The sequence below is a fragment of the Chitinophaga sp. W3I9 genome (assembly GCF_050434025.1).
GTDB lineage: Bacteria > Bacteroidota > Bacteroidia > Chitinophagales > Chitinophagaceae > Chitinophaga.
This window is the reverse complement of sequence record NZ_JBNPWC010000001.1, coordinates 5,327,747-5,789,119: the sequence shown is the minus strand read 5'-3', so window position 1 is coordinate 5,789,119 and position 461,373 is coordinate 5,327,747. Positions and strand designations below refer to the sequence as shown.

Annotated in this window: 370 protein-coding genes, 2 tRNA genes and 4 pseudogenes (2 of these 376 only partly in view); 225 read left to right on the top strand and 151 right to left on the bottom strand. The window is 47.2% G+C overall.

Annotation, left to right across the window (positions count from 1 at the left end):
• Positions 1–781 carry the 3' portion of a terpene synthase family protein gene (locus QFZ51_RS23440; protein ID WP_429049511.1) on the top strand. It extends 194 nt beyond the left edge of the window, so 781 of the gene's 975 nt are visible here — the last part of the coding sequence; its start codon lies off the left edge, out of view; the stop codon is at positions 779–781.
• 77 nt (positions 782–858) lie between these two features.
• Here QFZ51_RS23440 and QFZ51_RS23435 read toward each other — a convergent pair whose 3' ends face one another.
• Positions 859–1,899, bottom strand: a complete 1,041-nt coding sequence (locus tag QFZ51_RS23435) for a hypothetical protein (RefSeq protein ID WP_429049508.1) — start codon at positions 1,897–1,899, stop codon at positions 859–861.
• 11 nt (positions 1,900–1,910) lie between these two features.
• Positions 1,911–2,615, bottom strand: coding sequence for a TMEM175 family protein (locus tag QFZ51_RS23430; RefSeq protein WP_429049505.1), 705 nt, complete (start codon positions 2,613–2,615; stop codon positions 1,911–1,913).
• A 174-nt stretch (positions 2,616–2,789) separates the two neighbouring features.
• Between QFZ51_RS23430 and QFZ51_RS23425 the strand changes: the two genes are divergently transcribed.
• From QFZ51_RS23425 to QFZ51_RS23405, 5 genes are read left to right on the top strand one after another with little or no spacing between them, the layout of a single operon-like run.
• Positions 2,790–3,998 (top strand): TolC family protein, encoded by a 1,209-nt coding sequence (locus QFZ51_RS23425; protein ID WP_429049503.1) that lies wholly within the window; start codon positions 2,790–2,792, stop codon positions 3,996–3,998.
• Positions 3,973–4,137, top strand: coding sequence for a TolC family protein (locus QFZ51_RS23420; protein WP_429049501.1), 165 nt, complete (start codon positions 3,973–3,975; stop codon positions 4,135–4,137). The genes QFZ51_RS23425 and QFZ51_RS23420 overlap by 26 nt, the downstream gene beginning before the upstream one ends.
• Before the next feature lie 36 nt (positions 4,138–4,173).
• Positions 4,174–5,310 (top strand): efflux RND transporter periplasmic adaptor subunit, encoded by a 1,137-nt coding sequence (locus QFZ51_RS23415; protein WP_429049499.1) that lies wholly within the window; start codon positions 4,174–4,176, stop codon positions 5,308–5,310.
• Between the two features lie 21 nt (positions 5,311–5,331).
• Positions 5,332–8,505: an efflux RND transporter permease subunit gene (locus tag QFZ51_RS23410; protein ID WP_429049498.1), complete on the top strand. Its 3,174-nt coding sequence runs from the start codon at positions 5,332–5,334 to the stop codon at positions 8,503–8,505.
• Between the two features lie 16 nt (positions 8,506–8,521).
• Positions 8,522–9,274 carry a class I SAM-dependent methyltransferase gene (locus tag QFZ51_RS23405; protein WP_429049496.1) on the top strand — a complete coding sequence of 251 codons (753 nt, stop codon included), beginning with the start codon at positions 8,522–8,524 and terminating at the stop codon, positions 9,272–9,274.
• A gap of 223 nt (positions 9,275–9,497) precedes the next feature.
• On the opposite strand, the gene QFZ51_RS23400 is transcribed toward QFZ51_RS23405, so the two are convergent.
• Positions 9,498–12,422 (bottom strand): FAD-binding and (Fe-S)-binding domain-containing protein, encoded by a 2,925-nt coding sequence (locus tag QFZ51_RS23400; protein WP_429049494.1) that lies wholly within the window; start codon positions 12,420–12,422, stop codon positions 9,498–9,500.
• Between the two features lie 87 nt (positions 12,423–12,509).
• On the bottom strand, positions 12,510–13,403 hold the full coding sequence (locus QFZ51_RS23395; protein WP_429049492.1) for a DUF72 domain-containing protein: 894 nt from the start codon (positions 13,401–13,403) through the stop codon (positions 12,510–12,512).
• 175 nt (positions 13,404–13,578) lie between these two features.
• On the opposite strand from QFZ51_RS23395, the gene QFZ51_RS23390 reads away from it, so the two are divergent.
• From QFZ51_RS23390 to QFZ51_RS23380, 3 genes are read left to right on the top strand one after another with little or no spacing between them, the layout of a single operon-like run.
• Entirely contained in the window at positions 13,579–14,994 is a 1,416-nt protein-coding gene (locus QFZ51_RS23390) for a glycogen synthase (RefSeq protein ID WP_429049490.1), read from the top strand.
• A gap of 43 nt (positions 14,995–15,037) precedes the next feature.
• On the top strand, positions 15,038–16,309 hold the full coding sequence (locus QFZ51_RS23385) for a glucose-1-phosphate adenylyltransferase (RefSeq protein ID WP_429049488.1): 1,272 nt from the start codon (positions 15,038–15,040) through the stop codon (positions 16,307–16,309).
• Positions 16,310–16,323: 14 nt separating this feature from the next.
• On the top strand, positions 16,324–17,793 hold the full coding sequence (locus QFZ51_RS23380) for a glycoside hydrolase family 130 protein (RefSeq protein ID WP_370913184.1): 1,470 nt from the start codon (positions 16,324–16,326) through the stop codon (positions 17,791–17,793).
• Between the two features lie 9 nt (positions 17,794–17,802).
• Here QFZ51_RS23380 and QFZ51_RS23375 read toward each other — a convergent pair whose 3' ends face one another.
• On the bottom strand, positions 17,803–18,804 hold the full coding sequence (locus QFZ51_RS23375; RefSeq protein WP_429049486.1) for a glycosyltransferase family 4 protein: 1,002 nt from the start codon (positions 18,802–18,804) through the stop codon (positions 17,803–17,805).
• Between the two features lie 218 nt (positions 18,805–19,022).
• Between QFZ51_RS23375 and bshC the strand changes: the two genes are divergently transcribed.
• On the top strand, positions 19,023–20,606 hold the full coding sequence (gene bshC, locus QFZ51_RS23370) for a bacillithiol biosynthesis cysteine-adding enzyme BshC (protein WP_429049483.1): 1,584 nt from the start codon (positions 19,023–19,025) through the stop codon (positions 20,604–20,606).
• Positions 20,607–20,815: 209 nt separating this feature from the next.
• Here bshC and QFZ51_RS23365 read toward each other — a convergent pair whose 3' ends face one another.
• The gene (locus tag QFZ51_RS23365; RefSeq protein ID WP_370913187.1) at positions 20,816–23,044 is read right to left on the bottom strand and encodes an FUSC family protein; all 2,229 of its coding nucleotides are present in this window, start codon (positions 23,042–23,044) and stop codon (positions 20,816–20,818) included.
• Positions 23,045–23,450: 406 nt separating this feature from the next.
• Here QFZ51_RS23365 and smc point away from each other — a divergent pair, with 406 nt between their 5' ends.
• Both smc and QFZ51_RS23355 read left to right on the top strand, forming a co-directional pair.
• Positions 23,451–26,981 carry a chromosome segregation protein SMC gene (gene smc, locus QFZ51_RS23360; RefSeq protein WP_429049480.1) on the top strand — a complete coding sequence of 1,177 codons (3,531 nt, stop codon included), beginning with the start codon at positions 23,451–23,453 and terminating at the stop codon, positions 26,979–26,981.
• 77 nt (positions 26,982–27,058) lie between these two features.
• Positions 27,059–27,454, top strand: coding sequence for a DUF4259 domain-containing protein (locus tag QFZ51_RS23355; protein WP_370913189.1), 396 nt, complete (start codon positions 27,059–27,061; stop codon positions 27,452–27,454).
• Positions 27,455–27,663: 209 nt separating this feature from the next.
• On the opposite strand, the gene QFZ51_RS23350 is transcribed toward QFZ51_RS23355, so the two are convergent.
• Positions 27,664–28,929 (bottom strand): NupC/NupG family nucleoside CNT transporter, encoded by a 1,266-nt coding sequence (locus QFZ51_RS23350; RefSeq protein WP_370913190.1) that lies wholly within the window; start codon positions 28,927–28,929, stop codon positions 27,664–27,666.
• Positions 28,930–29,083: 154 nt separating this feature from the next.
• Here QFZ51_RS23350 and QFZ51_RS23345 point away from each other — a divergent pair, with 154 nt between their 5' ends.
• Positions 29,084–31,378, top strand: a complete 2,295-nt coding sequence (locus QFZ51_RS23345; protein WP_429049476.1) for a DUF7133 domain-containing protein — start codon at positions 29,084–29,086, stop codon at positions 31,376–31,378.
• Positions 31,379–31,708: 330 nt separating this feature from the next.
• The gene (locus tag QFZ51_RS23340; protein ID WP_429049473.1) at positions 31,709–32,083 is read left to right on the top strand and encodes a GreA/GreB family elongation factor; all 375 of its coding nucleotides are present in this window, start codon (positions 31,709–31,711) and stop codon (positions 32,081–32,083) included.
• Positions 32,084–32,137: 54 nt separating this feature from the next.
• On the opposite strand, the gene QFZ51_RS23335 is transcribed toward QFZ51_RS23340, so the two are convergent.
• The 5 genes from QFZ51_RS23335 to dnaE form a co-directional block, all read right to left on the bottom strand.
• Positions 32,138–32,668: a DUF192 domain-containing protein gene (locus tag QFZ51_RS23335; protein WP_429049471.1), complete on the bottom strand. Its 531-nt coding sequence runs from the start codon at positions 32,666–32,668 to the stop codon at positions 32,138–32,140.
• A gap of 12 nt (positions 32,669–32,680) precedes the next feature.
• Complete coding sequence (gene mqnE, locus QFZ51_RS23330) at positions 32,681–33,862, bottom strand: aminofutalosine synthase MqnE (protein WP_429049468.1); 1,182 nt, start codon at positions 33,860–33,862, stop codon at positions 32,681–32,683.
• Positions 33,859–36,000 (bottom strand): M43 family zinc metalloprotease, encoded by a 2,142-nt coding sequence (locus QFZ51_RS23325; protein WP_429049466.1) that lies wholly within the window; start codon positions 35,998–36,000, stop codon positions 33,859–33,861. Before QFZ51_RS23325 ends, mqnE begins: the two co-directional genes overlap by 4 nt.
• 715 nt (positions 36,001–36,715) lie before the next feature.
• Positions 36,716–37,033 (bottom strand): thioredoxin, encoded by a 318-nt coding sequence (gene trxA / locus QFZ51_RS23320; protein ID WP_079472839.1) that lies wholly within the window; start codon positions 37,031–37,033, stop codon positions 36,716–36,718.
• A gap of 109 nt (positions 37,034–37,142) precedes the next feature.
• On the bottom strand, positions 37,143–40,790 hold the full coding sequence (dnaE, locus tag QFZ51_RS23315) for a DNA polymerase III subunit alpha (protein ID WP_429049462.1): 3,648 nt from the start codon (positions 40,788–40,790) through the stop codon (positions 37,143–37,145).
• 353 nt (positions 40,791–41,143) lie between these two features.
• Between dnaE and QFZ51_RS23310 the strand changes: the two genes are divergently transcribed.
• The 8 genes and pseudogenes from QFZ51_RS23310 to QFZ51_RS23275 all read left to right on the top strand — a co-directional run bounded on the left by QFZ51_RS23310 (position 41,144) and on the right by QFZ51_RS23275 (position 47,357).
• Positions 41,144–41,818, top strand: coding sequence for a C40 family peptidase (locus QFZ51_RS23310; protein ID WP_429049459.1), 675 nt, complete (start codon positions 41,144–41,146; stop codon positions 41,816–41,818).
• Positions 41,819–41,907: 89 nt separating this feature from the next.
• Complete coding sequence (locus QFZ51_RS23305) at positions 41,908–42,846, top strand: hypothetical protein (protein WP_370913264.1); 939 nt, start codon at positions 41,908–41,910, stop codon at positions 42,844–42,846.
• Entirely contained in the window at positions 42,839–43,549 is a 711-nt protein-coding gene (locus QFZ51_RS23300) for a methyltransferase domain-containing protein (RefSeq protein ID WP_429049457.1), read from the top strand. Before QFZ51_RS23305 ends, QFZ51_RS23300 begins: the two co-directional genes overlap by 8 nt.
• Positions 43,533–44,339 carry an FkbM family methyltransferase gene (locus QFZ51_RS23295; protein WP_429049454.1) on the top strand — a complete coding sequence of 269 codons (807 nt, stop codon included), beginning with the start codon at positions 43,533–43,535 and terminating at the stop codon, positions 44,337–44,339. Before QFZ51_RS23300 ends, QFZ51_RS23295 begins: the two co-directional genes overlap by 17 nt.
• 9 nt (positions 44,340–44,348) lie before the next feature.
• Positions 44,349–44,726, top strand: a pseudogene (locus tag QFZ51_RS23290) (polysaccharide deacetylase family protein); the annotation flags it as partial.
• A gap of 310 nt (positions 44,727–45,036) precedes the next feature.
• Positions 45,037–45,348, top strand: a complete 312-nt coding sequence (locus tag QFZ51_RS23285; protein ID WP_429051603.1) for a polysaccharide deacetylase family protein — start codon at positions 45,037–45,039, stop codon at positions 45,346–45,348.
• Between the two features lie 3 nt (positions 45,349–45,351).
• Positions 45,352–46,593: a glycosyltransferase gene (locus QFZ51_RS23280; protein WP_429049452.1), complete on the top strand. Its 1,242-nt coding sequence runs from the start codon at positions 45,352–45,354 to the stop codon at positions 46,591–46,593.
• Positions 46,594–46,601: 8 nt separating this feature from the next.
• Positions 46,602–47,357 carry a glycosyltransferase family 2 protein gene (locus tag QFZ51_RS23275; protein ID WP_429049451.1) on the top strand — a complete coding sequence of 252 codons (756 nt, stop codon included), beginning with the start codon at positions 46,602–46,604 and terminating at the stop codon, positions 47,355–47,357.
• Positions 47,358–47,407: 50 nt separating this feature from the next.
• Here QFZ51_RS23275 and QFZ51_RS23270 read toward each other — a convergent pair whose 3' ends face one another.
• Positions 47,408–49,951 (bottom strand): YfhO family protein, encoded by a 2,544-nt coding sequence (locus QFZ51_RS23270; protein ID WP_429049449.1) that lies wholly within the window; start codon positions 49,949–49,951, stop codon positions 47,408–47,410.
• Positions 49,952–50,294: 343 nt separating this feature from the next.
• Between QFZ51_RS23270 and QFZ51_RS23265 the strand changes: the two genes are divergently transcribed.
• The gene (locus QFZ51_RS23265) at positions 50,295–51,101 is read left to right on the top strand and encodes a queuosine precursor transporter (RefSeq protein ID WP_429049447.1); all 807 of its coding nucleotides are present in this window, start codon (positions 50,295–50,297) and stop codon (positions 51,099–51,101) included.
• A gap of 43 nt (positions 51,102–51,144) precedes the next feature.
• Here QFZ51_RS23265 and QFZ51_RS23260 read toward each other — a convergent pair whose 3' ends face one another.
• Together QFZ51_RS23260 and QFZ51_RS23255 are read right to left on the bottom strand one after the other, a co-directional pair.
• Entirely contained in the window at positions 51,145–51,597 is a 453-nt protein-coding gene (locus QFZ51_RS23260) for an NUDIX domain-containing protein (protein WP_370913274.1), read from the bottom strand.
• A gap of 18 nt (positions 51,598–51,615) precedes the next feature.
• Positions 51,616–52,554, bottom strand: a complete 939-nt coding sequence (locus QFZ51_RS23255; RefSeq protein WP_079472853.1) for a magnesium transporter CorA family protein — start codon at positions 52,552–52,554, stop codon at positions 51,616–51,618.
• A 280-nt stretch (positions 52,555–52,834) separates the two neighbouring features.
• On the opposite strand from QFZ51_RS23255, the gene QFZ51_RS23250 reads away from it, so the two are divergent.
• The 3 genes from QFZ51_RS23250 to QFZ51_RS23240 are packed head-to-tail and all read left to right on the top strand — an operon-like array spanning position 52,835 to position 55,970.
• Positions 52,835–54,133, top strand: a complete 1,299-nt coding sequence (locus QFZ51_RS23250; protein WP_429049444.1) for a lipopolysaccharide biosynthesis protein — start codon at positions 52,835–52,837, stop codon at positions 54,131–54,133.
• Positions 54,134–54,182: 49 nt separating this feature from the next.
• Positions 54,183–55,133: a class I SAM-dependent methyltransferase gene (locus tag QFZ51_RS23245; RefSeq protein WP_429049442.1), complete on the top strand. Its 951-nt coding sequence runs from the start codon at positions 54,183–54,185 to the stop codon at positions 55,131–55,133.
• Between the two features lie 3 nt (positions 55,134–55,136).
• Positions 55,137–55,970, top strand: coding sequence for a glycosyltransferase family 2 protein (locus QFZ51_RS23240; RefSeq protein WP_429049441.1), 834 nt, complete (start codon positions 55,137–55,139; stop codon positions 55,968–55,970).
• 2 nt (positions 55,971–55,972) lie between these two features.
• On the opposite strand, the gene dapF is transcribed toward QFZ51_RS23240, so the two are convergent.
• Complete coding sequence (gene dapF, locus QFZ51_RS23235; RefSeq protein WP_429049438.1) at positions 55,973–56,758, bottom strand: diaminopimelate epimerase; 786 nt, start codon at positions 56,756–56,758, stop codon at positions 55,973–55,975.
• 240 nt (positions 56,759–56,998) lie between these two features.
• Positions 56,999–57,877 (bottom strand): nucleoside phosphorylase, encoded by an 879-nt coding sequence (locus tag QFZ51_RS23230; RefSeq protein WP_429049436.1) that lies wholly within the window; start codon positions 57,875–57,877, stop codon positions 56,999–57,001.
• 197 nt (positions 57,878–58,074) lie between these two features.
• On the opposite strand from QFZ51_RS23230, the gene QFZ51_RS23225 reads away from it, so the two are divergent.
• Positions 58,075–58,145: transfer RNA gene (locus QFZ51_RS23225), tRNA-Cys, on the top strand.
• A gap of 446 nt (positions 58,146–58,591) precedes the next feature.
• Entirely contained in the window at positions 58,592–59,080 is a 489-nt protein-coding gene (locus tag QFZ51_RS23220; protein ID WP_370913279.1) for a GNAT family N-acetyltransferase, read from the top strand.
• A gap of 55 nt (positions 59,081–59,135) precedes the next feature.
• Here QFZ51_RS23220 and QFZ51_RS23215 read toward each other — a convergent pair whose 3' ends face one another.
• The 4 genes from QFZ51_RS23215 to QFZ51_RS23200 all read right to left on the bottom strand — a co-directional run bounded on the left by QFZ51_RS23215 (position 59,136) and on the right by QFZ51_RS23200 (position 64,225).
• Complete coding sequence (locus tag QFZ51_RS23215; RefSeq protein WP_429049435.1) at positions 59,136–59,873, bottom strand: 3-keto-disaccharide hydrolase; 738 nt, start codon at positions 59,871–59,873, stop codon at positions 59,136–59,138.
• Positions 59,874–59,923: 50 nt separating this feature from the next.
• Positions 59,924–61,246, bottom strand: a complete 1,323-nt coding sequence (locus QFZ51_RS23210; RefSeq protein ID WP_429049432.1) for a Gfo/Idh/MocA family protein — start codon at positions 61,244–61,246, stop codon at positions 59,924–59,926.
• Positions 61,247–61,542: 296 nt separating this feature from the next.
• On the bottom strand, positions 61,543–63,048 hold the full coding sequence (locus QFZ51_RS23205; protein WP_370913282.1) for a sigma 54-interacting transcriptional regulator: 1,506 nt from the start codon (positions 63,046–63,048) through the stop codon (positions 61,543–61,545).
• 82 nt (positions 63,049–63,130) lie between these two features.
• Positions 63,131–64,225 (bottom strand): vWA domain-containing protein, encoded by a 1,095-nt coding sequence (locus QFZ51_RS23200; protein WP_429049429.1) that lies wholly within the window; start codon positions 64,223–64,225, stop codon positions 63,131–63,133.
• Positions 64,226–64,597: 372 nt separating this feature from the next.
• Here QFZ51_RS23200 and QFZ51_RS23195 point away from each other — a divergent pair, with 372 nt between their 5' ends.
• Together QFZ51_RS23195 and QFZ51_RS23190 are read left to right on the top strand one after the other, a co-directional pair.
• A complete protein-coding gene (locus tag QFZ51_RS23195) occupies positions 64,598–65,443 on the top strand; it encodes a sugar phosphate isomerase/epimerase family protein (RefSeq protein ID WP_429049426.1) in 846 nt (281 codons plus the stop codon).
• A 200-nt stretch (positions 65,444–65,643) separates the two neighbouring features.
• Complete coding sequence (locus QFZ51_RS23190) at positions 65,644–68,085, top strand: ABC transporter permease (protein WP_429049424.1); 2,442 nt, start codon at positions 65,644–65,646, stop codon at positions 68,083–68,085.
• Between the two features lie 67 nt (positions 68,086–68,152).
• Here QFZ51_RS23190 and QFZ51_RS23185 read toward each other — a convergent pair whose 3' ends face one another.
• The 4 genes from QFZ51_RS23185 to QFZ51_RS23170 all read right to left on the bottom strand — a co-directional run bounded on the left by QFZ51_RS23185 (position 68,153) and on the right by QFZ51_RS23170 (position 73,755).
• Positions 68,153–71,392: a glycosyltransferase family 117 protein gene (locus QFZ51_RS23185; protein ID WP_429049421.1), complete on the bottom strand. Its 3,240-nt coding sequence runs from the start codon at positions 71,390–71,392 to the stop codon at positions 68,153–68,155.
• Positions 71,393–71,577: 185 nt separating this feature from the next.
• Positions 71,578–71,871, bottom strand: a complete 294-nt coding sequence (locus tag QFZ51_RS23180) for a putative quinol monooxygenase (RefSeq protein WP_429049418.1) — start codon at positions 71,869–71,871, stop codon at positions 71,578–71,580.
• On the bottom strand, positions 71,868–72,695 hold the full coding sequence (locus tag QFZ51_RS23175) for an SAM hydrolase/SAM-dependent halogenase family protein (RefSeq protein ID WP_370913288.1): 828 nt from the start codon (positions 72,693–72,695) through the stop codon (positions 71,868–71,870). The genes QFZ51_RS23180 and QFZ51_RS23175 overlap by 4 nt, the downstream gene beginning before the upstream one ends.
• A 247-nt stretch (positions 72,696–72,942) precedes the next feature.
• Positions 72,943–73,755 carry an SDR family oxidoreductase gene (locus tag QFZ51_RS23170; protein WP_429049415.1) on the bottom strand — a complete coding sequence of 271 codons (813 nt, stop codon included), beginning with the start codon at positions 73,753–73,755 and terminating at the stop codon, positions 72,943–72,945.
• 190 nt (positions 73,756–73,945) lie between these two features.
• On the opposite strand from QFZ51_RS23170, the gene QFZ51_RS23165 reads away from it, so the two are divergent.
• A tRNA-Lys gene (locus QFZ51_RS23165) sits at positions 73,946–74,018 on the top strand.
• Between the two features lie 433 nt (positions 74,019–74,451).
• On the opposite strand, the gene acpS is transcribed toward QFZ51_RS23165, so the two are convergent.
• From acpS to QFZ51_RS23125, 8 genes are read right to left on the bottom strand one after another with little or no spacing between them, the layout of a single operon-like run.
• Complete coding sequence (acpS, locus tag QFZ51_RS23160; protein WP_429049413.1) at positions 74,452–74,826, bottom strand: holo-ACP synthase; 375 nt, start codon at positions 74,824–74,826, stop codon at positions 74,452–74,454.
• Positions 74,823–75,404, bottom strand: coding sequence for a hypothetical protein (locus tag QFZ51_RS23155; RefSeq protein ID WP_429049411.1), 582 nt, complete (start codon positions 75,402–75,404; stop codon positions 74,823–74,825). The genes acpS and QFZ51_RS23155 overlap by 4 nt, the downstream gene beginning before the upstream one ends.
• Positions 75,394–76,233, bottom strand: coding sequence for a dCTP deaminase domain-containing protein (locus tag QFZ51_RS23150; RefSeq protein WP_429049408.1), 840 nt, complete (start codon positions 76,231–76,233; stop codon positions 75,394–75,396). Before QFZ51_RS23150 ends, QFZ51_RS23155 begins: the two co-directional genes overlap by 11 nt.
• Positions 76,234–76,274: 41 nt before the next feature.
• Entirely contained in the window at positions 76,275–77,294 is a 1,020-nt protein-coding gene (locus tag QFZ51_RS23145) for a nucleotide kinase domain-containing protein (protein WP_429049406.1), read from the bottom strand.
• 20 nt (positions 77,295–77,314) lie between these two features.
• A complete protein-coding gene (locus tag QFZ51_RS23140) occupies positions 77,315–78,046 on the bottom strand; it encodes a hypothetical protein (RefSeq protein WP_429049403.1) in 732 nt (243 codons plus the stop codon).
• Positions 78,047–78,050: 4 nt separating this feature from the next.
• Positions 78,051–78,896, bottom strand: a complete 846-nt coding sequence (locus QFZ51_RS23135; RefSeq protein ID WP_429049402.1) for an ImmA/IrrE family metallo-endopeptidase — start codon at positions 78,894–78,896, stop codon at positions 78,051–78,053.
• A gap of 4 nt (positions 78,897–78,900) precedes the next feature.
• On the bottom strand, positions 78,901–79,224 hold the full coding sequence (locus QFZ51_RS23130) for a helix-turn-helix domain-containing protein (protein WP_429049399.1): 324 nt from the start codon (positions 79,222–79,224) through the stop codon (positions 78,901–78,903).
• 7 nt (positions 79,225–79,231) lie between these two features.
• On the bottom strand, positions 79,232–79,504 hold the full coding sequence (locus QFZ51_RS23125) for a hypothetical protein (RefSeq protein ID WP_429049397.1): 273 nt from the start codon (positions 79,502–79,504) through the stop codon (positions 79,232–79,234).
• 477 nt (positions 79,505–79,981) lie between these two features.
• Between QFZ51_RS23125 and QFZ51_RS23120 the strand changes: the two genes are divergently transcribed.
• Positions 79,982–80,326: a helix-turn-helix domain-containing protein gene (locus tag QFZ51_RS23120; protein WP_429049394.1), complete on the top strand. Its 345-nt coding sequence runs from the start codon at positions 79,982–79,984 to the stop codon at positions 80,324–80,326.
• Positions 80,327–80,438: 112 nt separating this feature from the next.
• On the opposite strand, the gene QFZ51_RS23115 is transcribed toward QFZ51_RS23120, so the two are convergent.
• Complete coding sequence (locus QFZ51_RS23115) at positions 80,439–80,735, bottom strand: helix-turn-helix domain-containing protein (RefSeq protein ID WP_429049391.1); 297 nt, start codon at positions 80,733–80,735, stop codon at positions 80,439–80,441.
• Positions 80,736–80,986: 251 nt separating this feature from the next.
• Between QFZ51_RS23115 and QFZ51_RS23110 the strand changes: the two genes are divergently transcribed.
• Positions 80,987–81,469 carry a hypothetical protein gene (locus QFZ51_RS23110; RefSeq protein WP_429049388.1) on the top strand — a complete coding sequence of 161 codons (483 nt, stop codon included), beginning with the start codon at positions 80,987–80,989 and terminating at the stop codon, positions 81,467–81,469.
• A 10-nt stretch (positions 81,470–81,479) separates the two neighbouring features.
• A complete protein-coding gene (locus QFZ51_RS23105) occupies positions 81,480–81,749 on the top strand; it encodes a hypothetical protein (protein ID WP_429049385.1) in 270 nt (89 codons plus the stop codon).
• A 113-nt stretch (positions 81,750–81,862) separates the two neighbouring features.
• Here the strand turns inward: QFZ51_RS23105 and QFZ51_RS23100 are convergent, their stop codons facing one another.
• The 4 genes from QFZ51_RS23100 to QFZ51_RS23085 all read right to left on the bottom strand — a co-directional run bounded on the left by QFZ51_RS23100 (position 81,863) and on the right by QFZ51_RS23085 (position 86,399).
• Positions 81,863–83,179, bottom strand: coding sequence for a phage integrase SAM-like domain-containing protein (locus tag QFZ51_RS23100; RefSeq protein ID WP_429049382.1), 1,317 nt, complete (start codon positions 83,177–83,179; stop codon positions 81,863–81,865).
• Between the two features lie 676 nt (positions 83,180–83,855).
• Positions 83,856–84,955 (bottom strand): IS3 family transposase gene (locus QFZ51_RS23095; RefSeq protein WP_394349268.1). Its coding sequence is split into 2 segments (ribosomal slippage): positions 83,856–84,700 and positions 84,700–84,955, totalling 1,101 coding nucleotides; the frame shifts between segments, so codons are not numbered across the junction.
• Between the two features lie 454 nt (positions 84,956–85,409).
• Complete coding sequence (locus QFZ51_RS23090; RefSeq protein ID WP_429049380.1) at positions 85,410–85,841, bottom strand: hypothetical protein; 432 nt, start codon at positions 85,839–85,841, stop codon at positions 85,410–85,412.
• A 102-nt stretch (positions 85,842–85,943) separates the two neighbouring features.
• A complete protein-coding gene (locus QFZ51_RS23085) occupies positions 85,944–86,399 on the bottom strand; it encodes a macro domain-containing protein (protein ID WP_429049377.1) in 456 nt (151 codons plus the stop codon).
• A gap of 340 nt (positions 86,400–86,739) precedes the next feature.
• Here QFZ51_RS23085 and QFZ51_RS23080 point away from each other — a divergent pair, with 340 nt between their 5' ends.
• Together QFZ51_RS23080 and QFZ51_RS23075 are read left to right on the top strand one after the other, a co-directional pair.
• Entirely contained in the window at positions 86,740–87,006 is a 267-nt protein-coding gene (locus QFZ51_RS23080; protein ID WP_429049375.1) for a hypothetical protein, read from the top strand.
• A gap of 470 nt (positions 87,007–87,476) precedes the next feature.
• Entirely contained in the window at positions 87,477–88,256 is a 780-nt protein-coding gene (locus QFZ51_RS23075; protein ID WP_429049373.1) for a hypothetical protein, read from the top strand.
• A 41-nt stretch (positions 88,257–88,297) separates the two neighbouring features.
• Here the strand turns inward: QFZ51_RS23075 and QFZ51_RS23070 are convergent, their stop codons facing one another.
• The gene (locus tag QFZ51_RS23070) at positions 88,298–89,560 is read right to left on the bottom strand and encodes a serine hydrolase domain-containing protein (protein WP_429049371.1); all 1,263 of its coding nucleotides are present in this window, start codon (positions 89,558–89,560) and stop codon (positions 88,298–88,300) included.
• Between the two features lie 438 nt (positions 89,561–89,998).
• Between QFZ51_RS23070 and QFZ51_RS23065 the strand changes: the two genes are divergently transcribed.
• Positions 89,999–90,259, top strand: coding sequence for an ORF6N domain-containing protein (locus QFZ51_RS23065; protein ID WP_429049369.1), 261 nt, complete (start codon positions 89,999–90,001; stop codon positions 90,257–90,259).
• Between the two features lie 440 nt (positions 90,260–90,699).
• On the opposite strand, the gene QFZ51_RS23060 is transcribed toward QFZ51_RS23065, so the two are convergent.
• The 7 genes and pseudogenes from QFZ51_RS23060 to QFZ51_RS23030 all read right to left on the bottom strand — a co-directional run bounded on the left by QFZ51_RS23060 (position 90,700) and on the right by QFZ51_RS23030 (position 95,762).
• Positions 90,700–91,617, bottom strand: a complete 918-nt coding sequence (locus tag QFZ51_RS23060) for an arginase family protein (protein WP_429049368.1) — start codon at positions 91,615–91,617, stop codon at positions 90,700–90,702.
• 45 nt (positions 91,618–91,662) lie between these two features.
• Positions 91,663–92,064, bottom strand: a complete 402-nt coding sequence (locus tag QFZ51_RS23055; RefSeq protein WP_429051602.1) for an SDR family NAD(P)-dependent oxidoreductase — start codon at positions 92,062–92,064, stop codon at positions 91,663–91,665.
• Positions 92,019–92,399 (bottom strand): SDR family NAD(P)-dependent oxidoreductase, encoded by a 381-nt coding sequence (locus tag QFZ51_RS23050; RefSeq protein WP_429049366.1) that lies wholly within the window; start codon positions 92,397–92,399, stop codon positions 92,019–92,021. The genes QFZ51_RS23055 and QFZ51_RS23050 overlap by 46 nt, the downstream gene beginning before the upstream one ends.
• A 62-nt stretch (positions 92,400–92,461) precedes the next feature.
• Entirely contained in the window at positions 92,462–93,334 is an 873-nt protein-coding gene (locus QFZ51_RS23045) for a helix-turn-helix domain-containing protein (RefSeq protein ID WP_429049364.1), read from the bottom strand.
• 213 nt (positions 93,335–93,547) lie between these two features.
• Positions 93,548–93,997 (bottom strand): annotated as a pseudogene (locus tag QFZ51_RS23040) (glycosyltransferase family 2 protein); the annotation flags it as partial.
• 221 nt (positions 93,998–94,218) lie between these two features.
• Positions 94,219–94,893 carry a hypothetical protein gene (locus QFZ51_RS23035; protein ID WP_429049362.1) on the bottom strand — a complete coding sequence of 225 codons (675 nt, stop codon included), beginning with the start codon at positions 94,891–94,893 and terminating at the stop codon, positions 94,219–94,221.
• 71 nt (positions 94,894–94,964) lie between these two features.
• A complete protein-coding gene (locus tag QFZ51_RS23030; RefSeq protein WP_429049360.1) occupies positions 94,965–95,762 on the bottom strand; it encodes a hypothetical protein in 798 nt (265 codons plus the stop codon).
• Positions 95,763–96,048: 286 nt separating this feature from the next.
• Between QFZ51_RS23030 and QFZ51_RS23025 the strand changes: the two genes are divergently transcribed.
• Entirely contained in the window at positions 96,049–96,504 is a 456-nt protein-coding gene (locus QFZ51_RS23025) for a protein-disulfide reductase DsbD domain-containing protein (protein WP_429049358.1), read from the top strand.
• 98 nt (positions 96,505–96,602) lie between these two features.
• Here QFZ51_RS23025 and QFZ51_RS23020 read toward each other — a convergent pair whose 3' ends face one another.
• Together QFZ51_RS23020 and QFZ51_RS23015 are read right to left on the bottom strand one after the other, a co-directional pair.
• Positions 96,603–96,998 (bottom strand): nuclear transport factor 2 family protein, encoded by a 396-nt coding sequence (locus tag QFZ51_RS23020; protein ID WP_429049356.1) that lies wholly within the window; start codon positions 96,996–96,998, stop codon positions 96,603–96,605.
• 55 nt (positions 96,999–97,053) lie between these two features.
• Complete coding sequence (locus QFZ51_RS23015) at positions 97,054–97,482, bottom strand: EthD family reductase (protein ID WP_429049355.1); 429 nt, start codon at positions 97,480–97,482, stop codon at positions 97,054–97,056.
• A gap of 240 nt (positions 97,483–97,722) precedes the next feature.
• Here QFZ51_RS23015 and QFZ51_RS23010 point away from each other — a divergent pair, with 240 nt between their 5' ends.
• The 15 genes and pseudogenes from QFZ51_RS23010 to QFZ51_RS22940 all read left to right on the top strand — a co-directional run bounded on the left by QFZ51_RS23010 (position 97,723) and on the right by QFZ51_RS22940 (position 116,092).
• Positions 97,723–98,247 carry an RNA polymerase sigma-70 factor gene (locus tag QFZ51_RS23010; RefSeq protein WP_429049354.1) on the top strand — a complete coding sequence of 175 codons (525 nt, stop codon included), beginning with the start codon at positions 97,723–97,725 and terminating at the stop codon, positions 98,245–98,247.
• A gap of 63 nt (positions 98,248–98,310) precedes the next feature.
• Complete coding sequence (locus tag QFZ51_RS23005; protein ID WP_429049353.1) at positions 98,311–98,508, top strand: DUF4880 domain-containing protein; 198 nt, start codon at positions 98,311–98,313, stop codon at positions 98,506–98,508.
• Positions 98,480–99,098, top strand: a pseudogene (locus tag QFZ51_RS23000) (FecR family protein); the annotation flags it as partial. The gene QFZ51_RS23005 and the pseudogene QFZ51_RS23000, both read left to right, overlap by 29 nt.
• Positions 99,099–99,524, top strand: a complete 426-nt coding sequence (locus QFZ51_RS22995) for a FecR family protein (protein ID WP_429051601.1) — start codon at positions 99,099–99,101, stop codon at positions 99,522–99,524. It abuts the pseudogene before it with no gap.
• Between the two features lie 229 nt (positions 99,525–99,753).
• Complete coding sequence (locus QFZ51_RS22990) at positions 99,754–103,056, top strand: SusC/RagA family TonB-linked outer membrane protein (protein WP_429049351.1); 3,303 nt, start codon at positions 99,754–99,756, stop codon at positions 103,054–103,056.
• Positions 103,057–103,066: 10 nt separating this feature from the next.
• A complete protein-coding gene (locus tag QFZ51_RS22985; protein WP_429049349.1) occupies positions 103,067–104,524 on the top strand; it encodes a RagB/SusD family nutrient uptake outer membrane protein in 1,458 nt (485 codons plus the stop codon).
• 32 nt (positions 104,525–104,556) lie between these two features.
• Positions 104,557–105,324: a hypothetical protein gene (locus tag QFZ51_RS22980; RefSeq protein ID WP_429049348.1), complete on the top strand. Its 768-nt coding sequence runs from the start codon at positions 104,557–104,559 to the stop codon at positions 105,322–105,324.
• A 29-nt stretch (positions 105,325–105,353) separates the two neighbouring features.
• Positions 105,354–106,289 (top strand): ABC transporter ATP-binding protein, encoded by a 936-nt coding sequence (locus tag QFZ51_RS22975; protein ID WP_429049346.1) that lies wholly within the window; start codon positions 105,354–105,356, stop codon positions 106,287–106,289.
• Entirely contained in the window at positions 106,289–108,613 is a 2,325-nt protein-coding gene (locus QFZ51_RS22970) for an ABC transporter permease subunit (protein WP_429049343.1), read from the top strand. Before QFZ51_RS22975 ends, QFZ51_RS22970 begins: the two co-directional genes overlap by 1 nt.
• 34 nt (positions 108,614–108,647) lie before the next feature.
• Positions 108,648–109,961, top strand: coding sequence for a MutS-related protein (locus QFZ51_RS22965; RefSeq protein ID WP_429049341.1), 1,314 nt, complete (start codon positions 108,648–108,650; stop codon positions 109,959–109,961).
• Complete coding sequence (locus QFZ51_RS22960) at positions 109,958–111,277, top strand: MutS-related protein (RefSeq protein WP_429049339.1); 1,320 nt, start codon at positions 109,958–109,960, stop codon at positions 111,275–111,277. Before QFZ51_RS22965 ends, QFZ51_RS22960 begins: the two co-directional genes overlap by 4 nt.
• 54 nt (positions 111,278–111,331) lie before the next feature.
• Positions 111,332–112,810: a S41 family peptidase gene (locus QFZ51_RS22955; protein WP_429049336.1), complete on the top strand. Its 1,479-nt coding sequence runs from the start codon at positions 111,332–111,334 to the stop codon at positions 112,808–112,810.
• 183 nt (positions 112,811–112,993) lie between these two features.
• Positions 112,994–113,203 carry a DUF1016 N-terminal domain-containing protein gene (locus QFZ51_RS22950; protein ID WP_429051599.1) on the top strand — a complete coding sequence of 70 codons (210 nt, stop codon included), beginning with the start codon at positions 112,994–112,996 and terminating at the stop codon, positions 113,201–113,203.
• Positions 113,200–113,478, top strand: a complete 279-nt coding sequence (locus QFZ51_RS22945) for a hypothetical protein (protein ID WP_429049334.1) — start codon at positions 113,200–113,202, stop codon at positions 113,476–113,478. Before QFZ51_RS22950 ends, QFZ51_RS22945 begins: the two co-directional genes overlap by 4 nt.
• Positions 113,479–113,596: 118 nt before the next feature.
• Positions 113,597–116,092, top strand: coding sequence for an ABC transporter permease (locus QFZ51_RS22940; RefSeq protein ID WP_429049332.1), 2,496 nt, complete (start codon positions 113,597–113,599; stop codon positions 116,090–116,092).
• 28 nt (positions 116,093–116,120) lie between these two features.
• Here QFZ51_RS22940 and QFZ51_RS22935 read toward each other — a convergent pair whose 3' ends face one another.
• The 6 genes from QFZ51_RS22935 to QFZ51_RS22910 all read right to left on the bottom strand — a co-directional run bounded on the left by QFZ51_RS22935 (position 116,121) and on the right by QFZ51_RS22910 (position 123,350).
• Positions 116,121–117,182, bottom strand: coding sequence for a hypothetical protein (locus tag QFZ51_RS22935; RefSeq protein ID WP_429049329.1), 1,062 nt, complete (start codon positions 117,180–117,182; stop codon positions 116,121–116,123).
• Between the two features lie 92 nt (positions 117,183–117,274).
• Positions 117,275–118,171: an aminoglycoside 6-adenylyltransferase gene (locus QFZ51_RS22930; protein ID WP_429049327.1), complete on the bottom strand. Its 897-nt coding sequence runs from the start codon at positions 118,169–118,171 to the stop codon at positions 117,275–117,277.
• 30 nt (positions 118,172–118,201) lie between these two features.
• Positions 118,202–120,850, bottom strand: coding sequence for an ABC transporter permease (locus tag QFZ51_RS22925; protein WP_429049325.1), 2,649 nt, complete (start codon positions 120,848–120,850; stop codon positions 118,202–118,204).
• 1 nt (position 120,851) lies between these two features.
• Positions 120,852–121,184, bottom strand: a complete 333-nt coding sequence (locus QFZ51_RS22920; protein WP_370911929.1) for a PadR family transcriptional regulator — start codon at positions 121,182–121,184, stop codon at positions 120,852–120,854.
• A gap of 156 nt (positions 121,185–121,340) precedes the next feature.
• A complete protein-coding gene (gap, locus tag QFZ51_RS22915) occupies positions 121,341–122,321 on the bottom strand; it encodes a type I glyceraldehyde-3-phosphate dehydrogenase (protein WP_429049323.1) in 981 nt (326 codons plus the stop codon).
• A 27-nt stretch (positions 122,322–122,348) separates the two neighbouring features.
• The gene (locus tag QFZ51_RS22910; RefSeq protein WP_429049320.1) at positions 122,349–123,350 is read right to left on the bottom strand and encodes a GlxA family transcriptional regulator; all 1,002 of its coding nucleotides are present in this window, start codon (positions 123,348–123,350) and stop codon (positions 122,349–122,351) included.
• A gap of 296 nt (positions 123,351–123,646) precedes the next feature.
• Here QFZ51_RS22910 and QFZ51_RS22905 point away from each other — a divergent pair, with 296 nt between their 5' ends.
• Entirely contained in the window at positions 123,647–124,798 is a 1,152-nt protein-coding gene (locus QFZ51_RS22905; protein ID WP_429049317.1) for an alginate lyase family protein, read from the top strand.
• Positions 124,799–124,813: 15 nt separating this feature from the next.
• Positions 124,814–125,170 (top strand): nuclear transport factor 2 family protein, encoded by a 357-nt coding sequence (locus tag QFZ51_RS22900; RefSeq protein WP_429049315.1) that lies wholly within the window; start codon positions 124,814–124,816, stop codon positions 125,168–125,170.
• Between the two features lie 12 nt (positions 125,171–125,182).
• On the opposite strand, the gene QFZ51_RS22895 is transcribed toward QFZ51_RS22900, so the two are convergent.
• On the bottom strand, positions 125,183–125,956 hold the full coding sequence (locus tag QFZ51_RS22895; protein WP_429049312.1) for a hypothetical protein: 774 nt from the start codon (positions 125,954–125,956) through the stop codon (positions 125,183–125,185).
• Between the two features lie 103 nt (positions 125,957–126,059).
• Here QFZ51_RS22895 and QFZ51_RS22890 point away from each other — a divergent pair, with 103 nt between their 5' ends.
• Positions 126,060–126,527 carry a hypothetical protein gene (locus QFZ51_RS22890; protein ID WP_429049311.1) on the top strand — a complete coding sequence of 156 codons (468 nt, stop codon included), beginning with the start codon at positions 126,060–126,062 and terminating at the stop codon, positions 126,525–126,527.
• Positions 126,528–126,566: 39 nt separating this feature from the next.
• On the opposite strand, the gene QFZ51_RS22885 is transcribed toward QFZ51_RS22890, so the two are convergent.
• Together QFZ51_RS22885 and QFZ51_RS22880 are read right to left on the bottom strand one after the other, a co-directional pair.
• Positions 126,567–126,893 (bottom strand): DMT family transporter, encoded by a 327-nt coding sequence (locus QFZ51_RS22885; protein WP_370911936.1) that lies wholly within the window; start codon positions 126,891–126,893, stop codon positions 126,567–126,569.
• Between the two features lie 75 nt (positions 126,894–126,968).
• Complete coding sequence (locus QFZ51_RS22880) at positions 126,969–127,532, bottom strand: Crp/Fnr family transcriptional regulator (protein ID WP_429049310.1); 564 nt, start codon at positions 127,530–127,532, stop codon at positions 126,969–126,971.
• Between the two features lie 50 nt (positions 127,533–127,582).
• On the opposite strand from QFZ51_RS22880, the gene QFZ51_RS22875 reads away from it, so the two are divergent.
• The 13 genes from QFZ51_RS22875 to QFZ51_RS22815 all read left to right on the top strand — a co-directional run bounded on the left by QFZ51_RS22875 (position 127,583) and on the right by QFZ51_RS22815 (position 144,182).
• The gene (locus tag QFZ51_RS22875) at positions 127,583–128,149 is read left to right on the top strand and encodes a Crp/Fnr family transcriptional regulator (RefSeq protein ID WP_429049308.1); all 567 of its coding nucleotides are present in this window, start codon (positions 127,583–127,585) and stop codon (positions 128,147–128,149) included.
• A 63-nt stretch (positions 128,150–128,212) separates the two neighbouring features.
• Entirely contained in the window at positions 128,213–129,025 is an 813-nt protein-coding gene (locus QFZ51_RS22870) for an alpha/beta fold hydrolase (RefSeq protein WP_429049305.1), read from the top strand.
• A 185-nt stretch (positions 129,026–129,210) separates the two neighbouring features.
• The gene (locus QFZ51_RS22865; RefSeq protein WP_429049303.1) at positions 129,211–129,801 is read left to right on the top strand and encodes an RNA polymerase sigma factor; all 591 of its coding nucleotides are present in this window, start codon (positions 129,211–129,213) and stop codon (positions 129,799–129,801) included.
• A gap of 111 nt (positions 129,802–129,912) precedes the next feature.
• A complete protein-coding gene (locus QFZ51_RS22860; protein WP_429049301.1) occupies positions 129,913–131,079 on the top strand; it encodes a FecR family protein in 1,167 nt (388 codons plus the stop codon).
• A 260-nt stretch (positions 131,080–131,339) separates the two neighbouring features.
• Positions 131,340–134,018, top strand: coding sequence for a TonB-dependent receptor (locus QFZ51_RS22855; RefSeq protein ID WP_429049298.1), 2,679 nt, complete (start codon positions 131,340–131,342; stop codon positions 134,016–134,018).
• Positions 133,984–134,586, top strand: coding sequence for a hypothetical protein (locus QFZ51_RS22850; RefSeq protein ID WP_429049295.1), 603 nt, complete (start codon positions 133,984–133,986; stop codon positions 134,584–134,586). Before QFZ51_RS22855 ends, QFZ51_RS22850 begins: the two co-directional genes overlap by 35 nt.
• Before the next feature lie 15 nt (positions 134,587–134,601).
• The gene (locus tag QFZ51_RS22845) at positions 134,602–136,065 is read left to right on the top strand and encodes a RagB/SusD family nutrient uptake outer membrane protein (RefSeq protein WP_429049293.1); all 1,464 of its coding nucleotides are present in this window, start codon (positions 134,602–134,604) and stop codon (positions 136,063–136,065) included.
• An 80-nt stretch (positions 136,066–136,145) separates the two neighbouring features.
• Positions 136,146–137,795: an FAD-dependent oxidoreductase gene (locus QFZ51_RS22840; protein WP_429049291.1), complete on the top strand. Its 1,650-nt coding sequence runs from the start codon at positions 136,146–136,148 to the stop codon at positions 137,793–137,795.
• A 3-nt stretch (positions 137,796–137,798) separates the two neighbouring features.
• Positions 137,799–139,034: an MFS transporter gene (locus QFZ51_RS22835; protein WP_429049288.1), complete on the top strand. Its 1,236-nt coding sequence runs from the start codon at positions 137,799–137,801 to the stop codon at positions 139,032–139,034.
• 32 nt (positions 139,035–139,066) lie between these two features.
• A complete protein-coding gene (locus QFZ51_RS22830; RefSeq protein WP_429049286.1) occupies positions 139,067–141,982 on the top strand; it encodes a T9SS type A sorting domain-containing protein in 2,916 nt (971 codons plus the stop codon).
• A gap of 126 nt (positions 141,983–142,108) precedes the next feature.
• Positions 142,109–143,011, top strand: coding sequence for a helix-turn-helix domain-containing protein (locus tag QFZ51_RS22825; RefSeq protein ID WP_429049284.1), 903 nt, complete (start codon positions 142,109–142,111; stop codon positions 143,009–143,011).
• Positions 143,012–143,118: 107 nt separating this feature from the next.
• Positions 143,119–143,895 carry an alpha/beta fold hydrolase gene (locus QFZ51_RS22820; RefSeq protein WP_429049282.1) on the top strand — a complete coding sequence of 259 codons (777 nt, stop codon included), beginning with the start codon at positions 143,119–143,121 and terminating at the stop codon, positions 143,893–143,895.
• Between the two features lie 11 nt (positions 143,896–143,906).
• On the top strand, positions 143,907–144,182 hold the full coding sequence (locus QFZ51_RS22815; RefSeq protein WP_429049279.1) for a DUF1905 domain-containing protein: 276 nt from the start codon (positions 143,907–143,909) through the stop codon (positions 144,180–144,182).
• A gap of 68 nt (positions 144,183–144,250) precedes the next feature.
• Here the strand turns inward: QFZ51_RS22815 and QFZ51_RS22810 are convergent, their stop codons facing one another.
• A complete protein-coding gene (locus QFZ51_RS22810) occupies positions 144,251–145,873 on the bottom strand; it encodes an NADP-dependent glyceraldehyde-3-phosphate dehydrogenase (protein WP_429049276.1) in 1,623 nt (540 codons plus the stop codon).
• A 330-nt stretch (positions 145,874–146,203) separates the two neighbouring features.
• Between QFZ51_RS22810 and QFZ51_RS22805 the strand changes: the two genes are divergently transcribed.
• From QFZ51_RS22805 to QFZ51_RS22795, 3 genes are read left to right on the top strand one after another with little or no spacing between them, the layout of a single operon-like run.
• Positions 146,204–147,040, top strand: coding sequence for a hypothetical protein (locus QFZ51_RS22805; protein WP_429049274.1), 837 nt, complete (start codon positions 146,204–146,206; stop codon positions 147,038–147,040).
• Between the two features lie 39 nt (positions 147,041–147,079).
• The gene (locus tag QFZ51_RS22800) at positions 147,080–149,374 is read left to right on the top strand and encodes a glycoside hydrolase (protein ID WP_429049272.1); all 2,295 of its coding nucleotides are present in this window, start codon (positions 147,080–147,082) and stop codon (positions 149,372–149,374) included.
• A gap of 12 nt (positions 149,375–149,386) precedes the next feature.
• Positions 149,387–149,776 (top strand): STAS/SEC14 domain-containing protein, encoded by a 390-nt coding sequence (locus QFZ51_RS22795; RefSeq protein WP_429049269.1) that lies wholly within the window; start codon positions 149,387–149,389, stop codon positions 149,774–149,776.
• 78 nt (positions 149,777–149,854) lie between these two features.
• Here the strand turns inward: QFZ51_RS22795 and katG are convergent, their stop codons facing one another.
• Entirely contained in the window at positions 149,855–152,131 is a 2,277-nt protein-coding gene (gene katG / locus QFZ51_RS22790; RefSeq protein WP_429049267.1) for a catalase/peroxidase HPI, read from the bottom strand.
• A gap of 224 nt (positions 152,132–152,355) precedes the next feature.
• On the opposite strand from katG, the gene QFZ51_RS22785 reads away from it, so the two are divergent.
• On the top strand, positions 152,356–153,510 hold the full coding sequence (locus tag QFZ51_RS22785) for a TlpA family protein disulfide reductase (RefSeq protein WP_429049264.1): 1,155 nt from the start codon (positions 152,356–152,358) through the stop codon (positions 153,508–153,510).
• Here the strand turns inward: QFZ51_RS22785 and QFZ51_RS22780 are convergent.
• From QFZ51_RS22780 to QFZ51_RS22760, 5 genes are read right to left on the bottom strand one after another with little or no spacing between them, the layout of a single operon-like run.
• Complete coding sequence (locus QFZ51_RS22780; RefSeq protein ID WP_429049261.1) at positions 153,499–153,624, bottom strand: hypothetical protein; 126 nt, start codon at positions 153,622–153,624, stop codon at positions 153,499–153,501. The genes QFZ51_RS22785 and QFZ51_RS22780 overlap by 12 nt on opposite strands.
• 17 nt (positions 153,625–153,641) lie before the next feature.
• A complete protein-coding gene (locus QFZ51_RS22775; RefSeq protein ID WP_429049259.1) occupies positions 153,642–154,070 on the bottom strand; it encodes an NADPH-dependent F420 reductase in 429 nt (142 codons plus the stop codon).
• 51 nt (positions 154,071–154,121) lie between these two features.
• The gene (locus QFZ51_RS22770) at positions 154,122–154,592 is read right to left on the bottom strand and encodes an SRPBCC family protein (RefSeq protein WP_429049257.1); all 471 of its coding nucleotides are present in this window, start codon (positions 154,590–154,592) and stop codon (positions 154,122–154,124) included.
• A 12-nt stretch (positions 154,593–154,604) separates the two neighbouring features.
• Positions 154,605–154,928 (bottom strand): ArsR/SmtB family transcription factor, encoded by a 324-nt coding sequence (locus QFZ51_RS22765; RefSeq protein ID WP_429049254.1) that lies wholly within the window; start codon positions 154,926–154,928, stop codon positions 154,605–154,607.
• Positions 154,909–155,361 carry an SRPBCC family protein gene (locus tag QFZ51_RS22760; RefSeq protein ID WP_429049252.1) on the bottom strand — a complete coding sequence of 151 codons (453 nt, stop codon included), beginning with the start codon at positions 155,359–155,361 and terminating at the stop codon, positions 154,909–154,911. The genes QFZ51_RS22765 and QFZ51_RS22760 overlap by 20 nt, the downstream gene beginning before the upstream one ends.
• A gap of 233 nt (positions 155,362–155,594) precedes the next feature.
• Between QFZ51_RS22760 and QFZ51_RS22755 the strand changes: the two genes are divergently transcribed.
• From QFZ51_RS22755 to QFZ51_RS22680, 16 genes are all read left to right on the top strand, one after another.
• Positions 155,595–156,416, top strand: a complete 822-nt coding sequence (locus QFZ51_RS22755) for an alpha/beta fold hydrolase (RefSeq protein ID WP_429049249.1) — start codon at positions 155,595–155,597, stop codon at positions 156,414–156,416.
• Positions 156,417–156,564: 148 nt separating this feature from the next.
• The gene (locus QFZ51_RS22750) at positions 156,565–157,167 is read left to right on the top strand and encodes an RNA polymerase sigma factor (RefSeq protein WP_429049246.1); all 603 of its coding nucleotides are present in this window, start codon (positions 156,565–156,567) and stop codon (positions 157,165–157,167) included.
• A 162-nt stretch (positions 157,168–157,329) separates the two neighbouring features.
• Complete coding sequence (locus tag QFZ51_RS22745) at positions 157,330–158,766, top strand: FecR domain-containing protein (protein WP_429049243.1); 1,437 nt, start codon at positions 157,330–157,332, stop codon at positions 158,764–158,766.
• 132 nt (positions 158,767–158,898) lie between these two features.
• Positions 158,899–163,116: a TonB-dependent receptor plug domain-containing protein gene (locus QFZ51_RS22740; RefSeq protein ID WP_429049240.1), complete on the top strand. Its 4,218-nt coding sequence runs from the start codon at positions 158,899–158,901 to the stop codon at positions 163,114–163,116.
• A 20-nt stretch (positions 163,117–163,136) separates the two neighbouring features.
• Positions 163,137–164,111, top strand: coding sequence for a RagB/SusD family nutrient uptake outer membrane protein (locus QFZ51_RS22735; RefSeq protein ID WP_429049237.1), 975 nt, complete (start codon positions 163,137–163,139; stop codon positions 164,109–164,111).
• Complete coding sequence (locus QFZ51_RS22730; RefSeq protein ID WP_429049235.1) at positions 164,092–164,523, top strand: RagB/SusD family nutrient uptake outer membrane protein; 432 nt, start codon at positions 164,092–164,094, stop codon at positions 164,521–164,523. The genes QFZ51_RS22735 and QFZ51_RS22730 overlap by 20 nt, the downstream gene beginning before the upstream one ends.
• Before the next feature lie 10 nt (positions 164,524–164,533).
• A complete protein-coding gene (locus QFZ51_RS22725; protein WP_429049232.1) occupies positions 164,534–165,265 on the top strand; it encodes an RNA polymerase sigma factor in 732 nt (243 codons plus the stop codon).
• Between the two features lie 106 nt (positions 165,266–165,371).
• Complete coding sequence (locus QFZ51_RS22720; protein ID WP_429049229.1) at positions 165,372–165,839, top strand: DUF2059 domain-containing protein; 468 nt, start codon at positions 165,372–165,374, stop codon at positions 165,837–165,839.
• A gap of 67 nt (positions 165,840–165,906) precedes the next feature.
• Positions 165,907–166,836 (top strand): ABC transporter ATP-binding protein, encoded by a 930-nt coding sequence (locus QFZ51_RS22715; RefSeq protein WP_429049227.1) that lies wholly within the window; start codon positions 165,907–165,909, stop codon positions 166,834–166,836.
• A 10-nt stretch (positions 166,837–166,846) separates the two neighbouring features.
• Complete coding sequence (locus QFZ51_RS22710; RefSeq protein WP_429049224.1) at positions 166,847–169,189, top strand: Gldg family protein; 2,343 nt, start codon at positions 166,847–166,849, stop codon at positions 169,187–169,189.
• A 12-nt stretch (positions 169,190–169,201) separates the two neighbouring features.
• Complete coding sequence (locus QFZ51_RS22705; protein WP_429049221.1) at positions 169,202–171,550, top strand: Gldg family protein; 2,349 nt, start codon at positions 169,202–169,204, stop codon at positions 171,548–171,550.
• A 26-nt stretch (positions 171,551–171,576) separates the two neighbouring features.
• Positions 171,577–172,908 (top strand): MutS-related protein, encoded by a 1,332-nt coding sequence (locus QFZ51_RS22700; RefSeq protein WP_429049219.1) that lies wholly within the window; start codon positions 171,577–171,579, stop codon positions 172,906–172,908.
• A 54-nt stretch (positions 172,909–172,962) separates the two neighbouring features.
• A complete protein-coding gene (locus QFZ51_RS22695; RefSeq protein ID WP_429049216.1) occupies positions 172,963–174,288 on the top strand; it encodes a MutS-related protein in 1,326 nt (441 codons plus the stop codon).
• Positions 174,285–175,226 carry a S1 family peptidase gene (locus tag QFZ51_RS22690; protein ID WP_429049214.1) on the top strand — a complete coding sequence of 314 codons (942 nt, stop codon included), beginning with the start codon at positions 174,285–174,287 and terminating at the stop codon, positions 175,224–175,226. Before QFZ51_RS22695 ends, QFZ51_RS22690 begins: the two co-directional genes overlap by 4 nt.
• Before the next feature lie 127 nt (positions 175,227–175,353).
• On the top strand, positions 175,354–175,704 hold the full coding sequence (locus QFZ51_RS22685; protein ID WP_429049213.1) for a hypothetical protein: 351 nt from the start codon (positions 175,354–175,356) through the stop codon (positions 175,702–175,704).
• A gap of 53 nt (positions 175,705–175,757) precedes the next feature.
• Positions 175,758–176,147, top strand: a complete 390-nt coding sequence (locus QFZ51_RS22680; RefSeq protein ID WP_429049210.1) for a DUF1801 domain-containing protein — start codon at positions 175,758–175,760, stop codon at positions 176,145–176,147.
• Between the two features lie 15 nt (positions 176,148–176,162).
• Here the strand turns inward: QFZ51_RS22680 and QFZ51_RS22675 are convergent, their stop codons facing one another.
• The 3 genes from QFZ51_RS22675 to QFZ51_RS22665 form a co-directional block, all read right to left on the bottom strand.
• Positions 176,163–176,492 (bottom strand): hypothetical protein, encoded by a 330-nt coding sequence (locus tag QFZ51_RS22675; RefSeq protein ID WP_370911973.1) that lies wholly within the window; start codon positions 176,490–176,492, stop codon positions 176,163–176,165.
• A gap of 103 nt (positions 176,493–176,595) precedes the next feature.
• On the bottom strand, positions 176,596–177,417 hold the full coding sequence (locus tag QFZ51_RS22670) for a helix-turn-helix domain-containing protein (RefSeq protein WP_429049207.1): 822 nt from the start codon (positions 177,415–177,417) through the stop codon (positions 176,596–176,598).
• A gap of 71 nt (positions 177,418–177,488) precedes the next feature.
• Positions 177,489–178,511, bottom strand: a complete 1,023-nt coding sequence (locus QFZ51_RS22665) for an SDR family NAD(P)-dependent oxidoreductase (protein ID WP_429049206.1) — start codon at positions 178,509–178,511, stop codon at positions 177,489–177,491.
• 188 nt (positions 178,512–178,699) lie between these two features.
• Between QFZ51_RS22665 and QFZ51_RS22660 the strand changes: the two genes are divergently transcribed.
• Genes QFZ51_RS22660 through QFZ51_RS22650 form a run of 3 tightly spaced genes read left to right on the top strand, consistent with a single transcriptional unit; the run spans position 178,700 to position 180,295 of the window.
• A complete protein-coding gene (locus QFZ51_RS22660) occupies positions 178,700–178,879 on the top strand; it encodes a hypothetical protein (RefSeq protein ID WP_429049204.1) in 180 nt (59 codons plus the stop codon).
• Between the two features lie 11 nt (positions 178,880–178,890).
• Entirely contained in the window at positions 178,891–179,643 is a 753-nt protein-coding gene (locus QFZ51_RS22655; protein ID WP_429049201.1) for a DUF2314 domain-containing protein, read from the top strand.
• A gap of 19 nt (positions 179,644–179,662) precedes the next feature.
• A complete protein-coding gene (locus QFZ51_RS22650; RefSeq protein WP_429049199.1) occupies positions 179,663–180,295 on the top strand; it encodes an ankyrin repeat domain-containing protein in 633 nt (210 codons plus the stop codon).
• A gap of 6 nt (positions 180,296–180,301) precedes the next feature.
• On the opposite strand, the gene QFZ51_RS22645 is transcribed toward QFZ51_RS22650, so the two are convergent.
• A complete protein-coding gene (locus tag QFZ51_RS22645) occupies positions 180,302–181,111 on the bottom strand; it encodes a class I SAM-dependent methyltransferase (RefSeq protein ID WP_429049196.1) in 810 nt (269 codons plus the stop codon).
• 228 nt (positions 181,112–181,339) lie between these two features.
• Between QFZ51_RS22645 and QFZ51_RS22640 the strand changes: the two genes are divergently transcribed.
• On the top strand, positions 181,340–183,319 hold the full coding sequence (locus QFZ51_RS22640; protein WP_429049192.1) for a tetratricopeptide repeat protein: 1,980 nt from the start codon (positions 181,340–181,342) through the stop codon (positions 183,317–183,319).
• 30 nt (positions 183,320–183,349) lie between these two features.
• On the opposite strand, the gene QFZ51_RS22635 is transcribed toward QFZ51_RS22640, so the two are convergent.
• The gene (locus QFZ51_RS22635; protein WP_429049189.1) at positions 183,350–184,195 is read right to left on the bottom strand and encodes a class I SAM-dependent methyltransferase; all 846 of its coding nucleotides are present in this window, start codon (positions 184,193–184,195) and stop codon (positions 183,350–183,352) included.
• A 341-nt stretch (positions 184,196–184,536) separates the two neighbouring features.
• Between QFZ51_RS22635 and QFZ51_RS22630 the strand changes: the two genes are divergently transcribed.
• The 3 genes from QFZ51_RS22630 to QFZ51_RS22620 all read left to right on the top strand — a co-directional run bounded on the left by QFZ51_RS22630 (position 184,537) and on the right by QFZ51_RS22620 (position 188,740).
• Complete coding sequence (locus QFZ51_RS22630; RefSeq protein ID WP_429049186.1) at positions 184,537–186,885, top strand: TonB-dependent siderophore receptor; 2,349 nt, start codon at positions 184,537–184,539, stop codon at positions 186,883–186,885.
• 200 nt (positions 186,886–187,085) lie between these two features.
• Positions 187,086–187,865 carry a pseudouridylate synthase gene (locus QFZ51_RS22625; RefSeq protein WP_429049183.1) on the top strand — a complete coding sequence of 260 codons (780 nt, stop codon included), beginning with the start codon at positions 187,086–187,088 and terminating at the stop codon, positions 187,863–187,865.
• Positions 187,866–187,891: 26 nt separating this feature from the next.
• Entirely contained in the window at positions 187,892–188,740 is an 849-nt protein-coding gene (locus QFZ51_RS22620; RefSeq protein WP_429049180.1) for an isocitrate lyase/PEP mutase family protein, read from the top strand.
• A gap of 274 nt (positions 188,741–189,014) precedes the next feature.
• Here the strand turns inward: QFZ51_RS22620 and QFZ51_RS22615 are convergent, their stop codons facing one another.
• Positions 189,015–189,179 carry a hypothetical protein gene (locus QFZ51_RS22615; RefSeq protein WP_429049177.1) on the bottom strand — a complete coding sequence of 55 codons (165 nt, stop codon included), beginning with the start codon at positions 189,177–189,179 and terminating at the stop codon, positions 189,015–189,017.
• 43 nt (positions 189,180–189,222) lie between these two features.
• Here QFZ51_RS22615 and QFZ51_RS22610 point away from each other — a divergent pair, with 43 nt between their 5' ends.
• Complete coding sequence (locus tag QFZ51_RS22610; protein ID WP_429049174.1) at positions 189,223–190,230, top strand: cyclase family protein; 1,008 nt, start codon at positions 189,223–189,225, stop codon at positions 190,228–190,230.
• Here QFZ51_RS22610 and QFZ51_RS22605 read toward each other — a convergent pair.
• The 3 genes from QFZ51_RS22605 to QFZ51_RS22595 form a co-directional block, all read right to left on the bottom strand.
• A complete protein-coding gene (locus QFZ51_RS22605) occupies positions 190,180–191,004 on the bottom strand; it encodes a nuclear transport factor 2 family protein (RefSeq protein WP_429049170.1) in 825 nt (274 codons plus the stop codon). The two genes, QFZ51_RS22610 and QFZ51_RS22605, sit on opposite strands and share 51 nt — an antisense overlap.
• Positions 191,005–191,176: 172 nt before the next feature.
• Complete coding sequence (locus QFZ51_RS22600) at positions 191,177–194,941, bottom strand: glycosyltransferase (RefSeq protein ID WP_429049167.1); 3,765 nt, start codon at positions 194,939–194,941, stop codon at positions 191,177–191,179.
• Positions 194,941–196,245 carry a hypothetical protein gene (locus QFZ51_RS22595; RefSeq protein ID WP_429049164.1) on the bottom strand — a complete coding sequence of 435 codons (1,305 nt, stop codon included), beginning with the start codon at positions 196,243–196,245 and terminating at the stop codon, positions 194,941–194,943. The genes QFZ51_RS22600 and QFZ51_RS22595 overlap by 1 nt, the downstream gene beginning before the upstream one ends.
• A 141-nt stretch (positions 196,246–196,386) precedes the next feature.
• Between QFZ51_RS22595 and QFZ51_RS22590 the strand changes: the two genes are divergently transcribed.
• Positions 196,387–196,980: a hypothetical protein gene (locus QFZ51_RS22590; RefSeq protein ID WP_429049161.1), complete on the top strand. Its 594-nt coding sequence runs from the start codon at positions 196,387–196,389 to the stop codon at positions 196,978–196,980.
• A gap of 3 nt (positions 196,981–196,983) precedes the next feature.
• Here QFZ51_RS22590 and QFZ51_RS22585 read toward each other — a convergent pair whose 3' ends face one another.
• On the bottom strand, positions 196,984–197,586 hold the full coding sequence (locus QFZ51_RS22585) for a DNA-3-methyladenine glycosylase (RefSeq protein ID WP_370911996.1): 603 nt from the start codon (positions 197,584–197,586) through the stop codon (positions 196,984–196,986).
• A gap of 63 nt (positions 197,587–197,649) precedes the next feature.
• Between QFZ51_RS22585 and QFZ51_RS22580 the strand changes: the two genes are divergently transcribed.
• The 3 genes from QFZ51_RS22580 to QFZ51_RS22570 all read left to right on the top strand — a co-directional run bounded on the left by QFZ51_RS22580 (position 197,650) and on the right by QFZ51_RS22570 (position 203,526).
• Positions 197,650–198,645, top strand: a complete 996-nt coding sequence (locus tag QFZ51_RS22580) for a Gfo/Idh/MocA family protein (protein ID WP_429049157.1) — start codon at positions 197,650–197,652, stop codon at positions 198,643–198,645.
• An 803-nt stretch (positions 198,646–199,448) separates the two neighbouring features.
• Positions 199,449–202,616 carry a carboxypeptidase regulatory-like domain-containing protein gene (locus QFZ51_RS22575; protein WP_429049154.1) on the top strand — a complete coding sequence of 1,056 codons (3,168 nt, stop codon included), beginning with the start codon at positions 199,449–199,451 and terminating at the stop codon, positions 202,614–202,616.
• Positions 202,617–202,764: 148 nt separating this feature from the next.
• Positions 202,765–203,526, top strand: coding sequence for a MerR family transcriptional regulator (locus QFZ51_RS22570; protein WP_429049151.1), 762 nt, complete (start codon positions 202,765–202,767; stop codon positions 203,524–203,526).
• 56 nt (positions 203,527–203,582) lie between these two features.
• Here QFZ51_RS22570 and QFZ51_RS22565 read toward each other — a convergent pair whose 3' ends face one another.
• Positions 203,583–205,151, bottom strand: a complete 1,569-nt coding sequence (locus tag QFZ51_RS22565) for a discoidin domain-containing protein (protein ID WP_429049148.1) — start codon at positions 205,149–205,151, stop codon at positions 203,583–203,585.
• A gap of 204 nt (positions 205,152–205,355) precedes the next feature.
• Between QFZ51_RS22565 and QFZ51_RS22560 the strand changes: the two genes are divergently transcribed.
• The 7 genes from QFZ51_RS22560 (at position 205,356) to QFZ51_RS22530 (ending at position 214,670) form a co-directional block, all read left to right on the top strand.
• On the top strand, positions 205,356–206,432 hold the full coding sequence (locus QFZ51_RS22560) for a DUF2167 domain-containing protein (protein WP_429049145.1): 1,077 nt from the start codon (positions 205,356–205,358) through the stop codon (positions 206,430–206,432).
• Between the two features lie 252 nt (positions 206,433–206,684).
• Complete coding sequence (locus tag QFZ51_RS22555; RefSeq protein WP_370912002.1) at positions 206,685–207,215, top strand: RNA polymerase sigma-70 factor; 531 nt, start codon at positions 206,685–206,687, stop codon at positions 207,213–207,215.
• A gap of 79 nt (positions 207,216–207,294) precedes the next feature.
• Entirely contained in the window at positions 207,295–208,485 is a 1,191-nt protein-coding gene (locus QFZ51_RS22550) for a FecR family protein (RefSeq protein WP_429049141.1), read from the top strand.
• Between the two features lie 103 nt (positions 208,486–208,588).
• On the top strand, positions 208,589–212,167 hold the full coding sequence (locus QFZ51_RS22545) for a SusC/RagA family TonB-linked outer membrane protein (RefSeq protein ID WP_429049138.1): 3,579 nt from the start codon (positions 208,589–208,591) through the stop codon (positions 212,165–212,167).
• Between the two features lie 18 nt (positions 212,168–212,185).
• Positions 212,186–213,700, top strand: coding sequence for a SusD/RagB family nutrient-binding outer membrane lipoprotein (locus QFZ51_RS22540; protein ID WP_429049135.1), 1,515 nt, complete (start codon positions 212,186–212,188; stop codon positions 213,698–213,700).
• A gap of 177 nt (positions 213,701–213,877) precedes the next feature.
• The gene (locus QFZ51_RS22535) at positions 213,878–214,330 is read left to right on the top strand and encodes a YybH family protein (RefSeq protein WP_370912006.1); all 453 of its coding nucleotides are present in this window, start codon (positions 213,878–213,880) and stop codon (positions 214,328–214,330) included.
• A gap of 121 nt (positions 214,331–214,451) precedes the next feature.
• On the top strand, positions 214,452–214,670 hold the full coding sequence (locus QFZ51_RS22530; protein WP_429049131.1) for a DUF4287 domain-containing protein: 219 nt from the start codon (positions 214,452–214,454) through the stop codon (positions 214,668–214,670).
• Here QFZ51_RS22530 and QFZ51_RS22525 read toward each other — a convergent pair.
• Positions 214,667–215,107: a DoxX family protein gene (locus QFZ51_RS22525; RefSeq protein WP_429049128.1), complete on the bottom strand. Its 441-nt coding sequence runs from the start codon at positions 215,105–215,107 to the stop codon at positions 214,667–214,669. The two genes, QFZ51_RS22530 and QFZ51_RS22525, sit on opposite strands and share 4 nt — an antisense overlap.
• Positions 215,108–215,240: 133 nt before the next feature.
• On the opposite strand from QFZ51_RS22525, the gene QFZ51_RS22520 reads away from it, so the two are divergent.
• The 10 genes from QFZ51_RS22520 to QFZ51_RS22475 all read left to right on the top strand — a co-directional run bounded on the left by QFZ51_RS22520 (position 215,241) and on the right by QFZ51_RS22475 (position 224,301).
• Positions 215,241–216,071: an SGNH/GDSL hydrolase family protein gene (locus QFZ51_RS22520; RefSeq protein WP_429049125.1), complete on the top strand. Its 831-nt coding sequence runs from the start codon at positions 215,241–215,243 to the stop codon at positions 216,069–216,071.
• A 104-nt stretch (positions 216,072–216,175) separates the two neighbouring features.
• On the top strand, positions 216,176–216,751 hold the full coding sequence (locus QFZ51_RS22515; RefSeq protein WP_370912011.1) for a TerD family protein: 576 nt from the start codon (positions 216,176–216,178) through the stop codon (positions 216,749–216,751).
• Positions 216,752–216,771: 20 nt separating this feature from the next.
• Entirely contained in the window at positions 216,772–217,455 is a 684-nt protein-coding gene (locus tag QFZ51_RS22510; RefSeq protein WP_370912012.1) for a TerD family protein, read from the top strand.
• A 102-nt stretch (positions 217,456–217,557) separates the two neighbouring features.
• Positions 217,558–218,196 (top strand): vWA domain-containing protein, encoded by a 639-nt coding sequence (locus QFZ51_RS22505; RefSeq protein WP_429049120.1) that lies wholly within the window; start codon positions 217,558–217,560, stop codon positions 218,194–218,196.
• 17 nt (positions 218,197–218,213) lie between these two features.
• A complete protein-coding gene (locus QFZ51_RS22500; RefSeq protein WP_429049117.1) occupies positions 218,214–218,849 on the top strand; it encodes a vWA domain-containing protein in 636 nt (211 codons plus the stop codon).
• Between the two features lie 11 nt (positions 218,850–218,860).
• Positions 218,861–219,490, top strand: a complete 630-nt coding sequence (locus QFZ51_RS22495; protein WP_429049114.1) for an AIM24 family protein — start codon at positions 218,861–218,863, stop codon at positions 219,488–219,490.
• Positions 219,490–220,545, top strand: a complete 1,056-nt coding sequence (locus QFZ51_RS22490) for a TerY-C metal binding domain-containing protein (RefSeq protein WP_429049111.1) — start codon at positions 219,490–219,492, stop codon at positions 220,543–220,545. Before QFZ51_RS22495 ends, QFZ51_RS22490 begins: the two co-directional genes overlap by 1 nt.
• Positions 220,546–220,561: 16 nt before the next feature.
• The gene (locus QFZ51_RS22485; RefSeq protein ID WP_429049109.1) at positions 220,562–221,965 is read left to right on the top strand and encodes a PP2C family serine/threonine-protein phosphatase; all 1,404 of its coding nucleotides are present in this window, start codon (positions 220,562–220,564) and stop codon (positions 221,963–221,965) included.
• A 13-nt stretch (positions 221,966–221,978) separates the two neighbouring features.
• On the top strand, positions 221,979–223,487 hold the full coding sequence (locus tag QFZ51_RS22480; protein ID WP_429049106.1) for a helix-hairpin-helix domain-containing protein: 1,509 nt from the start codon (positions 221,979–221,981) through the stop codon (positions 223,485–223,487).
• Positions 223,488–223,512: 25 nt separating this feature from the next.
• Positions 223,513–224,301, top strand: a complete 789-nt coding sequence (locus QFZ51_RS22475) for a TerC family protein (protein WP_429049104.1) — start codon at positions 223,513–223,515, stop codon at positions 224,299–224,301.
• Between the two features lie 74 nt (positions 224,302–224,375).
• Here QFZ51_RS22475 and QFZ51_RS22470 read toward each other — a convergent pair whose 3' ends face one another.
• The 8 genes from QFZ51_RS22470 to QFZ51_RS22435 all read right to left on the bottom strand — a co-directional run bounded on the left by QFZ51_RS22470 (position 224,376) and on the right by QFZ51_RS22435 (position 230,352).
• Positions 224,376–225,284, bottom strand: coding sequence for a hypothetical protein (locus QFZ51_RS22470; RefSeq protein WP_429049101.1), 909 nt, complete (start codon positions 225,282–225,284; stop codon positions 224,376–224,378).
• Positions 225,285–225,351: 67 nt separating this feature from the next.
• Positions 225,352–226,452 carry a toxic anion resistance protein gene (locus QFZ51_RS22465; protein ID WP_429049099.1) on the bottom strand — a complete coding sequence of 367 codons (1,101 nt, stop codon included), beginning with the start codon at positions 226,450–226,452 and terminating at the stop codon, positions 225,352–225,354.
• 45 nt (positions 226,453–226,497) lie between these two features.
• A complete protein-coding gene (locus QFZ51_RS22460; protein ID WP_420989365.1) occupies positions 226,498–227,112 on the bottom strand; it encodes a TerD family protein in 615 nt (204 codons plus the stop codon).
• Between the two features lie 34 nt (positions 227,113–227,146).
• Complete coding sequence (locus QFZ51_RS22455) at positions 227,147–227,701, bottom strand: TerD family protein (RefSeq protein WP_370912023.1); 555 nt, start codon at positions 227,699–227,701, stop codon at positions 227,147–227,149.
• Positions 227,691–228,533, bottom strand: a complete 843-nt coding sequence (locus QFZ51_RS22450; RefSeq protein ID WP_429049098.1) for a phosphoribosyltransferase family protein — start codon at positions 228,531–228,533, stop codon at positions 227,691–227,693. Before QFZ51_RS22450 ends, QFZ51_RS22455 begins: the two co-directional genes overlap by 11 nt.
• Positions 228,533–229,231, bottom strand: a complete 699-nt coding sequence (locus QFZ51_RS22445) for an HAD family hydrolase (RefSeq protein WP_429049095.1) — start codon at positions 229,229–229,231, stop codon at positions 228,533–228,535. Before QFZ51_RS22445 ends, QFZ51_RS22450 begins: the two co-directional genes overlap by 1 nt.
• Before the next feature lie 478 nt (positions 229,232–229,709).
• A complete protein-coding gene (locus QFZ51_RS22440) occupies positions 229,710–229,916 on the bottom strand; it encodes a hypothetical protein (protein ID WP_429049092.1) in 207 nt (68 codons plus the stop codon).
• A 28-nt stretch (positions 229,917–229,944) separates the two neighbouring features.
• Positions 229,945–230,352: a carboxypeptidase-like regulatory domain-containing protein gene (locus QFZ51_RS22435; protein WP_429049090.1), complete on the bottom strand. Its 408-nt coding sequence runs from the start codon at positions 230,350–230,352 to the stop codon at positions 229,945–229,947.
• Positions 230,353–230,494: 142 nt separating this feature from the next.
• Here QFZ51_RS22435 and QFZ51_RS22430 point away from each other — a divergent pair, with 142 nt between their 5' ends.
• Together QFZ51_RS22430 and QFZ51_RS22425 are read left to right on the top strand one after the other, a co-directional pair.
• On the top strand, positions 230,495–231,337 hold the full coding sequence (locus QFZ51_RS22430; RefSeq protein ID WP_429049089.1) for an ester cyclase: 843 nt from the start codon (positions 230,495–230,497) through the stop codon (positions 231,335–231,337).
• Between the two features lie 253 nt (positions 231,338–231,590).
• Entirely contained in the window at positions 231,591–232,976 is a 1,386-nt protein-coding gene (locus QFZ51_RS22425) for a hypothetical protein (RefSeq protein WP_429049086.1), read from the top strand.
• A 61-nt stretch (positions 232,977–233,037) separates the two neighbouring features.
• Here the strand turns inward: QFZ51_RS22425 and QFZ51_RS22420 are convergent, their stop codons facing one another.
• Positions 233,038–233,691: a Crp/Fnr family transcriptional regulator gene (locus QFZ51_RS22420; RefSeq protein WP_429049084.1), complete on the bottom strand. Its 654-nt coding sequence runs from the start codon at positions 233,689–233,691 to the stop codon at positions 233,038–233,040.
• 81 nt (positions 233,692–233,772) lie between these two features.
• On the opposite strand from QFZ51_RS22420, the gene QFZ51_RS22415 reads away from it, so the two are divergent.
• The 4 genes from QFZ51_RS22415 (at position 233,773) to QFZ51_RS22400 (ending at position 236,498) form a co-directional block, all read left to right on the top strand.
• On the top strand, positions 233,773–234,468 hold the full coding sequence (locus QFZ51_RS22415; RefSeq protein WP_429049081.1) for an HAD family hydrolase: 696 nt from the start codon (positions 233,773–233,775) through the stop codon (positions 234,466–234,468).
• Positions 234,465–235,097 carry a CatA-like O-acetyltransferase gene (locus QFZ51_RS22410; protein ID WP_429049078.1) on the top strand — a complete coding sequence of 211 codons (633 nt, stop codon included), beginning with the start codon at positions 234,465–234,467 and terminating at the stop codon, positions 235,095–235,097. The genes QFZ51_RS22415 and QFZ51_RS22410 overlap by 4 nt, the downstream gene beginning before the upstream one ends.
• A 175-nt stretch (positions 235,098–235,272) precedes the next feature.
• Positions 235,273–235,830, top strand: coding sequence for a lipocalin family protein (locus tag QFZ51_RS22405; RefSeq protein WP_429049075.1), 558 nt, complete (start codon positions 235,273–235,275; stop codon positions 235,828–235,830).
• Between the two features lie 176 nt (positions 235,831–236,006).
• The gene (locus QFZ51_RS22400) at positions 236,007–236,498 is read left to right on the top strand and encodes a hypothetical protein (protein WP_429049073.1); all 492 of its coding nucleotides are present in this window, start codon (positions 236,007–236,009) and stop codon (positions 236,496–236,498) included.
• A gap of 44 nt (positions 236,499–236,542) precedes the next feature.
• On the opposite strand, the gene QFZ51_RS22395 is transcribed toward QFZ51_RS22400, so the two are convergent.
• Both QFZ51_RS22395 and QFZ51_RS22390 read right to left on the bottom strand, forming a co-directional pair.
• Positions 236,543–236,683 (bottom strand): hypothetical protein, encoded by a 141-nt coding sequence (locus QFZ51_RS22395; protein WP_370912034.1) that lies wholly within the window; start codon positions 236,681–236,683, stop codon positions 236,543–236,545.
• 12 nt (positions 236,684–236,695) lie between these two features.
• Positions 236,696–239,809 carry a lantibiotic dehydratase gene (locus tag QFZ51_RS22390; RefSeq protein WP_429049071.1) on the bottom strand — a complete coding sequence of 1,038 codons (3,114 nt, stop codon included), beginning with the start codon at positions 239,807–239,809 and terminating at the stop codon, positions 236,696–236,698.
• Between the two features lie 255 nt (positions 239,810–240,064).
• Between QFZ51_RS22390 and QFZ51_RS22385 the strand changes: the two genes are divergently transcribed.
• The 5 genes from QFZ51_RS22385 (at position 240,065) to QFZ51_RS22365 (ending at position 242,688) form a co-directional block, all read left to right on the top strand.
• Positions 240,065–240,226 carry a hypothetical protein gene (locus QFZ51_RS22385; RefSeq protein WP_159454461.1) on the top strand — a complete coding sequence of 54 codons (162 nt, stop codon included), beginning with the start codon at positions 240,065–240,067 and terminating at the stop codon, positions 240,224–240,226.
• A 15-nt stretch (positions 240,227–240,241) separates the two neighbouring features.
• On the top strand, positions 240,242–240,424 hold the full coding sequence (locus QFZ51_RS22380) for a hypothetical protein (protein ID WP_370912036.1): 183 nt from the start codon (positions 240,242–240,244) through the stop codon (positions 240,422–240,424).
• A gap of 32 nt (positions 240,425–240,456) precedes the next feature.
• Positions 240,457–240,642, top strand: coding sequence for a hypothetical protein (locus tag QFZ51_RS22375; protein WP_429049067.1), 186 nt, complete (start codon positions 240,457–240,459; stop codon positions 240,640–240,642).
• Positions 240,643–240,750: 108 nt separating this feature from the next.
• A complete protein-coding gene (locus QFZ51_RS22370; protein WP_429049065.1) occupies positions 240,751–241,965 on the top strand; it encodes a lanthionine synthetase C family protein in 1,215 nt (404 codons plus the stop codon).
• Positions 241,966–242,076: 111 nt separating this feature from the next.
• Positions 242,077–242,688, top strand: coding sequence for a response regulator (locus tag QFZ51_RS22365; protein ID WP_429049064.1), 612 nt, complete (start codon positions 242,077–242,079; stop codon positions 242,686–242,688).
• Positions 242,689–242,948: 260 nt separating this feature from the next.
• Here QFZ51_RS22365 and QFZ51_RS22360 read toward each other — a convergent pair whose 3' ends face one another.
• Positions 242,949–243,791 carry a universal stress protein gene (locus tag QFZ51_RS22360; RefSeq protein WP_429049062.1) on the bottom strand — a complete coding sequence of 281 codons (843 nt, stop codon included), beginning with the start codon at positions 243,789–243,791 and terminating at the stop codon, positions 242,949–242,951.
• Between the two features lie 263 nt (positions 243,792–244,054).
• Here QFZ51_RS22360 and QFZ51_RS22355 point away from each other — a divergent pair, with 263 nt between their 5' ends.
• Positions 244,055–246,463: an ABC transporter permease gene (locus tag QFZ51_RS22355; protein WP_429049061.1), complete on the top strand. Its 2,409-nt coding sequence runs from the start codon at positions 244,055–244,057 to the stop codon at positions 246,461–246,463.
• 9 nt (positions 246,464–246,472) lie between these two features.
• On the opposite strand, the gene QFZ51_RS22350 is transcribed toward QFZ51_RS22355, so the two are convergent.
• On the bottom strand, positions 246,473–247,354 hold the full coding sequence (locus QFZ51_RS22350) for a hypothetical protein (RefSeq protein WP_429049060.1): 882 nt from the start codon (positions 247,352–247,354) through the stop codon (positions 246,473–246,475).
• Between the two features lie 205 nt (positions 247,355–247,559).
• Here QFZ51_RS22350 and QFZ51_RS22345 point away from each other — a divergent pair, with 205 nt between their 5' ends.
• From QFZ51_RS22345 to QFZ51_RS22320, 6 genes are all read left to right on the top strand, one after another.
• Positions 247,560–248,135, top strand: coding sequence for a Crp/Fnr family transcriptional regulator (locus tag QFZ51_RS22345; RefSeq protein ID WP_429049058.1), 576 nt, complete (start codon positions 247,560–247,562; stop codon positions 248,133–248,135).
• Positions 248,136–248,581: 446 nt separating this feature from the next.
• Positions 248,582–249,514, top strand: coding sequence for a DUF6515 family protein (locus tag QFZ51_RS22340; protein WP_429049056.1), 933 nt, complete (start codon positions 248,582–248,584; stop codon positions 249,512–249,514).
• Positions 249,511–250,101, top strand: a complete 591-nt coding sequence (locus tag QFZ51_RS22335; RefSeq protein WP_429049054.1) for a hypothetical protein — start codon at positions 249,511–249,513, stop codon at positions 250,099–250,101. Before QFZ51_RS22340 ends, QFZ51_RS22335 begins: the two co-directional genes overlap by 4 nt.
• 86 nt (positions 250,102–250,187) lie before the next feature.
• Positions 250,188–251,075, top strand: coding sequence for an oxidoreductase (locus QFZ51_RS22330; protein ID WP_429049051.1), 888 nt, complete (start codon positions 250,188–250,190; stop codon positions 251,073–251,075).
• A gap of 1 nt (position 251,076) precedes the next feature.
• The gene (locus tag QFZ51_RS22325; RefSeq protein WP_429049049.1) at positions 251,077–252,492 is read left to right on the top strand and encodes an aldehyde dehydrogenase family protein; all 1,416 of its coding nucleotides are present in this window, start codon (positions 251,077–251,079) and stop codon (positions 252,490–252,492) included.
• Positions 252,493–252,496: 4 nt separating this feature from the next.
• Positions 252,497–253,282: a helix-turn-helix domain-containing protein gene (locus QFZ51_RS22320; RefSeq protein WP_429049047.1), complete on the top strand. Its 786-nt coding sequence runs from the start codon at positions 252,497–252,499 to the stop codon at positions 253,280–253,282.
• A 34-nt stretch (positions 253,283–253,316) separates the two neighbouring features.
• Here the strand turns inward: QFZ51_RS22320 and QFZ51_RS22315 are convergent, their stop codons facing one another.
• Both QFZ51_RS22315 and QFZ51_RS22310 read right to left on the bottom strand, forming a co-directional pair.
• Complete coding sequence (locus tag QFZ51_RS22315; protein WP_429049045.1) at positions 253,317–254,102, bottom strand: SDR family NAD(P)-dependent oxidoreductase; 786 nt, start codon at positions 254,100–254,102, stop codon at positions 253,317–253,319.
• Positions 254,103–254,171: 69 nt separating this feature from the next.
• The gene (locus QFZ51_RS22310; RefSeq protein ID WP_429049043.1) at positions 254,172–255,074 is read right to left on the bottom strand and encodes a helix-turn-helix domain-containing protein; all 903 of its coding nucleotides are present in this window, start codon (positions 255,072–255,074) and stop codon (positions 254,172–254,174) included.
• Between the two features lie 170 nt (positions 255,075–255,244).
• Between QFZ51_RS22310 and QFZ51_RS22305 the strand changes: the two genes are divergently transcribed.
• The 26 genes and pseudogenes from QFZ51_RS22305 (at position 255,245) to QFZ51_RS22180 (ending at position 301,608) form a co-directional block, all read left to right on the top strand.
• On the top strand, positions 255,245–255,850 hold the full coding sequence (locus tag QFZ51_RS22305) for a sterol desaturase family protein (protein WP_429049040.1): 606 nt from the start codon (positions 255,245–255,247) through the stop codon (positions 255,848–255,850).
• A 165-nt stretch (positions 255,851–256,015) separates the two neighbouring features.
• Positions 256,016–260,038: a hybrid sensor histidine kinase/response regulator transcription factor gene (locus QFZ51_RS22300; protein WP_429051598.1), complete on the top strand. Its 4,023-nt coding sequence runs from the start codon at positions 256,016–256,018 to the stop codon at positions 260,036–260,038.
• Positions 260,039–260,192: 154 nt separating this feature from the next.
• Positions 260,193–261,758 (top strand): annotated as a pseudogene (locus QFZ51_RS22295) (SusC/RagA family TonB-linked outer membrane protein); the annotation flags it as partial.
• 26 nt (positions 261,759–261,784) lie between these two features.
• The gene (locus QFZ51_RS22290; protein WP_429049037.1) at positions 261,785–263,365 is read left to right on the top strand and encodes a SusC/RagA family TonB-linked outer membrane protein; all 1,581 of its coding nucleotides are present in this window, start codon (positions 261,785–261,787) and stop codon (positions 263,363–263,365) included.
• A 12-nt stretch (positions 263,366–263,377) separates the two neighbouring features.
• The gene (locus tag QFZ51_RS22285; RefSeq protein WP_429049035.1) at positions 263,378–265,105 is read left to right on the top strand and encodes a RagB/SusD family nutrient uptake outer membrane protein; all 1,728 of its coding nucleotides are present in this window, start codon (positions 263,378–263,380) and stop codon (positions 265,103–265,105) included.
• 35 nt (positions 265,106–265,140) lie between these two features.
• Positions 265,141–267,936, top strand: coding sequence for a SusC/RagA family TonB-linked outer membrane protein (locus QFZ51_RS22280; RefSeq protein ID WP_429049033.1), 2,796 nt, complete (start codon positions 265,141–265,143; stop codon positions 267,934–267,936).
• Positions 267,937–267,964: 28 nt separating this feature from the next.
• A complete protein-coding gene (locus tag QFZ51_RS22275; protein WP_429049031.1) occupies positions 267,965–269,635 on the top strand; it encodes a RagB/SusD family nutrient uptake outer membrane protein in 1,671 nt (556 codons plus the stop codon).
• A 24-nt stretch (positions 269,636–269,659) separates the two neighbouring features.
• The gene (locus tag QFZ51_RS22270) at positions 269,660–271,213 is read left to right on the top strand and encodes a right-handed parallel beta-helix repeat-containing protein (RefSeq protein WP_429049028.1); all 1,554 of its coding nucleotides are present in this window, start codon (positions 269,660–269,662) and stop codon (positions 271,211–271,213) included.
• Positions 271,214–271,250: 37 nt separating this feature from the next.
• Positions 271,251–272,096: a glycoside hydrolase gene (locus tag QFZ51_RS22265; protein WP_429049026.1), complete on the top strand. Its 846-nt coding sequence runs from the start codon at positions 271,251–271,253 to the stop codon at positions 272,094–272,096.
• Between the two features lie 72 nt (positions 272,097–272,168).
• Positions 272,169–273,326 carry a DUF4185 domain-containing protein gene (locus QFZ51_RS22260; protein ID WP_429049023.1) on the top strand — a complete coding sequence of 386 codons (1,158 nt, stop codon included), beginning with the start codon at positions 272,169–272,171 and terminating at the stop codon, positions 273,324–273,326.
• Positions 273,327–273,425: 99 nt separating this feature from the next.
• Positions 273,426–276,656 carry a S41 family peptidase gene (locus tag QFZ51_RS22255; protein ID WP_429049021.1) on the top strand — a complete coding sequence of 1,077 codons (3,231 nt, stop codon included), beginning with the start codon at positions 273,426–273,428 and terminating at the stop codon, positions 276,654–276,656.
• A 539-nt stretch (positions 276,657–277,195) separates the two neighbouring features.
• Positions 277,196–277,750 carry a sigma-70 family RNA polymerase sigma factor gene (locus QFZ51_RS22250; RefSeq protein WP_429049018.1) on the top strand — a complete coding sequence of 185 codons (555 nt, stop codon included), beginning with the start codon at positions 277,196–277,198 and terminating at the stop codon, positions 277,748–277,750.
• 90 nt (positions 277,751–277,840) lie between these two features.
• Entirely contained in the window at positions 277,841–278,980 is a 1,140-nt protein-coding gene (locus QFZ51_RS22245; protein WP_429049015.1) for a FecR family protein, read from the top strand.
• Between the two features lie 402 nt (positions 278,981–279,382).
• Positions 279,383–282,802 carry a TonB-dependent receptor gene (locus QFZ51_RS22240; RefSeq protein ID WP_429049012.1) on the top strand — a complete coding sequence of 1,140 codons (3,420 nt, stop codon included), beginning with the start codon at positions 279,383–279,385 and terminating at the stop codon, positions 282,800–282,802.
• Positions 282,803–282,820: 18 nt separating this feature from the next.
• Complete coding sequence (locus tag QFZ51_RS22235; RefSeq protein ID WP_429049010.1) at positions 282,821–284,242, top strand: RagB/SusD family nutrient uptake outer membrane protein; 1,422 nt, start codon at positions 282,821–282,823, stop codon at positions 284,240–284,242.
• Between the two features lie 19 nt (positions 284,243–284,261).
• Positions 284,262–285,347, top strand: a complete 1,086-nt coding sequence (locus QFZ51_RS22230) for a redoxin domain-containing protein (protein ID WP_429049007.1) — start codon at positions 284,262–284,264, stop codon at positions 285,345–285,347.
• A gap of 13 nt (positions 285,348–285,360) precedes the next feature.
• Positions 285,361–285,615 (top strand): hypothetical protein, encoded by a 255-nt coding sequence (locus tag QFZ51_RS22225; protein WP_429049004.1) that lies wholly within the window; start codon positions 285,361–285,363, stop codon positions 285,613–285,615.
• Position 285,616: 1 nt separating this feature from the next.
• Positions 285,617–286,471 carry a peroxiredoxin family protein gene (locus tag QFZ51_RS22220; RefSeq protein ID WP_429049001.1) on the top strand — a complete coding sequence of 285 codons (855 nt, stop codon included), beginning with the start codon at positions 285,617–285,619 and terminating at the stop codon, positions 286,469–286,471.
• Positions 286,472–286,492: 21 nt separating this feature from the next.
• Positions 286,493–287,701: a redoxin domain-containing protein gene (locus QFZ51_RS22215; protein WP_429048997.1), complete on the top strand. Its 1,209-nt coding sequence runs from the start codon at positions 286,493–286,495 to the stop codon at positions 287,699–287,701.
• A 584-nt stretch (positions 287,702–288,285) separates the two neighbouring features.
• A complete protein-coding gene (locus QFZ51_RS22210) occupies positions 288,286–288,969 on the top strand; it encodes a response regulator transcription factor (protein ID WP_079473001.1) in 684 nt (227 codons plus the stop codon).
• Positions 288,966–290,276: a sensor histidine kinase gene (locus QFZ51_RS22205; RefSeq protein ID WP_429048993.1), complete on the top strand. Its 1,311-nt coding sequence runs from the start codon at positions 288,966–288,968 to the stop codon at positions 290,274–290,276. The genes QFZ51_RS22210 and QFZ51_RS22205 overlap by 4 nt, the downstream gene beginning before the upstream one ends.
• A gap of 120 nt (positions 290,277–290,396) precedes the next feature.
• Positions 290,397–291,779, top strand: coding sequence for a TolC family protein (locus QFZ51_RS22200; RefSeq protein ID WP_429048990.1), 1,383 nt, complete (start codon positions 290,397–290,399; stop codon positions 291,777–291,779).
• Positions 291,780–291,832: 53 nt separating this feature from the next.
• Complete coding sequence (locus QFZ51_RS22195; protein WP_429048987.1) at positions 291,833–295,117, top strand: efflux RND transporter permease subunit; 3,285 nt, start codon at positions 291,833–291,835, stop codon at positions 295,115–295,117.
• A gap of 19 nt (positions 295,118–295,136) precedes the next feature.
• Positions 295,137–296,258, top strand: a complete 1,122-nt coding sequence (locus QFZ51_RS22190) for an efflux RND transporter periplasmic adaptor subunit (protein ID WP_370912075.1) — start codon at positions 295,137–295,139, stop codon at positions 296,256–296,258.
• 348 nt (positions 296,259–296,606) lie between these two features.
• Entirely contained in the window at positions 296,607–299,039 is a 2,433-nt protein-coding gene (locus QFZ51_RS22185) for a TonB-dependent siderophore receptor (RefSeq protein ID WP_429048985.1), read from the top strand.
• A 148-nt stretch (positions 299,040–299,187) separates the two neighbouring features.
• On the top strand, positions 299,188–301,608 hold the full coding sequence (locus QFZ51_RS22180) for a TonB-dependent siderophore receptor (RefSeq protein WP_429048983.1): 2,421 nt from the start codon (positions 299,188–299,190) through the stop codon (positions 301,606–301,608).
• Between the two features lie 234 nt (positions 301,609–301,842).
• On the opposite strand, the gene QFZ51_RS22175 is transcribed toward QFZ51_RS22180, so the two are convergent.
• Positions 301,843–302,199, bottom strand: coding sequence for a hypothetical protein (locus tag QFZ51_RS22175; protein ID WP_429048981.1), 357 nt, complete (start codon positions 302,197–302,199; stop codon positions 301,843–301,845).
• 131 nt (positions 302,200–302,330) lie between these two features.
• On the opposite strand from QFZ51_RS22175, the gene QFZ51_RS22170 reads away from it, so the two are divergent.
• On the top strand, positions 302,331–304,673 hold the full coding sequence (locus tag QFZ51_RS22170; RefSeq protein WP_429048978.1) for a TonB-dependent siderophore receptor: 2,343 nt from the start codon (positions 302,331–302,333) through the stop codon (positions 304,671–304,673).
• A gap of 58 nt (positions 304,674–304,731) precedes the next feature.
• On the opposite strand, the gene QFZ51_RS22165 is transcribed toward QFZ51_RS22170, so the two are convergent.
• Entirely contained in the window at positions 304,732–305,571 is an 840-nt protein-coding gene (locus QFZ51_RS22165; RefSeq protein WP_429048975.1) for a sugar phosphate isomerase/epimerase family protein, read from the bottom strand.
• 186 nt (positions 305,572–305,757) lie between these two features.
• Between QFZ51_RS22165 and QFZ51_RS22160 the strand changes: the two genes are divergently transcribed.
• The 3 genes from QFZ51_RS22160 (at position 305,758) to QFZ51_RS22150 (ending at position 308,933) form a co-directional block, all read left to right on the top strand.
• The gene (locus tag QFZ51_RS22160) at positions 305,758–306,489 is read left to right on the top strand and encodes a DUF481 domain-containing protein (RefSeq protein ID WP_370912082.1); all 732 of its coding nucleotides are present in this window, start codon (positions 305,758–305,760) and stop codon (positions 306,487–306,489) included.
• Between the two features lie 67 nt (positions 306,490–306,556).
• Positions 306,557–307,690 (top strand): helix-turn-helix domain-containing protein, encoded by a 1,134-nt coding sequence (locus tag QFZ51_RS22155; RefSeq protein WP_429048972.1) that lies wholly within the window; start codon positions 306,557–306,559, stop codon positions 307,688–307,690.
• 73 nt (positions 307,691–307,763) lie between these two features.
• Positions 307,764–308,933, top strand: coding sequence for a serine hydrolase domain-containing protein (locus tag QFZ51_RS22150; RefSeq protein ID WP_429048971.1), 1,170 nt, complete (start codon positions 307,764–307,766; stop codon positions 308,931–308,933).
• Between the two features lie 7 nt (positions 308,934–308,940).
• Here QFZ51_RS22150 and msrB read toward each other — a convergent pair whose 3' ends face one another.
• From msrB to QFZ51_RS22130, 4 genes are all read right to left on the bottom strand, one after another.
• Complete coding sequence (gene msrB, locus QFZ51_RS22145) at positions 308,941–309,459, bottom strand: peptide-methionine (R)-S-oxide reductase MsrB (protein ID WP_370912085.1); 519 nt, start codon at positions 309,457–309,459, stop codon at positions 308,941–308,943.
• Positions 309,460–309,571: 112 nt separating this feature from the next.
• The gene (locus QFZ51_RS22140) at positions 309,572–309,955 is read right to left on the bottom strand and encodes a DUF302 domain-containing protein (RefSeq protein ID WP_429048968.1); all 384 of its coding nucleotides are present in this window, start codon (positions 309,953–309,955) and stop codon (positions 309,572–309,574) included.
• On the bottom strand, positions 309,942–310,505 hold the full coding sequence (locus tag QFZ51_RS22135) for a carboxymuconolactone decarboxylase family protein (RefSeq protein ID WP_429048966.1): 564 nt from the start codon (positions 310,503–310,505) through the stop codon (positions 309,942–309,944). Before QFZ51_RS22135 ends, QFZ51_RS22140 begins: the two co-directional genes overlap by 14 nt.
• A gap of 80 nt (positions 310,506–310,585) precedes the next feature.
• Positions 310,586–311,143, bottom strand: coding sequence for a TetR/AcrR family transcriptional regulator (locus QFZ51_RS22130; RefSeq protein WP_429048964.1), 558 nt, complete (start codon positions 311,141–311,143; stop codon positions 310,586–310,588).
• Positions 311,144–311,265: 122 nt separating this feature from the next.
• Between QFZ51_RS22130 and QFZ51_RS22125 the strand changes: the two genes are divergently transcribed.
• Positions 311,266–312,402 carry a lactonase family protein gene (locus QFZ51_RS22125; protein WP_429048962.1) on the top strand — a complete coding sequence of 379 codons (1,137 nt, stop codon included), beginning with the start codon at positions 311,266–311,268 and terminating at the stop codon, positions 312,400–312,402.
• Here the strand turns inward: QFZ51_RS22125 and QFZ51_RS22120 are convergent.
• The 4 genes from QFZ51_RS22120 to QFZ51_RS22105 all read right to left on the bottom strand — a co-directional run bounded on the left by QFZ51_RS22120 (position 312,383) and on the right by QFZ51_RS22105 (position 316,984).
• On the bottom strand, positions 312,383–313,504 hold the full coding sequence (locus tag QFZ51_RS22120) for a glycosyltransferase (RefSeq protein WP_429048959.1): 1,122 nt from the start codon (positions 313,502–313,504) through the stop codon (positions 312,383–312,385). The two genes, QFZ51_RS22125 and QFZ51_RS22120, sit on opposite strands and share 20 nt — an antisense overlap.
• Before the next feature lie 38 nt (positions 313,505–313,542).
• On the bottom strand, positions 313,543–314,298 hold the full coding sequence (locus QFZ51_RS22115; protein ID WP_429048956.1) for a glycosyltransferase family 2 protein: 756 nt from the start codon (positions 314,296–314,298) through the stop codon (positions 313,543–313,545).
• A gap of 142 nt (positions 314,299–314,440) precedes the next feature.
• Positions 314,441–316,102 carry a lectin gene (locus QFZ51_RS22110; RefSeq protein ID WP_429048953.1) on the bottom strand — a complete coding sequence of 554 codons (1,662 nt, stop codon included), beginning with the start codon at positions 316,100–316,102 and terminating at the stop codon, positions 314,441–314,443.
• A 237-nt stretch (positions 316,103–316,339) separates the two neighbouring features.
• On the bottom strand, positions 316,340–316,984 hold the full coding sequence (locus QFZ51_RS22105) for an HAD family hydrolase (protein WP_429048951.1): 645 nt from the start codon (positions 316,982–316,984) through the stop codon (positions 316,340–316,342).
• A gap of 80 nt (positions 316,985–317,064) precedes the next feature.
• On the opposite strand from QFZ51_RS22105, the gene QFZ51_RS22100 reads away from it, so the two are divergent.
• From QFZ51_RS22100 to QFZ51_RS22090, 3 genes are all read left to right on the top strand, one after another.
• Positions 317,065–318,120, top strand: coding sequence for a serine hydrolase domain-containing protein (locus tag QFZ51_RS22100; RefSeq protein WP_429048949.1), 1,056 nt, complete (start codon positions 317,065–317,067; stop codon positions 318,118–318,120).
• A 221-nt stretch (positions 318,121–318,341) separates the two neighbouring features.
• Positions 318,342–320,690, top strand: a complete 2,349-nt coding sequence (locus QFZ51_RS22095) for a glycoside hydrolase family 95 protein (protein ID WP_429048946.1) — start codon at positions 318,342–318,344, stop codon at positions 320,688–320,690.
• A complete protein-coding gene (locus QFZ51_RS22090) occupies positions 320,687–321,844 on the top strand; it encodes an SGNH/GDSL hydrolase family protein (protein WP_429048945.1) in 1,158 nt (385 codons plus the stop codon). Before QFZ51_RS22095 ends, QFZ51_RS22090 begins: the two co-directional genes overlap by 4 nt.
• A gap of 1 nt (position 321,845) precedes the next feature.
• On the opposite strand, the gene QFZ51_RS22085 is transcribed toward QFZ51_RS22090, so the two are convergent.
• Complete coding sequence (locus QFZ51_RS22085; protein WP_429048943.1) at positions 321,846–322,724, bottom strand: AraC family transcriptional regulator; 879 nt, start codon at positions 322,722–322,724, stop codon at positions 321,846–321,848.
• A gap of 122 nt (positions 322,725–322,846) precedes the next feature.
• Here QFZ51_RS22085 and QFZ51_RS22080 point away from each other — a divergent pair, with 122 nt between their 5' ends.
• From QFZ51_RS22080 to QFZ51_RS22065, 4 genes are read left to right on the top strand one after another with little or no spacing between them, the layout of a single operon-like run.
• Positions 322,847–323,617, top strand: coding sequence for an SDR family NAD(P)-dependent oxidoreductase (locus QFZ51_RS22080; protein WP_429048940.1), 771 nt, complete (start codon positions 322,847–322,849; stop codon positions 323,615–323,617).
• 13 nt (positions 323,618–323,630) lie between these two features.
• Positions 323,631–324,956 carry an alpha-L-fucosidase gene (locus QFZ51_RS22075; protein ID WP_429048938.1) on the top strand — a complete coding sequence of 442 codons (1,326 nt, stop codon included), beginning with the start codon at positions 323,631–323,633 and terminating at the stop codon, positions 324,954–324,956.
• Positions 324,957–324,966: 10 nt separating this feature from the next.
• The gene (locus tag QFZ51_RS22070; protein ID WP_429048936.1) at positions 324,967–326,208 is read left to right on the top strand and encodes an enolase C-terminal domain-like protein; all 1,242 of its coding nucleotides are present in this window, start codon (positions 324,967–324,969) and stop codon (positions 326,206–326,208) included.
• Positions 326,205–327,827 (top strand): sodium:solute symporter, encoded by a 1,623-nt coding sequence (locus tag QFZ51_RS22065; RefSeq protein WP_429048933.1) that lies wholly within the window; start codon positions 326,205–326,207, stop codon positions 327,825–327,827. Before QFZ51_RS22070 ends, QFZ51_RS22065 begins: the two co-directional genes overlap by 4 nt.
• 3 nt (positions 327,828–327,830) lie before the next feature.
• Here QFZ51_RS22065 and QFZ51_RS22060 read toward each other — a convergent pair whose 3' ends face one another.
• The 5 genes from QFZ51_RS22060 to QFZ51_RS22040 all read right to left on the bottom strand — a co-directional run bounded on the left by QFZ51_RS22060 (position 327,831) and on the right by QFZ51_RS22040 (position 332,019).
• Positions 327,831–328,508 carry a DUF2625 domain-containing protein gene (locus QFZ51_RS22060; protein WP_429048931.1) on the bottom strand — a complete coding sequence of 226 codons (678 nt, stop codon included), beginning with the start codon at positions 328,506–328,508 and terminating at the stop codon, positions 327,831–327,833.
• Between the two features lie 67 nt (positions 328,509–328,575).
• Positions 328,576–330,285: a GMC oxidoreductase gene (locus QFZ51_RS22055; protein ID WP_429048930.1), complete on the bottom strand. Its 1,710-nt coding sequence runs from the start codon at positions 330,283–330,285 to the stop codon at positions 328,576–328,578.
• 11 nt (positions 330,286–330,296) lie between these two features.
• Complete coding sequence (locus QFZ51_RS22050) at positions 330,297–330,848, bottom strand: gluconate 2-dehydrogenase subunit 3 family protein (RefSeq protein WP_429048928.1); 552 nt, start codon at positions 330,846–330,848, stop codon at positions 330,297–330,299.
• A 156-nt stretch (positions 330,849–331,004) separates the two neighbouring features.
• Entirely contained in the window at positions 331,005–331,472 is a 468-nt protein-coding gene (locus QFZ51_RS22045) for a hypothetical protein (protein ID WP_429048926.1), read from the bottom strand.
• Positions 331,473–331,491: 19 nt separating this feature from the next.
• Complete coding sequence (locus tag QFZ51_RS22040; RefSeq protein ID WP_429048924.1) at positions 331,492–332,019, bottom strand: DinB family protein; 528 nt, start codon at positions 332,017–332,019, stop codon at positions 331,492–331,494.
• A gap of 88 nt (positions 332,020–332,107) precedes the next feature.
• On the opposite strand from QFZ51_RS22040, the gene QFZ51_RS22035 reads away from it, so the two are divergent.
• The 3 genes from QFZ51_RS22035 (at position 332,108) to QFZ51_RS22025 (ending at position 336,274) form a co-directional block, all read left to right on the top strand.
• On the top strand, positions 332,108–333,445 hold the full coding sequence (locus QFZ51_RS22035; protein ID WP_429048922.1) for a putative oxidoreductase C-terminal domain-containing protein: 1,338 nt from the start codon (positions 332,108–332,110) through the stop codon (positions 333,443–333,445).
• Between the two features lie 12 nt (positions 333,446–333,457).
• Positions 333,458–334,744, top strand: a complete 1,287-nt coding sequence (locus QFZ51_RS22030; RefSeq protein WP_429048920.1) for a M20 metallopeptidase family protein — start codon at positions 333,458–333,460, stop codon at positions 334,742–334,744.
• Between the two features lie 426 nt (positions 334,745–335,170).
• A complete protein-coding gene (locus QFZ51_RS22025) occupies positions 335,171–336,274 on the top strand; it encodes a glycosyltransferase (protein WP_429048918.1) in 1,104 nt (367 codons plus the stop codon).
• A 17-nt stretch (positions 336,275–336,291) separates the two neighbouring features.
• On the opposite strand, the gene QFZ51_RS22020 is transcribed toward QFZ51_RS22025, so the two are convergent.
• A complete protein-coding gene (locus QFZ51_RS22020) occupies positions 336,292–336,651 on the bottom strand; it encodes a DUF1801 domain-containing protein (protein ID WP_429048916.1) in 360 nt (119 codons plus the stop codon).
• 91 nt (positions 336,652–336,742) lie between these two features.
• Here QFZ51_RS22020 and QFZ51_RS22015 point away from each other — a divergent pair, with 91 nt between their 5' ends.
• The 3 genes from QFZ51_RS22015 to QFZ51_RS22005 all read left to right on the top strand — a co-directional run bounded on the left by QFZ51_RS22015 (position 336,743) and on the right by QFZ51_RS22005 (position 339,809).
• Positions 336,743–337,498, top strand: a complete 756-nt coding sequence (locus tag QFZ51_RS22015) for a type 1 glutamine amidotransferase domain-containing protein (RefSeq protein WP_429048914.1) — start codon at positions 336,743–336,745, stop codon at positions 337,496–337,498.
• A gap of 69 nt (positions 337,499–337,567) precedes the next feature.
• On the top strand, positions 337,568–338,575 hold the full coding sequence (locus QFZ51_RS22010) for an LLM class flavin-dependent oxidoreductase (RefSeq protein ID WP_429048911.1): 1,008 nt from the start codon (positions 337,568–337,570) through the stop codon (positions 338,573–338,575).
• Between the two features lie 163 nt (positions 338,576–338,738).
• Complete coding sequence (locus tag QFZ51_RS22005) at positions 338,739–339,809, top strand: 3-oxoacyl-ACP synthase III family protein (protein ID WP_429048909.1); 1,071 nt, start codon at positions 338,739–338,741, stop codon at positions 339,807–339,809.
• On the opposite strand, the gene QFZ51_RS22000 is transcribed toward QFZ51_RS22005, so the two are convergent.
• Entirely contained in the window at positions 339,810–341,756 is a 1,947-nt protein-coding gene (locus tag QFZ51_RS22000; protein ID WP_429048906.1) for a lectin-like domain-containing protein, read from the bottom strand. It abuts the gene before it with no gap.
• Positions 341,757–341,904: 148 nt separating this feature from the next.
• On the opposite strand from QFZ51_RS22000, the gene QFZ51_RS21995 reads away from it, so the two are divergent.
• The 7 genes from QFZ51_RS21995 to QFZ51_RS21965 all read left to right on the top strand — a co-directional run bounded on the left by QFZ51_RS21995 (position 341,905) and on the right by QFZ51_RS21965 (position 348,008).
• Positions 341,905–342,816, top strand: coding sequence for a hypothetical protein (locus tag QFZ51_RS21995; RefSeq protein WP_429048904.1), 912 nt, complete (start codon positions 341,905–341,907; stop codon positions 342,814–342,816).
• 12 nt (positions 342,817–342,828) lie between these two features.
• Positions 342,829–343,569, top strand: a complete 741-nt coding sequence (gene rluF / locus QFZ51_RS21990; RefSeq protein ID WP_370912116.1) for a 23S rRNA pseudouridine(2604) synthase RluF — start codon at positions 342,829–342,831, stop codon at positions 343,567–343,569.
• An 82-nt stretch (positions 343,570–343,651) separates the two neighbouring features.
• Positions 343,652–343,921 carry a hypothetical protein gene (locus QFZ51_RS21985; RefSeq protein WP_429048901.1) on the top strand — a complete coding sequence of 90 codons (270 nt, stop codon included), beginning with the start codon at positions 343,652–343,654 and terminating at the stop codon, positions 343,919–343,921.
• A 157-nt stretch (positions 343,922–344,078) separates the two neighbouring features.
• Positions 344,079–345,182: a DUF6688 domain-containing protein gene (locus tag QFZ51_RS21980; protein ID WP_429048900.1), complete on the top strand. Its 1,104-nt coding sequence runs from the start codon at positions 344,079–344,081 to the stop codon at positions 345,180–345,182.
• 126 nt (positions 345,183–345,308) lie between these two features.
• Positions 345,309–346,250 (top strand): hypothetical protein, encoded by a 942-nt coding sequence (locus tag QFZ51_RS21975; RefSeq protein ID WP_429048897.1) that lies wholly within the window; start codon positions 345,309–345,311, stop codon positions 346,248–346,250.
• Positions 346,251–346,360: 110 nt separating this feature from the next.
• A complete protein-coding gene (locus tag QFZ51_RS21970; protein WP_429048895.1) occupies positions 346,361–347,368 on the top strand; it encodes an NAD(P)-dependent alcohol dehydrogenase in 1,008 nt (335 codons plus the stop codon).
• A gap of 1 nt (position 347,369) precedes the next feature.
• The gene (locus QFZ51_RS21965) at positions 347,370–348,008 is read left to right on the top strand and encodes a class I SAM-dependent methyltransferase (protein WP_429048893.1); all 639 of its coding nucleotides are present in this window, start codon (positions 347,370–347,372) and stop codon (positions 348,006–348,008) included.
• 108 nt (positions 348,009–348,116) lie between these two features.
• Here QFZ51_RS21965 and QFZ51_RS21960 read toward each other — a convergent pair whose 3' ends face one another.
• Positions 348,117–348,515, bottom strand: coding sequence for a winged helix-turn-helix transcriptional regulator (locus tag QFZ51_RS21960; protein ID WP_429048891.1), 399 nt, complete (start codon positions 348,513–348,515; stop codon positions 348,117–348,119).
• An 87-nt stretch (positions 348,516–348,602) separates the two neighbouring features.
• Here QFZ51_RS21960 and QFZ51_RS21955 point away from each other — a divergent pair, with 87 nt between their 5' ends.
• The 8 genes from QFZ51_RS21955 (at position 348,603) to QFZ51_RS21920 (ending at position 360,948) form a co-directional block, all read left to right on the top strand.
• Positions 348,603–349,490 carry an NAD(P)H-binding protein gene (locus tag QFZ51_RS21955; protein WP_429048888.1) on the top strand — a complete coding sequence of 296 codons (888 nt, stop codon included), beginning with the start codon at positions 348,603–348,605 and terminating at the stop codon, positions 349,488–349,490.
• A gap of 227 nt (positions 349,491–349,717) precedes the next feature.
• Entirely contained in the window at positions 349,718–352,846 is a 3,129-nt protein-coding gene (locus QFZ51_RS21950; protein WP_429048885.1) for a SusC/RagA family TonB-linked outer membrane protein, read from the top strand.
• A 30-nt stretch (positions 352,847–352,876) separates the two neighbouring features.
• Entirely contained in the window at positions 352,877–354,619 is a 1,743-nt protein-coding gene (locus QFZ51_RS21945) for a RagB/SusD family nutrient uptake outer membrane protein (RefSeq protein WP_429048882.1), read from the top strand.
• A 7-nt stretch (positions 354,620–354,626) separates the two neighbouring features.
• The gene (locus QFZ51_RS21940) at positions 354,627–356,837 is read left to right on the top strand and encodes a hypothetical protein (protein WP_429048880.1); all 2,211 of its coding nucleotides are present in this window, start codon (positions 354,627–354,629) and stop codon (positions 356,835–356,837) included.
• Positions 356,838–356,863: 26 nt separating this feature from the next.
• The gene (locus QFZ51_RS21935; RefSeq protein WP_429048878.1) at positions 356,864–357,754 is read left to right on the top strand and encodes an aldo/keto reductase; all 891 of its coding nucleotides are present in this window, start codon (positions 356,864–356,866) and stop codon (positions 357,752–357,754) included.
• Between the two features lies 1 nt (position 357,755).
• A complete protein-coding gene (locus QFZ51_RS21930; RefSeq protein ID WP_429048876.1) occupies positions 357,756–358,928 on the top strand; it encodes an enolase C-terminal domain-like protein in 1,173 nt (390 codons plus the stop codon).
• Between the two features lie 16 nt (positions 358,929–358,944).
• The gene (locus tag QFZ51_RS21925; RefSeq protein WP_429048874.1) at positions 358,945–360,504 is read left to right on the top strand and encodes a sodium:solute symporter family transporter; all 1,560 of its coding nucleotides are present in this window, start codon (positions 358,945–358,947) and stop codon (positions 360,502–360,504) included.
• Positions 360,505–360,510: 6 nt separating this feature from the next.
• Positions 360,511–360,948 carry an L-rhamnose mutarotase gene (locus QFZ51_RS21920; protein ID WP_429048872.1) on the top strand — a complete coding sequence of 146 codons (438 nt, stop codon included), beginning with the start codon at positions 360,511–360,513 and terminating at the stop codon, positions 360,946–360,948.
• On the opposite strand, the gene QFZ51_RS21915 is transcribed toward QFZ51_RS21920, so the two are convergent.
• Positions 360,949–361,842: an AraC family transcriptional regulator gene (locus QFZ51_RS21915; RefSeq protein WP_429048870.1), complete on the bottom strand. Its 894-nt coding sequence runs from the start codon at positions 361,840–361,842 to the stop codon at positions 360,949–360,951.
• Positions 361,843–361,995: 153 nt separating this feature from the next.
• Here QFZ51_RS21915 and QFZ51_RS21910 point away from each other — a divergent pair, with 153 nt between their 5' ends.
• Entirely contained in the window at positions 361,996–364,311 is a 2,316-nt protein-coding gene (locus QFZ51_RS21910) for a hypothetical protein (RefSeq protein WP_429048868.1), read from the top strand.
• Between the two features lie 81 nt (positions 364,312–364,392).
• Complete coding sequence (locus tag QFZ51_RS21905; RefSeq protein ID WP_429048866.1) at positions 364,393–365,217, top strand: DUF899 domain-containing protein; 825 nt, start codon at positions 364,393–364,395, stop codon at positions 365,215–365,217.
• 10 nt (positions 365,218–365,227) lie between these two features.
• On the opposite strand, the gene QFZ51_RS21900 is transcribed toward QFZ51_RS21905, so the two are convergent.
• Positions 365,228–366,229 carry a carboxymuconolactone decarboxylase family protein gene (locus QFZ51_RS21900; protein WP_429048865.1) on the bottom strand — a complete coding sequence of 334 codons (1,002 nt, stop codon included), beginning with the start codon at positions 366,227–366,229 and terminating at the stop codon, positions 365,228–365,230.
• 317 nt (positions 366,230–366,546) lie between these two features.
• On the opposite strand from QFZ51_RS21900, the gene QFZ51_RS21895 reads away from it, so the two are divergent.
• Positions 366,547–366,708, top strand: a complete 162-nt coding sequence (locus QFZ51_RS21895) for a helix-turn-helix domain-containing protein (protein WP_429051596.1) — start codon at positions 366,547–366,549, stop codon at positions 366,706–366,708.
• Between the two features lie 26 nt (positions 366,709–366,734).
• On the opposite strand, the gene QFZ51_RS21890 is transcribed toward QFZ51_RS21895, so the two are convergent.
• The 6 genes from QFZ51_RS21890 to QFZ51_RS21865 form a co-directional block, all read right to left on the bottom strand.
• Positions 366,735–368,090 carry a glycoside hydrolase family 27 protein gene (locus QFZ51_RS21890; RefSeq protein ID WP_429048863.1) on the bottom strand — a complete coding sequence of 452 codons (1,356 nt, stop codon included), beginning with the start codon at positions 368,088–368,090 and terminating at the stop codon, positions 366,735–366,737.
• 169 nt (positions 368,091–368,259) lie between these two features.
• Positions 368,260–369,219, bottom strand: a complete 960-nt coding sequence (locus QFZ51_RS21885; RefSeq protein ID WP_429048862.1) for a Dyp-type peroxidase — start codon at positions 369,217–369,219, stop codon at positions 368,260–368,262.
• A 178-nt stretch (positions 369,220–369,397) separates the two neighbouring features.
• Positions 369,398–370,951, bottom strand: a complete 1,554-nt coding sequence (locus QFZ51_RS21880; RefSeq protein ID WP_429048861.1) for a RagB/SusD family nutrient uptake outer membrane protein — start codon at positions 370,949–370,951, stop codon at positions 369,398–369,400.
• A 23-nt stretch (positions 370,952–370,974) separates the two neighbouring features.
• Positions 370,975–374,229: a SusC/RagA family TonB-linked outer membrane protein gene (locus tag QFZ51_RS21875; RefSeq protein ID WP_429048860.1), complete on the bottom strand. Its 3,255-nt coding sequence runs from the start codon at positions 374,227–374,229 to the stop codon at positions 370,975–370,977.
• A gap of 192 nt (positions 374,230–374,421) precedes the next feature.
• Entirely contained in the window at positions 374,422–375,486 is a 1,065-nt protein-coding gene (locus tag QFZ51_RS21870) for a FecR family protein (RefSeq protein WP_429048858.1), read from the bottom strand.
• An 80-nt stretch (positions 375,487–375,566) separates the two neighbouring features.
• Positions 375,567–376,127, bottom strand: coding sequence for an RNA polymerase sigma-70 factor (locus QFZ51_RS21865; RefSeq protein ID WP_429048856.1), 561 nt, complete (start codon positions 376,125–376,127; stop codon positions 375,567–375,569).
• Between the two features lie 271 nt (positions 376,128–376,398).
• On the opposite strand from QFZ51_RS21865, the gene QFZ51_RS21860 reads away from it, so the two are divergent.
• Entirely contained in the window at positions 376,399–378,777 is a 2,379-nt protein-coding gene (locus QFZ51_RS21860) for an ABC transporter permease (protein WP_429048854.1), read from the top strand.
• Positions 378,778–378,816: 39 nt separating this feature from the next.
• On the opposite strand, the gene QFZ51_RS21855 is transcribed toward QFZ51_RS21860, so the two are convergent.
• From QFZ51_RS21855 to QFZ51_RS21825, 7 genes are all read right to left on the bottom strand, one after another.
• Positions 378,817–379,707, bottom strand: a complete 891-nt coding sequence (locus QFZ51_RS21855) for an MBL fold metallo-hydrolase (RefSeq protein WP_429048853.1) — start codon at positions 379,705–379,707, stop codon at positions 378,817–378,819.
• Positions 379,708–379,791: 84 nt separating this feature from the next.
• Positions 379,792–379,992, bottom strand: a complete 201-nt coding sequence (locus QFZ51_RS21850; RefSeq protein ID WP_429048851.1) for a hypothetical protein — start codon at positions 379,990–379,992, stop codon at positions 379,792–379,794.
• A gap of 179 nt (positions 379,993–380,171) precedes the next feature.
• Entirely contained in the window at positions 380,172–384,785 is a 4,614-nt protein-coding gene (locus QFZ51_RS21845; RefSeq protein WP_429048850.1) for an Ig-like domain-containing protein, read from the bottom strand.
• Between the two features lie 97 nt (positions 384,786–384,882).
• Entirely contained in the window at positions 384,883–386,484 is a 1,602-nt protein-coding gene (locus QFZ51_RS21840; RefSeq protein WP_429048848.1) for a RagB/SusD family nutrient uptake outer membrane protein, read from the bottom strand.
• A gap of 17 nt (positions 386,485–386,501) precedes the next feature.
• On the bottom strand, positions 386,502–389,660 hold the full coding sequence (locus tag QFZ51_RS21835) for a SusC/RagA family TonB-linked outer membrane protein (protein ID WP_429048846.1): 3,159 nt from the start codon (positions 389,658–389,660) through the stop codon (positions 386,502–386,504).
• Between the two features lie 88 nt (positions 389,661–389,748).
• Complete coding sequence (locus tag QFZ51_RS21830) at positions 389,749–390,786, bottom strand: FecR family protein (RefSeq protein WP_429048845.1); 1,038 nt, start codon at positions 390,784–390,786, stop codon at positions 389,749–389,751.
• 72 nt (positions 390,787–390,858) lie between these two features.
• Positions 390,859–391,413: a sigma-70 family RNA polymerase sigma factor gene (locus QFZ51_RS21825; RefSeq protein WP_429048843.1), complete on the bottom strand. Its 555-nt coding sequence runs from the start codon at positions 391,411–391,413 to the stop codon at positions 390,859–390,861.
• A gap of 294 nt (positions 391,414–391,707) precedes the next feature.
• Between QFZ51_RS21825 and QFZ51_RS21820 the strand changes: the two genes are divergently transcribed.
• Entirely contained in the window at positions 391,708–393,030 is a 1,323-nt protein-coding gene (locus tag QFZ51_RS21820) for a hypothetical protein (protein ID WP_429048842.1), read from the top strand.
• Here the strand turns inward: QFZ51_RS21820 and QFZ51_RS21815 are convergent, their stop codons facing one another.
• Positions 393,031–393,384: a winged helix-turn-helix transcriptional regulator gene (locus QFZ51_RS21815; RefSeq protein ID WP_429048840.1), complete on the bottom strand. Its 354-nt coding sequence runs from the start codon at positions 393,382–393,384 to the stop codon at positions 393,031–393,033.
• Positions 393,385–393,496: 112 nt separating this feature from the next.
• Here QFZ51_RS21815 and QFZ51_RS21810 point away from each other — a divergent pair, with 112 nt between their 5' ends.
• Both QFZ51_RS21810 and QFZ51_RS21805 read left to right on the top strand, forming a co-directional pair.
• The gene (locus QFZ51_RS21810; RefSeq protein ID WP_429048838.1) at positions 393,497–393,910 is read left to right on the top strand and encodes a carboxymuconolactone decarboxylase family protein; all 414 of its coding nucleotides are present in this window, start codon (positions 393,497–393,499) and stop codon (positions 393,908–393,910) included.
• A gap of 133 nt (positions 393,911–394,043) precedes the next feature.
• Positions 394,044–396,428, top strand: a complete 2,385-nt coding sequence (locus tag QFZ51_RS21805; RefSeq protein ID WP_429048837.1) for a TonB-dependent siderophore receptor — start codon at positions 394,044–394,046, stop codon at positions 396,426–396,428.
• Positions 396,429–396,507: 79 nt separating this feature from the next.
• On the opposite strand, the gene QFZ51_RS21800 is transcribed toward QFZ51_RS21805, so the two are convergent.
• On the bottom strand, positions 396,508–398,007 hold the full coding sequence (locus QFZ51_RS21800; RefSeq protein WP_429048836.1) for a DUF4157 domain-containing protein: 1,500 nt from the start codon (positions 398,005–398,007) through the stop codon (positions 396,508–396,510).
• 423 nt (positions 398,008–398,430) lie between these two features.
• Here QFZ51_RS21800 and QFZ51_RS21795 point away from each other — a divergent pair, with 423 nt between their 5' ends.
• On the top strand, positions 398,431–399,270 hold the full coding sequence (locus QFZ51_RS21795; RefSeq protein WP_429048835.1) for an alpha/beta fold hydrolase: 840 nt from the start codon (positions 398,431–398,433) through the stop codon (positions 399,268–399,270).
• A gap of 6 nt (positions 399,271–399,276) precedes the next feature.
• On the opposite strand, the gene QFZ51_RS21790 is transcribed toward QFZ51_RS21795, so the two are convergent.
• From QFZ51_RS21790 to QFZ51_RS21760, 7 genes are all read right to left on the bottom strand, one after another.
• Positions 399,277–400,251, bottom strand: coding sequence for a hypothetical protein (locus QFZ51_RS21790; RefSeq protein ID WP_429048834.1), 975 nt, complete (start codon positions 400,249–400,251; stop codon positions 399,277–399,279).
• A 161-nt stretch (positions 400,252–400,412) separates the two neighbouring features.
• Positions 400,413–401,330, bottom strand: a complete 918-nt coding sequence (locus tag QFZ51_RS21785; RefSeq protein ID WP_429048833.1) for a PorP/SprF family type IX secretion system membrane protein — start codon at positions 401,328–401,330, stop codon at positions 400,413–400,415.
• A 10-nt stretch (positions 401,331–401,340) separates the two neighbouring features.
• Positions 401,341–411,096, bottom strand: a complete 9,756-nt coding sequence (locus tag QFZ51_RS21780; protein WP_429048831.1) for an MBG domain-containing protein — start codon at positions 411,094–411,096, stop codon at positions 401,341–401,343.
• 92 nt (positions 411,097–411,188) lie between these two features.
• Positions 411,189–412,331 carry an ABC transporter substrate-binding protein gene (locus QFZ51_RS21775; protein ID WP_429048829.1) on the bottom strand — a complete coding sequence of 381 codons (1,143 nt, stop codon included), beginning with the start codon at positions 412,329–412,331 and terminating at the stop codon, positions 411,189–411,191.
• An 11-nt stretch (positions 412,332–412,342) separates the two neighbouring features.
• Complete coding sequence (locus QFZ51_RS21770) at positions 412,343–412,927, bottom strand: phage tail protein (RefSeq protein ID WP_429048828.1); 585 nt, start codon at positions 412,925–412,927, stop codon at positions 412,343–412,345.
• Between the two features lie 29 nt (positions 412,928–412,956).
• The gene (locus tag QFZ51_RS21765) at positions 412,957–413,511 is read right to left on the bottom strand and encodes a phage tail protein (protein ID WP_429048826.1); all 555 of its coding nucleotides are present in this window, start codon (positions 413,509–413,511) and stop codon (positions 412,957–412,959) included.
• A gap of 11 nt (positions 413,512–413,522) precedes the next feature.
• Positions 413,523–414,089, bottom strand: a complete 567-nt coding sequence (locus tag QFZ51_RS21760; protein ID WP_429048824.1) for a phage tail protein — start codon at positions 414,087–414,089, stop codon at positions 413,523–413,525.
• 162 nt (positions 414,090–414,251) lie between these two features.
• Here QFZ51_RS21760 and QFZ51_RS21755 point away from each other — a divergent pair, with 162 nt between their 5' ends.
• Positions 414,252–415,100 carry a metallophosphoesterase gene (locus tag QFZ51_RS21755; protein ID WP_429048823.1) on the top strand — a complete coding sequence of 283 codons (849 nt, stop codon included), beginning with the start codon at positions 414,252–414,254 and terminating at the stop codon, positions 415,098–415,100.
• A 137-nt stretch (positions 415,101–415,237) separates the two neighbouring features.
• On the top strand, positions 415,238–415,933 hold the full coding sequence (locus QFZ51_RS21750) for an EcsC family protein (RefSeq protein ID WP_429048822.1): 696 nt from the start codon (positions 415,238–415,240) through the stop codon (positions 415,931–415,933).
• Between the two features lie 7 nt (positions 415,934–415,940).
• Here QFZ51_RS21750 and QFZ51_RS21745 read toward each other — a convergent pair whose 3' ends face one another.
• Positions 415,941–416,321: a SnoaL-like domain-containing protein gene (locus tag QFZ51_RS21745; protein WP_429048821.1), complete on the bottom strand. Its 381-nt coding sequence runs from the start codon at positions 416,319–416,321 to the stop codon at positions 415,941–415,943.
• 150 nt (positions 416,322–416,471) lie between these two features.
• Here QFZ51_RS21745 and QFZ51_RS21740 point away from each other — a divergent pair, with 150 nt between their 5' ends.
• Positions 416,472–417,470, top strand: a complete 999-nt coding sequence (locus QFZ51_RS21740) for a GlxA family transcriptional regulator (RefSeq protein WP_429048819.1) — start codon at positions 416,472–416,474, stop codon at positions 417,468–417,470.
• Positions 417,471–417,475: 5 nt separating this feature from the next.
• On the opposite strand, the gene QFZ51_RS21735 is transcribed toward QFZ51_RS21740, so the two are convergent.
• A complete protein-coding gene (locus tag QFZ51_RS21735; protein WP_429048817.1) occupies positions 417,476–418,093 on the bottom strand; it encodes a class I SAM-dependent methyltransferase in 618 nt (205 codons plus the stop codon).
• Between the two features lie 153 nt (positions 418,094–418,246).
• Here QFZ51_RS21735 and QFZ51_RS21730 point away from each other — a divergent pair, with 153 nt between their 5' ends.
• The 16 genes from QFZ51_RS21730 to QFZ51_RS21655 all read left to right on the top strand — a co-directional run bounded on the left by QFZ51_RS21730 (position 418,247) and on the right by QFZ51_RS21655 (position 441,879).
• Positions 418,247–419,458 (top strand): hypothetical protein, encoded by a 1,212-nt coding sequence (locus tag QFZ51_RS21730; protein WP_429048816.1) that lies wholly within the window; start codon positions 418,247–418,249, stop codon positions 419,456–419,458.
• Between the two features lie 87 nt (positions 419,459–419,545).
• Positions 419,546–420,133 carry a helix-turn-helix domain-containing protein gene (locus QFZ51_RS21725; RefSeq protein WP_429048814.1) on the top strand — a complete coding sequence of 196 codons (588 nt, stop codon included), beginning with the start codon at positions 419,546–419,548 and terminating at the stop codon, positions 420,131–420,133.
• Between the two features lie 78 nt (positions 420,134–420,211).
• On the top strand, positions 420,212–422,482 hold the full coding sequence (locus QFZ51_RS21720) for a heavy metal translocating P-type ATPase (protein ID WP_429048812.1): 2,271 nt from the start codon (positions 420,212–420,214) through the stop codon (positions 422,480–422,482).
• An 18-nt stretch (positions 422,483–422,500) separates the two neighbouring features.
• Entirely contained in the window at positions 422,501–423,550 is a 1,050-nt protein-coding gene (locus tag QFZ51_RS21715; protein WP_429048811.1) for a 2Fe-2S iron-sulfur cluster-binding protein, read from the top strand.
• Between the two features lie 182 nt (positions 423,551–423,732).
• Complete coding sequence (locus tag QFZ51_RS21710; protein WP_429048809.1) at positions 423,733–424,443, top strand: hypothetical protein; 711 nt, start codon at positions 423,733–423,735, stop codon at positions 424,441–424,443.
• Between the two features lie 51 nt (positions 424,444–424,494).
• Positions 424,495–425,352: a helix-turn-helix domain-containing protein gene (locus QFZ51_RS21705; RefSeq protein ID WP_429048808.1), complete on the top strand. Its 858-nt coding sequence runs from the start codon at positions 424,495–424,497 to the stop codon at positions 425,350–425,352.
• 95 nt (positions 425,353–425,447) lie between these two features.
• Entirely contained in the window at positions 425,448–426,089 is a 642-nt protein-coding gene (locus QFZ51_RS21700) for a class I SAM-dependent methyltransferase (protein WP_429048807.1), read from the top strand.
• Positions 426,090–426,254: 165 nt separating this feature from the next.
• Positions 426,255–427,415 carry an acyltransferase family protein gene (locus QFZ51_RS21695; RefSeq protein ID WP_429048805.1) on the top strand — a complete coding sequence of 387 codons (1,161 nt, stop codon included), beginning with the start codon at positions 426,255–426,257 and terminating at the stop codon, positions 427,413–427,415.
• Positions 427,416–427,552: 137 nt separating this feature from the next.
• Positions 427,553–429,097 (top strand): hypothetical protein, encoded by a 1,545-nt coding sequence (locus QFZ51_RS21690; protein ID WP_429048803.1) that lies wholly within the window; start codon positions 427,553–427,555, stop codon positions 429,095–429,097.
• Complete coding sequence (locus QFZ51_RS21685) at positions 429,097–430,185, top strand: hypothetical protein (protein WP_429048801.1); 1,089 nt, start codon at positions 429,097–429,099, stop codon at positions 430,183–430,185. Before QFZ51_RS21690 ends, QFZ51_RS21685 begins: the two co-directional genes overlap by 1 nt.
• 57 nt (positions 430,186–430,242) lie before the next feature.
• Positions 430,243–430,857, top strand: a complete 615-nt coding sequence (locus QFZ51_RS21680) for an RNA polymerase sigma factor (protein WP_429048799.1) — start codon at positions 430,243–430,245, stop codon at positions 430,855–430,857.
• 65 nt (positions 430,858–430,922) lie between these two features.
• On the top strand, positions 430,923–432,047 hold the full coding sequence (locus QFZ51_RS21675) for a FecR family protein (protein ID WP_429048798.1): 1,125 nt from the start codon (positions 430,923–430,925) through the stop codon (positions 432,045–432,047).
• A 263-nt stretch (positions 432,048–432,310) separates the two neighbouring features.
• Positions 432,311–435,865 carry a SusC/RagA family TonB-linked outer membrane protein gene (locus QFZ51_RS21670; protein WP_429048796.1) on the top strand — a complete coding sequence of 1,185 codons (3,555 nt, stop codon included), beginning with the start codon at positions 432,311–432,313 and terminating at the stop codon, positions 435,863–435,865.
• Between the two features lie 11 nt (positions 435,866–435,876).
• Positions 435,877–437,238 carry a RagB/SusD family nutrient uptake outer membrane protein gene (locus QFZ51_RS21665; RefSeq protein ID WP_429048795.1) on the top strand — a complete coding sequence of 454 codons (1,362 nt, stop codon included), beginning with the start codon at positions 435,877–435,879 and terminating at the stop codon, positions 437,236–437,238.
• 91 nt (positions 437,239–437,329) lie between these two features.
• The gene (locus QFZ51_RS21660; protein ID WP_429048793.1) at positions 437,330–439,294 is read left to right on the top strand and encodes a TlpA family protein disulfide reductase; all 1,965 of its coding nucleotides are present in this window, start codon (positions 437,330–437,332) and stop codon (positions 439,292–439,294) included.
• The gene (locus QFZ51_RS21655; protein ID WP_429048791.1) at positions 439,291–441,879 is read left to right on the top strand and encodes an alpha/beta hydrolase family protein; all 2,589 of its coding nucleotides are present in this window, start codon (positions 439,291–439,293) and stop codon (positions 441,877–441,879) included. The genes QFZ51_RS21660 and QFZ51_RS21655 overlap by 4 nt, the downstream gene beginning before the upstream one ends.
• Positions 441,880–441,922: 43 nt before the next feature.
• Here QFZ51_RS21655 and QFZ51_RS21650 read toward each other — a convergent pair whose 3' ends face one another.
• Positions 441,923–442,609 carry a DUF3592 domain-containing protein gene (locus tag QFZ51_RS21650; protein WP_429048790.1) on the bottom strand — a complete coding sequence of 229 codons (687 nt, stop codon included), beginning with the start codon at positions 442,607–442,609 and terminating at the stop codon, positions 441,923–441,925.
• Between the two features lie 267 nt (positions 442,610–442,876).
• Between QFZ51_RS21650 and QFZ51_RS21645 the strand changes: the two genes are divergently transcribed.
• Positions 442,877–443,590: an FkbM family methyltransferase gene (locus QFZ51_RS21645; protein WP_429048788.1), complete on the top strand. Its 714-nt coding sequence runs from the start codon at positions 442,877–442,879 to the stop codon at positions 443,588–443,590.
• Here the strand turns inward: QFZ51_RS21645 and QFZ51_RS21640 are convergent.
• The 13 genes from QFZ51_RS21640 to QFZ51_RS21580 all read right to left on the bottom strand — a co-directional run bounded on the left by QFZ51_RS21640 (position 443,587) and on the right by QFZ51_RS21580 (position 458,456).
• Positions 443,587–444,996: an undecaprenyl-phosphate glucose phosphotransferase gene (locus QFZ51_RS21640; RefSeq protein ID WP_429048787.1), complete on the bottom strand. Its 1,410-nt coding sequence runs from the start codon at positions 444,994–444,996 to the stop codon at positions 443,587–443,589. The genes QFZ51_RS21645 and QFZ51_RS21640 overlap by 4 nt on opposite strands.
• Before the next feature lie 54 nt (positions 444,997–445,050).
• Positions 445,051–446,247 carry a glycosyltransferase family 4 protein gene (locus QFZ51_RS21635; RefSeq protein ID WP_429048785.1) on the bottom strand — a complete coding sequence of 399 codons (1,197 nt, stop codon included), beginning with the start codon at positions 446,245–446,247 and terminating at the stop codon, positions 445,051–445,053.
• Entirely contained in the window at positions 446,244–446,984 is a 741-nt protein-coding gene (locus QFZ51_RS21630; RefSeq protein WP_429048783.1) for an FkbM family methyltransferase, read from the bottom strand. Before QFZ51_RS21630 ends, QFZ51_RS21635 begins: the two co-directional genes overlap by 4 nt.
• Positions 446,981–448,084, bottom strand: a complete 1,104-nt coding sequence (locus tag QFZ51_RS21625) for a glycosyltransferase family 4 protein (RefSeq protein ID WP_429048781.1) — start codon at positions 448,082–448,084, stop codon at positions 446,981–446,983. The genes QFZ51_RS21630 and QFZ51_RS21625 overlap by 4 nt, the downstream gene beginning before the upstream one ends.
• Positions 448,085–448,094: 10 nt before the next feature.
• Positions 448,095–448,964 (bottom strand): FkbM family methyltransferase, encoded by an 870-nt coding sequence (locus QFZ51_RS21620; protein ID WP_429048780.1) that lies wholly within the window; start codon positions 448,962–448,964, stop codon positions 448,095–448,097.
• Positions 448,948–450,375 (bottom strand): hypothetical protein, encoded by a 1,428-nt coding sequence (locus QFZ51_RS21615; protein WP_429048778.1) that lies wholly within the window; start codon positions 450,373–450,375, stop codon positions 448,948–448,950. The genes QFZ51_RS21620 and QFZ51_RS21615 overlap by 17 nt, the downstream gene beginning before the upstream one ends.
• Before the next feature lie 15 nt (positions 450,376–450,390).
• Positions 450,391–451,296, bottom strand: coding sequence for a hypothetical protein (locus tag QFZ51_RS21610; RefSeq protein ID WP_429048776.1), 906 nt, complete (start codon positions 451,294–451,296; stop codon positions 450,391–450,393).
• A complete protein-coding gene (locus QFZ51_RS21605; protein WP_429048774.1) occupies positions 451,296–451,943 on the bottom strand; it encodes a class I SAM-dependent methyltransferase in 648 nt (215 codons plus the stop codon). The genes QFZ51_RS21610 and QFZ51_RS21605 overlap by 1 nt, the downstream gene beginning before the upstream one ends.
• 1 nt (position 451,944) lies before the next feature.
• Positions 451,945–452,637, bottom strand: a complete 693-nt coding sequence (locus QFZ51_RS21600) for an FkbM family methyltransferase (protein ID WP_429048772.1) — start codon at positions 452,635–452,637, stop codon at positions 451,945–451,947.
• A complete protein-coding gene (locus QFZ51_RS21595; RefSeq protein WP_429048771.1) occupies positions 452,634–453,980 on the bottom strand; it encodes a flippase in 1,347 nt (448 codons plus the stop codon). Before QFZ51_RS21595 ends, QFZ51_RS21600 begins: the two co-directional genes overlap by 4 nt.
• Positions 453,973–456,336 (bottom strand): GumC family protein, encoded by a 2,364-nt coding sequence (locus QFZ51_RS21590; protein ID WP_429048768.1) that lies wholly within the window; start codon positions 456,334–456,336, stop codon positions 453,973–453,975. Before QFZ51_RS21590 ends, QFZ51_RS21595 begins: the two co-directional genes overlap by 8 nt.
• A gap of 8 nt (positions 456,337–456,344) precedes the next feature.
• On the bottom strand, positions 456,345–457,106 hold the full coding sequence (locus tag QFZ51_RS21585; protein WP_429048766.1) for a polysaccharide biosynthesis/export family protein: 762 nt from the start codon (positions 457,104–457,106) through the stop codon (positions 456,345–456,347).
• 129 nt (positions 457,107–457,235) lie between these two features.
• Positions 457,236–458,456, bottom strand: a complete 1,221-nt coding sequence (locus QFZ51_RS21580) for an acyltransferase family protein (RefSeq protein WP_429048764.1) — start codon at positions 458,454–458,456, stop codon at positions 457,236–457,238.
• Between the two features lie 290 nt (positions 458,457–458,746).
• Between QFZ51_RS21580 and QFZ51_RS21575 the strand changes: the two genes are divergently transcribed.
• On the top strand, positions 458,747–459,439 hold the full coding sequence (locus QFZ51_RS21575) for a hypothetical protein (protein ID WP_429048762.1): 693 nt from the start codon (positions 458,747–458,749) through the stop codon (positions 459,437–459,439).
• A 17-nt stretch (positions 459,440–459,456) separates the two neighbouring features.
• Here the strand turns inward: QFZ51_RS21575 and QFZ51_RS21570 are convergent, their stop codons facing one another.
• Positions 459,457–460,422: a hypothetical protein gene (locus tag QFZ51_RS21570; protein ID WP_429048761.1), complete on the bottom strand. Its 966-nt coding sequence runs from the start codon at positions 460,420–460,422 to the stop codon at positions 459,457–459,459.
• Between the two features lie 158 nt (positions 460,423–460,580).
• On the opposite strand from QFZ51_RS21570, the gene QFZ51_RS21565 reads away from it, so the two are divergent.
• A protein-coding gene (locus QFZ51_RS21565) for a hypothetical protein (RefSeq protein WP_429048759.1) crosses the window boundary here: on the top strand, positions 460,581–461,373 show its 5' portion. The gene runs 878 nt beyond the window's last position; 793 of the gene's 1,671 nt are visible here — the first part of the coding sequence; it begins with the start codon at positions 460,581–460,583; its stop codon lies beyond the right edge, outside the window.

The following is a 461,373-nucleotide window of genomic DNA, read 5'->3' as shown; positions in this document are numbered from 1 at the left end:
GCACGAGCTTTGCATCATCGCGGATTTCAACACCTGGCTGTTTATCCTTGATGATCAGTGCGACGAAGCCTCCATGGGCCGCAAAGCCGACTATCTCAAAAGCATGATGGCGGGGTTAATGGACATCCTGCATCACAACCGGGTAGTAACCCCGGAAACCGGTGGCCCGCTGCCGGCGGCCCTGAGCAGCATATGGGAGCGCATGCGCGCCATCAGCAGCCCCGCCTGGCGCCTTCGTTTTATCCGCAGCATGGACGATTATTTTACGTCCTGCATCTGGGAAGCCGAAAACCGGGAAGCCGGTATTGTTCCCTCCGTGGCGGATTATGTGCACATGCGGCCCTTTACCGGCGCACTCCTGGCGGATATTGAAGCCATAGAAATCATCGAAAAAGTGTATCTCAGCCGGGAAGTGGTCGAACAACCCCTGATCCAGCGCATGATCCAGGCCTGCAACAATATTGTTTGCTGGGCAAACGACCTGTTTTCCTGTACGAAAGAAGCGAAGCAGGGCGATGTGCACAACCTGGTGCTGGTATTACAACACGCCCGGCAATGCAGCCTGCAGGAGGCGATTAACGAAGCTGTCCGGATGCACAATGAAGAAGTAGCCATTTTTGTTACCCTGGAAAAACTCCTTCCCCTGAAAGGAGTGGAAACCGATTATGAACTGTTGCGGTACGTGTCGGTGCTCCGGTCCTGGATTACAGGAAATTACGACTGGAGTGTGAAAGATACCGGCCGGTATGGTATGGCCGTAGGAGAGGTGGTAGCAGCCTAGAAGAGCGCCTGCGGCGCTGGTTTTTCAGAAAGAAGCATTTATTTTTTCAGAAAGAAGTATCGCGCCGCAGGCCTTTTTTATTTTCGTTCAGTTCCCTGTTTCATCCGTCTTTCAATGAGCCGCCCTACCCACCAGAAGGATAACGCCAGGATGCCGAAGAAGAGTCCTTTATTGGTAAAGTCCCAGAGATATTCAAAGTAGCGGGTATACAGGTCCAGCAACAGGAAGGCAACACCGAGGTCGCGCAACAGGTCGTCTTTTAGCTTGAGACCCAGCAGCAATACGCCCGCACACAGCACGGTGTAAACGATCACCCATTGCAACAGGTGAACCTGCCGCAATTGCTGCCATTCATCCCAGGTACCGCAATTCCCGAAAATAGAGATCAGCCAGCCGGAAATAAGCAGCAGCAGCCAGCCTCCGCTCCACGTAATGTCTTTGATGGGTGCATATACTTTAAATTGACGGAGTATCCAGGCCACGCCCGTGAGCAGCACCCCCAGCAGGGCCATGCGGCAGGGAAGATTCATGCCCAGGAAATAAGCGGCGTCGCCGGTAAGGAAATAAGTGAGCTTTACATAAGCCGGGATCAGGCAAAGCAGGGTGGCAATCCATAACAGGCGGGAGTGAAGCGTAATGCCCAACACGCCGTAGCAGGCCGTAGCCAGCAACCAGAACGCGCCATAATTGCCTTCCAGGTAGTTAACGCTTTTGCCCAGGTAAACCACGCTCACGCCTATACTAAGAACCGGCAGCAGCCAGAAAAGCTCCCGGTTAAACGAAAACAGCGGCTGATGTTTATTGCGCCGCCAGCCCTCATAACAAAGAAAAATGGTCAGCGCACCAAATACCAGGGCAATCACGCTATCGGTCAGCGAAAACTTCTTCCGGATAATCTCTATCCACTTCTCATCCAGGACCAGTGATCCAAACGCCATCAGCGCACAGGATATAGCCGCAATAAAAATATAAAGCGTAAGCGTTTGCCAGTCGGTGTTCACCACTTTGTAGCTTTTCTGCAGCTCGCCGGCCTGCTCATCGCTGATAAGCTGGTCGCGCTGCCACGACTGAATCGCCCGTTGTACTATCTGTGCTTCCTTTTTGTCTAGTTCTAACATAGGCCGCTTTTTCAGTTGTTCGCTCCCATTTTGTGTACCAGGCGGAGCGTATTACGTTTTTTTATCTTTAAACGGAAATAATTAAACAAAGCCAGCGCAGGTATCAGCATATAACTGATACGCTGGTACGCCGTATTCTCCGGATACAGGAAATAAGTCATCGCTATACAGGTAAAGCCCGTTGCCATGGTGAGAAACCCGTATTTAAACCGCTGGTATAACAGTTCTTTTTCCGTGTGATGACCGGCAACGGCCAGGTCCGGATTTTTCTGGAATACATAATAGCTGATCCAGAACAAAGCCGCCAGGCAACCCGCCAGGTTGCACAGGTAGATAAAGAAAGGAAGCATAAAGTGGGAACTCGTATGCAGCAAGGCAGAAGTAGAAAAAGGAAACGTCACAATAAAAAATAAAAAGAAAAGATGACGATGAATCAATCCTTCATTGTAATTTTGGAGAAACCGGCATAATTGAAGATGCCGTACCCAGAAGTTTCCAATAAACACAAAACTCACTACGAAAGTTAAAAACTCAATAGCAGTAGGCTCAAAAAAATCCCAGTAACCGTTGGCAGGCATTTTCCCCGGAAGGGCAGGCAGTTTTATTCCGATGATCAGTAAAGTAATGGCAACGGCAAACACCGCATCACTGAAAAACATCAATCGATCCAGCTCAAACTCACGATGAAACGGTTTGGGTTCTTTTATAACAGACATAGACATAGTTAACAATAACTTTTCCGAAAGATACGAAAATAGCTTTTAGCCGGCAGTTATTAGGCATGTTGTTCCTTTTCCGGAGCCGTATAATAGCCGGCTCGTCAACAGAACCTTTTTACCTGTTTGTTGTTAAGTATTTATCAATCATCATATACTTTCAAAGTAATACGTATGCATTGTCGTCTTTTTCTATTCACCTTTGTTTTACTTTCAGGGATAACAAGAGCTTACGGGCAAACAGATACAGCGCAACAGGGACCCTTTGCTTTTAATCTGGCGAATTGCATACAGTACGGCCTGGCTCATCAGAACGATGTCGTAAATGCCCGGCTGGATATCAATTTTTCCCAGGAACAGATCAAGGAAGCCACCGGGAAGCTGTTACCCCATGCAGATGTCAATGCCAGCTTTACAGATAACCTGAAACTGGCCACCTCTTTGATACCCGATCTGACCAACCCGTCTTCCGGCGTAAGAATCCCCGTTCAGTTTGGAACCCGGTTTGCCTCTGCTGTAACAGGACAGGTAAACCAGACTATCTTCAACAGCGACTACTTCCTCGGGCTGAAAGCCGCAAAAGTATATGGCGGCCTGGCAGAGAAATCCTATAAAAGAACGGAGATCGACACCCGCGTGGCTATTACAAAAGCCTACTACGCCGTGCTGGCCAACGAAGAAAGTATCCGCCTTTCCAAAGCCAATATGGACCAGCTGGAGAAAACCCTGAAAGATACCCGGGCCCGCTATGATGTAGGTGTGGCAGAAAGAGTAGATGTAGACAGGATCCAGGTGTCTTACAATAATGTGGTAACCGATATTGAAACCCAGATCCGGTTACTCGTATATACGACCCAGTTATTAAAGTTCCAGATGGGCATGCCCCAGGAAGCAAAACTAGATCTTACACAAACTGTGCAGGACCTCAACGTGGAATCGTTTATCAGTGATACCGTTGATTACCAGGTACAGGACCGCGTAGAATACGGGATACAAACCACCCAGATCGCCCTGAATGAACTGAACCTGAAAAGTAAGAAGATGAGCTTCCTGCCATCATTAAATGGTTTTGTGAACTATGGCTGGAACTATTTCTCCTCAGATTTCGGGGATTTGTATAAAACCGGTTTCGGCGCCTCGGCTCTCGGACTTACCCTCGCATGGCCCATTTTTACTGGTACGGAAAGAATACACCAGATCAGGCAGAACAAAATTACTTTGGAGAAATCAGAGAACGACCTCAGTTACCTGTCCCAGCAGATTAAACTGGAAGTTACCAACGCCAATACGCAATACCTTAATAACAAGTCCAGGTTCGTTACCCAGAAAACAAATATGGGACTCACCCAGGGCATTTATGAACGTATTGTGCTCAAATTTTGAACAGGGAGTAGCCAGCAGTCTTGATGTGATCTCCGCAGAAAGTGAACTGAAACAGGCGCAGGTAGATTATGTGCAGGCCCTGTTAAACACCCTGATCAGCAAAACAGAACTGGATAAAGCCATGGGCAAAATCAAATAAAGTATCAGCATTCGTAATTCGCAATCAATTTCTCATATGTATCTAATAAATTACAAGCGGACCTTTTATGTAGCAGGAATGATACTCTGTGTGGCCTGTGGCAACAGCAAAAAGCAACAGCAACAGGCTGCTATGATGGGGAAGATGAAGCCAACGGTGGTAGCCGTAGAAGTAGTACCGGCCGTATATACCGTGTCGGAGAAATTCCCTGCTACCCTCATGGCCCATGATGTTGTGCAGCTGAAGCCGGATGTTTCCGGTTACCTGGAAGCCATCCGGGTGGCCGACGGCAGTAATGTAACAAAGGGCCAGCCCCTGTATGATATTGACAGAAGCCGCTATGCCGCTGCTTACGGACAGGTAGCCGCTACCCAGCAACAGGCCGAAGCCGATCTGGCACAACGGCAACGCGACTACGAAAGATATAAATCCCTCCTGGACCATGATGCGATCTCCAAACAAACGGTAGATCAGGCTTATACGGGTATGTTAACCGCCCAGGCCAATGTGGCCGCGGCAAAAGCTTCCGTGGCAAGGGCCGGTACCGATGTAAACCATGCCGTGGTGCGGGCGCCGGTAACCGGCAAAATCGGTATCGCACAAATAAAGGTAGGAGATGTGATCAATGCCGGTCAAACCCTCATTAACACCATCGTAAATGAACACCCCATGTTTGCGGATATGGATGTTCCACAGGCCCGCCTGCCGGAATTCCTGCGCATTCAGCAAGGCAAAGGCGGTGATCAGAAATTCTATATCCAGTTTGGCGATGGCACCCGCTACGGCGAAGCAGGCAAAGTGTTAACCATCAATAATATTGTGGATCCGCAAACCGGTACCGTACGGGTACGACTCGTTTTTGAAAACAAGGAAAATATGCTGAAGTCGGGTATGAGCATCGTCATCGTAATGCAATACGGCACTCCCGCTACCCAGCTGGCAATTCCGGCTAAAGCAATTATCCAGAACTTGTCAGAAACCAGTGTATATACTATTTCGAAAGACAATGTAGTTGGCGCTACGGACATTGTTCCCGGGCCGGTTACAGATACCATGCAGCTGGTTACCAGCGGACTGAAAGCCGGCGACAGGGTCGTGGTGGACGGCATCCAGCGGGTGAAACCGGGAGATACCGTGACTATCGCCGGAGCAGGAGCAGGGGCAAAACAATAAATCCTAAATCACCATCACAGTATGATCTCAAAAACATTTATAGAGCGAAAGAATACTACGATCGTAATTGCTATCATTATTGTGATTGTAGGGCTCATCTGTATGTTTAACCTCCCGATTGCACAGCTGCCGGATATTGCACCGCCGGTAACGGATGTAAGGGCCAACTATGTGGGAGCCAACTCCACAACGGTAGAGGAAACAGTGACCACCCCCATAGAAAACCAGGTGAATGGTACACCAGGCGCCATGTACATACAATCCGTAAGTGCAAACGATGGCTCCATGAGTATTACCGTCAGCTTTAAACTGGGCACCAACCCGGATATCGCTACCCTGGATGTGCAGAACCGGGTAAGTCTCGCGCTGCCAAGTACCCCCGATGAAGTACGTCGTGTAGGGGTAACCGTTAAGAAACGTTCCAATGATATGTTGATGGTAATCGCGCTGAATTCTCCCAAAGGAAAACACTCGCGCGAATTCCTCGATAACTACCTGAACATTTACCTGAAACCGGAGCTGGCCCGTGTATCCGGCGTAGGTGACGTAAATGCCTTTTCCCAGGATTATAGTATGCGCATCTGGCTGAACCCGGATAAAATGGCCGCCCTTGGATTAACCGCCGGCGATATTGCCCGGGCCATCACAGAACAGAACCAGCAGGTGCCGGCCGGTAGTGTAGGCGCCGCGCCTATGCGCAGTACGCAGGCTTTTGAATATACGGTGAGTGTAAAAGGCCGTTTGGCTACCACCGAAGAATTTGGCAACGTGGTAGTAGCTACCAGCCAGAATGGTAGCCTTGTTCGCCTCCGTGATGTAGCCAGGATCGACCTCGGCTCCTTTACCTATGCCATCGAAGCAAAAGCAGATGGTAAAACCGGCAGTGGTATGGCTATTTACCTGGCGCCCGGTGCAAATGCACTGGACGTAAACGACCTGGTAATGGCCAAAATGGAGGAAATGTCCAAACGTTTCCCGGAAGATGTGAAATGGCTGGTGCCGTTTGAATCTACCTCTTTCGTTAAAATTTCTATCGAAGAAGTAATAGAAACCTTTGTGGAAGCCCTGATACTGGTGGTGATCGTGGTATTTGTATTCCTGCAGAACTGGCGGGCTACCATCATCCCCATCCTGGTAATTCCGATTTCACTGATAGGTACCTTTATATTTTTCCAGTTGCTGGGCTTCTCCATCAATACCCTCACGCTGTTCGGTTTTGTACTGGCTATCGGTATTGTTGTGGATGATGCCATTGTGGTAGTGGAGGCCGTGCAGCATCATATCGATGCCAACCTGATGTCGCCGCGTGAAGCCACTTTCAAAGCGATGTCGGAAGTACAGGGCCCGGTAATTGCCATCGCCCTCATCCTGGCAGCGGTGTTTGTGCCGGTAGCCTTTATTCCCGGTGTAAGCGGACGGCTATACCAGCAGTTTGCCTTAACCATCGCCTTCTCGGTGTTGTTATCGGCATTCCTGGCACTAACGTTAACGCCTGCACTCACGGCTATTCTCTTGAGGCCCGCGCATCTTACGCAGAAGTCGACAGGACTGAATAAGCTCTTCTTCAAGTTTAACCAATGGTTTGAAAGATTTACTAACCGCTATGGTAAAGGCGTGATGTTCAGCATCCGTAAAACGCCGGCAGTACTGGTGATTATGGCAGTACTGTTTGCTGCGGCATTCTATCTCTTTAAGAAAACACCCACCACCTTTGTTCCCCAGGAAGATATGGGCGCCATGTTCATCGCACTGGAGCTGCCGGAAGCATCTTCTTCCCAGCGAACAAAAGAAGTAGTGGCGCAAATCAGCGATATCCTGCTGAAAGACAGTGCCGTGCTGCACTTTTTTGGTATAACAGGGATCAACTTCGTGGCAAATGCCACCAAGCCTAACTCCGGCACCTTCTTCGTGAGCCTCCGCCCCTGGGATGAGCGATACAAGCATGGAGATAACATGAATACTGTATTGGGGAGAATTCAAATGGCGACCAGTCGTATCATCGGGGCCAATATCATCTGTATCCCTTCACCCACACTGCGTGGATTAGGTAATACCGGTGGGTTCTCCTTTATGCTGGAGCAGCGGACGAATCCCGATATCAACCAGTTCCTGCAGGTAATGGGACAGTTCCTGATGGCCGCTAACCAGCGGCCGGAAATAGCGAGGGCATACGCTTTCTTCAGCGCCAATACTCCGCAATTCAACGTGGAGGTGGACCGAGATAAATGTAAACAACTCGGTGTAGCCGTCAGCGATGTGTTCAATGCATTGCAAACTTTCCTCGGAGGGTTGTATGTAAACGACTTCACCAAATTCAGCAGGAGCTTCCGCGTAGTACTGCAGGCAGATTCTACCTACCGTACCAGCATCAATAACCTGAATACTTATTATGTCCGCAATGTTACAGGGCAGATGGTGCCGCTCAGCGCACTGATCACCACCAAAAAAGCATCCGGTGCCCCGGTAATCAACCACTTTAACCTGTACCGGTCCGTTGAAATCAATGGTGATACCAAACCAGGTTACAGTAGCGGGGATGGTATCAATGCACTGAAAGAAGTGGCTGCACAGGTGCTGCCGGAGAACTTCTCCTTCGAATGGGCGAACGTATCCCTGCAGGAAATTGAAGCAGGTAACAGTAGTGTGCTCATCTTTGGATTGTCTATCCTGTTTGTATTCCTGTTGCTTACCGCGTTGTATGAGAGCTGGTCGGTGCCGTTCTCCGTATTGCTGGCTGTGCCAATCGCGTTGTTCGGGTCTATCCTGGCGCTGTCGTTAACGAAACAATCCAATAGCGTATACTCCCAGATTGGTTTGATCACGCTGATCGGTTTGGCGGCAAAAAATGCCATCCTGATCGTAGAGTTCTGTAAAGAGCGTGTAGACAGGGGCATGCCATTGTTAGACGCCACACTGGAGGCCGTAAAACTGCGTTTACGTCCAATCCTGATGACTTCCTTCGCCTTCATATTAGGGGTGTTGCCATTGTGTTTGGCACAGGGTGCCGGCGCGGCTTCCCGTGTCAATATAGGCTTTACCGTAGTGGGAGGGATGCTTGCTGCCACCTTATTGGGAATTTTTACCGTACCCGTTTTGTACGTGCTGATCACGAAAGTATCTTACGGTAAAAAGAAACTGGCAGACCTCGAAGCCCATGGTAATGAAGAGAAAAAGCCAAAAGGATTAGGAGAATAACCCTAACTTCATTACGATGAAAAATACTGAACGCTTCAGCACCCGCGTAGATAACTATATCAAATACCGGCCACATTATCCTGTGGCCATTATTCCTTATCTCGAAGCCGAAACCGGCTTAACACGTCATACTATTGTGGCCGACATCGGTGCGGGTACCGGCATTTCTGCGCAGCCATTCCTCGACAATGGCAACAAGGTATATGCCGTGGAACCCAACAAAGATATGCGGGAGGCCGCTGAAAGATTGCTGAACCGGTATCCGAACTTCACCGCCGTTAACGGCAGCGCAGAACATACCACCCTCCCGGATGCCTCCGTAGACCTGGTGGTGGCCGGCACCGCTTTTCATTGGTTTGATCAGCAGGCCACCGCCGCAGAATTCCGCCGCATCGGCCGCGAAAATACAAAGGTAGTATTGATGTGGAATGTACGCCAGGCCGACCTGCCGTTTGAAAAAGGTTATGAAAAACTCCTCCATCAATACGGCACCGACTATAAAGATATGCAGCACAGAAACGTTGGGGCGTCGCAGTTAGCCGGCTTTTTTCAGCCCGGCACCATGCAGGAAAAAGTATTTCAGAACGCCCAGCTATTCGATTTCCCCGCCCTCAAAGGAAGATTACTCTCCTCCTCCTACGTCCCCGAACAGGACCACCCGTCGCATATCCCCATGATGCGCGCACTCGAAGACCTCTTTGGAAAATACAAAGAGCAGGGGATGGTGAAATTCCACTACGAAACGAAACTCTACGTGGGACGGGTATAACGCGGATTTTGTCTTGGCTCAGGATTACGCTGATTTTACTGATTACCTGGATTTTTACTTTTTTGATTTTATAAAGGATTATGGGAGATAGAAGCGGATATATTCGCTTTTATCTCCCATAATTATTATTTAAATAAAATCAAAAAAATCTAAAAAAATCCAAAAGTAAAAATCCAGGTAATCAGTAAAATCAGCGTAATCCTGAGCCAAGACAAAATTCGCGTTAGGCCAAACTGTTGTACAATATCTCCACAGGATGCAGCGCTTTCACACCCGTGCCATCTTTCACCTGGTGGCGGCAGCTGGTGCCTGGTGCGGCTATAATGGTGCCCTGCGCCGCATTGCGGACGGCGGGGAATAACACCATTTCGCCGATTTGCATGCTCAGGTCGTAGTGTTCTTTTTCGTAACCGAAGGAACCGGCCATACCGCAGCAGCCGGAAGGGATTACTTCTACTGAATAATTTTGTGGTAAAGAAAGCATTTTTTTGCTGTGCAGGGCAGACGATAACGCCTTCTGCTGGCAATGGCCATGCAATTTGATATGTTGTTTATTGGCGGTAAACTGTTGGGCGGTGATATGACCTTTGTCTGCTTCTGCTGCAATGAATTCGTCTATCAGGAATACATTTTTAGCCAGCGCTTTCGCCTGTTCGCGGAGCCCTTCACTTACAAGATCCGGGTATTCATCGCGGAAACTGAGGATAGCAGAAGGTTCTATGCCGAGCAGTGGTACATTTTCATTAATAACGTTGCTGAATATACGAACATTACGGTCGGCATATTCGCGTGCTTTGCGCAGTAATCCTTTCGACATATACGCGCGGGCGCTTTCAGGATGTTCAATCATTTGTACGTCGTAACCCAGGCGGTGCAGGAGTTGTACGGCTTTGATACCGATGGTGGTATCGTTATAGTTGGTGAACTCGTCACAGAAAAGATATACTTTTTTATTACCGGCAGCGCCTTGTTTTTCCTTCGGCCATTTTTCGTGGAACCATTTCCGTAAGGTAGTGCTGTGCAGGCCGGGCAGCGAGCGTTTGGCCGCAAAGCCGGAGAACTTACGGATGATGCCACCGGTGAAGGAGTTATTGATCATCGCATTATAAACGCCGGGAGCAATAGCCGCCAGTGAAGTTAGTTTGGTGAAGTTGCCGATCATATTGGCACGCAACGGAACGCCGTTGGCGTCGTAATAATGCTGCAGGAATTCCATTTTCAGCTTAGCCATATCCACGTTGGATGGGCATTCGGACTTGCACCCCTTGCAGGCCAGGCAAAGATCCAGTACGTCATAAATTTCTTTATGGTCGAAGCGGTTTTCTTTGGTGCTGTTGGTGAGGAACTCGCGCAGGATGTTAGCCCTGGCGCGGGTGGTATCCTTTTCATTGCGGGTAGCCATGTAGCTGGGGCACATGGTGCCGCCGCTGAGCTGCGTTTTACGGCAATCGCCGGAGCCGTTGCATTGCTCTGCATGTTGCAGCATGGTTTGATCCGGGAAATGGAAAATGGTTTTCAGTTCCGGTGCTTTTTGTCCGGGTTCGTAGCGCAGCATCGTGTTCATGGATGGCGTGTCTACGATTTTGTTGGGATTGAAAATGTTTTCTGGGTCCCAGGTATATTTGATCTGGCGGAGCAGTTCATAGTTTTTGTTGCCCACCATCTGTTTAATAAATTCGCCTCTGAGCCTGCCGTCGCCATGTTCCCCGCTGAGGGAGCCATTATATTTCTTTACGAGGGTGGCTATTTCTTCTGCGATTTTACGGAACAGTAAATTTCCTTCTTCCGTTTTCAGGTTGATGATGGGACGGAGGTGGATTTCACCGCTGCCGGCATGTGCGTAGTGCACCGCGTATAATTTGTATTGCGCCAGGATATCGTTGAAGTCGCGGATAAAGTCCGGGAGGTCTTCCACGGCAACGGCGGTATCTTCAATCACGGGTACGGCCTTTTCATCGCCGGGGAGGTTGCTGAGTAAACCCAGACCTGCTTTACGGAGCGCCCAGATCTTTTTACTGTCGTCGCCGAATAACAGCGGGAAATGATATCCCAGTCCTGCTGCGCGCAGCGTGGCTTCCAGGCGGCCGGTAATTTCAATGATTTCTTCGCGGGTATTGCGGCAAAACTCCACCACCAGGATAGCGCCGGGATCCCCCTGCACAAAGAAACGGTTCTTGCTTTGTTCGATGTTATCCTTGGTGCATTCCAGGATGTAGTGGTCAATGAGTTCACTGGCGCTGGGTTTGTATTCCATTACCAGGATGTTGGCCCGCAGGGATTCATCGATATTATTAAAATGTATGCAGAGCAGGCCTGTTTCCTTTGGAGGAAGCGGGTCTACATGCAGTTTTATTTCCGTGAGAAATGCCAGGGTACCTTCTGAACCGGCGATGAGTTTACAGAAGTTAAAGTCTTCCGTGCCGGCGGTGAAGGGATTTGTTTCCAGCAGCATGTCTACCGCATAGCCGGTATTGCGGCGGGGAATACTTTTTTTCGGGAATTCTTTCCGGATTTCCTCCTGGTAGCTGTAGTTACTAAGACTGGTACGTATCTGCTTATAGATACGGGTTTCTAGCGTATCGGGTCCTTCGCATTTCTGGTGGAAGCTTTCTGCGTCGAGGCTGCCAAAGGTTACTTCTTCTCCGTTGCTCAGGAGGGCTTTTACTTCCAGCAGGTGTTCGCGGGTGCTGCCATATACTACGGAGTTGGAGCCACAGGAGTTGTTGCCCACCATACCACCTATCATGGCGCGGTTGGCGGTGGAGGTTTCAGGGCCAAAGTAAAATCCGTGCGGTTTGAGGAACATGTTCAGTTCGTCACGGATAACGCCCGGCTCTACCCGTACCCATCCTTCTTCTTTATTAAATTCCAGTATTTTGGTGAAAGTGCGGGAAACATCTGTAATGATCCCGTTGCCCACTACCTGGCCGGCCAGCGAAGTGCCGGCAGTGCGTGGTATGAGGGATGTTTTATTTTCACGCGCAAAACTGATCAGTGTCTTAAGATCGTCGATATGCTGCGGAATAGCTACTGCCAGCGGCATTTCACGGTATGCCGACGCATCGGTGGCATAAAGTGTCCGCATTGTATCATCTGTATAAAGCGTGCCTTCCAGTTTCCCGGCTAATTGCTCTAGCTTGTCGCGCATCATGGTAAAAAACCTGTTTTGAGAGGGCGAAATTAATATTTCAGTCCGTCTTTTTCATCCCTTGTAATGTATTCGTAAAAAAAAGCGCTATTCTTTTACAAATCGGGGCTTTTTTACGTCTATCCCGCAAACGGCTTCCAGTTTGTCTACCAGGTACACGGCCAGCTCGGGCGAGGTGGCTTCATCGTGCATGTGCATGAAGAAATAAACCTCCTTCAAACCGTTGTCCAGCCAGTATTTGATGCGGTTGGCCCAGTCGTCGATGCGGGTATAATCCGTTGGATGCAGGCTGTTGCCTACAAACCGGATAAATACTTTCGGGATGGTGAGGTGCATATGTGCCACATCGCGTCTGCCGGCGGTATCGGTAATAATGAGGCCTACATTGAGTTCGTTGAGCTTTTCGTACAATTCCAGCCGCACGGCCTCGTCTTCAAACCATTCCTTATGGCGTAGTTCCACGAAAAACTGCAGGTCGGTGGGCAGGGAGGCGAGGTATTCGTATAGGTTTTCCCGTTTGGCCGGGCCAAATTTATCACTCAATTGTAAAAAGATGGGTCCCAGGTGTTTACCAAAGGCCAATACCCCTTCCAGGAAAGAAGTGGTTTTGGCGCCGGCATTAATTAAGGTACTGAAATGACTGATCGACTGCGGTACTTTAGGGCAGAACTTAAAATCCATTCCCTGTGCTTTGGCGTCCCATTTGGAAATGGTTTCGGGGCCGTAGATCTGGTAATGCGTGGCATTCAGCTCTATGCTGTTGAAGTGTTTTACATATTCCTCCAGGAAGTTAGCCTCCTTGGTGCCCTTGGGGTATATTTTCCCGATCCATTCCTTTCGCCCCCATTTGGCGCATCCCAGCCAGGCCTGCGGCTTTTTCACGGGTTTACCTTTCAATACCTTCTTATTAAAGACAGGTTCTGCGGGCAACTTAAAATCAATGTCCATCAGCATATCCGTGGGAACGCGACCAAAATCCATGAGCATTCAGCATTTAGAGGTGAGACACATAACAATTCGCCGTTACAAATATAAACTATCACAACGGGTCCTGTCCCCGCAGCGGGGATATTCATAATAATCGTAAAAAATCACGGTTAAGTTTTTGTTTTCTTATTTTTCCAGTTTAACTTAATAAGGATTTCAACTAACCAGCATGGAGATTTTACACATCAGCGCGGAATGTTACCCGGTAGCCAAAGTAGGTGGACTAGGTGATGTGGTAGGGGCGTTGCCCAAATACCAGCACCAGCTTGGCAACTTTGCCAAAGTAGTGATACCGGCCTACAGGAATAAATATTACCACACCCACGAATTCGACGTGGTACACCAGGCCGGCATGTGGCTGGGACACAACTGGTACCACTTTAACGTTATAAAGGAACGCAGCAATGAGCTGGGTTTCGACCTTTACCTCGTAGATATCCCCGGTTTACTTGACACTCCCGGCGTTTACGGCTATCCCAACGATACAGAACGGTTCCTGGCCTTCCAGATTGCCGTGCTCGACTGGATCAACGAATGGCAGCATCAGCCGGATGTGATCCATTGCCATGATCATCATACCGGGCTAATCCCGTTCCTGCTCAACTATGGTTATAAATATGAGCGCCTGAAAAGTATTCCCACTGCACTTACTATTCACAATGCACAGTACCAGGGCCAATTTGGCTGGGATAAACTCTACCTCATTCCATCTTTCGATTTATGGAAGTCCGGTATGCTGGACTGGGGCGGCGCTATCAATCCCCTCGCATCGGCTATCAAGTGCGCCTGGCGCGTTACTACCGTTTCCCCGGGCTACCTGGAAGAGCTGTATTATAATGCCAACGGCCTGGAAGCGCTTATCAACCAGGAAAGAGGGAAAATGGTGGGCATCCTGAATGGTATCGATAATGTGGTATGGAACCCGGCTACCGACCGGATGTTACCCCGTAATTATGACCTGGATACTATCACCGCAGGTAAACAAACGAACAAGCAGCACCTGTGCGAACGCTTCGGGCTGGATGCCTCCCTGCCGCTGATATCTTTTATAGGCCGCCTGGTAGGCGACAAAGGCGCCGACCTGCTGCCGGAAATAATTGGCAGATCCCTGCATGAACTGCCGGGGGAAGTAAATTTCCTCGTACTGGGGAGCGGTGACCCACATATTGAATGGTCCCTGCAACAAACCCGTGCAGTAGTAAGCTATGGCTTCAATGTGCACATTGGTTACGACGAATCATTATCCCATCAGATATATGCCGGCAGTGACTTCCTGCTGATGCCGTCCAGGGTGGAGCCCTGCGGCCTCAATCAGATGTATGCGCTGCGTTATGGAACCGTTCCCGTAGTACGCAGCACCGGCGGACTGAAAGACACGGTTATTGACTTTGGAGACCAGGATGGCGTAGGCATCCGCTTTAACCAGGCCAGCGTTGCGGATGTTTGCTATTCCGTAAAACGGGCCATCGAATTGTATCAGGATGCCAGGCACCTGGATGAAGTACGATTAAGAGGCATGAACATTGATAATTCCTGGGACAGTTCGGCACTACGCTACCTGGAAATGTACAAGAGTATGAAATAGCTTAGAATAATTGAGTGATGACTTTCTAAAACCAATTCCCATTATGACTAACGATGTAATATCCATTATTCTCGGAGGAGGGGCCGGCACCCGCCTGTATCCGCTTACCCGTCGCCGCTCAAAACCAGCGGTGCCCCTGGCAGGTAAATACAGACTGGTGGATATTCCTATCTCCAATTGTTTGAATGCAGAACTGAACCGCATCTTTGTATTAACGCAGTTCAATTCCGCCTCCCTGAACAAGCATATTAAAAACACTTATCACTTCAGCAATTTTGATAAGGGGTTTGTAGATATCCTGGCAGCGGAGCAAACCCCCGATAATCCCACATGGTACCAGGGAACGGCCGATGCCGTAAGACAATGCCTTCATCATATGGAGAACTTTGAGTTTGAATATATACTCATATTGTCCGGTGACCAGCTGTACCAGATGGATTTTAAAAAGATGATCAAACATCATATCGACACGGGCGCGGAAATATCTATCGCTACTATTCCCGTGAGCGCAAGGGATGCTTCTGATTTTGGTATTTTAAAGGAAGATGAAAACGGCGCTATTGTGTCTTTTACAGAAAAGCCTTCCCAGGCCGTTCTTCCACCATGGGCGTCTGAAGTAAGCGAGGAAATGCAGAAAGAAGGACGCGTATACCTGGCGAGCATGGGCATTTATATCTTCAGCCGGCAGGTACTGTTCGATATGCTCAATGCACAACCGGAAGCCGCCGATTTTGGTAAGCAGCTCATCCCGCAGGCCATCGAAAACAAACGCCGGATTTTCAGTTATCAATATGAAGGCTACTGGACAGATATCGGGAACATCCAGTCTTTCTTTGAAGCCAATATCGGCCTCACGGATGAAATCCCCTTGTTTAACCTCTTCGATGAATCCCAAACTATCTTTTCACGTGCCCGCATGCTGCCGCCTACAAAAATTTCCGGCCACATGGAGAAAACAATGATCGCCGACGGTTGTATTATTATGGCAGATAAACTGGAAAGAGTAGTGGTGGGCATCCGTACCCGCATTGGTAAAGGCAGCGAAATCAGCAATGCCTATATCATGGGAAGCGATTACTACCAGACACTCGACGAAATAGAAAAGTCACGTGCAGAAGGAAGCCCGTTGATGGGAATAGGAGAGAACTGCGTGATCAGTAATGCCATCATTGATAAAAACTGCCGCATTGGAAACGGCGTACATATAAATGGCGGAAAACACTTAGCTGATGGGGACTTTGAAAAATATACAGTAAAAGACGGCATTGTTGTTGTTAAAAAAGGAGTGGTCCTGGAAGACGGATTCAGTATTTAACAAACAAGATAACCATGCGATTGTCCATAGAGCGGAAGAGTACAAAAATTTATCCTGACCTTAAGAGGGTAGTAGCCAGGTTTTTTTTCAACGGGGAGGCCCGGGCCAAGTCTATCATTCAACAGGTAGCAGCAATGAGCGACCCCGAGGTGGATATAACGGTCATGCCTATACTGAGGGAATTTTCCCGGCGACACAGGAACATCACGAGGATATTTGAACGACATGCAGACCGGCTGAGACATTTGTTTCCCGGTTTGCAGATCGAGTACGAAGGGCTCTCGCTCAAACGTAAATTGCTCACCGGTTCTTATTTCACCAACGAATACTCCATTGAATCAGCCGCGTTCTTCAACCCTTCCCTCGTGGAAGATGTGGACCAGAGCGGGCTGGAAGAAGGACAAAAGCGCGTCATCATGAGCTTTCGCGCAGTAGGTGAAGGACACGTATCTTCCATTGCCTTCAGATCCGGTATCATCGACAAAAACAATGAAATCTCCCTGATAGCACCCGGTAATTATGTGGATGAAGCGGAAATTATCCGCAACTCCATGTACCATAAACAAACGTTCTTCCAGAATGCGGTATCCATCCGGCTGCCGGATTCTGTGATGCGTGAAATACAAAACTCCCTGCCGGACCAGTTTGAATACCTCGCCCTTAAAAAGGTGATCCGGGAAATGCAACAACGGTTCCAGGTAGATCATCTCCTTAAAAAAGGACTGGAAAGGGTACTATGGCTGGCAGACTCCTACTATGAGCTGAACTTTTCACTTGATACCGACTTGTCTGACCGCGTAATTTTTCCTTATTCAGATGCAGAAAGCAGGGGCATTGAAGATGCCCGCTTTGTAAAATACACCAGCGAAAACGGGAACATTACCTATTACGCTACCTACACGGCGTATGATGGCATTACCATCCAGCCAAAGCTGCTGCAAACAAAAGACTTCTATAACTTCAAGATCATGCCACTCTACGGAGAAGGGGCGCAGAATAAAAACCTGGCGCTTTTCCCCCGAAAGATCAACGGCAAATATGCGATGATCTCCCGGATTGATGGTATCAATGGGTATATTATGTACTCTGATAAAATCAATATCTGGGAAAATCCCCAGATCCTTCACGTGCCTAAATATGCGTGGGAATTTGTTCAGGTGGGCAACTGCGGTTCGCCCATTGAAACAAAAGACGGCTGGCTGGTGATCACGCACGGAGTAGGTCCCATGCGTACGTATTGCATTGGCGCCAGCCTGCTGGACCTGGAAAATCCTGAAAAGGAAATAGGCCGCCTGCGTGAGCCCCTGCTCATGCCCAATAAAGACGAACGGGAAGGATATGTACCGAATGTACTGTACTCCTGCGGCTCTATTATCCACAACGATGAACTGATCATTCCCTACGGCCTGTCGGATTATGCTTCCGGCTTCGCCACCGTCAACCTGGAAAAACTGCTGACGCAGATCAAGGAAGACGGCGTGTAGCGAGGCTATCTATAATTGGTTATATACGGCGATATACTTCTCTGTCATGATTTCCGCGCTGAAATTATTTTTCGCGTGCAGATGGCAATCCTGGCGGTTGATCAGTGTGAGATCTTCCACACAGGCGGCGGCCTCGTGTAAATTATTTACAAGGAAACCTGTTTTGCGGTCATTGATCAGCTCCGGCATGGAGCCGCGGTTGTACGCGATAACGGGCGTGCCGCACAGCATGGCCTCTGCTACGCTTAAACCAAAAGGTTCATCAAAAAAGATGGGATGCAGCAGTGCATTGGCTTTTCCCAGCAGCAGGCTGCGTTCTTCCCCGCCTACCGCGCCGATATAAATGATCTGTTCATCATCTATATAGGGCTTTACCTTTTCATTAAAATAGGCTTCGTCCTGTATAATCCCGGCTATGATCAGCTTGCGGCGGGAGTGAAGGGCGATTTGTACCGCATCATGCGTGCCTTTGTCCGGATGGATCCTGCCATAATATAAGAGGTAGCTGTCCGGCGTAGGCTCAAACGCAAAATCTTCCGTGCGGATACCATTATATACCGTGGCTGCGTAATTCAGCGACGGATGGCGGTCGGAGTTACTGATAGACACATATCTTCCTATATCATTATACCGCTGGTATACCGGTAATATTTTATGAGAGGAAAATCCGTGAATAGTGGTTATCATAGGCGTTTTAATCAGCCTGGAGTAGGTAAGGGGGAGAAAATCGAAGTGATTATGGATGATGTCGAAATCCCTGGCCTGCTCCATCAGGTAACTGATATGCATACACTCATTTACTTTGGCATCTGCCTCGCGGTCTTCCTCATACCCTTTGGCGCAAATGGCCGCCAGGGTACCGGAAGTGAGGGAGTCGGCCGTGGCAAAGAGCGTTACGTCCATTCCTTTGGCTACCAGGCCTTCCGCCACGTTAGCCGCCATCTGTTCCCATGGGCCGTAATGCCTTGGAGGCGTACGCCAGGCTATCGGCGCCAGTATTGCTATCTTCATAATCGTATATTTTCCAACATTAGCGCACTAAGGCGCCTGTTGTTTGCAGCATAGCTGTCAAAACAAGCGCCAAAGAAACCGGTGTACCGGAATGATGACCGGTCAACCAATAATCTGATCAACCAATTGACTAATTACCTAACTTCGTACATTCAAAAATTTCGATGTGTTGGCACTGCATCGTTTTGTAATTGGTAATTTGTAATTCGAAACTCAATATGCCCGAATATATTCCTTATGGGAAAACTGGTTATTTTAACCAGCTGGTAACAGATTTTTTAGCAGAACGTCCGCAGATCAGACCATTTTATACCTATTCTCCTGTACATCCGGACTTTGCCGCCGCAATAGCCGCCCGTCAAAATTTTGATACACCAAGAACCGCACTGGTAGCCGCACTGGAACAGCAATACACTTCCCTGGAGCCCGTAAAGGCAGTACAGGATAATATCACCGCCCTGTTGCAGCCTAATACCTTTACAGTGTGCACCGCACATCAGCCCAATATTTTCACCGGCTACCTCTACTTCGCTTATAAGATCCTGCAAACCATTAAGCTGTGTCATGAATTGAAACAGCAATACCCGCAACATAATTTTGTACCGGTATATTATATGGGCAGTGAAGATGCCGACCTCGAAGAGCTGGGCAGCATCTACCTGGAAGGGAAAACCATCACCTGGAATACCAGTCAGCAGGGCGCAGTAGGGCGTATGAAGCCGGAAGGACTGGAAGCGCTGATCGCTGAAGTGAAGAAAACGCTGGGATATGCACCTCACAGCGACGAACTGACAGACCTCCTGCAAAAGGCCTACCTGGAACATGAAAATATCCAGGAAGCCACGCTGTACCTCGTGCATGCCTTATTCGGCCGCTTTGGCCTGGTGGTGCTGATACCGGACAACGCCGCATTAAAACGTTTATACCTTCCCGTTATAAAGGACGAATTGTTTAACCAGGCGTCGCATGCCATTGTCAGCGATACGTTGGCGAAGCTGGGGGAACATTATAAAGTGCAGGCCAATCCACGCGAAATAAATCTTTTTTATTTACAGGAAGGGTCGCGGGAGCGCATCGTTCAGGACGGCGATCAGTGGAAAGTATTACACACGTCGTTGACTTTCAACGCCGCTTCGCTGGAAGCAGCCCTGGAAACACATCCTGAAAATTTCAGTCCCAATGTTATTTTACGGGGAATGTTCCAGGAAACCATCCTGCCCAATATTGCCTTTATTGGCGGGGGCGGTGAAATTGCCTACTGGCTGGAATTGAAAGGGCTTTTTGCGCATTATAAAGTGCCTTTCCCTGTTTTATTGCTGCGCAACTCCCTGTTGCTGACTGATACACTTTCCCAACAGCGGATCAATAAGCTGGGACTCACCACCACCGATCTTTTCAAGGGAACGGAAGATATCGTAAATGATTACGTGAAGAAACACACCAATGCTTCGCTGGTATTGAAAGATGAATATGCGGCCATCGAGCAGTTGTTTGATTCCCTGGAAGAAAAGGCCCGCAGCATTGATGTCACACTGATTGCCACTACCGCTTCTGAAAGAAAGAAAGCGCTGAAGTCGATCGGTAAACTGGAACATAAGTTCCTGCGTGCCGAGAAGAAAAAGTTCGCCTGGCAAACAGATCAGATCCGCCAGATTAAGAATAAATTATTTCCTGCCGGTTCGTTACAGGAGCGCAAGGAGAACTTCCTGCCCTGGTACGCCCAGGAAGGCCCCGCCTTCTTCGACCGCGTGCTTGCCGCGCTGACACCGGTAACCGCGGAGTTTACCATTTTAGCGGAGTAACGCGGATTTTGTCTTTCTCGCTGATTACGCTGATTATACTGATTACTTTGATTTTACTTTTTGGATTTTTCTGATTTTTAGATATAATAATCAAGGGAGATAAAAGCGAATATCCGCTTCTATCTCTGTTAATCCTTTATAAAATCCAAAAAGTAAAATCAAAGTAATCAGTATAATCAGCGTAATCAGCGAGAAAGACAAAATCCGCGTCACTCCGCTTTCAGCGCTTTGCTCATGTCTTTTACGAGGGAGAGGATGGCTACAAGCTGGTCGTGCACCTGTTTGGTTTCCAGCATTTCGTCGCGGGTGGGTGTAGGGCCTTTGCCTTCATTGATTTCCTGTTGACGCAGATGTACGAGGCTTTCCAGGTGGGCGTCCAGCCGGTCGAAGGCATGTACCTGCGGGGAGGGTTGGGCGCTGCTGCTGGTAGCGGGATCTGTGAGCAGGGTGAGCTGGTCCATATAATGGAGGAGATAATCCGTTATTTCGCGGTATTCCGGGCGGGGAAACTGCACCCCGTGATGCAGGCTGTAGGCGGCCAGGGTGGCGGTATGCGAGGTGAGTGTATGATTCAATACCACGAAATGATATACTTCTGACGCGTTCTTTTGTTTGCTTTTGGGTTCCGATAACATACGCTGGAAGGCCGACATCATATTGGCGGCGGCCACGTAGGTATCTTTCCTGGCCAGTTTGAAATCTGTAATGGATACCTTTTCATTGGAATAGGCGCGCATCACCAGTTCGAAATATTTCCGGTTGGCTTCCATCATCTTTTTCATGTAGTCCGGGAGGAAGTTATGCTCCCAGGTAGGCCACAGCAGCATGTTGGCAAAGAAAGCGATGCCTCCGCCAATGAAAGTGTCCAGTACCCGCTGCGTTACATTGTAGAGGTCTGAAGGATGAAGGAAATGCAGCAGGAAGATGATAAACGGCGTCACAAAAAATACGCTGACGGTATACTGGAAGCTCATAAAGCTGTAGGCGCCCAGGATGCAGATCAGCATGACTATAAAGATCACCGTATCGTTGTGCGTAAGGTAAAGCAGGCCGGCGGCAAATAAGGCGCCGGTAACGGTACCGATTAAACGTTGTATGCTGCGTGATTTTGTAAGCCCGAAGCCTGGTTTCAGGATCACCACGATGGTTAGCAGGATCCAGTATACCCGGTCGAGGTGAAGGGCAATACCCAGCCCGTAACCCAATACGGTAGCCAGGCTCACGCGGATGGCGTGCCGGAAGATATGTGATTTGAAAGTGAGGTTATCCCGGAAGGTTTCAAAATCGTATTTCTGGCGGGTAGTGAATTTCGACAGCTCCAGTTTTGGATCTATGGATTCGTCTTTCAGTCTTTCCAGCCGGGTAAGCCTATGCAGGTTATAAATGCGTTGGGCCATGTCCTGCAGGTTTTGCAGGATGTTGCTCAGCGGGATGGTACGGGTTCTTTCCTTGAGGGTAGGCAGCTTCATGGTAATGTCGGCAATGGCCTGTTTTACCTTTTCCATCTCAAACTTCAGGTTGGTTTTGGGCAGGGAGCGCTGACCCGCTGCCACGGCCATCCCGATGTTTTTCAGCTCCTGGGTGAATTCAAGGATGAGGGCATGGAATTTTTCCAGGATCGCCAGATCTTTAAAATCGGCGTGCAGGGCGTTATAGTCGGTTTGAGAGGCCATGATCTGTTCCTGGAGATCTACCATATCCAGGAAAATGAGTACCATGCTTTTATTGAGACTGGTAGTGCCCTGTTGGGCGGATCTTCTTTTCAGCAGCAGTTCGCGTACATTTTCCTGTTTTTCGTTGACGATCACCTGCTGGTCCAGTACAGCCTTGTAGTTTTCGCTGACATTTACGCCGGGCGTGTAGAAGTTGGCCCTTACCTCGAGGTAGCGGGCGGTTTGCAGGATACAGTCGCCCAGTGCCTGCTGCACATTGAGGTAGGGTCGGATCTGCCAGAGGATGAGGGCCAGCACCGCGTACCAGATACTGCCCAGCAGCACCATAGAGGAGTGGAGGAGGGTAAGCTTCGGTGTGAGCTGGGTTTCCCCGAGAATAGACACTACTACCAGCAGGCAGCCGGTACCAATATTACCTCCCCGGTTACCATATACCAGCAGCATGGCAAACATAAAACAGCACACCGCTATCCAGATGGCCATGGGTATTACGTAAGGAATGAGCAGGCCGGTGCCCAGCGCGGAAAAAAAGATCAGGATGGTGCTGATGATAAGGCCGTTCCGCTTGTGTACAATGGTGCCGGGTACATCGCTGAGGGCCGTACACAAGGCGCCCATCGACATAGCGATACCCAGGTCCAGCATGCCAAAGTAAGCGCATACCAGTGAAGGCACTACCACGCTGATGGTGGTACGCATACCGTTGCTGAAATGATAACTGTAAAGGAAACTTTTTATATTATTGATCCGCTGTTCTGTACGCAAACGTAAAAGGGTTTTTGATGGCGCAAAGATAAGCGGATTTTGTCTTTCTCAGGATTACGCTGATTAAACTGATTATCTTTTTTCTTATCCTTTAAAGATGAATATATTACTTTTGACTTTAATTTAATGCAGGGTTCAGAAGATATCTCACGTTAATCAGTATAATCAGTGTAATCCTGAGAAAGACAACATCCGCGTAATTTTCTAACAGGGAGTTAAATTCTAATTGTTCTTTTTACTATATTTATAACCAGTCTTTTAGACTTTAGTTGCGTGCTGCGGACAGGGGCAAATGACCGGTAATTGTGTATAAATAATTACTGTATATTATTGCATCTCACTTAAATTACTTTTTGATTCGGGTAAAATTATATCTTTGACGCCTTAAAAAACCTCGGAGTACGACGTGCGCTTAAAAACACTAGAAATTAAAGGCTTTAAAAGTTTTGCAGATAAAACCGTTTTGCAGTTTGATGAGGGCATCACTGGGGTAATTGGGCCAAACGGTTGCGGCAAAAGTAATATTATCGACTCCATCCGCTGGGTAATCGGCGAGCACAAAATCAGTAACCTCCGGTCTGATAACCAGGCAGGACTTGTGTTCAATGGTTCTAAAAGCCGCTCTGCAAGCGGTATGGCGGAGGTTAGTCTCACTTTTGAAAACACCAAGAACGTACTACCCACCGAGTTCACCACGGTGACGATTACACGCAAATTTTATAAGAACGGCGACAGTGAATACCGCCTCAACGATGTGGCCTGCCGCCTCAAAGATATCCATAACCTGTTCATGGACACGGGCGTAAGTACCGATTCCTATGCCATCATCGAATTGGGAATGGTAGACGATATCATCAAAGACAAGGAAAACAGCCGTCGCCGTATGCTGGAACAGGCGGCAGGCATCTCCATATATAAAACCCGCAAAAAAGAAGCTAAATCCAAACTGGACGCCACTGAAGGAGACCTGAACCGTATTGAGGACCTGTTGTTTGAAATCAATAACAACCTCAAAACACTGGAAAGCCAGGCCCGTAAGGCGGAACGCTTCTACGAAGTAAAAAAGGAATACCGCGAAATCAGCATAGAACTCGCCAAAGCAGCCCTGGAAGGCTTTAACGTAACCTTCAAGGAACTGTCGGATACCCAGCAAAATGAAAGCGACCGCAAACTGGCGCTGGAAACCGAGATCCTCACCGCAGAAGCGGCCGTGGAGCAGGATAAACTGCATTTTGTGGCAAAAGAAAGAGAACTGCAAACCATGCAGAAATCTTTTAATGAGCTGGTATCCACCATCCGCACCAAAGAAAACGATAAGAACCTCGCCACGCAGCAACTTACCTATCTGCGCGAGCGGGAAAAAAATATCAGCGACTTCCTCAACAATGCAGAAGGACAACTGCAGGGACTTACTTCTTCTATTGAATTCACCGAAAAACAGGTAGAAGAAGAAGGGGAAGTGTTTGAAACCATGGCAGACGAACTGGACACCCTCCGCGATATGGTGGAGGAAAAGAAAGAACGCTTCCATCAGAAGAAACAGGCCCTTGAAACCCTGCGCAACGATCAGCAACGCTGGCAGCGTCAGCAATTTGAGGCCGAAAAGAAAGTAGCCGTTGCCGATACTTCCGTAATGAACCTGCAACGCAGCATGCAGCAGCTCCAGGAAGAAAAGACCAGCCGGCAGCAGCAGATCGCCCAACTGGAAACAGAAAAGGAAGCCCTGCAGCAAACACTGACCGGCGGCAAAACGGAATTGGAAAACATGGTCCGTTTCCAGGAAGAAACCAAAAGTAAAATACTCGCCACCCAGTCCGATATCGAAGGATTGCGTGATAAACTGGTAGACGAAAACCGTACCCTCGATTCCAAAAAGAACGAGTTCGACCTGCTCAAGTCATTGGTCGACAGCCTCGAAGGCTACCCGGAGAGTATCAAATTCCTCAAAAAGAATCCCGACTGGAACAATAACGCCCCCATCCTGAGTGATATATTTTTCTGTAAAGAGGAATACCGCACCTGCGTGGAAAACCTGCTGGAACCTTACCTGAGCTATTATGTAGTGAACAACGTACATGAAGCCGTACAGGCCATCCAGCTGCTCGATAACAACAAAAAAGGAAAAGCCAATTTCTTCATCCTCGATCAGTTCCGGACTGATTACAGCCCGCTGCTGGCGCCGGCAGGCACCATTCCTGCGCTGGAAGTAGTGGAAATTGAAGAGAAGTACCGGGGACTGGGACAGCACCTCCTTGGAAAAGTATTTATCGGGGAAGACCTCACCCGCCTGGAATTCAGCCAGGTGGCGGACGAAAGGATGCTGCTGGTGGAAAAATCCGGCCGCATGCATCGTGGTAAATACAACATCAGCGGAGGTTCTGTAGGATTATTTGAAGGTAAAAAGCTGGGAAGGGCCAAAAACCTGGAAAAGCTGGAAATAGAGATCAAAGATCTCGAAGGAATAGTGGGCCGCCTGAAAGTGGCGCTGCAAAGCAAACACGACGAAGTATTAGGCTACAACAGCCAGCTGAATGAAAATAATATCAATGCTGCGCGGGAAAGGGTAAACCAGCTGAGCAATCAGCTGTTTGGCTTACAGAACAGGATTGAAAACTTTCACCACCTCATTGAAGCCGGCGATAAACGCCTCGAAGAAATGCAGCAATCCCTGGAAACCAACCAGGAAAGCATTTCCGGTGTGAAAGACGAACTGGAAAGCCTGAACGAAAGGGTCACCGAGCTGCAGGACAGCATCGCAGATGCCGACAGGATGGCCCAGGAAGCGGAACAGCAGTTTAATATGGCTACGGTGCAGTTTAATAACCAAAACCTGCAGCATACCCGTCAGCAAAGTAAAGTACAGGCCCTTAAACAGGAACTGGAATTTAAGCGTAAACAGCTGGCAGACCTGCACATACAGATCACCAGTAACAAATCGCAGCTGGAAGACGCGGTGGCCAACATCGCTGCTGCCATGGATAAACTGAGCCATGCAGATGACGGACTCGTGGAATTATTCCGCCAGCGCGAAGAAGAAGAAAAGGCACTCAACGAAAAAGACCAGGAATACTATAACTTCCGTAACCACCTCCAGGAACTGGAAACCACGCTGAGAACGAAACAGCGCGCCAAACAGGACCTGGAACAGCAGCTGAATACCATTAAGGACAAGGTAAATGAACTGCGGCTGCAACTGGCCTCCATGAAGGAAAGGCTCAGCGTGGAGTTTAAAGTGAACCTCGATGAAATTATAGATGAGCAACGCAACTCAGAACTGTCGGTGGATGAGCTGACGGGCAGTGCAGAGCGACTGAAAAAGCGCATGGAGAACATGGGGGAAATCAACCCCACGGCCATTGAAGCTTACCAGGAAATGAAGAAGCGCTACGAGTTTATCCTGGAGCAGAAAACGGACCTGGTAAATGCGAAAGATTCCTTGCTGGCCACTATCCAGGAGGTAGAGTCCACCGCTAACCAGAAATTCCTGGATACCTTTAACCAGGTGAAGGAAAACTTTATCCGGGTATTTAAAGCCCTGTTTACGGAAGAAGACCAGTGCGATATGATCCTGAGTGATCCTGAAAACCTGGCGGACACTGGTATTGAAATCATCGCGAAGCCAAAAGGCAAGCGGCCGGCGGCGATTACACAGCTGTCCGGTGGAGAGAAAACACTGACAGCCACCGCATTGCTGTTCGCCATTTACCTGATTAAGCCGGCGCCGTTCTGTATCCTGGATGAGGTAGATGCGCCATTGGATGATGCCAATGTGGGTAAGTTTACCAACATGATCCGCAAGTTTTCCGATAATTCACAATTTATTATTGTAACACATAACAAGCAAACGATGGCGGCTGTAGACGTGATCTACGGCGTAACGATGCAGGAACCGGGAGTGAGCAAACTCGTTCCGGTTGATTTCAGGAGTTTGAACTAGCCGGTTGGTTTGGTTGTTGTAAAGAGAGTTCATTACTTTTATTCTTTATTCTAAAAAAATAAAAAAACGTAAACACTATGGGCGCATGGGGCACCAGAAATTTTGAAAATGATGGATCACAGGATTGGATTTTTGACCTGATTGATAATAAAGACGGTGGTTTGGTGTCTGACACGTTAGCGCGTGTCATCAACAACATCGAAACACTGGAAATTTCGGATTGCGAAGAGGCGTTGGCCGCTGCAGAACTGGTGGCAGCATTGGTAGCACGCCCAAGCGAAGATTTCCCGGAAGATCCTTTGGATCAGCTGGATGTGCTGAACCTTATTGGTACCCGCGCACTCAGAAACCAGGCAATCGCCGCTGTAAATAAAATTGTGGCAGCCTCCGAAATGAAGAATTACTGGGAAGATGCGGGTCAGGGTGAAGCCTGGGCGGCTGTGCAGGCGGGGCTTATCAAACGTTTGGAATAAAGCGCGCGCGGAGTTTGTCTTACTCGCTGATTACGCTGATTTTGCTGATTAGTTTGATTTTTACTTTTGGATTTATAAAGGATTAAGGGAGATAGAAGCGGATATCCGCTTTTATCTCCCTTAATATTATTAATCAAATAAAAATCCAGAAGTAAAAATCAAACTAATCAGCAAAATCAGCGTAATCAGCGAGTAAGACAAACTCCGCGTTAGATCAATATTCCCGCAATAGAGGCCGACATATAAGACGCCAGCGTTCCACACAACAGGGCTTTCAGCCCCAATTTAGCCAGATCAGCCCTTCTGTCGGGGGCCAGCTCACCGATACCACCGATCTGCATGCCTACGCTGCTGAAATTGGCAAAACCCGCAATAGCAATTGTAACGATGGCAATCCCTTTGGAGGTTAATACCGGTACTGTTTTATCAGTGAGACTTTTAAAAGCCACAAATTCATTAATGGTGAGTTTTTGTCCGAGCAGGGTAGCTACGCCTTGTACATCTCCCTGTGGTACGCCCATTGCCCAGGCCATCGGCATAAACACTTTTCCGAAGATCCAGTCGAGGCTGAGATCAAACTTAGGATTGAAGATATGACCGATATGAATAAGGCCCCAGTCGATCAGCGCAATGAAAGCAATAAACCCGATCAGCATGGCGATCACGTTCATGGCTATTTTAAAACCATCGCCGGCGCCGTGTGAAATCGCGTCGATTACGTTGGTATAATTGCTTTTTACTTCCATTTTAACGCGACCCATCGTTACGCTTTCCTCTGTTTCGGGGAAAACGATCTTCGAAATCACCAGTGCCCCCGGAGCGGCCATGAGGCTGGCGGTGATCAGGAAAGGCGCAATATGCAAACCAGCCTGCAATCCCATATTCACATACACCACGAGGATGCCGCCGGCAATACAAGCCAGGCTTCCACTCATGGAGGCGAGGATTTCGCTTTTGGTCATGCTTGATAAATAAGGACGGATCATCACCTGTGCTTCTACCTGTCCTACGAAGGCGCTGGCCACATTGCTCAATGCTTCCGCACCACTCACGCGCATTACATAATTCATGGCGCGGGCAATTACCGCTACCACGCGCTGCATAATGCCATAATGATATAAAACCGCTACCAGCACACACACCAGGATGATGGTGGCGGTTACGTTAAAAGCAAATACAAAACCTCCGGCAGCATAGTCTTTCAGACCGGTGCCATCGGGCTGCGATACACCAATACCTCCATATACAAAGGCAGCGCCTTTACGGGCAAATCCTTCCAGCTTTCCCATTGCATCTCCTACCCGCTGGAAGAACCAGGTAATAGGGGGCACCTTAAATACCAGAAAGCCGATTAACACCTGTAAGCCAATACCGCTGAACACCAGCCTGTAATTGATCTTACTTCTGTTGTTAGAAAATAGAAAGGCGATACCCAGAATAAGTACGATGCCTATGATGCCCTGAAAGCGTTCCATAAATGCAAATAAATCGTAAAATGTATGCAATGAAGCGACGAAGATAAGTTTTTTTGCCGTCGCTCACATAGTAAACTGTTATCTCATATAATTTTTCAGAAAAAATATATTTAGAAATGTATTTTTATCGCTTTCGTAACCCGAATAGTAAAAAATGCAGCGTATTCATTATCGTTTAATCACCACGTTATCTCTGGCTTTATTTGCCTGTGGACAAGGAAATCAGCAGAACAACGGGAACAAGCACGAAAAAGATTCTATTGCCATGCGGGAGCAGTTTGCTGCTTCACCCGTACTGGATGGCAAAACAGCCATCCAACACATGCAATTTGATGAAGGATTGGAAGTACAACTGGTGGCGGCCGAACCAATGGTAGTGGCGCCCGTGGCCATGACTTTTGATGAGCGCGGGCGCATGTGGGTGGTGGAGATGACCGGCTTTATGCCTGATACTGCCGGTACCGGGGAAGATAAACCCGACGGTAAAATCGTGATCCTGGAAGATACCAACCGCGATGGCGTAATGGATAAACGCACCGTGTTCCTTGATTCACTGGTGCTGCCAAGGGCTATCTGCCTGATAGAAAACGGGGTGCTGGTAGCTACGCCGCCGCAATTATGGTTTATAGAAAACAATGGCGACAAACCCGGCAAAAGAACCCTGGTGGATGATCAATACGCTGCCGGCGGAAACGTGGAGCACCAGCCCAACGGGTTGCTGCGCGCAATGGACAACTGGATCTATAATGCAAAATCGGATAGGCGTTACCGTAAGGCGGGAGATAAGTGGCTGAAGGAGCCCACGCATTTCCGCGGACAATGGGGCATTACGCAGGATAATTACGGCCGTCTTTATTATAACAACAATTCGGAAAACCTGCTGGGCGATTATTTTCCCCCCGGATTAGGCGGTACCAACCTGCAACAGAACAATGCCGCCGGTTTTGATCAGAAAATAGTACCCGATAACCGCACGTACCCCGCGCATCCAACGCCGGGTGTAAACCGTGGTTACCAGAAAGGCTCGCTGGACGACAGCCTCCGCCTGGTGAAATTCACCGCCGCCTGCGGCCCGGTGATTTACCGCGGCACCTTGCTGCCATCTACCTATGCCGGTAATGCGTTTGTAGCCGAGCCTTCTGCCAACCTGATTAAAAGGAATATTTTATCAGACAGCAGCTATGTCGTGAAAGGTGTACAAGCATACCAGCGGAAAGAATTCCTGGCCAGCACCGACGAGCGTTTCAGACCGGTGGACCTGCGTACCGGTCCGGATGGCGCTTTGTATATCGCCGATATGTACCGGGGCATCCTGCAACATAAAACCTACCTCACGGATTACCTGAAGAACGAGATAAAGATGCGTAACCTTACGCTGCCGCTGAACTGCGGACGTATTTACCGCATCATTCCTGCCGGCAGTAAACCACAGCCGGTTACATTTGAACTTACGCCCGCTTTCCTTGGGAAAATGCTGGGTAACGAAAATGGTGTTTTAAGAGATAAAGCGCAACAGCTCATCATTGATCAGCACTTAACCGCGATGGCGCCGGAACTGAGAACCATGCTGAAAGACGCGGCACACCCGCTGACACAGATCCACGCCCTCTGGACGCTGGAAGGCTTGCACAGTCTCACCGGAGATGATATCAGCAGCATCTGGCAACAGGCAGATCCTGCACTAAAAATGCAGGCGCTCGCGGCATTGCCATCTGTATTAAACAGCAGTAACATCAAAGCAACAGTAACAGCGCTGGACTCCTTGTCGGATAATCCATACCTGGCGCCGGCAGTGGCTTATATATTGCCTGCGGTAGGGAAACTGGATCAAGCAGCTGCCACCCGCCTGGAAGATAAAATGATAAAAGCGTATGCCCCTAACCGTTATGTGGCGGCAGCGCTGGTAAATAATGCGGCCAACCGGGAAGCAGCCTTGCTGAAAGAGGTCATTGCCTGGAACCCTGATACCACGCTGATATTGCGCCGTCAGCTGGAAACAGTGCTGAAAAACATGGACAGCAAAGCCAATGTGAAAAAGATGGAAGCGTTACGGAAAGAACTACCGAGAGGATATAAGATCTTCAATACCGTATGCCAAACCTGTCATGGTAAAAACGGGGAAGGCATTACGGCGATGGCGCCGCCGCTGAATGAAAGCAACTGGGTAAACGGTAACAAAAAAGCATTTATATCTATCGTATTATACGGTCTTACCGGTCCGGTGGAAGTACACGGGAAAGTGTACAAAGCCCCGGAAATAAATGGCGATATGCCGGGTATCGGCGCCAGTGATGAATTCAGTGATGCAGATATTGCACAACTGCTCACTTTCCTGCGCAGTGCCTGGAATAATAAAGCCGATAAAGTTTCCGCTGCAGATATCCAGCAGGTGCGTAAGCTGAATAATGGCCGCCAGAAGCCCTTCACAGCAGGAGAGTTAGCGAATTGACCGCTTGTTGTAAATAAAAGCCTTATCTTTGCCGGATACAATTATTCATTAATTGAATCCGGCAATTTACATATTACACTTACTCAATACACCACGTGCATCCAAACGCACGTGCGGGTTCCTGTTGCCGTTCCTATCCTGCCCAAAAGACTTCAACAATTAAGCCCGGGCAACTTTTAGTACATAAAGTGTTGTACCCGGGGGGATAACTACCTGCGTAGTGCTATTCCGCTAATATTTTCTAAAACAATCTTATCAAATCAGTTTTATCATTCATCGGATGACACGATGGGCAGTCATCTGTAAACACTGACATAAAACCCGGTTATCATGAAAAAGAAACAGATTATCGTGTCCCTGCATGATTACGAAATCCTTAAAACCCTGTGCTATCACGCACCGGGCACCGACAAGCTGAGAGAAGAGCTCGACAGGGCCACTGTCAGGAAAGGTAAGGTACCCGCTGATGTGGTACAGGTAAATTCCACCCTCAGATTCAGGGATGAGCGCAGTGGGGCTATCAGGAATGTACAGCTGGTATTGCCGGCTGCCAGCAATTTACAGCTGGGCAAATTATCGATCCTTTCTCCCATAGGCACTGCCTTGCTGGGATATAGTACCGGTGATGTGATAGATTGGGAAGTGCCTGCGGGAAAAACGCAGCTGCATATCCTGGATGTTACAAAGCCTGAAGGGAGTGTATAAAAAGAGGTTATTATATAAGCGAAGAAAGCCCTGGCGTTTGCCAGGGCTTTCTTTTTATTGGTAAGTTATTTTATCGCCGTATTTAATGTGATACTTGTCGCAGAATCCACCGTTTACCTCCAGGACGTATTTTGCTTTTTTGAAAGATGGAAGACTTTCTTCCGACAGGGGCGTTGCGTATTTCTGAATGGACACAATTTCCAGCTTATCATCTATGTAGATAATATCCAGGGAGATGTAGGTGTTTTTCATCCAGAATGCGCGTTCTTCCATGTCAGGGAAAATGAAAAGCATGCCCTGATCGTCTGTCATGGATTTGCGGAACATCAGTCCGTCGGCGCGCTGTTCGTCTGTTTGCGCCAGCTGGATATCTATTTTTCGCAGGGTATCTGCGCCTGATTTGGAAACGAAAGCCAGGGCGCCTTGTTTTTTAAACGCGATGCCATTGGATGTTTCACCGGCAGTTTCCGTGGTGGCCGCCGTATTGGTATCGGTGGCTGCGGAATTGTTGGTGCTACTGTTGTTCTGGTGACAGCCAGCGATATATAAACTGGCTATCAGTATACATTTCAGGTGTAATTGCATAAAACAGCGATACTATTTGGTCAGCAGTTCTTCATCTGAAAAAAACACATCAGTGTAATCTCTTATTTCGTTGTACACGGTATCCCGTTCAACTGGTCTTCTGCCGGCCTGTTTGATGAGCATGGTGAGCTGGGCGGTGTTCATGGAAGGGTTTTGTTCTTCCGAACCGGCCATAGAATAGATCTTCGTGGTATCGTCTATGGTGCCGTCCAGGTCATTTACGCCGAAAGACAGGGTCAGCTGTGCGGTGTTCCTTCCCAGCATAGGCCAATAGGCTTTCAGGTGGGGGAAGTTATCCATATACAAACGTGCGATAGCGTACAATCTCAGGTCTTCCACGATAGAAGATTCCGGGATATGCGACATATCGTTGCCTTTATTACGGAACTTCAGGGGGATGAAGGTGTTAAAGCCACCGGTTTCGTCCTGCAGTGTACGTAAGCGTTCCATGTGGTCGACGCGGTCCGCAAAAGATTCAACGTGGCCGTACAGCATGGTGGCGTTGGTGTGCATGCCGCGGTTGTGGGCTGCTTTGTGAATGGCAAGCCATCCGTCGGCATCTACTTTATCGTGGCATATTTTAGCGCGTACTTCCGGTGCGAATATTTCGGCGCCGCCGCCAGGCATGGATTGCAGGCCGGCTTCGTTGAGGATACGCATCCCTTCTTCTATGCTCACTTTAGCTTTGCGGAACATGTAATCCAGTTCCACAGCGGTAAATCCTTTGATATGCAGATCCGGACGGTGTGCCCTGATTTTCTGGATCAGCTCCACGAAGAAGTTGAGCTGCATTTTAGGATGTACGCCACCAACAATATGTACTTCTGTAACGGGTTGGTTATCGTATTTTTTAACGATGTCCATCATCTGGTCGATACTCAGTTCCCATCCGTCTTCCCTGTTTTTATACAGGCGGGAATAGGAGCAAAAGTGGCAGGTGAATACGCAAACGTTGGTAGGTTCGATATGGAAATTGCGGTTGAAGTAGGTCTTGTCACCATGCATCCGCTCCCTTACCAGGTTGGCTAACGCACCTAAAAAGCCGATATCGCCTTTTTCAAATAAGATCAGCCCTTCTGCGGGTGTAATTCTTTCCTGTTGGAGGATCTTTTCTGCAATGCCCTTCAATGCCGCGTCCAGGTTAGGTTGCTGAAGGAGCGTTTGAACAGCCGGATAATCTTGTCTCATCGTCATCTTACTTTCATTAATTTGATGGTGTTGGCCCTGTTCCTGTAAATTAATTTTACAAAATAAACACCATTTGGCTCATTTACCAAATTAAAGGTCATCCGGTTGCCGGCGCCGATATCTGCTGCCGGACGGCTCATAATGAACTGTCCCTGTAAATTGTAAATAGATACCTGCACCAGGTCTTCCGGTATTTCCAGGAATGTTATCCAAACGATGCCATCTGTAGGGTTAGGATTCACTAATACCCCTTTTTCCCGGAGGATTGGATTCACTGATTTAGTAACAATATTAATATTATCAATATAAATGTTATTCTCTGAGTTTGAGATGTTTCTGAAGGCTACCTGGAACTTTCCTTTATGGCTTGCAGCGGTCAGGTTTACAGAATCCCGGCGCCATTCGGTGGTGGTTGGGATGAATTCTGTTTGAACCGGTGTTGGGCGTGTAATAAGATTGGGGCCCCATTTGGAATAAATGATTTGGCCGGTTTGGCGGCAATCGTTGGTCACGATTACCTGGAGGGTATCCCAGGCATTGGAGGTGGTAGCAGGGTCGGTAAATACGGCTGCGGCTACGTCGAAAAAGAGGAATACGGAATCTGCGCCCTGCGGATCAATGACCGGCGTGATGAGGTCATCTGTCTGGTCGTTGGTATTATATCCCAGGTTGCGCATGAGCGCGGAAGCGCTGCTGTTTTTGCCCACATTACGAACGCGTTCCCAGGTGAAGCTGTGGTCGGGATTATAGAGATCCCAGCCTGGTGGCGGGAAGCTGTCGTTTTCAAAGCCCTGTTCAAAGGGGAGGGCTGCTTCCGCGTCGTACCGGAAGCGGATATCCGCTGTATCGTTGGTAACATTTCCATCCGGCTGGCCGTTGGGTGATTGCGTATATGCTTTCAGGTTATAGCTGCCAATAGCTACATTGGAAGAAGGAAGTGTAACGCTGGTTTGCTGCAAACTGGCCAAACTGCCCGTCCACTGGTAAGAAGTAAGGGCGCCGCTGTTTACCTGGTACCAGATTCTCACAGCAGTGAGGGTGTTGGCGCCGCGGTTACGCAGGGTTACTACGGGTGTAATATTGTTGTTGCATATTTTGCCATCCGGCGCGTTGACACTCACCAGGGAGGCATCGTTGTTTACCATGGAAGGTGGTACGCATCCGTTGGAGGTCATCAGGCTGGCGGTGATATTTTCCAGTACAAAGCGCATGCGGTCTACCTGCCCGGCGGTAAAGAGATGCATGCAGGCATCATCGGTATAGTCCATGTAGTTCATGAACATCACGCCCGGTGAGGTGGCGGTGCAGTTGTCGAGCCGGGGAAAGGACGGGCATCCGTAGGTATTATCGCCCTGGAGCGGTGTGTCGGTGATACCGTCATCAATGGTACATCCCCCGTTATCATCTCCCCAAACATGCTTTAAACCGAAGTAATGCCCTATTTCATGCGTGGCGGTTCTGCCGAGGTTGTAGGTACTACCTACGCTGCCGGTAGTGCCAAAAGCGGTGTATTGCACCACCACGCCTTCCTGTTCAACAGGGTAGCCGGTACCCGGAGGGGCGGCCACGCCGAGATAATTACCGGAAAGGCGGGTTACCCAGATATTAAGATATTTGCTGTGATCCCAGGCATCGGAGCCGCCGGTGCTGTTGTACTTGGCGTCTGCCGCCGCGTTGCTGATAGAAAAGCTTTGGCCGGGAGCTGTTTGCACTCTTACAACACCGTTGGTGGGTTCATCGTCGGGCGTTCTTTGAGCGAGACAAAAATTAATGCGGCTGTTGCCGATGAGCGCCTGCCATACGGCAGGTACCTGGCTTACATCAGGGTTAGCGGCATTATAATCCCGGTTCAGGGCATCTATCTGGGAGGCGATCTGCGCATCTGTAACCAGCGCGGGGTTATCCAGCACGATGTGGATCACTACCGGAACAGATACTGCTTGCGGAATGGCTTCCACCATCGCACGCAGCTGTTGCCGTTGCTGGCCCAGCATCATTTTATCTTCGTTATTCTGTATAATCTTTTGAAGGGAAGGGATTTCTTTTACCCGCTGTTGCAGTGCTTCGGCAGTGCCGCATTTACGTTGAGCGTTGGCGGTGACGCAATAAAAAAAGGCACCCAGGGCGAGGAAGTAGTGACGCAAAAAAGTAGATTTTGGCTTTGAAGATACGCGAAAAATGTGTTTTCCGGATCGCCTTCGGCGATGTTAAATTGTCTTTCTGCCTGATTACGCTGATTATGTTGATTACGCTGATTTGATTATGTTGGATTTTATAAAGGATTTGGGGAGATGTAAGCGGAGGTTGTCTTTCTGCCTGATTCGCTGATTTTACTGATTACCTGGATTTTACTTTTGGGATTTTGTAAAGGATTTGATGAGATGTAAGCGGAGGTTGTGCGCTGATTTTACTTTTTCTTTGGGAGATGGGTATTTAAAAAAAAGATGGTGTGAAGATGGGATAGCCCATGCTTTGCATTTGCCTTATACGTGCTTTTGACCTGCCTTTGATGTGGAGGTGACGTGGACTTGATCGGTAATGTATTGGGTATCAATTGGCTATAGGGGGTTTAACGACATTCGTTAGACAAGTTTCAACAAAGAAAGAAACTGGATATCAACACTTTAGGTACAATATAAAGATAAACATAATCAGGCAGAAAGACAACCTTCGCTTACATCTCCCCAAATCCTTTAAAAAATCCCAAAAGTAAAATCCAACATAATCAAATCAGCGTAATCAGTATAATCAGCGTAATCAGGCAGAAAGACAATTTAACATCGCCGAAGGCGATCCACTCGCAAAAAAAAAGCGCTCCGGAACAAACCGGAACGCTTTCAAAACTCAGTTTTTATAAAATTACATATTGGCCTGTATTTTTTTATCCAGTACGGATTTAGGCACAGCGCCTACCTGTTTGTCTACCACCTGGCCGCCTTTTACGAAAAGGATAGCAGGGATGCTGGTGATACCGTAGTTTACAGATAACTGTGGGTTCTGATCCACGTTAACCTTTCCAATATTTACTTTACCAGCGTAATCTTTAGACAATTCTTCGATTACCGGACCGATAGCGCGACACGGGCCACACCATTCTGCCCAGAAGTCAATAACAGTTAATTTATCGGAATTCAGAACTTCCGTTTCAAAGTTCGCATCAGTGATTTCTAAAGCCATATTCTTTGATTTTAAAATGTTTTTATTTTAACGATTGTTTTGATTTTTATGATTTGTTATATTACGATCAAATCTTGATCCGAGTGCAAATTACTGCATTTTTGACATCCTACTTATTGATTATCTCTATATACACATCAATATCCGGCTGTTTGTGCAGGAAACCCGCCAACTCGTCATTCATCTCAATATTCCGGTTGAAAGTATGCAGTTTTGCCTGCGTGTGATCGTCCCGGTCGGTCAGATGTACATGCAGCACGCTGTTGCCCGGAAAGCGGTTTACGTTGTCTACCAGGAAGTCTACCGTTTCCTTTTTGATGAACTTAGGCATCGTGTTCAGGTACACCTGTTTAGTGTGTGTTTTCTTCACTTCCTGTAAGAGCTGGATGCTGCCTACTTTGAATTCATATTCATTGTCATTGAACCGTTTGGACTTGAAGCCGCCATTGATGAACAGGCACAGGCCTGGTTTCAGGTAGGGGGCGAAGCGGATAAAATCTTCACTCCACAGGGCAAATTCAAATTTTCCGGTGTAGTCTTCGATGGTCATCACGCCAAACTGCCGGTTGTTGCGGGAAATCCTTTCCTGGGCATTGGTAATATATACTGCCAGGCGGAAATTGCGTTCCCTGGAGCGGCCGCCGTTGCCACCCGGTTGGGCTATTTCGGTTTGATACTCCACCAGTTCCTGAACAGTATTCATGTGGTAATACTTCATTTCAAAGCGGTAATCATCCAGTGGATGGCCGGAAATGTAGATACCGGTGATATCCCGTTCGTTGTTGAGCTTCATGATCAGCGGCCAGGCGTCGCAGGCCGGGATCTTTGGTGGCTCTACATCCGGGAGGTCATCGGCGCCGAAGAGGCTGCCCATGTTGGAAGAGCCTGCTGTTACCTGCTGTCCGAATTTCACGATTTTATCAAGGCCGGTGAGTTGTTCGCCTTCCGGTTTATGGAAATATTGCGCACGATGCAGTTCGGGGAAGCTGTCGAAAGCGCCTGACATCACCAGGGCTTCCAGGGATTTTTTATTGACGGCGCGTTGGTTAACGCGTTTGATAAAGTCGAATATATTTTTGAAAGGACCGTCCTTTTTACGTTCTTCCAGCAGGTTTTCGATGGCGGCTTCACCTACACCTTTCAGGCCACCAAGACCGAAGCGTACCTGGCCCTGTTTATTTACAGCGAAACCCTTGAAAGATTCATTCACATCCGGTGGCAATACGTCGATGCCCATGCGTTTGGACTCTTCCATGAAGAAGGTGATCTTTTCAATATTGCTGGCGCAGTTCAGTACGGCAGCCATGTATTCAGAAGGGTAGTGGGCTTTCAGGTAGGCTGTTTGATAGGCCACAAAAGCATAGCAGGTGGAGTGCGATTTGTTGAACGCATACGAGGCAAATGCTTCCCAGTCGGTCCATACTTTTTCGCAGACTTTTGGATCGTGGCCGTTTTTGGCGCAACCTTCCATAAACTGCGCTTTCATTTTGTTCAGTACCGCGATCTGCTTTTTACCCATCGCTTTACGCAGTACGTCCGCATCCCCTTTGGAGAAGCCTGCCAGTTTCTGGCTCAGCAACATCACCTGTTCCTGGTATACCGTGATACCGTAGGTATCGTTGAGGTATTCCTCCATTTCGGCGATGTCGTATTGCACTGGCTCCAGGCCGTGTTTACGGCGGATAAAGGAGGGGATGTACTCCAGTGGGCCCGGCCGGTACAGGGCGTTCATGGCGATGAGGTCATCGAACCTATCGGGTTTCAGTTCACGCAGGTATTTCTGCATACCGGGCGACTCGAACTGGAACGTAGCGTTGGTTTCACCTTTCTGGTAGAGGTCATATGTTTTGGCGTCGTCCAGCGGGATATTATCTATTTCGATGGAGATGCCATGGTTCTGGCGGATGAGTTCCAGCGCACCTTTGATGATGGTAAGGGTTTTCAGCCCCAGGAAGTCCATCTTGATTACGCCGGCAGATTCAATAATGCTTCCTTCGAACTGGGTTACCAGCAGGTCGGAGTCTTTTGCGGTAGATACGGGGATCAGGTCGTACAGGTCCTGCGGGGCGATGATGATACCTGCCGCATGGATACCGGTGTTGCGTACGGAGCCTTCCAGTACGCAGGCTTCGCGGAGCACTTCTGCCTGGAGGTCGGTGCCTTTGATGAGTTCGCGCAGCTTTTTCACATTCTCAATATCTTCACCGGCGAGGCCTTCCTTATCGGCGAGGCTCTTTTCTCCTTCGAGGGGGGCGTTGAAGATACGATCCAGCTGGATGCCGGGTTTATCCGGAACCATTTTAGCGAGGATATTGGATTCCACCAGGGGGAGGTCCATTACGCGGGCCACGTCCTTAATACTCATTTTGGCGGCCATGGTACCATAGGTAATGATCTGCGCTACCTGGTTACGGCCATATTTCTGTACTACGTAGTCAATAACTTTCTGACGGCCTTCATCATCGAAGTCCGTATCAATATCGGGCATGCTTTTACGTTCCGGGTTAAGGAAACGCTCAAACAGGAGGTTGTACTTGATGGGATCTATATTGGTGATACCGATACAGTAGGCAACTGCTGATCCGGCGGCGGATCCGCGGCCCGGGCCGATAAATACGCCCAGTTCACGACCGGCCTTGATGAAGTCGGCCACAATGAGGAAGTAACCGGCAAAACCCATGTTTTCGATTACCTGCAGTTCAAAGTTGATGCGTTCTTCAATATCGGCGGTCATTTCCATATACCGGGTACGGGCGCCTTCGAAGGTGATATGGCGCAGGTACTGGTCCTGGGTAATAAATTCTTTCGGAATAGGGAAGTTGGGCAGCAGGATATCTCTTTTAAGATCCAGCAGCTGTACTTTATCTACAATTTCGTTGGTATTATCAATAGCCTGCGGAAGATCATGAAACAGTTTGCTCATTTCTTCCGTTGTTTTGAAATAGAACTGGTCGTTATAAAAAGCAAAACGCCTGTTCTTTCCGCCGCCACCGCTATCATCATCTGAAAAGTCTTTATTGGTGGGGGTGCTTTTCTTTTCACCGGTATTGATACAAAGGAGGATATCGTGTGCGTTGGCATCGGCCTGGTCTACATAGTGGGAGTCGTTGGAAGCGATCACCTTTACATTATACTTCTCAGCAAAGCGGAGTAGTACTACGTTTACCTGTTCCTGTTCCGGGATGCCATGGCGTTGCAATTCCACATAGAAATCTTCTCCGAAAATATCCAGCCACCAGCGGAATTCTTTTTCTCCTTCTTCTTCGCCTTTTCGCAGGATGATCCTGGGTACAGAGGCACCGAGGCAGCAGGTGGTGGCGATAAGTCCTTTGTGATATTGTAATACGAGTTCTTTATCGATACGGGGATACTTACCATACAGGCCTTCCATATAGCCCAGGGAACAAAGTTTGATAAGGTTGCGGTAACCTTCATCATCTTTGGCCAGTAACACCTGGTGATAACGCACATCTTTTTCTTCCCTTGTAAAAGCTCTCTTGTGGCGGTTTTCCACTACATAGAATTCGCAGCCTACAATAGGTTTTACTTTCAGTCTTTTATCTTTCGGATCACCCGGGTTTAATTTATTGTTGTATGCTTCTGCCACAAACTGAAATGCGCCAAACATATTACCATGATCTGTAATCGCCAGTGCGGGCTGATTGGAAGCCATCGCTTTTTTATACAGCGATTTGATGTCGGCTGCCCCATCCAGTAAAGAGTATTGGGTATGAACGTGTAAGTGGGAAAAATTCATCTGCTAATCTGTTTCGTCAAGCGACAAAAGTAATGTAATTAGGGGAAAGGATCGCCTTCGGCGATAAAAATTGTCTTTCTGCCTGATTACGCTGATTAACCGTGATTACACTGATTTGATTATGTCTTGATTTTATAAAGGATTCAGGAAGATATAAGCGGATATATTCGCTTACTGAATTATTAATCATATAAAATCAAAACATGATCAAATCAGTGTAATCACGGTTAATCAGCGTAATCAGGCAGAAAGACAATTTCCGTCGCCGAAGGCGACAAACGATCCCTCTCGCGAAAATCGACATTCGTAAATCGCTATATATTTGTATTTTAGCGAAAATTTAGCCAGCGCTTATGATCAGAGTAAAGGGACATCTATTTGTGAAGTTATCGATATGTGCATTATCGCTCAGTTCCTGCGCTTCATTAAAGAAAGGAAATGCTAATAAAAAAACTGCTACCACACCTGCTGCTGCCAACAACAACCGTATTCAATTTATAGATGGTATTGCTACCAGCCGTACCACCCGCAATAATACTTCTCACTATAACAGCAAAGATGTAAGCATCAGCAAAAACATCACCAGGGGCAGTGCCAACCTAGAAAATGCGCAGAGCTGGCAATTTAAATATGCACAGTTACTGGATGTTCCGGTAGAAGAGGTACTGAACCAGAAGCTGTATGGTTTTATTGACGAATGGTACGGTACACCCTACCGGTTGGGTGGGAAAACGAGAGACGGCATCGATTGTTCGGGATTTGTAAATACCCTGATGAACACCGTGTTTCAGTTGGGGCTTTCCGGAAACTCCACCGACCTGTTTTCACAGGTGAAACGATTAAAACCGCATGACCTGCATGAAGGCGACCTGGTATTTTTCAGGATCCATCATAAACGTATTTCTCATGTAGGTATTTACCTGGAGAATGATAAATTTGTTCATGCATCTACCAGTGCCGGCGTCATGATCAGCGATCTGAAAGAGCCGTACTGGAAGCGTTATTTTGCCGGCGGAGGAAGACTATAGCCACTTCTACACATTTGTTTTATTGTTATTTTTATACGATTTTTACTTTTTTAACCTAACAGCTGCGCTGCGCAGTACTTTTTTGTATTATGGAATTTGCTCCCATCGTATTATTTGTATACAACCGGCCAGAGCTGACGCTGAGCACTTTGCAACACCTGAGTGAAAACAGGGAAGCAGGGGAGAGTACGTTGTATGTATATTGCGACGGTGCAAAAGAGAATGCCACACCGGAACAGGTAGCGTTGGTTAAAAAGGCCCGTGAAGTGGTGCATAGCAGGCAATGGTGCAAGGAAGTAGTGGTGCTGGAGGCTGAGAAGAATAAAGGGTTGGCCACTTCAGTGATAGATGGTGTAACGGAGGTGATCCGTAAACATGGTAAAGTAATCGTTTTGGAAGATGACCTCGCAGTGTCCCCTTATTTTCTGCAGTATATGAACGATGGTCTCCGGAAGTATGAGCACGAAGAAAAAATGATTGCAATCCATGGTTATCTGTACCCGATAGAAATGCCGGGAGATTATAAGCCGGCTACCTTTATGATACATGATCCCGGTTGTTTGGGCTGGGGGACGTGGTCGAGGGCATGGAATAAGTTTGAAAGAGATACAGAAAAGGTAATTGCGCAAATAAAGGAACGAGGGCTGAAGAAGGAGTTTGATTTTTGGGGAGGGTATCCGTTTTTCAGGATGTTGCACCAGCAGAAGAATGGAAAGGTGAGTTCCTGGGCTATCCGCTGGAGGGCCACCGCATATCTGAATGATATGTTAACCCTTTATCCGGTGAAATCACTGGTGAGGCACGATGGCAATGTAGCCAGTGCCACACACCATTTTATGGAATACGATTACACCTATACAGAAATCTACCAGGAAAGAATTCCTGTGGAAGATATTCCTGTAAGCAATTACCTGTTGATAGAAAAAAAATTCGGTACTTTTTTAAGGCGTAATGCCGGAATGACCTTTGAAGCAAAGGTGAAGCAGCGGATAGCTAAATTCTGGAAAAAAATTACTGGAAATGGTTAAGCTGGTCAGGAAGATAATAAAGCGTTTAAAAAGGAATACCGTTTCGCCGTTGTCGTGGACTAATTTAAGAAGTCTGCAACCGCTTTCCACCACTTTTGGTTTTGACCGTGGAACGCCGGTAGACCGCTATTACATTGAGCAGTTCCTGAAAGTGAACAGGACGCATATTTCCGGAAGTGTACTTGAAATAGCAGAAAGCAAATATTCCAGGCAATTTGGACAGGAGGTAAGTAAATATGAAGTGCTGCATATGAAGCAGGAACCACAGGTAACTATTGTGGGGGATTTAACCTCCCCGGCTACCTTGCCTGAAAATTGTATTGACTGCTTTATTTGCACACAAACTTTCAATTTTATATATGACTTTAAGTCGGCTATTGCCGGCGCCTATTATCTGCTGAAGCCGGGAGGAGTGTTACTGGCAACACTGGCAGGGATTACCCAATTGTCTGCCACTGATATGAAACAATGGGGAGATTACTGGCGATTTACTACCCAATCGGCCGCTAAGGCGTTTGGTGAAGTTTTTGGAGAGGAGAACATAGAAGTATCGTCATCTGGAAATGTACTTGCCTGCACTGCCATATTGCAGGGAATTGTGACAGAGGAGTTAACAGCCGCAGAATTGGATTTTAACGATCCGGTATACCCGGTAATTATCACCATTAAAGCAAAAAAAAGATTACATGGGATTGATCAGTGAAAATCTGCAGAAGATTAAACAGGTTATCAGTAATAAGTATTACAGGGAGTTCTTACGCTTACACCGCAAACATTATCAACAGCGGATAAAGGAGCAAGCGCCTGCTGATTTTCTGGACTACCATGTAAACATTGTAGACGGGCCTTCTTTTGTATTTCAGTATAAGGAGATATTTTTTTCCGGCGTATACCAGTTTGAGAGCAGTAATAAAGCCCCTGTGATCTTTGACTGTGGCGCTAATGTGGGTTTAAGCTGTATCTATTTTAAATCGCTTTTCCCCGGAGCCCGGATTACGGCTTTTGAAGCGGATCCATTCATAGCGGGTGTTCTTGGTGATAATCTCCGGAAAAACAATTTTGCTGACGTTACCGTAGTGCCCCGGGCCGTATGGACGGATGAAGCAGGTATTACTTTCTACAGCGATAATGCCGATGGCGGCAGTGTATTCGGAAATGGGAGCGGAACCAAAGTAGTAGTACCAACGGTGCGCCTCAAAAGCTTACTGGAACAGGCCGGAAGCGTTGACTTTCTTAAAATGGATATCGAAGGTGCGGAAGTAGCTGTGATCAAAGACTGCGACACCGCTTTGTCTGTGGTAAAGAACATCTTTATAGAATATCATTCCTTTAGCAAAGCGCCGCAGGGATTGGGAGAAATACTCGAAACCCTTCAACGGAATGGTTTCAGGTACTTCATTGAATCGGCGACAGAAAGAGCGGCTCCGTTTGTGAATAAAGCGGTGAACGATACTATGGACATGCAGTTGAATGTATACGCCTATAAAATGTAGCATTATCTGATGGGAAACCTGAGCAAAAAAATATTTTCTGTTGCGCATTATGTAGCCAACAAAGTGCAGCAACCGGCGGTTATTTTACTGTACCACCGGGTTACCACCCTGCAACAGGACCCACAGGACCTTTCTGTTACGCCGGAGCACTTCAACTCACACCTTGCGCATCTGGCCACTGACTTTAATCTACTGGATGCTGAACGATTTCTTTATCATGTAAAAAATAAAAAAGCTTTCCCCGAACGCTCTGTATTTGTGACGTTCGACGATGGCTATGCAGACAATTACCTGGAGGCATTGCCTTTGCTGACAAAGCACCAGGCGCCTGCCCTCTTTTATATTACCACCTCTAAGATCAATACCGCCTTCGAATTGTGGTGGGATGACCTGGAGAGAGTATTGCTTACACCCGGCAACCTGCCCCCTGTTTTACAGATTACCATCAATGGACAGCCGGCGCGGTATATTACAGATACGCTTGCGGCTATACGCGAAACATATTATGCGCTGCAACAGGTGCTGCGCTTTTGTAAACCGGCGGAAATTGAATCCGCCATGCAGCAGCTGTATGACTGGTCCGGTAAAACCGCTACCGGCCGCGCTTCGCACCGGTTAATGACCTGGGAAGAATTAAAAGCAATGGGCCAGGCGGCCCTATGCTACTATCGGCTGTCATACCCACCGCCATCCGGCTGTGGGCATGCTGAGCTACGAAGAACAATATACCGAGATAGGGATGTCCAAAGAAATCCTGGAAGGGGTATTGGGCGCCCCGCAGGTACATTTTTCCTATCCCTTTGGCGGCAGGAAATTCCTCGGTACCAAACGTTATTACAATGCAGACAGCATCAAAGCCTGCAAGGCGCTGGGGTTACAAATGGTATGCGCCAACTACCACGGACAGGTGCACAGCTGGAGCAATCCATATGCGCTGCCCCGCATCCTGGTACGCAACTGGCCGCCGGATGTGTTCCGCAAACAAATGCAACAGTTCTTTAAATACTAGCCGGTGAAAGTACTTTTTATCAATAAATATGAGAACAGCGGTGGTGCTGCTATAGCAGCGCAAAGGATTGCAGCCGGGCTGGCGGAGTATTATCATACCGCCAATGATTTCCTGGTAGGCACCCACACGGCTTCTCCCCGCGCCACAGCTACCCGTCCGGGTGCCGTGCGGAATGTTATTGAAAGAGGACTCAATGTATTAAGTAACCGGGCCGGACTGCAATATCTGTATTTTCCTTTTTCTACTTCCGCCATCATGCGGCATACCCAGGCTTATCGGCCCGATGTGATCAGCCTGCATAATATTCACGGCGGATATTTTGATGCTACCTTATTACCACGCTTATCTGCTATCGCGCCTATTGTGTGGACGCTGCATGATATGTGGGCCATCACAGGCAACGCAGCGCATACCTTTGGTGATACTTCCTGGAAAAACGGGATGGCCGGCAAGGAAGAGCACAAACATGCGCCTGCCATGGGATTGCCTACCGGAAATTACCTGATAAAAAGAAAACAGCGGCTCTATGCCAGCAGCGACCTGCACATTGTTTCGCCTTCACGCTGGTTGTATGACATGACCGCTGAAAGTCCGCTTACAAAGAACAAACCGCTGTATCATATTCCCAATCCTATTGACACAGATTATTTCCGCCCGCAGGATAAAACTGCTTCCCGCCAGGCACTTGGTCTTCCGGCAGATGCGCAGGTAATTACCTTTGTATCCGAGCGGTTGTTTAACAGCGAGTTTAAAGGCGGTGCAGAATTGCTGCATATTTTACACCTGCTGGATGCGCAGCTCGACCGGAAAGTATACCTGCTCATGATAGGCAGGGACCAGTTGCCCGGAACATTTAAGCACCTGGAATGTGTATATACCGGCTATGTGAAGGAAACGGAGAAAATGATGCAATGCTACAGCGCCAGCGATATTTTTTTCTATCCTACCAAGGCAGATAATCTGCCCAATGTGCTGATAGAAGCCGGTAGTTGTGAAACGGCCTGTATTACCTTTGATGTAGGCGGATGCCGGGAAATAGTGCGGGATGGCGTAACCGGATATGTGGTAGCACCGGGTAACCAGCAGGAGTTTGCTGCAAAAACGCTGCATTTGCTGAACCACCCGGATATTTGCCGGCAGTTTGGTAAAGCGGCCAGAACATTTACAGAACAGTATTTTGGAATGAAAGTAGTAGCCGGGCAGTACTATCACCTGTTTCAATCCGTGGTAAGGAACCCGCAATAATCAGATACATGAACAAAGCCTCTTCACCGGTATTAAGCATCATTACGGTTTGTTTTAATGCCGGAAAATTTATTGAGAATACCATTCAGAGTGTGCTGGCGCAAACATACCCGCATATTGAATACATCATCGTGGACGGTGCTTCACGCGATAATACGATGAGCGTGATTGAAAAATACCGCTCCCGTATTGCCACCGTGATCTCTGAAAAAGACAATGGTTTGTATGATGCGATGAATAAAGGCATGCAACTTGCCACAGGCGGGTACCTGTTGTTCCTTAACGCAGATGATGTACTGGCGGCGCCTGATGTGGTGGAGAAAATGTTCGCTGCCTGTGAAGATGCAGATGTGTACTATGGAGAAGCCATGTTTATGGATGAGAACGGGCAGGACATCGGGTTGAGATCTGAGCAAACACCACACCGCGTACCGGAGCAATTAACCTGGAAGAGCCTGAAACACGGCATGGTAGTATCTCACCAGGCCTATGTGATCCGTCGCAGTTTGAGCCCGTTATACGATTTACAATACCGGGTTTGCGCGGATATCGACTGGATGATCCGCACGTTGAAGGCATCGCGTAAAGTATGTAATACGCACCTGGTAGTGACCAGGTTCAGGGTGGGGGGCACCTCCAAGCAGCACCAGCAGCGGGCCTGGAAGGAACGGTATAGGATATTGAGTAAATACTACGGGCATCTGCCTAATTTTGCGCATCACCTGTTTATTGGATTGCGGTATATTTTTTCGAAGAGATATTAAAGGAAACCGGGATAAAAAAGAGGCGCCTCTATTACAGAGGCGCCTCTTTTTTATCCCGGTCGTTGTGACCCGTACATTATTTTTTTACGTCGCTTACGCCGTGCCCTTTGGATTCCTTTGTTTGCTGAAAAAACTCCCAAACCAAACAGCAGTACCACCAACAGTAAAAGGATCGAGGAAGAAATGCCGGCGATCCTGAGGCCGGTGAAGTAAGTTTGAGGTTCAAATTTCATTTCTATTTTGTGCTCCCCCGCTGGTATTTTCAGTCCGCGTAGTGCGTAGTTGGTGCGGATAATATCGGCGGGTTTACCATCGATAAATGCGTTCCATCCGGCGGGATAGTATATTTCAGAGAACACGCCGAAACCTTCCTGGCTGTTGCGGGAAGTGTATTCCAGTTTATTCAGGCCGTATTTGGTGAGTTTGATGGCAGCGGTGCTGTCGGCGCCTGGCCTGAAGCTGCCCAATTGCTTTTCAAACCGTTTATCGATCACTGCGGAGTCGCGGGTGTTCAGCGCGTCCAGCGTTTTCATTTCTGTATTGGCATCGGGCGCCCATACGATATCACGTACAAACCATGCGTTGCCATAGGCGTCGGGGTTGCGTTGTGCTACCGGCTGACCTGTTTTCTGATCCGGAACGATAAAGTATTTTGTGTTGAGCATGTTCAGCACATGCATATTGTTTTTGGCGATCTGGTGGGAGATGAGATCCTGGTAAACCCACAATTTCGCGGGGCTGTAGCCACCGATGTTTTTGTGGAAGTAAGAAGGAGACGCATCATCAAACGGAGAAGTAGTAAGATTGAATACGCGGTAGTATGGGTCCGGGTCCTGTTTGATCTGAAGGTCGGCAGCGGATGGCTGCAGGTCCTGCATATAGCTCATATCATCCACGAAACTGTCGCTGCCGAGGTAGTTTTTATCTACCTGCCACAGGTCGATGGTAACGGCTGCGGTGATGATGATCGCTGATACCTGCCACTTCATTTTATTCAGCAGGAAAGCCCAGATAGCACCTGCAGCCACGAGGATGAAGAACACGGAGCGGAACGCATCTGTAAGCAACAGGCTGGCGCGGTCTTTCTCCAACGCGCGGATGAGCAGTTTACCGTTTTCCTCGCCACCCATCATTTGGGCGAAATATTGCAGCATGCCTTCATCGCTGGCAGATTTGAAGCCTACGAAGAAATAGCTGATGAGAATAAAGCCAAGGATACATGCGCCGGTGATCAGCGCCGACTCTTTCAGTTTTTTCAATAATTCTTTGGTGGTATGCTTGCCATTGGCAATTTCCTGCAAGCCCCAGCAGGCCAGCACCACAAAGGTGAGTGACGGCAATACCAGCGCCTGCGCAGGTGCGCGGAATTTATTATACAGCGGAAGGTAGTAAAACAGCGGATCATTGATGAACGCCATGTTTTTACCCCATGCCAGTATGAAGCCGATAACCGTTATAGCAATCAGCCACCATTTATGCCAGCTCTTCACTAACAGTAACGATAATACGAAAAGGAAGCAGATGATAGCGCCTACGTATACGGGTCCGGAAGTGCCTTTCGACTGGGCGCCGTAATAGAGCGGTAACTTCTGCTGGCTCAGGAACTGTTCTACCTGTGGTTCTGCTGCGCCAAGGCTAATCATTTGCTGGCCAAAGTTGGAGCTTACTTTCAGCTTCTGGCCGGAGGAATTACCCACGTATCCGGGTATCAGGAGCGTTCCTGATTCTGCTTTACCATAGCTCCAGTCGTATGCGTAATCGATATCCAGGCCGGTAGACTTCTTCTGGTTTACATCATCTTTATCCAGCGTAAGTTCCGATTTGCTGCCACGCATGGTGTAGTCGGTGTATTCACGCAGGATCATGAGACTGTCCATAGACGTAAGCACCGCCAATATGCCGGCCACGGCCAGAAGGGCCGATGCTTTGAAGAACTGGGGCAGTTGTTTCTCCCGGAAAAAATGTATAAATGCACACACGGCCAGGCAAAACACCATGATCAGTGTGTAGTAAATGATTTGCAGGTGGTTATTATAAACCAGCATGGCTGTGGCCAGGGCGGTTAACGCAGCGCCGGTGAGCAGGCGGCCACGGTAGGTGAGGACAATGCCTGCGAGTACCGCGGGCATCAGGGCAATGTCGTACATCTTGGTAACGTGACCTACATCAATGAGGATCACATTATAGGAGCAGAAAGCAAATGCAATGGCGCCCATTACCCTGATCCAGTATTTGAAGTCCAATATACAGAGGAGCAGGTACATGGATATCATGGCCAGGAACAGCATATTAACGGGATCCGGCGTATTCAGCGTCACAACTCTGTTCATGTACGCTATTTTATTGGCGCCGGGACCTGTAAATATCACATAGGAGGGCATACCGGAGAACATACTGTTGGTCCATAACGGACGTTCGCCGGTTGCTTCATAATAGTCCTTTGCCTCTTTCGCCATTCCTTTTACATTCTTCATGTCGCTCTGATTCACCACCTTGCCTTCAAGGACAGGAGCGCAATACACAAATGCCAGCAGGAGGAAGATCCCTATTGCTGCAACATGTGGAAGAATGGCTTTTAGCCAGTTTTGCTTCATCGGATATTTTGGATTTAGTTTTAAAGAAACAAAAATAACTGTAATTTATCCGAAATTTCAATATGCGCTGGATCCGGTTCCTCTTAAAATTTGCATTTATATGCAATCTGTGCTTCATAACCAGTGAAATCCTGCGCATCACGGCTTATGATCATTCTTTTGATAACGTAGTGAATCACATACTGGTACTGGGTGTAGGCATTGCCTTCCCGCTGAATGCTGTTTTGTGTGTGCTGACGGGCGTGTTATTATTGTTAAAAAAAATACAATGGAAAACATTGCCGCCCTGGTTATATTTGTTCAATATTGCTATCCTTATATTTCAACTTATAGTTAATTACTAATGCTCAGAAATCTGTTAAACGATAAGCCCACTAAACTGTTCGTGATATTTACCAGCTTCTTTGTGGCCAATGCGCTGATTGCAGAATGTATTGGCGGTAAGCTGTTTTCACTGGAGCAATTACTGGGATTGCCCGTGCATACTTTCACCCTTTTTGGCGAAAGCGGATTGGCGTATACTTTAACGGCAGGGGTGTTGTTATGGCCACTGGAGTTTGTGATGACGGATATTGTCAATGAATATTTTGGGCCGAAGGCGGTGCGCCGTATTTCCTATATCGCGGTGGGGTTGATCTCCTATGCGTTTATTATGTTTTGGGTGGCCATGAGCGTGCCTGCAGATGGCTGGTGGAAGGGCAGCCGGGCGGATGTGGGTATTCCCGACATGCAGAATGCCTTCACCAGTATTTTTGGGCAGGGCATGTGGATCATACTCGGTAGCTTAACGGCTTTCCTTGTGAGCCAGATCGTGGATGTGACCGTGTTCCATAAAATTAAAAAACGTACCGGCGAAAAGCATGTATGGCTGAGGGCTACGGGTTCCACCATTGTATCGCAGCTGGTAGACAGTTTTATTGTACTGTATATCGCCTTTAAGCTGGGTAACGACTGGAGCTGGCAGCGGGTACTGGCTATATGCCTGGTGAACTACAGCTATAAGTTTGTGGTGGCGGTGGTGCTCACGCCGCTGATCTATTTGATAGAACACCGGATAGAGCGTTACCTGGGGCATGATACCGCTAAGCAGATGAAGGCGGCGGCGATGGGAAAGGAGCAACCGTTTGAAGAACCTGTTACGAACGACTGATAAAGAGAAAGGGGCTGTTTGATCAAACAGCCCCTTTCTCTTTTTAATATTTTGCTTTTACCAGGTCGGCCACCACCTTATCGATGGGCAGGGTAACGGCTGCTGATGAAAAGTCGTCCCAGCTGATCCAGCGGGCGCGTTCCACTTCTTCCACGCCTTCCGGTATGGTAAAGTCGAACGGGGTGGTGCTTACGGATGCCGTAAACGGCGACAGTGGCGTTACGAGGTAGTAAATAGAGATGATCTGCGTAACGTTGTCGAACGCCGAGATCTGGAAGAAATCGGTGGTATAAATATGTTCTACCACTTTTACATCCTGGCCCAGTTCCTCCTGCCATTCACGTACAATGCACTCCAGGGTGCCTTCCCCGAATTCCAGGCCGCCGCCGGGGAATTTGGTATAATAACCCCCACGGATATATTCATCGCTCACCAGCACCTGCTTCTGATCGTTGATCATGATGCCGTATACTCTTACGTTAAATCCTGTTTGCATATGCTTAATTAAAAGGGCTTAAAACCATTTCTTCTTCATAAAATACCAGCTGATGACTACAGAAATAGCGATAGACAAGATAACCGGTATATAGAAGGCATGAAGGGTATGCTGGTAGGGGATATCCACGTTCATGCCATAGATACTGGCCACCAGCATGGGGAATGTAAGGATGATGGTAATGGAGGTGAGCCGCTTCATCACCACGTTGAGGTTATTGGAGATGATGCTGGCAAAGGCATCCATGGTGCTGCTGAGGATATTCGTATATACGTTGGCCATTTCCAGGGCCTGGGAGGTATCTACGATCAGATCCTGCAGGAATTCTTTTTCATCTTCGTTCAGTCCCAGGAAGTTAGTCCGTTCCAGTTTCATGAGCAGCAGCTCATTACTGCGCAGCGCGGTTACAAAGTACACCAGGCTTTTCTGGATACGCATGATACCCAGCAGTTCCTCGTTCCGGTTGGAATCATATAGTTTAGCTTCCAGCATGTTCCTGCGCTGGTTAATTTCCTTCAGGTAATCGAGGAAATTGATGACTACTTTTTCAAATATTTTCAGGACCATCATATTCCTTTTTTCGGGAGAGCGGTTATGAAAAGTATTCAGGAACTTTTTGATAGCGGTATTGTCGAAAGAATTTACCGTAATGATCTGGTGGTGGGTAAGGATAATTACGATGGGGATGGTAATGTAATAGGCTTCACTTTCATTGATGGAATTATTTTCGGTTGGCGTTTTCAGCACAATGAGCTTTACATTGTCTTCCAGCTCAAACCTGGCTTTTTCGTCAATATCGAGGGAATCCGTGAGGAAGTCCAGGGGAATATCGAGTTCCTCGGATAACTGTTCAAATTCGGCCTGTTTAAGCGGCGGGGTAATATTTACCCAGGCGCCGTTTTCCGGCTGGTGTATTTCTACAGTTTTGGAATCTATATTTGTAAAATACTGGATCATCGGGCGCAAAGGTAGTTAAAATGTTGAATCCTGTTGGCTTTTAATGTAATATTGTAACCTGAAGTTTATATTCATATTATGCCAATATTTAATGGGAATAATTAAAAAGCAAAGTATTATATCTACGGTAGTTATCTATGTCGGGTTTGCCATTGGGGGAATCAATACCTTGTTCCTTTTTCCGCATTTTTTTACAGACGACCAATTCGCATTAACACGCCTTTTCCTGGATATTGGGGTTATAATGGTGCCTTTCTGCACGTTAAGTATGGGCCCAACAATGAACCGGTTCTACCCTTATTATAGTTCAAGGCTGGACGACAAGAAAAATGACATGTTGAGCTGGGTACTTTTGGCCACGCTGGCTGGATACCTGTTGTTTGTACTTGGTACTGTGGTTTTCCAGGACCTGATTTTCCGGAAGTATTCGAAGAATGCTCCGATGTTCCTGGAGTACTTTTATCTCCTTTATCCTTTCATGTTTTGTTATTCTTTTTTTGCGATCATCGAAAACTACAGCTGGTCCAGGCATGAAACGGTGATGCCTAACTTTCTGAAGGAGCTGGTAGTGCGTGTAGCCACCAACCTGCTGGTGGTGCTTTATATATTTAAGATACTCAGTTTTGTTCAATTCCTTTGGTTATTTAACCTGATATGGGGGGGGATTCTCCTGGTACTGCTGGTATACCTCCGGCGAAATCACCTGCTGCATTTGAACTTCCGGGTGAGTTTTGTGACGAAAAAATTATTCCGGCCAATGAGTGCATATTCCATGTCGCTGTTGCTGGCTACTTCCTTCACTTTGTTGGCGAACAATATTGCCCCATTGATCATTTCCAGTACTAACGGGCTCAAAAATGTGGCATACCTCAGCATTGCCATGTACATGGCCACTTTGATACAGGTACCGCAGCGCAGTATTTCTGCCATAGCGCTTCCTGTGCTGGCTGAGGCATGGGTGGGAAAAGAGATGGATAAGATCCTGGAAATTTACCGGAAATCTTCCTTATTACAACTGATAGCGGCTATGTATATCTTTTTGGGTATATGGCTGAGCATTGACCCGTTTTTCCGGTTATTGCCACCCGAATATACTGTGGGTAAGTATGTCTTTTTTTATCTTGGGGTGTCAAAAATAATAGACCTCGGTACCGGGGTAAACAGCCAGTTGCTGAGTACTTCGAGATTATGGCGTTTCGACCTTATCAGCTCAATGGTATTGGTGACTTTGTCTATTCCGCTGAATTACCTGTTGATACGCAACTATGGTTTGCTGGGATCAGGATATGCGGCCTTATTGTCAATGTTCGTATTTAATACGATTCGTTGTGTGTTTATATGGAAAAAGTTTGGGCTGCAACCGTTTACTTTTCAAACGTTGAAGGCGCTGGTAGTGGCAATAGCCGCTTATTGGGCAATTGCCTGGCTTCCACATATGGCTCAGCCAGTTATTGATATTATTTTAAGAAGCGTCTTTTTCTCGGTTATTTTTATACTGGGCACCCTGGCATGGCGTGTTTCTGATGATATCAACAGCACGGCAGCTACTTTCTTTAAGAAGCTGGGTAGGAAAAAGTAAAGATAAAAGTTTATTTTTCGGCATTAAGCGATTACAAAAAGAGACCTGTATGAATTGTAAATATTGCGGCAGCCCACTGGATGTATTTTATAAGGATATGTTTGATAACCGGTATGGTTATCCTGGAAGTTATACGATGTGGCAATGCAGGAACTGTGATCATCTTTCACTGGCGGCAGACTTTACGCCGGCTATGATTGGCGACCTGTATTCAAACTACTATCCCAGAACACATATGTCGCTGGAAGAATGGCAGCCTTATAAAAAAGCAACAGGATTCATGGCCTGGTTTAAAGGGTTACGAAGTACCGCTTATAACTGGGTGCCGGAAAACGTGAGGATATTGGATATAGGTTGCGGTTTTGGAGAAACCCTTGGTTATCACCAAAGCCGTGGATGTGAAGTGTATGGGGTAGAGGCAGACGAAAACATTAAAAGGGTAGGAGATAAATTCGGGTTTAATGTAAAGGTGGGGTTGTTTGAAGCAGATGATTATCAGCCAAACTATTTCGATTATGTTACCATGGACCAGGTGATAGAACATGTCATCGATCCGCTGGTATCCCTTAAAGGCATCGAAAGGATACTGAAACCGGGCGGCACAGCTATTCTTACCACGCCGAATGGCAAGGGCTGGGGTATTCCGGTATTTGGCAAAAAGTGGGCGCACTGGCATATTCCCTACCACCTCCATATTTTCTCCAGAAAATCAATGAAGAAATATGCTGCAGAGGCGGGGCTTGTACTGGAAAAGTCGATTACCATCACCAATTCAGAATGGCTGCATTACCAATGGTTACATATGGCTGTGTATCCCAAACAGGGAGAAAAATCTGTATTCTGGACCCAGAGCTTTGCAGAGCGAACTACTTCACAACGTATTATTATGAAGATATTAGCAGGTTTCCATCGTTTGAAGATCAATTACCTGATCACCCGCTTATTTGATGCGTTTAATGCCGGCGATAATATTATCTATTTTTTAAAGAAACCTTTGTAGTGAATGAATCCGAGCGTTTATATTATCCTGCCTGTTCATAACAGGAAAGAGATTACCCGGACTTTTATTCTTTGTCTGCTTAAACAAACATATCAGCATTATCATCTTATTCTGGTAGACGATGGATCTGTTGATGGAACAGCTGAAATGGTGAGATCTTATTTGCCTGATGCCACCATTCTTACGGGGACCGGCGATTGGTGGTGGGGAGGAAGCCTGCAGCAGGGATATAATTGGATCAAAAAGCATGTAACCAATAAAAATGATGTGGTGCTGATTGAAAATGATGATGTTGAATTTGAACCTGATTATTTGCAGAAAGGGGTTGAATTCATCACCCGTGTTCCGGATACGCTGTTGTTATCGCAGGCCCATGGCAAGCAATCCGGTAAGTTGATTGACCTTGGCGTATTGGCAGATTGGCGTAAGATGACCTTTGATCAGGCAACCTGTGCGGAAGAGATCAATTGTCTTTCTACAAGAGGTCTGTTTATGACGGTTGGTAGCTTTATGAGAACAGGAGGTTTCAGGCCATTGCTGCTTCCACATTACGGATCGGATTATGAATTTACTATACGGGCGAGAAGGAGAGGGCTTAGATTAGCCAGTGATGAAACAGTGAAAATATTAATGAATGAAGAAACCACTGGTATTCATAGCTTGAAAGAAAAATCTCTTCGAAAATATCTTAAGAAAATATTTTCGAAGAGAGCCACCGGTAATCCAGTTTATTTTTCCTCTTTTATTTTGTTATCGTGTCCTGTTCCCTTAATTCCTTATAACCTGTTTAAGGTGTGGGGAGGATTTGTAAAGAATCTTTTGTCCCGGAACAAGTGATATTACTTTACCTGGATTTCCCCTTCAAACACTAGTGTAGCAGGCCCGCAGAGCCAGATATTTTCAAAAGTGCGTTCACCGGTTTTGGTAAAGCGTACTTCCAGTTGTCCGCCTAAAGTTTGTACCGGCACTATGTATTCTTTTGCTTCGGTGCCGGCGAAAGTAAGTGCGGCGGCGGTTACGCCGGTGCCGCAGGAGTAGGTTTCATCTTCCACGCCTCTTTCGTAGGTGCGTACAAATATGCCGCTTTCAAATTTCTGTACGAAGTTCACGTTAGTGCCTTCTGCTGCGAATCGGTCGTTGTAACGGATGCTGCGGCCTTCGTTAAACACATCTACTGCCTGTACATCTTCCACAAATTTTACAAAATGTGGTGAGCCGGTATTGAGGTAGTAGTAGAGGGGGCCATGTTCCACATCATCTACATCCTGCATTTTCAGGTTTACCCAGTTGTTACCGTCCATGGTAGCCTGATGTTCGCCATCCACTGCGATGAAATAGAGGTTACCGTCGCCTACGCCCATTTTGTGGGCGAAAGCCGCGAGGCATCTGCCGCCATTACCGCACATGGTTCCTTCACGGCCGTCGGCGTTGTAATATTTCATGGCGAAGTCGTAGTCCTCGCTTTTATTGAGCAGCATCAGGCCATCTGCGCCAATACCGAAGCGGCGGTCGCATAGTTCATTCACCTGTTCGTCTGTCAGCCAGTCGTATTGTCCGTCCCGGTTATCCATAATGACAAAGTCATTACCGGTTCCCTGATATTTATAGAAGTGGATTTTGTTCATGGGTACAAAGATAAAAAATTAACCGATGCGCGGATTTTGTCTGAAGCACTGATTACGCTGATTTTGCTGATTTTTATTTTGGATTTTTCCGGGATTTTATAAGGATTTTTGGGAGATAACAGCGAATATATCTGCATTATTTCCCTTACTCATTTCTAAAAATCTAAATAAAATCCAAAATAAAAATCAGCAAAATCAGCAAAATCAGCGTAATCAGTGCTTCAGACAAAATCCGCACTGCTACATGGTGGCAATAATGCCCAGTCCTTTTTCGACCAGTGCAGCCACTGCTGCGCCGCTGTCTTTACTGAATTCCTGGCGGATGCGGTTGGCAACGATGGCGCTTATGGAAAGGCATTCGTGTCCGAGTACGCGGCCCATGCCATAGATGGCAGAGGTTTCCATTTCGAAGTTAGTGATGTGGTGATGCTCGTAGCTGAAGCTGGTGAGTTTATCGATCAGGTTTGGATTAGACAGGGCGCCACGGAGTACGCGGCCCTGTGGTGCATAGAAACCGGGGCAGGTAACGGTGATGCCTGTATGAAAACCATCTGTGAAATGTTCCTGTAATTTTGCGGATGATTCGAAGAGGCAGGGGTTGGCACCGCCGGGCTGCAGGAATACCTGTCCGCGGAACGACTCCAGCAGCTGCTTTTCTGCGCTGGTATTTTCAAACACATAATAGTTCATGAGGTTGTCGAGGCCCAGGCCATGCGACGATACCACGAAGCTATCCACCGGTATGTTTTCCTGCAGCGCGCCGGAAGTACCGAGGCGGATGATTTGCAGGGAGGTGAGGGTTGGTTTCACCTGGCGTGTTTCAAAATCTATATTTACGAGTGCGTCCAGTTCATTGAGCACGATATCGATATTATCGGTGCCGATGCCGGTAGAAACTACGGAGAGGCGTTTGTTGCCGATATAGCCGGTATGTGTTACAAATTCACGGTGCTGGTATTTGCCTTCTATTTTATCAAAGTGTTTGCTTACTGCGCCTACACGGTCAGGGTCACCTACGGTGATGATGGTATGGGCCAGTTCATCCGGTCTTACATCAAGATGATATACGGCTCCGCGGTTGTTGATGATCAGTTCTGATTCTGCAATACGGTTATCCATTGTACTAATTTTTATTATTCGCAAATCAACATTTCCAGTGTCAATATTCCTTTGTTCTGCTATATTATCAAAATATTTTTTCAGATATTTTTTAAATAATATTTGGTGGTTGTTAGAAATTCACTACTTTTGCAATCCCACAAAATGAATGAGATGTACGCCAGTGGGGGACTTACGGCGAACATTTTGAAACTGATGGTTCCGTGGCCGAGTGGCTAGGCAGAGGTCTGCAAAACCTCGTACAGCGGTTCGAATCCGCTCGGAACCTCTACATATCTCTTTCTTAAAGCCGCGTACACCGCGGCTTTTTCATTTCCGGTAAAACTGTAATAGATTTTTGTAATGGCAACCGGCATATTATGTGCCAAAGGGGCTGATGGAATACGGGGGTATCTGGGAAGTATAGGTGTGTTTGAAGCGAAGATGCCCGCTGCTGGCTGGCTTCAGGGGTGAAAAAGAAATAATGCCAAGTGTGTTGAAATATCAATTCAAAAGATTATATTGCATACCCCGCAAGAGGCAGGTGAGGTTATCAGAAGGCAAGAGATTTATCAATAATTTACTATAGCTATCTAAACACAGCGTGTGTAATTGATAATAAAGATATCGGCGGCATTTTCTATTAAAATATGGAGCTGCCATCATTTTCCGGTCAACAAGCCTTCTGCATGCAGAAGGCTTGTTGCGTTTTATATACATTAAAAAGAAGTGGTTATGACAGAGATTATTAAAGTAACCGCCGAAGATTCCAAGCACCTTAACCAGGTGAAGCTGCTTTTCCGCGAATATGCCAATTGGCTAAATGTAGATCTTAGTTTTCAGCAATTTGAAGATGAGCTGGCGAACCTGCCGGGTGTGTATGTGCCTCCAACCGGCGCATTGTTCCTTGCATTGGTAGATGGACAGCTGGCCGGATGTGTGGCCGTGCGGTCGTTCGACAACAGTACCGCAGAAATGAAGCGTCTTTTCGTAAAGGATGCATTTAAAGGACACGGCGTAGGGAAGGCCCTGGCCAGTGCAGCCATTGCAGAGAGCCGGGAGCTTGGATACAAGCGGATCCTGCTGGATACATTAGCGCATATGCGTCCTGCAATTGATTTGTATACCTCACTCGGATTTCAGCCGATCGCAGCGTATTATGATAATCCCATCAGCGACGCAGTGTATTTATCGCTCAATATTGAAGAGGACAGTTTAACTTAAAAAAAATGCAGCGGAGGATTTTCCTCCGCTGCATAACATATAAAAGGATGATAGCTTACAGGGGTCTTATCCAGATATTCCTGAAGCTTACCGGATTTCCATGATCCTGCAGTGCGATGGATTTGGCACCGTGTTTTACATAGGTTGGTTTGCCGATATATTCTGTTTTACCTTCCAGCTCCACATTATTCTGCACCAGTACGCCATTTTGCAGTACAGTGGCTCTTGCAGGAGATTTCAGGGAACCGTCGCCGTTAAAGCGGGGAGCGGTCCAGATTACATCATAGGTTTGCCATTCGCCTGGTTTTTTACAGGCATTTACCAGCGGAATTTTTTGTTTGTAAAAGCTGCCGGCCTGCCCGTTGGAATAGGTGCGGTTGTTATAGTTATCCAATACCTGCAGTTCGTATTGTTCCTGCATAAATACACCGCTATTGCCGCGGCCCTGGCTTTCGCCTTTTACTTCAGCAGGGGTGCGCCATTCGATATGCAGCTGGAAGTCTTCAAACTGTTCCTTTGTTTTAATAACACCACCTCCCTTTACAACGGTCATCGCATCATCTTTCACCTCCCATTTTGCGGGTCCTCCCTTTTCTGATTCCCAGCTGTCGAGGTTTTTGCCATTAAACAGTATGATCGCATCTGATGGCGCCGTAAGGGTTTCAGTACCGGGTGTAATTACTTTTGGTACCGGCTCCCATACTTCCGTGGCTTCGGGTTTTATCTGCTCTTTGTTTTGCGCTGTTGCGGTAACGGCGAGCAGGGTACAGGCAGATAGCAGTAGCGTACGCATGTGTCTTTTTATTTTTGTTAGGTAGATGATATTTAAATATGTGTTTTCGTTCAGGCGGTAACGTTAGGCAGATGGTACCCGTTATGGTATTGGGCTGCTAACAGTTTATTGGCATCGCTGTCGGTAAATTTACCTGTTTGCTGATCCCAGTATACTTTTTTACCTGTGCGATAGGCGATATTACCCATTTGTGCGGTGGTAGCTACGAGGGAGCCCACCTGTACGGAGGCGTGGAGGTCGTCGAGTTTCCTGGACTTCACTACTTCCACGAAATTGGTGGTATGGAGGTCGAGGCCGTTATCAACGGATTTTTGACGTGGTATGGCTTCCATTTTTCCTTTTTCGGGGATTACTTCCCATCCGCCGCGGTCCAGCACCAGTGTACCGTTGTTGCCGATGAAGGCAATGCCGTGATCGCGTCCGTAAGGGCCGCCATCGATGCCTATAGCTTGTTCCCACTGGATGTTATAGTCATCGAATTCATAAACGGTGGTGAGTGTATCCGGTGTTTCGGCGGCATCATCGGGGTAGGCGAACTTACCGCCTGCGGCCATGATGGATTTTGGTGCGCCGGATTTCATACCCAGCAGGGCATAGTCGAGGAGATGCACGCCCCAGTCGGTCATCAGGCCGCCCGCATAATCCCAATACCAGCGGAAGTTGAAATGGAAGCGGTTGGGGTTAAAAGGCCGGGTAGTGGCCGGTCCCAGCCAGGCTTTATAATCCACACCTTCGGGCGGGGTGCCGTCTGGTTTTACAGGGATGGACTTCATCCAGCCCATATAGGCCCATGCTTTTACCAGGCGTACTTTGCCCAGTTTGCCCGAGTGTACAAACTCGATCGCGTCTTTAAAGTGTTTTTGGCTGCGTTGCCATTGACCCACCTGTACGGCGCGGTTATATTTCTGTTGGGCGCCTACCATAGAGCGGCACTCTATGATGGAGTTGCCCATGGGTTTTTCTACATATACATCTTTGCGGGCGGCGCAGGCGTCTGTCATTTGCAGGCAGTGCCAGTGGTCGGGTGTACCGATAACAACGGCGTCGATATTTTTGTCTTCCAGGAGCTTGCGGTAATCGCTGTAGGCTTTTACCTTGATGCCTTTCTGTGCGAGCTCGGCAACCCGTTTATCCAGCACGTTTTTATCTACGTCGCAGAGGGCAACGCATTGTGCGGCAGGGTTTTTCAGCATGGAGGTGAGGTCGGCCCATCCCATACCGTTAATACCGATGGCGGCGATATTGAGCCGGTCGCTGGCGGCTACTGTCCGCAATGGGAATGCCTGCAGTCCGGCTGGCAGTGCAGACACCAATCCTGCTCCTGCCACCAGGGTGGAGGCGGATTTGATAAAGTTTCTACGGGAGTTATTCATGTAATAAAACGTTTTGTGGAATGTGGAATTGTTAAAATGACAATTAAAAATACAAAATAGGGAAAAAAGTGGAGTTTATCGCCTTCCACGCGAATTTTGTCTTTCTCGCTGATTTTACTGATTACCCGGATTTTTACTTTTGGATTTTTTAGATTTTCTTAAAATAATAATGAAGGGAGATAAAAGCGAATATCCGCTCCTATCTCCCTTCATCCTTTATAAAATCCAAAAGTAAAAATCCGGGTAATCAGTAAAATCAGCGTAATCAGCGAGAAAGACAAAATCCGCGAAGGCGATTACTCCTCCTCCGGCTCGCCGCTTTCGCCGCCGAGGCTGAAGTTCATCATGGTGCCCAGCAGGTCGCTGAAGCGGGTTTCGTTTTCCACCACTTTTTTGCTGATGAGTGAGTAGGACGACAGGCCGTGCAGCACGAATTCCATGAGCAGCAGGGCTTCTTTGCTGTTGGCTTTCGGGAAGCGGGCTTTGATGAGTTCTTTCAGTCCGTCTACTTTGCTGAGGGTAGCGTCGTATTGTTTGTCGCTGATATCCTGCAGGAGCTGAACGGAATTGCCTTTATCGAACCATTGGATAACGCTGCGGTAGGGATTTTCAGCAGGTGCGCCGGCTTTCTTTTTCTTGAAGGAATCCGGGTTGGGGAAGTAGATGGCGAAGAGGGTACGGATGGCTTTGTCGAGCAGGTTATGGGCTACCTGGAGCGGACCTTCCTGTTCGCCTTCGTATACCAACTCTATTTTGCCGGTGATAGCAGGGATGATGGCCTGCAGATCGGCGATGCGCACCTGTGTTTCCTTTTCCTTGTTGATGATGGCGCGGCGTTCGCCGGCGCTCACCGCGTTTTCGTAGGCGGCGATGGTTAAGCGGGCGGAAACACCGCTTTTCTTATCAACGTATTCGCTGGAGCGGGCTTCAAAGGACACCTGTTCGATAAGGCGTTTTACCATATCGGCGATTTGTACTTTGGCTTGCTGATCTTCGTGGATATCGGCTTCCTGTTCTGTGATGAGCAGGGAATTTTCTATTGTTTTCGGGTAGTGGGTAATAATCTGGCTTTCGATCCTGTCTTTCAGCGGCGTTACAATAGAACCGCGGTTCGTATAGTCTTCCGGGTTAGCGGTGAAGATAAACAGGATATCGAGCGGCATTCTCACTTTGAAGCCCCTGATCTGTATATCGCCTTCCTGGAGGATATTAAACAGGGATACCTGTATACGTGCCTGGAGGTCGGGTAGTTCGTTGATGACGAAGATGCCGCGGTTTGACCGGGGGATGATCCCGAAGTGGATCACTCTTTCATCTGCGTAGCTAAGTTTCAGGTTAGCGGCTTTGATAGGGTCTATATCGCCTACGAGGTCGGCAACGGAAACGTCTGGTGTAGCCAGCTTTTCGCCGTACCGTGCGCTGCTGTGAAGCCACGTGATGGGCGTCTGGTCGCCTTTTTCGGCGATCAGGTCTTTTGCGTAGCGGGAGAGCGGGTGGAAGGGATCATCATTTACTTCAGATCCTTCCACTACGGGAATATATTCATCCAGGAGATCGGTCATCTGGCGGGCCATGCGTGTTTTGGCCTGGCCGCGCAAACCGAGGAAGAGGATATTATGTCTTGACAGGAGGGCTCTTTCGGTGTCGGGGATCACCGTGTCTTCATAGCCGATGATGCCGGGGAAAGTGCTTTCCTTTTCTTTTAATTTTCTGATCAGGTTACGCCTGATTTCTTCTTTTACGGAAACTGGTTTATAGCCGCTTTTTTTGAGTTCGCCTAGTGTTTTTATGTTTGTGTTCATCTTTAATAATTACGCATTACAAATTGGCAGTAGCTGTTGGCGGATGCGGGGATCCGTTTTTTGTCTATGCTGCTGTTTACTATTAATAAAACTTTCTTTTGCCGCTTTCGAAGTCGCGGAAAAGAAACTGTCCCAGTTTATCGGTGCCGGAAAAGAATGCTTTACCGTTGTTGGTTTCGGTAAATTCTGTTACGAACTTCTGGAGCCACGGATCGGTGGCTACCATAAAGGTGGTGATGGGAATTTTCAGCTTTTTGCATTGGGCGGCCAGGTTGAGGGTACGGTTGAGTATTTTCCTGTCGAGGCCAAAGCTGTTTTTATAATACTGTGATCCTATTTTCAGGCAGGTGGGTTTTCCATCTGTGATCATAAAGATCTGTTTGTTCGGGTTGCGCCTGCGGCGGAGCAGGTCCATGGCCAGTTCCAGTCCTGCTACGGTATTGGTATGGAAGGGGCCGACCTGCAGATAGGGAAGGTCTTTGATTTCTATCTGCCAGGCATCATTTCCAAACACAATGATGTCGAGGGTATCCTTCGGGTAGCGGGTGGTGATCAGTTCTGCCAGGGCCATGGCCACTTTTTTTGCGGGCGTGATCCTGTCTTCCCCGTAAAGGATCATGGAATGGGAGATATCGATCATCAGGGCGGTAGACGTTTGTGTTTTGAAGTCGGTTTCTTTTACTTCCAGGTCGTCCTGGCTGATGGAGAAACTGTCTATACCGTGATTGATCTGTGCGTTACGGATGGAGGCGGTAATATCCAGCTGATCCACGCCATCGCCAAATTCGAAGGGGCGTGTTTCGGCATTGAGCTCGTCGCCCATGCCTGATTTGCGGACATTATGATTGCCGGTAGCTGATTTTTTCAGTTTACCGAAGATTTCTTCCAATGCGTTTTTACGGATGGTTTGTTCTGCTTTGGAAGTAATTTCTATGGCGCCGCTTTCCTCGTTTTCGCGGATGTATCCTTTATCTTTCAACTCCTGGATAAAATCGCCGATACCGTATTCCTGGCTGGTGAGATTATATTCGTTGTCCAGCTCAGTGAGCCATTGCAGGGCTTCTGACACGTCTCCGCTGGTGTAGGTAAGGAGTTGGGTAAAAAGGTCCAGTAATTTCTGGAAAGGTGGTTTTTTGTTCTCGTCCGGGTTGAACCTGGTAAATTGTATTCCTCTCATAGCTTAGCTCATCTTCTGAATTAAATTTACCACTTTTCGCGGAGAATCGCCTTCGGCGATTTTTAAATTGTCTTACTGCCTGATTACGCTGATTATACTGATTAGGATGATTTGATTATGTTTTGATTTTTTTTATGATTAATAATAATCAGGAGAGATAAAAGCTGATATCCGCTTATATATTCCTTCATTCTTTATAAAATCCATTATAATCAAAACATAATCAAATCATCCTAATCAGTATAATCAGCGTAATCAGGCAGTAAGACAATCTAAAATCGCCGAAGGCGATCCCCTCGCGGATTTTTCTTCGCTTAAAACTTGCATTTTAGATTGAAACCAACTACTTTCAATCATCAAAAAAATAGCTATATGAAAAAACTGAGAAATGCGTTGATCCTGGCAGGCGGCCTGGCGGTTGCATTATTTGCAAAATCGGCAGTTGCCCAGAGCAGGGCAGATGCATTGGGATGGAAGCTGGGAGCGCAGGCGTGGACATTCAATCATTTTACGCTGGCGGAGGCGCTGGATAAAATGGACAGCTGTGGTATCCAGTACGTGGAAGCATTTCCCGGACAAGTGATTGGCGGTGGTATAGAAGGTAAATTTGATTACCATATGTCGCCTTCCAAACAGGAAGAAGTAAAGGCGTTGTTTAAGAAAAAGCACAAGGTGCTGCAGGCATTTGGCGTGGTAGTGCCGGAATCGGCTGCCGAATGGCGTATGCTGTTTGATTTTGCCAACAGGATGGGTATCCAGAGCATTACTTCTGAGCCCAAGCCGGAAGACCTGGACCTGATCTCTTCCCTGTGTGATCAATACCAGATTAAGCTGGCGATACATGATCACCCGAAACCGAGCCGTTACTGGAACCCTGAAACGGTACTGGAAGCGATCAAAGGCAGAAGTAAATTAATGGGCGCCTGTGCGGATATTGGTCACTGGGTACGCTCAGGCCTCGATCCGGTAGAATGTATCAAAAAGCTGGATGGTCATATTGTAAGCCTGCATTTCAAAGATCTGAACAACAAATCTGCTGATTCCCATGATGTAGTTTGGGGTAACGGTGTTTGCCAGATGCCGAAAGTGCTGGAAACATTGAAAAATCAGAAGTTCAAAGGTTTGTTTTCTGCGGAATACGAATACAACTGGGATAACAATGTTCCTGAAGTGAAGGCCAGCGCTGCGTTCTGGAGAACGATCGTTAGCAACCTGTAATAAATTATTGTCTTTACGGACAATTGATCCGGAGATAACGGCCTGGCCGGGATCTCCGGATTTTTTATGGATGTTCGATATCGGACATTCCCTGTTCTTTACTGAACATTCGCACGGCTTCTTTTTTTATATCTCTTTGAAAATTAAATAAATATATTCCTGTCCCGGTTTTTGCAGGCAAAGCGGCAATACTTCCTGTTATGATCAATAGCTACTTCAAATTATCATTCAGAACACTCTGGAGAAAGAAATCGTTCTCCCTGCTCAACATCACAGGACTGGCCGTGGGCATCGGCGCCAGCCTGTTGATCTTCCTCGTGATCCGCAACGAGATGAGCTATGATACTTATCAAAGTAAGCGCGAAAGAATTTTCCGGGTAGTGACCACTTTCACCAACCGCAGCACCGGTGAAAAATGGCACCATAGTATGGTGCCGGCACCGCTTGCATCTGCCATGCGACGGGATTTCCCTTCCCTTGAAAAAGTAGCGGTTGCTGAATATATCGGCGGCGCGCAGGTATATGTTCCGGGGGAAAACGACGGCGAAGAGAAAAAATTTAAGGAAAGCGGGGGCCTCTTTTTTGTGGAACCTGCTATTTTCGACATCTTCGATTTTGCCTGGCTCTATGGAAGTGCAGCGGAATTAAAGGAACCCAACACCGTGGCGCTTACCCAAAGTATGGCCGAAGCCTATTTTGGCAACTATAAAAACGCCATTGGCAAAATAATACAACTATGGTCTTACCGCGTGCCGCTTCGTGTGACCGGCGTTTTTAAAGACCTGCCGTATAATACGGATCTGCCGGTACGCATGGCAGCATCTCATGCTACCTGGCTAAGGATAGACGACCATGAACGCCAAAGCCGGGAAGACTGGCGCTCGCTTAGTGGCGGAACACAATGTTTTGCGCTCACTTCTCCGAAAGATGATATAAGCAGGCTGCAGGCGCAACTGCCGGCGTTTGTGAAAAATAATTACCGGGAGAATGCGGATCAGACAACAGGCTTTAGCAGCCTGACTTTTCAGCCGCTGAAGGAAATGCATCTCGACAAACGTTATGCTACCGTAAAAGACGACTCCCTGTCGGCCACAGAACTATGGGCGTTGGCTATCATCGGTCTGTTCCTGTTAATGGTGGCCTGTATCAACTTCATTAACCTGGCTACAGCGCAATCGGTTAACAGGGCTAAAGAAATTGGTATAAGGAAGGTACTGGGCAGTAACCGTCTCCAGTTATTAAAACAGTTCCTGGGAGAAACTGCTCTGATCACCGCTTCAGCCATCATATTGGGCAGCATAATGGCCTGGCTGGCTATTCCTTACCTGAGCAACCTGGTAGGAAAAACGCTGGAGTTGAATCCGCTGCGCCATCCGTCGATATTACTCTTTTTAATATTATCCGGTGTGATAGTTACTTTCCTGGCTGGTTTTTACCCTGCTATTGTGCTCTCGGGATTCAACCCGGTAGCTGCTATTAAGAGCAGGATCAACGTCCGTCCGGCAAGCGGTATTTCCTTACGCCGGGCTTTAGTGGTATTCCAGTTTGTGGTAGCACAGTTGCTGGTAATAGGTACACTGGTGGTGGTAAAGCAAATGAAGTATTTCAGGGAAAAACCCATGGGCTTTGAAAAAGAAGCGGTGGTGTTGCTAGACCTGCCCAGCGATAGTACTTTAAGACTAAAATATTCCCATTTGAAATCGCGGCTTTTGCAGCTGCCTGGAGTAGAAGCGGGCAGTTTATGCTCTATAGAGCCATCTTCCCATTTCGGACGGTTCACCGATTTCTATTATAATAACGAAGCTAAGAGGCAGCCTTACAGCGTGAAGCGGATCAATGCCGATACCGGTTATTTCAATACCTTCCGTTTGGGCCTGGTGGCAGGACGTTATCCATTTTCCGATGATAGCACAAGGGAAGTACTGGTAAATGAAACGGTGGTCAGAAAACTGGGATTGCGTTCTGCAGAGGATATTATCGGGAAGATAGTTGCGGTTGATAACGGCTCCCGTAAATTCCCGGTGGCGGGCGTATTACGCGATTTTAATAATAATTCACTGAGAGATGAGATTTCACCATCTGTAATTTCGGCTGATAATAATGATTATGGCACGCTGGCACTCCGGCTGGATCCTGAAAAAGTACCTGCTACGTTAAAGCAGGTAGAGCAGATATTCACTGCCATATATCCTACTTACATTTATGATTGTACTTTTTTTGATGACCAGATAGGGAACTTCTACAGGGCTGAAGCCATTACTGCAGCGTTGTTCAAGGTATTTGCCTTCCTGGCCATTTTTATTTCCTGTCTTGGATTATATGGACTGGTTTCTTTTATGGTAATACAGAAAACCAAAGAGGTAGGTATCCGTAAAGTACTGGGGGCTTCTGTACAAAGTATACTGTACCTGTTTTCCAGGGAGTTTACCACGTTAATAGGTATTGCATTCCTGGTGGCAGCTCCAGTAGGATATTATTTTATGAAGAAGTGGTTACTTGGTTTCCACTATCATATAGACATGGGCTGGGGCATTTTTGTATTGGCTATTGTATTGTCCGTTTTAATTGCGTGGATAGCGGTAGGGTATAAGGCCATCAGGGCTGCCTTGGCCAACCCGGTTAAGAGTTTAAGAGCAGAGTAATTATATTGATAAAAAAGAGAGCCCGTACCATTGGTACGGGCTCTCTTTTTTATATCCGGAAGTACGGTTACTTCGCTGAATCTGCCGGCTTTGGTACCGGTGTAGAATCTTCCGTATTTACTTGTATGGCGCCGGCGCCGTCTTTGTTTCTTTTGGTACCATTAGGGCCAAACTCGCCTTTCATCTGGTTTAACCAGGTGATGAACTGTTGTGCATTCTGGCCATCGCGTTGTAAGTCGTTGGTCATTCTGTTTGGCGGCAGTGAGCTGTAGTAGCGCAGTTGCTGCTCACAGTCTTTGATCACCTGGTTCGACAGTTCTTCTGCTCTTTTCGCATCACCGGCCATATAGTAGGCGTAGATGGTTTGAATAGAAGTATAGTTGTGCATGTTACCCGGAGTGGTCATGGCATAAGGGAAGTTGGTTTCCATTATGTTTTTGTCCATGTAGCGGAGCACGTTGAGGGCGCTGTCTTTAGAGGCGCCTTCCTGCGTCATGGCTACAGACAGTTTGGTAAATGCCTGACGGAGGTACATGATCATTTTCCTGTTGGGCTCATCGAAGTAGGTACCGCGTGTTTGAGCGCCACCGAATTCAAATTTGTGCATCAGGTTATCATACATCACACCTACGTTCGCGTTGATGTCCATGCCCAGCGGATCGGTAGATGTAGCTTTAGGCAAAGGCACCAGGTGGTAGGTGAGACCATCAGTTTGCATATATTCATTCAGGCCAAGATCGGTAGGGCTGGTGAAATAGATAGGCCGTTTCCAGTCGTTGGCAGCGATGATGTCATATACTGCGAGGTCGTTTTTCAGCAGGTAGCTTTTGGTGATTTTGAAAGGCATGGAGGGCAGGATCTTCGCACTGTCTTTCGCCGCTACTACGCCGTTGGCGAGGATCGCCTGTTTGTCGACCGGAATAAACAGCTGACGGGTAGGCAGGAAGTTTTCTGCGCCGCCGTCCTGCGTGGTTACTTTACTGTTTACATCATCGCTTCCCATGAAGTTCATGATTTCTTTCAGGTTAAAGTATTTGTCGGCAGGAATATTTCCCGGATCGAAGAAGCGGATATAGTTGCGGTTTTCACCTTTATATTTATCGGCAGACCAGGTCATTGGGATGGCAGGGCTTTGGTTTACGGCTCTGCGCATCTGATCGATGTACCAGTCGACCCCGAGGAGGCTGAGGTTGATCACCCTGATATCGGGGCGGATGCCTTCTACTTCCTGTGCGTACCAGAGGGGATAGGTATCGTTATCTCCGACGGTGAACAGGATGGCATTTTTCTGACAGGACTCCAGGTAATCTTTGGCCACATCCCTGGCTACGTATTTAGTGGAGCGGTCGTGGTCGTCCCATTCCTGGAAGGCCATTAATACCGGTACGGCGAGCAGGCAGATAGCTGTAGCCAATACGGGGGTGATGGCGCTTTTGATCCTCTTTTTCAGGAAGCTGTATACCGACAGTACGCCTAAACCGATCCAGATAGCAAATGCGTAGAAGGAGCCTACGTAGGCGTAGTCACGTTCACGCGGCTGGTTACCTGCCTGGTTGAGGTAGATGACGATAGCGAATCCTGTGAAGAAGAACAGGAGAGATACGATGAGGGTATCTTTACGGTGATTATTATATTGATAGAAGAAACCGATAACACCGAGAATGAATGGCAGGAAGAACAGGGTGTTGTGAGCCTTGTTATTTTTCAGACTGTCCGGTATCATGGACTGGTCGCCATATAAGAAGTTATCGATGAACGGAATGCCTGAGATCCAGTTACCGTCACGTACGTTGCCGTAGCCTTGTGTATCGTTTTGTTTACCTGCAAAGTTCCAAAGGAAGTAGCGGGCATACATGAAGTTCACCTGGTATTGCAGGAAGAATTTGAGGTTATCGCCAAATCCTGGTCTTTCACCTTGCTGGAGGCCCAGCCAGGTGCGGTAGTAATCGGCGTGGCCCTGATCGTTGCTGGCGTCCCAAACACGTGGAAAGAGCATCATATCAGCCGGGTCATATTCCGGTTCCATTTTCTTGCCGGCGATTTCATATTTTTTTGCACCGCGTGCGTAGATGTTACCGCCTTCTTTGTAACCTGTTGGGCGGGCAGTGAACACCTGGCCGTATACCAGCGGGAAGTCGCCGTATTGTTCACGACCAAGGTAACCTACCAGGGAGATGGGGTTATCTACGTTGTACATATCTACTGAAGGATTGGCAGTAGAGCGTACCATGGTGGTAATATAAGTAGAGTATCCTACGAGCATGAACAGCACGAAGGAAATCGTGAGCCGGCTGAAGTGTGCTGTTTTGGATATATCCATTTTCACGCCTACGGCTTTCAGCAGGTATGGGATGGCTATAAAGAAAGCGGCCAGCAGGAATTTGAAGAAGATGGCACCGGAGCCTGCCTCGTTAAACGCGGGTACCAGGATGATGGTAGCGATTACGATGAAGGGGGCGTAGATACCGAACTTTGGCTTCTGGTAACCGATTACCAGCAAGGCTATGATGAGTACGAAATAGAAGGTAAATCCGGAGAAATATCCCATTCCGAGGCTATTTACGAAGAAAACGTCCATATATCCGGAGGCCTTTACGGTATCCTGGATAAGGTATTTCTGTACCAGGCCGGTGACGCCGCAACCGATAACGAAGGCCCAGAAGGTTCCCCAGCCGGTTACTTTAAAGCGTCTGAAGTAGTACACCATTACCATAGCGGGGATGGTGAGGAGGTTGAGCAGATGGACACCGATAGAGAGGCCGAGGAGGTACCCGATAAGGACGATCCAGCGGTCGGCATAGGGTTCATCGGCTTCATGTTCCCATTTCAGGATGGCCCAGAAAACGATGGCGGTAAAGAAGGAGGACATACCATATACTTCACCTTCCACGGCGGAAAACCAGAATGAATCGGAGAAGGTGTATGCTAAAGCGCCTACGGCGCCTGCGCCCATGATAGCGATCATTTTTTCACGTGAGATCTCTTCACCGGCTTTCACCATGAGTCTGCGTGCGAAGTGGGTGATGGTCCAGAACAGGAACAGGATAGTGAAACCACTGGCCAGGGCTGTCATGGTATTTACGCCCAGGGCGGCCTGAGATGGTTTCAGGAACATACTAAACAATCTTCCAAGCAACACGAACAATGGCGCTCCGGGCGGATGGGGAATCTGTACTTTGTAAGCACTTGAAATAAACTCGCCGCAGTCCCACAAGCTGCCTGTAGCTTCCATCGTTTTAATGTAAACAAAGCAGGCGATGATGCAAATGACCCAGCCGACCATGTTGTTGGTCCTTTTAAAATTCATAAGGTTGTTTTAAGGTCCGACAAAAATATAAAAAACAGCAAATTATGCTAATCTGGCGAACAGTTTTAACTTTTTGTAAATATCTTTTTAGCTGTTACCCTTTTGGCTAGCCGCATCCGGGCGCCGGAAGGGAGTTTTCCGGGAGATTAAAAAAGCATTATAATTCAATGATCAGGCGCTGTTGGTTACAGGCTCACGGCAGTTTGGACGGTCCAGGCAGCAGGTTTTGCATTGAAAAGCGCTTTGGTGGCGGCCCAGGTTTCCCGGAAGAGGGGGGATTGCCGGTACTTTTCGAGTGCCGTTTCAGATTCCCACTGGCTGAAGGTGAACCAGGTATTTCCGGAGGCGGCGTGTTCCCACAGTTCGAGGTGGAGGCATCCGGGGAAGTGGCGGATGAGTTCCTGTTGTTTGGCAAAGAGTTCCCGGAAGGTGTTTACTTTTCCCGGGTCGAATTCCATTTTAACGATACGGTTAATCATTGAAAAATTATTCTAACAGTTTGGTAGTATGACAGTTGCTGGTAGCCGGCTGGCTGTGTGAGCTGGTCGCGGCGGAAGCCTTGCAGGCCGAACAGGCCGGCGGCATTTCCTTTGTTGATGGCTATTTCCAGGTAGCCGGCAGCGTTGAATAGGGCGAGCTTGGTGCCTTCGGGAACGTCTGCATAGGTTTCGCTGATCTGGCTGATGACTTCATCGCGTCGGAAGAAGATGCGGAACTTCCGGTTTTTGCACTGCATATCGAACTGTTGGCGTGTGATGTTCACGACAACGTTTTCGAAGCTGTCGATATGAATGATCTGTCCTTCTATGAAGTCGTCGCCCACAAGTGGCTGCAGGTTGTGTTTTACGTGGATCTGCTGGGTGAGCGGGCCGAGTTCACCGAGGGCTTTGCCGCGGCTTAGCTCCCGGGCGGCGGATGCCAGCAGCTGGATAATGGTAAATGTGTTTTTGGGTGCATCCGGCGGAAGGGGCAGTTTAATGACCTTCTCCGGCATACCTCCGGCAATCATGGTGAGCAGGCCATTGTCTGCGCAGCCGATGTATTGCCCGTTATGTTCTGCTACCAGCACATGATCCGGGCGTTTATCGAATAAATTGATTAATACAAAGTGAAAGGTACCGAGCGGGAAATAGGCAAAGGCGCTTTTACAGATATAAGTGGCCTGTGGTAGATTGAAGGGGCTGATATGGTGGGTGACGTCCGTAACATGACATTCCGGGCAGTATTGCCAGAGCTGCCCTTTGATGGCACCTACCAGGTAATCCTGCATTCCTATGTCTGATGTTAAAGTTATAATGGACATGCCCGAAAATCTAAATCCAAATCCCAGTGTTCAAAACCCACGAATCAATTCCCGTCCTCACTCGTCTATCCGTTTTTCATTTATCCGGAATGGCAAATTAAAAGTGCGCTTTCCTTCCAAAAAAGATGCCATTGGGGGTTAAGTGAACTAAACTTAGTGCAAATAAAGACAAAAAAGCCGAGGCGATCGTATTTTAAGCGGAATTTTTTGCACTAACGTTAACGGCTACAGTGAAAAGAATGGTTACTTACTGAAGAGGGGAACCGGGTTCTTTTTTAAAGTGATTATAAACCATTTTGTCCAGGAAGCCAGGGAGAAGTTTACTTAACAGCACGGTGAGTTTGCCCTGGCCGGTGAGTACCAGCGTACGTTTTCGTTTGGCGATAGCGGTGGCAATAGCGGCTGCTACTGCTTCTGCGCTCATCAGTTTACCTTCATCCAGCGGGGTTTCGCTTTGTGCCTGCCCATGCGGATTGAGTGCGGTGTTACGTATATTCGAGGCCGTGAATCCGGGGCATACCCACATCACGTTAACGCCTGTATGTAAATTTTCGGTGCGCAGCGCTTCCAGGAAACCCTGCATGGCGAATTTGGAAGCGGAGTAGCCGGTACGTGCGGGCAAGCCCCTGTACCCGGCAATGGAAGATACTCCCACAATCGTTCCCTTGTTAGCCTGAATAGAGGGATATGCAAATTTGGTACAGTATACGGTTCCCCAGAAATTGATATCCATGAGCGATTTCAACACGCTTACATCCAGATCGCGGAACAGGGCGCGCATGGAAATGCCTGCATTGTTGATAAGGATATCTATTTTTCCGAATTGACTGATGGTACTTTCGATAAAGGCTTTACATTCGGCCTCTACACTAACATCTGCGACGAAAGTAAACAGCCGGGTGTTATTGACTTCCTGTTGCAGGTCATTGAGGGCAGCCTGCTTTCTGCCGCAAACAGCCACATGAGCACCATGTCCCAGTAATTCTGTTACAAGGGCTTTTCCAATTCCTGACGATCCGCCTGTGATGACAACCGTTTTATTCTGAAAGTACGTTTTCATGGGTATAATTTAGCTTCACAAAAATAGGTGAGTAACATCAATTTATTACAAGGCATTTACAGAAATGTAATGAACTATTTTTGGGTGGGTGGTGTTATAATACTTTGTGGTGCCCGGTTTGGGATATTTTTGAATAAAAATTTGGCAGGAATAAAAATATTCCTATTTTTGCAACCGCTTAACAGCAAAGGATCTCCTAGCTCAGTTGGTAGAGCAATACACTTTTAATGTATGGGTCTTGGGTTCGAGTCCCAAGGGGATCACTAGAAGATTATAAACCTCGCGCTGGTCGCGGGGTTTTGTTTTTTGCTCTATAATTTACTCTATAAAGATTGCATGAGGCGATTGGGTTTACGTTGCTTTACAAAGAGCTGAACTATCTTTACGAATTTACGATTTGTTATCCTCAAATTTTAAGATTAGAAATTTAGGGTAACAGTATTTTAAAATCCACATCTAATATACTATCGGAGTTCCTCCGATCTTTAGAAGCCGTTGTTGCCACTATAAACCTCTCTCGCAATGTATACGAATCATCGTTGCGCACTCTGGTTGATTTGACCAAAAAAAGTGTGCGAAATTTAGTTTCATGAACGTTAACAGAAATTTTGAAGATGCTTATTTTCCTTGAAAAGAAATGCAATTTTCTGAAAATAAAATACTATTGCCTGGAACATAACAGTACTTCCTTGTTAGTTATGTTTCTGCTATTGCAAATGCAATAGACTGTGAGCTGCTGTGACTTATACTTAAATGCCATTTGATAATACCAATTGAGTCAGATATCACTTTAACCTGCCCTGATAAGTATACAACTGGAATATTTTCCTGATTTCTAAGTATTTCAATATCAGTCAAGGCAATACCATCTTGCATTCCAGTACCCAGACACTTCAAAACAGCCTCTTTGGCGGCGAATCTCCCTGAAAGAAAGCTCAAATTGTTTGAATAATCAAAAATTTCTAATTCTAAATTTGTAAAAATTCTCTTTTGGATCGAGACATTTTTTTCCCATCCAAATAAGCTTGTCAATTTATGGTCAACAATATCAGTACCAATACCGACGATCATGAATTTAGATTTGAATAGGTGATTTCTTTTTTATGCGCATCAAATTCAACACGACCACCGTTGTTGTTTATAAGTAAACGAAACACTTCATATGCTTTTAGGATTGCATTTTCCCACTCTTTAGAAGTCCTAACCCTAACCTCAAAGTTTTCAGTCATTTCCTTAATAATCCTGAGAGTTGTTCTTGATACTTTTGACGCATTTTCAAAAAAGTCTTTTCTTTTTGCTTCATTAAAAATAACCATTGAGAGAGCCTCCTCAGTTATGGTTGCACGAGCCCCATCCTCAATTTCGTCAACCAGATCATCACTTTTCCTTTTTCTACGCATCATTACCCTTGCACATGGTGACCATCCTAGCAAAGTAGCGAACGAATAGTGGAAAATATCATGATACCGATAAAAGTCATTTTCATAGGAATTGTCATTTATTATATCGCCTAATTGCTTGGTATCATTTAGAATAACTCGTACCTCTCCTTTTCCTCCAATTCCTACTTCCTTGAAAGTTATCGAGAAGCGTCGAGGTATTTGCTCTAGCTCATCAAAAGCGGTGTCAAAAAAAAGTTTATTTTCCATGTTTTTTATTTTGCTCAATTAATTCATTTAACGCATGTCGGATACTGTCAAGTTCACTGTGTAGTCTAACTGTTTCCCTATTGCTGGATTTAGCAACGGAATCGGCTGTTAATTCTTGGGTTTTAAGCATTACGCCTTTTTCAATCCCGGTGGTAAATACGCTCCAATCAAAAATGAACTTTACAAAAATAACAACAAACAAACTCACAGAGGTAACCGCAATGTAGTTATTCGCTTTCTGATCCCTTTCCAACACACTGAGCCTTTTATCCATATCAGTATTGAAGTTATTAATTCTTTTGCTCAATTCATTGGGAGAGGCAAGCTCTCCTTGACTTAACGCTTCAATTGGTGCGTCCGGGATATGCATCTGTTGTCCATGACTTCCCTTGTAGTCTTGACTTTCGCTTAATTCCGCAAACCATATTGGAAAATATGCTTTTCCTCGGGTTAAAAATATACTCGACGGTCCCGCATTATAAACAGAAAATAATAGCTTGCCTTTAAAACCCGGATCGACATGGAATCCGGAAACATTTACCAGTCCCTTGAATTTGACGCCAGCTTTTATGGATATAAAAGCAATTTTATTCTTAGGCATTGTTATTACCTCTTTAGTCAATAAAAGCGCAAACTGGCCAGGTTTAATTTCGATTATATCATTATCCTTGAGCTTTTTTACTGCTTTCGGTGACGCATCTGTCTGAAAGACTTCATCCCCCAAAGACAATTCGTACGCTCCATTTGATATTCGATCGGCAGAATATTCAGTTATAATCGGTGATGCCGAGAGAATTTTTGAAAGTTCTTTGTTGCCAATAAAAGCCATAAATGTTTCCAGTTATATTGATTAATGTAGTAGTGCTTTTTTTAATTTGATATATTTTTATTTATATCCCATTTAGGAGGAAACCAAAAATCAATATGCTGTCTATTTTCTTTAAATATTTGCTTGATTTTTATTCTGTCACTATCGCCTTTAATTTCAGGATGCTTAACTCGAGCATATTTATCAACTTCGCAGAACAAATTTTGACAATCTATCAATTGAAGTCTACGTCCCCATAAATTTTTAAACTCCAGTCCTAAACGATCAAATTCTTTCTCTTGCCTATCTGTTACTAATTTTATTATATCTACATTATTTAAACCTGCAGTAGAGGTAAAACACTTGCTTATTCCACCTTTAGCTCCAGGCCCTGGTACAACAAACTCTGATTCCGGAAAATTTATAATCGGTGAATAATTAATGTCAACTAATAACTGATATGCAAGAAAATCACCGAGGCTTGGAAAGCTTTTTAATATTTCAAACGCCTCCTGCATTCTCTTTGTCGACATTAGCCTGTCAACTGTATTCTCTTTAATAATTAATTCAATTAACCTAAGATGATTTGAATGCTTCCTTTCTTGACCGAAATATGATTTCCCAGAAGGCATAATATAGGCTGCCGAATAGATTTTTTTTCCTGCCGTGAAATGTTTTGAAAGCAAATCGTCATATCTTTTGAAAGAATAATCTTCATAGGTAATTTCGCCGAATTTTGATTTTAATAATTCCCATGTTTCTATTTTGTTGAAGAGTTTAAACAAAAGAATTCTAAACAAGATTTCTACAGGAGAATTAGGCAATTCTTTATTATATATTACATTTTTGATTAGGTACTGACTTACCCTATCGGATGCACGATAAGCATTAGTAAATTTATATTGATTGATTATAGGATCGGTTGACCAAGGAAATCCTTTTCCTTTGAACCGATTGAAAAATACATCTTGTCGCAATGCGGCAAATTTCCAATAGCTATCATATACTACCGTAGTCTTTGCAGGAGCTAAAGACTGATAAATTGTAATCCCTGACACATTCTTATACGTGCTTTTTTCCATTCTAACTGCAATATGTTGAATTAAGATAATTTTGATAATATTAGTTTCGCATCGCTTTTAGTTATTTTAGGATCAAGCTGTTCAACTCCAATAAAACAGTTAAAACGCTCAAATTTCAAATTTGACTCCTGAGCAACAAATTTTCCGAGATTTATCAAACCCAACCAGTTTCCATATGCTCGCTGATATAAGTATTGTATAGCATAAAAGCTATTCAATATAAGGCCTCCTGATTCGGATTTATAAAAGGTTATATGCTGCAAGCATGGAAAACTCTGATAGGGACTATCAGTGTAATCCCTATTAGGATCGAAAGTTGAGGCTTGTAGTTTAGAACGTCGTACAGATGTATTTGAAAGTGAATTAATTATCATCTCAAGCTGATTTACTTGTTTGTCGTCATCATATCTAATTAGTCGTTCAAAATATATACCTTTATTATTCCGTCTGTCTACTTTTCTAATTCTAGGTAAACTACGTAAGTATAACTTATATAATTCGGAACGATTGTTTTTGCATAATTTATAAAGCGAGTCCGGAAATATGGTTTCAGAAACAGTTTCCACAGAATCCAAGTCCCGGCTATGCAAATCAGAATTTAGGTGTTGTCTAAATGTTTGAGATTCTCCAAAGTCTGTCATAGTGAGTACCAATGGAGTTATCTCTTTCCCTGAGCTTTCAATGATCTTAGTCATCGCTGTCAGCCATGTTTCAGAGAGATTTTTCCCTTCAATTATATATGGATTGTTCATTATGTTAAATTTCTAAGTGACGGTATTCTGCAAGACCAATATAGTTTTCCCTCTGAATTCTAATAAAATAACTGTTTCCATTTCCAGAGTGATGAACAGCAGTAATGCCAGGGTTGATCGCAATATAAGCTATGCCCAAGGTATTCTCTGCTACCCTTTTTAAGTACATATTATCTACTACTACTTCTTTCGGGAATACAATGTAATTGTTTACCTCTAGGTCAATGGTTGATAATATGCAGTGACAATCTATTACTCTAAAGAATGAGTTTTGGGATATCTCTGGAAAATGGTAGGATAGAAGCTTGCCGGGTGTCCATATCGAAAGTTTCTTACACATTTCCTCGCTAATCAAATTACTATAACGACAGTGTTTAACCAAAGTCTGATATCCTACTGCAAATAGAGAACTAATGATGTAAAATTGTATTGGTGACGAATTGTCAAAACTCCAGTTTCGCCTTTTAAACTCAACCTGAATTCCGCCGACTGGTATGAGGAGTGCAGCCGCAAAGGCATCAACTAATATTTCGTCCTCATCCTTAGGGTCTGAATTAGACCTATCTTCAGTTAAAATGTCAACTTTAAAACCATGATTAAATACAAAGTGGCCAAGCTCATGACCAGCCGTGTATACTCTTCTCGGGAACGGTCTTTTATTTGATATCAGTATAAAAGATGCATCACCTTTTTTTACATAAAAACCGTCCATGTTTATGTCTGAAAATCGAACAACTACGTTTAACTTCTCGCAAGTATCGAAAATATTAATTGGCTCAAAGTTGTTATACCCAAGTACTTTTCTAATCTTACCTGCCTTTTTAATTGCGTCCAAATAAAGTTGATTCATTCCATTATTTATTAGGTAAGATTTTTAGAATATCATATAATTTCTGCCTGTCTTCCTGACTCATTTTGCTCAATTCACGAGCTGCTATATGCAATTGTTCTTTTAAATTGTCTTCATTTTCCTCTTTCATTAGCAACCAATTAGTTGAGACTTTATACAGTTTAGAGAACTGTATAATCTCTTCTGCACTAACCTTGCGTCTTCCTGCTTCAATTTCTGAAATCGCAGGACGCTGTATGCCTAGAATTTTTGCCGCCGCTTCCTGTGACAATCCTGCCGTAGTTCTGGCTTCTTTTAATCGGTCTGCAATTTGTTCTCTCTCTTTCATATAATAATTACATTTCAACTTTTGCAATTTCTAAGATTTTCTGTGCTACTTCTTTTACAGACAATTGCCTTCTTTTCTCGCAAAAAATATAGCACTCATTAGGAATGACAACTTCTAAAGCAAGCTCGACTTCACAAATAGCTGTAAGTAAAACCTGACTTTTAATGAAATTACCTGGGAAAAAATCACTGTCGACCTTTTCAGGTATTTCTAACCTCTCGCAATAGTCCTTTAAAATTGTAACTAGTTGCTTCTCAACTATTTCTATTTGTAAAGTCATTATTATGTATGATTATCTTACAAAGATAGTAAGATTTTCTTACGAATAAAAATTTTCTTGTGAAATTTTCTATTTGCCAAGCTGTTTTTAAATTATTTTTTCTAATGCTTGCTTTGAACAAGTATTAGAAATAGCAGGGCAAAAATTTGGACGTCGATCAATAATACAATAACGGAGATTCCTCGGATCCAGATTATTTTTATTTGACAAGTAAGTGATTTCGTCTTTGTTTTTTAATTCCATGCTTCGCCGGAACCTGCAAGATGACCGGTTGTATCACAGCCGCCTTTCCGTTTACCTGCTTCGCCGTAAACTGCAAGATTACAGGTTGTATCACAACCTGCTTTTTTTGTGCTACCCCTCCGAAGTCGGGACGCTGGTTAACCCCTTTAGAATTTGATGGGGTAGAGGATAATTTTGAACTTTTAATTATTTTCGAATAGATAAGTTACCCCGATAATTTTAAAAGAGAAGTGTATGAGTGAAAATGTGCGCAATGAAAATGCCATGCCCCCGATGTTATTTTCTTTTGAACCAGACCAATTTTGGCAGCGCGTCAGATTAATAGTCCGGGAAGAATTGGCTGCAAAAGAAAAGACAGAACTCCCGAAACTGGTTTATGAAACCCCTGGTCTACTTTACAAGCCAGTCTATAAGATTGCCGAAGTGTGTGAGCTGTTTCAGGTAACCCGACAAACTGTATATGATTGGGTAAGGATTGGTAAGTTGAAGCGGTATAAAGTGAGATCGCGTGTTTTCTTTTTGAAGGACGAAATTTGGCAATTATTCCGCCATGAGGATAAGGCCGTGGATAATTGCTAATTAATGAAGTGGGCCGCTGCCGCGGGCTTGCGCTCTGTCCAGGATGATTTTTGCATCATTTGTCCGCTAATGGGCATTGTAAGAAAAATCATCCTGGTCAGAGCGTTCTTATTTAATCTTCCTTTAGGAATGTAAAATTTTGATCCAGTAAATGTTTTGGATGAACGTTTAAACCCCTTGCCAGTTCAAGAAAGGTGGTAAAATTAAAATCTTTTTTCCCGTTTTCAATATTACTGATATTGCCTTTAGTAACATCGCATCTTGACGCTAGTTCGTCCTGGCTTATCTGTGCCTCTTCTTCTCTGATTTTGCGCAGACGCTCACCTATTTCCTTTAATCTGTTTTCTGCATTGACTACTACATTTTCTGCGTGCTTGGAGAGGCCAGAATGTAGTGCAGCAATGCTCATGCCATAGGCGTGAGCTTGCTTGTAAGATCTACTCGGCCTCTCCAAGCGCGCGGGTAGAATACTGCAAGTAAGCCACGCCTATGGTATTTTACATATAGCCATTTGCGTTCGTTAGCTGCAATGTTCCCCTAACTACATTATCCTTCACATTAGCAATAGTCTTAGATAATCGGCCCAAAGGCCGAGAGGGGAATCGTATGGACAACAAGATCTATAGCCTTTTTACTCATTGTTTAAAAACAAAAAATGGTATGGAGAATTTATTAACCACTTTATCCAGTATTACGACCTATACTACCAAACACGGCTTTGCGGATGTCTGTTGGCATTCATTAAGCAGGATAATAGGCAGCAAAGATGCTGACATGTGGACCGTGAAAGAGCGGGATCATTTTATGATGTTTACGCAGTTTTTTATCAGGTGCGGAGAGGCAGTATTCACGGTAAGGGATGCACTGATCAGAGATGCCGTTACTGATCTTAACAGTAAACTGGTTACAGAATTGGTTGAGCCATTGGATTGGCTGGAAGAATTTAATTCGGCCTTGGAGTTTGACGAGTTAAATGAAACAATTGACGAGTACACTGAAATACTCCTCAACATAGAGAAACGAATGATAGAATCAGATGTGCTTGAATTTGCAGCTAGTCATTTTAAATCTTTCTTTCTCACTGTCTATGCGTTGAACATGGAAAAAAGAATAGATAGCATAAGAGATTTTCATCATAATTAAATCGTTACCCATGAATAAAAGTATCAAAGAGATGAATGTGTTATTTATGTTTCATGCTGAATTTATTAGGGTTGCTAAAAATTTCAGGGATAAGGTGTGTGAAGAATGCAATTACAGCACTCCTACATTTTATCGTAAGATGAGGGGGAAGGATAAGGTTATTGACGGGAAGATGGTCCCGGTTTTAAGTAACGCAGAAAAGGACAAGATCCGTGAGATAGGCGTGAGCATCAAGGAGGAGTTTATTTCTTTAATAACCGATCTCACAGTGAAAAAATAAGTTTTGAGTGAATGCAACATATATGGCAATGGCGCTTGATTTCTCTTGCGCCATTTTTTGAAGCTATTAGAACCGGAAAGGCCATGCAATGAAACCTCTCCGGTTTTTCTTTCTCAACAAGCCTTGGAATGATCGGTCGTATTTAGTAGGATAACGTCAGTTTGGTGCCTGTTTTCCCAAATTTCCTTTATTTTCCTGCCAGCTTCCTCCGGACTAATACGGATATATTTATAGAAATCCAGTAAACTCTTATGACCACTGATTTTCATAATCAGCTCTACCGGTGTTCCTGCCAGAAATTCATTAGTACAGAAAGACCGGCGACATGTATGGGACGTGATCCAGCCATATTTGGGCTTTAGGACTTCAATATCCTTATTCCCCTTTTTATAAGAGAACTTCACAGTTTCGCAAATGCCCGCCAGACGGCCAATCTCTTTAATATTAACGTTGAAATCCGGATTGTTCACAATTGGGATTACTTTTTTGAAGCGGTTTATGAGTATATCATTAGCCACATTCATTAAAGGGATTACCACCCAATGATCCGATTTTTCCTGTTTTTTATGCAGCATACCGGCACGTATATCTTCCGGTTTGATATTGGAGAAGTCTGAAAACCTAAGGCCGGTAAGGCAGCCCAGTACAAATAAATCCCGGTATGGCAGGAGGGAGGGGAAATCTGTCAGATCGGTGTTATATATCTGGTTTATTTCTTTCCATGAAAGATATATTGCGTCTGATTCTTCATTCAGTATCTTAAAATCTGATAAATCAATAGGAGGAATGATTTTACGGCGTATTCTATCCCGGATGAATATGCGTAGCTGCTTAATAGTTTTGCCCACTGTTGCGGTCTTAAGCCCCTTTATAACAGTTTTTCTTCTGCGTTGGGTATACTCAAATGTCAAGAAGTCAACTAACCCTTCATAGAAGTTAAAATCAAGGCAGTTAAAAGTAATCACGGCTTTACGGTGATCCTGGAAGGATTGGAGGTGGCCCTTCATGTTTTTGTAAACCCGGAGCATGCCAGGTGTAACCTTGTTGGCTTTGCACTTAATGTAATCATCTATTTGAAAGTAAAAATCCAGATTAGTCTCTGGTTGCCGGGTCGCAGCCTCTTTGGCTTTAGGAGCAAGGGCTTCTGGGTCGAGGTCTGGTTTAAATGACTGCTTGAGAAAAGAAATAAGATCCTTTACTTTTTCTTTCATGGCATAAGTCAGCATGTCCTGCGCAATGCGTATACAGGTTTGCAGGCGTTGGTTGAGGTCTGCTACATTCCCGTAATTTTCGGGTAGGCTATCATCGATACGTAGCTTCTTGCGGTTCCAGAATCCGGGCGGAATAGATATTCCGGTGTTTAGCAGAGTGCGCTTGTCAATGGAATAACAGTATTGAAGGAAAATAATGCTGGTGCCGTCTTTGCGCATGTCCTTTTTGGTGCAAACGGGCTTAATGGGTAACATCATACTCTATAATTTACTCTATAAAAACTATGTCGGCTCTTGTAAAGGTAATTCCCTTAACGCCTATACGGAGTTATAGAATATTGAAAATCATAGAGTTATTGTAGTATTGTGTCGTCATCTGTAAAGATGAATTTCACACCGGAAATCCCAAGGGGATCACTGGAGAAACTTGAAACCTGCGCGCCGCGCGGGTTTTTTGTTTTTGGTCTATTTACAGGCAGATTAAAGCGGACGTTATTAAGATTGTAGAGAATGAAATGGAGCGTATCAAAAATGACCCCAATTTACAGCATTTGATACAGGAGAGGTAATATGGAGAGTGAGAGGACAAACAAGTATCATTTTTAGTAAAACGTAAATATCTCTCATTTCTCATTCCAAATCATTTATAGGTCAATCGCTTTTAGTATTTTTGTTTTAATGAGGTCCCCCCATTTGTCGGGTCAGTGTGAGATAGAGAAAGCCGGGCTATTGAGGTCCCCCCATTTGTCGGGTCAGTGTGAGATAGAGAAAGCCGGGCTATCTAAAGATACAAAACTGATGGGAAAAAGATGTCTTTTCTGATGCCGTTGGTTTATATTCTACTGCCGCAAAAGACGTCTTTTTATCATCAGGATTTATTTTTATTTCTACCATCTCAATATTCGTTCTGTTTGCAATTGGCTACAAACTGAGCAGGTGTTAGCTCGTTTAATGAGCTATGTGGTCTAAAGGTATTATACTCTTGTACCCAGTTGCTAATTTTCTCATAGGCATCATCCAAGGATAAGAACCAGTTTACGTTTAAGCACTCATCCCTGAATGAACCGTTGAAGGATTCTATGAATGGGTTGTCTGTAGGTTTACCTGGTCTAGAATAGTCCAGCACAACCTTGTTTTCATATGCCCATCGATCAAAATCCTTCGAGATAAATTCACTTCCATTATCGACTTGTATCCGTTTTGGGACGGTGCCATTCTCCCGCTTAAGAGTTTCCAGAGCCTCCACTACATCTATCCCCTTGATGGATTTCCCGACCCGGATCGCATGGCAGTAGCGACTAAAATTATCGACTATAGTTAACGACCTGAATTTACGTCCGTCGAAGAGAGCATCGGCTACGAAATCCATGCTCCAACATTGGTGTAAATTAGTGATATTGGGTCTTTCCAGACGGTGTGCCGCTGATTTATTCCTTCGTGGTCTTTTGCTGCGTAGGTTAAGCCCTTCTTCTTTGTAGATCCTATGAATCCTTTTATGATTGTCCTTAAACCCCTCTCTGCGTAACAGTATGTAAATCCGCCACATCCCATATCTGACCCTCGCCTCTGAAATCTCGCGCATTCGTTGGCGAAGGTGCCGATCTTCTCGGCGGCGCGAACGGTAATGCCAATTGGACCAGGGCATGCAAACTACGCGGCAGGCTCTTCGAAGGGATACCTGGTAGTCGGCAGTTAAATGGGTTACCAACTGCCGTAGTTGACGGGTTTTCAAAGATTTTTTTTTAGCACATCCTGCAACATCTGTTTGTCCAGGCTTAAATCTGCGACAATCTGCTTCAGCTTCGCATTTTCGTCCTGAAGTTGCTTCAGTTGCCTTAGCTCACTCATTCCAAGTCCTCCATACTTTTTCTTCCAGTTGTAAAAAGTAGCTTCGCTGACACCCATTTGCCGGCATACTTCTTGGACCTTTACACCACTGTCCGCCTGCTTAAGCGCAAACACAATCTGGCTTTCGGTAAATTTTGTTTTTTTCATGAGCAATTTTTCATGTTTAAATTATGAATTATTGCCCGATTTCTCTACTTTTCAATGGCCCGATTTATTGGGGGGAGGTCAGTGGCCAGGTAGATAAAAGCACTGTCGACCTCTACCCCTGGATAACTAATAATAGCGATATTGATATTATCTGCAAATTTTTTACTGGAATCTGCCAAAGGGCTGTCATCTCTTGCCGTCATAGTAACATGGGGGTTATCGGTTATTCTCCAATACCGCCATTTTTCCGGAAGAGCTATATAGTAATTGTTAGTGGTATCCTTGTACGGGTAAAGGAGCTGTGCATGGGTAACAACTTGTAGAAGCAGTAAACTGCAAAGGAAAAAATATCTCATAAGTATTAAATGCTAGCGTTCTGGAAGACACAAATATATATAATTCGATGTTACCTTTTTGTGCCAGCAATTATTCCCGGCATTTAAAAATGGGCTGGTTATGCTTTCATTTTACTTTGTTTTTTAAACCAATAATATTGAGATCTTCCATCTTCTCCCTTAGGTCCAATAATAGCAAACATTGAATCGTTCTCATTGTAGGGCGAGAAGTCTATAACGACAGGTGTGTTTTTAAATTGTAATTTGCCTGAGCTTTCAAATCCACATGTTCCTGCATCCCAAAGACCAACAGTATCTTCTATAAAAGGAACTGATCTATTAGTGTGGAACGTAGAATCAGGCTGAAAGATAATTACCAGCCCTGCGAAGTGCGTTGAATCATTTGATTTTTGACGCAATGCGTCATTTGATGCGTTATACAAATACTTTCCTACCTGATTAATGTGACATTTCTTTCTTGCCTCAACTTCGCTTAATCCACAAGAATAAATACTTATACTTATTATTAAAAAAAGCTTTGAATATTTCATTGCAAAGGTTTACTGACTTATTAGAATAGTAGGCTAAATGTCTGGCTTATATTGCCAATAGAGTTGCTTTTTAGGATCTCGCACAACCAGTAGGCGATTACCTTACTGCTCCTTAAAATTTTCTACAACAAACAGGTCGATTTCAGGGTAGGTGGTGGCCTGATCATTGATTATCTGCTTTACGCTTTTCCAGTCCAACTTACCAAGTCCAGCGCCGATTTTTGGTAGGGCGATCTGTTTTACCTTGTTCTCTGCTGCCAGCTGCAGCATTCTGCCGATGGCAGCATCGACAGCGGAGATTTCTGCTTTGGTGGTCCAGGATTTTTGGGTGCCCAGGTTAAACACAAAGCCTTCCCCATAGTCATACATAAAGACTTCTCCCAGGGTGAAGGCGCCACTTCTGCACAGTTTTTTATATTGAAGGTACATGGCGGGGAATTTCTCTTTGAACTGTACAGCGATGCCTTTGCCCATCGCGCCGGCGCAGTTGCAGCCGTGTGCGTAATTGTTAACACCGGGAATGCCAAATATGTTTCCTTCGTTGATATAGGTTACCATTATTTAAATATAGACTAATTGTTATTTAATATATTGCAATAATATAGAAAAGTGCTACGCATTCAATATGCGTATAGGGTAACTACAAAATAATTTCAGATGAATGGTATGCAGGGTATATTAATGAAGACATTTGTGCTATTGCTGATTTGCTGGTATCAGCCTGTCTCCGGTCAAACTGGTAGAGATGGACATATAAAAACAGATAAGATCGTGGGGTATGTTTTCCAGAAAAGCAGGCAGTAGCTAAATATATTTACGAAGAGGCCCGGTCAAGGTTTACACCAACCCGCCAGGAAGTCATCGATGCAGAAGCCATCATTACCCGGGAATTAAAAAAATGAATGATTCTGTAGGATTGAAAGTTCCGGATATTGGCACTATTTACCGCAATTTAGATGGTTATGTAAGACAGTATGTTGGCTTTATTGACAGGACAGGAGCTAAGGTCATCTGGGTGAATTTTTTAAAAGCCGGAAGGGGATATGAAGAAAGACTGGAGAAGTATGTGATTGAGGTCTCAGATGGCGGCACCAGCTATTGGAATGTGAAAGTGCATCTCACGGAAGTGGGGCTATTCGGGTTAAGGATTAATGGCAGGGGATAACATTTCTATCTTTATCTGGCCTGTCCAGGTTTTGCATTTTAACCGAAAGTACCTTACTACTGTTTGTGAGGACTCGTTAGATCAATTTATGACTTAAGTATCTTGTTCACAAAATGGCACAAAGGTGTGAGTACTGAAGATAGAATGAGTTCTACCTTTGGTGAGTATTTTAGAATTTAACCCGGCCCTATAACCCATTTTAACCCGAATTATTCCTGTGCAGACTGTTGGATCAAGGCTAAAAGGTATCAATTCAAAATATCTATTGAGTCATATTAATTATTTAATTTCCCCACATGCTTTATTTGTTAGTTGTAGGTGTGATTGTGTTATTCCGTTTTTATGCGATATCAGGAGCGGATGGCATGATGGTGCACTGTTAGGTTTTGTAGGTTATCACAATGGCTAAAATTTATAAGCTAGCAAATAAGTAATCCGGAAATTTAACAGTAAATGATTTTAAATAAACTATGTTTAGAGAGAAAATATTTTATGCCTTAATGGTTGTTTCCCCATTATTTTGTGTGAAAAGTGTGGCTCAATCTTCAATAGCACCACCTCCCAATTTATTACCAACCATAACCGCTCCTTCACCAGAGGCATCCGCATTTGCCAGGTACGGTAATTATGAGCCCAACCTGTTTAATGGTACTGTGGATGTTTCAATACCGTTATACGAAATTAAAGTAGGGCAACTTAGAGTTCCGATAAGTATTAGTTATAACACTTCCGGCATAAGGGTTACCGATGTGCCGACCTATATTGGATTGGGCTGGAGTTTGAATGCCGGAGGAGTAATCACGAGGAAAGTCATGGGAGGATTGCCGGACGAATATAGCATAAGCCCTTCCAATGCCGGCTATTTTGGCTACTTAAATGGCGGAACAACAAGAAGGCTATACAACGGCAGTTTTGACGTGGGATCTGAGGCTGGTTTGGAGTATTTGAAAGATGTGGCCGACAGACATAGAATTGATGCGGAACCAGACATTTTTTCTTATAATATTCCTGGTAAAAGTGGCAAATTCGTATTTAGCCAAGAAGATAGCCTTAAGCCTGTTTTTATACCTTACCAGCCTTTGAAGGTTTTATATACACCTGGCCAGGGGACAGCTAATATGACTATGGGCATTACAGATGAATCTGGCATTAATTATCAATTCGATAAGTCTGAGACTTCACAGTATTCACAACAAGTCCTTGGTACTATATCTTACAAGCCTGCGCATAGCGCGGGTTTTTGTTTTTAGCCGAGTTCGATTGTATAACCTCTTTACAACCTATGTATTTATCATTTAACCAGGTGCAATTTTCCTGCGTAGTGGCTCATAGTGCCCCATATCTTTTCAAATCCTGTCAGCAATTTTTTGTTCACACCATTCAGTCCTTCCAGTTCTGTATTGGTGATTAATAACATGCCATAACCTTTGGTGGGGCTAAAGAAAAGGAAAGCAGTAACTCCTCCATCGCTGCCACTATGCCCGATGATACCATTTTTTTTCATGGCATAGAACACACCAATATTAGGCTCTCCTGGATCTATATTCTTTGGATTATAAGCAGTTGAAAATGCAGGTTGTAACATGGTGGTGTAGGAGGCAGCAGTAAGAATTTTTCCTTTTCCTTCCTGCCCTGCAATATTTTCTTTCAGAAAAAGACTCAGCTCATGACAAGAAGTGGTAAGCCCGCCATCTGGATAAGTAACGGAACTGTATTTTGGATAAGAGACTTTGAGGCCGGTGTATAAGGTTGCCAGCTTTGCCTGGTCTGCGGTGGCGGTAGACCAGGTGGTATGTGTCATCTGCAATGGCTGCAGAATGTATTGTTGTGTGTACTGAGCGAAGGAAATACCTGATTTAAGTTCTATCAGCCAGGCCGCCAGATCAGAACCGATATTGGAGTACTCATATCTTTTACCTGGTGCGGCTTTATCAAAATTATTATTTGAATAATAAGTGCCGGACGCGCTTAAATAATCCTGGAGAAATGCGCCTAAAGTAGTGTCTTGGCCTTTTGCACCATAACCTTTTGATTTCAGTAGACTATAGATGGGATTGTCTTCCTGCAAGGGGGTATTGTATAAGTATGTCTTTTTGTATGCAACAGGGTTATCTGTTATCCCTGAAGTGTGCGTAACGAGTTGTTTTAACGTGATGGGTATTTTAGGCGCGTACGGATGTTGTACTTTAAAAGGTAAAATACTGTTGATGTCAGTGTCCAGTGTAAACAGGCCTTGTTCGATAGCTTTCATCACTGCCATTCCAATAAATAGTTTGCTGATAGAAGCAATCGGTTGTACCGTAGTAGTGGTGTAAGGAATGTTTTTTTCAAGGTCAGCGAATCCGAACGCATGTTCGTATAAAATGCTATCACTGTTTACAATAGATACGCTGAATCCCGGAAAACCGTTTTGCTGGTATTGTGTAGTGAGCGCGGCTGTTAGCGAATCAGCTGCTAACTGTCCCCTGACAGGATCAGCATTACAGATAAACAAAAGAAGGAGAAAGAGTTTTCCGACGATTTTTTCAACAGAATCCTGGTGTATACCTTTCATATTTAGAATATATTTCTTACCATAAAGAAAGGTTATTTTAATGAGAACTTTTTTAGGAAAATGAGGTTGGCCGAATGCCTGCGATTACTGTATATTTTACAAAAGTACGAATGTACAGTTAGGCTATTTCGGCCAATTTTCGTAAATCAAAGACAAAAAGGTTCGGGTTTTGTACCATAGGGATCACTGGAAGATTGAAAGCCTTCAAGTCGCAAGATTTGAAGGCTTTCTCTAATTTAATTTATTTGTTTTCAATTGATAAGGAGTTCAAGTACCATAGGGGCCGATTTCTTAGTCGTTAGGTTGCACAGTTCCTCGGTTTAATGTTACCAACGATTTGTTTTAATACCACACAATTATCAAACAATAAAGCATGCAGTTTATGCAAACGACTAGTTTTGCTCAGCGAAGAATCTATTCTTAATATAAGTATTATTTATGGCTAAAAATATTAAACAAACTTCAATTCCAGATGAAATAATAATGGATAAAATCTATTTTATCAGAGGACAGAAAATTATGTTAGACCGTGACCTCGCTGAACTTTATGGTGTTGAAACTAAAAGATTGAAAGAGGCTGTAAGAAGAAATATAAGTCGGTTTCCTGAGGATTTTATGTTTGAAATGAACAAAGAAGAGTTTGAGAATTGGAGGACGCAATTTGCGTCCTCTAAAGAAGAGTTTAAGGGACTTCGCTAGGCACCTTTTTGCTTTAGTGAGCAAGGTGTGACTATGCTTTCCTGTGTTTTGAACAGTGAGAGAGCCATAGCTGTAAATATCCAGATAATACGGATATTTCATCGGATGCGGGAGATGATTTCACCTCACAAGGACATTTTATTGAAGGTGGAGTAACTTGAAAATAAAGTTAGTAACCATGGAGAAGATATAAGATTGATCTTCGATTACCTTAAACAGTTACTGAGTCCTGTATCTGCTCCCCGTGACATGATAGGATTTAAGGTGCATAAGGGTAGTATGTTGAACTTTAGGTAGTCGTGCTACAAGTATGCAACAGAAATTTTTACATGCTAAAGGAAGAAATTGTAATATTTCCAATCTGTCTGCAAAATCAGAAGCATCATTCGCTCCGTTATCTAGCTCACCTTTCTCTAAAGGATAGCCAGTGTTACCGACAATCAAAACACGTGTTGATCATTACAGGAACGGAAGGCACGCACAATGGTATCGCTGATATTTTGGGCGATCTGTCCGGTAGTATCGAAGCGGGGGTTGAAGATGGTGACATCAAAACCAATGATCCTGCCGGTACGTAGAAGTTGGTGAATAAAATATTCTGACTGCTTAAAATCAAGGCCGCCGGGCAGGCGATACTCTACTGCGGGGTTCAACTCATCAGCCAATACGTCGGTATCAAAATGGATCCAATAACCATCCAGGCCGGGATTAAGGTCTGCTATTGCAGCAGCTGTAACTTGTTCTATTCCCTCCTTTTCTATGTTTTCCAGGTCATAACGAATGATAGTAGTTTCGCGGATATCCTGCGAGCCGTATTTTTTTGTCTCCTCCCAATCCCGCTGACCTATATGAATCACGTGATCATCCTGCACATAGGGCTTTGAGTTGTTGATGTTGGTAAGTATATCCGGTCCCCGGCCGGTAACAATCGCCAGGTCCATATCCGCCACTTCGCCGGTTACTGATTTTTCGGGTTCGTAGAAGTCGGCATGTGCGTCTATAAAGATCAGCCCATATTTACCACGGGCTTTAAGACCTGACATGATACCCAGGAGGATGCTGCAATCGCCGCCCAATATCAGCGGGAAGCGGTCTTTATCCAGCAGTAAATTGACGGCTTTTCCCAGCTCGATAGAGAACTCGCGTAGCGGCACCGGGTTGAGACAGTGGGTGTCTGGGTCTCTTTTATCACTGTACTGCGCGTTGAGGGTAGCCAGGTGCAGCACCGGCTGTTCGGGCTGCAGCCGGTCGAGGCCGGCTCCCAGCAGGGCAGCTGCCAGGTCCTGCACGCCATTCGTGCGGAGCCCCAATATGGAAGGTGCCGCCAGGATCTGTATGTTGAGATTTTGTGTACTCATATACGGAATACCAGGGCACAAAATCTATTCCAGATCAGCTGCCCACTACCAGGGTATTGCTCCTGTTTCGGGATTATTTTCCTCACTGAAAAATTTCCCAGTAGGGCCATCATTGTCAATCAGCGCATATTTTACGATCCGTTTTCCGGCGTCTTTAACCGTTCCGGGTCCACGATGTCCATTAAAATCTGTTTTTGTAAATCCAGGGCAAACGGCATTTATTTTGAAAGGAGAATTTTTAAACTCGTATGCTAAAACCACCGTGTACATATTCAAGGCTGATTTGAAAGAAAGATATACAGCGCCTTTGTAGTCGTAATATTTATATGTTGGGTCACTGTGGAGGGTAATTGAACCCTGACTTGAACTTACATTTACAATGCGGGGTGCTGACGACTCTTTCAATAAATCAATAAATGCCTGCGTAACCCGCACTGCGCCGTAGATATTTGCGTCATAAACTGCCTTAAACTGGTCAATCGTTGAATCAAGTGCCGTTTGTGGGGAACCACCATAAATACCCCATTATTAATAAGTATGTACAACACGTTTGTTTTTTTACCTATTTCTTTACGGGCTTTAATTACTGATTCATCGTCTGTAATGTCAAGCTGAATAGCTTCTGCATTGTTTAATCCCTTTGCTTTTAGTTTACCAACGGCTTCAACGCCGTTTTCTAAACTACGACTGCCGAGGTAAACATACATTCCTTCCTGAGCAAGTTGCTGTGCAACTTCAAAGCCAATGCTTTTGTTGGCTCCTGTTACTAATGCAAATTTCATGTTGTATGAATTTTATAAAGCAAAAGTAGAGGGGCCAAAATAGCGGGGATGGACAAATCTGTTTATTCTCCCGATAAATCTTGCCTGGGTAAAAATTCACTGGCGCTTTTTCCTGTACTTTTTTTGAAGAGCCTTGAAAAATAATCGGGCTCATTAAAACCCAATTCGTAGGCCAATTCTTTGATGGAAATATTAGAATACCGCAATTTTCTATGAGCTTCCGCCATCAGGCGGTTAATAAAATAGTCTTTGGGCGATGTGCCGGCGTATTCTTTTACAATCCGGTATAAACTGTTGGTAGATAAAGCTAATTTTTCTGCTATTGCGTTGATAGAAGGTTGCTCTGTAAGAGATGTTTCCACAACTAATTTGAATTCAATAAACTTTGAAAGGTTTGCATTTAAGATATTGGCGTGTTCTTTATTTTTGAAATAGGCGCTGTTTAATTCTGATAGCAATAAGTTCAAATAAGCTAATATTATTTCAGTATCGGTTTCATATTTATCTAAGTAAAGTATCTCATTTAAAATCCCAAAAACCTTTATTACTCTTTCTTTTGCAGCACTGTCAAGAGCTATGGTCGGTGCATTTAAAGGGTTGACTAAAAAAGGAAATTGTTGTGGCAACAAGACCAATGTATTTTCATCAAACAGTAATTTGAAATATTTGAGATTGTCTGTTTTAGCGGGTGGCGTCAAAATTTGATAGGGCATTGCAAAAAGCAGGTGCCCGTCAGTAAGCGTAAAGTCTTGTAAGTCTATATTGTATGTAATGGAACCGCTTTCAATTAATACAATAAAATAAGAAGATAATCTGCGGGGTTGCAGCAATTTTTTTTGAGGGTCAACTGATTGATAAGGATTGTCGTTTGATCGAATCTTTATCCCCAGCTCATCATGCTGTAAGCCTTCATATTTCCCTTTTTGTTCCTGCATATTATTGATCAAATTTTGTAAGGTGTTGTTATACGATGACCGATAAGCTGCTTGTTATAAGAATATGGTAAGTCCGCGCCGCAAAAAATATTAACGCCGTTTTAAGGTTTGCTACCGGATGACGCAAAGAGATTTTGTAAGAAAGCTCATAATCCTCCGCGGGAGAAAAATCTTTATATCCACCTGCCTCAAGCATGGCTGATCTTTTGATCATTAAGGTTGAATTGATGTATTGTGAAATACCAATTCAGGAGATATATTCTTATCTCCAGCCATCACATTTAAGTTTCCGGTCTGCTTGCCGGATTCATCAATAGTTACGGCTTGCCCTCCGCATAATGCGATTTCAGGATTCGAATCTAAAAAACTGGTTTGCGCTTCGAGCCGGTCAGGCATGGCTATATCATCACAATCCAGAATTGCAATGTATTGTCCTCTGGCCTCTTCAATCCCACGGTTACGGGTGAAAGTAAGACCTTTATTGCCATCATTGTGAACTAAACGAATTCGGGGATCGGTAAATTTACCAACTATGTCAAATGTACGATCCGTAGAGCCGTCATTAACAATTAATAGCTCAAAATCAGTAAAGCTCTGATCAAGGACACTTTGTATGGACTTTTCAATATAAGCTTCACCGTTATAGGCGGCCATAAAAACAGTAACTAAGGGCGGATTTTATATTGTTATCCATGTAGACGTCGGTGTCAAGCGGATTTGTCTTAATTTTTTCTCCGTAGAGATCTACTTGTGTCGCCATTTTTCTTTCGCGTATAAGGTATAAAAATGTAGATTTCTTAAAGGCTTACGCAGCTACTCAAATGACGCACTTCTTTCAATACTCCCTATAATACTGATACTACTACCTTTGGCCAGCTCAGGACTTACTTTTCCAATTTTTTGAGCAATAAATCTGAACGAGAGTATGTTGACCTGGTGCGTTGGACTATCAAAAGTTGACTTAGATACCACATGACGCCCCTCAGAATGAATGCTGATCGTATCCGGCATATGCTCCTCATAGGTAGTAATATTGGGCTCCTCCTGTTTTTTACTTTCAGGGTTCTCGCGATGGCCAGGTAATTTACGCCGGTCAGCTCTTTCCAGGTTATTTCATAATCCTTATTTAGATTTCCCTTTTCTGTATAACTGATGTTTTGACCATTTACCAGGTCAAGGGCATCCACCTCAGCCAGGAATGATTTTTTACCATCCGGAAGCGCTATTTCAAAATTGAATTGATTGTTTTTTGGATTAGCACTATCCTTTAAATAATAAGTGCTGGATGTGTAATAGAGTCCTTGTCTGACCGTGTACTTTACTTCCGCCCCGTTCACATAAATTTTGATAGAATCGTTTTTAATGGTCTTCCCTTCTTCATCGGACAAAATGACCACCACCTGGTTTTCGATCTTGCTATGTAAACGTTGCGTGATATTGATTTCTGCGCGGATGAGCGAGAGGCTGGCTACAGGGCCTTTAGACAATTTTGATTCATCACACGACAGTGCAACGATCAGCATGCAGAAGATAGGAAATAGTTTTTTCAATTTTGCCATGATTGTACGGTGTTATCATCTGTCGTGAGATGTCTGTCTGGGTGAATGTTTTGTTGATTCAATCTTCCTTCTCAATGGGGACAAATCCGTTCCCCCTTTTCACTTTTGATGCTATCAACACTTTCATAGGCAAAACCGAGAAAGTGCTCCCGGCCGGTGATGTATACTACCGTACCTGGTCCGGGATCAGGGTTGGTGCTGCATTTATAACCATCTTCTGTATTGGCAGCGGCATACACCCAGAATTTCTCCCTGCTCCCGTTCGGGAATTGCATATTCCAATACCGGTGATAGTAATATTTTCCTCTTACAGCACCATTGCTGGTAACCACCGCTGTGATATGAACTTTTTTCCCGGGTAACAGGTAGATACCCGTGCAAACAAATTTATCCCATGCTCTCCAACAGAGAAACACTCCGAATGCCAGCATCGGTAGTGCAAAAATCTTATAAAAAAGTGGCTCGTGGTTGTTAGTAAGCTCCTTGCGAAGTGTCGCCAGGGTTAAACGGAAAACCCGGATAATAGCGATAACGAGAACCAGCAGCAACATGATTTCGATAGCAATAATAAGGGCCAAAGGCTTGTGCCACAGTATGGCGGCTGGCCAGAGCAGGTCTTCGGTCATAAAAAGCGACACGAATATTAATACACCTGCCCAGATCATGGAGAATTTAAATGCGGGCTTGTAAATAGAGACCATGCAAAGTATGACTGTAATCAGCAGGTAACCGGTGGCGACTGCCGGCAGTCGCATTCTTTTATCAATAAACGGCAGCGCACTGACCACCAGATATAACAATACCCCGGTTAGCACTGGTAGTATCGCCGCAAGCACATACATTAGTTTTTTACCGGTTTCTTTCTTCATTGATTAACGGCACTGGTTTTTATTTTCATCTCCGACTGCATATACAGCAGGTATAGCACTTTTTGTACGACATGCCTTAACCATTGAATCTTTTTTGATGGCAATTTGAAATTACTTTGAAAGTAGTATTTTTTGTGGTAATCCAATATGGTAGTTTAGATTAATTATGGAATGACCTGAAATTTTTTTTAATGAAGGTAGGGACGAACGGCTGTTTTGATACTTTATTAGTGAGTAGTGTCTAATTACAGTACTAAAAATGAATGTTGAATCAATAAACATATATATGAGACATCTATTGGTTGCAGTTTTCCTGCTTTTACTATCCCATCTTGCCAGTGCGCAAATCGAGAACCCCGTAAAATGGACATTTAGTGCAAAGAAAATCGATGAAAAGCGAATCGAACTGCAAATGACAGCGAATATTGATGTACGCTGGCATATCTATGCTCAGGAAACCGGAGAAGGCCCCATTCCTACTTCATTCCGGTTTAATAAGAATCCGTTGGTTACGTTCGTGGGAAAAGTTGAGGAATCCGGAACTTTGAAGAAAGCTTATGACGATAATTTTAAAACAGAATTGAAGTACTATGAGAGAAAAGTTAATTTTATTCAGCAGATAATGCTAAAGGGGAAGGCCGCCACTAAGATTAAAGGATGCGTGGAATTTATGGCCTGTGACGACCACCAATGTTTGCCGTCAAAAGTAGTGGAGTTTTCACTTAGTGTTGGCGGAAAGTAGTGCTGTGATCACTGGACTTTAGAAAAACCCGTCTCTACTCAGTAGAAACGGGTTTTTGTTTTTAACCTATAGTTCTTTCTATAGAAGCAGGAGAGCTCTCACGGTAATTCTTGCCGATAGGAAACCTTATCCACAATCAGCCATTTCCCGTCTAACTTTATCAGGTTAAACCGGTCAATGAACCGAAAGGTGGCAAAAGTCAATTGCACGTGGGCTGAGCCAGTGTCTCCGTCCCAGGTAAATGAAATGAGTTCGGGTTGGCATTCCTGTATTGTTGCCTGGGCAACGAGGTCCAGGTATTGTGGCAGCGCCCACTGAACCAACTTTCCATCTATGACGGTCCTGATGTTGGCATCAGGGTGAAACGCCGCCCGGATCCTTTCGATATCCAGTACCGGACGTCCTTGAAGATAATCATTAAGTGTAAGTAGGATCAATTGCTTTTCCTCTTCTACAGTAACCTGGCTTGTTTGGGTTTCCATTTTTTTTGCCACAAATTATTTGTTTTTCCTCATAAATACATGCCGGAAATAAATCGCTATGTTAGCTTTATTTTACCACCTCACTCACCAAAATGACAGGAACGACATTGGTGTAGTTTATAAAATCTGCACGAATCGCATCCCTGTTTGGAGCAATAGCCGCCTGATATTCACTCAGGCTTTTTACATAGAATGTACCAATAGCCATAAAGGGTAAAGGTTGGTTAGGAATACCGCTGGAAAGCCCTTTTTCAATAGTATATTTAACCAGGTTTACCCCTAAAAAACCAGCCACCATGGGCATATGCTTAGTTTCATAATACTCCATATTGAAAGTTTTACCCTCGGCATATGGATACATGACGGATATCTTTATTAAGCCTTTTTCAGTAACAGTAATGTCGTGATTTTGGGATTTTCCAGATGGCATATCTTGACTAAATGAAACAAAACAAGTGGTTAAAAGAAAAAACGATAAAATTAGTTTAAACTTCATGATCAGTTAACTTTAAGTTACAAACAGGAACAGAACTATCATGATCAATTTACGATTTTTGTTGATGTGGATATAGTTTTTTGGTTTAAGACTGGAAAAAATCCCGCTACTCAAATGCATTTTTATAGCTTGATTTTTTGACTATTTTTACATTTCAACTAAAATCGGGGTGCAAACTTGTCGCGGAAATCTTTTAATAATGAGTATCAGCTTTTGCGGGGCTTGACTTTGGGGGATACATTGCATTATTCTTATATCTTTAAAGAGTATTATAATGCCCTTTGCCATTACGCCGAATCTATCATCGGCGAGCCTGGGCATGCAGAAGATATTGTGCAGGACGTTTTTGAAAAATTATGGCAGAAGCCATATGCCTTCGAGGATCTCCGGCATCTGAAGGATTTTCTGTACAAGGCTACACGTAATGCAGCCCTTAATTTCCTGAAAGGGGCACAGCATAGCAAGGAACGCCAGGCTAAATTCCTTCACGAGCAGGAAAAGGTCGCCACAGGCGAGGACCTGGACATCATCCGCATGGAGGTGTTCAGGGTAATTTACCGCGAGATCAGCAACCTGCCCGAACAATGCGGGAAGATCGTCCGTATGAGTTACATCGACGGACTGAAGAACGAACAGATCGCCGAAATCCTTTCTATTTCACTCCAAACGGTTAAAAACCAGAAAACCAGGGGCATGAAGCTGCTGAGAATGCGCGTGTCGCCGGCTGTAGTAGCCTTATTTTTGTCGTTTTCCCTCCACTCATAATTTTTTTTCGATTCTTTTAGTACGATCGGAATACCATGTTGTAATAAGATAAACACATCAGACATGGGGTCTTCTTTAAACGATCCATTCATCATAGCTGCGCTTATTTCCCGTTCGCAACAGGGCACGCTTACGGCCGACGAGCAGGATCAGCTGGATGCGTGGATCGCTGCCAGCGACGAAAACCGGCAGTTATGGATGGAATTGAACAATACTGACATACAACAGCAAAATGTGCGGGCCATGGCCCCGGTTCGATGAAACCGCTGCGATGGAGCGTTTTCTTTCCAACAAACCTGCAAAATCAAATATACGCCGGATGCAGTTCCTTCGCACCTGGAAATGGGCGGCCGCGGTACTTGTGCTGGGGTTAGGCATATCCACTTATTTCCTCCTCACACCTGGTGCACAAAATGCTGACCCTTTTGGCCGGAAATCCGCCCTGCACGACATTCCACCGGGTAAAAACGGCGCTATCCTGACACTGGCAGACGGTACGCAACTGGTGCTGGACAGCCTGGGCGAAGGGAAAATCGCTACACAGAACGGAACGCAAATCTCGCTGAGCAATAACGAGCTTAAATACGACGCCTCCGCCGCTACAGACGGAGTGGCCCATAATACCATTACCACACCTAAGGGCCGCCAGTACCACGTCACTCTTCCCGATGGAACGGAAGTATGGCTGAATGCCGAGTCTTCTATACAATACCCGGTCGCTTTCAAAGGGGGAGAACGAAGGGTGAAAAATCAGCGGGGAGATTTATTTTGAAGTAGCCAGCAAAAGCTGGCAGCCCTTTGTAGTGGAAACCGGTCAGATGAAACTGGAAGTATTGGGTACCTCATTTAATGTGAACACGTACGATGACGAAAAAACAATCCGCACAACACTGTTGACCGGCGCTGTGAAAATAACGCCGCTGGCAGGCGATAAGCACACCACGCCTCCCCAGGTACTTGTGCCCGGCCAGACAGGGGTTTTAAGCAAACCGGATGCATCGGAGGGAGTTACGCTGACCGTAACGGAAACGCCTGATGCGGGCAACGTGATCGCATGGAAAAACGGCCTGTTTAATTTTGACGGCATGGATTTATACAGTGTAATGCGCCAGCTGGAAAGATGGTACAATATAGATGTACAATACGTTGGAAAGCCGGATAATGTCATCTTCAAAGGGAAAATGCACCGCAATACCAATTTGTCTAATGTATTAGAAGTGCTGGAAACGATGGATGTGAATTTCGAACTGAAGGGAAATATTTTGTATGTAAGATAGCAAGTAATAAAAGAGGTTGCTTAAAACGAAACCGGAAGTGCTTGCGACACTCCCGGTAGATGTTCAAGTAATGTAATCATCACAATCAGGTTAAAGACTGCTTATTTATTCACTTAAACATTCCGCCCTTTATGAAAAGGACGGACGATGCAAAGCTATGCTAATTATTTCTTATTGCATACGGGTTCCCTATGGATGGAAACGTGGCTCAACCAAATCTCTGTTAGTTATGAAGCTAACATTCTTTCTCCTTACCGCTGCCCTGTTGCAGGTATCTGCCAGAGGGCTTTCACAGAGCATCAATTTTAACGGTAAAAACGTTGCACTGGAAAAAGTTTTTGCAGCTGTAGAATCGCAAACCGATTATGTTTTCCTGTACAAGGCTACTGCCTTATCAGTGGCAAAACCGGTCACCATCACTGCCAGGGGAATTGACCTGGGAGCCTTTCTCAACAAGGTATTTGAGAACCAGTCACTAACCTACAAGATCATCGACAAAAACATCCTGGTATCCCAGAAGGAGTCCAGGCCGGCTGTAGCCAGTCCGCCCGTTGATACGGTACCGGCGAAACAGGAATCGATCACGGTCTATGTCTATTCTTCCGGTTACACGCCGTTGGTCAGCGCTACCATTAGCAATCTTACCGACAAGCGGAATTATCTGACCGCAGGGAATGGGTCGGTCCAGGTGCCGATGAAGGTGGGCGACCAGATGCGGATCAGCTATATCGGCTATGTGGATCATTTATTTAAAATAACGGAACCGATTTTTGCTGCCAGGGCATACAACACGGAGCTGGTGCTTTCCGAAAACAAATTAGATGAAGTGCAGGTCACTGTTTTGGGCACCACCAATAAAAGAATCGGTACCGCCAATATCGCCACAGTGAAAGCCAGTGATATTGAAAGGCAGCCCGTCGTAAATGTGCTGGACGCGATCGCAGGCCGCGTCCCTGGCCTCCGGATCAGCCAATCGGCCAACACAGCAGGGGCGAGGAAGGTAGAACTACGCGGACGGAATGTGCTGAACGAAAACATGTTTACAGATCCGCTGTATGTGGTTGACGGATTGCCGATTGCTACTTTATCTGTTAATCCATTGGGTGCAGGCACACCTGTTAGCGGCGGGTATTCAACTACTGAAAGCCCTTTGTATATGATCAATCCCCTGGACATTGAAAGCGTGGATGTGCTGAAAGATGCGGATGCCACCGCGTTGTATGGCTCCAGGGGCGCCAACGGCGTGATCATCATCACTACCAAAAAAGGAAAACCAGGTCCTACCAGGTTTAATGTCAGCTACTCCAAAGTGTTTTCGGGCGTGCAGCGCTACATGGATATGATGAACACAGAACAGTACCTGGCGGTGAGAAAGGAAGCAATGCTGAATGATGCAGTTCTTCCTACCCGCGATAATGCCCCGGACCTCACGATCTGGGATCCCAAGGCCTATACCGACTGGCAACGCGTCTTCTTCAAAAATGAGCAGTCGAATGATGTGCAGCTGAGTGTGGAAGGCGGATTGCTGCAGAATACCTACCGCGTGAGTGTGGGATATACCTCCACAACGGAAATGTACAACCAGGGGAGAGGGAACGATCGTTTAACAGTAGGATTGTCTTTCAACCATCGCAGCCCGAACGGCAAGCTGATGGTGGAACTTTCTTCCAACAGTACCTATTCCAACAATGAAACTGCCGCTACGTTGGATTTTTACTCGCTGGCGCCCAATGCTCCGTGGATTTATGATGAGAAGGGGCAATATAATTTTGAGCCGTACAGGAACCAGTATGGGAGCATTTATCCATTCAGGGATATTAAAAACTGGGGGGAGAATCAAACGCTGAAAAGTCAGACCAATGTTGGGTTTACTTACGAAATATTTAAGGACCTGACGGCAGGCGTTCGCTTTAGCGGGGAATTTTTCTCCAATAAAACCGGCTACTATATGCCTAAAGCCGGGAAAGATCCCATGTATTTTCCCATGAGCATGGCAATTTTCGGTAATGGTTCCGGAAAGAGCCTGCTGGTGAGGCCAAGTATCAACTATGTTAAACTGTTCGGCGGCGCCAGGGTGTCGGCTTCACTGGCAGCAGACTACAGTTATGCCGATCAGGATGTGGTAACAACGATAGCAATGATGTTCTCGAACGATAACCTCATCAAAAGCTACTCGAATGCCCAGGTGCTGCAGGCAATGAATAATTATGCCCAGCTGAAAGTTGCTTCGTTGCTGGCAACGGTGGCATTCGACTGGGAAAATAAGTACATCGTTAGTTTAAACGGCAGGAGGGATGGCTCTTCGCGCTTCGGTAGCGGGACCCGTTTCGGGAACTTCGGATCTGCAGGGGTGTCATGGGTTTTATCTAATGAAGAATGGTTTAAAAATGCCGGCATGGATTGGTTCTCGTTTGCCAAAATCAGGTCTACCTATGGCGTGATGGGGAATGCCAATGTGGGCGATTATCAATACCTCTCGCGCTGGTCGAATATTCCAACGGGTATTCTGGACAAACTGCCGGATTATGACGATCAGACTATTTATACGCTCATACAACCCGTTAACCAGAAATACAGCTGGTCCAGCGCCAGCAAGTTTGAAGTAGGCGCCCGGGTGGGATTTTTCAACAGTACTGTGAACATTGAAGGGAACTTCTACATCAACAGGGACGGAAAGCAGCTGACAAACATTACCACGCCGGCATTCACAGGGTTTGCTTCTGTGGTGGGCAACTGGCCCGCTGTTATCCGGAACAGAGGGGTGGAGCTGATGTTGGATGGAACGATTTTGAACACAAAGACCTGGGGCCTGACCGCACGTTTCCAGGTAAGTAAGAACAATAATACGCTGGTAGCTTTCGAAGGGTTGGAAGATTCTCCTTACAAGGATATGTACAGGATAGGGACTTCTGTAACCGCCAAGTCCTACTCGCACTATATCGGTATCAATCCAATGAAAGGAACACCTGAGTTTGAGGATTATAACGGGGATGGGGCGAAACCTGTTGGAATATCTTCCACGAATTTTCCTGATACGGAGCTGGACGATCATTACCGGGTGATTGACCTGAATCCTAAATATTTCGGTGGGATGGGCTTCCGGGTAGATCTCAAGCGGGTGTTGTCGCTGGATGCACAATTCAGCTTTGAAAATTCCCTGGTGGAAGATAAGTTGAATAATCTCGGGTACGGGAATGTGGCCAACATGGTGATGTATAAGGAAATCCAGGACAGGCACTGGCAGCAACCGGGCGACAAAGCGCTTTACACCAAGTATTCCACTTTCAACAGCGGCGGATTTTCCGGATCGGATGCCTACTATGCCAAAGGGGCTTATATCAGCCTGGACAATCTTAGTTTGTCGTACATGCTGCCAGCAGCATGGTTAAAGAAAGTAGGCATGACCCAGGGAACGGTTTCCCTGAATTCATCAAAGATTTTCAAATTCTCGCAATACAGGATGTCGGATGTTGAATTGGGCACTACGCCGCAGATCAGAAGAATTGCCGCTAACCTGAGATTAAGTTTCTAAAATCAATTGTATGAAAAGATTTGCTTTCAATATATATGCAACCGGTATGCTGTTGTCCGGCCTGCTGGTAACGGGGTGCAATAAATTGCTGGATATAAAGGACCCGGTAAATTCAATTACTACCAACCAGGTTTTCCAGAGCGATGATCAGGCATCCATTGCGCTTAATGGTTTATATTCTTACCTGATCAGCGGAGGAGAACTTGAAGTTAATTCGTACGAGCAGCTGGGCAGCGATTTATACAGCGCCGGGGGAATTACGCTGGCTGCCGGGCATTCGGCGGATGAATTATATCAGCCTTCGCTCAGCGGAGACTACCAGTACTATGTAGAGATGGCGGCCAGGATTACATTGCGGAACCCTGGGTATTCCACGAAAATATGGAAGACAGCCTATAAGGGAATCTTCAATGCCAATGCGCTGATAGAAGGTGTAAAAGCTGCTACGTCAAATGAGTTTACGCAGGACTACCGGAAACGGGTGCTGGGCGAAGCGCTGGCAGTGAGGGCAATGGGATATTTCTACCTGGTAAACCTGTTCGAAAAAATTCCGCTCGCCTTATCCATCGATTATAATAATACAGTAAAACTCCCTTCTGCCAGCCCTGGCGCTGTATACCAGCAAATCATCAACGACCTGGAAGAGGCGTCAGGGTATCTTTCTGAAAATTATGAGGGTAACAACACGGAGCGCATCCGGATCAATAAGTGGTATGTTAAGGCAATGCTGGCAAGGGTATACCTCTTTACCAAGGATTATGAAAAAGCCTGGCAGCATGCGAACGATGTGATCAGCCGGACAGATTTGTTTAAACTGGAAAATCTGAACAACGTGTTCAGTGTATCCAGCCGGGAAGTTATTTTTCAGTTGAAGCAGACCAACATTTCAGCAACGCGGCGAAATGCCACGCCAGAAGCGATTTCCATGACAGGCCGGTATCTCACGCCGGCGCTGGCGAATGCTTTCGAAGCGGGCGACAACAGGAAAACGGCATGGACGACGGCTATCACCGGCGGTACATCTATACCTGCCGGTTTTTCGCCGGCCAAGTATAAAATCAATTCAACTAACTATGAATTGGGAGGGTTCAGGTCCGAATATTATGTAGTGATGCGGCTCGCGGAAATGTACCTGATCAGGGCGGAAGCGAATATGTTGCGGAGCGCAGGCAATAAAAATGCTGCGATCGATGACCTGAACGCTATCAGGGTACGCGCGGGATTGAGTGGTCTTCCTTATACTTTAACCGATCAGCAGGTAACGGATGCCATCGCACAGGAAAGGCGCATAGAGTTGTTTGCCGAATGGGGACATCGCTGGCTGGATCTGAAAAGGACGAACAAGGCCACGCAGGTGCTTTCGGAGATATTTTACAAACAGCCATGGAGTCAGCACCAGTTGCTATACCCCATTCCGCCGGAGGAAATCCTCCTGGACAATCATCTCTCCCAGAATGCCGGCTACTAGTAAAAAGTTGATCACTATATAAATCAAGCAAGATGTTTCAATTCAGCTATAAAGAATTTTTCAAAGCGGTCCTGTTAGCCGGAGGTCTGCTGATATCCGGTACTTCCTGTAAGAAGGAGTCACGGGAAGAGATATTTCCGGCGTCTTTAACGATTGTAAATGGCATTAACGACAATACCTCCTTCCTGTTGGCCTATTTTGGAAATTCACAACCCAAATACTACAACAGGCTGTCTTATGTTGGCAGCGGCAGCTCTTTTGATTATGCTACCGATAAAATGAACCAACCAGTTACGCTATTCAGAAACTACGATACGCTCCAGTCCAATAATCCTTTCCTGAAAACCACGCTGCAACTGGAGCCTGGCGGGATCTATACGCATTTTGTGTATGGTAGTCCGGCGAAAGTGCAACAAAAAACTGTGAAGGAACAACTTCCTTCCCGTAGCCTGAATGACAGTGTGGTGAACCTCCGGATTATTAATCTTTTCGATAACAGGCCGATCGATGTGGTGCAGCTGGAGCCGGTACCGGTAACCATGGCCACCGATCTCGCTTATGAACAACTGTCCGGTTTTATAAAGGTTCCTGCTAATGTATCCGTAAACAACTTCCGTTTTGAAGTGAGAGATCATGCAACAGGCGTCACGCTGACCACCTTGTCCAGCGAAAATATTGCCCCGGGTACTACTACGCCGAATACCCAATGGCTGTTTAAGGCACGTACGATGCTGGTGACCGGAACATGGACTTCAGAAGGTGTTTTTTCGGCCAGGGCAAAAACTATCGGTCATTTTTAATCCAAGTTTTTAATCATAAGTAACATTATATGCAGCCTATATTAAAGGTGGAGAACCTATCGCATAAGTATGCCAGTTCCTGGGCCATACGCGAAATAAATTTTGAGATCAATGATACCGGTGTTGTCGGATTGCTGGGTTCGAACGGAGCAGGCAAGTCTACCACCATGAATATCATTTGCGGCACCTTGCTGCAAACGGAAGGGAATGTTTCCATCAATGGATTGAACATCAAAGATGATCCTATTGAATATAAAAAGCAGATCGGCTTCTTACCGCAGCAGGCGCCCCTGTACCTGGACTTTACGGTGCAGGAGTACCTGGAGTATTCCGCGCAGCTGAGGTTAATGGATAGACGTCTTATCAAAGGAGCCGTAGATGAAGTACTGGAGAAAACGTCCATTACACAGATGAGGTCACGTCTTATAAAGAATTTGTCGGGCGGATACCGCCAGCGGGTAGGCATCGCGCAATCCATCATCAATAAACCGAAAGTGGTAATCCTCGATGAACCTACCAACGGTCTCGATCCCAATCAGATCATTGAAGCCAGGAAGCTGATCAAGGAAATTGCGCAGGACCGTGCGGTATTGTTGTCGTCGCATGTATTGTCTGAAATTAACCTGCTCGCCAAAGAGATCATCATGATCGAATCAGGGCAGGTGGTGTTTTCGGATACCCTCGATGCTTTCAATAACATTCTCCAGCCCAATACCATGATGGTGAGAATGCTCCATATGCCTCCGCCGGAAGAATTGATGGCGATGGAAGATGTACAGAAAGTAGAGTTGCTGCCGGATAACAAATGCCGGATCTATTTCCAGCCCAACGACGACCTGGCTGAAAGAATTGTGAGGAAGAGTGCAGAGAAAAACTGGAGGCTCACTTCTATTCATATCGAATCTTCCGGTATGGACAATGTATTCAAACAATTATCATCAAATTCTTCTTCAACATTACACTAATGAGAGTAGTTTTTAATATAGCGCGGGCAGAATTACGATATTTTTTCTTTTCGCCGATCGCATGGTTTATATTGATTTTATTCCTGATGTCCAGTGGGGGCATCATTATGGGAAACCTGGCGGAAACTGCGTTACAGCAGGACACCTTCCTTGAGTTGCAGGGGAGTGCTTTCAATGGTTTTCTCAATTTGCCGTTAACCCGGGTGGTGATCGGCAAAGGGCTCGATACGGTGATGATGATCTTCTTTTTGTTCATTCCGCTGTTGACTATGGGTGTGATTAACCGCGAATATTCTGCCGGAACCATTAAGTTGCTTCATTCGTCGCCTTTGAAAACACGCCAGATCGTCTTGGGTAAGTTTTTGGGTGTATACAGTTTTGTATGCCTGATGATACTGATTTTCCTGGCGGAGGTGCTCATATTGACCTTTTCTATTAAGAATGCAGAGTTCCCGCATATTATGTCCATGGTGCTCGGGTTCTTTTTACTGGCGGCAATGTATGTGGCGGTAGGTATGTATATCTCCAGTTTAACCTCGTATCCGATTGTTGCCGGGATCGGAACATTTGTGGTGCTGATCATGTTTACTATGCTGGGTATGTTGTTCCAGGGAACGGATTACGTACGGGATGTCACCTATTTCCTTTCCAGCTCGGGAAGAGTGGAGAGCTTTCTGTCTGGCCTGATTACCACAAAGGACCTTGTCTACTTCTTCAGTATTATTTCCCTTTTTATCATATTCACCATCATCAAAACGAAATCCGTTACTGAGTCGAAGTCGTGGCGTGTATCGGCAGGCAGATACCTGTTGGCGTTCGCGATAACGGTTGTTGTACTCGTTGTTAGCTCCCTGCCCAGGTTGATCGGCTATTGGGATGTGACGAGAGGCAAGATAAATACACTGCATGAAAATACCCAGGGCGTATTGAAACAGCTGGATGGATCGCCACTGAAGGTAACGCTGTATACTAACCTGTTAGGGTATAACCTCGGCAGTGGTTTGCCTACTGCACGCAATGCATATCTATGGAACTTTTGGGCCAGGTACCGACGCTTTTATAACAATATGGAGTTTAAATATGTGTATTATTACGATGTAAACGAGGGAGACAGTTCAATATTCCAGGCATACCCGGGTAAAACGCTGGATGAAATCGCGGAGAAGTATGCGGAAATGTATAAAACCGATCTCTCGATATATAAAAAGCCGGCAGAAATCAGGCAGATCATCGACCTGGAATCGGAAGCGAAAGGCTTATTGATGGAGGTGGAGTATAAAGGGAAAAAGACGATCCTGAGAACGTACCCCGACCCGGAGGTTTTTCCGTATGAGAAACATGTTTCCGGCAGCTTGCTGCGTTTAGTGAATGATACAACGCCTACGTTTAAATTTCTTACCGGGCACTATGAGCGTTCGCCGCTGAAGTTCGGAGAACGGGAATATGGGAACCATGCAGTCAATAAAGCTTCCAGGGGCGCGATGATTAATATGGGATTGAATTTCGACACCATCCCGGCGGTGGGCTCCGGCAGGTTTAAGCCCAACGATGTACTGGTGGTTTCCGATCCGAAATCATTATTGGATAATGCCATTATCGATAGTGTTAAACGGTATATCGACAATGGAGGAAATGCTATGTTCTATTCCGAACCAGGCAAGCAGTTTATCATGAACCCTATTCTGAATCATGTGGGGGTAAATGCGGATGAAGGCACCATTGTACAGGTGAACCCGCAGGATATGCCGCACAAGTTTTTAGGATTGATTGCTAAGAAAGGTTCGGATATGGCAGATGAGCAGCCGTTTTTCTACCTGAGAAACGGTATCGTCAAAGCTTGCTATACCGCTATCGTTGGCGCCAGTGTATTAAGCTATTCTGATACCACCGGATTTAAGGTAGAACAGATTACCACTTTACATAACAATGAAAATACCTGGGTAGAAAGAGGCTTGTTGGTAGTGGACTCCGCAGCGCCGGTATTCAGTACCGCGGAAGGGGATTACAGGAAGGAAGCGCCTTATCCTGTGGGCCTGCAGCTTACCCGCAAAATTGGCAACAAATTGCAGAAGATCATTATTTCCAGCGATGCGGACATGATGTCTGCAGCGAGAGGGGATGGAAGGGATTATGGCAATGCGTTCTACAGCTATACGGTTGATAACAAATACCCGGTTTACCATAATTTCAAAGTGCCTACGGATATATGGCTGACGATTAAAAAGGCCCCGGCGCAAACATTGAAGACGATACTTCAATATGTTATACCTTCCCTGATCCTGGTGGCAGGTATCATCATACTGATAAGAAGAAAACGCAAATAGCGGGTACTTTAACTGTTTCATAAAAAGTATAATTATGTATTTGCAGACAGATATGCAGACGATGGATGATCTGCGGTTGTTTTCGAAAGCAGACACGCAAGGTATTTACGATATTTATAATCATTCGTTTACCCGTGGCGGACAAACCATTATGGAAGCGATGTTCAGGAAGCCACTGAACAACAGGGAAGCGATCATCAAGCGGATCAACATCATTACTGCTTTCGTGAAAATGAAGGCCAGCTTTCCTTTTGATGGCGCTATGCTGGACCAGGCCGAGAAATACATCTCTTTTGACGATAACCCGGATGGCGGAACAAAAGTGTCGCTCAGCGAGAAGGAAGTACAGAATGGGATTATTTCCATCATCGATCTTTTCCATGCACTCAGAAAATACCTGGAGTCGCCCGAAATGGCAGGGGTGAAGGAGCTGGAGGAAGAACGGCTGGCGGCTATCGGTATATTGAATGACCCGGTTTTTATACCGGTGTTTAACGAGAAACCGAATGCCAGAATTTCGTTCGCTGCCGTTACGGCTTTTGATGTGTTGATCCGTAGCAAGGAGAAAAGGAAGGTGCTGCAACTGCTGCATTTTATTTATCATATCGACGTGTATGTTTCAGTGGCGCAGGTTACGCTGAAGCATAACATGGTATTCCCCGTGGTGCACCCGAAAGGCACCAGCATTTTAAAAGTGGATGGTGTATACCATCCGCTTTTAAAAAATGCGGTGGCCAACAGTCTGCATATGACGCCTTCCTGCAACCTGATCTTTCTTACGGGCGCCAACATGGCGGGGAAGTCCACTTTCCTGCGTTCGTTCAGTACCGCCGTTTACATTGCGCATATGGGCTTCCCGGTGGCCGCGGCCTCTATGGAGTTTTCGGTGATGGACGGCGTATATACCACAATCAACCTGCCTGATAACCTGGGTATCGGCGCCAGCCACTTCTATGCAGAAGTGTTGCGCGTGAAGAAAATAGGACAGGAGCTCAGTGAAGGAAAATCACTGTTTGTATTGTTCGACGAATTATTCCGCGGTACGAATGTGAAGGATGCCCTGGAAGGAACCCTGGCTGTGTGTAATGCGTTTACCAACCGGAAAGACAGTAAGTTTATCATCTCCTCCCATATTATAGAAGCGGCAGACGAGTTGCGGAAAAAAGAAAGTGCCGCATTTTATTTTCTGCCCACCGTGATGAAAGGGACTGTACCTGAATACACGTATACCCTCGAGGAAGGCGTTACCAATGATAAGCATGGAATGATTATCATTAATAACGAAGGTATACTGGACATTCTTAAGCACGGAAACAAAGGCGGAAAAAAATTAAATAAGCAATTATGAGTTTTAAAATAGATCGCCAATCGATAGGGGAGCTGAACCTCATGGGAAAATTCCGTCAGGGGTCCGTATACTTTTTATTCAATAAAGTGAGAACACGGATCGGAGAGAAGCTGATGGATGAGATGTTTTCCCATCCGCTGAATGATGCCAACGCGATCAACCGGCGGGTAGCGATTTTTGAGTTTTTTGAAGAGAAGGGTGTTGCATTTCCTTTTGAGGCCGACCAGGTTGCCCTGATGCGGGAATATATCGATACTACGGCAGGAAAATCGCAATGGGCGGTAGCGGTGGATATACAACTGCAAAAAGTACTGGCGGGCCTCACGAAAGACGGTCGTTTCAAAAATACGCTGCTGCAGTTGCAGGCGACGATCGTAACACTGAAGAAGTGTTTCGGACTGCTGGAGTTGCTGAAGCTCGAAAACAGTCCTTTGCAGGACCGTGTGGAAGGTTTACTGGCCACCATGCACCAAAAGGATATTCGCAGAATCCTGGACAGCGACATCTACAAATCAATGTCGACGGGGACGGTATCCGAGTACGATTTCCTGCTGCGCAACCGGCACAACGAAGCTATGAAAGACGTGCTGCAGTTCATTGCGGAAACAGATGTATACATCGCAGTCAGCAATGTATCGCGGGAGCGGCATTTTTGTTATGCAACGGCAGTGGAGAAAACCGAAAACCTCTTCCATGCCCGGGGGCTGAGGCATCCCTGTATTTCAAAAGCGGTGGGCAATGACATACAAATGATGGAGGGGAGCAATGTCCTGTTCCTCACCGGAGCCAATATGGCGGGTAAATCTACCTGGATGAAATCTATCGGCATCGGTATGTACATGGCGCATATAGGTTTCCCGGTGGCCGCTTCCGAAATGGTGTTTTCGGTACGGGAAGGCATCTTCTCCAGCATCAACGTGGCCGACAACATAGCGATGGGGTACAGCCATTTCTACGCAGAAGTAGTAAGGGTGAAGGATGCTGCGCTGGCCGCAGCCACCGGCGAACACCTGCTGCTGATGTTCGATGAATTGTTTAAGGGCACCAACGTGAAAGACGCCTTTGATGGTACCCTGGCCGTTACGAGAGGGTTCTCCGAATACAACAATTGCCTGTTTATCGTATCCACTCATATCATCGAAGTAGGGGAAGCACTGGAAGATCTTCCCAATGTGCAGTTCCGGTTCATGCCTACTGTACTGGAAGGCAATGTGCCCAGGTACACTTACACTTTACACGAAGGTATCACCGAAGACCGGCAAGGCATGATGATCATCGAAAACGAAGGAATTATTGCGCTTATCAATAAAATGTAGCCTGGGAGAAACGCTCACCTGAACATATCAACTATTTAAAAAATTACAAATAGCATGAAGCAAATTTTTGCCTCAGGGATACTTATGTCCCTGCTCTCCACATCTGTTATGGCCCAGGTACAACCTTTTACCGGGTTTACCAGGCAGGATTTGAAAGATGATTTTAAATATGCCGTTGAGCTGTTGAAGAAGCAACATCCGAATCCTTATAAGTTCACGGACACTATTACGTTTAACCGTAAAATGGATTCCCTGATGAACAGGCTGGATAAAGATCCGTCGATATTAAGCGGTTTGCGGTATTCTCCCGTACAGTTATTCAATGATGTGCATCTGAAACTGGATTATGATGAGGAACGTGTGGTGAATGTATTATATGGCATGAATCACTTTCCCCTGGCGACTACCACTTTTAAAGACAGGATCATTGTTAATGCGAAAGGAGAAACCATTCCTTTTGGTGCAGAGATACTGAGTATTAATAAAATGCCTGCCGCAAAGCTGTTGAGCGAAATTGGCTACGCCACTTATAGCGATGGCTTTATCAGAACAGGCGCCGATCGCACCGGAACAAGTCTTAGTTTGTTTATCAGCCTCATTTTTCCGGAAGCCACCAGCTATGAGGTGGTATACAAAGAGTACGGCGCTAAAAATTCCACTACCATACAGCTGAAAGCAGTAGACGCCAAAACCGGTTATCATAACCGGAGCCTGGGAGAGCTGCCCTTTAATACTTTCCTGAAGCGCGCCTATGTAACAAAGGAATACCAGGAGAAGGAATCTACCGCCATCCTGACGGTTCTTACATTTATGCTACAGGAAAATGCGATGTATAAGGAGCTGAACGACTTTTTCGCAGAAGTAAAGAAGCGGAATATCAGTAACGTTATCATAGATATCCGGTCGAACGGTGGCGGTAACCCGAACATGTCTGCCCTGTTGTATTCCTTTGTGGCGTTACGTCCGTTCGATAATGTATTCAATTACCGCACAAAGAACATACAGATGAATGATCCCGAAAACCTGTTGAATGGTTACGGCACCAAGATGGCAGAAACGGAAGTAAAGGAGACGGAGAACTTCCTGAAACAACGGTTCGATTACGACAGCGCGGCGGGGTTTTACTATGGCAATGCACGCCTGACGGAAGGCTCCATTTCCAACTATCCGCCAGATAAGAATAGCTTTAAAGGGAACGTATATGTGCTGATCAGCGGCGGCACGGTAAGTGCGGCCACCTACTTTGCGGCGCTGGTGAAGAATAACAAACGTGGTGTGCTGGTAGGCACCGAAACCGGTAGCGGTGAAGCGTCTACCACGGCCGCATGGTTTAATACCTATATACTGCCTAAAACGAAAAGTAAGTTAACCGTTCCGATGAGCGAAGTGTATTTTATGAGGGCTAAGGAGGATAATGGGCGGGGCAGTCAGCCCGACAAAGAGCTGACTTTTGAAGCGTTTCAGCAATATATCCATGCTGGTAAAGATCCGGAGATTCAATATACATTGGATATGATCCGGGGCGGTAAGTAATGGGTTTGGGGTTTGTGGCATAGGGATCATAGAAAAAATACCTGCCTTATAAGCAGGTATTTTTTTACCTGGTATCAGTTGGACACACTGTTATGTTAATCTTTTATTGTTAACCTCAGCATATAAAGTCCTATTGGCGCAAAGAAGGATATTGCGCTTATGTTAAGCAAGTAATTTTTTGAGATAATTCAACTGATCAAAAAAAACCGTATTGCGGCGACGAGATCAGTTAATATTGAGTTAATCAGCCTGTATTGGAATATTGGCGAATATATTAGCAGAAAAGTGAAATGTGCGGAGTGGGGGCAATCTGTGGTTAATGAGTTGGCGGAATACATACACATAATGAACCAGAACTTAAGGGGTTCTCTGACAAAAATTTATGGCGTATGAAACAGTTTTATGAAGCTTACGAATCTTCTCCGGATCTTATTCCTCTATCACAAGATGAGCGTGAATTTTATCTCAAGCTATGTATAAGGGAGAAATACAGTGCAAGGGAATTGGATCGACGGATTAATAGCAGCATTTTTGAACGGACAGTAATCGGTAATTCAAAACTCTCAGCAGAGCTGAGAGAAATTCATCCCAATATAGATATTTCCCTGTCAAAAGAAAAATGTCCGACCAGCGTATCAGAGCGATTAACCATAGTACCAAACATATAATCAGTCTGTCCGTGAATTGACGGACAAATCTTTATGTCGGATAATTTTAGAAAAAGTTTTTTAGCGGAAGCGTTTTAGAAAGGCCGTTTGCTGCTGGTGAATAGTAACTGTTCTACAAGTGAACGATTTATTGTTCATTATCGAACAGGTGAACGGAAAGCACTACTATAATTTATTGATTATCATATTGCTTAATTCCTGGCATTTTTTTGGCGACCCGGCTCAAATGCTAAAGACTCATTTCAGGACTGCATGGCGCGGTATCAGACGCAATAAAGTATACAGTGCGTTGAATATTCTGGGATTGGCTTCTGGAATGGCCGCGGCCTTGCTCATCGGCTTATGGGTTTATGTGCAGGTTTCGTATGATCGCTTTCTACCTGGCTACCAACAGGTCTACAAGGTAAGATATAATACAAATAATAACGGTGAGATCAATACTTCCAATTCCACCAACCTGCCATTGGCACAGGCACTGAAAGAAGATTTTCCAGAGATTAAGTATGTTGCACAAACGGACTGGATGGGGCCGCATCCGCTGAGCGTTGGTGATAAAAGAATAAACGTTAATGGCGCAATGGCCGGAAGCGACTTCCTGAAAATTTTTCAATATTCGTTTATACAGGGTAATGCAGGTACAGCGCTGAGTGATCCATATTCCATTGTGCTGTCACAAACTACGGCAGTTGCCTTATTTGGCCAGGAAGACCCGGTGGGAAAAATGGTGCGCATTGATAATTCGCATGATTTACGTGTTTCCGGTATACTCAAGGACCTGCCAGCTAATTCTACATTTCAATTTAGCTTTATTGTGCCTTTTGCCTACTATTCAGCTACTGATGAAGGGGTTAAAAATTCACTTGATGACTGGAACAATAATTCTTTCCAGACCTTTGTTGCCTTGCAGCCTAATATTTCTTATGCAGATCTGGCACCTAAAATAAAGGGCGTACTGGTTAAGCACAGTCCTAAGTATTTTGGACAGACAAAAGCGGCGCTGTTCCTGGAACCTTTAAAGGACTGGCATTTATTTTCGGAGTATAGGAATGGAGTAGCAACTAGTGGCCTGATAGATTACGTGAAGATGTTCGCGCTCATCGGAATCCTCATCCTGGTTATCGCCTGTATCAATTTCACGAATCTCTCCATAGCACGTTCAGAAAAAAGGGCGCGCGAAGTGGGCATCCGTAAAGCCATAGGCTCCCGCCGTAAAGACTTGATTTTACAATTTTTAACCGAATCCATGACCTTAACCCTGGTGGCATTTTTGCTTTCACTGCTTTTAGTCGTCCTGGTACTCCCGGCTTTTAACAATCTTACCCATACCACCATCAGCATTCCTTTTGCTAATGGCTTGTTTTGGCTGGCCATGGCAGGCTACGTCCTGTTTACGGGCCTGCTTTCCGGAAGCCGGCCAGCTTTTTACCTGTCTTCCTTTAACCCGGTAAAAGTTTTAAAAGGATCCATGCAGGCAGGTAAAGGCGGCAACCTTCCCGGAAAAGTCTTGGTAGTGGTGCAGTTTACCTGTTCTATTATACTGATCATTAGCACGATCATTATTTATCAGCAGATCCAGCATGCGAGGAACAGGCCTGTAGGGTATGATGCCAGCCGTTTATTGATGACTGATGCTACCGGGGACCTAACGCGCAATTATGAGGCCTTTAAAAACGAAATAATGGGTACAGGCGTTATTAGCAGCGTCACCAAATCGTCCAGTCCCGTTACTGAGCTTTGGGCCAGTAACAGCGTAACAGATTGGTCAGGCAGATTGCCTGGTGAGACGCTGAGCCTGGCAGTTATCGGTGTATCCGATGCGGATTATTTTAAAACGCTGGGTATGAAAATGGTAAACGGACGAAATTTCACCGGAAATCAAGGTGCGGATTCCCTGAGCGTTGTTCTCAATGAAGCGGCTGTTAAGCGTATGCGCTATAAGGATCCAATCAACCAGATTATCACCTGGCACACAGTGGAACAACGGGCTACAGTCATCGGCGTAGTTAAAGATGCGTTAATGTTGTCGCCATTTTCAGGCTCGGTTCCAACCATTTTTGTTTACGAGCCAGGCTGGTCAAATGTAGTGACCTACCGTTTATCACCTCACGTCAATACACAAGCAGCGCTCGCAAAACTTGCTCCGGTTTTCAATCGTTATAATCCAACTATTCCATTTCAATATCGTTTTGTAAATGAAAGCTATGCGGCAAAATTCGATTTTGAATCGCTGATTGGAAAGCTCGCAGGCATCTTTGCTTCGCTGGCTATCATGATCTCTTGTGTCGGCCTTTTTGGCCTGGCCTCCTACGTAGCAGAAAAACGAACCAAAGAAATTGGAATACGCAAGGTACTCGGTGCTTCTATTCCCCAGGTATGGTTACTGCTTTCAAAAGATTTTCTCCTGCTGGTGTTGATCAGCTGCCTGATCGCATCCCCGGTTGCTTATCATTATTTGCAAAACTGGCTGACTAAATACGAATATCGGATCACAATCAGCCCCGTGGCATTCGTACTGGCGGCGATGGCGGCTATCCTCATCACTGTATTTACCGTCAGTTTCCAGGCTATTAAAGCGGCTATTGCAAATCCGGTAAAGAGCCTGAGGTCGGAATGATTATCTTTTTCCGGGAGACTCTTATTTTTTATGAGACAGGCAGCCCATAACTGCGTAACTCACCCTCACCGGTTGTCATCAACAGCATATCATGCACAATCATTACATTGATAATATTGCTGCTGTAGTCAAAGATATAATCCGGGTTGGTAGTAGGATTGCCATCCAGGTTGTACGCTGTAAATTCAATACCCTCTGGCATTACCTCTGCTTTACATCGTAAATCTTTTCTGTCCAGCAACAGCAATCGTCCAAACTGCGAAACCACCAGGATGTTGTGATCATCTACAAAAAATACACTGTAGTTGATATTATCCGGTTCAGCAGCAGGAAAATCTTTGCTGCCATCGAAAATAGCCTCCTGATCCTGCTCGGCTACTTTGGCAATTTCAGGGAAGGAGTAGATGGCTAACGGCCCATCATAATGCGGAGCCATAACAAACTCTTTCCCGGATGAGGCAAAGTTGCCCATGATCATGTCACTGCATTGGGTAAGCTCAGCGAGGGAAATGACACCGTTGTTCAGTTGTAACTGCATCAGGATGGATTTCTCCTGACCAGCAGAGGCTTCGAGCAGGATAATACCATTGTTGGGCGTAGAGTGAAAAGCGTAGGCGTATTGTTGGCTTTCCAGCAGTGGGTAAGAAGCAATTACTTCAAAAGTGGCCGTATTCATTACCTGCAGTTCGTCAGTTTCATTTTCATCACCTGGCAATACATACCAGATCGTTTTATTATCCCTGCCGAAATAACAGGCCGCACCCAGGAACCAGCCCCAGGAGTTATGTTCCACCGAATGTAATACCATGGTCCCTTCTGCATCGAGAATGCGCATATCGGTTATACCCGCAATAGCAATCAGGCGGCCATCAGGGGAGGCGGACAGCTTGCTGCTGACATAGTTCGCATTCCGCCCCTGGATGATTTTTTCCCAGACAATTTCAAGATTGGCATTGAGCTTTGTAATCAGTGGCTGACTCGCAAAGTTCATCAGGATCTCTCCATCCGGCAATGGCACTACGTTTACCGGGTTAGCCGTGAATGTCAGTTTGTTCTTTAATGACAGGTTTATATGCGGAAATTGACTCATGTATTTTGCTTGTAAGTCGCAAAGGTAATACACAACAGCTTTTCCAGCAACCCTGTATTTTTTTATTTAGATTATGCAAAAGGAAAGAGGCATTATTCCTGCGCATAAATCATTTCCGCATCCTTCGGCAACTGCTGTACATGCAACATATAAGCCGTCACATTTCTATCCCAATTTTCCGGATACTCGTAACCCAGCTGCGTTGCAACAAACCTGGCGGAGCTTCTGAAGAGATCCATGGTAGTATACACTGCCTGCCATATATGTTGCAGGTCGGCATCTGAATAAGTGGCCAGCATTTTATCGTAAACTTCCGGCTCTAAGTAACGCTGGTAGAATTTTCCAAACTTGCCGGGGTTGACTGTAAATCCATGACGGCAGCCGATATACCAATCCATCATCTGTATCAATGCCTGGCGAATAACCTGGTTGAGTAATTCCTTGACCAGTATCACTTCTTCGCGCCACAATCCTTTTGTCAGGCCGGCATTGGTATACCAGAATTCATTACAGCAATCGATGAACGAACGTGCTGATGGCTTTTGTACGATATAACTCAAGTCACTTGCAGGAGGGAGGGGATGATCATTTAACACGCCTTTTTTATCCCATATAACTTTGCAAAGACTATCACTGGTGAAATGATCCAGTATTTCCAGGGGTACTATTACCAGATCAATACGGTTCCCGTCTTTAAACTGTAGCAGGTAGGAGAATGCGCCTGCCAGTTCCGGTGAAGGTGGGTACAGTTCCATGTCTTCCGGCATCTGCATTATCATTCTTTCTCCAAATACATCCACCCAACTATGATCCTGTACGAATGGGTCGAGACTTTCTACCACATAAATAATATCGTAATCCTGGAAGATATCCTTTGTTACATTAGGATTAGATCGCGATCCATCCTGCAATACAGCCAGTATCTGAGGTGTTCTTTCTGCCACTCCCATTATTAATTCCATCATTTCGGTTTCACTCCTGCTAACCATATTATGCTTAGTTTAATGATATTTCTCCTGTTACTCGCTCTTTAAAACCGCTACCGGGTTGCTCCTCGCGGCCTTTAATGTTTGTGATCCGATCATAATCAACGCGATGAGTAACACCGCCAGTAAGCCTGCGAAAAGCTCGGTGATATGAACGGGTGTATGATAGGGGAAATTCGGGAGCACAACGGCGCTGAAGAAAATGTAAGTTACCGGCAGGGCGATGATCGCCGACACGGAGAGCAGCAATAGAAAGCCACGGCTCAGCAGGTATATAAGGTTGCCTATGCTGGCGCCCATCACTTTGCGGATGCCGATCTCTTTTAGTCTTGTTTCGGTAGTGAATACCACCATTCCGAACAACCCCATTGATGCGATGGAAATGGCCAAAACCGAAAGGAAACCAATAATCTTGATCATAGTGGAAAATTCGCTGTATGCATCTTCTATTTCTTCGGTATAAAATTCAGCCGTAAACGGGTGAACACGATCGATCTTCTTCCATATGGATTCGATCCTGGCTAAGGTAGCCGGCATGTCGGTGCTTTGTATCTTGGCGCTGATGATGGCCCTGTCTTCAGGTGTCCAGAAGGTGAAGGCTACCGGTCCGATGAGGTTGTCCACTTTGCCGTAGTGAAAGTCCTGCATTACACCAACAATGGTCATTTTGCGTCCATTCAATATGATTTGTTCCCCGATGGCTTTCCGGGGATTATTGGCGCCTATGTTGAATCGCTTTACCACCTGCTCATTAACGATTACCTCACCAGTGGCCTGGGCGGTGGCCGGCCGGGCAATGAAATTTCCGCCGGCAACGAGTTTATAGTTATGCAGCGGCAAATAGTTTTCATCAACGTGGTTGGTCATGACCAGCACAGAATCCCGCGAGTCTTTGTATTTCATATTACTGCCCCATGCATTCCCAACGCCTGTTGTAATCAGCGACCGGGACAGCGCCGTTACTTCCGGCAGCTCACTGAGTTCCTGGAGCATGGCGTCGGGTTTATTATCCAGCATGTTGATGTTCAGAATATTGGCGGTGCTGAATCCCAGGTCGAATGCCAGTATGTTTTTATACTGCACATAGCCGACGGCGGTAGTGGTAATAAAGATCAGTGTAACGGTGTATTGAATCACCACTAATGCGCGCCTGAAGGTCAGGTGTTTGAACATTTTCACGGAGGAAGCATTTCCGAACGCATTGATCGGACTTACTTTCGAAAAGAATATAGCAGGAATGAATCCGGCGATAACACCTACGGCCACCGCAAAAACGATGAAGGCTGCAATCATGGATGGTGTGAGATCGAGCTTTACGGTACGCTGCATCTCGGGGGCCATGTTGATCAGCATCGGCCGCAATATAAGAAACAGGAGGAAGGAAAGCAGAAGGGAGGCCAGGGAAATCATGACCGCCTCGGCCAGGAACTGCAGCCTCACCTGGCTCTTTCCGGCGCCGATAGCTTTGCGGAGACCTATTTCCTTAATGCGGCGCATTGCGCGTGCTATGGAAAGATTGGTGTAGTTGAAGCAGGCAGACAGTATCACAACAGATGCGAGCCCGCCAAGGATCCAAAGCACCACGGGGGGCATGTGAGGGCCTACAAAGCCAGGCCCACCCTCGGATTGACGGAGGCTCTCTCCAACCACGATGTGATATAAAGGAAGCAGTTCGAGTTGAATCTTTGTATTTTCCTCAGCGAGATTTTCCGTTCCTGCAAGTGCGTTGAGCTGCGACCGGATGGCATCCATGTCGGCATTTTTTGAGGGGAGGACGTACACCGAATGGGACCACATGTTTGTCCATGCGTCAAAATTTTTATCACCTTTATTGGTTTGTTCAGCCGTGGACAATGATACCAGCGCTTCAAAACTGAGATGCGAAAAGAAGGGAACGTCCTTCATAATACCTGTCACCTGGTAAACGGCGGTATCAATCCTGATGGCCTTTCCGAGCGCCGCCTGGTTACCGAACAGTTTTCTTGCTGCCGTTTCAGTGAGCACAACCGAATACGGATCTTTCAGTGCCGTTTCGGGGTTGCCTTCCAGCATCGGAAAAGTAAAAACCCTGAACAGCGAAGGCTCTGCCCAGTAGCCCTGGATGGGAATAATATTGTCTCCTACCTTCGCATCACCCGAAAAGTTGTTGCGCATCGTAGTCACTTCTTCAATACCGCTTACCTTCTCGCGGATGAGCTTTCCCGTCTTTATGGAGGTAGACGCAAACTTGCCGTTTTCTTCACTGTTGGAGGTTAATACGTTGGTGATGCGATAGATCCTGTCGCCATTTTTATGGAACCTGTCGTACGAACGCAGGTCGAGCAGAAACGCGATCAGTAGTAACCCAACGGACATACTGATGGCAAGTCCCAGGATATTGATGAAGGAGAACAACTTGTTGCGCATGATGTTGCGCCCTGATGTTTTAACGTAGCTTCCAATCATAATGCGGTTCGTAAAAAGGTTGACAAATATTGATCTTCGTACCGTATAACTTCTGAAGAATTTGAAGGCGTCAATGATGTAGATCAGCTTTGCACGGCGTGACCCGACGGATTGTACATTCCGGTCGAAGCACTCGTGGAGGTCGCCCGTAAGGTCTTCCACAAGTCCGGGTTTACAATACCATTCTACAAATCGCTGCGCCCAGGCGGGGGGATGGTGTTGCCGTTGTTCTTTCATGCTACATTTTTTTCCAGGCAAGCGCCGGTATCCTGGCCCACAGCTGATCCCGCATCGATTTAGCGTTGATCAATGCTGCCTGTCCGTGCATCGTGAGTTGATAGAATCTTTTGCGTTTACCGCCACGGGCTTTCGTTGCTTCCCCCAGCTCACTTTTCACAAGTCCCTTTTCTTCAAGACGGTTGAGCACCGAGTGCACTACGCCAAGTTTCACAGAACGGCCGGTATGGTTTGAGAGTTCGTCGCATACCGCTACGCTATATGCTTCGTTTGTCAACGCTGCAATGGTGAGTAGCACCAGTTCTTCAAATTCTCCGAGGTTTGTACCTTTCATTTCCGATATTAATTACGTAAATGTATGTAAAAGGATTTTATTATACATACAAAACGGGAGTAATTAATTTGATCAGGATTAAAACAGGGGAGATAAAAGCAGGAAAAGCCGCACAAATCCTAAGATTCGCGCGGCTTTTCTATTCTATCTATAATCTTATAACGTACTAACCAGTTCAGCTATACGATTAGAGATACCCATCTCATTGTCGTACCATGCCACCACTTTAACGGTATTGCCTATATTTTTTGTCAGCAGGCTGTCCACAATAGAGGAATGGGTGTTACCAAGGATATCAACAGAAACGATGGGGTCTGTGGAATATTCCATTATTCCCGCCAGATCAGTGTCAGCATGATGCTTAAGCAACTCATTTATTTCTGCTGCGGAGGCAGACTTTGACAGGTTAAGCGTCAGTTCTGCAATAGAGCCGTCTATAACCGGTACCCTGTAGGAAAAGCCGTCCAGCTTACCTTTAAGATCCGGTAGTACGTCTCCTATTGCCTTGGCAGCACCCGTAGTGGTGGGGATGATCGATTGTGTGGCTGCCCTGGCCCTGCGCAGGTCTTTATGCGGACCATCCTGTAACATCTGATCCATCGTAAATGCGTGTATGGTAGTCATAAAGCCGGATTCAACACCATAGGCGTTATGCAGTACATGTAAAACCGGGGCGATACAGTTGGTGGTGCAGGATGCCGTGGACAGAATGGTATCTTCCGGGCTGATGATATTATTGTTAACGCCATCTACAATGGTTTTCACACCACCACTTGCAGGCGCCGTGATCAGCACTTTTTTTGCACCGGCCGTAATATGCGCCTGTGCCTGTTCCTTCGCGGTAAAGCGTCCGGTAGATTCAATGACAACCGCTACTTCCAGCTCCTTCCAGGGCAGGTTTTCGGGGTTTCGTTCATTCAATAACCGGATATGGTTACCATTGATCACCAGGTCGTTATTTTTTACTGCAACTGTTCCGGGAAACTTACCGTGTGCCGAATCAAATCGGAAAAGATGTGCCAGCGTATTAATATCTGCGAGATCGTTGATGGCAACTACTTCAGCGCCTGGTTGGGCAAGGAGTGCCCGCATGGTCATTCTTCCTATCCGGCCGAATCCATTGATAGCAATTTTCATGATATCCAATTTTATAAGATGAATAAATTAATCGGTATGCAGTGCAGTACGGAAAGTACTGCGATAAGTGCCGGGCGATATTTCCAGGTGACGCAGGAATACCCTGCGCATGGAAACGAGGCCGCCCAGACCACATCTCACGGCTATTTCCTCCAGGGAGAGCGCGGAGTTTTCGAGGTAATTGCGCGCCATTTCTACTCTTAATTTCTCGAGGAATTTAGCAGGAGTGAAGGCTGTTTCTTTCAGAAATACCCGGGCAAAATTACGGGCACTCATATTGCATTGAGCTGCCATTTCCTCCACACTGATGTTTTCGTGCAGGTGTTCCAGTAACCAGGGACGTAATTGTACCAACAACGGAGACACCAGCTCATAGCCCGGCAGCAAACCGCCAAATTGCTTCTGATTCCCCGGCCGCTTCAGGTGTATAACCAGTTTCCTGGCAACCCGCAGCGCAATGTCCCGGCCATAGTCTTCCTCCACCATTGCGAGCGACAAGTCCATGCCGGAGGTAACACCTCCAGCGGTGTAGATATTGCCGTCTTTTATAAAAAACGGAGTAGTATCTACTATAATATCAGGGTATTGGCGCTGCAGGTCATCATTACGCTCCCAGTGTGTTGTAGCACGCCTGTTATGTAACAGTCCGGCTTTAGCCAGCACAAATGTGGCCACACATACGCCTGCTATTCTCCTGATCTTCGGTGCATGCCTGGTCAGCCAGTGATAAAACTGATCTGAATCCGGTTGGTTTTCCAGTCGCGCCCCAATCAGCATCAGGGTATCTATCTCCCGGTCTATTTCATGCACCGTGGTGGCAGCCACCAACCTGGCGGAACTGTTAAGTTGCAGGTCCTTCTTGTTAGTGGCACTTGCCAACACTACTTCATATCCTTTGGAATGCCCCCCGGATTCCGCTTCCAGCATCTGCTGCGCAAAGGAAAACACATCTGCCGGGCCAGCCAACGTCAGCAATCTGCTGCCGGGAAGGACAACAATAACAACAAGTTTGGAAGTATTGGTAGCCATGATGCGCTGCTTTGTGACCACAAAAATACAACCGAATCGGCGTGGCTGCAATGACAAAAATTATACAGTTTCTGCCAAACCGGGTTCTTTGGTGATAATCATTACGTTAAATTCCCGTTCTATATGTCGGCTATAGTAAAAAGAAAACAGCCCGTATAGTTATCATGTTTTTTTAATTGTCATTATTACAATTATATTTGCCGCACATATATAGTTCATTTCCTATGAGAACAACTCGACTTTGCTGGTTTACTGCAGTTTTTACCTTGTTATATTTAATGGCATGCAGGAAAGATATGTCAACGAAAACGCAGAAACTGGCGCTTAACGACCATGATACCGCTTTTGTACATCCCGGGCTATTGCATAAACAAGCCGACCTGGATCGTATGAAAACAAAAGTGGCGGAGAAGGCAGAGCCCTGGATGTCCGGTTGGAACAAGTTACTTACCAACTCACACGCAGCCCTCACCTGGCAGCCGAATCCGGCTGATACCATTTACAGGGGCAGAGACGGTGTTCACCCGGAAAATTACCCGCGGCTGTATAATGATATCGCCGCAGCCTACGCCACTGCCTTACGATGGAAGATTTCAGGAGAAAAATCCTATGCCGATAAATCCATAGAGATCATGAATGCCTGGTCAGCCAGGTTGAAAGGACTCGGCGGCAATAACGATGTGAACCTCGCCGCCGGTTTGTATGGATACCAGTTTGCCAATGCAGCGGAAATCATGCGGTCGTATAATGGCTGGGCAGCGGCCGATTTCACCCGTTTCCAGCAAATGATGCTGCATGTTTTTTATCCGTTAAATCATAACTTTATTACAAGAAAGGAGAGATGTATGAGCCATTTCTACGCCAACTGGGACCTTTGCGTGATGAACTCCCTGCTGGCTATCGGTGTGCTTTGTGATAACCGGGACATCTACAATGACGCCATCAGTTATTTTAAATCCGGGGCCGGTAATGGTGCTATTGGAAATGCGGTATATTTTATTCACCCGGGAGGACTGGGGCAGTGGCAGGAGAGTGGCCGCGACCAGGGCCATGCTACATTGGGTATTGGTCTGATGGGCGCCTTTTGTGAGATGGCATGGAACCAGGGGCAGGACCTGTATGGCTATGATGATAACCGCTTTCTCAAAGGTGCTGAATACGTAGCAAAATATAATCTCGGCGATTCCGTACCATACGTTACCTACAGCAATTGCGTAGGCGTTACCCAACCGGTGATCAGCAGCGGGGGAAGAGGTAATATGCGGCCCATCTGGGAACTGGTATATAATCACTATGTGAACCGTAAAGGCCTTGCGGCGCCGAACTGCCAACGGATGGCACAGGCAGTAAGACCGGAAGGCGGTGGTGGTAACTATGGGCCCAACAGTGGCGGTTATGACCAGTTGGGGTATGGTACGCTTACCTGTTCTTTAGATCCTGTTAAATAAGTAAACCAGTAATACATGAATCCGGATAATAAAGCCATACTGGAAAAAGCAAATGCAGCTATCACTAAAGGCGATAATGAGGGGTTCCTGTCGTTCTGTACAGACGATACGGAATGGACATTTGTAGGCGACAAAACCCTGCGGGGAAAGGAAGCTGTTCGACAATACATGGCTACGGCATACCTGGAGCCGCCCAGGTTCATGGTCGAAGCCCTCATCGCCGAAGGGGAGTTTGTTACAGCAACCGGCAAAATAAGCATGAAGGACGAAAACGGCATTATGGTCGATTACGATTACTGCGACGTATGGCGGTTTCGTGATGGTAAGATGGCTGCATTAAAGGCGTTCGTCATAGCAACCGGGTCAAGATAAAAATCCGTGTTATCAGGTATATTCAAAACAAATCACCGCCTTCTTTACCTGATCATTATGAAATAAATAGAGCTGATCTGCGGCATTTTCCTGGAAATGGTATCCTTCCATACAGGCTATGTAGTTAAAAAGGCTTCCATCTGCATTCACAGGCTTTTCCATCAGGTTGTCACCCGTGTATTGGCATTCTTCAAGGGGAAGATGACCGGTATTAATTTCATCTATTACCCCGTTGATTTTTTTGCCGATAATTTCTGACATGTAATCTGAAGGTGCATCGTTCCGTAAATCATCCGCAGTGAGTTTCAGCAGCCGTTCTAATCTCCTGATGTCGTCTACCGTTACTCCCGGCCGGTCGAAATCCCGGTCATATAATTCTCCGAATTTTTTATAATACGACTTCTTTAACTGATACATCGCATCGTTAAAATTAAATTGGATCTCTTCGTCGCTATATTCCAGGTGATAGTTTTCCGGCGAAATTTCAGTGGAAACGCTAAAATATTCCCACGGCGCGTCAAACTTATATTTACCATCTATAATATCAAAACCAAGCATATCGCACCTGGTATAGTCGGTATGAAAAGAGGTGGTGTTTTCGCCTAACCGGCCGTTGTATATCTCTTTTACCGATACAAAATGCAGCCACTGATCTTTTCCCTGGGGCAGGAACTGCAAATTAACAGAACACAACGGCAGGAAATATTTCCTGTGATTTTCTATATCACCATAAAAAACATCCTCATATTCCGGAAATATTTTAATGAAGTTTGCTGGTATTTTCATTAACGCCTGATTTTATCTATTTGAATTATTAAAGATAGTTTTTTACCTGTTGATTGTAATGTTAAATGAATATTGTATTATACTTGCTATTCAATGAACCTTTATGACAAGCCAGGAGAAGATCGCTTTTAAAGCCAGGTTAAAACAGGCAGGGCTGCAGTTAATATCCGAACGTATTGCCATGGCGAAATCGGCCGGGGACCGCGCACAGGAGGCAGCGAATGGTGAAGATAAAAGTTCGGCGGGGGATAAATATGAAACAGGAAGAGCAATGGGCCACCTGGAGAAAGATATGTATGCACGGCAACAGGCGGAGCATGTAAAGGAACTGGCAAGGTTGCAGCAGGTAAATACGGATAGTATTTATACCACCCCGCAAACAGGCGCCCTGGTACAATGTGCAGAGCAGTCTTTTTTTATTGCAGCAGGACTGGGCAGGCAACTGATAGATGAGCAGACCATCTTTTTCCTGTCTCCCTATACACCCCTGGCGAAATTATTGCTGCAAAAAAAAGCGGGAGATCAATTCCTGTTCAATAAAGAAGAAATAACGATCCTCACAATTTATTAGACGCTTCTTTGCAACAATAATTTTCACCGGCTGATATCGCTAATGTGAGGCCGCTTTCAGCCCAACAATAGATCCTATTAATGTTGCTATAAAGAACAGTCTCCAGAAATGAGCGGGTTCGTTAAAAACAAAAATACCCATCAAGGCAGTGCCCACTGCGCCGATACCTGTCCATACCGCATAGGCCGTTCCCAGGGGCAGGTTTTGGGTAGCCTTCATCAGCAAAAGCATACTGGCCACCAGTGAGAACAGGAAAGCGCCATACCACAAATACATGGTGGTGCCTGTTGATTCCTTTGCTTTTCCAAGGCTGGAGGTAAATGCCACCTCGAACAAGCCAGCGATGATTAAAATAATCCAGTTCATGATAATTGATTTAGAGTAGCTAAGGTCGCATGTTGCCGGCAGTAAAAATTTTACAAATGATAAAAACTTTGAAATCTATTTTAATTCAGACCTGATCCTGCTCAAACTGACCTGTGTCATACCGAGATAAGAGGCGATATGACCAAGTTGTACCCGCTGCAGTAATTCCGGATCAGTTGTCATCAGTTCTTTGTAGCGTTCCATGGCTGTTCTGCACTGCCTGAAAATAAGCCGTTCTTCTATTTTTATCAATTCCTGCTCCGCAAATTTTCGCCCCCAATTAGCGATATGAATATCTTTATTAAACAGCTTACGCAAATGATCCGTATTTAATTCATACAGGTCGCATGATTCCAGCAATTCTATGGTTTCATATCCTTTTTGATTGTCCACATAGTTTTTCATGGAGATAACAGCGTCGCCTTCTTTTCCAAACCAGAAAGTTACTTCTTCCTCACCCGGATTGGCGTATGCCCGTACCACCCCTTTCGCTATGAAATACATTTTAGATTCTATCCTGTTCACTTTAAATAAAACATGTCCTTTAGGATAGGTTATTTCGTAAATATTTTCTTTTAGTAAGACTTTTGATTTTTCCGGCAACGGATATATGCTGTCAATTATATTGTCTATATTCATAAGGCGCCTGCGTTAAAAAGTGAATATACTATATATTAAGAATTGAATTTATGGAGCGATATGAGTTTTTCCGGCAATTTCATGATATCAGTATAGCCGATTATCAACTGCTGACGGATAGTCTTGGCGTAAGGTCGTTTAAGAAAGGGGCGTTCATTACGGTGCCGGGGCAGGTTCAACGCGAGCTGTACTTTGTGAAAAGCGGTGTGCAGATGTCGTACTTTGATACGGGCGACAAGATCTATACACTTGCCTTTACTTATTTCCCTTATCTATGCGCCATAGCAGCATCTTTTTCGTTCCAGGAACCTTCGAAATACTTTTTAACCTGTTTAACCGACAGTGAACTCGAGTATATTACTTACGATAACCTGCAGAAACTGATCGATCAATCGCAGCAAATAGAACGGCTTTTCAGGCGGATGACAGAAGCCATGTTAGCAGGTATGATTGACCTGCATATTGACCTGCGTGCCATGACCATTGAAGAACGATATAAAACGTTTTGCAGGAAAAACCCCGACCTGCTTCAACTGGTGCCCCACAAGTACATCGCGTCTTACCTGGGGATAGATCCCACTAATTTCAGCAAGCTGTTTAACAACGTTATATTCTGATGTTGGTGTATACCAAGATTTGTTTGCCGGCAAGAAGCGAATTTAGCAGGCAAATAAACAGCTATGCAGATCTCAGAAAAATATACGATCCATGGGAATTATGCGGAGGTGAATGGACTAAAGATGTATTATGAAATACACGGAGAAGGAAAGCCGCTCCTGCTGTTACCGGGAGCACTTTCCGGAATCGGCACTGCATTTGGAAAGCTAATTCCGCTACTCGCCGGGGAGAGACAGGTGATCGCCGTTGAGTTTCAGGGATACGGGCATACCACTGACATCCCGGAACGTCCGCTTTCTTATGAGCAATTTGCGGATGATGTGATTGCTTTACTCGGTGTGCTGAATATATCACAAACAGATATTTTCGGCTATAGCACGGGAGCAGGTGTAGCGCTGCAGGTGGCTATCCGCCAACCGGGCGCCGTCAGAAAACTGATATTGGCCTCCGTCAGCTACAACAGCAGCGGACGCCATCCGGATCTTAGCATCCTGTTTACCCCGGAAGTGATGAACGAAGCGCTGAAGGGAAGCCCTTATGAAGCGGAGTACCTGAGCACAGCCGCCCGACCGGGAGATTGGCCCGGGCTTCTTGCCAAGGTGAGAGCGTTTGAACAAACGGTGCAGGATTGGCCTGCAGCTGACATCAGGAATATTAAGGCGCCTGCCCTGATTATAGCCGGCGACGCGGATATTGTCCGGCCGGAGCATGTGCTGGACTTGTATAAATTATTGGGTGGTGGGAGCCTGGGGGAATTGTCGATGCCCGCATCGCAACTTGCCATATTGCCCGGAACCATGCATACCGCGTTAACCCAAAGGACTGATTTACTCATGGCAATGATTCCTGGTTTCCTGGACACAGAAATAATGTAGCGAATACTTTACGAATGCCTATACCATGGGTAGGCTATGTGTAACCAATGGGGTTCGCATGGACTTCTGATGCACTTCCAATGCACTACTCATGGACTCCCCATGCACTTCCTATACACTATACCCGCTCCGATTTCCCGTAGAATCCACTTTTCTAATTCCCAATTTTATTACATTTATGCCAAATGGGGGATTCCACGATCACTGAAGCAGAATACCTGGAGCGGCTCCGGAAGGGCGATGTAGCCGCATATATGCAGCTGTACGACCAATACAATGGGCACGTGTATGGATGGGTGCTTCGTTTTGTGAAAGTACCCGCTTATGCGGAAGACATTGTACAGGACGTATTCCTGAAAATATGGGAAGTCCGCGACCGGCTGGACCCTGCGCAATCTTTTCCCGCTTATCTTTATAAAATCAGCCGTAACAAAACTTTTACTTTCCTAAAAAAGAATGCTTCCGACGAAGCTACCCGCCTTCAGATCATGCAGCGGATCGGCGAAATAACAGAATCGCCCTATCACCAGACGCTGTGGGCCCAGTACCAGCAAATGCTCAACAACGCTATCACCCAACTGCCTTCCCAGCGGCAAAAGGTGTTTGTGCTGTGCCGGCAGGAAGGCAAAAGCTATGAGGAGGCCGCAAAGGAGCTGGGCATTTCCCGTAATACTGTGAAAGAACACATGGTGATGGCGCTGAAGGATATCAAAGCGTATTTCTACCGGCACGGCGACCTCTCCCTGGCCATACTGCTTTTCCTACACCGGCTCTGACACCGGCTGTTTATATAATAATAAAAATTATTTATTCACCCACCCACCCTCTTTTTTCCGGCGACAGTATATATTACAAGCAGGTCCACGTACTGCGTACAAAACTGATACATGCCACAGGAAAAAGATCATTACCAGCAACTGCTGCGGCGCTTTCTTGACAATAACTGCACTCCCGCGGAAACCAGGGAGCTGTTCGACTTCCTGCAGCAGGACGCATCCAACCGTTTGCTGCTGGAGGAAATGAATGCTTCGTTTGGCCTGCCCGCTCCTGAAGTGCAAGGGCCCTGGCGCGACCGGGTAAGAGAAAAACTGCTGCTTGCCGCGCAACCCGTGAAGGTAATCCCACTCTATAAAAAATGGCTGCCGAAAGTGGCGGCGGCGGTGCTGTTGCTGGCAGTCGCCACTTTTGCGTGGCAGTATTCCCGCACCACAAAAATTGCAGCACCCACAGTCACATTGGCCAGCACCTCGAAGGATGCTATGCCGGGCGGCAGCAAGGCGACGCTCACCCTGGCCAATGGCGCCACAGTAGTGCTCGACAGCGCCGCTCATGAAGTGATCCCCAGTCAGGGTACGGCAAAAGTGATCCGGATAAACGGACAATTAAAATATGAAGCAGGCCAGGTGGCAGATGCTGCCGTGGTGTATAATACACTGGCCACACCACGGGGTGGTCAGTTCAAAATAGAGTTGCCGGATGGTACGATGGTATGGCTCAATGCAGCATCATCCCTGCGTTTCCCGACTGCGTTTAACGGGAAAGAGCGCACGGTGATACTCAACGGCGAAGGCTACTTTGAAGTGGCACACCGGGATAATATGCCGTTTAAAGTACAGCTGGGCAGCGGCGTAGTAGAGGTGCTGGGCACCCGCTTTAATATTATGGCTTACCAGAATGAAGCAAACGTAAAAACCACCTTGTTACAGGGCGCGGTGAAAGTGAGTCATAACAGTCAGCGTGTTCGCCTTGTTCAGGGGCAGCAGGCCAGTTGGGCGGCCGGTGGCAGCAGTATCACCGTTGGGCCGGCAGATACCGACGAAGCAGTGTCCTGGAAAGAAGGCTATTTCCAGTTCAACAGGGCGCCGCTGACGGATGTAATGCGGCAGCTGCAGCGATGGTATGATGTGGAAGTTCGTTATGAAGGCAATACCGGAAAAAGAGAGTTCTGGGGCAAGATACCGAGGAATGTGCGGCTGAGTGAAGCGCTCAAAATACTGGAGCTTAGCAGCATTCAATATTCCATGAAAGGCGATACTATTATTATTCACCAATAAAAACAATCAACAACCAACAACCAACAGTGTCCACTTATGAAATGACAGCAATGGTAATATAACCAAAAACGGAAGTGTCGTTACCACCTCCGTTTTGTTCAGGTTATCATTACAATAATTCCGTGTATGAAAGATTGATTATCTCACCTAAACAATTCCAATTTATGCAATTATCAGGTCTCTTCAAAAACCTGAGCGAGAAACATTTTCCTGTTACCAGGCGATTCCGCCTTTTACCGGGCAGAAAAATCAGGCTCATTATGAAACTGACATACTTTCTTTTACTGGCATGTTTTTGCCAGGTACGCGCCAGCAGTAGTTACGCGCAAAAGGTCACGCTTCATGAAAAAAACGTATCCCTCGAACACCTGATCAGGAATATTGAGCGGCAGTCGGGCTACGTATTTTTTCTTGACTATGCACTGCTGGATCCTGCAAAAAAGGTCAGCGTAGATATTACGGAGGGCACATTACAGGACGCGATAAACCTTTGTTTCCGGCAGTTTGCGCTGACTTATACCATCGTAGGCAAAACGATTGTTGTAAAACAAAAAACGTACGAGGCGGCCGATCCCGCCATTGAGGTGCGTGGTAAGGTAACGGATGCCGATGGCAAACCGGTTCCGGGCGTATCCGTTTCGGTGCCGGGAACCAAACAAGGCACGGTTACGAATGATAGCGGCGACTTTATATTATCGGTGCTGCCTACAGCCACCCTGCATTTCAGCATGATTGGCTACAAGGCAACAGATGTTGCGGTAAATGGACGTAAAACTATTACGGTAGTTATCACGATGGAGAATACTGCCCTGAGTGATTTTATCGTGGTAGGTTATGGCACACAACGCCGGGGAGATGTAACCGGCGCTATCGCTTCGGTAAACACCAAAACGCTGGAAGGAACACCTATCCGCTCTGTGGATCAGGCATTGCAGGGCAGGGTAGCGGGTGTTACCTTTGTGCAGAACTCTGGTATGCCCGGCGCAGGATCTTCTATCCGCGTGCGTGGTGGTAACTCCATCAATGGTAGCAATGAACCATTGTATGTGATAGATGGTGTGCCGGTATTTGCGGATCAGGGCAGCGATGGTACATCGCTTAACCCACTGAACAGTATCAGTCCTACCGATATCGCCTCCATTGAAATATTGAAAGATGCTTCGGCAACGGCGATTTATGGTTCACGCGGGGGCAACGGCGTAGTGCTCATCACCACTTCCCGCGGGCAACGCGGCGATTCGCGCGTTACATTTGATTCCTATTACGGCTCGCAGCAGGTGCTCAAAAAATATTCGCTGCTGAATGCGGCGCAGTTTGAGCAGCTGGCCAATGAAGCCAGTGTTGCTGAAAACGGTCCCGAATTATATGATCTCAGCAAAACTCCCGCCACTACCGACTGGCAGGACGCGATCTTCAGAACGGCTCCCATACAAAGCTATTCCCTGTCATTTTCCGGCGGCGATCCAAAGACCCGCTTCCTGGTTACCGCCAACTATTTTGACCAGCAGGGTATTGTGCGGGCGTCTGATCTGAAGCGGTATTCGCTGCGCGCTAATCTTGATAAAGATATCCGGGATAATGTTAAACTCGGCAGTAGTCTCACCATCAGTAATGTGCGCACCAACCGGGTGAATAGTTCTTCCCTGTTTACAATGGCCACTACCGCACCCAATCTCCCTATATATCAGCCCGATGGCAGTTATACGGAAGTGAACAACCAGGGGGCGCCTTTCGATAACCCGGTGGCGTTGATCGAAAACTATAAGAACTATAACAACGTTTACCGTACACTTGGAAATGTATACGCCAGTATCGACATCATCAAAGGGCTTACTTTCAAAACGCTCTGGGGCGCCGACGTTAGCTTCGCCCGCAATGATACTTACCTTCCGCAAGCCGTGTATTCCGGATCACAGCTGGGCGGAAATGCAGCAGTATCCACCAATCAAACCTTTACATGGTTAAACGAAAATACGCTTAACTACACGATGAACCGTGACGGGCATCAGCTCAACCTGCTCGGTGGTTTCACCCAGCAAAGTTCTTCTTATCAGTCGCTCGGTGCAGAAGCACAAGGTTTCCTGAACGATAACCTCGGCACCAACGCATTGGGCAATGCGGCCTCTGTGCAACCTTCTTCTTCCAGCATTGCCAGGTGGGCGCTGCTCAGCTATCTCGGCAGGATCAACTATAGCTTCCGGAACAAATACCTGCTTACACTCACCGGCCGGTACGATGGCTCTTCGCGTTTTGGGAAAAACAACCGCTTCGGTTTTTTCCCTTCGGCAGCAGTGGGCTGGAAGCTGGACCAGGAGCCTTTCATACGCGACCTGCATGTTTTCAGTAACCTGAAATTAAGGGTGAGTCATGGCCTCACCGGCAACCAGGACGGCATCGGCAATTATCCTTCACTCGACCTGATGGGCAAGGCTAACTATTCCATCGGCGGCGTGAATGTGATAGGGCTTACGCCTTCACAGGTAGGCAACCCGGATCTGCGCTGGGAATCTACCGCGCAATCGGATATGGGTCTTGAATTCGGATTCTTTGATAACAGGCTGACTTTTATCACAGATGTGTACTATAAAAAAACAAGCGACCTGTTGTTGTATGTGAAAATTCCTACCACGTCGGGTTTTTCCACTTCACTGCAAAACAGGGGACAGGTAGAAAACAAAGGGATAGAGTTCACGGTAAATGCTACGCCGCTGGAAAAGGATCTCCGCTGGGAAACCGGTTTTAATATTTCTTTCAACAGGAACAAAGTGCTGGACCTTGCCGGTGCCGAACGCCTCTTTGCAGGCCAGGGACCTAACCAATCCACCATTGTGCAGGTGGGACAGCCGTTAGGCACTTTCTTCGGCTTTGCCAGTGATGGCATTTTTAAGTCGAAGGAAGAAGTGGATGCTTCTGCCCAAAAAAACTGCCAAACCTGGTGATATCCGCTTCATGGATGTAAACGGCGACAAAAAGATCAACGACGACGACCGCGTATTACTGGGTAACGCACAGCCGAAATTCTCTTTCGGATTCAGCAATACATTTTCCTTGAAAGGATTCGACCTGATGGTGCTGCTCCAGGGCGGTTACGGTAACAAGCTGTATAACGTTAACACCAGTACGCTGGAAAATCTTACCGGCCTGCAAAACCAGAGCACTACCACGCTTAACCGCTGGACGCCCGAAAACACCAACACGAATATTCCGCGTGCTACCACCGTGAAGCCAACCGCCCGTTCGTGGGACCGGATGGTGGAAGACGGCTCTTACATGCGGGTGAAAACGGTACAGTTGGGATACAATCTGCCGCAGGCAAACCTGCAACGCATCAAACTCGCTGCATTGAAGGTATATGTGAATGTACAGAACCTGTTCACCATCACCAACTACTCGGGGCTTGATCCGGAAGTAAGCCGTTATGGGTCAGACAATGTAAGCCCGGGCTTCGACTCCGGCGCTTACCCGAACGCACGTACGATTTCTTTTGGTATTAATGCCAGCTTCTAATCAAAATCATTTGTCATGAGATCTGCATTTTATTTCATCATCATATTTTTTACGCTGGCGGCAGCGGGTTGCGCCAAGCTCGACGGCGTTCCGGAAGGCACTTATACCACGGACAACTTTTATAAAACAGAAGCAGATGCCGTGTCTGCCGTCAATGCCGTGTATTCCGGCATGACCAGCTCTTATCTCTACAACCAGTTCATGGAAGTGATACAGTCGCAAGGCACGGACGACTGTGAGTGGGGCTTTGGCCGCAACACCAGCAATACCGATAAAACGGCGCTGGATAAATTCAATTTCGATGCCGGTACTAATTTGTTCTACCAGTTCTGGAGCACTTCTTACCAGGTGATCAACCGCGCCAACACAGCGGTGGAAAATATCGGGGCCATGACGGCCGTTGGCAGCGATAAAAAGCAACGTATGCAGGCGGAAGCCCGTTTTGTGCGGGGGCTGATATATTTTAACCTCGTTCGTCTTTTTGGCGGGGTACCATTGCAGCTTGCACCCACCACTTCGTTGAATAATCTTGCAGTTAAAAGAGCAACCGAAGAAGAAGTGTATGCGCAGATTATTGCCGACTTCCAGTTTGGCGCGGAGCACCTGCCGCCGGATTACGATGCGGTGAACGCCGGAAGGGCCACCAGTGGCGCTGCTACGGCCATGCTTGTGAAAACCTACCTGACCCGGAAGGAATATACAAAGGCAGTGGAAGAGGCCCGGAAGGTGATCACATCGGGGCGTTACTCGCTTTGGGCATCTTACCAGGATGTATTCCTGATCGCTAATGAAAATAAAACGGAATCCATTTTTGAAGTGCAATTCCTGAGCGGTTCCGGTAATATTCCCAGCAGCTTTGCGGGTTTCTATCGTCCGTCGTTTGATAAACGACCCGGCTTCGGCGGCAATGGCGATAATCCTGTTACTAAGAATCATTATGAAGCTTATGCTGAGGGCGATCTGCGGAGGGATGTAAACGTGATTAAGTATTCCTATACCACTGATCCCAAAGCGCCTGCCACGATAAAAAATCCTTATTACGTTGCCAAATTTAAAGATCCTGCAGCGCTGAATGTGAATGATGGCGGTAATAACTATTACATTGTCCGTTATGCAGATGTATTGCTGATGTTCGCAGAAGCGCTGTATATGTCCAGCCCCGGCAGCACCGAAGCGCTGGAGGCATTTAACCAGGTAAGAAGGCGTGCGTATGGCCTGCCGGTAAATACGCCGTCTGCAAAAGATCTTGCAGGAGGTTTGAGCGCTGCGGCATTCCAGGATGCCGTACTGAAAGAAAGACGGTTGGAATTTGCGTTTGAAGGTCAGCGGCGCTTCGACTTGTTGCGTACCGGCAAACTGAAACAGGCCATGAACGCGCAGGATCCTTCTATAACAGTGAGGGATTCCGACACGCTTTTCCCAATTCCGTCGCAGGAAATGGATACCAATCCGCTGCTGGAGCAGAACCCGGGATTCTGATCAGATAACTTTTTTCCGGCTGGCACGAACAGGAAGGTACCTGTTCGTGCAGCTATACTCATGCTTAAATAATAACGAAAATGAGGACTTCAATTATCCGCAGCCTGGTGATAATGATCATTTTGCTGGGCAGTAACCGGTTGCAGGCCCAGAAGCACTGGGATGTATGTGTGTATGGAGAAACGCCCGCGGGCATTATGGCGGCCATACAGGCGGCGAAAATGAATAAACAGGTATTGCTGGTCAGCAACACGGCACATGTGGGTGGTGTGGCTACTTCGGGCCTTACGGCCACCGACCTGAATAATTTTAGGAGCGCCGGCGGGCTCACACGCGAATTTTACCAGCGCCTGTATACGTACTACAGTGATAGCAGCGCATGGCGTTGCGAATCGAGAGACGTATTTTTTGAACGTTCCAAAAAGCGCACCTTCTCCGGGAAGAACGACTCCCTGAAAATGCAGTGGGTGTATGAGTCCCGCGTAGCGGAAAATATCCTGAAAAAAATGCTGGAAGAAGCCGGCGTGACTGTGGTATACAAAGAAAGGCTGCAGCTGAAAAAAGGCGTAGGAAAAAAAGATGCCCGCATAGTTTCCATTCAAATGGAGAACGGCCATCGCTATCATGCAAAAATATTTATCGATGCTACCTACGAAGGAGACCTGATGGCAACCGCCGGTGTTTCCAACATCGTGGGCAGGGAAGCAAATAGTGTTTATAATGAAACGTTGAATGGTATTAAACTGAACGATATCATTGGCAAAGGCAGTAGTTCTATCGATCCTTATATTAAAAAAGGTGAGCCTTCCTCCGGTGTGCTGCCTTTCCTGGAACCAAAAATTCCGGGTGCAAACGGGGAAGGTGATCACCGCACGCAATCGTACTGTTACCGGATGACGCTGACCGATGATCCGGCGAACCGTATCGACATTGTAAAACCCGCCGGCTATCAGCCGCTCTGGTATGAATTCCTGGCGAGGACGCTGGAAATGAATCCCGGCTACATGCTGAAAAATATTATTTCTTTCACCCCCATGCCCAATAAAAAAACGGATACCAACCAGGCCGATTTCGTTGGCGCCAATTACGGATGGCCGGAAGGCAATTATGCAGAGCGGGACAAGATCGCTCAAATGCATAAAGACTATGTACTGGGGTTGCTTTGGTTCCTGGGTAACGATCCGCGGGTACCCGATTCCCTGCGCACAGAAATGAAGCGCTGGGGTTTACCGAAAGATGAGTTTACAGATAATGGCAACTTCCCTCATCAACTGTATGTGCGGGAGGCGAGGAGAATGGTGAGCGATTACGTGATGACAGAAAGGAACTGCAATGGAGAGGAGCCGGTGGAAGATGCCGTGGCAGTAGCCACCTATCCGCTGGATTGCCACCATGTTTCCCGCGTGGTAGACGCACAGGGGAGAGTACATGCGGAAGGCAGTTATGGTAAACAGAAGAACACTTATTACACGATCAGTTATCGTTCATTAAGACCAAAGTCCTCCGAAGCGGTCAACCTGTTGGTGCCGGTATGCCTGTCGGCCTCGCATGTGGCTTACAGTTCTATCCGCATGGAGCCGGTATTCATGGTGCTGGGGCAATCTGCCGGCACAGCTGCCGCACTTGCGCTCGACCGGAATATTACCCTGCAGGAATTGTCTTATGATGTTTTACAGCCGGTATTGCTGAAAGACGGGCAGGTACTTTCAATTGAGCGGAATAAATTATAGCAGATGACGAACATACAACAGTCGAACAGGGGCGCCGTTTTAGCCGCCGTAGTAGTAGCTTCTCTCGGGTATTTTGTAGACATCTACGACCTGCTGCTTTTCAGCATCGTCCGTGTGCCCAGTCTTCAGTCGATTGGCCTGCGTGGTGAAGATGTAACCAACAAAGGTATTTTATTACTCAATGTGCAGATGACGGGCATGTTGCTGGGTGGTATTCTCTGGGGCGTGCTGGGCGACAGGAAAGGGCGGTTGTCTGTACTTTTCGGCTCCATTTTTCTTTATTCCGTGGCCAACATTGCCAATGGTTTTGCAGACAGCGTGTGGAGCTATGCGTTATGGCGTTTTGTTGCCGGTCTGGGCCTGGCTGGTGAACTGGGTGCGGGCATCACGCTGGTGGCGGAACTGATGCCCAAAGAAAAGCGTGGTTATGCCACTACCATTGTTGCGGCGGTAGGTATCAGCGGTGCGGTGGCGGCATATTTTGTTGCACAGTATTTCACCTGGAGAACCAGCTTTTTTATTGGCGGTGGCCTTGGCCTTTTATTATTGCTGCTGCGCATTGGTGTGGCAGAATCGGGCATGTTCGGGGCGGCGAAGCATTCGGAGAACAGGGGCAACTTCCTGGCGCTTTTCACAAATGGGAAGAGGTTCTTTAAATACCTGCGCTGCATCCTCATTGGTGTGCCGCTCTGGTTCGTGGTGGGTGTACTGATCACGCTCTCACCTGAATTTGGGAAAGTGCTGCATATCCAGGGCGATGTAAATGCCGGTGCGGCAGTGGCGTGGTGTTATGGCGGCCTTGTAGTGGGCGATATTTTCAGCGGCGCCCTTAGCCAGTTATTAAAAAGCAGGATCCGGGTAGTATATGTTTACCTGTTTTGCTGCATGGCTGCTGTCAGCATTTATTTCCTGGCGGCAGGTATCAGCCTGCAGCTCTTTTATTGGATATGCGGCCTGCTTGGTTTTTCGGTTGGCTATTGGGTAGTTTTTATGACGATTGCCACCGAACAATTTGGCACTAATATCCGGGCAACGGTGACCACTACCGTCCCAAATTTTGTGCGCGGCGCAGTAGTGCCGCTCACCTTTCTCTTTCAATCCATGCAACTGCTTTTTAACGGATCCCTGGTGTATGCCGGTATCAGTGTGGGCGTGATATGCCTGGCACTGGCTTTCTGGTCGCTAACCGGCATGCAGGAAACATTTCATAAAGACCTGGATTACCTGGAGGAATGGTAGATATACTCACTTTTTAAAACCACGTTCTACTTATGAAAAAACTGATACTTATGCTGACGGTGCTAGCCGTTGCGGGCAACGCGATTGCGCAGGCCGTCAAAACCACGTTGACAGAAACTGCGGGCGTATATACCCTGCATCGCGGCGGTGTGCCGTATTACATTAAAGGCGCCGCCGCCAACAATTTTCATGTGCAGGTAGCTGCCTATGGGGGCAATACCATCCGTACTTACAGTATCAACGATTCCACCGCAGCGTGGCTCGACAGCGCCAATGCGCATGGCATCACCGTTTGTTTGGGATTGGGTATTAAGAAGCAGCAGGAAATGAATTACGGAGATACCGCTGCCGTGCGGTTGCAATTTGAAAATATGCGGAGCCAGGTGCTCGCATTCAGGGATCATCCTGCCGTGCTGATGTGGGCGATCGGTAATGAAACAGATGCCAATTATAACAGCCTGGATACAGCTGCCAATATCCTTTTCTGGGATGCACTCAACAATATTGCCGAAATGATCCATGAGGTAGACACCAACCACCTCACCACTGCGGTACTGGTAAACTCCGATGTAAAGAAGATTAAGTTGCTGAAAGAAAGATTTACAGCATTGGACATACTTTCCATTAACAGCTATGCGCCCAATATTCCCGGGGTGTTGGGCAACCTGCAAACCGCTGGCTGGGCAAGGCCCTATATGATTACGGAGTTCGGGCCGAGAGGCACCTGGCAAATGAATCCGGAGCCTTCACGGAAAATGCCCTGGGGTGGATTGGTGGAACAAACCAGTACAGAAAAGGCGGTAGTGTACCGACAAATATACCAGGATCATATTGCTGCGAATGCGTCCAATAATTGTCTTGGTGGCTTTGTGTTTGTATGGGGATATCAATCTTCCGGCGACGTAGTCACCTGGTTCGGGCTGTATAACCGGCTGGGAGAAGCTTTCGGGGCTGCTGATGAAATGCAGTATGTATGGACGGGACAGTATCCTGTGAATCACGCACCGGTGATCCGCAACAGGGATTCGCTGCTTTTCAACGGGAAGCGCGCCGAAGACACCGTGATCGTGGAAGCCAATTCTCTTAATACCGGGTGGGTACGCGCCAGTGATCCCGATAATGATTCATTGCGCTACGAATGGCTGATCATTCCTGAAAACAGTACTATGGCCGGAGGAGAGGCTACGGCCAGTTTGCCTGCGCTCCCGGGTTTGATTGTTTCGCAGCATGCCGACAGCGCCCGCTTTACGGCTCCGGCGGCCGCCGGCAACTACCGGTTATATGTATACGTACACGATCAGCGCGGGAAGATTGCCAATGCGTCTATCCCGTTTAAGGTAACACCATCTACCATCGGAAGACTGATAAGATCTGCTTCCACCGGCGGCAGCTGGTCGTTGCCTGGCAGCTGGCAGGGCGGCGTAGTGCCCGCGGATGCGGATACCGCCGTGATCATCGCAGGCAGCACCATCACCATCAATACGCCGGTGAAAGTAACACGCACGGAAATTGCCGGCACACTGGGCTTCAATACCACTACCACCCATACCTTTACTACGGGCGACCTGGTAGTGAACAACACCGGTACATTTTATGCAAGAAACGGCACCATTGGCAGAACAATTACGGTGAACGGCAACCTGGTAAACAACGGCACCGCCGACTTTTCAAAGGGGAGCACCACCCTGATCATGGGGCCGGCAGCAGATAGCACCGCGATTGGCGGAACAGGAAGTTATACGAATGGTATCATCCGCAGTGTTACAATCAATAATGCCGCCGGTGTGACGTTGCAAACACCCCTAAGCATCCCGTCGGTGCTAACGCTTACCAGTGGCGTGTTTCATAACGGTAGTAATCTCACCATGGACAATACACAGGTAGGCGGCAGCGCCAGTTCTGTGAACTGCCAGATCAGGCGTTCGCAGCATGCGTCGCTCGCCAATAATTATACATTGGGAAGCATCGCTGCATTGTATGTTGTTTATAATCATGATGTAAATGCGCCGGGGCAAGTCATGACCGAAGGCCATGAAATCCCTGTTACCCGGTCGCTGCATAACATCACTATCAACAACCCCGGTGGCGTAATGCTCAGCGACAGTCTCACGTTGAAGTCGAGCAATGCGGCTATCACATTGACGGAAGGCATCATCCACCTGCCGGCAGGCAAAGCGCTGATTTGTACCAATACCTCGTACAATGGTACTTTCGGCAACAGCAACAGTTTTGTGAATGGCGCAGTGGCGCTTACTGCAGGTGCAACGCCTGTTACTAAAACTTTCCCAACCGGATCTGCGGGAGAGTACAGGAAAGTAGTATTAACAGGATTGTCGTCTGTTACCGGCGCGCTGCTGATGCAGGTGTCTGCTGACAGTGCGGTGGGTACGCCGGGTACGGGCATGAGCAGTTTGTCTGCTGCAAGACGCTGGCGTTGCGCCGTGCGCAGTGGCAGTCTTGCTGGTTTCACGGCCATCAGTATCGCTTACGGCGCAGATGACGGAGCCACACAAAACCGGCTCGCATTTTCAACTACGCGTACGGGCGCGTATAATGTAATACCCACCGATACCAGCACCGCCGATGCTGTTACCAGTTCAATGGGTAGCTACGGAGCGGGATGGTATTCAACAGGACTGAACGATAGTACTATGCTGCGGACATCCAGGCCGGCTGTGTTTTCCGTAAGTACCACGCACGAGGCGGATGCTTTTGTTTATCCCAATCCGGCAGCGGAGGTGATTTATGTGGTATGTCCGCGGGCATTGAAACAGAAAATGTATGCAAGCCTGCTTGATTTGCAGGGAAGGGTAGTTCATTATTGGATGTTAACACAGGGGCAGGTGCGGCAGCCGCTGCGGTTCCCTGCGAAAACCGGCAGTGGCGTTTATTTGCTGGTGCTGGAAGGAACAGGATTCCGGCAAACATTTAAAGTAGTGAAATTATAAACAATATGGCGGCGCTTCATCGTGAAGCGCCGCTTTGTTATTTGAGCTTACTATATTTTTCCTATCTTCAATAGTGTAGTAAAAATAAGGTGCTTTAGCTGTTTGATTAAAAACCATCTCTAAGTAATGGGCAATTCCAAAGGTGTTATTCCTTTTTACGATGATATTAATGAATTCTTTGCCAGTACGCCATTTCCTGATAGAACAAATGATCCGGATCTGTTTTGTTTCAGGGTGAGGAAAGGAGAAGACGTAAAAAAATTCTATAAACCCCCGTTCAGAAGATCATTTTATTTTATGGGGCTGATGAGTGGTGTTAGTCAGTCGCAGATTGTTTATGACAATATGAATGAAGTGCGGATGAACAGCTTTCTCGTTTGTCAGGCGCCCGGACTGCTTTCCAGCTTTTACAACTCAGGACTTGCTTATGGATATTTTGTTTATTTTAAGCTGCCCTGTTTTTCTTTCTTCAGACCGGACTTTGAAAAGCAGTTTTCTTTTTTTGATGTACAACAGACGCACTTTTTTGAATTATCGCAGGAAAAATATAATGAGTTCTCCCTGGCGTTTGAGGATTTTTTTATTGCATATGAAAACGCAGACGATAAACTGCACACAGTAGCCAGTTTGAAGATATTGGCTGTTCTGTATCAATTAAAGAATTTCATCCAGCTTAACCAGCAGCAGGAGCGGATCACCAGACCTGAGTCGATTTTGCTGAAGCAGTTTCTCCAGCTTGTCAACGACAATTATATAGAACGGAGAACAGTGAATGAATACGCCGAAATGCTTTCCATTACCCCTAAGTATCTTTCCGAGTATGTCAAAACCACCACCGGGAAGAATGCATTGTTCTTAATCCACGAGAGAATAGTAGCCGAGGCAAAATCACTGATCCTATATACTGATTTGGATATGGCTGAAATCTGTTACCAGCTTAATTTCTCTGATCCGGCAAATTTTAATAAATTCTTTAAGAAAAATGCAGGCGCCACCCCTTTGGAATTCAGAAATCAGTATAACAGGTAAATTTACCATTCAAAGCGGTTTTTGGACAAAGCTATCGTAAGTGGCACATCTATCTTTGTGTTGAAATTACATCGGAACATTAAACAAATCTTTAAAAACAGATCACGATGAAAACAACACACTCCAAAGATGGAACAAAGCTGGCTTACAATATGACTGGCAAAGGCCCTGCCTTAATCTATATTACGGGGGCTACATGCCACCGTGAATTTAACCCGGTACTGTACGATGCATCGGTTTTTTCGGAAGAATTTACAGTGTACAATTATGATCGCCGCGGCCGTGGCGACAGTGGCAATACTTTGCCTTATGCGGAGGAGCGTGAAATAGAAGATATTGAGGCGATGATAGCTGCCGCCGGAGGCCGGGCGTTTTTGTATGGTCATTCTTCCGGTGCTATCCTGGCGCTAAAGGCTGCTATGACACTAGGCGACAAAGTGAGTAAACTGGTAATGTACGACGCGGCTTATTGTCACAACGAAGCCTACCTGGAGGAATTTAAAACCCTCAGCCGGGGTTTATACCAATTGCTGGAGAATGGTAAAAACGAAGCCGCGATCACCGGATTCCTGGAAGGTATCGGCATCCCTGGCGAGGCATTTGAAAGCTTATTTCCCGACTGGCCAACCATGGTGGCTTTGGCCCCAACGCTTGCCTACGACACTACTTTGGCCAGTAGCTTAGCGCCCCTAAAGGAGGTGGCAACGCTCACTACGCCCACCCAAATTATAGTGGGGGAAAAAAGCCCTGAATCTATTCAGGAAGTAGCCAAACAATTGAATGCTGCCATCCCGAACGTTACCTACACCATGCTGAAAGGCCAGGATCATATGCCTGCGGCAGAAGTGGTGTTGTCTGTTTTAACCAGGTTCCTGAAATCTTAAAAGCGAATATCATGGCACAGAAAATAAACATAAAAATCAATACAAAGCTGCAAATTGGTTCAGGCAAAGGAGCATGGACCTACATAGTATGGGATGGGGTAGCGGATACCTTTGGTACCAGGCAACCTGTAAAAGTACGTGGCAATATAGATGGTCACGTGTTTGAAAATTCATTCCTGCCGCTTAAAGATGGTACGCATCTGATGGGTGTTAATGCTAAAATCCGCAAAGCTATAGGTAAGGAAGCGGGAGATGAAGTAAGGGTGGAGATCTATGAAAGAATCTGATCAATGGCTGGAAAACGGTTTTAGATTAAAAAGCCTTGCAGCGGGCAGCTGCAAGGCATAAAGTAATTTTAGAAAATGAAATTGGTGCTGAGGAAGTCGGAGCTATGCTCATTCACAATATCTTCCAGCAGTTTTTTATTCGTATCGTTCATTTTGGTGGCCACTAGTGAGCGGATAGAGAATGACCGCAGTGCATCATGCACGGAGAGCGTGCCTTCTGCACTGTCTTTCCGGCCGGTGAACGGGAATACATCCGGTCCGCGCTGACACTGGCTGTTAATATTCACCCGGCTTACCTGGTTTACCAGGGGATCTATCAGTGTCGCCACTTCGTCAGGGTTGTTGCTGAAAATGCTTACCTGCTGGCCGTGTGGCGATTCGATCAGGTAATCAATGGTTTCTTCTATATCATCATAGGGCACAACCGGGATTACCGGTCCGAATTGTTCTTCCCGGTAGAGTTTCATTTTATCATTTACCGGGTATACCACTGCCGGGAACACAAAGGATTCGTTGGTAGCGCCACCGTTTTCATTAACAACGGCTGCACCGTGGGCAATGGCGTCGTCGAGCACTTCACGGATATAGGAGGGTTTGCCAGGTTCCGCTACCGGCGTGAGTTGTACACCTTTTTCCCAGGGCATGCCGAATTTCATTTTGCCGATAGATTCGCCCAGGCGCGCATTGAATTCGTCGGCGATGGAGCGGTGCACAAACAGTATTTTGATGGCGGTACAACGTTGACCGTTATACGATAATGCACCCAGGATACATTCATTCACGGCCACTTGTATATCTGCATGCTGCGTGATGATGGCGGCATTTTTGGCATCCAGGCTCAGTACCGCGCGGAGGCGGTTCAGTTTGGGATGGTGCTTGCGCAGGTCGTTGGCTACTTTACTGGAACCGATAAAGGCCAGTACATTGATTTTACCCGTAGCCATAATGCCTGGTATTACAGAAGCGCCGCGGCCATAGATGGTGTTCACCACGCCTTTCGGGAAGGATTCCATGAATGCACGCAGCAGCGGGTAATGCACCAATGTGCCGTGCTTAGGCGGTTTGAAGAGGATGGTGTTGCCCATCAGCAATGCCGGGATCAGGGTGGTAAAGGTTTCATTCAGCGGGTAGTTGAATGGTCCCATGCAGAGTACTACCCCTAATGGCGAACGGCGGATCTGCGCGATGGTGCCTTCTTTGATTTCAAAGCGGGAAGAGCTGCGGTCTATTTCCTTAAGCGCATCTATGGTGGCGTTGATGTATTCTATGGTGCGGTCAAATTCCTTGATGGAGTCAGCAAAGGATTTCCCGATTTCCCACATGATCAGCTTTACGATCAGGGCGCGTTGCTCCGTCATTTTGCGGGCAAATACAGACAAACAGTTGATGCGTCCATCCAGTCGCATGGTAGGCCATTCACCGCGGCCGTTATCATATGCGGCGAGGGCGGCATCCAGCGCTTCAAAGGCTTCTTTTTCGGTGCCCAGCGGGTAAGTGCCTATCAGCTTGCGTTTCAGGCCATTTGCAGTAGGGATGTTGATAGGGGAGTACACTTCACTCACCGGCCCATCCCATTGTTTCATTTCCCCGTTTACCAGGTACTCTTTCTGATGAATTTCGGAAATACGGAATTCCTCGGGTATTTCATTTTCTTCAACAAAAAGTTCCTTCAGCTCATCTTGAAAACTCATGTGCTAAAATTTTATGCGTACAAATTACACAAAATAGGCCGGATTGTACGCATAGAATGTTTCGATCGGGGGAGTGGAGGAAATCTATAAGGTGGGTAAACCACCAGGAAAAATATGGGCTGAACCGGTGCTAACTTTTTTATTTTCAACGATTCACCTATTTTCGCCGGATGTTTTACAGGAGAGAATTAATACAGCGCATAATAGAAAAAGGTTACCGGGAATTGTTTTATGGTCCGTATCATTCATCGTTGCACCAGGGAAAAGAAAGTATTTAAAATAACCCTTGCGGAAACCATTGGATTTGCATATTTATAAAACATCTTGCGCATGCCTTCGACAAAAATTTTGATCACCGTTAAAAGTTATCCCACCGTATCTTCCCATTATGAGGAGCAGGTTAGCATCGCCGGTTTCCGGGAAGACGGCGTTTTTATCAGGATATATCCCATCCCTTTTTCAAAGAAAACCTATGACGAACACTATCAGCTCTACGATTGGGTGGAGCTGGATCTCGAAAGGAATACCCGGGATTTCCGGCTGGAAAGTTTCAGACCGGTAAACCCGGATGCACCGGTAAAAAAGACCGGGCACCTGGGAACGGAAGATCATTGGAGTGAGCGGAAAGCCATTGTGCTGAAGAATGTATACCGTAACCTGTCTACGGTCATCATGGAAGCGAAACACGAAGCATTTTATACTTCACTGGTGGTATTCAAACCTGCCAGGATACTGGATTTTGTGGCAGAGGAAACGGAGCGGGAATGGAACCGCAACCGCTTGAACGCATTGCAGGAAGAGCTGCTGCGCGGCATGGTAGCTGAGCAGCCGGAAGATCCTTTTGCCGTGATGCAAAAGCTGCCTTACAAATTTTCTTTCCGTTTTACGGATGATAAGAACGAAGAAATCACCCTGCCGCTGGAAGACTGGCAACTGGCGTCCCTGTATTGGAAAAGCCTGCAAAAGCAGCGTGGCGCTGATAAGGAACTGAAGGCCATTAACGAGGTGAGAAAGAAATACCTGCACGAATATGCAAGGAACAGCGACCTCCATTTCTTCCTGGGTACTACGCAAAATGTACATGCAAGTGCCAGGCAGCCGTTTACGATCGTTGGCTTGTTTCATCCTACGATGCCGCCGGCGGTAATACAGGGCAGTTTATTTTAGCGAAATTGTATATTTGAGCAAATCGCTTAAATAAATAGCATGAAACAAGTACGGGAATGGATGTTAACTGTACGGATCATAATAAGTGTTAACCTGCTTGTTTGTATCTTATCTTATGGCCAACTATTCGCATTTCAGCAGGTTAAACCGGTAGTACCTGCAGACTTTACGTTTGAGGTAATCCCGGAAACCTTTGAGCTGAATCTTTATTACAACGGAATAGCGGAGAAAGCGGGCGATCCCCTGCCTCCCATGCGGGTATCCAATTTGAAAAAGACCGCTGATTCGGTATCGTGGTTCTATCCTGATGTTCTTGTTTCGGTAAACATTGTAAAGAAAGAAAACTACCTCGACGTTAATATCCGCTCGGAAGGCGCCGGCAAATTTGTATGGCCGCATGTTCAGGCAGAAAGTTATATGCTGCCTTTGTGGGAGGGGAAATATATTCCCGCTAAGGATAACTATTGGAAGTCTTTTTTAAAGCATCAGTCGTTAGATTTTCCCGGAAGTTTTTCAATGGGATTTTTTGCTGCCAACAAGCCTGAGTATACAATTGTGTATGTACTGAAAAATGTTTTTAACAGCGACCTGCATTTCGATGTGAACCCGGACATCAGTTTTTCCTTCTTCCATCAATTTCCCTCTATTAACCCGGACAAAACCTATGGCTTCAGCATTTATGTTACTGCAAATGATCCCGTAGCTGTAAGTACCGTATATAAAAATTATATCCGGGAAAAAAACAGGTTTGAAACACTGGAGGAGAAAGCGGCTAAAAATCCTAACGTCCGGAAATTATACGGCGCACCACATATCTATTTTTGGCCACACGGACTTATTACCGTAAAAAATATCCGGTGGAAGCAGTTGCAGGCCTCCTGGCCAGCGAAGGAAAAGTTCTTTTCCCGGCTTATACAATCGTTAAAAGATAATGAAGAAGACGATGCTGCCAATGCGTTTAACCAGGTGTGGCTGGAATGCAAGAAGCAAACGCCCATTAATGATTATCAGAAAAGAATTATCCTTGAAGCCCTGAATAAAGTACTCCGGACGAAAGCACTGTATCAGCCGGATGTTTTTGGCAGCATGCCAGGGACAACATCAGCAAGTGCGCTGAGCGAGCAGCAACTGTATGTTTGGAATAAGCGATTAATAAAAAAGGCACTGGGAGATGTTATAGATGATCCCGGCGACTGGGGAAAAGAAAATGTGAGCCTGATGGCGGATATGTACCAGTCGGGAATAAAGAAGGCGTGGATCGGTTTATCTGATTGGGCAGATGGATTGAAGAACCCGCTTTTGGTAGAAGAAGCTAATAAATCCGGTTATCTCATTGGCCCATACGACAGCTATCATTCCATTCATTCAAAAGAGGACAGGGAATGGCGTACCTGCTGGTTTCCTGATTCATCTTTATACGACAATGCTACTGTGACCAATGCCTCGGGGAAAAAAACAGGTGGTTTTATAGGGGTAGGAAGGCAGCTGAATCCCACGCTGGCATTTCCATCTGTAAAACAGCGGGTAGCCGCCATTTTGAGCGATCGTATTCCGTACAATTCCTGGTTTGTAGATTGTGATGCTACCGGTGAGGTGTTTGATGATTACTCGCCAAGTCATGTTACTACAAAGGAGCAAGACTTTAAGGCCCGTCTCCAGCGGATGGAATACATCGGTAATGAAGTGGCGATGGTAGTAGGATCTGAAGGCGGAAATGATTTTACGGCCAAATCACTGGCATTTGCCCAGGGTTTGGAAATGCCGGTGCTGTTCTGGGGCGATCCCGATCTGAGGGAAAATAAAAACAGCCCTTATTATGTTGGGAGCTACTGGGGACAAGGCGGTACCATTCCATCTATCTACACCAAAGTAATACCCATAAAGGAACGCTATGAAAAAATATATGTTGATCCAACTTATTCACTGCCGCTGTTCCGCCTTGTTTACAATGATGCCGTGATAACCACCGCGCACTGGGAAAATGGTTCTCTTAAATTAAAGGATGAAGTGGGGACCCGGATGCTGTCGGAACTTTTATATAACACGCCACCTTTATACCATATTGATCAGGCCGAATGGAAGCTCAACAAAACACGGATCATCGATCATATAAAAGTGTGGAGCCCATTGCATGAAAAAGCAGTGATCCTGCCGGTGACGGCTTTTAATATTCTTTCTGATGACCGGCAGGTGCAACAAATGATATACGGCAACCAGATAAAAGTCACCGTAAATTTTTCCAATAAAGCTGCCATGGCGGGTACAGTACCCATTAAGGCCCGGTCTGCAATTATCGATGATGGAATTAAGAAAGTAAATTACAGCGTACAATAAAACAGTCATTTCATGAACCCGCCCAATAACATTCCACTTATTGAAGGAGAAATAGCGGACTATTATTATGATAGTACGGGGATTTTATATTCCTATTCGAAAAGCACACTGCGAACAGTAGAGAATATTTCGCGCAATATTGCATTGGTGAAACAGATTACCGGGAATAAGAAAGTACCCTTGCTGATTTATCTTTCCAATTCTCCTGTTCCCGATAAGGCCACAAGAAAATTTTCAACAGAGCAATTACCTCATGTATATAATGCCATGGCAATGGTTTCAAAGCCGGGCTTGTCGAAGCTGATCATGAATATACTGTTTAAGTTAAAAACGCCGCCTATTCCCATGAAGTCGTTTACAAACGATGCGGAGGCAAAGGAATGGCTGCTGCAGTATGTTTAGAGGGCGTTTCGCTGGTGAGAAACGGGCATAAAAAAAGAGCCCCCGGTGAAGGAGGCTCCTGTTATTCTTTTAATTTAATTAAGCGAGATCAAACCTGTCGAGGTTCATTACTTTGTTCCAGGCTGCGACGAAGTCTTTCACAAATTTTTCCTGGCCATCTGCGCTGCCATATACTTCTGCGTTAGCTCTCAGTTCAGCGTTAGCGCCCAATACCAGGTCGGCACGGGTGCCGGTCCATTTTACTTCGCCGGTGGTGCGGTCGCTGCCTTCATAGAGTTCCCTGTCTTCAGACACTGCTTTCCATGCAATGCGCATATCAAGCAGGTTTACAAAGAAGTCAGTAGTAAGCTGGCCGGGGCGGGAAGTGAAAACGCCATGTTTAGATCCGTCAAAGTTAGTGTTCAGCACGCGCATACCACCCAGCAGTACTGTTAACTCCGGTGCGGTAAGGGTGAGCAACTGGGCCTTATCTATCAGCAACTCTTCTGTAGACACGGGGAACTTTGACTTGCGGTAGTTGCGGAAGCCGTCGGCCACAGGTTCCAGGTAGCCTACTGATTCCACGTCGGTTTGTTCCTGCGAGGCATCCATGCGGCCGGGGGTAAAGGGAACCGTGATGGTTTGTCCCGCATCTTTCGCTGCTTTTTCAACGCCGGCTGCACCTGCCAGTACGATCAGGTCGGCCAGGGAAACTTTTTTACCACCCGACTGGGCGCCGTTAAATTCTTTCTGAATGCTTTCCAGTGCATCCAGTACTTTTTGTAATTGGGTGGGATTATTTACTTTCCAATATTTTTGAGGAGCCAGGCGAATGCGGGCGCCGTTAGCGCCACCGCGTTTGTCGGATCCGCGGAAAGTGGAAGCTGACGCCCATGCAGTAGAAACCAACTCGGATACGCTTAATCCGGATGCCAGTACTTTTGCTTTCAGGGCGGCAATATCTTTTTCATCTATCAGTGCATGGTCAACTGCAGGAATGGGGTCCTGCCAAAGCAGTTCTTCTTTCGGCACATCGGGACCGAGGTAACGTGCCTTGGGGCCCATGTCGCGGTGTGTTAATTTAAACCAGGCCCGGGCAAAAGCATCTGCAAATTGATCGGGATTTTCCAGGAAACGCCTGGATATTTTTTCGTAGGCCGGATCCATTCTTAGAGCGAGATCGGTAGTCAGCATGGTTGGCAGGTGCTTTTTGGAGCTGTCGTATGCATCAGGGATAATGCTGTCTGCGTTTTTAGCTACCCATTGGTGTGCACCAGCCGGACTTTTAGAAAGTTGCCATTCAAATCCAAAGAGGTTTTCGAAGAAGTTATTGCTCCATTGGGTAGGCGTTTTCGTCCATATTACTTCGAGTCCGCTTGTAATGGTGTCTGCGCCTTTACCGGAGCCATAGCTGTTTTTCCAGCCCAGGCCCTGCATTTCCAGGTCAGCTCCTTCCGGTTCTGCGCCTACGTGGGTGGCAGGTGCGGCGCCGTGGGTTTTGCCAAAGCTGTGTCCACCGGCTATGAGGGCCACTGTTTCTTCGTCGTTCATGGCCATGCGGCCAAAAGTATCCCGGATATCTTTGGCGGCTGCGATGGGGTCTGGATTACCATCGGGGCCTTCGGGGTTTACATAGATAAGGCCCATTTGCACAGCGGCAAGGGGCTTCTCGAGGTTGCGGCCGTGAATATTACCATCTGCGTCGTCGTCTGATACCAGTACGCCATGATTTTCTTCCACGCCGGGGGAGCCGTGCGCATAACGCAGGTCGCCACCGAGCCAGGTGGTTTCGGAGCCCCAGTATACATCTTCATCCGGTTCCCATACATCTTTACGTCCCCCGGCGAAGCCAAATGTTTTGAAGCCCATTGACTCCAGTGCAATATTGCCGGTAAGGATCAGGAGATCTGCCCATGAAATTTTGTTACCATATTTTTGTTTGATGGGCCAGAGCAACCTGCGGGCTTTATCCAGACTTACGTTATCGGGCCAGCTGTTAAGCGGGGCAAAACGTTGCTGTCCTGAGCCTGCGCCGCCACGGCCATCACCTACACGATAGGTGCCTGCACTGTGCCATGCCATACGGATGAACAGGGGGCCATAATGACCAAAGTCGGCCGGCCACCAGTCCTGCGAGTCAGTCATGAGTGCATGAAGGTCTTTCTTCACTGCTTCCAGGTCGAGGCTTTTAAAAGCTTCGGCATAGTCAAAATCTTCACCCAACGGGTTTGATTTGGAGGAGTGCTGGCGCAGGATACTCAGTTTTAACTGGTTGGGCCACCAATCCCGGTTCCTGGTGCCGCCACCGCCAACATTGTGCTTCATACTGCCATTATGAAACGGACATTTACTGATGTCGTTTGATTCTTTTCCCATTTTTAGAAGTTTTATGGTATTGAAAGAACACTTGCCTGCACCTTTTAGTTGTGCATAATGATAAAGTTATGGTATTGAAAGAATAATCACAATCAATTAATTTCTATGTTTCAATAGTTAAAATCTATTTGTAGTGTGTTCCTGCACGGAGAGAGAATTTAAGCATAAAAAAGGGAATTTGCCCTATCTTGTTAAAACAAGTCGATAACGCTAACCACCATAAGATGATTTATACTATAAAAAGGTTTACCTGGCCATTTATTTGCCTCCTGTTAGTGTTGTTGCATTTGGATGTTCACGCACAGGTTTCCCTGGTGCAAAAAGCCATTGATAAATTGGCGGGCTATAAGAACTTTAGTTATCAATCAGTTTATAAGCAAAAGGAATATACCAGCGATACGCTGGAAATACATCACCGGGATGTTTTTTCAAAAGCACCGGAAGATAAAGTTTTTGGTTATTTGTTCAGTATGGAGCAAACAATCAGGGGTAATAAATTTCCTTTCACAACTATATATAACGGGCAAAGCTTAATCAATATAAATCCTGCAGACAGTACTTATGATATAAGAGAAATCAAAGCAGCGGCCATCCAGGGTTCACTGCCGGATTATCTGAAGATGATAGAAGCGCTGTTAAAAAGAAGACCATCTGAATTGGTTGGCGATACCATCATTAATACCATCAACTGTGCTCATTTGGTGATTAATGGCTCTGATACGGTTATTAATAAAGAACATTACTATACACGTATACATTTATATATAGACAAGTTGTCGGGTATGCCGGAGCGTGTCATTGCGCATGCAAGAAGCAGTGGTATCGGCGATGGCGTCACCAACTATTATTCAGAGACGCGCTATTTCGATTACAAGTTTGACCAGGATCATATCGACCTTGCGTCCATGAAGATTCCGGAAGGGTTTCATCTTCCAAAAGAAGGGCCCACCTTATTAGCACCGGGCGGAATAGCGCCCGGTTGGGTGCTATATGCTGCTGATGGGAGGAAGATGTCATCTGCACAAATGAAAGGTAAAGTGATGTTACTGGATTTCTTCTTTATCGGGTGTGCGCCCTGTATGCTTTCCCTGAAACCATTGAATCGTCTTCATGAAAAATATAAAAACCAAAACGTTGCCATGGTGAGCCTGACGGAAAGGGACAGCCGGAAATCCGTTCTTGGATTCCAAAGGAATTATCGCATAAAGTATCCCATGTATGTTGATGCAAAGGAGGTGGTGCAATCATACCATGTAGCAGCCTTCCCGACTTTTTATTTCATCGGCAAAGACGGAAAAATTGCCCAGGTAATTGAAGGGTATGAGGAGGGGTTTGAAGAGAAGGCTACTGCCATCATCAACGACCTGTTAAAGAAATAGCCGTTCATCCTGCAGGCTTTCCAGATAAGCAGGATAGTCTGTCTTCATCAGTACTTCATCGCTGTTCCGTTTTCCAATGATTACATCGTGCATGTCGGTCCATATTGCTCCCATTGCATGTACCCTTTTTTTTAATTCTTCCAGGTTAATATCCCTGCAATAAATGGTGGAACCTGGCTGCTGCTTCCATGATTGGGCGATGGTACCCACATCGAAGGGATCAAACCTACATCGTTTACCAGTGTAAATACTACTTCTTTAGCGGCGTCGTTATCGCCCGAAACGGCCAGTGCGATACGGTTTTTAGCACCTTTGGGTTGGCCCAGGGCTTCCAGGCTTTCCACAACAATAGAGGTAAAAACCTTCACAACGGGAACGCCTAACTGCTCCTGTACCCACAGGCTGTCGATGCCACTTTGAATAAGTGCCGGTATGATGCCATCGCGGAGGGTAGGGTAATAATTTCCCGTGTCAATAACCACTACATCTTCCGGAAGATCTTTAAAAATATTTTTAGGAAGATCGGTGATGCTTTTCTGGGGAATAGTAACAACAATCACTTTTTTATTACTGGCAGCTTCCGATAGCGCCTGCGCCGATAATGCCTATATTCATAGCTTAGTATTTTTAACAGCATTCTCAATGGGATTTGGCTGGCCTTTACCTGTAGTGATCAGGTTGCGCAGGCTGTTCCCGATATAGTTGCTCCAGGCATCAAAACAAACATGATAGCATTCATATGCGGGAACCAGTCCGTGGTGCGTGAAGTGAAGCTGTGTCTGATGTTCTTTTTCAGAGATCTCAAATTCGATTTTTGTACCGGTCCATTCTGTTTTGTCTTCCGTGAAATCGAAGTAGTTGTCCAGCACCTGCCAGGTAACTTTTTTATCCGGGACCACTTCTGTCAATTTCATGGTACACTTGTGAACGTCTTTGAACTGGTAGGTAAACTCATCATTGAGCTGTGCAGTACCGCCTTCAATGTTTTGGGACCACCATCCGCGAACATTCGTGATGGCATTGAATACCTCCGCGGGAGTTTGATCTACCAGGATGGTAGTGTTAAAATCTGATGCAGACATGTTATTGATTTTTTAGTTGGGTAATTTGTTATTTAATAAAGTTTCTAACTTTTTCAGTTTAGATGTCCAGAATTTATCGAAGTAGGAGATCCAGTTCTGCAGTTCCTTAAACCCGTCCTGTTTCAGTGTGCAATACCGTTCCCGGCCTACATCCTTTATGGAAATAAAGCCTGCGTTATACAATATTTTGATGTGTTTTGAAACGGCGGGGCGGCTCATATCAAAATTATCTGCCAGGCTGTTGATGGTCAAACTATCTTCTGAGAGCAGCATCAGCATTTTCCGCCTGCTCGGATCTCCGATTACCTGGAATGCGTCAAGTGTTGGTGTTGCCATGTTGTGCTGCGTTTATACGGTCCGCAATTTTGTGCAAATTCTTCAGCCAGCCGTCGGTCAGAGCATTGAACATATTCAGGTTCTCTTCTTTCGTGAAACCGTTATGCTCCAGGAAAAGCTCCGTGCCTTTATCGGTTGGTTCCAGTTTCCATAATACTACAGAATCCAGTGTGATCTTGCCATCGCCGGGGCCACTTTTCCAGGAGTAGGAGAGCCGCTTAAAGGGAACAACCTCCAATACCTTACAATAGAAGATCCCGTCGAAGTTGAGGCTGGGTATCGGGTTTGTTCTGAACTGAAAGTCGAGTCCCACGATGGGCTGAAAATCATTTTTCATAAGCCACAGCTCCATCAGTTCGGGTTTGGTGAGGTAGTTCCAAACTGTTTCAGCCGGGTGTGGGAAGAAGAACTGGTGTTTAATTGATCTGGTCATGATAAGTAACTTTGAAGTTACATAAAGGTATGTGTAACTCTTGAGTTACCCAAATATTTTTCAGAAATAATGTAAAATGGAGAAGAGCATGATACATATCAGCGGAATAATTTTTTGTTTTTCAGACGAACAACATCTATTAAATCTTTGTTAGCAGGAATGAATGCCGGCTAAACAAGCTTAAATTGATGACATCTGAAAAATTTTTAACCAAATAAATAAAGCCAAACAACATGAGTAAAATCACCGTAAAAGATGGTACTGAAATTTATTACAAGGACTGGGGAACAGGCCAGCCCATTGTATTTCATCATGGCTGGCCTTTGTCCGGCGACGACTGGGACGGGCAAATGATGTTCTTCCTGGAGCAGGGCTACCGGGTTATTGCGCATGACCGGAGAGGTCATGGAAGATCCGGTCAACCCGCCAATGGCCACGACATGGATACCTATGCCGCCGATGTGGCGGAGCTTACCAAGGCGCTTGATTTAAAAGATGCCATCCACGTTGGTCACTCTACCGGCGGCGGGGAAGTAATCCGTTATGCTGCAAAATATGGCAAAGGCCGTGTGGCCAAAGCGGTGCTGATCAGCGCGGTAACGCCCCTGATGGTGCAAACAGCCAATAACCCCGACGGAGTGCCATTGTCTGTATTTGATGACATCAGGAAGAATACTGCCACACAACGCACGCAGTTCTTCCAGGATTTTACGCTGCCATTTTATGGATTCAACCGTGAAGGAGCAAAGATATCGCAGGGCGTGAGGGATAATTGGTGGCGCCAGGGCATGATGGGAGCCATCAAAGCGCATTACGACTGCATCAAGGCTTTCTCTGAAACAGATTTTACAGAAGATCTTAAAAGTGTAGACATTCCCGTGCTGGTGCTGCATGGTGAAGATGACCAGATCGTTCCGTTTCCCATTTCAGGCGCAAAGGCGGTGGGCCTGCTAAAACATGGAAAGCTCATTTCCTATCCGGGGTTCCCCCACGGTATGCCTACTACAGAAGCTGCCACGATCAATAAGGATCTGCTGGCCTTTATCAAATCATAATATAGTAAGATATTAGTGCCACAGCGATGAAAAAGCGTGATACCTTCTTCCGGATGGTATCACGCTTTTTCATTTGCCGGCGCCGATAAAATTAGTTTGATATTTTTCCGGCAAAGGATTATCTTGTTATCTCAACATCTAAGCCACTTTGCTGCCGGGTACTTTTTCATATGATGAAGAGAAGTTAGTTATACAGATCTCAGAAGGAGACGAAGAGGCCTTTACCCGCCTGTTTTACCATTACGGTGCTATTATTCATCCCATTGTACTTAAAATAGTAAAAGAGGAAGCTACTGCTGAAGATGTGGTAGCGGAAGTATTTCTGAAGCTCTGGATAAATAGAAAAGGGCTCACCGCTGTTACCAATCTCTCCGGCTATATTTACCGCATGGCCACCAATTTTTCCATCAATCACCTGAAACGTAACAAAACAGAGGCGCATGTATTACAGGATATGTACCTGGATGTGCCGGGTCATGGTGCTACCGCGGACGAACAGCTTACTGTACAGGAACTGAGAAAATCCATCCACAAAGCGGTAGACGGGCTACCCGGGCAACGCCGCAGGATATATGAGTTAAGCAGGGAAAAGGGATTATCCAGGAAAGAAATTGCCGACCTGCTCCAGATTTCAGAAAATACTGTAAAGAACCAACTGCGTATTGCGTTACGCCACATACAGGAATCTATACTAAAGGACCAGGGCACTTTAATAGCGGGTATCTTTTTTATAGAGATCATCACGCATTAACGCCCTGTTATCACCGGTCAATGCCCACCACCTGCCGGTTGCTGCAACAAACACTTCCTATGTATTACGCTTAAATTTTTTTTATTCCGGAGGAGTACCGGTAATCATTTTTGGTGTCTATTACTAAGAACGACCTGGCCGGACCGGGACAAAACGTATACTGTGATACAGGAAGACCATATAAAACAGTTGTTAGAACGATATATAAATGATCTGTCCACAGAAGAGGAGAGGCTACAGCTATTGGACATCATCGACTCCCGGCCTGAGATAGACTGGTATGCCCTGCTGGCGCCTGCATTTACGGATGCCGTTGCCGATAAAGCGTTTACTTCTGAAAAGTGGCAGCCGGTACTGGATAGCATCCTGAAGTATCCGCAGGTAGAGAAAGAGACGAAGGTGGTACCTCTTTTCAGAAGATGGTGGTCAGTAGCCGCAATGCTTGCCATACTGCTGGGAGCAGGATGGTGGTTTTATCGCGCCGGCAATGCAAAGGTGAGTCCACCGGTAATCGCCATGGCGGATGTGCCGCCGGGTAGCAATCGCGCCGTACTGAAGCTGGCCAATGGGCAGGAGATCACCCTGGATAGTGCGCATGGTAATATTGTTCAGCATGGCAATTTTAAAGTGAACAACGACAGCGGTATGCTGAATTACGAGGGAAAAGCCAATGAGGCAGAGTATCATACGCTGTCAACGCCACGGGGAGGGCAATACAAGCTGCAACTTCCGGATGGCACCAATGTATGGCTGAACGCGGCTTCTTCCATTACATATCCAACGGTTTTCACCGGAAGGAAGCGGGATGTGGCCATTACGGGAGAAGCATATTTTGAAGTAGCGAAAGATCCCGGTAAACCTTTTAATGTACAGGTCAACCAAATGAATATAGCAGTATTGGGTACGCATTTCAATGTTAATGCTTACAACGACGAGCCCGATGCTAAAACAACACTACTGGAAGGCGCGGTAAAAGTGAACGCCGGCAACCAGGTGAAAATACTTGCGCCGGGCCAGCAGGCGCTGTTAGAAAAAAATAATACGCTCAGGCTCATTGAACAGGTGAATGTGGAAGATGTGATTGCCTGGAAAAACGGGTACACCGTTTTTGAAAATGCCGACATCCAAACCATCATGCGGCAGGTATCCCGCTGGTACAATGTAGATGTTGTTTTTGAAGGGGACATTCCTCAAAGACAATTCGCAGGGGGCATCTCCCGCAAATCCAGCCTGGCGGAACTTTTAAAGGTGCTGGAATTTGCCATTGAACAGGTGAATGTGGAAGATGTGATTGCCTGGAAAAACGGGTACACCGTTTTTGAAAATGCCGACATCCAAACCATCATGCGGCAGGTATCCCGCTGGTACAATGTAGATGTTGTTTTTGAAGGGGACATTCCTCAAAGACAATTCGCAGGGGGGCATCTCCCGCAAATCCAGCCTGGCGGAACTTTTAAAGGTGCTGGAATTTGCCAATGTAAATTTTGTCGTAGAAGGGAAGAAGATTGTCGTAAAACCATAGCATATATCCCGTGGCCGTTCCCTTCGCCGGCAACACGGATAATCCGGAAGTATTTTTTTAGTCATGTGAATAACTAATATCAACCAAAAGGCTTGCAAAAAAAAAGCCGGAAGCGTTCGCGGCGCATCCGGCAAGGCTTTGGGCAACCCTTTTTCCAACAAGGCGTTTGAAAAAGTAATTTAATTATGAACCCAAAACAGTTCAAAACTATGAATTTTTATTCATTACAGGTCCCTGTATTTTTTAAACATCACAAAAAGCTGACGAAGATTTTTCTGCTAAAGACGATTACGGTATCAGTATTGTTATTTGCGGGCGTATTCGCAAGTACTATAGCAGCGGCGCAACAGATTACGCTGAATGAAAAGAATGCGCCCTTAAAAAAGATATTCAATCTTATCAAAAAACAAGGGGATTATATCTTCTTTTACGAGAAAGGTGTGCTGGATAAAACAGCTCCTGTAAGCATCCAGGTAAGCAATGCCGGGATCCGTGATGTTCTTGAAATTTGCCTGAAAAACCAACCATTATCTTACATTATTTCCGGTAATAACATTGGCATTAAAAGAAAATCTGTAGGATCAGAAGAGGGCAGGGAGGCATCGCCGGCGGCGTCACCGGACGAAGATATCCTGATTGGAGGACTGGTGGTTGATTCCATTAGCATTCCTAAGCAAGGTGTAACTGTTACCAGCATATCCGGCGGGTCGCACCAGAAAACATTTTCCGTTACCAATGCCGACGGCACCTTTCAAATATATGGACAAAAAGGCGACAAGCTTATATTCAGCGCCATCGGGCACAGGAATGTGGAAGTTCGGTACAATGGTGAAGTGAGCCTGAAAATAACGATGAAAGTGGCGCCCATAGAAATGAATGCCGTGGTGATTGACGACATTGACATGAGCCGGAAAAGGACACCTTTTACGGATACCATCGACATGACCCACCGGACGCACCTGAACCTCGGGCAGTTGTTACAGGGCAGTATCCCCGGCCTCACTTTGCAAAATTCTTCCCAGAGTCAGCAAACATTGCAGTCCATCGACTTTACGGGGCGGGGAGTACCCATAACAGGTACTTACACACCCACTATTGAAGCTTTACGGGCACACTATAATCAATATCAGAGCATCTATTCGTCGACCGGTTATCCAACCTTTGATTCGTGGATCAATTCTATGAAAGGTGTGGATGGCATTCGTTTTAATTACAGCACTTCCGTTGGTAGTAATGGCCTGGTTCCCCAATTAAGAGGTGTAAGTGGATTTAGTGGGAACACGTCGGGTATGCTGGTCATCATTGATGGTTTTCCGCAGGATGGGTTTCCTGCCAATTACCCGATGACCAATATAGAATCGGTGAAGGTGATCAAAGACCCCGAAGAACTGACCAAATGGGGACCTGCCGCCACCGGTGGCATCATTATGATCACCAGCAAGCGCGCCGTGAAGGGAAAACTGCAGCTCAGTTATAGTTCCAACTTCGGTTATGCAGCGGCGCCCCGGTTTAACCGCAGTAAACTACGCCTGGCTTCTTCCGCCGATATGATCGACTATTTAAGGTCTGCATCAGATTCGGGGTTTATGGTGCTGGCAAATAAAAATGATCCACGTGTAGCTTTTAGCCTCAATCCTGCTGAGCGTATATTTTATGGCTGGCAGCTGGGCACACTGTCTGAGCATGACTATAACACCCAACTGGATTCGCTGGCCAGGCTATCCAATGAAAGCCAGTTAAAGCTGCTGCAACAAAATTCCTTTAACCAAAACCAGATGCTTACCCTTTCAGGAGGCAGCAATGCCTGGCGCTTCAGGGCTGCCGGTATTTACAACACCGACCGTAGCAGCGCCCTGGACAATTATGGCCGGACGTTCAGCCTGAATATGAACAACGACTTCTTATTATTTAAGAATAAACTGCGCGCGCAATGGTATGTGAATGTTGCTCAAACTACAGCCAGGGCTGGGGCCAACGCCGACTTCCGCAACCTGCAACCTTACCAGCTGCTTGTTGATCCGGAAACCGGGAAGTATGTATACGATTATTCTTCCTTTAACCCGGATGCCAATACCGCCCTTAAGAAATACGGGTATGAAGATCATGGCGCCAATATGCTGGAGGATGCACGGATAAACAGCCAGATCAGCAAAAATCTCCAGGTGCAGTCGAGGCTGACTACCGACTGGGATATCCTGCCCTCTCTCCGGTGGTCCACTTCACTGCAATATGATCTGCTGAATGGCAGAACAGAGGACCTGCAGGACGCAGCTTCCAGCGGGGCGAGGCAGTTGGTAAATGAATACGGCAGCCCTGTGTTCGACGACTTCGGCGCCCTTGCCGGCATTGATTTTTATGTGCCCCGTGGGGGCATTATGCAAAAGCCATCTTTAAAAAACAGGGAATGGAATCTGAGATCCGCCTTGCTGTTTGATAAAAGTTTCGGGAAGCACCGCCTTGCTGTAACACTGGGTGGCGGCGGTTTTGGTAATGCATCACGCAGTCCTTCCTATGCGTCCATTTATGGTTATAATAAACAAACCCGCCAGGGACAGGCCGTGCAGTTGCCATCGCCGGACCCTACTGCAGGGGTCCTCAATTTATTCAGCCTGCCCGACAGGTATTGGGAAGGTACCTATGGCAGAATGGTTTATCCGAATACATTACTAACGCCGCAGGCAGGCGATACTACTATCTCACGGGGGCTCAACTGGAACGGCAGCTTTTCTTATTCCTATGACGGTACTTATATACTGAGCGGCAAGTACAATACAACGTTAAATCCTGACTATGGCAATCCGCATCCCTATACCAACCTTACTAACTATTCCGCGGATGCCACCTGGCGGTTAAGCAGGAACCATTTTTTTCAGGCTCCTTCCTGGGTCAGTAATGTAGCCCTGTCGGCCGGCGTAAACGGAATCAGCATACCCGGTTTATCCACGCAAATTGCCGCGCAGCGTAACCGTCAGAGCAACTGGAATAACTATGGCGTTTGGGTAACCCGTTTTAACCTGCCCCAGCAAAGCGGACAAAGTTCGTACAACGTGTATGAGAAACTCGGGATAGGCCTGTTGGACGACCGTTATACTTTTGATATCAGCTACAACAGCTTACGCATCAATAATAATAGCGGAGATAAAAGCACCAACGGCCTTGAAATAAAGAATTATGTGGGCGCAAACGCACGGGTGAGACTGAGAGAAGGGCTCCTGCATTTATATGCGGGTTATGGCTATTCGTTGGACGGGAATCCTCAAACAAATATCAGGGTTGCTTATGACATCGGCAGGGAATCTTATTTTCATGCCGGCGCTATCAGCAAATTAATGGCTGATTTTACCCTGCAAAATATCAGTGGTTTTCAAGGCATGGAAATAATGACAGGCACCAATGCGCCGTTATCCGGCGGCGGATTTACGATGGCAGTAAATAGCAACTTCGGGCAGCTTCCGCCAACAATAAGAAACCTGGAAGCGCATACAACGCTGGGATTAGCCAATGACCGTTATCTTTTCGACTTCCGCTATTACCAGACAAACACTTCGGGGCTCAATAATTTTATCCCGGTTCCTACCGATCCTTCTACCGGCTTAGGAACAAAAATCAGTTATAGTGAGATAGTAAAAAAAGGAGTAGAGATGTACCTGCAAATAAAAGTATTGCAGCAGAAAGATTTTAAGTATGTGATTACGCTCAATGGCGCCTATAATAAGAATATTGCGAAAAAAGTGCCGCTGGTGAATTTTTCACAATCCGCTCGTTATTTAACGGACTATCGCAACGGTTACAGCACAGAGAACCTCTGGAGTTATCGCTGGGCCGGACTGGATGCTACGGGAAGCCCCATGATATATGACGCCAAAGGGCAGAAGACAGCCAGCCCCGACAGCGCTACGCTGGCTTCCTCGCTGGTGTACAGCGGCGTTACCCGCGCGCCTTTTACAGGTGGCCTTATACAGGAATGGGACTATAAAGGGTTTTTCCTGAGAGCAACATTGCTGCTGAATTTTGGTCATGTGATGCGGGAATACCTGCCGTCTCCCTCCAGAACGGCTGACAACAGTCTCCTGATCCGCGACCGCTGGCGGAAACCGGGAGACGAGGCCTTTACAGATATCGCGGCCATGTCGGGAAATGCAGATGAAGGCAGTACACGGAAATTCATTATCCAGAACTCATCGAACAGTATTATGTCTGCAGACAATATCCGTTTGCAGGAAGTGCAGATAGGCTGGCAGGTGTTATCCGGCGAAGTACTGCAGCGTTATTTTATCAAAGATCTTACGGTATCCCTGCAAATGCTGAATGCCGCTTTATGGACCAGCAACAGGTTGCATGTGGATCCCCAGGCGGTGGCAAATACAGGGGAGATAGGGCTGCCGGTTCCCCGGCAATATATGTTCAGTGTTAATATGAAATTTTAAACAAGCGACAACGAACGAATATGAAAAGAAAATTTTTACGGCATAGTAGCCTGTCAGTGATGATCGCTGCGCTTTGCGTACTCCTGCTCCTGTCGGCTGGTTGCAAAAAATTCTTTGATGTGCGTCCCAGCACTACCAGCATCAATCCTACTACGCTGGGGGATTTTGAAGAGATGCTGAATAATGATTCCATGGCGATATGCAATTACCTGTTGGCCGACTTCATGAGCGATGATGTACGGCTGGAAGATGCGCACCTGTCTGCCGATGCCGCTTCATCCTATACGCGTTCTTATTTATGGGAGCAAACGATCTGGAAACCGGGTGATGCGGACTTTATGTACAACGCGTCGTATACCCGTATCCTGCAAATGAATATTATATTGGAACGGGTAGGCCGTTCAGCAGGCAGCGAACAACAGAAAAATGTGATCCGTGCACAGGCGCAAATTAACCGTGCATGGTATTACCTGCAATTAGCCGGTTTGTATGGAACAGATTACCAGGCGGCAACAGCTGCCGCCGACCTGGCTGTTCCTTTGGTATTGTTTCCTGATGCCAGTGCACAACCGGTGAGGGCTACCGTACAACAGGTATACGACCAGGTTATCAGCGATCTGACGGCTGCAGTAGCCACGCCGGGTTTACCGGGTATGGGCCAGGATGTGGTGCATCCCGGCAAAGCAGCGGGGTATGCATTACTGGCAAGAATTTATCTGAACATGGCTAAATATCCGGATGCACTCAACGCTGCACAATCAGCATTAGCTATTAACAGCCAGCTGCTGAAATATACCCGGGATTATGCACCATCTTCCAGCCTGCTCGACCTGTCGAAGAATCCGGAAATATTACTTGCCAGGCTGTGCATCGATTATGATTTCTACAGCATCCGGCATACCGGGCTTAATATTAGTCCCAGCCTTCGTGCCGTACTGGACAGCAATGATATAAGGTTGCTCAACAATTTTGCAGATGGGGGGACTTTATATTAACGGCCTCGCCTTTAGTGGAACAGCCTATGATTATAGCCTTGGCGTACCGGAAGTAATGCTGATAAAAGCAGAATGCCTCGCCAGGCAGCAGGATGCAGCGGGAGCGCTGGCGTTGGTGAATGAGCTTAGAAAAAACCGCCTGGTTACCTATGCCCCGCTGAACAGCAGTACAGATGTGCTGACCACGGTATTAGAGGAAAGAAGGAGGGAACTCTTTTATCACGGAGGGCTCCGGCTCTTTGATCTGAAAAGGCTGAACAGGGATAGCCGCTTTGCACAAACCCTGCAAAGGTTCGCCGATAACGGCACTACGCTGAAGGCCACATTAACCGCTAATTCACCGCGTTACCTGATGCCTTTTTCGCCCCTCATTATTGCTAATAACCCCGCTATTATACAGAACCCACGGTAAAATCAGCGTCATGATAACGATGAACCAGTCGATAGAAAATCAGTTACGTCCCGCCAATGAAGCGGGAACAGATCGTATGTGTTTTGAAGACGAAGCAGGATTTAATGAAATCGTACGATGTTATTCCACGAAGCTGCTCACCATTGTTACTTATATCACCCGGAGCCGGCAAACAGCGGAGGATATTGTACAGGAAACTTTCCTGCGGTTGTGGGAAAAACGGGTGGCAATCACACCGGATAATGTGGGCGGCTGGTTATATAGAGTGGCCACTAACCTGGCCATGGGACATTTGAAAAGAGAGTCCTGCAAAACCAGGGTATATGCTTCTTTACGTACATCGCAGCAGGAATTTTCTACCGAAGTGGAAGAGCGTTTGGTACAAAAAGAAAACAGGATTGTTTTAAATAAAATATATGCCCGGCTACCTGAACAACAACAGGCCGTATACCACCTGAGCAAAGTGGGCGGGCTCTCCAGGGATGAAATTGCGCATCATTTGAAGATCTCTCCGCATACTGTTAAAAACCATCTGGGCAGAGCCGTTCAATATATAAAAGAACATATTGGCGGGGTTACCCTCTTCATTTTATTTTTCGTTTTTAACAATATATTTTTTAATCGCACTAGTACAAAAGTGAAGTCTGATAGTTTATATACTATACAGCAACAGGCAAACGGCAAACCAATATTCCCTTTAAAATCAGGTGTGTCCGAATTAATGAAACTGGCGCTGAAATAAGGCCGTCATTGATCCGGATGGGTGAATGAATTCATGGAGCATTTCATGAAACAGGATTCGCTATGCCTAAAGAAAAAGAAATTATTCAACAATTAATATAAAAAACATGAGATCAAGAACACTCTTACTGGCCGCTATGATGATCTGCGGAACATTTGCTGCACACGCACAACAGGATAATACAAAACAGTACCAGAAAATAGAGCAGCTGTTTGCTGCGATGAACCTGGAAGAAGCCTATAAGCAATCAGCTATTGTGGCGGCCGACCAAACCGCTGCAGGTTCGCCGCAACTGGCTGGAAAGAAGGAAGAAGTGCGGGCCTTTTTTATCAAATACGCGTCGTATCCGGCCTGCAAAAATGACCTGCTGAAGTTGTACGCAAAATATTACAGTACGGAAGAAATAGAAGTGCTGACAGCATTTTACAAAACATCGGCCGGAAAGAAACAGCTGACCACTGCTGCCCAGTTACAGATGGAATCGGCGCAAATGATGAGTAGCAACCTGCAGGCCCACGCGGAAGAATTGAATAAATTAAATACGCCTGCTGCCGGCGGTCCTCAGACCCGTTAGTTGTACCGTACAAACCGCCGTTATTGCGCAACGTATTTAACAAGCAAATTGTCAAACGAATAAATTTATGACTTCCATTTTAAGAACGGAAAATCTTTCTCACCGGTATTCCAGTACCTGGGCCATCCGCGACATCAATATTGAGGTGGGGCAATCAGGCATAGTAGGCTTGCTGGGCTCAAACGGCGCCGGCAAATCTACCACCATGAATATTATTTGCGGTGTGCTGAATCAAACGGAAGGAAGCGTGTATATCAATGGCATTGATCTCAGAAAGCATCCGGAGGCGGCGAAGAAAGAGATCGGGTTCTTACCGCAGAATCCTCCGTTGTACACGGATCTCACTATCGACGAATACCTCACCTACTGCGCGCAACTCAGGCTGATGGAAAATGATAAGATCAAACCGGCTGTGGAAGAAGCCAAGGAACGTTGCGGCATCACACACTTCAGCTCCCGGCTCATCAAAAACCTGTCAGGTGGCTACCGTCAGCGGGTTGGTATTGCGCAGGCTATTATCCACAAGCCCAAACTTGTGGTGATGGACGAACCTACCAACGGGCTTGATCCCAACCAGTTGATTGAAGCCAGAAAACTGATCAGGGAAATAGCCATCGATCATTCTGTGCTTTTATCCTCGCATATCTTGTCCGAAATCAATTTGCTCTGCAAAGAGATCATCATGATAGAGGCGGGCCGGATGGTGTTTTCAGACAGTATGGATGCGTTCAATAATTATGTGCAGTCGAAAATTATGCTTTTACGCATGGACAACCCTCCGCCGAAAAGCGACCTGTTAAAAATTCAGGGCGTTACCCAGGTGGAATTTATGACGGACAAACAAGCGAGGGTTTATTTCGATGGCAGTCATGAAGATATTTCGGACCGGCTGATAAGGGCGAGTGTGGAACAGGGGTGGAAGTTAAAAGAGATAGCGCTTGACAAGGGCCTGCTCGATGATGTTTTCAAACAACTATCCTCCCAGTCTCCACAATAAAGCGCAACTAATGAAGACGATATTTCAAATAGCAAAGAATGAGCTTCGTAACCTGTTCTATTCACCAATAGCCTGGTTTCTGCTGATTGTTTTCCTGGTGATGTGTGCGTATTTTTATACCGGCACCACTTATACCTGGGCCAAGCTGGCCCACCTGGCGTATTCCAATGATCCTAACTGGGTTTGGCGTGCCACGCAATCCGGGACTTCGAGTATTTTCCTGGATGGCGACGGTATCCTGGTCAATGTATTACAGAGCATCTATTTGTTTGTGCCCCTTCTTACGATGGGGATCATCAGCCGCGAGATCAACAGCGGGACCATTAAACTGCTGTACTCTTCACCGGTTAAATTAAGCCGGATCATCCTTGGGAAGTATCTTGCATTGATGATCTATAACCTGCTGCTGGTCCTTATCCTCAGCATTTTTATTATCTCCGGGTTTTTCGATATCAAATCGCTCGACTATGGCCCGCTATTATCGACACTGTTTGGGTTTTACCTGTTGTTGTGCGCTTTTACGGCCATCGGTTTTTACATGTCCAGTCTGACAACCTATCCCATTGTGTCTGCCATCGCCAGTTTTACGGTGTTTTTTGTACTGATGAGTATCGGGCGCTTATGGCAACAGTATGATTTTGTAAGAGATCTTACTTGGTTCCTTTCTATTGCGGGACGTACTGAAAAAATGGTGATCGGCCTGATCACTACTAAAGACGTGATCTACTATCTTATTATCATCTACCTGTTTATCAGTTTTACGTTATTAAAACTGCAGGCCGGGCGTGAAGCCAAACCCTGGTTTGTAAAAGCCGGCAGATACGTGGCAGTGATCGTGGTGGGCCTCTTGATGGGCTACATCAGTTCGCGTCCCCGCTTTACCGGGTATTGGGATACCACCGCCGGGCAAATCAATACACTCCTTCCGCACTCACAGAAAATTATCAAATCATTCGACGATAGTCCGCTTGAAGTAACGCTGTACACCAATTTACTTGGTGCCGCTGCGCAGCATGGCCTTCCGGAATGGCGCAATATTTACCTGAAGCGCTGCTGGGAAAATTATCTCCGTTTTAACTGGAACATCGATTTTAAGTATGAATATTATTACGATGTTGACAGCACCGATGCGACCAACACTGTTTTCAAACAGTTTCCGGGAAAGAGCCTGGAACAGATAGCAGGGGAAGTAGCGAAAGTGCTCAAAGTGGATGTATCCTCCTTTAAGCCTCCGGCGGAGATGCGCAAGCTCATTGATCTTAAACCGGAAGGTTACCGCCTTGTGATGCAACTGAAATATAAAGACCGCGCTGTTTTCCTGCGGACATATGGCAGTGTCGAATGGCCCAGCCCTGCAAATATCGATGTAGCACTGGAAAGGCTGCGTGGTGTTAAAATGCCGAAAGTAGCCTTTGTTAGCGGAGACCTGGAACGTAGTATTTACAAGCGTGGAGAACGGGAGTTGTTCCTCCAGGTAATAAACAACGATAATTCCGGGGCATTGGTGAATACCGGCTTTGATGTGGACACCGTTAACCTGTCTACACAGGACATTGCGCCTGATGTGACCACGGTGGTACTGGCCGATCCAAAAATGGAATTAGGCGCTGCTGCATTGAGCAAACTTAAAAGCTATATAAGCAGGGGGGGTAATATGCTGATACTGGGCGAACCCGGTAAACAACATATTTTGAACCCCGTACTTGAGGAGACCGGCGTTCAGTACGTGAACGGCAAGCTGGCACAGCCCGGCTATAATAATGCGCCGGATATGGTGACGCCTTATATGACGGCGGCAGGCCTCCGTATTGCGCATGAAGAACCCGCCTTGCTGATGAATCGTTTATGGTCCAACGGCGTGTATGACGACACGCTAAAAATACAGATGCCTTCCGCTATGGGAATTGCTTATTCATCGGATAGCGGCTTTACCGCAAAACCATTGTTTGCAACGGTTCCCGGAGCCGTATGGTCAAAAGCCGGAAAATTTGTAACGGACTCCGTTGCCCCGGTATTCAGTCCGCAGGAAGGCGACATTCAGTTTAACGCTTTTGCTACCTGTATTCAGCTAACGCGGCAAATCAATAACAAGGAACAACGGATGATTGTGTGTGGCGATGCCGACTTTCTTAGCGACAGGGTATCATACGCGGGTTGGGTGAGCAGGACATTCTACTGGTGGCTGAGTGATGGCCGTATGCCGCTTTACTCAATCTATCCGTATGCCAGCGACAATATGCTGCTGCTCAGCCCGGCCAGGGCAACGGTACAAAGAATAGCATACCTGTGGGTATTGCCTGGTATATTAATCTTCCTGAGCACTGTATTGCTGATCAGGAGAAAAAGGAAATAAATAAGCGCACCCATGAAGTTATTATTTAGAATTGCAAAGAATGAATTCCGGTACCTGTTTTACTCACCCATTGCATGGTTTCTGATCATCGTGTTCCTGGTGCAATGTGCGCTCGTGTATACGAGTCCTGTTTATGACCTGGCACTTTACCAGGATATGGTGCTGAAAAACAATCCCATGCCCAGAATATCGATGGCGACGGAATCATTAACCCTCAAGGTTTTCCTGATGGGTGGCATATTCTCCCGTGCGATAGGAAATCTGTATCTCTTTATCCCTTTGCTCACAATGGGGTTGGTGAGCCGGGAAATCAATAACGGGACGGTTAAGTTATTGTATTCTTCGCCGGTTCAGCTGCGGCAGATTGTACTGGGAAAATACCTGGGTATTATGCTTTACAGCCTGTTGCTGATAGGGATCATCGGAATTTTTATGATCACCGGAATTTTTAATATTAAAGATGCTGATTACGGCATATTGTTTTCTGCCGCCCTGGGTTTTTACCTGATTGTATCTGCTTATTCAGCCATCGGGTTATTTATGTCCAGTCTTTCCACTTACCAGATCGTATCGGCGCTCGCCAGTTTTACGATCATTTTTATCCTCAGCCGGATCGGTGGACTGTGGCAGAAATATGATTTTGTAAGGGACCTTACCTATTTCCTGTCTCTTCAAAACCGTACCGGGAAAATGTTGCAGGGACTGGTCACCACAAAAGATGTCATCTATTTTATAGTGGTTTCATCGATGTTCGTTGGCTTTACACTGATAAAACTAAGGAATGGCAGGGAAGTTAAACCCTGGTACATAAAAGCAGGCCGCTTTGCAGGCGTTTTTGCGGCAACCCTTATAATAGGCTATGTCACTTCCCGCCCGGCACTCACCGGTTACTGGGATACCTCCGCCACCAAAATGAATACCATACATCCCCGTACACAGCAGCTCCTGAAGGAAATGGGTGATACCACGCTGGAGGTTACGCTGTATACCAACCTGGTAGACCGCATGGTATCTAGTGGACTTCCCGACGTGCGGAATGTAAATTACCTGGGCGATTTCTGGGAAGCCTACTTACGTTTTAAGCCCGGTATCTCATTTAAGTATGAATACTATTACGATAACGACGCTAAAGCAACGGACAGCGCATTGTATAAAATGCTTCCTGGTAAAAGCCTGAAACAGATTGCAACGGAGTTTGCAGAATCGCTGGACATGGACTTGTCGATGTTTAAGACACCGGAAGAAATGCGCAGGATGATTGATCTTAAACCGGAGGGCTATCGCCTGATCATGCAATTAAAATACAAGGGACGCACCGAATACCTGCGCACTTTTGAAGATAATTTTGTATGGTCCGATGAGCAGAACATGAATGCGGCCCTTAAGCATTTATTATATGGAGATGTACCAAAGTTATTATTTGTAAGCGGCGAGCTTGAGCGCAATATTTATAAAAAAGGGGAGCGGGAATATGCTTTTCATACCACGTTAAAAATAGCGCGCAATGCTTTGGTGAATATGGGCTTTGACGTAGATACCATCAACCTTGCCACGCAGCATATTCCGGAGGGGATTACGGCACTTATACTGGCCGATCCCAAAATGGACCTGAGTCCTGCTGTGCATGATAAACTTAAAAACTATATCGATGCAGGTGGTAATATGCTGATCACCGGTGAACCCGGCAAACAATATGTACTCAACCCATTGCTGAAGCAAATCGGCGTGCAACTGATGAATGGGCAGCTGGTGCAGCCAACGTATAATGAAACCCCCGACAGGGTAATGCCCTATCTCACAGCAACAGCGGCCGGTCTTGCTGAAGAGCCTCTGGTGCTGTACTTGCGGAAGATGCTACAGGCGCATAATACCCCTGATTCAGTACAAACGCTGATGCGCGGGGTTGCGGGAATTTCCTACGCCGGGGATAGCACCTTTAAGGTGGCGCCCTTGGCTATGACCAGTCCTGGTCGTGTATGGCTGAAAGCGGGCGACCTGGTAACGGATTCCACGCTTCCTCCATTTAACCCGCTGGCAGGCGATATAAAACAAGCTTCCTTTCCCACCATGGTGCAATTAACAAGGTCCATTCATGGGAAAGAGCAACGGATCGTTGTGTGTGGCGATGCCGATTTTTTGAGTAACAACCAGACGGGGGACCACTCTGTTGGCAGGGCACTTTATAGCTGGTTAAACTATAACCAGTACCCTGTTTATACACCGCGTCCACAACCGGAAGATACCCGTTTACAGATCAATGCGGCTATTGCCGGTGTACAGAAAATTGTATACATATGGGTGCTGCCGGGTGTGATACTGTTACTGGGCACCATACTACTGATCCGCAGGAAACGCAAATAAGCATACTTCTACTAAATACACATCAGATGTTACGAACCGACGAACAAACCATAGACGACCTTGGAATATTTGGAAAGAAAAGCGGCAGCGGGATTTATGATATCTATAACCGCTCGCACACCAGGGGCGGCGAGGCCTTACTGGAAGAGATGTTCCGCAGCCCTTTGTCTGATAAGGACACTATCAACCGGCGCAGCAGCATCATCGAAAATTTTGCGCGGCTGGGCATGTCCTTCCCTTACAATGCTTCGTTATTTGACATGGCGGAGAAGTATCTTATCAGCGGGGAAAAAAATGCAAAAAGCAAAAACGATCCAACCTTACTCGGTGAAAAAGAGGTGCAAAATGGGGTGGGAGCGGTAATAGAGCTTATCCGGCTTACGAAAAAATTTGTTGAGCAGCCAGATGTGAAAAATATACCTGCTTACGCATCGGAGTGTGAAGCCATTACCCGGTTGCTGGCGGATCCTGTTTTTGAACCTGCACTCAAAGAACAACCCAAAGGAAAACTGTCTTATGGTGCTGTTACGGCTTATGATGCCCTGTTCAGGGTAAGCGACCGGCCCAAGGTGGAAAAATTGTTAGGCTGTATCTACTACCTGGATGTGTATATGTCTGTTGCCAAAACAGCTACAGAAAGGAATTTTATTTTCCCAAAGGCGTTGGACAAGGGATTGTGCGAACTCAAACTGGAAGGCGTATATCATCCCGCATTAAAGAACCCGGTTGGCAATGATATTACGATGAACGCTGCACAGAATGTGATTTTTCTGACCGGCGCCAATATGGCTGGTAAGTCCACCTTTCTCCGTTCCTTGAGTACCGCTTTGTACCTGGCGCATATGGGATTCCCGGTGGCTGCAAAAGCTATGACCTTCTCCGTTATGGATGGTATTTATACCACGGTGAACCTGCCCGATAACCTGGGCATGGGCGCCAGCCATTTTTATGCGGAGGTACTGAGGGTGAAAAAAATGGCGACAGAGTTAAGCTCGGGGCAATCATTTTTTATTTTATTCGATGAACTGTTCCGCGGTACCAATGTAAAAGACGCCCATGAAGCCACTGTTGCTGTTACAAATGGCTTTGCAACAAAACAAAACAGCATGTTCATTATTTCCTCGCATATCGTGGAAGCAGGAGAGGAGCTTAAGAAAAAAAGCAACATCGACTTTCTTTACCTGCCCACACGAATGAACAACCATGTACCGGAATATACTTACACACTGGAAAAAGGTATTACAGATGACCGGCACGGCATGGTGATCATCCGTAATGAAGATATCCTGAACATACTGGAGAAAGGGAAGAAGAAAAGAGCGCCGGAGTTAGCATCTCAAAAGGTGAAGCCAGTATAAATCAGCCAGGAGCCGTTTGGGAATTAATCACCGGTAAAAAAAATAACTGTTCGTATGAGTTTTGGAATCGACAAACAAACCCTTGATGAGCTGAACCTGCTGGGTAAGTTCCGGCAGGGATCAGTATATCATTTATTTAACCGCGTAAAAACGCGTGGTGGAGAGCAGCTGCTTGACAACATGTTCCGCTTTCCCTTGAATAGTGAAACCGCGATCAATGAGCGGAGTAGTATTTTTCAGTATTTCCAGCAGGCAAAGCTCTCTTTCCCCTTTGATGTGCAGCAGGTAAGCCTTATGCGGGAGTACCTTGATGTGCAGGCGAATAAAAATGCTGCGCTGGTATTGGCTGGTACACTAATTAAAAAATGGCTTTCTACGCTGACAAGGGACGAACAGTATAAAAAAAATGTACAGGGATTACAGGCAACTATCATTACCCTGAACAAGTGCCATGCTTTTGTAACAGCTATGTATCCGGCGGAAAATCCCTATTATTCCCGTGTGCAGGCAATGAAGGATATCTTATCGGATAGGCGGATTGAAATCCTTCGGAATATCGACATCTACCAGGCATTGCCGATAAAAACCTTAGCCAGTTACGATCATCTGTTGAAGGGAAGGCTGCACCGGCAAATGGAAGATATTTTACAATTTATTTATGAAACAGATGTATACATTTCCGTGAGCGCTGTGGCGGCAGAAAAAGCATTCAGCTATGCCCGGGCGCTGCCGCCGGAAGCCAATGTGTTATCGGCTTCGGGGCTTGCCCATCCATGTATCGACGGGGCCGTAGGCAACCGGATCTTCATGGATGCAGACAGTAATGTATTATTCCTCACAGGAGCTAATATGGCAGGTAAATCCACGCTGATGAAATCGGTGGGTATCGGATGTTACCTGGCGCACATGGGCTTCCCGGTGGCGGCGGAGCGCATGGAATTCTCCGTGAGGGAAGGATTATATACCTCCATCAATGTGGCAGATAATATCGGTCTCGGCTACAGCCATTTTTACGCCGAGGTAGTAAGAGTAAAACAGGCCGCGGAAGCGGCGGCGAGCGGCAAAAGGCTGCTGCTCATGTTTGATGAGCTGTTTAAAGGAACGAATGTAAAAGATGCTTACGACGGTACACTTGCTGTAACGGAGGGTTTTTCCGGTTACGAAGAATGCCTGTTCATCGTTTCTACACATATTATTGAAGTGGGCGAAGCGTTGAAGTACCGCGACAATATTCATTTTGTATACATGCCTACGGTGATGGATGGCGCTTATCCCCGTTATACTTACCAGTTGCAGGAAGGGATTACGGAAGACCGGCAAGGGATGATGATTATCCGCAACGAAGGTATCTTAGAACTGTTGTACAACAAATCATCATGACTAAAAATACATGCTTATTAACGGGCATCCTTATAGTATCCGGATTATTGCGGGCCGGGGCGCAAAGTTCATCTACCGCCGATATGTACACCAGCTATCAGCACTACTATAGTGGCTTGAAATTTATGCCTCCCGGTAAAAGTGCCATGATACAGGATTTGAAGGACAGCACAGCACTGCTGGCCGACGAAGCATCTCCGGCAGGAAATAAAATCAAACTCCTTCCCGCCACCACCAAGGCACTGGCCGATGAAGAAATTTATGCCAGGAGGAAAAGCAGTGTATTCATTGTGGGGAAACTGCAGAAGACCGTGAACAGCACAGACCCGTTATCGTTCGCTTTAACAGGCACTGCTTTCGCGCTAAACGCCGATGGGATATGTGTAACCAACTATCATGTATTGAAAGGCATTATTGTAAATGATAGTCCGGATGCTGTGAAAGACAGCGTTTACTTTATTATTACCTGGGACAAACAGCTCTATTTCATAGAAAAGATACTCGCCTATTCCCAAAACAATGATCTCGCCGTTTTCAAGGTGAATACCAATGGTAATAAACTCCTGCCGGTACCGATAGGGAAGCCTGCGGAAGTAGGGGCGGCCGTTTACTGCATTTCCCATCCTACCGGTTATTTTTATTATTTCAGTAAAGGAATGGTAGCAAGAAATGTGACCATCAGTGCCCGGCAGACAGCGGCCGGCTATAATCCACTGGGTAAGCCGCCCATCCGGATGGAGATTACCGCCGACTATGGCGTGGGTTCAAGCGGGGGACCAGTATTGGACAAACGCGGTAATCTTGTTGGAATAATTTCGGCTACCATGCCGCTGGGATCCATGATTAAAGACGATACAGGTAACGTTACAGGGCACCAGCAAATGGTGATAAAGGATACTTTGCCCGTGAGTGCATTATTGGAGTTGCTGGGCAATTAAAATCTTCAAAAGATCTGTCGGTAATTTCCAGATAGTCTTATATTTAGATGTGAGATTAAAATGGGAAATACTATCCGGAAGGCGATTTCATCCCAGGCTTTATTGATTACACTATAAAAAGTAATGTATGAAATTTCTTTCCCTGCAACCATTTGTTCCTTCGGGAAGTGATTTTGAAAGATCAAAGCAGTTATTTTCAGCGTTAGGGTTTAGTATCAGTTTTGAGGCACCAGGTTATGCCGGTTTTGAGAAAGACGGCTGCCGGTTTATTTTGCAGGACTACGATGTTCCTGACTTTGCCCAAAACTTTATGATCACTGTACAGGTTGAAAGCGTAAGTGAATTCAGAAGTGAAGTGATCGATAAAAAACTGCCGGATCTGTTCGGGATACGGATCGGTGAAGTAACACAGCAGCCTTACGGAAAAGAAGTGAATATTATTGATATAGCAGGTGTGTGCTGGCATTTTGTTGAATAATTTATTTGTATTTTTTATTTGAGCCTATTGTTTTCGTTTACAAAACCTGCAATATGAACAAAGAAATACAGGCCTACAATGATTCATTGTCAGCCGCAGATAGGGCTATTGGCGATAAGCTGGCCCGGGAAATTAACAAGTATCTGACCAACGCAGAAAGTAAAATATGGCACCGGCACCCGGTGTGGTTCCTGAATGGCAATCCCATTGTTGGGTACAGTAAATTAAAAGACAGTGTGCGCCTGTTATTTTGGAGCGGACAATCGTTTGAGGAAGAAGATCTGCAACCGGAAGGTACTTTCAAGGCCGCAGAGGCGCGGTACACCGATGTAAAACAGATAGACACCGGGCTGCTAAAACGCTGGCTCGAAAAAGGCACAAAGATCCAATGGGATTATAAAAATATCGTCAGGCGGAAAGGTGTGCTGGAACGATTGCTGTAGCAGCGTTTTAGCTTTCTATACCGTAACCCGCTGCAATAACTTCCTGCTTTCTTTACTCACAAAAGTAATCGGCACAAACTTGTCTGTAGGTGCGCCGATATAATATACGGTCCATTCCGGATCGTGATGCGACAGCATTTCACTGATACAATCTGCCCGGTGGCCCATGGGATTGGAACAATCGTCCCAGTAAAACAATTCTACCCGGTAGTGCAGCTGCTGCTTCTGGTTGTTGATGGTCACTTCAACTTCAATCTCCTGCTTACCCGGGAGTGGGGGAATAGGAATCACGATGTGGCTCATGGTGTTGTTGTTATACAAGCGTTTCCGCAAGAAGGTTGCCATATCCGGGCAGTATGCACATACATCACTTATGTATAATTGTTTCCTGTAATTGTTCATACACGGGCGCGGGGTGTCCGAAAACGGACAGTTTAAAGCAAAAAGGTCAACGGGGGGCACTGTTATTGAATAGCGCGTTAGGCGGATACCCGAAATAATTTTTAAATGCACTTGAAAAATGCGACAGGTTTTCAAAGCCTACTTCAAAATAAACGTCAATGGGTTTCCGCTTCTTTTCCGACATCTGATAATGCGCCAGCTGCAGTCTTTTTTCTGTCAGCCATTTTTGCGGCGTGGTATGATAGGTCTTTTTAAAATCCCTTCTGAAAGTCGCCAGGCTCCGGCCGGTTAGGTAGCCAAACCGGTCCATCGTCATGTTAAACATGAAATGCCGCTCCATAAAATCGGAAAGATCTATTTTCCCCGGCTCGTCAAAGTCGGCCAGGAGGCCATCCACGCTTTTGTCGATAGACCTCAGTATGCTGATGGCTTCTTCAATTTTAATAGCAGCGATATCCCGCGGAAGGTTTTCACCCAGATCAAAATAGGGGATCAGGGAAGCAAGACAACTTTCCAGCAACGGGTGTTTGGAGAAGTGATATATTTTTGAATGGGAGGCCGTTCGCCCGGCTGCTTTATGCCGGGAATAAAAATCCCGCAGCCTTTCTTTGGTTAAATGCATGGCTACTGCTTTATGCGGCATCCCGTTTTTCGGGCAATTGATCACCGTTGTCAATTGATTGCGTGGAATCAGGAAAATATCGCCGGTGTTAAAAGTATAGGCAGCATCAGCCTGTATAATTTTTGTTTCACCAGAGATAAACCAAACCAGGATATGGTGTTCAAATATTACTTCCGTTTTGAACCCTTTGCCGTTAAACTCCGACAGCTTGATATCCGGCGTAATATATTTCGTTTCAAACTCCATTTTTTAACAATAGATTTAAGCCGAATATAAGAATTCGGCTTGTGAGAGAAGATTTTAATTGTGGGTAATTATCACTTGACAGGAAATGCAATACCCGTTAGTTTTTCCGTTAATGCCCACAGCTTCCTGGCATTTTCAGCATCCACCGAATAAGGTTTTACGCCTCTCAGGGAAGAAGGATCGTTATAGTTGTGTGCAATATTTCCTTCATCCGGTCCGGCTACGTCTGCATCCTCGCAGTATACGCCACCTATGTCATTTAACCGGGGGGTAGTTGCGCACCATACGGATGTTGCAGCGCCCTGCTCGATCGTTTTGAGTGTGGCCGCAACCTCCGGCCGGATATTTCCCGCTTCATCATGCGTACCCATTTGCTGGAACAGGGCTATGGGCGCAACACGACCGAGGTCCGTACCATTTACCGATCCGGGATGCACGGAAAAAGCACGTACGCCAAACACTTTGCCGCGATGATCAAGTTCCACCGTAAAAAGATTATTCGCTGTTTTTGATTGTCCGTAGCCCTGCAATGTTTCATACTCCCGGGAGCTAAAATTCGGATCGTCAAAATTGAAGGGCGCCATCTGGTGACCGTATGATGATACATTCACCACGCGCGCACCACTGCTTCTTTTCAGAGCAGGCCAGAGTTTTGCTGTTAGCTGAAAATGACCTAAGTGGTTGGTGGAAAGTTGTGACTCATAACCCCGTTTATCGCGTTGCAGAGGTACCCACATAATACCTGCATTATTAACCAGTATATCCAGTGTATTATTGGCAGAAAGGAATTTTTCTGCAAAAGCATTGATAGACGCAGGGTCCATAAGATCCATTGCTTCGATGGTTACGTTACTGATCCCTTGTAGATTATTGGCCGCTTTGCGGATATCACGGGCGGGTACTGTCACCTTTGCGCCGGCGGCAACAAACGTTTTAACAGTTTCAAGTCCTATGCCTGCATAGCCGCCGGTAACAATAGCTGTTTTACCGCTGAGGTCAATACCCTTTATCACGTCGTGTACGGTAGAGGTGGCGTTAAACCCGGAGTGGATTGGTTGCTGAAGGGCGCCGTTATAATTGTCTTTTAAATTCATCGTTTTAAATTTTATGAAACAAAGCTAGCGACAGCCCGATGAAACCGTTTTGTTTAAAACGTCAAAGTACTTTGTTTAAAACGTCATTTATTATCCGGTTTGGTAACAGTCATTAAGCATCTGCTCCGCAGTCTGATCATCGCGGAATTTCGGAATTAGTTCAAATCAATCTTTTCCTATATTGCAGTATGAAAATATTATTGATAGCCATAACGCTAACCGGTTTCTGCAGCTGCTACAATAGTAAGGAAGGCTATGATGAAAGCCGCGAATTGGTGCCCAATCCTGAGGGATATAAGAAAGATACCTTTATTCAATCATCCGCGGACACCGTTGCCCGGATAGATACTGTTAGCAAGAAAAAATAAATATTTTAAATATGGCAGAGAAGACCATCTTTTATTCCGAATCAGATAATCCGGAAATGATTAAAGCCTTTCATAAAGCACAGGAAACATTTAAGTATTTCTGGAGAGAACTTTCCTGGGAGTACCGGAGAATTGTTCCTGCATTAGACCTGGCTTGTGTTAAAATAGCCTTCATGCAAAATGTGGCGCATCAAACAACTCCGCTGGTAGAGCATATGTGGATTAATGAAGTGGAATTTGATGGCGATATGATTAGCGGCGTACTTATAAATGATCCGACTGAGCTGACAAATATCAAGAATGGAGACTTTGTGGAAGTACCGCTAAGTCAGGTCAGCGACTGGTTATTCAGCAGCCAGGGAGATACCTATGGAGGATTTACCATACAGCTGTTAAGGTCCACCATGGGCAAGTCGGAACGTAAGCAACATGATGAGGCCTGGGGATTGAATTTTGGGAACTACCAGGATATTCAGCTCGTTTATGGACAAAAGGAACACCCGGAACATCTTATTGAGCACCCTATGAGTATTAATATGAAGGATAGCTTAGTGAAATTTCTACATGAGCATCCGCAGGAAATAACTAATCAGAACGAAGCCGGGTATACACTTTTGCACAGGGAAACAATATCAGGCAACCGGAGTTCTGTTGAAATTTTGTTGCAGCTGGGGGCGGATAAAACCATTAAAACCGGTAAAGGAAAAGTAGCATTGGATTTTGCAAAGCAGCTTGGTTGGGAACACCTGGTTCCATTGCTTTAGTAACTTTATTTAAACTCCCATGAAAGAACTGATCAGCAATAAAGACTATGAGGGAATCGAAAAGGCGCTCTCTCAAAATCCTTCACTGGCTAATGAAGGGATTCCTTTTGATGAAAAGAATACGACCAAAGCCCATCCGTTGCATCGGATCTGTGACGGCGTATTTGCCCATACTTATACGGATCAGGAAGCCGTGGAGATGGCCCGGATATTTTTAGCGCATGGCGCAAACGTTAATGGCAATGAGTTGACCGAAGGACGCGACACGCCGCTGATTGCAGCGGCCAGTTTGCATGCGGAGGAAGTAGGTATTTTATACATAGAAAATGGCGCGGCTATTGATCATGCCGGTTGTCATGGCGGAACGGCTTTGCACTGGGCTGCCTGGACAGGGCAGGATAAGCTGGTAGCAAGACTGATCCGGGAAAACGCAGACATTCATAAACGATGTATAGATTTTAAAGGAACCCCGCTTTTGTGGGCTGTTCACGGGCTCAAACACGGAGGCCCGGAAAACCGGCATCACCAGGTTGAATGCGTGCGGTTGCTGATAGCAGCAGGCGCCGACAAAACCGTTCCCAATATAGACGGCACCACCCCATTGGAATTTCTTGAGGAGGCCGATAAGGACTTAATTGACCTGTTAAAATAAACGGACTTACTTTTGCCCGATGCCTGCCAGCGCGCTCAATTCAAATTCAAAAGCCGCTGGTCCGAACCGTTGAATAAGCTGTTGCTCCAGTTCATTTGCCACGCGATCGTAGGAAGCAGGCGCCTTTTCCTTTGCCTGCCGGCCCAGCGGATGCTGGTGAAAATAACTGTTTACCACATGTTTGGCAGAAGGGGCATGTCCTTTAATTTTCAGATACACGGCTTTATGGCTGGTAAATCCGGCTTCTTTAAGGTAGTTGTTCAGCACTTGCGGATCATGCAGCGCGAACGGTGTATGGAAGCGGCTTGTATCTTCTCCTTCAAATAAGGGAATAATTGTTTCGTCGATCAGCAGTTTAAATAATTCCATGCTGCCAGTATGATCCCAGGTAGTGAACACAAAATGACCGCCGGGCTTCAGTACACGGAATGCTTCATTCACGCCGCCCTGCTTATCCGGCAGGAACATTAATCCAAACTGGTTTACAACCAGGTCGAAGGACTGATCTGCGAAAGGTAATGCCTGCGCATCGGCCAACTGAAAAGTTATAGCAGAATGATTTAATTGCTGTTGCGCCAACTCCAGCATATCAGGGTTGATATCGGTAGCCGTGATACGGGTAGATGCAGGAAAGTTTTCCCGGAGGTGTTTGGTGAGCCTGCCGCTTCCGGATGCTATTTCCAGGATAGACGTTGCGGGAAGGGTAACAACATGTGGCAGCAACGCTTTGGCCGATGGTTCAAAAATGAGAGGACCCAGGTGTTCCTCATAGTTGGAAGCGTCGTTTCTTGTAATTTTATATACTTCTTTATTCATAACTGTGTATTTAAAAAGATGCCTGTTGAGGTTTTGAAGTAGTAAAATAACATTTTTTCTTACTTTTACCTTCTTACCTAGCTAAAGAAGGAGATCGCAGCCGGAAAGTTTTTTCGATGGTAGAAAGTTTGTAATCATTATCTGCCATGCGTTTAATACTTCTTTCATTATGCCCTGTTACAAAAGCTGCTTTAGCCGGCTCTGTTACCAGCCTTTTTATAGCCGGGATTGAAACTGTTAGGTAATTCACCAGCCTTCCAACAGGATGATATCGTTATTAGCTTTTCGGGAGCAGGCAGTATTGCCGGCAACGCCAACAATGACTATCACATCACGTATATGATCCGTTATTTCGTGAAACGAATACCAGCCGTCGTCCTTGTTATCAGTGGAATGCTGTCCACCGCTTCCGGTCAGAATAGCTCAACAGCAGATAATGCGTTAACCCTGCTTATGGAAGGAAACTTTGCAAAAGCAAAAACTCTTGCCGGGGAAGCCATCAGCTCAGGAAAGAACGCTGGCCTGGCCTATGCCGTTCGCGGGCGGGCAAAGATTGCTACAAATGAGGTGACCTCCGCACAGCAGGATATTAATGAAGCCATCAAACTTAGCCCGGATAACGGCGTCTATTACACTTTCCAGGCAATCGGTTATCAGCTTCAGAAGAATGACGGCCTGTCGGCAAAAACATTTGAAAAGGCGCTGAGGTTACTGGCTTCACCAAAATCTGCTATTGAATACTATGCCCGCGCAATTGTTTATGAAAACACAAAGAATGAGGAAGCCGCGCTGGCAGATTATAGTAAGTCCATTGAGCTGAACCCACGTTTTGCCCTTTCCTATGTAAAGCGGGGCTGGATTTATTCCGACAGGAAACAGGCAGATGCTGCTATCGCAGAGTTTACAAAAGCCATTACGGTGAACCCCACTTATACCAGCTGTTATTTTACCCGCGGCAATGCCTATTACGGGCAGCAGCAGTACGATCAGGCAATAGCCGACTTCACAAAAGTAATTGAACTGGACCCTAAAGATGATAATGCCTATTTCAACCGGGGGGTGATGTATAAGAAGAAAGGAAAATACGAAGAAGCGCTGGCCGACTACGCCAAAGTAATTGAGCTTTCCCCTAAAGATGCCTCCCTGTACGGCAATCGGGGGAATATTTATTTTATCCTGGAAAAAGGAGACCTGGCATTCAGCGATTACAACAAAGCAATTGAGCTGGACCCAAAGAATGCGCTTTACTACGTGAACCGCGGGAATACCTACGTTCGCTGGGAACAGTGGGATTCCGCACTGAACGACTATAACAAGGCCATTTCACTGGATCCGAAATATGCCGATGCGTACCTGGAACGGGGTAATATTTACCTGAATAATAAAAAACAAAGTGACCTGGCCCTGGCCGATTTCAATAAGGTGGTTGAAATTAACCCGGGGTATTCCAATGGGTATCTGAATATTGGCGTTGTTCACCACGACAAACAAGCATATAGCCTGGCAATAGCCAGTTATACAAAAGCCATAGAAGCCGACCCGGCAAATATCCTCGCTTACCTCAACCGCGCGGATGCTTACGATGCCATCGGCAGCAAGAAGCAGGCGGACCTCGACCGGAAGAAGTATGCCGACCTGGGTGGAAAGATCACTGCGTCTGCCGGGAAAACGCGGAGCGAAATATTCCCACAGGGAACATTTGATGCTAAGTTGGCGGAAGCCGCACTAGGCCGGGGCTTATCAAGGATTGTAGGGAAAGCCTGCACCAAAAAAGACGGGCTAATATTCCCTGCCGCCGGGGTGATCGTAAAACTGTTCCCGGTTACGCCGTACCTGGAAGAATGGCATAAGTTGCGCGATCAGAAAGAGAGCAGGAAAACAGGCGTTTATATGTCGAAAGAAGCAAACAAATACTCTATCGAAGCAGTTGCCAACTCCGATGGTAAATTTGCTTTCGAAGGACTTAAACCCGGTAAATACTTCGTACAACTGATCCACAGTTTCAATCAACGGAAAACCGCGCGGGTATATACAGGTTCTTATACCTCGCAGAATGGCCCGGTGCGAGAAACCACCAATTACTACTATGATGAGGATTATATAGTGGGTCGTTCACAACGACTCGAAAAGTTTATTGAAATTAAAGAGGACGGCGAAACAAAAAAGTTTACACTGGCCAATGGCTTGATTAAAACCTGCGAGTTTTAATAATTTTTTCATCAATATAAAACAACACCATTATTTCTCTCCATAAATCACCAGCGCACTGGATTCGATCATCACCTCTCCGGAGGGATATTTCTGATCTACGGCAGCAAATACTTCTCTCTTTATTTTTTCTTTCATGGCCTCATCACATTTGCTGAGCGCTGCTACAATGGGAGCGCCTATTTCGGTCATCATACTCCAATACACCTCTGTTGTTTTACAGTTCAGTTTTCCGGTAATTTCTTTTTGGGAGATGTTTTTTAGTCCGGCGTGTGCAAACAAGCCAGCGATCAGCTGATCTTTTGCGCAGCGGAACATTCCAGGTGCGTCCGGAGGTGGCGGCGGCAGTTCCATATTCCGGTTGATGGTGCCCATAATTGCGGTAATCCAGAAGTTTTTCTCCGGAACATTCCATACTGCGGTGGCTAATCTGCCGCCTGGTTTAAGTACCCGTACCATTTCATTCGCCGCCAGCTGCATGTCGGGGAAGAACATAAATCCAAACCGGCAGCTGATAGCATCAAAGGTGTTGTCGGCAAATGGAAGTTCACAAACATCGCAGGCAATTGTTTCCACGTTTTTGATCCCTCTTTTGGCGGCATTTTCCCGGGCTATTTCCAGCATGTGTTCAGCAAGATCGGTGATCACTACCTTACCGTTCTTCAATTTTGAGGCAATGGTGAGCCCTGGCTCACCGGTTCCTGCCGCTATGTCCAGCACTGTATCATCGTCTTTAAGTTGCAGCGCACGGATGATTTCATCGCCCATTGGCTGCAGGAAGTCCATGGTAAGTTCATCCCATTTTTTCCAGCCGGGAGAGAACTTATTCCAGGCGTCCTTTTGCTGATCACGGATTTGTTCAAGTACTTGTTCCATAATGTGGGGTTTAATTAAAAGATTACAATCATTCGTCTTAACTCCTTGTGCCATTGATAGTGAAAGTGCCTGATGCCTGGCGTTTGCCGGCAATCAGTGTTTTGGGGTGCTGTGGCCTGGCGGTTGATTTGTTTACCAAAAGTAAGCTCTTTTGACGGGAAAGCCCCGGACGTTTTTTTTCTGATTTGAGCATTTGCAATTTCCGGTTTCCTTCAAGGAATACAGGTACAGTATTGCTTTTTCAGGCATCTGTTGCCTCAAACCTGTTCCGCCGTAAAATTCCGGATTAGATAAACTCCGTGGCGCCACATGTATTCTCTTTGCAATACTAAATTTTAAATATGAAGCAACATTGCCAACCTTATATCTTTTTTTGCATCTCTACCTTTCTTTTATTCCTGTTACCGTTGTTCCTGCAGGCAGAAAATGGCGTTACCGGTATAAAGGGGCAGGTGCTGTCGGCCGACGGTAAACCCGCGCCCGGCGTAACGGTGGGATTAAAGTCCACCCGGTATTATACCGTTACCAACGAAAAAGGACATTTTGAAATAAAGGCGCCTGCGGGCAGTTATACATTAACTGTTTCTTTTATCGGCGCTAAAAGCCTGGAACAGCCGGTAGTGATCACCGATGCAGTGGTTACAAGTGTCCCTGCTATCAAGCTGGAAGAAACAGCTTCCTCGCTGGGGGAAGTGGTAGTGGTGGGAAACCAGTACCGCGTAGCAGATAAGGAAAGTGAGTATGTAGCCAAAATGCAGCTGCGCAACCTGGAAAACCCGCAGGTATATTCAGTGGCATCCAGGGCTTTATTGCAGGAGCAGGCCATCGTTGACTATGTATCTGCACTGAGGGCTATTCCCGGCGTTAGCGGTGCGTTAATAAGACCCGGATATAACAGCTGGGTATACCTCCGTGGATTTGTTGCCAGCGATAACTTCAGGGATGGCATGTATGTGGACCAGGGAGTGAACGCTGATCCGGTGAACACAGAAAGAATAGAAGTGATCAAGGGCCCTTCCGGTACGCTGTTTGGCGCCAACGGTGTTTCTTATGGCGGGTTGATCAACCGCGTTACCAAAAAACCTTTCGACAGAAGAGCCGGTGAGATCGATGCCAATCTGGGCAGCTATGGCTACAGCCGCCTAACCGTGGATGTGAACACGCCGCTGAATGAAGATAAAACAGCACTCTTCCGCGTTAATGCCGCCGGCAGCTGGGACAACGGTTTCCAGGATTACGGGTTTAAAAAATCCTATACGATTGCGCCATCGTTTTCCTATAAGCTGGATGACCGCACAGATGTTCTCTTTAGTACAGAATTTCTCAACATGAAAGCCAATTCACCGGTGCGGGTAAGCGGTATCGATGTGCCGGGTGTTACAAACATCAACCAGTTACAACGCGATTACTTTAAATCCTATGGCTCTAATAAGCTGAGTGGCGTATTTAATATCCGGAGCTTTTATACAAATATCACCCACCGCTTTTCGGATGACTGGAAGCTGGATGTGAATGTAAACTACTCCGACTACAACTACGAAATCGGTAATGTTTTCCTGAATTTTAAGAAAGATAGTCTCTGGCGCTATTACGGCGCTTTTTCCAATGCCACCAAATCACTGGCCATACAACCTAACCTGACGGGCGATTTTAAAATTGGCAAGCTGCGTAACCGCCTGCTGGTGGGGCTGGATTACCTGCACCGTGACACCCGTTATTCGCCCCTGGGAAATACAGTACTGGTAGATGGACTGGATTATACAAAATCCTTTGTGCCGCCGATAAATGCCGCCAAAGTGCTGGCAGATGGCGAAGCAGCAGCAGTAACCACCCTCAGCAAGCCGGTGAGCTATGCCGCTTATGTAACGGATGTTATTTCGCTGACCGACAGGTTAAATGTATTGCTCAGCTTACGGATCAACTACTTCGATAACAAAAAAGGAACAGAAGTACTGGAAACGGGTGAAGTATCGGGCGATTACGACCAAACGTCGCTGTCGCCAAAGTTTGGCGCCACCTATGAGGTGATAAAAGACAAAGTTTCCCTGTTTGCCAACTACCAGACCGGGTTTAATAATGTGTATGGACAGGACATTTTTGGGATCAGTTTCAAACCGGAAAATGCACGGCAGGCAGAAGGCGGTGTGAAAATGGAGCTGTTGAACGGACGGCTCAGCAGTACCGTTAATTATTATAATATACTCGTGGAGAATGTGGTGCGCCAGGACCCTGGTAACCCGGCGGCGAGTATCCAGGATGGTACCAAGAAAAGCCGTGGGGTGGAAGCCGAAGTTACCGGCACCATATTGCCTGGTTTAAACGTAGTGGCAGGATATGCTTACAATGATATTTTTTTCCTGAAAACCAATAAAGGGTATGAGGGCAAGCGGCCGGCCGGCCCGCCGGCGCATGCAGCCAACCTGTGGGTGAGCTATAGCTTTGTAAAAGGGCGCTTAAACGGCCTCGGTGCAGGCTTTGGCGGCAACTACAGCAGCAGTGCTTTCTGGAATGATCTTAACACCATTACGGTACCGGGATACACCATTTTAAACGCCGTGGTGTTTTATAATACAAAACGTTACCGTTTTTCTGTGAAGGCAGATAACCTGTCGGATCAGCGCTACTGGGATGCCAGTGGTAACCCGCAGATGCCACGGCGGCTGATGCTTGGCATTGCCTTTAAATTTTAAAGAATCCATGTAGTCTGGCAGCCTGTATTTTAGTACCTTTGCGGCGATTAAAAGTTTTTTCAGGTCTGACCAGGTGACGCTGGTCCGGGAGGCGATCCCGGAAAGCTGCATTTAAGACATATATTATCCCGTAAGGGTCATAGATAAAAAAGCTTCAGATTATACTGAAGCTTTTTTTATTAAATTTTACAACGTTGGTAATGGATAGTGTGGGTTATGAGCCATCGGCATTCAGCCCTTTCGACGAATCAACAACCGTTAGTGAATTAGCCGCAGGGCTTACTTTTTCATTGAACAATGCGCCGCACCCGCTTTGCCTGCTGGCAGCGGAGCGTTTGCAGGCGCATTTGGAGCAGCAGGAGTGGGAGCATAACTTTGGTTTGCCGGGTAATGCGGCAGGTACCGTTATTGGAAAGATGTTCGGCGTGTTGATCGTTAGAACCAGGGATAATGAGCTGGGTTACCTGGCGGCATTCTCGGGCAAACTGGCAGGTGGCAACCACCACGCGAAATTTGTGCCACCCGTTTTCGATGGGCTGGAACCGGGCGGGTTTGTGAATACCGGCATGTTAGAACTCACCGCTATCAACAAAGAAATCAGCCTCCTGGAATCGTTTACCGACGACGAAAGCGCAGCGCAGGTCCGTTTGCTCAAAATATTACGGAAAAATCATTCTACCGCACTGCAGCACAAAATTTTTGAACAGTATCATTTTCTGAATAAAGCAGGGGCATCCAAAAGTTTAACAGAGATTTTTGCACATACGCCTTCCGGGAAACCACCGGCGGGCGCAGGCGAATGCGCCGCCCCGAAGTTACTGCAATATGCTTTTCAGCATGGGATGGAGCCATTGGCACTGGCCGAATTCTGGTGGGGACAATCACCCAAATCCGACTACTGGCAACATGGTCATTTTTATGCTCCCTGCCGCGAGAAATGCGCAGCAATATTGGCGCATATGTTGGGAGAGCAGGAGTGATTATATTTACCGGGTAAATATCCGATATGAAACCATCAGCAGAAAACTCATTACGCGCTCGGGCCGAAGCATTTCAGGCACTCCACCGGCGCGCCGGTATTTTTATCGCTCCCAACCCCTGGGACGCAGGTTCCGCAAGGATACTGGAAACGCTTGGATTTAAAGCACTGGCTACTACGAGCGCCGGCCTCGCCTTTTCCTTGGGTAAACCCGATGGCCACGCGGCTGTTACCCGCGAAGAAACGCTGCAAAACGTCCGGGACATTATCAGCGCCACTGCTTTGCCGGTAGCTGCCGATCTGGAAAATGGATTTGGCGACGATCCTGCGGTATGTGCCGAAACAATATTGCTTGCCGCAAAAGCCGGGCTGGCCAGAGGTTCTATAGAAGATGCCACCGGTAAACCGGAAGATCCGATATATCCTTTTGATGTTGCTGTTGCGCGCGTGAAAGCCGCTGTAGCGGCAGCGCGGAGCTTACCGCATCCTTTTATGCTTACGGCGCGGGCGGAGAATCTCATTTATGGCCGCCCCGATCTGAAAGATACCATCAGGCGGCTGGAAGCTTTCGCAGACGCCGGCGCCGATGTGCTGTTTGCACCGGGACTGAAAACGCCGGAGGAAATAGCCGCTGTGGTTAAAGCGGTAGCACCCCGTCCAATAAACGTGGTGATGGGACTTTCCGGTGGTAACTTTTCATTGCGGCAGCTGGAAGACCTGGGCGTAAAACGTGTAAGCATTGGCTCCTCGCTCATAAGAGCGGCATATGGCGCCATTTTCCGGGCGGCAGAGGAAATACTTCACCAGGGCACCTTCAGCTATGCAGCGGAGGCAAAGCCTTATGGAGAGATCAATAAATTGTTCGGCGAATATTAACATGCGTTGTCCCCCTTTGGCGATGTCGGTCGTCATAGGCTATAAACAACGCAATATGATTACAGGGATTCAACAGGGAAGCGCTGTACAGCCTCGTGTAACCCGGTATCAGCAAGGCGTTAACAATAGATAACAGTTCTCATTTCACTCTGGCATAGTTTTATCATTTATGATAGATGAACAAGAAGCTTAAACCGCCTGCAGTCGCTAAACTTCCATCTATTCATCACACATTCAAATTTTGCCATCATGAGAACGTTAAAATATCTTATCGTTACCGTTGTTCTTCTATCCGGATTAAGCAGTTGCCTGGTTGTGCGCGACAGGCCCGGATATTATCCGCGTCATCATCATCATTATTATCATCATGGATATTACCGGTAAAGCCAACCCCGGAAATTACAGCACAATCCCCGCATTGTACCTGCGGCATGGCCATCTTCCCCTTTAATTTTGTGTGCGTAACATAAAAATTAACGAAGATGAATACACGAAACGGGTACAGCTGGTATAAGCTGTTACTGCTGGCGATGCCATTGGCAGGAACTATCACCGCAACAGGACAAAGCACGCATGCAACGGAACAGGCAGGGGTGAGCCCCTGGGGAAAATCAGATGAAATAGGCGCGCTGAATATGATGAGCGACAGTAATAACCTTTCTCTGTTCTCCAACATCAGAACGGGAAAGGTTTATGATCTTGGTGTGGAATATTTTACGGGGATGCCGGGATTCACTGCACTGGGCGATCCTCCCTATCAATACTGGCTTACGCATACACCCCGCGGTACGGTTGTAGGCAACGTTACCAAACTGGGCGATGATATGAACAAAAAGGTAAGCTATACCGGTGATGCCATCTCCATGTACACGCATACCGGCACGCACATCGATGCGCTTTCCCACTTTGGTTTGAATGGTAAGATCTGGAACGGATACACCGCAGATGAACATCTTGGCGACCGCGGCTGGGATAAGGGCGGGGCAGAGAATATTCCGCCCATTATCGGAAGGGCGGTGCTCATCGACGTTCCCGCCTGGAAAGGAGTAGAGGCACTTCCCGGAAATTATGTGATCACATTGGCCGAACTGCAGCAACTGGTACAGGCGCAGCACCTCGACATTCACAAAGGCGACATTGTGCTGATCAGAACAGGGCTCATGAAATATTTCTACAGCGATACCGAACGGTTTATGAGCAACACGCCGGGTATGAGTATGGAAGCCATAAAATGGCTGATAGAAGAAAAAGGCGTAATGACGCTGGGCGCCGATAACCTGAGCGTAGAGGTGATGCCCTCCGGCAACCATCATAACTGGCTGCCGGGACATACCTATCTGCTGGCCCAAAAAGGAGTAATGTTTATAGAGTTGTTGTATCTCGAAGAATTATCTGCCGCAAAAATAAACACATTCGTTTTTATCGGGCTGCCGTTGAAGTTAAGAGGCGCCAGCGGGGCGCCCGTCCGCCCCCTGGCTATTCCGCTGTAACTCTTCCGTTACGTCGTCACGTTCACGCACAATCAGCTTTATCACTTCATTTCCTTTTTTTATAAACTCAAAGGTGAGGTCCCGTTCTTTCGAAAAGAAAAGATTTTCTTTCTCCGCGTAAAGCAAAAACTTTTTACCGCCTATCAGCATGATGAGCAAACCATTTTCCGGCTTTATCTCCATGGAAGTGGTTTGAGGTCCCTTATATTTACCAGCGTAACTACCCAGTACATCAGCCGGTAATGTGAGGGCCTTTCTTTTATTGACATAAGGCGCCGGGCCGTGGTCGTAGCTCAGTACCCGGGTCATTTTCCAGCTACCGTTTTTCAGCAGCCAGAGATGGGTGAACTTTGCCAATCCATCTGCATATTCTTTCTTTCCTTTATTATGTATATAAAAGAGGTGCGCGCCTGTAAGTATAGCGCCGTATATCACGCCGTCTTTTTTGAGTGGGAATACTTTGATGCTGCTGTCGACCACCTCTCTTCTCAAAGTGAATTGTTCCTTGTTGCTGCAAACTCCTTTTTCAAATGATTGGGCCATAGCTGGTATTCCCAGGGTGATGCCGCCTTTGTCGTGATAGAACTCTATATCTTCCGAGAAATATTCCATCATCTTTGAGATATCGCAGTTATTATACGCCTGCCAGAAAAGACTATCGTTGTGCAGGATCACCGCAGATAGTTGCTGGTCGTTGTGCTGCGCTATGGAAATGCTGCGGAATGACAGCATGCATGTCAGTACCAAAACGGCACTTATGAGTAGTTTTTTCATTATAGAAATTATTAATGTAATAGAATGACGGCTTATCAGGCATAAAGATAGATCATTACATGGTACTATCCAATACATAGTACTATATAATTTATAATAAACTTTACAAGCAGGGTGTTTTCACCTGGTTAAAAACCGGATGAACATCGCAAACCAGCAGGTAGGGTGAAAGTTATAGCGGGATATTCAGCTGGGATTGTACCGTAGCGGCATAATCATCTTTTGTTGCTTCCAGGTATAGCCTGTAGTGTTCCGGATTTTCAGGTATGGAGATAGTAACGTAGGCGCCGTTGCCCAGTTTCTTTAGAAAAATGTTGTTGCCATAACCATCCGTTTTTACCAGGTACCATTCAAACTTTAAAGGGGTGTGGTTAGTAGCCGTTATCCATTCATTGTTGCTGTAAAGAAGCGCGTGATACGTAAGCCGGCTGCCGGGATAATTCGTTCTGGCCGGCCGGAGTATATGGATACGGGGAATCGCAGGTTCATGGAAGGAGTGCTGCCAGTAACGCCCCAGTTGGTAAAAGGAGGATTTATATCTTCCCTGGTGGTCGGTGAGGCCATCAAATGTTACATAGTCCCGTGTTTCCAGGTCCTGCCAGCTGGCAATAAAAGCAGGTTGCCGCCTGCCGGGTAAATGGGTGTAAGCCGTTACCGGTATCTGGCTGAAATAATGCGGAACGTTTACGGTGGCCAGCCGCGATAAACCTGTAGTGTCGTTGGCCGTTACAATGCCGAAAGCGTCCACCTGCGGTAATTGCTGGTGCAATATTTCAAGTGTGCCATCGATGCTGCTGTTAATGGCTACATCCATTGTCAGCGGCCGCGTGGCATCTATCGCTTTTATGGCGGTCATCAGGCTGCCTAACCAGGTGAGAAAGCTTTGTTGCTGATAGAGCAGCTCCGGTTTAAAGTAACCTTTTGATAGCTGTTGCCATACGGTATCACCGATGTTCCAGGCTACTATGCTCCGGTCGTGTTTCAGCTCTTCTACCCGTTTAAGAATGGTTTTCCGGAGAGCAGCAAGCATGGTAGCGTCTTTATCCATATCTGTTATGGCAGGTATCCAGAAGCCGTAATGGATGTGTATATCCATTTCTTTGGCCACATGCAGGATGTTCCTGTCGTACACACCGGGTCCGAAACGGCGGATGGTATTTACGCCAACTGTTTTCATACCAGTGAAATCTTTCATGATTTCCCGGCGGGTAAGGGCATGTAAATTCCTGAACCAGTTTTCTCCTGTCTGGTAATTGATTCCCCTGATGGTATCCGGCAGCGGTATGGCTGCTGGTATCCGGCCGGCTGCCGGGGCGGTGATCATGCTTGCGTAAGCCATTGTTTTTTCAGACTCACGGATACGGGTATACTTTTTTGCGGCGGCAAATACTTTTCCCGGTTCCTGTAATTTCCAGCGGAGCATATCTCCGGCAACAGGACGCAGTATGTTTTTATCCTGGTCGCTGTTAAATAACACGAAGGCATGTATTTCACTGAACGCATGGTCGATGGCGTTAAAGGCATCGTTCAGCCATAGTTGCTGGTTACCGGCCGCCGCCAGTGAGCCCATTTCTGCCACCATCACGGGCAGGCCCGAACGGAATACCGGCAGCTGATGAAATGGCGCGTACAACTCCCGGAAAGCATAGGATTGCCCGTTCTCATTTTGTGGTCCGTAGTTAAGGCAGGTTACCCCGATCCAGTCGACATACGGCGTGCCCGGGAAGTATTGCTCCGCCGCGGCGGCACGCCACGGGTTCCACACCCAGATAACATTGCCGACCCCGTTACGCCGGAAGAGGTCATGTACATATTTCCAGGCGGCCTTGAATTCTTCCGGCGTATTGTTACCGCTTGCCGACCAGGGATAGGCGGGATTGTCCGCCTCATGTGCAAAGCGGAGGAATACCGGGCGGTTCAATGATTTTATCCGGGCTGCAAAACGTACCAGGTATTGATCAAAGTCCCCCGCGCTGATACGGGCAAAGATCTTTTGTTCTTTACCGGCTGCAGCGTTTTTAAACAGGGATGTCCAGGGTTCCCAGGTGATCATGGGCATTGACCCGTTGTGGTAAATGGCTGCTATCAGCGAATCCGGCAGGTTGCATTGCGGCGCATCTCCCCAGGGCAGGTATAACGATATGATGTTAAAGCGGGTGTTAAACTGTTGCTGGTAATCCTTTGCCTGTTGAATCGCCGTGAGGCCGTTTGTATCAGCCGGACTGAATATTCCGGTATAAAATGTGGTTTGTTTATGTGTGGGTGGATGCGTTGCAGCAGCCGGTTCGGGGTTGTTTGTCATCATGTAACCGGTTAATAACACCACCACGAGCAATAAAGGCAGCCCAAGTTTACGGAAACCAGCATATAAATGAAGATGCCGGAAAAGCCATAACTGTTTCTTTAACAGTAACGGGTATACGAGAACGATCCTCAGCCAGTGATATTTTACGGATAAACGCCGAAGCCGGAGACTGGCAATAATATTAAAGCTCATGATCAGGCAGTTCACGCCTGCTATGCCGGCCATCACAAGGGAATAAGGGTTCCAGTCGTACGACAGTCCATAAACAATCGCTGCCAGCGAAGTAAGCAACACCAGCATATTGGGGATGTTCAGTTGCCAGTTATCCTGCCCGGTGTCATCTTTAGGGGTGGGAATATACGGCACCTTCTTCCGGATCACGGTATATACAAGTCCAAGGATATAAATCCACCAGGTACCGATCAGTAGCAGTCCGCCTACCACATGAAAGCCTCTTTCGGTTTCTTCCATCACCCATCGCTGCACAAAATGACGGATAAGGATAATCGCTGTAACGGCCGGTAATCCCAGCCATGCAAAGTTGATAAAGTCGACCCGCAAAGGTATCAACCCGGTAAACAGGGAGAGGACCGGGATGAGAAAATTGATGAAGAAAACGATGCCGGACAAATAATGAAAGGGAATAGTGCCGTAATGCAGGCGTTGCCGCCAGGTAAAAGACCGGAACAATTTCGGGTAGGAAGTAACCAGTAATTCCAGGGTGCCACGCGCCCATTTCAGTTGTTGCACATAATAGGCCGACATGGTAGTGGGCACCAGCCCCCTGGTGAGTACCGCCGGCACGTACACCGATTTCCAACCTTTGGCATGCAGCTGCATAGCGGTGTGCATGTCTTCTGCAAGACCGCTGGCATGTCCTCCGATAGCATCCAGCGCGCTTCTCCGGAAGGTGCAGTTGGCGCCTATGGCCAGTACGGTACCATAACTATTCATGGTGGCCATAATAGGACCATAGAACTGAAACGTTTGCTGGGCTGCACCCTTTGCCACCAGGCTGTCGCCCAGGTTGCTGTACGCCTGAACAATCTGCACAAACCCTACTTCCGGGTTATTGAAATGTGATACGATCACGTCGAGGAAATCCGGCGAAGGAACGTGATCCGGGTCCATGACCACGCACAGCTCCCCGCTGGCCTGCCGCAACGCATTGTTGATGTTGCCGGCCTTGGCATTTTCATGGGTAAATCTGGTTACATGTTTTACGCCCAGTTGTTTACATACTTCTACCAGGTAAGGGTCATTGGCTTCGTCGCAGAGGTAGGTGGTATGCGGGTAGGTAATGGCCTGGATAGCCGTTAACGTTTCCACGATCATGGTGTAGGGTTCACCCGCGCAAAAAGTAGTAAAGATGTCTACCGTGAATGGGTGTTCCATTTCCGGTGTTTCCGGTACTGAAATGGAAAAATAGTGATACCATTCATGGAGTACCGTGAGGCAGTTAAAAAAAAGACCCGCCATCAGGATCCAGTAAAAAGGAGCATACCCTATCTGCGCCCTGTTTAAAAGGCAAAACAGCAGATAACCCATGCTGCATACACCCAGCAGGATCATCAGCCGTAGCGTAAAGCGTTCGCGCCGGGACGGTGGTAAAATAGGTGATGGACTACTCATTATTGACTGACTACGTAAAATGGCGTATTAGCAGTAGCAAAATGTCCCTTATTATCGGAAACAGTTGCAAAGATCCTGTAAGGTCCTTCTTTTACAGGAGAACGGAATGCGATTTTATTCCCCTGGGCAGGCAGCAGCAGGTTGTTGTAAGCAACAGGGGGCTGCCCATTGGACGCATCTTTGTTGTTGGTGTACCAGTCTTCCGCCAGTATTTTCCAGGTGATATGTAACGGGCCGGTAGCAGTATCCTGCAACAGTATCTCCGCGGTTTGCAGGCTGTCAGGATTTAATAAGATGTTGTCACCGGCTCCTTTGCCATTCAGCAGCATATATTTTAACGAGGGCGCCCTGTTGGCCGGCCATTTGCCGGTCCACAGGTACTCCATAACGGACACCGTTTCCGATGCGCTGCCTTCTTTTGAAAATAAGCTGAACCAGGTACCTGTTACCTCCTGTTTGTTGCCCCAGTAAAAAACGCAGGCGCCCAGGAACCGCGGGTCTTTCACCGGCATATATTGCTGGTAGCGCTCCAGGTATTGTTGCGCCTTTTTGGTACTGGTAACCTCAATGGGCGCTCCCCAACTGGTGAACTGCGACTCCCACGGGCCGTTAATTCCCCATTCTGTAACCAGGAAAGGACCATCCCAGTACCACGAAAATTTCTCCAGGTTACGTTGCAGGTCGCGCAGCTCGCCAAAAATATTCATGGAGATCAGGTCGAGGCCCTGCACCTTTAACCGGATATTATAAAGACACCGCCTGTTGAAGTTTATCAGCGCAGTGGTCACCGGGTGATCGGGATCATCCGTATGGATCATTTCCAGCAGGTGATTATAGGCATTGTAAAAGCTGCTGTATTCCGGTTTGTAGGGAAAGTCGATTTCATTGCCCAGGCACCACATCAGCAATGCAGGATGCGATTTATACCGGTTTACCACACTTTTGAAGGCCGTGTATTGTGCCGCTACTTTAGCGGTATCATTATAGTAGGGTAAGAATCCGCTGACAGGCATGGGGAAGCCCGCTATCACCGCTATATGATTGGCATATGCGTCGTCCAGTATTTTATCCAGGTGTAAAGTATCCCAGGTACGGATGGTATTGCCACCTGCTGTATGTAGTTCCCGGAGATTTTCAAAACCAGCTGCGCCCTTTATGGCAAAGGGTTGTCCCTCGCGGTACAACAGGTATTGCCCGCCCTCTTTGCTGATATAAACCTTGCCCTTATGCACGGGGGCAGGGGACGACAGGCAACCGGTAAGAACAGTAAACAATGCGGCACGAAAACAGATCTTCTTGAACATTCACCAGGTATATTATATATTACTCGCAACACATGGCCGAATATAACATAAAATCAGAAACTTACACGGCGGATGCGCTATCTCATTATAAATAACAAAAAATTGCTTATTTTAATTGGCACAGGCCATTAAATCATCATAATGAAATTACGTAAAGTACTTACCGGATCAGCACTTTGCTGTATGCTGTTCTTTTCCTTCAGCGCATTGGCACAATCAGAAAAACCGGGTGTTGCAGATATCACTTTTCATATGCTCACCTGGGTGAAACACCTGGATAGTGATGTCGATAAATATTTCAAACGTGAAAAAGGAGAACAGCTCAATCAACAGTTGGAATCCCTGAAACAGGAACTGGATAATTACCGGAAAGCCCGGAAAACATTGTCAGATAGCTTGTTCAGGAACAATATTGCTCCCGGGAAAAAGGACGATTATAACCTGGAAGCGCTTAAAGTGAGGATGAGTGCAGTAATGGAAAAGCTGCGCGGAGTAACTGACCTGGTGAATCCTGCACTCCAGGCGGAAGGAGATAAGCTCAACGAAGAAATTTACAACGCGTTATACGGCGATCAGCCAAAGTATTTATCATACCTGGAAGCATTCCTCGGCGGTTTGGAGGTTACTAAAAAGGACCTGGCGCTGGATGGCAGCACGGCTTATTCGCGCCTGGGAGATTGTGTAAATATCATTTCATCGCTGGAAGGAAAAATTAATAAGAAGATGGGGCAATAATCTTTACAGCCCTTTCCCTTTGCTTACCCAATCATTATTTTTAATGCTGAAACGGTAGGGGAGATAAGCATCTTCCCCGGCATATTGCACGCCCACACGGGTTGACACGGTCATCGCTTCCTCCGGGATGTCTTCGCCGGGTTCTATCCATACTTTCGTTCCCGTGAGGCTCTCGCCATTCAGGCTGGCATCAATACCCATCGCTTTGCAAAGACTACCAGGTCCTGCTGTGAGTTTGGCAGAGGGCTTGTTGTTGTACCGTTGCTTCATGACCTCTATACCATCTACAGGTTGTAGCGCCCTGATCAATACTGCATGAGGCGTATCTTCGATGTTGGTCACCACATTAAAGAGATAGTGAATGCCATAGCATAAGTATACATAGGCGAATCCTCCCGGCTTGTAGATTACTTCCGTGCGTTTGGTACGGCGGTTATTCCATGCGTGGGATGCCCTGTCGCCAGCGCCGGCATAGGCTTCTGTTTCCACAATCATACCTGCAGTGCGAACGCCATTGATACGTGTCACCAGTATTTTGCCCAGCAATTGTTTCGCAATAGTAGTTACCTCATGCTGCTGATAAAATTCCTTCTTTAGCTTGGCCATTGAAATAAATATCCCTGTTTTAAAAAATGAATTTATGTTATTTGCATAATTATAAGCACCATTATGGAAGAAATAAAATGGGGAATTATAGGTTGTGGAGATGTGACAGAAGTCAAAAGTGGCCCGGCTTTTAATAAAGTGCCGCATTCCTCCCTGGTGGCGGTCATGCGCAGGGACGCCGCAAAGGCGCAGGACTATGCCCTGCGGCATGGCGTACCCAAATGGTACGATAACGCGGAGCAACTGATCAACGACCCGGAGATCAACGCCGTATATATTGCCACACCACCTTTGCAGCATGAAGAATACACCCTGCTGGCTTTATCGAAGGGCAAGCCGGTATACGTGGAAAAGCCAATGACGCTGAACGCAGCGTCGGCCATCAGGATGAAAGCTGCAGCAGACAAATACCATGTAAAGTTAAGCGTGGCACACTACCGGCGCGAGCAGCCCGTATTTCTGAAAGTAAAAGACCTGTTGTCGGATAACGCCATCGGGGATATCCGTTTTGTATCCCTGCAAATGCTGCAACCGCCGGCCTCTGCCCTCATTGCAGATTCAGCGGTTAACTGGCGGGTAGATCCTGCCATTTCCGGCGGCGGCCTGTTTCACGACCTGGCCCCGCATCAGCTGGACCTGATGATCTATTTCTTCGGCCAACCAAAGCACGCCGCCGGTATTGCCGTAAACCAGGCCGGTGTAAACCAGGCAGACGACCTTGTTACGGGGCATATCCTGTTTGAAAACGGCGTGGTGTTCAACGGCATGTGGTGCTTCACGGTATCGCCCGCTGATCAGCAGGACCGCTGCGAGATTACCGGATCATCCGGCACCATCAGCTTCCCCGTATTTGGCAGTAAAATAACCCTGCACAAAGACGGACATACGGAAGAATTCATTTTTGATCCGCTGCAGCATGTGCAGCAACCCATGATAGAAAAGGTAACCGCCTTTTTCCTGGGCAAAGGCGCCAATCCCTGTTCCGCGGAGCAGGCTATACTCTCAATGGAGTTGATGGACCGGTTCACGCGGAGGTTGTCTTACTCAGGATTACGCTGATTATACTGATTACGCTGATTTGATCACTTTTGATTTTAATAGATTTGGGGAGATATAAGCGGAGGTTGTCTTACTCAGGATTAAACTTATTTCACTGATTACGCTGATTTGATCACTTTTGATTTTAAGGGGATTATACTTTTTTCTGGTATATTTAAAAAGATGGCGCGAAGATGAGATAGCCCATGCTTTACACATACCTTACAGATGCTTTACGCCTGCTTTACATTTGCTTTATACGTGCTTATAACCTGCTGTTGATGTGGAGATGACGTGGACTTGATCGGTAATGTATTGTGTATCAATTCGCTATAGTGGGTTTTACAATATTGTTTAGACGCGTTGCATCAAAGAAATGGTCTGGATATCAAGGCTTTATACACATTATGAAGATAAACATAATCAGGCAAAAAGACAAACGGTTAAAAAACTCAAAAAATAAAATCAACCTCCGCTTACATCTCCCCAAATCCTTTAAAATCCAAAAGCGATCAAATCAGCGTAATCAGTGAAATAAGTTTAATCCTGAGTAAGACAACCTCCGCGTTCTCGCTCACATCTCCCCAAATCTTTTAATCAAAAGTGGTCAAATCCCATAAATCAATATAATCAGCGTAATCCTGAGTAAGACAAAATACGCGTTGTGAATACCCAACTATTTGCGTATCTTAATATCAGCAGAGAGCAGCATTCAACCATATCGCTCGTAGTGTGATGCAGACATATCCTCCCGGATATGAACTTTATGTTACGAATGCAGTGAACACCTAATATTCAAATTATCCTGTAATATTTTCGCGCTCATGAAACCTATCTTCACACTTCTGTCAGTACTGTTATTATGCTGCATCATCAGGCAGCCATTGCTTGCACAAACAACGCAGGCCTCGATTTCAGGGATTGTCTCTGATAATGCCAAACAACTCATTCCCGGGGCATCCGTATTGGTGCGCAACGAATCAACCGGATTTAGCAGCCGCACTATTTCAAACGCCAAAGGGGAATACCTTATTAAAGAGTTGCCACTCGGCGGACCATACACCATCCAGGTAACAGCGATGGGATATGCGGAACAAAGACGTACCGGCTACTCACTCAACCAGGGCGATGTAATCCGCGCCAATTTCCAGATGCAAACATCTGCGGTGGATATCAAGGAGATCACTGTGTCCGGCGCCGCGCTCCGCAACAAAACGGAGAACTTTGGTGCAGCCACCACTGTATCGGCAAGGGATATTGCCCGCCTGCCGGTGAATGGCCGTAACTTCAGCAGCCTCATAGATCTTTCGCCGCTGAGCAGCGGAAGCAACCTGGCAGGACAGCTCGGCTCTTCTACCAACATCACCATTGATGGAACCTCTGCGAAGAATCCAACTTCCAGCAGTGGCACCAACACCCGTATCGGCGGCCCATATGCTATTTCAATGGAAGCCATCCGGGAATTTAAAGTGGTCACCAACCAGTATGATGTTACTTTTGGCCGCAGCGGCGGCGGTACCATCAGCACCGTAACCAAATCAGGTACCAACACCTTTTCAGGTAGCGCCTTCACCTTCGTAAGGGCCGATGCGTTGTCCAGTAAATACGACGCCCGCGGTAACCGGCGCCAGAACGACTTCTCCACCTATCAGTATGGCTTCTCTCTGGGAGGTCCTATCATTAAAAATAAACTGCACTTCTTCCTGGCATGGGATCACCAGGCCGACTCACGCCCCCTGCAGCTGGCGGATATCAAAACGCCGGCGGATGAAAAACGGTTCAACGTTACACAGTCCACGCTGGATACCTACCTCGATATTGCCCGCAGTAAATATGGAGTGGCCTCCACGCCGCAGTTCGGGTCATTTAATAAGAAACGCGGTACAGATGCGGCTTTTGCACGTATCGACTGGCAGCTCAACGAGCGGAACCTCCTCACTATCCGCGATAACTATGTAAACGACCGCGCACCATTAGGCCGTGACGATAACACTGCCATCAACCTCTATGAAGTATATGCGGATGCACATGCCGTTAACAACAGCTTGCTGGCCACGCTCCGTACGGTGGTGAATCCCCGGATTACAAACGAGCTGAAATTGCAGCACCTGTATACTTTTGAAGAGAGTTCACCCGGCGATCAACTGCCGGCGCAGAATATTCCGCGCGCCATCGTGGAAAGGGTACAGTCCACTATTGACAACAAACCGGTATTTACCTCTATCCAGCTCGGCGGACAACGCTATTCACCGGAGCACTTCTATAATAACGTATTCCAGCTGGTAGACAATCTTTATTATAATACCAATAAAGCCAACTATACTTTCGGCGCAGATATAATGTACAGTCACATGAACTCACTGTATGGCAGTGAAATGAACGGGCGTTATTATTTCACCGGTATGGATAATTTCAATAACCTGAAACCTTACCGTTATGCCCGCGAAGTGGCGCTGGCAGATGATCCCAGTGTGAACCAGAATATTCTCAGCGGCGCATTGTACGCGCAGATGCAAACCTACCTGTTCCCGGGTTTTGAAATGATCGCCGGTATCCGTGCCGATTATACCACTTACCTGAACAAGCCAAACTTTAACCAAACGGTGTATGATGAGCTTGGACTGAGCACCGACAACTCGCTGAAAACTTTCCAGCTGCAGCCACGTATCCAGTTCAACTGGGATATCAAAGAAAAGCATACGGATTACCTGCGCTTTGGTGCAGCCATCTTTGGATCAGACATAAACAACTATGCCATGATCAACAACATGCTGTTTGATGGTACCAAAGTACTCACCGTGGATATCCAGGGCGCCGGTGTACCCGTTCCCGATTTCCCGGCATACCGTAAAGATCCGTCAACCGCACCAGGCAAGGAAATGTTCGACAAGCTCGGGCTGCCGCGCCAGGGTACCATTAATATGAACGGTAAGGATGCCAGGATCCCGGTAGTGTACAAAGCGAACATCTCCTACAATCACCTGTTCTCCGACCGCTTTAAAATGGGCGTGACGTTCTTCACCACTATTGCGCGTCACAATTATATGTATGTAGACAGGAACATGGCTGATCAGCCTTTCTTCCGTTTGTCGAATGAAGATAACCGCGGTGTATATGTACCCGCATCTACTATCAATGTAACCAATGGCGCTACCGACTGGACCAAAGGCCGTAAAACCACCAATGTGGGACGCGTGCTGGAACTGAACAGCGATGGTAAAGTAAACCAGTTTGCATTTGTGGTGGATGGTACCTTCCGTTATTTCAGAGACGGAGAGGTGTCCGTTAGCTATACGTGGAACGATGCGAAAGACAATACCTCTTACAACGGCGACGTGGCCAACACTGCTACCTTGTCGCTGATGGTAAAAGACGATCCGCGTAATCTCAGCACCATGAGTTATTCCGATAACCAGTTCCGTCATAAGGTAGTGGTATACGGCACCCTGCCTACTTTCTGGGGCATTAATGTAGGCGTGCGCTATTCCGGTATAGGCGGCACACGTTATTCGCTGGCAGTAGGCGGTAACGTGAATGGCGACTTTGTAAACTCAAACGACCTGGCCTATGTATTTGATGTGAATAATCCCAGCGTGCCGGAAAAGATGCGCACGGATCTCCAGGCGATTTTAGATAATCCCCTGGCGGATGAAAGCGTAAAAGATTATATCCGCAAAAGCAGCGGGAAAGTAGCAGAAAGAAATGGTGGTGTAAACGGTTTCTATGGCGTATGGGATCTGAGGATTGCTACAAAGATCCGGTTTGGCAAGAAGCAATATCTTGAACCATCCTGCGATATCTTTAACCTCGCCAATGTGTTTAACAAGGAATGGGGTACCAGTAAATTACTGGGCAAACAGAATATTTATTCTTTAGGTGGTTTCGATCCTGTTACCTCTACTTATAAGTATAACGTAAACGTGAACTCAGGCGTGGTGGTGCCGGGTGGTAACCCATGGCAGATCCAGCTGGGGCTCCGGTACGGGTTCTAGCAAAAAGAGGTAAGATATAAAGAGAAGATAAAACAGCCGGCCAATGTGCCGGCTGTTTTTTTTGTCTTGCAAAAAAAAATCCGGAAAAAGATTTGACTCTAACGCTACGTCATACCCTAACTTTGGTTTTAATCTAATAGTTACCAGGATGATAAAGCAGTATGCGGTAAATAAACTGGCAAAATTGGCAGGTGTGAGTGTGCGCACGCTCCACTATTACGACCAGATTGGTTTGCTGACGCCCTCTGTGCGTACCTCCGCGGGGTACCGGGTATATGGTGAAGCGGAATTGCTCCGGTTGCAGCAGATCCTGTTTTATCGTGAACTGGATGTAGAGCTGAAGGATATCGCCAGCATACTGGATGATCCCGGCTTTGACCTGATCCATGCGTTGGAAGGGCACCGGCAAATGCTTTTGTCGAAGAAAGACCGCATCGAAACCCTGGTGGCTACAGTGGAGAAAACCATCTCTCATCTAAAAAACAATGTAAACATGAACGTAGAAGATCTATATGCAGGACTGCCCAAAGAACAGGCAGCAGCCTGGCGGCGGGAAGCGCAGGAAAAGTGGCCCGGTCAGGTAGCGCACGCAGAAAAGCAATTACTGGAAATGGACAAAGACAGCTATGAACAGCTACAGGATGGCTTTAAGGCCAACTGGGAAAAGCTGGCATCGCTCTCTCACCTGGACCCGGCCAGCCAGCAGGTGCAACAGGAAATAGCCCTGCATTACAGGTATATCCTGCAATTCTGGGGTAAAACCGATAACCAGGCAGAAGCCTACAACGGGCTGGGCGATCTGTTTGCCACCGATGAACGGTATATGCAGGTGAATGGCTTAGCCAACCCGGCTTTTGGCAGTTTTATGCAACAGGCCATCCGGGTATATGTGGAACGCCAACTGAAATAAAACAAACAGGGTACGGAAGTATACCGTACCCTGTTTAAATTTTTCGGGAGATGTGATTACCACGCACCCAACTCTGACAGCACTGCATAGTGTGAGCCTGAGTAATTGGAAGCGGTCACGATTTTGATATATTTTGCAGAAACAGCTGCCCCGAAAGAGATATACTGCTTACTGTTTACATTCGTCAGCGTATAGTTTCCCCTCGATGTATACGTTACATTATCGGTACTGGTAAACACCGAAATATCTTTCAGAGAACCATTGAGATTGGCCCGTTGAAGGAATGCCAGTCCTTGTATGGATTTGATGGCATTCATATTTACAATCACTGTATGCGGATGCGCCGGCTGTACTGTTTTCCATTGGGTATGCCATACGGTAGCCTGGTTGTTGTCGAGCAGGTTAGTGGCGGGGCCGTCGTCTTCCTGGCTGCTTACATACGTGATGTTCCAGGAAGATTTATTCAGTTCATCTTTGGTGCTGATATCCAGTACAGGTTCATTATTTACAAAAGAATACGGGTAAGAGATTTCAGTAGAGGAGCCGTTGGTATACAGGAAGCGGATACGCAGGGCGTAGTTGCCTGTCTTCGTATGAAGTTCACTGATGGGCATACTCAGCTGGAAACTATCGCCGGAAGGTGCAGCCACCCATGGCACGGCATCATAATCATTTCCGCCTTCCGGATCATTATATACGTTTACGTTATTCACGGTTTGTGTGGAAGAGAATTTCACTTTCAGCACAATGTTGCCGCCGGTATAACTGGCTTTGATGATATCGATAGTGGTATTTCCTCCGCCGTAAATACCTGTGGCGGTGCTGGTGCGGAATACCTGCGAGTTGTTGAGGATAGCAGCGCTGGCGGCAGTAAGGAAAGTGGGGTTTTTACCATAGGTATAATTACCGCTGCCCATGAGCGCCGTGCCTTTAGCCGGATCAGCGGCTTCCGATACTTTCTCTTTGTTATGCGGCAGGTTAAGTCCATGGCCCAGTTCGTGCATGAGGCCACCTATCCATTTGGTAGCGCGGTTGCCCAGCGTGGTATTCTGACCGAGGTAGCTGGTATCCATTTCAGCATAATCCAATGCAAAGCACCAGCGGCCCAAACCGTAAAAGGGTACGCCACCGGGATCACCATCGGAAGCGTAGGTGCTGGCGGGCATAATAACGAGCGTGTGTTCACTGTGCTTATCTGCCGGATGCGCAGCAAACCAGGTGTTCAGTTCACCGATAGCAGTGTTGCCGCCCCCTTCATAAGGATAACCGGTTTTTGGCAGCGCGCCTTTTACCATGGTGATCTTTACTTTACCTGCGGAATCCAGCGCCAGGCCAAAGGAACGGTCGCCATAACCGTAATAGTTCATCCACTTCCCGTAGAAGCGCTGCCCCTGCTGTAAAATACCGTTTAGCCGTGCCCGGTAGTTTGTGATGGTATCGCCATCGGAAGGCACAAAGTAAACAACGTTTAAGGCATACGCGCTGGGTACGAAGTTTTCCAGGCCGGATTTGGTTTTATCTTTCATGGGCTGCAATTCCCCACCGGGAGATCGTTTGCAGGCCATAAAAAGGGTAGGCAGCAATAGCATACCTGCTAGCAGGGAATGAAGGTTTTTCATTTTCATTGTTCAGATTTATGATTAACAAAGACAGTAAGAATCGACAGATTTTGGTTTAAGGTTTTCCAGGTTACGCTGTTGGCGTTTCACATATTCAGGTGAACTAAATTAAGTAATTGTTTTATAAAGCAGAAAAATAATAATATTCCTCCCTTTCTTCCGGATATGGAATATTTATCGCAAATTGGTCCCCGTAAATATTAATAACTTATGTTCAAGTACCTGTACCTGTCAGGGTTGCTCTTTGCAGCCCTGGGTTTGTATGCAACCCCGGCTGTCCCTAAAGCCGTCCCCATTGAAGATTCAACGGAGCTTTATCAAAAAGAGCTTGATAATTATGTTGATTCTGTCAATAAGTCTTTTAAATATGAAACAGGCACTATTGTATTGCCGGGTGGAAAGGTGGAGATTAATGTGCCTGCGGGTTTCAAATTCCTGAACAAGGAAAAAAGCCAGTATGTGCTCACTACGCTTTGGGGCAATCCGCCGGAAAACGCCAACAATACGCTGGGAATGATTTTCCCGGCAAATTCTGATCCTTTTGCGGATAGCAGTTATGCCTTTATTATTGAATTCGAAGACATTGGCTATGTAAAGGATGATGACGCCGAAAAGATTGACTACAATGAAATGATGAAAAACATGCAGGAAGGCGAGAAGGAAACCAATGAGGAACGTGCCAAACAGGGATACGCTGGTATTCACCTGATTGGATGGGCGCAGCAACCTTTCTACGACAAAAAGAATAAGGTACTGCACTGGGCAAAGGAAATCCGTTTCGATGACCAGGAAGGCGGTCATACGCTGAATTACGAGATCCGAATCCTGGGGCGCCACGGTGTATTATCGCTGAATGCGGTTTGCACAATGAGTGAACTCCCGCTGGTAAAAGCAGATATCGGTAAAGTATTACACATGGCTACTTTCACACAGGGGAATACCTATTTCGATTTCGATCCGAAGGTGGATAACGTGGCAGCATGGTCTATTGGTGGTCTTGTAGCTGGTAAATTGCTGGCGAAAGTTGGGTTCTTTGCTATCCTGGTAAAATACCTTGCCGCCGGCTGGAAATTCATTGCCATTGGGTTTGTAGCGCTCATCGGATTTTTCAGACGCCTGTTCAGCCGCAAAAAAGCAGAGAAGGAAAATGTTGTTTTCAACACCGGTACAAATGAACCAGATACCGAACCACATACCGCTGACGAAAACACAGATAACCATACTCCTCCCGCAGCAGAAAATAATCCTGAACATAATCACGAAAACAATCCGGAAAACAAACCCTGATAAAAGAATCTTTTAAAATCAAAAACAATCAAATCAGCGTAATCAGCATCATCCGCCTAATCAGGCAGAAAGACAATTTCCATCGCCGAAGGCGATCCCCGATATCAGAAAGCCTGCGCACCCCGCAGGCTTTCTTTCTGCCCGAAATTTTGTTTTCCTATTATTTTCCGAATAAATGTCTTATTTTTTCAAGTGAGATGCCATTATCTATGGTTTCCGGATTGTCAGAATTGATCACGAAAGGTATATTTTATGTCAACGCCATCCGATGCACTGGAGCCAGCCATACTTTTCAAAACTTACTACACCAGGCTTTGCTACTTTGCCTTTCAGTTTACCGGCGATAAAGACGCAGCCAGGGATATTGCCCAGGAAGCCTTTGTAAGCTACCTGGGGCAACAGGGGCAGGTAACCGCGCATCCGGTGGCCATCAAAAATTTCCTGTATACAACCGTCCGTAACGCCTGTTTAAATGCCATCCGGCATGAGAAAGTGGTGGAGAAATTTGCAGCCGCACAGGAAGGCGCGTCAGAAAATGATCCTTCTGTAATTTTAACGATGATCCGGTCCGAAGTGATCGGCGAAATTAACCGCGCACTGGAAACGTTGCCCGAAGCCTGCCAGGTGATTATCAGGATGGGCTATATCTCCGGGCTTAAAAACCAGGAAATCGCCGACCAGCTGAACATCAGCATTAATACGGTTAAAACCCAGAAGAAAAGAGGACTGCATCTGTTAAGACAACGGCTTAACCCCGAAATTTACGCCGTATTATTCCTGTAAATCCTGCTTTCAAAAAAATATTCTTATTTCTTTCACCCTTTTTTCCGTCCCGCGTTTCTTTACCTGGTAAGCAACCTTTATGGAGCAAAACCAGGATCTGTATAAATACGCCGGCTTAATTTTAAAATATCTCCGGGAACAGGCTACGGCGGCCGAACAGCAGGAGCTGGAAGCCTGGCTGGAAAAGGATGTGCGGCATCAGCAGCTGCTGGAATCCCTGAAAGACCAGGAAACCCTGCGCGATGCGATCGCCTTTCATGATACCATTGATGTGGATGCCGACTGGCAGGCCGTGCTGGCCCGCTCCACTCCGGCAACTCCGGGTAGGAGGGTAGCGTGGCTCCGAATCGCCGCATGGACGGCCGCCGCTGCCGCCATATTAGGAGGCGTGATCCTCGCCTACAATTGGCGCACACCGGATACCAGGCCCGGAAAAATGATGGCCGGCACTTCTCCACAAATAAAAAATGATGTGCTCCCTGGCAGCAACAGTGCCACCCTGCAACTGGGCAACGGGAAAACCGTACACCTGGGCAATCAGCCGGAAGGGCCCATCAAAGAGGCGGATGGAACCACTATTGCGCAGCAACCAGGCGGACTTGTATACAATAAATCAAATGAACCGCAGGCGACTGCGCTATTCAATACTTTATCTACCGCAAAGGCAGGGCAATACCAGCTCACACTGGAAGACGGCACACGCGTATGGCTCAATGCCGCCTCCTCCCTGCGTTTTCCCGTACACTTTACTAATGGCGAACGCCGGGTAGAACTCACCGGGGAAGGATATTTTGAAGTAGCTGCCAGTCCTGACAAACCTTTCCGGGTAATGGTGCAGCAGATGGAAGTACTGGTGCTGGGCACCCACTTTAACGTAGGCGCTTACAGCAAAGTGGTGAAAACTACGCTGATCACCGGCGCTGTAAAAATCCAGGTAAAGGATAAACGTTCCTGGCAGCTGGCGCCTGGTCAGCAGGCTAATGTGCAGGGCGACCAGGTACGTATCGCCACAGCAGATACCGAAAAAGCTATTGCCTGGAAAGAAGGCATCTTCTTTTTTAAAGATGACGATTTCCGGGAAATTATGGAACAGGTGGCCCGCTGGTATGACCTGGACATTCATTACGAAGGCCCGCTGCCCGCAAAACGCATCAGCGGCAATATCAGCCGCCAGGCGAAGTTGTCGCAGGTGCTGGAAATGCTCAACTTCGTGAGCGGCGCCAACTTCAGGGTAAATGGAAAAGACGTCACTGTAACACTGTCAAAATAAATAAGTATAACTGGAACGGACACACGAAAATTAAAAAAGTACCTGTAATAAACAAAGACCAGAATTTAAACGAATCAATCGCTATTAATTAAAAATTAAACCGATGATGAACAGATTTATTTCCGCTTCCGGGCGGGGTATACTACTCCCATTGCCTGTAAAAATGAAGGTGGCCCTGAAGCTGACCACCCTGCTGCTTTTTCTTTTTGCATTAAGTGCAGCAGCCACTGCTTATGCGCAGAAAGTTACGTTGTCGGTAAAGAAAGTACCGCTGCAGCAGGTGTTTGAGGCTATCAAACAACAAACCGGCTACTACTTTTTATACAACAATGATATCCTGAAAAACACCACTCCCGTTTCTTTGAACGTAAAGGATGCGGAAATAACGGCGGTGTTGAATCAATGCCTGGCAGGCCAGCCGCTGGAATATAAAATCATCGACCGCACCATTACCCTGAAGGAGGTGCCGGTGAAAAAAGCCGCCACGGAACTGGCGGCCGATACCTTGATCACCGGCAGGGTGACCGATGAAAAAGGTGTGCCACTGCCCGGTGTAACCGTTACAGTAGAAGGATCTGCAAGAGGCGCCGTAACAGATGCTACGGGAAAATACACCATCCAGCTGCCCTCCGGCGCCAGCGCATTGTTGTTCTCCTTTATCGGGTTTAATAAACAGCGGGTGGAAACTGCCGGCAGCACCACGCTCGATGTAAAGTTAACGGAAAGCTCAAAGGGTTTGTCTGAGGTAGTGGTAACGGCACTTGGTATTAAGCGCGAAAGTAAGTCGCTTGGATACACCGTAGCAGAGCTGAAAGGCGCCGACCTGTCGGAAGGAAAGGAAGTGAATGTAGCCAATGCGCTATCCGGTAAAGTGGCCGGTGTACAGGTGAGCCAGCCTGCCTCCGGCGCTGGCGGATCTTCCAAGATCCTGATCCGTGGAAATAACTCCCTACAGGGTAACAGTCAGCCGCTATACGTAGTTGACGGAGTGCCCCTCGATAACCAGAACATCGGTGCTGCCGGCAGCACCGGCGGTGTGGACTATGGCGATGGCATCTCCAATATAAACCAGGAAGATATTGAAAGCATATCCATCCTGAAAGGCCCTAATGCTGCAGCATTGTACGGCCAGCGCGGCAGTAACGGTGTAGTGCTCATCACCACCAAATCGGGCAGCTCCCGCAAAGGCATCGGGCTGAAATTCAGCAGCGATTATGCCATCGGCAACGCATTGGTAACTCCCGATTTCCAGGATGAATATGGCCAGGGATTAAACGGTGATTTCACGCACTTCCGCGCCACCGACGGTAAAGTGTATACGATGGCGCAAGCCAAAGCACAAGGGCTGCAAGGCATGCCTAAAATGAGCGCCGGCCGCGACAGGATTGCCCGCAGCAGCTGGGGCCCAAAAATGGAAGGGCAGGAGTATGAAGACCAGTGGGGAAATATTTTGAAGCTGACGCCGCAACCCAATACCTATAAAGACTTTTTCGACCAGGAAAAACAGTTCGTAAATAATGTTGCCGCAGATGGTGGAAATGATAAGGTGAACTACCGCTTCTCTTATTCCAACACGCATGTAAACGGGTATGTGCCCACTAATACGCTTGACAGGAACACTTTTACCCTTCGCACACAGGCGTCTATTACGCCCAAATTACAGCTGGATGCGAAGCTCAACTACATCTCCCAGAAAGGTAAAAACAGGCCCACACTCTCCGATGCATCCGATAACCCGGCTTACCTGTTTATCAGTCAGCCGCGGAGCATGCCGCTGAGCATCCTTGCCGATTACACCTGGACCGCCCAGGATGTGGCCCGGCAGTTCGGCTACAGTGGTGTAACACCCGGACTGGAGAAAACATACGCTACCAACAGTTCTACTGCCAATCCTTACTGGACCATCCATAAAACGCAAAACACCGATCACCGCGACCGGCTCCTCGGCATGCTGCGGCTGTCGTACGATTTTAATAAATGGTTGAAATTAACTGCCCGCGGCGGCACCGATTTTTATACAGAAGAACGCCTGCGCTGGAGAGCCAAAGGCACGTACCAGAGCCAGAACAGGAATGGTGATATTGAAGACCGGATAATAAGGGTCCGGGAAGATAACTATGATGTATTGCTGGCCGGTAACCTGGAGCTGAGCAAGGACTTCACCCTGGGGCTGAATGCAGGCGCCAGTCACCAGAAAAAGTTTATGCGCATGACCGGCAATACCGGGAAAGAGTTTATTGTGCCGGACCTGCACGTGATCAATAACACGCTTACCAACTCCTATCTTTTCGACTTACAGGAATCTGAGATCAACTCCGTATACGGCTTCGGGCAGCTGGCCTTCCGGAACTACTGGTTCGTGGATTTCTCTGCACGGAACGACTGGTCATCTACCTTATCTGCCAATAACAATTCTTTCTTTTATCCTTCAGTAAGCACCAGTTTAATCATGACCGATCTGCTGAAGATGAACAGCAACATCGTTAGTTTCTGGAAGCTGCGCGGATCACTGGCGCAGGCTGGCAGCTCCGGTAATCCTTACCAGCTCACCGGCGCCTACAGCCTGGATCAGTTCACACATGGGGGCCAACCGCTGGCATCTTTTACTTCTATTATTCCCGATCCTAACCTGAAAAACGAACTGACTACCTCGGTGGAATTTGGTACAGACGTACGTCTCCTGAACAACCGCCTGGGCATCAGCTTTACTTACTATAATGCCGCTACGAAAAACCAGATCCTGGATGTGCCCTTACCGCCGTCCAGCAAATTTGAGGCGCGCAGGATCAATGCCGGCGAAATCCGCAACAAGGGAATCGAACTATCGTTAAACGGAACACCCGTGAAGCTGGCCAATGGATTTACCTGGGAAAGCACCTTTACTTTTTCCCGCAATAAAAATGAAGTGGTATCGCTCACCGAGGGAGTGGAAACATTTGTATTGGGAAGCGATAGGGGGATCAACGTAATAGCTGCACCAGGTAAGCCTTTCGGTACCATGATCGGAACAGGCTTCGCCTGGCTGAAAGATGATGCCGGCAACCGGCTGATAGATCCTGCTACGGGCTTGCCATTGCGCACACAGGGGCGCCAGCTCACAGAGCTGGGAAATGCCATGCCCGACTGGACCGGCGGTTTTGCCAATACCTTCCGTTACAAAGGCTTTGCTTTAGCTGCATTAGTGGATATCCGCCAGGGCGGCCTGGTGTATTCCCAAAGCAACCGCGAAGAGCTGATTTATGGTACCACCAGGAAAACACTGGCAGGCAGGGATGGCAGCTATATAGCCACCGGTATGATTGCAGAAAAAAACAGTAGTGGCAACTGGGTTAGCACCGGTAAAGAAAATACGATGAAAGTATTGGCGCAGGACTACTGGAACGTAGTGGCCAGCGATAAAGAAAATGTGGTATCGGAAGAAATGATGAATGATGCCAGCTATGTAGCCATGCGTGAAATCAGTTTGAGTTACGCGCTGCCATCGAAATTATTCTCCGGTAAAATGATCCGCAGAATGAATGTAGGCATCTATGGCAGGAACCTTTTTTACTTCCAGCGGAAAACAGATGGCTTCTCTCCCGAAGCCTCTTCCTTCAACGTAAACAACTCCTCTCTCGGCCTGGAATCAACGGCGCTGCCGATGATGCGGAGTTTTGGTGTGAACGTAAGCCTGGATCTTTAATCTGTAAAAACGAAGCATATGAAAAACAAATCATCGATATATAGAAAAGTGCTGGTGTTAACGACGGGATTGTTACTGGGTGGCTGTACCAAAGACTTCAGCGATCTGAACACGCCGCCAACAACGGTAACAAACATTGATCCCGCCCTGTTGTTATCAAAAGTACAGAAAGATGCGGCTTTTTCTGAAGGCACAGAAACCGCCAATATACAGGTAGGTTCCTGGGTGCAATACTGGGCCGGTGGCCTGGTGGCGCCTACTTCCCGTTATATCCAGCAGCCGGATAATAATATGTGGGCCGCACATTATACCTTGTTGAGAAACCTGGGCCAGATCCGCAACCAGGCATTGAAAGGAAAAGAAAATGATCCAACCGGGAGAACAAAGCTCGCCATTGCCCGCATCCTCGAAATATTTATATGGCAACGGTTAACGGACCTCTTTGGCGCCGTACCGTTTTCACAAACTACAGAAGATGCTACCGACGTAAATAACAAACCGGTGTACGACAGCCAGCAGTCGATCTATGAACACCTCATTGCCGACCTGGATGCCGCTATCGCCAATATCAACGCCAGCGATGTATCGTACGGCAACGCGGACTTCTACTACAAAGGCGCTACCGACAACTGGAAGAAATTCGGTAACTCACTGAAACTGCGTTTAGGTATGCGCATTAAGTATGCCGCGCCACAGCTGGCGGAAAAAACGGTGCGGGAGGCGATGAGTCAACCACTTTTTTCAGATAATAAAGACAATGCCGCAGTTCCTACTTTCAACGATGCACAAACTACCAACGCAAATCCTATCCTGGCGCAGTTTATCAGCGGCAGCCCCGATCTGCGTTACCTGGCATCGGCTTTTGTGGCCACACTGAATGATAAGCATGATCCCCGCCTTACCTTTATTGCCGCGCCTACCGTAAATTCAAAAAACAGCGGAACGCCTGCGTACAAAGGTATTGGTGTGGCATTAACGGATGCGTTGTTGTCCGGTATCATTAAAGATGATTATTCCACCGCTTCTATGACCACCTACTTTAATAAAACATTGGCTACGCCTATCCCTGCTTATGTATTCACCTATGCAGATGTATGTTTCTTTAAAGCAGAAGCGGCGTTGATGGGATGGGGTGCTACGCCCGCAGAAGCGGAGAAATTTTACCAGGATGGTATCAAAGCAGCAATGGCCATGCAGCCGTATAACATTACTACCATTCCGCAGGCGTACATTGATGCGGAGTTTTCACTCGCCGGACTTACATCAGAAAAACAGCTGGAGAAGATCATGACCCAGAAATGGATCCTGCTGTTTGGCCGTGACTATGAAGCCTATGCGGAATGGCGCCGCACCGGCTACCCCGTTTTAACGCCAGGCCCTAACCAGGGATCAACCAACGGTACCATTCCCCGCAGGGCAGTATACTCATCACTGGAAGCCCTGCTGAATACGGATAATTATAAGACTGCCGTATCTGGCTTAACCAACGGAGATTCTTACCTGTCGAAGGTTTGGTGGGATCAAAAGAAATAGACACTGAATAATGGAGAAAGGGTCGTCTTTTACAGACGGCCCTTTTTTTATTTCGCCACTATGCTTTACCGGTAAAAATGTTGTTTTTACCGGCATGATCGTGTCATTAACCCATTTGTACTATGCCGCTGCAGCGCGGCTCCCTATTTTCGTATTCATTCCTAAAACAACTAACGTATGAACCAGGTACATGAAATTAATGCGATCAGGCAGGCGAACAACGCCATCTATCATTCATTCCGGACACTGGATTTCCGCGGCGCTGCAGTATATCTTACGGAAGATTGCGATTACATTACGTTTAACGGCATGCACTTAAAAGGGCGGGAGGAGTACATCACACTGCACGAGCAGCTGATGAATAACTTTATGTTCAAAGGCGCACGGCTGCACGGACAGATTGAACAGGTACGTTTCCTGAATGAGAATGTAGCCATAGTGGTAGCCACCGGCGCTATCCGTTTCCGCTGGCAGAAAAAAGTGCCTGAAAGCCGTCAGTCGGTGAACACCACGGTTTGGGTAAAAAGCCCGGAAGGCCAATGGCAGATGTCTGCCTTTCACAATTGCCGCGTAAAGAAAATGAACTGGCTGGCCAGGTGGATCATGGGGTCTGTAAAAAAAGCCGCCTGAAAGAAGCCGCAAACCGCCCCTTAGTTTGTCGGAACCACACCCCCGGAGTGTTCCCCGGAATGAATAATTTTGTTTTAAGAGATACATCTTACAAGATCATTCAAAATAAAAAACAAGTATTATGTCATTCCAGGCTTATTTAGACAATATCAAAGCGAAAACCGGCAAAACAGGTGAAGACTTTAAAAAGCTGGCAGAGAAGAAAAAGTTCTTACAAAACGGCGAGCTGGCCCCCAAGGTAAAAGCCGGCGACATTGTAAACTGGCTGAAAGAAGAATATGAACTGGGCCACGGTCATGCGATGGCAATATTCGCGTACTTTAAAGGGAAGCGGGACTAGTTTTTTTTCCGCAACTGGTCGGCACTCCAGCGGTAGGCAGGTAAAGCAGACAATAAAAAGCTGCCGGCACTGGCGGTGAATACAGAATAGTTCAGCGGCGCGGCTATACCCAGCGCCACGGTCATGGCCAGTGCAAAACCAAGTAGCAAAACACCGCTGCCAATAGCTGCCCACCGGGTCCAAAAGCCCGCGATAAGCATTACGGCAAAAAGTATTTCTGCACCCGACGCCAATGCAGCAAAGACTTCCGCCACTGCATAGGGGAAAAAGAACATCAGTTTATGTGCATACTGCATAAAATGTTGCCAGTCGCCCCACCCGATATTCGCTCCACCCGGAGGTCCCCACACGCCGAACCTGTCGAGCCCCGCACACAGATAACTGGCGCCTAACGCCACCCGCAGAAAAAGCTGGATGATATCCTGTTTAATATTCATTGCCTGGTATTTTTGACAGGCAAAAATAATACAGGTAAAGCTCCTCCTGGTAGTCCAGTTTATAATCAGGAGATAGTCCAGCGTTGTTATTATCTATGCTATTTACTACTTTCAATGGGCAAAATATATTATCATGAAGAAATGGTTGTTGGGACTGCTCATAGCCGCAATAGTGGCCGCTACTGCCTTTACACCCCGCAAAATCACCTGGGTGGCCATCGGGGATTCTATTACCTACCTGAATGATCACCCCGGTGAAACCGGCAACAGGATCACCAAAGGATACCTGACACGCGTAACCGAAAAGCTCCCGCACATACAGTATATCAATAAAGGTTATAACGGCTGGACTTCCGGCGGTATCGCTGATGCCATAGAAAAACTGGATCTTGTAAAAGCGGATGTGTATTCTGTGTTTCTTGGTACCAACGACTGGTGGGGCGGGCGCCCTGTTGGTAATTTCTCCGACTATCTCCATAAAACGGGGAACAGCACCGTGTATGGCGCATTCCGGACGATCATTGACAAGTTGAAATCACTGAATAAAAAGGCGCATATCATCCTGATCACCCCGCTGCAACGCGGCGATTTTGTATACATCGCCGATATGCACAACAATGCCTGGGGCTCTTATAAAGAAAGAAAAGGGCAACAGCTTTCACAGGTGGTGGCCGCCATTGATTCTATTGCCGGCTATGAACACTTCGACAAATTAGACCTGTATCATAACAGCGGCATCACCCTGGAAAATATGGTGAAGTATAAACGCCTGAAAGACCCCGCCACCGGTGAATATAAAGACTATCGCTGGCCGGATTATAAAGATATTCCTTTCCATCCGGACACGGATGAATACCCTTATCCGGTGTCAGCGATCGATATGACGTACGATGGCCTGCATCCCTCTGATAAAGGATTTGCCGTTATTGCGGATATGCTGGTGGAGATCATGAAGCGATATTAGCTTCATCTTTGATACATGAAAAGTTTACTAAGCATTGACTGTAATATCGCCATATATCCTCTGAAATAAATATGCTATATTACCCCTGGTTTAAATTCTGAATAATGGCGATTAACTTACAAAAGGGACAAAGGATCGATATCGGCCTCTCAAAAATCAGTATTGGTTTAGGCTGGCATCCTAATGAAGGAACAGGCTCCGCTTTCGACCTGGATGCTTCTGCATTTATGATCGATGAGAGCAGGCATATTCTCCAGGAAGAATATTTTATTTTCTACGGAAATACAGATTCTCCGGACGGCGCACTGCATCACACCGGTGATGACCCTACCGGCGGCAACAGCGCTGATGGCGATGATGAAACCATCCAGGTAGACCTCACCAAAATAGATCCCCGCATAAGGGAAATCTTATTCGTGGTAACTATCCATGAAGCCATCAGCAGAAGACAAAACTTCGGACAGGTAAGAGATTCGTATATCCGTATCGTTGATGAAGGCACCGGCAATGAAATTGCAAAGTATGAACTGGGAGAAGATTTCTCCATTGAAACCGGCGTGGAGTTTGGCCGTCTTTACCTGAAAGATGGCAAATGGAAATTTGAAGCATCCGGGATTGGCTACAGGGAAGATCTGGCTTACTTCTTATCCAAATATTTCAAAGGTCAGATTATTAAATAACCCCTGATAAACCACTACCTATGGCTATCAATTTAGTAAAAGGTCAAACGATCGACCTCCGTAAAAACGACAAAGGAGAAGAATTCGATTTATCCACGGTCACGATTGGTTTGGGCTGGGATGTACGGCAAACGAAAAGCAACGAAGGCTTCTTTGGAAAATTATTCGGCGGAGAAAAAAAAGAAGCAGAATACGACCTCGATGCCGTAGCCATGCTGCTCGACAGCAGCGGTAAAGTGGCGAACCTTGGCAGAACCGTACAAACAAAGGATGGCAGATCAGTAGGATTGTTTGAGGGAGATGTGATCTTCTTCAATTCCATGCGCCACCCTTCCGGCAATATCTGGTTAACCGGCGACAACCGGACCGGCGCTGGTGATGGAGATGATGAACAAATTATCATCAAGCTGGACCAGCTGGAGAATAAATATGAAAAGATCCTGTTTATGGTCACCATTTACAATGGCCGCGCCACCAACCAGCATTTTGGTATGATCGATAATGCGTTCATCCGGGCGGTAGACAGCCGCGGAAAAGAGATCGCTAAATTTAGCCTGTCGGGCGACAGCACCTACAATGGGATGTGCTCCATGACATTTGCGGAAATTTATCGTAAAGATGGCGCCTGGAAGTTCAGGGCCATTGGTATTCCGCATCAATCCGATAGCTTTGTGGATGAATTGAAAAAGTTAACCTATTCCTGATCACAAAAGACCTATATTCAGCATAACCTTATCCGGCGGAAAACGCAGGATGAAATGTTACCCATTTTCAACATGCCAACACTGGTATTAAATTAATGCAGTATGAGAAGATTACCCGTGTATCTTTTATTAGATACTTCCGGTTCTATGAATGGAGAACCTATTGAGGCGGTGAAAAATGGCGTACAGATAATGATTAACTCACTACGTCAGAATCCACAGGCCATTGAAACCGCATTTATCAGCATCATCACTTTCGATAGCTCCGCACGGCAGGCAGTACCCCTTACCGACCTCGCGTCTTTCCAGATGGTGGATATAAAAGCGACCGGTACCACCGCATTGGGAGAAGCGTTGCAGCTGGTAAGCAACTGTATCGATCACGAAGTGGCCAAAACAACTACGGAGAAGAAAGGCGATTGGAAACCACTCGTGTTTATCATGACGGACGGTATTCCCACCGATAACTGGCAAAGTGGATTGACCGCATTTAAACAACGCAAAGTGGCGTATACGATCGCCTGTGCTGCCGGCTCCGGTGCAGATACCGCCATACTGAAACAAATCACCGATAATGTACTCAGTCTCGATACCGCCGATAGTCAGAGCATCGCCCGCTTCTTTGCATGGGTAACCGCTTCCATTGGCGTTACTTCCACAAAAGTGGAAGATGCCGGCAAAGAATTAATAGGCTTAAACGAGCTGCCGCCACCACCGGCAGAACTGAATATCGTGGTGTAAGAAATTAAAATATTGATATGCGACGATTACCGGTATTTTTTTTATTGGATACCTCCGGATCTATGTACGGTGAGCCCATTCAGGCACTCAACAACGCCCTGAGCGGCATGGTAAACACTTTGCGGATGGACCCCCAGGCAATGGATTCGTTGTGGCTCAGCATCATCACTTTCGACCGGGAAGTAAAAGAACTGACCCCGCTGGTGGAACTGGCCAATTTCCAGCTGCCGGAAATTAGCTGTCCGCAGAGCGGGCCCACACACACCGGCTATGCACTGGAATTTCTCCACGCAAAAGTGAACAGCGAAGTACGCAAAGGTACTCCCACGCAAAAAGGCGACTGGCGCCCGTTGCTGTTCCTTTTTACCGATGGTAAACCTTCGGATCTGCAGCTGTACCGCAAAATGATCCCGCTGATAAAAGACCTGAACTTCGCCACCATTGTAGGTTGCGCGGCAGGAAAAGCAGCAGACAACGGCATGCTCAAGGAACTGACAGACACCGTGGTGCATCTCGATACGGCCGACAGCGCCACATTGAAGCAATTTTTTAAGTGGGTATCCGACACCATAGAACAGGGAAATAAAAGTATGGGCACCACCGAGCAGGTAACACTGCCGCCGCCTCCCAACGAAGTGAATTTAGTCATCTGATAATAAAAAGAATGAACGTAAAATTGATCGGACACGATTTTAAATGCCTGGAAGTAGAATTATCCCAACAGGAGAAATTCTTCTGTGAGAAAGGCGCACTGATCTATCATGAAGAAGGAATTACTTCAAAGGTTAATGTATTCGATAAAGGCGTAGCCGGACTGATAAAAAGAAAACTCACCGGCGAAAGTATTTTCCAGGTAGAACTGTGCAATACCCATTTAAATCCGCGCAAGTTGGTGGTAGCCGGCAAAGTGGGGCTGCTGCCCGTTAACCTCAAGCAGCTTACTTCCGGCATTGTTTGTAAAGCAGGCGCTTTTGTGGCCTCCTCCGACAAAATTGATATTGATGTGAAAATGAACCTGACCTCCCTCATCGGTGGTACAGGCCTGATCATGCAGAAAATAACAGGATTTTGTACGGTATTTTTAGATGTGATAGGCACACCCATTACACTGGACCTCACACCCGGGCAAACCGTTTTTGTGGATGAAAAAAGCTTTATCTGCATGAATGCAGATATGGTAAACCGGATGTCATCCCATTTCTCCGGAAATAATCTCCTTGGAGGAGAAGGATTAAGTATGCTGAAAATTACCGGTCCGGGAACCGTATATATCACTTCTGTAAATTTTGGATAATGAGAAGACTACCGGTTTATTTCCTGATAGACGTCTCCGAATCAATGGTGGGAGAACCCATTCAACAGGTGGAAGAAGGGCTGGGACAAATCATCCAGGCACTCAAAACAGATCCCTACGCCATTGAAACAGCCTGGATCTCTATTATTGTTTTTGCCGGCCAGGCGAAAACACTGGTACCGCTGCAGGAAATCATCAACTTTTATCCGCCGCGTTTTCCTATTGGCGGAGGCACCTCTTTAAGCCGGGGACTGGGACACCTCATGTATGAACTGAGAAAAAACCAGGTGAAAACTACCTATGAAATAAAAGGCGACTGGAAACCGATCATCTTTCTTTTCACGGACGGCGTGCCTACAGACGATACCAGTGCAGCCATCGCGGAATGGAAACAGAACTGGCAACGCACTGCCAATATGGTGGCCGTTTCCTTCGGCAATGAAGCAGATACCAACCTGCTGAAAGAGCTGACGGAAAACGTAGTGCATTTTAAAAACAGCTCTCCCGCAGCCTATAAGCAGTTCTTCAAGTGGATTACCGACTCTATCAAAACCAGCAGTGAAAGTGTAGAGAAAAACGCTTCAGGATTTGAACTGTCGAAAATACACGATACCGATACCTTGTCGAAAATAGATCTCTCAAAACCATCACCACCCCGCAGTTACACCGATAGCAACTACGTGGTAATGGTAGGGAAATGCCAGCACCTGCAACGGGATTACCTCATGAAATACCGCCGCGCAGAACAGGACGCAGAAATATACGGACTAAACCTGAACCGGCTGTATTACCGGCTGGTAGGGGCGTTCCAGGTAGATAAAACCTATCACGAACTGTCCGATAGCCACACAAAACCGGCTGTTATCAACAGTGAAGAACTGATAGGCAATCCCACCTGCCCCTGCTGCGGCAACCAATGGGGATTCGCCCTGTGCTCCTGTGGCCAGATTCATTGCATCGGCGAAGAAAAGCTCAGTACCTGCCCCACCTGCGGAAACACCGCGGCATACGGCGCCAGCGACGGTGGTTTCGATGTAAACCGGGCACAAGGCTAACCGACAAAAGAGAAACATGGACAAATCCTTTATCCGGGAATTATTTAAAGCAAATAATATTACGGTCGGCACTAACCGGCAGCACCTGTTCGACGCTTTTGTGAATGAAGAGCAAAACAGGCTGGCGGTAAGGCAGATCCTGGAAAATAAAAAGCTACTAATGGATACCTGGCAGTTTAAAAACCGGTTGGCCGACATTCAGCAACAATCCGTCAGCATCCCGAATGCCACTGCAGGAAAGCCTTACGAGGTGACACTGGATTTCGGACTGCTGAAATGGAACGACTTTACCTATTTTCATATCGAGGGGCTGGAAGAAACCGGTCTGCAATACGATCCGGAAACAAAAGTGATCCGGGGCACACCCGTTAAAAGCGGCGATTTTAAACTAACGTTGAAATACCACATCAACGGCGAAGATGAAACCACCGCGCCAAACGAAAAAAAGGTGCCGCTGGTCATCAACCCCAATCCCAGATCGCTCTGGAAAAATATTGACAGCGATAAAAATGATCCCTACTGGAAAGAAGACAACGTGGCGGAATATGCCCCGCTGGGCGACAGGCACCTGCTGGTAGCCTCCAAAAGAGGCCGCTCGCACGCCAATACCGGTGGCTTCCGGGAAGATGATTTTGCCTTTAAACATTTCGGCGACACCGGCTGGAGCGTTATGGCCGTTTCTGACGGCGCCGGCAGCGCAAGGCTGTCCCGCGCAGGGTCCAGGATGGCCTGCACCGGCATCGTGGAATACTTTGAGCAGCACTTTACGCCGGTACTAAGGAGCGCATTTGATGCGCTGATTGCCGCACACGCTACCGCCGGAAGCGACAAAACACAAAAAGAACTCACCCGCTTTGTATACGATAACCTCGGCAAAGCAGCGTTCACCGTACATAAAAAGCTGGAAGAATTTGCTGTCGCCTGCGCAGCGCCAGTAAAAGATCTTCATTCCACACTTATATTTGTACTTTTAAAAAAGTACGAATCCGGCTATGTGATCATGAGCTTTGGCGTAGGCGATTGCCCCATTGCTTTGATTAATAAGGATTTTACAGACATCCAGTTGCTGAACCGGCTGGATGTGGGAGAATTTAGCGGGGGAACCCGGTTTATTACCATGCAGGAAATCTTTAAAAGTGATACATTTGCAACCCGCTTCGGGTTCAGGCTGGTGCCTGATTTCTCGTACCTGATGCTGATGACCGACGGTATTTATGATCCCAAGTTTGAAGTAGAAGCCAACCTGGAGAAGCTGACAGCCTGGAAAGCACTGCTGGAAGACCTCGGCGGTAAAAACGATGACAATGTAAAAGTAGACCTGGCCAGCCATACACCGGAAACCGCCAGCCAGCTATCTGCCTGGATGGACTTCTGGAGCCCCGGGAATCATGACGACAGAACTTTAATGATCATCAGTTAAGTATGCGGACTATATGAGTACAAAAACGGTGAATTCCGTCATCAATGCAGGGAAAAGTTATCAATACGTTGATAACGGAGAACCTATGCGGGGTGGCATGAAGGACGTTTACTTCAGTCCGGATAAATCATACGTGGTGGCATTTTACCGGGACACACAGGACTACGCTTCGAAAGAGCGGTTGCGGAAAATTGTGACGGACTACTATAACAGCTTCTTTAACCGGGAAGGCGGCGACTACTACCGGGATCTTTATTGCTGGCCAACAGACATGGTGGAAGCAGATAAAAAGGTAGGCCTCGTAGTACCGTGTTACCATGCTAACTTTTTTTTCAAGAAAGGATACGCATCAAACGACCTGATTAAAGGAAAGGAGAAAGAAGGGAAATGGTTTGCTTCACCCAAATTCAGGAACAAGCAGTTTACGCTGCGCCTGGATGAAGCAGAACTGGGCAACTGGTTAAGCTATTTCCAGATCTGTGTAAATATTTCAAGAGGTGTGAAACGCCTGCATGCAGCCGGACTGGCACATTCCGACCTGTCGTATAAAAATGTGCTGGTAGACCCGGTAAGTAAATCGGCCACCATCATCGATATAGATGGCCTCGTGGTACCGGGCCTGTTTCCACCGGATGTAATTGGCACCGCCGATTTCATCGCACCGGAAGTACTCGCCACCAAGCACCTGGGCCTGAAAGACCCGGGCAGGAAGCTGCCCAACCGTCTTACCGACCTGCATGCGCTGGCAGTAATGATCTACATGTATCTTTTATACCGTCATCCCTTAAAAGGAGGGAAGATCCACGATCTCGACGCAGAAAAAGACGACCTGCTGGCAATGGGAGAGAAGGCGCTATTTATTGAACATCCGCAGGATACTTCCAACCGGCCAAAACTGAATCACATTAATCCGAAGGAATTGCCCTGGGCAGATGTAAATAAGTTACCATACACCATTACAGGGCCTTACCTGAAGGAACTGTTCTACCAGGCGTTTGTAACCGGTTTGCACCAGCCAACCGAGCGGCCGCCGGCAGAAATGTGGGAACAGGCGTTACTAAAAACAACAGACCTCATGCAGCCCTGCAGCAATGCCGCCTGCGAACAGAAATGGTACGTTTTTGATAACACCCATTCTCCTAAATGCCCTTTCTGCGGTACGCCGCATAAAGGCACCCTGCCCGTACTGGACCTGTATTACGAGTTTAAGCCAACGGTATGGAAACCGGAAAACCACCGGCTGATGGTGTATAATAATCAATACCTGTTCCAATGGCATGTAAACAGGAATACTATCCGCAACGAACGGATCACCGCCGCGCAAAAAGTGCCGGTCGGGTATTTTGTTTTTCACCAGGGCAAATGGGTGCTGGTCAACCAGCAGCTCACTTCTTTAAAAGATCTTACAGAAGATAAAGAAATTGCCATCGGTGAGATGGTGGAACTAACGGATGGAAAAAGACTATTGCTGTCGAGGGAAGAGGGCGGAAGAGTAGTCATTATAACGATTGCCAACAAGTAGAAACCTATATAAAAAATAAAGTGAAATGAATGAATTAATCCAACAAATTATTGACAACCCAATACCTTCGGCAATCATTGTCGGGAATCTCGTTATTATTGAAAGTTTATTGTCGGTAGATAACGCGGCCGTACTGGCTACCATGGTAATGGACCTGCCCGAAAAACAACGCGACCGCGCCCTTAAATACGGGATTTTCGGCGCTTACCTGTTCCGTGGTCTGGCTATGTTGTTCGCGTCTTTCCTGATCAAGATCTGGTGGCTGAAACCATTGGGCGGTTTATATCTCCTGTACCTGGTATTCAGCTGGTGGAAAAATAAGAAAACAGAAGGAGAGAAGGAAGAAGAGAGCATCGACAAAGGCCAGAACTGGCTATACAAGGCCACAGTGGGGGCTATCGGGCCTTTCTGGGCTACGGTGGCACTGGTGGAGTTAATGGATATGGCTTTCTCTATAGATAATATTTTTGCTGCAGTAGCTTTTACTGATAATATACTGCTGGTTTGCCTGGGGGTATTTATCGGTATCCTTGCCATGCGTTTTGTGGCACAGGCTTTCGTGAAACTGATGACGAAGTTTACCTTCCTGGAAGCAGCGGCGTACATCGTTATTGCCATTCTCGGTATTAAACTGACGTTGTCTATCTACGAGCATTTCTTTCCGGAATCACCTGTTACCCATTTCCTGGAAAGTTCAAAAGCAGACATCATTACGTCGATCATCACCGTGGGCGTGTTTATCGTTCCGATCATTACATCGGCGCTGTTAAATGTTCCTAAAAGAACCCCTGCTGCAGAGTTGGAGAAAAAATGATGCCGGTAACAAACCGGCTCAGCTTAATAAAGGTTTCTATGGCGCCAGTTTGCGGACTGGCGTCTTTTTTATGCCTAAATCACATTGGTGTTCAGCATCGTTTTGAGGATGTTGGTCTGCACATCAAAGCGACCAATCTGTTGCAGGAAATCGACGTCGGAAATTTTCTCATAGTATTCCTTCAGGAGGGCATGCACGTTATCCGGGATCACCGTTTTCAGCACGTTGGCGCGGCTCATCAGGTTATCATTCTTATCCGTTAACTCCTGTATAATCCTTGTTTTTTTGGAGAGGGTGTTGGACCAGTCAACGTCTGTGATTTTTGAAAGATCACAGAACAGGAATAAATTTTTTGCGGGGAAGAAGAGAAAGTAACGGTCCATGTTAAGGAAGCGGTACACTTCCAGGATCAGGTTACCGGCACTGAGTCCGCAAAAGAACTCGGTTTTAAAATCCATTTTGCACAACAATCCCATCAGCTTGCGCTGTATGATGGCGGAGTTGTTGCGGTACACTTCTGCGGGGGTGAATTTAATCAGTTCATTGAGCGCTTCGGTGGAAATATCGAAATAAAAATCCTGGGAGAATCGTGCGCTGAAAGCATTGATGTTTTTGGAGAAGGGGTAGTCTTCGGAGTTGTCAGACAGCACCTGGTACAGCTTCCGCAAAGATAAATTGATCTTCAGGGATTGTTTCTGTTTATCCTGCTGGTAATTTTTCTCTGAAAAAACGGAGTCGTTGATATTGGCGATCAGGTCTTTGTTGATCTGTATTTCGTCGTATAAAATACTCACGTTTCTTTCATTGCTGGCTTTTATTTTTCGCAACAGGTCAATCACCGTGGCGGTGTATTGCAGGTGAAACAGTTCCAGCTTATTGACATCGAGTTCCGGATTTGTTTCAAATAATTTATGGACAACCTGGCTTCGGAGATAAATCTTGTATATTATCTCTTCTTCAAAAAAAGTGGACAGCAATTGCAACTTGCTGATAGTTTTATTTGAGTCATTTAATATTATTGCCAGGTTATCCTCCATTACTTATCCTCCGTTAGCTAACGTTTGTTACATTTTTCTTCAGCTCTGTTTCCAGCGTCTGCAATTCACCATTCAGCACTTTCCGGCTTTCGGTGCCCTGATCGTGGATCTTTTTCACTTCATGTAAAGTTTCAATCAGCGACTGGGTAGTTCTCTTCAATGTTTCAATAGATACTACTGTTTTCTCATTCTCTTTCGCTACCTCGATGCTGTTTTGTTTCAGCAGGTCGGCATTTTTCTGGAGAATGGTATTGGTGGTATCGGAAATCTTCTTTTGCATTTCCACGTTGGCTTTCTGTCTTTGCAACGCCACCGCAATGGTGAGCTGGTTTTTCCAGACAGGGATCGTAGTGGAAATGATCGATTGCGCCTTTTCCGCAATGGAAGTATTGTTGTTTTGCACCAGCCTGATCTGGGCTAAAGACTGCAGCATAATAAAGCGCACAATCTTCATGTCCGCCAGTCTTTTATCCAGGCGGGTAATGAAATCCCTTAAATCAGCGATTTCATAGTCATTGTAATTGGCGGCATTCACTTCCATTTCGGCCAGCTTCTGGCTGAGCTCATTGAATTTCAGCTGACCTGAAATAATGAGATCTTCCATTTGTTTGATGTAAGATACGTTACTATCAAACATGGTTTGCAAAGAACTGTTGTCTTTCAGTGAATTGATGCGGCCCGCTTTGATCTTATTGGTGATCTTATCAATGTTACTGATAACGGTATCGTATTTCTGGAAAAGCTTTTTGGCATCAAATACCAGCTTTTTCAGGAAAGGTATTTTAGAGATAAAGCTCTGTAAAGCGCCCTGGTTCAGCTCATCTACGTCGATATAATTCAGTTCTGTAAGCAGATCGTTGATCAGCCCGCCTACTTCGCCCGAGTTATAGGTACGTACGGAAGTGAGGAACTCATTACTGTATTTTTCCATTGAATTCTGTACATCGGTACCATAATTCAGGATGGAATTTACATCGGTGGTTACCAATGTTTTACTTATTTCCCCGTATTTCTTTGCATCGTCCGGCGTAATAACCGCCAGATCCACATTTCCCTCTTTGTCGAGCCTTACCGCGGGAAGGGTTTGGTCGGTGATATTTGGGTTTGCTTCCATAAGGTATCTGATTATAAATTGATATTATCTTATCAAAAAGTGATCCTACAGGTAGTTCTGCGCAACGGTGTTCACGGTTTCCTGCAGTTTTTTGTCTTTTGTAGGTTCACCGATCGCATTAAATTTCCATTCGCCGTTCTTTTTGTAGAAAACGCCCATCACCATAGATACGTGTCCTGCAAAGCCGGGGCCGCTGGCGATATCGTAGGTGGCAAATACTTCGTTCACGCGGGCAGGGGTACCTTCATAAATGCGGATAGACGCAAAAGGAATCGTGCCAAAGTCGTGTCCGCGGAAGCTGTTCAGTACAAATGCCACGTAGTTGGTGTTGGCATCCAGCCGGGAGAAATCGAGCGTGATCACTTCATTGTCCAGGCCGTCGTTGCCGTTCAGGTCACCAGTCAGGTCATCGCCGCTGTGTTTTACCGCGTTGTCTTTTGATTTCAGGTTACCAAAGTAAACCACTTCCTGCAGTTGCTTCTGCTCGGTGAACATTGCGCAGCTGCCGTCCAGGTCTACCGCTTCTTTGGTTTTAGACAGGCCAAACAGGCCTTTCTTTTCAATAGCGCCCCAGTTGATCCCTACACAGATATTCTGAAGTTTGGCGCCATTGCTTTTTTCGAGATTTATACGCTGACCTTTTTGAAGATTGATTGCCATGTTGATCTTATATTTAGATATAGTGTTGTATAGATTAGTTGTATTTGTTCAGGTAGTCCTGCAGGCCGCCTTTCATGCCAACGCCTACTGCTTCAAACTTCCATTCGTCGTTGCGTTTGTAAATTCTTCCGAATTCCACAGCTGTTTCAATAGAAAAATCTTCTTCCAGCTCGTATTTCAGTAATACTTCGTTGGTAACCGGGTCGAATATACGCACAAAGGAATTCCTTACCTGGCCGAAGTTCTGCCGGCGTGCTTCTGCATCGTGGATGGTTACCACTACGCATATTTCGGTAATTTTGGGATCTGCTTTAGACAGGTCAATTTTAATCTGTTCGTCGTCGCCGCCGCCATCGCCGGTGAGGTTATCGCCGGTATGCTCTACGCTGCCATCGGGTGATACGAGGTTATTATAAAAAATAAAGTGCTGCTCAGATAATATCTTTTTATTCTCTCCCATTACGAACAGGGAAGCATCCAGATCGAAGCTGGTGCCGGTAGATGAAGCATTAGCGTCCCAGCCCAGGCCGATTACGAATTTGGGCGCATTAATCGTTTGCCGCTGACCTTTTTGCAAATTAATTGCCATGTTGTATGCTTTTATGTTTTCTGTTAAATAAGTAATTATTAATAAAATTCAGATTTTTCTGGTAAACTTCTATCGTATGATAACCGTTTCCCAGGGCCATATTATACAAAAGATTCACAAATTTATCGGATTGATTTTGCAGGAAAATACAAAATGAATCGAAATCATAATTCAAGATATACTTTACAATCCGTGTATTAATGAAAAATTGTTCCCCCTGGATGATTTTTTCCAGGTGGAAGATGGACTTTACAAAATGATAGTTCAGGTGGTTTTCAATGTTGGGATGAATGCTTTTATTCTGCAGTTCTGCATAATAGAGCATGTACACATCGTTAGGCAGGTCATAGGCATCCACCATTTTCAGGATCATTCTTTCATGGCCTCCCGTAATTTTGATGTCATCCAGGAAAATCACTTTCTTCCCGGTCAGGAAGTGGCGGTCGATATGGAAGCTGTCGTTGCCGATCAGCTTTAACCGTTGCTCCGCATCCAGTTCGCCGTAATCCTCCTTGTAGGTAATGGTACGGTGTACTTTGGTTTCCTGTAAAACCGGGTGCCCGTGCGCTGCCAGCCACCTGTTCAAGTGAAAAACGAAATAGTTTTTCATCGCAAAGGTAGCCGTTGGGATAAAGGAATATGGACTTGACACTACCACAAACTGCGGCACTTCCTGTCCTTTGAGGTGATGCTCAATAAATCCTTCCGCCAGGCTGGTCCCGAATTTTTCGGCAACGGCGTCGTCCCCGAACTTGAAACGGCTGTAGTCATCGGGGCTAAACCCGAAATGGCCGGCATGGGTGATCTTATGAAGTGAATAGGTTGTTGTCATCAGTTAAGTAAACTTGAAATACATTGATGATTGGAGTTGACCAGTAAAGTACGAATGCCTGTCACCTGCGCCCCGTTAATATCTGCTTTTACATTATCGCCAATATGTATGATGTTACTTAGCGGGATTGCCGTATCATTTCTTACTATCGCCACGTTTTCCAGCATCAGGCGAAACATTTTTTCATTGGGTTTCGACATGCCGGTTTCATCTGAATACAGCTGGAAATCGAAAAAATGCTCCAGCTCCAGCTCCTGTAATACCCGTCTTAATGTGCTGCCTTTTATAAAAGCGGTGTTACTGAGTAAACTGATGGTACTGTCAGATGATGCTTTTATCCTGCGCAATGTTTTCACTGTTTCCGAACAATAAATAACCGGGAGGTGTTTAAGCACCAGGGCATCCATTTCCTCGTAAAGCCCTGCCAGATCAATGCTCCCGAAGGCATTGTCGTCATCATTTATTTCACTGATCACCATAAGGTACATTTCCTCCGCATCAATATTACCGCCTGTTTTTTCATTGATGGCATTGCATAGCAGATCTGTTTTGCGGAATATGCGGCTTACCTCTTCCAGTGTTTTTTGGTGTTGATTGAAATGGTTGTAAAAAAAGCGCGTCCTTTCCTGTTTAAATAAAGGATTCGATTTTATTAAAGTTAACCATAGATCAAAAGAATAATGTTGGTATATGTTCATGTACTTTTTAAGCATTTACGTCACTCCGGCAATTGATACTTGGCCCGGTTCCCTGTACCAGCATACCTGTAAGGGTTAATGTAAGTAATATTTAGCAGCTCCTGTTTAATCTTTTTGTTACCAAAATCAGTTTGTTATGGGTTAATACTAAAAAAGCCTGCATACCGCTTTTTTTTTCAAGGTCCTAATATAGGATTTTATCTTTCATATAAACCCAAAACCACCTGTTAATGTATTGGTAATAAAGTAAGTTGGTTTTTTAACTTATCTAGTTTTCCTGCCCGGGTGTTGCAAGCCCGGATATGCAGTTCCCGGCCGCTAAGCTACCAAAAAGCAGCCATTCTGCACCTGCGGAAATTCTCAGGTTGCGAGTGCTGTTTCTGGCATGCTCTATGCGCTGGCCCGCAGGCCAGCACTGAATCGGTGTTGGAATCTGTGCAAAAAAGGGATGTGTATAAATCTCCGGTTCTATCATCAGTTAATGAACACGGCCTCTCTCTTCCTGGTTGCCGGTGTCGCCTGCCGGCAGCTTAGCGGCCCTGCTGCCAAAGCGGTAACTGATGCCTAGCTTCAGGTAACGGTTCAACTGGAAGTTGCTCAGCTGCTGCTGCGCGCCGTTAATGGTTATGGCGCTACTCTGGCAAATATCATTCATGGTTAACACAATGTCTACTTTCTTCTTCATCACCGACGCCTTCAGCCCGATATCCAGTTTAAAATAAGCATCTGATCTGCCAATTGTACACCAGTTTATCCGGGTTGTTTTCAATAGCGGGTTTGCCGGCCGTAACGGTCACTTCACCCAACCGGGTATTGGAAGGTTGTAAGGTGATGTTTACCACCGTATCACGACGAATGCTGAAATGCAGCGTGGCGGCCTGGTAGCCGGCAACAACGGCATTCAGTACGTATTCGCCTGCAGGCAGCCTGGTAAAGCGGAAGCTGCCGCTGCTGTCTGTTTGCAATACCTGCTGCGGATCCCCGGGTAACCGTTGAAGGCGTACAATGGCATAAGCAACGGGCGTATGAGATGAATTGTTCACTGTGCCTGTAAGTACCGCCTGCGCATAAACGCCGTTGCTGATAATACTTATCAGGAAAAAATTAATCAGAAATTTCAAAGATGTGGGTTTTACTGATAATAGATCGGAGCTAAGATAGAAAAATGAAAAAGATGAATAAGGATAAGTGGTTCCGGTAAATCAATGATTTTTTACAATTCGGGGTTTTGCGGGAGAGATACTTTTGTAAAAAGAAAAGCAAATGAAAACCGTTCATCTCACGATATACCTGGTAACTGCACTGCTGCCAGCGATATCATTTTCACAGGGAAAAAGCATTCATCAACAAAAGGAATTTAAAATAGCTGACATGGAAAAGAACAAAGCCATCATACAGGAATTATATGAAAATGTCATGAACAAAAAAGACATGCGCCTCTTGCCGTCCATTGTATCCGAAGCGCATACCGGTCCGGAAGGGCACAAGGGTGTTGACGGGTTTACTGCCCCCATTGCGCCACTCATCGCCGCTTTCCCGGACATTCAATGGAAGTTATCGTCACTGGTATCAGACGGGAATAAGGTAGTGGCGAAATGGACCTGGTATGGCACACAAACAGGGCCGTACAAAAACATTCCTGCTACCGGCAAAGCTATTCATATCAACGGCGTAGCCATCTATGAATTCAAAGATGGAAAAATCATCGCATCAGAAGTACAGACCGACCGCCTCGGGTTTTTAACCTCGCTGGGCGTATTACCCGCGGATATTGCCTCGGCGCCGGTAAAAGAACAGGTACAGTTCATTGATAAATTTCTGGTGCCTGCTGCCGGCATCGCGGAATTCAAACAGCGGGTGGCGGTGAACCGGCACTTCATTAAAACGCTCCCCGGCTTTATTTCAGATGCTGCCTATGAATATTTTGATGAGCAGGACAACCTGGTGTATGTTACCATTGCGCAGTGGGAAAACAAAGCGGCGGTAGCCAACGCCAAAGAACAGGTGCAGGCGGAATACAAAAAAGAAGGATTTGATATGCCGGGCATGATGAAACGCCTGGGAGTGACTATGGACAGGGGATTGTACACCCGCGCAACAGAATAGCAGCGGCAATAAAAAGTAAAAAAGGTGTGCAGCGTACTGCGCACCTTTTTTTGTGTATCCTTTTAATATCTGTTTACAATTGTTTAAAATCCGTTGACAGGTTACTGTAAAAAGATGTGTTAACTTATCTACCTGAACAACCAAAACTGCATTGATTAGCAACTGCTTCACCAGGAGCAGTTGCGCATGATTGAAAACCCGAAACCCCCTTCATTCACTCATCTTAAAAAAAAACGTATGAAAACTTCATTGTTTGCTGCGGGCATTTATTGTGCTGGGCATACTGTTGGGATGCGAAAAGAAAAGCGCTCCCGGCGGTGATCTTCAACCTGTTTCCGGAAAAAATAACCTGCAGGTATTAGCCACACCACCCGTCACCTGGCAGGAACATTGGTTTGAACACCAACAGCTGCTTAACCGCGTTTTTTATGATACCAGCGTAGCAGTTTATTTTGATAATGATGTAAACAGCAGCATTACCTGGCCCAACACCTACCTCGCGCAGGTATGGAACTATACCAAAAGCACTTACGGTGCTTTTGGCGACGATTCCCGCCTCTTTGTAATCCTGCACTCCGGCAAATATTCCGGTGGGCATCCGTCTACGTATATGGATGCCAGTCATGATTACCGCAACGTAATAGATGTAGGCTCCTCCGATCCCAATGCCTGGATCTCCGGTGCAGGCAACGACATTGACCTTACCACCCATGAAGTGGGGCATATTGTGGAAGGCGCTTCCAAAGGCGTACACGGCTCCCCGGCGTTTGGCATCTGGCACGACAGCAAATGGATGGAAATCTACCAGTACGATGTGTACCTGGCCCTGGGCCGCAGTGCCGATGTAACCCGCTGGTATAACATGAAGATCACCCAAACAGATGCTTATCCCCGCGCAGGCACTTACTGGTTCCGGGATTGGTTTTATCCAATCTATACTAACTACGGTGGTGTAGCGCCACTGAATAAATTCTTCGCACTGCTGGCGCAGCATTTTCCCAAACAAACGTACAATAACGGCATCACCACTTACCCCGAATACACCCGCGGCCTTAACTTCGGGGAATTTGTACATTACTGGAGCGGCGCTGCCAATAAAGATCTGAAGCAATTGGCCCTCACTGCCTTTGGCAATAAAGATGAAGGGGGCAACGACTGGACCGCACAGCTGAAGCAGGCAAAAACGGATTTCCCGGGTATCACTTATCCTTCGGACGACATCACCGGTTCGGGTACGATTACCGTGAGTAAAGAAAACAATGGTGGCGCCTCCGCGGCAGAAGGCTCCTTGAAGCTCACCGATAATGTATACAGCACCAAACTATTTGTGAATGCGGTGCCCGCTGATTTTAAAATGCAGCTGCAGTTTGCCACCGGGCAAACCGTGAAATCATATACCCTTACTTCCGGTAACGACGCTACAGACCGAGATCCTAAAAACTGGCAGCTGAAAGGCTCCAATAATGGTACTACCTGGACGGTACTCGATACCCAAATAAACCAGGTGTTTGGCGCCCGGAATCAAACCAGGCAGTTTGCCATTTCCAATACTACGGCATATAAATATTATGCCGTGTATGTAACCGCCACCAATGGTAGCGTGGATTTCCAGCTAAGCGAGTGGAGATTATTCAAGTAAATAACAGAAGGGCTGTTGCTGTAAAAAGGAACAGCCCTTTGTTTTCGTATACAGGTGGCCGTTATCCCATATCCTCAAACCGGCGCAATATTTCTTCCAGTTGCTTCCGGCTGAGATCAATGTTCATCCCCTGCGGATCCAGGATATTTTTGGACCTTAGTTCTTTCAGGGTCCTGTTAAAACTCCGGATCGTAATACCCAGGTAAGATGCCATATCCTTTTTGGGAATAACAATGTCTTGTTCCGCTTCCAGCGCCAGCAACCGGAGCAATGCATATTCTACCGGGTATAGTTGCTGGTAAGACGCGCGGATACAGGTTTGGCGGATACGGATCACCAGTTCTTCCAACATCAGCCTGTTGAACTCCGTATTGTTAACCAGCAGCCAGCTAAACAAGGTATGCGGAATGGCATATGCTGTTACGGGCGTAATGGCTTCAATATTACACAGGCATTTTTCTTTCCTGATGCCTTCCAGGTCGCCGGTAATTTCACCCTTTCCCAGGAATTCGAAAATATAGTCTTTCCCGTTATCTTCTTCAATATAACATTTTGTAATACCTTCCCGGATAATATAAACATGACTGATGGTACCACCCTGGCGGATGAGCCGCGTGCCGGCAGTAAAGGTTTTAATGGCCACTGCTTCGCCCTCCGCGCTGCTGGCGGTGAATTGTTCCATGAAATGAAGAAAAGCAGGATTGGTCCGTAACATACTTTTAAGAAGTGGGACAAATGTCCCGTTTTATAAACTGCCGGGTTCTATTTTTGCATCCGGAAAAACGTAAAAATAACAATGATCTCTGACATTAGCGTGATCGCATTCGATGCCGACGACACCCTTTGGGTAAACGAGCCTTACTTCCAGGAAACAGAAGCCCTTTTTTGCAGCCTGCTGGAAGATTACCTGCCGCATCATACCGTATCGCAGGAGCTGTTTAAAACGGAGATGGCCAACCTGGAACTCTATGGTTATGGCATAAAATCTTTTATGCTTTGCATGATAGAAACCGTGCTGCGCGTATCCGAGAATACTGCCAGCCCGGAAGTTTTCCATAAGGTGCTCCAGTATGGAAAAGAAATGCTGGATAAGCCCATTGTGCTGCTCGATGGGGTAGAAGAGGTGCTGCAGGCGCTCTCCGGCAAGTATCGCCTGGTAGTGGCTACAAAAGGCGATCTGCTGGACCAGGAACGCAAACTGCGGAAATCGGGCCTGGAGCATTATTTCCATCATATTGAAATTATGAGCGATAAAAAGGAACGCGACTATCTTAAATTAATAAAGCACCTCGATTGCAAGCCGGAAGAATTCCTCATGATGGGCAACTCCCTGAAATCGGATGTATTGCCGGTGCTGGCACTGGGCGGTCATGCTATCCATATTCCGTACCATACCACCTGGCAGCATGAACACATCGATCATACAATCGAAGATCCCCGTTTTTATGAGTTTACTACAATGGCAGATATCCTGCCGCACCTGATATTATGAAACAATTATTAGATCTGGACACCTGGGCGAGAAAGGAACACTTTAACTTCTTCCGCCAGTTCGAAGAACCTTTTTTCGGGATCACCACCGACATCGACTGCACCACTGCCTTTAACAACGCCAAAGCCAGCGGGGACTCCTTCTTTTTAAGCTACCTGCATAAGTCGCTGGCAGCCGCCAACGAAGTTCCCCCTTTCCGTTACCGCATAGCCGGTGATGAAGTGTGGGTGTATGACCAGGTAGATGCATCGCCTACCATTAACCGGCCCGACGGTACTTTTGGTTTTGCATATATGAATTTTTATGAAGATGCAGCCGCATTTGAAGCCAGCAGCAAAGCAGAAATTGAAAGAGTACGTCAGAGTACAGGATTGATACCAGCTGTGTCGGGAGAGAATGTGATTCATTATTCCTCCCTGCCCTGGATTAACTTTACCGCCGTATCTCATGCGCGGAGTTTTTCATTTAAAGATAGCTGCCCTAAAATTACTTTCGGTAAAGTAAAAGAAGTGGGCGACCGGAAAATAATGCCTGTATCTGTGCATGTGCATCATGCATTGATGGATGGATTCCATGTGGCGCAGTTCCTGGAAGGGTTTCAACGAAGGATGGAAATGTCTGCCCTGTAGGCGAGCTCACTTTCCTTGCCCTTCTCAATTTCTTACCTCTATTTGTAGCAATTTGGCAACACTCCCGGCCCGCCTTTTATTTTAAAACTCCCTGCCAGCAATCACTTCCGGTCAGGCAGCCTTTTTGCGGTACCTCCCGCAAATTCAGACACATCATTTTTAAAAATCATGCTTTATGAATAAAAAATTGCTGGTCCTGGGAGCAGCTGCGTCTGCTGCCGCCGCATATTTGTTGTATAATAATACCAAAGTGTCCATTCCTAAGGGGGCCAAAGCTGTTTCTCCTTTTGACATACAAAAATTCCTTGGCACCTGGTATGAAATCGCCAGGCTGGATTACCGGTTTGAACATTATCTCAGCAATGTTTCTGCCACCTATTCATTAAAGGAAAACGGGGAGATAAAAGTGGACAATAAGGGTTATGATACTAAGAAATACCGTTGGAAAGAAAGTGAAGGTAAAGCTGCGTTTGTGAGTACACCTGACGAAGCCCGGTTAAAAGTATCTTTCTCCAGACCGTTTTACGCCGGGTATAATGTCATTGATATCGACGAAAAATATCAGTATGCCCTGGTGGCCGGCAACAACCTGAACTATATCTGGATTTTATCGCGTACCCGGACTATCCCCGAAGATATTAAAATCCGTTTCCTGGCAACCGCCGCCGCACTGGGATATGATACCGGCGCCCTCATATGGACCAAACATGATAGTTATGTAGGGCCAAGTTGAGGCAGTGGATAAAATAAATTAGGATTTACTAAAAATATTAGTATTTTTGTTTCAGAAAGCAAATGAATAATGTAAGAAAGCCTTGAGAACCATGCTGTAGTGGCCATCAGGGCTTTTTTATTTTATATAAGTACTAACTATCTTAGTATCTTTCCTGGAAATGTTAAATTCAGCTCATGCATAATCCCCTGGCGCTGCTCTCTCCGGAATTAGTGATGTCTTTAACAAAGCATGGATTTGTTGCTTTCGTAAGGCAAAGTTATCCGCGTGGGAAAGATCATTTTGATACGGATGCCATTGAAACTTTTCTCATTACCCCCTATAAGCATCTTGCACTGGCAAATGAGCACCTGCAACATATTTCAGCGGATTATAGAAAAGGCATTTACCATACCGCTAACCAGGAAGAGATGATGAAACTGATGACTGCCGCTTCACAACCTAAAGGATATAAAGTGTATGTAGCGTTATTGAAAGTCCGGAAATGGAAAGGAACCGCGCAGCTGGAGGAGAAATTAAAGCGCTACCTGCAAACAAACACCAAATGGAAAGTAAAAGATGGCGCCATAGTGGCCGATCTCTACCTGCATTATGGAGAACTGATGCTGAAGGTGGTAAACCCAATTGGAGAAATCAGGTTGCCTTTGAGTGAAGTAGAAAGACTTTAAAACAGGGTACCGGTGTAAAATCAGCCGGCACCCCGGTGAAACAGTTAGCAGTCGAAAGTCCTGATTACCGTAGTGGTAGGATGAGTGATCTTTTTCTGCTGTTGATCGGTGGATGTAATACCAGCACTTAACCTGGCCACTTTAATAGTGCCCAGTTTCATTTTTTGCTCATTCTTCTTTTTCATACCAATATGTATTTAGTGAGTAATTGCTTTGAGCTGTTTTTTAGAGATGGCGATCATGGATTCATAATACCTGCTGAGGAAATGATAGATCACCAGTTCATGTTTACGCTGATTGGATAACAGGATCCTGTTAAGGAACATGTGAATGTAGCTGCAAAGGAGATCGTCGCGGTTGGCGAGCTGTATGCCTGCAAGCTGTTCCTGTATATGAGCGGAGCGGGTTTGAAAGCAAGCCACGGCCGCTTCAATACCCTGTTCGCTGTCCTGCATAGGATCAAGTATACTGCTCACTTTCCGCATTTCTTCCCGGTATTTGTCGTTGAGTTGTACTAGCAAGGACTTTTCACCACCAAATTCTTCGAAGAAGCTTTTCTGGAGCATTTTCAATAAGGCCGATTTGGCTGGAAGCGTATACCCGAAATCATTCAGCAGCATGTCCACCCCTCTCAATGCCAGCATCCAGCGGTAGTTTTCACCTTCTTCTTCTTCCAGGAGATCCAGTATACTGATGACGCATGTACTGTCGTAATGAAACACCGCTTCGCTAAACAGCATGGTATCTGCGCCGTAGCGTTCAATTTCCCTTTCGTAGGTATCTGTTTGAAGCCGGTGTATGCTATCGGTGGGCAGTGCGGCGTGCAATCTTTCCAATACGGTGCTCCAGAAATGTGGATTAGTGCTGTGGTGGAACCTGATCCGCAGGTGATGTTCGAGATCGGTGTACCGGATAAAAAACCACTGGTCAATGATGTTTTCCTGCATCAGTTCCTGTGTTAACGGCAGGATCTTTTCTTTCAGGATATTTTCCGCACTCCGTGTACCGGCGTATAGTTTAACATACAGCCATTCACTGCCGGTACTGAATTTTCGTACAGGCGTACCGGCAGGTGTGGTAATTATTTGGTTTGTTTGTTTGTTTTCTTTTTCGGAAGATATGTTCCTGAGTGGAATAATAAATTCGTTGGTATGCGCGCCATCGGGGCCGTTGATCCAGCAATTTCCGGGTGTATGGAGGAACTCCTGCAGGGTTACCTGTTCTTTTTTCAGCAGGGTGGTTACCAGCAGATGCACCGCCACTTCATTTTCAAGATCGGCTGGCAGTTCATTGTCTCCTTCCTTTACCACTACATAACGGGGGAGCCCCAGCTGGGCGCTGATGTCCCGGAAAATTTCCGTATACTTTTCCGGGGTTGCTTTAGCCAGTGCGGGGTATGATTTTTTGTGCAGCATCCAGGTTCCTTTGCTGAGGATGATGTTGCCATACTGCACGCGCGGATAGAAGGAGACCTCGCCGGGTATCTGCCAGTGCCAGCCAATGCCGGTATGATAGTCCTGGAATTGCAGATCGCACAGGAATTTATAAACCGGTAGTCCCTGCCGGTAATTATGTGCGGTGCTGAGGCGTGGTACAATAATTTTATTCAGTTTCCTGGAGCGCAGCACTACCTTATTACGTTGTACACTCACCATCAGATCGGAAAGGTGCAGCTGATATGCTTCCGGGGCGAGGCTATTGGCCAGGTATACAATTTCGTACTCCCGTAACCGTGGCCGCATAAGAATGTTGCCTGTCCGTGATTCCGGCAGGTGAATAATTTCAGCATAGATCTTTTCCGGGTCGCTGGCTTCTTCCGCTTTTAAACAGGCTTTTACATGGGCGGCCAGTTCTTCATCACCATGACAAAACCTTCCCAGCAGGTTGGCGGCGGAAGGGCCGCTGCAGCCATTCATATCGAAGAGGTAGTCGCCGTTATCGATAGCTGCGGCGCTGTTGCTCAGTATGCTTCCCATCAGGTACATGCTGTGGGGGAGGGAGGGTGTTTCTTTTTCCCGGAAGCTTTCGAGGTGCTCGCGGGTGAGGGTGATCACCTTTTTGTTTTCCTTCAGGCACTGATGAAGCTGTTGCAGCTGAAAGTCCTGCAACTTACTGCGGGGGGCGGCAGACGTGGTATTACGTGGTGGAAGGTGTAAATTATCTACCAGCGGCGTATGGTCTGTATTGCTCTGGCTATGGGCGCCATAGCCGATACCGGCTTCACTGTCCAGGGCCAGGCTGAGCGGAATTTCCTGTTCTTCATACCGTTGCCGGAAGGCATCGCAAAACTGCCGCAGGTCGCTGTTGTTATCGTTGCTGGCCAGTTTCCACAACTGCGCTACCTGGGCGGACAATTCATTGATAACGGTATGGCTCAGGGTATTTTTTGCGGTTGAAAGAAACAGATCTGTTTGTACCAGGTCTTTGTTACTGGTTTCCGTGAGCAGCGACTGCACCAGCTCATGGGTGGTGGTATACTTGCCGGTGCCTGTCTGTTGCAGGTTAAGCATACCTTGTATGGTTGTCAGCAGTGCGGTTGTTTCGGTGGTATGCTCCAGGTTTTTTAACCGGTTCACCAGGTGGCTAAAAAACTCGTCACCGGTAACGGTGGGCTCCAGTTCACTTACCAGCAGCTGGTTCTGCAATAGTTCTTCTGTGAAAACTTCAGCATCTTCTGCGCTGATGTCTTCTTCTTCACTTACAATGCTGTTGCGTATGTCCGCCAGCGTGGCGCCGTTGCGGGCTGTTTCCAGCATTTTTTCCAGGTAGCTGCTATAATTTACAGCGGTGAGATAATAATTGCGGACCTTATTTTTAACGCTGTAGGCCGCATAGCGATATTGGCTGCCGGCAGCATACAAGGAGTTGTTGGGATAATACAGCAGTTGTTCCCGGATGGCCGGTATGGCAGTAATGGCGGCGGTAAGCTCTGCCACATAGTTCATGTCGAGGCGGCAATGTTTTTTATGCAACTGTTTATCATTCAGTTGAATAGCCGTATGATCCGATAATCCGCCGGTGGCACAGCCTGCAAAGAGACCGTAAGGCGTGCATCTGCTGCTCATCCGCAGGAGGTAGCGATACAGTGCTGATGCCAGTTTCTGGTTGTCGCTGTCGGTGGCCAGCCACTTCTGCAACTCCTGGTATAATTCCGGGGAAGCAATATAAATAGCTTCCTGCAGGAACTCATCCCGGAAAATAGCTTTGATAACAGGAGCGAGGGAGGCTTGGGAGATATGGTGTAACTGAGTGACAATATTCACCGGTAATAGCGGTGTTCTTACCACATAGAAGTTTTCAGCTCTGATCATGGCGCAAGGTCAACATTAAAAAAATGAAGGTAATTTTTTCTGCCACAGTATAGTATCACGTAAAACCGGTAAAAAGGATGTTTAAACATCTTTATGTGAAAAATCACGTTTTTACGTGATCCCTATATTCTCACTTTCTACCTACATTTATCATCAATCCTGTAATCTTATAAAACCTGTATTTCGAATGACCCTATTATATGAACCTGCCAAACTTATTGTCTATTTATTTTTTCAACCATAAACATTTGCGAAATGAGAAAAACACCTGTAAAGAAATTGGCCCTCGGTAAATTAAAAGTGGCTAAACTCAGTATCAGCAGCCAGGAACAGGCCGATGGTAAAGCACCTACATATACCGGCTGCAGCCTGTTTATGAAATGTACTCCACCTATTTCCAAAGATCCTTGCTTCTAATTAAACTGAACAACCATGAAAAAATCCGGTAAGAAACTGAGTCTCGGTAAAATTAAAGTGGCCGACCTCAGCAAAGTCAATAATGACAGCAGGGGAGCTGCTCAATTCATTCCATCACTGGCCTGTGTTCCAAGTGTTAAGATCACCTGTCTTAGCCAGGGTGCACCTGTATGTAGTGAAGACTCCTGCATTTTCTAATTTCATCATTGTACTGTTAAAAAAATTGTGTCATGAAAAAAACATCAGGCAAAAAACTCAGTCTGGGTAAAATAAAAGTGGCCAGTCTTTCCAATGCAACAGGACAACAGATGGCGGCAACCGTCGGCACCTGTTCCGTTCTGTGTTCGCTCCGGATTTGTACTGACAACATCAGCCAGGGCGCTCCTATTTGCAGCCTCGACTCTTGTCGCTACTGATCAGTAACTGATCGATAATTTTCACAGCAACCTGACTGTATGGCAAAACATGTATTGCAGTATGCATACGTGTTTTGCCATTATATATTTATAACGGCAATTTATTATATGGATCAACAGCAAGAGGCTACATCCGCGCTGCAAAGGATCTGCGCAGCGCTGGACCCATTTATCCTGGAAGATACCAATACCAGCCTGCTGGGGGGATATACCGGCGTGGCCTTGTTTTATGCCTACTATTATCAGCTCACCGGTAAGGAAGAACACCTGGACAAAGTCCATTACATCATAGAAAAATGCCTGCAGGCATTATCTGAAGAGCCCATGAATGGTTCTCACTGCAGCGGAATTGCAGGCGTATCCTGGTGTATTCAGCACCTGGGCGCCATGGGATTTATTGAAGCCGATGATACCGAAGATACCTTTGCAGACATCGATCTGCTGGTAGCAGATTTTATGGCGTCCGAGTTAGCGGAAGGAAGAAATGATTTCCTGCATCATGGCCTTGGCACGGCACTTTATTTCCTGGAGCGGCTGCCGGCTGCCACTGCAGTTGCCCAACTGGAAAACCTCGTGGCTCACCTGGAAGAAAGCGCCATCTCGTTACCCGGCGGCATTGCCTGGAAAGATCATTTCTCCAGCAGAAGCCAGCAGCATCCTGATGAAGACCTGTTTAACCTCGGACTGGCACATGGTGTTCCTGCCATCATCTCCGTACTCGCAAGGTGCTATGAAAACGGGATTGCAAAGGAACGTGCCGGCAAGCTAATCAACAACAGTGTTCAATGGTTGCTGCATACAAAAAATACCGCGGCAGAAGCCACGCATTCACGCTATCCTACTATTGTAAATGCCGTCAATAAAGTAATGGGCGACGCGCACAGCAGGCTTGGATGGTGCTATGGAGATCTTGGTATTGCCATCACATTGCAGGGAGCCGGCAAACGTTTAAATAGAACCGATTACCAGGAGGAAGCTCAACAGCTGTTTAAACACATTGCCACACACCGGAATGTAAAAAATGGCGCCGTGCACGACGGTTGCTTATGTCATGGCAGCGCAGGCATTGCCCATATCCTGCAACAGGCCGGACTGGCCGGTGGTGATACCGCTTTATTGAATGCCTCCCGCTATTGGCTGCAAAATACCCTGCAAATGAATACCTGGGATGATGGGCCTGCCGGGTATAAATTTTATCATCATCCCGATTATATTAACAGTCATAATGTATTGGAAGGTATTGCGGGCATCGGGCTGTCGCTGATCAGTTTTGCGGATACCTCTATCAAACCGGCATGGGGAGAATGTATGCTGATAGATTAAACTTGTCTTGATTTTTTTACTATATTACATACATAGTAAATGAGCATTTCAGTTGTTCGCCCGATATTATTTATGCCATCGCATACAGACGTTACAGCAAACAGAAAAACCATGATCCGTTTATATTTCGTTGATGATCATCCATTGATACTCGAAGGATTGCGATCTTTACTCAGTATGGAAAAAGATATTCACTTAGCAGGTGAAACCAGGAACGGAATTTCCTGTCTTCGCTTCTTAGATCAGCACACTGCCGATGTTGTATTACTGGATACCCTGCTGCCTGATATCAGTGGGGCAGAACTCTGCGCCAGCATTAAAAAGCGGTACCCGGATATTGCGGTACTGGGATTGAGCTATCATAAAAACGACATCGGCATTGCCGGGATGCTGGACAGCGGTGCAAGCGGCTGCCTGATGAAAAATGCCGATAAGGAAGAATTGCTGCGGGCAATACACGACGTATATTCCGGGCACACCTATCTATCGGCAGAATTAAAACAGTCGCTTAAAAAAGACCTGCTGCCGTTACATATTACCAAAAGGGAAAAGGAAGTATTGTGGCTCATTGCCAACGGTCATACCAATCATGAAATTGCAGAGAAGCTGTTTATCAGTTCAGATACGGTAGATAGTCATCGCCGGAACCTGCTGGGTAAATTCAATGCACGGAATACCGCGATGCTCATAAAATGTGCCGTGGATAATAAAGTGCTGATTTAAGCCAGGCTCGTGCATATAACCAGGGATTTTCGTCACAGCAGTGGCGCGTATTTTTTACATCCTGTAGAGATTTTTACCAGAAAAATAGCTAAAAACCGTCCTTTTTCACTGGCACGATTTTTCGACATTTATTATCAGATGTTTCAGAATGGGGTGGTCTGGTAAAACAGATCTGAGATCATACTCAAGCACCTGATCTGGGTAATGCCAGCGTAGGGAAAACGAAACAACTAACAGCTCCGGCCACAACCGGAGCTTTTTTATGCCTTTACGGCTGGTAATGACAACAGCGGGATATTGGAATCGTACGCCAGCTTTTTGGAAACGCTACTATGGAAGAAAGAGGCTACTGCGCCCAGTTTTTTAGGCACCACAATGATCATGGAGGAATGGTGGGTATTGGCGTATGATAAAATACCTTCTACTGTATTATCTGTATTAATATAATCGAAGGCTGCATTGTACTTATCAAAAATTTCATGTAAACTGGTAATGGATTCTTTTGTTTCTACAGTATAGCTGTTACCGGCTGATTTATCTACGTTGATGACCTGCACAGCGGCTCCGGGAAAGGCATCCAGGAACTCATACAGCTGATGCGCCGGTATGGATGCATGGTCTTTCAGGTCGGTAGTAAATACCACAGAATTTATGGGTTTACCAATCAGCGTGCTGTTGGGAACAATAAGTACCGGCACGCTGCTTTCCTGGATCATCATGGAAGTAGTGCTGCCCAGTAATAATTTCTCCAGACCGGAACGACCGGAAACACCCATCACCACAATATCTATTTCTTCACTCTTGCAAAGCCCGCTGATGTGTACGGGAAGTGAAACATCTTCCGCCATCAGGTCGATCCTTACATTTTTTACGAGCGCTGACAGGCGATCCTGTTGCAGGCCCAGGTTTTCCATACTTTCGAGATATATCTGCTGATCATTGGTGGTATTTGCTACGGGTAAATCAGTACCTATAATAGTGCTTTGGTAAGCATGATACAAAACGATCCGGCTGATTTGAAGCGGATTTACCAGCTGCGCTGCATATTCTGTAGCCCGGAAAGCATTTTCTGAAAAATCCGTCAGGATGAGCATTGTTTTCATATGCATGTGTTTTGGTACAAACAGATTAGTACGAAATTACTGCCAATAACTGGATGAACAATTCAGACAGGCTTATGTTCAGCGAAAATTAACAATCGGATGGAGATGCAATGTTCATTTTTGTAAGAAAAGTGTTCATTTTTGAACAAAAAGGAGCCGGTTTGGTTTTAAAAATTCGCTATGGTACGGGCTCTTCTACGTGGCATTCGTTTTGGGCACCAGGTATGTCTATTTAAATATATATCGTCGTTATTCATACAATTATGATCAGCAACTATTTTAAAATTGCCTGGCGGAGCCTTTCCAGGAGTAAAATGTACTCTTTGATCAATATCATTGGTCTGACCGTCGGTATTGCCTGTTGTATCCTTATTGTGTTATATGTGAAAGATGAATTGTCGTACGACCGATATCATAAAAATTACCATCAAATTTACCGGGTACTGCATGCGTACCGCGAAAAATCTGCTCAGAAGTTACCCCCGCCAGTACCGGGAGAATACCAGGTATGGGGCAATGCGCCAGTAGCGCCGGCTTTACAGGCAGATTTTCCGGAAATAAAAATGACAGCCAGGTTCACCAGCCCGATCACCCTGTTACTGCAACATGGCGATAAACGGTTCCAGGAAAGCAACCTGACATTCGCTGATTCTACCATGTTTGATATCTTTAGCTGGAAGCTGATATATGGTAACCGGGAAACGGTGTTAAAGGCGCCTAACAGTATTGTACTTACCGAGAGTACTGCAAAGAAATATTTTGGAGATCGCAACCCGGTAGGGCAGGTGTTTAAAACCGATCAGGATAATCCTTTAACAGTTACGGGTGTGATGGAAGATGTGCCTTCCAATTCTCACTTTACGTTTTCAGGATTATTGTCGATGAGTACTTTTTATCGCTTCAGGCCGGAGATCTTTAATGAATGGGGATACGTTGACTTCTACACTTATTTCTTACTGAACGAAAATGCTGACATCAACATGATGCAGGGAAAGGTGCCTGAATTTTTAAAACGGCATATTCCCAATGAAAGCAACTATGCTATTGCTTTTGAACCATTGAAAAACGCTTATCTGCGTTCGGAGGCAATGCGGCAGCCCGGAGCTACCGGAAGTTTGTCAAATGTGTATATTTTTTCGCTGGTAGCCGCTTTCATTCTTTTCATTGCGGCTATCAATTTCATCAATCTTACTACGGCGCGGTCTATGGAAAGGGCAAAGGAGATTGGCGTACGAAAAGCTGTGGGAGCGCATCCGCAGAGTTTAATCCTGCAATACCTTGTTGAAGCTGTGGTGATTTCCATGTTAGCTACTGTGCTGGCGTTTGCGTTGGTATTTGTTCTATTGCCGATGGTGCGTAATATATCCGGAAAGCCATTGCCGTATGTTGACTTGCTGTCGTGGCAGATGATATCTGTTTTAATACTGGCGCCTTTTTTTGTAGGGATTCCCGCGGGTATTTACCCGGCGTTGGTGCTGTCCCGTTTCAAGCCGGCCCTTGTGTTAAAAGGAAAATTTCATTCCTCCGGGAAAGGTATCCAGCTGAGAAAGGGCCTGGTGGTATTCCAGTTTACTTTATCCATTGCACTGATTGCCTGTACAGCGATCGTATTTTCCCAGCTGGATCATTTGCGGTCGCATAACCTGGGTTTCCGGCAGGACCAGATGCTGGTAATTGACTATGGTGGCGATAATGAAGTGAATAAGAACATAGAAGCTGTAAAGGCCACATTAGCCAATAACCCGGCGGTACTAGCCGTATCAGCTTCCCGTGCAGTACCAGGAGAATTTTTCCCGAATGCCACTACTTTCGTCGCCTCCCGAAGTGGCGAAATGCAACCTTTTGCCCCGGGGCTGTATGAAATAGATGCGGACTTTCTACCAACATATGAAATAAAGATGGCCGCCGGCAGAGCATACTCCCGTGATTTCCCGGCAGACCTGGAGCAATCGATGATCATTAATGAAGCTGCTGCGAAACAATGGGGCTATGCCAATCCGCAGGAAATTATAGGGAAGAGCTTTGAACAATGGGGTCGTAAAGGTACCGTTATCGGGGTAGTAAAAGATTTTAATTATCAGTCGCTGCACAAAAAAGTAGAGCCGCTGGCGTTAAGAATGGCGCCCTCCGATGCGTTGAACAGGCTTTCCCTGCGAATTAAAACAGCGGAGATAAACAAGACCATCGCAGGGTTGGAACAAACATGGAATCAGCTGGAACCACAAAGGCCATTCAAATACAGCTTCCTGGACCAGGCTTTCAATGAACAATATCTGAAAGACCTCCGTTTCGGGGAAATATTTGCGGCTTTTGGCACACTCACTATATTCATTGCCTGTCTTGGTTTATTTGGCCTGGCCACTTTCTCCACCGAAAAACGCCTGAAAGAAATCGGTATCCGCAAGGTGCTGGGTGCGTCCATCACGAGTATAGTCGGCCTGCTATCCGGCGACTTTATTAAACTGGTATTAATTGCCATCCTGATAGCTACACCGCTGGGCTGGTGGGGCATGCATCGCTGGCTGAATGGATTCGCCTACCGGGTAGATATCCATTGGTGGACATTTGGCCTGGCAGGACTGGGGGCGGTGTTTATCGCTTTACTTACCGTAGGTGTGCTGGCGCTGAAGGCCGCGAGGATGAATCCTGTGAGGTCGTTGAAGGCGGAGTAGGGGTACAAGTTAATGATAGCTTACCCATTTAATTCCTAACAGGCCGCGGTGTTCTTCTTTATTCAGATAATCTCCATCTTTAAACCGCTTGTATAAGCTGAAGGGAACGGTTTGCCGTACAGGCAATACATTTGTAGGGAGTAATTCGAGCTGGAAACGCTCCCTGAAAGGCACTGCTGCGCTGTCACGTCCCTTCCACTTATCCATTACGAGGTAGTTTACACTATCCTTGCCTTTGTAAGGACCATAGTCTTTAACGCCATAGTAGTCATTTGCGGGAACGATCTGCCAGCGCGTGGGGCCGGTCATACTTTCCGCGGGCAACAGGTAAAAGTAATAGATGTCTATTTCGCTGATATCCGGATCGTTAAAGACATGAGTAGTATGATCGCTGCGGGTGATGTAATATCTTGTAACCGTGGGCGTAGAGAAGTCGAATGCATAATTAAGGGCAAAGAAAAAAGGAATGATGTAAAAGGCCAATGTTCGCAGCAATGCCCGTTTGTTATGTTCATGTACTTTTGTTGGAGCGGGATCCTTACCAAACAAAAGATACCAGCCTATCGCAGGTGCAATGATGATGAGTATCCACCAGAAATAAGAGGTAGTGTAAATCTCAAGTACGTGTGCTAACACCAATACATACAACACTGCTATGCCGGCAAGGATAAAAAAATGGTTGACTACTCCCAGCTTCGGGTAGCCGGCGAAAAAAACGTCCATTTCCGTTTGCTGCCACGCATGAAGAATATACCTGATCACCGGTAATAAAAAAATGACAACAATAAGATATCTAAACGTTACAGACAACTGGTCTGTGAACAAAAGAGCGATACCCAATACCATCCGGGTGATGGCAGAAAAGCTGACCCGGTACAAGAGGTTCTTCATTTAAGATTATTTTCTGTTATTCTCTGTTTGGAATAACACAGGGCTAACATGTTAATCTATATTTTAGCGATAAAATTACAAGATTATATCGTAAATGTGTAGATTTTATGTGTTGATGATTATTGATGTTGGAATAGATGCGTTGCTCTGATTTTTATTATATTTATAATCCAAATTATTATTCACCTCAAAATAACTGACTACAATGGAGGCCTTATTCGCTTTACTTTCACGGCTAGGTCCTATTTCTGACGACTTGAAAGTTGAAATATCAGGTAGGCTACAGTTTGCTGAGTTTAAAAAGAAACAAACAATATTAGAGCAAGGGAAGGTTTGTGATCATCTGTTCTTTGTATCAAAAGGGCTGTTAAGGGCTTACTATGACAAGGACGGAGAGGATGTTACAAGTTGGTTCATGATGGACAACGATTTTATTGTATCGGTTTTATCCTTCTTTGAACGAACTAAAAGTCATGAAGCAATTGAGGCACTGGAAGAATGTGAACTGGCGTACATTCATTATGATGATCTCATGTATCTTTATGCGCACTCCCTCGAGTTTAATATTATCGGACGAAAGCTTACTGAATATTATTACTGTAGAAGTGAAGAACGTCTACTCGCAATGAGAAAGCAGAAGGCGTCTGACAGATATGACTTTCTGCTGCAGAATCATCCGCAATTAATCAAGAGAGTTCCATCGGCATATATTGCCTCTTATCTTGGGATTTCAAGGGAAACTCTCTCAAGAATAAAATCTTCATCAAAAATTATTTATTGACATTTGTCACACGACGGTTCAAAACAAATCCCCTAATTTTGATCCCGAAGCGCTAAATAATTACTAAACATTATCAAAGCAACAAATCCATTATCTGTTAAAAAACGAAATCCCGTAGTCGCTACATTCATTATTTATTTCCGGTTGACAGGACATTGATTCAATACCATATATTGAAGGAGGCAATCGCATGGAATAAGAATTTCATTCATCCATTAAATAACCCAACCAACCACCCACTTTGCCACTTCCGGTTGCATGGGCGCGCAATCAAGTGGTAGGCTCTCCCTTTCCTCCATCCATTTCAGGGTGGGGGAAAACGGGAAGCTGTTCTTCTCCCTGATTTACATCCCCCCGCAAAACCTCGTTAACAAATTGATCACTTCCGGTGTTATAAAAGGACGATACCCTGAAAATAACATCTCCCTCATTATTAAACCACACATATGAAAGCTATCAGGAACTTTACCATATGGTTATTGTTTATTTCCTTTACTGCAATACAACCATTTGAGGGCCTTGCTCAGGAAAGGAGACGGGGAGGAGCTGCACCAGCAAGGAACAGGCCCGCACGTACACCTCAGAAAGCACCCGCCAGAACCCGCCCTGCACAAACAGCACGACCCACGCAAACAGCAAGGCCCACGCGGCAGCAAACACGACCGGCCAATCGACCGCAAAACAACACCGTTAACCGGAATAACATTAACCGGAATAATAACTCAGGTAACCGTGTCAATAACTCTGGCAACCGCGTGAATAATAGTCGCAGAAACGTAAATATCAATGTCGATAACAGCAGGGATATCAATGTACATAACAACCGCAATACGGTCGTAAGGCGCAACAATATCAACACCTACCGCAGACCGCCATATGCTTACGGCGGACGAAGATATTATTCATACCATCCTTACTATTACCACCCCTACAGGCCCTATGCATGGGGACCAGTATGGCATCCGTGGGGATTCTTTATCGCCACACTGGCTACTACCGCCATCATTGTGAGCATCAATAATGCAAAGTATCATTATGACCAGGGCGTGTGGTATCAGCAGGCCAATAATGGCTACACTGTTGTACAGGCGCCGGTGGGAGCTACTATCACTACGGTGCCTTCAGGCGCGCAACCGGTAGTGGTAAATAATGTTACTAACTATTATTATGGCGGGGCATATTACGAGAAAGATGGCAGCAAGTATAACGTTGTATCTCCACCTGCGGGAGCCGTTGTGCAAAACCTGCCCGCCGGTGGCGAAGAAGTAAAAATAGGAGATCAAACCTACGTCAAAGTAGGAGAAACCTATTACCAGCCGGTAAATCTCGACGGCAAAAGCCAGTATGAAGTAGTACAGGTAGAAGACGGTGCACAATGAAAAATTTCTTCCACTATATAAAAATAACCATTGTAGGAGGGTTGTTGTTACTGATTCCCCTGTTTGTGCTGATAGCAGTAATTGTGAAAGCAGGTAGCCTCATAAAGCGGGTGGTGGTCCCCATTGCACACAAGCTACCTGTTCAGGTCCCCGGCATCGGGAAAGAAACGCTGCTAACCATCCTCATTCTCCTGCTGCTTTGTTTCCTGGCAGGGATCTTTATGCACACCGGCATTGCCCGGCGTTTTAAAAGGATCCTGGAAGATGATATCCTGGTACATATTCCAGGATATTCTTATCTGCAGGCACTCTCCACCGACAAACTTACCAGTAGCCAGGCTTCTAACTGGAAGCCGGCTGCTGTGCTGATAGATGGTAATGAAGTGATTTGTTTTGTGGTAGATGAAACAGAACACTACTGCTCTATATTCTTTCCTTCGGCGCCCACTCCCTCTTCTGGTACCATCTGTGCCCGGGAGAAGCAGGATGTCCGTTACCTGCCTATCAGTGTATCGGAAACTATCACAATAATAAGGCGACTGGGAAAAGGCAGCGCCGCAGTACTGGAAAAAATAAGAAATACCTGAGCTTCCTGGCAAACTATATTTGAGCCCTGCAACAAAATCCGGCAGTAATTTCCACCCGACCTTTGTCTAAACAAAAAACAATACTCATGACAAAAGTTTGGTTTATCACAGGAAGCTCACGGGGCCTCGGTCGCAGTCTTACTGCTGCAGTGCTCGCCCAGGGCGATCAGGTTGCCGCTGCCGCCCGCACCCCCGCACAACTAAATGACCTCGCCGCACAATACCCCAGCCAGCTCCTTCCCCTACAACTCGATGTAACAAACAACCAACAGATCCAACAGGCAATAGATACAGCCATCGCACAATTTGGTAAAATTGATGTGCTGGTAAACAATGCCGGCTTTGGTATTACCGGCGCCGCAGAAGCCTTCACCGAAGAACAGGTACGCAGCCAGCTGGAAACAAACCTCTACGCACCCATCGCTATCACCAGGGCAGTCCTTCCGCACATGCGTAAACAACGCGCCGGTCGCATCCTCCAGATCAGCTCCATAGGCGGCCGCGTAGGAAACCCCGGTCTCACCATCTACCAGGCGGCTAAGTTCGGCCTCGGCGGATTCACCGAAGCACTGGCCAAAGAAGTAGCACCGCTGGGCATCTTCGTTACCTCCGTAGAGCCAGGCGGATTCCGCACCGACTGGGGCGGCGCATCCATGACCTTCGCAACACCCATCGAAGATTATGAACCTACCGTTGGCTGGATGATAAAATACCTCCGCGAAGGAAACTATGTGCCGGTAGGCGATCCTGAAAAAGCCGCCAAAGTAATGGTGGATCTGGCAAACCATCCCGCCCCACCTGTGCATCTCATCCTGGGCAGCGAAGCCGCAGGGATTTTAAAACAGGCGGATGCCGCGCGACAGGCAGAATTTGAAAAGTGGCTGCCCGTTAGTACTTCCACTGATCACGATGATGCTGTCGACTTCTTCGGAACAACCGCAGCAGATAAATTCGCCACAAAAACAGCCGAGTAACATGAAAACAATAGACCATATATATATCAACGGCGCCTTCGTAACACCACATGGCGCCACTACCTTCGATCTCATCAACCCCAGCACCAATCAACAAATAGGAACAGTAACACTGGGGGATGAAACGGATGTAAACAGAGCCGTTGCCGCAGCAAAAGCCGCCTTTGCTACCTTTTCAAAAACAACGGTGCAACAACGGAGCAACTACCTCCAACGCCTACACGACGCCATGCAGAAAAGAGTGCCGGACCTGGTGGAAGCCTCCATCATCGAATACGGCGCCCCTGCGCAACGGGCCCTGGCCAGCAATCAACTGGCCGCCGATAGTTTTCTTCACTATAAAAAAGTATTGGAAGATTTCTCCTTCACCCGCAAAGCAGGCACCTCGGATGTGGTCATGGAACCATTGGGCGTAGTTGGAATTATTACGCCCTGGAATGCGAATGCCAGCTATATTTGCAATAAACTGGCTACCGCTGTCGCGGCAGGTTGCACTGCTGTTATCAAGCCCAGTGAAATGAGCGCCATTCAAACACAGATCGTCGCAGAAGCGCTTCATGAAGCAGGACTGCCGCCGGGAGTATTCAATATCGTCAATGGCCTGGGCAATGTAGTAGGCGCAGAAATCACACTGCATCCCGGTATCGCCAAGATCTCTTTCACCGGCTCTACAGCAGTGGGAAAAATGATTGCACGCGGCGCCGTAGATACCATGAAACGGGTCACACTGGAACTCGGCGGCAAATCCGCCAATATCATCCTCGATGATGCCGATTTCAGTACCGCCATTCCGATGGCAGTAGCCGCCTGCTTTATGAACAACGGGCAGGCATGCATCGCGGGTACAAGACTGCTGGTACCGGAAGCCAGGCTGGAAGAAGTAAAAGCCCTGCTGAAATCAGCGGTGGCAAAGGTGAAAGTTGGCGACCCTATGGACAAAACAACGACTATAGGCCCGCTCGTGAGCAGGAAACAATACGACCGCGTGCAGCAGTATATTCAACTGGGCATCGATCAGGGTGCAGAACTGCTGACAGGCGGTACAGGACATCCCGAAGGATTGGAAGCGGGTAACTTCGTGCAACCAACCGTGTTCACCGGCGTTACCCGGAACATGCGGATCGCCAGCGAAGAAATATTCGGACCGGTAATGTCGGTGATGACTTACAAAACAATCGAAGAAGCCATCGATATCGCTAATGATACAACATACGGCCTGATGGCGTACATCAGCTCATCCAACGAAAAGACAGCAAGGGATATCGCAGGAAAAATTGCAGCAGGACGGGTGCTTATTAATACGCTGAATCATGATCCACTGGCGCCCTTCGGAGGATTTAAACAGTCAGGTATCGGAAGGGAATTTGGCGCATATGGATTGGAAGAATATGTAGAACCGAAAACCATCATTCTATAATATTATGTCGAAGGAAATTGTTTATTCCTGTTACGTAAACAGGAGCAGGGAAGGAGAACAGTTTGTTCCGGTACACGTTTTCAGTTACCAGATCACGGGCGCCATCACATTTAATGATGGACAACGCAATCAAACTTTTGATGAGGGAACTTTCCGTTTCTGCAGACGGAATAAACTGCTCAAATTCTTCAAACAACCACCGGAAAATGGTGAGTTTAAAACAATCTCCGTTTATCTCGATGAAACCACGCTCCGTAATTTCAGTATGGAATATGGCTATGCAGCTGATAAACAGGTGGACAGCGAAACCGTGATGGAACTGAAACCCCATCCGCTGCTGCAAAGTTATGTTGCCTCCTTACAGCCTTATGAAAAGCTGAATGAACCGGGCAACGATCACCTGTTTGCACTGAAGCTGAAAGAGGCCATCCTCATCCTCCTGAAAGTAGATCCGGCACTCAAAAATATTCTCTTCGATTTTACAGAACCAGGCAAAATAGACCTGGAGGCTTTTATGCAGCAAAACTATCACTTCAATGTAGAAATGAAACGCTTTGCCTATTTAACCGGCAGAAGCCTGGCTACCTTTAAGCGCGATTTTGAAAAGATCTTTCATACCTCGCCCAGCCGCTGGCTGCAACAGAAACGACTCCAGGAAGCCTACTATCTCATCAAGGAAAAAGGACGAAAAATATCGGATGTATACCTGGAAGTAGGATTTGAAGATCTGTCACATTTTTCTTTTGCTTTTAAAAAGACGTTTGGCGTGGCGCCGTCGATGCTGGTATAACAAGGGGCTGCCGGTAAAGACAGCCCCCTGATGCTTATAGCCGTTGACCGCCAATAGCCAAACCGCCATCTACCAGGATGCTCTCCCCGGTAACAAACGATGCTGCCGGACTGCTCAGCCACAACACCAGTTCAGCCACCTCTTCAGGTTTCGCAAAACGGCCCATAGGCGCATGTTTCTTAAAAGGCTCCTGTAAAGCTTCCGCATTCTCCGTAGGGAAAAACCGGTCGAACATCGGTGTGTGGATATAACCCGGCTGAATATTATTTACCCGGATACCCGCCGCCGCTGTTTCAATCGCCAGCGCCCGGATCAGGCCATCGGTACCCGCTTTGCTGGCGGAATATACACCCGAACCAGCTCCCGCTCCGCGGGCCAGCCACGACGAAGTATTTACAATCGCCCCACCAGTACCCTGTTTTTTGAATTGCTCAATTTCATATTTGCAGGATAACCACACACCCTTTAAATTGATGCCGATCACCTTATCAAATTCTTCTTCCGGTGTATCTTCAATCAGCCCAAACCGGCCTTCAATACCCGCATTATTAAAGGCAATGTCCAGTTGCCCGAAACGAGTCACGGTATCAGCTACCAGCTTTTGCACAACAGGGCCCTGCGACACATCGGCCGCAATAAAATGTACATCGGAACTGATCTGTTGTAAATGCTGTAATGCTTTTTGTCCTTCTGTTTCCCGGCGTCCTGCAATCACCACTTTGGCGCCATTGCGCAGAAATAATTCAGCTGTTGCCAAACCTATACCGGTAGTGCCTCCTGTAATCAGGGCTACTTTGTCTTTTAATGCTTCCTGTGCCATATATTTTTTATTTATGACACAAAGATAGCCGGCACCGTACGCCCGGAATTATGCGAATCAAACAGGTAGTTATGAAATGGAAACAGTTGCCTTCCGGAACTGGTTAGGCGTTTGACCAGCTTGTTTTTTAAAGAAGATGTTGAAGTTGGAAGCATGCTCGAAGCCCAGGCAGTAACCGATTTCCGCAATATCGCAATTGCTGTGCAGCAGCAGCGCCTTTGCTTCGGCGGTTATTTTCTCCGAAATCCACTCGGTAGTGGTTTTTCCGGTGGTTTCCTTTAACGCCCGGTTTAAGTGATTGGTATGAACAGATAAATGTTCGGCAAACTCATTGGCATTTTTCAGCCGGATCACCTGGTGGGGCGGATCAATAGGGAACTGTCTTTCCAGCAAAGCGATAAATAATTCACTGATCCGCTGGGAGGCATTGCCCGCCTGGTAATAGGTTTCAGGTGGCTGCATCTTCAGCGCTTCATGCATAATGATCTGCACATAGCTTTTCTGCAATTCCTGCCTGTTGGCATAACCGGAATTCATCTCCCGCAGCATGTTCTCAAATATCTGCTGCAGAAAATCCACTTTCTCTTTATCAGGAAAAAAGATGTGATTACCGCCGGTTTTAAACAACGGCGATTGCGCAAGGCTTCCATTCTTCAAATGCGCATCTATAAAGTCTTCCTGGAACAGGCAGAAATAGCCGGTTTGCACGTTGGTAGTGGGTTCCCAGGAGTAAGGGATCATCGGGTTCATGAAAGAAAGACAGGCGCCTTCTATACGGATACTTTTATCTGAATAAGATAAAATACCACCGCCCTGTATAATGAGCGAGATCTTATAAAAATCCCTCCTGTTGGAAGGCAAATTGGTAGCACTGCAGCCAAATTCCTCCAGCCGGTTTACACTGAACTGTCCGCTTGGGTATTCCTTTCCATGTAATTCAAAAAAGGAGGCTACACTTTCTTTTGCTTTCATAGCGCCAAAGTTATGAAATTCAAACGTAACAATAGCCGGTTGTGCTCCTCCGGGTAAACCCCTTTTTTCAACAATTCAACCCGTTAAATCCGCAGCTCATGATAAAATAGATGGCCGTAAACCTTTGCTGTTGCATTTTACGGCGGATGCTACGCATAAAACAGCCGCATATGAAATTTGAAAAAGTGCACAACAAAGGTCAGGCGCAGATTTTCAGTAACAGGTACCTGGAGTTCCTTACAAAAACCCATCCCGTCATTATCTTCGGGATGTATCTGCCCGTAATCAGCTACATGATATATTACAGCCGCACTTCATTACATTATTCCTGGTGGGAAATTGGCGCAATTTACCTGGCCGCCGTAACCGGCTGGACACTCTTTGAATACCTCGCTCACCGGTTTATCTTTCACTGGGTCAGCGAACATCCGCTGGCGAGGAAAGTCACCTATACCCTGCATGGCAATCATCATGAATATCCGCGCGACCGCCAACGGCTGTTTATGCCGCCCGTGCCAAGCCTTATCATTTCTTCCTTTCTTTTTGCTGTCTTTTATTTACTGATGCACAACGCCGCCTGGGTATTTTTCCCGGGCTTTATTTCCGGGTACCTTGCCTATGGAAGCATGCACTACGCCATCCACGCCTGGGCGCCACCTTTCAAATGGCTGAAGCCCTTGTGGCGTAACCACCACCTGCATCACTATAAAAACGAGGAACTGGGTTTTGGCGTAAGCTCTACGCTGTGGGACCGCGTGTTTGGTACCATGTTCTGATACGGCATCGCCGGAAATTAGGTGATCCGATTATTGTCAGGTTTACATTTAATTGCTACCTTAGTTGAAGAGGCCTATTAAACAGCATCTTCAAAGAAGAAAGCAGTGATCTATACCAATTCACGTACTCATATTCTGGTTAGCGTAATATCCCTGGTCGTGGCAATGCTGCTCATACGCAGTGAAGCGCGGGCACAGCAACAGCCTATCAGTCATCTCGGCATTGAGCGGGGACTGTCCAATAATTCCGTTACCTGCATACATAAAGACCGGTATGGTTTTATGTGGTTTGGAACTTACGATGGACTAAACCGTTTCGACGGCTATAGCTTCAAAGTAAGCCGGCAGCAGCTCAAAGTGCCGAACTCCCTGATCAATAACCGCATCGTTGCCATCGCAGAAGATTCTACAGGCTATATGTGGGTAGGTACCAAACATGGTGCGAACCGGTTGAATAGTCCAATAGGCATATTCCAGCCGGTGTATTACCGCAGCTGGACAAAAGGCGATACCCTGCCCGTTTCTTCAGAAGTATATACCATCGTCACCAACCGGAAAGGGCTGGTGCTAATGGGCACCGCCAATCATGGTCTCCTTGTTTATCCGCCAGCTGGCAACCTCGCCCGGCAAATCCCGCTGGCAGGTGTCAATACCATTGTCAACAACAACGTTCCCGCTATCGTGAATGATGCCCACGGCCGGTGCTGGCTCATCGTACAGAACGTAGGACTTTGCCGCTATGATGAAAATAAACAGCAGATCATCCTGGTAAACGGACAACAGAAAAGAGGGAATTGCCTGATCGCTGATGCGTCCGGGCAATTATGGATGGGCACCGACGAAGGCGTTTACCTTTACAATCCCGCCACCAATAACCTTTCCCGGTCATTAGCGGCCACCCGCCGGCAGGATAGTAAAGTGATCAGCTTAACGATCGACGCCAGCCGGCAGCTGTGGGTAGCTACCGATGGAGATGGCATTTTTGTAATGCCGGCACAAAAAGATACCGCCTGGCAACTTCAAACCGGGAAAGATAAATCTTCCCTTACCAGCAACGCGGTGTATGCGGTGTATGAAGATCGTGACCAACGCAAATGGATCGGTACCCTGCGCGGAGGCATTAATATTATAGATAAACAGAAATCCCGGTTTACTACCATCACCCCCAATCCCTTACCCGGTAATAGCCCGGCAGCGAATTTTGCTTTTTCATTTTGTGAAGATGATAATAAAGATATCTGGATAGGATCCGACGGCGGCGGGATCTCTGTATGGAACCGGAAACAAAACACCTATGCCGCCTTTGTCCACAAAGCCAATAGCCCCGGTTCACTCAGTAATAATAATGTTACCAGTATCGTAAAAGACGAGGATAATAATATCTGGGTGGCCACCTTCGGCGGCGGCATCAACCGCTATAACAGATCAACGCATACCTTTGAAAAATACCCGTGCAGTCTTAATGGTTATGAAGATAAGTTCATCTGGAAACTCTATCTCGACAGTCAGGATAACCTATGGGCGGGCGCATGCATGGGAGGCACCATCTACCGTCTGAACAAAACTGCCAACCGCTTCGAGTGTTTTGATCCCGGCCTCCGCGATATTATCACCATCGCGGAAGATAAAGCCGGCGACCTTTGGCTCGGCACTTTCAACAGGCTCATAAAAGCGGACACGAAAAACCGGCAGCACCAGTATTATAATATGGACTTCAACGTCCGGGCGATCTGTGAAGACAATGCCCGCCATTTCTGGATAGGCACCGAAGGAGGAGGACTCGTGCAGTTTGACCGCCGCACCGGTAAAACCACTACCATCGCAGAACAGGAAGGACTGCCCAATAACGCTGTCCTTAATATTGAAGAAGATAATAAAGGAAACCTGTGGATGAGTACCTACAACGGCATCTGCCGCTATAGCCCGTCCACCAGGCAATGTAAAAACTTTTATGAGTCCGACGGATTGCAAAGCAACCAGTTCAACTACAACGCATCATTGCGCCTGTCGTCCGGAGAACTGCTTTTTGGCGGCATCAAAGGGTTTAACATTTTTGACCCTGCCGCCATCGCGGAAAAAAACGACTTCCCGCCGCTGCTCATCGCAGGGCTACGTATTTCCAACACGCCATATGATCCGGAACATACCAAAAGCAGCCACCAGTCGCTAAGTTATCTTGATGAACTGGTGCTGCCCTATGATAAGGCCGTATTTTCCCTCGACTATGTAGCGCTGGAATACTCTTCCCCGGATAAGATTGCCTATGCATATTATATGGAGGGCTGGGATAACGACTGGAACTATGTGAACGCACAACGAACCGCCAACTATACCCGCCTGCATGAAGGCAATTACACCTTCCGTATAAAAAGCACCAATGCAGATGGCATCTGGAATCCGCAGGAACGGATCATCAAAATTAAAGTGCTGCCTCCGTGGTACCGCACCTGGCTGGCATACATCATATACGCATTACTCACCGGCGGCCTTTTATACGCTTATCGCTTTTACCAGCGCAGGCAGGCCCGTCTCCGGTATGAAATAGAACTGTCGCATATCCGGTCGGAAAAAGAAAAAGAAGTGCATGAAAAAAGACTCTCGTTCTTTACCAACGTGTCGCATGAATTCCGGACCCCGCTCACGCTGATTATCAATCCTGTAAAAGAACTCCTTTACAGCGATGGCAGGCAAATCGAAAGCAAGGACCTCACCATCGTATACCGCAATGCCCGCCGCTTACTGAGCCTGGTAGACCAGCTCCTGCTATTCAGAAAAGCCGACCAGGAAGAAGCCCAGCTGAAAATTGTGCCCCTGGACATGGCCGCTATCTGCCGGGAAGTGTATCTCTGCTTTACTCACCAGGCTGGCATGAAGAAACTGCAGTTCGACTTCATCTGTAACGCGGAACAGGTAATGGCATACGCCGACCGCGAGAAAATAGAAGTGGCCTTGTTTAACCTGTTGTCTAACGCCTTTAAATATACGCCCGACGGCGGCAGCATCCATTTTTCGCTGTCGGATCTCCCCGAAGGTATTGTCATCCGCGTTGCCGACAGCGGTTGCGGCATCCCCAGCCAGGTAGGCAATCAACTCTTTGAACGCTTTTACCAGGTATCAGAAAAAGATACTTCCCTGAAAAATGGCTTCGGTATAGGATTATATCTCGTTAAAAAATTTGTACAGGCGCATAAAGGTACCGTGGCATATGAAAGTGAGCCGGGCAACGGTACCACCTTTACGATTACCCTGCAAAAGGGCAGGGATCACCTGCAGGGCTATACGATTTTCGAAGAAACTGCCGGAATGGAATCGCTGTTGGAAGAACTGGTGGAAGAAGATGACCTGGCACTGATGGAAGCAGAAGAAGCTGCTGCGGAAGATACCCTGGACGTGTTGCTGTCGCCCCGCCCCAGCATGCTCATTGTAGACGACAATGGCCAGATACGCGACTACATCAAAAGCATTTTCAAGGCAACCTTCAATATTTATGAGGCATCAGAAGGAGGGGAGGGCTACCAACTGGCCAGCCGCCACCTGCCCGATATCATTATCAGCGATGTGCTGATGGAAGGACAAAGCGGTATTGAATTGTGCCGCCAGATAAAGTCGGATCCGGCGTTGGGCCATATCCCTGTGGTATTGCTTACGGCCAGCTCTTCTCCCGAAATAAAATTAAAAGGCATCGAAGGCGGGGCCGACGACTATCTCAGCAAGCCATTTGACAAAGACCTCTTCGTGGCGCGCATTACCAATATTATCCGCAGCCGCAACACCCTGCAGCAATATTTTTACAAGGAAATCACGCTGAACACCGGCAACCAGAAAATATCGGCAGAATACAAGGAGTTCCTGCACCGTTGTATTGCTGTTACCGAGAAGCATCTTGATAACCCCGACTTCAACATTAAACTGTTCGCCCTCGAAATAGGGATCAGTCACTCCACCCTTTATAAAAAGGTGAAATCCATTTCCGGCCACTCCGTAAATGAGTTTATCCGTTTCATCCGGTTGAGGAAAGCAGCAGAGCTGCTCATTAATACCGGATGCAATGTAAATGAGGCCGCCTTCCAGGTAGGATTTAACGACGTGAAGTATTTCCGGGAGCAATTTTGTAAGGTGTTCGAGATGAACCCATCTGCCTATATCCGGAAATACCGTAAAAAGTTTGATAACCAGAAGCAGGTATAAATTTCCGGGAGATAGAAATGCGGGTAGCTATCTCCCGGAATCAAAATCCCTTGAATATTAGCGCCTTATTCCCAATTTCTCCCCCTAAATAGGCGAATCTCTCCCCCATGATTCAGGATGATTCATCCGAATTTTACCCCTGTCAACCAATGTAATGCGGGGCATACAGCCACGTCATTCTCAAAAGTCAATACCCAACGTTATGAAAAAAAGCTACTGTAGTGTGCGGTCTTTTTTACGGATAACTTATGTTGTCCTCCTGTCCCTGACCTCATTACCTCTCTTTACCTTTGCCGCCGTTAAACCGGCCGGCGTCATCATTACCGGTAAGGTAACCGATGAAAAAGGCAGCGCCCTGATAGGCACTACCATCGTGGTAGAAGGTACCCAGAAATCCACTTCGGCCGATTCGGATGGCAATTACCGCATAGATGTGCCGGAGGGCAAACGGGTGCTGGTATTCTCCTGTATCGGGTATATTACCCGCAAAGTATCGCTGGGCAGCGGAGCAGTTTTAAATGTAAAGATGCAGCCGGACGAAAAGAACCTCGGGGAAGTGGTGGTGGTGGGATACGGCGTGCAGAAAAAGGTAACCGTTACCGGCGCTGTGGCGTCCATCGGTACAAAAGATCTGTTACAATCCCCCGTTGCCAACGTATCCAACATGCTGGTGGGTCGCCTGCCAGGCCTTATTGCGGTACAACGCAGCGGCGAACCGGGCCAGGATGGTTCCAGCCTGAAGATCCGCGGTATCGGCACACTGGATGCCGGCTCCGGGTCGGACCCGCTTATCATGGTGGATGGAATTGAACGCTCCAACATCAACCAGATAGATCCCAACGAAATAGAAACCATCAATATCTTGAAAGATGCCTCTTCTACAGCGGTATATGGTGTGAGGGGCGCCAACGGCGTAATCCTGATCACCACCCGCCGCGGCAAAATGGGGCCTCCCAAGCTGAGCTTAACTTCCAACCTGGGCCGGCAAAGCCCTACCCAGCTGCCCAAAATGGTGAGCAGCTATGAGTATGCCACCCTGAAAAATGAAGCGCTCAAAAACGACGGAAAGGAGCCTTATTTTACGGAAGAGGACCTGGAACTGTTTAAATCCGGCAAGGACCCCGTGTTTCATCCCAGCATCGACTGGTTCGATATGATGCTGAAACCTTATTCCCTTCAATCACAGCACAACCTGAATATCAGCGGCGGCACCTCGCTGGCCAGATACTTTATTTCAGGCGGCTATTTTGAACAGAACGGGGCTTACCGCTATGCCGACTATAACCCCGAATTCAGCGCCAATCCAAAATACAAACGGTATAACTTCCGCTCTAATTTCGATTTTGATGTAACCCCGCTGTTTACCGTAAAAGTAAACCTCGGCGGACAGGTAGAGAATCAGAATTACCCGGCCAAATCTGCCGGCGATATCTTCTTTGATGTGCTGTCGGCCAATCCTTTCAGCAGCCCCGGTATTGTGGATGGTAAGCTGGTCACGATTTCCGGCGCCGTAAACGGCAGGAACCCGCTGCTCACCATGCTGAACGCAGGCTACCAGCAGTTGTTTAAAAGCAATGTGAATTCTTCCGTTATCCTGAACCATAAACTGGATTTTATAACGGCTGGATTATCGGCCCGTGGTACCATCGCTTACGATAGCTGGTACAGCCACTCTATCAGGCGCTCTAAAAACAACGTTACCTACCTCGCTGTAAAGACCCGGCCAACGCCGGTAATATCCTCTATGTGCCGCAGGGCGAAGAAACCACCCTCGGCTTCAGCGAAGGATACGACAAGCGCCGCAAAATATATGGTGAGCTGGCAGTGGATTATAACCGCAGTTTTGGATCGCATAACGTTACCGGCTTACTGCTGTATAATCAGAGTAAAGCCTATGCACCTACGCTCACCTATAAAGTACCCAACGCCTACCTCGGAATGGCGGCACGCGTGACCTATAACTTCAAAAGCCGCTACCTGGTGGAGTTTAACATGGGTTATAACGGCTCTGAAAACTTTCCCGAGGGCAAAAGATTTGGTTGGTTCCCTGCTTACTCCCTGGGGTGGGTGGCTTCAGATGAACCCTTCTTTCCAAAGAATAAATACCTCACCTTCCTGAAAGTAAGAGGATCTTATGGAGAAGTGGGCAACGATAAACTCTCCGATATCTTCAATGGCGGCTCCCGGTTCCTCTACCTTCCTTCTTCTTTCGCATACGGCGGTGGATACAATTTCGGCGAAGTAGGTTCCTCTTACCAATGGTATGGCGGTTCTTACGAAGGCAAACTCGGTAACCCGGATATCACCTGGGAAAGAGCCAAGAAATCCAACATCGGCCTTGAAATGAAATTGCTGAACAACAGGTTGTCTTTCACCGGCGACTACTTCCAGGAAAAACGTAATAATATCCTGGCTATGCGCGGCGCCGTGCCGGGCATTGTAGGAGTGAGCGACCTGCCAGCGTATAACCTGGGAAGGGTTAACAACAAAGGGTTTGAACTGGATGCCGGCTACAACGACTATGCTGGCAAAGTGAACTACTGGGTAAAAGCGAACTACTCTTTTGCCCGTAATAAAATAGAATTTAAAGATGAAGCTCCGCGGGTATACGCCTATCAAAACGAAACCGGTAACCCGGTAGGTCAGTATTTTGGCCTGGTGGCAGAAGGACTGTTCAATTCCTGGGACGAGATCAATGATACAAAAAGACCACAGTCGTCCTATGCGCCCGGCGCCAACGGCAGGGATGCCCTCCAGCCCGGCGATATCCGCTATAAAGATGTGAATGGTGATGGCGTCATCAACAACGACGACCAGATGCCTATCGGTTACTCGCAGCTCCCGCAAATTATTTATGGTTTCTCCTTCGGTGCAGCCTATAAAGGATTCGATTGCTCGGTGCTGTTCCAGGGCGCCGGCAAAGCTTCCGTATACCTGGAGCAAATGGCGGCATGGCCATTTGACACCGACTGGCGCAATGCAATGTCGGTACACATGGAGCGCTGGAACGAAGAACGGTATAAGGCCGGTGAAAACATCACGTTTCCCCGCCTGTCGCAAAGCCCTGCCGGCAACAACTATCAGCGTTCCAGCTACTGGCTGAAAGATGCCAGCTACCTGCGACTCAAGAACGTGGAAGTGGGCTACACCTTTACGGATGGCATCCTGAAACGCGCAAAGATCGGCAGCGTACGGGTATATGCCAATGGCATGAACCTCGTTACCTGGTCGTCCCTGAAAACATACGACCCTGAAGCGCCGGATGGCCGCGGGCAGTTTTATCCGCAACAAAAGGTATACAACGTGGGGTTGAATCTGCAGTTCTAAAAAATACAAACTATGCAACAAGTAAAATACTATATCATATTAAGTCTGCTGCTGGGCGCATTCTTTTCCTGCACAAGGGATTTTCTTGAGAAGCCGCCATCCGTGGATATTACAGAAGATACTATTTTTTCAAAGATCAGGAATGCAGAAACATTTCTGTATGATGTATATGGCAACAGCATGCCTTCAGGATTACCTACCGGCTGGAGTACTTCGAGCAGCGGCGGCATCGTAGCCGGTGTGCTGGCGGCGGCCTGTGATGAAGGGGATATTGCGGACAGCTGGCCAGGCGCCAACCGTTTTAACGAAGGGCAATGGAACGCCAACGATAACCCGGAAGATGATTTCAATACGCACTATAAAGCCATCCGCAAAGCCAATATTTTTATGGAGCGCATCGACGGTGTGCCGGATGCCACCGCGGAATATAAGACACAACTGAAAGCAGAAGCGCGTTTCCTGCGCGCCCTGCAGTACTTTGAACTGGTGAAGCGTTATGGCGGCGTGCCTATTGTAGACAGGCGTTTGCTCAATAGCGACGATCTGAAACTGCCGCGTAACAAACTGGAAGATTGTATCAATTTCATCGTGGCCGATTGTGATGCTGCTGTAACCGGGCTGCCGCCTGCACAGGAAGGTTTCCTCCGGGGCCGCATCAGCAAAGGCGCGGTGCTGTCATTGAAATCGCGCGTGCTGTTGTATGCAGCAAGTCCGTTGTTCAACAGCGCCACCCCATATGTAGCCACCACCGACGCTATCGCTACATTGGTGGGCTATCATAACTACGATGCTGCCCGCTGGCAGAAGGCCGCGGATGCCGCCAAAGCGGTGCTCGACTGGGCGCCCACCGGGAGCTGCCGCCTGATCACCGAGTTTGGCGCGGATAAGAATTATGAGTACGTGTGGTCACAGCCGGATAACGCGGAAATCATCCTCGCGAATAAATCGAGCGGCTGGTGGGGCATTTATGGCGACTATTTCAACTTCACCATGCCCGTGAATATGTACGGAGGCTGGTATGGTATTTCTGTGCCGATGAACTTCGTGAAACTGTACGAAAAGAAAACCGGTGGCGCTCAAACCTGGCCGGAATCCGGCGATAACGCCAATGCCATGTACGCTTCGCTGGACCCCCGCTTTGCACAATCAATAGGATACAACGGCGCCAACTGGAACAGCGAAATAGGAGCCGTGCAGATGTACATCAAAACAGATGGCAAACCTGCCCTGCATGGCGGCGACCGCGGCGGCGGACAATGGCTGCATAAGTTCCTGCCCCGCAGCGTAACCTGGTCTACCTACGGCGCCACCATCAACTGGCCCGTATTCCGCCTCGCCGAATTTTATCTCAACTATGCAGAGGCGCTGAACGAAGCGCAGGGCCCCGTTACAGAAGTGTATACTGCCATCAACACGGTGCGCGCCCGCTCCGGCATGCCTGCACTTTCAGGTAAAACGAAAGAAGAAATGAGAACGGCCATACGAAATGAACGCACCGTGGAACTGGCATTTGAAGAACATCGCTTCTGGGATGTGCGTCGCTGGAAAATTGCCGGCGACGAAGGGGTGATGAATGGAAAGATGTATGGCCTGAGATTGAAGCCTATTGCCGGCAGCAGCGAATTTCATTTCGACCAGGTAGTGTTTGAACAGAGGGTGTGGAACGATAAAATGTACCTGTATCCTTTCCCCAATGTGGAAATCTACAAACAATACATGATCCAGAACCCAGGCTGGTAATTCCATGCCCGATTGTAAACTTCAATACTGAAACAATGAACTGCATATATAAAATAAAAAGAACAGCTTTGCTAACGGCAACGGGTACACTATTGTCCGTTGCGGCATTGGCACAATCTGCTGCCGACTCTGCCTCGGCAACTGCAGATACCTCCCGGCAGGTACCTGTGGCATATGGCGAACAGGCGTGGTGGAAAGTAACCGGCGCCTATGGACGGGTGAACGGCAACGTGTTACGGAAATCAGCCGCGGCCACCCTGAGCAATGGCCTGTATGGCCGTGTACCTGGGCTCACCGTTATGCAGGGCAGCGGTGAACCAGGCTATGATGCGCCATCCATGACCATACGCGGCGTTAGTTCGTACAGAGGGTCAGGACTCCTTACCTTTGTAGATGGATTTGAAAGTCCTTTTGATCAGCTGGCAGCAGATGAAATAGAAAGCATCACCGTGCTGAAAGATGCCACCGCTACTGCCATGTATGGTATCCGCGGCGCCAATGGCGTATTGCTGGTGACCACCAAAAGAGGCTTCAACGGCAAACCTAAAATCTCCTTCCGCGCACAAACCGGTTTTCAGCGCCCGCAACGGTTGCCGGATTTCCTTGGGTCGTACGACTATGCCACCCTCTACAACGAGGCATTGCGGAATGAAAGTAAAACAGACAAGTACACACCCGCAGACCTGGACGCCTACAAAAGCGGCAACGATAAATATTTTCATCCCGATGTAAACTGGTATGATGAAGTGCTGAAGAAGTCCGCGCCCATGTCGGAGTACAACCTGAACCTCACCGGCGGCAACAGCAACGCTACCTATTTTGTATCGCTGAACGTACTGAAGAACACCGGGCTGTATAAGAACACCGATAAAAAAAGAGAAGAAAGCTCCAACGCCAATTTCCTGCGTTATAATTTCCGCTCCAACGTGGATATTAAAGTAACGCGGCGTTTAAGTACGTCGCTGGACCTGGCCGGAAGGGTGGAGGATCGCAGCTATCCCGGCGTTGGCGCCCCGGAAATATGGAACAATATGATGCTGATACCGCCCAATGCATTCCCGGTACGCAATCCCGATAACTCTTACGGCGGCACCTCGGTATACCGCGGTAACCCCGTAGGACTGGTACTGGGTCGTGGTGTAGCTACCACGCACGCCCGCAGCCTGCAGGCGACCATGCGCCTCAGCTATGTCCTGGATCAGATTACACCGGGATTAAAAGCCGGTGCAGCAGTATCTTTCAATAACTGGTTCCAGGGAAATGACGATAAAACCAAGCAGTTCGCCGTATTTCAACTACTCAGGAACCCGGCAGGAGACACTATCTACAACAAGTTTGGCGATAACACCACTATCGTGGAAAACGATGGGGTGAACGACCAGTGGAGACGCACCAACACCCAGTATAATCTTACCTATAACCGTACGTTCGGTGATCATAGCATTGATGCGTTGTTACTTTACCAGCAGGATGTTTATACCATATCCGGTAATAACGTTCCCTATGCACATCAGGGTACTGCCGGCAGGATAACGTATGCGTATAAACGAAAATTCATCGGCGATTTTTCCTTTGGCTACAACGGTTCCGAAAATTTCCCTAAAGGCAAACGCTTTGGCTTTTTCCCTGCCATATCCGCCGGATGGATCTTATCTGAAGAACACTTCCTGCAACAGGCAGAGTGGATCAGCTTCCTGAAACTACGGGCCTCTTATGGCCAGGTGGGCAACGACCAGGTGGGCGGACGCCGGTTTCCTTACAGCCAGTATTACAACAGCGGCGGAGGATATTACTTTGGCACGGATAATCATTATGCCGGTGGTATGGATGAAGGGAGTCTCGCGAACCCCGGCATTACCTGGGAAAAAGACCGCAGGGCCAATATTGGTATAGATGCTTCGCTGCTGAATAATAAAGTCAGCCTGATGCTCGATATCTTCAACGAAAAGAGAACAGATATCCTGGCGGAAAGATACGGCGCTGTTCCCGGCTATATAGGCGTGGGCCTGCCAGCCGAAAACGTAGGCAGCGTACAGAACAGGGGCTTTGAATTGCAACTGGGATACCAGAGCGAAGTAAAACGCAGCTTCAGTTATTTTGCTACTGCCTCCGCAGCTTTCGCCCGGAATAAAATATTGTATATGGCAGAAGCACAACAACCCTATGCCTATCTTAACCGCACCGGTCAAAGCATCGGGCAGCCTTTTGGATTACAGGCTATCGGGTTCTTTAAAGATGAGGCAGATGTAAATAACAGCCCGCAACAGATCTTTGCACCGGTAAAACCCGGCGATATCAAATACAAAGACCAGAACGGCGACCACATCATCGATATTTATGATGAAGTAGCCATTGGCAAACCTGTATTGCCGGAGTGGACTTTCGGTTTGCACCTGGGCGTACAATACAAAGGGTTTGACCTGGATGCATTTTTCCAGGGCGTCACCAACCGCAGCATTATGTTATCCGGCCCGCTGGTATGGGCTTTTGTAAATGATGCAAAAGCAGCGCCCATTGCGATGGGCCGGTGGACGCCGGAAACTGCCGCTACCGCTACCTATCCGCGGCTTACTACTGCAGCCAATGATAACAACTACCGCTCCACAGACTTCTGGCAGCGCAACGGCAGCTTTATAAAACTGCGCAACATTGAACTGGGATACACTTTCCCTGCCTCGCTGTTGTCGCGCATCCGGATGCAGCAACTACGGCTGTATGTGAACGCCACCAATGTGTTTTCGCTGGACCATATTCATTTTGCTGATCCTGAAACACTCAGCGGATATCCTGCTATGCGTTCCATGAACGCTGGTGTACGGGTGCAATTATGATCATCATCTCAACAAAAAATTTCAAGTTATGAAATATAAGTTTTGGTTATTTTTTACAGGAGTAGTTACACTCATCACCGCATCCTGTAAGAAAGATTTCCTGGACAGGCAGATAAGTACGGAGCTAACGAAGGATGAAGTATTTTCTTCCTACGCCAGAACACGTGATTTCCTTATAGGCACTTATGGCTTTTTGCCCGATGGCTTTAACCGGCTGGATAATGCCATGCTCGACGCAGCTACCGATGATGCAGAATTTACCTGGGAAGGCAGCGCCATTCAACGCTATAATAACGGCAGCTGGAACCCCTACATAAATCCGGACGATAACTGGAATACCACTTATACGGCTATACGCCGCACCAATCTTTACCTGGAGCAATCCGGTAATGTGGACCTCAACATGTATAAGCTGAATCCCGATGCCACTGCACAGCAAACTTACCGCAACATGACGGCCGACCTGGAGCGCTGGCGTTATGAAAACCGTTTTCTGCGCGCCTACTTTTATTTTGAACTGGTAACCCGCTATGGCGGCGTACCGCTCATTACTAAAACACTGGCCTTGTCGGACAGCCTCAACCTGCCCCGCAACACCTACGATGAATGCGTGCAGTTTATCACTTCGGAATGCGATTCTGCTGCTGCGCACCTGGCGGTAACAGTTCCCGATAACGATCTGGGAAGGGCTACCAAAGGCGCAGCACTGGCGCTGAAAAGCCGCATGCTCCTTTATTATGCGAGCAGCCTTAATAACAAAGGAAATTTACAGGAGCGATGGATAGCCGCTGCAAAGGCAGCAAAAGAGGTGATTGACCTGAATGCGTATCAGCTGGAAAATGATTACCGTGGACTGTTCCGCAGCACCACCAGCAAAGAGATCATTTTTGCACACCGCTATGCACCCGGCAATGGCTTTGAACGGGCCAACTATCCCATTGGTTATGATGGCGGCGGCAGTGGCACCACGCCCACGCAAAACCTGGTAGATGCCTATGAAATGACCGACGGCAGTACTTTTAACTGGAGTAATCCAGCTCAGGTAGCGCATCCGTACGATAACCGGGATCCGCGTTTAGCCATGACCGTGATCCTTAATAACTCGCAGTGGAAAGGACGCGCCGTAGAGGCATTTACCGGTGGCCGCGAAGGCAGAGGAGTAGACCGTGCTACCAAAACAGGCTATTACCTGAAAAAGTATGTGGATGAAAACCTCGACCTGGTACAGAATAAAACCAGCGTGCATACCTGGATCCTCTTCCGTCTTGGTGAAATCTATCTCAATTATGCGGAAGCCATGAACGAGGCATACGGCCCCGATCAGGACCCGCAGAGTTTTGGCTTAACAGCCCTTGAAGCTATCAACAAGGTACGTGACCGCGCATCCGTTAAGATGCCGCTGTTGCTGGCTGGTCAATGGAATGCCGCCACCCTGCGCGATAAGGTGCGCAATGAAAGAAGGGTGGAGCTGGCCTTTGAAGAACACCGCTATTGGGATGTACGCCGCTGGGAACTGGGGGTAGCCTTGTTCAATACACCGGTGTATGGTGTAAACATCACCCGTGTGAACGCTAATACGTTTACTTATGAAAAAGCAGAAGTGGAAGGAAGGGTGTTTCAACCAAAGATGTACTGGTATCCGATACCACAGGCGGAGAAAATGAAATCATCTGCCCTCGCGCAAACACCAGGCTGGTAAATGTATTATTAAAAGATAACTGAAATGAATATTAGAAAGGTTTTTCAGGGCGCCGTATTAATTGCCATGATGGCGGGTTTACCTGCTGTTGCTGCTGTGCCCAATACATATTATATAGATGCCCTTACGGGTAAGGATACCAATAGTGGATTGTCGGAACAACAAGCCTGGCGTAGTTTACAGCAGGTGAACAGCCACGTTTTTGAACCGGGAGATCAGATCCGCTTCCGTGCGGGCCGCATTTATGAAGGGCAGCTGAAGCCACAGGGGAGCGGCCACGCGCAACAGCTGATCACCATCGACCAGTACGGAGAAGGATACAAACCACGCATCCAGGGTAATGGCGTAATGCCGGCAACGTTATACCTGTTGAACACAGAAGGCTGGGAAATCCGTAACCTGGATATTTCCAACTACGGCCCGGATGTGAAGGCACATCGCGCGGGCATACTGGTGCAGTTATCCGACTACGGTATTGCTTCCAATATCTATCTCAAAAATGTAGATGTGCATGATGTAAACGGCAGCCTGGTAAAGAAAGACGGCGGCGGGGCAGGCATTATTTTCAGTAACGGCGGCCGGCACACCCGCTCGAAATTCGACAGCATCCTGGTGGCAGATTGTACCATTAAACGTTGTCAGCGCAACGGCATCCTGGTAAACGGCAACTGGTCCAGAACAGACTGGTTTCCCAATGAGCATGTGGTGATCCGCGGTAACCTGATAGAAGGCGTGCCCGGCGATGGAATTGTGCCTACCGGCTGTGACGGTGTGCTGGTGGAGCATAACATCATGCGGGACTGCCCCCGCTTATTGCCTGATACAGAATCGGCTGCCGGCATATGGCCCTGGAGCTGCGATAATGCACTGATTCAATACAATGAAGTAAGCGATCATAAAGCGCCGTGGGATGGACAAGGATTCGACTCCGACTGGAACTGTAATAATACCGTGATACAATATAATTACAGTCATGATAACGACGGTGGCTTTGTACTGGTATGTGACGATGGAAGTGCCAATGCTCCGCAAAGCTGCGGCAATAAAGGAACCATCATCCGTTACAACGTTAGCATGAACGATGGTTTGCGCACCACCGGTAAACACGCGGGCTTCGCGCCGGTTTTTCATATAACCGGCCCCGTAGTAAATACACGTATATACAACAACGTTATTTACCTGCCAGAAAGAGATATTAAAATGGATAGCACATTGGTAGAAATGGGCAACTGGTTTGGGTATGCCGACAGTACCTATTTTGCCAACAATATCTTTTATACCCTCGGCACGGCAGACTACATCATGAATAAAAGCAAACGGAATGTGTACAGCAACAACCTTTATTTTGGCAGGCATCTTAACCGGCCGGCCGATAAAGCCGCGGTTTCAAAAGATCCGCAGTTCCGGGCAGCGCCGTTAACCGGCATGCACGGCATGGAGGCGCTGGAAGCATTTCGTTTGCAACCGGGTTCGCCTGCCCTGCACAAGGGCGCCGCACTGCCGGATAGAACAGTAAAGGATCTATATGGGACCCCATTGTTGTTAACACCTCCCAATATAGGCGTGGATGGAAAATAGGGAAGTATTTTATTATTCACCATAAAAACTCCACTTTATGAAAACAAGTATGAAAATCCTATTGGCGCTTAGCAGCTCCGTGATCCTGTCGTGCGGCAAGCAGGCGTCCGACAAACTTCAGCCGGTTGAAAATGCAGCGCTGGCCAAAACAGAGGCAGCTGCTGCACTCACGTGGGAAACCGTACTGGACAACAGTTCGTTTGCCAGCTACAGTGCCTTTGAAGCGGCCTGGAACTATCTCTATCCCTGGGGATCGGATCATAACGGTACCGCACGTATGTATGGCAGCAGTTCAGATCACAATCACATTTACCTGAATGCAGGAATCCTTACTATTAAGGCCGCCCGCATCAACTGGAACGAAGGTAATAGCAGCAGTGATCCTTATCTGCCCATTCACTACCATAGTGGCGCTGTGCATGCTAAAGCACAGGTGTTGATCAACGACCAGTTCCCCGAATGGGAAGTAAAAGGAGATTTTCAGGCGCCGTCTGTAGCCGGTTCCTGGCCTGCCTTCTGGCTTACCGGTGTTAACAGCTGGCCTCCGGAAAGCGATATCCTGGAGTTTAAGGGGAACGCCACCAACTGGCAGAATACTTTCAGAACCTGGCAGGATGTGTCCAGTATCTTAACCAATGTATCATCTCCCGGCAACTGGCATAACTACCGCGTTTGGATCACGAAGGTGAGCGCTACCGATGTGAATATTCATTATTACATCGACAACGTATGGAAGGGAATGCATGTGGCTAACTTTGTGGGCAAGCCCATGTATATTATCATCAACATGCAGATGGAAGGCTCCAGTGGCAGCAATGGCCCCGCCGGAGATACCTATTATAATGCGAAGAATATTTATGTAGGCCGTAACCGCGCCTGGTAGTAATAAATAGTTTGACTAAAGCCCTTGCAGCATATTGTACTGCAAGGGCTTTTTTTATTAAATTTACGGGAGATGATAACGCTACTGGCATTACTGATCAGCAACTGTTGCGCGGAAAACCGCCTGGACACCGTGCCCCTGCAAAGCAGGGATACCGTGCACCTGTCTTATAGCGTGGCGCCGGCGAACGACTGGAACGCACTCTTTATCCGCCAATCCGGCTGGTTTGGCGGCGATGGCATTTTCAGCATTCCGGTGAATGGGGTAGATACCGCCGGCGCGGCAGACAGTACCCTGCTGCTTTTCAGCGACACCATGACCGGCACCATCCGGGATGGCAAACTTCAGCCGGATGTAACCATGATCCACAATTCCGTGGCGATGCTGAAAGGTAATGAGCCGCTGGAGAAAAATATCCGCTTCTATTCGGATGCAACGATGTTTGAACCCCGCACACTTGCCGCGGTTAAAGGCGACTATTACTGGCTGGGCGACGGTTTTGTTAATCATGAAAAAGGAAACAGCACTTACATAGTAGCTTACCGTATCCGCAATATTGGCAGCGAAGTTTTCGGTTTTGCTGAAACAGGCAATGCCCTTATTGTGTTGCCGCCCGGTAGCCGGCCTCCTTTTGCCAACCACCGCCAACTGGATACGCCGTTGTTTCAGCCATTGGATAGCAGTCAGCATATCACTTTTGGCGTCGGCATCTTCGTGAATACCCGCCGGGCAGGCGCGCCCAACCCGGATGGCTACGTGTACGTTTATGGCGTAAAGGGATTACAGAAAGAAGTGCTCGTAGCCCGTGTGTTGCCAGCGGATATCGAGGATTTCGGAAGATGGCGCTACTGGAACGGGCAGCAATGGACGGCGAACATTCAACAGGCGGCTGCGGTAACCGCACATGCCTCCAATGAACTGAGTGTAACGCCGTTGAAGGATGGCCGTTATGCCCTCATCTTCCAGGTGGACGGTATAAGTCCTGTAGTGGGGCTGCGGCTGGGTCTCAGTCCTGCCGGGCCTTTCGGACCGGTCATCAAAATATGGGAATGCCCGGAAACAAAGGAAAACAAGCATTTCCTTGTATATAACGCCAAGGCGCACCCCAACTTATCAAAGCCGGGTGAACTGCTCATCAGCTACAATGTCAATGCGTTCAATTTCCTTCATGAGCTGGCCGCCCAGCCACAGTTGTACCGCCCGCGGTTTATCCGTCTTACCTTCAAATAACCACTGGTCACTATCTTGCTTGATAAAAAGCGGTTATTTTTATACATTGGCGCGTCAGCTTTCTTTAGCTGCTTAACAACAGATATCTAATCAGCGCTTATGAAGAGATTATTATTCGGATGTGCAGCCATCCTCATGGCCGCCACTGCCTATGCCCAGGAAAATGCCCTATGGCTCAGGAACCCTTCTATCTCTCCCGACGGCAACACCATTGCCTTTGGCTATAAAGGAGATATTTACCGGGTAGATACCAAAGGGGGAGTGGCCGTTCCACTCACCATTCATGAAGCCCACGACATGCTCCCGGTATGGAGCCACGATGGCAAATACATTGCGTTTGCGAGCGATCGTTATGGCAACTTCGACGTGTTTGTGATGCCCGCCGCAGGCGGCACACCGGTACGTGTTACCAGCAACAGCGCCGGCGATTTTCCGTACGACTTCACCACCGACAACAAACAGGTACTTTTCGGGAGCGCACGCAACGCGCCTGCCGCCAGCGTAAGATTTCCGTACCGCCTGTTCCGGAACATGTATACCGTTCCGGTAACCGGTGGCCGCGCCACACTGCTCAGCGCCGCAGGAGCCGATGTAGCGCATTACAACAAAGCAGGCGATAAAGTCATCTTCCAGGACCGGAAAGGATATGAAGATCCGATGCGTAAACACCACGTATCTTCTGTTACCCGCGATATCTGGGTAATGAATATTGCAAAAGGCAGTTATGAAAAGGTATCGGAGTATGTTGGGGAAGACAGGGAACCTGTATTCGGCAATGGCAACGATATTTATTATCTCAGCGAAAAAGGCGGTATCTCACAAAACCTCTTCAAAGGTTCTCTCACAGATAAAGCCAGCATGCAGCAGCTCACCACGTTTACCAAACACCCGGTGCGTAACCTGTCCAAAGCAGATAACAATACCCTTTGCTTCACCTATAACGGTGAAATATATACGCTGAAAGAAGGCGAACAACCGCGTAAGCTGGAAGTAAGCATCTTTAATGATGGACGGGCTGGTATTGTGAAAAATGTACCCGTGAGCGGCAACACCACCGAGTTCGCCATGAGCCCCGACGGTAAGGAAATGGCATTTATAGCCAGGGGAGAAGTGTTTGTTACCAGCGTGGAAGGCAATCTTACCAAACGTATTACCAACACGCCCCAACAGGAAAGAATGGTGCAGTGGTCGCCCGACGGCAAAAGCATCATCTATGCAGCAGAACGCAACGGCAACTGGGACATCTTTCAAACTACCAAAGTGCGCAAAGAAGAACCTTACTTTTTTGCTGCCACCCTGCTGAAGGAAGAACCGGTGATCGCCACCTCAGCAGAAGAATTCCAGCCGCTGTTCTCTCCGGATGGAAAAGAAATTGCTTATATAGAAAACCGCAATGTCCTGAAGGTATTCAACATCGCCTCCGGTAAAAGTCGCACCTTATTGCCCGCAGGCCGCAACCATTCCTACTCGGATGGCGACTGGAGCTTTGAATGGAGCCCCGATGGCAAATGGATAGCTGCAGATGACCAGCAGGGTTATTTCACCACGAAAAATGCCACGCTTATTCCCGCCGATGGTAAAGGAGCATTCGTTTACCCCGTGAACAGCGGTTTTGGCGAAGGCGGTACCAAATGGGGCGCCGGTGGAAAAATGCTCACCTGGGCCAGCAGCCGCGAAGGACGTAAATCACTTGCCAAACAAGGCAGCCGCGAAGTAGATATCTTCGCCGTATTCTTCGACCAGGAAGCTTATGATAACTATAAGCTGTCGAAAGACGAATTTAATCTCCTGAAAGAAAAAGAAGCCACCGGCGGCAAAGCAGCCAAAGACTCCACGCTGAAGGCCAAAGATTCGGCCGACGCGAAAAAGGGATTTCATCCCGATTTCAATAACCTTGAAAACAGGAAGGTAAAACTTACTATCAACAGCGCCTCCATCAGCGACTACGTGCTGAGCAAAGATGCCAGCAAACTATATTACATGGCCTCTTTTGAGAAGGGGTACGACCTGTGGGTAACAGAGCCGAGAACCGGTGAAACAAAGATCCTCGCCAAGTTAGCCGGTACACCCGGCAGCATCGAGTTAAGCAAAGATGGCAACACGCTCTTTGTCGGTAACCGTGGCAGCGTGGTAAAAGTAGACGCCAACAGCGGCAAAATTACGCCGGTGTCTATCAGCACTGAGCTGTCGCTGAACCAGGACGAGGAACGTAAATACATTTTCTGGCATGCATGGAAACAGGTGAAAGAGAAGTTTTATGATCCTACCATTCGTAACATCGACTGGAAAATGTATGGCGATAACTATGCCCGCTTCCTCCCGCATATCAGCAACAATTATGATTTTGAAGAGCTGCTGAGCGAACTGCTCGGAGAACTGAATGGCTCCCACACCGGTGGCCGCTACTCGCCGCAACAAATGAATGGCGACGCCACTGCATCTTTAGGCTTGCTGTATGATGAAACCTCCACAGGCGATGGCCTCAAAGTAGATGACATCATCGCCGGTGGTCCCTTCGACAAAGCCTCCAGCAAACTGAAGAAAGGTAACATCATTGAAAAAATAGACGGCGAAAACATCACAGCTAAAACCGACTGGGCATCGTTACTGAACCGCAAAGCAGGCAACAACGTGTTGGTAAGCATCTACAACCCCGATACCAAAGCCCGTTGGGATGAAACCGTGAAACCAATATCCGCCGGTGAAGAAAGTACGCTCATGTATAAACGCTGGGTGGAAAATACCCGCGAAATGGTGGATAAACTCAGCAACGGAAAAGTAGGCTACGTACACGTACAAGGCATGAACGACGCCAGCTACCGTTCTGTATACGACGAAGTAATGGGTCGCAACCGCGATAAGAAAGCCCTGATTGTAGATACCCGCTTCAACGGCGGCGGATGGCTGCACGACGACCTGTACAACTTCCTCAGCGGTAAAAAATACCTTGAGTTTGCGCCACAGGGTGAAAAGCTTAAAGGCGGTGAACCCTCCGGCCAATGGCAGGAGCCGAGCTGTGTACTCATGAGCGAAGGGAACTACAGCGATGCATTCATCTTCCCATACATCTATAAACAAGGTAACCTCGGTAAACTGATCGGTATGCCGGTACCCGGTACCGGAACCGCCGTTTGGTGGGAAACACAGATCGATCCAACCATGGTATTCGGTATTCCAATGGTTGGCACTATCGGTAAAGAAGGCCGCCCTACGGAAAACCTTCAGCTGGAACCGGACATCAGGGTGCCGCTTCGGTATGAAGAATTCCTGGCGGGTAAGGATACCCAGTTAGAAGCGGCGGTGAAGGAGATGTTACAGGAAATTAAATAAAATGGGTTAATGATAAGGAAAGCCCCTGTAGCGTGTGCTGCGGGGGCTTTTTGTTTATTGAGCGCTTCGTTTGTAACAACTATAGATCATTAAAATTGAACAGGTATGTCCGTATCCGTACATATTACTTATTAAACTATCCGCCACAGAAAGGCAAACCCAAATAGCATCATCTCTGAGTATATCCCTGCTGTCAAGGATTTCTCTGTTGCCTGGGCCGGTCCACAACCGGCCATCCAAGTGCGTAACCATTGAGGATACCGCCAAAACCGTCAATAGATCCGTTAATCATCCCTGTGGTAATAAGTATACGTAGGCGCTTTCCTACGGAATACATCAAAAGAATTCCCAAATGTGGTTTGCTGCATATTCGTTACATCCAGTTGTCTGTGTTGAATAAGTTAATCTGTTTCTTCCAATAACAATTTTCCGATTTCCTCCCGCCTCTTGTTTCTCATCCCCTTATACCTTAGCTTTGGGTTCATAACAATCTCTGAAGATCAACCAATCATTAATTTTTGCAGGCATTTTTATAAGAGATGATGACCGAGTACTCCTACTATGCTGATGATGAGCTGGTTCAGCTGATGGGTAAAGATGATCACAACGCCTTTACAGAAATTTACAACCGTTACTGGAAACGTTTGTATGTACTGGCATACGATCGCCTGCGTTCCCGGGAGCTGGCGGAAGATGTGGTGCAGGACGTGCTTACCGGTCTTTGGCAGCGCAGGACGCAAACTATCATCCGGTCGTTGCCTGCCTACCTGGCTACTGCCAACAGGTACGCTGTATTTACACAATTATCGAAAATGGTCCCGGTTACAGCGGTGGAAGCCCTTCCCGAAGCTGTTCAGGCGGTGACAGACGATACCGCCCAGTTACATTTCCTCCAGCAATCCATGCAGGAACAATTAAAGCAACTACCCGAAAAATGCCGCATTGTATTCGATTATAGCCGCAATATGGGTATGAGCAACCGGGAAATTGCCACGGAACTGAAGATCTCCGAAAAGGCCGTGGAAAAGCATATTACCAAAGCCCTGCAGCGACTGCGCCTCCAATTCCGCAACTACTTTCACGCCCTTTTTTAAGAATGTCTATAATTTTTTTTTTGACGGAGGTAGGGTAGCACCCTTATTTCCGGACATTACTATATAGGACCCTGTAAATTATTATCACGGATGGAAATGAATGAACTGGCCATACTGTCAAAAAAGTACCTTGCCGGCGCGGCCAGTGACGAGGAGAAGGACCGTTTGCTGCGATGGTACAATGCTTATGACGAGCATGCCTTAATAGCCCATTTAGCTGTAGAGGAAACCGAAACAGCCATGGAACAACGGATGCGTAATCGCCTGATGCTGGCAACGGCGCCGGAGCAGCGCGTAGTGCCCATACGCCGCCGTAGCGGCTGGAAGGTGGCAGCGGCAGTCATATTGCTGGTAACGGCAGGCAGCAGCTTCTATGTGTGGCAGTCGGGTAAGAAACAGGTGGTCGCAGATAAACCGGCGATTATTATGCCCGGAGGCGATAAAGCCACGCTCACGCTGGCAGATGGAACGGTGGTAAACCTGGACAGCGCCGGCACGGGAGTACTCACTGTACAAGGGAATAGTAAAGTAGAGAAAACCACGCACGGACAAATCGTATATAAAAACGAGGAAGCCGAGGCATCTGCGGTAACTTATAACGTATTGCGCACGCCCCGCGGCGGACAGTATAAAATCACCCTGCCGGATGGAACGGATGTATGGCTGAACGCTGCCTCCTCTATCAGCTATCCTACGGCGTTTGCGGGAAAGGAGCGGACGGTGACGATCACAGGAGAGGCCTATTTTGAAGTGGCCAGCGATGTGGAACGGCCTTTTACGGTGAAAGTCAATAACATGGAAGTAATGGTGCTGGGCACGCATTTTAATATCAATGCCTATGAAGATGAAAGCACCATCAATACCACCCTGCTGGAAGGGGCGGTGCTGGTAAAAACAAGCAGCGCTATGCGCCACCTGAACCCGGGGCAGCAGGCAAAAGCCACACCCGGCGGCGACGGGATCATAAAAGTGGGCAGGGTAGATGTGAACAGCGCCATCGCCTGGAAGAATGGGTATTTCTCTTTTGAGGAGGCAGATATCCCTACCGTCATGCGTCAGTTGTCCAGGTGGTATAATATAGAAGTAAAATACAGCGATAAAATACCGGGAGAAACATTTACCGGGGAAATAGGGAGAAGTCTTACACAGGAACAATTGTTAAAAGTATTGTCACAGGCAAAAATTAACTTTAAAGTAGAGGAGGGAAGACGGATCATTATTTATCCATAAGCTAAATCAATAACCAACCATAGCTGATACCACCAACGTCAGCGAAACAACCAATGTTGCCAGGCTTGCTAACGTCTGCACAGATAGCTATCCAGTAATATCATGTTATGAATTGATGAGGTCCACCGGACGCGGAGGTCTTATGTTCATCCATAAAAAAAACCTGGTGTCAAGATTGGCGTCCGCACCAGGTTTTGATCAATGGTTAACCCGTTTCAGGAAAGCTTTTCACTGCCTGCAAAGGCGGATGAGAAACATTTTGTCAACCAAAAACCAATCTAAGGTATGAAAATTAATGTTGTTCGCAACCCGCATGGGTTTTCCATGTCATTGGTTCGTTCACTTGATAACGGAAGGTCCCCTCAACCAGGGACCAATTATGTCACCAAAATCTGGCGAGTAATGAGAATGACCGCAGTTTTATTAACGGTACTGGCTTTACACGTTTGTGCCAGTGGAGTTTCACAAACGGTCACGGTGTCCTGCAAGGATATGCCGCTGCAGCAGCTGTTCAGCGTCATCAAACAACAAACCGGGTATGTGTTTTTTTACCGGAGTAAAGATCTGTCAGATGTGAGTCCTGTTTCGGCAGAGATCCGGGAAGTGCCGCTAAAGGCAGCACTGGGAAAACTGCTGAAGGATAAGCCGTTAACCTTCGATATAGAAGGCAACACCATCGTTATTTCCCGGAAGGTAACCCCTCCGGCGAACGACGACGCGCTTCCCCCGGAAGATGTGCGCGGCAAAATAGTGGACACCAAAGGCAATCCCATACCCGGCGTATCGGTGCGGGTAAAAGGCAGCAACGCCGCCGCTATCACTGACCAAACGGGGTTCTTTATCCTGCATAATACAGATGCCCGCGCGGTGCTGCTGATTTCATGCGTTGGCTTTGAATCCAAAACGCTCAGCATGGGTGGTAAATTCACTGTGGAGGTGGAACTGAAAGCAAAAGTGGATGATCTGAACCAATACGTGGTAGTAGGCTACGGCAGCACTAAAAGAAAAGACCTCACCGGCTCGGTGGCCTCGGTAAATGTAGACGAAGTAAAGAATGTTTCCTTCGTGAGTATCGACCAGGCGCTGGCCGGTAAAGCAGCGGGTGTGCAGGTTACACAATCCGACGGCTCCCCCGGCGGCGTAGCCAAGATCCGCATCCGCGGTGGTACCTCCCTGCTCGGCGGCAACGATCCCCTCTACATCATCGATGGCGTACAGGTAACCATCCAGAACAGGTATATCCAGAACCAGGCAGAAGTGGTAAACCCAATTGAAAGAGCCGGCAGCGATGATCCTAATAATACCGTGAGCGGTTCTTTCTCCCGCGGACTGAATAGCCTCGCCGGGTTAAATATCAATGATATTGAAAGCATCGATATTTTGAAAGATGCATCCGCCACGGCTATTTATGGTTCCAAAGCAGCCAACGGCGTGATCATCATCAACACCAAAAAAGGTAAGCTGAACCAGAAACCAGTGCTGGAAGCCAATTACTATGCAGGCGTCAGCACACCTATCAAAGAAAAACTGCTCAACGCAACGGATTATCTCTCGCTGCTAACAGAAGCCGCTGTAAACCTGAATACCGCCCGCGCAGCCGCAGGTCAGGCATCCAGCACCAAGGCAGATAATATTATTAAAAATCCTTCAAGTCTTGGTACGGCTAACACCGACTGGCTCGGCCTCGTACTCCGTAACGCAACCTCGCAGAATGCCGATATCTCTGTACGTGGCGGCGGCTCAGGCTCCCGTTACTATACTTCCCTGGGTTATAACAAACAACAGGGCGTGGTGCTTGGAACAGATTTCTCCCGTATCTCCGGTAAAATTAGTCTGGATAATGAAATCACCAGCCGGTTCCGGATCATCACCAACCTCGATTACGGATTCACAAAAAACAATATCACCAATGGTATTTATCCGGCCGCATTCTTTGCGCCGCCTACCTTGCCAGAACGTAATCCCGACGGCAGCTATTACCGGTTCCTGGGCTCGCAGATAGGCGGGTTGGACTACCAGGGTTATCAAAACCCGATGATCCTCCTCGACGGTATCAACGAAGGAAAAACGTCCTCCCTCCTGGGATCACTTTCCGGCGATTATGATGTGCTGAAAGATCTGAAATTCAGGTCTACTGTTTCTGTTAACTACAACAACTACCACCAGCTGAACTATGTGTCCAGTTCGGCGGTTATCGCTTCCCCCAGCGGGGCAGACGACTCCAATGGCGGCGTCGGCTCGCAGTCGCAAACAGAAGATGTAAACCTCTTCTTCGAAAATACCCTTACCTGGGACAAACAGTTTAATGAAAACAACCGGTTAAATCTCCTTGGCGGTACCTCCTGGCAGAAATACCGCTATAACTCCTTTTCCGCCAGCGGTCAGGGCTTCCCGGATGATAAATACCTGAACAACCTTTCCTCCGCTGCCATTACTTTACCTGCCACCGGTGTTTCCGGGCAGAACTCCCTGCTGAGTTTCTACATGCGCGCTAACTATGCCTGGAGAGAAAGATACCTGTTCACCTTCACCGGCCGGTCAGATGCGTCCTCCAAATTCCCGAAAGATAACCGCGTAGGTTATTTCCCTTCCGGCGGTGTGGCATGGCGTATTTCTGAAGAGCCCTTCATGAAAAAAGTAACCTGGGTAAATGAACTGAAACTGAGAGCCAGCGGCGGTTATACCGGTACACAAAACTTTGGCGATAACCTTTATTATACTTTGTATACGCCCGGTTCTTACGGTGGTGTGAATGCACTCGTTCCTACCCAGCTCGGGAATGAAAAAATTAAATGGGAATCTACCCTGCAGAAGGATCTGGGTCTCGACTTTGAACTGTTCGGCTCCCGCCTGCGCGGTGTGATCGGTTATTATGAAAAAAATACCACGGGCCTGTTAATGGCTACACAACTGGCCCCCAGCTCATCTTATGGGAGTGTGATCTCCAACTTTGCCACTATCAATAACAAAGGACTGGAACTGGACCTGCGCACGGACTTCATCAAAAGCAAACAATTCCAGTGGACAGGCGCGCTTAATATTTCCAGGAACAGAAGTAAAGTAACCGACATCAATGACGATTTCACCAATGCGGGTGAAGTCAGCTCCTATATCCAGGGGAACAGCATCGTACGGAAAGGAGAACCACTCGGTCTCTTCTATGGCTATAAAATGAAAGGTATTATACAAAACCAAAAACAACTGGACGATTACAAGAAAGAATTCACCTTAGCACGGTACATGGCTCCCTACCTCGGCATCGGTGATCCGATGTATGAAATAGGTGACAATGGGTTTTACAAAAGCGATGTGATAGGAAAGTCGCAGCCGGACTTCTTTGGCGGCTTCACCAACACGTTTACCTTTAAAAATTTTAGTCTTATCACCTTACTGACGTTCTCCTACGGCGGAGACCTGCTTTATCTCGCAGATATCCAGAATAAATCTTTCGATAGCTATGCCAACAGGGGAGTATCTATAAAAGATCGCTGGACACCCGAAAATCCAAATAGCAACAGGCCCCGCCTGCTGCTCGGGGAAAATGTGAGCAACACTGCCAGCGACGATGTGTACAATGGTTCCTATATCAAATTAAAATCCATTACGCTTACCTACCAGCTGCCGGCAAGAGTAGCTTCCTCGCTGCATATCAGGGACGCTTCCATGTACGCATCTGCTACCAACCTGTTTACGATCACCAACTACCCTGGCCCCGATCCGGAAGTAAGCAACAATCCTTACAGCCTTATCAACGGCAGCTCGGATGTAAGCACCTTTCCCACTACAAAGCAGTTTAACATCGGTCTTCGTTTTGGATTTTAAAACAACAAAAAAGATTTTATGAAAAGGATCATATATACTTTGCTCGGCACCCTATTAATAGCAGGAACTTCCTGCAAAAAGGAGCTGGGAAAATTACCGGAAAATGCAAAGGTAGATGGTAATACCATCATCGACCAGCGCACTTCTGAAATCGCCCTCAATGGTGTTTACTATCGCTTTGCCAACGTGGATGCCACTAATAATGTAACGGATTGGTTTGAACACGAAGTGCCCCCCGCCGTATTTGCCGGTTATATGGGATATGGTTATGGCGAAGATGGAGCAGAACTCAATGACTACACCAATTCCTTTTTCAGCGGCATATACTGGACTTCTGCCTATCAGTTGGTAAATGCTGCCAACGGCGTTATAAAAGGCGTTTCCCTGCTGGAGGACAAAGCGTTTACCAACAACCGTAAAAAGGAAGTATTGGCAGAAGCACGGTTCCTGCGGGCTTACGGCCATTTTAAAGTGCTCAGCTACTTCGGCCAGTGGTTCGATCTCAGCAGTCCGTATGGCGCATTGCTGCGCGATGAATTTGTAACAGTGGGCGCTACGGCAAAAGCACGCAGCTCGGTGAAAGACAGCTACACCGCTATCCTTGCTGACATTGACGATGCCATTGCCAATGCGCCGGCACAAAATAAAGCGTTCTACGCTACCCGCTGGGCTGCCATGGCGCTGAAAATGAGGGTGCTTATGAGCCACGGCCAGCCGGCCGATTACCCGGTGGTAATAGCCCTGGCAGACAGTATTATCCTCAATAGCCAGTATACGCTGGAGCCGCAGATGAAAGACATCTTTTACACAAAAGGCCTCGCCAGCCCGGAAGTTATACTCGGTGTTAAATCACAGCAAAACCAGGAAAGCTATTACTATGTGCTCAGCCGCCAGTACTGGCCCGGTGCATCTTCCCTGTATGTAGCCAAAACAGCGCTGAAAACATTGCTGGCGAATGATCCCCGCGGCGCCTGGATGATAGGTTCCGCCAATGATTATTCGGATGGCACCTTTTACTTCCTGAAATATATCAAAGAGGGAAATACGCCCACACCTTTAACAGAAACCGCCTATGCCATCCGTTTAACAGAAGTATACCTGCTGAAAGCGGAAGCTATTGTACGTTCCGGCGGCAGCCTCGCTGCGGCCCGCACTATCCTGAAAAACATCATGGGCCATGCGGGTGTAACAGATTTTTCGGCAGTAGATAATGCCGGAAGCGTTAATGAAATGCTCAAACAACTGTACCTGGAAACGGTCCGCAACCTGGTAGGAGAAGACGGACAGGAGTGGATGTCGCTGCTGCGCCTTCCATCTTCGCTGGTACAGGAACTGCGGCCCACCGCAAATGATAAGGTGAAATATATCATGCCCATCCCGCACACCGAATTTCTGAACAACCCGACCATCGGCGAGCAAAACCCGGGCTATCAACAATAATAACTTTTAAATATTCAGTATGAAGATCCACACACCCACTATGTTTGCCATGCTGCTGCTGGCCGCCGCCTGCAGCCAGCCTAAAGCCCCCTCCGCCAGTATCACGGCGGAGCTGCGCGGATTGAAGGACTCCGTTGTTTTCATCTCCATACCGGTAGCCGATTCTGCTAAAACAGACACGGTGCCGGTAAAGGATGGCCGCTTCACCTGGACCGGCAACATCACCGAGCCCCAAAAAATATATATCGGTACCTCCACACGCTACCTGGAATTGTTCGTGGAAAATGCCGCTATACAGGTGAACGGAAATATGGATTCAACGGACCAGATAAAGATCACCGGCTCCGCCACGCAGGACGCTTACGAAGCGTATAAAAAATCGATCTCCGATATCACCAGCCAGGAAGATACCCTTTACTCAAAGTACGATGAAGTAAAAGGTAACGATACCGCCAAAGCGGCTTTGGAAGCGAACCTCGAATCCCTGCGTAATCAGCGGAGGGCCCGCGCCAAAGCCTATATTAAAGCACATCCTGAAAGCGCCGTAAGCCTGAACATGGTGGCAGATATGGCCGTGATGGGAGAATATGCACCGGTAGACAGTATGTTCCGTATACTCACGCCGGCGGCACAACAAACCGCTACCGGCGTACGATTGGCCAAACGCCTCGCTGTGCTGAAAAAGAGTGCGATCGGTGAGCCGATGATAGATTTTACACAGGGAGATGTAGATGGTAAACCCGTTCGCTTATCCGATTTCAAAGGCAAATATGTACTGCTCGATTTCTGGGCCAGCTGGTGCGGTCCTTGCCGCGCTGAAAACCCCAACGTGCTGAAGGCTTACAACACATTCAAAGATAAAAACTTCACCGTGCTCGGCGTATCGCTCGATGATAAAGCCGATAAATGGAAAGAAGCGATTAAACAGGATGGCATGCCCTGGATGCAGGTGTCGGACCTGAAAGGCTTCCGCAATGAAGTAGCGCAGGAATACGGTATCCAGGCGATCCCGTCTTCTTTCCTGATAGATCCGCAAGGCATCATCATCGCCAAAGAATTAAGAGGTACTGCACTGCATACAAAGCTGACTGAAATATTAAAGTAAAAACTACGCAGGTATGAAAAAAATAACCGCATTGCTGGCTGCTGCATTCATTACGGCAGCAGCCTACGCACAGCAAAACACCACCATCACGGCTACCATCAAAGATCTGCCGGCTGGTCAGTGGGTGTACTGGCGCTCACAGGGCAACGATGACCGCCGCGACTCCGTGCAAACCACTGCCGGCGGGTTTACCATCAAAACAAACATCGCCCCCGGGGAAGCAGATTTCTATATTATCCAGATCGGGAAAAAAGTATGGAGACAATAACATGATCTTTTACTACCTCGATAAAGGAAACGTCGCCATAAAAGGAGATGGACCTATGTTTAAGAATGCCACTTTCTCAGGTCCGCAATACATAAAAGATTACAACGAATATACGGCCCTGCTGAAACAGGCGCCCGGGTTGCAAGGACAGGCAGCCCTCTATGAACAGGCGAATAAATTATACGCCGCAAAGGACTCCGCCGGCCTGGCAGCCCTCGAACCTAAAATGAAACGTATGCAGGAAGAACGTGACAGCCTCACCAAACAATGGATCCTGCAACATCCGAAATCCGGTATCAGCGCATCGTTGCTGTCGCACCTGAACGACGTGCCGCTGGATGAAAAAGAAAGTATCTTTAATAAATTGTCTGCCGCTGCGAAAGAAAACGGCCCGGCAAAACGACTGGCGCACAGCATACGTGTAAATAAACTCACCTGCATCGGCAGCATGGCGCCGGACTTCACGCAGAATGACACTTTAGGCAAACCCGTTTCCCTAAAGGATTTCCGCGGTAAGTATGTACTCATCGATTTCTGGGCCAGCTGGTGTCATCCTTGCCGGGAAGAAAATCCGAATGTAGTGGCCGCCTTCCAAAAGTATAGCAGCAAAAACTTCACGGTACTCGGCATATCGCTGGATCAGCCCACCGGCAAAGAGAAGTGGCTTAACGCTATTCACCAGGACAACCTCACCTGGACGCATGTGTCTGACCTGAAATTCTGGAACAACGCCATCGCCCAACAGTATGATATCCGCAGCATTCCGGCTAACCTCCTGGTTGATCCTTCCGGTAAAATTATCGCCAAAGATCTGCATGGGGATGAGCTGGAAAAGAAACTGGCGGAAGTATTATAATCATCTCAAAAAAACAGCAGCATGAAATACAGTCTCATTGCGCTTCCTTTTATTGCCCTGCAATTTGGGGCACAGGCGCAGGAAAAGTTACCATTTACCCTTGCGGGAGATATTAAAGGTCTTCCCAATCGCTACGTGTACCTCGCCTATGCGGAAAGCGGCAAGGAATACCGGACCGACAGCGTATTGTCGAAAAACGGGCAGTTTACCTTCAGCGGTAAACTGGTACAGCCGGTAGAAGGCCGTATCTACGTGGATAAAAAGACTGCCATGTACGGAGAAGGAGACATGGCCTCTTTTTTCATGGAGGCAGCGCCCATGAAATTAAAGTCTTCCACCGGGCGCCTGAAGGACGCGAAACTCACGGGTTCCAAAGCCCAGCTGGACCAGGACCAGCTTGATGCGGCCCGCGCACCTATCATGAAAAAGCTCCAGCCACTGTCTGATGCTTTTAATAAGCTGAATAAAGAATACATTACTGCCATCAAAGCAAAGAAATCCGAAGCTGCGCTGGAGGCCTACAAAACAAAGCTGGACAAAATAAAAGACCAGATGGAGCCCTATTACGAGGAAATGGAGAAAACGGATAAAGCCTTCTTTACTGAGCATCCCAACTCCTACGTATCTGCACAGCTGCTTCGTTTTCGTATAGGCAATATGCCTTTGCAGGAAGGAGAGGCCTTTTATGCAAAGATGTCGCCTGAGATGCAGCAAAGCGCCAGCGGCCTTGAAATCAAACAGGAACTGGACGCCCTGCGCGCCGGCTCTCCGGGCAGTCCTGCTCATGATTTCACCAAAACCGATATCGAAGGCAAAACCATTAGTCTTGCTGATTTCAAAGGCAAATACGTGATGCTCGACTTCTGGGCCAGCTGGTGTGGACCCTGCCGCAAAGGCAATCCGCACCTGAAGGAGCTATACGGTAAATACAGCAGCAAAGGCTTCGAAATCATCGGTGTTTCCGACGACGACTCCAAGCCTGAAGCATGGAAAAAAGCCGTTAACGAAGATGGCATCGGCATCTGGCGGCATGTACTCCGCGGCCTGGATTGGAGCAAGCGGGAAAAGAACCTGCCCAACCCCGAAGATTTGAGCGACTACTACGGCATCCATTCCCTCCCCACCAAAATCCTGATAGACCCCAATGGTGTGATCATTGGCCGCTACGGTGGCGGCGGTGAGGATGACGAGGCGATGAATAAGAAGCTGGCGGAGCTTTTCGGCGCGTAGATACGCGGATTTTGTCTTTCTCGCTGATTACGCTGATTTTACTGATTTGGGGGATTTGATCACTTTGGATTTTAAATGATTCGGGGAGATGTAAGCGGATGTTGTTTTTTTGAAGGAGAAGATGGGGTATTTAAAGATGATGTGAAGAGGAGATAGGTTATGCTTTGTACTGGCTTTGGACATGCCTTGGACTTACTTTGCATCTGCCTTTAATGTGCTTTGAACCTGGCTTTGATGTGGAGGTGACGTGGACTTGATCGGTAATGTATTGTGTATCAATGCGCTATAGCAGGTTTTGAAATATTCTTTAGACGCATCCTTCGGAGAAGTAAACTGGTTATCAATACCTTACAGATATTATAAAGATAAGCAAGATCCGCTAAAATTCAAAAAAATCAGCCTAATCAGCGTAATCAGTGAGAAAGACAAAATCCGCTTACATCTCCCCGAATCATTTAAAATCCAAAGTGATCAAATCCCCCAAATCAATAAAATCAGCGTAATCCTGAGCCAAGACAAAATCCGCGGCAAAACTTCAAATTTGCTATAAATTTACTACGCACTTTGCATCCAGGTGTGTTTATATGAAAGTATTGATTGTAGAAGATAACAAGGAACTGGCCAGCGGTATTTCCGATTACCTCAACGGGGAAAAGTATATCAGCGAACTGGCTTATGATGTGGAAACGGCCCGGGAAAAGCTTTCTCTTTTCACTTACGACTGTATACTGCTGGATATCATGCTGCCTGACGGTAATGGGATGGAATTGCTCAATTTCATCCGGCAGGAGAATATCAGCAGCGGGGTGTTGATCATTTCCGCGAAAGATGCCCTCGACGATAAGGTGAACGGCCTCGAACGGGGTGCGGATGATTATGTAACCAAGCCTTTTCACTTGCCGGAGCTGCATGCCCGCCTGAGAGCTATTTACCGCCGGAAGAAGCTGGATGGCAATAACCTCGTTGTTTTCAACGAAATAGAGCTGAATACCGACACCATGGAAGCCCTGATCAATAACTCCCTCCTGGACGTAACACGCAAGGAATTCGACCTGTTGTTGTATTTTGTGGTCAATAAGAACCGTGTACTGTCACGACAGGCTATCGCCGCTCACCTCTGGGGTGATTACACCGATAACCTGGCTAACTTCGACTTCGTTTACCAGCATGTGAAAAATCTGAGAAAGAAGATCAGCGCCGCAGAAGGAGTAGACTATATAGAAACGGTTTATGGATTAGGGTACAAGTTTAATACATCCAAAACATGAAGCTGCTTAATAAAATAACACTCTGGTTTATAGGGATCGTGTTCCTGGTAACGCCTGTTACCATGGTGATTTCGCGTAATAATATCAAAAGGCACCTCGATGACGCGGAAGTAGCGCGTATGACCGCCGTCAACGACCGGGTGGCCCAGCAGATGATGGCAGGAGAAAAGCCCGACCGCTATACCCATGGCAGGCCCATTGCCATTACCACCGTGGCGGGTCCGCTGCCGGAGAAGAAGGTAATTGTAACAAAAGATAATTTTGTAGCAGAAGATCTTGGAAAGAAAGAATGCCGCATCACGGTAGATTCCTGGTATAAAATCGGGGATCAGCAATATAAAATATCGTCCTATAATTATGTGATCAAATCGGAAGAAATATTCCGGGGTATGCTCAGCACCGTAGTATGGAAAATGCTGTTGATGATCTTTGCGGTATCTGTTACCGCAAGGTTGCTTTCCGGTAAGATCTTTTCCCCGCTGCGCCGCACCATGAAGGCGATTCACAGCTTCGACCTGAAACAAAAGAATAAACTGCAGCTGGCGGAAACCAGCACCACCGAATTTAAAGAGCTGAATGTATTCCTCAGCAAGATGACCGATAAAGCAATGGAAGATTACGCTGCCGTAAAAGAGTTCAGCGAAAATGCTTCGCATGAATTACAAACGCCGCTGGCCGTGATCCGCAGTAAGATAGAACTGTTGTCCGAAACCAACATCGATAGCGTGCAGGCCGCACTGCTTGGGGATATGCAGAATGCCATTGAGAAACTGTCACATATTAACCGCTCCCTCATTTTGCTCACCAAGCTGGAAAACCAGGAGTTTAAAGTAACGGAGAGCCTCAAGTTTTGCCGCGTGGTGAAAGATGTGATTGCTACTTATGAAGACTGGATCACTATGCGTGAAATCGCCATCACCACTAATCTTGATAAAAACATTCCGCTTAATATTCACCCGGCCCTTGCTGAAATGCTTATCAGTAACCTGCTGAGCAATGCCATCCGGCATAACCGCGACGGCGGACAAATAAAAATGGTGCTCACTCACCGTGAGTTAAGCATCAGCAATACCGGCATACCGCCGCAAATCCCCACGTGTGAACTGTTCCAGCGGTTTAAGAAAAGTAACCAAAGCAACGACAGCATCGGGCTCGGACTGGCCATCGTAAAGCAAATCTGCGAGGTGAATGGCTATGATGTGGATTATAATTACAGCGACGGATGGCATAAAATACAGGTGTGTTTTTACAAAAAACAGACAGTAAACAGTGATGCCTTGCCTGTAGCGGCCGCAGTAGCCGTTTAAGTGTCCATCTCACAAAAAAAATCCGTATTTCCCTTTTCCTTCAAGTTTACTTCAAAATGATACAGAAATTTTGCAGTTGAATATCCTTCAGGATATTTCAACCGTAAAATCTATTTATTCATGTGGAGTAAGAAATATTTGCTGTTGGCGCTTGTATCCCTGTTTTCAGGCTACCATTTATATGCACAACAGGCATTTACCTTAAAGCAGGCTATCGACACGGCTATTGCCAACTATGGAACGATCCGTGCCAAAGCCAGCTACACCGCAGCTTCCAGGGAACAGGTGTCCCAGGCACGCCGCGATTACCTGCCTAATTTTAATGTGGCAGCACAACAGGACTATGGTACCGTAAACGGCCAGAACGGCCCGCTGTACGGCTTCGGAGGCTTAGCAGTGGCTTCCTCCGGCTTACCACTCGATCATCAGAACTGGAACGCCTCCTTCGGCGCATTATATCTTACTAATATCAACTGGGATTTCTTTGCTTTCGGCAGGGCAAAGGAAAAAGTTAAAACAGCATTAGCGGCCGCCGCTCAGAACGATAAAGACTGGCAACAGGAGATTTTTAAGCACAAAATAAAAGTGGCGGCCACTTATTTAAACCTTGTAGCAGCGCAGCAATTAACCCGCTCTTACCAGGAAAACCTGGAACGTGCAGATACCATCAGGAGGGTAGTGGTTACCCGCGTGAAAAACGGGCTGATAGCGGGTGTTGATTCCTCCCAGGCCAACGCGGAATACTCCAATGCAAAAATTGCGCTTACCAAAGCGAGGGATTTTGAACAAACACAAAGCAATGAACTGGCACAGCTGCTGGGCATCACGCCGCGGCAATTTATACTGGACACTTCTTATGTAGCCCGCATCCCGGCGCTGCCGCAGCAAACATTTTCCCCGGAAAACCACCCGCTGCTACAGTGGTATAAGAGCAGGATCGCTGTTAGCGATGAACAGGCAAAATATGCTAAAACCTTTTATTACCCGGCGTTTACGCTGGTGGGCGTATTGCAGACAAGAGGTTCGGGCTTCGGCTATGGTTATGCTACCGATCAAACAGACTTCACCCATAGCTACTGGGATGGCATTAAGCCTACCCGTACCAACTACCTGCTGGGCGTGGGCGTAACCTGGAATATTACGCAACCCTTCCGCATTTCGCGGCAGGTGAAGTCGCAACAGCTCATCAGCCAGGGATTACAGGAAGAATACAACCTGGCGGATCAGCAGATCCGCGCACAGCTGGACCTCTCTGATATCAAAATCAAAAATGCTTTAGATAATTACCTGGAATCGCCTGTACAGGTGAAAGCCGCTTCAGATGCCTATCTCCAGAAATCAGTATTGTATAAAAACGGACTGACCAACCTGGTAGATGTAACACAGGCGCTGTATGCACTCATCAGGGCGGAAACAGACAAGGATATTGCATATAGTAACGTATGGCAGGCACTATTGCTGAAAGCCGCCGCAGTAGGTGATTTCAGCATCTTTGAAAATTAGCTTTTCGTTAAACGGACGCCATTGATGGCTTTATTTATCAACACTTCATTACCATGAACTTAATCAGTTTCGCATTAAAAAAACCTATTACCATCCTGGTACTAGTTGCCGGCCTGTTCTTCTTCGGGATTAAAGCAGTCAATACGATTAAGATTGACATCTTCCCGAAGCTGGACATGCCGGTAATTTATGTGTCGCATCCTTTTGGGGGATATACTCCCAAACAAATGGAATCCTTCTTTGCTAAACAATACATCAATATATTCCTGTTTGTAAATGGCGTTAAAAGTATAGAAACAAAAAATATCCAGGGTCTTACGCTGATGAAGATCAACTTTTACCCTGGTACCAACATGGCGCAGGCAGCTGCGGAAGTGAGTGCCTTTTCCAACAGGATACAGGCCATTTTCCCACCTGGTTCCAACCCGCCGTTTATTATCCGTTTCGATGCCTCCACCTTGCCGGTAGGCCAGCTGGTATTGAGCAGTAATAAACGCAGTAATAACGAATTGCTGGATATGGCAAACGTGTATGTGCGTTCTTCCTTTACTTCCATTCCTGGCCTGATAGGTTCCACTCCATTCGGCGGTAATATGCGTACCGTGGTGATCAAGGCCGATCCTGAGCTGCTCCGTCAGCATAATATGACACCGGATCAACTGGTGGAAGCCATGCGGCTTAATAACCAAACGGCTCCTTCCGGTAACGTGCGTATCGGGAATAATAATTACATCACACCGGCTAATACCACGATCCGTAACGTAAAAGATTTTGAAAACATTCCCTTATTTAAGGGAGATGTACAAAATCTTTACCTGAGAGATGTAGCTACGGTAGAAGACGGGGCGGATGTTACCGCAGGTTATGCGCTGGTAAACGGCCGTCGCTCGGTATACCTGAGCATCGCCAAAGGCGCTGATGCCTCTACCTGGGAAGTAGTGCAGAACCTGAAAAAATCATTGCCGAAGATGCAGGCGCAGCTGCCGGAAGATGTGAAGCTGAGCTATGAATTTGACCAGTCGACCTACGTGATCAACTCCGTAAAAAGTTTGCTCACGGAAGGCACCATCGGCGCGATCCTTACGGGCTTAATGGTGTTATTATTCCTGGGTGATCCGCGCGGGGCGATGATTGTGATCCTTACCATTCCTACCTCCATTATTTCAGCTGTGCTTTTCCTGAGCCTGTTCGGGCAAACCATCAATATCATGACGCTGAGCGGATTGGCGCTGGCCATTGGTATCCTGGTAGATGAAAGTACGGTGACCATAGAAAATATACACCAGCACCTGGATATGGGAAAACCCAAAGCGCTGGCTATCTGGGATGCCTGCCAGGAGATTGCTTTCCCGAAATTGCTGATCCTGTTTTGTATCCTTGCGGTATTTGCGCCGGCCTTTACCATGGGCGGTATCCCGGGATCACTGTTCCTGCCGCTGGCTTTGGCTATAGGATTCAGCATGATCATCTCTTATTTCCTGGCACAAACATTTGTGCCTATCATGGCTAACTGGGTGATGAAAGTAAAGCATCATAAGAAAGCAGATGGCGGCGAGATGACAGATGCAGAAGAATTTGCGGCTGCTGGTCTTTCCGGTGAAAAAGATACCTGGGAACAAAAGAAAGTATTGATAGAGCGCGGCGACTTTAACGGCAATGGTAAGCTTAGTCGCTTCGAACGCCTGAGAAACCGCTACCTGCGCTTTATCAAAAGGATGATGCCTTACCGGAAGCCTATTGTGATTGGCTACCTGGTGGTGGTTTGTGGCATCGTTGTATTGCTGCTTGCCAACATTGGCCGTGATGTACTGCCAAAGGTGAATGGCAGCCAGTTCCAGGTGAGGATGAGAGTGCCGGATGGTACCCGTATTGAACGCACGGAACAGCAAACCATCAAATTGCTGGATGGTATTAACCAGATTGTGGGAAAGGAAAATGTGTCCATTACTTCCGCCTACATAGGTATGCACCCGCAGTTGTTTTCCACGGCGCCTATCTTCCTGTGGATGGCGGGCCCGCATGAAGCCGTATTGCAGGTGTCGCTCAGCGAACATTATCATACTAACCTGGATGAGTTAAAGGATAAGATCAGGGAGAAGGCAAAGGTGATTGATCCAACGATAAAACTTTCTTTTGAGCCGATAGAGTTAACGGATAAGATCCTTAGCCAGGGGTCGCCCACGCCGGTGGAAGTGCGGTTTGCGGGCCGCGACCGGAAACTGAGCGAGCAATATGCGCAGAAGCTGATTACTGAATTAAATAAGCTGCCTTATCTCCGCGATGTACAGTTAGGGCAGTCCATTAAATATCCGGCTATCAACGTAAATATAGACCGTATCCGGGCTGCACAGCTGGGAGTAGATATGAACGATATATCCCGTTCCCTGGTGGCTTCTACTTCTTCTTCCAGGTTAACGGAAAAGAATATATGGGTAGATGAAAAAGCCGGTTTAAGTTATAACGTACAGGTGCAGGTGCCGGAAAGTAAGATGAACAGCAAAGAACAGATTGGTGAAATTCCGTTGCTGAGGAATAATTCCCGTCCGTTGCTGAGTGATGTGGCTACTATGTCGGTAGATACCACTTACGGCGAGGTAGATAACCTCGGCGCCATGCCCACACTAACGGTAACGGCTAACCTGAATAATACCGATCTGGGTACGGCAGCAGTGGATGTAAAGAAAGCGATTGCCGGACTGGGTACGCTGCCGCGCGGACTGAATGTAGACCTGATTGGGTTAAGCAATACGCTCACGGACACGCTGGATAGTTTGCAGAGTGGTTTGCTGGTGGCGATTGTGGTGATTTTCCTGATGCTGGCGGCCAACTTCCAGTCGTTCAAAGTATCTGCCGTAGTATTGGCTACTGTGCCGGCAGTGTTGCTGGGATCCCTGGTGTTGCTGATGTTATGCCGTTCTACGCTGAACCTGCAATCTTACATGGGTATGATCATGTCGGTGGGAGTATCTATTTCCAACGCCGTATTGCTGATCACGAATGCAGAGCAGCTGCGGAAGCATAACGGCGATGCGCTGTTATCTGCTACAGAAGCGGCTGCATTGCGCTTACGGCCTATCTTAATGACAGCCCTCGCGATGGTGGTAGGTATGATTCCTATGGCCAGCGGTTTGGGTGAAGCCGGCGATCAGTCGTCCCCATTGGGAAGGGCGGTAGTAGGCGGACTGATAGCGTCCACCTTTGCGGCACTGTTTATTTTGCCCCTGGCGTTTGCATGGGGACAAGGTAAAGCAGGTACACAGAGCGTATCACTGCATCCAAGAGATGAAGAAAGTATTCACTATATCCCATCAGACGAAAAAGCCCTGACCATTATCTAATTCTAATAAAATATACTATATGAACAGCGGTTTCCGTATTACATTTCCTTTATTGTCAGCGATGGTGATCATCGCAGGACTGTACAGTTGCAGTACCTCCGGCGCCAAAGAGGGAAAAGACACATCCGCCATTGCAGCAGCGCCCACTGTTGAAGTTTTCTCCCTGACACAGGGCAGCTTGTCTTCTTCTATACAAATTCCCGGAGAGCTGATTGCTTTCCAGCAGGTAGATCTTTATGCCAAAGTGAGCAGTTTTATTAAAAAGATGAGCGTGGATGTGGGCAGTGAAGTATCTGCCGGTCAGTTGCTGGCCACCATGGAAGCCCCGGAAATCAATTCGCAGCTCTCCGGCGCTGAGTCCAGGTTAAAGTCGCAGGAAGCGATCTATTTGTCCAGCAAAGCCACCTACGACCGCCTGCTGGAAACCAGCAAAACCCCGGGTACCGTGTCACAGAATGACCTGGACCTGGCCTTTGCCCGGCAGAAATCCGACCTGGCCCAGCTCGATGCTGCCAAAGCCGCGCACCGCGAAGTAGGGGATAACCGCAACTACCTCGAGATCCGTGCGCCTTTCAGCGGGGTGATCACTGCGCGTAACGTAAGCGCCGGCGCCTATGTAGGACCTTCCGGAAAAGGTTCTGAAATGCCCATCTTCACCTTACAGGAACAAAAGAAACTCAGATTAGTGGTAAGCGTGCCGGAAGCCTATACCAGTTATCTCACCAACCAGAGCGAAGTGGCTTTTAAAGTACGATCCCTGAACAATAAGGAATTTAAAGGAAAAGTGATCCGCCTCGCCGGTGCGCTGGACCGCAAACTCCGTTCCCAGCATATTGAAATTGACGTAGCCAATAATGATAAAACGTTATTGCCCGGTATGGTGGCAGAAGTAGCCATTCCACTCACCGGTAATGCCAACAATTTCCTGGTGCCTTCCTCTGCCGTCCTCAATTCCACCACCGGTGTATACGTGGTGAAAATACAGGATAAAAAGACGAAATGGGTACCGGTAACTACCGGTCGCAGTGAAAACGGTAAAACCGAAGTGTTTGGAGAGCTGAACGCCGGCGATACCCTGGTGGCTACCGCCACAGAAGAAGTAAGGAACGATGCACCCGCCCCTAATGTAAAAGTTAAGTAGATAGATAGTGGATGAAAGAGAAAAGTCATTCCCGCAAGGGAGTGGCTTTTTTTTGCGCGTATTTTGTCTTGAGCGCTGATTACGCTGATTATGTTGATTTCTTTGATTGATCATTTTTGATTTTAAAAGATTCTGGGAGATACAAGCGGATATTTTCGCTTATATCTCCCAGAATCTTTTAAAATCAAAAAGTGATCAAATCAGCGTAATCAGTGTAATAAGTTTAATCCTGAGAAAGACAACCTCCGCTGAATTTTTCCCGATTGCGTAAATCAAATTCCGTATCCGTCTGCCTCAGCATATCACATGCCCCGAACTTTGCGCCAGCAAATTTTACGGAACCAGACAATGGAGAAAGCTATGATAAGGGAATTTTTAAAGAGAACAGCATGGTGTTTACTGTTCCTGACAACAATTGTATCCGGCACTTTATCCGCCGAGGAAATAGACAACGGCGGCAGTATCAAAGGACTCATCACCACATCAGATAACAAGCCGGCGCCGGGAGTGGTAGTAGTTTTGAAAGGCACTAAGAAAACAACCCTCACAGACGATAACGGTACTTATTTACTTCGCAATATCACCCCGGGAAATTATACTATCCAGGTATCACTCACAGGATATGAAACCAGCAGTCAGCAGGTAACTGTTGAAAAAGATAAAGCGACTACTGTGGATCTTCAGCTGAATATTTCCGAGAAGAACCTGAATGAAGTAGAGGTGACTGCCTCCCGGAACAAGTATACCAAAAGAAGCAGCGAATATGTGGCAAAACTGCCCTTAAAAAATATTGAAAATCCGCAGGTATACAGCGTTATTTCCAGCGAGCTGATCAAAGACCAGGTGGTAACCCGTTATGAGGATGCGCTGAACAATGCGCCCGGTATCAGCAAATTATGGTCCTCCACCGGTCGCGATGGCGATGGCGCCGGTTATTACTCGCTTCGCGGCTTCGCGGTGCAGCCTACGCTGGTAAACGGCCTGCCCGGCTTAACCAATGGCGGCCTGGATGTAGCCAACGTAGAAAGGATTGAAGTAGTGAAAGGCCCTTCCGGTACGTTGTACGGCAGCTCCGTGATTTCTTACGGCGGTTTGATCAACACCGTTACTAAAAAACCTTATGACCACTTCGGCGGAGAAATCAGCTATACCGGCGGCAGCTATGGCCTCAATCGCCTTACCGCTGATATCAATACCCCGCTGGATAAAGATAATAAAGTGTTGTTGCGCGTAACTGGTGCTTATCACGATGAAAACAGTTTCCAGGATGCGGGCTTCGTAAAGAAACGCTTCATTGCGCCGTCGCTTACCTACCGTGCGAGCGACCGCCTTACGCTGATGCTGAATACCGAATTCCTTTCTTCAGAAAGTACCAACCCTACCATGCTGTTCCTCGACCGTGGTACTGCCTTGTTTGCAAAGAACCTGCAGGAGCTGGGCTATGATAACAAACGCTCTTATACCAGCAATAACCTCAGCATTAAAACGCCTACCTCCAGTGTGCAGGCACAGGCGATCTATAAATTATCCGATACCTGGACCTCGCAAACCATTGTGTCAAGAGGAACCGCCAAATCAGACGGATACTATTCCTACCTGTATGAAGGCTCTGCAGCTATGCCGGGCTTCCCCAATATTTCGCCTACTTTTGCCAGGTATATCAGCTACCAAAACGGTAGTACCAACACTACTGATATCCAGCAAAACTTTACGGGCGACTTTAAGATCGGGCAGTTCCGTAACAGACTCGTAGCGGGCCTGGATTATTTCAGCCGTAAAACACAGGGCAACAGTACCGGGTATGTGATGAATGGACTGATAGATATGGCAGGTAACGACAACGGCATCCTTTCAAGGCAGCACACCGACTCACTGCTGAACGCTACCTCAGTGGATAATTCTAACCTTACACAGGAAACATACAGCGCCTATGTGTCGGATGTATTCAACATTCTGCCCAGCTTATCGGTGATGGCCAGTTTGCGGGTAGACCATTTTAAAAATGGGGGTCTTACTGCCGGCACCAATGAGAAATACGAACAAACTGCCCTGTCGCCTAAGTTCGGTATCGTGTACCAGCCTATCCTGAATACATTGTCTGTTTTCGCCAACTATATGAATGGTTTCACCAACAGCGCACCAAGACAACGTCCCAGCGATAATGTATGGCAAACTTTCCGTCCTGAGCAAGCCAATCAAATGGAAGGTGGTGTGAAAGTAAACCTGTTGGGTGGTATGATCACCGGTTCTGTGAGCTACTATGATATTAAAGTGAAAGATATCATTATGCAAATAGGCGGCGGTCCTACAGCGAGCTTTACACAAGGCGGCGAAAGAACCAGCCGCGGCGTGGAAGCAGAGGTAGTGGCTAACCCGGTAGCAGGTTTGAATATCACCGGAGGCTATAGCTACAACGACAGCAAGTTCGTTAAAACAGATAACAAAGATTATGAAGGCAGGCGCCCGGAAGAAGCCGGCCCTAAAAACCTGGCGAACCTCTGGGTTACCTACAAATTCCAGGATGGTCCGGTGAAAGGCTTTGGTGTCGGATTCGGCGGCAACTATGCCAGCGAAAACATGATCCTGAACAGGCTTACCACAGGCGTATTCACGCTGCCATCCTACACCGTGTTAAATGGTTCCCTGTTTTATAACACCAACAAATTTAATGTAGCCTTCAAACTCGATAACATCGGTAATAAAGAATACTACAAAGGCTGGAGCACTATTGAGCCTCAAATGCCCAGACGTTTTTCCGGAAACGTAACGTTTAAGTTCTAAAGCCAATTCTAAATAAGAAAAGGAGAGGGTGTCCGGAAGGGCATCCTCTTTTTTGCGTGGTTACCAGCAAAATTTTCCCGATTGCGTAAACTTTTCCCTTTTCGTCGCCGGACCTTTGCGGAAGTTTTAATCAACCAGTTTAATGTAGATGAACAGATTTCTATTATTTATAGGTACCCTTTTGTGTTCAGCAGCAGCATACGCGCAGAACGGCACCATCCATGGTACGGTAACCACCAGCGACGGCCATCCGGCTATTAATGTTACCATCAGCGTAGAGCGCACCAAACTGGGTAGCATCAGCAACGAAAAAGGTGAATACTCCATCAAAAATATTAAACCGGGTAACTGGACGCTGCGCATCACCTCTGTTGGCTCCGCTACCCAGTTAAAAGAAGTGACTGTAGCCCCCGGACAAACGCAGCAACTGAACTTCACCCTCAACGAAAGCGCTGCCCAGTTGAGCGAAGTAACGGTTTCGTCACGCAACATGAACCGGGAAAGCAGGGCAGTGGCTAAGATGCCGCTCAAAAACCTGGAGAATCCCCAGGTATATAATGCTGTTTCCACCGAGATCATGAAGCAACAAGGCATTACTACCTACGACGATGTAATGCGCAATGTTCCGGGGATCTTCCAAACGTGGCAGTCGACCGGCAGAGCCGGCGACGGCGCTTCCTATTTCGCCCTCCGTGGTTTCGATGCACAGCCATCACTGATCAACGGCCTCCCTGGTCTTACCAGCGGCAACCTTGATCCCGCTGATGTGGAAGAAGTGCAGGTGATGAAAGGCCCTTCCGGTACACTTTTCGGCGGCAGTTTTTATAGTTACGGCGGTATGATCAATACCATCACCAAAAAACCCTACTATGGCTTCGGTGGTGAAGTGGGCTACAGCATCGGCAGCTTCGGCCTCAACAGGGTTACCGCAGACGTAAACACCCTTCTCAGCAAAAAGCAAAAGATCGCCATGCGGCTCAATGCGGCCTATACTTCCGAAAACTCTTTCCAAAACGCTGGCTTCCGGAAAAGCTTCTTTATTGCGCCGTCTTTCTCCTACGAAGTAAATGACCGTCTCTCGTTCCAGGTGATGGCCGAAATACTCCAGGAAAAAAGAGCTGTACCACCGGTGTTCTTTCACTCCGATCGTGCTGCTCCACTCGATTTCAAAAATATCGACGAGCTTAATCTCAACGTGAAGGAATCATTCACCAGCAACGAACTTACTATTAAAAATCCCCGGATAAACTTCCAGGCGCAAATGCTGTATAAGCTTTCCGGCAAATGGACTTCCCAGACCGTTGTTTCCGGTGGCAGGGTACAATCCGACGGTGTGTATACCTATATATGGGACCAGGACCCGGGGGATAAATGGTTTGGCCAGGATTTTCACATTGAAGATCAAACCACGAAAACCATCGATATACAACAAAACTTCAACGGCGATTTCAAGATTGGCGGACTGCGTAACCGCCTGCTGATCGGGGTCGATTACTTCCGCCGCAACGTGGTGGATAAAGGGTCGGGCTGGGCAACCGGCAGGAACGTAAGTCCGCAGGGCGACGTTACCGACTATACAGATCCCTCTAACGAAGAAGTACATCCTGCGGTGCCCCTTACAAAAGATGCGGTATATGCACTGCTCGCAGGCACCGAAGGCAGCAACACGAATGTTACCAACAGCATCTACAGCGCTTATGTATCCGATGTACTGAATATTACGCCGGCGTTCATTGCGATGGTAAGTCTCCGGGCCGACTACTTCGATTCCAAAGGCGATAAAAACGCCACTGAAGATGACGGCTACAGCCAGTTTGCCTTATCGCCTAAGTTAGGATTGGTATACCAGGTGGTACCAGATAAGGTATCCGTTTTCGGTAGCTATATGAACGGCTTCTTCAACGTATCTCCGTCTTCTGTTTATGATACAGATGGAAATTACCAGCGCACGCAATCGTTCAAGCCGGAACATGCCAACCAGTTCGAGTTTGGTGTGAAAACGGACATCTTCACAGATAAATTGTACGCCACGTTATCGGTATATGATATTAAAGTAGGCAACAAAGTGGTGCCCGATAGTAAAAACCCGATGAACTCTACCCAGGGTGGTAAATTCGGCAGCAGGGGATTTGAAATAGATCTGAACGCCCACCCTTTACAACAACTGAACATCATTGCCGGCTACAGCTACAACCACACAAAAGTACTGGAAGGGAATAAGGATGATTTCTACAGTGAGCCAGGCAGAGCACCAGGAGGACAAGGACCACAGAATCTCGCCAACCTATGGGCCACCTACCGGTTTGCCAGCGGAACGCTGAAGAACCTGGGCATCGGCGCCGGAGGCAACTATGCCAGCCGGTACAAAGTGATAGACAACAGCAAAACAGGCGTGTTCTACTTACCAAGTTATGCGCTGCTGAACGCCGGCATCTTTTACAATGCAAAACATTTCAGGGTATCCTTCAACGTGAATAACATCACCAACACAGTTTACTACACGGGCTACTGGTCCGTAAACCCTCAAAAGCCGCGGAACTTCGTGGGCAGTGTTGCCCTCAAATTCTAGGCGGAGATTGTCGCGGAGGTTGTCTGAAGCACTGATTACGCTGATTTTACTGATTTACTTTTTTTGATTTTTATAGGATTTAAAGATAATGGGAGATGAAAGCAAAGTTTGCCTTCTGTCTCCCATTATTTTTTAGTAGAAATCAAAAGTAAAATCAAAAAGTAAAATCAAAAAAAGTAAAATCAGTAAAATCAGCGTAATCAGTGCTTCAGACAACCTCCGCTACAATCTTCGCTACAATCCCCGCTCCGTGGTATTGGTTGGGGGTGTTTTATCTTCGGCTTCTACGAGCCATTGGGTGAATTTGTATTTGGGGAGTATTTCGCTCAGTTTTTTCTTCAGCCACTTGGAAACTATTTCAAAAACAATAAAGCCGATCACGATGGAGATGGTCCATTCCATGGTGTTGTAGGTGTGTTTGTCTACCACCGTTTTATGGGCGGTGAGGCCCCATAAGTTCCGGATGCTGCGGGTGGTGAAATAATGAGATACCAGGCGGGTAGAGGCCATTCCGATCACAAATCCTAAAAAGTTGCCTACGTAATTATTGTAAATGTATTCCAGGAATTTTCTGATAAGCTTAATTTTCATGTAAGGGATCTTTGCCTGCAAACTAATATCAAAATGCGGGTAATATTTCTTTTCTGATAAATATTTTTCCGGAATGTTAAAATGATGCAGTTGCCGCCGGGGTATCTTTGCGAAAATTTTCGCATCCAACCATGAAGAAATTGCTATACTGCCTGATCTTATTACTGCCATTGTACGCATTCTCCAATACAGAAACTGATTTCGGGACTATTAAAGGAATAATTACTACCAGTGATAACCAAACTGCGGCATCGGTAACCGTGGTGATAAAAGGAACTTCAAAGAGTGCTATTACAGGACCAGATGGCACTTTCACCATCCACCGCATACCAGCGGGCGCCTGGCAGCTGGAAATTTCACTGATCGGATACCAGACGCTTACACAAAACGTAACTGTGGAAAAAGGCCGTACAACAGACGTATCGCTGCGGTTGGAATTGTCTGATACACAGCTGCGGGAAATTGTTGTTAATACGAACCGTAACAGGTTTGTTGATAAGAATACGGACCAGGTAGCACGGCTTCCGCTGAAGAACCTGGAAAATCCGCAGGTATACCAAACGGTAGGCAAAGCCCTGATGCAGGAGCAGCTGATCACGGAGCGTACAGACATTTACCGGAATATTCCCGGCGCAGTGCCTAATTTCGCCGTAGGCGGGTCCCAGGGCATGACTATACGTGGTTTTTCCAATGCCACGGGTATGCGGAACGGAATGGTGACCAGTGCGATTGTGCCATTGAACCCGGCTATCCTGGAAAGTGTAGAAGTAATCAAAGGACCTTCCGGTACCTTATTTGGCAGTAACCGGAACATCACCTTCGGCGGTCTTTATAATTACGTCACCAAAAAACCGTACGATCATTTTGGCGGAAACGTGAGCTTTACCGGCGGCAGCTTTGAGTTTGCACGCTTTACCGCTGATATCAACACCCCGTTGAATGACGAGCACACCATGCTGTTCAGGCTCAATGCTGCCGGTCAAACAGAAGGCTCTTTCCAGGACCAGGGATATGCTAAAAATTATACGATTGCGCCGAGTTTCTCTTACCAGGTGAATGACCGGTTGAAGTTCCTGGTAGATGTGGACATCACCAGGGGCAACTTCGCTACCGGCACTTATGCCGTAAACGATTTCAAAAATGTGACTGCCAGGAGTTTTAAAGATCTTAAAATTGGGTATAAGCGGTCGTATATCAATAACGGCGCGGATATCAGTAATGGGATCAATAATATACAAGGCAGGATAGAATACAAAATATCAAGTGCCTGGACTTCCCAAACCAATTACCTGTTTTCTGAAGGCTTCTATAAACATTTTTATTGGACCAACATGACCCTGCTTACCGATTCTACTATGGCGCGCAGCGTCAGGAATCAAAAGCCGGAAACTTTTGGGAACATTCAGCTGCAACAGAATTTCGTGGGCGATTTCAACATCGCGTCGTTGCGGAACCGGCTGGTGATTGGTATCGACTATAACTATAATTATAATAGCCTGAACCGCGTTACGGTCAACTATGACGTTGTTAATATCAATCAGCCTGTGAAAGAACTGAATGCTGGTTTGATTGATGACCTGTCTTATCAGAAAGGATTTTCAGCTACCCGTACCAAATCCAACAGCTACAGCGTGTATGCTTCTGATGTACTCAATATCACCCCGGCGCTGATGGCTATGCTGAGCCTGCGTGTGGACCGGTTTACCACCAGCGGTACTTACACCGTTGCCACGGGTAAATATGCCGGTGATTATAACCAGACTTCCTTGTCGCCCAAGCTGGGTATCGTATACCAGGTCGTAAAAGACAAGGTATCATTGTTTGCCAATTATATGAACGGTTTCGTAAATCTGGCGCCGCTTGTGCAGCCGGACAATACGATCCTGAACCTGAAGCCCCAGAAAGGCGACCAGTGGGAAGGTGGTGTAAAGGTGGAGCTGCTGGACAACAAATTAAGCGGTTCCGCCAGTTATTATAACATTGACGTAACCAATGTTACCCGGACGGAGATCGTGGACGGTAAAACTTTTATGTTCCAGGATGGTACGCAACGCAGCAAGGGATACGAGCTGGAACTGGCGGCCAATCCCGTAACAGGACTGAACATTGTTGCTGGTTATGCCCATAACGAGAACAGGTATACGAAAGCGTCTCCTGCTTTGCAGAATAAGCTGATCGCAGGCAGCCCTAAAGAGGTAGCCAACATCTGGGTAAGTTATCATATGCCTTCTGGAAAGATGAAGGGACTGGGCTTTGGCGCCGGCGGGAATTATGTCAGTGACTCCTGGTTTGAATCCAGTAATACTTTCCTTTTGCCGGGATATACCCTGTTGAGTGCTTCTGTATTTTATGATCAACCGAAATACCGGCTGGCACTGAAAGGCAATAATCTCTTAAATGAAAAGTACTGGGATACCAATGGTATTGCGCAAAAGCCGGTGAACATCCTGGCAAGCGTAACTTTAAAGTTCTAAAAAAAGCAGGTTGCCGGAAGAGATACTTCCGGCAACCTGCATCAATAAATGTACATGATCAGCTGTTAACCGTGCTGATCACGCCTCTGAAAAACCCGGCCGATTCGGCAATGCCCGGCAACGGATCACTCATATCTTTTTCAAACTCCAGGCTGCATACGCCCGCGTAATTGATTTTCTCCAGTGCCGTTACCAGCTTTTTGAAATTAATGGCGCCGCGGCCCAGTTCGATGGCTTTGCCATCTTTGACTGCCGCTGAAATATCTTTAATATGCAGATCGAAGATCCTGTTTTTATAGGCCAGGATGGCTTTGGACGGTTCTTCTCCGGCGCGGGCGGCATGACCTATATCCAGGCAGAGGCCCAGGCGGGCATCCCTGTTTTTAATAAGGTCGTAGGCGTTTTTAGGGCCGGGATAGAGCTTGTCTTCCGGACCGTGATTGTGTACCGCCAGGCGGATATTATATTCTTTGATCTTTTTTTCGGTATAATCCAGCAGTTCGGGATTGGGCACGCCTACAATCAAGGGAACGCCTACACGTTTAGCGTAATCGAATGCTTCATCTACTGCTTTTTCTGTTTTCATATAGATAACGCCTACAGCATATACGTTAATACCAGCCGCAGAAAATTTACCCAGTACTTCCTTTATTTTTTCCGGAGAACTGTTTAAGGGAAGATGAATATCTTTTACAGAGATGTTTTTGATATTCACCCGGTTCATCATGGTGATGGCCTGGTCGAGGTCAAATTTGGCAAAGGTGTAACCCGCCATCCCGATGGGCAGCAACGCTTTTTTTGCAGGGCCGGCAGCCGTGGCGGCAACGGTGAAGGGCGCCATCGTAGTGGCTGCCATGCCGAGCGCTGTCTGAAGCAGGAAATTTCTTCTTGATGACATATGTAGATTGTTTACGTGGTTTTTAGCAAAATGTAGTGGCCCGAAAAATGTGCTCCGGCGGTATCATGGGCTAAGATCTCTAAAAAACTTTGTTTTTTTTAGTGTTTTTTCTGGAAGTGCCTGGTGGATCCCGGCATGTTCAGGCACGTTAATTGCGGCGCCCGAAGCGCACCTAAGCACCTGTTCATGAAGAGATTAGTTTTACTATGGATGGCATTGTTTTACGGCTTAAGCTCCAGCGCCCAGTTCAGCGACTCGGTGCATTACTACGTTAAATACGCTTCTACGGGATCGGTGAATATGACTAACGATGGTAATTCGTACCTGCTCAATAATAACGTAGGCTTTAAGATCAGTAAAAAGAGAATGACCCTGAACATGGGCGCCAGTTATGTGTATGGAAAGCAGGACCACGACATCACCAATAATGACGTTTCTACCGCACTGGATTTTAATATTTACCGGGGAGAAAAGAAGGTGTATTTCTGGGGACTGGCCAACTACGATAAAAGTTATTCCTTAAAGATCAACGATCGCTTCCAGGGCGGCGGCGGGGTAGCTTACGACGTTATTAAACGTAAGAACGCCACGCTCAACCTGAGCGATGGACTCCTGTTTGAAAACAGCGACCTTATTTTGCACGATACGATCCCTGATGTGTATCATACCTTCCGGAATTCCTTCCGGGTGTACTATAAATGGGTGATCAAGGATGTTATTGTGCTGGAAGGTTCCAATTTTTTGCAAAACTCCCTGTCCCACGGCAACGACTATATCATTAAATGCAATAATGCCCTTTCCGTGAAACTCCGTTCCTGGCTGGCCATCACGGCGGCCATGACCTATAATAAGCTAAACCGTACCGACCGTGAAAACCTGTTGATGAATTATGGTCTCACTATAGAGAAATATTTCTAGCCGGGTTTGGTTAAACAGTTCCCGGCAGGAAGCATATTTTATCTTATTTTGGTAGGGAATTGGTACTATGGAGCGTTTATTCCAAACAGTTATCTTACTGGGGGTAGTCCAGGGTTTTATTGCAAGCGGACTACTGTTTTTCTCCACCAGGAAACGGGTGGCGAACCGCTTTTTAGCAGGGTTGATCTTCCTGCTCAGTATGGCCAGTTTTTGTTTGTGCGGTTCCTATTATCACTGGTTCGACGTTCCGCTGCTCAATTTGCTGTCGCAGTTACTACCGCTCATTGTGATAATGCCAGTGGGGCCGCTGATGTATTTTTACATACAATCTTTTTGTGATCCGGAATTCACGCTCACACGGCAACGGCGGAGGCATTTCTGGCCGGTGGTCATCGACCTCGGAGCGCCCGTTGCAGCTATCGTATTTGTGGCAGGTGTGCTAACAGGTGTATTGAAGAATAACCCGCAGCCGTGGGGCATCTTTATAGATACTTACAATGTATATTCAGATATTCCACGATGGATATCGCTGGCCATTTATACGGGGTTGTCTTTTAAATTCCTGGCGGTATATAAAAGCAATCGCCCGGCTGACGCCGGCCTGCGCTGGCTGCAGCAGCTCACCTGGCTGTTTGCCGGCTTCCTCACTATCTGGCTGGTATACCTGGTGCCGTATATCATTCCCGGTTATACCGACGTGATACTCGATAAATTTGACTGGTATCCTATTTATATACCTGTTACAATCCTGATTTACTGGCTGGGTATTAAGGGATATATTATTTCTTACCAGGAAATGGTAACGGCTAAGAAAGCCGAAACGATATTGCCGGAATCGACTACCACGCCTGCAGTATTGTTGCTGAAAAAAGCGATGGAAGAAGACCGGTTATTTCTGAATGCGGCCCTTACGCTGCAAATGGTGGCCAAACATACCGGTTTACCGCCAAAAACTATTTCGGCGGTATTGAACCAGCATCTTCATAAAAATTTTAATGAGTATGTAAACGGCTACCGTATTAACCTGTTCAAAGAAAAATTGTTACAGGAGGATGCTGACCAATTAACTTTCGCTGGCATTGCATATGATTGCGGATTTTCTTCACCTGCTACTTTCCAGCGGGTGTTTAAGCAATTCACGGGCATGTCGCCCTCCGAATTCCGGAAAAGTGCGCATGAAGCACAAAAAGCGGTGCTTTAATTTGTCTCAAATCCGGATATGAGTAGGTGAGAATGCTGTAAACAGGGAGCTTTGCCATCAAAAAATAACCCGGATGGCACCTCGCTCAACTTTTTCGTTCTACGCATTTTTGATGATCGTTTTTTTATTATTGGGTTGCCGCACTACCCGGCCGGCACAAAAGGTTGCAGCGGTCACCTCCCGTGATACCGTGTGGAGTGCTGCAGCAATATCCCGTTTTGAAAAGAAACTGGAACATCTCCGGGAAAAATACCATATCCCTGGATTGTCGGTGGGCGTGGTAAATGAACAAAAGCTGGTATGGAAAAAAGGCTTTGGCTACGCCGACCTGGAGCAACAAACGGCGCCGGATGAAAATACCGTTTACCAGGTGGCTTCTGTTACCAAAACGTTTGGTTCCATTATTCTCATGCAGCAGGTACAGGCGGGGAAGGTAAGCCTGGATGATCCTATCGGCAAATACGGGATCAACCTGGGCGCCCGCTGGGGTAGTGATCCACGGATCAAAATAAAGCACCTGCTTACCCATACCGCGATGGGCAACATGTTTAACAGCTATAAGCCTGGTTATGTGTTCCGCTATAACGGCAATTGGTATAATCAACTGGGGAAGGTAATTGCGCAATCGTCGGGGCATAGTTTCGGTGAGTTGCTGATGGAGCAGATCATTACGCCGTTGTCGCTGAAAAATACGGTACCGAGTACAGACGACAGCCTGAACTTCACGTTAACCGGTTATGATAAAGCGGCATTCATGCAGCGGGTAGCGAGGCCGTACGACTGGAAGCACCAGCAGTGGCAGCCTGTTACTTTTTCATATGGTTTTGGCCCGGCGGCGGGTATAATGAGCAATGTGGCCGACCTGGCGGTTTATTCTACTGCTATTGATAAGAAAATGTTCCTGGCAGACAGCACCTGGGAGAAAGTGTTCACGCCTTATGTTACCCCCAAAGGTAAAACCATCCAGTATGGACTGGGATGGTATGTAAAGTATTACAAAGGCGTAAAAGTGGTGTGGCATACCGGCTGGTGGACCGGCTATTCAGCCCTGTTTGTGAAGATTCCGGAGAGGGATCTGACATTTATTGTACTGGCCAATTCCCAGGATCTGAGCCGGCCTTTCTATCACATTATGAGACCTTTGCCGGGGATCGGGATGCTTAATCCTTTCCGGCGCAATCTGAACAAAACACTGCGTGCTTCCGCATTTGGGGAAGCCTTCCTGGATCAGTTCCTGGAGTGAATCCGGGTTAATGTGCGCCCGGATCGGGCTCAAAGTCCAGTGATACAGAGTTCATGCAAAACCTTTTGTGCGTAGGAGGGGGGCCGTCGTCAAAGATATGCCCGAGGTGCGAGCCGCAACGTTCGCAGATCACTTCCGTCCTTTGCATGCCAAAGGAATTATCTTCCTTGTAGATCACGCTGTTGGCTTTGAGTGGTTCAAAAAAACTGGGCCAGCCGCAGGTGCTGGCAAATTTGGCATCTGACCTGAACAAAGGATTGCCGCAAACCGCACAATAGTAACTGCCTTTCACCTCGGAATCCCAGTATTTGCCCGTAAATGCCCGTTCAGTGGCATTTTCCCTGGCGACGGCGTAGAGGTCGGACGGCAATATTTTTTTCCATTCTGCATTAGTAATATGCAGTTTCCGTGTATCCGTTCTGGAGTAGTAAGGATTTTTCACTGGCGCTTGTTTATTGTCGCTGTTCTGGCTATGGCAGGCAATCTGTGTAGCCAGGATCAGTGTTAAAAGAAATATTATTCTCATCTCGCTAAAAAATACTGGTGAATAATACAATAACCCAAAATTACCGCTTTAAATCCGTAATAAAGACGGCTATCCTGTTAGTCGGATGAGCCGCCTTTTCCTTACACAGTCTTTAAAATAAATGTGCCAATACCTTTTCCATTGCTGTTTGCAGCCGGGTGCGGAGCGGTGCCAGTCCGCGGTAGCCCTGGAGGTGCAGTGCAGGGTCAAAGTAGCTTACTGCGGTGGTGTTTTCGCCGGTTTCCCGCAATACCAGTTTAAGGGGCGCCTCTATCACTGCTTCAGGGGCATTTTGGAGCAACGACTGCATATATACCGGGTGGAAAAACAACAGCTGGCGGATGGGCGCGGTGGTGATGCCATGACTGGCCAGTATGGCCTGGGGGTTAATTTCGTGCAGCAGCAGGAAGCCGCTGCTGGTAATGGCTTCCCTGGCGCTCAGTAATAATCCGTTAAAAGGTTTGTGGACGGTAACGGTGATGTTATTCGTTTTCATGAACAGCGGGTTTTAGAGGCGTTACCACTTCAGGCCAGTCGACTTCCGTGCCGGCTACTACGTTGAGATAGTTGGTGAAGATATTTCTTACCACGTTGGCAATGATTTCCAGGATGGCGCCATCGGTGTAACCGGCCGCGCGGAGTGTGCTGACATTGGCTTCCGACAGGCTTTGGGGGGTGGTGAGCAGCTGCCGGGTGAACTGCATGGCGGCATCTGTTTTTTCGTCGCCCGCTTTCATTTCCCGTGCGTCGCGGATGTCTGCTGCTGTTAAGCCGGTACGGGCGCCGAGGTAGCTGTGGGCCGACAGGCAATAGCTGCAGCCGTTATATTCCGCGGCGGCGAGGGCAATCCTTTCCGCCATGGCGTTGCCGATACTTCCTTTGCGGAGTGCGTTGCTGAATTGTACGTAGGCTTCGAGTACGGCGGGCGATTGGGCCATTACGCCGTACATGTTGGGAATGCGGCCCAGTGAGCGGGCTACCTGTTCCAGTACCGGCTTTGCCTCCGGTGCGGCCGTTGCTGCTGATAAGACAGGAATTGTATTCATGAGAATATGTATTTAGTTATAGACAAATTTGTCTATAACAGGGTATAAAAATAGCCCTGATCCCAGGGCGATGATAAATATTATGGCTGGCCTATCAGCAACCGGACGGTTTTCTTCGCCGTTTTCACCGGCCAAAGCTCCCGGTATACTTTACTTTCCACAATAGCACCTTCAAACAGGAGGTAAACCGTATCTGCCAGTGCAGCTGTTTGTCCCGGTACAGCGATTAACAACTGATGCAGGTACTTCCGCAGTTTACGCTTGTGTTCCAGCACCTGTAGCTGCATCTCCGGCTGGCTGTCGCCGATTTCCGCCAGCATGTTTATAAAGCGGCAGCCTTTAAAATCCTGTTGTGGCAGCTGCTGCTCCAGGAAATCGAATACGGCGAGAAGTCTTTCCACCGGTGTCTTTTTTTTCTCCACCATGGCGGTAATCCCGGCAAACCAGGCCGTTCTGGCTTCTTTCAGGTAGGCCAGTCCGAGTTCTTCTTTGGAGCCAAAATGGCTGTACAGGCTGGCTTTGGCTACGCCGGCTTCTTCCAGTACCTGGTTAATGCCGGTGGAGTTATATCCCTGTTCGTAAAACAACCGCGCTGCGGTAGCCAGTATTTTTTCTTTCGGATTCCCTGGTCGTGCCATAATGATACAAAGTTAGTGCATCTTTTTAATAATAGACAAATTTGTCTATTATACATTTTCCCTGTTTTTTTTCGGGAGATAATTATCTTAGAGGATATCTTCATGCTTAAATCCTCATCACATTGCTACGTAAAATATTTTTTACCTTCGTTATTATGTTTTTCGGCGGCCTTGCTACACATGCGCAGCAGTTCTATCTCTTTGTAGGAAGTTACAATCACAACAAGGAGAAAGATGGCGTATACCTGTTCAGGTTTAACGATCAGACCGGTACATTACAACAGGTATCTGCCACTAAAGGCATTCTCAATCCTTCTTTTCTTACGTTATCGCCTGACGGGAAATATATTTACGCCTGCTCGGAGGCGCAAACGCCAAATGTAGGTGGTGTAAGCAGTTTTGCTTTCGACAGTGTTAAAGAAACGGTGACACTGGTGGACCGGCAGGACAGCGGCGGCGATAATCCCGCCTATGTGGGAGTAGATCCAACAGGTAAATGGCTTATCTGTGCTAATTACAGCGGTGGCAGTCTTTCCATTTTCCCGCTCACCGGCGGCGGACATATAGCGCCCGCCAAACAAACCATTGCTTTTAAAGACAGCAGCGTTGTACGTAGCCGGCAACTGAGCTCGCATATCCACGCGGCGGTTTTTTCTCCTGACGGTAAATATGCTTTTTTTCCGGACCTCGGTGCAGATAAGATCCATGCCTATCAACTGGCGCCGGACGCCGCAGAGCCACTGCAGCCGGCCAACCCGCCGTTTGCCCGTACCACTCCCGGCAGCGGTCCCCGGCATATCACGTTTCATCCCCGGCTGCCAATGGCTTATTGTATTGAAGAAATCAGCGGCACCGTTACGGCATACCAGTACCACGCCGGTAAACTGGATAGCTTCCAACGGGTAGATGCCCGCCTGGAAAAAAAACAGGCCGACTATGGCAGCGCTGATATCCATATCTCCCCCGATGGCCGCTTCCTGTATGCTTCTACCAGGGAAGATGCCAACAGTATATTTATCTATTCCATTAACCAGCGGAACGGACGACTGAAACAAATAGGCGTTGAATCCACGCAGGGTAAACATCCCCGGAATTTTGTAATCGATCCTACGGGCAGGTTTTTATTGGTAGCCAACCAGAAAACGGGGAATATTGTTGTTTTTAAAAGGGATCAGAAAAGCGGGCTGCTAAAGAAAACAGGTGTGGAAGTAACGTTGCCTAATCCATCGTCTTTGCAGATCAGGGCTTATGCCAGATAATAAGGATCAGCATAAGCAACAAGAGATATAATACCCACTTTACTATTTTGTAGGTATTCGTTTTGAAGAAGATATTCTTCTTAATAGTGCCGGTATCATCAAAACGTTCAGTGATCCTGGAAAGCTCGCCGTGGGTGAGCTTTCCCCATAGTTCCCCTGTATCGTTTAACAATTTCAGGGTGGTGACATAAAACATCACCGGAAAGGAACTGCCCGGGAAACGTTTCCTGGTCATCACCGCGGTTGCCACCAGTTCCACGGGTAAGGTACCAATGGCAAACAGCAACACCGGAATGGTCCAATAGGGTGCCGTAAACAGCAACACCAATGTTATTCCAACGCAAAGCAATATTGTTTCGGGCGTATTAGGCAAATTGCGGTAGGTATAAGTTGGATTATATTTACCCAAACGGCTGTTGCCAAGGCCATACCGGTAAGGACGTTTGTAGTTAGCGCGGCCATCATCCCACCAGGGATGCGTAACAGCCGCTTCCGGCAGTGATCTGAAATTCCGTTTGTTGTTATTGTCGCGTACATGCAGGAAGAAATCCACATCTTCACCGCCGCCGGCTTTTGGATAGTCGGTAGAAAAGCGCACATCGCCCACTGCACTTCTTTTTACCATGATATTCGCCGTTGCGCCCCAGGTAAAGGAGGGCTTATTCGCTGCCACAGAAAAGATATTTACATTGCCGTTAACGATAAGCGCCATGGCAAAATCACTGGGTGGTGGCGGCAAATGGATAAGGCCAATGAACCCGGTTTCATCCGGATATGCGGCGGCAGCAGCGGCATACCTGAACAGGAGGTCATCTGTTACCGTTACATCATCGTCCAGGAACAGGATCCAGTCGCCTTTTGAAACGGTTATACCACGGTTCCGGGTACCGGAAGCACCCAGATTTTTTTCATTGATATAAAGAAACACCTGGTCGTTGTCTGCCAGTTCCCGGATACTTTCGGCAGGTACTATATTGGGGTTATCTGCCATCAGGTAAAACTTAATGACAACATTATCCGGCCTCGGCAGGCGAAGCACCGGGAGCACATATTTTTCCTCCAGCCGGAAGGAAGGCATTACAACATCTATGGTGAGTTTCATACTTAACAGATAACAGTAGATAAATCAGGCTACATTCCTTACGGCGCCCAGAGGTCTTCTTCCCGCAGCAGCTTTTTCCTGTAACGTTTCAGCAGCATACGCACATACATCCACCAGCCCATTCCCCTGCGGATCAGTTGTAATTTATCTTTTAAAAATTGTGTGTCTTTATTGCCGGAGGAAAATCCCGTCATGTTATACAGTACAATGGTAACAGGATAATGCTGCTTCTTAAAGGTGCGGTCGCCCCAAACAAGGAGGTTAAGGGCATAATCCGCCAGCACTTTATATTGCAGGTCGTAGGAATATTTCCGGAAAACGCTTTTCGGGTAGATAATGGATTGATGGTTCATACAATACTTGGCGAGCCGGTATTCGCTGAAGCTGCCCTGTAAAAGCGGATATTCAACGGGGCCATTTGTATTGAACCCGGTGCTGTTGCCATAGTAAATGGTGTGATCATCGCTGAGATGTGCCGAGAGTTCACTGAAGCCTGGCAGGAGGCGGTCGTCGCTGCCCAGAAAATATAACCAGTTTCCGCCTGCCATCCGGATGCCCTTATTGAGTGCATCATAGATGCCCTTATCCGGTTCACTCACCCATTTCAACATTTCCAGGCCGGATTCTTTTACGATAGTCAGGGTATCATCTGTGCTGCCTCCGTCTACAATCACCACCTCGATTCCTTTCGCAGTCTGTTCCTTCACAGATTGCAGGCATTCTCTGAGGTGCTGACCGGCATTATATGTCGCTATAATTATGCTGATCAATACATCACCGGGTCGTTCATTCATTCGATATACTAGTTGATTACCGGGGCTAAAATTAGGGCTATTTGTTTGTTTTTTTATTTGGTTATTTGGATATTTTGTTGTGATAGCCCGGCATGATGTAACGCCATATCCAAATAACCAAATATTTAAAACAGGGGAATGTTTACTGGTTTACCCTGAACTTTTCAGTAGCCCCGATAGTAGTACGATTGCAGGTCATAGGCTGTGTGCCGCCTTCGCTGGAAACATACTTACCATTGCTGCCTTTCAGGGAAATGGTGCCATCGCTGTTGCTGATCCAATCGAACTGCTCCCAGGGACCAATAGCGGTACGGTTGCAGTTCATGGCCTGGGTTCCATTCTCTGAGCATACATAGAAGCCACTGTTTACCAGGGCCACTTTGCCGCTGCCGGCGCTTACCACGGAGAAATGTTCCCATCCCTGCGCCGTGGTGCGGTTGGCGTTCATGGGCTGGGCGCCGTTTTCACTGCACACGTACAGGTTATTGGCGCTTTTGAGGGTAATGGTTTGTCCGACCGGCGCGCCGCCGCCTCCGCCCACTACCGGCGCAGTAGGGCGGGTGGCAGTCAGGCCGATTTGGCCTTTCAGCATTTTACCCCCGTCGCCGGTCAAACGCAGGTAGTAATCGGCGGAGCAAACCACGCCATCTTCATCCAGGGTTACGAAGTTGGAACCTGCGGGAATGAAGGAGGTGTTTTCCGCTGTTTTGGCGATCTGGTTGCCTTCATTGTATTCGTCGAACATAGAAATGTAAATACCCTGGGCGCCTACCCGTACCATGTTGTAAAACTGGCGCCACATGAAGTCGCCATGTGCACGCTGGTGTTCCTGCAAATCGCCCGGCAGTACGCAGGGCTGATAGTCGATACCATTGTTGTTGCAATAAGCCTGGTCGGGCGTGTTTACATTGGTATAAAAATTATCTACATCAGCGATATTGCCGATCCTGCCTACCATCCATGGTGAAATCATATTCAGCGCGCTGTAGGTGGCGAGGAAGCCAGGTCTGGAATCGCTGGTTTCGGTACGCCAATGCGTAGGTACACCGCCGATTACATAGCAGCCCTGGTTTTTGAACCAGTTGATCACATCCAGGCATACCGCGGCAGACCAGGGGTGATTGGAATCGTTGAAGCCAAAGCCCCAGATACACACCACCGGTTTGCCGTTTTGCTTAGCGTAAGCGGAGGAGGAGGTGTAGGCCGACATTTTAGTAGTCCAGTCGGTTTTAATTTCCGACTGCATGTTAGTCCAGCCGCTCACATCATACATGATGTAGAACTTGCGGCCATAGTTTTCCGCGGCAGTTTTCACTTTTGCGGTAATGGCGTCGCGTACGGGTCCTTCGCTGCCATTAGGGTTAAAACGTTGCAGTGCGGCGGCGTCGATACCGTTTTGCTGCATCCACAGAAAGTGGGTGTTTACGGTTTGGTCGTTGAAAGAAGAGAACAGTTTCGCGGGTTGACCATTTCCCAGGTTGGCCCAGGCGGTTTGATAGGTGCTGCTGTAATCCCTTACATCGGGCCAGGACTTAATGCCATTATTCGTGGAAGAAGGCGATGCGCCCCAGTTCTGCGTCCAATGCCACCAGGCATTGATAGGGGAGCCATCGCCATTGGCGGCAAACCAGCCCTGGTAGCCTACCGTAATTTTGCCGACTACGTCGCCTACAGGAGAGCCCAGCGCGTTGACGCCTGATTTTTTGCCATTGAGCGACTGGAGTGAATTGACGGCCTCTTTTTTGGAGCAGCCAACAGACAATGCAACAAGGGTTGCGAAGAGAAGATGCAACTTGTTTTTCATGTGTGGAACAATTGATGATGATTAGGAATTACTATCGGATTTGCTACCGTGGTTTTCTTAGAATAATGCCGGGCTACAGATAATGAAACGTGGAAGTTTCCTGGTGCAATTAAGGGGAGAGGCACTAATCAGTGCATTAATAAAGGGCTAATAAATCAATTAGGGCTGATTTTTTTTACCCGGAGCCGTAATGCGGTCTCCAGGTAGCGGATATAAATCGAGATCTACTGGCGCTGATCAGGGAAACCCGGCGTGTAATTCGTTAACGGTGTTAAAAATGTAATCCGGTAATGCAGCTTGTAATTCCTGCGTACTGCCGTAACCGTAGCCCACTGCAATGGCAGGTAAACGGTTTTTCTGTGCGCCTATAATATCGTGTTTACGGTCGCCCACCATAATGGTGTTGCCGGCGCTCAGTTGTTGTTCGGACATTACATAGCGGATCAGTTCCGCCTTATCTGACCGGGTACCATCCAGTTCGCTGCCATACACTGCCGTAAAATAAGGCTCCAGGTTAAAGTGCCGGATCACGATATCCGCAAATACCTGTGGCTTGGAAGTGGCAACAAAGAGCCGCCGCCCCTGTGACCGCAGCGCAGTGAGTAATTCCGGGATACCTGCATATTGTTCATTTTCATAAATACCGGTTTCTTTGAAATATTCCCGGTAAGCGCCCACGGCCTCCCAGGCCTGTGATTCGCTAAAGCCATAATAATCGATGAACGATTGCTGCAGCGGGGGACCAATAAACGGCACGAGCTTTTGCAGGTCCGGTTCGAAGATGCCTGCCTTTGCCAACGCATACTGAACAGATTTCGTTATACCGGTTTTAGGATCTGTCAACGTACCATCGAGGTCAAATAAAATATTGCTGTATTTCATAACAACCGCAATATAATTAAAAAGAGGACGTTGAATAAGTTGGCGTTATTTCTTAGCTTACAACTGAATACAACTGTCACATGAATGATTTCTTCCGGAACTCCCTGTCCGCTATTACCGTTATTTTCTTACTGGCAGGATGCACCAAAAGTGAATCCCAAACCATTATTGCCACCGGTTACAGTGATGTGGACCAGGTGCTGAGCGATTCTGTGCCTGTGGCTTTCGCCGGTAAGTGTTATGCAGTGATTCATGAAAATGGGAAAACGGTATATGCCAAAGGATTTGGAGGTTATACCGGAAGTACCAGGCAGCTTATCGCCTCCTGTTCCAAATGGTTATCTGCGGCGGTGATCATGAGCCTGGTGGACGAAGGAAAAATAAAGCTCACTGACAGTGTGGGAAAATACCTGCCCGTTTTTACTACTTATCATAAGGGAGATATCACCATTGCGCAACTCTTCTCCCATACATCCGGTTTCCCCGGAAATTCTTCCCAGGGATATGAATCCAATGTATTGATTACGCTTACACAGGCGGCAGATGGGATAGCGCGGAATGTAGCGCTGTTGAATCCGCCGGGTACTACCTTTTATTATGGCGGCGTAAGTATGCAGGTAGCCGGCCGTATCTGTGAAGTGGCATCCGGTAAAAGCTGGAAGGACCTCGCTGCCGATAAGATATTTACGCCCTGCGGCATGACCAATACTGATTTTGGTCTTACTGCCAATCCGCAGATAGGCGGCGGCGCCCGGAGCACACCGGACGATTATATCCGCTTTCTCGACATGATCATGAACAAAGGCGTGGCTGCAAACGGCGCCCGTGTGCTCAGCGAAGCAGCGGTAACAGCGATGGAGGAAAGTCAGACTGCCCATGTTGCCGTTACCTATTCCCCTTATCCTGCGGTACTGCTAAATACAAAAGATTTCTATGGCACCGGCAACTGGCGGGATGTAACCGGTCCGGGTGGTGCATTGATCGAAAACAGCAGCCCCGGCGCCTTTGGGAGCCATCCCTGGGTAAACCGCGATAAAAAGCGCACGGGTTTCATCTTCACTTTTATTGCCGCCAATGGCTACCTTTCCACCATGCCCACCTGTTTAAAGATCCGCGCGCTGGTGAGGAATAAATAACGCACTCATTTTACCCGTCTGAAAGTATGTAAATACTATATTAAGTCAATATAGTGTCTGTTTTAGTCAATTTTCAGGGAGCACGGTTACCCCGTTGCCGTTAATTTTGATGGCATACAAATTCCACGGAAGAATCATATACCTATGATCTGCCGCAGTCGGAGATTATTAATAGCAAGCGGGGACACAGCCTGCTACATCAAAAACGTTATCCGAAAAACATGAGTCAGCAACTTTTTTCTTTCAGGCGTATTGTAATTGCCGGCATCGTGTTGATGGCCGGTTTTCAGCCATCAACCGCTGAAGCGCAGCAGCGGCCTTTACGGCTCTGGTATAACAAGCCGGCAAAGGTTTGGGAGGAAACGGTACCACTTGGGAATGGACGCCTCGGTATGATGCCGGACGGCGGTATCGCCCGGGAGAAGATCGTTTTAAATGATATCACGCTCTGGTCCGGCGCGCCCCAGGACGCCAACAATTACGAGGCGTACAAACAACTGCCTGCTATCCGGCAGCTGCTGGCTGAGGGTAAGAATAACGAGGCGCAGGCGCTGATGGATAAATCATTTGTGTGTACCGGCAAAGGCTCCGGGGATGTGCCTTTCGGATGTTTCCAGATGCTGGGCGAGTTATCGCTGCAGTTCAGTTATCCTACAGCGGATACCCCTGCCCGTTATGAAAGGGTTTTATCATTGAATGAGGCCATTGCCACTACAGCTTATACCATTAACGGGGTCGCCTATACGCGCGAATATTTTACAGACTTTAACGGCGATGTAGGCGTGATCCGCCTAACAGCTGGTAAAGGCGGACAGCTGAATATGCGGGTAGCTATCAGTCGCCCGGAAAGAGCCACCATCGGCACAGAAGGGCAGGAGCTGCAAATGTCCGGCGAATTAAAAAGCGGTACTGCCAACCCTGGTATGAAATACCTGACCAGGGTACGGGCAAAGCTAAAAGATGGCCGGCTGCTAACGGACAGGGATACACTGGTTATAAAAGATGCCACAGAAGTAATCCTGTATGTATCCACCGCGACCGATTTCAGAAATGCCGGTTACCGGGAACAAACCAAACAATTGCTCGCTGCGGCCATGCGTAAAGGTTATGGGCAGCAGAAGCAACAGCATATCGCTGCTTTTCAGCGTTTATTCAACCGCGTTAGCATGGAATTGGGCGGCGCCAGTGCGGAGCAGGTGCCTACCGATCAGCGGCTCATCAATTTTCACAAAGCGCCGGCGGCGGACAACGGGTTGCCTGTATTGTTTTACCAATATGGCCGTTACCTGAGCATCAGCAGTACCCGCGTAGGTTTGCTGCCACCTAATTTACAGGGGCTGTGGGCCAACCAGATCCAGACGCCCTGGAATGGTGACTACCACCTCGATGTAAATGTGCAGATGAACCACTGGCCGGTGGAAGTGAGCAACCTGCCGGAGCTGAACCTGCCACTGGCGGAGCTGGTACACGGATTGGTGAAACCCGGCGAAAGAACTGCCAAAGCCTATTATAATGCAGAAGGATGGGTGGCGCATGTGATCACCAATATATGGGGCTTCACGGAACCGGGAGAAAGCGCTTCCTGGGGTGTTACCAAATCCGGGTCGGGGTGGTTGTGTAATAATCTTTGGGAGCATTATGCTTTTACCAATGATAAAAAATACCTGGAAGATATATACCCGGTGTTGAAGGGCTCTGCGGAATTTTACAGCAGCATGCTGATAAAAGATGATAAAACAGGATGGCTTGTTACTTCGCCCTCTTCTTCTCCTGAAAATTCTTTTTATCTGCCCAACGGCCAAACTGCCAGTATCTGCAACGGTCCTACTATTGATAACCAGATTATCCGCGAGCTGTTCATGAATGTGATCACCGCTGCCCGGAAACTCGGGAAGGATGCGGCCCTTGCCAACACGCTGACAGAGAAATTAAAACAGCTGCCGCCTGCGGGCAGGGTGGGGAAAGACGGACGATTAATGGAGTGGCTGGAAGAGTACAAGGAGACAGAACCCACGCACCGTCACATTTCACATTTGTATGGATTGTACCCGGCTTCGCTGATTACACCGGAAGCCACGCCGGAACTGGCCGAAGCCTGCAAAAAAACGCTGGAAGTGAGGGGCGACGACGGCCCCAGCTGGTCCATTGCCTATAAGTTATTATTTTGGGCAAGACTGCACGATGGCAACCGCGCGTTTAAATTGTTTGCAGGACTGATCAAACCCACTTATAATACAGACATTAACTATGGCGCGGGTGGCGGCATTTATGCCAACCTGTTTTCCGCGGGTCCTCCATTTCAGATTGATGGTAACTTCGGCGGTGCAGCAGGACTGGCTGAAATGCTGCTGCAAAGTCATGCCGGCTTTATAGACCTGTTGCCAGCTTTACCCGATGCGTGGAAGGCTTCCGGTACGGTAAAGGGACTGAAAGCACGCGGTAATTATACGGTAGATATGACCTGGAAAAACGGCCTGGTTACCAATTACAAGATCCGCGGCGCCGCCACGCATAAAGTAAAAGTAAAGATCAACGGGGTCATAAAAGAGATACAACCAGTGAAAATATGATCAGGAAAATAGCAGGATTTATATTAAGTATAGTCGTTACCGTTAGTATACAGGCGCAGGATAAATTTATCACACGTTACGGTCGCCTTGACAACGTAAGGTATCACATCAAAACAGATAAAAGAGCTACCGTTACTTTCCTGGGCGGTTCTATCACCAATATGGAAGGCTGGCGTACGAAGGTGTGCGATTACCTTACGGCGGCGTATCCGGCAACTGATTTCCGTTTCATCAATGCAGGTATTCCATCGCTGGGCAGCTTGCCGCATGCATTCCGGTTTGAACAAGATGTGCTGGGCAAGGGGAAGACCGACCTGCTATTCCTGGAAGCGGCGGTAAACGACCGGGTGAATGGTACCAATGAAGTAACGCAGCGCCGTGCTATGGAAGGGATCATCCGTCATGCGCTGAAAGCGAATCCGCAGGTGAATATTGTACTGATGGCTTTTGTTGATGAGGATAAGATGGCCGACTATCACGCCGGTAAAGTGCCGGTAGAAGTGCAGGTGCATGAAGATCTTGCCAAAAAATACCACCTGCCGTTTATCAATCTTGCCAAAGAAATTACGACCCGCATTGATGCCCGTGAGTTTACCTGGAAAGATGATTTTAAAGACCTGCATCCTGCTCCTTTTGGTCAGCAGTTATATTTTAACGCTATAAAACGTTTGCTGGAAGAAGATTTCAGCGCACCGGCGCCGGAACGTTTATTATCCGTGAAACTGCCCCGCGCTGCGGATCCGCTCAATTATGAAAACAGCGCCTATGGCGATATTCATGACGCCGTTCATCAGAATGGTTTTCGCATTATTGCTTCCTGGGAGCCATCTGATAACGTAGGTACCCGCCCGGGATTTGTGAAAGTGCCAATGCTTGTGTCGGACACGGCGCGCGCCAGTGTTGACTATCCTTTCACCGGGAGGACTATTGGCATCAGCATTGTTTCCGGTCCGGATGCAGGTGTAATCAGCTATCGTATCGATGGCGGTGCTGTTCAGCAAAAGGATCTGCGCACGCAGTGGAGTAAAAGCCTGTACCTGCCGTGGTACCTTATATTGGGCGATGACCTGAAGCCGGGCAGGCATATACTTAGTTTGCAAAAAGAAGGGGATGCTACTGTTTGCCGGGTAGTGTATTTCCTGGTGAACAAATAAGTTAATCCAGCGAAGTAACTTCTCTCTTGTATTCTCTCGGGGTTTTTCCTTTAATTTTTTTGAAGAAGCGGTTAAAGTGCGTGGTATTCCTGTACCCGCACTTATTGGACAATTCCACCATCGACATTTCTTTTTCCTGCAGCAGTCTGCAGGCGTAGCCGATTCTTAGTTCATTTACAAAATGGGTAAATGATTTCTGTGTGCGGCTTTTAAAGAAGCGGCAGAAGGAGTGCACATTGATGCCAGCTACAGCCGCTATTTCCGATAGCGGGATATCTCTTTTGAAGTGACGGAAAATATATTTGAAGATATCATCCATCCTCGACTGGTCTTTATCGTTGTACAGGTTTACATAGTTGGTGCCGGCCAGGAGTTTATATTCTTTGGTGGCCATCATCTTTTGCATCAGGGTCATAAAGGAGATGGTTTGCAGCAAATCCTGCTGTTCCAACATCTGCCGCATTAATGCCAGTATTTCCGCTTTAGCTTTGCCATGAAACTGGATGCCCCGCTGCGCCTTTTTTAGCCAGGTTTTAACGGTGCTGGTATTGGCAAAGGGACTAAGATGCTCTACCAGCAGGTCCGGTGAAATATACAATGCCAGCGACCTTGCCTGTAGTTTATCTTTTCCTTCAAAATACTTCTGTTCATTATGCCATACGTGAGGGGTACCGGAGCCTACGAATATCAGTTCCCCGCTTTCAAAGTAGCTGATGTTGTCGCCAATGATACGGCGGCCGGCGCTTTCCACTACATATACCAGCTGGCATTCGTGATGGAAATGAAACTCCGTGGAAAAATACGGTTGCGTAATTTCCTTGATCAGGTATACCTTTTGTTCGAGGGCTTTATCGCCCGGTATGGCAAAAAGAGGCTTCATATTATCCATCTAAAATAGGTAAATTCAGTAAATAAGTCAAAATAGTGTTGATTTAAGTCAATTTCACCGGGATGACCTACCTTATCCCTGCTTACTTTTGAATTATCCACGGAAAATGAAAAATGATGATACTGCAAGATAAAATAGTGCTGATTACCGGCGGCGCATCGGGCATTGGTGAGGCTTGTGCGCAGGTTTATGCAAAACAGGGCGCGACTGTAGCGGTGATTGATAAAGACGCAGCAGCATTGCAGCGTTTGAAGGAGCTGATGGGGGCGCCGCATATTTTCATCCGGGCAGATCTTAACAGCGGTGCTGCTATAGAGCTGGCCATTCACAACCTATTACAAACGTTCGGCGTACTGCATGCCATTCACAATAATGCGGGTATTGCCAGTCCCTCGAAACCTTTGCATGATACCACCGACGAAGAATGGGAACAGGTAATGAATGTAAACGTGCGGGGTATCTACTACACCACGCGGTATGGCATTGCTGCGCTGAAAGCGTCCCGTGGCTGCATCCTTAACACCAGCAGTATGGTAGGGGACATCGGCCAGGAAAACCACGCAGCCTATGCGGGCAGTAAAGGAGCGGTGAATGCCCTTACCAAAGCAATGGCGCTCGACTATGCCGCAGATGGCATCCGGGTAAATGCAGTGGCCCCGGCAGGCGTATGGACGCCAATGTTGCGCCGGTGGAGCAGCGAACAGCCGGAGCCGGCGCGTATAGAGCAGTATCTTGATGGCATCCACGCGTTGGGATATTGCCCTGAAGCAGATGAGATCGCCGACGTGTGTGCGTTCCTGTTATCTGAGCAGGCGCGGTTTATTACCGGCTGCATAATGCCGGTAAGCGGCGGGGCAGAACTTGGATATAAGCATACCTTATAAAATAAAGTGAACAATGAAAAAATTAGCTACTTTCTGTTTGTTGTTGCTGGCATTCCAGGGCAAAGCCCAGACAAATGCACAGCTGGATCCCAAGATACTGACCAGCAAAAAAGTTATGGACCAGTTTATGGACCTGCGCTTTGGCCTGTTTATCCACTGGGGGCCTGTAACTCTGCGGGGTACGGAAATAGGCTGGTCGCGCCATAGCAAGGTACCGGCTGCAGACTATGACACCTTATACCGCCAGTTTAATCCCGTGAAATTTAATGCAGAGGAATGGGTAAAAACGGCCAGCGAGGCAGGTATGAAATACCTGACCATTACTGCCAAGCATCATGATGGCTTCTGTTTATGGCCATCTGCCTATACCGACTATAATATTACCGCTACCCCGTTTAAGAAAGATGTAGTAGGGCTGCTGGCAAAAGCATGCAAGAAGTATAATATAAAGTTCTGTATTTATTACTCGGTGATCGACTGGCACCATCCGGAATACCCGATAGACAACCCCGATGATACAACGGGGAAGGGTATACGTAAAAACGCACGCATGGATCAGTATGTGGTGTATATGAAGCACCAGCTGAAAGAACTGGTAGAGGGCTACGATCCTTATATGCTGTGGTTTGATGGTCCCTGGGAAAGTGTGTGGACGCCGGAGATGGCGCTGGATGTATATGCTTATCTCAAAACGCTGAAGAAAGATCTTATCATTAATAACCGCCTTGGGAAAGCATTTTCCGGCACCGGTGCATCGGGTACTGCTACCTTCCTGGGTGATTTTGATACGCCGGAGCAGCGCATCGGCGACCTGGACATGAACACGCCCTGGGAAACCTGTATGACCATTTGTGAGCAATGGGCCTGGAAGCCGGATGATAAAATGAAATCACTGCAAACCTGTATTCAAACACTGGCGAAGGTAGCCGGTGGTAACGGTAACTTATTATTTAATGTGGGTCCCCGCTCCGATGGCGCCATAGAACCTGCACAGGTAGCACGTTTGAAAGAAATGGGCGATTGGCTCCGTAAGTATGGCGCTGCTATTTATAATACGCATGGCGGTCCTTACAATCCCAACAGTAAGTATGCGGCTACGCGGAGTGGCAATAAAGTATACCTGCATGTTTTTGATGCGGCACAGCAAACCATTGAAGTTCCGGCTATGCCGGGTGTGAAAATTACTAAAGCATACCTGCTGAAAGGCGTTGCAGTGAAGCTGACTACAGCTGCCGATCAGTTCACGATAACACTGCCCGCTGTATTACCCGATGCCAATGACAACGTGGTGGTATTGGAAACGGATAAGCCGGCGCTGAGTGTTGCACCCATAAAATGAAAAAAATAAAATGATCAGTAAGATAGTTGTAAAAGATGCCCGGTTCCCTTTAACAGGTGGCGCCGGCAGTGATGCCATACATCAGAATCCCGTATACTCGTACACGGTAGCCTGTTTATACGACGATAAAGGTAATTGTGGAACAGGCCTGGCTTTCACCCTGGGAGCAGGCAACGAGCTGGTATGCGCTGCTGCGCGGTTCTACGGCGAAAAACTCGTAGGAAAGGAACTGCCGGAAGTGATGGCTTCGTTCGGCGATTGGTTTAAACAACGTTCCGATGAGCAGCAATTCCGCTGGCTGGGCCCTCACAAAGGAGTGGTGCACCTGGCGCTCGCTGCGGTAACCAATGCGTGCTACGACCTGTGGGCCAAACAGCAGCAGGTACCGTTATGGAAATTGTTGCTGGATCTTACGCCGGAACAGCTGGTGAACACGCTGGACCTGTCCTACCTGGAAGAAGTATTGTCCCGCGAAGAAGCGATCCGGATGTTAACGGAGATGCAGGCTTCCAGGGGCGCGCGGGAAGGCGTGCTGCGCACGGGTTATCCCGCCTACGATACCTCTGCCGGGTGGTTTAATTATCCGGATGATCAGCTGGAAGCGAATTGCAAACGTGCGTTGGACAATGGCTTCCGGGCATTGAAATTAAAGGTAGGGGCAAAAGACCCGGAAACGGATATACGAAGAGCGCATATTGTAAGAAATGCCGTTGGCGATGAGATCAAAGTGATGGTGGATGCCAATCAGCAATGGAATCTGCCGCAGGCAATTGCTATTGGCAAAAGACTAACCGCTATTAATCCTTACTGGATAGAGGAGCCCACGCACCCGGATGATATCCTTGCGCATAAAACGCTGGCGGATGCATTGAACCCCGTGAAACTGGCGTTAGGAGAACATGTACCCAATAAAGTGATCTTCAAAAATTATCTGCAAACAGGCAGTGCCGGGTTTATACAGGTAGATGCAGTAAGGGTAGGGGGTGTGAGTGAATTTATTACGGTAAGCCTGTTGTGTAAAAAGTTTGGGGTGCCGGTGGTGCCGCACGTGGGAGATATGGGACAGCTACATCAGCATCTTGTATTGTTCAATCATATCGGGATGGGACATGAGGCGTTATTCCTGGAGCATATACCGCACCTGCGTAAGCACTTTGTTCACCCGGCACTTATTACAGACGGCTTTTACCAGACGCCTGAAACACCGGGCAGCAGTTGTGATCTGCTTTCCCTTAATACATTTCCCGGATGATCGCTACTACCGATATTATCATCAGCATCTGCTATGTGGCCTTTATTGTAGGACTGGGCTTCTGGGCCGGGTTATCCGGCAAGAAGAATGATTCCGCGGCGGGAGAATATTTCCTGGCAGGAAAATCATTGCGCTGGCCTATGATAGGCATGGCCTTGTTTGCTACCAATATTTCCTGCCTGCACCTGGTAAGTCTTGCTCAAAGTGGCTTTGATACGGGGTTGCTGGCGGGTAACTTTGAATGGATGGCCGCCTTTACGTTGATATTGCTGGCTCTTTTCTTTATTCCGTTTTACATCCGTTCAGGGGTGGCTACATTGCCGGATTTCCTGGAGCGGCGTTACAACAGGGCGTGTCGCGACTGGCTGGCGATTGTTTCTGTAGTGTCGGCGATTGTGATTCATATTGCGTTTTCGTTCCTGGCCGGAGGTATTGTGCTGGAAACGTTGTTTGGCATAAACATGTTTACCAGCATTATTCTCATTGCGCTGGTAACAGGCGCGTACACGATCGTAGGCGGGCTCCGGGCCGTGGTGGTAACTGAGTCCGTGCAAACGGTGGTGTTACTGGCGGGCGCAGTGATCATCACGGTATTGTCGTGGTGGAAGGTAGGCGGCTGGCAGCCGGTGGTGCAGGTATTGCAGGAAGGCCACCAGATGGATAAATTGTCGATGTTGCACCCGGCGGGCGATCCGAATGGATTACCCTGGTATGCGGTATTCCTGGGTTACCCGGTTATTGGCATCTGGTACTGGTGTGCCGATCAAACGATTGTGCAGCGGGTACTGGGTGCGAAGGACGAGCATCATGCACGCACTGGCGCGTTGTTTTGTGGCTTTATAAAAGTGTTACCTGTTTTCATTTTCATTCTCCCCGGGTTGCTGGCGTATGTGCTGTTCAAACAGGGGCACCTGGACCTGGAAGTATTGCGGCAGGCGGATGGGCAGCTGCATACGAAAGGCATTTATTCCGTTATGATTACGCGGCTGGTGCCTACCGGGCTGGTAGGCGTGCTGGTAGCGGCATTGCTGTCGGGCCTGATGAGCCAGATTTCCGGTGCGCTGAATTCTATTGCCACGCTGGTGAGTTATGATCTGTACAAGCGGAACCGTCCGCAGGCAACCGACCGGCAGCTCGTGAAAACAGGCCGTATTGCGGCGGTTTTAGCCCTGTTTCTATCCATCGGGCTACTACCACTATTGAACAGGTATGAGAGCCTTTTTAACGGCATTAACGACGTTATATCGCATATTGCGCCGCCTATCACCTGCGTGTTCCTGTTGGGGGTGTTCTGGAAAAAAGCCTCTTCCCTTTCGGCGCAATATACTTTGTGGATAGGATCGGCATTGGGAGCGGGGGTATATCTTGCAGGTAAACTTTATCCTATTAACATACCGCCGCTGATGGTGGCTTTTTACCTGTTCGTGGTTTGTGTGGTACTGCAGGTGGTATTGTCATTTGTATTCCCTGTGCAGCATACCGCTGAAAGCAATCGCCTTTACTGGGAAAGCCCGTTGGCGCCCTTGCGGGTAAAAGGGTGGCCGGGTCTTGCCAATTACAAAGTATTATCCACGGTGTTGCTGCTGCTGATGGCAGTGCTGTACTGGTTTTTCAGGTAGTATTTAATGCCCGAATTGTTTTTGCAGATCCATTTGCAGGAACCATAGTTCCTCCACCGGCACGGCTTTTTTACTCGCGTTGTCCATGTCTTTTCCTTCTTTTGTAAACAGGAATGGCACAAAGCTGAATGCCTGGTTGCCGTTCAGGGCTGCCAGGTCTTCACGCCAGCCTTTCCAGCGGAAGGCTTCATAGAAACCATTAATGTCGCCGGAGCAGCAGAAGGAAATAAAATCGCTGTAACTGATCTCCATATTTTCCCATTCCAATGTATCGGGGGCAAAGTAAAACACGCTGCCAATACCTTCCTGTGCGGCAATGCCACCGGCATTGATGGCGAAGAAGCCGCCTACCACATCATCTGCTATTAATAAAAAGCCCGGTTGCTCACCTGAATGCGTATACGATTTTCCATCATTCCAGGCAGGCAATGTACGATCCAGTTTATCATGACCGGAGCCGAGTACCCGTATCCATCCATGATCTACGAGTAGTCCGCCGGTTTCATAGATGATGGCGCCCATCGGGGAGCGGGTGGTTACCTGGGTTTGATATAAAGCCTGCTCTGCGCGGCCGTTATCTTTAGGGAGAATTTCTATATGGTTGTTGCCATCTTTGATCCATTCCTTTACCAGGTCCCAGCCTGGTTCTTTTGTATTTATCAGTTCATTAACAGGTTTCATTTGCGCAAATTAAATAAAAAAACCGGGTGCAATGCTGCACCCGGTTTTCAAAAAATATCAAACCTGTTTATATCTCTCCCTTCTTCAGTTGCTGCACGGCATAATCCACTGCTCTCGCGGTGAGCGCCATGTAGGTGAGCGACGGGTTCTGCGTGGAAGTGGAGGTCATGCATGCGCCATCGGTTACAAACACGTTGTTACATGCGTGCATCTGGTTCCATTTATTCAGCATGGATGTTTTCGGATCGTTGCCCATACGTACGCCGCCCATTTCGTGAATATCCAGTCCGGGCGCCTGTTTGGAGTCGCCGGTATGTATATTGGTAAAACCTGCTTTGGTAAACATTTCGGTCATCTGTTCAAAGAAGTCCTTCAGCATTTTTTCATCATTATCGTCGTAGCCTACGTTGATATTGATTTGCGGGATGCCCCATTCATCTTTCTTTTGGGTGTCCAGCGTAACGGTGCTGATTTCTTTGGGGATGGTTTCGCCCATCATGTGGGAGCCAACGTACCAGGGGCCTGTTTCGCTGTTAAAGAGCTGGTCTTTCAGTGTTTTACCAAAGCCGTTGGTATTGGTATGCGAGCCTCTGCCGGTGGAGAAGCCTGCTGCATATCCACGCAGGAAATCTGTTTCCTGTTTGTGTACATTACGGAAGCGGGGTAGGTACGCGCTGGTAGGGCTGCGGCCATCGGTGGTAGAGTCTTTGAATCCGTCGTATTGTCCGCTGATATGACCGCGGTAATTATGAAAGGCGAAATATTTTCCCAGCACGCCGCTATCGTTGCCGAGGCCATTCGGGAAGCGGTGGGAGGTGGAGTTCAGCAGCACCGCGTTGGTATTTACGGCGGCGGCGTTTACGAAAATTACTTTTGCGTAATACTCCATCATTTCTTTGGTGTTGGTATCCACTACCCGTACGCCGGTGGCTTTTCCTTTTTGTTCGTCATATATGATGGAATGCACTACAGAAAAAGGGCGGAGTGTAAGGTTACCGGTTTTTTCTGCCCAGGGAATAGTGGAGGAGTTGCTGCTGAAATAGCCGCCAAACGGGCATCCACGCTGGCAAAGATCCCTTTTCTGGCATTGTCCCCTGCCCTGGTCCAGGTGGATCTGCTGTGGTTGCGTTAAATGGGCGCAACGGGCGTATATCACGTGCCTGTCTTTATAATTATCTTTTACAAAGTCCTTAAAATAATTCTCTACGCAGGAAAGCTCCAGTGGTGGAAGGAATTCTCCATCGGGGAGGTGGGGAAGGCCATCTTTGTTTCCGGAGATGCCTACAAATTTTTCCACGTAGCTATACCAGGGGGCAATGTCTTTGTAGCGGATAGGCCAATCGGTGGCGAAGCCGTCGCGGGCGGGGCCTTCAAAGTCAAAGTCGCTCCAGCGTTGTGTTTGCCGGGCCCACATCAGTGATTTACCGCCTACCTGGTATCCCCTGATCCAGTCGAACGGTTTGGGTTGACCATAAGGATGGTCGGTATCCTTCACAAAGAAGTGCATGGCATCTTCTTTATAGGCGTAGCAGCGGCTGATTACGGGGTTGGCAGCCTGAATGGCTTCCGGTACCTGGCCGCGGTGGGGAAATTCCCAGGGGAACTGGCTGGTAGTGGGATAGTCTTTTAAGTGTTTCACATCACGGCCTCTTTCCAGCACCAGTGTTTTTAAACCTTTTTCTGTGAATTCTTTTGCTGCCCATCCGCCGCTGATGCCGGAGCCAATAACAATGGCATCGAACGTACGGTTTTGCAGGCTGGTATTATCTTTACTCATACAGTTAATAGTTAGGCAAGCTTCCGGGTAATGGGTTTCAGCGGTACGCAACCGTGGTATCGTGCGGGTACCAGTTCGTAGATATCTACTTTGGTAAGGAAATATTTAGAGCTGGTGTATGCCTCAATGGTAAGACGTTTGGTAGCGCGGTAAAAAAAAGCGGCATCGTCCTTATCATCTTTAGCGGCCTCAAAGGCACTAAGGAGGGACTCGCGTTGTGTTGGCGTGCTTTCCAGGAAGGTATGCCCATTTAATTTCCTGGAGGCCTGTTCAAATGCTTTCATGCCGCTGAGCCATTTTTGCTGGTCTTCCTTTTTATAGCAGTCGTCCATCATAATGAGGGTAAAGAGATGGGCGGACAGTTCTTTGGCGCCTGGCGTGGTGGTGGCGGGAATGATTGTTTCCACGAGTTCGGCCAGCATTTTTTCCTGGTCGCCGTCTACCGAAATGTTCTTTAATGTTAATGATGTTCTGCTGGTATGTTGTAAACAGGCAGGCAATATGGCCATACCGGCTGAAACATACAGCAGCTGCTTGAGCGCAGCTCTTCTTGTCACTGCCATTGATTGGAATTTATTGTAATAAAACGGGAATTGGTCTGCATTATTTTAAATCTTACACGCTGCAAAATCCTTATTTCCGGCGGCTTGGGCTGGAAATAAGGACTCAATATAAAGGAATCCAGGAGTTTTTACAAGGTTTTGTGGCAACCGGTACGGCTAGTTTCTTTTTTTTATGGCGTCGATGACGGCGCCCACGATCACAAAGGCAAAGCTGCTGAACGGAACGGTTACCAAAGCGGCCATCAGGTATTGCGCATCTTTGGAGTTCCATGCTTTCGCATAGGAAAAGATATAGAAGACAAGGGGATGTACAATCATGTACAGGAGCACCATCAGGAGGATGATTTTCCCGCTGACAATAGCCTCGTTGGGAGGGGTGGATGAACGGATGAGTATTAAAGCGGGTATTAATATTAAAAGAAAGATGACCGCCAGTACCAGGATGGTGAGCAATTGAACGTGATGATCTGATAGGCCGCCTGCGATACGGGCCACCATTTTTTCCACCGGGTAGCCGGGAAGCACTGCCAGGGCAGGCGCTATTACGGTGGCGACCAGCATCAGTGAGATGGCGGTAAACAAGGCCCCGATCACGAGGCCCTTTCTATTCGGATTTATCTTCATAAATACAGGTTACTGATTTTTATTTCACCCCTTTTTCAGGATTCCAGTTGCCACGCAATTTACGGATATAAATAATCTGGCCAATATGATAGGCGTTGTGTGTGTTGATATTGGCGATGGTAGCGTATTGTGATGCGAGTTTTTTTTCATCGGCCTGCTCAATAGCCGTTTCCCAGGCGGTGAGCACACTGTCGATCCGCTTCACGGAAGCTTCCCATTGCGCCGGTGTTGCGGGGGAAAAGGTTTCGTCGTTATTACCGTTGAAAGCTGACTTTTCTTTCCCTTTGAATTTCTCCAGCAGTTCCAGGTCCCAGAAAATGAGATGGTTTACCAGTTGTGCAATGGAGTGGTTGCCGGAGCTGTCTTTCCAATTGGCCTGTTCGGAGCTGAGTCCTTCTACTGCGGTGTTGGCTGTTACAAACCATTGCGTGTGCGCTTTGTCGTGGGTAGTACGCAGCTGGTCCAGCAGGATGGATTTAATGGTAGCCGTTTGACCGTAGCTGAAAAATGAAATTAACAGGAACGGGAGTACGAAAATAATTCTCATAGCGGGTATATTTGGGTGTTAGATATTTGGTGATGTATCAAATATAATGACTTTGTAATGGAAATGCGGAAACGGAAAAAATAACCGGATGAAGCAAAATATTATCTTTATTCATCCATCTAAAATGCAAACGCCTATGCAGCTAATTGCACTTGACCCTGGTCATTTCCACGCTTCGCTGGTACATCAGCAGATGTACCCGGAAATAGATGACGTGATCCGGGTATTTGCACCGGACGGACCGGAAGTAAAACAATACCTGCAGCGGGTAGCTGCCTTTAATGAGCAGAACAGCCCGGCGGTGCGCTGGAGCGCGGAGGTGTACGCCGGTAGCGACTATCTGCAGAAGATGCTGCTGTGTGATCCGGGGAGTATTGTGGTGCTGGCAGGTAATAACCGTTTGAAGCCTGCCTATATCAGCCATGCCGTGCACGCCGGTATGCATGTGCTGGCCGACAAACCTATGGCGATTAATGCGGAGGGTTTCGATTCCCTGCAATCATCTTTTGCGATGGCTGCTGCGAACAAGGTGCAGTTGTATGATATCATGACAGAGCGCTACGACATCCATAACCTGTTACAAAGGGAGCTGTTGCAATTACCGGAACTGTTTGGAACACTGCAGGAGGGCAGCTTCGGGGACCCTGCTGTGATCAAAAAAAGCGTACATCACTTTAAGAAGACGGTAGCCGGGAAAACACTGATCCGGCCATCCTGGTATATGGATGTAAAGCAGCAGGGAGAAGGAATTACAGATGTGACCACGCACCTGGTAGACCTGGTGCAGTGGACCTGTTTTCCCGGGCAGGTACTGGATTATAAAAAAGATATTCATATAGATACCGCCATTACGTGGTCCACCGGGATGAGCCTGCCGCAGTACAGCGCCATTACAGGAGAGCAGCAGTTTACGCCTGACCTGGAGGAAATTGCCGATGCCGGCGGCCTGCTGGAGGTGTATGCTAACGGGGCCTTTGATTATACGATACGTGGGGTGCATGCGCGTATTTCCGTTCAGTGGGATTATGAAGCGCCTGCAGGTACCGGCGATACCCATTATTCACTGCTGCGTGGCAGCAAGGCCGAGCTGATGATACTGCAGGACAAGGAACAACAGTACAAACCGGTGTTATATATCCATCCGTTATCAGCAGATACCGTGCAAATGAAAACGGCATTCCGCACGCTGGAACAAAAGTATCCCGGCATCGGGTTAAAGGAAAGCGCGTATGGCTGGGAAGTGGTGATACCGGAGGAATTGGTAAAGGGGCATGAACGGTTATTTGCAAAAGTGATGCAGCAATTCCTGGTATACGTGAAATCCGGGCAGATGCCGGCCTGGGAAGTGGCGGGGATGCTGGCGAAATATTATACCACCACACAGGCGCTGTTGGTGGCCAGGCGTTTGCGCGCTTCGACCGGATAAAAAATTGTATACTTGAGGGTTATAAGGGGCGATACGGCGGCGTATCCGCACCTGACTGATGATTTTGTAAAAACGTTCCTGGCGCAGGAGCGCAATAAAAACTACTGTTACATGCTTAAAGAGAGAATCCGGCAATTAGCCAGCGGACTGCTGGAGGAGGCAACGGCCAACCGTCGCCACCTTCATACGAATCCAGAACTTTCCTACCGGGAATACCAGACGGCGCTTTTTATTGAGGAGAAGCTCCGTGCCCTGGATATTCCATTTGAAAGGATGGCCGATACCGGGATTGTTGCTTTACTGCAGGGAGGGGGAGGGCCGTCGGACAAGGTGGTGGCCTTGCGGGCGGATATAGACGCCCTGCCCATCATTGAGCTGAATAATGTGCCTTACCGTTCGCAGAACGAGGGGGTGATGCACGCCTGCGGGCATGATGTGCATACGTCTTCCCTGTTGGGCGTGGCGGGTATCCTGAGCCAGATGAAGGACGAGTTTTCCGGTACGGTGAAGTTTATATTCCAGCCGGCGGAAGAGGTAATCCCCGGTGGGGCCAGTTTGATGATCAAAGCAGGGGTGCTGGAAAACCCCCGGCCGCATCATATCCTGGGGCAGCATGTGATGCCGGAGCTGCCAGTGGGTAAGGTGGGCTTCCGTTCCGGGCGCTATATGGCCAGCAATGATGAAATTTCCATTACGGTGAAGGGGAAGGGCGGTCATGGTGCGATGCCGCATCTGGGTATTGACCCGGTGGTGATTGCCTGTCATATGGTGATAGCGCTGCAGCAGATAGTGAGCCGCCGTGCCAACCCGTTGCTGCCATCGGTATTATCTTTTGGTAAAATGCACGCCAACGGGGCCAGTAATGTGATCCCGGATGAAGTGAAGCTGGAGGGTACTTTCCGGTCGCTGGACGAAACCTGGCGTAGTGCGGCCCATGATAAGATTAAAAAGATGGCCATCTCCATAGCAGAAAGTATGGAAGGCTCCTGTGATATTAAAATAGAAAGAGGATATCCTGTGCTGATCAACGAAGATAAACTGACGGCTGCCAGCAAGGCATACGCCGTTGACTACCTGGGTGAAGCGCAGGTAGAGGACCTGGACATCTGGATGGCGGCAGAAGACTTTGCTTCCTATTCACAGGTGGCGGATGCCTGTTTTTACAGGTTGGGGGTACGCAATGAAAACAGGGGTATTATATCCGGTTTGCATACGGCCACCTTTGATGCCGATGAAAAAGCGCTGGAAACCGGTGCTGGTCTGATGTCTTACCTCGCGCTGAAAACTTTGGGCAACTAATGGAAGCGTTGGGAACACCTTTATTATTTTGTTAACTGCCGGTTAACAACGGCTGATTTGTTGCATTCACGGGCAATAATTATGCGTTCACGAAATAAGGTGGGCAACTAACGACCATGAATATATCTTTGCATCAGGTTTTTCATAGGATATGGTTAAAATATTAAAGGGGAGGTAGTCTTGCCACCCCTTTTTTTTATGCATACAGCGGATGTTGTCTTTCTCAGGATTAGTGTGATTAAGCTGATTGCCGGGATTTTATTTTTTTTGTTTGGGAGATAAATTGACTTCGTTTAGCCCTATACGTTATCAGCATAGTAACCTGCGTATTTATAATAACACCTTCAGCGTAAGAATAATGGGCTGCAAATATATATTTCATTTGCATTATGAAAGCAAATAAAATGTTATTTATCTTCGCGCCCTATGGCAGCGGTTCCTGATTCTATTGATATTATCATTCCAACTTTCCGGCTGGATGAGCAATATTTACTTCCCCTCATCCATTTGCCCAAACCAGGCGGATGGCAATTTAACTACTACATCATTGCGGATAACCCGGGGATACAGCCTGGTGCCGAATTGCAGCGGCTGGCAGAAGAAGGCGTAATACATCTTTTTATTAATTCCGAAAATAAAGGGCCGGGTGAAACCCGTAACAGGGGCATTGAGGCGGGAAACGGCAGCTGGATCTTATTCCTGGATGATGATATTGTGGCGGATAACGACTTGTTGCTACAATATGTAAAAGCGGTTAAAGGAAATGCATCGGCGATTGGTTTTATTGGCTTAACAGATTTTCCTGCACCGGTAAATGCATTTACGCGCGCGCTGGATGCAGCGGGACTTACCAGTATTTTCACTATCGCGAAAAAGAAGGAGCAATTCATGTGGGGCGTAACAGCGAACATTATGTTTAAGCGGAGCGCGTTGCAGGATTTGCGGTTTTCCCCAGAGTTGTCGGCTATTGGCGGGGGAGAGGACATTGACCTCGGGGCGAGGATGAGTATGTTGCATGGTACACAGTTCATGTGTGTTAAAGCCGCGCGTGTTACGCATCCGTGGTGGAACCATGCGCAACCGCATTTTGACCGTTTTACGCGTTATGGCGCGGGAATGGCATTATTGCTGCCCAGATTCAGGGCTTTTAACTGGTATGCGTTTCCTAATCCCATAGAAGGACTGGTGCTGGCATTCCTTTGTGCGCCTTTGTTTTTTATATTTCTCAGCTGGCAGAAATGGCTGATCTTTTTGGCAGCTATTCCTTTAATTGATATGGCTGTTAATTATGTGCGGGCCGCCGGCATGGGATATCGTGAATTAAAAGTAGCTTATTATATGACGTTGCTGCGATGCAGTACGGAATGGGGGATGTTTAAAACCCTGATAGGGCAGGGCCGTCCGGATTATTTGATGAAGCGTATCAATGTTGATTTTACGCGTCCGCGGCATTTCCGTACCAACCGGTGGCGGATCGCCAAGCTGGTCATCTATCTTATATTACTATCGTTATTGATCTTTATAAAATAATTTGTTCCCATCAGCATTTACTTACGGGATTGTTCGTACCAACGAACCATTTTGCCGAGGATATCATTGATCACTTCCATCGGAAGATCTTCTGAGGGGTTGAGCGGAAGGATCTTCATGCGGGCGCGTTTATCCTGTTGCAGCTGGGGATGCGGGATATTTTTACCTTCCACGATGCCGAGGTAGGGGTGTTTGTTTTCTTTTTGGATCCAGAGATAACAGCACATTTTACCATTGTAACAAAAGAAGGGCATGCGGTACTTCCAGGCTTCTGTAATATGGGGGTTGTATTGCCGGATATAAGCGCGTAGCGCGAGCAGGCAGCCCTTGGCCGGTTCCGGCTGAGATTCAAACCAAATGTCGATATCGCGGATCATAATACCTTGAAAATAGGCAATTGCTAACAGCAGAATGCTTTTTTTGTTATCTTTCTTTTCAAGTTACTGCCTGCACAATAAACATTTTTGAATGAAGAAGGTACTGGTGCCACTACCCGATTATGGTTTCGATCCTACGGAAGCGGCAATACCCTGGTTGTTGCTGACGGCAAAGGGATACGACGTGCAATTTGCCACGCCGGGTGGTTACAGCGGGATGGCGGATCTCCGGGTACTGAGAGGAGAACAGCTGGGTATATGGAAATGGTTGCTGCAGGCGCGTGAGGATGCGGTGATGGCCTATCACCGCATGTCAAACAGTGAATCTTTTTGTACGCCCTTAAAGTATACGCAAATCCGTGCGGAACATTATGACGCCCTTTTGCTGCCCGGTGGGCATGACAAGAAGATGAAGGCGTATCTTGAATCTTCCCTGTTACAGGAAGTGGTAGCTCATTTTTTTACGGCGCAGAAGCCGGTAGGGGCTATTTGCCATGGTGTAGTGCTGGCTGCACGAAGCAAAGATCCGCGAACAGGGTTATCCGTTTTACATTCCTATAAAACCACGGCCTTGCTGGCCAGCCAGGAGCGTATGGCGTATCATCTTACCCGGTGGTGGTTAAAAGACTATTATCTCACCTATCCCGTTACCGTACAGGCGGAAGTGACAGCGGCGCTGGGTGATCCGGCGCAGTTCCTTTCCGGTCCCCTGCCTTTGAGCCTGGATGATGCACGACATCCGGAACGGGGGTTTACGGTAAAGGACCGCCATTACCTGTCGGCCCGCTGGCCGGGTGATGCATACCGCTTTTCAGCCGAATTTATCCATATGCTGGAGCATGCTTAACGGTGAGAAGTGCTTACCTAAAGTATATCGCCCCGTTTCCGTGGGCCGCAATGCTGTAAATTTGTACCCATGAATAAGCATGGATTAAGACGGCCGTTGTCGGTTTTGGACCTGGCACCGGTAACAGAAGGAAGTACGCCTGCAGATGCATTCCGGAATAGCCTGCGGCTGGCACAACACGTAGAAAAGTTGGGATATAAGCGTTTCTGGATGGCTGAGCACCACAATATGGTGAGTGTGGCCAGTTCGGCTACGGCTGTATTGCTGGGATATATAGCCGGCGGCACTCATACGATCCGGGTGGGTTCAGGTGGTATTATGCTACCTAATCATGCGCCGCTGGTAGTGGCCGAGCAGTTTGGCACCCTGGCCTCCCTGTATCCCGACCGGATAGACCTGGGGCTTGGAAGGGCGCCGGGCACCGACCAGGTAACGGCGCGGGCATTGCGCCGCGACAGGCTTGGGGCAGGTCACGATTTCCCTGAGCAGGTACAGGAATTACAACAATATTTATCGTTCGACAACCATACCAGTGCCGTGAGGGCGATACCTGGCGAGGGCCTTGATATCCCGATCTGGATACTGGGTTCCAGCACCGACAGCGCTTACCTGGCTGCCGCAATGGGTTTGCCCTATGCGTTTGCCAGTCATTTTGCACCCGCACAGCTGCATGCAGCATTAAAAATATACCGGCAGCAATTTAAGCCTTCTGAATTTTTATCGGCTCCTTATACGATGGCGTGTGTGAATGTGATAGCCGCGGATACGGATGCAGAAGCCAACCGGCTGGCCACTTCGTTTTACCAGTTGTTCCTGGGAATTATCCGTGGTAAGCTGCGGAGGCTTGGACCGCCAATAGACAGTATGGAAGGGGTGTGGACGGAATATGAGGCGGCGCATGCACAGCAGATGCTGAGTTGTTCTTTTATTGGCAGTGCTGCTACTGTGCAAACAGGCCTGCAGCGTTTTCTTGAAGAGACGGAGGTAGATGAGCTGATGGCTACCGCTCACATTTACGACCAGGACACACGGCTTCGGTCGTACGAATTATTGAAGGGAATAGCTGATAATTTATAAGTTAAGTAATGAACAAAAATAATAATGGCGCTGTTTTTGACAGCGCCATTTGTGTTTACAGGCTGGTGAAGGCCGGAAGGGTGTATGCAGGGCAGCTTTTTATTGTATCTTTATGTAATGGGTTGTCAGGTGGCAACTTAAAAAACGATCTATGGTTCAAACAATGCGAACAGTTATAACCGGTACTGGTAGCTTTATTCCTGCCAACAAAAAACTAAATAACGATTTTTTGCAACAGGAATTCTATAGTGACCGGCAGGAGAGAATCCCTTCTGAGGCGGCAGACATTATCCGCAAATTTGAGGAGGTTACCGGGATTTCTGAACGCAGGTATGCAGATGTAGATATGAACGCCACGGAGATGGCGGTAGCAGCGGCAACAGTGGCTATTAAAGATGCAGGAGTGGACCAGGAAACGCTGGATCAGATTATCCTGGCGCATAATTTCGGAAACGTTTTAACAGGCACTATTCAGTCGGATGCGGTGCCATCACTGGCTTCCAGGGTGAAGCAGGCATTGGGCATCCGTAATCCTTCCTGTATACCTTACGATATTTTGTTTGGTTGTCCGGGCTGGATCCAGGGTTTAATTCAGGCGGATGCATTCTTTAAAGCGGGGCTGGCGAAGAGGTGCCTGGTGATAGGTACTGAAACCCTGAGCAGGGTGATTGACCGCTACGACCGTGACAGCATGATTTTCAGCGATGGTGCGGGAGCGGTGATCGTAGAAGCTTTCAAAGATACGGAGGGCACGGCGGGGATTATTAGTGCGAGTGCACAGTCGTACGTGATGGACGAGCTCAATTATATTTATATGGGCAAGTCGTATGCGCCGGAAGCGGATAACAGTGTCCGTTATATCAAGATGCTGGGCCGCAAAGTATATGAGTTTGCGCTGAAGCATGTACCGGAAGCGATGAAGGCCTGTTTGGATGCGGGTGGCGTAAACATCGCAGATGTAAAAAAGATCTTTATACACCAGGCCAATGAGAAGATGGATATTGCCATCATCAAAGCTTTCTACTTATTATATGGTATTAAAGACATACCGGTGGACATTATGCCTATGAATATCCACGAGTTGGGCAACAGTTCTGTGGCCACGGTTCCTACTTTATTTGACATGGTACGTAAGGGGCATATTGCCAACCAGGCGGTACATGCCGGCGAGGTGATCCTGTTTGCTTCTGTGGGAGCGGGCATGAACATCAATGCGATTTGTTACCGGGTGTAGTTATCGTATAAGCGTTACCGTACCTTTTCTGCTGAAACGGCGGCCGGTGTAATCCACGCCCTGCACCATCCATATATAAGTGGCTGCGGGGGCGGGGCGCCCCTGCCAGTTGCCGTCCCATCCGCCCGGCAGATCGGCGCTGCGGAATATCTCCTGGCCCCAGCGGTTCCATATACAGAAGAAATCCAGTTTGGGTATGCCCGCGGCGATGACGCGGAAAATATCGTTGCGCCCGTCGTTGTTGGGCGTAAATGCGTTAGGTACATAGAATTCCGGTCCTTCATAAACTTTTACATTCACTTCATCCTGATCCGTGCATCCTTCCGGGGAGGTGAGGGTGAGGCGGTAGGTCTGATCTTTTTGCAGTATGGCAACGGGATTGGGTATATAGGGGTCATTGAGGCCGGTGGTGGGCGACCAGGCGTAGCGGATACGCGGATTGAGCCATTCTGCCTGTAGTTGCAGGGGCTGGCCGCTGGCTACGATGGTATCTTTCCCCGCCTGTGCGAATACGGAAGTAACCCTGACAGGCACTTCCACTTCAGGAGAGACGCAGCCATCCCTGCTGATGGCGTATAGCCGTAAGGGATAGTAGCCCGTATCTGCAAAGCGGAAGGTGCCTTGTTGTTGTTGCAGGGTGTTACCATTGCCGAGATCCCAGTGCCACTGGCTGATAGGTGTAGCCGGCGTAAGGTTAACGCCTTCAAGACTGGTGGGAACACCGAGGCATACGTCTTCGCCTCTGCCGCTTACCTGCGGGGTGTTGCTGACGAGGATAGATTTGGTAGCGCTGCTGCCGCAGCCCAGCGCCGAGGTGACCGAGAGTTGTATCTGGCGGGTACCGGGCGTCGTGTAGGGAGCCGTTGGCTGCTGACCGGCGGAGGTAGTGCCATCGCCCCAGTTCCATTCCCATTTTTGAAGTGTTCCTACGGTAATGGTCGTACGATCTTCCATCTGCATTTTGGCATTGAGGCAAAGAGGATCGGGGCCGAAGTCCACTACCGGGTACGCACCTACGGTGAAGGGGGCTTTTAAAGTATCAGACCGGCAGCCGCTGTTATCTTCAATCACCAGTTTTACTTCATAGTGGCCTGCCGCAGGATAAACGTGAGCAGGTGGCAGAGGCGCGGTCGAAAGGGTTCCATCTCCCAAATCCCACCACCAACGGGTGACGGACCCGAAAGAACTGGAATTATCCCTGAACTGGATGGGAGTGCCATCGCAGAAGATCTGTTGGGGATTGAAATTAAATTCTGGGCGGAGGGCGGCGCAAAATTCCTGTTTATTGCTGCTGCCGCCGGTAGATCCGGCAAAGCCCCAGAACACGCTGGGATCTCCGCTGAAAATATCATTTACAATGTCTTTGTTGAGTGTAAGGCGCAGCTCATTATCCACGCTTATTTCCATGTGTTGTGCCACCGCGTCCCACCGGATGCGGAAAAGGTGCCAGTTACAATCTTCAATATTATCGCTGTTAGCCAGCACGGTTACCGGTGCGGTAAGATTGCCGGTGGGATCGTTGTGATCTGTGATGCCGTTCATTTGTATGGCAATATGATCGTAAGGAGGGTCATTTTCATCCGTGTTCTGCCAGGTATCAATGATGATCCCAAGTGAGGGTGAAATGCCTTTAAAACCAATGCCCTGGCCGGTAGCGCCGAGATTAGTGCCTTTGGTTTGCAGGATGAAGCCAATGCCATCTGCACCGGTTGCATCTTTACAACCCAGGTTTACATCAAATACATAATTAAACGACTGATTCAGGTTGATCTTATTTTTATTCCATACGGTGCCGCTGGTGGCTTGCTGGTCCGGTGTGAGCACATAGCAGTTGCAGGTGCGCTGGGTAGCTGCGCCATTGAGTATGTATGGCAATGGCGTTTGACCCGTGACCAGGGAACTTTTAAGAAGCAGGAAACCGGTGATCAGGCATAGTATTCTTTTCATGTCAGGAAGCCGGGCAGCGGGACAGATTGCCGGTAACAAGTTACATTCTTAGCGATTAACATCAAAGCAGAATTATTACTTTTACTGGCGGGGAATACCTGTATCCAGGACCCGACGATATTGTCGCAGTTAAGCATGAACGAGCCAGATGAATATCATTACAGATTATAAAAACAGACAGCTGTTCCTTTCCCGCGACGACGATGAAGGAACAGCTCCGCAGTGGTACGACACGATCAACGAAAGGATACAATTGTGGGAGCAGTATCCAGGTTATAGTGTAGTGGCGTGGCATCCCGGCAACAGGTTACTGGTATTGAATTCCCCGCTGATCATAGGATCGCGCAAGCTGGTAAGCCGGCTGGTGGTGATGAACATTGACACGCAAAAAGAACTCTACAGCACCAGCAGGCACCTGTATTATAACGCCTTTTTTAATGGCGCCGGCACGCATATCTTGCTGGAGGCCTATAGCCAAAAGCCTTCCTGGGTGGACATTGCCACAGGTGAAATCGTGGCGGTAGTACCTTTCGGACTACGATTGGCCGATGGCACCTACGATCCCTTTCAGGATGTCTTTTATTTCCCGATGGAGAAGCAAAAGGCGTATATCCGCGTGGATGGCGCTGATTTTACATGTACTAAAGTAAAGACGTTTTACCCGGACCTGGTGAGTAAGATCACCTGGTGGAACGGGCAATACCTGATACTCACGCAGGGCAATATCCTGTTTTGCTGCGATCAGCAGTTTCAGCCACTGTGGCAGCGCAGCTTTTCCGACCTGGGCGGCGACAGTGGGCAGGTGCATGGCACGGATATACTGGTAACGGAAGACGATGAGCTGATATGCCTGAGCGCCAGCGCGTCCGAAACCAACGGATGGGGCGTGGCATATGTACTGGACCGGAAAATCGGGGCTGTCCGTAACATCATCCAGGGTGAACGTGGTCGCGGACGTATTACCGGCGCGTATTTCCATCACCAGGTATTTTTATATACCATGAAACTGCTGGACCTGAACACCGGCGCCGTGCACGACTTTTTGCCCGGTTTTAAGTAATTTGCGCCTGATATGGATATAAGCGTTAACAAATACATCAGTGAAACGGGCTTTTGCAGTCGCCGCGAAGCTGATAAATATATTGAACAAGGGCGTGTGACGATCAATGACAACATCGCCTCCAAAGGCAATCGCGTTAAGGACGGCGACGTGGTAGAAGTAGACGGAGAGCCGCTCAAAAAGAAGAAGGCCACCGTGTACATTGCCCTCAACAAGCCCAAAGGGATTACCTGTACCACTGACCTCAAGGATAAAACCAATATCATCGACTACGTGAACTTCCCCTCCCGCATATTCCCGATCGGGCGGCTGGATAAACGTTCTGAAGGACTGATATTCCTCACCAACGACGGCGATATCGTAAATAAAATCCTGAGAGCCGGCAACCAGCATGAGAAAGAATATATCGTTACCGTTGACAAACCCATAGACATTGAGTTCCTCAAAAATATGCGTAACGGCGTGCGCATCCTTGGTGTGATGACGCAGAAATGCTTTGTGCAACAGGAAGGCGCCAACCGTTTCCGGATCATTTTAACGCAAGGGCTTAACCGGCAGATACGCCGCATGTGCGAAGCATTGGGATATGATGTAGTGGCGCTGAAGCGGACGCGGATTATGAATATGACGCTGAAAGACCTGGCACAGGGCAGCTGGCGGTATTTTACGAAGGAGGAAGTGAATAACCTGAATGCACTGGTAGCGAATAGTAAGAAGACCGCAGGGAATGATGCAGATGGGATGGATGAGTGATGCTATTGTTCTCACCTATTGTGTAACATCACAAAATCAGCATGCGAAGGCGTGCCATTTGACCTGTAAAAACAATTGAAGCATGGAGTTGACGTTATCAAACAGGGATTTTTGTATTTATCTGCTTACACAATTTCCATTTGCTGTTGATGAGGAAAAGGAAATGATGTTGTCTGATTATATAATAGAACATCCCGGAATGCCGTCAGAGGATTGGATAGAAGAGTTAAGCGGCAAGACAGGCAAAGACGGACAGGAAACCGAACCCTGGAATGGTTATACGTACGTACATCAGATCAATCCCCAGGTGACCTTCTATGCAGAAGTTCATCTGCAGGCATGTGGTTTTTAAAGAAGAAGAAAAGAATATATTGACGCACAGGGAGGGAATCGGATTGGTAACTAACCGGAACCATTCGGAAAGAAATCATCAGCATACAGATGAAGAACTGGTAAGTATAAACGAAATTATCAGATTGGCAACAGGTAAAAATTAATCGAAATAATACATGATTATTGTTTGTGTACTCCTCTTTTTTTTAGGACTAACCGGGATCACCATATTTACTTTGAAAAGGATCAAACCGGCCATTACTGTTCCGGAGGTCATCCTGGCGAACGTTTATGTCTTTTCCCTGATATCGCTGTTCATCGGTTTCCTGATCCACAGTAACGAATATTATACCGCCATAGACCCGGTTGATGATCAATGTTATATTCCGCTGGGCGGGAAGCACATCATCACTCTGACCTTTTACTTTATTGCCTTCAATATTTCTCTGTTGCTGTTGTGGTTGAAGGGCTATAAATTGCCACCACTGGCCAAAGTGCTGTCGCTGGGTTTCCTGGTAACAGGTATTGTGATCAATTTGCTGATTTTATGGCAGGTATCGGAACATAATACGGCCAGCATCGATATGTATGACAAATCCGGACATGTTTATCTTTTTGTATTTGCACCGGCAGTGGCGATATTGATTGCCGTCCTGCTTATACTCCAGGTGGTGAGGACGCACATGGTTACGGCCAATGAACGTATCTATTCCAATAAGTTCCTGAACAAATTGAATATTTTTCTTGGAGAAAGAAGGAATTTAACGCTATGGTCCATTATCCTGATACTTCCGTTACTGCTGGTTATTACAGCGGTGCTTACCTTGTTTGGCCAGGACCCCGATTCATTGATCAAAGCTTTCACAGAAACCACCACCTGGCGGCTTTCTCAGCAGATGCATCCGCCGGTGTTGGACCATAAAGGGCATTATCTGTGTACAGTTGCAGTATCCGGAGATCCAAAAATCGTGAAGCCCCTCCGGTTGGGTAACAGGAATGGAAGAACGATTATCGTGAACCGGCAGTTGCTGATCGCAAATGCCTTTGAGGAAATGGTGCAGGATTTTTCTCCGGGGTTACACCGGGTGATACGGCGTAACTATGATAAGTACGGATATAATTTATCCAGGAAAATCAATAACGAGCAGATGGCCAATTTAACTTACCGGCTAATGAAACCTTTGGAATGGATCTTTCTGATTTGTTTATATCTTTTATGTCAGCAACCAGAACAACGGATTAACAGGCAGTACAATGGTTCAGTATCGCCAGGAAATTGAAAAACAAAAAACAGGAAGATGAAACCAGCGGAGAAATACCAGAAGAATAGGAATATCATTATAGCGATCATCCTCTTTTTGATGAACTTAAGTTGTCAATCTCAGAACAGCCCAACATACTGGAAAATGACTAAGATCTACCGGCAAGACAAAACTCCTTTTACAGGGATGACGGTTGAAGGTATGCAGGAAGTGCTTGATTATAATTTCCACTTCATCAGAAAAGGTGATAGCCTGTATTTTGAGCTGCCTTCCACATTTAAGATAGACATCCGGAGTTTTAAACAGCTTTCGCAACTCCATATCGCTGACAGGGAGTATTATGAAATGTATGATAATGCTTTCAGCGATGATGTTTTCCAGATTAAATTCAGGGATAATGCGACTACCTCCAACTCCAAAAACACCATTATGGAATTTACCCGGATATCGAAAGAAGAATTTGAAGAGGATATCAATAAGGAGATTGCCCGACAAAAAGAAGTGAGGGCGAAAATCAATACGCTGAAAAATCAATTAAGCACAGCCCCACAGATTATATTGCATCAGGTTGAAAAATTACCGGTCAAAAACCAGGTTATACAGGACGACAAAGGAAATCCTATCACTTTAGAGATCCCGCGCGGGATTGAACTCAAAGTATCCGGACATGTTAAAACCCAGCAGTTCGGGCCTATCAAAATCGGCACATTTACGACGAACGCTAAAATATACGACCTGGTATATCCCCAAAAGAATTATGGACTAAATCAACTCACTATCTGGCTCTCTACAGACCCTGCAGATTTCGACCTGGCGGGCTATAAACTGGAAAGCCCCGACAGGGTTATATTCAAAGAAGATGCAAACAGTGTAACCGGGTATGAGCTTGACTATGATCCTAAAGACGGGAAAGCTATCATCCGCTCTGTTTTCTGTCTCAAATACAAAAAAGTGGGCCAGACCCATGTTTTTATTTATGCGGATGTATACCGGTCGCAATTCAGCGGTAATTTCGACCGTATGGCGGAGATGAACGAAATATTGAATTTTAATTACCAGCTTTCCGAGAACATCACCATTAAATAGCTTTATTCCCCCGAAAATCTTCCAAAAAATAGTCGTAACTTCTTTTCACGGACCCGGATCGCGAAGAGATACTGAGGGTCCAAAACCTATAAAAACTCATCGGGCTATTTATGAAAATCAAAGCATATGGAATTAAAGGGAAAGGTGGAAAACCGGAACCATTTTTTTATGAAAGAAATGTTGGTGACAATGAGGTAAGCGTCAAAATTATTTATTGTGCTATTGCAAGAGGAGATATCCAGTTCATAAGTGATGATTGGGGCGATACGAAATTCCCACTTGTTCCTGGGCACGAAATTGTGGGAATTGTAGCAGCAACCGGGGCAAATGTAGCCACATTGAAAGTTGGAGATCGCGTTGGGATCGGTTATCAGCAGGAAGCTTGTTTTGACTGTGAGTATTGCAAAGCAGGGAACGAACAATTTTGTGAGCGGCAAAAAGTAATTGGTGTGCATTGCTATGGTGGTTTGGCGGAGCATATTGTTGTTGATAACAGGTTCGCATATAAACTTCCGCCGGCACTTCACTCGGTGAATTCAGTTCCATTGCTATCATCTGGCCTTGCTGTATATACAGGAATTATAAGAGCGCAGTTGCCAGCCAATTCTACCGTTGGTGTATTGGGCGCTGGTGGTCTTGGTTACCTGGCTATCCAGTTTTTAAATAAAATGGGACACCAGGTGTATGTATTTTCTCATTCTCCTGAAAAAAAGGAGATGATTAATCAGTTGGGAGCGGAGTTTGTGCTAAGCTCAAACGCCAATAATCTTACAACGATCGGGAAGAAATTTGATTTTATTATCTCGACACTAAATGTACAATATGATCTGAATGATTTTTTGAAGATCCTTACGCCACAGGGGAAGTTTTGCGTGGTAGCCGCGCCGTTGGAAAAGCAACCCGTTAACCTTGGCTTGCTATACGATTATGCTCAGCGAACTATTTTTGGAAATTATGTAGGTAGTTGCAAGGACATGACAGACATGTTTGATTTCGCAATAAAGCATAACATTGAGAGCGCTGTGGAGGTTATGCCGTTCTCTGAAATGAACGAAGCGATAGAAAAGGTTAGAGCAGGAAAAGGCAACATTCAGTTAGTATTGAAAAACGACGAATAAGATGAATTCACAGGAAAAAGTACTGCACTGTTACGACCAGGTAGCCGGCGACTATGCGGCGCAGCGCTGGGACGAACTGACCCACAAGCATTTTGACCGGTTGTTATTGAAGGAATTTGCAGCTGTTAACAAAGATAAAGGACCCTGTGCCGACTTTGGCTGTGGACCTGGGCAAACAACAAAATTTTTGTACGACAATGGGATGCACGATATCACCGGCATTGACTTGTCGCCGGCGATGATTAGTACTGCCCGGGAGCTTTCTCCCCATATTAAATATGAAACAGGAGACTTATTGGATATCGCTTATCCCTCAGGATTTCTGGCAAGTGCCATTGCATTTTATGCGATAGTACATTTTAATAATGACCAGGTAAGGAAGTGTTTCGACGAAATAAACAGGGTATTGAAAACGGGAGGAGACTTTTTGTTTTCCTTTCACGCAGGAGAGGAGATTGTCCATTTTGACAAAGCGCATGATAAAGAAATTGATGTTGATTTGTTCTTCTTTAAATCAGATGATATCATTGCATTACTTCATGAGACGGGTTTTAATATCATTGATGCCATAGAGAGGCGCCCGTATGATGAGGTGGAATATGCAAGCAGGCGGGCTTATATCTGGGCGCAGAAAAAATAATGTTAGAAAGTATTTTGGAACAGTGGTCGTGCTTATTTCGAATAATTCCTGATCTAATTAAAGTATCAACATGTCTTCAAGACGAATTGAATTAGCTATTACTTCCTCTCATTCTGGCGGAAAGTCCGCCATTTGCTTTGAAAACTGACCCGATAGTTCCCCTCCCTGGCTAACAGCCCATTCTGCCATTGCATAGAGCACCGGTCTTAATGCCCTGCCCGACTCCGACAGTTCGTAGGTAACATAAGGCGGCACAACGGGTCTTGGCTCCCGCAAGATTAACCCGTCATTTTCCAATTGTTTAAGGTGCTGTATCAGCACCTTTTCTGTAACTGCCGGTATTGATCTTTTCAGCTCGCTGTAGCGCTTTTTTCCCGGCAGAAGACTGAACAGGATGATGGGCTTCCAATATCCGCCAATCTTTTCCATTACAAAGGTTACCGGGCAAGCGACAAACGCATTGCTCTTGTTTTCCTGGATGACCGATGTTTCTTTTATTGCTGTCATATTATTTGATACTTACCATTGGGTAAGTACTTGTATAAAGGTAAGTACAAGTTTAGTTTTGTACAAGAATTTTAAAACAAATAAAAAATGAAAGCAACAGTAACAGGTTCCCTGGGAAATATCAGTCGTGTTCTCATAGAAAGATTGGTGGCAAGTGGTCACGAAATAAAAGTGATAAGCTCAGATTCCGGGAAGGCAAAGGAAATAGAAAAGCTGGGCGCCGTATCATTGACCGGCTCTTTAACGGATGCGGAATTTGTTTCCCGGTCGTTCGAAGACGCGGATGCGGTATATACCATGGTGCCCCCTGATTTTTCCGTCCCGGACTATTATGAATTTGCGGACCAGATACACCAGAATTATGTCCGGGCTATTGAACAGCACAATATCCGGTATGCGGTTAACCTGAGCAGCATTGGTGTTGCGGTGGCGGGCATTGCTCCGTTATCAAGGTACTATAACCTGGAACAACGGCTTAATGGCATTCCCGGGCTGAATGTTGTTCATTTACGCCCCGCCATGTTCTATACCAATTTTTACGGTGGTTTAGGGCCCGCAAAACACCAGGGCATTATCGGGCACAATGTGGGCGGAATGGTTGATCTGCTCATGACACATCCGGCAGATATTGCAGATGCAGCCTTCACTTTCTTACATTCGCTTTCTTTTTCCGGTCAGCAGATCGAATATGTTATCAGCGATATAAGAAATGGCAACGGCATAGCTGAAATGTTAGGCAGCGCGATTGACAAGCCGTTAAATTGGGTGGAGTTTCCCGATGATGCCTTGTTGGCGGGCCTGCTTCAGAACGGGTTTTCACAGGATGCTGCTGAAAATCTTATCGTGAACGCGGGAAAGGCCATCAGGGAAGGGTTGTTCGACGAATTTAAGAAAGATCAGTACGGAGTATCGGGAAGCCGGAAATTTCCCGGTTTTGCTAAAGAGTTTGCAATGGCGTATCAGTTTGCCGGTTAAAGTTTACAAGTGGAAAGGTCTTGATAGACCTTTCCACTTTACCGGCCAGTTGAGTTTTGTTTATTGACATAACAAGTAATTGTCCTCCTGCAAAAATAACATTTGTAATGGTCAAATTAAGCGTTGTACATGGCAAGGGATAGTAAGATCTTTAGGTAGACTAGAGATGTCATCAACCGAACAATGAATTGCTATTCCACAAATTTGTCACCTGTACAATTTTTTTTATGAACCAAACCAAGTCGTTACTATGGGCGATTGCGTTGCTGTGCCTGATACTGCAATCCACGCATATTTATTCCCAAAGCAAGATTAGCGTTAAAGGCGTTGTCACTGACTCTACGGGCACGCCGCTCCCCGGCGCAACTATCAGCCAGGAAGGGAACCTGAGGAACGGAACAGTGTCCGGTCCGGAGGGTCGCTTTGAAATAAACACACCTCCCGGCAGCCGTCTGAAAGTTACGATGACGGGATTTCGTACTGCCTTTGCAGTTGCCGGTACTTCCCAGTTGAACATCATACTACAGCCCGTTGCCACGGAACTGACAGATGTAGTGGTGGTAGGGTATGGCACACAGAAACGTGCTAAAATGACTTCTGCTGTTTCCTCCATAAGCGCGAAGGATATACAGCTCATTCCTGCAACCAATTTATCAAATGTATTGGCAGGACGTATGTCGGGTACCTTTATCAGTTCACCCACGGGTACACCTGGTATTGGCTCCAATGTTAAAGTGAGGGCCCGCTCTTCCTTTAGTAACAGTGCCGTTGAACCGTTATATGTAATTGATGGTGTGGTGCGGGATAAAACCAGTTTCGATGCGCTGGATCCCAATGAAGTGGCGGATATCACCATTTTGAAAGATGCTTCTTCTGCAGCTATTTACGGTTCCCGCTCTTCTAACGGCGCTATCCTGGTAACAACAAAAACAGGAAAGAGTGGTACGGCAGTTATAAATTTCAACGCCACCTATAACACGCAACGGGTAGGTAAATTGCCGGAATATATGCCGGTTAAAGATGGATTGAATTTAAGCAAAGCCGTGAACGGAGGTTTAAGCGATGAGGAAATTAACTGGGTGCTTCAAAATAACCCTAACGGCGATAACTATTACAAAGCCGCTTATACCAATCCTTCCAGCCAACGTTATGCATTAAGTGTTTCAGGCGGTAATGAAAAGCTGAGAGCCTACATTGGAGGTTCTTATATTAAAGAAGATGGATTCCTGCCACAGGTATCCTACAAGAAATACAATCTCCGTGGAAACGTGCAGGCCAACCTCGTAAAAAATCTTACACTCGGTTTAAACCTGGGAACAAGTTATGGTACCCGCAACCGTTTCAACTTTACCTATGATTATGGTTCCGATGACCTGAATAATCTTTGGGGCAAGCTGCTGTACTGGGATGTATTTGCAACGCCTTATAAAGATGGTAAACCAAATAACCCCGGTTGGCTGGGAAATCCTATAGAGATGATGAGAAACGGGGGCTACTGGCGTAACAACAACCAGCAAATAGATGCGTTGGTGACTGCCGAGTACAAAATACCCACGGTAGAAGGACTGAGCATAAAAGGTACCTACAGCAAAAACTTCGACAACAGCTATATAAAAACCTTTGCCAAAAAACAAACACTGTACAATTTTAAGAAAACAGGTCCCAATGGTTTGATTTATACGAATGAATTGGTGGGTACTACTTTAAGTGGCGATCCCGGCACCCAGTATTTAGGCAATGAATATAATAAATCCAATACTTACCAGCTAAATGCACAGGTTAATTACGACCGTACATTTGGAAAACATACGATTGGCGCACTGGCTGTTTACGAGCAATACGAGGGCTACTCGAATTATTTCAGCATGTACCGGTATAATTTTCCGCTCGTTGCCACAGATCAGTTTTTATATACCAGCGCCAACAACGCCGATTGGTCAACAAGTGGTAACGAAGGTCAGATTGGAAGGCTATCCTATATCGGAAGGATTAATTACGACTATGATGCCAAATACCTTTTCAGCGCATCTGTACGGAGAGACGGTTCTACCAACTTTGCACCGGATAAGCGCTGGGGATGGTTTCCATCGGTGTCCGGAGGTTGGGTGATTTCAAAGGAAGGATTTTTCCAGTCATCAACACTTGGCCATGCAGTTGATTTCTTAAAGTTGAGAGCATCCTACGCTACCACCGGTAATGATATCCTGGATAAGGATGATCCAAACAGCAGATGGAGATGGATGGAGCAATATATTATACAAGGAGGCACCTATTTCCTTGGCGCTTCCGGTACCCCGGCATCACGCCTGGCATATGGCGGATTACCTAACAGCAACTTAACCTGGGAAAAATCAAATTCCGCAGGCTTCGGTGTAGATGCAACGGTATTCAGAAATGTACGCTTCAGCTTCGATTACTGGAAACGTCAATCCTATGATATATTAGGCAGCCGGATCCTGGCTATTCCTTACGAGTTTGGCGCATCATTGCCTCCTGAGAATTATGGAAAAGTTAGTTCCCATGGTATTGAAGTAGAGCTTGGCTACAGCAATAACATCGGCAAAAACTTCAGCTACAATGTAAAAGGGGTGTTCACCTATGCTACCAACAAGGCTATAAAAAGAGATGTGGCAGCCAATACGCAGGACTATGCTAACCCCATCGGGAAAACGCTGGCGTATAGCTATGGTTACAAGGCATTGGGTGTAATACGCACACAGGAGGATTTGAATAAGCTGCCAAGCGGTTATACCATTAATGGAGTAGCCCCAGCCTTGGGAGATATGCTGCTGGCCGATTTGAGTGGCCCGGATGGAAAACCGGATAATAAGGTAGATAGCTACGACCAAATGGTGCTGGGCAATTATTTTGGAGCCGACAATGCCCCCATGGCCTACGGATTGAATCTTTCACTGTCGTATAAAGGATTTACGGTAGAAGCATTATTTTCCGGCCTCACAGGATATAAAATAAGTTACAATGACGCCTGGGGCAGGAATTTCGGCGGTGGCGGAAAAGTGCCACAATACCACGCTGATTCCTGGAGCACCGAAAATCCTAATGGTTCTACTCCCAAAATGTACCCTTGGGGAGATCCTCATTCTGCCGGTTATACATGGACCTCCACATTCAACGTATATAATGGCGGCTTTTTACGGATGAAATACCTGAACATCAACTATAAATTGCCTGATATCGTATTGAATAAATTAGCGATTAAAGATACCAGGATTTTCCTGGCAGGATCAAACCTGTTTAATGTCAGCAAATTTAAATTGTATGATCCTGAAGTGTCTCAATTCATGAGTTATCCAACTATGAGAACTTTTACCGCAGGAATTGATATAAGGTTATAGAAAAGCATGTTCAAATTAAAAAACAAGAAAATGAAGCATAAGTTAAATATAGCAGTACTCCTTTTTTTCGTTCCTTTTTTATTTGTGAGCTGCAATAAAGTACTTGACAAAACGAATCTCTCTGCAGTTGGTCCGGACCAGGTATGGTCGGATGTAAATATTGCCACCGCCTATTTAAATCAGATCTATTCAGCGCTGATGCCAGGCAATCCTTACGGCAGCGGCAACAACACCGACGAAGGCGTACCTTATCAGAAACAGACAAATGAATGGTTCAGGGGCACCGCTACCTTCGACTCACAAAACAGTTTTAGTACTTATAATAATATTCGAACTATCAATATTTTGTTGGGTAATATCGATAAAGCTACCTTCAGCCAGGCGGATAAGGATAAAATTAAAGGACAGGCGTTATTCTGGAGGGCCTGGGCTTATCAGAACCTCGTGAGCACCTACGGCGGCGTACCGCTGATATTGGAAGCACAGCTGCCTACTTCTGATTTAACTACACTGCAGAAACCCCGTAATAAAACTTCAGAATGTGTAACGCAGATTTTAAAAGATATAGATGACGCCCTCGCATTACTGCCCGACGCTTTTACAGATGATGATATGGGCCGGATAGATAAAGGAGTGGCCCTCGCCTTTAAAGGAAGAGTATTGTTGTTTTATGCCAGCCCGTTGTTTAATGGTTTGGCAGGCGTTGCCACCTGGCAAAAAGCATTCGATGCTAATAAAGCGGCCAAAGAATTCCTGGATGCACGTGGTAAAGGGTTATATAGTCCTTACAGTAAAATATGGGATGATGAGCTAAACAAAGAAGTGGTAATGGTCCACCGGTTCAACTACCCGCAGGCCACTTATTTCCAGGGCGGTTTAATTCCCCTGGATTGGTCTAAGGATGATGTAGGTTACGACAGGCCTTCCCTGGAACTGGTGAATGCCTTTCCCATGAAGGATGGCTCGGCCTGGGAATCACAATCGAGAAGCTACGATACACTGTTTTTTAACAGGGATGACCGGTTTTATGCCAATATTTATTACAACGGAGCTCCTAATCAATATTTAAAGGGAATGCGTGACAGTAAAACCTACCTGTGGACGTATTTTACCTCAATAACGAATTATAACGGTGGTACCGGGCTGGAAGGCGTTCATAATGCAATAACACTGGATCCTTTATGGTCTAACTCCAGTTTTTACCGTATAAAAGCGGTTGATAAAACCCTTGACAAAGGCACTGTTTACAATGCAGGCGTCGACTGGGTTGAAATCCGTTATGCTGAAGTATTAATGAATTACGGAGAATGCGCTAATGAAACAGGTAATACTGCTGCAGCAATCGACGTGTTAAAACAGATCAGGACCCGTGCAGGCGTGCTGCCAGGCATCGCCGGTAATTATGGTATTACAGCCGTGTTGCAGCCCGACATACGCAAGGCATATCAAAAAGAACGGTTTGTTGAGTTTTGTTTTGAAGGTAAACGTTTAAATGACCTGCGCCGCTGGAAGATGTTTGGTTACCTGAGAAGCCTTACTCAACGTCATGGAATCGCCGTATTGCTGAAAACAGGACAATCAGATGTAAGCCCGATGTCGGATATAAACACAGTGTGGAATAAATTTACTTCTACTGTTATTCCAACAGATGCTGTTGATATAGCTATTAAAGATCAGTACTATATTTATGGCATTCCTAAAGCAGTGTTGGATAGAAACCCATTGTTAAAACAAAACAATAACTGGGGTGGCGACTTTGATCCCCTGCAATAGCAATTGAATGAAAGAAAATAAGCGTAACAGGAAGTATTTAACGGCCGGGATAATAATTTGTACATTATTGGGTTTTAACAGGCATGCAGGCGCACAGCACATAGCGTTTACAACCAGGTATTCGTCTGTTAGCATCAATAAAAGCGGATTTATTACCAGTATCAGGGATAAACAAACAAGCAGGGAATACAATCCCCGGGGACTAAGCTCACCATTACTGGCGCTGGAGAAAGAAGGAAAGAATATTTATCCGGTCAGTGCAAAACTACAGGGGAAACAGTTAAAGCTGACTTATCCCAGCGGTACAATTGCTACGTTAAAGATCGACCAGAAAAACGACTACCTGCGTTTTGAACTGTTGTCGCTGTTACCGCGAAATGGCGTTGACAATGTGATATGGGGACCTTATAAAACCAATATCTCCAAAACCATCGGCGAAATACTGTCAGTAGTAAGAAGTGAAAATTTTGCCATTGGCATACTGGCGCTTAACGACAATACTACCAGCGGTCCGCCCTGTAATGGCGATATGTATCAGTCCTGTTATATCATTCATTCGCCTGACCCGGTGAAGTACCCGCTGCCGGCAAATCTACAGGAAGGTCAACGGTTCCGTATCGGTGGAGATGGCATTAATGATGTGGCATTTTATTCTCACCCGGAAGAGTATTACCGGTATATGAATGGTAATGGCGCCAGCCTGGAGCCGGACTTCGGATCGTCTATCGTATTACACTCGCGCGACCGGAAGAAGCCATACACCATTTTTTATCCGCATTTTAATGATTTCCCCGGGGTTAAATCGCCCCGGCATATGGAGCTGACGCCGGTTGATGTAGACTATATCGGTTCTGCCATCGCCTTTTATGCCTGCCCTGATTCACTTGGATTGCGGACAATTGAACAGATTGTAAAAAATGAAGGCTTGCCCTATATTACCCGGAATGGAAAGTGGGTAAAAGATCCGTCCAATTATCAAACGGATATCGCCTGGTGGGGGCCGCACGACAGCCTGGTTTCCTATGCCGGGCAGCTGGGGCTGAAAGCTGTTCAGGATGAGGGTTTGGGAGAATATTATACGAATCCGGCCAACCGGTGGGCCGATAAAAAAGTGACGCTCAACCAGCAAAAACGGCCTATCAGTGACTTAACCGCCTTAACCAACAAAGAAGGTGTTGCCTATGGATTGCATACGCTCACGGAATTTATTCAGCCATTTAGCAGCGATGTGCATCCGGTGCCTAACGATGGCTTGTGTACCGTGTTAAAAACCCATATCACCAAAAGGATTAGTGCAAATGATACATTGATACAGGTGGCGGACACCAGTTATCTGAACGAATTTGGCGGTTGGGACGACAACAAGGTGAATGTGTTAAAGATCGGGAAAGAGCTGATCCGGTATAAAGGCGTTACCACCACCAAACCCTATACACTTACCGGTGTAGAACGCGGCGCCCTTAAAACCAATGCCGCCGCGCATAACGCCGGGGATCAACTGGCCAAACTCCAGGTAAACTGTTATGGTGGATTTATCCCCGATATTACGCTGCAGGATGATTATGCGGCCTATTACGCCCGCCTGCTGCACGACGGAGGGATGAACTATATCGACTTTGACGGCTTCGAAAGTTTTACTTACCAGGGACATGGACAATACTCTTTCAAACGTTTTATGAGAGGCATGTTTGACCACCTTAAAGAAATGAATGTGCCGTACGTGAGAGTGATGGGATCCTGCGTTTTTGAAGGAAACTGGCACTACATGAGCGTATGCAATGTAGGGGGTGGTAATAACATGTTTGATCCGGTAAATAATAAATGGGGAATTGAAGGGAAAGACATACGTTATTCTTTCAACGGCAGTTATTTTCCCGCTACTTTTGGGATACAGAATCTGCAGCGTGACTGGACGATACAGGTAGTAGAGAATCTCCAGTGTAAATCCATTGCCTGGGAGGCTACCTATATGCTGGGGTTAAGCCAGGATGCTGTAGAGAAAAGAACCGACAAGCAGGCGATATTCAAAGCTTTCCGGACCTGGGAAAATGCAAAGAATGCCGGTGCATTTGGAGACGCATTGAAAAAAGAAATGCAGGAAGAAAAAAATGTTTATCACCTGGAACAATTGGATGATAATACCTGGAAACTTTACAAGGTAGCGCCAGATGGTGTTTTGGGCAGCCCGGAAATATTGAAGCGCAGCAAAGCAGGTTGATAACAGTTTATTATACTTATTTGTTTATGGTCAGCGAACGTTTGGTGCTTGGTACTGCCGGATTAGGCGGTGTTTGGGGAAAGGTTGATCCACATCAATCTGTATTAACAATTTTATCCGCACTCGAATCGGGTATAATCGCTATTGATACCGCTCCGGCTTATGGAGATGCGGAGCGCTATCTTGGTCAGGCATTACAGCAATGGGATGGGAAAATACCTGTGATCAGTTCCAAAGTGGGGCGACTCAAATCTTACGCCGCCGACGAAGCCTGTTACGATTATTCAGACAGGACAATGGCGGAAAGCCTGGAGAACAGTCTCCGTACTATCGGTATCTCTTCTCTCGATATCCTGTTTTTACATGATCCTCATGCGATTCCCGAAATGGACGCGAAGCGGATCATTAACAGGCTGATAGCGTTCAGGGAACAGGGATTGGCAAAACGGTTAGGCGTAGGAGGTAATTGGCCTTCCTGGCTGAAAGCATACCTGGATGCCGGCGTTTTTGATGTGGTGATGGAGTTTAACCGTCTTAATGCCTCAAATGTAACCTCACTCGGGGATTCACTGCCTTACTGCCTATCCCGTAACATACAATATTATGCTGCCAGTCCGCTGAACATGGGACTGCTGGGGCGATGTATAGGGTCGTTTAAACAGATGCGCCCCGAATGGCTGCCCGAAGAGGCACTGAAGATGGCCATAGAACTGGAACAAATAGCGGAAAAACACCGTCTTTCCCTATCAGCTATGGCGCATAGGTTCCTCCTGTCTTTACCCTATGATTTTAATATTGTATTGGGACCATCCAATACAGGAGAACTGGTGGCCAGTATTGAAAATTTTAACCAGGGTAAACTACCGGACGCCATCCGGACAGAAATTTTGAATTGCAGTAACGGTAAAAGAAGTTAAGATGTGTAATATCGATCACGAGATCTTTAATATCCGGAGTATACAAATAAGGGAATTAGCCCCGGTGCAGGTGGTTACTCCATTGCAGGACGCCACTATGGGACCGTTTCATGCTTTTGGAATGTCCATGATCACCATTGAAGATGAAAATCACAATATTGGTGAAGCACCGGTGTACAGCAGTTATACCAATATCCTGGAAGCATGCCTCGTGCCTCATTTGCTGTATTCCAATAACCTTTCCTACAGCCAGTTATATTCCAGGTTATACTGGTCTATCCGCAACGAGGGCTTCAGAGGCCCTGCATCTGCGCTGTTGGGACAGGTGGATATGGCATTGCACGACCTGGCTACCCGCCGGCTCGGCGTCCCATTGCATAAATATATGGGCGCCGGCCGGAATGAGGTAAAGGTATATGGCAGCGGAGGAGGCACCAACTATAGTTATGAGCAACTGGAAAAAGAGGTTACCTATTTTACCACAGCAGGGGTAGATTGTTATAAGATGAAGGTGGGTAAGGATTTTGGCATGAACATGAAGGAAGATGTAAAGCGTGTGAAGTTTGTACGTAATCTCCTGGGAAAAAATGTCAGGCTCGCCGTGGATGCCAACCAGATCTGGAGTTGTGATCAGGCGCTCCGGTTTATAGATCAGACAGCCGGGGAAAACCTGGCCTGGTTTGAAGAACCTACGCATTCAGCATCTTTGGACCAGATTGAAGCGCTGTGTAAACAAACGCCTTTGAAAATAGCTTTTGGAGAATCGGAACGGACGGCAAGAGTATTTCCTACGTTGGTAAACATCGGCGTAAGCCATTTGCAGCCGGTGCCCGGTCATTTAGCCGGCGTGAAAGAATGGATGGCGGTGAGAGACCTGGCAGCCAAACATAAGATTGATTTTTCTTCCGGCGGATATTCATTGTTTACAGCTTCCCTGATGGCTACTGCGTCTGAACCATGTGAAGTGGAGTACATGTATTCAATTATGTCGGGACTGGAAACGTATTTCGATGTAAAACCGGCATGGAGCAACGGGAAGTTTTTCCTGCCGGAGATGCCTGGTTTGCCTGTCAGGATAAATTGGGGCCACTGTGAAAGCACCGGTCAACTGACCAGGACAAGGATATGGGATAAAAAGAACGTCGGTGAATACAAGCCGATCGTATCTTTGTGATCCTTAAGCATTTTCTGTGAAGATAATATTAACTGGAATTGATTATCTCGTCCTTGTCGTCTATGTAATCGCTTTATTCGCCTTTGGTTTTTACCTTAAATCTTCCCGGTCACAATCGGGTGGAGATATTTTTTTAGGCAGGCGTTCTTTGAAATGGTGGCAGATCGGCTTTTCCATGTTCAGTGCCAACGTAGGCCCGATGATGTTAATAGGCTTATCCAGCCTGGGTTTTTCGCAGGGGGTGGTGGGAGGCAATTTTGAGTGGCTGGCATGGATATTTCTGATGTTGTTGTCTGTATTTTTTATTCCACGTTATATTTCGTCAGGGATCAGCACTATTCCGCAATTCCTGCTTTTACGTTATGGCCGCAGGTCCTATAATTTCCTGGTAGTTTACAGCCTGGTGTCTATATTGTTTGTATGGCTTGGCAGTGCACTGTATGCGGGTGGCCTGGTTATCTCTGAAATTTTCCAATGTTCCCTGCTGGAAGCAGTAGTGTTGACAACCCTCATTTCCACCAGCTATACTGCTATCGGGGGGCTAAAGGCAGTGGTAAGGACCGGCGTTTTCCAGTCGGTGATCATTATTGTTTCTTCCCTGATACTAACGGTATTGGCTATAGGGAAAATTGGTCATGTGGAAGATGCGGCCAAAGCAATCCCTCCCGACTATTGGAAGTTGTTTCATGCCAGGTCCGATCCCGAATATTCCTGGCTCGCTATTGTGGCAGGGTATCCTGTAGTAGCCGTTTACTACTGGTGTGCAGATCAGACGATCGTGCAAAAGGTGTTGGCGGCTAAGACTGTCAAAGAGGGACAACGCGGCATTCTTTTCCTGGCGGCGCTCAAAGTGATTACGCCATTTATTTTTGTATTGCCTGGTATTATTTGTTTTTTATTATACAGAGATATTACCACGCCGGATAAATCTTACATTACGCTCGTCAAAAACCTGATGCCCGCCGGGCTTCGCGGACTCTGTATAGCGGCCCTTATTGCTTCCCTGATCGATACCGTTTCTTCAGGGCTGAATTCTTTCAGTACTGTTTTTACATTGGATGTGGTTACGCAGTTTGTAACATTGAAAGAAAAGGATAAAACAAGGGTGGGGAGATGGATGACCGCCGCTGGCGCTTTTTTGGGAGGAGGTATCGCTGTATTATTTTCTTACTCTGATAAAAGCCTGTTTGAATTAACACAGGGACTTGTGTCTATACTGGCGCCACCACTATCGGTTGTTTTTTTAGCCGGCATATTCTGGAAACGTACCCACCGGGTGGGAGCAGAAACAGTATTGTTTGGCGGCGGATTTCTTTGCCTCGTAATGGGCGTTTGTTACGTATTGAACTATCCGTATAAAGGATTCTGGCCGCATTTCCTGCTACTGTCTGTCTATATCTTTATTTTCCTGGTGATTTTAATGGGGGTGATAACGATGGTTTTTAAGTCGCCCGAAAAAAATCACGTATCATTTACCTTTCCGGATAACGCCGGCTCGGGCATGGATAAATGGCTATGGGCAGGCTGGGGAGCACTGGCTTTAATAATGATCACGATCTATATAGTATTAAACTAACGAATCATGAATAAAATATTACCCGCTGTTTTGTGCAGGATATTACTGTTGACTGCCGTAGTTATATTTACAGCCTGTAATGCATCCCCAAAAGAAGCGGAGCTGCAGGAGCATGTATTTGTGGTGAATATTGTACATGATCCGCAGAAGCTGAAAGCCTATCTCGACTATCATCAGCATATATGGCCGGAAGTGGAAGCAGGCTTTAAGAAAGCAGGCTACCGGAAAATAACGCTTTACCGGTACGACTATCTGTTGGTAATGACCATCAGTGTGCCTGCCGGAGCAGATCTCGGGCAAATGGGAAAAACGGCTGAATCTTATGATAAGCGTTGCGCGGAATGGAACCGGTTAATGGATGGTTATCAGACCGGCGTTGCCGGCGCCGGGCAGCATGAAAAATGGGTGGAGGCATTACCTTTTTACCGGTTCACAAAAGAGTGATTAAAGGTTTTGGGCGCTAATGCCATTTTTCTCTTTGTCTTCGTATTGCCTGACGAAGTCCCTGGGCGACAATCCTTTGATTTCCTTAAAGTGTTTATTAAAATTTGAGATGTTATTATAGCCACTATTATAACAGGCTTCTGCTACGTTGTGATGTCCTTCCAGTAAAAGTTTGGCGGAATGCCCGATGCGTACTTCCTTTACAAAGTCGATCAGCGTACGGTTGGTGTTGCGTTTAAAAAAGCGGCAGAAAGCTGCCGACGACATGGGAATAAGATCTGCTACGTCCTGTAGTACGATGTCGTCTTTGAAATTTTGAAAGATGTAATCGAATACTTTGTTGATTTTTTTTGCTTCTCCGGAGCTTTCAACGGTGTTGTAGTAAGGAGATGATAATACTACTGATGATTCGGATTGTGCGAGCACGTCCAGCAGGCGGATCATCAGTGCCACCCTGCTTAAGCCCGACACATAGAGCATCTGGTGCATGATCATTTTGGCATCGCGGAGGGTGTTGCCTGTAAATAGTACGCCTTTTGCCGCCTTGGCGAAAAGCAGGTTCAATTGTTTTGCTTCCGGCTTTTCAAGCAGCTCCTTTCCGAGGAAATCAGGAAAGAAATGAATAACCACCGCCTGGGTGGGGATAAGCGGATCTGCCGCCTTGTAATATTGCCAGCAATGTGGCAGGTAACTGCCCAGCAATACCAGCTCCGGCCCGTCGAAATCCTGAATATGATCGCCGATAAACCGTTTGCCACTACAGTTTTCCAGCAGCGCAATCTCAAAATTAACATGCGATTTTAAGGCAGTATATTTTTTTATTTCAAGAATCTCTGACCTTACCGTAAATGACTGGTCCGGCGGAAATGTAAAATTCTCGTATATGTATTGCATCGGATTGTAGGTCTGGTTGTGTGTTACAGGCAATCCAAAGATAATAAAATACGCGGGAAGTTAAAGGCGGCAAAAATAGTAGCCGTAATTGCCAAATTAAAGGTTGGGTTCATATAAAGGGAATCAGACCTTTAGCTGCATTAAACAGCAAATATGTATCGCATTAAAATAAAGTATTTCCTATTGTTCCTGGTGGCCGTTGTCACATCAAACAGCACTTTTTCGCAGTTCCGGGATCCGCAGGTCAACAGGATGCTGCAACAGGTATATGGATCGGTTGCTTTTTTGCAAAGACAATATAATGGCACCAACCTGATAGCGGAAAACGTTTTTCGTTTGAAAGAGGCGCCGGATAACTGGCAACTGGCGCTGAAAGTGAGCCCGGTGAAGGAATACAGCGATGCAATTGATGTGGTGGCAACTTTCAGGCTGACAGCCGGACAGGTAAACGCTGCAACCGTAGCGATGAAATTTGACTTCAGCAACTGGAGCCCCGCCAATTATGTACTGGTGCCGGCTTCGCTTTATAACGGCAACCGCTATCGCGCTATAGGGAATGGTTATAATCCCGACTATCCGCGTGATATGTATTATAACCCGCAGGTGCCGCTAACGATTTCAAATAATCCCCGTTTGTCGATAGAAAATGATCAGGCTTCCCTGGTAGAATTGCAAACAGGTAGTATGGCCACTCCCGCCGTTTGTTTTTTTTCTCCGGCTGAACAAATGGGCTTTATCCTATTAACAACGCAACAAACAAAATGGGGAAACAACGGGGTTACCATCACCGAGAGTGCTCATAAAGACCATTTTTCTTTTGACCTATCAGCACCCGCCATGCGTAAGCTGGCTGCCGGCTTCGGCGACTTTCACCTGAGCGGTGATAAGGCGCCGGACTGGAAGGCCGGCGACGAAGTATCGCTGCGTTTCCGGTTGTATGTGTTTAAGGCGCCAGATATCCCGGCTTTGCTCACTAAATTTTTTAAAGTAAGAAAAGATATCCCGGACCATGCTGCTCCCCGGAACCTGGTACCGATGAGCAAGTTACTGGAACTGGGAACAGGCATATGCAGCAGTAATTTTACGCAGCAGCAGGCCGGCAATTATTATAAACCGGAGAACAGCAACGATTTTCAGCTGGGATGGGTGAGCGGCATGATCAACACCTATCCGATGCTATCGCTGAACGACGAAAAGGAACGCAAAAGAGTCTGTGAGGAACTTGATTTTGTAGTTCACAGATTGCAGGGTAAAAGCGGTTATTTTTACGGCGGCATAAAAGCAAACGGAGAAATCACAGGAGAGAAGATGTCACGGGATTTCCCGGAAGTGCAGGCACTGGTGCGGAAGAACGGGGATGCCTTGTTTTGGTTGATGAAGCATTTGTTGTTGTTCAGGGAAAGCGGGCATGCTGCCATGATAAACAAAGATTGGGAAGAGGCAGCAAAAAGACTGGCTGGCGCATTTGTAAAAACCTGGCAGAAGCATGGTCAGTTTGGCCAGTATATAGCGCCTGAAACAGGAGAGGTGGCAGTATTTAATTCTACTGCGGGCGCCATCGTCCCGGCTGGCATGGCCCTGGCAGCGAACTATTTTAACAGGGCCGACTGGCTGCAAACAGCAGCAGCATCTGCGGATTATTATTACCGCCGCGATGTAGCAGGGCAGGGGCTTACAGGTGGCGATTGCGGGGATATTTCGCAGGATGCCAATTCAGAATCGGCTTTTGGATTCCTGGAGTCTTTAATGGCATTATATAAATATACCGGAGATCACAAGTGGCTGTCGATGGCCGAAGTACAGGCAGCCCTCTGCTCCAGCTGGACCCTGTCTTATGCACCGGTTTTTCCTCCGTCGAGTACCATCGGGAAATTACAGGCCAATATGACGGGGGCTGTTTGGGCCAGCATTCAAAATAAACATGCCGCACCGGGCATCTGCACTTCCTCCGGCGACTATCTTTTTAAATTGTTCCGGGCTACCGGAAAATCATTGTATGCAGATTTGATCAGGGATATCCAGCACGCACACACGGAGGCGGTTAATATGCCAGGCCATATTACCAGCAATTACCTGGTGGGATCCTCTATGGAGCGCATTCAGCCAGGAGATGCAGAAGGGAAGGAGAGCACCGGGAATTTTATATACACCCGCAATTCCTGGACAGAAACCAACGGAATGCTGATGGCACTTGAACTACCAGGTATTTATGTGATCAGCGACAAATCAAAATGCTATGTTTTTGACCACGTGGAGACGACAATTATTAAGAAAGATAATAAAGGACTGGTGATCCTGTTGCATAATCCAACGGCTTATGATGCCAGTGTGACCGTTATGTCGGAAACCAGCCTGGAAGCAAAGCAACCTATGGGTTATACGGCCTTCCTCCGTTGGCCAAAAGTACTGGTGAAGGCTGGTGGCAAAGCGAGGGTGTCTATTTCAGGAAAAGAGGTAAGATGCCTGTAAAGCATACGATACCAAATAGCTACTAACCTGAACAAAAGCCACGTGATAAGAGTTAGTATATTTTAAATAAATAAAAACGTTATGGAGCCCAATATTAAAAACCATCCCGTGGTTTCGGAAGAAGAATGGCTGAAAGCCCGGATCGAACTGCTAAAGGCCGAAAAGGAGCTTACGAGGCATAGTGATGAGGTAGCGCGGCGCCGTCAGGAGTTGCCGTGGGTGAAGGTAGACAAAGCATATAGCTTTGATACAGATAATGGGAAAGCCTCGCTCGCTGATCTCTTTTGCGGGCGGTCACAACTGCTTATTTATCATTTCATGTTTGGGCCGGAGTATGAGGCCGGGTGCCCGTCGTGCTCGTCGATTGCAGACGATTTTAATGGTTTCGCAGTTCACCTGGCTAACCACGACGTGATGCTCATTGCCGTGTCGCGGGCTCCGCTGGCAAAGTTGCAGGCGTACAAGCAGCGGATGGGCTGGCATTTTCCCTGGGCCTCGTCCCTGGAAAGTGATTTCAACTACGATTTCAAGGTGTCATTCACCGCGGAGCAGCAACGTTCGGGCGCCGTAGCGTACAACTATCGCACAGGGAACGTGACCTCCCGTGCCAATGAAATTGAAGCATTTCAGGAAGCGCCGGAAGCCGGAAAGCGGATTGCTGCGACCGTAGGCACAGATTGGGCTACGTATACCCGTGAGGCGCCCGGTATGAGCGCCTTTGTGTTGAGGGATGGGGTGGTTTACCACACGTACTCAACATATGAGCGCGGACTGGACGGGCTTTGGGGCATGTACCAATGGCTGGACCGGGCGCCGCTGGGCCGCAATGAAACCGGGAATACCATGTGGTTCCGCCGTCATGATGAGTACGGGGATAAGGAGAAAGGAGGCAGCTGCTGTTCTTAAATTAATTTGCTCATTTTAGTTTTCTAAAGATCTCCGGTATTGTTTCTTTATCAATGCTCTCCATATCCACCAATTTTAGTGATTTTACCATCTTAAGCGTACTGGTTTTGTAATGCTGGAAGTGGGGTGTTTGTAAATGAGACCGGTAGGCCGCTTTGTTGGCATATATCTCTATAATCCTGAGTTGTGTTGGATTTAACTGCTGGAACATGGGGAAGATAGCAATTACGCCCGGTTCTATTTTCACCGATGCCGCTGCTTCCGTTTTCAGAATGGAGGTATATTCTTCCTGGTATTCCGGCACAATTTCAATTTCTGAAATCCGCACCATCATATCCGGTTCAATTACCGGAATAGCTGGCTCCGACAAGAGCTTTCGCAACGAATTTGCCTGGTTCCTCCCTACGCTTTTTTCTATCAGGCCGGCTACTTGTGCTAATTGTCCGGTTGTGATACCGGTGTTCATTCCCATCTTTATATGCGACTGCAACTGCGGCTCCACTCCCTGCATTGCCGCCAGGGCAGCAATGGTGACCAGTTCCCTTTGCTGGTAGGTCAGCACATCACTGTCGAAAACATCCGCAAAAAGATGCTCTTTCAAAAATGCGTCGATGCGTGGCGCAAACTCACCAAACCCTGGCGCCGGCCTTGCTTGCGGCATTTGGGTCAGCGTTTCCAGCACTTTCCGGCCCTGTTCATATTTGTTGCTGCTATCGCTGGTTAAAACAATTTCCTTTCCTTGTTTGTCACTAATGCCCTTCGTTTTTCTATCTTCCAGCACAGTCATGAACGTGGTTATGCCGTTCAAACTCCGGGGAAATCCGCAATAGGCGTAAAGCTGTACCAAAGCCTCCTTGATTTCGTTAATCGTTAGCCCGGCATCTAATCCGGCGTTCAGCTGCTCTTTTAATCCGTTTAAATCACCGGTGGCAGTTAAAGCGGAAACAGCTACCAGGCTTTGCTGCTGAACCGTTAATTCCTGACCGGTTAAATTGCGTTGTTGCGCGTTCATGTTCGTTGTACTTAGTATGAAAACAAAAAGAATTATTATTTGTAGAAAGATGCCGGTGTTACAGCGTCTTTCTGAAATATCTATATAATTCATAATCAGTATATTAATTTCAGCTTGTTCTGTTAACTGCTAAAGTCATTCACATTACAAATGTCGTTACCAGCCATTGAATTGCTTTATATAAAATACCGTTTTATTTACCAGTTTTACCGATTTACTTTCAGCTGGATGGTGGAAGGAAGGGGTTTTGTTAAATTTCAGGGGATATATGGGGTATACGCAGTTTTTCTGAAAAATATCAAATGTGGTGATATGAGATATGGCTGGTAATTGAAGAAGCCAATGGCCGGCTGTTTGATGCGAACAACGCAATTAACGATATATCCCTTCAGTTAGGATTTAAGTATCAGCAGCATTTTACGCGGTTATTTAAGCAAAAAACCGGTATAAAACCAAACGAGTTCAGGAATCTGAATTGACAAGACAGCCGGCCGGATCTGCCACACTATTTTTTCTCCTCAATACGATACAACCCTGCACCGTGACTGGCAATAACCGGTGAAAAAGTACCGGAAAAAGTGCCTGCTTTTTTATCGGACCAAAGGTCGGTAATCTTGCAGGAGCCGGTAATTCCGAGTGTACTCAGATCAACAGTAACAGGCATGGCCTGCGTTGAAGGATGGTCCGCGGTATTAAATACGGCGAGGTATTTGGCGCCAGTTGCCGGATCTTCGGCCATCCAGGCAGCTTTATCTTCTTCCGTAAAAAGCGGACGGTTGTTGGTACTGGTATTTAATACTTTCAGTACGTTTTTATTGGTGAGCAGGGACAAGGTAAAAGGATCATTGTCTGGCAGATTACCACCAAACATTAGCGGCGATTTAAAAATCGTCCATAACGTTATCAGGGTGTATTGCTCATCTTTTGTAAACCCGCTCATACGCGGATGTCCACGTTCCGCACGTATCCCGATGCGGCCGAGTGGGAGCATGTCGCCATCGGGATAAGCGCCGGGCGCTCTCCATTTATTCCAGCGCTCAAATACTTTAAAGTGTTCCTTTAATTGTTTCCAGTTGTCCCAGAAGTCGCCTACTGTGCGCCACATATTGGCGTATTGCTGAACATGCGCTGCGTGTTCAATTGGCGTTTCGCCGGGGGATGTGCTCAACACTATTTTCCGTCCGGTGCGGTCTATTGCTTTCCGGATCATTTCTATTTCACCCGCAAAATAAATAGGGGAAGACAGGTCATCTACTTTTACAAAGTCCAGTCCCCAATCAGCATACATTTCAAAAAGGGAATTGTAATACGCCTGTGCGCCTTCTTTTTCAGGGACAACGGTATACATATCGTGCAGCCAGAGGCACTGCCCCTCTTTTGAGTGGATATCAGCTGCTTTTACTGTGGTACCTTTCACGGGCGTATTTTCCATTACCGCTTTCACTGGTATTCCCCTCATAATATGAATACCAAACTTTAATCCTTTGCTGTGAATATAGTCGGCCAGCGGCTTAAATCCCTGGCCGTTTTTGGCAGATGGAAAGCGGTTTACTGCCGGAACAAATCTTCCGTATTGATCCATATTATATTCAGGATCTGTTTCATTATAGCCATGCGATTTATCGTTGCTGACATACCACCTGATGTCCACTATAATATATTCCCAACCAGATGATTTTAAGTATTTGGCCATGTAGTCGGTGTTGGCTTTTACCTCCGCCTCCGTTACCGTGGGGCCATAGCAATCCCAGCTGTTCCAGCCCATTGGCGGGCCGGGCGCCCATTTATGAAAGTCCTGGCTTTGTGCATGCTGCCTGAATAATATCGTGGCAAGGATGATAACCGCTGTTAATCGCATCATGTTAAATCTCTACGTGGTGATGACTAATGTGGAAGATGACTACCGAAGGGTGAAAATAAGAAAATTATAATTATAATTGTCAATTTAACACTTTATTTTTCAGTGCCAGGAACAACGGTCTCCGGAGGTAGATTATACACTTCAGCTGCATGCCGGTTAACAGATAAAATCACGCCGTGTCATCCGCAGTATATTGCTTTAAAATATCCATTGACGGGGCAAAGAAGAGGCTTCCGGTATGGGCAGTACTGAAATCAAGGATCCTGTCGTAGTTGCCGGCCGGCACCCCGATAAACATCCGTTCCAGCATTTTAAAGGTGGTGCTGAACGTATTTGCATAAGCAATGAAATAGGTGCCGACCTCATTTTTGCCGGGATTTCCAAAGGCCATATTATCCCTTACTATTTTCAGTTCATTACCATTGTCATCATCCAGGTTCGCTAATGCGCTATGGGAATTATCGGGTTTTATGTCGTCAGGCATCTCAATGTCACTGATCTTATAACGGCCAATTACTTTTTCCTGTTCTTCGGTAGTGAGCTTTGTCCAGCCGCCCATATTGTGCAGGTACTTCTGAACAAAAAGGTAGCTGCCTCCTTTATAAACAGGGTCTTCATCGCCCACCAGGGCGAAATACTGCCGGTCGTTACCCACCGGGTTTTCCGTGCCATCCACGAAGCCAAGAATAGAACGGCCATCCCAATACCTGAAACCATGTACTTCTTCCAAGCAATCTGCCACGGGTGATAATACGGCTGTTATGGCAATGAGCATATCAAAGCAGATGGACATGTCGGTTGACCGTAAGTGAAAATGCAGATCTCCGGGGGTGGCAACAGCGGTATGTTTTGCGCCCACCAGCGGTTCAAAATTTCTTAATTCCTTCGGAACAGGTTGGGGTAAAGATAGCTTCAGCCATGCCTCGTAACCAACACCCATTACGCAGGTGGCGCGGCCACCGGGCGCCCGTATGATGAAGGTGTGATTGAGATTAGCTACCAGGGCGCAGAGCTTTTCGAAAGCAGGTTTAATTTCCATTCCCTCCTTAAACTTCCAGACCGCGAATATGGTGTTATTGTTGGGGTAGTCAGTGACGTTCTGTGATTCATGCGGTTTTGCACTGCTCATATTAAAAATGGCTTTTCGTTAATTTAAACGGAGGCCCGCTTTACAGGGGCCGTTAATAATTTACCAGTGACTTCAAAAATAAACATTGGCAACGAGATGCGCGTGTCAAATTCAGGAGATGCTAAAAAGAAAAAGCCCCGGAAATTATTCCGGGGCTTTTTCTTTTTATGTGATGGCTTTAATACCCGTCGTTTTGAATCAGTTCCGGCGCATTCCGGTCTATTTCCGTTTGCGGAATAGGCCAGAAGTCATAATTGGCCTTGTATTTAGTTTTGATAGTTGGTTGCAAAGGATTAGGTACAAAACCATCCAGTTTTTGCACCGCGATGCCCCAGCGTCTCAGGTCGAAATACCGGATGCCTTCCAGCGCAAATTCCACCCGTCTTTCATGACGGATCCGGTCGCGCATGGCTGCCTGGGATAACCCGGCTGGCAAGTCTGGCATATTGCTGCGGTTTCTGACTAGCTTGATGGCGGTATACACGGAGGCGTCCGGCCCGGTGGCTTCATTCTGCGCTTCTGCATACATGAGCAGAATATCGGCATAACGGAGCAGTACAAAGTCGTTGTCGTCTATAGTGCCGTAGTCGGGGTCAGTGAGACTGGGGTCCAGCCATTTTTTTACAGCATAGTAACCGGCCGTCCAGCTGTCTTTTCCGGGCGTGGCAATTGCCAGGGCGCCGGTGAAGGGCCATCCCTGTGCTTTGGTGTCGCCGGGGAAGAAGAACGTCAGGCGCATGCGCGGATCGCGGTTTTCAAACGGTTTTCCTTTCACGTATACGGCCGAGGAGGCGGTGTCTTTACCATCTGCTGCTTCGTATTCATTGATCAGGTCCTGCGTGCCCTGTTCTCCTTTCCAGCGCTGGAGATTTACAGAAATAGCCACATCCTGGTGCAGGATGTTGGGACGCTGGTATTTTACGGAGAACATAATTTCTTTGCTGTTGTTCTGATCGGGCTTATAAAAGTTGCCGGCATAGCTGGCAAGGAGACTGAACTTGTTGCCCGTCATAATTTCCTTGGCCAGTGCGGCCGCTTCTGCATAACGCTTCTGAAAAAGGAGCACTCTTACTTTGTATCCCTGGGCAGTAGCTTTTACGGCGTGTCCATTGGTATAACCGGCATCTGGCAGCGAGGCGATAGCCAGATCCAGGTCGGCCAGCACCAATTTTAATACTTCTGCCCGGTCGGATTTAGCCCTGGTGGATTTATAGTCTTCCTTGAAAGGATCATCTGTAAAGATGATGGTGTTGCCATAGAGCTGCGCCAGCCAGAAGTAGTTAAATGCCCGCAGGAAATAGGCTTCTGCTTTATATTTTGTTAGCTGGTCGCCGCTGAGCACTTTATCTACGTTCGCCAGGAAAGAATTGGCTGCCGCTATTGCCTGGTAGCAGTTACTGTAATAAGAGTACACAAAATCGCCGGATTGAGGAGTAATGCCGGAAGTAAGGGCGTTTAAACCTCCTCCGTAATTATATTGGCCATAGGAGTCGTCGGTGAAATTATCCCAGGCGAAAACGGTAAACTGTGAGGTAGCATAGCCTCCGCTGTTGGCGTAGAGGTAGTTGTACAGGCCGGTGAGCGCCTTATCCGCATCCTCAGGTGTTTTCCAGAAAAAAGCTGATGCCAGTTTATCCGGAGGCGTTACATCCAGCAGATCCTTGTTACATCCGCTGCACAATATAAAGGCCGTAGTGGTGATTGTTACTATTAATTGCTGAAACTTTTTCATAACTGAATCTTTTAACAGAGAAATTAAAACTGAACCATGGCGCCAAACGTGTATGTTTTGGTTTGCGGATAAGTAACATAGTTACCGTCTCCTACACGCTCGGGATCAAGCCCCGGAAATTTGCTGATCGTAAATACATTTTCAGCGGTGAAAAACACCCGCAGCGATTTCATGCCTATCCTGGCGATGGTGGCAGCGGGCAGGTTGTAGCCCAACTGTACATTTCTGAGTCTGAGGAAAGAAGCATCCTTCAGGAAATAAGTGGAGGCATAGTTCTGAACAGGAGCATATCCGTCGGCAACATATATTTTAGGCATGGTGGTGCTGGGGTTGTTCGGCGTCCAGCGGTTCCGCCAGTCTGTTGTAGGTACAGAACCCTGCCGGAATGGTTCTATTCCCCATCCGTTGACATAAATCTTTTGTCCCTGCGAAGCATAGAATTGTGCGCTCAGATCAAAGTTTTTCCACGAAGCGCCAAGATTGAATGCATACTGGAAACTAGGATATTTCCCGTTTGTATAAGTGCGGTCTTTATCATCAATCACACCGTCGCCATTCACATCTTTAATTTTGAGGTCGCCGGGGGTGGCGTCTACAGGTTGTTTGGGCGATTTGGCAATTTCATCTGTGCTCTGGAAGATACCATCCCACTGGTAAAGGTAGTATTCATCCAAAGGATGTCCTTCTTCCCGGATGGTAGTACCACTGATCTCGCGTTTGCCAAATTCTTCCAATACATTTTTATAACGTTGGAAATTAGCGCCGATATACCAGGTAAAGTTTTTGCCGATCTTATCGTTGTATTGCACGTTGAATTCAAATCCTTTGTTTCTCACCGCTCCGTTATTGATAATAGGTGCGGCTAATCCCAGCCACAGGGGCACCTGGGAGCTGCGGAGGATATCAAAGGTGTATTTATTGAACCAGTCGCCGGTAAAGGTAAGCCGGTTATCGAACGCGGTGAGATTAAGACCAATATCCAGCACGCGGGTAGTTTCCCAGGTAAGGGTGGGATCTATAATCTGGCTGCCGGTAAACCCGGTGGAAACGTTGGAGCCGAAAGCATAGGGTCTGTTATCGAGTGTGGACTGATAAGGATAGGTACCGATGTTCTGGTTGCCCAGCTGTCCCCAGGAAGCGCGTATCTTCAAATCGTTTATCCAGGAAATATTTTTCATAAAAGATTCTTCCGAAGCGCGCCATGCACCGGAAAATGAATAGAACAATCCCCAGCGGGTATCTGAAGGCAGCCGGGAAGTACCATCGTATCTTACGCTGGCGCCGAAGAGGTATTTATCTTTATAATCATAATTCGCATTACCATAAAAAGAGCGGATCGCCCAGGTGCCGGAGGTACCGTTATTGGCCTGGCCTTCTGTAGGCCCTGCATTCAGTTCTCTCAAAAAATTGGTGGGAAACTGCGTGCGGCTGGCGTTGAGGGTATCGGCTTTGTTTTGCTCTTGCTGATAACCTGCCAGTGCGGAGAGGTTATGGTCGCCGAATTTATTTTTGTAGGTCAGCTGGCTGTAATAAACGGTGTAGATATTGCCGGTATTACCCACTGTCAGCCCCGGAGTGCCATCATCAAGTAATCCGGCGGGGCTCATGTCGCTGAAATAATAGGTAGGTATAACGGGTCTGAAATCACTGTATTTGTAGTTGCCGTAATTCATGCCTGCCCTGTTTTCCCATTTTAGTCCATCTACGATATCCACATCGAGGGAGAGATTTCCCTGTGCGTAGTAGTCGTTTGTCTTCACCCGGATATCTTCATCTACAATGGCTACAGGGTTTTTATTACCCAGTTCATTGGAGTAGGCTTTTTTAATCCATTTTCCATCGCTGGAGGCAGGGTAGAGGGGCGACTGTGCCAGTGCAGAAAGAAACATGTCGCCTGCACCGTTTTCAGGATATTTCCTGTCGGCGTACCGCATCTGCACATTGGTACCGATGGTCACCCTTTTATTAATGCGGGAGCTGAGGCCCAGGTCCAACGTATATTTTTTGTAGTCGAAGCCGATCAGTACACCTGGCTGGGTGCTGATACCCAAACCAAGACTGTAAGTAGTACTTTCTTTCCCGCCGCTCATGTTCAGGTAATGGTTCTGGGTATATGCGGTGCGAAAGATATCATCCAGCCAGTTGTGATTAGGATATTTCACACGGTCGGTGGCCTGTTGGTATAAATCAATCTGTTGCTGGGTATAGAGCGGCGCCAGACCGGAATTAGTGCGGGCTTCGTTGGACAGTTGCATGTATTCTGCCGAGTTGGAAATCGTCTCCGGCAGTTTGGTTGCCTTCGAAACACCGAGGTTATACCCGTAAGTCAGCGAAAAACCGCTGCGTCCTTTTTTTGTTTTCACCACAATTACACCGTTGGCGCCGCGGGAGCCATAAATGGCGGCGGAGGCGGCATCTTTCAACACAGAGATAGATTCGATGTCGTTAGGATTTAAAGCGCTCAGGCTTCCCGGTAAACCATCTATCACAACGAGCGGGTCGTTACCTGCGCCGCTGAAGGTACTGATGCCGCGAATGCGTAATTGGATATTTTCATTTCCCGGTTCGCCTGAGCCCTGGGTTACCTGCAATCCGGGTAATTGTCCCTGTAACAGCGATGCCGGGTTGGTGGCTACCCGTTTGTTCAGCTCTGCGCCGGAAATGGTGGCCACCGCACTGGTGAGTTTATGTTTTTCCTGCGTGCCGTAACCTACTACCACCACTTCATTTAATCCCGATACATCTTCTTTCAGGATAATATTGAAGGAAGACTGACCGGCAACAGGTACTTCCTGCCTGAGAAAACCGATGGCAGATACCACCAGGATCGCGTTTTCCGGTACCTGGAGCGTAAATAACCCTTCCGGCGTTGTTAATGTACCGATGGTGGTTCCTTTTACCTGCACGGTCATGTTGGGCAGCGGACGGCCTTTTTCATCCACTACCTTTCCGCTGATCTTTTTGGTTTGTATCCGCTCGCCGGCGTTTTTGAATACCACCATGCTGTTATCCAGGATGGTATAATGAAGACCGGTTTTGAGCGCTACCGCATCGAGTACGTCGCGGATATCCACTTTTTCCATGGTGAGACTGAGCCTGGGTGTTTTCTCTGTTTCGTTGTTGCTGTAATAAAACGTGTAGGTCGTTTTTTTCTCGAGATAGCGGAATACTTTCTCAATATCTGCGTTAACGAAGGAAACGGATATCGTATTCTGCGAAAACCCTGCTGCAGTGGCCTGGAAAAACAGCAGGAACAATACACCGGTAAATTTGATCATTAGAAATAATTTTCGTCCATTGCAATGTAAGGCGAACGTGGTTTGTTTTATTGCTATTTTCATAACCTGGAAGTGAGCTTATAAATCAATAAATCTGGATTCTGTGGAGGTCCGTAACGGAAGTTCCGGGCATAGCGGGTCCGCTAGGGAGGTCGCTCCCCAATTATGATACTATTTTTCATAACTTCTGGTTTACTTGATTGTCACTATATCATCCTGAATGGAATAATTGAATGGTTGAATATTCTGGAGTACCTCCAGCAGCTTTTCAATAGAAATATTATCTGCCCGTCCGGAAAATCTTAATGTGGCCAGTTGTTCATTCTCGATGATAATTTTCACGCCATACCAGCGTTCCAGTCGTTGTGAAAGCGCCTGCAGCGACTCGTTACGGAATATGAGTTGATTATTCATCCAGGCAGTTTCCATCACATGAATAGTATCTGTTGATGAAAGAACAGATAGTGGCTGTCGTTCAATTTTTGTTAGTTTATTATTACCTGGTCCGGTGGCGCTGCTATTTTTTTCTGCAGGATCGTTGATTGTTTTCCGGAGAATTACTTTTTGGTTGGGCGTAACCTTCAGCACTTTATTTTCATCCGCCACGGTTACTTCTACGGCCCCTGAAATCACCGATGTTTCTTCAAAATCCTCTTCTTTATAGGACCTGACGTTAAATGCGGTACCCAGTACCCTGATATCCATTTTCTGCGCGTGGATGATAAACGGGCGGTTAGGCGCCTGCTTTATATCAAAATATGCTTCCCCGCTGAGGTATACTTCCCTTTTGGCTTTATCCAGTTTTTCCGGGTACTTTAAAGTGCTGCCGGCGTTGAGCCAGATAATGCTGCCATCAGATAACCGGATCTTTGTTTTCATACCGGCATCGGTAGACACGATCTTATACCCGGGATGTTGCTGATACAGGTAAATAAAGGTGAGCATGGCGGTTATGCCCAGCATGGCTACGGCTACTGACAACTGGTATTTATAGGCCTGCAGGAACTTTTTGCGGGAGCTTTTCCCGGTTAAAGCCGGTTCGGCAGTGATAGTTCCCATCACCTTATCTATCAGCGCGTCCGTATGCGCATCCTCGTCAGTGGCCGGTATTGTTTTAAAAGACAGCTGGTCCAGCTGTCCCGCCCGGAGCCAATCTCCCGGATGCTCCAGCAGGAGCTTGTCCAGTTCCGTTTTTTCTTCCGAGGAAATCTCACCGCTCCAATGCAGTGCCAGTAATTCCCATAATCGTTTGGTCATTTACAGAAAGTATGATTTCAGTTGATTCCCTATTAAGACAACGCAAAAAAGGAAAACAATTAAACCGGGTAGAAAAAAAATCAGGAATAAGAATATTGGATGGAGGAACCCAGTGCTGCCCATATTTTTTTCAGGGCGATGGTCATCTGTACATTTACGGTAGCCTTGGAGAGATCCAGCAGGGTGGCCACCTGTTCATAGGAGAGTCCTTCTTCTTTTACGAGAATGAATATCTGGCGGCAGCGGAGGGGTAAGGAACTGATGGCGGCATTGATATGCGACAGCTGTTCTTTACTGATCATAATGTCTTCGGGATTTTTGGAGGTTACCCGGTTCACCTGGATTTCCCAGGCGGTATGGTGCGTCGTGCGGCGGCCATTGCTTTTCAGATAATTGAGCGCCGTATTTTTGACGGCCTTAAAAAGATAATACCGGATGTCGTCAGGGGCAGTTGCCAGCAGTCTTTGTTGCCATATTTTGATAAATACATCTGCCACAATTTCTTCTGCTTCTGCCTCATTACCAACAATATTACCCGCAAAATGCTTCAGGGAAGGAGTGAATGCCTTCATCATTTGTTTAAACGATGAAAGATCCCCTGTTACCCAAAAAGAAGTATAATCGTGGTTTTGACTGCTCATAATAATGACCAAACCAAGTTACCCCTTCTTTAGATAAGTACACTATGCAGGATTACCTAATTTTGATATTATATTATCATAAGTGATGATTCCGGCCTTTTAGTATTATCCTGGTGTTCAAAAGCGGACATTTTCTGTCCCAAAAATGAACAAACCGGTATTTATGACGCAGCCACATCGTTGTAAATCAAGCAAATAGGTATCCGGCATTGTCTTGGGGTAACATTCCCGCAAATCCTGTACGTTGCAGTCCGGGAATCATCAATGCATTATGATCAGAAATTTCTTCAAAGTCGTTTGCCGGAACCTGTTGCGTAACAAAGGTTTTTCAGCCATCAATATTACGGGCCTTGCTGTGGGCATGGCTGCTGCAATCCTTATTCTCCTGTGGATACAGGATGAAAGGAGTTACGATGGGTTTCACGCCAACAAAGACAGGATATACGAAGTATGGAATCGCGTGCCCATTGATGGAAAGGTCTCTTACTGGAATACAGTATCTGCATTAACAGCCCGTGCGGTGGAAAAAGATCTGCCCGAAGTAGAGCGTGCGGTGAGGGTAGGTTCCAATAATGCGTATCTTCTTTCCGTAGGGGATAAAAAAATAATAAAGTCCGGCATCCTGGTGGATACCGGTTTTTTTCAGATGTTCAGCTTCCCCATGCTGAAAGGTGATCCTGCTACTGCGCTGAATGATGTGCATTCGGTAGTGCTTACCGAAAAAACGGCAAAAAGTTTATTTGGCAGTGAAGATGCCATGGGGAAGATCATTAAAATTGAGAATAAAGATAACTTCACTGTTACCGGTATTTTAAAAGATCTGCCTGGCAATACCAGATTCGATTTTGAATACCTCTTACCATGGTCATATTTAAAATACAGGGAAGGCACGGATTTAGGCTGGAGCGATAACAGTACGCCTACTTATGTACTACTGAAGCCCAATGTAAGTTATGCTGCTGCAGCAGCTAAAATAAAAGATTTAAAGCAGCATTACAGTGATGAGGCAAAAACAATGAAATGGGAGATGTTTATTTACCCGCTTGAAAGGTGGCGATTGTATTCGAGCTTCAGCGATGGCGGGGAAGATAATGGGGGCCGCAGCACATTCGTGAAAATATTCAGTATTATCGCGGTGTTGATATTGTTAATTGCCTGTATCAATTTTATGAACCTGAGCACTGCCAGAAGTGAAAAGCGGGCGAAGGAGGTAGGCATACGAAAAGTAGTGGGGGCACAGAAGAGTTCCCTTATCAGCCAGTTTATCGGGGAATCTGTTTTTATCTCATTTCTGGCCGGAATAGTGGCGATCCTTATTGTTCAGATAAGCCTGCCCTTTTATAGCCAGCTTACGGATAAAAAACTGTTTATAGATTTCGGCAACATCTATACCTGGATAGGGTTTATTGGGTTTATTCTCTTTACGGGTTTGCTGGCCGGCAGTTATCCCGCGTTCTTCCTTTCCTCTTTCCAGCCTGTTAAAGTATTAAAGGGCACGTTTAAAAAAGCGAATGCGCTGGTAACGCCACGGAAAATACTGGTGGTATTGCAGTTCACATTCGCCACCGTTCTTATCATCTGCACTATTATTGTAAAGCAGCAAATCGACTATGCCCGTGACCGGGAAACAGGTTATAATAAAGATAACCTGGTGTACCATTTCATGACGGGTGATATATCCAAAAACTATGCACTGATAAAAAATGAATTGCTGGAATCAGGTGTTGCGAAGTCGGTTACCAGAACAAATTCCCCCCTTACGGAACGGTGGAGCAATGGGTGGGGCCAGAACTGGCAAGGAAAGGACCCGAATGATAAAACATCTTTCGACCGGTATTTAGCGGATGAGGGATTGGGCGCCACCGCGGGGTTACAGTTTATTGAAGGCCGTGATTTCGACCTGAAAAAATTCCCCACCGATTCAACCGGGCTGATTGTAAATGAGTCGTCGCTGAAAGTATTGAAGTTCAAGGATCCGATTGGAAAAGTAGTAAATGATCTTGGCATCGACTGGCACATTGTAGGGGTTATTAAAGATTTTATTCTTACCAGTCCTTATGAGCCAACAAGACCGATATTGATCTGCGGCGCCAAAAGTGCTTTTATGAATTTCCAGGTGGTGCAGATGAAGTTAAACGGGGATCATTCTACTGCTCAAAATCTTAAAAAGGTGGAGGCTATTTTCAGCAAGTATAACCCCGATTATCCGTTTGAGTATAAATTTGTAGACGAAGCTTATGCGAAGAAATTTGATAATGAACAACGCCAGGGAACTTTAGCTGCTTTATTTGCGGGGCTGACCATTTTTATATCCTGCCTTGGTTTATTTGGTCTTGCTACCTATATGGCGGAAAGCAGGATCAAGGAAGTGGGGGTGCGGAAGGTACTAGGTGCTTCTGTCACCGGCATCACTACTTTATTAGCGAAAGATTTTGTAAAGCTGGTGATTATTTCATTTGTGATGGCAGCGCCATTATCCTATTGGAGTATGTATAAATGGCTGCAGTACTATGAATACCGCGTGGCCATTCACTGGTGGGTATTCGCACTTGCGTGCATTTTATCAGTAGCAATTGCCATAGTAACGGTCAGCTACCAGGCGATCAAAGCGGCTTTGATGAACCCGGTGATAAGCCTGAGAAAGGAATAAAGGAAAGAGCGTTTGTCAGGCTGTGGATGAACATCGCTCTTACCACTTCATTTCCCCGGTGTTTACTTTCGCGCCTATCTGCAGGGCGGTTTCAAAAGTAAGTTCAGGATATTTGGCTTTTAACGCCGCTATCAATGCCTCCGAAATTTTATTGCTTTTCAGCGCTTCTCCGTAAAACTGTATATAGTTTTTGGTGTGCGTTACAGCAGCCATGCTGAAGGGAGTTCCTGCTTTGGCATGGGCAGGCACCACGATGGCCGGATGAAGTGCCGCTATTTTGTCTAACACTGCCAGCCATTCTTTGCGGGCATCTTCACTGGCTGAATCTGCCATCCAGAGATGAAAGCTGGTGCCAAATACATTTATTCCGCCAACAACGGCCTTAATAGATGGTATCCATACAAAAGTCCGCGATGGAAATTCCTCCAGTCCGGTAACTACTAATTTTTGTCCTTCCAGCTCAATGCTGTTCCCTTCGACCACCTGCGGAATGATAACGCTGGAAGTAATGCTGTTCCCCAATCTTTCACCCCATACTGCCAGCTTTTTTTGTGCCGTGGCTTTGATATGTGCTACCGTTGCGGGGGAAGCATAAGCATTTACAGATGGAAAGTATTTTTTGAATACTTCCAGGCCAAAGTAAAAATCAGGATCGCCATGGGAAACATAAATAGTGGTTAAATTTTTACCGGATGCCTTTATTTCCTGTGCTACTTTTTCAGCATCAGCCAATGTAAACTGTGCATCTATCAAAACAGCATCTGTTTTTCCTGATACGATAACAGATGCCACGCCAAAGCTGTTCTCGGAAGCGTTGTATACCTGCAGCTTTAAACCATTAGCTTCAATAGTAGTGAAGCTTTGCGCCTGTATGTCCATTTTGAAAAAATTTAAAGTGGTCAATAATGCTATAGAAATGATTCGTTTCATTTTTTTGTTTTTGGGATGATATGCCAATATCCGTTCCTCCTGAAACAAAAAATTGAACAAGTTCAATAATAATGGGAAGCCCTATTATTTCTGACCAGCTATCTTCCTCCTGATTTTACTCAAAAATTCATGACTTACGCCCAAATAAGCTGCAATCTGCAGGTTGGAGAGGCGTTGGTAAAGCTGGGGGTATTTTTCTATGAAGTCGATGTAACGCTGATCAGCCGTTTTACTCAGGCTGTCGATCATCCTGCGTTGTAAAGCCACATGCGTTTTTTGGGTCATTACCCGGAATAGCTTTTCTATTTTGGGCAGGTTGATATAAGCGGACTGCGCTGCTTACGCAAGGTAATTAATTCCCGCAGATAATAGAGTAGGGGGGCTTTTCAAGAAATTGTAACAGGTATGTAATAACGCAAAGAGCCCGGGGCATGGCCCCAGGCTCTTTATCAAACAATCAATACCTACTGCACCAATAGCTTGAAGCTGCTCACTAGTCCTTCTCCTTTCAGGGTCAGAATGTACAGTCCTTTTGCAGGCTTCTTTGCATTATGCAACCGGTAAAGCGTTGTGCCTTTCTGCGTTATAATCACCTCGTGATGTATAACCCTGCCGGCCATATCGGTCAGCGTAGCCGCGATCCGGCTGCCATTGTAATTGGTCAGGCGGATGTTGATATCACTTTGTACAGGATTGGGATAAGCGCTTACGGTAATACCGTTTTTAGTGGCGGATGCATCATGGCCGGTTTGCATGAGATTGGTGGTGCGTAACATGCCTCCGCCGGCCGGTTTCACGGTTAGGCAGAAATCATCCAGGTACAGGATGCCCGCTGCGCCTGATTTTGATGACCAGATGTTGAAGTTGGCAGTACCCGCCGGAACCACTACGCTTTGCGTATACTCCGTATAGGCGGTAGCGGTAACAGTTGATTGTGCGGTGGCCAGTTTCACATAGGAAGCATTCTGGAAATCGAGGCTGAAGCCTGCCCATGCGGGTCCGCCGGATACTTTGGCCCATGCGGTAAACACGATGGTATCGCCGGCGGCGAAACTGAATACAGGTACGCGTCCTACGCCACCCTGACCGGTAACGGCTACTGCTTTTAAACCACTGTGGGCATCTGTAGTGATGGTAGCAGCGTTGTTGATATTACTCCATCCTACGAGGCTGCTTTCAAAGCCGTTGTTGGAAATTTGTCCGCATTGTCCCTGGCTGATCACCGTTACGATGCTGCTGTCTTTGTAACTTCCTTCCTGCGTTCCCCCCCTGATCACGGCGGTACCAATGGCTACTGCTTTCACCGCGCCGGTGGTGGCGTTTACGGTGGCGATGGCCGGGTTGGAGCTGGTCCATGCCATGTTCTGGTTGCTGGCGTTGGCTGGAGTGGTGGTGGCCGTTAGCGTATATGAATCGGCTACGCCAATAGTAACGCTATCCGGCGTAACATTCACGCCGGTAACTGCTACCGGCGGCGTTACGGTAACGGTGGTGGTAGCTGTTTTCCCGCCCTCTGTGCTGGTAGCGGTAATGGTGGCGGTGCCCAATGCCACGCCGGTAACTACGCCTGATGCGTTAACCGTCGCAATAGCCGTGTTGGAAGAGGTCCAGGTAACTGTTTTAATGGTAGCATTTGCAGGCAGTATGGTCGCGGTTAATGCTTTGGTATAACCCATGGCCACAGATGCCGGATCAGGTGCAATGGACAGGCTGGTAACATCTACCACATCAGCTACGGTCACACAGAAATCATCGAGATAAAGTTTCCCGGCACTGCTGGCTTTGTAGGTCCAGATGTTCACCCTCGCTGTGTTGGGAGGCGTAGCCCTTACTACGCTGAACAGTTTGTAAGAAGAAGTATCAGTTACGCTGAACTGATCCGCGGTGATTTTATGATTGGCGGAATCTATATAGTCGATCCCAAAACCTGCCCATGCGGGAAGATCAAGGATCTTTGCCCATGCAGAAAAGGTGACGGCCTTTCTGCCGGCCACCGGCATCAGTACGGTAGTGCTAACACCGCCTTCTCCGGAAATCACGGCTGCTTTGGTGCCGCTATGCGCCTTGTTGGCCACAATGGCGGCAGGTGGGAGCCCGTTGATAATATCCCCTACAATCATCCAGTTATTAAGGCCGCCTTCAAAGCCATTGTTAGGCAATATACCACATACGCCTGCACTCACTACGGTAATAACTTTAGTAGCGGTGATGCCTTTGGTACCGGTAATACCACCTTTTGCTGTTGTGGCAGTAATGGTAACGGTACCAGGTGCAACGGCCGTCACCAGGCCACTGTTGTTTACTTTGGCAATAGTGGTATCGGAAGAACTCCAGGTCAATACTTTATTACTGGTATTCAGCGGCGTGAATACCGCGCTTAGCATTACGGTATCGCCTGCGCCTACAGATGCTGTGCCGGTAATGTTGAGCGCTGTGGGCGCTACGTTATAAACAATCATAGTGGCAGTGGAGGTGTAGCCGCTATCCTGCGCCGTAGCAGTGATCACCGCAGTACCATGCGAGATGCCGGTAACCAGCGGCGTATCTATGGCCACTTTTGCAATAGTGGTATCGGAAGAAGTCCAGCGCAGTGTTTTGTTACTGGCATTGGCGGGCGTAATCACGGTTACCAGCGGCACGGTGCTACCCACGCCTATTGAATCGGGATTAGGCGTGATAACGATGCCGGAAACGGCAACAGGTGTAGTGACAGTTACACTTGCCGAAGCTGTTTTACTGCCATCCTGGGAAGTTGCGGTAACCAGTACAGGCGTTGCCGTTACAGCAACTCCTGTGATAACGCCCGTGCTATCGTTTACTTTTACTTTAGTGGTATCTCCCGAACTCCAGGTTACTTTTTTATTACCGGCCCATGCAGGCGCCACGTAAGCGGTTAATGTAGCACGATTGCCCACTGCTACCGACACGGTAGCGGGACTCACCGTAATGCCGGTTACAGGACCGGCTACGGTTTCTCCTGTATATATGCCGTTACCGGCGCTGCCCATAAATACTCTTCCGTAAATACGGCGGTCAGCCGCTAAATTCCGTGGCACACTGATAGCCGGATTAGCTACCACTGTCCAGGTAGCGCCGTTGTTATCGGAACGGAAAATGCTGTTGGGAATGCTATCCACGGTGCCCACCACATAAATAGCCGGATCATTTACTGCGGCCTTTCCAATGGCCATCAGTTTGGCGGATTGCACTTTGGTGATCTTTGTGAAGTCGGCGCCCGAATTGGTGGAGTGATACAGGCCGTTGCCTTCTATCGACACCCATATGTCGCCTTCCTTGCCGGGAGTGGTTTCTACTTTTACAAACGCTACATTTTGCACGTTTGGAAGGTTAGCGTATTTCTGAACGAATGTTAATCCACCATCTTCACTCACCATCATCTTACCAAAAAAATACAGGTAGAATTTATTACCATTTACTTTATCAGCCGCCAGGGGATTCATATCCGGTGGTACGGTGAAAATGGAGCCGGTCACGCCAAAAGTGCCGACGGCGCTGGTAGTAATGGAATTTATTTTCGCCCAGTTATTCCCCCTGTCCACCGAACGATAAGTATATCCGCCCTGCGTGGTCCAGATAATGGTTTCGCTGGTGGCCGATACGGCTACCCTGCCGCCGGTCATGCCACCGGGGCAAACCCATTGTGTATAATGCAGTCCTCCATCAGTGGAGTAGCCGCCTAAACCGGTGCCTGACCAGCCTCTGCGGCCCACTCTCACAATGAAGTTGGGATTGGTTTCCTGGATGGCGGCGCCAGTCATATGCACTCCCTGGGAATTAAAATATTGAAAATCGTCGGAGATAGCTTTCGCCGGGGGATTGGTGAGGGATTTGTGATCAAAGCCCGCCACATCGGCGGTAACCGTTAGCAGCAAATTGTTGCCGGAAGGCGGACAAATCAATGGCCCTGTTACCACTACTTCCTCATGTCCTGCGGCGCGTACTTTCCACACCGAAGCATCCGACCAGATGTTAGTGCCCTGGTAGGCATTTAACAGGTCGGCCATCCATACCTGTGTGGAATCAAACGGATCCCAGGCTAAATCGATGATAGTGTTTCCTATGGTATTGCCGCCATGAAAAGGCACTTCGCTGAAATCGCGCGTGCCTTTTACAGGTGTCCAGCTGGAACCGCCGTTGTTGCTTTTATACATTGCACCGGTAAATGCATCGATATTGGTGATGATCTGGTTGCTGTTATTCGGATTTACTTCCACGCTGGTAAAACTGCCGCTATAAGGTGGGGTAATCGTACTCCAGGCAGTGCCATTCCATTTGTATACTTTGCTATTGCCGGCGGCATATAAAATACCACCGCCGCGCAGCACGCCTCTCCTCAAACCAGCGGGACTGCCGGGCATCAACGAAAACGAAGCGCCGGCATCATTACTTACATATACACCATTCAGATTGGCGATGTATAATCTTTTTGTAAGTCCGCCAAGTGTTCCGCCGCTGGTATCAAATACAATAAAGCGGCCATGCAGCGTATCGATTTTTGTAAATAAGCTGCCGCCGTTCACACTCCTGTAGGTACCATTGGTGGTTTCATTGGCACTGGCCGGAAAGCGGGTAGTAACATATACCACGTTGCTGTTGTTCGGATCTACTACCAGCCGCGCCCCGTTTCTTTTTTCCTCCACGTTGTTGGGATCCAGCCAGATGGGCATATTCAGATCCGTCCAGGTAGTACCCCGGTTGGTGGACTTCATAATAGTACCGGCGCTGCCTGTACCTTTGGGCATGGAAACGTAAAGAATATTGCCCGTGGCATCATTAGGCACGAAGGCCAGGTTGCCGGCCGATGATGGCCAGTACACCGCCGGAAGGCCGTTCAACAGACCTTCCCAGCGTTGTGTGCTTTCATTCCAGCGATAAGGGTTTCCAACATCAGTGGTAATAAAACGGAGGTTGGGTACTAACGGGTGCGCCTGTACGCTGGAAACCAGTCCGCCGCCCCCAATGCGGACGGCGGACCAGTTATAGGTTTGGGCAATGGATAGTAGGTTACAGCCAAGGGTTAACAACCCTGACAGAAATAGTGGTTTGCTCCATTTCATGGTAGTAATTTTTACATAAGTGGAATTGAAGGATAGTAATGGCTAACGAGCTATAAAATATTTCCTGCCGGTGGTTGTGCCCTGCTGTTTTTATAGATTAATTCCAGCCATTGCTGATAGCTTTGGCTACATTCGGATTGTAATTTTTTTCTACATCGGGAATAGGCAGCAGGAGGTGTTTATCCTGGAATGGCTGTATGCCGGTGCCAGGTTCTGCGGCCTTTTCCGCGTTGATAGTTTGTTTGATAATACCCCAGCGCAACAGATCGAAATAGCGGGCTTGTTCACCGCATAATTCCAGCTGCCGTTCGCGCATCAGTATCTTCATCGCGTTTGCTTTATCGCCCAGCGTGGTATATAAAAATGCGTGCGAGCGGGAACGTATGCTGTCGATCAGCGCCAGTGGTGCACTGCCTGTATTCCCTTGCTGGATCTGCGCTTCAGCCAGCATCAGCATTACGTCTGCGAAGCGGATCACCTGCCCGTTGATAGGGCTTTTAGGATCGCCATATTTTTCCATAAGATTGTAGTACTCATATTTCTTCCAGCGATAATCGCCCTGCGGATCGTTGGTGTCAAACGGATACGCCTTTGCACCGGTAGCGCACTGCTGGCAGTATTCGGTTTCTCCTCCGGAGGCAGCGGTGCCGTAGAAGGTGGATTTGGCACGGGGATCTGTATACGGCAGGCCGTTTGCAGGATTCGTGTAAGTAAATGCTTTTACAGCGGCGTTGCTGATGTATACATTCTTCCAATCATTCCAGCCATATTCCATGGCACGGCCTGAATGTGTTTGTTTACCTACCTGTTCAGCGCCATTGCCAAACATATAGTAAGGAGAACCAATGCCCCAGTCGGTCCACTGTTGGTTCATGATCTGGAAGATGTTTTCCGTTGAGTTCTGGTTGGTAGTGCTGAAAAGATTATCAAAAGAAGGATCGAGCTGGTAGGTGTACGGTGCACCCATCAGTTTTTGAAGTTCTGTTTGTGCAGGCACCCATTTTTTCTGGTAGAGGTATACTTTGCCAAGTAAGGCGGTGACAGCGCCTTTGGTGGCCCGGCCCAATTCTGCGTTAGGATATACAGTGGGCAATTCGGCAGTGGCCTGTGCTTCTGTGAGGTCTTTTTCTATTTGTTTCCACACATCCACAGCAGGGCTTCGGGATAAATAGTTGTTGTTGACGGTAGACTGATAGTCGACGTACAGTGGTACATCTCCCCATAATGTTACAAGGTGAAAATATGCATATGCCCGCAGGAACTTTACCTCTGCGAGGTACTGATTTAATTTTGCGCGATCGTTGGTAGCGGTGGGATTCCAGGCTGCGGCGCGGTCAATCACCAGGTTGGTTCTGAAGATCATCCGGTACAGGGAGCCCCATAAAGAGCTGAGATCTGCATTGCTGGTACCAAAGCTATAGTCGCCCAGTTCCTGTTCTGCGCCCTGCAAAAAGCTGGCGCGTTTGGCATCATGTCCCAGCAGGTCGAAAATAAAGTAGTACTCCCGCGCCCATAATCCCGGATGGAGTAATGTGGCGTAACTGGCCACGGTAGCTTGGTTGAGCGCACTGATGTTGGTAAAATAAGTGTCGTATGCGTAGGCGCTTTGATCCACCAGTTCGAGGCGTGACTTTTTGCATCCCTGTGCAACGGTGACCAGTGCGGCGGTTAGTAGCAAATGATATATATACTTCTTCATAAAATACTTTTTAAAAATTAAAACCCTAATTGAATACCTGCCAGGAAAGTCTTTGGTTGAGGTACCTGTCCCTGGTCAATACCACGTGCAAACAGGTAGTCGCCCGATATTTCCGGATCGTAGCCGGTGTAATTCGTGATGGTGATCAGGTTTTGCGCTGCCACATAAATGCGGAGTGATTTAACAGTGCCTTTAGTCATAGTACTTAACATGGCCAATGGTGCGTTGTAACCAATGGTAATGTTTCTCAGACGCAGGTAGCTGCCATCTTCCAGCCACCAGTCGGACGGACGGAGATTGCCATTGCCGGTAGCATTTTGTCCGATTCTTGGCAAAGCCGCTACATCACCGGGTTTACGCCATCTGTCGAGTATGTCGGTAGAAGCGTTGTGACCCGTGGCCATAATGCTGGTATTTAATTTTAAGCCGTTCAGGAGTTTTAATCCGCTGATACCGGAGAGTACCAGGTTCAGGTCGAAGTTTTTATAAGCTACGCCGGCGTTGATACCATAAATGTATTTCGGAATGGCATTGCCAAGTATTTCCTGGTCTTTCGCGTTAACGACACCATCGCCGTTGATATCTTTATAGATAAAATCTCCGGGTAACAATCCATCCTGGTACTTAGCGTTTGCCTGGCCTGTTTTTTTAGCAGCTTCCTGGTCCAGTGCGGTGATTTCCGCGGCATCCCTGGCCACATGATCCATCCGGTAGCCATAAAAGGAACCGATAGCATAACCGGCAGCAGTATACGTAGTAGCTGGCACTGGTGTAAAGGCGCCGGCCTGGATAGGTGCGGAGAACTGATCGCCCAATGACAATACTTTGTTGCTGTTGATAGACCCGTTTACGCTTACATTATAGCTGAAATTATTATTGATCTTGTCCTTATACCCGATGGTAAGTTCAAAGCCTTTATTTTGCGCATCGGCTGCATTCACCGTTTTCTTTGGCTGGGTGCCGGTAGGGCTTACGCCAATACTGGCCGGCAGGAGGGTGGTAACCAGCAGGCCGGTACTTTTACGGTTGTACCAATCAGCTTCAATGGTCAGGCGGTTATTTAAAAATGCCAGGTCGATGCCGATATCAGTTTGGGCCGTTTGTTCCCATTTCAGATCGGGGTTATTTAACGTGGTAAGCGTGGTGCCGGAAACAAATGTTTCGTTACTGCCAAAGGAATATACCAGTGAGCCTCCCGGAGTACCCTGGTAAGTTTTCGACGTATTCAGGAAGTTGGGAATGCTGTTGTTACCGGTTTGTCCCCAGCTGGCGCTGAGTTTACCATCCGATAACACGGGGAATGTCTTCTTCATAAATCCTTCCTCTGAAAAGCGCCATGACACGCCCGCTGCGGCGAAGTTACCATAACGGTTGTTGGCACCGAAGTTGGAGGCACCATCCCTGCGATAGCTGGTGGTGAGGATATACTTATCATCAAAAGTATAGTTCAACCGGCCGTAATAAGAGATCACCGAAGGGCGGGCATAATTGGAATAGGAGTTGGTAACCGATTGGGAAGAAGCTACGCCCACGTTGGTAATATTATCGTTAGGCTGACCAGTACCTCTGATAGTAGAGCCATTGGTGATTCCCGGATCGATATAACTTTGTCCTGCTATTAAAAAGAGCTGGTGTTTACCGTGTACTTTATCGTACGACAGGTAGTTTTCCAGCATATAATAAGAGTTCTCTGTAAAGCCCAGCATCGACTGGCGGGCCTGGTTCAGGAAGTTGGACGACTGGTACTGTTGCTGGTAACTATTGTTCCGGTTGGTGTTCACTTCTGCTGCAAACTGCGAGCGGAATTTCAGTCCGTCGATGATGCGTACCTCACCGGACAGCTGCGGAAAGAAGGCCAGTGATTTGCTCGTTTGACTTTTCATGGCAATATCCTGCAGGGGGTTGCTGGCGTTGCTGTAGTCGTCGATGTTGGACAGGATAGAGTAGCCACCCTGTATATTTGGGTCCAGTATGGGTTTATAGGGCGCGTACTGGATGGCGTTGATGATGCTGGCATAATTGCCGTTGCCCACATACTGCCTGAATATCAGGTTCTGGGTAAACCGGAAGCGTCCCAGTATTTCTTCCAGTCCTACGCGGGCCTGGAATCTTTTGTTGGTAGCGTTGGTGATGATAGCCTGCTGATTGATATAGGTGGCAGATACAGAGTAGTTCACTTTTTCCCCGCCGCCGCTGATATTGAGATCGTGTTCAGATACAAGTGCATTGCGGAAAGTTTCGTCCTGCCAGTCGGTGCTGTCCTGTAATACCGCTGCTGTATTGAACTTCGCCGGGAGTACGGCGTTTTTGGTAGCGGCGAGGTCTTTCAGCGCATCTACATATTGCGCGGCATTGAGGAGGTCCAGTTTTTTCCATGCTTTGGCTACACCCCATTGGGAAGTAAAGCTAACGCGGGGAGGTCCGGGCTTTCCTTTTTTGGTAGTGATGATCACTACGCCGTTGGCAGCTGCAGAACCGTAGATAGCGGTTGAAGACGCATCTTTCAGGATGGTGATGCTTTCTATATCCTGGGGATTGAGTGTATTAAACAGGTTTTTTGTTCCCTGGATACCATCAACTACATACAGGGGATTGATGTCGGTGAAACTGCCTGTACCGCGAATGATGATCTGGGCATCTGCACCGGCGGCGCCGCTGTTTTGTACCACCTGTACGCCGGCTGCTTTGCCGATGAGCAGCTGGGAAGGGTTGGTGGCATTTACTGCACCGGCTTCTTTTACGGTCACCACGTTAAAGGCGCCTACCACATCTTTTTTCCGGGCGGTACCATAGCCGATAACGATGAAATCGCTCAGGGCTGCTACCGTTTTCACGAGGCGTACCGAAAAAGTTAATGTGGCGCCTGGCTTGAGACTGACATTATTGAGTTGTTGTGTTTCAAAACCCATGTAAGAAACGCTGAGTAAATATTTGCCTTCCGGTGGTAATCCCGAGAAACGGAATACGCCGTTGCTGTCGGTGATTACGCCGGCCGAATACTTTGTTTTTTCATTCAGCGCTACAACGGAGGCATTGGGGAGGAGTTCGCCCTGATCGGTGCGCACTGTTCCGGTTACCTGCAGGCGGCCCTGGGCCTGAGAAGACATCGATACACCTCCTAACAGCATGCATAGCAGCAGGAGTAAACGCCATTTTGGTCGATAAAACATTTTCATAACTGGGACGTGTTTTTTTTGAATCCGGGGCATAGCAAGCCCCGGGCGCCTTTGCGCCTTTTGTGGAATAGAACTGTAATTTGTTGAATTATTTCTTCTTAATAATAAATCCGCTATCGTTCCGGATAAGCTTCAGATTATTGGGAAGCGTTAAATCGGTCAGTATCTTCACCAGTGAGTCCGTCTTTTCAAACTTACCATCGAAATAAATTTCCGTCACATCCGACGGATAATAATAGATGGCTACGCCGTAATAGTTGCTCAGCTGATCGAGGACCTGTGCCATTGGTTGATTATTGAATTTATACCAGTCCGGCTTTGCACTGCTCGTGCCGTTGTTTCCTGCTTTTACTAATATATCCGTGCCCGTAGTATTGAAGTCTGCTACGATGGATTTTCCTGTTTTGCGGTAATACCGGAGCTCTTTGCCGGGTGTAAGTACTACCTTTTTATTATTGGCGGCACCCTGTATCAATACTTTACCGGTATTGAGCCTTACGGTGATTATATCTTCCGCCGGGATTGCTTTCACATGAAAAAAGGTGCCCAGAACGGTGGTATTCAGTTCGCTGCTATACACAACGAAGGGATGTAATTTATCAGCTACTACGGTAAAATCTGCTTCTCCTGAGAGATATATGTTCCTGTTTTCCCTGAACTGTTTATCATATACTATGCTGGCCGCCGGGAACAGCTGTATCACGGATCCGTCCGGCAGTACGGTGGTGATGGTTTTGCCGCTGTTGTTTTCCGCACGTTCCTGTTGTTCCCGCGGAATAGATGGCATTGCTGCGGAAGCAACGGTTGTTTCCTTTTGATGGTCACGGTTTACCAGTAACAAGCTTGCGCCTATCAGCACGCCGGCAGTTATTGCTGCGACGGCCACTCGTTTCGCCCATTTCATACGGCTATTGGCAGATGCACTTTGGCGGTGGATATTTTTCAGCCACTGCTGGGAAACAGTTTCCGGAAAATTACCATCGTCCTGTATTTGCAGGAATTCTTCTTCCGGCAGATATTTCTCCAGTACTTCCGGATGCTCCCGGAGATACGTGGCTATCTCACGGGCTTCTGCCGGTGTGCATTGATTGCTAAAGAACCGCGCCAGTAATTCGTCATTTATCATATTATGTACGGCTGATAGATAAGTAATACGTTCGTGAAAGGCCAACTACTTAGTCGGAATGGAAAAATATTTTCAAAACGGGAAAAAGCAGGCTACAAGGGATAGCAGCAGCCCGAGATAATGTTTTATTTGCCTGATGGCCTGGAAGATGTGTGACTCTACTGTTCTGGACGACAAGGAAAGTTCATGCGCTATTTGCTGGTAGCTCATGCCTTTAAAACGGCTCATTTCAAATACTTTACGGCGCATAGGCGGCATTTCCTCCAATGCGTGGGCCAGTTTATGCTGCAGTTCCTTTTCGGCCAGCTTGCCCCAGAGCTCATCCGCCGGCAGGGTATACCGCTCAATTACATGGATCACCTTTTCCTTGTACACGGTTTCCTTCCGGAGAAAGTCGATCAGGGTAGTGCGGGCAATCCGGAACAGCTGGAGCTGCACGTCGAGGTCGTCTGCCAGGCTTTCCCGGTAGTTCCAGAATTTGATGAATGTAAGCTGTACTACCTCCTCTGCGATGAAAGAAGATTTTGTTTTCCGGAGAATAAAATAGTAGATCCTTTTGTGGCAGGAATAATATACTTCATTAAATACCAAAAGGTTACCTTGTTTCAAAGCAGCTATAGTATTCACAACGTGGCGTTTTACTATGGCAATTTAAATAAATAAAAGCGGGATTTCCTATAAAAGGATGATAATGAAGGAATCGAAGGTAATGGAGCAGCTCCCGGAAAGTCTTGCCCGATACAACGGCAGCGCGTTGAAAAATCCCTGTAAACCAGTAGCATAAAATCCCTGATTACCAGTAGTCCAACAAGCCGGAAAAGCGTTTACTTTTGACGAGGAATTACATACACAAAGTATCTTGCAGATTACAAGAAATCACAATCGGTTACCTATATTTTGGACAAAGCATATTGAACAAGCATGATCGGTTTTAAGCATTCCCGGGTACGGGGCATTGTTTTTACGCTGCAGCTCCTCATTACAGCAGGTTTCTGTAAAGCACAAGTCGCGTTAACACCAGGGAACATTCCTTTTGATACAAAATTCCTCAAAACCGGGAAGTATGAAATGGGCTGTTTTATTGTAGATGGCGCCATGGAAAGGGAGATCAGTTCATTTATCATTGATATTAATGCGAATAAAGAGACCTTGTCTATTTATACCACATTATACCAGGCCGGTTCTGATGATCCACGGGTTGACACCATTATTTCTGACGGGAAGACCTTTACCCCTCTTTACCGTTCCTCTTTTAACAGCAACTATGAATTGCAGCTGAAGTATGGGAAGGAAGTTACAGGTTATCATTACGACAAACAAAGCCGCAAAAAGCGTGTCATTAAGGAACCGGTAACAGAAGCATTTTTTGATGGTTATTGTTATCCCTATCTACTTGGATTGCTTCCGCTTACTTCCGGGTACAGTGCAAATATGCCGGTGTACGATTACCGGCCCGAGAATACGAATAATTTAAAGAAGGCGCTTATTGAGGAAGTAACCAGCGGTATGTACACCAGCAGCCTTACCGGTGCGCATAAAGTTTGGCTGGTGACCGTATTTGAGGAGGCCACCAAAGACAAGTACGTGTATCACATCGACAAAGAAACCCGCCGGTTGTGGAAGGTGGATATCCATTCCAATGCCGGTCAGCATATTCTGATGGTGGACAGGGAGACAGATTTTAATCCCTTTAAGAACACTTTTGATAAAGTGGCTACCATGAAACTGATCAAGTCGGGCAGCGCGGTAATTAGCGGGCAGGCCTTTGCAAAAGATAACGAGAATGAAGGAATGCTGAAAGGTATTGCTGTACTCAATATCAATAAAAAGCAATTCGCACCGACAGGTACCTCCATCGTTTTGATTCCCTATACCGATTTCTTTAAAGAGTGGGTGAAATTAAATGAATCATCCAGGAAAAAAGGAAGACCTGTTCCACTTCCTAAAGAGGCGGCAGAGTGTATCAAGACGGCAACGGTATATGACGACAAGGGACATTTTGAATTTGTAAACCTGATGCCCGGCGACTACCTGATCTTTGCGGAATTTGGTTACGTTCATACCTCCAGGAGAACCGAAGTAGTGGGTTATACTGATACTTATGTAAATGGCTTGTACCAGGGCACGCGAGAGAACACCACCGTCAGGAGTTATGCTGGTAATGCTGGCGCCAGTGTTAAAAAGGTAGTGACGATAGAAAAGGAAGGAGAGAAAGTAGATATAAAACTGAAGAAGACTTTATAATTACTTAGGCGGATACTCAATGCCGGCTTCCTGGATCAGCTCATATCCATACTTCATAATATGTTCAATCACCGGTATTGCTTTCAATCCTTTTGAAGTAATCGCATATTCAACTTTAGGCGGCACAACCGGGTAAACGGTCCGCCTGATCAATCCCTTTTCCTCCAGTTCCTTCAGTTGGCTTGCCAGCATTTTATGAGTGATATGCGGAATGTCTTTTTTTAATTCTCCATACCGGAGCACATTGGACTGAAGACGCCAGAGTATCGGCATTTTCCAGGTGCCGCCAATATGCTTCAGTGCAAATTCCATTGGGGTATAGTAGAGCGTCTTATCATGAAAAAATTCAGGCATGAGTAAAAATTTGAATATCAACACACTTTCCTTTTTGTAAGTATATCACATAAAAGTGCATATCGTCTATTGAAGTGATGGTATTTTAATTTGCGCCAAAATTATAGATAATATGGATTACATAAAAATTTCAAAAGAAGCGGTTGGCTATTTATATAAATTTCATGAAACGTTGAGACAGTCGGAGATAGATGTTAAATTAATCGCCCTTGCAGAACTGCGGGTATCTCAAATAAATGGTTGTGCCTATTGCTGCAGTTTTCATGCTAATGAGCTCCGTGAGTTTGGATATGACCAGCGTTTACTGGACAAATTACCCGGATGGAAACTTTCTTCCTCATTTGATGCCAGGCAGAAATCAGTATTACAATGGGCTGAAGCCATCACACAATTGCACGGTGATTTAACCGGCTACCAGCGGGATCTTGAAAATCATTTCTCCACAAAAGAAATAGTAGATTTGACCACCAGCATTTCGCTTATGAATGCTTTAAACCGGCTTCGTATATCATTGGGAGATCATTAACTAATATGCACTTGATAAGATATTTCCGCAACAACGCTCACTTAAAAGGAAGTTCCCAATTGCGTAAAAACTATTCCGGATACGCGTGGGTTGCCGCTGCATATTTGTCCATTTTTGCGGACAAAAAATAACAATGATCTCCAAAATATTTGCCTTTGCTATCTTTTCACTGACATTATTTATAAATGGCATTTCAGCGCAAAGCATTAACCCTGGCGCTTTAAAGGGCACGGTGTATACATCCGACAAGAAAGCGGCTGCCTATGTAACTATTGTGATGAAAGAAGCCAGGCGCAGCGTGTTAACAGATGAAACAGGGAGTTTCCAGATAAACCGGATCCTGCCCGGCAGTTATGAGTTGGTGATTTCTCTCATGGGCTATGAAACATTGCAACGGAGTATTACCATTCGCCCGGGCAGTACGGAAACTATTTCCCTGCAATTACAGGTATCAGAAAAGCAACTCGCCGAGGTAAACGTTACTTCCGGCAGGAACCGGTTTATTAAAACACAAAGCGTCTTCGCGGCTAAGATGCCATTGAACAACCTCGAAAACCCACAGGTGTATACAACGGTAACACAGGCATTATTACAGGACCAGCTGAATGTTGTTTATGCAGATGCACTGAAAAACGTTCCTGGTGTAATCATGCAACTGGAGAATAACAGTGCAGGCGGTACGGTTACTTCCCGTGGCTTTGCCACACAGTCATTTCTCCGGAACGGCGTGCCGGGTATTATTGGCGGCGGTACACTGGACCCCGCCAATATTGAAAGCATTGAAGCGATAAAAGGGCCCTCCGGCGCCCTGTTTGGTTCCAGCCTGGTATCGTTTGGCGGCTTGTTTAACCGCGTCACAAAAAAACCGCTCGACACCTTTCAAACCCGTATAGGCTTCACCGGTGGAGGATTTGGGCTCAGCCGGTTTGAGGCAGATGTGAATGTACCCGTTGATAAGGCACACCGGGTATTGGCAAGAGTAAATGCCGCCCAGTATGCAGAAGGCAGTTTTCAGGATGCAGGCTTTAAAAATTATTTTTTCGTGGCCCCGGTGGTTACGTATCAGCTGTCAGAAAAAACAAAGCTGACAGTGGAAGTGGAGTACAAGAAGGAGAAGGCAAACAGCTTTTACCGGCTTTTCGCTGATGGAAGCTATAATAGCGGCGTGCGGAGTCCCGAAGCGCTGAACATGGATTTTAAAAGGCGGTTCAGCAACGACGACCTTTTTGTAACCACCACCAATACCAACTTCTTTGCAGAGCTCCAGCACCGTTTTTCAGACGTATGGCAAGCCCGCGCCACCTATACCTATCTCACTTCGCAGGCCGGCGGGGTAACTGGCTATTTAAGTATGAAAGCCGGGAATGATTCGCTCAGCCGCAATGTGACCTATACGGAATATACGAATAGCTATGCCACCGACTTTCAATATAATCTGACAGGCGATTTTAAAATAGGCCGCCTGCGAAACCGCCTGCTGGTTGGAACGGATATCTATTCGGCAACTACCAGGTCCAGTTCTCCCGGAACAGTTGTCTTTGATGTGGTAAGCGTAACCAAGCCAGGGGCAGCGTATTCCGCCCTGAACCGGCTGGCGTTACAGGACAGGATAAAGGGCCTCGCATTTACCCGCACCAAAGCTGTGCAAAATATGTATAGTGTATATGTGCAGGATGTACTCAATATTACGGAGCAGCTTATAGCCATGGCCAGTGTCCGCGTGGACTATTTCGACAATCCCGGCACAAAGAATCTGACGAGGGACACCACCACGGGCAAGTATAACCAAACGGCAGTATCGCCAAAATTCGGACTTGTTTACCAGATCATAGCAGACCAGCTTTCCCTGTTTGGGAACTACAGCAATGGATTTCAAAATATAGCACCTGTGCAGCAGCCCGATGGCACCACCAGCAATTTCAAGCCGAGCCAGGCCAATCAATGGGAAGGAGGTATTAAAGCCGGGTTGGCGAATGGTAAATTAGCAGGAAGCCTGAGTTATTACTCCATCCGCGTGTCGGATGTTACCCGTCCGGATGCTCCCGAACGGCCTGCATTTACTGTTCAAAATGGTATACAGTACAGCAAAGGAATTGAGGGGGAAATTACAGCCATGCCTTTCCGCGGATTACATATCGTGGCAGGGTATGCGTATAACGACAGCAAGCTTAAGAAAAGCAGTCCGGCCCTGGAAGGCTTCCGGCCAGGCAGTGCCGGCCCCCGCAACCTGGCCAACTTCTGGCTGAGCTACCGCGTGCCCGCCGGTCAGCTAAAAGGACTGGGGATAGGCTTCGGAGGTAATTATGCCGACGATAACATTGTAGACGTAAGCACCACTTCGCTTTATACCCTGCCCGCTTTTACCACGCTGAATGCTTCCCTTAGCTATGAACAACCGCGTTACCGTGTTATTGTAAAGGCTGATAACCTGAATAATGAAAAATATTGGGTAGGATGGGCAACTACAATTCCGCAAATGCCGTTCCGTTTAAGCGCTGCCGGATATCTCAAATTTTAAATGCTGAATGATGCAATGGGAACATTTTCGAATAGCGAAAGTCTTCCCATTGCCTGGGAATTTTTTTTCCAAAACAGTACTATGGATGCGGCGGCATTGGCGTATGCGTACCAATTGGCCTGATGGTCCACCAAACGGTATACAGCCGGCTGTTCATGGCCCATTTGTTAAAGGCCGTTTTTTGCATGAACAGGAATCTTTTCTTAATCCGCGCTCTGAGGCTCTCGCTGGCAGAGGCATTGTTATATCTATCCGATAACAGGTTCAATCTGCGTACGAAATCCACTTCTTCATAGTAGATGATCATGGCTAACTGGTGGTCCGGGTTTAATGCCGCTTCATTTTCACCATGCCCATCATCTTCTTCTACTTCTACTTCCTTCTCTTTTCTCGTTTTCTTCTTTCTCTCGTTTCTGACCTGGTTCAGCTGTTCCCGGACTGATACTGCTTTTACAAAGGGAAAGCATCTTTCCGGAATAACAATTTCCCCACCTCCGGACATGATATAATAGCATAATTCGTTGCCATATTCCTTATCGAGAATATCTACATGATTACTCTCCTCGTTAGGTGATTTTCTCGCCGCAATGCCTGACTTGATATATATGGCAACAAAGCTGTCGCCATATACGACGCCGCTCACAACGGTAGCAAGCTTTTTTTTCCCTACATGTGATACGTAAAACCCAGGTCCTTTGCCTATATGATTGGCTGAATCTATTTTTTCCACTGCGGGGCCGTTCGCCACGAGGCTCTCCACGTTTGCATGTTCAGTTTCGTGGATGCCGAGCTTTTTCAGTCCCCGGAAAGTCTCGGGGAAATTTTCCCATCCAAACTCCTCAGGCGTCTGACGGCGTTGCCGTTGCTGGGATACCTGCGGCACCTGGACAAATGAAAAGCTTTGGGCGCCCGGGAAATCTTCAGGTCCAAATCCTTCATCCTCTCCTAATTCTTCTTCATTTCCTCCATCCTTTTTCTCTTTTTCTTCTTCTTCATCTGCTGATGATTCTCCCTCCAGGTCTTCAATTATATTACCAACGTAAATGTCATCGCTGTTAAGTAACCGGATTAGTCTTATCAGTTCTGTCTTTTCGTTTTCTTTCAGTGGCTTGGTTACCCCAAAATGGGGATGCCAGCCCATGGCAAGCTTCAGGTCATCTAGTTTTGACGACCCTGTAACGTCCACACCGTTGATCAGCATCAGTTGGGCGGTGGGAACAGTTAAAGGAGGCGCCTGTTTTTTGAAATCTTTATAGGGTCCGGCTGCGGGATCTTTTGCAAGCTGTACGGCCTTATGGCCCATTTCGTCAGCTTCTTTTTCCAGGCCAGCATCATTATTGATGTTTACCTTGCCTTTCAACTGCGTAGTTGGACTTACTCTTCCCTGCTTTTGCTGCACAACATGCCAGGCTTCATGTGGCAGATGCTTTTCCTGACCAGGCGCCAGATGTATGTCCGTTCCCCGGGCAAAAGCGTGCGCCTGTAGTTGTGAAGGCTGATGGGAATTGTAATGTACGTTTACATCATCCATTGCATAACCCGACAAATTTTCAATACCTGATTTAAGGCTATCGGGCAAACCGGTGTTATTTGATTTTAATTGAAACGGCTTTATATCTGCCTGCCTGTTTTCATCATTTCCAGTTCCCCCCCGGAATAGCTGAACGGCTGTTGAGTTCATTTGCAGAGGAACCTCTTCCTCCTCATCTTTTTTTGAAGATTTTTTTTGAAGCGGCTGAACGGCTGGCCTTGATATTCCTGAAATGCTGTGATGGTGTGCAGCGGCTGAGGGAGAGGAGTGTATCGCTCCGGTATTAAGGTTTTCATGTGACATAATGTGAGGGATTGGATTATATCATAGCTTGTAATTTACATTATTTGATTTATAAAATGATGCAAATTGGTTTGAAATCCTGACAAGGGTTTTACCGCAGCGCTGCCTGCAGTTTAGATGGGTATAGTCTTTGCGCCGGATGTAAAGGTTAACCTAAAAAAGAAGATTATGCAGCTGATGTCTCATATACCGGCGCCGGCCGAAGTATTCAAATTTCAGGGTCAGGAAATACGATTTGGGGTGCTGGGAACAGGTGCACCACTTGTACTGCTTCACGGAACCCCTTTTTCTTCCGTTGTATGGAGGCGTATTGGTTCCTGGCTGGCAGAACACAGGCAGGTATTTTACTATGATCTTCCCGGTTACGGATATTCGGAAAAAAAAGAAGGGCAGGATGTATCGCTTGGTATTCAAAATAAAGTTTTCGCTGCATTGCTGCAACATTGGGGACTGGACCGGCCTGATATCGTGGCGCATGACTTTGGCGGCACCACCGCATTGCGGACGCACTTGCTCGACGGCCGGGATTACCGCTCGCTGACCCTGATTGATCCGGTGGCAATAGGACCATCGGGCTCTCCATTTGTGCAGGCCGCAAAAAATCATCCGGAGGTTTTTACAGGGCTTCCCGCTTATATTCATGAAGCGATCCTTCGCGCATATATTAGTGGCGCTGCATTTCATCCGCTGCCTGAAGATGTAATGCAGCTATACCTGCGACCCTGGTTGGGAGAAACAGGTCAGGCGGCCTTCTACCGGCAGATCGCACAGATGAGCGATCAATATACCAACGAAATAGAAAACCATTTTTCTGAAATCCGTTGCCCGGTAACAATTTTATGGGGTGAAGATGACCAGTGGATACCTTTGGAGCGCGGAAAGGAACTGAGCAGGCGTATCGGAAACGCCCGCCTTCATGTGGTGCCCCAGGCAAAACACCTTGTCCAGGAAGATGCGCCTGAGGCTATTATTGCAACGGTTCTCGGTTTTTTATCAACGGCCGGATGAAGATAGCTATCTGATCACTAACCCGGTTATTCCGCCGATGATGTCATTCAAACCTGCCGGCTTTTCATTTTTCCAATAAGTGGCTTTGCCATCAAGATAGCCGGCTACATAAACATCGTTTCCTGCAACCGCAATTACATTTACACCGGCGCCGGCTTCTTCTTTTCCATCGGTCAGCCTCACTGCTTTCCCGTTCTTCCAGCAAACAATGATATTTGCGCCGGCCTCATTTCTGTCGATCCCCGCCACGTATACTTCATTACCGGACACCGTAATGGCATTTGCCCTGCAGCCACCCGGAAGCATCACCGGCTCACCGTTTTTCCAATACATGGCCACTTCCTTTCCGGCTTCATCAGTTTTAAAACCCGCCACGTAAATGTCGTTGCCGGATATGGCAATGGCATGTGCTTCCGCGCTCGTTTTTCCGTCCGACAGCGCTACCGCATTTCCATTTTTCCAGCAGGTGGCAACATATTCACCCTGGTCATTTGCCTGGTAGCCGGCGATATACACATCGCCGCCGCCCAGCACAATGCCGTGCAGTTTTGTGTCTTTACCCAGTGAGGCGGCTACGCCATTTTTCCAGTACACCGCATCGCTGCCATTGTTTCCAATCACATGCACATCCGGACCGGATACACTGATACCAACAGCTTTCGAATATGTTTCCCCGTTAGCGAGCGTTACAGCTTTACCATTTTTCCAATAAGTGGCAACAGGCTCCCCGGCAGTGTTATATTCATGACCGGCTACATACTGGTCATTACCTGATACCGCAATGGCGGCAGCTCCCGCCTGTGTTTTGCCATCCGTTAGCCGGATCGTTTTTCCATTGTTCCAGTAAGTGAGACCAGGGTCTTTACCGGAATAATCATCATATACCATTAACATAGCAGGGGAGGATTGGGCATTAACAGTAGAGGTAGCGGTTAACAGCAATAGCAGCGCGCCAGCCAGCGGGTTAATTTTTTTGATCATGTTTTACTTTTTGCAATGTTCCGTTTAATGTTCCTGAAGATGGGGTATCATCAGGATGCTAAATACCGGCTTAAGATACGATTTTTTATATACAAAGGAGAGGGGATTGTATCAAAATGCTTTTGATACAATCCCCTTTTTCCCAGGTATTACTGCAAGTCTTATCTGAAAAGATGAACCACCAGGTTTACTTCAAATGTTCCATTGGTATAATTACGTAAGCCTGCCGTCTGCGAGTTGTAGATTAGCTGGAATCCGGCTATGGACCTGTAGTTTACGCCCACACCTGCACTAAAGCTTTTCGAGGAGTGGTAGAGGGCGAATGCATTCAGTTGCTGTTGCAGGAAGATGAAATTAGCGCCGGCATCAATAATATTATCATATCCTTTCACGCCGCGCATACATATCTTCGGTTCTATTGAATTGAGTTGCCCCGCCATTTCAAATTTATAACCGGCTGCAGCGAAGTACAGCGCGCGGTCTATTCCATCATCCTCGGCTTTGTTTTTAACAAAGCTCACCAGGTTGGGTACAGATCCCTGCAGGGTAAGTCCTTTACGGGTATAGGCCATACCGAAGTCTCCTTCAAAATAATTATCTCTTCTGTTGAATGCATTGATATAGGTGTCGGTTACATCGCCGTTGATCCCTTTGGTATCCAGCCGGCGGTTTACAAATGCGGCCGACAAACCAAAATGCAATACACTCACACCGCTCAAACTCAGTGGCAGGTGGTATGCATAAGTGAATGCCACTTTTGTACTGTTGATTAAACCAGCTTTGTCGTTAAAGATATTCATACCAATGCCTACACGTTTTCCCAGCATATAGTCGGCCGTAAGGGCTTTGGCCACCGGTGCGCCAGGTATATCTGACGACTGGCGCTGATAAGCCATGTATACATGTAACCCGGTGTCAATCCCTGCCATCGCGGCATTGGCCATGTACTGATCCAGGAAGTATTGCGCCGCCAGTGGCTCATACATCATGGTTGGATTGCCTGCAGTTTGTGCGCCTGCATATTGACTGCCGAGAGCGAAAGCTCCCAGCAGTGCGATATATCTCACATACTTTTTCATAGTCGTTTGCTTAGTAATTTGCATTGACAATAGTGATAAACCCTTTAAACTTCGGCACGTTATTGCCGAGATCAATGATATAATAGTAGGTGCCTTCTGCCAGTCGCTGGCCATTTACCGTACCATTCCAGTTGTTGGTATAGCCACGCTGATGGAATATCATGCGCCCTGAACGGTCAAATATCCTGACTTCATTTTGCGGATACATATCGATATTCTTTACCACCCACAGGTCGTTTTTGCCGTCGCCGTTCGGAGTAAGGATATTAGTCGCTTCCAGTTTATAATCTTCTTTAACGGTAATCGTAATATCCTTTGTAACGCTGCAACCACCGGTACCGGTGATGGTTACCTGGTAGTTGGTGGTAACCGCCGGACGGGCTATGGGGGATGCGATATTGGCATCATTCAGTCCTGTGGCGGGCGACCATGCGTACGCATTGCCGCCGGAAGCAGTGAGGCTGATCGTTTCTCCCTTGCTGATTGTAGTGTTGCCATTTGCGTGTACTTCACCCGCCGGCAATGGATTTACGGTTACGGATACTGCTGCGGAGAGCACACCGATGTTGTTGTCGTATATCGCTTTCGCGGTGTAGCTGCCGCTTTCATCTACTGTCAGCGACCGGCCCGTTGCGCCAGGTATCAGGATACCATTGCGGTACCATTCATGGGTGGTAGTGCTGCTGGATTGTAACGTCACGGTATTGGGTGCGCAGAAAGTAGTACTGCCCTGCGCGGTGATTACCGGTGCGGTCCATGCGGTAACGATAATGGTTTGTGTTATCGTTTGGGCAGGTTCGTAGTTATTGTTGCCCGGTTGAGAGGCGCTGATGTTGGCGGTGCCGGCTGTTCCCACATGCGCCGTATTACCACTGATACTAATGGCAGCGCTGTTGTCGCTGCTAAACGTAACCGGCAGTCCGGAGCTGGCAGTAGCAGTGAGAATAAAATCAGGATCTCCCTGGTTCTTATTACCTGTTGCAAGGAAGGTAATTTGCTGCTGCGCCTTCGCAATTGTCAGCTGACCATTGGTAAAGGTGATGTTATAGTTGCCGGCCGTTAAACCTGAAGGCGTAATGATATAAGTGCCTGCATTAATGGCTCCCTGCGATGTGCCTGTGTAAACCAGCGTACCGGTTAAACTGGTTGTGCCGTCGCCATTCACCAATCCCGTATAGTCTACCCCGTTACCACCTGTATAGCTGCTGCCGGTGTAGGTCCGTACTTCGTCCCTGGCTTTAATGGTCAGCGCAGCTTTGGCAACGTTGAATGTTTGTGTTGCCTGCGTGGCCGGCGAGTAGTTGCCGTTGCCTGCCTGATCTGCCGCAATGGTAACGCTGCCCGCGCCGGTAATGGTAACAGTGTTGCCGTTGATGGTAGCCGGACCGCTTACCAGGCTGTAGCTCACCGCTAACATACTGCTGCTGGTGGCGCTGAGCGTAAAGGCGGCGTCGCCATATGTTTTGTTAGCGATAGCGGGGAAGGTGATGGTTTGCGAGGTGAGCCCAACAGTTAAGGTACCATTCACCGGTGTGAAGATGTAATTGGCCGCTGTCAGCGGAGTTACATTCACGGTAATAGGATAGGTACCCGGTGCGCTGCTGTTATTCGCACTGGTGCTGAGTCCTGGTGTGCCATTCACCACGCTGCTGTTTTCATTATTTACAAATCCGGTAATGGTGTAAGTGAGCGGCGGATTATTAGTGCCGTATGCTTTTTGCTTATCATCCGCAGTTACGGTCAGCGTGGCCGGCGCTACCTGGAACGACTGGCTCACTGCCGCTGCCGCCGTGTAATTGGCGTCACCTGCCTGTGTAGCGCTTATGGTTACATTGCCCACGCCGGTGATGGTAACGGTATTGCCGCTCACCGTAGCCGGACCGGCGGTTACGGTGTAAGTTACTGTCAACCCCGCATCGCTGGTAACGCTGAGCGCAAAGGCCGCATCGCCGTATGTTTTACCGGTGATAGCCGGGAAGGTGATAGTTTGCGCCGCCTTTGTAATAGTGAGCGATCCACCTGCAAAGTTAAAGTCGTAGTTGGTGGCTGTTAACGTGCCGGCAGTCACCGTAATCGGATAAACACCCGGTGCGCTGTTGATATCGGCAGTATGAGTAATGGCGGCATTTCCACTTACTACACTGCTGTTTTCGTTGTTTACAAAACCGGTGATGGTATAATCCGGTGTTGGATTAATTTGTTTGTATGCTCTGTTTTTATCATTAGCCGTTACCGTTAGTGTGGCTTTAGCAACGTTGAATGTTTGCGTTGCCTGTGTCGCCGGTGAGTAGTTGCTGTTGCCTGCCTGGTCAGCCGCAATGGTAACACTGCCTGCGCCGGTAATAGTAACAGTGTTGCCGCTGATGGAAGCCGGACCGCTTACCACGCTGTAGCTCACCGCTAACGTACTGCTGCTGTTGGCGCCGAGTGTAAAGGCGGCGTCACCATATGTTTTGTTAGCGATAGCGGGGAAGGTGATGGTTTGCGAGGTGAGCCCAACAGTTAAGGTACCATTCACCGGTGTGAAGATGTAATTGGCTGCTGTCAGCGGAGTTACATTCACGGTGATAGGATAGGTACCCGGTGCACTGCTGTTATCAGCACTGGTACTGAGTCCTGGTGTACCATTCACCACACTGCTGTTTTCATTGTTTACAAATCCGGCGATGGTATAAGTGAGCGGCGGATTATTAGCGCCGTATGCTTTTTGCTTATCATCCGCAGTTACGGTCAGCGTGGCCGGCGCTACCTGGAACGACTGGCTCACCGCTGCTGCCGCCGTGTAATTGGCGTCACCCGCCTGTGTAGCGCTTATAGTTACATTGCCAGCACCGGTGATGGTAACGGTATTGCCGCTCACCGTAGCCGGACCTGCAGTTACAGCGTAAGCTACAGGCAATCCTGCATCGCTGGCAGCGTTGAGCGTAAAGGCTGCATCGCCGTATGTTTTACCGGTGATAGCCGGGAAGGTGATAGTTTGCGCCGCCTTTGTAATAGTGAGCGATCCACCTGCAAAGTTAAAGTCGTAATTAGCGGCTGTTAACGTGCCGGCAGTCACCATAATCGGATAAACACCCGGCGAGCTGTTGATATCGGCAGTATGAGTAATGGCGGCATTTCCACTTACTACACTGCTGTTTTCGTTGTTTACAAAACCGGTGATGGTATAATCCGGTGTTGGATTAGTTTGTTTGTATGCCCTGTTTTTATCATTAGCCGTTACCGTTAGGGTGGCTTTGGCAACGTTGAAAGTTTGTGTAACCTGCGTGGCTGGCGAGTAGTTGCTGTTGCCTGCCTGGTCAGCCGCAATGGTAACACTGCCTGCGCCGGTAATGGTAACAGTGTTGCCGCTGATGGAAGCCGGACCGCTTACCACGCTGTAGCTCACCGCTAACATACTGCTGCTGGTGGCGCCGAGTGTAAAGGCGGCGTCACCATATGTTTTATCAGTGATAGCGGGGAAGGTGATGGTTTGTGGCGCCAGTCCAACCGTTAAGCTGCCATTTACAGCAGAGAAGGTATAATTGGTCGCTGTCAATGGAGTTATATCCACGGTAATAGGATATGCACCCGGAGCGCTGCTGTTATCAGCACTGGTACTGAGTCCTGGTGTACCATTCACCACACTGCTGTTTTCATTGTTTACAAATCCGGCGATGGTATAAGTGAGCGGCGGATTATTAGCGCCGTATGCTTTTTGCTTATCATCCGCAGTTACGGTCAGCGTGGCCGGCGCTACCTGGAACGACTGGCTCACCGCTGCTGCCGCCGTGTAATTGGCGTCACCCGCCTGTGTAGCGCTTATAGTTACATTGCCAGCACCGGTGATGGTAACGGTATTGCCGCTCACCGTAGCCGGACCGGCGGTTACGGTGTAAGTTACTGTCAACCCCGCATCGCTGGCAGCGTTGAGCGTAAAGGCCGCATCGCCGTATGTTTTACCGGTGATAGCCGGGAAGGTGATAGTTTGCGCCGCCTTTGTAATAGTGAGCGATCCACCTGCAAAGTTAAAGTCGTAATTAGCGGCTGTTAACGTGCCGGCAGTCACCATAATCGGATAAACACCAGGTGCGCTGTTGATATCGGCAGTATGAGTAATGGCGGCATTTCCACTTACTACACTGTTGTTTTCACCGTTTACAAAACCGGTAACAGTATAATCCGGTGTTGGATTAGTTTGTTTGTATACCCTGTTTTTATCATTAGCCGTTACCGTTAGTGTGGCTTTGGCAACGTTGAAAGTTTGTGTAACCTGCGTGGCCGGTGAGTAGTTGCCGTTGCCTGCCTGGTCAGCCGCAATGGTAACACTGCCTGCGCCGGTAATAGTAACAGTGTTGCCGCTGATGGAAGCCGGACCGCTTACCACGCTGTAGCTCACCGCTAACATACTGCTGCTGGTGGCGCCGAGTGTAAAGGCGGCGTCACCATATGTTTTATCAGTGATAGCGGGGAAGGTGATGGTTTGTGGCGCCAGTCCAACCGTTAAGCTGCCATTTACAGCAGAGAAGGTATAATTGGTCGCTGTCAATGGAGTTATATCCACTGTAATAGGATATGCACCCGGAGCGCTGCTGTTATTAGCACTGGTACTGAGTCCTGGTGTACCATTCACCACGCTGCTGTTTTCATTGTTTACAAATCCGGCGATGGAGTAAGTGAGCGGCGGATTATTAGCGCCGTATGCTTTTTGCTTATCATCCGCAGTTACGGTCAGCGTGGCCGGCGCTACCTGGAACGACTGGCTCACTGCCGCTGCCGCCGTGTAATTGGCGTCACCTGCCTGTGTAGCGCTTATGGTTACATTGCCCACGCCGGTGATGGTAACGGTATTGCCGCTCACCGTAGCCGGACCGGCGGTTACGGTGTAAGCTACTGTTAATCCTGCATCGCTGTTGGCGCTGAGCGCAAAGGCCGCATCGCCATATGTTTTGTTAGAGATGGCCGGGAAGCTGATAGTTTGCGCCGCCTTTGTAATAGTGAGCGATCCGTTGGCGAAGTTAAAGTCGTAGTTAGCGGCTGTTAATGTACCCGCAGTGACCGTAATCGGATAAACACCCGGTGCGCTGTTGATATCGGCAGTATGAGTAATGGTGGCATCACCACTTACTACACTGCTGTTTTCGCCGTTTACAAAACCGGTAACAGTATAATCCGGTGTTGGATTAGTTTGTTTGTATACCCTGTTTTTATCATTAGCCGTTACCGTTAGTGTGGCTTTAGCAACGTTGAATGTTTGCGTTGCCTGTGTCGCCGGTGAGTAGTTGCTGTTGCCTGCCTGGTCAGCCGCAATGGTAACACTGCCTGCGCCGGTAATGGTAACAGTGTTGCCGCTGATGGAAGCCGGACCGCTTACCACGCTGTAGCTCACCGCTAACGTACTGCTGCTGTTGGCGCCGAGTGTAAAGGCGGCGTCGCCATATGTTTTGTTAGCGATAGCGGGGAAGGTGATGGTTTGCGAGGTGAGCCCAACAGTTAAGGTACCATTCACCGGTGTGAAGATGTAATTGGCCGCTGTCAGCGGAGTTACATTCACGGTGATAGGATAGGTACCCGGAGCGCTGCTGTTATCAGCACTGGTACTGAGTCCCGGTGTACCATTCACCACGCTGCTGTTTTCATTGTTTACAAATCCGGCGACGGTGTAAGTGAGCGGCGGATTATTAGCGCCGTATGTTTTTTGCTTATCATCCGCAGTTACGGTCAGCGTGGCCGGCGCTACCTGGAACGACTGGCTCACTGCCGCTGCCGCCGTGTAATTGGCGTCACCTGTCTGTATGGCGCTTATGGTTACATTGCCCACGCCGGTGATGGTAACGGTATTGCCGTTCACCGTAGCCGGACCTACAGTTACAGCGTAAGCTAGAGGCAACCCTGCATCGCTGTTGGCGCTGAGCGCAAAGGCCGCATCGCCATATGTTTTGTTAGAGATAGCCGGGAAGGTGATGGTTTGAGATGCCTTTGTAATAGTAAGCGATCCGTTGGCAAAGTTAAAGTCGTAGTTAGCGGCTGTTAATGTACCCGCAGTGACCGTAATCGGATAAACACCAGGCGCACTGTTGATATCGGCAGTGTGGGTAATGGTGGCATCACCACTTACTACACTGCTGTTTTCGCCGTTTACAAAACCGGTGATGGTATAATCCGGTGTTGGATTAGTTTGTTTGTATACCCTGTTTTTATCATTAGCCGTTACCGTTAGTGTGGCTTTGGCAATGCTGAATGTTTGTGATACCTGCGTCGCCGGCGAGTAATTGCCATTACCTGCCTGATCAGCAGTGATAGTTACATCGCCCGCGCCGGTGAATGTGATGACATTACCACTGAGTGTTGCCGGCCCGCTTACTACGTTATAAGTGATAGGCAAACCTGCATCGCTGTTGGTGTTAAGCGTAACCGGCGCACTGCCGTAGGTTTTATTGCCTATTGCCGGGAAGGTAATGGTTTGAGGCGCCGTTGTTACCGTCAGCAGTCCGTTTACAGGAATGATGCTATAGTTGACAGCGCTCAGCGAGGCGGCGTTGGTCACCTGGATCGGGTAACCACCCGGCGCACTGCTGGCATCTGCCGTGGTACTAAGCAGCGGAGTGCCTGTTACTACGCTGTTATCATCTCCATTCACCAGCCCATTGTAGGTATAGGTTAACGCAGGATTATTTTCTCCATATAACCGCTGTTTGTTATCTGCATTTACAAATAATGATTTTTTCAAAACGATAAACCCGCCTGTGACAATGGTTGCCGGATCGTAATCTGTGTCGCCGCTTTGTGTAGCCGTCACCGTTACATTTCCTGTGCCCGTAATGGTAAGGATGTTACCGCTGATAGTAGCCGGACCGGCAACACTGAAGGCCACTGTGAGACCGGAGGTACTGGTGGCATTCAGGGCAAAAGGAGCGTCGCCATATGTTTTATCCGTTAAGGCACTAAGGGTAATTACCTGCGGTGCTTTGGTAACTGTAAGCGTACCTGGTTTGAAGCTGAACTGGTAATTGGTGGCAGTAGCGGTGCCGGCGCTTATGGTGATGGGGTAGTCGCCGGTATGACTGTCAATATCCGCTGTAGTGCTGATGCTCGCATCACCGTTTATCACGCTGCTGTTGTCGCCGTTCACGAAGCCGGTAATGGTATAATCCAATACAGGATTAGCCTGCTTATACGGCCTGTTCTTATCATTTGCTGTTATCGTGAGAATGGCTCTGGCTACGTTAAATGTTTGTGTTACCTGTAGTGCTGCGGTGTAATTGGTATTTCCCGGTTGATCGGCGGTAACGGTTACATTTCCTCCGCCGGTAATGGTGAGCGTGTTACCGCTCACGGTAGCCGGACCAGACACCACATTGTAAATGATAGGCAAACCTGCATCCGTATTAAGTGGCAGGGTAATCGGCGCCGCACCATAAACCACACCGGATGGTGCAGGGAAGGTGATGGTTTGCTGCTGTTGCGTAATGGTTAATATACCACCTGCTCCCGACAAGGTGTAATTATCAGCAGTGGCGCTGCTCAGATCCGTTGTAATAGCATAGTTGCCCACGTTGCTGTTTATATCAGCTGCCCAGATGGCATCTACCGTACCGTTGATCGCACTCGCATCATCTGTGTAGGCAAACCCGGTGTAGGTAAACGTAGGGGTGGGGTTCGCCGTTTTATACGGCCGGCTGGCATCATCTGCTTTTATGGTCAGCGCTTTTTTCGCGACGGTAACAGGTCTTGTTACAGGTGTTGCAGGCAGATAAATATTGGTAGCAGCTGCGTGAGCGGTGATCACCGCCGTACCAGCACCGGTAGTTTTTATTTTCCCGTTCAGGGTGTCTGCTACGGCCGTATTGCCGGAAGTATAAGTAATGATACCATCTCCGGTAGTAGTTGCCTTCGGATCAATATCTATATCACCGTAGGTAATAACCGGAGTAGCAGGGAAGGCCGGGAAAGTGATCGTTTGTGGTATTGCCTGTATTTCATATGCGCCCAGGTCAATAACAGTATTGCTGATACGTGTTTTCCTGTCAAGATCCAATGTATCTGCCTGTGCGGGATAGCCTGCATCGTTGGTTTGCGGATCGCCTTTGTTGATACCATAGTTGACGGGCGTTAACCGCAGGTCCCCGGTGCTAAGGTTGTTGAACACCACATCAGGAGTAGCTTGAGAAGTACCTGCGCTGGCATAATACAGGTTACCAAAAATGCTGTAACGGATGTTTGGAGTGGGACCGGAATAATCGCCCCCGCTACCGGAAGAAGTATTTTTAGCTACCACACTGTTATACGAAGTGAAGGTGCCGCTGCTGGAAATAGCGGACCCTCCGGAGGTATTGCCTCCCACGGTAACATTGGTAAGAGTGGTATTGCCGGAGCTTCTTATAGCGGCTCCGTCAAGCACGGCATTGTTGCCAAAGAACACGCAGTTGATCAGTTGCAGTAAGCCGCCGGATTGGTTAACAGCGCCGCCATATTGGGCGCTGTAGTTCCCGTAAAATTGACAATTCTTTATTGTCAGTGTGGCATTTGTGGCGTCTATACCACCACCGGCATTACTGGCCTGGCCTCCGGTAATGATGAGGCCATCCAGTATGCTTTCTGCGCTGAGAAAGCCCACCGTTATCACGCGACGGCTGTTGGCGCCCCGGATATTCGCTGTACTCAGGACAACGTTATTGGTAAGCCGGTCATTTCCATCCACATCCCCGCTCAGGATTACCGGGTTGACCGGAATATTCCGGTCGGCCAATTTAGTTTCATTACCTATAAAACCACCGTAAACGGCTACGCCGGAAGGTATAGTAAATGTAGCCAGGGTGTTCCCCGAGTAATCAGGTTTATAAGTACCTGCGGCTACCCATATTTTTGTAATACCATTCAGCGGCTCTGCGGCGGCTTTGAGTGCAGTCGACAATTCAACCACCGGCCTGGCCCAGCTGCTGCCGTCGCCGTTTATGGGAAATATTTTGTTTACATATACAATGCCGTTGACATCGGGGTTCACTACCGTCAGGGAACACGTTGGTGTGACGGCAAGGTTTAATGCGGCAGGCGCTGGCGCTGATAAGGTATAGTCCTTCGTCCAGTTGGTGGTGTCCTGTACAAGGGCTCGCAGGCGGGCCGAAGTACCGATGGTTACCGAACAATTATACCGCGCGTTCACTGCGTTTACGCTGGGAAAATTGAGAAGGCTGGTAGTAGCTGGTTGGGTTGATTTGGAAGAAGTGAATTCATCCGCAGCAAGAGATGCTTCCCAGGTGTTGCGGTTCACATTGATACCGGCAATGATATTCGGATTACCTGAACTACCGGTGAAAGCAAACAACTGATCACCTGCAATACCAAGACTGATATATTCTTTATTGGTCAGTGCGGCGCTGTTGGCGGTAGGGGTGGAGCTGGTCAGGTTAAGTACGCCGGAAGAGGCAGTGGGACTATATTTACAGTAAATAGTTACCCGTGTTCCTACCGCCATTTTGCTGGTGCCTGGCGACCATTGGAGAATACCATCTGTTTTGGAGCCGGTGGAAATGTCGGTGGAAATAGACTGAAAGCCGGCACCTGTCCACCCCAGATCTGTAAAATAAATGATCGTATTAGCCGGGCACTCACGGAGCAATACAAATGAAAACGCATCATTCTGTACGCTGCCGTTATTGTCGTCGTCATAAATATTCACGCCGGTAAAAACGAGATCGCCGGGGCCAAAGGCCTGCGCCTGCGCGCAGGTAGCAATGCCTGTGAGTAATAATAGGGATATCAGGGTTCTGCGTAAAATTAACTTCATAAAAAGGCGAGCCTTAGGTATAAGAAATATATAGACATGCACCCTGTTGTTCAGGATGTTAAATTGCTTGAAAGTACCTCACCTGATCTTTATCAGGCGCAGAGGTAAGTGTTGATCCAGCCGGAAGACACACCGGGTATCTCCGTATTCACAATTTCCTGCCAGATCTGCGCGGTGTTATCTGTTCCGCCAATTATTTCCGGCTCAAACGCCTCATTTGTTTTCACCAGCCATGCAGGTGCCACCATGTGGTGAGTGGCTGCATCCATATGCAGGGGGCCGCGCGGACTATCCAGTGTTACGTCGTGGAGTGTCAACAGTATCTCCCGCGCACGGAATCGATGTGTATCTGCCGTATTATAAATATGCTCAAGGATAATAGCGGTGCTCCAGCCGTGCATACCAGGTAAATTAGCTTCACGGCCGGTATAAGCAGTAAACTGTGTTTTCAGTAATTCGTTCGCGTTATTTTTGAGAGATGAAATCCACGGAACATACCCGCTCACCTGGAACGGTATTTCCAGGTGACCATGCACTGCTGACAGGGTTTCATCCAGCAACATGGGGCTGGCGAATACCTGCAGGCCCTCCGTTACATCCGATGCCCGCAACTGCTGAAGAAAACAATGCGCCAGGTCCCCGTTATAAACCGCCAGCAACGTTTGTACGTGTGCGTTAGTACGCAGGAAGTGATGCATTGGCGTGGAATCAAATTCCTTCACTTTATACTGGCTTACGAAGTTGTAGGCAACACTGCCGCCGTTATCGGCGAACGATTGTACCAGCGCATGATTATGAGAATAGCCGCCGTCATAAAACGAAGTACATACCGCGGCATCCTTTGCGAGGGTGGCAGCGTAGATCCCGGTCAGCCGGCATTGAATGGTGTTGTTAAGTGTGTGCGACAGTACTGTTGGATGAGGTTCCCATTCATGCATATATTTTGCGCCGTTGTGTACCAGCAATACGAGGCGGTTCAATGATTTCGCGAGTGCGGCTATATTGCTTACTGCAGGCTGATCTGCATATAACACCAGTACATCGGCATGGTGTTCCAGCATCATTTTTTCTGCCTGTTCCATTACCATTTCAGCGTTGGTGCCAAACCCGATATTGGCGGTAAACCATGTAACAGGTACGCCCCGGTATTGCAGATAAGCCTCCATACCCTGGAGGAAGTCGTGCTGCAGCAGCGGATGAAAGGTAGATCTGGGTAGGAGTGCTCCTATTTTCATATGGCTGGTTCTTAAGGTGTAGGAAATACGCCAAACAGGGAAATAATAAAATTCACCACCAGGTATGATTGCATATTGTCGGTGGGGGCTGTACCGCCGGTTGGCTGTACCGTCATTATTAACGAATCACCGGCTGGCGACATGCCTGTATGTGCAACCTGTAAAGGCGCCAACCTTTTGGTAGTGCTTTTAACAGTACTGTAAATTTTTTCTGATGGGGTGATGGCAAACGAACGATTCTGTGGGTTGATGCCATTGGCGTGGTTTTCTCCCAGGGCAGGTAAAAATACCGGTCCGGAAATAAAATGCATATGCGGCGGGAGATTATCGGAAGCCAAGGTGACAGTTTCTTCTCCTCCCTTTTCGCCAATTTGATAAGTTAAGCCGCTGGAAGAATCGCTACCCATATGCAGCGGCACCCTGCCGCGCAGATCCGGCAACGCAAAAACAGACTGACCATCCCCACCATAGGTAGTACCAATAAGTTGAAACAGTACATCGTTTTCTGAAATGGGAAGTAATTGCCCATCGCAAAAGGCCCATCCAAGTGGTGCAAAATTTCCGGCAAATATTCTTATTTCTCCTACAAAAGGCATTCGTATCAGTGTTTGAGTGTGATCATTTATTATTGACGGGGAGGGAATACTCCTGCCATCGATATAGCAAACATAATAGTGAGGGTTGGTTGACAATTATTCACTGGTGTATTGCCGCCTGCTCCTGCTGCCCGCATCCTTGACCTCAGATCTGCCATTGTTCCGGTGCCGGCTGTTTTACCATAGGGAAGTCCCGAAGGCGCTATGCCAGGATAATTGTTGATAGGATTGTTGGTATTATTATTTTCGCCTGCCGGTAAAGATAACGGTCGCCGCTTGATCAGATGCGTATGCACCGGCATTTGATTGATGGTGAGCTGGTTTTCATTGGCGCCCCCCATTTCGCCAAGCTCCCGCTGTGTCAGATCAGGTCCCTGGCCGGCCCCGATGGGAACTCTTCCCTGCATGTCCGGCAGGGCAAAAGTGCTCTTGCCATCCCCTCCGTAGTAAGTGCCCAGGATGGAGAAAAGCGAGATATTCTGAGAAATAGGGAGCAGTTGTCCGTCACAAAACGCGAAATTTTTTGGCGCAAAATTGAAAGGGACCATAATGATTTCACCAACGAATGGATCGAGTGCCGACATATATTTAAAAATCAGGTGGTTGAAGGAAATATGCCTGTCAGGGCTATGATATAATTCATGGTGAGGTAAGGCATCATGTTGTTAACAGGTGTATTCGGAGAGGGATTGATCTCCGTAGCTAACGCACCATTCGCCGTGTCTGCTGCAAGGTCGCTGCCCTGTACCGTGGCCATTTGTTCATCCGCGGTGTCGCTGTACCTGGCGTTGGCGGCAACGGGTGCAGGATAGGCATTGGCAGAAGAATCAGTATTTGCCGCAGCTCCCACAGGCAGTTTAAGTACGGCCGTAACGCCGTGTTCATGTACCGGAAGATTGGCAACGGTGACGGTAGTAGTAACCTTGCCGGTTACTGTTCCCAGCATATGGGCCGCGTCCTGGTGCATTGGTATGCGCCCTCTCAGGTTGGGTAATGCAAAATTAACCCGGCCATCGCCGCCGAACGCAGTACCCAACAGGGAAAATAAAGCCTGATTCCGGTTAATGGGAAGTAATTGCCCATTACATAACGCGTAGTCTCTCGGCGCAAAATTAAAAGCCACTAAAAAAATCTCTGACAGGTAGGGAGTAGAGTCATTCATAATCGTTGTATCTGGTATTGCAAGGGATATTAGTCGTGTTATCTATGAAAAACTGATATAAAAGTATATTTTATTTTTTTTTCAAAGTAATATTTATTTGCTTTAACAAGAAATCAACGGAAGTGTTTATCTTCACATCACTTTTTTCCAGATCCCTATATTATGAATAAAGAACGCCGTTCCTTTCTACGGAATACATCTCTTGTAACAGGTTTATTGCTGTTGCAGAATCCTCTCAGAGCGCTGACTTCCACTTCAGAAAACGCGACTTATCTTCCCGGCGATAACCGGGAACTCCTGATCTGGCATACCAACGACCTGCATGGCCAGCTGGCCGGTCACCGCCCGGCAGGAGATCAGGGCGTGTTCCTGGATGCAGGTGATTTTACCAGTGGAACGGATAACGTGAACGCCTGTATGGAAATGATACAGGCCATGAATAAAGCCGGTTATCATGCAGCCACCATTGGTAACCGCGAACTGGCAAACGGCCAGGCTGCACTGGCCGCACTGATCCCGCATATGCAATTTGCCCTTGTAAATTGCAACTACCGTTTTACCGATCCATCACTCGCACGCCAGGTGGTACGTCATAAAATCGTATATGCGGGCTCGTTAAAAATAGGTATCACCGGTGTGGGACCGCAACTGCCGGATGTTCCCGGTGTCACCTTCCTGCCGCCGGTAGCAACCGCCGATGAAGTGGCCGCTAAACTTAAAAAAGAGCATGGCTGCCACGTAGTGATCTGCCTTTCCCACCTCGGCTTTAAGCAACCCGGCGAAACAGCAGATAACGCTGATATGGCTACCAGGTCTATGCATATTGATTTTGTAATAGGTGGTCATCAGCAGAAGATGATCACGACTACTTCCGTGTTCAGGAACATGGCAGGCAATGAGGTATACCTCAGCCAGGCCGGATGGAACGGGATGATGACCGGAAAAATGAAAATGTTTTTTAATGAGGACCGCCAGGGCTGCGGTATTCAACCCGGCAGCGGGGTGTCCTGATAAAGTTATTTCACAGCGCTTCTTTCCACACTTTTTATATCTTCCTGCTGGTCCTTTTTAAAATCGAACTGGTTAAACACCGGGTGCTGCCGGCTGTCTTCTTTTTTGTAATTTCGGTTATGTTATATGAACAGCGGATGAAAGTAGAATTGGAGATCTGGCAGCATAAAATGCAGGGCCGGCCTTCTCTGGCAGACCGGTTATCCCGGTCGGTGCAGTCACGCATCAACCGCATAATCCCGCAAAAAGTGCATGATGCTATTACTGTAACCATTAAACAAATGGTGCGGGGGGTACTGTTCGGTTCTATGTACACCGTACCCAACCAGCCTGTTTTTGCTTCGTTGTATGATTTGGAAGAAGCGGTGCTTCGCCGGGTGGACTTTTACCGGAAAACGGCTGCCGCTGAAGGCGGGCTTACCGGCGCCGGCGGGTTTTTATGGGGCCTTGCTGATTTCCCGATACTGCTCGGGATGAAATTGAAACTGCTTTTTGACATCGCCACCTTTTATGGCTTTGATGTAAAAGATTATAAGGAACGGTTGTATATCCTTTATATTTTCCAGCTGGCCTTCAGCAGCCAGGAACACCGGCAAAACGTGTATGAGTGTATTGTGGACTGGAAAGAGAAAAGCAGCCGGTTACCGGAAGACATTCACAGCTTCGATTGGCAGCAATTCCAGATCGAATACCGTGATCATATTGATCTGGCTAAAATGGGACAGTTGCTGCCCGTAGTGGGTGCGGCTGTGGGCGTAGTGGTAAATTACCGCCTTGTCACAAAGCTCGGCACTACGGCTATGAATGCCTACCGGATGCGGATACTGGACTAGCAGCAGCTTAATAGAAGAATTGCTCCGATATAATCTGCCCGTCTTTTACTTCGTATAACATGATCTCATCGATCTGTATTCTTCCAAATCCTTCTACCGTAACATCCATATTCCGGCCTACAGAAAAATAATTACCCGCCACAACAGGCTCGGTGGTATGAGCGCCGTGAACGTCCCGGATTTTTGAAACAAAGTCTTTACCTTTTTTGCGGACATCCGCTATGCCCTCCGCATAGCCAAAGTAGAGAGAATGGGGTGGGTCTATGCTTTTTACATGATCTGCAAAAAACTCATCCTGGATTTCAAACCACAATTCCTGTTGAGCCAGTTCGTTGAATCGTGCGGCCACTTCCTGGGTCGTCATGATGGTATTGGTTACTGTTGACATAAAATTCAGATTTGTTGAATGATGTATATCCGGCCATTGCCAGTTACTTTTAACACCATAAAAGTAGCCCTCCTCCCGGAATGAAATAAGTGGCAGTAATGACAAAAAAGAAGGCGATATTGCCATATCTTTGGACGTAAAAGAACTGCCTTGCGTATTGCTATTCTGGATTATAAAGATGCGGTTCCAACGTGCGTGACAGGCCCTGCTGACATATGGGGTGGCCTCAGCAGGATGTATCCGTTGGCAACCGGTATACCCTTAAAGGAGAACATTGAGATCGATTTTATTGCCGAAGCGGATGGCCAGCTTACCAGGCGTCCACAAGGAAGCAATAAGGCCGAAAAGCTCAATCCCCGTGATCGGTACCGGTTAATTATCATTCCCGCCATGCGCTATGATAAGATCGACGAGGTGATTGCCCGGGAAGGCAGGCTGGTAACATGGCTGAAACAACAACGCCAGAAAGGCGCCGACCTGGCCAGCATCTGCGTGGGTGCTTTCCTGCTTGCCGAAACAGGCTTGCTGAACGGCAAAAAGGCTACCACCAATTGGCTGTTTGCCGGCCGGTTCCAGCAGCGCTATCCGGCTATCGGTGTGCAGGACGATAAGATCATCGTGGACGAAGGACCGGTATGCTCCTGTGGAGGCGCGTTTAGCTTCACCTCCTTCATGATCTACCTGATAGAAAAATTAATAGGGCACGAAGAAGCCGTGATGGCGTCAAAAATACTAATGATCAACACACACGGTGACTCACAGCTGGCTTTCTCCGTATTCCGCTTCCAGCATGATCATGCGGATGATCCGGTTAAGAAAATACAACACTTCATCGAAGCAAACTACGGGGAAGCCATCATCCTGGAAAAACTGGCCAGCGACCATCATATGAGCGTGAGGAACTTCATCCGCCGCTTCAGACAGGCAACCGGCAATACCCCCATGGAATACCTGCAGCGCGTGCGTATTGAAGCCGCGAAAAAGCTGCTGGAAAATACCCGGGAAAGCGTTGAGAGCGTAGCATTGCAATGCGGTTATGAAGATATCAGCTTCTTCCGGAAGGTTTTCCGCCGCCAGGTAGACATGAGCCCGAAAGAATATCACCTTAAATACGGCAAGCTTTCAGAGCGGCAGGTATTAAAAGCGTAAACATGTTACAAAGTTCGCCTAAACGAGCAAAACAGGAAATGTTGCGTTGTATTGAAAGGCGTTACATGGTTTTCTGTGATACATTTTACTTTCTTGAAACCGTTGCTTAACTGATCCGTCAGCGTACCCTCGTTATATTGTTTTATAGGGAGACCACTACATTTTTCCGGACCGTTGGTAGAAAAAGTACCTATAACAGCATAGCCACCGGCATTGATACTTTGACGGGCAATATTTAAATACCGGTCAACCTGTTTTGCTGCCGTCAGGAAATGAAAAGTAGCCCTGTCATGCCACACCTCGTAGGAGGCATCCGGCTGAAAAGTAGTAATATCCTGCACTATCCATTTCACCAGGTCAGCTTTTTCACCGAGGCGCTGTCGCGCCCTCTCCAATGCCCTGGCCGAAATATCCAGTACGGTAATATTGGTGAAACCTGCATCCAGCAGGAAGCCGGCCAGTTTACTGTCGCCGCCGCCGATATCAATAATGCCTGCCGTTTTTGGAATATTACAGGAAAGAATGAAATCGAGGGATGTTTGCGGTACATCTTGTGTCCAGCTTACCTCCGAAGGTTTTTTTGTATGGTAAACATTCTCCCAGTGCGCTTTATTTTCTTCCATTCCCGGTAAATTTAAAATACAAATGTAGGAATTAAGGAACAAGACAAGATATCCATATTTAAACCAGCCCGCGTATACGAAACTCAACCGGTTGGACGTATATTGTTGGATACCTGCAACAGCTATGCAGGAGACAACAAAAAACTGAACCAAATGAAAAGACACTGTGCTTTGATATCCTGCCTGTTGATATTAATTTCCAATCATTCCTTTTCGCAGCACCTGGGAAAAAAGCAACTGCTGGAAGACTTAATGTACTACCGCGATACCCTTCCGGTAAAGCACAAAAATCTCTTTAATAAAATCAGGAAACAGGAATTTGAAAATAAAGTTGCCGGTGTAGCGGGGAAAATTGACACCCTGAATGATGAAACCTTCATGGTGGAACTTTTCAGGTTAAACGTATTGATCGGCGATGAACATACCAGGATTGAGCCGCAGTTCAAAACTGTTTTGCCTGTAAAGTTTACCGTGTTCGACGACGGCATTTTTGTTACTGGTATTGCTCCGCAGCAATCAACTGCGCTTTTATCTAAACTAACAGCGATTAACGGGCATTCCATCGATGAAATCAACAGGAAATTTAAAGAAGTAATTAAGGCGGATAATCAATCCTATTTTGAAGTCTATGAACAACAATTGCTGAATAATCCCTCTTTTCTTAAAGGACTGGGCATTCTAAGCTCGGATGAAAGCGCGGCATTCACGCTGCAAAGCCGCGATGGAGAAGTGTACCAGGTAACACTTCCAGCCGTTCATAAAGACAGCCTGAACATAGCCCTGTCCGCCCAATACGGCGCCATGTTACCTTACAGGAAGCAAAATAAAGACTATTGGTATGAATATGACTCCGCCAGAAAAACAATCTATTTCAATTTCATTCGGTGCAACGATGATGAACAACACCCATTCGCGCAGTTTAATGAGGAACTGTTTTCAAAAATAAACAGCTTACATCCCGGTAAAATTATTGTTGACCTCCGGTTTAACAGCGGAGGAAATTCCGGCGTACTGAGACCTTTTATCGACAGTATTAAACACAGTTATTTAAATAAGAAAGCGCATTTTTATGTACTTATCGGGAAGCAAACTTTTTCTTCTGCCCTGATGAATGCCGTTGAATTTAAAAGATATACCAATGCCATTTTGGTGGGACAAATGACCAGCGGCAACATAAACCACTATGGAGAAGTACGCGGATTCCGGCTTCCGAACACGAAGATCGTGATCGGCTATTCAACCAGGTATTGGGAAAACTGGAAAGGTAAAAATGGAGCATTAATGCCCGATAAAGCAATTACCTACCGTTCCCTGAATTTTATTAATAACAAAGATGAAGCACTGGAGTATATCTATAAACAGTAAATTATAATTATATAAATATTCCCCTGAATTTTATAATACCCCTGCCGGTGGAATAGCTGAACTTTGCATAGCTCAAATACTGTTTATATGCTAAGTAACTATAAGATATTTATTAAGGGAATGGTTTGCGACAGGTGTATCCTTGCGGTGAAAGAGGCGCTGCACGAGCTGTGGATACCGGTAACCGGTATTGCGCTGGGGCAGGTAACCACCATAACGGCATTATCAGAACCGGATATGGATACTCTCCGGGAGAAATTAGCGCTGCTGGGATTCACCCTGCTGGAAGATAAAAAGACGAAGCTGGTAAGAGAGGTGAAGAACCTGATCGACCAGGTGTATTCGGGATCCTATGATTTCCCGGATAACTTCAGGTTTTCAGAGGTAGTATCCAGCGCGCTGAATAAAGATTATAGTATGATCAGCAATATATTTTCAGAAGCAGAAGGCGTTACCCTGGAGAAATATATCAAAGAATACCGTGTAGAGAAAGTAAAGGAATTACTGGTTTATACCGATGAAACCCTTTCAGACATTGCCTTTAAACTGGGTTATAGCAGCGGCGCCCATCTGTCCCGGCAGTTTAAAGATCAAACCGGCCTCAATACCTCTCACTTTAAAGAAATCAGGAAATCAAAGCAGGCCCTGACCCATCACCCTGACAACCGGTCTTAAAATTATATACAATTCCCCCTGAATAGTGTAACGTACGTGCCCCGGCAGCAGCGTAGTTTTGTAGAAAATCAGCAATATATGTCATCAGCTATATTATTACAGGAACCAACCACCAACAGGAAGCACGCTGCCGGTACCACAAAAGAAACCTTTCCCGTGTTGGAAATGACCTGCGCGGCATGCGCCGTTAGCGTGGAGTCTATGTTGAAATCGGTGCCCGGCGTACAGGACGCCGGCGTTAACTTCGCCAATCAAACCGCCTGGGTACAATACGATCATGCCGCCGTTACCCCTGAAATGCTGCAAAGCAGCGTCCGTTCAGTGGGGTACGACCTGGTGATAGACAAAGAAAACCAGGATGAAGTAAAGGAAGAAGCACAGCAGCGTCACTATCGCGAGGTAAAACAACGTACTATCTGGGCATCGGTATTATCGCTTCCCATTGTTATCATCGGGATGTTCTTTATGAATATGCCATACGGCAACTGGATCATGATGGCGCTTGCCACACCAGTGGTGTTCTTCCTGGGCCGCAACTTCTTCATCAATGCCTGGAAGCAGTCCAGGCACAGGAAAGCCAACATGGATACACTGGTGGCGCTGAGTACCGGTATCGCCTGGTTGTTCAGTGCCTTCAATACAATATATCCCGGGTTCTGGCACCAGCGCGGATTACATGCACATGTGTATTTTGAAGCGGCCGCTGTGGTCATTGCATTTATATCACTCGGTAAACTCCTTGAAGAAAAAGCCAAATCCAATACGTCATCTGCCATAAAAAAACTTATCGGTCTGCAACCCAAAACGGTATTGCTGGTAGATGAATCCGGCGAAACCCGCGAAATTCCTGTCTCCGCTGTAAAAGTCCAGGACCTGCTGCTGGTAAAGCCGGGAGAAAAGATCCCGGTAGACGGAAAGCTGGCAGACGGAACTTCCTACGTGGATGAAAGTATGATCACCGGCGAACCGGTGCCGGTGGCTAAACATGCCGGTGATACAGTATTTGCCGGTACCATCAATCAGAAAGGCAGTTTCCGTTTCCGTGCAGAAAAAGTAGGCGCAGATACACTCCTGGCCCAGATTATCAAAATGGTGCAGGAAGCACAGGGCAGTAAAGCGCCTGTTCAGAAGCTGGTAGACAGGATTGCAGGGATCTTTGTACCGGTGGTAATAGGTATTGCTATCCTTACATTCGTTTCCTGGATGGTGTTTGGTGGCAATAATGCTTTCACCCATGCACTGCTTACCTCGGTAACGGTATTGGTGATCGCTTGTCCGTGTGCATTAGGACTGGCAACACCCACCGCCATCATGGTAGGAGTAGGGAAGGGCGCCGAAAATAATATCCTTATTAAAGATGCCGAAAGCCTGGAGCTGGCGCATAAAGTGAATGCCATTATCCTCGACAAAACCGGTACCATTACGGAAGGTAAACCGGTGGTAACTGACCTGGTTTGGTATGCACCTGCTCATACCCACTCCGCAGCCCAATCAGTATTGTATGCACTTGAACAACAGTCGGAACACCCGCTGGCGGAGGGCGTAGTATCTTACCTGAAAGACAACGGCGCAGCATTCGCTAAGTTGTCTGCCTTTGAAAGCCTTACCGGTAAGGGGATACAAGGCACTTTTGAACAAACTGTTTACCTGGTGGGTAACCGCAAACTGATGGAGGAGAACAATGTCACCATCGATCCGCAACAAGCAACACAAGCCGCTGCCTTGCAGGAAGATGCCAAAACAGTGATCTATTTTGCCGCCGGCAAACAACTGCTGGCGGTCATCGCCATCGCCGATAAAATAAAGGAAACCTCCAGGGAAGCGATTGCATCCTTGCAAAAACAAGGCATTGAGGTATATATGCTTACCGGTGATAACACCCACACCGCCGCAGCGGTAGCCAGGAAAGTTGGATTGAAGCACTATAAAGCAGAAGTACTCCCTTCCCATAAAGCTGCATTTGTAAAAGAATTGCAGCAATCCGGGAAAGTGGTGGCGATGGTGGGCGATGGTATCAACGACTCACAGGCACTGGCCCAGGCGGATGTAAGTATAGCCATGGGCAAGGGATCGGATATTGCCATGGACGTGGCCAAAATGACATTGATTACCTCTGATCTCAATAGCATCCCGAAAGCACTGAAGCTGTCGCGGAAAACGGTTAGCACCATTAAACAGAACCTCTTCTGGGCATTCATCTACAACATTATTGGTATTCCCATTGCCGCCGGTGTTTTATTCCCTGTCAACGGATTTTTATTAGATCCTATGATTGCCGGCGCTGCGATGGCCCTCAGCTCAGTAAGTGTGGTCAGCAATAGTTTGCGTTTAAAAGCCGCCCGTCTTTAAAATAAATCATCAGAAAGCATGAACAATGTACAGATCTGGCGCACCGCGGGTATCATCCGGGAAACTGCCTCCACAGTCACCATAAAGTTTGATACCGGCGGCCAGCCTTTTATATATCAACCCGGCCAGTTTATCAATCTAACATTAACGATCAACGGCGCCACTGTTACCAGGTCTTATTCTTTAAGCACAGTCTGTAGCAGGGATAAACAACCAGCCATTACCGTAAAAAGAGTAGCCGGTGGCATCATGAGCAACTATATTGCCGATAAGGCCTCCGCCATTGAGCATTGGACAGTATCCGGTCCCTATGGCTCATTTACACCGGTACCCGGTAGCTATCAGGCAAAGCACGTTGTGCTGCTGGCCGGCGGAAGCGGGATCACACCTTTGTATGCCATTGCCAGGTCAGTGATCGATACCGCTCCGGACACACATGTTACACTCGTCTACGCCAGTCGTACACCGGATGAAATTATATTCAGAGATGACATTGCACAGTGGAAGGAGCACTACCGGGAACGGATCAACGTTTATCACGCGATATCAGTTTATGAAGAAGCAGCTGCCCCGGAATTTATTAGCGGCAGACTGGGCAAACTGGTTACCCGTAAGCTTATTCAACAGGCAGTGACCGATCCCGGTGAGGGGGTTCACTATTTTCTCTGCGGTCCATCAGGCTTGATGAAAATGCAGCAGGAAGTGCTGGAAGCGCTGCAAGTGCCGGCAGATCGTATTTTCATGGAATGGTTTTCCCCGGATAGTAGCAAAGAAGAGGAAGTATTGCCCGGTGCCGCGCAGGAAGTATTGCTCCACTTTTACGAACAGAGCAACCTGCTGGACGTGGCCGCCGGCAAAACGATTCTCGAAGCGGCGCTGGAAGACAGGATACCATTGCCATATTCCTGCAAAGGAGGCACCTGCGGTATTTGTGCGGCGAAACTCACTGCCGGGAAAGTAAAAATGCGCGGTAATTATGCGCTCAGGCAACAGGAGCTGGATGAAGGAATGGTGCTGCTTTGCCAGAGCTTTCCACTTACGGATGATGTGACGGTAGAGATAGGCTAAAGTGGCATAATACTCGCGGGATCTGGCAAAGCTGGAAGGGACAGCCACTGGTCGACCGCCAGCATCCGCATGACCTGTTTTCTGAATTATCCGTCAGTTACAGTTATGCTTTTTCAAAAAAAGTAGACGCCTTTGCTTACTTCGGCTATCCGGGTGAACCGGCATTGGGATCCGTTGCCTTTATGCATCGCCCGTCTGCGTTAGCAAACCCGGATGCGCCTGTCAGTCATCACTGGAACGACGGAACGCATATCACTTTCGGAGTGGCCACCCTCGGTGTGCGCGTAGATAAGTTTAAATTGGAAGGGTCACTCTTTACAGGAAGGGAGCCCGACGAGAACAGGTACAACTTCGATAAAATGCGATTTGATTCCTGGAGTGGCGGGCTTTCCTTTAACCCTTCCCGCAACTGGGCATTCCAGGTGTCACACGGATACGTTAAAAGCCCCGAAGCGCTTCATCCCGGTGAAGATGTTAACCGGACTACCGCTTCCGCCATATTCAGCCTGCCAATGCGCAACGATAACTGGATGAATGTAACAACGCTGTGGGGCCTGAATAAAACGCCCGGTCATGAAGGAGAGAACGCGTTCCTGCTGGAAGGAGCATGGCAGATGAAGAAAGCAGTGGTTTATACCCGCTACGAATGGGTACAGAAATCAGTGGAAGAATTGGATCTTGATCCTGCGAAGTACGGTGATGCCCTGTTTCCGGTTAACGCACTTACCGCAGGGGTAAGTTACGACCTGCTGAATATTGCAAAAACGCGGCTTGCATTGGGTGGGCAGCTGAGTGTTTTCTTTGATGATAAATCCCTGCATGATTTGTATGGCAAAAATCCGCTGGCGCTCCAGGTATATTTAAGGATCTACCCCGGGCTTATGAAAATGTAATTACATTTGACTCACATTGCAGCAATAATAATTTTACTGGAGTGCAGTTAAATGGAAAAGATACCTGTCAGACATATTACTACAGCGGAAAAAGGTACGGATGCTGCTGAAGGCTTCGGCATCCGGGATCTTCAGACTTTACTGGATGGGGAGGACATGGTGCAGGAGTATCACCGGCACGACTTCTTTTATATGCTTGTTTTGGAGAAGGGAAGCGGTAGTCATGATATTGACTTCACCCGCTACGTGATCGGCGACCATACTGTTTTTTTTCTTCGCCCGGGCCAGGTACACCGGTTGGTATTGAAAGCAGGCAGCACAGGGTACATGATGCATTTCAATGACGGATTCTGTTTCTCTCATCACAAAGTATCCAGCCAGTTGTTACGCAGGGCAGGAAATATCAACCACTATCAGCTTAATGCTGCCGGGTTTCAACAATTGCAGGCGATATTAACTGATATCTTCCGGGAATATACCGGCAAACAGGAAAACTACCGGCATGTTATTAAAGCCCACCTGGATGTGTTGTTTATTCAGCTGATAAGACAGTCCGGTAATGATGCTCACCGCAACGCAAACATTTACAGGCAGGAGCAACTGGATGCGTTGTTCAGTCTTTTGGAGACGCATGTTTTAAACTGTAAGGAGGTATCCCAATATGCCGGGATGCTGAATCTTTCCAGCTATCAGCTGAATGCCATCACCAAGGCAACGATAGGTAAAACCTGTTCAGCACTTATTAATGAATATATTATACTGGAAGCCAAAAGACAGCTACTGGCAACATCCGGGCAGGTAAACCAGATAGCAGATCATCTTGGCTACGAAGATGTTTCCTATTTCATCAGGTTTTTCAAAAAACATACAGGCTATTCACCCGAAACGTTCAGACGCGATTACAGATAAATCCTATACTACTACATTTTTGTCCTACTCCTCTGTGTGCCGCTCCCATTACCTTTGCGGAAACCCTCTCATTTTTTAATTATAAATCAACGTATATGAATCAATCCTGGGATGAACAATACAAAAATATGTGGGACGACCGGTATAAAAACAATGAGTACGCCTATGGGAAAGCCCCGAATGATTTTTTCAGCGAATGGCTGCCGCAATTTAAGCCGGGCGCCATACTGATGCCGGCAGACGGAGAAGGTCGCAATGGTGTATTCGCTGCACAGCTTGGATGGAAGGTAACTTCATTTGATCTGAGTGCAGCAGGGAAATCGAAGGCACTGCAACTGGCCGCAGCAAACCATGTTAACCTGGAATATATTGTCGGCGACCTGGAGCAGCTAACGTTTGAAAAGGAATCATTTGATGCTATCGGGCTGGTGTATGCGCACTTCGCCGCCGCTAAAAAATCTATATTTCACCAACAATTAAGCAGCTACCTTAAACCTGGCGGGATCATTATTTTAGAGGCCTTCAGTAAAAAGCATGTAGAGCTGAAGAAGCTCAATCCTGCTGTAGGTGGGCCAACAGATATGGATATGCTGCTTTCCAAAACAGAGATAGCAGCAGACTTTGAGAACTATGATATACTGACACTGGAGGAAGAAGAAATCCTTTTAAGTGAAGGGCAATGTCATATTGGAAAAGGCGCTGTAGTAAGATTTACGGGAAGAAAGCGGGGCCGGTAATTAAATATAAGGCATAACAGTGTTGATAATCAATTTTTTAGTTGCTGGTATAAGCGGTTAACTTCCCTGTAGATTAATTTTAGAAAAAGTTAGCGCCATTTTTATTAGCTTGTATGCTGCCAAAATCGTTTGAAATTATACACTAATCGTTTGATCTCTTCAACAATGAGCACATTAACAGCATTGCCAGTGGAAACCGGGACCCCGGCAGCAATAAACCGTGACAATGAAAAAAAAGGCCGGCTTTACTCATTAGATGCCCTCCGGGGATTTGATATGTTCTGGATTATGGGCGGCGGCTCCATCTTTCATGAAATAGCAAAGGCAACAGGATCTCCTTTCTGGGGCGCCATCGCCGTACAGCTTGAACATCCTGCGTGGAACGGATTTCATTTCTATGATCTGATATTCCCGCTTTTCCTGTTCATGGCCGGTGTTTCCACGCCGTATTCGGTAGGCAGGGAACTGGAAAAAGGTAAAAGCCGCACTCAGCTGCTGTTGCGTGTAATAAAAAGAGGACTGGTACTGGTGTTGCTGGGTGTTATTTATAATAACGGCCTGCAATTGCAGCCGGTATCGCAGATAAGATTTTGCAGCGTTTTAGGTCGTATCGGCCTGGCTTATATGTTTGCCAACATCATTTACCTGTACACAAAGGAACGGGCGCAAATGATCTGGTTCGTAGGTATCCTGGTCGCGTACTGGCTGCTGCTGAAGTTTACAGCGGCGCCCGGATTTTCGCCCGGTGATCTTACCATGGAAGGGAATTTCGCATCGTACGTGGACCGTCTCATTGTTCCTGGTAAATTGTATCTCGGTATCCATGATCCGGAAGGATTTACCTCCACCTTCCCGGCTATCAGCACCGCGATGTTGGGGATTCTCACCGGTAATTTATTACGGAACAGCACGATGGCCCCGGTAAAGAAAGTAGGCGTAATGGCCCTTACAGGACTCGTTTTTTTAGTGCTGGCACAGTTGTGGAACCTTGATTTTCCCATTAATAAAAATCTGTGGACCAGTTCATTTGTGTTGCAGGTAGGCGGTATCAGCCTGTTGTTGCTCGCGCTTTTCTATTATGTTATTGATATTGCAGGGTATAAAAAATGGGCTTTCTTTTTCCGCGTGATTGGAATGAACTCTATTCTCATCTATATTTCGGGCCACTTTATCGACTGGAACTATAGCAATGAGGTGTTTTTTAAATGGCTTGGGCAGTTGGTAGGAGACCCGTTCGGCGCGGTGGCCCTCAGCATCTCCCTGGTATTTCTAAAATGGTTATTCCTGTATTTTATGTATAAACAGAAGGTGTTCCTGAAAGTTTAGTTTAACAACGATATGATAAAAGCATGGTATCATCCGGAAGGAAGATGCCATGCTTTTTTTATGTAATATTTCTTATCTTAGAGCAGATTAGTACTTCGTAGCCCCCGACAATTATTCCTTATCCCTAATAGTTACACATGAAAAAGTTCCTTTCATTATTATTCCTGTTACCTATAGCAGACCTGTACGCCCAGTCGCCGGATACCATCCTGATCGACTACCAGCATTTACCCAAATCAAGGATAAAGCACCGCGTAAAGCATGGAAACCTGGTGGTACTGGAAATCATTAATATCAATAAAAGCCGCTACAACATCCAGGTAAATAATACCAGTACCAATTTCTTCGTGCAACAACCGGCTATCCTCTCAAAACTCGACGGATCAACCGTTGATCTTGGTACCGCAGATGATCCTAAACCCGCAGGTGGCGCCGCATTTTCATTTAACGATGGTGTGTTGAAATTGAAAACCTTGTACCAGGCGGAGTTAACGCCGTTTAAAGCAAGCTATAAAAAGTTAAATGATAAACTGGATAATTACTGGGAGAGCCTGGAGAAATTTAAAAAAGCAGTAGCAGTACTGCAACATAGCCTCTATTATAAAAATGAACTGATAGCCATAAAAGAAGCCTGTGATGGCGCCTACCCGCAGGCGGAGACAAACCTCCTGGCAGCCACCACCGCTTTTGTCAACAATAATAAAATCGGAACGGAAACAGCAGCGGCCTCAAAAGAACTGTTGCTCGCCCAGGTGATTAATATCCTCGATCACTATACGCAGGTGGCTACCACTGAAAAGGCAACGCTGGAGCAATTGGAGAAGGACATTAATGAGGCCGCAAAACCTTTTAAAGAAGATGCTGACAAGCTGATGGCAAAGTTGGTAACCGTAAAGAAGACAGCTAAAGCAGAAGAGTTTGCCAACGATAACCTTATCCTCGATAAGGCCATCAGGGTTACCAATGAAAGAGTGGAAACGAAACAATCCAATGAGGCGGCCGTTAAAAGAGGGATTGAAATCATTGATAATTATAAACTGCTTGATCAGAAGAATTTGATAGTGAATAGCTATAAGGTGATCAACCCCATCAATTATATCATCAGGCAGGCAGCTATTGCAGATAAAGATGAACTGAAATTTGACATCAAAATAGAACCAAAAGATAACACCACTTGTGCAGATCCTGGCTTACAGGCCCCGATTATCGTCAGAACGTATGGCGGGTTTAAACTCGACTTCAGCACCGGCTTCTTTATGAATTTTGGAAGCGACAATTTCTTTGACCAGTCTTACCGGCTGGATAGCATCAGCGGCGATCCGGATAATGTGAAAATAGGGAGAAATGATAACCGCAATAAAGTAGTACCCTCTCTCGGCGCACTGATGCACGCCTACTACAGAACAGGGTGGGACTTTCAGCCAGCGTTGGCTGTAGGGGTGAGCTTGTCCACCGGGTCTACCACAAAGTTCAATTATCACCTGGGCGTTTCTGCGGCCTTAGGCCGTGAACAGCGGTTTATCGCTAGCTTTGGATGGACACTCACCCAGGCAACATTGCTTTCTTCGAAATACCAGGAAGGCCAGATCGTACCAAAAGCAACGATTGGAACAACGGTGGAAACGGAGTCTTTTTACAAATGGGGACATTTCCTGGCGATCACCTATAACCTCACCAGATAATGGCAAAGTATATCGTATGTATGCTGCTATGCGCAGCCGTTATGCTGCTGCCGGGGCAATACCGGGCATACAGCCAGACCGCCCCGGTTTTACAGCCGCTTAGCGATACCATCCCGGAAGATAGTAATTTCCTTTTTTCCTGCGGGTTTGTGAGTAGTCAGCTGGGAGATGATTGTATCCCGGATATGCAGCCATCATTAAGTGCAGATGGTTTTACCCCGGCCATGGTAATTCTCAAGATCCAGCAGTTATTAGGCATGGAAACTGACAACCAGGTGGCGGCAAATTTCATCCTGTATGAATGCGCCTTTCCGGGGCCTGTGTTTAAAGCCGTAATGACCCGTGGCGACAGTACCCGGTATATTTTATACAACCGTCAATACCTCAATAAATTAGTAGCCCAGAATACAGACTGGGTGGCCTTTGCCATCTTTGCGCATGAAGTAGGGCACCATTTTCTGGGGCATTCCCTCCGGAACCAGGCGTTAACATACGCCCTTTCCAGGCAAAGGGAGTTAGAAGCAGATTTTTTCTCCGGGTATATTATTAAGAAGCTGAAGGGAACGTTAAGGAATGCAGAGTCGGGCATTCAGGCGGTGGATAAACATCCGCCCCCTCAACTCGAAGCAGGATGCAGTCACCCTACCAAAGCCAAACGGCTCCTGGCAATAGCAAAAGGCTATAATTTCGTCAATCAGCCGGATGCTTCCCTGAACAGCTTTTTAAACATCGATAGCCTGGTGAAAGCACAAGGAATAGAACAGTTGCTTAACCGGACTAACCAGCTGTATCAGCAGCAGAAATTCCAGGAGGCGCTGGATCAGATCGACAAGTTGTTTGATAGGGTCAGCAGCAACCAGCTACCGATGATGTTTAATAATAGGGGACTGATAAAACTGAAGTTAAACCAACAGATGTCTGCTTTGGAAGATTTCAATGAGGCAATAAAGATTAATAATAACCGCGCTGAATTCTTTGAGAACAGGGGACACCTCAAAACGCAGCTGGGCAATGAGATCAATATTAAAGAGGCACAGAAAGACATCAACAGGGCTAAGCTGCTGAAGCAACAGCAGCGGGTGCAATGATAAAGCGAACCATCCCGTTCAGGGATGGTTTTTTATTTTCCGTATCTTGCAAACGGATTGGCTAGTTCACATTTTTCGCAATATCACCGGGTACCGCTCTCCAACGAACATTTACTGGTACAGGCAGCCGCCGATGGCGACCAGGATGCCTATGCGCAATTGTACACCTGGTATTACCCCAATCTGCAGGTAGCCGTTAACTTTATTACACAGGACCGCCATGAAACCGACGAGGTTTTACAGGAAACATTTTTCCGGATCTGGAAGATCCGGGAAAAACTGTTGCTGGTGAAGTCCTTCGAAAATTATGCTTTCCGGATTGCCCGCAACCTGGTATTTGATCTGTTAAGACGGAAAAAAGTACATCTCCGGGCAATGGAAACACTGGAACAGCGCGCCTCGGCAGCCGATATGCCGGATGCGCTGGAGTATAAGGAATTACATGATACGGCCCTGCGGGCCATTAATGGCCTCGACAAACAAAAGCGCGACATTTTCCTGCTGCGCACCGAAGAAGGACTGAGCTTTGAGGAAATTGCCGCCCGGTACGGCATCGCCGTGGTAACGGTGAAAAAACATTACTATGCCGCCTTCCATACCTTAAAGTCCGTGCTGGAACAGCACGGCGGACCTGTTGCTATCCTTTTCCTGCTTTGGCTTAACGGGAAATAAAAAAAAGTTCCTTTTTGGCGTATACGAATACAACACGTGTTCGTCTGTAGTATATAGTGCCATCTATGAACAACGGGAATAAAATAGCGCTTTTAAATAAATACCGGAGCGGTACGCTGACGGAACAGGAAGAAATGGAATTTTTTTCCTGGTACGAAACCGTGTCTGCGGAAGAATTTCATCAGCAATTACAAGCGGCATCAGGACCAGTGTTGTACGAAGAAGCCTCCCCGGCTTTCCTGGAACAGCTCCGGCGCCGGTTGCAGGAGCAGGACCGGGCAAAGGTCCGCAGGATGCGGATATGGTGGCCCGCCGCCGCCGCCGCAGTACTGGCCGCCATACTGGTATTTACATTACGACCCGGAACACCCAAAAAAGAACTGGCCGGAAAAGCAGATGTAGCGCCGGGTCACAGCGGAGCCATGCTCACCCTGGCAGATGGTAAGCAAATTACGCTCGACAGCATGGGCAACGGCATCCTCGCCAACCAAAACGGCACCACCGTGATCATGCAAAACGGAGGGCTCAGTTACGATGCCGGCAAAGCTTCGGGCATAGCGTATAATACCGTAAGCACACCCCGGGCAAGGCAGTTCCGGCTTACATTGCCGGACGGCTCCCAGGTATGGCTCAACGCCGCCAGCGCTATCCGTTACCCCACGGCCTTCACCGGAAATGAACGAAAGGTGGAGGTAAAAGGAGAGGCGTATTTTGAAGTAGCGAAAGATGCTGCCAAACCCTTCCGGGTACAAATCAATAACCAGGCAACGCTGGAAGTGCTGGGCACGCACTTTAATATCAATGCCTATGACGATGAAACCAACATCAGGGCTACACTCCTGGAGGGCAGCGTGAAAATAAGTCTCCGGACCGAGGCGGCTATATTGCAGCCGGGGCAGCAAGCGGAAGTAAACAGCAACATAAAAATAAACAACCAGGTGAATACCGCCCAGGTAGTTGCCTGGAAAGAAGGCACCTTTAATTTCGACCAGCTGGGAATCGCTGAAGTCATGCGGCAATTATCCCGGTGGTACAATATAGAAGTAGTATACGAGGGCGCCATTCCCACCAGGAAGTTCTACGGTGAAATAGGCCGGAACCTTAGCCTGTCGCAGGTCCTGGAAGGATTAAAAGCATCCGGGGTGAATTTCCGGATAGAAGCCGGCAACCGGCTGGTAGTATTACCGTAAGTATTTTTCCCTATACTAAAAAACCGCTCTGAGGTAGGATTCAGAGCGGCCTATAGCCAGGGTGAACGATAGACAATTAATTCGTGTCAACTGTTTTCAATCAACCTAACCAATTGCAAGTTATGCAAAAAAATGCGTCTTGTAACCGGAGTGGCCATGCTATGCACAGATGCAGGCAGGAAGGGCCCCGGTTCTCAACCAAATCTCGGGGAATCAATGAGACAACCAAAGGGTATAGTCTCTGCAAAAAAATTCTGTTAGTGATGAAACTAACCACGCTATTATTAACGGCCGCACTGATGGGAGTAAGCGCCAAAGGAGTCTCCCAATCGGTTACCTTATCCGGCAAAAATATCACGCTGGAAAAGGCTTTTCAAACCATCCGGTCGCAAACGGGCTATCACATATTTTGTGACTTAGACCTGCTGAAAGGCACGCAGAAAGTGAACCTGTCTGCCGTGGATATGCCGTTAGGGCAGTTCCTCGACATTATTTTCAAAGGCCAGGAATTGCAGTATATGCTGCAGGAGCAAACCATTTTCGTCAGCAAAAAAACAATGCCTCTTCCGCTGCCCTATGCCAATACCACCACTCCTTTGGTAACGATTCCCGTGCAGGGCATCGTGAAAGATGCCCGGGGTAACATCCTCTTTGGCGCTACCATCAAGGTAAAAGGAACCGGGCGGTCAGTGATCAACGATGAAAACGGGCGCTTCGATCTGAGCGTGAATGTAGGCGATGTACTGGTGATCAGCTACGTAGGCTTCAAATCCCAGGAAGTGAAGATCAGCAACAACACCGACCTGGTAATCGTACTCGAACGCACCACCATCGATATCAGCGCCATCAATGTATCTGTATCCACCGGTTACCAGACGATTTCAAAAGAAAGAGCTACCGGTTCTTACAGTATTATTACTGCGAAAGACCTGGCTGAAGTGCCTTCCAATAACATTATGGAAAGACTGGAAGGTAAAGTGCCGGGCGTAAAATTCGATATCAGGGGCAACACCATACAGATCCGTACTACCAACACTTATGGTAACACTACCGCGCCGCTCATCGTAGTGGATGGCTTTCCCATGATCCCCACCGGGGATAATCAAAAATTGACGACCCTTGGCAACTCGGTCATGGCCAATGGTTCGGTGCTGTCTTCTTTTAACCCGAACGATATAGAACAGATCACCTTTCTGAAAGATGCGGTGGCAACTTCCATCTGGGGGGCTAGAGGCGCCAATGGCGTTATTGTGATAGAAACAAAGAAAGGAAAGAGGGGAGCCCCCTCTGTAAACCTCTCTGCAACATTCGGGGTATCCAAAGCGCCTTCCATCTCGGATCTCAACTGGATGTCCACCGCGGAATATGTAGATCTTGAAATGGAAATGCTGAATAAAGGATTTTTTACAGATGCACTTTCACTCGGCTATTATAACCCACTACAGGCAGCTAATCCCAGCGAAGTACAGGAATGGTTTTATAAAGTGAAAAGGGGAACAGCCACGCAGGCACAGGCAGATGCCGCCATCGCGGAAATTGCCTCCCGCAATAACTACGGGCAAATAGAAAAGTACCTGCTGCGCACCGCTGTGAACCAGCAATACAATCTGTCTGTATCCGGCGGCGGTGATAACAACAGCTACTATCTCTCCGGTAACTTTAATAAAGACCAACCCATTTTCAGAAGCAACAGCGCACAAAATGTGTTCCTCACCGGTAACTTCACCAACGATCTGTTTGACCGCCGCGTTAAGCTGTTTACCGGCTTCAGCTACCAGGGCGGCACCACTTACTTTAATAATGCCGCTGCCGACGCATTGGGACAAAACGCTACTGCATTGCGTCCCTATGATATGCTGGTAGACGCAAATGGCAACCACCTACAGCGAAATGTAGGCTTCCGCCCAGAAGTAAACGACAGCCTGGTGGCCAAAGGCTTTTTGCCCACTACTTACAATGCGATCGATGAGCTGGGATATTCCAACACCAAAAATAGTATGCAACAGGTACGGCTCAACGCAGGACTCAATTTCAAACTGACAAACTGGGCTAACCTGGACGTGACTGGTATGTACCAGCGTAATGCGAATAGTCTTCAAAGCGTGGATGATGTGCAAAGTTACGCCGGACGCACATTGATGAACACTTACACGGTAACCAATCCTTCCAGCGGCAAACCAACCTACAACCTGCCTTATGGTGGCCGTTATTATTTGTCGGACGCCAATGCCTACGATTACAACCTGCGGGGTGTCCTGAACATCCACCGGAATTTTAATCCGGATCATCAGCTGATGGCGCTTGCAGGAGGGGAAATCAGGGAAACCTATAGCAGGTCATATGCGTCTACCCGCTATGGATATAATGCGGATGGCAACACCTTTGCTACTGTAGATCCCAATGCACAGCTCATGACCATGTATGGCTGGACGCAGAATATCGGCCCGGTAACCACCCCGGTAACAGAACAAAAGAACCGCTACCTCAGTTATTTCGGTAATGGCAATTATACCTATAAAGCAAAATACAATTTATCCGCCAGCGCGCGCTTCGACGACTATACGCTGTTGGGTCTTGAACGCAGCAAACGCGCAAAACCTTTCTGGTCCGCCGGCGCGAAATGGAGTATGGGCCAGGAATCATTTATGCAGAATATTCATTGGCTGAATGGGTTAGACCTCCGCGTTACCTATGGTACCGGCGGTTCGGTGCCATTAGCAGGAAGCAATGTACCCCTTATCAATCTGGCTGCCACAGATCCCAGCACACAACTGCCCATCGGTGTTATTGAATCGCCGGGCAACCAGCAACTGGGATGGGAGCTGACCAAAACACTCAATTTTGGCGTGGACCTCAGGGCCTTTAATAACCGCTTAATGCTAACCGCAGATGCCTACACCAAAAGAAGCGAAGGCATCATCACTACGCTGCCATATAACTCCACCTATGGCTGGTCTACCCTGCAGTTCAATACCGGTACACTGAAAAGCCACGGTATGGAGTTAGGCATTACAGGTGAATTGCTGAAAACAAGGGACTGGGGTATTACCTCCGTTTTCAATTTTGCATATGGTACCAACGAAGTAACAGACAACCGCTATAACATTACACAGGCTTCCAACCTTATCGCCGGCGGCTCCCCGGTAAACGGCTATCCCATTGGCGCTACGTTTGTATATCGCTCCGCAGGACTGGACAATAAAGGTCAAACCCAGATCTATGACCGCAACAATAAAATCATCAGCAATACCACCAACCTTACGTCGGCATTTGATATAAACGACCTAAAATATGCGGGCGTGAGAGTGGCGCCTTACCACGGCGGGTTCTTTAATACCTTCCGCTATAAAAGATTTGAAATGAGGGTGCAGATGACCTATTACATGGGGCATATTTTTATGAAACCTGCGATCACCAACTATCCTACATCTGCGGGGTATTATTTTGGTTTGCCCGGAAGGCAAAAGGATCTTGCTAACCGCTGGAAGGAACCGGGTGATGAAGCCTTTACCGACGTGCCGGGTCTTGAAAACGTGAATAACAACAGTATTGTCCGTTACCGGAATTCGGATAAGCTGGTAAGAAAGGCCGACAACATCCGCCTGCAACAAATTTCGCTCAGCTATAGCTTCCCGAAAGAATTATTGCCGCAACGGGTGATTAAAAGTCTTTCTGTTAGCGGCAACGCGCGTAACCTCGGTATTTTATGGAGAGCTAATAAAGATGGGATTGATCCGGAGTACCTGAATGCAAATGCAAACTATTACAGCATGTCGCCGGTAACCAGCTATATGTTTAACATCAATGCATCATTCTAACAGCGAAGAAAATGAAAAGACTAATATATTTCGTAGCGGTAATGGCGCTGGCCACAGGATGCCGTAAATACGTGGAAATAGATCAGATAGGAAAACGTACGCCTACCTACACCAAAGACTACCGCGCTTTGCTGGATAACAACTCCCAGTTGGAAGCAGGTTTCAGCCTCACTATTTATTCCGGTGATGATACCCGTTTCCTGGATTCCTCGAAACAGGCTACCATGACCGATATTAACGGGAATGCCTATACGTGGCAGCCGCAGTACTGGAGTGATACACAGTCGGATGGAGACTGGGACAAACTGTACAAGGCAATTTATACCTGCAACGAAGTGCTGGCCGGTGTAATGGCCAGCGAAAATGGTACTGATGCAGACAAGAAACAGCTGTTCGCAGAAGCGCTCACACACCGGGCATATGCTTACTGGTGCCTGGTGAATATTTACAGCGCGCAGTACGATGCCGCCACCGCCGCCACCGATCCTGGTATTCCTTTATTATTAACGCCCGACCTGTTTGCATCGCTGCAAAGAGTATCTGTAGCTACGGTGTACAACCAGATTACCGGCGACCTGAAACAGGCAGTGGACGCACTGCCGGCTTTGCCTGATTATAATACGCGCCCTTCTAAAGCAGCCGCCTACGCCATGCTGGCACGTACTTACCTGATGACCCGCGATTTCACCACCGCGCGGAGTTATGCAGAACAGGCACTGGCACTGCAGAACGGTGTGCTGGACCTTCGTGACTATGCCACCAGTGTAGCCACTTTTCCCTACCGGCTGAAAGATCCGGAAGTGATCTTTTCAAAGATTAACGCTGGTTTCTACCAGGGAGGCATCCAACTGGACACGGCGTTGTTGTCGCTGCTCGGCACAAAAGATATGCGCTATGCCTTGTTTGTAAAACCGGGCGGCAACTTTTTCCCGGCGTTTACAGGTTACGGCTACTGGCGCTATCGCTACAGCCGCGAGGGCAATACCATCACACAAGGTCCTGGCGTACCGGAAATGATGCTGATTAAAGCAGAATGCGCTGCCCGCTCCGGGGATGCGGTAACCGCCACCAACGTATTGAACAGCCTGCGCGAAAAACGATTCCTCACAGCAGACTATACGGCTTATACACCCGGCACTCCAGCGGAAGCGCTCAGTAGGGTAGTGGACGAAAGAAAGCGCGAATTTTTTGGAACAGGATTAAGATGGTTCGATCAGAAACGCCTGAACAAAGATGCCGCTTTTGCCAAAACGGTTACCCGCACTTTCAAAGGCGTAAACTATACACTGGAGCCAAACAGCAACCGGTATATCTTCCCAATCGGTACAAAATACATCCTGCTGAATCCGGAAATAGCGCAAAGCCCAAGATAATATTTAACCAACCATCATAACCCGGGATGTCCGGAAGAGCGGCTGCCACCAGGCAGCCACTCGGGGCATGCCATTAAAAAACGGAAACAACATGAAAAGATGGATAAGTATGCTGGCGTTGCTGCTGGCGTTTTCCACAACCGCGTACACGCAGGACAGCAGCCGCTTAACGGGGCTGGAAAAAACCGTGGCAGGAGATACGCTCCGCCTCCTGTATAATCCCGCCGGCGGGCCATTGGCCGGTAAGGCAGATATAGGCGCCATGATTTATCTCTACCGGAATTACCGCTGGTATGTGGATGATATTGTACTGCAACAACGCGGCGCCACCTGGAACGGCCAGTACGCGGTTCCTGCAAACTGCGCATTTGTGGCCATTAAATTTGTGACCACTGAAAACGGTATGGTGGCCGCCTCCGACAATAATAATGATCATGGATTTATGTCGGTTACCACCGATAAAAACGGCAACCGTTTACCCGGCGGCCAGCTGGCATGGGGTATTTTCCGGAAGCCTTCTGTCGCCAAAGCGCCATTTTATTTTAATAACTACGATATCAGCAACGAAGCACTGGAAATGTGGGTGCGTAAGGAAATGGAAGCCTATCCCGATAGCATGCCAAAATTTTTCGACAGCTACCTGGCTATGCTCAAACTAAAACTCGGCGATGAATTTCCACAGAGAGCGCCGCGCAACCTGGAAAAGTTTTTAAGGATACCCGGACTCGATGAACAAGGCTATAACATCGTGTATGAAACCTACAGGTTCCAGCTGAAAGACCAACAGAAAGCTGATTCCGTGAGAAAGCTCCAACTGCAACGGTTTCCCAAAGGCCGTGCCGCCCGGTTCGATGCATACAGCAAAGCTTATATGGGACAAATGGGCGAAGCGCAGTTTGCTGCCATGGAAACTTTCCTCCGTGATTTCCCGGTGGCGGAATACCGCAGGGACACTATCGCCTCGCAGCAATTTATTTACCACAATATATACCGTTTGCTGGGCCAGGTGTACATTGCCACGGGTCGTACCGACAGCCTGAAAAAACATCTCCGCGATATGGATTTTGTTACGCTGAATGAAATATACCGGGCTAATCTCGATAAAGCATTTATTATCGGAAAAACACCATTGGCAAAAATTTATCCGTTCTCAAAAATGCTGATCGACGACATCATCAAAAAAAGCGATGATGGATCATACATGGAAGATACCCGCTACACCCCGCTGCAAGCCCGCGAAAATGCCCGCACACAAATGGATGCCCGCCTGGCTATCCATATCAGCATGCTGAATAAAATGGGTAAGTATAAAGAAGCACTTCCTTACGGGGCGCAGCGCTCCGGGAAAGGCCGCTACAACAATGCCAATCTGAATGAAGCCTGGGTAAACATACTGGAACATACCGGTGGCGAAAAGAAGGTGAAAACCGTATTGGAAGCAGGTGTTAAAGCCGGCGCCGCTACGCCTGTTATGATGGAAAAACTGAAAAGGATATACGGCAAAACAACAGGATTTGATGCATACGTGGCGGGTCTTAAACCTGCTGTGGACAGCAATGAAATCAAGACTAAACTTATCCGCGAAAAGATCACGCCTTTCCGGTTGAAGGATATGAATGGCAGCACCGTTAGCTCCGATAGCTGGAACAACAAGATCATTGTGCTGGACTACTGGGCTACCTGGTGTTTCCCCTGTAAAATGGCCTTCCCCGGCATGCAGATGGCGGTGAGCAAATATGCCGCTGATCCGTCGGTTGATTTTTATTTTATCGCCACCATGGAACGCGCTAAAACTTACAAAGAAGATATCTCTAAATATATCAGGTCATCGGGTTATAGTTTTAAAGTGTTGTACGATGATGAGAACCCGGATACGAAAGGAAACGACCGCGTATTCAAGAGCATGTTGCCTGTTTTCCATTCTTCTGCTATTCCAAGAAAAGTAGTATTGAAAAATGGAATAATAAGGTATACGGCAGAAGGATACGGCGGCAGTCCAAGCGCACTTGCCGATGAACTAAGCCAGGTTATTGAGATTTTAAAAGCAGAACAATGAGAAAAAGATCTTTGCTCTTATATGCCGCACTGACAGGCGCCGGCATACTGCCCGCTGCGGCGCAGCAAAAAGTGCTGGATACCGCTGCCTATAAAGAATGGAAACGTATAGGTATTCCTGTTATCAGTTATTATGGCGATTGGGTAATGTATGATTTGCCGGATGACGATAATCCGCAGAAACACCTGGTCAATACACAAACCAGCAAGGAGATCCTGTTGGACAACACTTCGGGGGCCGATTTTTTTAATAAAGGCAAATGGCTGAAGTATAATGTGAATGATTCACTAATGCTCATGCGTTTGAAAGATGGGAAAAAGATCCGGTGGACGACTACCTCGTTTATCAGCAACAGTCAAACATCTCCCTATATTTCCTATAACTATAAAACGGCAGCCGGTAGCCGGTTGGTGATCTGGAATACGGATACCAACGACAGTACTATTCTCGAACAGGCAGACAGGTATTCTCTTTCCGGCAAGGGCCAGGTAGTTTATCTCCGTGGCGACCGGCTCATGGCCGGCCCGCTGAAAGGCAGGCACACTGCGCTGTTTAGTGGTCCGGTAACCGACTACAGTTTTAATCCTGATAAAGAAGAAGGCACGCTGTTGTCGGGCACAAAGCTGTATGCTTTTTCGCTGAAGAAAAGTACGCCTCAGCTGCTCATGGATTTCAACGATATTACCGCTCCGCCGGGTTACCGTATTACGCAAAAGGCATACGAAATTACACCTGGTACCACACAATTGCTGCTGGAAGTAAGCTTCAATACAGCGCGCAAAACCCCACCCAAGCCCAATCCCAACGCAGCAGACCTGGAACTGTGGACCTGGAATGAACCTGTATCCCAACGGCGGCAACGGAGAGGGGTATACGACAGAACGATGATGGACGATGCAAAATTCATCTATCACCTGGATACGAAGCAGTTGGTGCAGGTGGCGCCTGAATATGCAGGGATGCTTTTTACACCTCAAAGCGGGAGTTACAATTATGCATTGCTCACGGATCAGTCGCGCTATGAATATATGCTCGACTGGAAGTACTCGCTGAATGCTGACATTTACCTGGTAAATGTGCACACGGGCGAGCGCAAACTGGTGGCGGAAGATTGTACCGATAACCCGCAATGGAGCCCCAACGGCCGGTTTGCAGTGATATATAACGGCAATGAAAAACAATGGCAGGTATTGAAACCGGAGGAGGCAAAGTTTGTAACGATTTCTGCTGCCATTGGCTACCCGGTGTATGAAGAAGATTTCGACCTGCCCAAAGCGCCACCATCCTATGGTATGGCTGGATGGACAGACGAAGGCAATACCGTAATTGTATACGACCGGTACGATATGTGGGCAATAGACCTGACCGGCAAACAGTCTGCCCGTTGCATTACCGGCGGCTATGGCCGGCAGCATCACGTAAGTTTCCGGTTGCAGGGGGCGGATTATGGCGGCATGCTGGACCTGAAAAAGGCACTCCTGCTGCGCAGCTTCAATGAGCAAACAAAGTCGGGCGGACTGTATCGCTTAAACCCCGGCGGGAAAGCAATAGCACTGGCCGATGATCCGGCTTACACCGTAAAAGTAATTAGTGTTGCAGGCAATGGTAATGCCTTCGTTTTCGCCCGGCAGAGTTACCGGCAGTATCCCGACATCTGGTGGGGCAATGCCGGTCTTACGGCAGTTAAACGCCTCACCAACAGGAACCCTCAACAGGCGCAGTACGGCTGGGGTTCAGCAAAAGTGGTGGAATGGAAAAATTACGAAGGGAAACAAAACCAGGGACTCTTATATCTCCCTGAAAACTTTGATACCACCCGGACTTACCCGATGATCGTTGATTTTTATGAAACGCATTCCCATGATCTGCATGAGTATTTAGTGCCGGGTTACAGCACGTCTACCATCGATATTCCTACTTATGTAAGTAACGGCTACGTGGTATTCCGCCCGGACATACACTACACTACCGGAAAACCCGGTGAAAGCGCTTACAATGCTGTGGTAAGCGGCGTAATGGACCTGATTAGCCGGGGTATTGCAGACAAGGCGCATATAGGTCTGCAAGGGCATAGCTTTGCCGGTTTTGAAGTAGCGTATATAGCTACCCGTAGTAACCTTTTTAAATGCGTTAACATCGGCGCCGGCGCCGTTAACGTTACCTACAACTACACGGCAGTGCGCTCCAATGGGGCGCCGGGTATGTTTAAATGTGAAGTGGAGCAGTATCGTTTAGGGAAAACGCTGTGGGAAGATAAAGAAGCCTACATCGCCAATTCGCCCATCTTTAATGCCGACAAGATCACCAGCCCGCTGCTGATTTTTCATAACGACAAAGACGGTGCGGTGGCCTTTACCCAGGGGCTGGACCTATTCCTGGCTATGCGCAGGCTGCGCAAGCCCGCCTGGCTGCTTAACTACAAGGGACTGAACCACACATTGGAGGAGGAGATCCCGCAACAGGACTGGACACTGCGAATGGGACAGTTCTTTGATCACTATCTCAAAGATAAACCCATGCCACGATGGATGAAGGAAGGCATCAGTGTGGATGAGCGTAAGGTAGATCCGAAGTATGCTTATTGATAACGACGGCGGGCTGTTACTTTCACAGCCCGCCGTAACTGTATTATTGCTCAAAGGCAGAAATATCCACGTAATACTTACGTGGATTATTTTTGTCCATGTATACGTCTATTTTTTGATGAACCCCAATCAGTGAAGTAGGGTCGGACCACATGAACCCACTCTTGAAACGGTAGTTTACGCCGGTGAGCGGATCTTTCCAGTTGCAGCGTATAAAGAAGGGATTACGACGGTTAACCCGAATATACCTGTTGGTGTCAACCGAGTCAAAGTCGGCCCGGACCAGCAACCCCGATTGTTTCAGCTGGTCCCTGCGCGAGCGGCTCACCTTTCTCTTTAAATAATACCCCAGGCCAAAGAAGCTGAATAGCAACCCCATGCCGCCAACCACGATAGCGCCAAAGTATTCCATCCAGCCGGCTATTTTCGCATCATCCGGGTTTTTGGGGTCGTAATAAATGTCGACGCGTTCCCCGATTTCGTACCCGGGAGGATTGGAAGAAACGCTGGAAATATAACGGTGCTTCACGCCTGCATCATCGAAATACGTTACCACCGGGGCGTACGACCGTTTTCCCCTGGCGATCATGTCCACCACTGTTCCGTTGGTTTTTACTGCGGAGGCATTGAACGTTTTAACATTATAGCATATCATAGCAGCAACGACCACCATCAGCAAGCCAATCCCCAGGAAAATATTAAAAGTAAGCGATACAGATCTGCGTTTCATTTTAAGCGATCAAATTGGATAAGGGCGCAAGATACCAAATTGTACAGATAAGGAAAAAGGCGCCTTCCGGGCCATAAATCCAGGAATGAATAAAGTGAATAAGCCCGGCTGTATAAATAGCCGTAATTTAGTAAAGCGCAGTATTCACTGCCGGCAACCAATAACCAAACTATGAATGCGCTCGGAAAGTCTGTTAAAAGAGTGTATGTACTCTTATTCGCCCGGAAGGTTTTTTATCCCGTGAATCTCTTCTTGTATAAGCTCAGTATGTTCGGGTTGGGAATCAGGAATCATGAAAATGATACCGTATCCGGAGAGAAGGCGTTTATTAAATTCCTGAAGGCCCGCCGCAAGCTGGATACCGGCGTGATCATGGACGTTGGCGCCAACATGGGCAACTATTCAGTGATGCTGAGAAAGAACGGCATCACGCTCCCGATCTTTGCTTTTGAGCCACACCCTGTGGCGTTCCGCAAGCTAAGCGCGGCGGCAGCAACCCACCATTTCACCGCTGTTCCTCAGGGCGCCGGCGAGGAGAGTAGCATGGCTACTATTTACGACTACCAGGGCGATGGCGGCTCAGAGCATGCCAGCATGTATAAAGGGGTGATAGAACATCTTCATAAGGGCACCGCGGAAGAAGTGTCCATTGATCTCACTACCATCGACGAATTTGTAGCACAGCAGGAAATATCCAGGATAGCCTTACTGAAGATAGATACAGAAGGACACGAACTGAGTGTGCTGAAAGGCGCCCGCCAAACTATTGCCCGCGGACTGGCAGATGTGATACAGGTGGAGTTCAACGAAATGAATATTATCTCCAGGACCTTTTTTAAGGATATTGTAGACATATTGCCGGGCTATGAATTTTACCGCTTATTACCCGACGGACTCAAAGCCCTGGGAGCATACAACAGCACCAGCTATGAAATATTTTCCTTCCAGAATATTGTGGCCCTGAGGAAGCTCCAGCGTTAATACGCATTTTTATCTCCCTTGATCATATTCATCAATGTCTGGAAAATGATCTGGCAGTCGAGCCAGAAGCTATAGTTTTCAATATACCACAGGTCAAAGTCAACCCGTTTCTGCATCTGCCCTGATATCCTCGTTTCCCCCCTGCAGCCATTCACCTGCGCCCAGCCTGTAATGCCCGGCTTTACCACATGCCGCAGCATATAATTTTGTATCGTGTTTTTAGATTCCTGGTGTAAAGGAATGGGATGGGGGCGGGGTCCCACCAGCGACATATCTCCCATCAACACATTAAAAAACTGCGGCAGCTCATCGAGATTGGTTTTGCGGAGAAACCGGCCCACAGCAGTAATCCGGGAGTCGTTCCGGGTAGCCTGGAGGTATCGCCCGTTTGCATCCACTACATCACTGTTCATGGTCATGGACCGGAACTTATAACAGGTGATTTTTTTGTTCTTCAGTCCCCACCGTTCCTGTTTGAACAGCACCGGCCCCGGCGACGATAGCTTGACCAGTATACTGATGAGCGGAAACAACCAGCTGAATACCGTAATAAAGAGGATGGTAGTAAAGCAAAGCTCAAAAAGGCGCTTGAACCGCTGCTTCGCCAGGTCATCCAGCGGAGAAGTACGGATCGTCAGCAGCGGGAATTTACCAAAGAAATTCATGCTGGCGGTAGAGGTGCAGAAGCGGTGGCAGTCTGCAATGATCCTTACCCGTTTGGCTTCCTTCTCACTGGTGATAATAATTTTTTCCATCTCCGTATTAGGGTCCGGCAGGGCTACAATCACATCGTCTATCTCATGACTTTCCAGGATCCTCGTGAGGTCCGATATTTTGCCCAGGTACTGCCCGTTCAGGTAAGGATTGGTTTGTTCATCCACAAAGCCAACGCACCGGTAACCGAAATGATCGTTGGATAAAATGGTTTTATAGAATTTCATGCCGGTATCGCCGGTACCTACTATGAGTATGTTTTTTATGTTGTAACCGTTTGACCGCAACCGGAGCAAAGATTGTTTGACCATGAACTTAACCACGGTAATACTTACAAAATTGAGGAAAGCATACAGCAAGGTGAACGTTCTCGGATAGGGATAATATTTAAAGCAGTAGAAGAACAGGAAGGTGAAGAAACAGGCATGCAACAATGCTGTTTTAAGAATGGCAATAAACTCATAGGAAAACGACCTCGTTCTGAATTCGTCGTATAAATGAAGCGACATGCCAATGATGGTCCAGGCCGTAATGCTGATGCAGAGCAATAGCAGGTTAAAGCCGGAGAAGAATACATCTCCCAAACCCGCAATATATTCACGGGTGCCCAGAAAAGCCAGTATCAGCACTACATAATCGATCAGGAGTCTCAGCAGGAAATTAATATGGTTACCGGGTATCATAAGGTTCATAATTAAAAGATGATGGATAGTATGGGTGGCGCCGGTTATGAATGAGCATCTTTATCAGTTCAGGATGGTATTAAATACCTGAAGAAATTTGTTTTCAATATGTTTTATGTCGAAATGCTTTTCTGCATATGCCCGTCCGTTGTGTCCCATTTCCTGTCTTAATGTCGTATCCGTGAGCAGCTTTTCTATGTGCTGGCAGAAGCCCTGCTGATTATCCGGGGAAATGCAATAGCCGGCTTTGTTATCCAGTACAATGGCCGCGCTCAGGTTATCCGGTGGCATCGCCAGCACAATAGGCTTTTTAGCGCACAGGTAAGTGAGTACTTTCGACGGCACGGAATAGGCGCCCGCATCATTTTCCAGTATGGCCAGCAGGATATCCGCTGCGCCCAGCACCTGGCTCATATCCCTGAAATCCTGGAAGGGAAGGAGCAGCAGGTTGTCCAGCTGCCGTTCCTCTTTTTCTTTTTGCAGGAAGGCTGCTCCCAATCCTTCGGAGATAACAATAAACACCACATCTTTATGCGTAAGGAAATAGGCCGCTGCTGCCGACAGCATCGCCGGGTTGTGTTTTAATCCCAATGTGCCCGAATAAACAATACAGGTTTTATCTGCTACGTTGTGCCGCCGGGCCCAATCGTTATTTTTACCGGTGAGCGTTATTTCCCGGAGCGGCGCCCAGTTGGGAATACAGGTTACCTGCTCCGGATGCAATTTCCACTTGTCAAAAAGATCATTGAAGTCCTGTGTAATACTGATCACATGCGCACTTCTCTTCAGCAGTTTTGTTTCCAGGCTTTTAAAATAGTACCAGATGGGAAAGCTGATCATGCCTAACTTCTGGCGGGCAATCTGCCGGATGGCGATGGTGTAAATGTCCTGGCACCAGTACACAAATTTGATCCCTTTCCGGAGGCAGTATTGCTGTACATGTTGCTGTACAAATAACGGCGTTGTGCCGCTCAGTACTACGTTGGGCCGGAATGTATCCAGTTTGTTAGTCAGCTGACGCGCGTATTCAATTTCCTGTTTCCTTCTTTTTAAAAGAGAGTATTTGTCGAATTTTCCTTTGATCATAATAGGCAGCACGGTAAGCCCGGACCCTGACAGGTGAAGGTCTTCAAAGTTTCCTTTGGGCGACTGGAAAGAAACAGAGTAGGCATGCAATACTTCATGCCCGCTTTCCGCAAATTGCCGGCTAAGCTGTAAGGTAAAGGCATGGCCGGAATGGTCGTTCACAACAATTTTCATCCTTTCTTTCTTTTATATAAAAGGTCCATTTGCAGGATCTGCAATTTTTCCGATTGCAGGAAGCCAACAGGCGCTATAAAATCGAATCCCAGTTCTTTAACAAAATGGTGCATTTCATCAAACAGTGGCTCGCCATCATACATTTGAACAAAAGAGGTTTCAAACAGGAGGTAGTCAATTTGCCGGAGACTATGCAGCGCTCCTTTCAGTACTTCTTTCTCAAATCCCTGCACATCCATTTTCAATAATACCGGCGGGATAAAAGGCACTTTATGCCGCAGGTCGTCCAGGCGTTGTACCGATACCTGTATGCGGTTGGAGTTAGCTGTTTTGGGAAGCATGTTTTTTTGCAGGTCAGATACATGCAGGGCTGAACTGGCATGGGAATACGCATTGCTGTAAAATTCCAGTGTCCCGGTGGAGTTGCCCAGCGCCATGTTGTAGGTGTTGATGTTAGCGAGCCTGCGGGTATTGCGTTGCAACAGGGAAAACACGCCGGGCAGGGGTTCAAAGGAGTGGATACGCGCCTGCGGGTAAAAGTGACTGGCAGCCATGGCAAACTGTCCCTGGTTGGCGCCTGCGTCTATAATTACGCCTAACGAGGGGATATAGTGCCGGCAGTTGTGTAGTATCTGCGTAGAGGCTACAGACGCACCTTTTTCCAGCAACGAAGTGAAACCCCTGCCGGATGTCAGGAATACTTTTACCGTGTCAGCAATTTTGAAAATAATACTCATGTCGAGAATTTGTAGTTCCAGCAATCTTTGTAAAAACCAATTGTTTCCTGTACGCTTTTATCCCATGTGAACTGTTGTACCTGTTGAAGTCCTTGTGTTATCAGCTGTTGCTTGAATGCGTCATTTTCCAGGGATCTTATTTTTTCTGCAAACAGCAGTGGATCTGCCTTGTCGGCCATCAGCCCGGCGGTTCCTACTACTTCGGGCATGGAGGTCATACTGGTGGTGACCACGGGGCAGCCCGCTTTCATGGCTTCTCCCGGCGGAAATCCGAAGCCTTCATAAGCGGAGGTATAGAGCAAGCAAAATGCATGGTTGTATAAAATATTAAGGTCTGCCTGGCTAACGGTCGGGAAGATATGATAACGGCCGGCCAGTTTTTCTTTCATCATATTGATCTCTTCTTTTTTCCAGGGCTCACCACCTATTACTACCAGGTGAAAGGAAGAAGGCAGCAGCTCCATGGTTTTTACCGCTATGAAAAAGTTTTTATAATTCCTGCGTGCACCAACATAGAGAATGAATTTTTTTTGAAGATCCATCTCCAGCGAACAGCTTACCGGCAGGCGTTTGTTGATGGGGTAGAAGTCGCAGGCAATGCCGTGATAGATTACTTTCACCTTTGCAGGATCGATGCCGGGATAAAAGTGGAACAGCTCTTTCCGGGTACTGTCTGAAATACAGATAATCCCATCGGCCCGCCTGATACCGTATGCTTTTTGCAGGGTATTGGCAAGGCCCCGCGGAAACTTCGACGCCAGCTTCCGTTCGTGTGCAAAGTCGTGTACCGTAAGGATGTTGAGGATATTTTTCTGTGGGGAAACCCGCAGGTATCCTCCATGAAAAACCGCCGCCGCAGGAAGCGGGTAGCGTACCGGGAGGTAGCGGAGGTACTTGCTGGGAATCCAGCTTTCCCGGATACAATTAAACCGGTGATAATCTATTTTCCGTTCAAAGATGTTGTCTGATCCCGGGCGTGCATTTAAAAAGCCAACCGATAACCCGCTGTTGCACATACCGGACAACAGCTCATACCAGTAGGCAGATACGCCACCTGCTTTCTGAATAGAGAATACAATATTGTCCAAAAATACCTGCATCATTGTATGATTAAATCCACATGTGTAACATCACCGGGTTACCGGAGATGTAATGAATCCCTTTTACGAGGTGGTTGTACTCCGGTACTACCCCTTTTATCAGGGCTATCAGCGTTTCATAATTTTGTCCTTCATGATAAGTGGTGATGGCTATTTTGGGTTTGCTGGCCCTGATAGTTTCCAACGCGCCGCGGATCATGTTTTCCTCGAATCCTTCAATGTCTGCCTTCAGGTAATCTATGCGGATACCCTTTTCTGCAAAGAGGCTGTCGAGCGTTACTACTTCCACTTCCACCGCGTTCCCGTTGTTGTTGTGCTGGCCGATAGTACCATTCAGTACCGTATCGTTGGAGGCCATGTTGATGTACGCCTTCTGGCAGGTATCTCCCGCTGCTACCGGCAGAATCACCACTTTGCTTTTTTGCCGGAACAGTTGTTGAAGGGAATCCACGAACAGGGGTAAGGGTTCCAGTACAAAAATGCGGCTGGCGGTGTGCTGGTGTTTGAATGCAAAGAAGCCTTCCGCGCTGCCACAGTCAACCACCACATCCCCCGGGGCGATGGCTGTTTGCGGGATCTCATAGTAATGCCAGTGCCCCGGCCTTGCTTCTGCCAGGATCATCGCAAAGCTGTAATGCGGGGCGGACGCGGGGTAAATAAACAGGTCCTCGTAACCCTTTATCCGGTAGTAATTGTATTTGTCATCTTTATTTACCAGGGTAGCCTTTTCATTGGCAATGGCATACATGCGCGGCGAAAAGAGATGGTACTTCATTTCGCGCCAAGTTGTCCGCCGTCTTACCTTGCTGTTGAAAAGGTAATGATACAGCAACGACAGCCGGAACCGGATACCCCATAGTATACTACGTGCTTTGTTCATATCCTGTATCATTTATGGATTCGTTATCATATGCACACAGTAATGCCACTATTATCAGGAACAGGTCTATCTGGCTGAAAAAGAAACAAACAGCTACATACGCCAGGTAGCTGCGCTGAAAGGGCATAATATGCTGCCCTGTTTTAGTGAGTATCAGGAAGAAGAAGAACAGGGAAACAGCCCCAAATTCTGCCAGGATAAAAAACCACCGCATATTGAGATTATGCCCGCCAATGCCTGCTACCCGGTTCTGGTAACTCAGCTGTCCAAAGAAATAGCTCGCCGGAATAAAGGTGCTGTTTCCCGCGCCATATCCCGATATAACCAAATAGGGTTCATCCCGCAGGAAGTCGACCACCGGCAGTTCCATATCCCTTTGCAGCGGAATCCCGAGTATAATATTATTCTTACCCCAGATCTCATTATCATACCGGTAGGCAGATCTTTCGAAGAGGAGCTGGTATACCGGCTGGTTGCGGTTAGCCATGTAATGTTTCAGGAAGTATTCTTTTGAGGCAGCGATCGAAAGGAAAATACCAACGATCATACCCAGGGTACTGATGATCTTCCATCTTACTGGCATCAGTTTAGGGAGACATAAAAACAGGAGGCCGCCGGCCAGGATATTTATCCAGAAAGTTTGGGAAGAAGTGAGGATGCCTACAATGACCATTACAATGGCCGCTTTGTAATTCCTGTCCCTCACAAATAAAGGAATCGCTAAAGATAAAAAGGCGCTGAATATTTTGGGCTCTGCAAATAATGCCTGTACGCGTAACCCCAGCGGCCCGTTGATTTCCTGCAGCAGATACCGGCTCTGTAACCCGAGGAGTTCACTCAGTTCCACGCTCCTGAAAATAAGCTGTACGGCGATTTGTATGGCTGCAATCACACAGGATATCACCGCAATTTTTTTCATGGTAACTGTAAACTTCTCAAACGAAAGCTGCTCCCTTTCCTGCACTATTTTGGCGCCGATCGCAAACAATGGTAAGTAGGTTTTTATATAAAAATAAATGGGCTTGGTATAAAAAGCCAGCATTTTACCACCGGGGTAATTAAAGGGATCTTTGTACAGCTGTGTGATCAGGAACACGGCAATATTGGACAGGAGCGGAAGCAACAGCAGGAAAAGATATTCTTTCCGGATGTACTGTTTGCCGGTAAACAACTGATGCGCCTGTTCAATGAAAATGAAGATGCCAACAAAAAAGGTAGCAGTAAAAGTAGGCCCTATAACAAGCATGGTATATGCCTCCGACGCAAAGGCATACAGCAGCGTGTCTATAATAGAGATCCGCTTTTTATAATACAGGTACAGCAGTATCGCGGCAATGACCAGGGGCATGCTTTCCCTGAAACATTCCACGAAAAAATTACTGCTTTGAAGACTAGTATATCCTGTTTCCATATTATTTTTTACTGATCACGGGATGCGTTTGTATAAACTGTACAGCAACCTGTTGTTCTTTACTATTTTTTTAAGCCTGATAGATAGCCTGCCGCTGTTATATAGTGTGTTGATGGTATACTGGTCTGCTGCCTCATCAATATTGTTTTCACCGGGGTGAATGATATCCGTTATGGCGCCGTAGTGTATTTTCCTGAACCACCGTGGGGTGGAGCGGGTATGGGTGGCTTCTTTGCCGTAGCCAATGTTTCTGACAAGACTAATATTCGGCGTAATTACCCATCCCTTGCAAAACCATACTGTCATGAACCATTGGATATCCCAAGTATCTGTTTGGGCGTCGTATATGGATTGCAGTTCGGCCCGTAAAAAAGTATTGAGCCCGCTCCGGGAATTATGCTGGTAGCGGTGAAGAGAGAAATCGTAATGCTGCCACGCGCGGCGCCAGGTAGCCCACCCCCACACATGTGCGTAGCGGGAAAAGTAATAGGAAGCCATTCCCCGTGTAACGCCCGACTGGTAATTACTCCCGTTGATATGCATGACGGTGTTGTTTAACCGGTATCTCTCCAGCATCGCTGTACAGAAAGAAAAGAAGGTGGGATCCGGTACACAATCATCTTCCAGTATAATCCCTTCTTCTACTTGGCTAAAGAACCAGTCGATCGCCGAACTTACCGCCTTGCCGCAGCCCAGGTTATGTTCCCGGAACAGCGTTGTTATTTTACATGGCCAGTCGATGCCCTGTAAAACGGCTGTCCGCGTGGCTTCGCACAGCGCAGCTTCCCCGGGTCTGTCCGGCCGTGGACCATCGGCGGCAATAAACAGCTGTTCCGGCTGCAGCAGCCGGATCTGGCTGAATACAAACAGCGTTTGTTCAGGGCGGTTAAATACCAGTAATAAGACCGGCGTCTGTAACATTATTTAGTTGCCTCCAATGCAACGGCGTTATTAAATCTTATTTCTTCTTCTACCAGTTTAAACATGGCATCGCTGCTGTCATTAAACCCGCAGTGCCGTATGTTTTTAAATCCTGCTGCAGCCAGCTGGTGCGATAACGACAGATGATCCCACATGTACAGGTGTTCACGGTTACCCAGGGCCAGCTGTACCAGTTGCTTCATGCCACGTATCCTGTCGTCTTTTCCCAGCAGGGTTTCTTCCATGAAGCTGGTGTTGGCTTTTGGATCGTTATGCTTTAGCTGGTCAATATATCTCCTGGCGGCGCCTTCCAGGTCGGGCAGCACGCAGCGGAAGTACCCTCCTGGCTTCAGGATGTGAAAGGTATTCCTGAGCGCCAGGAGGCAGTCGTTATAAGAAAGGTGTTCCAGTACATGCGAGCAATAAATACCGTCACAGGAACTTTCTTTTATACCGGGCAAGCCTCTGAGGATATCGCCCAACAACACATCCTTATGAAAGGAAACATGCATCAGGGGTTTCAGCAGTTTACCGATCACGGGCATCTGCTGGATCCTGAGGGTGGGCGAGGAATCGTAATTTTTCCAGCCGGCGGGCGCCGAAAAGGGCCCGCAACCATATTGTACATATAACCTGCTTCCGGACATCTTAGGCGTTCATGTTTTTAAAGAAGTAAGTGTAATAGGTTTTGGCAAACATGCTATATCCTACCTGGTGCATAAACTGGCATAACTCACTGCGGTCTGTTTGAAGTACCTCAAATGGTGATGATTCTGCCAGTACATATGCAGGTCTGTATTTATTCCAGTTATTAGATCTCAATACCTCCATATCAAGGCCTTCGGCGTCGATGGTGATAAAATCTATGGCAACATTTTCCGGCAGGTATTTATCAAGAATATCCGCCAGTGGCCAGGTATCTACCTTTCTTTCACCGATCACCCGGTATTTGGTTAACTGTGTATATTCTTTTACTTTTTCAGGAGAAAAAGTACTTAAAGCCGGTTCATTAAAAATGAAATACGTGAGTTGTTGTTTTACTACCGAGACGCCTATTTCCAGGTTAATATCTTTGGGCCGGTGCCTGTTAAATAATGCCTTTGAACCCGGCAACGGATCTATGTTGATGCCCGTCCAGTTTCTCTTGTAAAGCAGGTAGGTATTGGATACCCGGAAGGGATGATGCGCCCCCACATCTATATAAACGCCTTTCTTTTTCTGGTCGAAAATCCTTTTCAGGATCAGGTCTTCTCCCTCCGAACTGTAGGCCCGCACACCGTAACTGAGACGGGGGAATAAGGTGGTGACTAATTTTACAGCGATATCTTTGATGCTGCTCATTTCGTATAGTTTTTTTGTTGTACGGTAACCAGGTTGATGGTAAAAATCCGCAGGCTGTTGTATACTTGTCTTATATCAGAAAATGCCAGTAAGGGATGAAACATTCTTATGGTAAGCAGGTATCCCTGGCCGCTTTTATCGAGCAGGAGCAACATGCCATAAACGGTGCTGTAGGCCGCTACTGTGGCAATGGCGGCGCCTATGCCGCCATATAGCGGGATCAGGAAAAAATTAATCCCTGCATTTACGATCAGGCCGGAAAGATTACCGTACAGGTATATTTTATATTCCCCTTCCACGAACAGGTACTGCACCATCACAATGCTCAGGAATACAGGGATCCCTGCCCAGATATGGATCATCAGCATCCATGATGCCGCCGCGTAACCAGGGCCATAGAGAAACGGAATGATGATATGCGCGGTTAATGTAACCATTACGGCAATGACAACGCTCAGCCAGAACGACAGCCGCAGCCATTTTTCCAGTGTTGCCAGGTAAGCGTTGTGACTGATCTTTTTCGTTTGCAGGAGGCTGGGCAGCATCGCCACGGATATCACCGTAGGAATAGCGTACCAGAGTTCAGAAATCCTGGCGGCGCCTACATATTTCCCTAGTTCAGCAGGGTTAGCCAATGCATCCAGCAGCACCAGGTCGATCTTCATAAACAACACCACCACGAGGTTGGAGAGCATCAGCGGCCAGCTTTGTACCAGCAGCGTTTGTGCCAATGCCGTATCAATACGCCAGGTAAAAGCCGCAGCATGACGGGATAGATATACCGCAATGATGATCAGGTACGTAACCACTAATTCTATTACGGAAGTCCACAGGAATGCAATCAGCGCACCATCCAGGTATACGATGAGCACTTTTATCCCGCAGAAAATGATAAATACCACTACTTTGGGGATGATCACCTTTTTGACATTATTTTTTGCCTGGTAGAAATAATCCAGTACATCAAAAGACTGCAAGAGGATGATGAGGGCAGAGAAAATGGTACAGTAAAGATAAAGCTGCTGATGCTTTCCGGTCAGCAGCACAATGCCAACGCTTACCGCCATGCACACCACGCCGGCAATGATCCGCATCAGGATCACAGTGGCTACAATAGTTCCCTGCTTATGTTCATTGTTGATCAACTCTTTCACGGCGAGTTTATCCATGCCCAATATGGCCACACTGCCGATAATAGTGGTGAGTGCCAGCGCATAGTTCCAGATCCCGAATTCTTCGGGACCCAGGTGCCTGGCAATAAGCGCCATGATGATAATGCCTGGGAAAAGTTTGCTGAGCTTATCAACCAAAAGCCAACCGCTATTTTCAAATAGTTTATGCAATGCGTTGTTTTATTTTTTTAACCAGTGACGACCACGTATGATTATGTTGTTTATTTTCTGTATATGAATAATGATCGTAGTAATAATAAGGGTAGAAAGTATCCTGCTCTATACCGTTAAAGATGATCCCGGTTTTTTTGAAGAATCCTTTCCGGATATTTTCCGATACCGGTATCAGTTTGGATTTGAGCGTGAAATTGTACCGTACTACAAACAGGGCGCAGTCAACCTGGTGTGAAATGCTTTTCGCATCAGACACGATACCGATGGGCGACATATCAATCACCACGTAGTCAAACAGGTCTTTCAGCTGCGCCAGCAGATCAGCCATGCGGTCTCCTTCAATCAGTTCAATGGGATTAGGCGGAATGGGGCCGGAGGAAACCAGGTAGAGGCCATCGGTACCGGGTACTTTTTTGATGATCTCCTCAATGGTTTTATTACCGATGATATAATTCGTAACGCCCACGTTATGATCCAGCCCCAGGAACTGCGAGAGCTTTGGTTTCCGGAGATCCAGTTCCAGCAGCACTACTTTTTTATTGCTTACTGTTAAGGAGTTGCCTAAGTGAGCCGACAGGAACGTTTTTCCTTCGCCCGATATGCTGGACGTAAGCAGGATGGTGGGCGTACCGGATACCCCGGTGAGCAGGAACTTCAGATTGGTACGCATATTAAACACCTGCTCCACCAGTACAGATCTGTTCTGGAGCGACATATCGCGTGCGCCTTCTTCCTGCTGGTAAATTTCTGCGATCACCGGCAGGTCGAACACCTGTTCTATTTCTTTTTTACTGAGTACACTTGGGTTTAAGAAATATTTAAGATAGATATAGGCGCTGGTAAGTACCAGTCCTGCTGCAATAAAGCCAATGAATACCAGTGATTTTTTAGGAGTAATGGGTTTGTCGGGAACAAATGCCGGCGCTATCACTTTATTGTCTACCACGTTACTCGCATAGGCGACCGATGCTTCTTCCTTCTTTTTCAGGAGATAGAGATACAGGTTCTCCTTCACGCCTTGTTGTCTTTTGATGTTAATGTATTCTTTTGCGTAGGTAGGTATATTCGCTATTTTGCCTTGTATCTGGTTTACCTTGTCCTGTGTTTTTCTTTGCACCACGCCGGCATTTCGCCTGTAACCGGAGATATAGTCCTTAATGGTTTTCCGGGTATCGGTAATTTGCGACTCCACATTTTTCAGGATGTCGCTGGTAGGTTTCAGCGAAAGGGAGAGCCGTTTCTTTTCCCGGAGCGCTTCTTCGTACCGGTTGATCATAGAAGTAAGTGTTTGGTCGATGTTGCCAAGCACGGGGGCGAAGGGGTAATCGCTGGCGGGGTTGCTGATGTAGCTGTCCACCTGGTCAAATACCGACAATTGCAGGTTGGCTTCACTGAGCCGGATATCCGCCTCCTTTACCTGTTCCAGTGCCAGTTTGGAACTGGCGTCAATATCGGTGATGCCTCGCTGGATCTTGAAATTTTCCTCCTGTTTTTCCAGCAGTCCCAGTTCTTCTTTTAAGGAATCCACTCTCACCGACAGGAAATGAATGGTTTTGAATGCCACTTTATTTTTATCATCGAGGGTATATTCGTTGTAGGCTTCCAGCAGGGAGTTGAGGAAGTCGGCAGTTCTTTCCGGAACGGGGTCTTTGTAACTCACCAGTATCACAGTGGCGTCCCTGTTAACGAGCGCAGTACCTATTTCCTCTATCTTTTCGTAGGCGTATTCCGGTACGGAATCCACCCGGATGCGGAAGGTATTAGCAGGAGTGCTGCCGGCGAGCGGGGAGAAGGTGATCACGAATTTATCTTTCGCCACGGTAAATGGTTCGCCGGGCTTTGCTGTTAACTGCAGGCTGGTGTCGGTGTTATAGTTCACCAGTTTTATTTTCAGCAGGTCCTTTTCCCGGGTTACATCAAAAACGTAGTTCCCTACTTTTGAGCTGTCGCCCAGTACTCGGAGGCGGAGCGGTGGTTGGTTATAGATCTCTTCATTCTTTACGGTTCCTTTTATATAATACCGGATATTAAAGCTGTTGCCGGCGATTACTTTTTCCACCAGGATAGGGGATTTCAGTACCTCCATCTCATTTTCAATATTTTTACCGTTGTTAAAAAGCGACAGTGATTTGAGGGCGTCCATTTCTTCTCCGCCGCCTTTTTTCTCATCTTTCAGGTACAGTTTGGCGCTCGACATGTATATCGGTTTTTTGTACTTGAGGTACAGCATGGCGCTGGTCACCATGGCCATAAGCACCAGGAGATATAGTGGCCAGTGAAAAACTATTTTCTGGAAAAGATCATTGAGATCTATAACGGAGTTCCTGTTGTTTGTCGTTTTTGGTTGATTCATATTACGGATCATTTACTTAAAATGACAATCGTGGTAATGAGTGATATCACGCCGATGATAGCCGGCAGCAGCTGTATTGTTTTGGATGTGGCGAACTTGCGGTCTGGTCCGGGCTTTACATATATAACATCGTTATTGCTGAGATAATAGTACGGCGACGAGAGGGTTTTGCTGTCGTTCAGGTTAATGGAAGCATATGTTTTTATGCCATTCACTTCCCGGATGATCATGATATCATCGCGTTTAGCCGTTACGTTGAGGTCGCCTGCCATACTTAATGCATCCAGGAGGGAGGCCCTTTCTGCGCCGATCCTGAAAGAGCCGGGACGGGCTACATCGCCCAGTACGGAGATCCTGAAATTTACCAGGCGGGTAGCTACATAAGCATTACGGACTGTTTTCTCCAGCTCCTGCGATACCAGGTCGTTGATGGCAGCAGTTGTTTTGTCTTTTACATTTATCTTCCCGATGACCGGCAGGGAAATATTACCGGTGCTGTCTACCAGGTATCCCTGTTCTATGCCGGTTCCTGCCGCAGGGCCGGAAGCCGCCACGTTGGGATTAAAGATCTGTGATACTTCTTTGTCGAGCGTGGTGATGGTGATTTGCAGGATATCACCCGGTTGTATTTTGAGCTGCTGCAGGCGGTTGAGGGAATCGGCTCCCGCCGCTGTGGCAATGTCATTAAAGTAAGTTAGTTTTTGGGTGCCCGCGCATCCGGTAATGATAACTAACGCCAGGATCAGTGGTAAGCTAAATTTCAATCCCATATATAGTGATTAATTTATCAATGCGGTATTGTATAAAATGACATGTGAATACAGGATTTTCTCCGGTAATTATTCGCTAAAGGTTTTTCATCAAACAGGAAGTGATGGGCCTCCTTCATTACGGAACTTTTAAGTCGTTACGTTTACATCAGCAATCGTTACACGGGTTTTATTCTTTTTGGAAAATCTGGCTCTGAGCTTGTCCTGGGCGGGCAGCTCGAAATAGTAGTAAGTGACCATGCTTAACGGGATCAGTAAAAGGAAAAACAGCATTAATGTAACTGGCGATCTTAATACAAGGCGGCTCATATGAAACCAGTCAACTACGAGAACGAATATTATCTGTAACGGGTAATGGATCAGGTACATGGCGTAGCTACAGTTGCCCAGCAGCGCCCATTTCTTGTTCAGCATACCTTTGATTGTTTCCCACATTGCCAGGGTAAGGATAGTGCAGGGAGATACAGCAAGGCGGAAAAAGAAGTTCCGGAGCTGGCCAAACAGGCTCATCGCGGTTTCGGTACTTGTACCGGGCATCACCTGGTGAAGCAGTTTTATCCATATGCCCTGTAAAATAGAGAATTGGTATTCTGCGAACATGGCTATCCATAGCAGGAGCGTGATGGTGATGAGGGACGGCAGGTATTTTTTTGCCCTGTTTTCTTTCATCATCCAAACGTACAGGTAGTATACAAACGCCCCCAGGAAAAAGGTAAACATGCCTTTCCCAATGAGAGAATAATGATATTGTATAAATGCGCCAAGAGGAATCAGCAGGAAGAGCAGCAGTTTGTTCTTTTCCAGTTTGAGGTAACAGATAATAAAAAACAGGAAATACAGGAATACCTCTACGGAAACAGACCAGGAAGGACCGTTAAAGGAAGGACCTTTCTCAAATCCCCAGTTTTGCATGAAAACGAGGTTCAGCAGGAAATGATAACCATCATTATATTGAATGATAAAATAGTGCCCGATATTTTTCAGCATCAGCCATTGAAGCACTCCCACCAGCACCAGGGTAACAAAGTGAATAGGATAGAGCCTGCTGACCCTGTAAATGATGAACTTGCGGAAGTTTATCTGCCGGTTGGCAATCCTCTCTGCATACAGCCAGAAGAAGATGAACCCCGACAGGAGGAAGAACAGGTCGACCGCCACCATCCCATCAGTATAGAAAATAGACAGGTATTTATACCACGGAAGTGCCGTTTTCTGAAACCCTCCCTGTACATAAACGTCGTTTGCGTAGTAAAAGAATTGCCAGTGATATAGGACCACTATCATAGCGGCGATACCTCTGATAGCGTCGAGGGCGTAAAAATGCTGAGGAGGACTTTGATTTGAAGTCATTAGGGAGTTTTCGATAGCAATATGATCAATAGACGATATCCAGATTCATTTCGACAGTAGTAATTTAATTATAATACTGATAGCTAGAAGCTTAACACAGATAAAGGATGAAATGGATATGACAATGTTAAAATGAATGAAATGAACAGAGGGGTTGGAAGGGGGGATGTTATATTATTGGACCATCTTTTAAAAACCCCCCGTTTCCAGGTATATACAACCATCATGAGAGGGCTATCTTTGTAGCTGATAGCAATCAGAAAAACAATAATCCTGATTAAGATAAACGGATGGACTTTCACTTCGGACCTTTTGGCGAGTATTTAATATACACGTTTTACTTTTGGTATGTTACCCTGCCAGCAGGGTTTTTGTTGCTATGGGCCTGTCTTCGTCGGAAAAACAGCAGTTGGGTAAGATGGTTTTCCGGCATTGGCGCCGCCGTGTTACTGTTTCCGCTGCTGGTAGCAATGTGGGTAATAGTGAGCGGATGGATCAGTGATGGGGAAAGCAGGAGGGAATTCAGGCAGCAGAAGGCGCTTCACACTTTCATATTAAAACAGCCTGAAACCGTAGCTGGTATTGCTCTTTCAACAAACGATACAGTTTATTATCAAACTGATTTTGATATGAACTACAGGAAACAGGCCCAACTGACGGATGTTGATTCGGTTCATTTGTCAAAGCCTACCCGCTTTTTCAATTTGCAGGTGAAAGATTACATAGGGGTTGTTATCAATTGCCCCGATACGTGGAACGTTACACTTGCGTATGATCAGCTGGTGTTTGGCTGGCCCTGCACCGGCAAAGCGGTCATCGCAACCGATAGTACGTTTGTTTCCGGAACACTGTCTGAAGATCATTTGGCGGGGGGCCGCCAGTTACCCAAAGGTGCGAAGGTGACATACAAAAGGGATTATGAGCAGCTAAACATCATTTTGCCGGATTCGGAGTTCATCACTATTGACCTGAAAAAAGAATAGCTGATTTTTTGTCTTAACTATAGCAATGCCATGCTGAACAGCCCATGCTGCACTCCTTTTTTATCGGCCAGGTAAACGCAGCAAACTTTATCACCGGGCAGGAAGCGGTCATCATCATGATATCCTGATACAATTTGCTCTCCAATACGGTACCAATATACCCTGGTATCTTCACTGCCATCGTTATCATAACGGGAAACAAAAACTTCTGTAATGATACCGGTAAGGACTATTCTTTGTTCAGCGTTTTGTACACGGCGATTGAAAACCAGGGTGAACCCTGCCAGGAAAATAGCAATCGCTGCAACGAAAAGCAGCATGCCTAACATTATTGCGGGTTCACGTGCCCTTTCAGAAACCATCAGGCAGATGCCAGATGGAATTGCGAGTGTGAAGAATAGTATTTTGATGGTGCGGCTGTTCCAGCGCATCATCAGGGTCGCTTTTTCTGCTGTGCCTGCAGGTCCGGCGATGCTGGTCGCTTCCTGCACATCTTTATAATGTACGTTCAGTAGTATATTATCTTGTACAGTTACGGGAAGCCATTCCAATATGATTAATGCCGCCGGCAAAAAAAAGCTGCCGGAAACATGCTCTAAAGGTCCTGGTGCAGCTACCTTTATGGTGTTATTGTCTATGGTATAAGTGAGCAGATGTTTATCTGCTGTCACCTCCTGCAGTGTACCCGTGGTCACCTGTTTCAGTCCCCTGCACAGAGCGGTCCGCGTTTGCCTCATCTTTCCAAAAACATTCACCAGCTTATAAACAAAAAAAGCAGCAAATGGCATAAAGGGAAGCATAAATATATAAGCCAACAGCCTTTCTTCCCGGCTGAATAAAATAACAAGCAAGGCTGACAGCAGAAGAGAGAGTACGAGCAAGCCGGCCCACTGCCAGGTTTTCCTGCCATACTTTTTCTGCCACCAGCGTACCAGTTTTTCATCGTCCGGACTAAGCGCCTGACCGCTGGAATTTATCATCATATTCTTTTCTTGTTTGATTCCTGCCTGCATATGGCCCCTGAAATTAAAGAGAATATACACAGGTTATTATACCTGTTTCCAGGGATATTATCAGGAAGCAATTGTGTTTATTATTGTGTATCATTACAGCCTCAGGGTTTAAAACAGCAATTATGCGTATGAAATTTATTTTAGTGGCATTGTTACTGGCTACAGGCATAACGCTTGTTGCACAGGATAATGCGGTTATCAAATCATTGTCTGTATTTAAAAACGGGCAATCCTTTGTGGTAAAAGAAATAACCGCCCAGGTACCCGACAGTGGCTTCCGGCTAAACAGTCTACCGGTGGCGTTATTTGGCACTTATTGGTTTGCCGGCACTACTAATCCTGTAAGCCGCGTGAGCAGCCGGGTAGAGCAGATAAATGAAATACAGGAAAGAAAAGCCAACAGCTTTTTAGAACTGCTGCATGCCAACAAAGGCAAGAATATTACAATTGTTGCCACAGATAATAATACTTACAAAGGCAGTGTGGAAGACTTTGACCTGCCCGAAGAAATTAACAGCAGGCTGCAGTTGCAGCAAATGCAATTAACGAATGAATACCGCGGGCAATACCAGTTTGACCGGCTGTATGCCCCGGCCAACCCCGTTCTTTTGCTGAAAATGAATGGTAAATGGATCGGTATAGAGCCTGCCACCATCAAGACAATTACATTTGAAGATAAGCCCAGTCGCACTACAACCGCGCGTATAGCCGTTCAAAAACCTGTAGTTACCATACATTTTGCGCAAAGCGGGCAGCAGTCCTTTACCATGATGTACCTGCAAAACGGATTGAGCTGGACCCCTGTTTACCAATTGCAATTAGCGTCTGAAACAGAAGCAACGCTCAACCTGCAGGCAGAAGTAAATAATAATGTAGAAGATATTAAGAATACGGATGTTGACTTTGTGATGGGGGTACCCA

Coding starts and splice junctions, on each gene's coding strand:
- QFZ51_RS22335 (WP_429049054.1), top strand. CDS start 249,511: ATGAAAAATTTCTTCCACTATATAAAAATAACCATTGTAGGAGGGTTG.
- QFZ51_RS22190 (WP_370912075.1), top strand. CDS start 295,137: ATGAACAGCGGTTTCCGTATTACATTTCCTTTATTGTCAGCGATGGTG.
- QFZ51_RS23385 (WP_429049488.1), top strand. CDS start 15,038: ATGACTAACGATGTAATATCCATTATTCTCGGAGGAGGGGCCGGCACC.
- QFZ51_RS22060 (WP_429048931.1), bottom strand. CDS start 328,508: ATGAAACCTGTTAATGAACTGATAAATACAAAAGAACCAGGCTGGGAC.
- QFZ51_RS22680 (WP_429049210.1), top strand. CDS start 175,758: ATGAACAAAGAAATACAGGCCTACAATGATTCATTGTCAGCCGCAGAT.
- QFZ51_RS21705 (WP_429048808.1), top strand. CDS start 424,495: ATGGAAAAGATACCTGTCAGACATATTACTACAGCGGAAAAAGGTACG.
- QFZ51_RS22485 (WP_429049109.1), top strand. CDS start 220,562: ATGGACAAATCCTTTATCCGGGAATTATTTAAAGCAAATAATATTACG.
- QFZ51_RS22010 (WP_429048911.1), top strand. CDS start 337,568: ATGAATAAGCATGGATTAAGACGGCCGTTGTCGGTTTTGGACCTGGCA.
- QFZ51_RS23250 (WP_429049444.1), top strand. CDS start 52,835: ATGAACCGGTTCTACCCTTATTATAGTTCAAGGCTGGACGACAAGAAA.
- QFZ51_RS22945 (WP_429049334.1), top strand. CDS start 113,200: ATGAAACAGTTTTATGAAGCTTACGAATCTTCTCCGGATCTTATTCCT.
- QFZ51_RS21885 (WP_429048862.1), bottom strand. CDS start 369,219: ATGAGCAGTGCAAAACCGCATGAATCACAGAACGTCACTGACTACCCC.
- QFZ51_RS22800 (WP_429049272.1), top strand. CDS start 147,080: ATGAAACAAGTACGGGAATGGATGTTAACTGTACGGATCATAATAAGT.
- QFZ51_RS22905 (WP_429049317.1), top strand. CDS start 123,647: ATGTCAACGAAAACGCAGAAACTGGCGCTTAACGACCATGATACCGCT.
- QFZ51_RS21910 (WP_429048868.1), top strand. CDS start 361,996: ATGTATCGCATTAAAATAAAGTATTTCCTATTGTTCCTGGTGGCCGTT.
- QFZ51_RS21845 (WP_429048850.1), bottom strand. CDS start 384,785: ATGAAATGGAGCAAACCACTATTTCTGTCAGGGTTGTTAACCCTTGGC.
- QFZ51_RS23275 (WP_429049451.1), top strand. CDS start 46,602: ATGAACAAAGCCTCTTCACCGGTATTAAGCATCATTACGGTTTGTTTT.
- dnaE (WP_429049462.1), bottom strand. CDS start 40,790: ATGAATTTTTCCCACTTACACGTTCATACCCAATACTCTTTACTGGAT.
- QFZ51_RS21755 (WP_429048823.1), top strand. CDS start 414,252: ATGAATAAAGAACGCCGTTCCTTTCTACGGAATACATCTCTTGTAACA.
- QFZ51_RS22020 (WP_429048916.1), bottom strand. CDS start 336,651: ATGATCCGCGATATCGACATTTGGTTTGAATCTCAGCCGGAACCGGCC.
- QFZ51_RS22570 (WP_429049151.1), top strand. CDS start 202,765: ATGATAAAGCAGTATGCGGTAAATAAACTGGCAAAATTGGCAGGTGTG.
- QFZ51_RS22535 (WP_370912006.1), top strand. CDS start 213,878: ATGAACCAGGTACATGAAATTAATGCGATCAGGCAGGCGAACAACGCC.
- QFZ51_RS22720 (WP_429049229.1), top strand. CDS start 165,372: ATGAGATCAAGAACACTCTTACTGGCCGCTATGATGATCTGCGGAACA.
- QFZ51_RS23400 (WP_429049494.1), bottom strand. CDS start 12,422: ATGCGCGACAAGCTAGAGCAATTAGCCGGGAAACTGGAAGGCACGCTT.
- QFZ51_RS22490 (WP_429049111.1), top strand. CDS start 219,490: ATGAGAAGACTACCGGTTTATTTCCTGATAGACGTCTCCGAATCAATG.
- QFZ51_RS22830 (WP_429049286.1), top strand. CDS start 139,067: ATGAAAAAACTGATACTTATGCTGACGGTGCTAGCCGTTGCGGGCAAC.
- QFZ51_RS21630 (WP_429048783.1), bottom strand. CDS start 446,984: ATGAGTATTATTTTCAAAATTGCTGACACGGTAAAAGTATTCCTGACA.
- QFZ51_RS22350 (WP_429049060.1), bottom strand. CDS start 247,354: ATGAAGAACCTCTTGTACCGGGTCAGCTTTTCTGCCATCACCCGGATG.
- QFZ51_RS22365 (WP_429049064.1), top strand. CDS start 242,077: ATGATCCGTTTATATTTCGTTGATGATCATCCATTGATACTCGAAGGA.
- QFZ51_RS23090 (WP_429049380.1), bottom strand. CDS start 85,841: ATGAAATATTCAAAGCTTTTTTTAATAATAAGTATAAGTATTTATTCT.
- QFZ51_RS22990 (WP_429049351.1), top strand. CDS start 99,754: ATGAAGCTAACATTCTTTCTCCTTACCGCTGCCCTGTTGCAGGTATCT.
- QFZ51_RS22035 (WP_429048922.1), top strand. CDS start 332,108: ATGAAGCAAAATATTATCTTTATTCATCCATCTAAAATGCAAACGCCT.
- QFZ51_RS21900 (WP_429048865.1), bottom strand. CDS start 366,229: ATGAACGCGCAACAACGCAATTTAACCGGTCAGGAATTAACGGTTCAG.
- QFZ51_RS23155 (WP_429049411.1), bottom strand. CDS start 75,404: ATGGAAAATAAACTTTTTTTTGACACCGCTTTTGATGAGCTAGAGCAA.
- QFZ51_RS22210 (WP_079473001.1), top strand. CDS start 288,286: ATGAAAGTATTGATTGTAGAAGATAACAAGGAACTGGCCAGCGGTATT.
- QFZ51_RS22420 (WP_429049084.1), bottom strand. CDS start 233,691: ATGTTACGGACCAATCCTGCTTTTCTTCATTTCATGGAACAATTCACC.
- QFZ51_RS22160 (WP_370912082.1), top strand. CDS start 305,758: ATGAAGAGATTAGTTTTACTATGGATGGCATTGTTTTACGGCTTAAGC.
- QFZ51_RS21665 (WP_429048795.1), top strand. CDS start 435,877: ATGAAAAGACTAATATATTTCGTAGCGGTAATGGCGCTGGCCACAGGA.
- QFZ51_RS22465 (WP_429049099.1), bottom strand. CDS start 226,452: ATGGAAGCAAACCCAAATATCACCGACCAAACCCTTCCCGCGGTAAGG.
- QFZ51_RS23140 (WP_429049403.1), bottom strand. CDS start 78,046: ATGAACAATCCATATATAATTGAAGGGAAAAATCTCTCTGAAACATGG.
- QFZ51_RS21725 (WP_429048814.1), top strand. CDS start 419,546: ATGCTAAGTAACTATAAGATATTTATTAAGGGAATGGTTTGCGACAGG.
- QFZ51_RS21775 (WP_429048829.1), bottom strand. CDS start 412,331: ATGAAAATAGGAGCACTCCTACCCAGATCTACCTTTCATCCGCTGCTG.
- QFZ51_RS23420 (WP_429049501.1), top strand. CDS start 3,973: ATGAACGTATTGTGCTCAAATTTTGAACAGGGAGTAGCCAGCAGTCTT.
- QFZ51_RS22865 (WP_429049303.1), top strand. CDS start 129,211: ATGGGGGATTCCACGATCACTGAAGCAGAATACCTGGAGCGGCTCCGG.
- QFZ51_RS23025 (WP_429049358.1), top strand. CDS start 96,049: ATGAGACATCTATTGGTTGCAGTTTTCCTGCTTTTACTATCCCATCTT.
- QFZ51_RS23180 (WP_429049418.1), bottom strand. CDS start 71,871: ATGATTAACCGTATCGTTAAAATGGAATTCGACCCGGGAAAAGTAAAC.
- QFZ51_RS22630 (WP_429049186.1), top strand. CDS start 184,537: ATGAAGCAACATTGCCAACCTTATATCTTTTTTTGCATCTCTACCTTT.
- QFZ51_RS22230 (WP_429049007.1), top strand. CDS start 284,262: ATGAAGATCCACACACCCACTATGTTTGCCATGCTGCTGCTGGCCGCC.
- QFZ51_RS22235 (WP_429049010.1), top strand. CDS start 282,821: ATGAAAAGGATCATATATACTTTGCTCGGCACCCTATTAATAGCAGGA.
- QFZ51_RS23255 (WP_079472853.1), bottom strand. CDS start 52,554: ATGATCCAGTATTTTACAAATATAGATTCCAAAACTGTAGAAATACAC.
- QFZ51_RS22375 (WP_429049067.1), top strand. CDS start 240,457: ATGAAAAAAACATCAGGCAAAAAACTCAGTCTGGGTAAAATAAAAGTG.
- QFZ51_RS21650 (WP_429048790.1), bottom strand. CDS start 442,609: ATGAAACGCAGATCTGTATCGCTTACTTTTAATATTTTCCTGGGGATT.
- QFZ51_RS22165 (WP_429048975.1), bottom strand. CDS start 305,571: ATGTCATCAAGAAGAAATTTCCTGCTTCAGACAGCGCTCGGCATGGCA.
- QFZ51_RS22115 (WP_429048956.1), bottom strand. CDS start 314,298: ATGAATGAACGACCCGGTGATGTATTGATCAGCATAATTATAGCGACA.
- QFZ51_RS22565 (WP_429049148.1), bottom strand. CDS start 205,151: ATGAAAATGAAAAACCTTCATTCCCTGCTAGCAGGTATGCTATTGCTG.
- QFZ51_RS22280 (WP_429049033.1), top strand. CDS start 265,141: ATGAACTGCATATATAAAATAAAAAGAACAGCTTTGCTAACGGCAACG.
- QFZ51_RS21920 (WP_429048872.1), top strand. CDS start 360,511: ATGAATAAAATATTACCCGCTGTTTTGTGCAGGATATTACTGTTGACT.
- QFZ51_RS23200 (WP_429049429.1), bottom strand. CDS start 64,225: ATGAGAGGAATACAATTTACCAGGTTCAACCCGGACGAGAACAAAAAA.
- rluF (WP_370912116.1), top strand. CDS start 342,829: ATGGATATAAGCGTTAACAAATACATCAGTGAAACGGGCTTTTGCAGT.
- QFZ51_RS22595 (WP_429049164.1), bottom strand. CDS start 196,245: ATGTTCAAGAAGATCTGTTTTCGTGCCGCATTGTTTACTGTTCTTACC.
- QFZ51_RS22225 (WP_429049004.1), top strand. CDS start 285,361: ATGAAAAAAATAACCGCATTGCTGGCTGCTGCATTCATTACGGCAGCA.
- QFZ51_RS22385 (WP_159454461.1), top strand. CDS start 240,065: ATGAGAAAAACACCTGTAAAGAAATTGGCCCTCGGTAAATTAAAAGTG.
- QFZ51_RS22065 (WP_429048933.1), top strand. CDS start 326,205: ATGATCGCTACTACCGATATTATCATCAGCATCTGCTATGTGGCCTTT.
- QFZ51_RS21615 (WP_429048778.1), bottom strand. CDS start 450,375: ATGGAAACAGGATATACTAGTCTTCAAAGCAGTAATTTTTTCGTGGAA.
- QFZ51_RS22850 (WP_429049295.1), top strand. CDS start 133,984: ATGCTTCTGCCCAAAAAAACTGCCAAACCTGGTGATATCCGCTTCATG.
- QFZ51_RS22500 (WP_429049117.1), top strand. CDS start 218,214: ATGCGACGATTACCGGTATTTTTTTTATTGGATACCTCCGGATCTATG.
- QFZ51_RS22175 (WP_429048981.1), bottom strand. CDS start 302,199: ATGAAAATTAAGCTTATCAGAAAATTCCTGGAATACATTTACAATAAT.
- QFZ51_RS22090 (WP_429048945.1), top strand. CDS start 320,687: ATGATCAGGAAAATAGCAGGATTTATATTAAGTATAGTCGTTACCGTT.
- QFZ51_RS22155 (WP_429048972.1), top strand. CDS start 306,557: ATGGAGCGTTTATTCCAAACAGTTATCTTACTGGGGGTAGTCCAGGGT.
- gap (WP_429049323.1), bottom strand. CDS start 122,321: ATGAAAATTGCTATCAATGGATTCGGCCGGATAGGAAGAATGACCATG.
- QFZ51_RS22900 (WP_429049315.1), top strand. CDS start 124,814: ATGAATCCGGATAATAAAGCCATACTGGAAAAAGCAAATGCAGCTATC.
- QFZ51_RS22240 (WP_429049012.1), top strand. CDS start 279,383: ATGAGAATGACCGCAGTTTTATTAACGGTACTGGCTTTACACGTTTGT.
- QFZ51_RS22245 (WP_429049015.1), top strand. CDS start 277,841: ATGGAAATGAATGAACTGGCCATACTGTCAAAAAAGTACCTTGCCGGC.
- QFZ51_RS22815 (WP_429049279.1), top strand. CDS start 143,907: ATGGCACAGAAAATAAACATAAAAATCAATACAAAGCTGCAAATTGGT.
- QFZ51_RS21575 (WP_429048762.1), top strand. CDS start 458,747: ATGGACTTTCACTTCGGACCTTTTGGCGAGTATTTAATATACACGTTT.
- QFZ51_RS23115 (WP_429049391.1), bottom strand. CDS start 80,735: ATGAGCATTGCTGCACTACATTCTGGCCTCTCCAAGCACGCAGAAAAT.
- QFZ51_RS22040 (WP_429048924.1), bottom strand. CDS start 332,019: ATGAGAATTATTTTCGTACTCCCGTTCCTGTTAATTTCATTTTTCAGC.
- QFZ51_RS22820 (WP_429049282.1), top strand. CDS start 143,119: ATGAAAACAACACACTCCAAAGATGGAACAAAGCTGGCTTACAATATG.
- QFZ51_RS22780 (WP_429049261.1), bottom strand. CDS start 153,624: ATGGGAGCAATATGGACCGACATGCACGATGTAATCATTGGAAAACGG.
- QFZ51_RS22220 (WP_429049001.1), top strand. CDS start 285,617: ATGATCTTTTACTACCTCGATAAAGGAAACGTCGCCATAAAAGGAGAT.
- QFZ51_RS22930 (WP_429049327.1), bottom strand. CDS start 118,171: ATGGTTAGCAGGAGTGAAACCGAAATGATGGAATTAATAATGGGAGTG.
- QFZ51_RS21950 (WP_429048885.1), top strand. CDS start 349,718: ATGAACCAAACCAAGTCGTTACTATGGGCGATTGCGTTGCTGTGCCTG.
- QFZ51_RS21970 (WP_429048895.1), top strand. CDS start 346,361: ATGAAAATCAAAGCATATGGAATTAAAGGGAAAGGTGGAAAACCGGAA.
- QFZ51_RS22415 (WP_429049081.1), top strand. CDS start 233,773: ATGATCTCTGACATTAGCGTGATCGCATTCGATGCCGACGACACCCTT.
- QFZ51_RS22585 (WP_370911996.1), bottom strand. CDS start 197,586: ATGGCCAAGCTAAAGAAGGAATTTTATCAGCAGCATGAGGTAACTACT.
- QFZ51_RS22695 (WP_429049216.1), top strand. CDS start 172,963: ATGAGTTTTGGAATCGACAAACAAACCCTTGATGAGCTGAACCTGCTG.
- QFZ51_RS22605 (WP_429049170.1), bottom strand. CDS start 191,004: ATGAAAAAACTACTCATAAGTGCCGTTTTGGTACTGACATGCATGCTG.
- QFZ51_RS21605 (WP_429048774.1), bottom strand. CDS start 451,943: ATGTCCGGAAGCAGGTTATATGTACAATATGGTTGCGGGCCCTTTTCG.
- QFZ51_RS21940 (WP_429048880.1), top strand. CDS start 354,627: ATGAAAGAAAATAAGCGTAACAGGAAGTATTTAACGGCCGGGATAATA.
- QFZ51_RS22765 (WP_429049254.1), bottom strand. CDS start 154,928: ATGGCAACACCAACACTTGACGCATTCCAGGTAATCGGAGATCCGAGC.
- QFZ51_RS21980 (WP_429048900.1), top strand. CDS start 344,079: ATGATTATTGTTTGTGTACTCCTCTTTTTTTTAGGACTAACCGGGATC.
- QFZ51_RS23410 (WP_429049498.1), top strand. CDS start 5,332: ATGATCTCAAAAACATTTATAGAGCGAAAGAATACTACGATCGTAATT.
- QFZ51_RS21815 (WP_429048840.1), bottom strand. CDS start 393,384: ATGCCTGAATTTTTTCATGATAAGACGCTCTACTATACCCCAATGGAA.
- QFZ51_RS22530 (WP_429049131.1), top strand. CDS start 214,452: ATGTCATTCCAGGCTTATTTAGACAATATCAAAGCGAAAACCGGCAAA.
- QFZ51_RS23270 (WP_429049449.1), bottom strand. CDS start 49,951: ATGAAGCAAAACTGGCTAAAAGCCATTCTTCCACATGTTGCAGCAATA.
- QFZ51_RS21685 (WP_429048801.1), top strand. CDS start 429,097: ATGGCAAAGTATATCGTATGTATGCTGCTATGCGCAGCCGTTATGCTG.
- QFZ51_RS22615 (WP_429049177.1), bottom strand. CDS start 189,179: ATGGCCATGCCGCAGGTACAATGCGGGGATTGTGCTGTAATTTCCGGG.
- QFZ51_RS23175 (WP_370913288.1), bottom strand. CDS start 72,695: ATGTCCATTATAACTTTAACATCAGACATAGGAATGCAGGATTACCTG.
- QFZ51_RS21930 (WP_429048876.1), top strand. CDS start 357,756: ATGTGTAATATCGATCACGAGATCTTTAATATCCGGAGTATACAAATA.
- QFZ51_RS22645 (WP_429049196.1), bottom strand. CDS start 181,111: ATGAATAAAGAAGTATATAAAATTACAAGAAACGACGCTTCCAACTAT.
- QFZ51_RS22120 (WP_429048959.1), bottom strand. CDS start 313,504: ATGAAACTCACCATAGATGTTGTAATGCCTTCCTTCCGGCTGGAGGAA.
- mqnE (WP_429049468.1), bottom strand. CDS start 33,862: ATGACGATGAGACAAGATTATCCGGCTGTTCAAACGCTCCTTCAGCAA.
- QFZ51_RS21620 (WP_429048780.1), bottom strand. CDS start 448,964: ATGAACAAAGCACGTAGTATACTATGGGGTATCCGGTTCCGGCTGTCG.
- QFZ51_RS22805 (WP_429049274.1), top strand. CDS start 146,204: ATGCCTTCGACAAAAATTTTGATCACCGTTAAAAGTTATCCCACCGTA.
- QFZ51_RS22180 (WP_429048983.1), top strand. CDS start 299,188: ATGAACAGATTTCTATTATTTATAGGTACCCTTTTGTGTTCAGCAGCA.
- QFZ51_RS22545 (WP_429049138.1), top strand. CDS start 208,589: ATGATGAACAGATTTATTTCCGCTTCCGGGCGGGGTATACTACTCCCA.
- QFZ51_RS22880 (WP_429049310.1), bottom strand. CDS start 127,532: ATGAATATAGACAATATAATTGACAGCATATATCCGTTGCCGGAAAAA.
- QFZ51_RS23210 (WP_429049432.1), bottom strand. CDS start 61,246: ATGAATAACTCCCGTAGAAACTTTATCAAATCCGCCTCCACCCTGGTG.
- katG (WP_429049267.1), bottom strand. CDS start 152,131: ATGGGAAAAGAATCAAACGACATCAGTAAATGTCCGTTTCATAATGGC.
- QFZ51_RS21935 (WP_429048878.1), top strand. CDS start 356,864: ATGGTCAGCGAACGTTTGGTGCTTGGTACTGCCGGATTAGGCGGTGTT.
- QFZ51_RS22705 (WP_429049221.1), top strand. CDS start 169,202: ATGAAGTTATTATTTAGAATTGCAAAGAATGAATTCCGGTACCTGTTT.
- QFZ51_RS23050 (WP_429049366.1), bottom strand. CDS start 92,399: ATGAAATTTGCATTAGTAACAGGAGCCAACAAAAGCATTGGCTTTGAA.
- QFZ51_RS22015 (WP_429048914.1), top strand. CDS start 336,743: ATGAAGAAGGTACTGGTGCCACTACCCGATTATGGTTTCGATCCTACG.
- QFZ51_RS22355 (WP_429049061.1), top strand. CDS start 244,055: ATGATCAGCAACTATTTTAAAATTGCCTGGCGGAGCCTTTCCAGGAGT.
- QFZ51_RS22575 (WP_429049154.1), top strand. CDS start 199,449: ATGAAACCTATCTTCACACTTCTGTCAGTACTGTTATTATGCTGCATC.
- QFZ51_RS22760 (WP_429049252.1), bottom strand. CDS start 155,361: ATGACCAGATCAATTAAACACCAGTTCTTCTTCCCACACCCGGCTGAA.
- QFZ51_RS21760 (WP_429048824.1), bottom strand. CDS start 414,089: ATGAATGACTCTACTCCCTACCTGTCAGAGATTTTTTTAGTGGCTTTT.
- QFZ51_RS22185 (WP_429048985.1), top strand. CDS start 296,607: ATGGAGAAAGCTATGATAAGGGAATTTTTAAAGAGAACAGCATGGTGT.
- QFZ51_RS22340 (WP_429049056.1), top strand. CDS start 248,582: ATGAAAGCTATCAGGAACTTTACCATATGGTTATTGTTTATTTCCTTT.
- QFZ51_RS22170 (WP_429048978.1), top strand. CDS start 302,331: ATGAAGAAATTGCTATACTGCCTGATCTTATTACTGCCATTGTACGCA.
- QFZ51_RS22770 (WP_429049257.1), bottom strand. CDS start 154,592: ATGTCTGCATCAGATTTTAACACTACCATCCTGGTAGATCAAACTCCC.
- QFZ51_RS23335 (WP_429049471.1), bottom strand. CDS start 32,668: ATGCAATTACACCTGAAATGTATACTGATAGCCAGTTTATATATCGCT.
- QFZ51_RS23170 (WP_429049415.1), bottom strand. CDS start 73,755: ATGAAAACGTACTTTCAGAATAAAACGGTTGTCATCACAGGCGGATCG.
- QFZ51_RS22300 (WP_429051598.1), top strand. CDS start 256,016: ATGCTGCTCATACGCAGTGAAGCGCGGGCACAGCAACAGCCTATCAGT.
- QFZ51_RS21580 (WP_429048764.1), bottom strand. CDS start 458,456: ATGACTTCAAATCAAAGTCCTCCTCAGCATTTTTACGCCCTCGACGCT.
- QFZ51_RS22860 (WP_429049301.1), top strand. CDS start 129,913: ATGCCACAGGAAAAAGATCATTACCAGCAACTGCTGCGGCGCTTTCTT.
- QFZ51_RS22625 (WP_429049183.1), top strand. CDS start 187,086: ATGGATAGTGTGGGTTATGAGCCATCGGCATTCAGCCCTTTCGACGAA.
- QFZ51_RS22660 (WP_429049204.1), top strand. CDS start 178,700: ATGAAAATATTATTGATAGCCATAACGCTAACCGGTTTCTGCAGCTGC.
- QFZ51_RS23405 (WP_429049496.1), top strand. CDS start 8,522: ATGAAAAATACTGAACGCTTCAGCACCCGCGTAGATAACTATATCAAA.
- QFZ51_RS21915 (WP_429048870.1), bottom strand. CDS start 361,842: ATGCAATACATATACGAGAATTTTACATTTCCGCCGGACCAGTCATTT.
- QFZ51_RS22460 (WP_420989365.1), bottom strand. CDS start 227,112: ATGGCAATCAATCTTCAAAAAGGTCAGCGTATAAATCTCGAAAAAAGC.
- QFZ51_RS22700 (WP_429049219.1), top strand. CDS start 171,577: ATGTTACGAACCGACGAACAAACCATAGACGACCTTGGAATATTTGGA.
- QFZ51_RS21870 (WP_429048858.1), bottom strand. CDS start 375,486: ATGACCAAACGATTATGGGAATTACTGGCACTGCATTGGAGCGGTGAG.
- QFZ51_RS23355 (WP_370913189.1), top strand. CDS start 27,059: ATGGGCGCATGGGGCACCAGAAATTTTGAAAATGATGGATCACAGGAT.
- QFZ51_RS22620 (WP_429049180.1), top strand. CDS start 187,892: ATGAAACCATCAGCAGAAAACTCATTACGCGCTCGGGCCGAAGCATTT.
- QFZ51_RS22270 (WP_429049028.1), top strand. CDS start 269,660: ATGAATATTAGAAAGGTTTTTCAGGGCGCCGTATTAATTGCCATGATG.
- QFZ51_RS22405 (WP_429049075.1), top strand. CDS start 235,273: ATGAATAAAAAATTGCTGGTCCTGGGAGCAGCTGCGTCTGCTGCCGCC.
- QFZ51_RS21610 (WP_429048776.1), bottom strand. CDS start 451,296: ATGTTACAGACGCCGGTCTTATTACTGGTATTTAACCGCCCTGAACAA.
- QFZ51_RS22890 (WP_429049311.1), top strand. CDS start 126,060: ATGACAAGCCAGGAGAAGATCGCTTTTAAAGCCAGGTTAAAACAGGCA.
- QFZ51_RS21790 (WP_429048834.1), bottom strand. CDS start 400,251: ATGATCAAAAAAATTAACCCGCTGGCTGGCGCGCTGCTATTGCTGTTA.
- QFZ51_RS22005 (WP_429048909.1), top strand. CDS start 338,739: ATGCGAACAGTTATAACCGGTACTGGTAGCTTTATTCCTGCCAACAAA.
- QFZ51_RS22130 (WP_429048964.1), bottom strand. CDS start 311,143: ATGGCACGACCAGGGAATCCGAAAGAAAAAATACTGGCTACCGCAGCG.
- msrB (WP_370912085.1), bottom strand. CDS start 309,459: ATGAGAATAATATTTCTTTTAACACTGATCCTGGCTACACAGATTGCC.
- QFZ51_RS22895 (WP_429049312.1), bottom strand. CDS start 125,956: ATGAAAATACCAGCAAACTTCATTAAAATATTTCCGGAATATGAGGAT.
- QFZ51_RS21585 (WP_429048766.1), bottom strand. CDS start 457,106: ATGGGATTGAAATTTAGCTTACCACTGATCCTGGCGTTAGTTATCATT.
- QFZ51_RS22265 (WP_429049026.1), top strand. CDS start 271,251: ATGAAAACAAGTATGAAAATCCTATTGGCGCTTAGCAGCTCCGTGATC.
- QFZ51_RS21715 (WP_429048811.1), top strand. CDS start 422,501: ATGAACAATGTACAGATCTGGCGCACCGCGGGTATCATCCGGGAAACT.
- QFZ51_RS22450 (WP_429049098.1), bottom strand. CDS start 228,533: ATGACAACAACCTATTCACTTCATAAGATCACCCATGCCGGCCATTTC.
- QFZ51_RS23260 (WP_370913274.1), bottom strand. CDS start 51,597: ATGCAAACAGGATTTAACGTAAGAGTATACGGCATCATGATCAACGAT.
- QFZ51_RS22655 (WP_429049201.1), top strand. CDS start 178,891: ATGGCAGAGAAGACCATCTTTTATTCCGAATCAGATAATCCGGAAATG.
- QFZ51_RS23395 (WP_429049492.1), bottom strand. CDS start 13,403: ATGGATTTTGGTCGCGTTCCCACGGATATGCTGATGGACATTGATTTT.
- QFZ51_RS22480 (WP_429049106.1), top strand. CDS start 221,979: ATGAGTACAAAAACGGTGAATTCCGTCATCAATGCAGGGAAAAGTTAT.
- QFZ51_RS22475 (WP_429049104.1), top strand. CDS start 223,513: ATGAATGAATTAATCCAACAAATTATTGACAACCCAATACCTTCGGCA.
- QFZ51_RS21675 (WP_429048798.1), top strand. CDS start 430,923: ATGAACAACGGGAATAAAATAGCGCTTTTAAATAAATACCGGAGCGGT.
- QFZ51_RS23425 (WP_429049503.1), top strand. CDS start 2,790: ATGCATTGTCGTCTTTTTCTATTCACCTTTGTTTTACTTTCAGGGATA.
- QFZ51_RS22000 (WP_429048906.1), bottom strand. CDS start 341,756: ATGAAAAGAATACTATGCCTGATCACCGGTTTCCTGCTTCTTAAAAGT.
- QFZ51_RS22725 (WP_429049232.1), top strand. CDS start 164,534: ATGATAACGATGAACCAGTCGATAGAAAATCAGTTACGTCCCGCCAAT.
- QFZ51_RS22380 (WP_370912036.1), top strand. CDS start 240,242: ATGAAAAAATCCGGTAAGAAACTGAGTCTCGGTAAAATTAAAGTGGCC.
- QFZ51_RS22985 (WP_429049349.1), top strand. CDS start 103,067: ATGAAAAGATTTGCTTTCAATATATATGCAACCGGTATGCTGTTGTCC.
- QFZ51_RS21745 (WP_429048821.1), bottom strand. CDS start 416,321: ATGTCAACAGTAACCAATACCATCATGACGACCCAGGAAGTGGCCGCA.
- QFZ51_RS22250 (WP_429049018.1), top strand. CDS start 277,196: ATGATGACCGAGTACTCCTACTATGCTGATGATGAGCTGGTTCAGCTG.
- QFZ51_RS21660 (WP_429048793.1), top strand. CDS start 437,330: ATGAAAAGATGGATAAGTATGCTGGCGTTGCTGCTGGCGTTTTCCACA.
- QFZ51_RS21965 (WP_429048893.1), top strand. CDS start 347,370: ATGAATTCACAGGAAAAAGTACTGCACTGTTACGACCAGGTAGCCGGC.
- QFZ51_RS22715 (WP_429049227.1), top strand. CDS start 165,907: ATGACTTCCATTTTAAGAACGGAAAATCTTTCTCACCGGTATTCCAGT.
- QFZ51_RS22330 (WP_429049051.1), top strand. CDS start 250,188: ATGACAAAAGTTTGGTTTATCACAGGAAGCTCACGGGGCCTCGGTCGC.
- QFZ51_RS21835 (WP_429048846.1), bottom strand. CDS start 389,660: ATGAAAATGTTTTATCGACCAAAATGGCGTTTACTCCTGCTGCTATGC.
- QFZ51_RS21890 (WP_429048863.1), bottom strand. CDS start 368,090: ATGATGCGATTAACAGCGGTTATCATCCTTGCCACGATATTATTCAGG.
- QFZ51_RS22610 (WP_429049174.1), top strand. CDS start 189,223: ATGAATACACGAAACGGGTACAGCTGGTATAAGCTGTTACTGCTGGCG.
- QFZ51_RS22105 (WP_429048951.1), bottom strand. CDS start 316,984: ATGAAATACAGCAATATTTTATTTGACCTCGATGGTACGTTGACAGAT.
- QFZ51_RS22580 (WP_429049157.1), top strand. CDS start 197,650: ATGGAAGAAATAAAATGGGGAATTATAGGTTGTGGAGATGTGACAGAA.
- QFZ51_RS23035 (WP_429049362.1), bottom strand. CDS start 94,893: ATGGCAAAATTGAAAAAACTATTTCCTATCTTCTGCATGCTGATCGTT.
- QFZ51_RS21995 (WP_429048904.1), top strand. CDS start 341,905: ATGAATATCATTACAGATTATAAAAACAGACAGCTGTTCCTTTCCCGC.
- QFZ51_RS21795 (WP_429048835.1), top strand. CDS start 398,431: ATGCAGCTGATGTCTCATATACCGGCGCCGGCCGAAGTATTCAAATTT.
- QFZ51_RS22710 (WP_429049224.1), top strand. CDS start 166,847: ATGAAGACGATATTTCAAATAGCAAAGAATGAGCTTCGTAACCTGTTC.
- QFZ51_RS21875 (WP_429048860.1), bottom strand. CDS start 374,229: ATGATCAAATTTACCGGTGTATTGTTCCTGCTGTTTTTCCAGGCCACT.
- QFZ51_RS23070 (WP_429049371.1), bottom strand. CDS start 89,560: ATGAAAGGTATACACCAGGATTCTGTTGAAAAAATCGTCGGAAAACTC.
- QFZ51_RS22195 (WP_429048987.1), top strand. CDS start 291,833: ATGAACTTAATCAGTTTCGCATTAAAAAAACCTATTACCATCCTGGTA.
- QFZ51_RS23245 (WP_429049442.1), top strand. CDS start 54,183: ATGAATTGTAAATATTGCGGCAGCCCACTGGATGTATTTTATAAGGAT.
- QFZ51_RS22965 (WP_429049341.1), top strand. CDS start 108,648: ATGTATTTGCAGACAGATATGCAGACGATGGATGATCTGCGGTTGTTT.
- QFZ51_RS22255 (WP_429049021.1), top strand. CDS start 273,426: ATGAAGAGATTATTATTCGGATGTGCAGCCATCCTCATGGCCGCCACT.
- QFZ51_RS22555 (WP_370912002.1), top strand. CDS start 206,685: ATGTCAACGCCATCCGATGCACTGGAGCCAGCCATACTTTTCAAAACT.
- trxA (WP_079472839.1), bottom strand. CDS start 37,033: ATGGCTTTAGAAATCACTGATGCGAACTTTGAAACGGAAGTTCTGAAT.
- QFZ51_RS21635 (WP_429048785.1), bottom strand. CDS start 446,247: ATGAAAATTGTTGTGAACGACCATTCCGGCCATGCCTTTACCTTACAG.
- QFZ51_RS23350 (WP_370913190.1), bottom strand. CDS start 28,929: ATGGAACGCTTTCAGGGCATCATAGGCATCGTACTTATTCTGGGTATC.
- QFZ51_RS21765 (WP_429048826.1), bottom strand. CDS start 413,511: ATGTCGGCACTCGATCCATTCGTTGGTGAAATCATTATGGTCCCTTTC.
- QFZ51_RS22455 (WP_370912023.1), bottom strand. CDS start 227,701: ATGGCAATTAATTTGCAAAAAGGTCAGCGGCAAACGATTAATGCGCCC.
- QFZ51_RS22525 (WP_429049128.1), bottom strand. CDS start 215,107: ATGAATATTAAACAGGATATCATCCAGCTTTTTCTGCGGGTGGCGTTA.
- QFZ51_RS21625 (WP_429048781.1), bottom strand. CDS start 448,084: ATGCAGGTATTTTTGGACAATATTGTATTCTCTATTCAGAAAGCAGGT.
- QFZ51_RS22735 (WP_429049237.1), top strand. CDS start 163,137: ATGAAAAGAAAATTTTTACGGCATAGTAGCCTGTCAGTGATGATCGCT.
- QFZ51_RS21810 (WP_429048838.1), top strand. CDS start 393,497: ATGGATTACATAAAAATTTCAAAAGAAGCGGTTGGCTATTTATATAAA.
- QFZ51_RS21850 (WP_429048851.1), bottom strand. CDS start 379,992: ATGACCCAAAAAACGCATGTGGCTTTACAACGCAGGATGATCGACAGC.
- QFZ51_RS21785 (WP_429048833.1), bottom strand. CDS start 401,330: ATGAAAAAGTATGTGAGATATATCGCACTGCTGGGAGCTTTCGCTCTC.
- QFZ51_RS23005 (WP_429049353.1), top strand. CDS start 98,311: ATGGGGTCTTCTTTAAACGATCCATTCATCATAGCTGCGCTTATTTCC.
- QFZ51_RS21855 (WP_429048853.1), bottom strand. CDS start 379,707: ATGAAACGAATCATTTCTATAGCATTATTGACCACTTTAAATTTTTTC.
- QFZ51_RS22410 (WP_429049078.1), top strand. CDS start 234,465: ATGAAACAATTATTAGATCTGGACACCTGGGCGAGAAAGGAACACTTT.
- QFZ51_RS23065 (WP_429049369.1), top strand. CDS start 89,999: ATGGCTAAAAATATTAAACAAACTTCAATTCCAGATGAAATAATAATG.
- QFZ51_RS22390 (WP_429049071.1), bottom strand. CDS start 239,809: ATGATCAGAGCTGAAAACTTCTATGTGGTAAGAACACCGCTATTACCG.
- QFZ51_RS23345 (WP_429049476.1), top strand. CDS start 29,084: ATGCAGCGTATTCATTATCGTTTAATCACCACGTTATCTCTGGCTTTA.
- QFZ51_RS23080 (WP_429049375.1), top strand. CDS start 86,740: ATGAATGATTCTGTAGGATTGAAAGTTCCGGATATTGGCACTATTTAC.
- QFZ51_RS23075 (WP_429049373.1), top strand. CDS start 87,477: ATGTTTAGAGAGAAAATATTTTATGCCTTAATGGTTGTTTCCCCATTA.
- QFZ51_RS22395 (WP_370912034.1), bottom strand. CDS start 236,683: ATGAAAAAGAAGAATGAGCAAAAAATGAAACTGGGCACTATTAAAGTG.
- QFZ51_RS23430 (WP_429049505.1), bottom strand. CDS start 2,615: ATGTCTGTTATAAAAGAACCCAAACCGTTTCATCGTGAGTTTGAGCTG.
- QFZ51_RS23125 (WP_429049397.1), bottom strand. CDS start 79,504: ATGACTTTACAAATAGAAATAGTTGAGAAGCAACTAGTTACAATTTTA.
- QFZ51_RS23030 (WP_429049360.1), bottom strand. CDS start 95,762: ATGAAGAAAGAAACCGGTAAAAAACTAATGTATGTGCTTGCGGCGATA.
- QFZ51_RS22675 (WP_370911973.1), bottom strand. CDS start 176,492: ATGGCAACCTTCTTGCGGAAACGCTTGTATAACAACAACACCATGAGC.
- QFZ51_RS21945 (WP_429048882.1), top strand. CDS start 352,877: ATGAAGCATAAGTTAAATATAGCAGTACTCCTTTTTTTCGTTCCTTTT.
- QFZ51_RS22785 (WP_429049264.1), top strand. CDS start 152,356: ATGATTTATACTATAAAAAGGTTTACCTGGCCATTTATTTGCCTCCTG.
- QFZ51_RS23130 (WP_429049399.1), bottom strand. CDS start 79,224: ATGAAAGAGAGAGAACAAATTGCAGACCGATTAAAAGAAGCCAGAACT.
- QFZ51_RS21730 (WP_429048816.1), top strand. CDS start 418,247: ATGAAAAGACACTGTGCTTTGATATCCTGCCTGTTGATATTAATTTCC.
- QFZ51_RS21710 (WP_429048809.1), top strand. CDS start 423,733: ATGCATCGCCCGTCTGCGTTAGCAAACCCGGATGCGCCTGTCAGTCAT.
- QFZ51_RS22960 (WP_429049339.1), top strand. CDS start 109,958: ATGAGTTTTAAAATAGATCGCCAATCGATAGGGGAGCTGAACCTCATG.
- QFZ51_RS22600 (WP_429049167.1), bottom strand. CDS start 194,941: ATGAGTAGTCCATCACCTATTTTACCACCGTCCCGGCGCGAACGCTTT.
- QFZ51_RS22075 (WP_429048938.1), top strand. CDS start 323,631: ATGAAAAAATTAGCTACTTTCTGTTTGTTGTTGCTGGCATTCCAGGGC.
- QFZ51_RS22110 (WP_429048953.1), bottom strand. CDS start 316,102: ATGAAAAACAAGTTGCATCTTCTCTTCGCAACCCTTGTTGCATTGTCT.
- QFZ51_RS22925 (WP_429049325.1), bottom strand. CDS start 120,850: ATGAAAGAACAACGGCAACACCATCCCCCCGCCTGGGCGCAGCGATTT.
- QFZ51_RS23230 (WP_429049436.1), bottom strand. CDS start 57,877: ATGGATAACCGTATTGCAGAATCAGAACTGATCATCAACAACCGCGGA.
- QFZ51_RS23310 (WP_429049459.1), top strand. CDS start 41,144: ATGATCAGAGTAAAGGGACATCTATTTGTGAAGTTATCGATATGTGCA.
- QFZ51_RS23100 (WP_429049382.1), bottom strand. CDS start 83,179: ATGCGCAAAGACGGCACCAGCATTATTTTCCTTCAATACTGTTATTCC.
- QFZ51_RS23110 (WP_429049388.1), top strand. CDS start 80,987: ATGGAGAATTTATTAACCACTTTATCCAGTATTACGACCTATACTACC.
- QFZ51_RS22215 (WP_429048997.1), top strand. CDS start 286,493: ATGAAATACAGTCTCATTGCGCTTCCTTTTATTGCCCTGCAATTTGGG.
- QFZ51_RS22275 (WP_429049031.1), top strand. CDS start 267,965: ATGAAATATAAGTTTTGGTTATTTTTTACAGGAGTAGTTACACTCATC.
- QFZ51_RS23205 (WP_370913282.1), bottom strand. CDS start 63,048: ATGAACACAAACATAAAAACACTAGGCGAACTCAAAAAAAGCGGCTAT.
- QFZ51_RS22910 (WP_429049320.1), bottom strand. CDS start 123,350: ATGGCTACCAATACTTCCAAACTTGTTGTTATTGTTGTCCTTCCCGGC.
- QFZ51_RS22345 (WP_429049058.1), top strand. CDS start 247,560: ATGGAGGCCTTATTCGCTTTACTTTCACGGCTAGGTCCTATTTCTGAC.
- QFZ51_RS22285 (WP_429049035.1), top strand. CDS start 263,378: ATGCAACAAGTAAAATACTATATCATATTAAGTCTGCTGCTGGGCGCA.
- QFZ51_RS22085 (WP_429048943.1), bottom strand. CDS start 322,724: ATGAAGCCTCTTTTTGCCATACCGGGCGATAAAGCCCTCGAACAAAAG.
- QFZ51_RS22825 (WP_429049284.1), top strand. CDS start 142,109: ATGGGCAATTCCAAAGGTGTTATTCCTTTTTACGATGATATTAATGAA.
- QFZ51_RS22935 (WP_429049329.1), bottom strand. CDS start 117,182: ATGAGTCAATTTCCGCATATAAACCTGTCATTAAAGAACAAACTGACA.
- QFZ51_RS22050 (WP_429048928.1), bottom strand. CDS start 330,848: ATGGCAGTGACAAGAAGAGCTGCGCTCAAGCAGCTGCTGTATGTTTCA.
- QFZ51_RS21905 (WP_429048866.1), top strand. CDS start 364,393: ATGGAGCCCAATATTAAAAACCATCCCGTGGTTTCGGAAGAAGAATGG.
- QFZ51_RS22305 (WP_429049040.1), top strand. CDS start 255,245: ATGAAATTTGAAAAAGTGCACAACAAAGGTCAGGCGCAGATTTTCAGT.
- dapF (WP_429049438.1), bottom strand. CDS start 56,758: ATGAACAAAATCCACTTCTATAAATATCAGGGAACCGGTAATGACTTT.
- QFZ51_RS23045 (WP_429049364.1), bottom strand. CDS start 93,334: ATGCAGGAACAAAAAGGGAAATATGAAGGCTTACAGCATGATGAGCTG.
- QFZ51_RS23195 (WP_429049426.1), top strand. CDS start 64,598: ATGAAAAAACTGAGAAATGCGTTGATCCTGGCAGGCGGCCTGGCGGTT.
- QFZ51_RS21645 (WP_429048788.1), top strand. CDS start 442,877: ATGTTCGGGTTGGGAATCAGGAATCATGAAAATGATACCGTATCCGGA.
- QFZ51_RS22550 (WP_429049141.1), top strand. CDS start 207,295: ATGGAGCAAAACCAGGATCTGTATAAATACGCCGGCTTAATTTTAAAA.
- QFZ51_RS22955 (WP_429049336.1), top strand. CDS start 111,332: ATGAAGCAAATTTTTGCCTCAGGGATACTTATGTCCCTGCTCTCCACA.
- QFZ51_RS22055 (WP_429048930.1), bottom strand. CDS start 330,285: ATGAGTAAAGATAATACCAGCCTGCAAAACCGTACGTTCGATGCCATT.
- QFZ51_RS22325 (WP_429049049.1), top strand. CDS start 251,077: ATGAAAACAATAGACCATATATATATCAACGGCGCCTTCGTAACACCA.
- bshC (WP_429049483.1), top strand. CDS start 19,023: ATGCCCGAATATATTCCTTATGGGAAAACTGGTTATTTTAACCAGCTG.
- QFZ51_RS21690 (WP_429048803.1), top strand. CDS start 427,553: ATGAAAAAGTTCCTTTCATTATTATTCCTGTTACCTATAGCAGACCTG.
- QFZ51_RS22560 (WP_429049145.1), top strand. CDS start 205,356: ATGTTCAAGTACCTGTACCTGTCAGGGTTGCTCTTTGCAGCCCTGGGT.
- QFZ51_RS21820 (WP_429048842.1), top strand. CDS start 391,708: ATGATCGGTTTTAAGCATTCCCGGGTACGGGGCATTGTTTTTACGCTG.
- QFZ51_RS22320 (WP_429049047.1), top strand. CDS start 252,497: ATGTCGAAGGAAATTGTTTATTCCTGTTACGTAAACAGGAGCAGGGAA.
- QFZ51_RS22690 (WP_429049214.1), top strand. CDS start 174,285: ATGACTAAAAATACATGCTTATTAACGGGCATCCTTATAGTATCCGGA.
- QFZ51_RS23300 (WP_429049457.1), top strand. CDS start 42,839: ATGGTTAAGCTGGTCAGGAAGATAATAAAGCGTTTAAAAAGGAATACC.
- QFZ51_RS22205 (WP_429048993.1), top strand. CDS start 288,966: ATGAAGCTGCTTAATAAAATAACACTCTGGTTTATAGGGATCGTGTTC.
- QFZ51_RS23185 (WP_429049421.1), bottom strand. CDS start 71,392: ATGAATTTTAAAAGGACCAACAACATGGTCGGCTGGGTCATTTGCATC.
- QFZ51_RS23085 (WP_429049377.1), bottom strand. CDS start 86,399: ATGGTAACCTATATCAACGAAGGAAACATATTTGGCATTCCCGGTGTT.
- QFZ51_RS22430 (WP_429049089.1), top strand. CDS start 230,495: ATGAAAACCGTTCATCTCACGATATACCTGGTAACTGCACTGCTGCCA.
- QFZ51_RS21865 (WP_429048856.1), bottom strand. CDS start 376,127: ATGAGCAGTCAAAACCACGATTATACTTCTTTTTGGGTAACAGGGGAT.
- QFZ51_RS21590 (WP_429048768.1), bottom strand. CDS start 456,336: ATGAATCAACCAAAAACGACAAACAACAGGAACTCCGTTATAGATCTC.
- QFZ51_RS21700 (WP_429048807.1), top strand. CDS start 425,448: ATGAATCAATCCTGGGATGAACAATACAAAAATATGTGGGACGACCGG.
- QFZ51_RS23375 (WP_429049486.1), bottom strand. CDS start 18,804: ATGAAGATAGCAATACTGGCGCCGATAGCCTGGCGTACGCCTCCAAGG.
- QFZ51_RS23380 (WP_370913184.1), top strand. CDS start 16,324: ATGCGATTGTCCATAGAGCGGAAGAGTACAAAAATTTATCCTGACCTT.
- QFZ51_RS21860 (WP_429048854.1), top strand. CDS start 376,399: ATGATCAGAAATTTCTTCAAAGTCGTTTGCCGGAACCTGTTGCGTAAC.
- QFZ51_RS23145 (WP_429049406.1), bottom strand. CDS start 77,294: ATGGAAAAAAGCACGTATAAGAATGTGTCAGGGATTACAATTTATCAG.
- QFZ51_RS22440 (WP_429049092.1), bottom strand. CDS start 229,916: ATGAAGAAGAAAGTAGACATTGTGTTAACCATGAATGATATTTGCCAG.
- QFZ51_RS23390 (WP_429049490.1), top strand. CDS start 13,579: ATGGAGATTTTACACATCAGCGCGGAATGTTACCCGGTAGCCAAAGTA.
- QFZ51_RS23265 (WP_429049447.1), top strand. CDS start 50,295: ATGCTCAGAAATCTGTTAAACGATAAGCCCACTAAACTGTTCGTGATA.
- QFZ51_RS23305 (WP_370913264.1), top strand. CDS start 41,908: ATGGAATTTGCTCCCATCGTATTATTTGTATACAACCGGCCAGAGCTG.
- QFZ51_RS21830 (WP_429048845.1), bottom strand. CDS start 390,786: ATGATAAATGACGAATTACTGGCGCGGTTCTTTAGCAATCAATGCACA.
- QFZ51_RS21975 (WP_429048897.1), top strand. CDS start 345,309: ATGACTAAGATCTACCGGCAAGACAAAACTCCTTTTACAGGGATGACG.
- QFZ51_RS22755 (WP_429049249.1), top strand. CDS start 155,595: ATGAGTAAAATCACCGTAAAAGATGGTACTGAAATTTATTACAAGGAC.
- QFZ51_RS22670 (WP_429049207.1), bottom strand. CDS start 177,417: ATGGAGTTTGAAACGAAATATATTACGCCGGATATCAAGCTGTCGGAG.
- QFZ51_RS21955 (WP_429048888.1), top strand. CDS start 348,603: ATGAAAGCAACAGTAACAGGTTCCCTGGGAAATATCAGTCGTGTTCTC.
- QFZ51_RS23220 (WP_370913279.1), top strand. CDS start 58,592: ATGACAGAGATTATTAAAGTAACCGCCGAAGATTCCAAGCACCTTAAC.
- QFZ51_RS21780 (WP_429048831.1), bottom strand. CDS start 411,096: ATGAAGTTAATTTTACGCAGAACCCTGATATCCCTATTATTACTCACA.
- QFZ51_RS22970 (WP_429049343.1), top strand. CDS start 106,289: ATGAGAGTAGTTTTTAATATAGCGCGGGCAGAATTACGATATTTTTTC.
- QFZ51_RS22150 (WP_429048971.1), top strand. CDS start 307,764: ATGGCACCTCGCTCAACTTTTTCGTTCTACGCATTTTTGATGATCGTT.
- QFZ51_RS21655 (WP_429048791.1), top strand. CDS start 439,291: ATGAGAAAAAGATCTTTGCTCTTATATGCCGCACTGACAGGCGCCGGC.
- QFZ51_RS21735 (WP_429048817.1), bottom strand. CDS start 418,093: ATGGAAGAAAATAAAGCGCACTGGGAGAATGTTTACCATACAAAAAAA.
- QFZ51_RS22135 (WP_429048966.1), bottom strand. CDS start 310,505: ATGAATACAATTCCTGTCTTATCAGCAGCAACGGCCGCACCGGAGGCA.
- QFZ51_RS22260 (WP_429049023.1), top strand. CDS start 272,169: ATGATAACGCTACTGGCATTACTGATCAGCAACTGTTGCGCGGAAAAC.
- QFZ51_RS22885 (WP_370911936.1), bottom strand. CDS start 126,893: ATGAACTGGATTATTTTAATCATCGCTGGCTTGTTCGAGGTGGCATTT.
- QFZ51_RS23135 (WP_429049402.1), bottom strand. CDS start 78,896: ATGAATCAACTTTATTTGGACGCAATTAAAAAGGCAGGTAAGATTAGA.
- QFZ51_RS22730 (WP_429049235.1), top strand. CDS start 164,092: ATGGGGGGACTTTATATTAACGGCCTCGCCTTTAGTGGAACAGCCTAT.
- QFZ51_RS22875 (WP_429049308.1), top strand. CDS start 127,583: ATGGAGCGATATGAGTTTTTCCGGCAATTTCATGATATCAGTATAGCC.
- QFZ51_RS22505 (WP_429049120.1), top strand. CDS start 217,558: ATGAGAAGATTACCCGTGTATCTTTTATTAGATACTTCCGGTTCTATG.
- QFZ51_RS23240 (WP_429049441.1), top strand. CDS start 55,137: ATGAATCCGAGCGTTTATATTATCCTGCCTGTTCATAACAGGAAAGAG.
- QFZ51_RS22685 (WP_429049213.1), top strand. CDS start 175,354: ATGAAATTTCTTTCCCTGCAACCATTTGTTCCTTCGGGAAGTGATTTT.
- QFZ51_RS23105 (WP_429049385.1), top strand. CDS start 81,480: ATGAATAAAAGTATCAAAGAGATGAATGTGTTATTTATGTTTCATGCT.
- QFZ51_RS21670 (WP_429048796.1), top strand. CDS start 432,311: ATGAAACTAACCACGCTATTATTAACGGCCGCACTGATGGGAGTAAGC.
- QFZ51_RS22445 (WP_429049095.1), bottom strand. CDS start 229,231: ATGAACATATACCAACATTATTCTTTTGATCTATGGTTAACTTTAATA.
- QFZ51_RS23415 (WP_429049499.1), top strand. CDS start 4,174: ATGTATCTAATAAATTACAAGCGGACCTTTTATGTAGCAGGAATGATA.
- QFZ51_RS22650 (WP_429049199.1), top strand. CDS start 179,663: ATGAAAGAACTGATCAGCAATAAAGACTATGAGGGAATCGAAAAGGCG.
- QFZ51_RS22315 (WP_429049045.1), bottom strand. CDS start 254,102: ATGGCACAGGAAGCATTAAAAGACAAAGTAGCCCTGATTACAGGAGGC.
- QFZ51_RS22590 (WP_429049161.1), top strand. CDS start 196,387: ATGAAATTACGTAAAGTACTTACCGGATCAGCACTTTGCTGTATGCTG.
- QFZ51_RS22540 (WP_429049135.1), top strand. CDS start 212,186: ATGAAAAACAAATCATCGATATATAGAAAAGTGCTGGTGTTAACGACG.
- QFZ51_RS22360 (WP_429049062.1), bottom strand. CDS start 243,791: ATGAAAACAATGCTCATCCTGACGGATTTTTCAGAAAATGCTTTCCGG.
- QFZ51_RS21960 (WP_429048891.1), bottom strand. CDS start 348,515: ATGACAGCAATAAAAGAAACATCGGTCATCCAGGAAAACAAGAGCAAT.
- QFZ51_RS22520 (WP_429049125.1), top strand. CDS start 215,241: ATGAAGAAATGGTTGTTGGGACTGCTCATAGCCGCAATAGTGGCCGCT.
- QFZ51_RS21695 (WP_429048805.1), top strand. CDS start 426,255: ATGAGCACATTAACAGCATTGCCAGTGGAAACCGGGACCCCGGCAGCA.
- QFZ51_RS23190 (WP_429049424.1), top strand. CDS start 65,644: ATGATCAATAGCTACTTCAAATTATCATTCAGAACACTCTGGAGAAAG.
- QFZ51_RS21805 (WP_429048837.1), top strand. CDS start 394,044: ATGATCTCCAAAATATTTGCCTTTGCTATCTTTTCACTGACATTATTT.
- QFZ51_RS21880 (WP_429048861.1), bottom strand. CDS start 370,951: ATGAAAAAGTTTCAGCAATTAATAGTAACAATCACCACTACGGCCTTT.
- QFZ51_RS22025 (WP_429048918.1), top strand. CDS start 335,171: ATGGCAGCGGTTCCTGATTCTATTGATATTATCATTCCAACTTTCCGG.
- QFZ51_RS21770 (WP_429048828.1), bottom strand. CDS start 412,927: ATGCCTTTTGTAGGAGAAATAAGAATATTTGCCGGAAATTTTGCACCA.
- QFZ51_RS22310 (WP_429049043.1), bottom strand. CDS start 255,074: ATGAAAGCAAAAGAAAGTGTAGCCTCCTTTTTTGAATTACATGGAAAG.
- QFZ51_RS22495 (WP_429049114.1), top strand. CDS start 218,861: ATGAACGTAAAATTGATCGGACACGATTTTAAATGCCTGGAAGTAGAA.
- QFZ51_RS22835 (WP_429049288.1), top strand. CDS start 137,799: ATGACGAACATACAACAGTCGAACAGGGGCGCCGTTTTAGCCGCCGTA.
- QFZ51_RS22515 (WP_370912011.1), top strand. CDS start 216,176: ATGGCGATTAACTTACAAAAGGGACAAAGGATCGATATCGGCCTCTCA.
- QFZ51_RS23215 (WP_429049435.1), bottom strand. CDS start 59,873: ATGCGTACGCTACTGCTATCTGCCTGTACCCTGCTCGCCGTTACCGCA.
- QFZ51_RS22980 (WP_429049348.1), top strand. CDS start 104,557: ATGTTTCAATTCAGCTATAAAGAATTTTTCAAAGCGGTCCTGTTAGCC.
- QFZ51_RS21640 (WP_429048787.1), bottom strand. CDS start 444,996: ATGAACCTTATGATACCCGGTAACCATATTAATTTCCTGCTGAGACTC.
- QFZ51_RS22840 (WP_429049291.1), top strand. CDS start 136,146: ATGAGGACTTCAATTATCCGCAGCCTGGTGATAATGATCATTTTGCTG.
- QFZ51_RS22045 (WP_429048926.1), bottom strand. CDS start 331,472: ATGAAGATAAATCCGAATAGAAAGGGCCTCGTGATCGGGGCCTTGTTT.
- QFZ51_RS22100 (WP_429048949.1), top strand. CDS start 317,065: ATGAATGATTTCTTCCGGAACTCCCTGTCCGCTATTACCGTTATTTTC.
- QFZ51_RS22140 (WP_429048968.1), bottom strand. CDS start 309,955: ATGAAAACGAATAACATCACCGTTACCGTCCACAAACCTTTTAACGGA.
- QFZ51_RS22795 (WP_429049269.1), top strand. CDS start 149,387: ATGAACCCGCCCAATAACATTCCACTTATTGAAGGAGAAATAGCGGAC.
- QFZ51_RS23340 (WP_429049473.1), top strand. CDS start 31,709: ATGAAAAAGAAACAGATTATCGTGTCCCTGCATGATTACGAAATCCTT.
- QFZ51_RS22510 (WP_370912012.1), top strand. CDS start 216,772: ATGGCTATCAATTTAGTAAAAGGTCAAACGATCGACCTCCGTAAAAAC.
- QFZ51_RS23120 (WP_429049394.1), top strand. CDS start 79,982: ATGAGTGAAAATGTGCGCAATGAAAATGCCATGCCCCCGATGTTATTT.
- QFZ51_RS22810 (WP_429049276.1), bottom strand. CDS start 145,873: ATGAGTTTTCAAGATGAGCTGAAGGAACTTTTTGTTGAAGAAAATGAA.
- QFZ51_RS21720 (WP_429048812.1), top strand. CDS start 420,212: ATGTCATCAGCTATATTATTACAGGAACCAACCACCAACAGGAAGCAC.
- QFZ51_RS22870 (WP_429049305.1), top strand. CDS start 128,213: ATGCAGATCTCAGAAAAATATACGATCCATGGGAATTATGCGGAGGTG.
- QFZ51_RS21985 (WP_429048901.1), top strand. CDS start 343,652: ATGGAGTTGACGTTATCAAACAGGGATTTTTGTATTTATCTGCTTACA.
- QFZ51_RS23435 (WP_429049508.1), bottom strand. CDS start 1,899: ATGTTAGAACTAGACAAAAAGGAAGCACAGATAGTACAACGGGCGATT.
- QFZ51_RS22975 (WP_429049346.1), top strand. CDS start 105,354: ATGCAGCCTATATTAAAGGTGGAGAACCTATCGCATAAGTATGCCAGT.
- QFZ51_RS21570 (WP_429048761.1), bottom strand. CDS start 460,422: ATGATGATAAATTCCAGCGGTCAGGCGCTTAGTCCGGACGATGAAAAA.
- QFZ51_RS22740 (WP_429049240.1), top strand. CDS start 158,899: ATGAATTTTTATTCATTACAGGTCCCTGTATTTTTTAAACATCACAAA.
- acpS (WP_429049413.1), bottom strand. CDS start 74,826: ATGATCGTCGGTATTGGTACTGATATTGTTGACCATAAATTGACAAGC.
- QFZ51_RS22070 (WP_429048936.1), top strand. CDS start 324,967: ATGATCAGTAAGATAGTTGTAAAAGATGCCCGGTTCCCTTTAACAGGT.
- QFZ51_RS22200 (WP_429048990.1), top strand. CDS start 290,397: ATGTGGAGTAAGAAATATTTGCTGTTGGCGCTTGTATCCCTGTTTTCA.
- QFZ51_RS22370 (WP_429049065.1), top strand. CDS start 240,751: ATGGATCAACAGCAAGAGGCTACATCCGCGCTGCAAAGGATCTGCGCA.
- QFZ51_RS22095 (WP_429048946.1), top strand. CDS start 318,342: ATGAGTCAGCAACTTTTTTCTTTCAGGCGTATTGTAATTGCCGGCATC.
- QFZ51_RS23015 (WP_429049355.1), bottom strand. CDS start 97,482: ATGAAGTTTAAACTAATTTTATCGTTTTTTCTTTTAACCACTTGTTTT.
- QFZ51_RS22845 (WP_429049293.1), top strand. CDS start 134,602: ATGAGATCTGCATTTTATTTCATCATCATATTTTTTACGCTGGCGGCA.
- QFZ51_RS22855 (WP_429049298.1), top strand. CDS start 131,340: ATGAAACTGACATACTTTCTTTTACTGGCATGTTTTTGCCAGGTACGC.
- QFZ51_RS21840 (WP_429048848.1), bottom strand. CDS start 386,484: ATGAAGAAGTATATATATCATTTGCTACTAACCGCCGCACTGGTCACC.
- QFZ51_RS23295 (WP_429049454.1), top strand. CDS start 43,533: ATGGGATTGATCAGTGAAAATCTGCAGAAGATTAAACAGGTTATCAGT.
- QFZ51_RS23150 (WP_429049408.1), bottom strand. CDS start 76,233: ATGGCTTTTATTGGCAACAAAGAACTTTCAAAAATTCTCTCGGCATCA.
- QFZ51_RS22400 (WP_429049073.1), top strand. CDS start 236,007: ATGCATAATCCCCTGGCGCTGCTCTCTCCGGAATTAGTGATGTCTTTA.
- QFZ51_RS22635 (WP_429049189.1), bottom strand. CDS start 184,195: ATGGAACAAGTACTTGAACAAATCCGTGATCAGCAAAAGGACGCCTGG.
- QFZ51_RS23060 (WP_429049368.1), bottom strand. CDS start 91,617: ATGAGTACACAAAATCTCAACATACAGATCCTGGCGGCACCTTCCATA.
- QFZ51_RS21750 (WP_429048822.1), top strand. CDS start 415,238: ATGAAAGTAGAATTGGAGATCTGGCAGCATAAAATGCAGGGCCGGCCT.
- QFZ51_RS21600 (WP_429048772.1), bottom strand. CDS start 452,637: ATGAGCAGCATCAAAGATATCGCTGTAAAATTAGTCACCACCTTATTC.
- QFZ51_RS22080 (WP_429048940.1), top strand. CDS start 322,847: ATGATGATACTGCAAGATAAAATAGTGCTGATTACCGGCGGCGCATCG.
- QFZ51_RS22920 (WP_370911929.1), bottom strand. CDS start 121,184: ATGAAAGGTACAAACCTCGGAGAATTTGAAGAACTGGTGCTACTCACC.
- QFZ51_RS22665 (WP_429049206.1), bottom strand. CDS start 178,511: ATGAATTTAAAAGACAATTATAACGGCGCCCTTCAGCAACCAATCCAC.